This is a genomic window from Methanosarcina subterranea, assembly GCF_055385895.1.
The window spans coordinates 115,343-576,715 of the sequence record NZ_AP042426.1; the positions used below are offsets into that span (position 1 = coordinate 115,343).

The following is a 461,373-nucleotide window of genomic DNA, read 5'->3' on the forward strand; positions in this document are numbered from 1 at the left end:
TGTGGGGTCTTCTGCACTCTTGAGTTTAATCTGCATTTCTTCTGCAAAGTCCCAAAGGAGTTCGATACATTCCCTGTACCTTTCGCAAGACCCGCATTCTCCTTCATGTTCGTACCAGACCTGCATTCCGTGTTTTATCGAGACAAAGATTATTGCGCTGGTCTTGAAAGGAATGGATCTCCCGAAGAGAATTCCTTTCTTTGAGTCCAGTTTCTCTACTTCTATTCTGTTTGCCCTGGCCATCTCAAGCAGAGTTTCTTCGATGCGTTTATCCATACTCAGGAGGGCTCGTGAGACTGCCTGCCTGGAGACTCCAAAATGCTTTGAGATATTGATATTCGGGAGTCCGTTTCGACGCAGGACCCAGAATTCAAACTGTTTTTCACCTTCCGGAAGGAACATATGTAAACATCTCGATGTTGACTATTTATAGCTTTCTATATCCTGAACTTTTTAAGTTTTTTGGCTTGAAGATTTTTACTCACTTGCAGGAATATTGGAGTTTTTGTATGATTGTTTGATGATCTGGCCATAAAAGATATATTGAAAGAAGTTAGAATTGATTTTCAAACACTAATATCAATTGGATATTATAAAAATAAATAATATACTTAAATTATAAAGAGTAGAAGCCGAGGATAAAATGAGATCTGATGTGCTGAATGAGGATTATTCAGAAAAAAACTTAGAAATCCTGTTTCTTTCGGAAGACTCCCGAAAACTAGTGCAGGCTCTCTCTAATGTAAATTCAATAAAAATCCTCCAGCTTCTGGAAAGCAAGGATATGTCAGCAGGCGAACTTGCAGAAAAGCTCGGGCTTGGCTTAAGCACCCTCAAATACAACCTTGATTCTCTCATAAAGGTGGACATGATTCGGGTTTCAGAGGTAAAATGGAGCCAGAGGGGCAGAAAAATAAAGATTTACGAGCCTGTTGAAAAAATAATAGTCCTTGTCCCGGGACGCAGGAATGGCTGCAAGGCAGAAATTCTTGGCATGTTCCTTCACGGCAAGGAAGAAAACTTCTGCATCGATAGGGACTGATTTTCTTCAGGACCTGAAAAGGGGTAGGAACTTGAATAAAACAGAAAAAATTTTTCTGATTATAGGGATTACGTCTGTCACCTCTCTTCTTGTCTTTCTGCTGGTAAATAATTGGATGCTGGGTTTTGCAGTAATCAGTGGTGTCTTTCTGCTTTCCACACTGATAGTGGATCCTTTGGATTCTAAATCCAAAAATGAAGAAAAAAGAAAAGATGAGGCTGAGACATTCGGAGTTGGAGCAAAGGCAGTTGTTGATTCCAGAATCTATGAACGTCCTTCTTTTTTTCTCGGTATACCTTTTATTTTTGTTTTTGGAAGCATTGAAAGCAAATACGAGAGCGTTTTCTCTATTGAACACGAAGGAAAAATAGTGGTTGTATTTTACCATGGCCTTTGCCTCGTTTCAGCTGAGGATAGGCTTCTTATTCGAGGAAAATGGTATCGAGGAAAAAAGCTTGGAATACAGGGAAATGTTGTTGTTGCGGACAGAATTGAAAACCTGAGTTCGGGGATTGTGTTTTCCAGACAGTGATAACTCACTAAATCAGGCCATATAAATAAGTCAGTGAGGGTGAAACCGTAGAGCCGGAAGAAATGTTGAAGTTGCTCAATGTAAGCAATTGAGATTAAAGAATTAAGATCAGGTAAGATCCTTATGAGAAGTTTTCGAAGAAGTTTAATGCTCGGAATTTCATTTCTGGTAATGATATTCATGCTGCTGTTTGTAGTCGTCCCCTATCTCATAGCCGGACCCCCTACTCCTCTTTTCCACGTTCAAAACCACGATGTTGGGGTTCACGAACTCAGGATAGAAATCTATGATTCGAAAAACAGCTCCGTGCTCGATGAAACATACAAACTTTCTACAGGAGAGGAAGTCTATCATGCCAAACCCTTCAGATTTCGCGTGCCAGGGTTTGAGATTGTGGATTATACATTCAAATTAACACTTGACAACAAGTTTACGGAAACTTACCCGACAAATATCCAGCCCTGGAATACTGTTGAAGTAGAACTCTACTCTGAGTATGCGAAAGGCCAACCTCTTCTCATAGGCGAGACGACTGTTTAAGGAGAAATAGCCGTTTAAGATCTCTTTCAGGGCTATCTATCTTTAGAAAAAAACAAGTTTTCTGGATTTGCAGGGCTCCGTTTGGTTGATGAGAGTCCGTTTTTCAGCTTCTACTTTTTCGGAGCCCTGCATTCCTGGATGGTGGTCTTATATGATAATTTGCTTGCAAGCAGGTAACCGCATCTGTATTGTGGGATGATATGGTGTTTTCAGACTTCAGGGGTCGAATACCTGCAAGCAAGCACCATCCTATTTCCTGTTTAATGGAATTTATAGCTTTCGCTGTGGTTGACATTAAAATAATTTATGAGTAAAGGTGCGACATACTCGAGATAGCTCAAAAAAGCCAGGGAAAAACTAGAAAAAAGTCAGAAGAAAAAAATAAATGTTAATGCCGGTTGAGGCTAGAATAGAGGCCGGTTTGAATTGTTTCAGAAACCGACCTTGTTTTATAACTTTTAACTTTCTCTTACAACCCGAGTACATCATCCATGGAGTAAATCCCGGGATTCTGACCGCAGACCCATTCAGCTGCACGGACTGCGCCTTTGGCAAAGATCTGGCGGGAGTGAGCCATGTGATGGATCTCAATCCTTTCGGAGTTTCCTACAAAGAGTACTGTGTGATCTCCGGTAATATCTCCCCCGCGAACTGCGTGAATGCCGATCTCTTTCCCGCGGGGTGCGATACCTTCCCTTCCGTATACGTATTCTTTGCCACCCAGAGCTTCGCTGATCACGTCAGCTGCACGGAGGGCAGTCCCGCTTGGAGCGTCTTTTTTCTGGTTGTGGTGAGCTTCGATAATCTCAATATCGTAATCTGAAAGGTACTTTGCAGCTTCTCTTATTATTTTGAAGAAGACATTAACGCCTACTGAATAGTTCGGAGATATAACTGCACGTACCTGGTTTTTCCGAATAGCTTCATCAATTACTGTCCGCTGTTCTGGAGTGAGGCCTGTAGTGCCTATGATGAGGTTCACTCCGCACCTGGCAGCGATAGGGGCGTTTACAATGGTTGCACCGGCTGCAGTAAAATCAATAAGGACATCAGCCTGAGTCTTTTTCAGGACTGTTTCGAGGTCTTTAACATCTGAGATCTGGATCCCCAGGTTGCCAACATGGGCAAATTCTCCTGCATCCTTTCCGACATTGCCTATGTCGAAAGCGGCAACCAGTTGCATGTTTGTTGAGCAGGTGATGTTTTCTATGATTAAGGAGCCCATCCTGCCGCAGGCTCCGAGTACTGCTGCGTTGATCATTCCATTACCCCCAGTTTCCTGAGTTCATTTACAAGCTTTGACTGATTGGCATCGCTAATGGGAGCGAGTGGAAGCCTCAGGTGCCCGCTTGCAAGCCCGATAAGTTCTGCAGCTTTCTTAACCGGAATCGGGTTTGTCTCAAGGAAAAGGGCACGGATCAGAGGGGCTATTTCAAAATGGATCTTTCTTGCAGTTTCGTAATCTCCTTTGAGAGCTGCATTTACCATTTCCGACATTTTGTCAGGCACAACGTTTGCAGCGACCGAAATGACTCCTCTGCCTCCCATGGAAATGATCGGAAGAGTCAGCCCGTCCTCGCCTGAGAGAACCACGAAGTCATCATCTATAGTCTGCTCAAGGATCTGGGAAACTTTGGCGGCGTTCCCGCTGGCTTCCTTGATTCCCGCGATGTTATCTACCTTCGCAAGTTCGGTGATGACATCTACAGGCATGTCCTGCCCTGTCCGGGACGGGACATTGTAAAGGATCATAGGGATATCCACAGCCTCTGCAATTTTCTTGAAGTGCGCAAGCAGGCCTGCAGGATTAGGCTTATTGTAATAGGGAGAGATGAGAAGTACGCCATCAACACCCGCATCTGCGGCATGTTTTGTGAACTGGAGGGCTTCCCCTGTGTTGTTCGAACCTGTCCCTGCGATCACAGGAACCTTTGAGCACTCTACTGCAATATCGATTACTTCTTCATGCTCCACTGCGGAAAGGGTCGCCGATTCTCCGGTTGTGCCGCAGGGCACTATCCCTGAAACCCCCCCCTCTTCAACAAACGCTATATTCCTTCGTAGACCTTCCCTGTCAATCCTGTCGTCTTTCGTAAAAGGAGTGATCAGGGCAGGCATTGCTCCTTCAAACATATAGATATCCCTGCCTGTTTCCCGGAAATAAGTTCTTTATCTATTCAGCAAACTCATTCAGTTAAATTGTCCTGCGTGCTTGTTCAGTAAATTTTCATGCGTGCAACTTTTCTTGTGACGTAGCCTGCAACCCTGTTTCTGATTACTTTGCTTTCAATGGTTGTATACTTTGTCACAAGAAGCTTGTTGGTCTCAAAGTCCTTTGTAAAAACTTCTCCGTAGTTTTCAAGCAGGCTGAATGTAGTTCTTTTGATATTTGTCTGTCTTATATTTCCCATCGTATCTCCTCTTGGTTTTTTGTTTTTTTATTCCAGTTATTCAAGTTTTTGCGGTTTGTCTAACCATGTTTCCCTGTGAATTCTGGTTAACGTGAAGCAGTTAACATGAAGCCGGAAAAAGAAGCAGTTCCATAAAATGGGTTTTCTTCTATCTCCGATTAATGATTTAGCGGAAACTGGATTCAAAAATTTGACTATACTGATTTTGTCGACTAATAGGTAACTTGAGATTTATAAGTTTTGGGGTGAAAAAAATATTTTTGGGGAACGCTCCTGCTTTTTCTGTAAATGTTTTTTCTGTTTGTTCCCTTTTAATCCTTCTCATGTTTGATTCTGTTTACCGCTTTTCATCTTTTATTTTCTGTTCACTTCTGCCTTTTCGTCATTTCTTCTTAATCTGTTGCTCTTTCTATAGTCCGTTTTTCCAAGGAAGCGGTCAAGTGTTCCTGCACTTGTAAAAACAGGCTCTCTTATCCCTTTACGGTTAATTACAAGTCCGAATAATACAATAAGCAGACCAATTTCCGGTTTTGCCTCAACACTAATTGCTCCTAAAAGGACCAGAGAAGAGGCTGCAAGCCCTCGGAGGGCGCCTTTCCTGTAGGAAAGATAGCCTGTCCTTTTAAAAATCCGGATATCCCGAATTGTCAGGAAGAGGACTACAAAATAGGCAAGCATTGCAATTTCCAGATACATTTTTTCTCCAATTTTTTAGTTTCTGCACTTTCCACTCCTTTACAGGCTGATATCAGGAGTTTTCCAGCGGGTAAATCGCGCTGATGAATTTTCAGGAGCTATTTGATGAATTTCAGGAGCCATCAGGAGCCATTAAGAGATTCGTGTCACAATAATCTCTCAGTTTGCGATAGGGCGATAATATTAAATGTGAAAATATTGTCGTTTATGTGAATAATCTTATCGCCAGGTAGTTACGGATGAGCAATATTAATACCGGATTATGATGCAAAATCAGGTACTCTATATCATATATAAAACCAGCCGTTTTAGTTCTTTCTGTCAATTCTCCTTGAGCCAAAAAAGCAGACGAAAAAGCAGTTTTTTGTGGAGTAGTCAACTGCGTAATATAATTAGTGATGTAGTATAAACGGTCATGTAGTATAAACGGTCATGTAGTATAAACGGTCATGTAGTACAAACAGTCACGTAGTATAATAGCGCTTTGGTTGATTTGATCTTTGTTTCCGGGCATTATTTCTCTATTATTAATAATATTTTCCCGTTGTCATTATCCCTCAGGCTTCAGGTATCTTGAAAAGTCGCTCAAATATTTAATTTTATTCTGGAATATTTTTTACAGCATTCCCGGGTCAAGGAGCCCGCTCAGGAGCAAAAGCCCGAGAAAGAGAGGCTGGTGGATAAAATATATGAACAGGGAATGTTTCCCGACCATAGAAAAGGGTTTCTCGAGCAAGAAGTTATCGGCTTCAGGAATTTTAAACTGCCTATTCCCACCTTTATAAAGAGAGTTTCCAAGGAAGATTCCTGTAAGAAGTACTCCAAACCAGGGGAATAGAGGAAAATAGTCAAGGGTTGTGAAGCCTTCGGGCCTGAAGCCCAGCCAGAGAAGAGCCGAAAACCCGAAAGTCCTGTCTTTGAGATAGAATCCTGTGATGCCAAAAAGCAGGCCGAAGAACAGGTTTTCCTTTCCGAACTTCAGGAAAGGGTAGGCAAACACTGCCGAAACTCCGAAAAAATGCAGGATTCCAAAGAGAACATACTGTCCCGGAAAGAAAATCCAGGTTATTCCTGTGATTACAAGTCCCATCGAAAAAAGTCTTAGCCCTCTTTTAAGGTATTTTGAGAAATTTTCCGCAGGCTTTCCTGAGCTTTCGTTATCAATAGTCCTTGAGCGGCTTATGGAAAGAGCGGCTCCGGATATAAGGATGAAAAGAAAAGCTGCACCTCTGCCAATATAAAGAAAAGTACCGGACCTTAATTCAATATCTGCAAGACCGAAAAAATCAAGGTCGTAAAGGAAATGGTATGCAAGCATTAAAATTACGGCAAAACCCCGCAGGCAATCAATTTCCCAGAAGCGGCTTGAGCGCCTTTCCATAAACCTTTCTCCGAAATGTCCTGAAATCCCGTTAGTGAAGAACTTTCGACTTCCTTTAAAGAGAGCCACACTTATATACTCTACGGGACACGGAGAATAACGAAAGTAGTACTGTTTACTTTTTCCTCCTACCCGCCAGTAAAATCCCGAACCCTGCCAGGATTCCGGCAGGCAAATAAGAGAAATTGATGGCCTGATTCACATGCTCCTGAATTTCCTGCCCTTCTGATTCTTTTGAGGGAACTTCTCCGGCAGTTGCAGTCGTTTCTTCGTCCCATGAACTTTCAGTCAGGTAAATGCTGCGTCTTTCTTCATTCTCTCTGTCTGCTATTTCCGAGTCTGTGGAACTTTTGCCTGCAAGTGTCATTGATTTGGAAGTTTTTCTCTCACCGGGCTCTCCGGATGTCTGGACCTGATAAGAATCCGAAGAAGCCTGCAGGACAGGGGCGTTTCCTTTTCCGTCAAAGATGATTTCCCTTTCCGAATTCCCCAATTTAATTTCAAGTTTTCCTGAAGGAACCGATTCTGTGCTGTGCCGGTAGCTAAATTTTCCGTCTTTTCCGGCGTTTAGCTTTTGAATTGTTGTGACTTTCAGGTTAACACCTGAAGCTCCATTTTCTGCCATGCCATCTACTCTGACTCTATATTTTCCCGGAGAAACCCCGGAATGGGTCACGGTAGCTACCCCGTCCTCTGCCCAGGCGCTCTCAGTTTTTGAGAGGATCATTTTCATTTTTACTTTAAGGCTTTCTACACCTTCTGCTCTTACTGTAATAAGATTATTAAAATTAAGAATTTCAATGTCTTCGAACTCGTAGGTGTACTCTCTCAGGTATACAGGCACTGTTTTTTTAAAGGAAACCGAAACCTCCACCTCTTCTTCAGGCGAGGCAAGCCCGCTGATTATGAGAGTATCCCCGATTTTCGGGTTCTCAGGTTTTACTTCCCAGCCTGTCACGCTTGCAGCGACAGGAGTGGCTGTAGTCCCGAAAAACAGGATTATTATAATAAGTAAACAAAGCAGGGTCTTCTGTCCTGCGTTGCTCGGTTTGAGCATTATATGCCTCATAGTTTTTCTTCCGTATTTTTAATTTCAACCAACTTAGCTAATTTATATTCCTGCTATATGTGGTTCCCTTTATTCTTTTCCAACAGCTTATATCAGTCCCAGTCCCGGGCCCAGGTGTGGAATTAACCCGAATAAAAATACGTTTATAAAACCGTGAATCATTACTACGAGGGAGAGGCTTTTTGTTCTGTAAAACAGGTACCCGAGTATACCTCCTGCAAGAAAAGTATATGCAATCTCGTAAGGGGTGCCGTAACTTGAGTGCATTATCCCGAATAAGAGGCTTGCAAGCAGGATACCTCCTGCAGGTCCTAAGAATTCTTCGAGTCTTGTCTGGATAATTCCTCTGAAGATAAATTCTTCTACAAAGCCAACCACAAAAATCATTATAATTGTAAGCTGCAGCAGATTAACAGGCGAAAGATCAGGGATAAGAGGGCTGGTCCGGATGAATAAATACTCCGCCTCTGCTAAGACCAGGCCTGCAAGGATAGAAAAGGGCAGATAAACCTTCATTTTCTTGAGTAAATCCGCTTTTTTTTCTCCAGGGATTTCCTGATGAACGGATATAATAGTTGCCGGAATTGCCATGGGTACATATATGAATAAGAAAGAGTAGAGGTTTGATTCAAAGAAGATAGGCATTGAAAGGTTTACCAGGCGAAGGATGGGGAGGAGTATGAATGCCTGGTGAATTTTGCGTATCTCCAGTTTTTTTGAGATTATTATTGAAAATGAAAGGATGATAAGAAGCAGTGTATAGGCTACTGCGGCTTCATTTATTCTTCCGCTGAATATTAACAGTTCGGCAAAAGCAATAGCAATAACAGGAGCTCCTGCAGAGAATATCTTTTTTAATAATCCGGTTTTTTCGTCAGTCTGCACTTTAAACATTTTCCCAAGCTCCGGCAAAGAAATCGTTCCTGCGTCCAGCTCTGAAGATGGATAGTCCGGAGATGCCATGTTCAGCTCTCCTTCGTGACATTAATCCAGAGATGCACGTTCCTGTAAGGTACACTTTTTTCAGTTTCATTAAAAAGCAGAAATTCCAGTTTCATGTTCTTTCCCTCAACAGGTGGAGTAATAGTAACCGGTTCTTCCCAGGTCACGTTATGGTCAAGGCTGATATATTTCTGGTCTTCCGGAAGAGGCAGGGAACGATTTTCAAGCCTGACTTCCATTGTGTAATCCACAGTCCTGCGCTCATGGTTTGTAATTCCTACAACAACCGTTCCACTGTCTCCCGGTGTATATTCTGTGGAGTAATTCTCAGCCGTTCTGTCAGGTCCCAGGATATAAAACTCGGTGAACGCTTCTCCGTCTCTGGGATTTCCTATGACATAAGCAAGGCTTCCAATAGAGGCAAGGATAGACATTACCAGTAACACTGCAAGGGCTTTGTCGGCTCTTGACCCCGTTTCTTCCAGAAACTCTGCTTTCAAAGTAGAGATAGTGGTTCCGATCGAGATTTTAAAAGCCTCAGCTTCAGGCAACTTGATTCTTCTGTAATATGCCGCCCCACACATGAGAAGAGTAAAAACAGAAAGACCTGTGAGTACTGGAACTTCTCTGATTCCCCAGTCAGTGTAGTTCATTCCAAGTCCCATCAGTGGGACTACGGCGATGCTTAACCCCAGGGAAAGCAGGGCTCTCTCAATTCCATCCATATCTTTTTTTGCAGGTAGGAGAGCTCCTGTCAGGGCATATCCTGGTAAGAATAGAACCAGAAGAAGTCCAAGGGCAGTGCGCAGAAAGCTTCCGCTGAGTATGGGCACAAGTACGAAGATATCCGTAAGGATTACAAGACCTGCCACAAGTAGCAAATCAAGAGGAAATTGTCTGTTTCCAGCCATTTTTATCACTGCGAAAATATTTAGTATTCTCTCTTTCTACAATTTATACTTATGTAGGCTTTCCGCCAATCTTCTATGCCTCTATCTTTTTCAATCTTTTACAATTCTCTCTTTTTGCATTTATTAATACGCTTCATTGTCTCTATTTTATGCCTGCCCTGCGCTTTTTCATTTTATTCAGCCAGCATTCTATCTTAAAACATCGCTACTGCAGACTAATGGAGAATCTAAAAGGAATATTCGCTGAGTAAATTCCTGTTCTTAATACATTTCAATCTTTTTAAATATTTTTATTCTTTCTGATTACTTTTACTTCCTTTAATAAATTACCTGGCCAAGTAAATTGGCTTAATAAACCGACAGGTAAGCCGCTCTTAGAAGTAAATTCTTTGAAGCATTATCCTTTGGTATTCTTTGAAGTAATATTCTTTGAAGTAATATTCTTTGGAGTATTATCCTTTGAATATGTCTCTCCTGACAAATATCCAGCCTCCTCAAGCTACGGCTAACTGTACTTTACTGATCAGTTTCCGGTCTATCTTGAAGACTCAGATTTCCCAAATTTCCCAAATTTCCCAAATTTTCTAAATTTCCCAATTTTTTAATTCCCCTGTATTCATAAGGTTTCTTTGAATGAAAAATTTTTCCCTTCTGATGTGATTTTATCCCGATAATGTGTATTTCCCCCATCTTCGTAAATATCGTAGTCCGCGTTGAGAACTTTCAAGCCTGCATAGATAATTTTATTTTGTACCTTTTCCTTTTCTCGAAGCATGAAAGTGCTGATTACAGGAGGAGCAGGTTTTATAGGCTCCCATATAGCTGAGTATTTTGCAGAAGCAGGAAATAGTGTAAGGATCCTTGACAATCTCACTACCGGTTTTTCTCGAAATATCCCTCAGCACAGAAATGTCGAATTCATTCAGGGGGATATCTGTGATCCCTCTTCGGTTGAAAAGGCGGTCTCGGGTATGGACTACGTTTTCAATGAAGCTGCCCTCGTATCAGTACCTCTCAGCTGTGAAAAACCGGTTGAGGCTTTCCGGATAAACACCCTTGGAACGCTTAATGTATTGCAGGCATGTGTCAGGGCAGGAGTTGAAAAATTTGTTACCGCATCCTCAGCTGCGATTTATGGAAATAATCCTGCACTTCCTAAAAGTGAGGGCATGTATCCCGAGCCTGCTTCACCTTACGCAATCTCCAAACTTGACGGAGAATACCTGGCAAGAATGTTTTATGAAGATTACGGGCTTCGGACTACCTGCCTGCGTTACTTCAATGTATACGGCCCACGCCAGGATCCGAAATCTCCGTACGCAGCCGTAATTCCCATTTTTTTGGAAAGGGCAAAGGCAGGTAAAGATCTTGTTATTTACGGTGACGGACTTCAGAGCCGGGACTTTGTTCATGTAAGAGATGTTGTCAGGGCAAACGCAGCAGCTCTCGAGCACGGGGATGGCCAGGTCTTCAATGTGGCTATGGGAAAAAGCTTAACAGTTCTGGAGCTTGCAGAGAACATTATTAAACTGACCGGCTCCTCAAGCAGGATCGTACACGCCGAATCAAGGGCAGGAGATGTCAGGGACTCAAAGGCTGATGTCTCAAAAATTGCAGGCTGGTGGAAAGGCGAGACAGAGCTGGAACAGGGATTAAAAAGCCTGATTTAAGTACAAAGGGTATTCTTTAGTGAACTACCCCCACCTGCAAATCTGATGATTTGCGAGGAAGGGGCTTCTTGCTTCATTCCTCGAACTACTGTTCACAAGTCCACAAGCCCATCCCCTACGTTCCGTAGGTGTCAGATAACTATTAGATTTTGATCTTGAAGAGAGAATTTTTTGATATTGATAGCGGCGTTTATATCTCTGTCATGTTTTGTTTTACAATCAGGACATTCCCATTCTCTTACTTCTAAAATTAATTCTTTATTATAATAACCGCAAACATTACATATCTTACTAGATGGTTCAAACGTCCCTATCCTCAAAACTATTTTTCCGTACCATTCAGCTTTATACATTAGTTTTGTAATAAAGCTTGACCATCCAGCATCAGATATTGATTGAGCTAGACAGTGGTTCTTTTGCATTCCTTTTACATTCAGAGTTTCCAACGCTATAGCTTGGTTCTCGCTTATTAATCTAAAAGAGAGTTGATGTTGGAAATTAGTTCTCTGGCTAGTAATAATCTCATGAATTTTGGCAAGATGATGTCTTGCTTTATTTCTATTTTTAGAGCCTTTCTGTTTTCTTGACACTCTTTTTTGAAGAACTTTAAGCCTTTGAAATGAGTTTTTCAGGTATTTCGGATTCTCTATTTTTTCTCCATTGGAAAGAACTGCAAAATCCTTAATACCTACATCAATTCCTATGGTACTTGATTCTGATATTTCTTGTTTTTCAGGGGGTTCTTCTCCGTCATCTACAAGAATAGATATGAAGAACTTTCCAGTATTTGATCTTGAAATAGTTGCAGTTTTCATTTCCCCTTCAAATCTTCTATGAAAAACTGCTTCAACTTCACCCAATTTAGGGAGCTTAATTACATTTCTATCAAAATCTACTGTATAATGTTGTGGTATTTGATAAGACTGTACTGGATTTTTCTTAGATTTGAAATTGGGAAATCCAGATTTTTCTCTAAAGAATTTTGTAAATGCTGATTCTACATTTACCAAAGAGACAAGTAGAGCCTGAGAATTAGCTTTTTTCAACCATTCATTAGAAGGTTTGACTTCATGAACTAAAATCCTTTGTAAGTCAAACCTTGATATTGATTTATTATTTTGTTGATAAGTTTTAATTTTCTGTTCTAAAGCCCAATTATAGACAAATCTACATGCACCAAAATGAAGAGTTATTAGTTCTTCTTGATTTTTATTTGGGTAGATTCGGTATTTATAGGCTTTTAACATACTATATTATATGGTTTAAAGAGATATATAAATTCCGTTAAACCTATTATAATGAAGTTGACGGCTTTCATCCCCCACCTGTCGGGCTACGCCCTCCGAGGAAGGGGACTTCCCGCCTTAGAGTTAAAAAATCAATGTTAAACGCAGATGAGTCTCAAAAATGAAATTTAAACAGGAGAAATCATATCTCCTGTTTTTCCTTATTTTTCAGAACCTTTATCTTCATTATTCGGGTCTGCTTTTTTCTTTATAATTGTTCCTATCGCGATGATTACAAGGACACCTATAAAGAAACTGGCAATTTTTAATCCAGAGTTTCTGTTTTCTTTAGAAGGTATTTCAGATTCCATAATTAATTCTGAATTGCCCTGCTGCTCTCCATCTGAAGTTAACTGGCCATTATTTCCCTCTGTTTTTTCTCCTATTTCAAGGATATTCTTGCTGGCTGTAATTGCAAATGGGGAAAAGCTCGGAGTTTTGGCTTCGAAATAGATATACTTATTATCTTCGCCTACTTTTTCCGTTTCAAGAGAATTCCATTGATCTCCGCTGTAGTGCTGCAGGGTTATTGCATTCATATTAATATGGTTTTCAGTTATCCATTCCTTACTTACTCTGAAGCCCACAATAGCGTTTTCAATGTTCTTTGAATTTGCAAATCCACTGTCTCCAACCCGGATATTAAGGTGTCTGTATACCTCGCCTTCAGGATCAGTGGAAGCAAATGAGGATTTTCCTTTCAGTTCCTCAATAGTAGCTGTTATAGTGCCTGCAGTCTTTTTGGAGGTAAACTCCACATAGCAAATAGGGGTGGTTCTATTTGAGAAATCAAATTTTATCCTTTTCCCATTTGAAACAAACTGCTTGCAGAGATCTTTCATTTTGACATTTTTCGAGGGCTCATATTTTTCTTTATCTTTTTCTTTTTTACCGTTACTGTTCGAACTTCCTTTTGTTTTAATCTCGACCTCCAGCTGGGTAAGGCCTACAAGACCTTTTTCAGGGCTATATGCGCCAACAAGAAGGTAGTAGCAGCCTACGGGCAGGTCAAATGCGGTAAGTGAAAGGTCATTATAGCCGGCTTCGCCTATTGCTATGGCTCCCTTTCCCTCCCCTATGAGTGTCTGGATTTCTGTCTGGAGTTCGTTTCTGGTGAGTTTTGACCTGTAATTTGAGGAGTTAATGTCAAACTCATCAATGATATCCATTTCATTTACTATAACTGAAGTCCCATTCTTTGTACCGTCGGAATTGATTTCTATGTTAGCTTTATATGCCTGTTCTCTGATAAGTACAGCTCCATAGGTATAGTCAATCTCTTCGGGGGCACCCTCAAGGGTCATGCTTATGTCCAGGTCTTCTCCCTTTACTATGCATAAAGGAGCATCGACATTCAGTTCATATTCAGTAACAACAAAGGCGGTTGCAGAAAGGACTGTCAGGCTTCCGTCTTCATTTTCCTGTATCATGACTATGCAGTACTCACCTGCATCCTGGGGTCCAAGGTCAAAATCTAATAAGTCGCCTTTATTTCCAAGGGGTACGTCGGAATATTTTTTATAATTCCCTTCCTCCATGTTACTGTGGAAGAGTTTGCTCAGGCTCCCTATGTCCCCGGCTTTAAAGGCATCAAAGAGTCCATATGCATAGTCTGAACTTACTTTGAAGAGATATATTTCCACCTCTCCTTTCAGACAGGACTCCCCATAAAAAGACATATTTACATTTTCCCCGGGCAGGTATACGGGGTGGGAACAGTAGCGAGAAGTTGATGGGTAAGTTATGGTGTAACTTTCATCTTTATCTTTGTACAGGGTCCCGGAAGCTCCTCCATATTTCTTATATTTCGGGCCTGAATATGTGAGTTTTATTGGCCGAGGAACCTCAACCCTTCTCCCTTCATAGGGGCATCCTATTGTAATCCAGTTCCCTTCATCAGGATTGCTGGTATGGTCAAGGGCGTAAACCACTCTGTCGGTGAAATTTATAGCGCCAACAGGGTTCACGTCTGTTTTTCCACCTCCTGCCATTGCTGGTGCAGAGGTTAATATAAACACTGTTAATATGAGTATTAATAAATTTTTTCTCAATTTACATACCTCCATTTTCCCCATTAAATTTTTTAGATTAATCAGTTTCAGGATGTAGGGTTTATTACATGCAGTCTGCTAAAACTGTTATTTTTTTTCTTCATTTTCTTTTAGAATACATAATAATGAGTAGAATTGCTACCCCCATTCCTCCCATCATATAGGCTATATCTACAGGTAGCCCTGCATCTTTATCATTTTCATGCCCCCCATTTTCTATCTCTAAAACAGGTGTTTTATTTCCGTTTTCAGGGATCTGTTCCGGATTTAATACGGCTTCAGTCTCTTTTGTTTCCTCAGTCTCTTCTATGGTTTCGGGCTCTATTCCCTGGGAAGAAGAACCGGAGGCTGAAGCTGAAGTTTTCCCTATGAGAGTTACAGTTTTCTTGACGCCTCCAACACTTATTTCAAAGTCTCCGGGAGGAACGGCTTTAGTATTATAGGAATAGCTGAAATCTCCATTTGAATCCGCTTTTATTTGCTGAACAGCGGTAATTCTCAGGTTTACAGTTGAAGTTCCCCCTGTGGCATCTCCGTCCATCTTTATCTGGTAGGTTCCAGGAGGGACACTTGACTGTGTTACAGTTGCAATGCCTCCGGAAGCTTCTGAACTTTTAGTCACCCAGATTAGCATTTTTACCCTTACATTGAGGTCACTGGCTCCGGTAGCCCGGACTGTAAAGCGATTATTGAATCCTTCAGGGATTTTCACGCCTTCTAATATGTACTCGTACTTCCCTCCGGCCACCGGGGCTTCCTTTTCAAAAGTTACCTGTACTTCGATTTCCTCTTCCGGAGATGCACTTCCTTTAATGCGAAGGGTATCTCCAAGAACCGGTTTTTCAGGGGATAAATCCCAGCTGCTAACTGCTGCAGCTGCAGGTGAAATTGTTAGTAGAGCCAGAATCAGAACCGAAAGGGAGGTGATTATAAAGGCATGTTCTTTTCGCCTTTTATGGATATGAATGGATCTTTTCACGGGAACGACTCCTTTCAAACCAGGATATGCTCATTATTTTTATTATGTATGTATTTAAATTTTTTTGACCTATATAGCAAAATTAAACTTTTATAATAATGCTGAAGAAATATCTTATGTAGACTTTTACTGTGGACGTTATATAAACTTTTATCGATAGTAAGCTAAATTCTATTCAAATTAATTTTATATTTTATATTTTGATTATGTTTTTTATAGCATACTCCGAGTTCGACTAACATAATAATTTTTTTGGGTCCAGATCGCTAATATTTCTCTGTTTTCACTTCCTCTTATTTTTTTCTCAAATGGTTCAGTAATGTTATTAAATGTTTATATCATTTTCTTAAATTATTCTTTCAGATTCCTGACTGTTCCTTGCTTCAATGTCCCTGTTTTTACACTCCTAAAGCTTAACATGATATTGATTATTCTCTTTATTCCTCTCTATTTGTAATATTTTCAAGCTGCAATTCCATGATAGTATTCTAATCAATATCATATCTTAATCGTTTAATATTTCGGGAAACTTTTTTATAATATGGCGTCTTTCTATATGAATAATTTCACAAAATCTTGAGTGAAACTAATTAATTATTTATGGGAGGTATCTTTATGCTGTTAAGTATAGTTTCATCGAGTGCAATTTCCTCAAGTGCAATTTCTATGGTTACGAGTCCCGGGCTTCCTCAGTACGGCGCCGCGGTAGTTGTCGGGCTGATTTCCCTTCTTTCTTTAAAGGAGGTCCTTTCAGCGTCCGAGCACTGGAACAGGTCCCTTGACAGCTCCTTTAATATGTCAATTCTGCCTTTGCTTTTCTGCTTTGGTGCAATTGTCGTTTTTAAGGTTGCAGAAATAATTTAAATTCCGGGCTTCCGGAATTCTTTATCCTTTTTGACATAATAAACATGTTTTGTGCATTTCCGCACTATTTTTTCTTTTTGAGCAAGTTTTGTTTTAAATTTTTTTCAAGTTTTTCTCTGACCCTCTTTTGATTTTTCTTCTGTTTTTCAGCCTTTTCTGTAAAATAAGGCGAATAGAAACCTGAGTACCTTTAGTATTAAGGTTCAAGATCCAGGAGTCTGGAGTACCTGAAGGACTGATAAACGAGAATATTCAAAGGTTACGAAAAACGGAGAGAAGTAAACAATCCGGGAACGTTTAAAAAATAAAATAACTCGACTAAAATAACATATTAAAATTACATAACTTATTGAGAATACAAAATCACTCAAGGAAATAATAAAAATCACTCAAGGAAATAATAAAAATCACTCAAAGAAACAATAAAAATCATTCAGGGAAATAATAAAAATCATTCAGGGAAAGGGTAATGGCGAGAAGTTGAACTGAATTTTCCGGAGAGATAAAATAAGAGGTTTGAGGAAACATAAAACTGATCAGACGATTGAATATATTAATTTTCTTCTGTTTAGTAATAGTAAAAATACTTAGTTGTCTATCTCCCTTCTCTTTTCGATAATCTGAAATTATGTCTGTCAATACTCGCGGTTGAGGCTATTAACTTTATCTTTTCCATATTTTTTCCACCAACAGATTTAATTTTTGCATAATAATATTTTTTAAGAAAACCTTTTTATATTTTGTCATCTTCTTATATGATTAGTCTTCATAATATTTTGAGTGAGTGTAGTCTACACTTACGGGGGTATCTTTATGTTGTTAAGTATAGTTTCATCGAGTGCAATTTCCTCAAGTGCAATTTCTATGGTTACGAGTCCCGGACTTCCCCAATATGGTGCCGCGGTAGTTGTCGGGCTGATTGCTCTCCTTTCTTTAAAGGAAGTCCTTTCCGCATCCAAACACTGGAACAGATCCCTTGACAGTTCCTTTAATATGTCAATTCTGCCTTTGCTTTTCTGCTTTGGTGCAATTGTCGTTTTTAAGGTTGCAGAAATCATTTAAATTCCGGGCTTCCGGAATTATCCCATCCTTTTTGACATAATAATTGACATAACAAACATGTTTTGTGCATTCCTGCACTATTTTTTCCTTTTTGAGCAAGTTTTTTTCAATTTTTGACTATATTTTTTCAGGTTTCTTCAGGTTCCGTTTTTCAAGTTTTGTTTTAAATTCTTTTTTCAAGTTTTTCTCTGACCCTTCTTTGATTTTTCTTCTGTTTCTCGGCATTTTCTGTAAAATAAGGCGAATAGAGACCTGAGTACCTTTAGCATTAAGGTTCAAGAGCCAGGAGTCTGGAGTACCTGAAGGACTGATAAACGAGAATATTCAAAGGTTACGAAAAACGGAGAAAAGTAAACAATCCGGGAACGATTCAAAAATAAAATAACTCGACTAAAATAATATATTAAAATTACCTAACTCATTGAGAATACGAAATCATTCAAGGAAAGAATAAAAATCATTCAAGGAAAGGATAATGGCGAAAAATTGAACTGAACTTTGAGGCGGGAAGTCCCCTTCCTCGGAGGGCGTAGCCCGACAGGTGGGGGATGAAAGCCGTCAACTTCATTATAGGAAGTTTAACAAAAACTATATATATCTTTAAAACTTATAATCTATAGTATGTTAAAAGCCTACAAGTACCGAATCTACCCAGATAAAGACCAAGAATTATTCATAAAAGTAAATTTTGGTGCATGTAGATTTGTCTATAATTGGGCTTTAGAACAGAAAATAAAAACTTATCAGCAAAATAACAAATCGATATCAAGGTTTGATTTACAAAGGATTTTAGTTCATGAAGTAAAACCTTCTAACGAATGGTTGAAAAAAGCTAATTCTCAGGCTCTACTTGCTTCTTTAGTAAACGTAGAATCAGCATTTACGAAATTCTTTAGAGAGAAATCTGGTTTCCCTAACTTCAAATCTAAGAAAAACCCAGTTCAATCTTATCAAATGCCACAACATTATTCGGTAGATTTTGAAAGAAACCTTATCAAACTACCTAAGATTGGGGAAGTCGAAGCAGTTCTTCATAGAAAGTTTGAAGGCGATATGAAAACTGCAACCATTTCAAGATCGAGTACAGGAAAATACTTCATATCTATTCTTGTGGATGACGGAGAAGAACTTCCTGCTAAACAGGGGATATCAGAATCGAGTACCATAGGAATTGATGTAGGCATCAAAGATTTTGCAATCCTTTCTAATGGGGTAAAAGTTGAGAATCCCAAATACCTAAAAAACTCTCTAAAAAGAATGAAATGTTTACAGAAAAGAGTGAGTAAGAAGGTTAAAGGTTCTAATAACCGTAACAAAGCAAGACACCATCTTTCAAAAATCCATGAAACTATTAGCAATCAGAGAAATAATTTCCAACACCAACTCTCTTCTAAACTTATCTGCGAGAACCAAGCTATATCGTTGGAAACTCTGAATGTTAAAGGCATGGTAAAGAATCATTGTCTGGCTCAATCCATTTCTGATGCTGGATGGAGTAGTTTCGTAACCAAACTTGAGTATAAAGCTGAATGGTTGGGAAAAACCATCTTACGTATAGGAAGATTTGAGCCATCTTCAAAGATTTGCAATGTATGTGGTTATTATAATGGTAATCTGACCTTGAAAACCAGAGAATGGGTATGTCCTGATTGTAAAACCACGCACGACAGAGACATAAATGCTGCAATCAATATCAAAAAATTCTCTCTTCAAGATCAAAATCTTATAGTTATCTGACACCTACGGAACGTAGGGGATGGGCTTGTGGACTTGCGAACAGTCGTTCGAGGGATGAAGCAAGAAGCTCCTTCCTCGCCATCAGGCAGGAAGGGGTAGTTCACACTCAGATACTCTGAAATCCTTTTTCCTTTTTCTTTCTTTTCGCTTTTCTTTTCCTTTCTCTTCATTTTCTTTTTTTTATTTATTTGTACTTATCACTATGTCCAGCCTTCGAATCTCTTGAGGTTTTTTATCTTTTTTCCGGTTATGTACGTGATATGAAAATCGATAAAAACGAGGACAGACTGAGAATGGGGGATGATGAATAAAAATCGGCTGATGAAGAAAGTTTTTTCAAAACTGTCTTCGGAGATAAAGGCAGGATTCTTGCATAGTTTTATCGTCTATTTTTTATATCAATTCTTTAATTAATCTAGTTTGTTGATGGCAAGTTTTTATTAAATTTGGGTTTTTTATTTTGGTATTTTTCTTTCTCTTGATGTCTATTTCTGTGATCTAAGTATAAACTCCCCCATAATGTCTTGATCACATTGCCTCTGCGTAACTTTAAGAATTGTTCGGTCGGCTTGAGGTTGATCGAAACAACTACCTGCTCTCAAAGTTTAGGGGTTAGTAAAAAGGATTTTATAGTATGTTGTATTATTATGCCAATGATAACATTATTACCAGTGGCTTATTATTTGAGCTCATCCCAAAATTCATAGTTATTTCTCTAACGTCTAATTTGAAATAACCACTCAAGCTTCTGATCATAAAAATAATTCTGAAACTCTAGTGATGTGGAAATAAAGCGGGTTTTGGATGAGCTCCAATACAAATTATTTTACAGTCCTGGAGTATATGCTATAATATTTACAGGGGTGTTAATATGTTGCTAAGCATAATTTCATCAAGCGCTATCTCTTCAAGTGCAATTTCCATGATCACGAGTCCCGGACTTCCCCAATATGGTGCAGCGGTAGTTGTCGGGTTGATTGCCCTCCTTTCTTTAAAGGAAGTCCTTTCCGCATCCAAACACTGGAACAGGTCCCTTGACAGTTCCTTTAACATGTCAATTCTGCCTTTGCTCCTCTGCTTTGGTGCAATTGTCGTTTTCAAGGTTGCAGAAATCATTTAACTATAAGGCGGGAAGTCCCCTTCCTCGACAATTCCGGTTTACCGGAAGTGGCAGGTGGGGGATGAAAGCCGTCAACTTCCACACCTTCTGTTTTTATTGAATCTGACAAATTTCTTCTTTCTTGAAACCATATAGTTCTTGTTGCATTGTCACCCCAATCTGAAGCGAGAACCAAGCTAGGAAGTGGGCAAACAGGATGTGACAACTCCCGAAGGGATCGGGAACAAGGCGGGGAAAGCCGCAAGCCGTTGTGCATCTCAAGCATCATCACACTCATATCTTCCACTTTGATTTTTCTTCACCTGCGGAACGCAGGGTAGAGCCTCTGGACTCGCTCTCATTAGAGAGGGGGATGAAGGAAGAAGATCGCTCAGATATTGTTTTTAGGCTGAGTAGTCTCAAGGAAGCCCCTCCCTCAGATGATCCGGTTTGCCGGATTGGACAAGGAGGAGTAGTTCACTTCTTGTTTTTGAAAGATTCCCTTTCATTTCATTTTTTTCATTTGATTTTTTCATAGTCGGAGCGCTTTTCCTTTTCCTTTTCTCTTCAGGAACGGCCTTCTTTTCAGGTTTTATTTAAAGCCATCTTTTCCGTTTTCCTTCGGGTTTTAAGGTTTTTCAATAGGCCGAAATAAGAAAGGGGTTCGGGATGTCCGATAACCTGAGAAACTTCCTAAAAGGGGTTTTATATAGGTTTTATATAAGTTCTTTCCGGGTTCAGAAACCGGGCCATATACTCAGCCTGTGAGGCAGGATCCCGAAAAGGAAAACATTGACAAAACCGTGGAGCACAGCAATAAAGGGCAGGCTTCTTGTTGTATAGAAGGCGAGACCCATGATAAATCCTACAAAGCCGGTATAGAGGATTTCCTGAAAAGTGCCGTATCCTGAGTGCATTAGCCCGAACAGAAAACTTGTGATTAGAATGGCTTCCCACACACCGAACGCATTTTCGAGCCTGGTCTGCAGGACTGACCTGAAAATCAGCTCCTCGACAAGCCCTACGAAAAAAACCATTACAATGGTGAGCTTGAGCAGGTTCATAAAGGAGAGGTCAGGGATCAGATAACCTGTTTTGATAGTAAGATACTCTCCGAGCCCAAGTATGCAACCCAAAGGGATTGAGAGGAGCATGTAGGGTATTATGTGCTTCAGGGTAATTCCTAGTTGTTCAAGAGAATGCCTCTGGTGCACTACTATAACTGCCAGGGGAATTGCCAGGGGGCCGTAGATGAAAACAAAGGTATAAAGGGTTGTCTCATAAAAGACAGGCATTGAAAGGTTTATCAGCCTGAGTACCGGGAGCAGCATCATGGCCTGGTGGATTTTATAGACTTCAGGATCTTTTATTAATATATTGGAAAGGGAAAGAGCAATCAGGGTGCCTATATGTATCCAGACAGCTGCGCCCATTCTGTCCGAGAAGATCAGGATTTCTGCAAGAGTTATGCTCAGGATAGGAATTGCGGTAAGGAACCTGAGTTTTTTGATCTCGGCTTTTTCAAGATTTGTTTCTTTATACGCTTCAGCCGTCTCAGCTGCCTTAGATACCTCAGCCGCTTCAGTTTCAGCTGCTTCAGTTTCAGCCGCTTCAGTTTCAGCTGCTTCAGTCTCAGCTGCCTCAACTACTTTAGTCACACGTACTTCAGACACTTCATCTGCTTCAGCCGCTTTAGACCCGGCTGTTTTCCATATTTTGGGCAAATGGAGATCTTTCAGGGGGTCTTTTGCAAGTCCCGGCTCTCCAGAAGTTATGTGCAAATATCCTAGAATGATCAGAATTGCTGCCCCTATTCCTCCCACTGTATAGGCAATATCCACATACCGTCCGACTTTCCGGAGCGGCTCGGGGGCTTCATCTGAGGTTAAAATAACTCCGGAATCCCCTGTTTCTTCCAGAGCTTCGGCACGTATCTGCTCTGAAACGGGCCCCATCGCTGGAGAAGGTGATAACTCCAGATTGCTTCTTGACGCGGCTTCTGGAGAAATCGCCAGTAAAGCCAGAAACAGAACTGAAACAATAATTAGAAAATTCAGTTCTTTTTGTCTTTTATGAGAATTAATTAATTTTTGCACGTAAATTGCTCCTCTCCAAATCGGGGCGGGTTCAGATCTATTTTATATTTCTTATTAAAGGTTTTTTAGTGGTTTTTTATTATAAGACCTTACGGATGCTATACGGCTCTCATATTATACAAGCTTTTATTGCAAATATCATATAAAGTTTTGTCGATAGTCAACTGCTTTAAATAATATATTTTGATTTATGTGGACTTCCTGACCGCTGGAAAGAGTGGACCTTTTATCGTTATTCGCCTTTTATCCTTATTCGCTTATAGCATATCTGAGCCAATGCCGAAACTTAAAAGCAAAAAAAGTTCACAAATCCGCAGAAGCAGGGAAAATTTATTCTAGTGCATCGATTCCAAATTATGGGAATAAAATTGGACTTTAAAATCAACACAGGTCAATGGATTTCCCATAAAAGAACCACAGATGGACACAGATAAACACGAATTGAAATCATCTGTGTTCATCTGTGTTTATCCGTGGTTTATTGAGGATATATGGAATCGATGTACTAGTGAATGTATTTCCGATTAAATTTATTTCGCTCATATGACATCTGCCCCTTCTCTCTATTAATAAACATAACTTATTTGAGAGGGCCTTGAGAGGATATTGAGAGAATATTGGCGGAGCAGTGAAAGAACATTAGAGAACATTAGAGAACATTAGATAACTTTAGGAAATATTAGGGAGTCTTATAGAAATTTAGGAAATATTAGGGAATCTTATAGAAATTTAGGAAATATTAGAGAATCTTAGAGAGCATTAGAGGACGTTGAGAGTGCATTGAGGGGGCCGAGACATGTGTGTTTTACAACCGGACTACACTTTTTGCAGCCAAACCTATTCTGGGATCAAGGCTTTCAGAATGAGTTTTTCTGAGGGCTGAAATCTTTATAGGCTAAAATCAAGGAGATTTATAGAAAGAAGTTAGGCCCTGAGAGGCTTTAGCTATACCTAAAATATTTTGGTGAGATCCAGAGATTTCTCAATCGGATCAGAGAGATCCCTGTCAGACTTAGAAATCTTTAGCAGATGATTGAGTTTCTTCAATAGAAAGCTCTGGAATGAAGACAGATAGAGCTTGGGAGGTTCCCTGTATTTCTTCCTGCATCTTTTCTGCATTCTTTCCTGCATCTTTTCTGCATTCTTTCCTGCATCTTTTCTGCATTCTTTCCTGCATTCTTTCCTGCAATCTCGCCTGCACGTATGCTTAAGACTGCCAGCCTGGGCATGCCAGGACACTTTTGATGCCTTTTGTAACTTTCTTCAGTCGCGTTTTCGCAGTCTCAGGGACTTTTGAACCTGCAGGCATGCACATTATCCGTTGAGTTTTTCCTCTTCACCTCTCTGTCGAGTTAACATTTATCCAGAGGTGGAGGTCCCTGTAGGGCGTATTTTTGTCGGTCTCGTTGAAGAGCAGGAACTCAAGTTTCATGTTCTTTCCCTCGGTCGGAGGAGTGAATGTTAGAGGTTCTTCCCATGTCTCGTTATGGGAAAGCGTGACCTGCTGCATATCTTCAGGCAGGGGAAGGGAGCTGTTTTCAAGCCTTATTTCCATTGTGTAATTTAAGGGCCTGTACTCATGGTTTACGACTCCGACAATTACTTTTCCGCTTTCTCCAAGTGTGTAGTTTGTCGGGTAATTGTCAGCCATCCCTTCAGGCCCGAGGATATAGAACTCTGTGAAGTGTTCCCCTTCTTTCGGGGTTATTACTACATAGACAAGGGTTGTGACAGACAGGAGAATGGACAGGACCAGGATAACTGTAAGAGCCCTATCAAGCCCTGATTCAGGTTTTTCCAGGATTTCGGCTTTAAGCTCGAGTGCCATTTGCCTGAAGGGTACTTCAAAGGCGTCAGCTTCGGGAAGTTTTGTCCGCCTCAAGTATGCAAGCCCGCACATTGCAAATGTGAATATTGACAGGCTTATCAGGATTGGCAGGATTCTTATTCCCCAGGGAGTGTAGTTAAGGCCGAGGCCGATCAGGGGCACGACTGCGATGCTCAGCCCGAAGGAAAGGGCTGTCCTTTCGATCCCGTCAAGGTCGGATTTTGCAGGGAAAAGTGCAGCAATCAGGGCATACCCTGGCAGAAAAAGCACAAGGGGAAGGCCCAGTATATTGCGGAGCACAGTTTCACTTAATCCGGGCGTAAGCACAAAGAGATCGGTGAGGATCACAAGCCCAATAACGGTCAAGAGGTCTGAAGGAACTTTTTTTCCGGTCATTCGGGTCATCCGGCGTATAATTTCAAAAAAATTATTATATTAATCCAGTTTCTTTCGGGAGAGTAACTATTTTTTCTAATACATTTTATTCTTTCGCTCTTTTTCGTTTTCTGCATTTGTCATCCAGGGGGAGCTTTTCCAGCTTATCTATATTTCTATGCTTATCTCCCCGATAATTTTTACTCAGCCCAACATTTCTATTATTTTATTAATATGTATATTTTTTGATCTCATTTTTTGATCTGATTCTTTGATCTCATTTTCTGATCTAGTTTTTTGATACAACTTACTGAATTTTAAAATGCATTCACTCCGTGAAACCTGACCAAACATGTTTAACTTATTCTCCTAGAATTTGCCCATTTTGCCCTGTCTATTCCGCCTTATCCATTTCATCTCATCTATTTATTTCCCATTTTTCTCTTTCTGTGTATGCGGCAAGTGGCAGTTATGGTTAAGTCAAACTTTAAAGCTTTAGATCCCCCTCAGGATTTTTTCTGGGTGCCGGAGAGTCTGCGGTATCCGGGTGCGGAACTTTCATGTTCTTACGATATTGTTTTTGATAGATCTATTTTTTATTTTTTATTATCTATATTTTTTTACTCTCATATTTCTGATGTTTTTTGCAGGCGTGTATCTCAATCGTATAATGTTATATTTCTGCAGATAAAGGCTCTACTGATGCCATTATAACTCATTTATTATTATATTACAGTATGGCTGTCAATAAATTTATATATTCGCGTCTCAGATGTCAATCTAAAAAATTAAAGTATATTAGGGATTCAAACAGTACTACAAATTCAAGCAGTTAAGTCAATTAAAATAGTACTATAAATTAAAACAGTTGTGTCAATTTGAACAGCCATATCATTACTGACATTAGTGGTTTTGAGCCGCTACAACTGTTTATACTTCAAATGTTTACTTAAAATACTTACTTCGGATATCTATTTCGGATATCTATTTCGGATATTTACTTTGGATATCTATTTTGGATATCTACTTCGGATATCTATTTCGGATATCTGTTTTGTAATAAATTTCAAAGGGGTCATACAAATGAGTAACGAACTGCTTATGGGCAACAGTGCACTGTACTCAACCCATAAAGAGAACCAGCGTTTCAGGGAGACATCCTCTCAAAACATAACCGCTATCCTTCCAGCCTACAATGAAGAAGTGTCGATCGGAAGCATAGTCCTTCTTACAAAACTCTATGCCGACAATGTAATCGTTATCGATGACGGCAGCACTGACCTGACAGCTGACATCGCCAGGAAAGCAGGAGCCGAAGTAGTATCTCACGGAGCCAACCGAGGAAAAGCCGAAGCCCTTAAAACCGGCTTTACAGCCGCAGCTGACCTGGGCGCAGATATAATAGTTACAATGGACTCGGACGGGCAGCACAATCCTGAAGATATCCCGAAGCTCGTTGCCCCTATCATCAAAGGAAATGCCGAGATGGTAAATGGCAGCCGTTACCTGAATTATCCGGGCAAAAACTCCCCGATCTACTGCCGTGAAGGCCAGACCATGCGGGACATCACTGTAAAAATGAATTTTGATCTCAAAATAACCGATACGCAGAGCGGCTTCCGCGCCTTTGCAGCATCTACAAAAAGCATCTTCCGGTTCAACGGCAAAAAAACAGCCATAGAAAATGAAATGCTTTCCGACGCAGGCAGGTCAGGCCTTCGCATAACCGAAGTCGAGATCGGGGCATTCACAATTCCCGAAGCCCATACCCGAAACCCGGCAAAGTACATTCTCGGAGCCCTGAAAGCTGTTGTCGAGGATGTAGATGCTAACAGACCCCTGTACTGCTACTCGGTACCTGGCTTTGCCCTGGCAACCTGTGGTTTCTATATGGGTTTCAAGTTCCTTGAAGCCTTCTTCCTCGGCAGCGCAAGCCTCAACTTCGGGCATACCTTCCTTATGGTCTTCCTTGCCCTTGCAGGTGCATATATGACTCTAAGGGGAATAATCGCACATTCGATGGCAGAAGCGCTCAGACAGACCGAATCCGCTTAATTATCCGCCTTGGTAGATAATTATCCACTTCAATGGATAATTATCTTCTTTTCCGGATAAAAATTAACTAACATAGATAATAATTAACTTTAATAACTATACAGGCACACTAACAGGGACAATTAGCCGAATAAAATTTTGTCTTTTATTCCTCTAGTGCCTGAATAGTTATATTCTACTTTATATGTCCTCCATTTACTTTATATATCGCCAATTACCTTTAATTTCATTCAATCTTTGAATCTATTATTCTGGGGTTATTCGAATGAATAATGAATTGCTTAAGGGCAGTAGCGCCCACCTAATATCAAAAAAAGAGGAAAGTCCAGATGTAAGAGACGCATCCCCCCAAAACATAACCGCTGTTCTCCCCGCCTTCAACGAGGAAGTTTCCATCGGTAGTGCGATTCTACGGGCGAAAAAATTTGTTGATAGGGTAATTGTTGTAGACAATGCGAGCTCTGATAATACAGTTGAAGTAGCTGAACTTGCAGGTGCAGAGATAATTCGCAGCAATAATCATACAGGGTTGGATTTTCCAATCAAAATAGGCATCGAAAATGCAACAGACTCTGAGATAATTTTGTTCATGGACCTTAGTATTTGCCATGAACCCAAGTTGATTCATAAAATGCTTGGGCCGATTCAAAACAATGACTATGATATGGTAATTGGTACCTGTTTTAGCAAATCAAACCGACTACAGGAAAATGTATCTTTTTTAAATAAGAAACAAACGGAAAACGGACCTGTAGGATTCTTTGTTTTCTCTAAGAAATGCTTTAAGATATTAAGTTCTTCTAATATTTACACCTCCTCCGTACATAATATTCTCTCTTTTGCTGAAAACAACAATCTGAAAGCGAAACACCTCGATCTTGAAGAAGAGCACACATCCAGCCTGTTTAAAAGATATAAAATTGGAGTTGTGGTGCCCGCATACAATGAAGAAGTTTTGCTGGGCGAAACAATAAAAGGAATTCCGGAGTATGTGAGCCGTATCTATATAATAGATGACTGCAGTTCTGACGGGACTCCCAAAGTTATCAAAAATATGAAAGATCCAAGAGTTACTTCCCTGAGGCATGAAGTGAATAAGGGTGCTGGAAAGTCAGTTGTTGACGGATATAAAATGGCTCTGAAAGAGAAAATGGACATAGTTGTCGTAATGGACGGCGATAACCAGATGGACCCGTCTCAGATGCCCCGCCTTTTAATGCCCATAGTAGAAGGTAAAGCTGATTACACCAAAGGAAACAGGCTTATGACCAGAGAAGCCAGGGAAGGCATGAGTACCTGGAGACTCTTTGGAAATGCTATGCTTTCACTGCTGACTAAAATAGGAAGCGGCTACTGGGACTTAATGGATCCTCAAAATGGCTATGCTGCTGCATCTCGAAAAGCTCTGGAAGCAATTGATCTTGATTCCGTATACACATATTATGGTTACGTAAATGACATTCTGATAAAGCTCAACGCATACGGCATGAGAGTAACTGATGTTGTAATTCCTGCTCGTTACGGAAGTGAAAAGTCCTCTATAAATTATCGTAAATACGTCTTAAAAGTTGCTCCCATGCTCTTCAATGGTTTCTTATGGAGGCTAAAGACCAAATATGTGCTTTTAAGTTTTCATCCGCTTGTGTTTTTCTATCTTGCGAGCATGGCACTTGTGCCTGCTGGACTGATTTTGGATTTCTGGATTCTTGTACAAAAGTTGATGCGCAATCCTGTTTCTCAGAATTACCCCCTGTTAGGCGTATTTATGACTCTGATGGGTGTACAGCTGTTGCTTTTTGCAATGTTTTTTGATATGCAGTCGGACATTAGCAAGAAACTGGATCGTACTATCTGAAGAAGAATTATTTGTCAATATTGGAGGTGAAAGTAAGTTTGTAAGTAGAATTCATTATTTATACATGCTTATATAAATTTTATACAGTGGTGAGATTTTCTAATTATACTCCATTTGTATTCGGTTAAGGATTTTGAGCTGCGGATCTCGATTTCGACGGAAAAACTCAAACCCAAATGTTTAGTGTTTAAATTGAAATCGATATCAGATTCCAGTTTTGCATTTGATGAATAATTTAACAAATTTTATGAAAATCAATGCAAGTGATAACGATTTTTCCTTAACCGATGACCAATGAATTATACTCCAATTCAATTGTCTAACATCGAACAAAGCTTCCATAAATTTCCGGAAAAATCAAATATTTATCTTGGAATCGATGCACTAGAATCTTTAAATTCGGAAGAAACTGTATTTTTGTTGGGATTTCTACAGTAATTTTCTCTCTAACACTCGAAATTTTGCAAAAAATTAGTAAAATACTCAGGGTAATATCTAAGAATAGTTCTGTATTTCAGAGCATGGGATTAAAATCAAATTTATTTCTTTAACTGGTTGGTTATTATGGTTGACAATATAAATGTCGGTATTATTGGGATGGGAAAAATGGGTATTCTGCATACAGGAATACTCAACAGCTTGGATGGAGCAAATGTAAAAGCGGTTGCAGAAAAGCAGAATTTAGTTCTGAAACCCATTAAGCAATTATTACCTGCAATTGGTACATATAACGATTATTTAGACATGATAAAAAATGAAGACTTGGATTTAATCTATATCACTACACCAACCTCTTTTCATACAAATATAGCACTAGACTGTGTGAACTCAGGTATACCTTTTTTTGTTGAAAAGCCCTTAGGAATTTCTGTTGATGATTGTAGACCTTTGATTGAAGAAATTAAACAAAAGCCTACAATTAATATGATCGGCTATTCCATGCACTTTGTAGACACATTTAGGAAAGCAAAGGAAATATTAGATAGTGGAGTTCTCGGGGAACTTATCTATTTTAATTCCAGTATGTATGTTTCTCAACTCTTTTCGAAAGGAAAAGGATGGAGATATAAAAAAGAAACAAGTGGAGGTGGGGTGTTAAGCACCCTTGGAGCACATCTTGTAGACCTCCTGATTTGGTTTTTTGGAGATGTATCTCTTATAGAGGGTCATACAAATTCTTACTACTCAAAAGATGTGGAAGATTTTGTCCATTCTTATATTCTCTTCAAAGGCGGATTAGGGGGCTATCTTGATGCCTCCTGGAGTGTTAGAAATTACAGGCTTCCTGAAATAAAAATTGAAGTGCATGGTGAAAAGGGAATGCTAGTAGTTTCCGATGATTATCTCAAAGTGTATAATGATCAGGAAGCTAGGTGGAACACATACTATAAGCAAGATCTGTATGATGGGGTTGATTTTGATCTTGGTGGTCCAGAGTATACACGGGAAGATAAGCATATGATAAAGTCTGTAAAAGAGGGAAGAGATTCAGGACTTGACATCTTTGATGCATTTAAAGTCCAAAAGGCTGTAGATGGAATATATAAATCCGCTTCGATAAAATCTGCAATAGAGGGGGATGAGTTATGAATATAGACCCTATCATCCTAGGTCATAACCAGTTTATAGGTGTGGATCATTTTTCACAGGACCGTGCAAGAGACAGGGTACAGCTTTTTAGTGATACCGAAAAAATCCTTAATGTAGTTAGAGATTTTTATGACCTTGGTGGAACTGGGATGATGCTCTCTACTCATCCTAAAACTAAGGCGATAATGGATGCCATTGGTTCGGATCCGGTATTGTCAAAAAATATTAATATGTATCCCCTTATCCCCTATGCTCAGGGCTACGTAAGAAAAGCTAATGAGATGGGTATGATTGGGATGCTCAAAGATGTACTGGAACCTGCCAGCACGTCTGCAAAATTTAAAATCCTGCTCAAAGGTGGTATGAACGTCTTAAACCAGGATTTCTTCAACACCATTTCTACATTTATAGATGTCGAAATGCTGCCATTCACAGGATTTAATGTAAAAGCGATTTTCCTGCATAATGTCTTGACAGATCTTGCTCTCTCGATGAACTCACAAAAAGTATTCGAGTTCTTTGTTGATTATATAAAAGATAATTATAATGCAGTTCCTGCTTTTGGAACAATGAATTTTGCAAGACTTGTGGAGAGTTTTGATGAATGGGGTATCGAAAAACCACTGGTCATGAGTTCCTTTAATAAAGCAGGCTTTCAGATGAATCCCTCAAGAGAAGAATGTGAGAGGTGCTTGAGTGAATATGATGTGGATTTACTGGCTATGAGTACACTGGCATCAGGATACCTGAAGCCAAAAGAGGCTTATGAGTACCTATTTTCATTGCCTAATATTAAGTCTGTAGTTGTAGGTGTATCATCTAAAGAACACGCACAAGAAACTTTCGGGATCATCAAAAGGTATCTAGGGGAGCGAAAAGCTTGAAAATCTTAATTGATATTTCGCATCCTGTTCACGTGTAATAGAAAGTAAATAAAATATTCATAGTTTCAATCTTGCTGTTAGTTTTAATATTTCATATTTTCATGGGTGAGAATTTGAGAATAATGATTGATATGGGACATCCTGCACATGTTCATCTTTTCAAGAATGCTATATGGAAGCTTCAAAAAAAAGGTCACCAAGTTTTGGTTACGGCTAGAGATAAAGAAGTTACTATAGATTTACTCAAGTTATATAATATTGAAAATACAGTTGTGGGTAAAATCGGGAGTAGTAGATTAGATTTGATACGTGAATGGATAATAAGAGATTATGAAATCCTAAAAATCGCAAAGAAATTTAATCCAGACATTTTGATGGGAATGTCAAATCCATGTGCATCTCATATAGCATGGATTCTTGGGAAAAAATCTATTTTGATGGACGATACGGAACATGCTTCGTTTCTCCATAAGGTAGCATATCCATTTGCTGATGTAATTTGTACTCCTAATTGCTTTAAAAAAGATTTAGGGCAAAAACAAGTTCGTTATAACGGTTGCCATGAACTTGCATATTTACATCCAAATTATTTTTCTCCTGACCCAACTGTATTAAATGAGCTTGGAGTAAATGAGCAGGATAATATATTTTTAGTAAGATTTGCTGCTTTTAATGCATCTCAGGATACCAAAAGTCACAAGTTTAAGGCTGAATTTGTGATGCCACTGATTAAAAAACTAGAAAAAAAAGGAAAAATTATAATTTCATCTGAAATAAAACTTGATCCATATCTCACGAAATATCAGTACTCTCTGTCCCCTGATAAGTATCACAGTGTTCTTTACTATTCAAAAATGTATATTGGGGAAGGTTCTACTTCTGCAGAAGAGGCTGCGTTGCTTGGAGTACCGGCATTACATTTTGAGAGACTAAATATTAATGGAAATCCATGTGGAATTACTCCATACATCGGAATAATTGATTTACTTCAAAATAAATATGGATTATTGTATAGTTATTACGATGAATCTGAACTTTTATCAAAAGTAGATGAGCTTTTGTTAGACATTAATGACACAAAAAAACAATGGGAGGAAAAAAGAGAAACTTTTTTAGAGGATATGGACGACGTTACAGGTTTTATAGTCAACATGGTAGAAAATCATTCGTAAGGGATTTGTTTCATTCCAATATACAAATAACTAATCTCGTTGATGAATAAAAAATATTATTCGATAAAAGTTGATCAAGATGTTTGATAATATATTAATATTGTCGCCTCACACAGACGATGGAGAGATCTCTGCTGGAGGTACTATCTCTAAGTTCATTAGTGAAAACAAAAATGTATTTTATGTTTCATTTTCATCTTGCGAAAAATCTGTACCTAAATGCTATGCTGAAGATATTTTAAAAGAAGAATGTTTAAAGGCGACTTCTGAGCTAGGTATAAATCCAGAATATGTACTTTTATTAGATTTTGAAGTAAGAGAATTTCCAAAAAATAGACAAAAAATATTAGATAAAATGATAACAATTGGAAGAGAGATTCAACCTGATTTAGTAATTACACCTTCTTCTTTTGATACCCACCAGGACCATCATATTATTTATGAAGAAAGCTTGAGAGCGTTTAAAAAGAGTTCTTCGATATGGGGAATGGAGCATCCTTGGAATAACTTAAGTTTTCGAACTGACATATTTGTTGAACTCAATGAAAGTTTCATCCAAAATAAGATTAATGCTCTAAAAAAATATAACTCTCAATCGTTTAGGACCTATTTTGATGAAAATTATATTCGTGCTTCTGCATTTACAAGAGGGACTATGATTGGAAAAGAATATGCAGAAGTCTTTGAATGTATTAGAGAAATTATTTAAAAAGACAGGTGAAATGATGTATACAATTCGGGTGTTAAATCTTAGAGATCTTTTATCAGCACACCATCTGTATGATTCTCTCTCTGCGAATAGTAAGCAATACTATAATTCAATCATTTATGGAAAGCCAAAGAAACCTCTTTGGTTTTTGGCTCAAATCGCCTTGGTTATTTCGCATACACCCTTTGCTAAAATTATACGTCGTTTTTACCCAAAATATTTGTATTTTATTGTAGGTGCTTTTGACGAACAAAATCATCTTCTTGGTTTTGCACACTTTGTATTACATGGTTATTCCTCTAATGGTAAATTAATAGGAAGATTAGGTATTGCTATCAAAGATGAGTTTCAGGGTAAGGGATTAGGTACAAAATTAATGGAAAAATTAATACAATTAGCAAAAAATAACTTAGTAGGCATTATTTTTTTAGAAGTTCTCTCTACGAATGAAAAGGGTTTAGCTCTTTACAAAAAATGTGGTTTCAGGATCGTTAATATTTATCAAGATTCGGTCAATGTAAACGGAAAGAAACATGATCTATATAAAATGGAATTATCCTTATAAACATATAAACTGATACCTATGAAAGTTTCTATTCATCAACCAAATTACCTTCCATATATTGGTTATTTCCAAAAAATGGAATTATCTGACGTGTTTGTAATTTTAGATAATGTTCAATTCTCTAAAGACAGTTATACTCAAAGAACTAAAATAAGAACTCCCGATAATTGGATGTGGCTTACAATACCTATTGAAAAAATTCATACTTCTAAATCCATTAAAGATGTACCTTTACCTACAGATAGAAAATGGTTACGAAAACATAAAACCTCTATCATTTCTAACTACTCAAAGTGCCCTTTTTTCAATGATGAATTTATTGAAGAGTATTTTACAGAAGGTGAACAATTTAAAAAGCTACAAGAGTGGAATGAATTTGGAATTTTATATCTAAAAGATAAGTTAAAGATAAAAACTGATATTGTCAAAGCAAGTGGTTTAAATTTAAATGAAAATTTAAAAAATACGGATTTGTTAGTTGAGATTGTAAACCAAGTAGGTGGAGATGCATATATTTCGGGTGCGGGTGGAAGAAAATACATGGACATAAGCAAATTTGAGAAAAATGATATTTCTTTAGAATATTTTGATTTTGAACCTTTTGAATACCAACAAAGATGGGATGGGTTTGAGCCTTATTTAAGCGCCATGGATTTAATTTTTAATTTGGAAATTACAAATGTCGCTTCTATACTAACTAAGAATCTAGCTGAACTATCAGGCCTGAAAATGGGATCTCAAGATAAAAATAGCTCTAAAAAGTAATCTAATTGGAATCCCTATTGAAACCGTAATTATGGAGCGATTTTTGGAGAAAAATCTATGAAAAAAAATATATTATATATATGTCATTCTTACGCTAGTTTTCAAAAAGATTCTATTGAATCAGTGGCAAAATATTTTCAGAATGTCACGGTTTTAGTTAGATCCAATCCACTTATAGACATATCTAAATATTTTCATATTAATTCATTAGAGATATATAGAAGCGATAAAAAGATTGACGCTCATAATATGCCTTCTAATGTTAAAGTATATTCTACACCGATTATGTATTTCCCTGCAGATTTTCAATACAAAAATCTCGGAGAAAAACATTTAAAGAGTGTAGAGAACTTTATCAAGAAATACAATATCAAATTTGATATAATTCACTCAAATTTTACTTGGTCTGCTGGATACGTAGGTGCAAAATTAAAAGAAAAATATGGAGTGCCTTTTGTAGTTACTGCTCATGGATATGATATCTATAAGTTACCATTTAAAGATGATCAATGGAAACATAAAATTATGTATGTTCTTAATTCTGCTGATGCTATTGTTACAGTGAGTAACAGCAATTTAGAATGCATAGAAAAATTGGACGTGAAAACACCAGTAAAAGTTCTCCCAAACGGATATAGAGCGGATATTTTTCATCCAATTAATACTATTGAATGTAGGAAATTACTGGGTTTGCCAGCTGACAAAAAAATAATTTTGACTGTAGGTCATTTGGAAGAGATTAAAGGGCATAAATATCTTATTGAAGCTATAAGTCATATCGTAAAAGTAAGAAAAGATGTACTATTTTTTATCGTAGGTGGAGGACCATTGAAAACGAAATTAGAGAAACAGATAACAGACTTAGGATTGTTTGATTATGCAAAACTTGTTGGCATCAAACCTCATGGAGACATACCATTATGGATGAACGCTTGTGATATTTTTGTGTTACCGAGTTTAAATGAAGGAAACCCCTTAGTTTTGTTCGAATGCTTGGGGTGTGGGAAACCTTTTGTGGGAACAAGAGTTGGTGGTGTCCCTGAGATTATTAAGTATGATGATTATGGATTGTTATGTGACTCTGGAAGACCAAAAGAACTAGCTAAGAATATATTGTTGGTTTTAGATAAAAATTGGGATGAAGGAAAAATTCTAAATTATGCAGAACAATATCGGTGGGAGAATATAGCTTCACAAATAGTGACCATTTACGATAAAATATGTTGAAAGAATTGTAACCTTTAAATTAGTGTGATGTCATGAAAGCCGATAAAAATCAGATTTTTTTGTCATTATCAATAGTATGTTTTATCTTATTGATAAGAAACGCGCTTCTACTTATGTTTGTTGAGCCTGTCGGATATATTGTAGATATTTACTCGGCTTTTCCCTTTAATTTTTATCTAGGATTTATTTTCTGTTATTTTGCAGCATCACTTCTTGTTCTTAATGGAAAAAAGATAATTGGAGTGTCAATCCTTTGTCTTAATCATTTAGAAATACTTCTTATACCTTACATGTTAGGATATTATTCGATGGGTCGTGCAGATGACATGTCTTACATTGGGGAGTACTTACAAATTGCAAATTCGGGTCATTTTGCACATTGGGATATTTATCCTGCTAGTCATATTATAGGGGCCTGCATATCCATTATTTCTGGTTTGGCAGTTAATCTTACATCTTTTATAGTGCCCATCTTATTCTCTTTTATTTTTATTATGGGTATTTATCTGTTCTCAAAAGTAGTACTTCCTCATCCTCGCATAAAATCGTTAATCATAGTTCCTTCATTCATGCTGTATTTAGGAACATACAATTCTTTGAACGTACCTCATGCTTTATTTTTTGCATTCATACCACTATATTTGTTTTTGATGTACTCATATTTCAACAATAAAAAGTATAGTACTCAATTTTCAGTGATTTTTGTTCTGGTGACCTTGCTAATACCTTATACGCATCCTTTTATTGTGTTTTTTTTAATCATAACATTTCTATTCCATTTAGTTTCCAAAATTCCATCTATTTCTCAGTTAGGATTTTTGAAGATACCACCAGTAAACTTAGTTAGTTTTCTAATTCTAACAGTATCATTCTTTAGCTGGTTTGTGTATAGCGAAAAACTTATGGGTGATTTTAGGAGAAGTTATATTAGTTATATTAATAAGATAACAGATCCGGTTTTTTTTGAAACTACAGATAAGCTAACTAAAATCCATTTTGGCTTTTTGGATTATGTGCAACTTTTTAGTATTTTTTATGGGAGATACTTGATTCCTGGAATATTTATTATTTCTTCATTTATATTTGTTTATTATAATAAATCTTATTTAAAGAAAAAGATTTTCATAAATTATCCCTATTTAGTTGCTCTGTATATTCTTTTTTCATTTATACAGTTTGTCTTGCTTATAAACCCTCTTATATCTCATCAGCCAGATAGAATTATGAATCTGAACTTTATGGTTTATGCGCAAATACCACTTTTTGCTTTATCAATATACATACTTTTCTTGCGGAAATCGAAATCTAATTACAATATTTTTTTAGTCTGCTTAATTCTTACTTCTATATGGACATTCACTCTTTTTGGATGTTTTGATTCTCCACAAGTTTTCCGGACAAATACGGCTCTTTCCTATAATGAAGTGGAAGGAATGAATTGGTTTTATAATCTAAAAAATAACGATGCAATTGTTAGTATACCATTAAGTCAAATAAATCGATTCCGTGATCTACTTGGTGAAAAAGATTCTAAAGATTCTCTTTATCGTTTCCCTGATCATTTCGGATATTCTAATAACTCTTCTAGCATCAGAGATATAAATTTTGAGCTTGGCAGTCAATTTTACATTGTGCTTTTAACTATTGATGAATTATTATATCAAGAAGTACCTAGTTATGTTAAGGTAGGGAGATATAACGAATCTGATTTTATCAGGTTACGAGATGATACTTCCATCAATAAGATTTATAATTCAATGAATATTGAAATATTCTTATCGTCTGCAAATTAAGGAATAACAAATATATAATTTAAAGTATTTTTCTTGTCATATAATAATGTTGATTAAAATCTGTTAGAAATGACAAGGAATTTACTTTAATGCTGCGCACAAAATATTCTGAAGAAATTGAAAAACAAATGAAAGCGTTTTATAACACTTTAAATGAGAAAGATCGAAGAAGATATGCAGCCATAGAAGCAATGAAATTAGGTCATGGGGGACAAAACTACATAAGTAGTGTTCTAGGCTGCCATTTTCAAACTGTTATGGCTGGAATTAGTGAAATCACTAATGGTATAGAAAAACCAGATAACAGGATTCGAAAGCCTGGTGGAGGTAAAAAGAAAATCATCGATACAGTCGAGAATATTGATGAAGTTTTCTTTGAGATTTTAAAAGATCATACGGCTGGAAGCCCTATGGATAACGAAATAAAATGGACAAATCGGAGTCTTAAGGAGATTTCAAAGGCTTTTGAAGCAAAAGGCATGAACATAAGTCCCCATGTAGTAAAGCAGCTCTTAAAGAAACATGGTTTTGCAAAGAGAAAGATGCAAAAAACCGTCACAATGAAAGATTGTAAAGATAGGAATGAGCAGTTTGAGAGGATTCGTGAGTTAAAAGAAGAGTACTCAAAAAGCAAGAATCCGATTATCAGTATAGATGTCAAAAAAAAGAATTCATAGGCAACTTCTACCGTGACGGAAAAGTTTATTGTACTCAGCCAGTTAAGGTTTATGACCACGATTTCAATACATTTTCAGATGGCGTTGTAATTCCACATGGCATTTACGACTTAAAACGTAACGAAGGATACATCACTTTAGGAACCAGTAAGGATACAAGCGAGTTTTGTTGTGATGGCATTAAAGACTGGTGGGAAAACTGCGGTAAGCAAAATTATCCAGAAGCAAATAGCGTTTTAACCTTAGCCGATAGCGGTGGAAGCAACTCAAGTAGACATTTTATATTTAAAGAAGACTTACAAAAACTAGTAGACGAAATTGGGATTGAAATCAGAATGGCTCATTATCCATCATATACTTCGAAATACAATCCAATAGAACACAGGTTATTCTGTCATGTTACAAGTGCCTGCAAAGGTGTTGTCTTTAGCAGTATTGATGTGGTCAAAAGCCTTGTTGATAAGACTTCTACATCAACAGGACTAAAAGTGTTTTCGACTATCAAAAATAAAGTTTATGCAAAAGCAAGAAAAATAAGTGAAAACTTCAAGGAAAACATGAAAATTGTATTTGACGATTATTTGGGGAAATGGAATTATAGAGCAATTCCAGAAGTGAAAACTTGAAGTTATTTTACAATCATTCCTAAGTAGAAAAAGTAAATTTTACAGATTGAAAAGTAACAAAGTATAAATGTTGAAAAAACAACCAGAATATGACTCTACCCTCAAAATTTCTTAAAAAATATTATGTGTTTTCTAGTTCGAAAATTTCCCATACAATTTGAAAAGGATATAAGTCAGAGGCTATAATCTTCAACAAAAACTTATCTTCAATAAAAAACTTTGGGAACTTATCTGACAAAAATTGAAACTAAACGTCTTCGTTATTTTAAAACTTTATTCTCTCATGATAGTAATAGGTAAGGAATTTTTATGGATCAAAGTGAAAATATGTTAACAAAAAGTCAGTTTGATAAAGTATTTTCTTATAGAAGTTTACATAATCTCTTCTTAATAAATATTGGGTCGTATTATCTTGTAACTTATTATATGAATTTTTTTCTTACAAACCGATTTTATAAAAAATCTAGTTATTATTTACAAGATAAATATAAAACATATGCACAACCTAGTAAAATTGACTTAGCTACTAAAGCTATATATATTTTGGAACAAGCTTTTATTTCCAATACGTCATCTGATAATTTAGATATTCTCTTTTTGTCACGAAATCGCTTTTTCACTCTGAAAAATAAAAATGGAAAAAGCTTCGTTTCAGATTATTTATTTGGGAATATAATTCACGAGTTAAAACTCAAACATCCAGATTATAAAAACGTTTTAATAAATATGCACTTTGAATCTACTCCAGAGATCGACGACATAAATGCATATAGTCTAGTCAGATATAGTAGCCCTTTTATATTTTTTAAATCAGCTTTATTAAGTATATTTATTAATTTAAAATGGAGATTCTCTAAAGAGAAGTTTTATCATTTTCTTAAGGATAATTGTTGTGATTATTTGTTTCTTTCATTTGAAGAATTTTTCACAATAAAACGGATGTTTCACGTACATTTCTATGATTATAGCCTTCAAAATCTCTTAAATAAACACAAGCCAAAGTTAGTTATGGCAAATGATGATGTAATGTATTTGAAACCCAAGTCAAATGTCGAAAACCTAAAATTAGTCCTTTTGCAATCTGCTTCGATAGACTGTGAGAAAGAAGAGTTTAAAAAAATGTTTATTGATATGTTTTCTTTGAATAACATAATTGCTGATTCTTTTTTAGTATCTGGTACTAAGTTCGAAATAATTAAACGATCATCTAATGATTCTAAGGAAGTTATAGTCGTAGGGCAACCAAGATATGATGTACTACATTATGTGGACAAAATTTATTCAAAACACCGATTTTTTGAAAAATATAATATTGAACAAAACAAGAAAATTATTTTGTGGACAACACAATGTCACGGAATTAGCATGAATGAGAACATTGTGAATTTTAATTCAGTTTTTAGTGCAATATCTCATCTGAATAATGTTATTTTATTAATAAAGCAACATCCTGCTGAAGGAGACGAATATGAAGAATTAATTAAAAAATATATTAGCTTATCTTCCTCAAAAGTAATTTTATTACCTAGAAATTCTGATACTTATGAACAGATATTTTGTTCTGATTTATTGATCACAAAAGATTCGACTACTGCAATGGAAGCAATAGCATTAGGTAAGCCTTTGTTAATTTTGAATCTGAGTGACAATCCCGATCGTATGGATTATGTGAACAAAGGAGTAGCTTTAGGTGTTTATTCCAAAAACAATCTTTTACCATCAATTACACAATTATTGGATAATTGCCAAGACTTGGAGAAATATAGAAGCGTTTTTTTGTTAGAAAACTTGTATAAAAATGATGGAAACTCAACTGACAGAGTAATTAAATATATCGAGAAAGTATTAACTTAAGGTTGAATAAAATGAATACAAAAATCATTTCAATAATTCCAGCAAGATGCGGTAGTAAAGGTATATCCCGAAAGAATATCAAGTTGCTTGCAGGAAAGCCTCTTATTGCATATACTATCGAAGGAGCTCTGAAATCTAAATATCTAAATCGAGTAGTAGTATCTACAGACGACGAAGAAATCGAAAAAATTTCAAAGAAATATGGAGCAGAAATTGTCAAAAGACCTTCTATCTTGGCTCAAGATGATTCCCCTACAATTGATGCAGTTTTTCATGTTTTTGAATCTCTGGAGATTCAAAGTGAAAAACGGACTGTTGTTGTTCTATTACAACCAACTTCACCACTAAGAAATTCGCAGGATATTGATAATGCTATTGATTTGTTCTTGAAGGATGAATGTGACTCTGTAATCAGTGTTCGTGAAAGTGAGCATCCTCCATTCTGGGCTTATAAAATAGATAATCAATATCTTAAACCAATTCTAGAAAACAATTATTTAAAAATGAGACGTCAGGACCTTCCTAAAAGTTATATGCCTAATGGTGCGATATACATATCCACAGTTGAAACTCTTCAAGAATATAGAAGTTTCAATTCCTCCAACATCTCACCATATATAATGCCTTCTATAAGAAGTGTAGACATTGATAATGAGTTAGATTTTATTGTGGCTGAATCAATACTTAAGACGTCAAAGAAACTGTTATAATCTTGTCGGGCTCATAGTTTTCAAAAGCTGCAAACTACCGAATAGGGGTAATTTTTGATGACGAGAATAAAAATCTTTGATAAATTTATCGGGGAAGATGAACCATGCTTTATTATTGCAGAAGCTGGCGTTAATCATAATGGGGATATCAATTTTGCAAAGAAATTGATAGATATTGCCGCTGATGTAGGAGTAGATGCAGTTAAGTTTCAGACATTCAAAGCTGAGAAACTTGTACTTCTGGATACAGAAAAAGCAGAATATCAGATGAAGGGTACAGACTCAGAGGAATCTCAGTATCAGATGCTTAAAAAGCTCGAGTTGACTGAATCAAACTTTGAAGAACTTAAAGCTTATGCAGAAAATAAGAATATTATCTTCCTTTCCACTCCTTTTGATAATGAAAGTGTAGATTTTCTGGATAAAATAGGTGTGCCCCTTTTCAAAATAGGTTCTGGAGAACTAACCAATCTTCCTCTTCTTCAACACATTGCTAAAAAGAATAAACCTGTAATTTTATCCACTGGTATGGCTACTCTTGGAGAAATCGAAGAAGCTCTTTACACTTTAATAAATGAGGGGTTACGAGACATAATTATCCTGCATTGTATAACCAGTTACCCTGCAAAAGCTGAGGAGGCAAACTTGAATGTCATCAAGACTCTCAGGTCGTGCTTTAAGCTGCCAGTTGGATTGTCAGATCACACAATGGGTATTAATGTATCTCTTGCAGCTAGAGTGCTAGGGGCATGTGTGGTCGAAAAGCACTTTACACTTGATAAAAAATTACCTGGGCCAGATCACAAAGCTTCTCTTGACCCTGGGGAATTAGGGGCTCTTGTTAAGGGTATAAGAGAAATAGAAAGTGCACTTGGAGATGGTATAAAAAAGCCCACAAAAGAAGAAGAAAGCATAAAGAAATTTGTGCGTAAGAAGCTCGTTTCATGTGTCGATATTCCTAGGGGCACCATCATTGCAGAAGGAATGGTAATGCTAAAAAGAGTGGGTACTGAAGAAGGAATCGATCCTAAGTACTTATACAGTGTGTTAGGGAAAAAAACCCTCCACGAAATAAAAATTAACTCTCCAATTAAGTGGGCTATGATAGAATGAGAAAAATTCTATACATATCAGGAACTCGAGCTGATTACGGCCTGATTCAATCCACTCTTCGAAATATAGATAATCATCTGGGACTGAAATTGGAAATAGTTGCTACTGGCATGCATATGATGGAAGAGTTTGGAACAACTGTAAATGAAATTAGAAAAGATGGATTTACATATCATACAATTGAAGCAACTTATAAAAAAGATGATCGGGGATCAATGGTAGAGTTCATTGGAGTGCTTCTTCAACAATTATCCCTGAAAGTTCAAAAAATAAATCCAGACATCATTTTAGTCTTGGGAGACCGGGGAGAAATGCTTGCAGGTGCCATCACAGGAGTGTACCTGGGGATTCCGGTTGCACATATTCATGGCGGAGAGATTAGTTCCACAGTGGATGACTTTACCCGGCACGCAATTACAAAACTTGCCCATATACATTTTCCAGCGACCAAATTAAGTGCTGAAAGAATTCTTAAGATGGGGGAACCTAAAGAAACTGTTTTTGTTGTCGGAGCTCCAGGCTTGGATTCAATATTATATGAAAGGTTAATAGAACCAGAAATAATTGCAGATATCTACGATTTGGACTTATCAAGGCCCATAGTTGTGGTCATCCAGCATCCGGTGTCAATAGAAATTGGGCATGCACAGGATCAAATCAGGCAAACGTTGGATGCAATAGTTGACCTGAAGTTTCAAACGATTGTAGTATATCCAAACGCTGATGCTGGCGGAAGACAAATGATTGAAATTATAAACAGTTATGAACACAATCCAAATATCAAAGTATACAAAAACATTCCAAGAAAAGAATATTTAAGTTTGCTGAAAGTGGCCAATGTACTGGTAGGAAATTCAAGTAGTGGAATCATAGAAGCGTCTTCATTCAGGTTACCTGTAGTCAACATAGGAACCAGACAAAGAGGCAGGGAAAGGGGAGAAAATGTAATTGATGCTGATTATGAAAAAGAAGATATTGAGTCAAAAATATTAATGTGTCTTTATGATAATGCTTTTAAACAAAAAATGAAAAGTTATAATAACCCTTATGGTAACGGAAAGGCAGGAGAGAAAATTACAGAAATATTGTGTGATGTAAATATCAATGAAAGATTATTACAAAAAAAATTGAGCTATTAATATGAGATTCGAAAACTGGAAGATCCCCGAGATCAAAGATGGGGAATTAACTAGATACAACTGGATGGTTCAGCATAAGGATAAGCTGAAACTTGGTTATAAGACCGATATTGGTGCTTTCACTTATATTAATGCCAAACAAGGAGTAGTAATCGAAGATCATGTTCAAATAGGTTCCCACTGTTCAATATATTCAATCTCTACTATTGATAATAGGGAAGGAAAAGTCCACCTGAAGACGAATTGCAAAATAGGAAGCCACTCTGTAGTTATGCCTGGGGTAACAGTTGGTGAAAATTCAATAATTGGGGCTTTCAGTTTTGTAAACAGGGATATCCCTGCTAATGTCGTAGCTTTTGGTGTTCCTGTAAAAGTTATTAAGGAAATAGATTCTGATAAATCTGTAATTTCCGAAAAAGAACACGAATAAATTTAATTGGAGTTGAAATTTCTTGTCATGGAAAATTCCTCTTTTTAAAATCTATTGGGATGAATCAGACGTTGAAAACGTGAGTAACTGCATAAAAAGTGGGATGTACTGGGCTGAAGGGCCAGTTATTCAGGAATTTGAAGCTTTAATTGCAGATTACATCGGGACAAAATACTGTGTTTCATTCAATTCAGGAACCTCTGCACAGCATGCTGCACTCCTCGCTTATGGAATAAAGGATGGCGATGAGGTAATAGTACCTTCATTTACTTTTATATCTACAGCAAATTCGGCTCTATTTGTCGGTGCAAAGCCTGTTTTTGCGGACATTGAAGAAGAAACGTTTGGCCTTGATCCGGATTCGGTCCTGGAAAATATCTCCAGTAAAACACGGGCCATTATGCCTGTTCATTATGGGGGATGCCCCTGTAAAATCCAGGAACTGCGTGAAATTGCTGATGACTATGGATTGGTTTTAATCGAGGATGCCGCTGAAGCTTTTGGAGCGGAAATCAATGGAAAAAAGGTTGGGAGCTTTGGGGATGCTTCAATGTTCAGTTTCTGTCAAAATAAAGTCATAACTACGGGGGAAGGCGGAGCACTTGTAACTGATTCTGAGGAAATTTATCAAAAGTTAAAATTGCTCCGGTCTCATGGAAGAGCGGATAATGGTCAGTATTTCTCATCCACTCAAGCTTCGGATTATGTAACTTTAGGATATAATTTCAGAATGTCAAGTTTAACAGCTGCTCTTGGAATTTCTCAAATCCAAAAAACTTCTGAGATTATTAAAATGAGAAGGGAGAGGGCTTTCTATTTTACATCTCGCTTGAAAAAAGAAATTGGGACTAATGTGCATTATCCAGAAGTTCCTGAGTCATATTTTAATGTTTACCAGCTTTACACAATCTTCGCAGGTAAAAGAGATGAATTAAAGGACTATTTGGCAAGCAGGGAAATTATGACAAAGATTTATTTTTCTCCGGTTCATATTACTCATTTTTATCAAAATATTTTAGGATATGAATGCAAACTTCCAGTTACAGAAGAACTCGCTGAGAACGTCCTAACTCTGCCCATGCATCCCTGTCTGACTTTTGAGGAAATAGATTGTGTAGTCAATGAGATTAAGAACTTTTATGGAGAGCACTCCTATGTATAATACTAATTTTTTTAAGGACAAATCTATTCTTGTCACTGGAGGAGTAGGATCTATTGGAAGTGTACTGGTAAAGAAACTTCTTGAATTTGATCCGCATGTCATAAGAATTTTTGATAATAATGAAACAGGGCTTTATGACCTTTATAATGAACTCCAGTCTAAAAAAATAAGGCCATTAATTGGAGATATAAGGGATAAAGAGAGAATAAATAGAGCTCTTGAAGGGATCGATATTGTATTTCATGCTTCTGCTCTCAAGCATGTCCCTCTCTGTGAATACAATCCTTTCGATGCGATTAAAACAAATATCCTTGGCACCCAAAATATTATGGATGCAGCACTTGACCATGCTATCAACAAGGTAATTTTGATCAGCACAGACAAAGCCGCCAATCCTACAAATGTTATGGGAGCAACTAAATTGCTGGCTGAAAGGCTCACTGTTTCCATGAACTACTATAGAGGGAAACGGAGTACAGCTTTTTCTTGTGTTCGTTTCGGTAACGTGCTTAACACTCGTGGCTCGGTTGTCCCCCTGTTTAAAAATCAGATTGCAAAAGGTGGGCCTGTTACTCTGACGGATTCCGATATGACTCGGTTTATGATGACGGTCCCAAAAGCCATAGATCTTGTATTCAAGGCCACCGAACTTACTAGAGGGGGAGAGATTTTTATACTCAAAATGCCTGCATTGAGGGTCAAAGATTTAGCAGAAGTTATGATCGAAGAAATTGCTCCTCGATGCGGATATAAGCCAGAAGATATCAAAATAAAAAATATTGGTAAAAGACCTGGTGAAAAAATATATGAAGAATTGATGACAAGGTACGAAGCAGAATATGCTTACGAAAACGAGGATATGTTTATAGTATTACCGGAAAACTTTGAGGAAATATTATCTTTATCTTCTATGCTTCCAAAAGGCTTCAAGAAGACTGGCAGAAAGGCATATTCTTCTAATGATATAGATTCGTGTCTACTTAATGAAATGGAGATTAAGGATTTATTATCAGAAATATAACTCATCCATCTTCAACATTCTTATTTTTTCTATTTACTTTTTGTAGCGAGTCTCTTCTTTTATTTCAGTCAAATACCCCGCTAGCTTGCTGCGGGGTGCGCCAGTGTCAACGGCGGTTTAATTTTCCCCAATTTGGTCGGTTTAAATTTCCCCACCTTCAGATATAAATTTTACTCAATTTATCATAAACTCACTCAAAATTACTGATAGATATTTACCGTTTTTATACCCTGTTTTTTCCTTTCTTTCAGCCTGTAACTTTCCCCTTTGATATTAATCGTTGTACAATGATGGAGAAGCCTATCAAGCACAGCAGCCGCTATAACATGGTCTTTGAATATCTCTCCCCATTCTCCATATGACTTATTCGATGTCAAGATCGTTGAGCTCTTTTCATAACGTCTGGAGATCAGCTGAAATAGGCAGTGAGCTCCTTCTTCATCAAATGGTAGATAGTCGAATAGGGAGGAGGGGTTACCCCCATCCCCCCCTTCCAGGAACGAACCGTGCGATTTTCACCGCAGTTCGCTCGCGCATTTCACAACCCATTTCGGGCGGCATAAAGCGAAGAACGAAAGTCTGGTTTGAATCCATGGTGTCTGTCTCTTGAGGCGTTCCTTTCTTTCGAGGAAGTAGTTCCTGTCCAGATAAGGGTTGGCATCAAGTTTGGGCATGGTATGTCGACGGATTTTGGCATCTGAAAACTTTAGAAGTTTTGCATCCTTTGTCCGGAATACCCAGTTTCTGTTACCTTCCGAGTGCCAATATTTGTCTGCAATCCATTTATGTCCTTTATTGGGATGTCTACGTTTTCCCCATTGCCAAGTGACTTGCCATATATAGGCGTCAAGTTTACTGAACGTGTCTTTGGCCACGATATGGCGGTGATAGTTAGTCCATCCCCTGATAATCGGGTTGAGCTTTTTGATGAGTTGATCTTGTGTCCACGCTTTCGCCTTCCGGACAACAGTCTTGATCTTCTGAGTGATCGACTTGATTGACTTGTGGGATGGCTTGATAAGGAGGGTTCCTTTGTATTTGCGGAAGTTCCACCCGAGGAAGTCAAAACCTTTGTCAATGTGGGCGATCACTGTCTTCTCAGAAGAGAGTTCAAGACCCCTGGTTGTCAGAAATTCCTGAATGATTTCGCGTACCTCTTCTGCTATCTTTTTTGATGGAGCAGTGACCAGAAAGTCATCTGCATAACGGATGAGGTGTACTTTCTTCCTCGGGAAACGTTTGGTGAGAATCGTTTCTATACCATCCAGTGCCATATTGGCAAGGATAGGAGATACAATGCCTCCTTGAGGCGTGCCTTTATCAGTGTGGTAGAATGTACCATCAAAAATGAAACCGGATTTCAGGAATTGGGTCAGAATTGAACTGTCCATCGGAATATTCTTCTTGAGCCAGGCATGAGTTATGTTATCGAAGCACCCTTTGATGTCTCCTTCCAGAATCCATTGGCTTGACGTATTTTTCCCAAGGCATATGAATGCATATGATGATGCATCCTGTGCGCACTTAAAAAGACGAAAACCGAAGGATCGAGTATCGGCAGTAGTTTCTGCTACAGGTTGGAGAGCTATAGCATAGAGCGCCTGCATTGCTCGATCTCTCATGGTCGGGATGGAGAGAGGACGTTTGGTATCTTTCCCTGGTTTGGGAATATAGATACGACGTAATGGATGCGCGCGGTACTGTAGGTCGGTGAGAACGAGGGCTGCCCGCATCTTATCCGATGCGGTCTTCCAGAGTTCTCCGTCAACACCCGGGGTTCGTTTTCCCCGGTTTTGTGTAACAATCCGCACTGACAGTAGTTTAGCCGAGTGCGAATGAGCCAACAAGTATGTAAGCCTTTTAACCAGAGTCCAGTTTCCATCTTGTGTTGCCTTTGCAATCCGGGCCTGTAGCCTATTAACTCGGGAGTTTACCTCGTCCCAGTCGATGGAGTTCCATTGACGGGAAAGTTCCCGGTCAGTACGCTTCTCGCCATCAGGCGTAGTTGAATGTCGTACTTTCATTGGTATACCTCCCTTCTTTGCCGTGAAACACCTGTTTCAAGTCTGCACCTTTTAAGGTTGAGGCATATGCCCCTATCCTGCCGATTACAGGCAGGCATTAGCTTTTTGAAACATCCTTTTCCGTCTGCAGTATTTGTCGGTCTCACGACCTCCATACCTTCTAAGAGGAATGCATACGGGTTACCAAGTTCCCTATCGAGGATATTTTTTTTTTTTTTTTTGACACTTTAGGAGTCGTCTTTGGACCGAGAGCCATCGTGTCCGTTTACCATTCTGTATAGGCATCAGTAATGGTCAGGCTCCGTACCTTTTGGTTCAGGTGTTATCACCCTGTTTTCACCTGTTTGATGTTACGACCCTTTTCAACGATTCAGCGTTTGCTTCTCCATGGCGTCTTTTCCCTAGCAGATTGAACAGATCAGGGTTCCATTTTTCTCCACATTGTTCCATGGGCTTCATACCATCCCGTTGCCAAGATCGCATGCCACGGTAGGGACATCCCAAACGGAAGGGACGTCGGATTAACCCGAAATCCTCGATACAGCTTCTTGTCGCACTCCAATTTCATCAATTATCAGCACTTTATATTTCATCAAGTCCCTGATCTTCTTTTCAAGTATTCCTTCTCTATCTGCTATTTTCAACCTCTCGATAAGGTTTCCTGTATTGGTAAAGTAAACAGAAATTCCTGCTTTTATTGCTTGAATCCCAAGAGCAATTGCAAGATGAGAGTCGAATAACAGGGTGGGATTACTCCCTACCCCGTCTTCTAGGAACCGGACTTGAATTTTTCAATTCATCCGGCTCGAGCCACTACTACCCTTTCGGGTGTCAGTTTGGAACGGAATTGAATATATTGATACGTTTCTTCCGGTGGTATTCCATGAATTTCCATTGTTCGAAATATTCTTTGTCGATAAATGGATTATTTTGAAGACTTGCTAATCTTTGCCTAACAATTTTGGCATTGGAGAATCTCTCTAACGTCTGTACTTCTGTGCAGAATATGTATTTTCTGCTATCAGATTTATGCCAGTATTTGGTCGTTATCCAGGTGAAGCCTTTATTTGAGTGTCTTCTTTTCGCCCAGGAGATAAGCATGTGAAAGACTATGTTATCAAGTTTGCTGAATACCGCAGATGAAACTGCATGATTGTGATACTGTGCCCATCCTCTAATGATTGGATTGAGTGTTCGTATCAATCGGTCTTGATCCCATGCTTTTGCTTCGTTGATTATTGCACTGATTTTCTTGATAACTTCCTTTTGAGAGTCTTTAGATGGCTTCGGAAGGAGTTTTCCTTTATATTTCCTGAAGTTCCATCCGAGGAAATTAAACCCTTCACTAATATTAGTCACAAGAGTCTTTTCTTCGCTGAGCTTAAGTCCACGAGGATCTAAAAATGCTTGGATGATATAGATTATTTCAAGAGCTGTTTCCGAGGAATCAGCAGTTGCCACAAGGTCATCAGCAAAACGAACATAATTAACCTTGTGCCTGTTTTGATGAGATTTGTCAATTGTTCCATCGGATCTGGAGTAAAATCTCATCGCTAAGGCGTTTTCTAAGCCGTTTAAGGCCATATTTCCAATTATTGGAGAGATAGGCCCTCCTTGCGGTGTGCCTTTTTCGGTAGGAAACAGATGATAATTCTCGATATATCCGGCTTTTAGGAACTCTTTGAGGATTCGTTTATCCATAGGGATGTTATCAAGTATCCAATTATGGCTGATTTCATCAAAGCAGGCTTTAATGTCACCTTCAACGATCCATTCAGGAGAAACTTTCTTGCTTAAACAGAGGTGAAGGTAGGCATAAGCATCTTTTGTGGAACGATAAGGTTTAAACCCAAACGAAGTTTTATCACCTGCTGCAGATTCGATTGGGCCCAACACCAGAGAGTGCAAGGTTTGCATTGCTCTGTCATACATAGTTGGTATGCTAAGAGGTCTCAGTTTACCGCTTTTCTTTCGAATGTACTTCCGTGTTAATGGTTTTGCACGATAGCCTTTGTTCGTTAGTTGTAGAGCGAAACGCATCTTATCTGCCGCTGATGACCAAATGATGCCATCTATTCCGGGAGTTCGACTTCCCTTGTTAGTGGTTACTTTACGTACCGAAAGAAGTTTGGCATAAAAGGACCGGGTCAGAAGACGGGAGAGTTTGTTCACAGTTTTCCAATTTCCGTTCTTAGCTGCACTTGCAATTCGAGACTGTAGGTTATTAACGGCTTCTTTTACTCTTTTCCAATCAATACTTTTCCATCGTAGAGTGAGTTCTTTGTCTGTAAGGTCCGTAACCGAAGTTATCTCTGGTTCTCTTACATTCATAATTAAACAATCCCTGTTGCTTTCGTGACTAATGGCAAGTGGGCATGCTTTCGCATTGAGGCATTTTTTTTTCCTCTATATTCCCCATTACAGGAAACCGTTTGCTTTTTGCCAATTCCTCTGCCACCTGTGGCGTCGGTTTTCCTTGCGGAATTCCTACCTTATTAAGGACCACAAATGGTTTACCGAGTTCTATGTCATAGATAGTTGTTGGATACTTAGGAGGATCCTATAGACCGGAAGCCATATGTCCATTCGTCATGACACAACATGGAATGTCATAACCAGGCTTCTATGCCATTTTGGCTCATGCGTATTAACCTGCTTTCGCATGTTCTACGTTACGATCTCTCAAACAGATCTTCACCTTTCGGTTCTCCATATATCCTTTTCCCTAGCGGTTTGGAACTGTCAGGTTCAGTTTTACACCTCATTGTCCTCTGAGCTTTGCACAGATCCGTTGCCAGAAATGCACATCAGAATAGGGACATTCTGAATGGATAGAATGGCGGGTTGTTCCGCAATCCATAGCATAACTTCTCGTCGCACCATGTTATCATAGAGAATCTCCTGTGTAAATCCTCCAAAGTACTCAAAAGCATTTAGATGACACTGGATAAGAGTGGGAGTGTCTATACTCAGTGTAAATTCAACATATCTCATTCTGGAATATCCAAGAATCATGTTGAAGCAAAAGAGTTTCTTTACCTTTCCATCAACCTCAACTGTTCCCGTCTCTGCCCAGTCAACCTGAGCCTGTACACCTGGTTTTGTTTCATAACGGAGTACAGCAGGGATTCCCTGCTCAGGTCGGACTTCTCTTACAAAGTCCTTGACGATGGTCATTCCTCCATCAAAACCCATTTCTTTGATTTCACGAAAGAGGCGAGCAGCAGTATAGGGGCGTTCTTTGAGTTTTTCTAGAATATAGGATTTGTAAAGGTCAAGCTTGCTCTTTCTTCCGGAACGTTTCTGGGGTTCAGGTAAGGTTTTCAGGTGGAGCCTGTTTCAAAATTATATATTATTTGATTTTATATTATATAGGGGATTAGTATACATTTCGAAGAACTTACTGATGCTCAATGGGCTCATATTCACTCACACCTTCCTCCCCAACCGAAGGTTGGGAGAAAGAGAGTAAATGATCGTCAGATCATTAATGGAATTCTTTATGTTCTTGTTACAGGTTGTCAATGGCGAGATATGCCCAAACAATACGGATCTTACGTAACTGCTTGGAGACGACTAAAAAGATGGTCTGAAGAAGGTGTTTGGGATAAGATCTTTGATTCTCTCATAGGTGATTCTTATCAGAATGGACAACTCTCCCTTGAAATTGTTGCAATAGATAGCAGTTTTGTAGAAGCAAAAAAAGGGGGGAGAGTGTCGAGTATAATGGATTCAAAAAGAGAAAAGGAATAAAGATTCATGCAGCCGTAACCTCAGAAGATCTTCCAATAAGCATTGTTATTGGTTCAGGAGCGGAATATGATCCTTACAGATTTGAAGAGACTATTGGAGCAATAAAGGTAAGGACCGGATACAGACCAATAACAAGACCAGAAGAAATAGTAGCAGATTCAATTTACGATGATACGCAGGTACGAGAGTACCTGCACAGGAGAAGAATCAAAGCTTCTATTCCTGAAAACAAAAGAAACAGAAAGAAAAGAAAAAGAGGAAGACCTAGAAGATTTAGTAAAAAATCGTATGCGAAAAGGTCAGCAGTAGAAAGGTTTTTCTCAAGGATAAAAACAGGATTCAGACCGGAGTTTATACTTTATGATTAAAAGTGATATCATTCGGCTTATTTTTCATAGGGTCTAACTAATTTTAATTATTTGTCACCAAATCTTACTCACATTACATAAAAAATAAAAATATCAATAGGATTATTTATGGCAAAATTAATAATAGAATAATTCAAAGAATTTATATGTATTTAGGGTCTAATAAATCTCATGCATTTCAAGATCAAAACTATAAAAGGCAATAAATATCTTTATGTCATCAAGAATGAATGGATCGATGGAAAAGTAGTTCAAACAATTCAAAAATATGTTGGAACCGCGGACCATGTTTATGAGCTCATAACAAAAAACACTGAAAAAAAGGTAGCTTCCTACTCTTTTGGTAAACCAGCTGCCTTACTCAAGGCAGCTGAAGACGTGGGGTTAATCAAAAGTCTGAACAAACACATTGATCGGAAAAACATAAAAGGTCTCACCCCAGCAGAATATCTTCTCCTAATCATCATTGGTAGATCCGAACATTCCTTAAGCAGAAACGTTCTTGATTACTATTTTAAAGAAAGTTCACTTCAATTTTTCATGAAGCCAAAGTACAAACTCTCAAGTCAGAACTTCCTGAATTACATGGAAAAATTGGATGAAGAAACAATCCGCAAAATCGAACTTGATATCTCTCAAACATTGATCAAAAAAGGAATAAGGCCAACGAAGCTAACATTTGATACAACTAACTTTTATACTCACATCGAGCATGGGGAGGATCTTCCAAAAAAAGGTTTTTCCAAAGATAAACGATATGATAAGAACCTCATCGGAGTTGGTTTGACAACTTCAAACGGAAACCTTCCTTTTCAGACAATTACGTATCCAGCAAACGTTCCTGATGTAACTCTGTTCTCCGATCTGATTGACAGTATCTGCAAACGTATAGAAGAGATAGGGATTCCTCTTAAGGAAATAACAATTGTTTTTGATAGAGGAATGAACTCTACAGATAACATAGAACATATTTTGGATAAAATGCACGTTGTTGGGGCTTTACCTTCTTCGATGTGCAAAGATTTATTCCATGTTCCTTTGTCCGATTTTGAAGAAAAATGGGAGAATGGAAAAAAGAATATCATCAAAGCTCATCGTGTAAACGGAAACTGGTATGATAAAGAATTTACTGGAGTCATAAAATACACTGAAATTACTAGTCGAAAACAGATGCATGAGTGGGAAGTTAAAAAATTTGATATCCTGGAGAAGATTGGAGAAATAAGCTCAAAATTTAACCGTAAAGGAAAATGCAGAAAAATGACATCAAAAGGTCTCATGAATCGTATTGTTGATACAATTCCAAAGCAATATAGAGGTCTCTTTGATTACAATGTCGTTGAAAAAGAGGGAGAGTTACAACTTTATTTCAGTTTAAATGATGATCAGGAAAAAGAGTTTCTTTTAGGGATGGGAAAGACTGTTGTGTTTACTGATAAGGATAATATTGCAACAAAAGAAATTGTGGACATGTACGATTCCCGAAACATGATTGAAGAGGATATAAAGTGGCTGAAAGACAAGTTACTGATACCGGTAAAGCCTGTGTATGTCAGAAAGGATATGAAGATCAGAGCCCATGTGTTTCTCTGTGTAATGGGGTTACTGCTACACAATTATTTGCTTCATTTGATCGATGACCAGGAGCTAACAATTCAAAAGCTGGCCGAGAATCTTGAAAAGATAAGAATGGGATTAGTATACAATGGAAAAGGAGGGGAAAACGCAGAGTTTGTCGTAGAGGAAATGAACAAAGAAACTGCGGAGATCTTTACAAAACTTCAACTTGGGGAGTATATCCCAAGTTGAAGTCGTCAACTTAATTAATTTTTTGTTAGACTGTGAATAATCATAGCCAAGAGCCTTTCTTTTTTAATATCTTAGAAACTCCGGTCAGAAGAATTATCCTAAGGTATGAAAGATTGGACAGAATATTCAGGGCATTAGTGATATTAGCAACATTCTTTATTTATTGGGAAAAGCTACAGGAGAAGTTTTGAAACGAGCTCGGTGGAGATATTTACTCACCGTTTTTCTGTCGAAACCTGTTTGTCTGGCGATTTCACTGATGCTCAAGTTTTGTGAACTTAAATCTCGTATCAAGAATAAATCCTCCTCTTTCAGCATGATCACAATCCTCGAACTTTTCTCAAGGATTGAGAATTGGGGAATTTTAATCCGCCGAAAATGGGGAATTATTCACCGCCGTTGACAGCCAGCGCAACTTTGATTATGTGTTTATAATTGACTTAATAAAGTCGAGTTCTCTTTTTTCAAATCCTTTTAATAAAAACATGATCATCGCATAAAATGTAGCACAGATCCCTATTGTTAATAGGATACTATACAATCCTTTAGGTTCTATTTCAATAATTATCAGGCTCATCAAAAATGAAGCGAGAATGCTTTTCATAATAAATTCGGCTTTAACATCAAACATGAACAACTTGGAACAGTATTGCCATGTAACTACAAAGCTAAATACAAATGCAATGAGTGTCGTAACAGCTGCTCCCAATATGCCTATGATCGGAATGAATACAAAATTTAATGTGAGGTTTAATATTGCGGAGAATAACCATATTTTACCTATTATTTTTGTCTTTTTTTCAAGCACACACACATTCGAAATTATACCGTACATTCCAAAAAAGAGGGAACTTAGGGCTGTAAAAGGTGTAATTAAATATCCCTCTGTGGCAATTTCTGGTGTGGTGAGTATTATTAATAGTGGTTTTGATAGTAGCGATAGCCCGAAAACGCAAGGTACTGCTATTAATATGAAATACTTCATGGCATAACTAAGTATTGTGTGTACTTCTTTAAAATTGCCGTTGTCATAACATTCAGAAAGGGTTGGTGGAAGAATGAAAGCCAAAGGTGCAAAAAACATGTGGATAATGTTCCCAAGGGCGTATCCAGGTGAATAAAACCCTACAAAAGCAGTCCCTAAAAGAATTCCAATTACATAACGGTCACTGGAATTTACGATCCAACTTGAAAGATTTCCTGGAATTGTTGGAAGACCAAAACTGAGATACCTCTTCAAATTTATAAATTTTGGGATCTTAAATCCAACTTCTGAGATCGTTATGAGGGCTGTAATAAAAAAAATGATAATTTCTTTTAGCATGAATCCCAGCACTGCCCCAAAAACACCTCTGCCAGTAATTACAAAAAAGCTTACCAAGATTATGTTAAGCAATGTTTGAGTAAATAATAAGATGGAATATTTTTTTATTTGTTGAGTTGCTCTTAAGTAACTAAAAAAGAAGCTGTTAAGGCACTCTACAAAGACAATAACGCATAAAATTTTTACGATCAGTACATTGCTGTCAAATAAGTTGTTTGCTATTGAGTTTGAGAATATATATATCAGAAGTGATGCTACTGTGCTCGCAACTGTAACTACAAAAAGGATCGAAAAAAATATTTCTTGAATTTCTTCTTTCTTTTCTAAAGTTGGTAAGAATCTGGTCATTGTGTATGGGAGCCCAAAAAGAATAGCTAAAGGTACTATTCCAACTGTAACCATAAGTTGCGCCCATATTCCATATTCTTCAATGGATAAATGTTTGGTAAGTATGGGTAAGAAGATGATGCTACTTAAAGAGAGAATCAGATTTGTTATCCCCACTAATCCGACTCTTTGTGCAAATGTTTTGTACTGATTCATATTTGATCAATGTCCAATGCAGTAACTCTCTATATTACTACTTTTTAAAATTTTTTGGGCAATTTTTAAATTTGTCATCTGTTGAGGGGTTTCTTAGTTTCTGAGTGACTAGCCCAAAGGAAGATATACATCGAATTTCCGAATTGCAATTATTCAAAGAACCCTGCATCGGTTAATGGTATTGATTCGGAGATCTCAATGTACCCACTACACGGCTAAAAATAAGAAACTCAATATCTCTCAATTATTTATTAATGTTTACCTATAAAACTTGACTCTATATATATTGAAGGAATGTTTCCAAAGCCTTTATAGTTGAATTGTTAATTTTCTTTTTTGACTTATTTTTATTCGTGTGTATTATCTATATTACTTATAGTTCTACTTAGAGCCTATCCGAAAAGTCAGTAATGGCATGTTGTAAAGTTACTATAGGTCTATAATATCGAGTCATTTGTATTCGGTTAAGGATTTTGAGCTGCGGATCTCGATTTCGACGGAAAAACTCAAACCCAAATGTTTAGTGTTTAAATTGAAATCGATATCAGATTCCAGTTTTGCATTTGATGAATAATTTAACAAATTTTATGAAAATCAATGCAAGTGATAACGATTTTTCCTTAACCGATGACCAATGAAGTCCAATTTTATTCCCATAATTTGGAATCGATGCACTAGTAAACTTGGACTCTTTTTTAGTTTATCATTATCAAAATTATGGGGGTTAGATACTACAAATCGTAAACCGATGAATAATCCTCAAATTTAAGCTAAAATAGCAAACATGTCAATTTTGTTAAATCTAATCACATTTCTCCAAAAATACTTCTCAGATTAGTTTATGAGCCATTCTACTACTGTCTTGAGCTCATCCTTAAAATTACCAACTGGATTATATCCGATTTTTTTAGCTTTTGATATTTCTGCCAGAGAGTGCTTAATATCTCCTGGCCTTAAGTTCGTATGTTTTGCTTTGATATTTTTTCCAAGAACTTCATTAATCATATCTACGAGTTCGTTGATAGTTATTCTTTTACCATATGCGATATTGAAAATCCCGGTTTCTTTAGACTCACAGGAGAGAATATTAGCATCAACAACATTTTTAACAAAAGTGAAGTCTCTGCTTTGTTCTCCATCTCCATATATCACGGGACTTTCATCATTCAAAATTGCAGTTATGAATTTGGGAATTACAGCAGCACACTGAGAATTAGGGCTCTGTCTTGGCCCGAATACATTAAAATATCTCAAACAAACAGTTGGAAGCCCATATAGTTCTTGAAAAACCTTGCAGTACATTTCTCCGGTTGCTTTCGTAATTGCATATGGAGACATTGGGTTTATGGGCATATCTTCTCTTTTCGGGAGAATTGGCGTATCCCCATACACTGAAGAGGATGAAGAAAATATTACTTTCTTTACTCCAGCATCTTTTGCAGCTATCAGAACATTCAGTGTTCCTGTTACATTAGAGTCGTTTGAATTAAAAGGATCTTTCACACTTCTTGGAACACTTGAAATAGCTGCGAGATGGAAAATATAATCTTTCTCTTTGAATATTTCTGTAAGGTTTAAGTCTACTATACTGCCTTTTATTACAGTTAGATTTTTGTGGTCTAGTAGATGTCTTATATTTTCAATTTTACCTGTAGATTCATTATCAATAACTGTTACTTCATTGTCCTCAAGTAACCTCTCAGTAAGATGGGAACCGATGAAACCCGTACCACCGGTAATTATTACATTTTTATTTTTCAAATAATTCCCTCATAAATTATAAAATTATGAAAGCTGCTGAAGTTTTCTTTTCTGTACTTCTTTTTTAATTCTCTGGATGTGCCCCCTTCCAAGGGCTTTGACTTCGCAGCCAAGTTCGAAGTATCTTCTTATTTTTTCGTCGGATAATATCCCGAAGCAGTCAACAACTGCGATAGGTCCGCCTGCCATTTTTACGATAGCTTCCGGTTCAAGGTTAAGATAGTCTTTATGTGGGACTGCAAAAATCAGAGCCTCTATACCTTTAATAGCTGTTGAAAAGTCAGTTTCCATTTTTAACTCAGTCAGACACTCCTGATTTCTGAAGAAATGCTTCTTGGACTGGCCGGATACCGGATATGTGTCCTGGCTTTCCATCTCGTACCAGTTGTCCACGTAAGGGTCGTGAACACGCATCTCAGCGCCCATTTCCGTAAGTTTCCTTACGACGATTTCGCTTCCACTGTACCTGGTGTCGCCTACGTCCTGCCTGTAGCTGGCTCCGCAGATTAGGACATCTGCTCCGGCAATGTACCGGTCCATGTTTCTGAGGGCGTCCCTTGTAAGTTCGGCTACGTGTAGGGCTCTGGTGTCATTGACATCAATTGATGTGGGAGTGATTTTAAACACATCATCCCCATCTTCAAAACCAAGGATGTGCTTGTAAGCCCAGTAACCCAGACCTCCGTCTTTTGGGAGGCAGTAGCCGCCTATTCCTGGACCTGGGAAAATAATATTACTGTGTGTTGGGCGCATTTTTATTGCATCTATCACTTTTATGATGTCCACACCGTTTCTTTCAGAAAAGAGGCTCCATTCATTGAGGAATGCAAGTATCGTTGCACGGTATGAATTCTCAATAATTTTTGCGGTTTCGGACTCTATAGGCCTGTCCATCACTGTCAGTGGGTAGTCTTTTGTGTTGATCACTTCCCTGAGGAATTTTTCAACCTTTACTTTCGCTTCATCGGTGCAACCGGCACAGACTCTCCAGAAATCACGTACGCTTGCAACATAATCTTTTCCTGGCATGACTCGCTCATAACTATGTGCGAGCAAGGGAGTTGACTCGATTCCACGCTTGTAGAATGCTTTTTTCAGGAGCGGAAGGGCAACGAATTCGGTAGTTCCGGGAGCAACGGTCGTTTCGATCAGGACAAAGCAGTCCGGACGTATATTTTCTCCGATCGTTTTCATGGAATCTTCAAGGGCAGCCATATCGGCCTCGCCACTCCTGACGTTTCCAAGCTCACACTTTACATAATCACACTGAATATCCACCACAACAACATCAGCAAGTTTCAGGCACTCGTTGGTATATGTAGCTATCAATGTTTTTGTTTCAAGGACACAGCGTTTTATTATTTCGTCTACTTCTTTATCTTCTGATTTTACAGGGGATTGCCCTTTGTTAAGCAGGGGGATTTTCCAGTAGCTTCGGGTGCTTGGCCTCTGACAGCCGATTACAAATTTACTGTAATTTCCGTTTTCGTCTCTGGTATCTGCAATGATCGCAGCCATTACAGCTCCGACGAACCCCACTCCCATCACGACAACAATTTCTTTTCCTTCTTTCCGCGCCTGATTCACGAGCATTTCAATTCTTTTGAATTCCTCTCCATATTCTTCAGGCTCAGGTAATGGAAATTCTTCTCCATCTGGGCTAATAGAGTAGTCTCTAATATGAGAAGTAAGGTTTATGAGTGAGCTACTTTCACTCTGAAGGTCTTCTGGACTGATAAAATGATTTCTAATTTGAGAAGACATGACTTTCTCTCCATAAATTTTCAGTTCAAGTGACTAATTTTCTGATTAAATCTAACATCTGACTCAGGCTTTGTGCCGAGGATTCGCAATTTTCAAATTTACCGCATCCTTATCAGGAAAATTTCTCGAAAAATACTATTTTTAGTAAAATACTCCTTAAATTATTTAACCGATTTGGTGAATTTTTAAATCATTCAATGGATATGCATTTTTATAAAATAATATTACCTATTTGGGCTTCTATTTATAATATATTATTAAGAAGTGCCCCCTAATTTAAGGCAATAATTTTAATAGTATGTCCTAAATGGGGAAGTCCGCGCAAGAATCAAAAATTCAGGTCAGGGCTCCTGAATATAAATTCGGCTTAAAGAAAAAATAAAAGTCTTATAACAGAGAGTAACTTTTATATCTACATTGCCTGAAGTGTAAGAAGAAGAGAACTATGTATGTAGATAGCTGTGGGCAGACTGCCGATTTAGATAGACACAATATTTCTGGAAGCAAAAAAAGGAATTCAGGAGATTAAGGAGTGATTCTCTGATAAATTCAAAGTTAGACTTCTCTGAAAGTGATTCTTAGATTCATATTATTTTTCGTGCTGTGATGTAAAGACTCGTTGCTGGTCCCTTTATGCTGTTCATTATACGTTTTTAGTGCGGTTTTTGTTTTTAAATTTATCGAATTCATTTTAAATATTTTAAGCACATTTTCAGTTTAAACAACTTACTTTTAGGTGGTTTATTCATGAAATACATAAAAAAAATTTGCCCAATTTGCAACAGTGAATTCTTAGTTTTGAAAAGTGTGGAAGAAAAAGCCTTCTACTGCACTCTTAAGTGCCTGGGAAAGGCTCAGGAAGATCCAGGAACACAGGAAAGCTCTTTATCGTTTTTGCCGTGATTTCCTGCTGGATTCCACCTGGGCTTCTATTTTTCTCTCCTTAAATTTTCGGCAAAGTCCTGCGATCAAACCGCAATTTCAATCCATGATTTAGTCCGCTTGAGCAAAGCACAGACTTCTGCAATGTACCCTGCCCCATATCTATTTACTTGAATGCAAAATCCTGATTATCCTCGCAGCTGTCTACAATTCTATCAGATCTTAAGTAACTTGATTTACATTTGAGCTGATTCCAAAACTTAAAATCTCTTGTCTGAACCTAGAACTTAGAATTATCAATTGAGCTTCCGACCATGATAATAGTTTTGAAATTCTCGTTGATGTAAGAATAAACTTGGTTTTTGAATAGGTTCGTAATAAAAAGGACTCTGTTCCTAAATCTAGTGATTTTTGCATTTTTTGATTGAAATCTTGAATTTCCAAGAAGAATTCAGGATTCAATCAAACCAAATATTCGAGATCTTCCGGCATCAATCAATAGGTCACGTTCAAAGGATTGTGACCATTTTCAAAATCTAGTGATTTTTAATTTTGAGTTCATCACTAGATTTTGGCATTGTGTCATAAAAAGTTATGTTTTATAGAGGAAAAATAGAACCATTAAGGAAGCCATCTATGCTTTAACATTTTAGAAAATCAATATTTTTAGACTTACTTGGTACATTTCTGGCATTTTTGAGTATTTCTTTCTAATAAAATGAGCTATTTCCTTTCTTTAAGCAGGTTGCCGGTTAGATAACTTTTCTAAAAGAGGCTTTCAGATTATGTTCCTTTTATTCCTTGAGGTATCAGAATGTGTCTTTTTCTCTCAAATATATATATTTTTATTCGCACCAGTTCTTTTAGATGAGTATTTATATTTAAACATCTCTTCCCTTTAGATAATTAGTCATAAAGTATCAATTTGTAAGGATTATTTATAACCTGGACGATGGTGTTGGTTTCATTATAAAACTCAAAATATAATCAAATTGAGGTTTGTTCTTCTAGCAAGGGGTAGATTAAAACGAGTGCAGAACTGGCGGCTGAGGATGGTTTTCAATCCCTGATGCCGCATGAAATTTTCGTAGAAAGGCAGATTACTTCTCAAAATATAACCTTGATTCTTCCAGCTTATAATGAGGAGGTTTCCATAGGGAGCATTGTCCTGCTCTCAAAACAGTATGTTGACAGGGTGATAGTTGTCGACGACGGCAGTTCTGACAGGACTGCTGAGGTTGCTGCACGCGCAGGTGCTGAAGTAATAGTGCACTCTCCGAACAAAGGAAAGGGCATGGCTTTCAAGACCGGGTTTGCAGCTGCCGAGGGCGCAGATATTATAGTTACCATGGACTCTGACGGGCAGCACAACCCTTCGGATATCCCCAGGCTCGTTGCCCCCGTCCTCAGAGGCGAAGCTGACATGGTTAACGGGAGCCGTTACCTGAATGGTCACACCACGGACACACCTGCGTACCGGCGCATAGGCCAGACTATCCTGGACAAAGCCACGGTCATGAACTCAGGAGTCAAAATTACAGACTCACAGAGCGGGTTCCGTGCTTTTGTAGCTTCCACAAAAGATATCTTCCGTTTCAGCGCGCAGGGAATGGCAATAGAAAGTGAAATGCTTGCAGACGCAGGAAGGGCCGGGTTAAGGGTAAAAGAAGTGGAGATCCAGGTAAGGTACGATGTAGATTGCTCAACCGAAAACCCGATAAGGCATGGTCTGGTTGTTTTGTTAACAGTTTTTAAGGATATGGAGTTTAATAAGCCTCTGTACTACTTTACCCTGCCAGGCATCATCCTCGGAGCAGGCGGGTTATACATGGGCTTTGGTTTTTTGCGCACTTTTTATCTTGGCGGGGGCCTGGAATTCGGACCGACCATACTGATGATCCTGCTTACCCTCATTGGGACTTTCATGGGTTTTACCGGAATAATGCTACATTCGATAGCCGGGCTGGGCACGCATCTAAAATAAGTCAACTACTCGCCACTGAAGTGGCAAGCATGGATATCCCTGATTTCTCAGATCATGTTATCCGTATGGGTGGTTGACAGACACCCCTGTGACTCTAAGATATACCTATAGTCACGTGTTCTGTGTTCGATGTTCCGAGCACCGTTTAAATCGGCGTTAAGATCAAAACCACAAGCCTTACATCGAAACTTTAATCCGTTTCTATTATTTTTAGAGATGTGGTTACATCTACAACAAGTCTGAGAAGTATATTCAGGATTTACATATTCCGTTATTATTCCAGCGTTTTTGGCTTTATATTCAATAAACTGCTGCAATTGATAGAAAGCCCAACTGTTATGGAGATATTTTTGCTTCTTTCTCAACTTGTTATTAGTACGATCCCTTATTCCGGTTAAGTCCTCTAAACCGATTACAGAAACACCATTTTCAATTGCGAATTTTACAATTGCTTTAGAGATACAATGATTAACATCTGTCATTAGACGTTTCTCTTTGCCTGCCAACAGTTTTAGTACACGTTTAGCTGACAAAGTTCCCTTAGATTGTAATCTTGCTCTCATATTTTTGTAGACATTTCTCTGGTTCTTTATTTCTCCACCGGCAAAGAATTTGCATTTCTTGTCAGTGGTAGATGCAACCGCAAGATAATTAATGCCTACATCAACACCCATGAAAGTAGAAGCGTCCTCTATTTTCTTCTCAGGTAATTCCTGAGAAATGGTTAGATGGAAATAATAATCTCCGTCTTTATGTTTCACTACTTTAGATGCTTCAAATTTCCACGGATCTTTAAAAAATGGTAATGCATATTCGTAATTCTGGATTTGGTATGTCTTTCTTCCGTGACTGAAAGTAGTGATATTCACCGAATTTTCTGAGATGATGTAATCTCTCTTGTATGATAATGTCATGGATGTCGGAGAATACGTTACTTTCTGCCAATAACTCATACCTATTTTTGCCAGTTCTACTATTGTTTTGTACGTTCCTGCTACTTGTCTTGGTATATTACAACTCATCTGAGATTTCAATCCAATATTTTCTCTGAGATAAGGATATACCATTTTTTGTAATTTCATAGCAGGTATTATTTTTCCGTGTTCAAAAACAATGTTGGATGTGTAATTCATACCTTTAGTGTATTTTTGCATGGTTTCTACTAAATCAAAATCTGGATTTAGAATTTTCAGTTGTATTGTTTTAGTAGATTCCATAGTATATTATATTCACATAAACCTATTTAGAGATTTTGTGTGAATCTTATATAAACAGGGTTGCTAAGATTACGCATTCCTCCCGCCACTAAAGTAACGGGAATCCTGCTTAGGGTCTTGAAGCATGAACCCGGATTTACGCAAATTAACCTCCTGCAGGTAGTACTGAGCATACACCGGAATTAAAGTTCAATCTTTTAAAAACCTGAGTTCAGCATTCTCAGGCGCATAATTTTCTCATTTTCACAGCATAAAGAAGGCTTGAAAAAGTCCTGATTATCCTCACAGCCGTCTACAATTCCATTATACCCGGCGGTCAATGTTTTGATGCTCACCTTTTTGATGCTCACCTTTTCGGTGTTCACTTTCTGCCGTCCAGCCAATATTTTTCTAAACAGAATATATTAAAACGGCTCAAAAAATGATTGTAATAAGCTGTAAAACAGATCTCGCCTGTGTCCTCTAATTTATCTGACAGAGGGCCTGGGAGTTTTCCGGTGGGGGGTTTGAGAGGTCGGAGAGGGTGGTTCGCTGAAATTCCGGTAAGGTTGCGCCGGGGGAGTTTGGGAAGGGGGCCGGGACTGGGGAAATATACAATTCCTGTTTTGAAAAAACTGGCAGTTTAAACCGGGATTTTTTCGTTAGCTCAGGGAAAAAGGCGGCAGATCTTCGGGGTGCAGCTGGGCTGAAACTGCCTGCCGTGTTTTCAAAGCTGAATTTGGTTCAGGTTGTCTCGGGAGAGTTTTGGAGAGGAGCCCGCAGGCAGGTGAATATACAATCAAGTTTTTAAAATTGTAGTCCTCTTGAGCGCAGCGAAAAGGACCGCGTGCTCCCGAGGCGCAATTCGGGCGAGGCGCAATTCGGGCGAGGCGCAATTCGGGCGAGGCGCAATTCGGGCAGCGAAACGGACCGCGCATCGTCGAGCCGCAACTCGACTGTTCCAGCTTGAAATTAATTTCTTCTATCATCGGAATCCGCTCTCTGCTATCCTTCTCAAACTCTCTTTTGCATGCCTTTGAATGTGATACCGCTCGTCCAGATATCTGGACATGATTTTTGTTTCAAACTTAACTCTTACAGGTTCATCGGATTTTAAAATGATCCCTTCACGTATAATGTTATATGTCAAAAGGAGAGGAGAATCATTGATTATCACAAGGTCCACATTGTTCGTTTTAAGGAGCCCTGTAAGTTCACCGATTAATTCCAGCTGAAGGTCAAAAGCTTCCTTTTGTAAAAGAGTATCATCAAAAAGCACAGCGATATCAATGTCACTCAGGCGGTTAGCTTCTCTTCGGATGGTTGAGCCGAAAAGATAGGCCAATGTAACGCCCTCAACTTTAGAGAAAAATTCCCTTAACTTCTGTTCAAGCTGTTCAAGATCTGATTGTGGCATAGCGGGCTGCATACAGTTGATCACTTATGACTTTATGCTACCTCTGTTTATACTTTATGCTACCTCTGTTTATAATTTGTGCAAGCTTCACAATTTTCCGGGTCTGCTCCTTCATTGACTGCAAAAAAATTGAGGCGCGAACTTTGCTGGCTTAACTCTGTCAGAAAATAGTTAATTATTGTGGTCTTGCAAGCTTTTTTTCTTTGATTTCCAGGTGTCGGAGTTCTCACCGGCAGATGGAGGCAGCCGACCTTTCCAAAAAATTGTTGCGTGGAAGCTGTAATGCAAACCCAGGGCTCTTCTTTTTTCACGTATTTTTTATTAAGGTTGCTTCGGGGGAGTTTGCAGAGGTGCCTGAGACTGAAGAAAAATAAAAATTGAGTCGTAATTCTCGGTTATTAAGCACGCCGTGGGTATGTTTTAAGTATATGCAATTGCACACATATATGTAAAAGAGGAAAATTATGAAAAGATTCACAATTTCTGTTCCAGATGACCTGAAAAAAGAGCTTGATTCAATGGCTGATATTAACTGGGCAGAGGTAGCCAGGAAAGGGATTGAGGAAAAAATCAAAAACCTTGAAAAGTTTGAAGCCCTTGAAAAAAGAGGTGATTTATGATGGCAACGATTACAATACCTCTTACAGATGACCTTTACAGGAGGATGGAGCATTTTTCCTGGGTGAAATGGTCTGAGGTTGCAAGGCACTCCATCCGGAAAAGGGAAATATTTGAGAATTATTTAAGGTCTGGAGAACTATCTGATGAAGACGCTGATTTCTGCGATAAAATTGACTGGCACCCTGTAGATGAAATATCTTTAAAAAAGGATTTTGCGCAAAAATTAGATAATTCGAAAAAAGAAACCTCTATGGAAGTTAAACCGGAGTTTATATGATCTCATAAAAATCGTGGTGCAGCTATGGATATTATGTAGGTCTAACAAGAAATTAATTAAGTTCCAAACTTGTTTCGTTCAATTTTGGCGTCGCCACATATTGAACTAGCCCACCGATTGATACTTATATGATTTTCACCATATTATACTAAAGAAACCATAATAGGGCGTCTTGTTACAGAGATCCTGTGTTAGACCCCATATAGTGGGAAATTAACTATTTTTGTGCCACACCGATTTATTTAATTGGTTCTATATTTGTCGGTTTTATATTAAAATGCTTGGAATTGTTACCCAACATAATTAATTTTTTGTTAGACCCTATGTAGATCATGTCGCTTGATGTGGCTTTATACTATAAAGTATAAACTCCGGTTAAAGACATCTCTGACATCTTTGAGTGATCGGAATGTCATATGCCCTTTTCATAGTTCCATCCTGTAAAAAAGAAATCAACAAAGAATGCAAGAATAATGCACAACTGAAACACTCTTTGACCAAAAAAATACAGGAGATCTGTGAAAACCCCTCTCACTATAAACCTTTAAGAAACAATCTTTGTGGTCTGCGCAGAGTGCATGTCCTTAAAAGCTTTGTCCTTATCTTCAACGTAGATGAGAGCGAAAATTCCGTAACCCCTATTAGTTTTTCACATCACGATGCTGCTTATTCACGTTAATCGAGAATTTTTTCATAAAACCTTCGAGACTTCAGAAATGGTTGTCTGGAACTCGGGCAGCAAAAAATAAAAATTAAGTTTTAAAAATCTGTATTTCTACAAATTAGACTTCTCCTTCTCTTTATTATAGTCCTCCCGAGTAAAATATAATTCTAAGCCATAAGCTAGCCCGCGTGAGCAAAGTTCACTGTTAAAGCCCCTAAATTACCCCTCTTGAGCGCAGCGTAGCGAAAAGGGCCGCGTACTCCCGAGTCGCAATTCGGGCGAGGTGCAATCCGGGAAGTGAAATCTGTGATTTTATAAATCAGTCTGCTTGAGCGAGCGAAGCGAGTGAAACAGACCTCGTGCTCCCGAAGCGAAACTCGGGAGGCGAAACTCGGGTGCCAAAACAAATATATGATATGCAATAAATAGTATGATTCAGGCAACTCCAGTATAGAACTTTTTTAACTGGCAGGATAAGTGTATGAAAATCAAAATACCAGCGATGGGGTCCTTATTAAAAGATATGGATATCGTAGACTCCGAATTTGGGCCGAATAGTATAAATGAAGAAAAAGTAAGTAAATTTTTACCCTTCAGCAGGGGTAGCGTAAGAATTTCCAGTGACAGGTACTATACGGCTTCCAGATATGAAGCAAGGAAGAAAAAGGTCTACGGTACAAAATTGCCCTGATATTTCGTATTTTTCTTTGAAACTTTTTTTGAAACAAACTTTTTGATTGCTATGTCTTCCATTTCATTTGACTCCGGGGAAGCTGAACAGATCCAAGAAATGCTTGATGTCTATTTCTTTGTCAAAGAATTGCTCCTCTATAACGAAGTAATAGATCCGGAAGGGTATACGTCTCCGCAAATTTTAAATGAGCTGAGAAATGCCTATGACCATATCAATAGAGCCCTGAGGAAAAAACTTAATCCGGACAACCCGGGCAGCAACATAAAAACTGATGACGAATACGTATCCCAGAATCTGGATAAAGCAATAGGTCATGTTTACCGGGCCTGTTACGATACTCTTGATTGGCTGAGTTTAAACGTAAGGGAAGAGATCCAGGAAAGCCTTGCTCCCTACTCGCATGAAACAATCAACACTGTTATACCTAACTATTATTCCGGACTGAGAAAAGAAATCATAAATTATGAAGAAAAAATATCTCAGTTGAGGGCAAGTAAGGATATAGCTTCCTTAGACCAGAATTCCCTGGTAGAATACACTGAGATTGTTAAAAATTTGCAGAGCATTAGAAAACAAGTCAATGACAGTATGGAAAGTCTTTCGGAATATGAAGAAAAAAGGAACAATGAAATGCTTAAGATGAATCGTATCATCACGACGCGGGATGTTGGAGTCGCACTTTTTACCCTTTTTCTTGGAGCAATAATAAATTACTTTTTTAACATTGTATAACTTAAACCTTTCCAGATCTTCGCTTTTCAGCTTCTTCCCTAATTTAAATGCCAGTATCATCAATTTAACTGGTTAAGCTGGATTTTCTGCAATCATTTTTTAATTTCTTTTTTATATCCTTTTACATGGTAAGTTATAGACGCAGGACCCCTGCAGGAAGAAAATCAGCTTCTTGCAGTTCTACCGTGGATCCAGAGCCTCTTAGCTTAGTGGAGAAAGAAGCTATAAAAGAGTCTCTCGAAGACATAAAACATGGCCGGGTTTACACTTTAGAGTAAGTTAAGAAAGAGCCTGGTTTTTAATGGGATATTCATACTGTTTTTACAAGGGAAGCCGCAATCTTACTGGTTTTCCAATCTTACTGGTTTTCACCTGAATGCAAACTCTGATCACTCTCACAGCCGTCTACAATTCCATCATACCCGGCGGTCAATGTTTTGATGCTCACCTTTTTGGTGCTCACCCTTTCGGTGTTCACTTTCTGCCTTCCAGCCAATATTTTTCATAACCAGAATCCTGTACAGTTTTAAGAGTCCTTCAGTTCCTTTCCTTAGAAGCCATTCAAATCCGAATTTATAATTGTAATTCTTCCAGATTTTTTCGGTTTGTATTAGAATTACAGTTATTACTGAAAGAATAACTAAATTTGATATCGCAGACGGTACATTATTGAGGAACATTGAAACTGGTTTTTGTATGAAAAATAGGCTCAAAAAATGAATATAATAAGCTGTAAAACAGATCTTACCTATGTTCTCTAATTTGTCTAAGAAACTAAAATGAAGTTTTTTATGGTCTATGTATATAACAAGTACGGAGAATATAAAATAGTGAAGGCTGCATAAAAATAAAAATACCGGGAACTGGCCTCTTGCAACTGATGGCAAATCTGCGTTGAATGTAGCGTATATCAATGAACTTGCAATTAGAAAGATGGCTGAAAAAACCAACAGAGCCTTATCATTTTTCAGTTGTTTGTTTTGATACAATTCATAGGCTATACGTCCGTACAAAAAGTATCCTATCCAGGGGAACAGAGGAAAAATACCGGTTATTAAAAAATTAAGAGATTCATGAAAATAATTGCTGATTATGTAAGTTATGATAAATGCCGAAATTGTGGCGAGAATTTTTGATTTGAAATTGTTGGGCACAAGCAGCCCCAGAATATATCCGGCTCCAATAACCTGGAATATTCCCCAGTGAAAAAGATCTATCTTATAAGTATGCCCTGTTACGGAAGAAAAAAGGGAACTGAAAAAGAGGCCTACAATTATGTAGGGTATTAATGGGATTATATAAATGAGGAATCCTCTGAAGAATGATTCCGGAAAGATGTACTTTTTAGACGAAGTTCTTAACCTGGATGACAAAAACAGATCATAACTAAAGCCGGAAATAATCAAGAAAAACGGACCTGCCAGAATGAATGACCAGTTAGATATCCAGCCCAGAGGTTGAGAGATATGGGCTTCAATCATAAATAATAACGCCAGCCCTCTGCAAATATCTACGGCATGTAATCTGGAGTTTGATCTGTGATTTGAACCGGGTGTATCAAAAGACATTTTAACCGACATTTTAACCCACATCAGTTACTATTTTGGGATCAGTACCCTAAAAAAAGTTTAACTTGTTAATATAGGGCTAATTTATCTTCTCTTTAGCCTCTAGATCTGAATAATTGCAATCTTCATCTTTTTACATTTCCTTATTGAAAAATATTCTCTCAATTAATTAATTTTTAGTGAATTACACATTACAGTTATTTAAGTTATTTGATTTGTATTTATCACGCCTCAGTATTACTTTTTCCAACCTGTCTCCCGCAATTATATATCATTTTTATTCGCACCGGTTCATTTAGATGAGTTTTTATATCTGGAAACTGCTTCCTTTTTAAGAATTGGTCCTGCAGCGTCAATTTGTAAGGGCTTTTTCAAATCCGGATAATGGTGTTACGTTTTATCATAAGACTCAAAATATAATTCAAATTAGAGGTTTATTCTTCCAGCAAGGGGTGGATTAAAACGGGTGCAAAACTGACGGCTGAAAATGGTTTTCAATCCCCGATGCCGCATGAAATTTTAAAAGAAAGACAAATTACTTCTCAAAATATAACCGTGATTCTTCCCGCTTATAATGAAGAGGTATCCATAGGAAGCATTGTCCTGCTCTCGAAACAGTATGTTGACAGGGTTATCGTTGTCGATGACGGCAGTTCTGACAGGACTGCTGAGATTGCTGCACGCGCAGGTGCTGAGGTAATAGTGCACTCTCCGAACAAAGGAAAGGGCATGGCTTTCAAGACAGGATTTGCGGCTGCCGAGGGCGCAGATATTATAGTTACCATGGATTCGGACGGGCAACACAACCCTTCGGATATCCCCAGGCTCGTTGCCCCTATCCTCAGAGGCGAAGCTGACATGGTTAATGGGAGCCGTTACCTGAATGGTCACGCCACGGACACACCTGCGTACCGACGCATAGGCCAGACTATCCTGGACAAAGCCACGGTCATGAACTCGGGAGTCAAAATTACAGACTCACAGAGCGGGTTCCGTGCCTTTTCGGCTTCTGCAACGAGTATCTTCCGCTTCAATGCTCAGGGCATGGCAATAGAGAGTGAAATGCTTGCAGACGCAGGCAGGTACGGGTTAAGGGTAAAAGAGGTGCCCATAGGGGTAAGGTACGATGTCGACTGCTCAACCGAAAATCCTATAAAACACGGGTTGATGGTCCTGTTAAAAATCTTCAAGGACATGGAGTATAATAAGCCTCTGTACTACTTCACCTTCCCTGGTTTCATCCTTGGAGCATGTGGGTTATACATGGGCCTCGGTTTTTTACGGGCCTTTTATATTGGCGAGAGCCTGGATTTCGGGCCTACCATGCTGATGATCCTGCTCACTCTTGTCGGGGTCTTTATGACTTTTACCGGTATTCTGCTTCATTCGATAGCCGGGCTGATCATGCATTTAAAATGAGCTGGTCGTAAAATGAGCTGGTTGTGAGATGCCGGACTATAGAGGCGGTGTTTACATAGGCGATAGTTTTTCAGAAAAGGCTGTTTTTTTTGCCGATCGGGTCTTTGCCGCTTGGATTGCTTTACTGTGAGATAAGAAAAAGTATAATTCTAAGTTCTAAACCATAAATTAGACATGTTATAAATGATTTTTTATATTCGATTTTTTCATCAAGGGGAATTATTATGAAAAAGCCGCGCTGATAGCGCGGTAAATTTCCATGAATATGCCTAAAAGGTTTTTTTGCTCCTCAACCCAAAAACTCTTCCTTCCCTTTTCGCATAGACCGATAAAAATCCATAGCCACAGCTACCTTTTTTCAATCATTTTTCTCAGTTCCCCCTCTCAATTTACTTTATCCCGGTATCTGGAACGGTCTTTTGTTCTTTTCTACAGACCAGATAATCCTTATCATCTTTTTAGCTGATGCACAGAGTGCAGTATTGTAGTGCTTCCCCTCACTCATTTTCTTCATAAAATACTGCTCTATTACCGGATTAAACAGCTTTGCTTGCACAACAGCTCTCCCCAAAACCCATCTTAGCAGTTTTGATCCCTTTTTGTTAGGTCCTGAAATAACTTCCTTGTTCCCAGATTGTTTTACTTTTGGATCATATCCTGCAAAAGCAACTATCTGGTCAGGATGCTGAAAGTTTTCCACATCTCCAAGTTCAGCCCAGATCATAGCTGCCATTAAATCGCTGATTCCCGGAATTGTCTGAAGATAATGCTTATCCTTCACCGTTTTCCATGCAGCCGAAATCCTGGTTTCCACTTCTTTTATCTGGTTTTCTATATATTCAATCAGTTTCAGCAGAGACTCAACTTCAAATAGTAAAGCCTCCTCAATAAAGTCAGGAGAAACTGAATCTTTCGCCATTTCTAAAAGTTCTCTTGCTTTCTCAGGACTGTAATGATTCCTGCTCGTTTTTCTCATCAATTCAAAGAGCCTTTCTTCTCCCATTTCAAGCATATCAAAGGGTCTTGGTGCTTCATTTAGAATAGCTATTGATGTTTTTGTGAATATGCTTGAAAACATCTGGTCATATCCAGGAAAAATAAGATGCATGTTGCGTATTACCCGCTTCTTCAGGTTAGCCACCTCTGATTTCAGTTTGAAATGGAATCTACAGTATTCCTTCAGTTCCATTCTCATTTTATCGCCATAACAGATTTTTGGGGCTTGCCCGAATTGAAGCATTCCCGCAATTGTTTTTGCATCGATTTGATCTGTTTTTGCTCCCCTAACGTTGACTGCTGCAAACCCCCTTACCTGAGAAGGATTGTAAAGATGGATTTCATAGTGTTTCGAAAGTTCACAATATATGGTATACCAGTATATTCCAGTGGCTTCCATTCCAATCCTTGGAATTAGATCTAATTCACCTGCGGTTGATTTTACACGTTCTCTGAACTTCTCAATACTGCTTTTTAAATTCTTAATTTTGATGTATTTTCCAATCTGTTCTCCCTTATCGTTCAGAATACAGGCTTCATGTATATTCTTAGCAACATCAATACCAACATTCAAATACACTTATAAGAGCCCCCACGACACTATTTTATAGACTGGGAACCAAATATCCCTCTGCTCTCTACAGACCGTAAGCTCGTGGAAAATCGCCAGACTCTGTGAACACAGAGCTGTAACATGTTAAATTGCCGGAGAGCCGTAGGAGTGAGGGTGGTAGTCTAAGATAGCCGGACAAAGCCGTAAGTCTGCAAAACTACCCTCCCAGCCTAAGTATCGTTTTTATGAAAATGCAGCTATAAAAAAAGCTGCAATTATCCTTTATACGAGTCTGCTTGAGCGAGCGAAGCGAGTGAAGCGGACCGCGTACTCCCGAGGCGCAATTCGGGCGAGGCGCAATTCGGGAAGCAAAGCTCAGGTGGCTCAATTCGGCTAAAACTACCATAATTATTCGTGTTTGAAAATCAGGTATTTTGCAATGTATTCAGCAAAAAGTTCCAGATCGTCAATATCATTTTGGAGATGGGAGTAAAGCCTTTTCAGGTCAATATCTGCATACATGTGGACAAGCACATTTCGAAAACCGGCTGCTGGTGCCAGCTTTTTGGCGAACTCCTCTGGGAGGATATCGTGCTGGCCAAGCACCAGAATAACTTCTCTGTAAGTGTCCGGACGCCTCAATTTCTCGCTGGAAATGATCATCTCGCAGATATCAATCATGCAGGCAAGGGAGATCTCCATATACCTCTCAATCGCTCCCCTTAAAGTACGATTGTTCCTTATCTCTTCAATATCACACGGTTGGTATTCTCTGACCGGAGTTTATACTTTATAGTATAAAGCCACATCAAGCGACATGATCTACATAGGGTCTAACAAAAAATTAATTATGTTGGGTAACAATTCCAAGCATTTTAATATAAAACCGACAAATATAGAACCAATTAAATAAATCGGTGTGGCACAAAAATAGTTAATTTCCCACCATATGGGGTCTAACACAGGATCTCTGTAACAAGACGCCCTATTATGGTTTCTTTAGTATAATATGGTGAAAATCATATAAGTATCAATCGGTGGGCTAGTTCAATATGTGGCGACGCCAAAATTGAACGAAACAAGTTTGGAACTTAATTAATTTCTTGTTAGACCTACATAATATCCATAGCTGCACCACGATTTTTATGAGATCTTATAAACTCCGGTCTGAGGGTTCTGACATACTCTCCAAGTTGCTCCAGCTTGAAGTTAATCTCTTCTATCATCGAAACCCACTCTCTGCTATCCTTTTCAGGCTCTCTTTTGCATGCCTTTTAATGTGGTACCGCTCGTCAAGGTATCTGGACATAATTTTTGTCTCAAACTTTACTCTTGAAGGCTCATCGGACTTTATAATTATCCCGTCACGTATAATGTTATATGTCAAAAGGAGAGGAGAATTGTTGAGTACCACAAGGTCTACACTGTCTGTTTTAAGAATGCCTGTAAGTTCGCCCATCAATTCCAGCTGAAGATCAAAAGCTTCCTTTTGTAGAAAAGTGTCATCAAAAAGTACAGCTATATCTATGTCGCTCAGGCAATTAGCTTCACCACGCACAGTTGATCCAAAAAGATAAGCTACTATAACGGCTTCAATTTTAGAGAAAAATTCTCTTAAGCTCTGTTCGAGCTGTTCAAGATCTGGTTGTGGCGTAAAGGACTGCATACAGCTGATCACATATGACTTTACGTTTACCTCTGTTTATAATTTGTGCATGCTTCATAATTTTCCTGGCCTGCCTCTGCACTGGTTGCAAAAAGTCATATCTCCCGGGCTTGATTGATAAATCTGGAGTTCAACTTTCCATCTGAAACTTCCTGATTATCCAGTTTTTCAAAATCGGACCAGTCAGGAAGTACTGGCCTGGTTTTATTTTTTATAACCCAGGTTGATCAGGTAGGGCATATAATATTACAGGGACCTGGAGGGATTCCAGCATCTCTTGCAATCATGGAAGGTTTATCGAACCTACTTGAATTCTGGAAATCACCTGCCAACCAGCGAAAAATAAAAATTGGATCTTGAAAACAGTTGCTCTCAGGATGTTTTTGCTCTTTCTTTTCTTTAATCCCCTGAGTAAAGTATAATTCCAGGCCATAAACTTCCTCTTTAGTGAAGTTCACCTATATACCCCATAAAGCATTTCTCTTGAGCGCAGCGAAAAGGATGCATACTCCCGAGGCGCAATTCAGGCTAGACGCAATTCAGGCTAGACGCAATTCGGGTAAGGCGCATTTTGGAAGGTAAAAGCTGCAATTTTATAAGTTAGTCTGCTTGAGCGAGCGAAGCGAGTGAAACAGACCTCGTGCTGTTGCACTTGCAGTGCAACTCCCAGAAAATCTTCGATTTCCTGTGATCCCGAAGCGAAACTCGGGCAGCTAAACTCGGGCAGCTAAACTCGGGATAACAAAGTTTATCTCCTGTTAAGAAAATAGGTTTCATATGGAGAAACGTGCCGAGATCAAAGTATATGGTCGAGTCCAAAAAGCAGGTTTCAGAGATTTCATTGATGAAATTGCTTTTAATCTGAATCTCAATGGATATGTTAAAAATCTTGATGACGGGACAGTACAGGTTGTTTGCGAGGGGGATGAAGACACCATCAGCGAATTAATCAAAAAGATTAATATCACTCAATATCCCATCCGTGTAGAAAATATTGAAGTGACCTACAAAAAGTCAGCAGGTGAGTATACAGAATTTGAACTTATCAGAGATGAGGATCTGACCACTGCAACTTATGAAAGAATGGATGTGGCTGCAAGATATATCCGGGAAATAAATTCAAACCTTGGCCAGAAAATGGATTCTCTTGGCGGGAAGATTGACGTTCTCGGTGGAAAGATGGATTCTCTTGGCGGGAAAATCGATGTCCTCGGTGGAAAAATGGATTATCTGGGTGGGAAAATCGATTTCCTTGGTGGAAAAATGGATTCTCTCGGCGGGAAGATTGATGTGCTGGGCAATAAAATCGATCACGCTAGGGTGGAAATAACATCCGAAATCCGCTTAAGCCGGGATAATTTCAGGTCTCACCTTGACGAAAGAGTTTCAAGTATAGAACGCGAGTTAGCTCTTATTAAAGCAAAAGTCATCTCCTGAACACCATTTGATCAAAAATATCCGGCACACTAATTTGATTTTTTCAATTTTGTATAGCTTAAGCCTTTCTGTATTTTCTGTTTTCATCCCACTTTCCGTTCCGAAACTCTTCAGCCTCCAGTACACAGGCTTCCCTGTAAAAATCCAGGTGAAAGTCAGGGCTTTTGGAGGGTGCGCCTGAAAAATTGAGGTTGCGAAATAACTGCACGTGCTTAAGATATTTTTGATATATTTTTTCGGGGTTTTGCGAGAAATCCTTTAAAACCTGTTAAGCATTCTCCTGGCAAGTCCCTGAAGCTTACAGTCTTACAATACTGGAAAATAATTAAAAATTAAAAATAAAATTAAAATTTAAATTTAAATTAAAATTAAAACTTTATATAATTTAAATTAAAATTAAAGCTTTAAAAACTAAATGTAAAAAGATAAACTTTAAAAATTAAAAACTGCAGTCACCCGGTTAGATGGCTCCTTATTTTCTTCAGCTCTCTCAGGTCCCGGTTTTTCCTCTGCAGTTTTTTCGGTTTTTTCGATTTCAGTGTGTTTTAGTGTGTTTTAGTGTATTTTAGTGCGTTTTAGTGCCTTCTCTTCAGTATCGTAATTCCTATCATGAGCGTCCCCAGAAAACCTATGAAGAATGAAGCCAGTTTAGGGGGATTTTTTATGACACCTGCCTCGAGAATGTTTCCTCTAATCTGAGGTTCGAGATCTTCGAGTCCGAGTGAACTTGAGGTATCAAGGATTGATTGCTCGGTTTTCAGTGTGGGAGATGTTTTATCATTTATCGAAACGCTGGTAGATTCTGAGCTGTCTTTTTGTTTTTTGTCTGATCCGTTTGATTTTTTGACTTCGCGTATTGTCAGCTCTGTCTGGGCTATTCCTGTAAGGCCTTTGCCTTTTTCATAGGCACCTGCAAAGAGGAGGTAGTCTCCTGGAGGGAGGTCGAAGGTTGTCAGAGAAAGTGTGTTCTGGTTCTCATCTCCTATACTTAGCGTGCCATTGCATTCTCCGATCATGGTTTGAATTTCGGTTGTGAGCTCATCTCTGTTGAGCTTGGACTCGTAGTTTGTAGAGTTAATGCCGAATTCATTGATGATATCAATTCCGTTAACGAAGATCTCGGTCCCGGCTCTCGTCCCGTTGGAGCTGACATTTATTTCTGCGCGGTAGGCGTCCTCCCTTATCAATAGGGCTCCATATGTATAACTCCCCTGAGCCGGAGCTTTCTTCAGGTCCAGGCTGACTTCAAGGTCATCACATTCTTTGAGGTTGTTCGGGGCTTTTACTTTGAGTTCGTATTCCAGAACCTCAAAACATGTTGCTGAAAGAACCTTCCTTTCCGACTCGGATTTTTTATTCTCATTGCCTTCCAGCATTATGAGTACCCCGTAACTGCCAGCCGGAAGGGGGTCAAGAGTCAGGGTGGCTGGAAGATCTCCGTTTTTGTCCAGGGTTGCGGTGGTTATCAGAGTTGTGGAATTCGTGCTGTTATCGAAGATCTCCTTAAGGCTCCTGGTGTTGTCCTTCCTGACATCCGTAAATGCCTCCTTAAGGAAACTGAGATTAAGCCCCTCGACCAGATAAACATTAACTTTTTGCTGCCCGAAGGCTGCAGGACCTTTGAAATCTACCTTCACTTTCTCTTTTGCAGTGTAAAATGGATGCGTGGAATACGGGTATGTAAGAACTATTTCAGTATTGTCTCCGGAATATGCCCCTGATTTCAGTTCAAGGGTCGCTCCCTCACTTTTCAGGCTGTCCGTCCCGTTGTACGTGAAATTAAGAGGCTGTGGAAGCCGAATTTCGTTTCCTCCGCTAAGGAGGATCCAGCCACCTTCAGTCAGGCTCTCATTGTGGTCTGCAAAATAAACACTGTTTCCGTCCTTCTCAATAGTTGCAACCCAGGGCTCTTCTTCAGAAAATGCCGCTGCAGCTGAATTAAACAACAAAATAAAACTCAGAACTGTCAGGATTAACCTGGATGTTCCAATATAAACTTCATTATACATTCCTGCTCTTTTCTTCAATTATTGCACCTCTTAGATACTATTTTCCTGCCTGATCTCGAGTTTCTTGCTCCTTTTCAGGTTTTAGGTGTTAACCTTTTCTTATTTTTAGTATTATGCAACATTCATCTATTTAAAATCCTATTTGTCATCAAAAAGATTTGCAAGAGATCCCGGGATTTTTAAGGGTCTAAATACTTTTTTTGTCTTCTAAAAAGCCTTTTTACATTCTAAAAGTTCCTTCTGCTTTCTAACACGTCTCATGACCTTTTCTCATAACTTTAACGCTTTTTAATTCTTGAATAAATCAAGAGTAATATCACTCCGGTTAAGATCCCTTTAATCCATATATTCCAGGTTTTCCAGGCTTTCCAGGCTTTCCAGTCCCGGAAAAATTCTTCTTTTCGGTCCTCTTTTTGTTCCGATGAAAGTGCCGTATCTGAAAGCAGGTTTTCTGCCGGCTGCAGGGTAACCTGTTTTGTAACGTTCCCTGCCTTTATTTCAAAAATGCCTGCGGGTATCGATTTAGTATCGTACTTATAACTGAAATTCCCTGAGTCTACTTTGACCTGCTGGAGCCCCGTAATTCTGAGCTCGACATCAGAGGCGTTTGATTTCCCGTCAATCCTTATCCGATAGTTTCCTGGAGGGACTCCTGACTGGGAGACTGTGGCGCTCCCTGTTTTTGCTTTTGCAGTTCTGGTTATCCACAGTATCATCTTTACCCTCACGTTCAGGTCCTCGGCTCCTTTTGCCTGTACGCTAAAACGGTTACTGAACCCTGGCGAGATTTTCACGTCCTCAAGCAGATACTCGTATTTGCCGTCTAACACCCGAACATCCTTTTCAAAAGAGACCCGCACCTCTGCTGTCTCTCCCGTAAAATTGGCCCCTCTTATCTCTATCGTGTCCCCAACTACCGGATTTTCAGGGATAAGTTCCCAGTAGTTATCGGCAGCAGTTCCGGGGATAGCAAGCAGATATATAACTGCAGAAAGCCAAAACAGGAGTCTCAGTTTTTGTCGGTTCCTCTGGTTCTGGATGAAAGCGGAAGCGAGTTTCACAAAAAGTTTCACGAAAATAATCCCCTTAAAAAGCAAAATCCTGAATTTTTTTCGATACGGTTTTTATTTGAATCGCGTAACTTCAGGTAATAAGCCGATAGTATTCAAATAACATGCAAACAATACGCAAATAACACGTAAATAATATGCAAATAACACGCTAACAATCCGGAGATACACGCAGATAAATAAGCACATTTATGTGCCTTTCCCATCAATATTCCGGCTTTTGGCGGTAAAAAATTTCAATACATACTGGCTTTTATAACGATATCTTTCAAGAACGTCTATTTATATTTTATGTTATCGTTTATATGGCTTTCTGCTAAATATGAATTTTGTTATAATTAGGAATAGCATGGCTATCAGTAATTCTCATCAGGCATTGTATATAATGCTCTGTTCTTAGCATGTATCATATTGATTACAGTCCATTGTTATGGGTTCTGCATACAGTATGAAACTCCAGCAGCCTTCGACTTTTGATGGAATTTTTTTATATTGAGATCTCTTTTTATTTGCAGGCTATTTTTTGATTTATTAAATATGTGAAGATGGTTGCAGGTTTATCATGTCTCCGAAAATCTGTAGATTAACCGGGTTGATATGTTCATCAGCCAGTGTTTGTTTACTGTTCTGGAGCAGGTGTGATTTTTCCAGGGCTCCTGTTTTTGAGACGCCAGCTGAAGAATTCTTACGCTTTTTATGCTTTCTTATTCTTTCCACGCTTTTTTATGCTTTTTCACGCTTTTTTTACGCTTTTTACGTTTTTCCCGGAGATTTGAATTCATATATAATTTCTTTTATCTGTTTATCTGTTTTCAGTATATAAAGATAATAAATACAGATAATTAAACCGGAGATTACAACAAGAAGGGCCTGATTTACACCTGCTGTTTTGAGAGCTGTAATGACTGCTCCTGCAGGGATAAAAAGGACAAAGTTTGAGAATACTATTTTCAGGGCTTTTGAGTTCTTTACCCCTGAGTAGTACATCATTTTCAGGCAAAGGTACCCGTAAACCACAATGCCTGATATTGAGAAAAGCATCAGGGCTATACGGGCACTTCCCAGCAGGCCTCCGATTGTGAGGGATAGAAAACGGGTTGTCAGATTGAAGAAATTGTAGTTAAAGCCAAAATGGTGTTCTTCTACGACAAGATATATCGTGCTTAAAGGAGATGAAATAAACCATATAAACGCCCAGAGGCTCAGGATCTGGGCGTAAACTCCTGCCTCTGTCCAGGCCCTTCCGAAAATCACGGTAAAGACATCGCCTCCGACAATTGTGAGAATCAATATCGGAAACATGCCTATGAGTACGAGCATTCTGAAAACATTTTCAACAAGAATATTAAGTGTACCTTCGGATACTGCCCTTGATGCCCTCTGGTAAAATACCTGTGAGATTGATCCTCCAATAAAGCTCATGGGTAACTGGAGCAGGCGGAACCCGAGGGAATAAAAGCCGACTACCGCAGGAGCAAAAAAAGCTGAAAGGATAAAAGCCGGTAGCTGCCAGGAAATTGAGTTCATAAGGGCAGACCAGCTGTCTATAAACGGAAGGTTGCGGTGCCGTATAGAGCCTTCATATATCTTTTTCCAGCTCATGCTCTTTGTTATTAGCTTTCTGTCATCCCTCCAGATCTGTCCTCCAAGTACGAATGTAGCTACAGACTGGCCTGCAAGGCTGCCGCCGATTAAGCCGGCCGCAGTCGGGGGATGTTCCGCAAGTCCGAGGGTGATCTGGGTTGCAGTGGTCGAAACCGAACTGGAAACCCTTGAGAAGGAGAGTCTCTTGAAGAGTTTTGTTCTTGAGTTCCAGTGGTTGAGTGCGAGAAAAACTCCGTTTACAAATACGAACGGGGGCACAAGCCAGAGATAGTTTCCTATCTGCGGAGCATTTAGAAGATCAACCATCGGGGCTTTGAAGTACCAGACAAATGGTACGGTCAAACCGGTTACAGCCAGAACTGCGAGGATACTCAGACCTAAAAGATTTACCGCTTCCTCGTCTGATTCAGGTAGCATTATAGAATATTCGTACCTCAAGCATGAAATCACGCTTAGAATGCTGGTGATAGAAATATACAGAGCCCATACTCCAAAATCCTCCGGTCCGTAAAGGCGAGTCAGAACAGGAGCTGCCAGAATCGTAAGGATCTGAGCAAAAGTTGTTCCGCCTGCAAGTGTCAATACATCTGATACAAAACTTGCCTTCTTTTCGTTTTTAGATGGCTTTTCTTCTGTTTCTGCTGTCTTTTCATCCATAGCCAGTACCTTAAAGCAAAGGAAGTCGTTTTTAAGATCAGGCGACTGGAAGTTTTTAAATCTCTGAAGTGAATATTTAAACTCCTGCGGTAACATTTGCCCTTTAAGAATTTCAACTCTTCAGAATTTCAGTACCCTGACCTTTCCTTACTTTTTTATCCTATGCCTTTTTTCTTCCCTTCCCAATTTCCTATACACAAATTATCCTTTATAAACTCATCCGACCAACAGCACCTTTTTCCCATTAGTGACAACCTGCATTATAAAAGCATTAAATTACGGAACTTTTGCAGGCATGATTAAGCTTTAAGAAAATCTGAATCTTTTTCCTGAGATGTGTAAAGTTAATGAAGCCATGCTGAACAATAAAACATATGGGAAATTTTCCTTTTCTGTAAATATAAATGAATAAAATCTTTTCTGGGAGGCTTTATAGTCTGGGAGGCTTTATAGTCTGGAAGGCTTCATAGTTACTGGTTCCTATTAGTTCCTTTATCCGGATGGTACTCTCAATGATATCTCCAGATGGTTACTTCTTGTTCCCGTTACCGGAGGACTATAATTTCTGATCAAATAATCTCTGATCACATAGTCTCTATTTAAAAATAGTCTCCAATTAAAACTAGTCTCTAATCAAAAATAGTCATGGCACTAGTCTCTAATCAAAAATAGTCTCTTACTCTACGGATAAAATAATTCTTGAACCTTTAACAGAAAGTCACTGTTAACTTTCTAATAGCCAGGATTCCTCAGGTCAACATCAATCAGGTTAATCCTCTTGAGGCAGCCATATATCTGGCAAAAAAGAATTTTCTTTGAGCTGCCGATTGATGTCATTTTATTATTTTTGTAAATTAAGGTCAATTTCGTCTTTTAACTGGTCTTTACTTTTAACTGATCTTTACTTTTTAGTGATCCTTATATTCTCGTAATTTATTTAGCAACTATGATTTATTTCGCAACATAGCAATGTCTTTTTAGATCCCGGGTTCAATCTGACTGGTCCACCAGTTATAGATTTCCTCTCCGCTGGTAATCCAGGCGTTTTTACCGGCACAGTACTCAAGGACTTTCTCGTAATATTTAAGATTCTCTCCTTCAATGCATGTATTATTATGCCAGAGGATAGTAATCACGCCGTTATACTTCTCAACAGTATTGATAAGATGCTTCGTACATTCCCAGGCTTTTTTGACATCAAGGCGCATGTAGTCTCTCAGAAGGGAACGGTCCATAATCGTCAGTGGAATCTCCATAATGTCGATCGGACGCCCCTCATTCAAATTGAAAGGCCTGAAAGGATGGCACATCCCGTTTCTGAAGCCTGCGCAGTCCGCATACCCGAGTGTGGTATCGTATTTGAACCCGGCTTTGCTCAACAATTCCCATGTATCCGGGACGCTAAATCTTAAAAAATGGTTCCTGTACCCTATAATTCTTTTACCCAGGGCTTCCTCGAGCCGACTCTTTTTTTCTTTGATATCTTCAAGGCTGTTGTAAGAGTCATGCCCGCCGTGCAGGCCAACTTCCCATCCGCTGTCGGATATAAAGCCGAGTTCGGACTCCAGATCTTTAATATTATAATTAAAGTCCATTTCTTCAGGATTCAGGGCAAGAAAATAAAAACTGGATTTTGCATCATATTTTGCTTCCAGCTTCACTATTTCCCTGAAATTCCAGCATGGATTCCATTTCCTGTTAACTCTGGAAAAAGGAGTTTTCATAGCTTCGGTCAGGTTCCCTCTGGCAAGGGCTTTAATGGACCCGATAAGCGGGTATAGTTTTTCCGGGTAAACACCGTCGATGTCATGTGTGAGGCATACCGCAAACTTCTTTCCGTCCGGATACTGCGGTCTCAGCCCGTTTTCTAACAAAAATCTGGAAACTCTCGGCTCAAAAATATTCCTGTGGCTGCTCAGGTAGTACGGAAACCTCTCATACCTGTCGCGAAAGGCCAGATCGTACTCTTCTTTTCTTGTAAAGAGGTCCCAGAGTTCCTCGTTTTCCTTCAGTTTTTTAAACATAGTTCTCGTCCTATTTTCCGGATATAAAAGACAAATTCGTCTTAAAAAGGGGAATTTTCCCCTTCATATTATCTCATGTGAGTTCTTATCTCCCCTCCCAATCCCCTTATATACAAACCCTTTTTCAATAAACTCGTCCGGCTTAACTACATTTCTCCCGTCAATAATTACCGGATTAGTTTTCCCTGTTACTTTTTTTACCCAATCGGCTTTAACATCAGAGTATGCACTGTGCCCTGCAAGCACGATTACAGCATCTGCACCTTTTACAACCTCTTCCAGGTTATCCGAGATCTCAACATCCGGATAATTGACAACGTACGGGTCGTGCACCGTAACACTGGCTCCGGCTTTCAGGCAGAGGTCCCTGTACGGTTCCGAAGGTGTGTTCCTGGCATCGTCCGAGTCTCTGATAAATGCCCAGCCGAGCATTGCAACTTTTGAGCCTTTCATTTCCTTTCCAAGCCTCTCAAGAGCTGCAACAGTCAGGTTGTACATGTGCGCAGGCATAAAGTCATTGACTTTTCTGGCAAGCACATAGATCGAATCCGCACCTTCTGGATAGTCCAGCTGTCCCTTTCCTATCTTGACTCCTCTTTCCAGGTGGTACGTGTCTTTGGTCAGGCAATGGCCTCCAACCCCGGCTCCTGGCCAGAGGACAGCTCTTGTGATACCCTCACCTTTTAAACTGTCAACCCCGGTCCTGACGTCATAGACATTTATGCCCATAGCTTCACAGTAAAGGGCAAGCTGGTTGATTGCTGCAATCTGGAGGTCGCGGAAAGTGTTCTCTGCAGTTTTTGTAACCTCTGCCGCAGTTGCACTCATCGGAATAACTTTTCCGACAGTGAGCACGGGTGAGTACAGCTCAACAGCCCTTTTCGTGCTTTCCTCGTCAATTCCGCCCACGATCCTGTCGTGTTCCCTGATGTTTTTCAAAAGCCTGCCTACCATTACCCTTTCAGGGGCATGGGCAAGGGCAAAATCTTCTCCTGCTTTCAGACCGGACTCTTCCTCAAGGATCTGTTTTGCCATCCCTTCGGTTGTCCCGGGAGTGATTGTGGATTCGAGGACTACAAGCATGCCCGGCCTCAGGTATTTTCCTGCGTTTCTGATCCCTTCTATAAGAGCACTGAAATCGGGTTCCAGGTCTCTGGGGTTTGCAAAAGGAGTCTGAATTGCAAGTGTAACTGCATCAAGTTCGGAAATCCTGGAAAAATCAGGTGTACACTCGAACTTGCCTGCTTTTACAACCTTTCCGATAAGTTCTTCAAGGCCCGGTTCTTCTCCTTTAAGTGGGCTTTCTCCCCTGTTAAGCATATCAATTTTGTAGCCTGAGCTTTTTGAATCTCGCTGGAAACCCAGTACTTTATCAAAACAGGAAGCATCTGCGAACAGGACGGCTGCAGGGATTCCTACATAACCCATGCCAAGTACTCCTATTTTTCTGATAGGGCCACGTTCATTAAGAAGTTTTTCCAATTTGCTCATGCTTATCACTTTCCAATATTGTTTTTAATTTATTCCTATATTTCCCTGAAGCTTCAGGACTTTATTTCTGCCACCATTTATCTTTTATGCTGTTTACTGTCCTACTTCGATCAATCTTTCTTCCTCGTAGGACCTGATGGCTGCCATTGCTACTTCTAGAGCGTGTTTTCCGTCTTCGCCACAGGGGTTAGGTTCTGTGCCTGCCTGAACGCAATCTATGAAATAAACAAGTTCGTTTTTCAGAGGCTCGCTTGGCTCTACTTTGGCTTTTCTTATCCAGCCGTTGTCATGCAGTTCGACTGTCTGGTCAATGTAGTCCAGATAGGCTACTCCCTTGACCCCGATTGCTGTCAGCTGCCTTACCTTATGAGGGGTCAGCCAGTTTGTTTCTACAACGCCTGCGAAATTATGGTCCATACGCAGGATAATTGAGGCATGGTCTTCAAAAGAGTGGATGTCTGCACCGGCAATAGCATAAACACCCTTTATCTTCTTGCCATAAAGGTATGAGATGACGTCTATATCGTGAACACCGATATCCATAATAACGCCAACGTCCCTTATCCTCGGGTTATAGGGACCTACCCTTCTGGTAGAGATAGAAACTATCTTGCCCAGAATACCTGAATTTATAATTTCTTTAAGCCTTATGACTGCAGGGTTAAAACGCTCTATATGCCCTACCATGAGTACCTTTCCTGCTTCTTTTGCAGCTTCGATCATCATGTTCGCGTTTTCAACCGTATCTGCAATCGGTTTTTCTACAAGGACATGAACGCCTGCTTCCAGGGCATCAAGGACTACCTGTTTATGCAGCTTTGTGGGCACAACAACGCTTACAGCATCAAGTCCTTCGGCAAACATTTTTTTGTAATCTGTAAAGGCTTTCGTTTTAAACTGAGCAGCCATGGCCTCGACTCTGTCCTTGTCTACATCCGATATTCCGGCAAGTTCCACGCCCTCCATCTCGCTGTAGATTCTGACGTGGTTCTGGCCCATGGCGCCTGTGCCTATTACTCCTACTTTGATCAAGGTTTCACTTCCTGTTCAAGAATGCGGTTACTGCCTGGGAATACTCAAGCGTTTGCATAAAATCCTTTTATTTCCTTAATTATTTTCTGTACATCATCTCCGGATAAAGCCGGATGTACCGGAAGGGAGAGGACCTCTTCTGCTGCTTTTTCCGAGATGGGCAGGGAATCTCCGTACCCGAGTTCCATATAATAGGGTTGTTTGTGGATGGGTATCGGGTAGTGCACTCCTGTGCCTATTCCTTTTTCTTTCAGGAAATCTGCCAGCTCGTCTCTCTTTTTAGCTCTAATGGTGTACTGGTGGAAAACGTGAGTGTAGCCAGGTTTTGTTACTGCAGGCACAATCCCTGAAATGCCTTTAAGCCCGGCTGAGAGCATGGCTGCGTTTTTCTGCCTGGCATCAGTAAACCCTGCCAGTTTTTCTAGCTGCACAAGCCCGATCGCAGCTGCAATGTCTGTCATGCGAAGGTTAAATCCCAGCATTTCGTGCAGGTAGCGGACTTTTGATCCGTGAGCCCTGATCATCTTTGCTTTTTCTGCGATATCCTTTTCATTTGTTGTAATCATCCCGCCTTCACTTGTTGTCATGTTTTTGGTGGGGTAGAAGCTGAACGCTCCGGCTCCGAAATTGCCTGCCTTTTTACCCAAGCATTCTGCGCCATGGGACTGGCAGGCATCTTCAATCACGACAAGTTTACGGTCTTCAGCGATTTCCATTATGGCTTTCATATCTGCCGAGTGTCCGTAAAGGTGGACAGGCATAATTGCTTTCGTTTTTGAAGTGATCTTTTCCTGGATCTTTTCGGGATCTATATTATATGTATCCGGCTCGATATCTGCAAAAACGGGCTTTGCTCCTGTGTAAAGGATACTGTTTGCAGTGGCAATAAAGGTGAAAGGACTTGTAATTACTTCGTCTTCTTTTCCAATACCATGGGCAAGAAGTGCTATGTGCAGGGCTGCAGTGCCGGAGTTTACAGCAGCTGCATATTCACAGCCGATGTACTCAGAAAAAGCAAGCTCGAACTCTTCTACTTTTGGTCCCTGTGCAATCATGCCTGAACTCAGGACCTTCGTTACTGCATCAATCTCTTCCTTGCCCAGCAGGGGCTTGGCGATTGGGATCATTTTAGGACCTCTTATAGTAATCTCAATAAAACTTTATCTTACTTAACTTTGGTTTTTGATAGGTTTATATTCGGTTCAATTCTTTAAGATCTTCAGGAAGCTCCTGTATTCTGGCAGGTACACCGACAGCCAGCTTCCACGGAGGCACATCTTTTGTCACAAGGGCTCCTCCGGCAACCATCGCTCCCTCCCCTATTTCCACGCCCGGAAGCAGGGTTGCATTAGCGCCTATAGATGCTCCTTTTCTCAAAACAGGGCCTTTAAGTTCGTATTTTTTACGGATGGGATATTTATCGTTGGCAAGAACAGCACACGGTCCAATAAATACATTGTCTTCGATAACCACATTCGTTGGAATATACACATTTCCCTGGATACTCACATTGTTTCCTATCTTCACGTTCCCATCTACGATAACGTTAGTTCCGATAAGTACATTGTCCCCGATTTGTGTATTTTCCCTGATCATTACATTATGTCCGGTTTTGAAGTTCTTCCCTGTCTTTACATTGGAAAAAATTGTGGAACCTGCTCTTATAATCGAATTTGGGCCTATAATGCAGCCTGGAAAATCAAAGTCCTCTATCTCAATATCCTGTCTGAGGATCTCCATAAGGACTCTGTGCTCCGGATATCCAAGTATTACATTTTCCAGAACCACTGTATCCTTTCCGATTAAAGAGGTGCCATAAACCTTAGAAGAACCGTGTATTTTGAATTCTTTTGAGTTCATATCATTCCCCCGTTTTTTTCATATACCTTCAATTCATTCGAAACGTTTTGAATCGAATCAAACCATACTTAATATTTTTTTAAACATGTTTGAATCATATGTATTTTGTTTTTCCTGCTCCCGGATAATCTGGCTATCTATGTTCCTGACTAACCCCGGGAACTATTGGAATTTCCCTGTTACCTGTACTCACTCCCTGTAATTTCATAACTATGTGAATTTTTTAGTTGAATACACTTTATAATTATTTAACTGATTTGGTTTATCTATCTATCTACTGTTTTCCTGACTTTTTTGATGAATATCTTCAATTTATTAACCTTATTTCGCATAAATTACATTCGGAGACATTCGAAACTCCACATTCTCATCTGTCAATACGATAACTTCAATACTGTTATCTTCGTCCTTTTTACAATACTATTATTCTAATACCCCGATTCCGACTACTCTAATTTTATATGTAAGTTCATCCATTTAACAATTTTCAGTGCTTTCCCTTTAAATTCAGCGCTTTTCTTTAAAACCTGTTTTTAGTTATACTCTTCAAGGATAAGATGCGTATTCGTTCTATGCTGGAGATTTACAGGTCCACACAGGTCTGATAAGGATCTCCAGGGATCTCCCCGTTTTGCAGGAAAACTGGTTATTCGGTTATTTTCCAAGTTTAAGTTCATACGTGAAAGTTATAGAACTGATCTGCCCTGTCTTCATAAATAATATGTTACTGATTTCTTCTTCTACTTGCTGCACCGGGACTCTCAGGACTTTTCAGGGCCCTTCGCCCTCTTTTCCTTTACTCTCTTCGGGTCATCTAGCTTGAATTTTGAACATTAAAAGGAGGAGGGTTTTTATATCAGATTGCACATCTGTTTTTCTTATACGTGAATCAACTAAAGGAGTTCTGACTACGCTTACAAGTTTAATTTCATCAACTTCCGCTTCTTCGGGTGTACTAGAAATGATGACCACACCAGGGGTCCCTGAAGGTGCATCAGTAGCCGTAGTGGCTTTGCTTTTACTGTTACTTCTAAGAGATTTCCTTCCTCTGTCAAAACACTGGGGAGATTCTGTGCAAACTTCTCTGAATATGGGAATTCTCCCACTTTTGTTTTCATTCGGTGCGGTTATCCTTTACAAGCTTGTAGCTCTCTTTTAATATATGGAGGGCTCTTTTAAGCCTTGAATGCATATGCATCGAAAGAATAAATTCTTTTTAAAAACATTATAAATTTCCCCCCCCCCAATTTTTTTAAAAAAAGTTTTCCTGCTTTCTTTTCTGCCCATTCACTTTCCTATATTCCTCTCCTTCCTTTTTTCTCCCCGTACCTTTTTTTTATCTCCGTACCTCTTATTCTTTTCAGGCAGCATCTTACATGCAGGATATGAACGAATTAAGAGAGGATAAACTGGGAAACGAACATTTTTAAAAAATAAATTTAGAGTAGATGGGGAATCACCCCAAAGAGAAATACATTTATGAAGCCGTGGATCATTGTGACCAGAGGGAGGCTTCGGGTTCTGTAGAACATATATCCTATGATAAGACCCACTGCGAAGGTGTAGAATATTTCACTTATATTTCCATACCCGGAATGCATTAATCCGAACAGGACGCTTGTGATAACCAGGCCTCCCCGGCTACCGAGAAGCATTTCGAGCCTGTTCTGCAAAATTGACCTGAAGATGATCTCTTCAATAAGACCTACTAAAAAAACCATAATAAGGGTGAGTATCAGAAGGGTGGGGATTGAAAGGTCGGGGATAAGGTAGTTTGTCTCTATTATGAAGTATTCCCCTGCTCCAAGCAGGAGACCCATAATTATCGAGAGTGGGATATAGATACCTATCCTTTTGAAGGTTATTCCAAGCTGTTCCCGGGTAAACCCCTGATGGGTAAGTGCAATGGTTACTGGAATTGAAAGGAGTCCGTAGATAAAGACAAACGAGTAAAGGGTTATATCATAAAATGCTGGCATTGAGAGATTTACAAGCCGCAGGATCGGTAGCAGGATAAGGGCCTGGTAAGTTTTCTGGATGTCCTCGTCTTTTATATAGAGCATGGAAAGAGAAAGCCCAAAAAGGAGGGTTGCATGTACTTCCATGGCTCCTATAATCCTGCCAGAATATATCATAAATTCCGCAAAAGCGATAGCTAAAACCGGGATAACCAAATAAAGCCCTTTGTTTCTTAATGCAGGCTTCTGTGTCGCCCTATTTTCACGCACATGTATTCCCAGGTATTCAGGGGTTTGTATTTCTCCATTTTCAGGTATTTGCATCTCCTGATTTTCATATGTTTCCATTTTCAGGCCTCCTCTGTAACGTTTATCCAGAGGCGCAGATCCCTGTAAGGCACTTCCTTTTCAGTCTCATTAAAAAGCAGAAACTGAAGCTCCATATTCTTTCCTTCAAAAGAGGGGGTTATCTCAAGCGGTTCTTCCAGGGTCGTATTGTCTTCAAGCCGTATATACTGCAGGTTCTCAGGCAGGGGCAGGGATTTATTTTCGAGCCTGACATCCATTGTATAGTTTACTGCTCTGTGCTCATGGTTTGCAACCCCTATGATGACTGTTCCGCTTTCTCCCTGCACGTATTCCGTAGTATAATTATCAGCTGTTCCCTCAGGCCCCAGGATATAAAACTCTGTAAACGGGCTCTGTTCATGGGGAACCAGGGCTAAATAAGCTCCACTTCCTGCCAGGGCCAGGATAGAAATTGCCAGAAAAGTCCTGAGTATCTTTTCCGTTGGTGACTCTGTTTTTCCCAGAACCTCTGCTAACAGGGAGCGGGTGGAAGCTTTGAAAGAGACCTCAAAGGCTTTGTCTTCTGGGAATTGCCTCCTGCGGAAATATGCTACTGCGCATGCAAGGATAATGAATACAGAGAGGCTTGCAAGAAGGGGTACTTCCCTGATCCCCAGTGGTGTATTATTAAGTACAAGTCCTATAAGTGGTACCACTGAGACACTGATTCCAACAGAAAGTGCTGCCCTCTCAATTCCCTCAATTCCGGTTTTTGTTGGAAATAGCACGGCTATAAGGGCGTATCCCGGTAAGAATAATATCATTGGCAGGCCAAGGGCTGTGCGAATAAAACTCTCACTGAGTACAGGAATGAGTACGAAAATATCCGTAAGAACTGCAAGGCCTGCCACAAACAGCAGGTCAGATGGAAACTTCTGGTTTCCGGCCATATGACTCCTCATAAAACGGTTTTATGTTTTTCTGGTTTCCCAGTTTTATTTTTCTTGTATCCAGGCTAATCTACCGATTTCACTATCTCTCTGGCGGATTTTCAGAAAACCTTTCCGGCTGTTTTTCCGGCCGGCCTGCTATAGTCTTCTATTGTGAAGAATTGAGAACCGGAAGGTTGGAGATTGGCCCTATTTTTAATTCAGGAACTATCTTTCAGATTTTATGAAACGTTTGTTCCTGAATGGTTTATGTCTTTTCAATAATGGTTTTAACTCGATCTACTCAAATTACTTTTTTGTATAAAATATCTTTCCCTTTTCCTGCCTGTTATTATAAAAATCTATTTCTTCTTTATTACCTTGTTGGGGAATTTTATGTCTCAGATTAAGTCTTATACTTTTTTTGAAAGGGTTTCCCGATCCAGTCTGCTTTTTTTACTTATGTTAACCTCTGTCACAAAAAAACCTCTTAATTCTCATATCTGTATAAAATTTTCTACCTATCTGATGATAAGTATTATTTACGTCGAAGATTTTTAAGCTTCTTTTCTGGCTAAAGAGCTTTTTAAGCAGGCTTAATTATTTTTCGTTATCGGGAAACTACTAAATTATTTTTTGTGCCTAAATGCTTATATAGCTCATATATTAAAACAAATACACGTCTTATTCAAAACCATAACTTACTTGCAGGGCATCTCTCCTTTCCCTAAAAGGAGCACAAAAATCCCCCAAATGATGCGCTGCGTATCTGGTTGTAGATAATCCTTCGAAACTCTTTAAAATTTGTGGAGCGATGACTCTGAAAAATGTATTTACTGTATTTGAAATTCTTGCTGCTTTCTTTCAAGAAAGGCGCTTTATTGAGACTCCAGGGTCTTTTTATCAAAGAGGTAGATGATTGCACATGACCATTACTATTGCAGCCATGCCTGCCTATAACGAAGCCCATTCCATTGCAGAGGTTATCAAGGGCTGCAGAGACTATGTTGACAGGGTGGTGGTTGTGGACGATGGGAGTACGGATAATACTGTAGATATCGCGGAATCCCTTGGTGCCTACGTAATCCGCCACGAAGTTAACAAAGGATACGGAGCAGCTCTTAGAAATTGTTTTGAAACCGCCCGTAACCTTGGCGCAGGTGCTATGGTCATAATCGATTCTGATGGCCAGCACGACCCTTCCGAAATTCCCAAACTTCTTGAGCCCTTAAAACAGGGATTTGACCTTGTAATTGGCTCAAGATTCGTAAACGGCAACGGTAAAAATGTCCCTATTTACCGTAAGTTCGGAATGAAAGTCCTTGACATTGCAACTTACATAGCAGGTGGTCTTAATGTCACCGATTCCCAGAGTGGTTTCCGGGCATACGGCAGAAAAGCTATTGAGAATATAAACCTGAATGGCACTGATATGTCTGCAGGTTCCGAGATCCTTATTCAGGCAAGAGATCACAAACTTAAATTTACTGAAGTAGAGATACACTGCAGATACGATATTGAAGACTGCTCCACTGAGCATCCTTTTATACATGGTCCTCGGGTGCTGTTCCAGATCCTTAAGGATATGGAGTACAGGCGGCCCCTATACTACTTTGCTATCCCGGGTTTGACAATGGCATCTACGGGTGTTCTTATGGGGCTGAAATTTCTGCAGGATTATTATCTTGGAGGATCTCTACGTTTCGGACCCACGCTCCTTATGGTAATGTTGACAATTATAGGAGCGTTTATGATATTTACCGGGATTATACTGCATGCAATTTCAAGAATGATATTTCTGAATGAACAGATTAGAAGACAATAACGGTTAAAACGGGGTCATTTTATGGAGTATCCTTTTGTTTCAGTTGTAGCAGGTATTCGTAACGAAGAAAAATTCATTGAAGAATGCATCGAGTCTCTCCTTCGCCTGGATTACCCTGAAGAGTCTTATGAGATTATTATCGTCGACGGGATGTCCACTGATAAAACCCGAGACCTCGTACAGAAGTATCCTGTCAGGCTCATTCTTAATGAAAAAAAGAATGTTGCGGCAGCAAGAAATCTTGGTGTGGAACACTCTCATGGGGATTTCGTCGCATTCACTGACGGGGACTGCAAGGTGGATCCCCTTTGGTTGAAAACTCTTGTCAATGAAATGAAAAACGCCCCTGATGATGTAGCATGCGTCGGTGGGCCGAACTTAATATTTGATACTGATCCTGTTTTTGGCAGGGTAGTAGGGCATGCCCAGGAAACGTTTCTGGGTTCTGGAGGCTCTGCTCAGTCTAATAATTCCACAAGGAAACATTATGTCGGCTCCCTTCCTAACTGCAACGCGATGTATAAAAAAAATATCATTAAGGAAGCAGGGTATTTTGACGAGCGGTTTGTAGTAGGCCAGGACGGAGACCTTAATTACAGAATAAACAAAATAGGTTACAAATTCCTGTATATTCCGGAAGCAAAAGTGCTTCACCACAGAAGGGGGACCCTCAAGTCTTTTTCCGTACGAATGTTCAAGTATGGTATGTGGATGGCTGAGCTTTTTAAAAAGCACGGTGAATTCGTCCGCTGGTATGCTTTTTTACCCTCGATTGCAATAGTATTTGCAGTCTTTTCGCTTATTGTCTCTCCTGTATATCCAGCGCCGATATTAGTTCTGCTAGCACTGACAACCTTATATTTCATTCTGGTCTTTGTTACCTCGATTCAGGTAATATATAAAATGAAATCAAAGTATGGCCTTTTTGCTCTTCTTGTGATCCCCGTGCAGCACGTTACTTATGGACTGGGTTTTTTGTACAGTTTTGCAAATTCCCTTTTCCTTTCGAAAGACAAATCTATTTCGGATGTTTAATGTTTAAGAATTCTTCCGGTTACTGTGAGCACAGTTTTCCGGTGGCATTTTCCTATAATATTTCCCTCTAATATTTCCCTCTAATATTTCCCTCTAATATTTCCCTCTAATATTTCCCTCTAATATTTCCCTCTAATATTTCCCTCTAATATTTCCCTCTAATATTTCTCTATGATGCAAATGTAATAATTGGCTGGATAAATTAAACCTGGTCTGAAGTACATCGGAGCAAAAAATTCTTAACCAATATAGACCTCACTGTAAATCCTATTGGTTTCGAACAAAAAATCCGAATCTTTGTTTCAGGTTCGATCCTGAATGCCTGTTCGGATTATCTGAATTCTTTATTTCAAACTCAACACATGAAGTTATGATCGCTTAAGGTATGGATTAAGGTATGGAGATAGTATGTTCGGATTGAGTGAAGAGACGGGACTCAAATACGTGGATAATAACCGTTTAATGAAGGTAATTTCCTTCCTGTTCCCATTAGCAATAATTTTCGCAGTTACATTCACTTTCGTATGGATGTTTGCAACCGGAAAGCCAGGTTATGTACTCCGTGGATTGTTTACTGGAATTCCTGCAATACTTTCCTGTCTTTTTATATTATACATTTACAGAAAAGATGTCAGCCTGCATGATATAGACAGCTTTCCTTCGATAAATATAAAGTCCCTTACCTACGTGTTCAGTATATTTTATATTGGCTCAATAGTTGTGCTTCTGCTATCTCAGGGAGAGAGACCCTGGTACTATTTCATATTCATTCTGGTGATGTACCTCTCGGTTTTTCTGCAAATTTTCTCTAAAGAGGTAAAGCCGTCTCTTGTCCTTCTGGAATCTTTTTTGATCATGGTAAACCTTACCTACAGCGTTACCTTCAATTATGATTTCTACTTCGGGACCACTGACATTCTTCCTCACATTTTTCTTTCGGAATTCACTGCAGTATCAGGACAGACCATTTCCACTTCCTTAAGTGACTATGCATTTTTCCCCCTGTATCACATACTCGTTGCCGAGACCTCAGTAATTTTGAACATCAGTGCCAAATCCTCACTTTTCCTGATAACAGCACCGATTTATGCAGTAGTAGTAATTTTCCTCTACTATCTTTTTAATCACATCACACACAACAGACAAATCTCCCTGCTCTCCTGCCTGCTTTACTCCGCAAGCTATATTGTACTATATTACGGCGCAAACGTGATTACACGCACAATGTCATTCGTAGCGTTTATTATACTGCTATACCTGGTCTACAGTGTCAACTTTAAAGAGGATAAATTTTCTTTTAAAGCTCTTTCAGTAATAGTTCTGATTTTTTTGACTCTGGTACATAACGTTTCCATACTCCAGTTCGTTTTACTGCTCGTTATCCTCTTTGCTTCGGAGTATCTAATAAAGGCTGGCGATTATCTAAGTAAGCCTTTCTTTTTACTATTAAACGTCACTTATACTGCTTACTGGTTTTTTATAGCTTATCTGTTCATGCAGAGAAGCCTGACCCCCCGTTTACAGAGCCATTTCTGGGACTCTGTAGTTTTAACTGCCGGGGGCTCCGATGTACTTGAGGAAAGCTTTATCGGTCTGGTGGGGCTTCTGGATAAATCAGTCTTCTTATTTTTTGCCCTTATTGGAATAGGCTTTCTTCTAAAAAACTACAGGAAAAATTATGCTGCGGTTTTTGGGTTATTTGCTCTCTTGACACTTATTTTTTATATCCCAAATCCCCTCAACACTATTTGGCAGTTTAAGGTTTTGTTTAGAGTCGACCGGTTTATGCTTTTCGTCAGCCCCTTTATGGCTTTCGTAATGGGATATGGAATTTATGTATTCTGGAACTATATGGATAAATATAGCCCTAAAAAGTTCAATACAGTGTTCTTTGTGTTCGTGCTGTTCTCCATTTTTGTTTTCATTTCTTCAGTCTTCAGCATTTCGGACGCGGATATGCTTGGCCAGAGTTCAAAGCATGAATATTTCACTGCTAATGAACTGAGTGGTTTCGAACATGTTTATAAGTACATTCCTGAGGGTTCTGCCGTTTATTCCGATTACTATACTACAAGGTACTTTTATCTCCCCTCGATTCCTGAGGACTCTTCGGGCATGAACATCTCAATTTACGACAACTACCGGATCGATAATGTAAGCGAATTATCCAGCTACAGAGGCTATGTAGTATTCAGGACTCACGAGTTTCTCAGGAGCGGTTTATACTTTGGCAGCGATGAAAGCAGCACTAAAGAAACTACCAATTACTTTTACAGGAATACTCCTGCAAACGTAATTGATCTTGAGACCAATCTTACTAAAGCAAATAAAATATATTCAAACCCGGCAACGGACATTTTTGCTCCCGGGCCGGCATTAAGCAAACCTCTGAGAAACTCTAACCTTAACAACACTCTTATAGGCATTTAAACGCCTGTACTTTCTAATTTTTATGGAAAATAAGAAAGCTCTAAACTATCTTAAAAACCTATCAAAAATCTCTATAAGATCGTAAAAGCAATCTGAGATCTTCGGGTGATCAAGCTAAAATAACTAGGCGTAATATCCGGGGCGCAATATCCGGGCGTAATTCAGGCGGATTAGAGAGAATAAATGGGTCAAAAGGGTAGAGTTTGGTCAAAAAATCATCAGAGTCTTTCTTAGCTGTAAAAAGGAAATTAGCTGTAAAAAGGAAATAGCTGTAAAAAGGAAATTAGCTGTAAAAAGGAAATTAGCTGTAAAAAGGAAATTAGCTGTAAAAAGGAAAAAGGTCTGGGGTAAAGCAGAATTTATTCTTTTTCCGGTTCACTTTGAGGAATCCGATAGAAGTCTTGAGTATATATCTACAGTCTTCTTTGCATGGGCTTCCCATGTAAGCCCCCGCTGGATTATGCTTTTGCGCCCGAACTTTCCCATCCTTTCCCTTCTGCTTTCATCTTCAAGAAGCTTATTTATCTTCTCTGACAGTTCAGCAGGATCTTTTGCAGGAACCAGATAGCCTGTTTCGCCCTCAACCATCAGTTCCGGAATCCCGCCAACATCACTTGCCACAACAGGTACTTCGCAGGAAAGAGCTTCAAGCACGACGTTTGGCCTCCCTTCTGAGAGAGAAGGCAGTACCAGCATATCTGATGCTGAAATCCAGAGGGGGATGTCTTCGTGGTTTACAGGTCCGGTGAATTTGATAGAGCCGGCAATTTTGAGTTCTTCTGCCCTTTTCTCCAGGCTCTTTCTAAGTCCGTCGTCCCTGCCTACCATATAGAGATCCGTGTCCGTATCCACAAAATTTTTTGCAGCTTCTACAAGGTAATCCACGCCTTTTATTTTTCTCAGGGCCCCTATGAACAGGACAATCTTTTTTTCCTGAGGCAAGTTTAGAATGCTTCTTGCATGTTCTTTTCCTGCAGGCTTGAATATCTCCGTATCAACGCCATTGGAGACCACATGTACCTTACTTTCATCTATCCCGAGATTAACTATGTGAACCTTGAGGTCTTCACTAACAGAAAGGATTTTATCGGCAAAATTCATGGTTTCTATAATCTGCCTTGAAGTATAGGATCCTTCATAAGCAACCTTTCTTTCTATCGTGCCAAGAGCACTTATCACCAGAGGAACTTTCCATTTCTTTGCAAGCCCCATCATCCCGTATCCATCGGGGTATGAAAAATGTGCATGAATCAGGTCCGGTTCCGGCTTTATATTTTTTATGGCGTAGGCGGAAACGAAACGAGCATATGAAATGCCGCTTATAGGATAGAAATACTTTTTGGGAATAGCATAAAGGTAACGCGGATAATGCAGGTCGTATTTTTCTGTGTGCTCAATCCTGGGCAATTTAGAGAAATTATGGTATGGAAATGCAGAAAAAGGAAGCACGAAAGCTTTTGGAGAAATAACTGTTACGTCCACTCCCTGGTCTGCAATTGAATCTATGCTCTGCTTTATAAACGTTCCAAGTTGAGGGTAATACCTGTTAGGAAACTCCTGACATACTTCCAGTGCTTTCATAATTTTTTCCTTTTTCGATTCGGATGCCTCACAAGCACACAAAGGAGATAATTTCTCCTATAAATATTTCTCTGTAAAATGCATAAATTTGTTTTCCTGTACTTAAATCCCGAACTGACTCTTCCAGACCTGTGGAAATTAATACATGAAAAGATGGGATAAACTAATTAACTACTTTTACTATTCAGGTAACGGCAATCATGTTTAAAAAAGTAAGTAATATTTTCCTGGTCTATTATAGCTTTTTCAGTACAAAATCAGGTTCGAATATACACATACTCGAACTTTTAAGAAATCTGAAAAAATACACGGATGTAGTTTTGTTCGCTCCAGGTCAAAAAGGTGTAGAGCACGGCTTCTCCGGAATAAAGTATGTACCTGTGATAGATAATAAGTATCTTGTACAGCCTTTTTATGAGTTTATGCTATCCTTTTATCTGCTTTACTCATGCATAACAAACAGGCCGGATGTACTTTATCTCCGCCAGAACTCTTTTCCGTTCTTCCCCATTGCCCTGTGCAAGCTTTTAAAAATTCCCACGATAGTAGAGGTTAACGGACTGGTTATGGATGAACTCAAGGTAAGCCCGGACTCAAAGTCCTTTGCATACAGGGTTTTTTCCTATCTGGCACTCCGTTCTGAGAGGTTCAATTACAGACACTGTGACAGGATAGTTTCCGTAACTGATAAGCTAAAAGATGAACTTATGAGGCTATACTCCGTGCCTGCAGAAAAAGTTCTTGTAATTAACAACGGAGCAAATACCGAGATTTTCAAGCCCATGGACCAGAAGAAGGCTAGAACCAGTCTAGAGCTTGATGATTCTAAGAAGTACGTATGCTTTGTAGGGCACCTCGCAGCCTGGCAGGGAGTTGAATTTCTTATCTATTCCTCTCCCCTTATCCTTGAAAAATGCCCTGATGTTCGCTTCCTTGTAGTGGGAGACGGAGTAATGAGAGACAAACTGCTGGAAATTGCCTCAGAGATGGGGCTCTCGGACAAATTTACTTTCACTGGAAGAGTTCCTTATGAGGACGTTCCTTTATACATTAATGCAGCTGATATCTGCGTTGCTCCCTTTATAAAGGAAAGAAATTCAAAAATAGGGCTCTCTGCACTGAAAACATACGAATATCTCGCATGCGGAAAACCTATTGTAGCGAGCAGTATATCAGGCGTTAAGGATCTGATCGATCTTTCCGGAGGTGGAATTTCAGTAACTCCTGAGGACCCCGGAGAACTCGCTAATGCTGTGGTAAGGCTAATTTCCGATCAAAAGACAAGGAGCATGATGGGGGAGCAAGGCCGTAAATATGTCGTTGAGAATCACAGCTGGGATGGAGTCGCAAGAAAAATTCTAGATATATGTGACGATATTGTTTGATAGTGCTTTTGATATTGTTTGATATGCTTTTGATATTGTTTGACATGCTTTTGATATTGTTTGATAGTGCTTTCTGGATTTCACAGGATTTTCCTGTGATTTCACTATATTTCACTAAATTGATTTTTCTTCTCTATTCGTTATTTGATTCAGTCAAGATTTAGCTCTCATTCCACTATTACTTTCTATGGTTGTATTGCTGATTTTTACTGGTAGTTTATTGTTTTTTATTTTTGATTTATGGCTTCTATCATTGATTTTTCATTTCAATTTCTTATTTATTTTTATGGCTGTTGCATCTATTCTTCTCGCGGCAAAGAATATATGTTTGAGTTGCTTTCTCTGGACATTCTTCAAAAATTGCTCTGCCTGTAGCGCCGCAAATTTGCTAATAGGCATTCTTTTTTTTCATAACTTTTAATAATAAGTTTCTACTTGTCGATTAATCTTATACAATAAATTTAATCTGTTCATTCTATTCGTCTATAAATCCCTAAAGAAATTTAGAAACTTCGCGCAAATACTTTTATAATATAATGAACTAATTTACAATGCTGACTATAGAAATTTAATTAGGATATTAGAACTGATTTATTTCTACTGTCAGTACGGGGGGAATTTATGTATATTGGAGATATGTTGCCTCAGAATCGAGGGTATTAATTCCAAATCCAATGTTCATCTCATCTAACAGGGTTCAATAGCCTCAGAAATGAAATTTTCCAGGGCTGATTCTAGAGTCTTAAAAATTTAGGTAGTGGATACTATTTGCAAAATCCTGCCAGATGGTTTTGAAAACAGGATAATTAAATTTACCTGAAAATGTGGAAAAACTTAGAAATTTATTAAAAAGAAATTCTAAGCGAACTTCTACCTGATAGACATCATAAATAATTATATTATGACCAACCCCAGGTGATAGCTATGTTAAAGCGAGAATTAGGAGTCCTCTTCCTTGTCGGGTGCTTTATACTTTCAAGTATTCCTGCGGCTTCATGCCGGACTCCTGCACCTATGATCTATGTTGCGGGAGATGGGAGCGGGGACTTTAACTGTGATGGAAAAGACGATCACGTACAGATAAATCAGGCCCTTAAATTCGTGGCAGAAAATTCTGCTTATACAACTGTCCACCTCAAGGGGCCTTTTACATACGTTGTTGACGATACCCTTCTGATTGGAAGTAATACTATTCTCGAAGGGGATTCAAATGCTGTGATCAAGCTGACCAATAGTGCAGGCTGGATTACTATGAAACCCCTTATGCAGCAGATGAGCAGTTCAGGGAATAACAATATTACAATAAGAGGTTTTGAAGTTGATGTAAATCACGATGGTAATTCTGAACTTGCCAAGGGTAAAGGCTACTATAACGTGATTTATTTCATGTACACCAGCAATGTAACAGTCAATGATATGTATATGCATGATGGACACGGTGACGGTCTCAGGATAAAATACGGTAGTAATATCCAGTTTTATAATAACACGATCTATAAACTAGGACATGACGGCCTTTTTGCAATTGAATGTACGAATGTAGAGGCCTGGAACAATACAATAACCTGCAGAACTAACAGTGCTCTGAGGGTATGGAACACAAATAACGTGAAGTTCCATGACAACTTCATCGATTCTTTTTATCACTGGAGTGCAGGAGGTCCGGGTATTCAGGTTGAGAGATCCAAAGGTGACATGACCAATATCGAGATCTATGATAATGTAATTACAAACACTTACGGACCTGGCATCTGGCTTATCGGGACCGCTGGAGCATATGATAAAAGCTTATCAAGTGTACATATCCACCATAATATCTTCTATGATTCCGGTACCAATCCAAGTATCGAATGGGTTGGTGGGGTTTTAGGCAGTGGATTCCATAATGTCCTGATTGAAAATAACGTCTTTGATGGAGTTCATAATGCGGCAGTTGTAAATATGTATTCGACTGACACCAATGCCGGACCTTCAGGAACAGGATTCACGACCACTGTCCGTAATAACATCATGGTAAACACCGTGCCGCGCACAACAAACGCTGCAGGAACAGGATACGGTGTGATTAATCGCCTTACAAGTTCCCACACCATTATACTGGAAAATAACTGTCTCTACAACAATACTCTGGGGAACTACAAAAATGTCAAATCTACAACAGATATCTATGTAAACCCTCTCTTTGCAGGCCAGAGTTCACATGACTATCACCTCAAATCGGTAGCTGGTCGCTGGAACGGGAATACATGGGTTACAGACAGCGTCAGTTCTCAATGTATTGATGCAGGGTTCGCTTCTTCTGATTACTCAAATGAGCCGGAAGACAACGGAAACAGGATTAACATAGGAGCATTCGGGAATACAAAGTATGCTTCTAAATCCGGAACCCTGCCAATAATTAATAATCCTCCTGTGATGAATTCCATCCCGGATGTTACTGTTGAGGCTGGCAAAAGCCTCACCTTTACAGTAAGCGCTTCGGATGTAGACGGAAACACCCTTGCATACTCTGCTTCAGGTATCCCCTCAGGTGCGGTCTTTGACAGCAAGTCGGGGATCTTTAGCTGGACTACGGCTGCCGGACAGGAAGGAACATACAGCATAACTTTTGAAGTAAGTGATGGAAAACTGAAGGATTCGGCTACAGCAAGTATAAGTGTTGTCAAACAGGAAAGTCCTTCGCCCGTAGCAGGGAAGGTCTACGACAACCGTCTGCGTGAAGCTTCTCCTGAGGTAGTCTATCAGGATAGCTCTTTTATTGATGTAGGTGGAATGAGCAGTGGCAAGTATAGAGATGCGATATGGTTTGACCTGAGCGAGTACAACGTTTCTGCTGAAATTAGTAGTGCAAATCTTTCTTTCTGCTGGTATTATCCTGCAGGAAGTTCAAGGCCTCAGGACACTGTAATTGAAGTTTATAGGCCTGCTTCTGCCTGGAATTCAAGCTATGTTAGCTGGAATAAAAGGGACAAAGGCATTGCATGGAAAAATGCAGGAGGGGACTGGTACGATAAAAATGGCGTCTTACAGGGGAGTACTCCATATGCTACAATAACCCTGAAAGGCAGTACTCTTCCTGATTACAGGTATTACGAGCTGAATGTAACCGGTCTGGTTAAAGAGTACACCAGTGGAAAGTATGAAAATACCGGTTTTCTGATGAAAGCCCGTACAGAGAGCAATAACTATATTGCATTCTACAGCAGTGACTGCGGAAATGAAAGTCAGAAGCCAAAGCTCAGTGTGGCAAAAAAAACGCCTACAATGACTGTACCTTTAGTTAATGTAAATGTGACTGTTACTGGTTCAAAGAATAATCGCCTGCGTGAAGCTTCTCCTGATGCAGTCTACGAAAGCTCATCCTTTATTGATGTAGGTGGAATGAGCAGTGGCAGATACAGAGATGTAATGTTGTTCAACCTGAGTGAGTACACAGGTTCCACCGATGTTAATAATGCGACCCTTTCTCTCTACTGGTATTACCCAGCAGGGAGCTCAAGACCTGAAGATACTATAATTGAAGTTTACAGGCCTGCTTCCGCCTGGAATCCAAGCTATGTGAGCTGGAATAAGAGGATCAGTGGTGTTTCATGGAAGAATCCTGGAGGGGACTGGTATGACAAAAATGGCGTCTTACAGGGCAACACTCCCTATGCTACAATGACCCTTAAAGGCAGTACTCTTCCTGATAACAGGTATTACGAGCTGAATGTAACCGATCTTGTAAAAGAGTACACCAGTGGGAAGTATGAAAATACCGGTTTTATGATAAAAGCCCGTACAGAAAGCAATAATTACATCGCTTTCTACAGCAGTGCCGGGAACATAAGTCAGGTGCCAAAACTTCAATTAGCATACACCTGAAAGCTCAAAGACCCTTAAGGCAGCACTCCGAAATTCTGGACTGCAGGAAACGTTAATTTCTCAAGTCTGCTTTTCGGAAAACTTCCTTTTTTCAGATTCTTTTATTTTTCCGGTTTAAAGTTCTACTTATTAACCTACTTTCTTATACCACTCCCTGGTTTTCTGTACATGTTTATTTATTTTCAAATTATCATTTTTATACCTACTAAAAATCCTTTTTGAAAACCCTATTTATCTACATAATAAACTATTCTAAAAATTTATTTACACACAAAGGCTTTTATCCTTTGTAGAAATCTCTTATTGGGTGAGAAGGAGCCTGATTTCCTCAAAAGAAAACGCTATTCAGATTGACTAAAAGTTAACGGCGAGAACTTCTCTGGACCTTCCGTTCTTGAATTCTGGATTACTTCCTAATCAAAGGTATTTCGATGAATCAAATTTAATATGTCCCCTATTATAAGAATAAAGTTAACGCTGAGAATAAATTAAAGACTTTTATACTCTCTCTTACAATTAAAGGTGTCTTTGATGATAATAAATCAACTCGTTCCGGTTATAGAGAAACAATCAGCATACAGGATAAAACCTGAACCGGATTATGAATATTGTTCAAAAGGATTTATATATCAAGCATTAATTAATGATCTGGACTGTGTTACGAAAGGAATTTTCGCGCGACTATTTTCATAATTTTCTTTAACTAAAAACGAAAAAGAGGCAGTTCTTTTTAAGGTGATATGATGTCATATCAAAAATTTGCAAGGGATGTTGGCTTTATTGGGACGGTTCAGATACTTACAAGCCTGAGCACCTTCTTTTTATTGCCCATTATCACAAAAACCCTTGGAGCATACGATTACGGACTCTGGGCACAGATCAATATCACAGTATCTTTAATTTCTTCTCTTGCACTTATGGGGCTTTCAATGAGTTTCGTTAGATTTTTATCTTCCGAAACCGATACGAAAAAAATAAGGGAAGCCGTGTACTCAATCCTTTTCTTTGTTACAGTATCGGGTTTTCTAGCTTCATTCATGTTATACTTGTTTGCAGAACCACTTGCAACTTTCGGTTTTAAGGACCCTGGAGCAACCTATTTCGTACAGGCAGGCTCCCTTTTAATCCTTCTGAATGTAATTGAGTCTGTATCCCTTTTCTATTTCAGGGTTTTCAGGCAAATTCAGAAATTCTCTTACTTTACTCTTTTTGAGACCTTTGGAAAACTGTTATTTATACTGATCTTCCTTAAAATGGGGTACGGACTTCTTGGAGTAATAACTGCCACTCTAATGATTCAGGGTCTGATTTTTTTAATCTCCCTTATTACCATAGTTTCACAGATAGGGTTTGTTATCCCCCGGTTTACTTACATCAGAGAGTACCTGCAGTTTTCTCTGCCGTTAACTCCGAATGCACTTATTAGATGGGTTACGGAATCAAGCGACAGATACATGGTTACTTATTTTCTTGGTCTCGGCACTGTGGGTGTCTATTCTGCAGCGTGTTCAATCGGAAACCTTATCCAGCTTTTTGTAAGCCCTCTCCAGCTTATTCTTCTTCCCGAACTCTCAAAGTTATTTGATGAGAATAAGCTGGATGAGGTAAGAATCTACATGTCTCATTCTCTGAGGTACTTCCTTATTATCGCCATCCCCGCAGTCTTCGGGCTTTCAGCCCTTGCAAAACCATTGCTTGGGGTTCTTACCACTCAGGACTTCATTTCTGGCTGGTTTGTGATCCCTATTATTGCTTTTGCCGGGCTTCTTGCAGGAATATTCCAGATTTTTGTCAATACGATGTTCCTTATAAAAGAGACGAGGTCTGCTACCTATATTAACATCATTGCCGCAGTTTCAAACGTGTTGATCAATCTTATTCTCATACCATCAGTCGGCATTATCGGTGCTGCTCTTTCAACTCTCGTCTCTTACTTTTTGATGGCTGTGTTTTGTATTCACATGTCTCTGAAGCATTTTAAACTTGATTTTTATTTTCTGGACATTGCAAAAAGTATTCTGTCATCAATATCTATGTACTTCTTTATCTCTAGCTTTGCTATCTCAGGCATACTTGAGCTTTTCGAAGCAATAGGGGCAGGCACGTTTATTTATCTGGTTATGATGCTTCTGGTGGGCGGCTTTACGGACCATGAAGTGTCTTTAATAAAAAGGTATTTATTCAGGTCAAAGGTGAACCCGAGCAGCAAATAATCAGTCCTGTGTTCTCTGTAGTGGGTAATATAAATTAGCGCTATTTTCGGCTTTTGAATAAATCATCGGTCTGTCATTCCCAGTGCTTGCAGGGCCTTTTAATCGCTCCTCTTTCTACATTCATGTTGTTTTTTTCACTTTACGAAGCAAGTTCTCTGGAATTTTAAAAAGGATCGTTTCTCTACTTATTTTCTGTATATCTCCTGGATATTTATATAAAAATTGAGTTAAGGGGAGTTGAACCGGATATTATTCTCGAAAATGCTATTGTCTTCGGATACAAATCTTATTTTCCGGCAATCAGTACCCTTGCTGTATCTCTTATGCTTTTCTCTGAGGTATAAGCAGCTCTCCATCCCATAGATTTTAATTTTTCAATATCTAGTCTCATCCTTGGCACATCCCCTTTCCATCCCCTGCTCCCGCCGGTATATGCGAACTCTACTTCAGAAAGCCCCATCTCCTCCGTGACGACTTTTCCTATCCCTGTAGCACTGATAGTGTCTTCGGACCCGATATTGAATATATTTACTTCTTCTTTGCTTTCCTCTATTGCAAAAATGATTGCGTCAACACATTCCGATACGTGAAGGTATGATTTTTCCTGCTTTCCGTCCCCTAGAATCTCGAGCCTGCAGGGATCTTCTTTCAGCTTCTTTATGAAATCAACGGTAATTCCATGCGTGCTGCGGGGCCCGACAATATTTGCAAACCGGAAAATCCACGCCTGCATGTCGAAGGTATGTGCGTATGAAGTAATGAGAGCTTCACAGGCAAGCTTTGAGGCACCATAGAGAGATATAGGGATAAGAGGCCCGTAGCCCTCAGGAGTGGGCATAACGCTTGCTTCCCCGTAGACCGTAGATGTGGAGGTAAATGCAATTCTTTTTGCACTGCCTTTTCTCATAGCTTCGAGGAGGTTGTAGGTTGCCAGGATGTTCTGGTCAAAATGAACTCTCGTATCCGAAGCTCCAAGTTTGACGTCAGGGTTTGCGGCTACATGGTACACCATGTCAACATCCTTACAGACACTTTCTATAGCTTCAGGATCAAGAAGGTCTCCTTTTACAAGAAAGAAATCCGGATTTTTAAGATGGTGTTCTATAAATTCCATCTTGCCGGAACTCAGGTTGTCGAAAACAAGGACTCTGTTTCCTCTTTCCATCAGATGGTCGACAAGATGACTTCCGATGAAACCGGCCCCTCCGGTTACAAGTATTCTGTTCTTTGCAGGCATAAAGATCCTCAAATAATCTTCCTCTCCCTATTAATATTTTGCACTGTTTTCGGAAAATACTATGACTCCTTTTCTCTGCTCTATTGGTTTCTATATAGGAATAAAGGGAAAAATTAAAGAAATAGGGTGAAGAGTATTTTAACTCAGAAGAACATATCTTTACAGAATTTTTTCCATTCTTCGGAGTGTCTATCTTGAAAGTAAAAAAAGCAGTTATCCCTGCAGCAGGTCTAGGAACCCGGTTTCTTCCTGCCACCAAATCCATGCCAAAGGAAATGCTTCCGATCATTGACACACCTGTGATCCAGTATGTTGTAGAGGAAGCTATTGCTTCGGGAATCGAAGACATTATAATTATTACAGGCAGAGGCAAGAGAGCAATTGAGGATTACTTCGACGATTCTCCTGAGCTTGAGATGCACCTTGCAAAGAAGCACAATACGGAACTTCTTAAACTAGTCAGGGACGTTTCCTCTCTTGTTGATATCCATTATATTCGCCAGAAAGAGCCTAATGGGCTTGGAGACGCAGTTCTCAGGGCAGAGAACCATATAGGAGATGAGCCTTTTGCAGTCCTTCTCGGAGATGATATTATCGTCAATAGCAAACCCTGCACTGCCCAGCTCATTGAGAATTTTGAGAAATATGGAAGGTCAACAATAGCAGTTGAAGAGGTGCCTTACGAAAAGCTGAGCAGCTACGGAATTATAAAGGGTAAACATCTTGATGATTCTCTATACGTGCTTGAAGACATAGTGGAAAAACCAGCACCTGAAGATGCTCCTTCCAATATAGGGGCAATCGGACGCTATGTCTTCACTCCGGAAATTTTTGATTGTATAAAGAAAGCCGGAACAGGTGTTGGAAGTGAGATACAGCTCACAGATGGTATCAGACTTCTGAATAAATCTCAGATGATCTACGCCTGCAGGTTTAAAGGAAAAAGGTTCGACACCGGAGACAGGCTTGGATACGTAAAGTGCATAGTCGATTTTGCCATTCAAAATGAAAACCTTAGAGATGATATACTTGAGTACCTGCGGGAAATCCTGGCAGTTGAAAAGGTTCCTGCAAAAAAGGTTCCGGCAGAATTGAAAGAGTGAAGAATAAAAGAACCGGATAACAAAAAAGCATCAGGTAAGGTCAGTTAAAGAAGAGATAATCCTAAAAATATGTGAAAAATGGGGGCAGTAATCCTGCCGGTTTTCACCAGCAGAGTCCCTCATAGTCCACATCTTTCGCTTTAATTACCCGCCTTCCGTCAATGACAATTTTTCTTTTCATGCCCTTGAACTCAGAGTCAAGATTTCTGAACTCGTCCCATTCCGTCATCACAAGACAGGCTTCTGCATCTTTAAGCGCATCTGAGGCCTTATCAAAATATTCGATTGCAGGAAAGACCCGTTTCATGTTTTCTGCTGCCATGGGGTCATAAACCGAAACTCGGGCCCCAAGCCTGAGAAGTTCAGCAATGACAGGGATTGACCTGGATTCTCTTATATCGTCCGTTTCGTTTTTAAAGGCAAGACCAAGGACTGCAATCTTTCTGCCCTCAGGGTTTCCTATTTTCTTCTGCAGAATTTCAGTCATAAAAAGGGGTTGCCTTTCATTTACGGCTATTACGGACTCAAGGAGCACAGGAGAGTATCCTATTGCTTTTGCTTTTCCTATAAGCGCTTTTACATCTTTGGGGAAACAGGATCCTCCAAAGCCTGCCCCTGAGTTCAGGAACTTCGGGGAAATCCTGAAATCCTTCCCTACAGCTTCCATAACCTCATAAGTGTCGATCCCCAGCTTTTTGCAAATATTTCCTATTTCATTGGCGAAGGAGATCTTGGTTGCAAGCAGGGAGTTATTTGCGTATTTTATCATCTCTGCAGTTGCCGGACCTGTACGCGTGACCTCACATTCAAAGGTCCGGTAGAGTTCCGAAACGAGGTCTCCAGATCGTCTGTCAATTGCCCCGATTACTATTTTATCAGGATTCATGAAGTCCTGGACTGCTTTTCCTTCCCTCAGGAATTCCGGGTTCATTGCGACACCGAAATCTCTTCCGGCTTTCTTTCCTGATGCTTCCTCAATGATCGGGAGGACAAATTTTTCTGTTGTTTCGGGAACTACAGTGCTTTTTACTACCACTACATGGTAGCCTTCTTTATTTGCCAGGACTGAGCCGATACTTGCTGCTGCCGCCCGGACAATTGAAAGGTCTATAGTCCCATCTTCTGCCGAAGGTGTTCCTACACAGATAAATGAAATATCGGTTTCATTGACTGCAAATTCATAATCAGTAGTCGCTATGAGCCTTTTTCCTGCATATTTTCGCAAAAGCTCTTCAAGTCCTTCTTCATAAATCGGGGGAATGCCTGCGTTTATCTGCTCCGTTTTTTTACTGTCAATATCTACACAGATGACTTCGTGTCCTACTTCTGCAAAGCAGGCTGCAGTAACTGAACCCACATATCCTGAACCTATAACAGAAACTTTCATAGTTTAATCCTCCTTCTCGGAAATTGAACAGGTAATCGATTCTAACTCTTATTTATTTTTTGATAGAATGTTTCTCTTTATAATTTCTGGTCTCTAAAAGTCCCCACTTTCAGGCTTTCTGTACTTTTCCTTTTCGTGTCGGTTTGAATATTTATATAGTTTGACAGTTTATAGGTTTCTATAGTTATAATTTAGTACATGTTCTGACAATACCTTTACCGATAAGTTGGGGGATTTGTAGTGCTTTCAATGATGCTCCTGGGTACAGAAGAGCTTACTCTGGGAAATAGTTTTCCCGGTTCAGGCATCTGTTTTGTTTACACGGACTTTGGAATTCCTGGATACTACAGGATAACAGTTCTGGGATTAATCGTTCTTCTGGGGATGAAGGAAATGCTTCTGGTTTCCAGAAAAGAAGATCATTTTTCAATCGATTCTATTGATATGGGGATATACCCACTGTTGATATGTTTTGTTGCGAATTTCCTATTTGCAGGCTTGGAAATTATTTTTACAGGGTTAACCCCCTAAACTCTTTAATTTTTTACTTTTTAGCTATTTTCTTTTGCTCTTCCAGAACAAGTTTTCCTGCTGAAATATTACGGAGTAATAACAGGTATTTATTTGTTTGTGAAGCTGAAATAATTGGAATTACCTGAATTTTTAATTTGTTACGTACTTTAGTTCAGAACCTTAGTTTCCAAAACTATTTATTTACAAACTATTTATCTTCTAAGCATAATAGTATTTGTTAGTAATCCTATCAGAATCAAAAATTTAAGTTTAAGGAGGCGCTGTAATGGGGTGGGGCCATAGCCAAGGGGGTCGGAGCCGCCGTCATCCTGTTGTCAGCTCAGGGGACATTTAAGGATATTGAATCTGACAGTAGGGTTCGGAAAAAGGGACTTAGGAAGAACCAGGGTCCAGCTGACTGCTTCTCTGATATATGAAGTAGAAGACTCCCTGATTCTCGAAAATATCTTGCCTTATCTGTTTTAGGATTTGGCATTTAAATTCGTTTCTTACCTTCCTTTTTACCGTTTTCCCATAAGAAGAACTGTTATTTTTCCCTGAATGTAGCATTTATAAATGGGGATCAGTTAGGGAGTGAAAATCTTGAGGGTCATTGTTGATATAGGGCATCCAGCCCACGTTCATTTTTTTAAAAATACTATCTGGAGTCTTGAAAAAAAAGGACACCAGGTTATGGTTGTCTCAAGGGATAAAGATGTTGTAATAGAATTATTAGATGCCTATAAAATCCCGCATACAGTGTTAAGTACGGTTAAACAGGGCAAGGTTCACCTTTTTGAAGAACTGTTCATAAGAGAGTGTAAACTTTATAATATCGCCCGCCAGTTTAATCCAGATCTCATTATGGGCATTCTTTCTCCTCCTGTTGCTCATGTTGCATGGGCACTGGGTAAAAAGTCCATAATTTTTAATGACACTGAACATGCAGAAATAGCTCAGAAAGCTACCTATCCGTTTTGTGACATTATCTGTACGCCTACATCCTTTCAAAATGATGCCGGAAAAAAGCAGATCAAGTACAGTGGTTATCATGAACTGGCATATCTTCATCCCGCCTATTTCTCTCCGAATCCTGAGGTCTTGCGGGAACTCGGTGTGGAGGTTGGCGAACCTTTCGTAATCCTGCGTTTTATTTCATGGGGAGCACACCATGATGTAGGACAGCATGGGATTAATAATAAGATTGCACTTATTCAGGAACTTGAAAAATTCGGGAAGGTCTTCATTTCTTCCGAAGGAAAACTGGCAGAAGAATTTGACCGGTATAGAATCCGAGTTCCTCCAGAAAAAATCCATAGCCTACTTTATTATGCTACACTATGCGTCGGTGAGGGAGCAACTATGGCTGTCGAAAGCGCAATCCTTGGAACCCCCTCTATATATGTCTCCTCTCTTGCGGGAACCATGGGAAACTTTTCGGAACTCGAGCAGAAATATAGTCTGCTTTTCAATTACAGCGACTCGGAAGCTGCCCTGATAAAGGCTGTAGAACTTCTCAAGGATCCTGGGCTTAAGAATACCTGGAGCTTCAAGAGAGACGTCCTTCTCAGGGATAAAATCAACGTAACAGAATTCATGGTAAGCCTCATAGAAGGGCTTCCTGGAAAAAAGTCCGGGATTTCCGTATCCACGGTTTCGGATGAGAGCTATGCATGATTTACTGAAGCAAAAAGCGGAATTATGGGATCTTTTTTCCCGAAAAGAAGAGTATTCGTCCGAAAAGCTCGATGACCACGGGCGCTTCCTTTTCGCTGAGAAAGATCTCCGAAATGCCTCTGAGCCTGAGGTCTCCAGATATCTGATAGAACAGGGGATGGAAGTTGAATTCCCGGAAAACAAAACCTTTGCTGTATGTTTAACCCATGATATGGATGATATTTATCCTCCTCTTTCCCACAGCCTGCTGTCCTCAGCCTGCTGCCTGAAAAGTCTGGATTTCCGGGGTTCGGTAGCTCAGTTTCTCTGGAAGTTTCGGGGACCTGAGCACTCGCCTTACCTTAATTTTTCCGAAATCATGGATCTTGAGGCAGGTTTTGGAGCAAAGTCTTCTTTTTACTTCATTGCCAGCAGAGAAGACCCTAAAAGGTTCAGATATGACATAGAGGATGTAGAAAGCTATGTGGGGGAAGTTTCTGATAGAGGGTGGGAAGCTGGTCTGCATGGCGGCTACTATTCATATGACAACCCTGAAGCGTTAAAAAATGAGAAAGAAAGGCTCGAAAAAGTCCTGGGTAAAAAAGTCCTGGGTTTTCGCAACCATTACCTCAGGTTCAAAACTCCGGAAACCTGGGAACTGCTGGCAGATGCTGGTTTCGGCTACGATTCAACTTTTGGATACAGTGATTCCGTTGGCTTCAGAAACGGCATGTGCCACCCTTTCAGACCATATAACCTGAACAAAAACCGGGAGATAAACATCCTGGAAATTCCACTTACTGTAATGGATGTCGCTCTTTTCAAAGTTCCCAGGTCTTTTGAGGAAGCCTGGAGATGCACAAAGGATCTGATAGATACAACAGCAAGGTTCAATGGAGTTATTACCCTGCTGTGGCATAATTTCGTTTTCGGGTGCAGCTTCCGAAAAGACTGGATTAAACTCTACGAAAAAGCATTGCAGTACTGTTCCGATAAAGGTGCATGGATGACAAGCGGAGAAGAGATTTACAGGTGGTGGGAGAATAAATTCTGATCCTAAAAGGAATTATCTGCTGATTACACCTGCAAGGAATGAAGAAGAAAACCTGCCTGATGTTTCCAAATCTGTAATAGGGCAGGAAGTAATACCTGCACTATGGATTATAGTGGACGATGGAAGTACGGATGAGACACCTCGCATTCTCGAAGAGCTGAAGGCAAAATACTCCTGGATTCGCAGCATAAGGCTCCCTCCAAGACCAAGGGATATAACCTTTCACTATAGCTATGTCTGCAAACAGGGATTTGATCATGCACTGGAATACTGCAGGGAAAATAGCATTGAATACGAATACATAAGCCTTCTTGATGCCGATACCGTACTGGAGGGAAACTATTTTGGAAAATTAATAGGTGAATTCGAAAAAGATTCCTCTGTAGGGATTGCAAGCGGAGGAGTTTACTATGACGTTGGCGGTAAGCTTTCACGAGAAGTGTCAGATAAAAATCTGCCCCGAGGTACAGGAAGGCTCTGGAGAAAATCCTGTTTCTTCGAGACTGAAGGCTATCAAGTGGAACCTTCCCCTGATTCCATCTCCAATACTAAAGCCCTCCTTCGGGGCTGGCAGCTAAGGCAGTATGCAGACGTGATTGAAGTCCAGAAACGAAAAACGAGCGCAGGAGAGGGGCTCTGGAAGGGGTATGTCAAAAACGGCTGGATGGCTTATTACGTGGACAAAAACCTACCTATGGTACTGTTTAATACGCTTTATTATTCCCTGAAGTCTCCACATTACACAGGAATTGCATATCTCTACGGATATCTCAATTCGGCCATTAAAAGGGAGAAAAAAATCAAGGATAAGGAAATAAAAGCTTACTACAAAAACCAGAATATGGGGCTGCTATTTTCCAGAGTTTCGGGAGTTTTAAGCCGCAACTCTACAGATACCAGGCAGGAAGAAAAATGAATACTCTAAAATATTTTATGAGAGTTATGTATTATAGGTGACGTTATGAAGGTTCTCTTTCTGGACATAGTGTGGCCTCTTTACCTGGCTGATGGTTCGCTTATCCACAGGCATGAGCTTGTAAGCAACCTGGCAGGGCTAGACAACGAAATCCATATCTTCACTACTGATATCTCCACACTTTCGCACATGGACAATATCCGCTGCCATTATATACGCCCTGGAAGCCTGCTTACCCTCACAATCAATTATTTCCGGAGCTCTGCACATCTGGTCGGTTCCGAAACTTTTGATGTGCTCTATACAAGAAATCCGAATTTCGGTTTCCTTGCCGGGCTTTTCTGCAAAGGCAGGTGCAAAGCGCTGGTTTATGAATTAAATGGAATCCCTGAGGATGAAAGCAGCCTTATCAAATCCAGATGCAGTAAAGAGAACTCTTTGCAGGAGGGAAAAATGATAAATTTATCCCGGTATTTTTCTTCTGCAAAAGCCAGGTTAAAGGTTTCGGTTCTGAAAAAAGCTCTTGGTCTTTCGGATAAGATAATCGCAGTAACGCCTGGGATAAAAGCGAATATCGAGAGTGCTTACAGCATTCCTGGAAATAAAATAACCGTGGTACCCAACGGAGCAAATACCTCCCTGTTCAAACCTCTCGGGCAGGGTGAATGCAGAAATGATCTCGGGCTTGACCCGAAAACTCCCTATATCTGTTTTGTGGGAAACCTTGCTCCCTGGCAGGGAGTCGAATATCTGGTAAAGGCAGCTCCCTCAATACTTTCCGGATTCCCTGAGTGCCGTTTCCTTATTGTCGGCGACGGGGTTATGAAAAATGAGCTGCTTAACCTTTCAAGAGAACTAGGGGTTGCAGACAGATTTATTTTTACAGGCGTGGTTGCCTACGATCGTGTGCCTGCGTACATCAATGCAAGCGATATCTGTGCTGCTCCCTTTATCCTCGCAAGAAACGCAAAAATCGGGCTCTCCCCTCTGAAATTATATGAGTATATGGCCTGCGGAAAGCCGGTTGTTGCAAGTGCGATCAGTGGGGTTGCTGATGTACTCGAGGCTTCGGAAGGAGGAATTCCTGTCTCTCCGGAAAACCCGGAGGCCCTTGCAGAAGCTATTTCAAAATTGCTTGAAAATCAGGAATTGAGAGCGAAAATGGGCTCAAAAGGTTTAAGTTATGTTACTGAAAATTACAGCTGGCACAGTGTTGCGAAACAGGTAGACGGGGTCTGTAAATCAGGACTCAAGGGCTGAATGCCCGGAATCTGTCTTTCTACTACTACTATAATTTATCAAAGCTACGAATTAGTGTCTGTCAAACGGGGCTTAAAATGGACGAAATTGAAGTCAGAGAATTATTGCCATCTGAATACAAAGAATGGGATCTGCTTGTGGAAAAAGCTCAACCCGGTACGCTCTTTCACACAAGTGACTGGCTGGGAATCTGTAGGGACGTCCTTTCCAGAGACTTAAAGATTTATGGTTGTTTCAGAAACGGTGAGCTTGTGGGCGGATGCCCCACTTTCATTAAGAACATTAAAGGCATGCTGAAAATAGCATCTTCGACCTGCAATATGACTGACTATTGCGGCCCCCTTATAAAAGAGGGAGCCAGCTCTAAAGCCAGCAAACGTATGCAGGACACGCATGAGATTCTAGGGGCTCTCAGGGAATTCCTCTGCAAGCAGGGATTCGATAGCATTCATCTAACACTCGCCCCAGGGCTCGAGGATGTAAGACCTTTTACCTGGAAAGGGTGGGATTCGAGTGTGCGCTATACTCACCACCTGAAACTCAACGAAAACGTAGACAGTAACCTCTCAAGGAAAATCCGGAGAGAACTTAAGAGCGCAGAAGAGGCAGGGCTTAAAACGAAAGTCTCGAATGATCCTGAAACCTACCACCGCCTGCTTTCCCTTGTCTATGAGAAACAAAATCTGGAACCCCCTCTTCCAAGAGAATTCTTTGAAAGGGTATTTAAATTAATCCAGGAAAAAGATGTTGGTTACATGTTTGTCTCAGAGACTCCTGAAGGAGAAGCAGTTGCAGCCCACCTTAACCTGTACGGTAAGAAATGCGCAATTACCTGGTCCTCAGCCCTGAACCCTGAATTTGGCAGAATGGGTCCCAATGCACTTCTGTATTATAATGAGTTCCTTGGCCTGAAGTCCAGAAATTTCGAATATATGAACGTAATGGCAGCAAACATCCCAAGATTTACGGACTTTATCATGGGTTTTTCCCCGGAGCTTGTCCCTTATTATACAGTAACCCTGCGCAGTAAGAAGTATTCCCTCGCCAGGACATTATACCAGATTACACATGAAGATACTGAATGATTGAAAAACAGGGAGCTTACTTACAGAAGCCGGGTTAGTTAAAAAGATTTAAAAAAACCGAAATCGGAATCTTTTCCGAAATCGGAATTTAACTTTAAGGCGGGAAGTCCCCTTCCTCGGAGGGCGCAGCCCGACAGGTGGAGGATGAAAGCCGTCAACTTCTACAAAACAACAGTAGCATAATCATTTATACTTATAGTTACGTCGATATAGTGATAACTATGCAGTATAAACTGGATCGTAGAAGCCATTCTGTATATTCACTCCATTATCATTTCGTTCAGTGTGTGAAACATAGAAGAAAGGCTCTAACGAATCCGCTAATTATTGATTTTCTCAAAACTAAAATCCATAACATAAGTGAAACTTTCGATGTTGAAGTACTGAATATTGAGTGTGATAAAGACTACTTTCACTTATTATTCACAGCAAAACCTTCTCTTGATATTCCAAAGTACATCAACACCATTAAAACCATAACTTCAAGGGAGATTCGTAAAAACTTCCCTGAAGTAAAGACTATGCTATGGAAAGATATGTTCTGGTCAAGATCGTATTTTATAGCATCGACAGGGCAAGTAACCCTAGACGTACTTAAAGAATATGTGGAGAATCAAGGCAAATATGCATCTGACGAAGGAGATCAAGATCAATCCAACTGAAGAACAGGTAGATGTTCTCTGGCAATTATCTGAACAGTGTAGATGCCTCTATAATTCTGCCTTAGCCGAAAGAAAAGAAGCATGGGAAACTGAACAGAAGAGTGTAAAATATGTAGAACAGCAGAATCAGCTTCCAATGTTGAAAGAGAAATTTCCACAGTACAATATAGTGTATTCCAAAGTACTGCAATCAGTCCTGAAAAAGCTTGATGCTAATTACAAATCATTCCATTGGTCATCGGTTAAGAACTTATTTCCGTCTCCCAATAGTGTTTTCTATTTCACCTTTTTCATTAAAACCATTTTTCTCTGAACCTTTCTCTATTTACATGTGGATCCAATGCTTGACTTTCATATACACTCATTATCGTTTCAAAAGTTCTTTGAATTCCACATCTATTCAGAATTACTGTCAACAAATCTGATGCATTCTCTGCAAATATTGTGCTCCAACGTAACTGTGTATATTGAGCCATTTTTTCAGGATGAGCAGTATTGTTCTTTACAAGAGAATAAATCCTTCTACTAACGATTAATGTTAACATTGCTGTCCAGATTAGAGCTTCAATTACCTGTTCATTCTTTGTTTCAAGAACGTCAAGAGCGTATTTGCTTTTTAACTCCTTGAAAAGTAGTTCTATGTCCCACCTTGCTCCATATAATTTTGCAATGTCTTTTGCATTCAAAACATCTTTCTGAATATTTGTGATATATATGTGATGCTTTTCGTCCTCATCATTATATACCGCAACAAGACGTACTTTCATCTCATCCTGTTTTTGTTTGCATTTATATGCTCTTCTTTTGAATGCTATTTTTACAACAGCATCAAGATCTTTTCCAGAAAGTTGTTTAATACACTCACTAACAGGTTTTCCAGCGAACTCTTTGCTTTTTGTCTTAGAAAGTCCTTCTTCAACAGAAACAAGAACAGGATCCATATTCTTCCTTATTCTTGAAACAAAATATCCTCCGTTTTCCTCAACTCTTGCAAACATTTGAGTTTTGTAAAAACCAAGATCAACAAGAAGAATACGGTCTTTAATCCAGGGACCTATTTTCAATGTTTTTATTTCAGCTGTTTTTTCAGAGTACAGAGCAACGGTTTTAGGTCCGTTAGCAACTGCACTTACCATAACTCCTACTTTTACTCCAGCAGCTACATTTCTTGCTCTTGCTGCTGGAAACTTGTCTGATAAAGAGGAGTGAAGACGAACAATTGTGCTGTCCTGAATAAGAACATCCTGGAAGTCTTCGAGTTTTTTGCTAAGTTTTCTTCCAGGATCTTTTGCAAGTTCTTCTATACCGTGAATTACACACTGATGGAGGAACTCAACAAGTTCTGGAGTGAATCGATAGTACCAACTGCTGTCGCTAAGGGTTTTATTTGATTCTTTTTCATAGTCTCTTTTCAAACTGGCAAGTGTACGCTGTAAGCGTACACCAAAACCAAGAGTTAAAACCCAAAAAATGATGACAGGGTCAATTTTACGCTCACGTACTATTAGATCAGTTTCTTTAGCAGTCTGCCTTAACCATTCTTCGGGAAACATTTCCCGAAGAGAGTCTTCAAGAGTAGGTGGGGGACGAGGAGACATAGATGCACTAATATTTAGATTATTAATATAAAAACACATACAAGAGTAACTATCTAACGCTTAACCGATGACGCATGAAGTCTACTCAGATTAAAGATTTTCAGCATAAGCTTTCTAAAACCATGATTGAGAACACAAGATCTAATACAATAATTGTTGGTGATCTTAACGTAAAAAACATGGCTCAAACAAAGAAAGTAACTGGAAAAAGAAAACGTTCTCAGAACAGGTCTACTCAAAATCAAGGATACCTTTCTCGCTTTATCGAATTCTTGACCTACAAAGCAGAGCTTGCAGGTAAAAAAGTAATAAGAATTGATGAAGCTTATACATCAAAAGAGTGCTGTGTCTGTAGAAAAAGACATGCTATGCCTCTTTGGGAAAGAACTATGAAATGTGATTGTGGAAACGTAATTGATAGGGATAGAAATAGTGCTATCAACATCATGAAACGGTTCTTATCACAAAATGCTTTGTGGACAAGCTATCAGAAGTTTTCTGATAATCTTCGACAAACAGGATTACAGATGGATAATTGCATTACTGCAAATATCCAAGTGACGTAATTACTCGAAGGAAGCTCCGTCCTCGCCATCAGGTAGGGCGGGGTAGTTCACTTATTTCTTGTGTAAAGGCCTGTATTGTGTTTCTACAAGCTTATGAAAATTATTTTTTTTCCCATACTTTCTTTTTTCTCAGGTCTTTCTTTCTTAAAGGTTTTGTAGAGGTTCTTAAGGCGGTTAACTTATACTTGATTCTATTTTCTGAGAAGGAGATTTATTTTTCCTTCTCAGCTTCTATTTTTTACGTTTATAATAAAGGCTGAGAACATTTTTCTGAACATAGGATCGTCATGAAGGGTTATTGCGTAATATATGCCTGTTAAGACCACGGCTGCAAATAGTATTATGTAAAAGTTTGAAAAAATCATTTCTATCATAATTAATGGAGCTGAAACGACGAGGCCTATTGTCGCATATCTTACAAGAGTCCCAATGCTTTCTTTCTTGCTAATTCCTGCAAGGCCCAGCAGGTATGCATTGTTCCAGAGCCAGAACACAATTCCTGTAAAACTGTACAGGGCAAGAGCGAACTCAGGGCCTCCATAAGTTCCCCCTATGAATAGTGCTACTACCCTTGAGACAAGGAGAACTATACTGAAGATGAGCCAGACTGTCTGTTTTTCAAATACGTTGTAGAGAGTTGAGATCGGTGAAGAAAGAAAGACAAGGAATATCCAGGGCACAAGGATCCTTACATATGTACCCGAAATACCCCACTCTTCCCCGAAAGCAAATGTGAAGATCTGTTCCCCGAGAATTATCAGGAGTATCATAGGGAAGAGTCCTATTGAAATAAGCTTTTTATAAACTTCTCCAACTATAACCTTCATATCTCCTTCTCCATTCCCGTTCTTAACTTCGCTTACTTTCTGGAAAAAGACCTGTCCTATAGCACTACCTACAATTCCCATTGGCAGGTTTACAACCTGGTTTGCAAGTGAAAAATGCCCTACAACCGATGTACTATAGAAATATGCGAGCAAAAAGGCAGGAACCTGTGGAGAAATAGTATTTGCGATAGATGACCAGGAACTGAATAACGGAAATTTTTTGTATTGAATAGCTACCTCTTTCATTCTTTTTATTGAGACCTTTTTGAAAACCTGAATATCTTTTTTTATGCCTTTAAGCATGAAAAGGTCTGCAAATAAATATCCTGCAATGAAGCCCCCTATCAGGCCTAATGGGGTAATACTCCATTTCCCAAACCCTATTTGAAATGCCTTTGACGTTAAGGTATTCGAAACTCTGGACCCTGCAATGACTCCGAACCGGGTTTTTCTTGAAAGCCAGTAGTTTTGCACAAAAAACATTCCGTTAAGGAATATTATCAGTGGAAGGAGAGGTAAGTATTTCGAAACTCCAGGAGTGTTAAAAATATTAATATCTTCCGGAACAAATAAGATTGCGATGCCTGTCAGTAAGGATACAACAGTTACCAGTACTGTGCATACAGAGGCAACATTTGCAGCGTCCTCCTCTGTTTTTGGCAGCATGATCGCAAATTGATACGAAAAAGTAGAAACTATCACAAGTATGCCTGAAATTGACATGAATATCTGAAAAATCCCAAAATCAGATGGATTATAAATTCTTGTGACTATGGGTATGAGAAGTATGCCCAGAATCTGTGCGGTAACACTTCCTGATACAAGTTTTAGTACATTCGTTATAAAGTTTGACATGGGGTTTCCAACTTTGAAATATATTAATTCAGTTTTAGTCGTGGATAGGGGTTTTCACTCAGGCGATTTATATAATAGTTTCCAATGAATTTTTATCTTTGTACTTCTTTACTTTCTTTAAGATAAGCAAGTACCTCTGAATTATCATATACCAGTGAATATTCCGGAGCTTCAAAGCTTTTGAAGAAATCTGCTGGTAATGGCTGGATTGTGTTTACCCCATATCTATTCGGGTCATTTATGGATATTGGTTCCTTAAGAGCTGATCTTCTCAGCAATATCATACTATCGCCGTTGATTTCTCTCGACTCAATCTGGTGTGTATCGAAATATGTTGCGTTATTTGCATCGTATCCCGAATCCCTGTAAAAAAGACAGCTGTCATAGGGAGAATCCATCAGGATATTTCCTGAATACACTCCAGATAATGTTTTCACAGCCTGGATTTCAATGTTTTTGAACTGGTTTCTTACAGTTGTCTCTTTTCCTACAAGAGGGTTGTCTTTATTAATTCCTGGAGTGGTCACCATTACAAACGAAAAAAGCAGCAGTATAATGAAGACCGCAGGAATTTTCGCTTTTTTAGAGTTGAACAGGCTTACCAGTTTTAATATATATGAGGCAGCTACCAGTACCAGAAATGCTGCTATTAGTGGGAACCACCTGCTTGTAAGAAAATTTCTCATGCCCAGTAAAGGAATCCCGTAGGCAAGGCTATACAAAATTACAACAACCAGGGCAATTGAGAACTTATCTATTTTTTCGGCGTCCCTGCGGGAAAACCATGTCAGAACCCCTCCTATTGCAAAGAAAGGCAGGGCAAGATAGCTTATATGAAGTATCAGTGTTTCCAGTGAGTCCTGATTGGTTACAGTCCCAACAATAAGCTCATCACTCGAGTAGCTGGACCCCGCCTGAAGTACGTCTATAAGAGGTTTGAAAATCATTTCAAAAAAGGAGGTATCCGGAGTGACATATGTGAACATCCAATAGGTCTGCAGACTAATCACAAAAAAGAGGATATAGTTAAAACTGGCTACTGCAGTGGGTGAACTTCCATAAAGCAGGTTATGCAGGTATTTTCCTGCAAAGATTGAAACTAAAGCCAGAAAAACCACAAAAGTTGTCAACTGGTGGGTCAATATCATTAGAATTGTAGCAATGAGAAGAAGCCCTGCATGCACCAGGCCCGGTTTCTCGCTGAAGATTGCATAGAGGATAATTATAAAGTAGCAAAGAACAAGGGAACCCGGGGTTATGTTTGTAATTCCAGTGACGATATTATGATTATTCAGGTTTATTAATAAAGCAGCAAGCAAGCCCATCTGAGGGCCTTCAAGTTTCTTCCCGATGAGGTAAATCCCAGCCGTGCTGAAAATATTGGCAAACCCTATAGAGTAGAAGAAGCCGTCCTTGATATCCAGGCCGCCCATGAGCTGGGTCATAGAGACAAAAATGTGGGCAAGCGGATAATAAAAATATTTGCTGCTGATCTCAATTGGAGGAACGATCCCTGTATCAGTAATTAGTTTTGCCATACCGGCATGAAAATAAGCGTCATAGCCCATGAGGCTTGGAAAATTATAATAGATTCCGGCTCTTATCAGGATTGAGAGCAGAAATATCTGCAGCAGAATAGGAGCTACCCTATCTCCTTTTCTTATGTACAGGATCTCCGAGGCTATAATCCCTGCAAGTACACATATCAGTATAAAATAAGATATGGGTCTATAATACAGGTTTACGCTATATATGAATATACTTATAAGGAATATGAGATAGAAGGAAAGGCCGAGTACATTTTTTAACCTGTCTTTTCCTGGAGATATCGGTGCCTCGCTCTTAAATTTTTTTCTGAACACAATATATATCAAACAGGCAGAAAGGACAGCAATTCCGATATCCTGCTGGTTCAAGTTGATCAGGTAATATAAAGACACAATAAGTACACCTAAATTGAATCCCATGACACTGAGAATCACGTCAAGGTTTCCGGTAAACTTCTCTTTACACTTTTTTATGATTTCCATATGACCAACAACATAATAACTTTCTTTAGGATTATATAGTTTCCCGATGAAGCATTTTTCTTTCACACATTTAAACTATCCTTTTTATCGGACTGCGGTTTTTTACCTTTCATTTTAAAGCCCTGGTCATCTGTTTTTCTCTTCTTTATCTTCCAATCAGCCCTCTTCTTTTTTGATTGAAGTCTTTTGGCTTTCTAAGTTCCAGAAAGTTTCAGAATAATCCCTACAAATATCCCTAAAGATTGTATTCTTTATTCCACCAGTCGCAGATCTGAGCTCCCGGGGCCATCCATGCATCTTTCTCGGAGCAGTACTGCAGAAGCTTTTTATAAAATTCCAGGTATTCGCCCTGCATATAAGTATTATGCCAGAGAACCGTAAGCACTCCTCTATAGCGTTCAACAGTAAGGATTAACTGTTCCGTAAGAGACCATGCCTGCTTGAAATCCAGACGCATCTGACTGTGAAAGAGAGTGGTGTCCATTATGGTCAGCGGGAGCTCCAGGATTTCTATTTCTTTTCCGGTTTTAAGGTTATATGGTCTGAAAGGGTGGCACATGCCGTTTCTGAAGCCTGCGCAATCATGATATCCAAAAGTTGAATCGTAGCCGAAACCCGCATCTGCCAGCAGTTCCCAGGTTTCCGGAGTTTTGAACCTGAGATAATGGTTTCTGTATCCTATCACTTCTTTCCTGAGGACCCTTTCCAGTTTTCGTTTTTTATTTTTTATTTCAGCCGGATTATTATAGGCTTCATGCCCGCCGTGGAGTCCCACTTCCCATCCTTCGTCCGAAATACGGCTAAGTTCTCCTTCAAGTTCTTCAATGCTGAAGGTAAAATCTTCATTTTCCGGATCAAGGGTGAGAAAATAGAATGTAGATTTTGCCCCGTACTTTTCTTCAAGCTCCATTATCCGCCTGAAATTCCATAAAGGGCTCCATGTTTTATTTATTCTTGAAAACGGGAGCATGGAGGCTTCTGCAAACTGGCCTCTTTTAAGAGCTTTTACAGTTCTTGCTGCAGTGTTCAACATGCCAGTATATACAAAATCAATATCGTGAGTAAGACATATCGCAAATTTTTTCCCTTCCGGGTATTCCGGGCTCAACCCGCTCTTCAGCAAAAACTCCGAAACCTCAGGCTCAAAAACATTTCTTTGCCTGCTCAGGTAGTAAGGAAACCTTCCGTACTTATCCAGCAGAGCAGGATCATATTCCTCTTTTTTTGTAAATAAATCCCATAAATCTTTATTTTGCTCTACTTTCTTAAGCACTTCATCAGCCTCACAGTTGTTGTTTGCCTCTTTCTTTTATCTGCGTAGTTGCTTTTGCAAACAAAGGCAGTTTCATTGCTGATTCCTGGATGACTTCATCTGGCTGCAATTTCATATCTCAACCATTTTTTCTTCCTTGTATGATTTGATTGCAGCTAAAGCCACTTCCAGAGCATGCTTCCCTTCTTCTCCTGAAGGCATCGGGCAGGTCCCGCTCCTGGCACAGAAGATAAAATGAGATAGCTCTTTCTGCAAGGGTTCGGCTTTTTCTACCCTGGCTTTCTGGACCCATCCATTATCGTGAAGTTCCACACTCTGGTCAAGATAGTCCAGATATGCAACACCTTTCAAACCAACAGCTGTAAGTTTCCGTATTTTATGAGGGGTTAGCCAGTTTGTTTCCACAAGCCCTGAGTATGCATGGTTCAAGCGCAGGTGAATGGTTGCGTGATCTTCAAAAGAATGAATATCCGAGCCTGCTACGGCATAAACCTGGTTTATCTTCATTCCGTAGATGCAGGAGATTATATCTATGTCATGGACTCCAATATCCAGAATTACCCCAACGTCCCTTATTCTTGGATTGTAGGGGCCAACTCTTCTGGTTGAGACAGAAACGATTTTTCCCAGAGCTCCTGAGTCAACGATCTCTTTTAATTTCAGGACCGCAGGGTTAAATCTCTCTATATGCCCTACCATCAGATGCCTGTCCGTCTCTTCAGCAGATTCTATCATTGCAGTTGCATTTTCCACACTGTCTGCAATAGGTTTTTCGACAAGCACATCTACCCCTGCTTCAAGAGCATCAAGCACTATGGGGCAATGAAGGGTAGTAGGAGCTGCAATACTGATTGCGTCAAGTTTTGTTTTCTCGAACATTTTTTTATGGTCTGCAAAAGGCAGTGTATTGTATCTTGCTGCAATCTCTTTAATCCTTGAAATATTGGGATCCGAAATTCCTGCAAGTTTTACATCTTCCATTTCACTATAGATCCTGACATGGTTCTCCCCCATGTAACCGGTTCCAACCACTCCTACGCGTATCAATTCTTTTACCCCCGCAATAATCTATCAGACGTTTTCCCCTTAATTTGTCTGATATCCTGCAAAAACAGGATACTTTAACATAGGTAGTATACTATCAATAAATTGAAGGCTCATCTCGCAAAGTAAGGCCTTAAGTTTTTATTGCTTTTTCAGATCGGCCCCAATTCCGTTTTCCATATTTTTTCCTTTCATTTTATGGAAGCCTTCCAGAACACAGATAAGTTAAAGCCTCAAATTCCTCTTTCCCCAATTGACAGTTTATGGTTTCACCATTATGTCGTTTCCCTTTAAATGAATAAATATCCTTAGAATATAAGTCTTAGCCTTGCATCAATATCTTTTGTCAGTAATCTCTGATTACGTGCACATACTGAACTCGTCTGTTTCATTTTTTATAGCCGATTGACATTTTTCATATTTTACTTGAATCCTTCTGAACTGGAGAAGTTCCTTACTGATTCATACGCTCTCAGGACAGGGCTAACGGGTGCGCTTTTTTACTACTATACTCAATGTCCTCTTAGCTCTATATTTTTATTATACCCGAATGGATAAATAAACACCCTGTGAATACATTATTTTCTTAATGGATACTTCATTAGACCCAAAAGCTTTTTTTAAAGTACTTACTTTCCCCTTTTTCCTTCCACCAGCAGCTATACCATTTTTTATAATTGATCATTGCCTGTATGGTGCTTTTCTCTTGCTCACTTGCTCAGACCGGTTAAATCCCTCCTGTACTGGTCCCTGAGAGCTATGCTGGGCAGGTAACTGCAGGTAACTGAGTCGGGGCGTATAACTGTGATTTATGATCTTATACTTCATACCAATCATTCTATAGTTTCTCTCCAGGCTGCTTTATCTTTGGAGAAATCGACTTCAAATCAACATTTCTTCATTTTTATAGAATTGGCGCATTTTTTACATTTGCTGTTAAGATGTAAACTATAATGGATTAACTCGCTCTTATCGCTAATCTGCTATTAAAAAAGCTTTTTTTTTAAATATTTAGAAAATATGCCCTGTTTTTCTAATATTCTCGAGATCCGAAAACCGGAATAAAGGAAATTATAATTCTTGCTTATATATCAGTAACTCTCTATTTAATAAGGAAGCATTCTCGTAAGTTATCAATATTTTAACAGATTTTTTTCAGTCATATGTTAACTCTATATATATCTTCTTCTAATTATTTTTTAAATGATAGCCTTTAATATTTTTGCATTTATACACATACAGGGGGTTATAGTATAATGCATATTCATAGGGGGGTGGAGAGGGTTTGTATTCAGCCCTTACACTTTGTCTTAATTCTCTAATTTCCGATCCTATCAGTATAGTCTCATCGCAATCTCAACTTTCCGATAGACCTCTAAGACACGAGTTTACGGTCTTGATTCCAGCTCAAAACGAGGAGGCTTCCATCGGGAGTAAGGTCTTGCTTGCGGCAAGTTACGCAGACCGGGTACTTGTGCTTGACAAAGGTTCTACTGACCGAACTATGGAAGTGGCAGCTCTGGGAGGGGCAAGAGTAGTCCCTTTGGCGGGAGGAGAAGAGGCATTGCTCAAAATCCTTTACAGGGCATCTCTTGATTCAGAGCTTGTGGTTCTTATATATCCCGAATGTATGCAGGATATAGATCTGCTTTCTCATGTTCTCGAACCGCTAAGGCAGGGATTTGATATGTCTGTAGGTTCCTGGCCCTGCCGCGTTTCCTGTGAACAGGAGACGGTTATGCTTCTGAACGGGAAAAACACTTTCAAAGAGAAAATAGGCTTTCTTGCCGTAACCTCAAGGTCACTTCAGAATATTAGCTCAGGCAAAGAGCATCTATCTTTAAAATCTTTGCTCTCTGCCGCGAAAACCGAAAACCTTAAAGTTAATTATCTGAGCTTTGACGTTGATCCTGCTTTTCGGAAGCTTGAAAGCACTCGTATAGGAGTTGTAATACCTGCTTATAACGAAGAACTGCTTATCGGTGAGACTCTTCGTGGGATTCCTGAGTATGTAGATAGGATCTATGTGATCGATGATGGTAGTACTGACCGGACTGGAGAAATCATAAAAAAATTCGGAGATCCGAGAATCGTCTATCTGCGCCACGAAGTGAATAAAGGTGTCGGGGCAGGGATAATTAACGGGTACAAGCTTGCTTTAAAAGACGAAATGGATATCATAGCAGTTATGGCTGGGGATAACCAGATGGACCCTGCCCAGCTTCCCAGGTTAATCTTTCCGATTATCGAGGGGTCGGCTGACTATACAAAGGGTAACAGGCTTCTCTCCGATAATTTTATGACCGGGATGAGCAGGTGGAGATCTTTTGGAAATCTTCTGCTGAGCTTTTTGACTAAAATAGGGAGTGGATACTGGCATATTATGGACCCCCAGAACGGGTATACAGCTATTTCCAGGCAGGCCCTCGAGGTTATCGACCTGGATTCAGTTTATCCTTATTATGGTTATTGTAATGACCTGCTGATCAAGCTCAATGCTTTTGGAATGAGGGTTATGGATGTAGTAATCCCTGCCCGTTACGGCAGAGAGAAGTCATCCATAAGATATAGCAAATACATCCGGAAGGTCTCACCCATGCTTTTCAGAGGTTTCCTCTGGAGGCTAAGAATCAAATATACGGTTCTGGATTTCCATCCCCTGGTTCTGTTCTACTTCCTTGGGATGCTTGCCCTACCTGTGAGTCTTCTCCTTGGTCTCTGGGGTTTCTTGCAGGTACTGCTTCAAAACCCGCTTCCGTCCTATTACCCACTCCTTGGTTTCCTGGTACTGGGTACTGGACTTCAAATGCTCCTGTTCGGAATGCTCTTTGATATGCAGGTTGAAAAGAAAAGGAATGAAAGAGTAGGACTTGCCCGTTAAGATCCGGAAGTTTTCCTTCTGGATCTTTTCTTATCTTTTTTACTTACAAAACTAGATGAGTCACTGTTGATTCGGCCTCCTTTAGCCTTGTTTTTAGTCTTATCTTTAATCCGACTCTTTTAGTCCGATTTTTTAACTCAACTCTTTTTCAATCAGGATTTTCTAATCCGGGCTATTTTTATTCATTCTCTTTTTTATCCATAAGCCGGCAAAAATCACAATTATCCCCATTCCCATAACTTCTGCAATGAAGGTTTGGGATAATTCGGGCTTGAATGAGCTTTCCAGCATTTTTATTAAATATTCAAGACCTGTGTAATCAATAGAATCCCTTGGAAAACTCCATCCAAGCAGAGGCCATAAGAAAGTTTGGGGTCGTCCCCATACCTGGTCTTCAAGGAGGTGGAAAAAAGAGCCAGAAGCAAGGGCAAATACCCTGGCATCCTTTCTCTTTTGATACAGGTAAATACCAGCAAGAGCGAGAAGGCAGCTGAACAACAGGGTATGACCTATCATGCGTCCATTTGCAAAAGTCGATGCGAATATTACTTTTCCTATTGGTTTATCTATCAGGTCAGGTAAAAGGGCTCCAATAGCAAGATACCTTAAATCTATTACGGATTTCAAACGAGGAATGAATATTCCGAGTCCGATAAATATCCCCAGCGTTATTCCCAGATGTCCGAAGAGAAGCATCGAAGGTTATAGAGGTCCTTCATTTATATCTAAATATTGTCTGTTATTTATATATTCTTCATTATAAGTTTTGCTGATTCTCTGATTATATCATTCACCTGTATACTCTATAGTAAGTTTGGGTCGCTGGTTTTTATCTTGCCATTCCGAACTGTAGAAAGCAATATAGTTTCTGTTTTCTACTTTGGCTTTTATAAGAAAACCGGTATTTTCATACTTTCCACTGGTATACTCCTGTACAAGCTCTGTTACGTCCAGTTCATAATACCTGTTATCAGGAAGAGTACTGCCCTTGATAGTTATTGTAGCGTATGGAGTACTCCCCTGAGAAACACCATTTTTATCGTACCAGTCTCCCCCGGGGTTCTGCCAGAGAGTGCCTGTTTCTCTTGCTTCCCATGTAACATGTTCCTCACACCATTTTTCCGGTCTGTACACTTCCAGAATAGTATCTTCCGGCCTGGCTTCGTCAGGGTAATACCAGAAAAAAGAAAGGGTTGCTTTTTCAATATCGTTCGTTCCACCCAGCTGGTTCAGTTCAAACAATATCACATCCCTGTACTTTCCGCCTTCTGACCTCTCTCCCAAATCCATGTATTCGGTTTCCCTGAATGTCGTGTTAGGAGACTCTTCTTTCAGCCTGTTGTCTGAGACAACTGACGGTAAGGCAGTTTTAAGGTTTTCATTATCCGATTCTCCCGAAGTGAAACTCAAAAAGATATTTCTCACAAACCTTACTATTTTTGAAATCATCCTTTCAATACCTGATTCAGGACCTTCTTCCTGTCCCGCATCCGTGTCATGCTCATCTATCTCATAAGGCAACTCTTGAGGCCCTGCTTGTAAAGCCTCTGCACAGGGCAGGTTCTCTGCTGAAGATCCTTTTTTATCCAGCTGTTCTACAAGTGCAGGGTCGGCTTGCATATCCGACTCAGAGCTAGCATACATATAGTTCCCACCTGCATTATTTAAGAGACAGTTATTTTGAAGGATAAAAGAATGAGTGTTTTCCAATTTGTTATAAAAAGCGTAACCTTCTCCGGCTGTAGAACTCGATTGGGTATTAATTATTATATTATTTCGTGCAATGGTTGTATATCCTGACCCTGTAGAGGAAAACTCGTTGTCCACCTCTTTATGGGCAATTGCCGCCCCGTAGCATCCGTCGAATATGTTGTTTTCTATAAGGGTATCGTAAAAACCGTTGAGAACTACACCCCCCGACCAGTCTGCACCGGGGTTAATACCGGTTTTGTAAAATTTATTATTGTGAATATAAACATCTTTTGCAGAGTCTTTTGAATACACGGACCCATAGCCCGTAATCCAGATTCCCGCTGCATTTGTTTCATATAACAGGTTGTTGTAGATTTCGATATCATTCATTACTGTTGAAGAACCTGCTTTCTGGATTTCAATCCCGGCTCCCCCTTCCCCTTCGGAATTGATAACGTTGTTATAGAATTTGACGTGATTTCCATTATATATCCTGAGCCCACTGTTTGTTCTGCATGTTATTTTGTTGTTCCATGCTTCCACATTTGAGGAATATATAACATAGAGAGCGTCATGCCCGAGTTTATATATGGTGTTATTATAGAACTGAATATTGGAACCTTTGACTACTTTCAGCCCATCCCCGTGGTTGTCATGCATATACATGTCATGAACCTGAATATTTTTGCAGTTAAGGAAATGGATCAGGTTGTAATACCCTTTTCCCCTGCCTTTTTCTTTATTTCCGTCATGATTCCCGTCAATTTCGAAACCTTTTACAGTAATATTCTGGCTTTCCGAGCTATCTATCTGGGTAATGAGTGGCTTCTCCAATGGCCAGTCTGCTTTGTCCTCAAGTTTTATCACAGCTGTGGAATCCCCTTCCAGCACCGTATCGCTCCCGATAAAAATGCTGCCCGAGATAACGTATGTTTTAGGGCCTTTCAAATGAACGGTTGTGAACTCCGGATTTTCTGCAACGTATGCGAGGGCTTTATTGATCTCTACCTGGTCGTCGGTCCCATCGCAGTTAAAGTCCCCACTCCCGTCGGTATTTACATAAACAGTCATTTCAGGAGAGGCAGATGAGAGGGTAACGGCTATACTTGAGATCAGAATAATAAGAATTAAGATCAGGATTCCTTTTTTCTTTTTTTCTCCCATCTTATGTATCCATTGATTTTCGTTCATTTTGTACCCCCAATACACTCTACTATAACTCTCTAAGCTTAAAAAAAGTTATCTGTTAATATATGTAAAAAAATTTTATATGACTATTCTGGATTTTCCTCAGGGCCTTATGTCCAAAGAGCCTGATTCTTAAATAAGTTTGATCTTAATTCAACTTAAAATTTGTTAAAAATATGGAGTGATAAAAATATAAAGATATAAAGATATAAAGTTATAAACGTTTTAAAAAAGGTCTAAGTTAGACTGATACGGATCTGGAGCAGTTTTAATTGTAAAAGTTAAAAGCAAACCCTGCAAGTCTAACTCTAAGTTGGAAGCCTTCTTTCCGTGGCTGTAAAAATTAAAGTTTTTAATTAGGGGTGTACTGAGAAAATATTAAATTTGAATTTTAAAGCAGAATAGAAGAAAAACTCTCAGGAATATCCTGAATATCCTCCACTCCGGCGAAAATATCTGGTTCCACCAGGCCACATATCCGGGCATCACTCCTGACTTTGATGCTTCTTCAGTGTTTCCGTACCTCCCTATATTGATCCTCTGTCCGTTGTCTTCAGGCTCATTTGAGTAATCAGAGGAAGGATACCCTGCATCAATGCACTGAGAGCTTCTAATGTCCTTAACCCACATTTTCCCGTTCCATCTACCACCTGCTGATCTGAGATGATAATCATTTTTTTTCTGATCTGCGAAAAGAGGGTTTACATAAATATCGCTTGTAGATATTGCGTTTCTATAATTCCCTGCTACATTCTTGTAAAAGCAGTTGTTTTCCAGTAAAAAGCTATGGGTTTCAGGGAGATAATTGACAACACCATATCCTGTCCCGCTCGACTCGCTCTTGCGACGTTCAGTATTTGTAACGATGTTATTACGGACAATGGTCGTGTATCCCGTACCTTCTGGTGAAAGATCTGTAGAGTAACCTGTCGGGTACATTAGTGCGATAGCAGTATGATATGTGCCGTCAAACACGTTATTCTCAATCAGGGTATTGTTAAACCCACTTGTTACAATACCTCCTACCCAGTCAATACTGGGATTTGTGCCTGTGCTATAGAATGTATTGTGATGAATATGTACATTCTGCGCTTCTTCTACAGGATAGTTACCATATGCCAGTAGCCAGATGCCAGGTCCGTAAGTGTCGTGGATGGTATTGTTATACACTTCTATATCATCCATGATCCCCGAGGATTTCTGGATCTGAATTCCGGGTCCGCCCGCGCTCCAATGATAAAAGGAATCAATAGTATTGTCATGGAATTTTACATGATTACAGTCCCATACTCTAAGCCCACTGTTAGTTCTGCAGGTTATCGTATTATTCCATGCTTCTATATATTGAGATTGGATTCCGTAAAAGCCGTCGTGACCTAGCTTATACACTTTATTGTCGTAAAACTGAATGTTGGAACTGTTTTCAACTTTCAATCCGTCTCCATGACTGTCATGCATATACATATCATGAACCTGAATATTTGTTGAGTTTATGAGATGGATTAAATTGTAGTATCCATCGCCTTTCTTTTTATCTGTATTTCCGTCATGATTTCCATCCATCTCAAAACCTTTTACAGTAATATTTTGCTCTCCAGAGCTATTTATCTGCGTAATCAGGGGCTTGATCGCTGGCCAGTTTGCTCTATCTTCAAGTTTTATCGCAGCCGTGGAATCCCCTTCCAGAACTGTATTGCTTCCGATAAGGATGCTGTCTGAGATAACGTACGTATTAGGGCCTTTCAAATGAACGGTTGTAAACTCAGGGTGTTCAGCGACGTATGCGAGGGCTTTATTGATCTCTACCTGGTCATCAGTCCCATCACAGTTAAAATTCCCTCTCCCGTCTCCAGACACATAAACTGTCGTGCCTGATGGCGTGATAGAAAGGGTGGTTGTTGCCATTACAATCAGGAACATAAAGAATGCAATGTAAACTCCCGCTTTTTTTCTGTTTTCCAATTTTTTTAGAAGATCTTTTCCGTTCATTTTTTATCCCTGCACCCTGAGATATGTGCCTCCAAACTTGAAAAAAGTTTATTACTGGAAGGTATTATCACTGGAATTTTAAAAAGCCTGATATCCTCAGCGATCTCACAGGTTTAGTCTTATATAACAGTCTATACAGGTTTAACAGTTACAACAGTTCAAAACAATTGTGTACAAGCTTTCAGCTTTTTCTTGAATGCATACGAATTCCAACATTAAGATACTAACTACTGATTACGGCAGTGTACAAAAAGCTTATGTGCTTGAATTTATTTAACTTGTATGGGGGGTATATATTGAAGAAATAATGTCCTCAGAATCGTAATAGGCTAATTTTATTAAATCCTATTCTAACTAATTTTTATATACAGTTAGCTGATTTAAGTTTTTAACAGTAATATTTGAGCACTTCCGGAAATATATCCACTACTGAATTATTTATTTGCTCTTAACTGAGTTAAGATTTCCTATAATCTTTTATTCTGATTTCTGCATAATATTGTCTAGTGACTGCTCCCCTCATTAAAATGAGGGGCATCTATCGGTTTTACGAACAGACTGCAATCCCAGTCTGAGAATGTTAATAGAAGCATTAAGATCACGGTTGATAGATAGACCGCAGAAAGGACAATTATGAGTTCTTTCTGACAGGTCTTTTTCTACCAGCATACCACAACTTGAACACATCTTAGAGGTATTCTTAGGATTTACAAGAACTATTTCTCTACCAGTGTTTTCAGCTTTGTAGGAAGTATAAGTTACAAGTTTACTCCAGGCAGCATCAAGAATGTGTTTAGCCAGATTGTTATTTTTTGACATATTCTTAATGTTAAGATCTTCAAAACAGATTATACCATAATTATCAACAAGACTTTTACTGAGTTTTTGAGTAAAGTCTTCTCTTTTGTTAGAAATTCGTTCGTAGACTCTACATAATGTTTTAAGGCATTTCTTTCTTTCAGGAGTTCCTTTTTCTGCGTTAGATAACTTCCTGTTAGCTCTTGCCAGTGCCTTTTCTTCTTGTATGTAAAATCTAGGATTGGGAACATACGCTCCATTTGATAATGTAGCAAAGGAAAGAATTCCAACATCAATACCTACTGACTTATCAGATTTTTTAAGTGGTTGATAAGTTTCAACATCAGTAAGTATTGATACAAACCATTTTCCGGTTGAAGTTCTCCGTATAATTAAGCGTTTAATGTTTCCTTCAAATGGTCTATGCAGTTTGATTTTTATATCTCCGATTTTTGAGAGGCTTAATGTATTTCCATTTAAGGAAAAACCTGATTGCAGGTAAGTAATGCTGTCGTACCAACCTTTTCCTTTGAATCTGGGATATCCCGACTTCTCTCCTGCTTTAACTCTACGAAAAAAAGACCTAAAGGCTAGATCAACACGCATAGTTACATCTTGAAGGGTATGAGAATAAACATTTTTGAGTTCTGGTTTATCTTTCTTCCAGAAGGAATCATCTTCTTAGAATCATAATAACTGATTCGCTTTTGCTCTGATTCCCAGGCGTTTTTTCTTAATGCCAGAGTTTCGTTATAAATCCATCTACAAAGTTCCAGAGTAGAATTAAGTTCTGTAATCTGTGATTTTGTTGGATAGATTCTATAACGATTAACTTTAGGCATATTACAGTATAATGTAATTTTACTTAAATAAAAGTTGTTATGTAGAAGTTGACGGCTTTATCCCGCCATTAAAATGACGGGGATTAGCCTTAGATACTCCTAAAATTTCCTCTACCTTCATACGTTCTGTAATGTCTCGATTAACGTCACATAAAAAGAAAAAAGTAAATTCAGATATGTTTTATGCTAAGTTTTGCTCAGGAAAGGTTCCTTCCCGTTGGTATACTTTCAAAAACTCAGTTTTACTTCAAAACTTAGTTCTACTTCACAGGATTTCTCATAATACGAGAGAATAGGCAGCGATCTTTTAATGCGCAGATCTTACAATGGCTACTGTTCTCAAGACGCACAGCTTTATTGCAAACAGGTTATGCAGGATATGAGCTCGGTAACAAACGGTTAGTAACTACTCCATAATGTTATATTGTTTAAGCAAGAGGAAAACAAAAGAAAAGCAAAAATCTATTTTCGCAGGGTTTAGCTGAAAAATTCTTTCTTTAAAAAAAATAAGATGGAAGAACTCAAAGGCTGGGTTACGGAGTTTTTCTATTATCCCCGTATTTTCAGCTTCTCAGAGCCTCTTCCTGAAGTTAAAGCTGTTAAGCTACAGCTTTCTCTTCTATATTCAGCATTGGACGCTGATTTTCATCCTCTACTTCGCTGCTGTAGAATGCTACGTAATCCGCATTTTCTGTACGTGTTTTAATCAGGAAGCCTGTGTTTTCGTACTCGCCGCTGACGTACTCTTTTACGAGATCGGTTACATTCAGCTCATAGTACCTGTTGTCCGGTATATCGCTTCCGTTGAGGGTTATCGTGGCGTATGGTGCATCTCCCTGAGGGACATTATTCACGTCGAACCAGTCTCCTCCGGGCTGTGTCCATAGCACGCCATCATCCCTGCTGTTCCAGGTAACATTTTCCGGGTTCCAGGCTGCAGCGGGCCTGTATATCTCTATAACCGCATCTTCGGGTCTTTCTCGTCCATCAGGATAGTACCAGTACAGAGATAGAGTTGCACTGCTAATATTTTCAGCATCGCTGTATTCACTTAGATTAAATAAAAGCAGGTCTCTATACTTTCCTATTCCAGGCCTGCCTCCTATGTCGATATATGTTTTTTCTTGGTAGACCGTATCAGGAGAGACCTCTCTGAGGCGATTGTCTATGACAATGTCTGTTGTATTCTCTTCTGTCAATAATGTGTTATCAGTTCCAACTACCTGTTCAGGAACAATCTCTGTTACAGCAGTTTCATTAACTGTTGGTGTTACGGAAGTTTCATTAGCTGTTGATGTTACAGCAGTTTCATTAATTGTTGTCTGAGTATTGGTCGTTGCAACTTCGTCTTCTTCTGTCTCTGCAACAGGGGTTTCATTAACTGCCGTCTGGGTATCTGTTCCAGATATCGGATCTACAGTTGTTGTTTCCTGTGCGACTGAAGCACTGCCAAGAGAGCCATATCCATACCCTTTCGCTACCCAGTTTTCAACACTGTGATCAGATGGTCCCAATGTGTTTGAGCCTGAGCCTACCTCAACGTAAGGGGATACGTTCCACATAACGTTATCACGAACACTGATCGACCCTTTTGCATTCCAGTTACCAATGCCTGCACTGCTGCTTGATCCTTTGTAATCATGCATAATGTTGTGATGGACATCCACGTTCGTCAGTGTATTTTCCAGCTCAACACAGCACCAGCCAGAGCCTGCGCTGCCTGTGAAGGTATTATGGTCAACCTCAATATTTGCACAGTTGTCCACCCTTACACCTGTGTTGGTCTGAACCTCAACATAACAGTTGTACATTCTGGAATCCTTGGTGCCGGATAAGAATGATACGCCGTCATGTCCTACGGACTTCATTCTACAGTTATATACTTCTATTCCAGAACTTTTACTGATTCTGACACCATCACTATACAGATAACGGGTGAATAATATGTCATGTACTTTACTATTAGTCACAGACGCGAATTTTATGCAGTTTCGATAGTCTCCGTGACCTCCGTCGCTGGGGCTGGTTGCTGAACTTTTGAATTGAAGATGGCTCACTTCAACATTGGAAACGCCTGACCCGTATATATACGCGGGTGAGCTCGCGGAGTTACAAACTGAGCCCTTAGCAAAGATTATTGTATCATCGCCTGAGCCTTTCAGTACTACATTAGATTTCAAAATTATAGGTGCACTTATCTCATAAGTGCCAGCAGTAAGGAGAACAACTCCCGGGTTACTTGCTGTTGCTCCTGATGCTGCAGAATTTATTGCATTATTAATTGCAGTCTGGGCACCTGACCCAGATGTCGGATTTACAGTTATCGTATTCTGTGCGCCTAACGCAGCGGGTACGGTTGTTAAAATAAGGCATGCTGCTAGGAATAGGGTTCCTAGTTGTCTTCTTAGCATCGTATCACCTTTGGGTTGGATTTGGAATATGAGTACACTCAAAAAACTTTATCGAGTTAGAGTGTATTTTTTTCCCAAAGCACATACGGCCGTTAAACTAAGACATGTGGTCAGGAATAGGGTTTCCTGCTTCATTTTTAGCATCGTATCACCTTTGGGTTGGGTTTAAAATTTGGGTAAACTCAAAAAACTATAGAATAGTTGTATATCTCTCCAACAGTTGATACGTCTGTTAAACTAAGACATGTTGTCAGGAATAGGGTTCCTGGATTCTTTTTTAGCATCGTATCGCCTCTGGATTGAATTTAGAATTTGAGTAAACTCAAAAATCCTGGATAATCTATACTCTTTCCCAGATATTTCTCAAAATTCCATATTACGTACTCGTAATGTTTTTCCGAACTATCTAATTAGACCGAGTTATACCAAATATCTAATTATGTCGGGTCTATACGGTAATTCAAAAATTCTAATTACGTCTTCGTAATATTTTTGAACCTATCCAATTCGGTTCTCTGCGTTTTGTGGGGCGGACACGGTGCAGAGGATTTTCCACACTCCATTCTCACGTTATAAGTGGCTAGCTTTTAGGAGGTGGTCGGACATGAAAAGTCTGGCTCCAGATTTTTATTCAAAATCCGTTATAATTGCAGAATGTTTTTCCTTCTAATCAACATTTTCTGTTCTTATCAGCCATGGCTTTTAGCCCGGTTAACTCATCTGCGAAACTTTTGTTTACTTATATAATGCTGAGTTAACTCTGAAGTTTATGTGATCCTATTATAAATATTTTTGGTATTTTTCTCAAATATTTTCCGCAAGTCATCTGAACACTTTATATTCTTGTATGCACCTTTCAATAGAAAAAAGTTGTTTTTTAGAGGCAAAGTTACACTAATTTTCAGAATTGAATCTATAACATAGAGGAATACTAAGGTCTCTATCTCCTGCTTTTCTGAAACTTCCCTAATTTAGGGGTACTTTGCCAGCCCTCCTCCCAGAATGTATGAATCGTGTACAAAAAATTTCCTCTGTCGTTTTTATGCTATTTATTTGCCAGCAGGATTTTGGGTAAATTTTCCGTAGTCTTCACTTTTCCTCTGGAGCATTCGAAGTGATGCTAACAACTTCACTTTCCGGGCTGGATTTATGAAATTACTGATTCTTTTCCAGCCTGGTATCAGGAGGCTTCAACACCATCATTTATTTTTTATTAATTCACCATCGTTTATTTTTTATTAATTGCATCTTCTTTACAATGTACTCACGATCCACGTGTGCAGGTAAAAGCTCCCGGTGAGAAACTCTGCAATAGCTCTTTATATCTAAGAACGTGTTAACTATGATAAATAAACTTGACAGTCTATTCTATTTTCTCCCCTTTCTGTTCTATACTTACAATACAGTTCGCCTTTTTCTCACCAAATTGACTTTTCTGCTACTCCAATCAATTATAATTCTTAAAAATCAAATAAATATAATATTGATGCTGATATAAACAGCTTCAGTAACTGACAATATCTTCCTTAAATTTTACAGATTCATATTAACAATATTAATTCTCTGTTCTGTGGTGCCTGCACTCCGAATAGTCAATTACAGAAGATATGGTTCGTACAATATTACTTTTTCTCTATATGTCAATACAACTAACCTTCAGGAGTCTGGAAAGTATTCTTTTTAATGTCTTCCTTTTCTCAAAGAGGCCAAATTCTGTTCAATAAACTGGAAATCTGGAAAGTGATTCAGTTTCTCTAATTAGTTTACAACTCAAAAGTTGTTATAGGTTTTAGCAGTTCCAATAGGGGTTATTATTTCTACATCAGTTGGTCTCTATACTAAACTATTTTGAAGCCCATATCCGGAGTGATGGGCTTTTTGAGCCTTAATGGTAGGAAAAATAAAACTAAAGTGGTTATTCAGGCAAATCATCTGGTTCCTTTCCCTTTTATTTTAAAATAAAGTTTAAAAACATTCAATTTATGAAATGATTTTATTTACTGCCTCAAATCATGAGTAAACAGTTTTTTTTCTCGAGCACTTTTTTTCATGAAACCAGCTTTTTGCGCTGGTTTCTTAATAATTCTGCTAAAATATTTTTTCTTACAGCTCTATGCCTGCGGAAATACACTATGCCTGCGAAAATTTCAGTAAAAAAGCTTCTGTAAAGATATCTTTAAAAGAAAGGGTCTCGATATACTCTTTCGAGAACTGCAGACTTCTATTTTCTCCAGACATAAAATCAAATTAAAGAACTAAGTTATTTCTTACAGTATCCATATACGTCAACCAGTGCCAGACCGGTCTATATATTATTGTAATGTGGTATTTATACTTATCTTCTTGATGAAATTTATTCATTTTGTTTTCGCCGTTACAATCATCTTTCTTTAATTCAGTTCATCTTAACCCTTTTCTTCCTTATGAGATCTCAAAAAATCTTTTATACTCTTAAGGTGTTCCTTTAAGTGGGGAGGCTTTCTAAGCCAGTGGGGGCACATATTTGCTAAATTCCCATTCTTAGTGAAACTTCCAGTCTAGTTTCACAACATATGAAAATACAGCTCGTAGTGAGGAATTTCATGAACGGTAGTCTTTCGGTTACGGTAGATCTTGAGGATTGGTATCATATTCCTTCCGTCTGCAGTTCTCCGTTTTCAGTTTACAGGAATGTAGATGAATTTTTCAAGAACTGGAACGGCAGGTATGATTTCTTGAGTGAACCTACAAAAAGGGTGCTGGATATTCTTGATGAGTTCAATGTAAATGCTACTTTCTTTGTAGTTGCAGATACCATTGAACACTATCCGGGACTGGTAGAATCAATTGTAGATAGGGGGCATGAGCTTGCTTGCCATGGGCTGAATCACGCCTGTAAGATCGACCCTGAAACTAAAAAGCAGTTAATGAGTGTCGAAGATTTTGAACAAAGGACTTTGGCTGCAAAAAAAATGCTCGAAAAAATCAGCGGAGAAAAGCTGGTAGGCTACAGGGCACCAAACGCCCTGGTAAGCGGGTGGATGATTGATTCACTCGAAAAGCTTGGATTTAAGTATGATTCATCTGTTTCAGTAAATTCTTTTTACAACAAAACTGATTCAGCCCTCAGTACTGTTTCGTCTTTCCCCTATTATCCTGCGGAAAACGAACTTGAATCAGGCAGCGATCGGAACTTTATTGAGTTTCCATGGGCTTATTGTCAGCATGGATTAAAATTCCCTGCATCAGGCGGTCCTATGCTTCGATTCCTGGGTTCATCATTTATACTGGACGGACTTACGCAGAGCCTTAAAAGAGGGCACACTATTTTCTATTTCCATCCACTGGATATCTCCTGTACCAGATTTCCGTCTCTTGGAAACAGAAGGCCTTTTTACTGGTGCATAAAAGGGAGACTTGTTGAACAGAGGATCCGGCATATCCTGAACAAACTCAGTGAGGTTGATAAAATCTGCTTGAGGGATTATTCGGGAGTGTCATGCGTCTAAAGGAATCTTCCTGTCATTCAAAGCAGAAAGGTAAGGACTTTGCCATTTCTGCGCCTGAACATATCCAGACATTGAGTACTTCAGTCATAAAATGGTATAGTCAGAAAGTCCAGAGGCGTCAGAGTTTGTAAGGAAACCGAACTCCTTCCTCTCAATATCTAATTTTCTTACAACTGCCTGCTGGATTATGAGCAATATTTTCTCTTCCTTTTTTCAAATATCTGTTTTTATATTCTTTTCCTCCTTTATGGGCTAATTTTAATGCGTCGACTATATATTTTAGAAACGCCGGAAGTATCATAAACATCTGTGATTCTCTCTCTGAAAGTCCGAAAGCCTTTAATTCTTGAGAATTTTTAATTTATGAGAACATTAATCAGCTTGAGGGCGGTATATCAGTCTGCATATCAGGCACAACAATTAATTATTTGTTTAGCAATTGCATACACGAAATATAAGAAGGAGCAAAATAAAAGAAAATCTTACATATAAGGAAATTTTGAGAACTGAAATTCCCCTGCCTCAGGCTGCCCGTGAAAGCAGATTTTAAAGGAATAGTAGAGGTGCTGTTTCAGGGGAATCCCAAAGGTACGGGAACTGGACTCTGTAACTTTCCGGAGGATGGGGGACACATTGTCTAAACTCAACAATAAAATCTTAAATCTAATAACATCGGTTTCTCTGCTACTACTTGTTTACAGTCTCTTTATTCTCAGGGAAATCCAGCCTGAAGGATACACAGTTAGTATCTATGAGCAGCTTCCATTCCATTTTTTCCTGATCCTGCTCTTCTGTTACCTTTCCGCCTGCTTTCTGATTCTTGCATTTAGAAAGATTGGTGCAGTCTTCACATTGATACTTGTTCATATTATCGTACTGATAATCCCCTATATGCTTGGTTACGCTTCAGTAGGCAGGGGAGACGGATTCTCATACCCGGTTCTGGCAGAAAGTACAGGGGTTTTCGGTTCTTCAGGCCTTTCTACCTTTTCAGATCTCTCTCCCACAGGCCCTCTACTGGTCTCAGCTCTGTCTCTAGTCTCAGGAATGAAAGTACAGGCACTGTCTTACTTTTTACCGGTTTTCTTTTCTTTAATATTCATTGCCGGTATGTTTCTGTTCTACCGGGGCTTTATGAGCAGGGAAAAACTGGTCTCGGTAACTTTTCTCTCCTCGGTAATTCCATATTTCGGACATTTCCAGGTATCAACAGTCCCCTTTTATCTCACTTTCTGCCTGGTTCCTCTCTATCTCCTTTTGCTGTGGAATGCAATTACCGACAAAAACAGGAAATCGATACTTGTTTGTTTGCTCTTTATGGTACCTTTGCTTCCATTAGCCCATCCCTTTATCTTTACTTACCTTGTATGTTTTGCTCTGCTGCTCGCTTTTTCAGGTAAAGCCATGCAGTCAGGCTTCCTTAAAAAAATCTTAAGTCTTAAAAGCCTTGCTCGAGATCCTCTTTCCAGCTCTTCGGGAAGAATGGTTCCTCTATTTATCTTTCTGTCATTTGTTTCAGTCGGCTTCTTACTCTATATAATGTACGCTTCAGGGTTTTTTGATGTTTTTCTCCCGGCTCTTGTCTGGCGTATTGAGGCCTTTACAGCTGCAGGCTTTGCTACAATTCCAAGCATGGAGCCCGGAATTTTCGAGTTTATACACCTTTTTAACCTTTACTACGGCAAGTATTATATACCGTTAATTTTTGTTGTAATTAATACCGTAATCGTATGGCAGAATCGCAAACGCTTTTGTCACCACTTTGTCCGCAGGTACCCCCGTTTTTTATTCCTGTACATAATCTCGTTCCTCCTGGAACTGGGCTTTCTCTTAAATCCCTTCATACCTTACCCGCCGGATAGGTTTGTAAACTTAAGCTTCATCATCTTTGCCCAGATCCCGCTTCTCGGGTACTCTCTCTACATTGTTCTTCTCAGGAAGGGATACACGACCGGTCTTGTCGCTGCAATCCTTGTGCTGGCTCTTCTATGGACTTTAGGGTTTTTCAGCTGTTTCAGCTCCCCGTATACTGGCGGAATCTCGGAAGCTGTTACGCAAAATGAAGTGGAAGGCATGCAGTGGCTGATTGAGTCAAAAGCAGCATACCCGTATGTTATATCTCCTGGAGAAAAAGAGAGCTATGCCTTCTCAGAAACTTCTACCGGGTCCGGATCAGCCTCTGCAGTTGATCCTCAGGATGAAAAATCTTTGAACAATCAAATAATCGTGCCCTCCTACCTTGTTGTGACAACTTTTTCAGAGGCTCTGAACCTGGAAAAATCAGGGTCCTATGATATAAGATCTTCTTCAGCTGGCAACATTTCCGAAACTCCGGACAATAAATCTTTGTACAAAATTTATGACTCTCTTAATATCAAAATCTACAATCATCCTTCCTGAGTCTTCCGAGTCTCCCAAATCTCTCGAATTGTGCCTCCCGGGTCGGAGAAATATTTCTCGGATTATGGACGCATTTTTTTATTTACAGCATTCAGTTTCTCAACACCAGCTTGAACTTACCTGTCATTTTTTCTTGCGTGGCAGAGACAGCTTCAGTCTGCAGGGCGCAGAAAAGAAAAATAACAGATTCCAGCCTTTCGTTCTGGAATATACTAACCGATTAATCAGGGATTACTTTTTTATTATTACTGCTCTTTTGCTTCCTCTTTCATTACTTGATAATTATATTTTTTCCCTCTAATTTTGACCTGATATAGCTGCCCGCAAATAGGAAAATAATTCCCAGACCTATTATTTCCGGGATAAACACGCTCGAGGAGGCTGGGTTGTATGAGTTGGTCAGGATTCTCATGAAGTACTCAATAAATCCTCCCAAAAATGTATCTCTTGGAAACTCCCATCCCAGAAGCGGCCAGAGAAAGGCTCTGGGTGAATTCCACATCTGGTCCTCAAGCAGGTGACAGAATGACGCGCCTGCAACAATAAGGGGTATTGTCCAGCCCTTTCGGTAGAAGGTGTAACCTGCAAGCAGCCCCAGCAGGATTGCGAATAGAAGGGTATGAGCAAAGATTCGCCCGCTTCCTATAGTTTCAGCAAGAATTATCCTGCCCAGAGGTTTGTCTATAAAATCCGGAAGGAGCGCTCCAAAAGCTATCCATTTGAAGTCTACCGGAATATTCTTTTCCGGAAATAAACGGTTCAGGAAATAGAAAATTCCCAGAGTTATGCCTATATGTCCGAAAATAAACATCAGATTAAAAAAGTGGGTGGCGTATAATTATTTTTTGGCCGGCCTGCCTGAAAGACATGCCAGCACAAGTTACAGTGTTTTGTATTAATTGTGCATAGAACCTTTCAGATCAGGCACTCAGCTACGAGCTTTTCTACAAGTTCCTGCCTGATTGCAGTCCTTCGGTCTCCGCCGCAGACCATACCCCGGACACCAATTATGTCAGGTCCTATTCTTTCGAGTATAGGGAGGTCTTCAAATTTCAGGGATCCTGCAATTGCATTTTCAAGCCCGTGCTCATGAGCAAGGTCAGTAAACTCTTTCAGTTCCTCTTCATCCATGAATTCGAAAGTAGATTTCCCGTCTTTGATACCTGTATCTACCATAACCACATCTACCCCGGCTTCTGCGGCAACTGCGGGGAGTAATATGGGAGAAATCGAATTGATGCGTTTGTAGTCCGAATATCCAGAGACAACAACCTTTTTTGATGGATCATAGTCTTTTACAGCCTGCGTAATCTTAGTAAGCAGTTCAAGAGCCTGTGCTTCGGTCTGGATATCGTAAAGACCTACTTTTATGTAATCTGCTCCTGCGACCGCTGCTCCAAGAGCTGCAAGAGCGGCAGTCCCAGGTTTGTAATTGAAGTCTCCTATTGTTGCGCTTATCGGCTGCCTGCCGTTTACAACCGCTTTAACGTCCCTGATTACCCAGGGGAAATTGGCTCCAAGAGAACCTTCTTTTGGGTTTTTGACATCCACAATGTCCGCGCCGCCTATAGAAGCGATGATCGCCTCCTCTCTGTTGATTGGACTTACAAGCAGTTTCATATAAAGCCTCTAGTTAAGCATGAAGTTAAATCTTTTGCAATGTATATTGTTCCTTTTATACAATCAGCCTTATTTTATATTTTTTTATAGGATGATGCAATTATCGAATAAGTATGTTCCGAGTAGTCTTTGTAATGGATATATTTAACCGTAACGTGGTTCTTGCAAAAGGTGGAGTAAGGGAGAACTATCGTCCGGTTTCGGATTCGAGTGTTGTGTGCCGAACATCAGCTCCCATGGAAGTAGTTGAATTTTTACGCCCTAGAGAAATCTACATTGCTGACCTGAATGCACTGCAGGGCAAAGGCCCTCTTGATATTAACGCGGAAATCATCCGGGAAGTAAGTTTAAAGGCAGATACAATGCTTGATTTCGGGGTCTCTCTTCTGAAAGATGTGGATAAAGCACTTTCTATTGCAGGAACTGCAATTATAGGCACGGAGACCGGCAAGCTTGCAGTAATAAAGGATGCAGCTTCCAGAAATCCTGGACGTATCAGTGTCAGTATTGATGTCAAATATGGAAAGATCCTGAAACAGGATCCTGAAATCCCTGAAGACCCTTTTGAAGTTGTAAAGCTTCTTAATGAACTTCCCTTAAAGGATCTGATTTTTCTCGATCTTGACAGGGTCGGCACAGCTTCTGGTTTTGACCCGGAATTTCTGCACAAACTGACTGAGGTCTCAGTACACGATGTATTGCTTGCAGGCGGGGTTCGAGGTATGGAGGACCTTTTTGCTCTTGACAGGCTCGGTATAAAGGGCGCTCTGGTAGCAACTGCAGTCCACTCTGGTTCGGTCCGTCCTGAAGTGATGACCCTGGGGCTTGGAGATACGAAGAATGCCGATTCATGAATCCACAGGGGGGCTTCATGATCTGCCTTATGTCTCTGGTATATAAGGCATCAAGTATCTTTATAATCCAATTAGCATATTTATATCCAGATTCTCGGATTTCACCATAACATCAGATTTCAATACAAAAACAAAGAGTTTACGAGGTTACAGCATGGCAACAAGAAAGGTAACTGAGGAAAGCATTGAGGAGCCAGTAGAGGAACGCACCGAAGAAAGCACCGAAGAAAGCAGCGGAGGAGACGGGTACGTAGAGATCAAGATGGGAGGCGGCTGGTACATGACTATCTCCCTGGCACACAGTGACCGGTTTGAAAAGGAATATGTCGAACTCGCAAAAGAGCGTGGAGGCATGAAAAAGTCCAGGTTCAATCTCAACCCTTCACACGTTCGGATGCTTGGGGAAGCCCTGATCAAGTTTGCGGATGATAATAAGCTCTAACTGGACTTTCACTTTATTTTTTATTTTTTATTTTTTATATTCTTTATATTTATATAAGGTTAGTTTTTGAGTTTAGTAGCTGGATCAATCTCCAGGCTAACTTCCTGCCTTACCCTTTCATTTTCTAAAATTTAATTTTCATACCCTCTCAATATCTCATATCAATATCTCATATCAATCTCATCAATATTTCATTCAATCCTCTTGAACAAACTCGAGAATTTTTTGCACAACTGTTTTTTCCACATACTCCGGGGAACAGGATGCATCAACTATTACAAAGCGCTCCGGCTCCTCTGCGGCAAGGCTAAGGAAAATTTCTCTGACTCCCCTTAAAAATTCTATCTTTTCAAATTTGGTCTGCTCTCCCCGCTTCCCACAGCGCTCAACCGCGATTTCAGGCTCAATGTCGAAAAGAAAAGTAAGGTCCGGAATAACGGTCCAGCCTCTGTGCAGGCTCTTTACCCATTCGAGCGAGTTTTCAAGACGGTTCTTAAGGGTTATTCCCTGGTAAGCATAGCGGCTGTCAGAATAACGGTCAGAGATTACGGTTTTCCCTTTTTCAAGTGCAGGTTTCACAAGCTTTGCCAGATGCTCGGCATGGTCAGCTGTAAAAAGAAAAAGTTCAGCAAGCTGGTCTGTATCAGACTGGATCGCTTTTTCGACAGCATTTCCAGTAAGGGTGTCTCTTGTCGGTTCCCTGGTAAAAACCGGTTCAAAAACGCTAATTTTATGGTTTTCCTGAATTTTTTTTGCAACCGTACTCTTGCCTGAACCATCAATACCCTCAAGTGTGATCAGTTTGCCTCTCATAAGGACCGCCTTTAAATTTTTTCTTTACAGGTTTTCATTCAAATGCACTATCTGTATTTATAGTCTCTAGAGAGTGTCGGACAGCTGCAGGTCAAGGCAGTAGTTCCGGATAAAATAAGCATCTATTTATGTAAATATTAAAAATACCTTAAAGTAATGACCGTAATAGGAGTTATCACAAGGGGCAAGTACGGGCATCGCCTTGTTGAAACTGTAAAGGAACACAGCGATTTCTCAGTTGTAACTGCCGACCTGCCTGAGTTTGTGCCTGTATTTATTGAGGAACCGGATGAGTTTCTGGAAAACCTTAATTTCGATGGGCGTGTCTTTTCTGCCGACATTGTGGTCAGCTATTCCCTGCATCCTGACCTGACATCAGCAATTGCAAAGCTTGCCGCAAAAGCCGGGGTGCGCTCTTTGATTATTCCAGGAGGCCCTTCCAGGGCATCGGTTCCTGAACTTAAAAGGATCTCCGAAACTTCCGGAATGGATGTAGAGGTGGATGAAATTTGCTGTACCCTGGAACCCAACTCTTTCAACCGTCCCTTTGCTGAGATCTTCGGGTCTCCTGTTCTGAAAGTTAAGACGGAGGACGGAAAAATAGCTAAAGTTGAGGTCATAAAAGGCGCCCCTTGCGGGAGTACATGGCATATGGCAAAGGAAATTATCGGAGTTCCTGTAAAGGATGCCCCTCCAAAAGCCGGATTGTTGATCCAGCACTATCCCTGCCGGGCTGCAAGGGGCGACATGGGAGGGATTCACGAGTCTGGAGAACTGCACAAGCAGGCGCTCATAAAAGCGCTTGAGAATGAGGAGTGATTATATATTCTTTGAAAAAATATAATCTAAATAAGACAGAAAAAGGGGTCAGTTTTTTGTTCATGAGACCCCTGTTTTTGTTGTACCGGTTGCCAAGTACTTTCTGGGGGTGAAAACATTATTTCCCTAACTATATCTGAAGACTCAGGCCCTGAAGATCTTGAGCCAATAGCAGTTGCGATACACTCTCTAATGGGACTCCCTACCACCATTAGAAGCCTTAAAAGAAGAGGACTTCGCCTGGAAAAGGGAAAAGTCCTTGACAGGGATTATACAGGACCTATACTCGAAGAGGTATTGAAGACCAGCAAGATTGCCCATGAAGTTCCCGCAGAAGGCATGTATCGTGGAAAACATGTGGTAGTCGCTCCTATCTGTTCAAAGGATGGAAAGGTTGTTGCGGCTGTCGGGATTGTTGATCTTCTGGCTACTATTGATCTTCCATCTGTCTTTCAGGAATATACCTCTGTACTGGAAGAAGTAGAAGAAGATGCAAAAAAATGAAGCCAGAGCAGGGCTATAAACATAACTTTATAAAAAAAGGAAAAACTAATTTCTTTTTATGGGAGGATTTTGTCCCCACCTCTTTTCAAGGCTTAAGAGGGACATTTTTCCAACTCCTCCAATACTCAATGAAATCCAGGGTCTGAGTTTTAAAACCAGAAAAAATTTTCCGGCGTTACTCTGGCTTTTCGTATAACCTGACCTTTTTCAACAGGGCTCCGCTCTTTGCGTGAGGCTGCCTGAAGACTGTGTCATTGGATTTTTCAATTTCTCTTGCCTGAGTTGCGAGTTGTGCTGCTGCTCCCATTATCTCGTGCCCGGCTGCGGCTGTGAGGCATACCTGGTCGATTTCCTTTAACATAAAGCAAGCAGGGAAGTTAACCTGTGCAACTTTCTCAGCCATGTGAAGGGCAGCAAGAGCCTTTGCCTTTGCATAAGGGTTTGCAAAGCCTGCATGTTCAACACATTTCTCAGGTTTTGCGAAGATGTGCGGGAGTTCCAGATCCTTTCCTGACCTTCCGGACGCGACCTGTTCTGTTACTTTGTCGAGTTCTTCCTGGATAAGCCTTACAACACCACAGACGGAAAGTACTTTCATAGCGTCGGAATTGAAGGCCGACATCTCGACCGGGTCAAGGAATTCCCTTTTTGCTCCGATAAGGGGGTCTACCGGAAGGATAATGTATCCGAAACCATCCTGCTCAAAAGCCTCACGTGCTTCCTTTTTTGTAGGGCCGTCTGAAACTACGATGCAGGGTACGTCCTTCCAGATTTCACGGGCTGCGGTAGGGCCTGGAGCTGCTGCATTCGGACTGATAATTACCACGAAGTCAGCATTCCACTGCTTGAAGCTTTCAGTATCTGCAGCATCTGCAGGGCCCATTTTGGCACCAGTGCCGAATACTCTTACAGTAATTCCCTCTCGCGCTGCAATTTCATCCTGGATTAAATTAATAACCTGGCTCATTCCCAGGTTGCCCATTTTTATAAAGCCTATGTTGACCATTTTTCTCAAAATCCTGTGTTGACCTTTTTCTTCAATAGTGGAATTCCTAAAGGGTTTATAATCCTTTTGGCAATCTTCATCCCTTATCACCCTTATTTTATATATATCTGTCCTATTTATAATTATTATTCGGTATGTTTCATTGCTCCTCCGAAAAGCTTAAAAGGGATGTGATTTATTTCACTCAAAAACGTTGACATCAATGCTGTTGTTTTGTGGTTTTGTTTTCGCGAAACCCGCATTATAATTTGAAGAACTTTATCCGTTGGTGGGCTTTTAATGTCAGGGCGCATATATTATGTCAGGCTGCGGGGGTACCCCTAAACGGTACTCTGGGCAATGTGCCCTTTTTCGGGAAATTGTCCCGCTATATCTATAGATATTCAGGTCCAGGTTTTGATTGAGTGAACTGTCCTATACATAATTCTACTGAAAACAAACTCATTGTTTTTGATATGGATAGCACCCTTATAGACGCTGAGACCATCGATGAGCTCGCCAGGGCTGCAGGTGTTGTAAGCAAAGTAGAGGAGATTACGAAGAGAGCGATGTATGGAGACCTCGATTTCGAGCAAGCGCTTGCAGAAAGGGTTAGACTTCTTAAGGGGCTTCCCCTTAAAACTGCCCTTGATGCTGTAAATCAGATCAATCTTATGCCGGGAGCAGCCGAACTTGTCCTGCATGTTAAAAATCGGGGTTATAAGACTGCGATGATTTCCGGTGGATTTACAATAGCTGCCGAGAGGGTAGGTAAAGAGCTTGGTATTGATTTCGTTGTCTCCAACGAACTGCTTGTGGAAGACGGCTGCCTCACGGGCGAAGTTGTCGGTCCTGTCACACAAAGCGATTCCAAAGCAAAGGTGTTCGAGGAACTGGCCAGGCTCTATAATGTCAGGCCCGAGCAGTGTGTGGTTGTCGGGGACGGCGCAAACGATGCCTGTATTTTTGAGATAGCAGGTTTTGCCATAGCTTTCAATCCAAAGCCCATCCTTAGGGAATATGCGGACGTGGTCATAACAATCAAAGACCTTAGAGCCGTGATCCCTGTTCTTGAGTCTCTTTCTTATCAATTTTGTAATCAGGCACAGCATGTCGACATCGAACACTACTAAAATGCCAGCTTTTTTGCTGGACCGGGAGGCACAATAAGAGATGCTAAAGGAATTGCAGAAAAAAAGATCAGATTTGAAGGACATTTCTGAAGAATCCAAGGAAAAGAGAAATACTTTAAACGCTGAGGCCAGCGCTCTTGCCGCAAAGCGCAATGACCTGAACAAGAAGACAAAAGACCTTATCAACGAAGCCCAGGAACTGAAAGTTCTCAGGGACGAGATCAACGAAAAGGTCAGCGAATATAAGAACAAGCGCGATGATACCAACGCCAGAGCAAACGACCTGTTTGCAAAGGCAGATTCCATCAGGAAGCAGAATAACCTTGGCGGGCCCTCAATCAAAGCCTTAAGGAAAGATATCGATCGCCTTGAATTCACCCAGCAGACTGAAGTCCTGAGCACCACCAAGGAAAGAGAACTCGTTGGTAAGATTACACAGCTTCAGAAACAATACCAGGTTAAAAAAGTCCAGCTCGAAGGCAACCTCGAACTGAAAACTATCCTCGATGAAGCCCAGCTAATCAGAGACGAAGCTTCGGAGTTCCACAACGAGCTTGCCGAGTATGCCAGGCAGGCCCAGGAATACCACGAGAAAATGATTACCGCCTTCAAGGAAGCTGACAGAACCAGGGCAGAGTCGGATATTGCACACCGCGAATTTGTAAAAGCCCAGGAAGCAGCTGACGAGCAGCACAAGGTTTTCATCAACGCCCAGAAAGAAATCAGGGATCTTGACAAAGAAATCTTCAAGCTTAAGAAGAAAGACAAAGACGGAAAGTCCCGTGTTGTCAAGTCCGAACTCCAGAAGGATGCCAAATCCATCTTCGAGAAGTTCAAGGGCGGAGCAAAGCTTACTACCGAAGACCTGATGACCCTTCAGCGGTCTGGTTTAGTCTAATCAATCTCATAGAATAGATTTTACATCGCTGGAATTTTTAATTTCCATTGCAAGTGAAGGCAACTTCGCCTTTACCTGCACTCCTTTTTCTGTTACCATCTCAGTTTCCCATTATCAGCTCAGTACCGGAACCTGCGGTCTGTTCGCTGTTGGCTGTTTACTGCCTTTTATATTCCCTGCTTACGATATCCAATCGAGTTTTTTGTTTTCAAGCTGTGTTTGTTTCGGGCCTTGTGCTGGTAGTTTGCTTTCGCTTTTTTGACATCCTCTTCTATCAGTTAATATTTGACTATCTGTATTCCAGGCGTGGCTGATGCTTTTCCTTTTATTTGATGTATATTAAAGGTTCAAACCGCATAAGGCACGTGAAAAAAAGAGCTGGAAATTCCTTTTACAGCTATCGGAATAATCCATAAATATTTTCTTCAAAAAGTCTGGAGCTCACTCCAGAAGCTTCAGATATTTTTCTCTGAACTCGGGGTCTCTCATAAGGCAGCATTTCGCGTTATATGCAGGTTCGCCCCTGATTTTTTTCCAGATATCTTTTATCCTGTCCCTGTGGACATTTCCATAGGGGATAGGGATGCAGGCGCAGGGGAGGATATTTCCTTCAGGCGTGATGTGCAGCCACTTCCTGCCTGCCATGCAGCCTCTGGTCTTCATAACCTGTGGAATTGGAAAAACTCTAGGACCTTCTTTTTCCCTTACCCGGAATACAAAATTGTCAAATTTCCTGAGGTCTTTCGGGGTCATTATCTCGGATGCGTGGTCTATCCATCTGCCTGTCGGCACTATTTCGTAGAAAGAGAGTTCATGGGCTCCGAGATCTGCTGCAAGGGTGTAGAGTTCATCAAGTTCATTGACATTGTCCCTTGAAAGCACAACATATATATTTACAAGCAACCCGACTGCAAGTCCGTTCCTAACCGCCTCAACCGCACTTTTAAATACTCCTTTCCTGCCCCTTACATAATCATGCTTTTCCTCATATGCGCTGTCAAAACTGACTGTAAGCGAGTACAGCCCTGCAGCTTTAAGGCTCCTTGCGCGTTCTTCTGTCAGTCCGACTCCCGAAGTGAACATTCCGGCAATGGCTTTTTCAGGGTCAACGTAGTTTATCAGAGCTTCCAGACCAGGATAGGTCAACGGTTCCCCTCCATCAAAAATTACAAAAGTTGTGCCCATTTCGAGCACCTGGTCGATTGTATCTTTAATGATTTCGGGTGAAAGCTTTGCCCTGTTTTTTGTATCCGGAAGGGCGCAATGGATGCAGTTGTTGGGGCAATCCTCGGTAACTGAGATTGTTACCTGGTCAGGCATATTTTTTCCGAAAATTGACGATAGCTGGCTCTTCACAAGCCGGTCAAAGCCCGGGCTCGGAATAGGAGGCATCCAGGTGGAATAGATCAGGCGGTCAGCTTCTACATTTGCAGGCTTTTCGCCGTCAAAGATTGAGATGTTTGCCGTAAGGATTTTTTTCATGAGTGGTGATGCTACCCCATCGGTTTTCATCTTCAAGCACCCATTTTCAATTTCGGCATAAACCCTGAAAAGGGGATTTTTATAAAACTCGTACTGCATATTTTCCCTGCATTGGCTTCTGGTGATTTTTTTCCTTTCTGTATTTTCCGTTCTATTTTTCCGGTTTCGTTTTTTCCGTTTCTTCAGTTCAATCTTTTCCAGCTTGCCTTTCGTCTCCGGTTTATTTATTCCTCAGGAATGCCCTGTATTTTAGCATAGCTGAAGGTTTCTTTTTCAACATGAATGTAAAGACATGCATAGCCTGTTCAAAGGCGCTGCCGTGGATAAAGGATAGGTCTTCTTTTTCAAATACCCTTACCATCTCATCGATTTCTCTGTCCGTCATCTTCCTGAGAGTTTCAAGCCCTATACGGCCCAGATAATGCTCTACCTTAAATTCTTTCTCCCAGGTTTTCCGATATTCCGAAAGAGCATTTTTTGAAATGTCCCCTTTTTTCACAGCATCTGCCGCAACTTCTCCGCATATCTGGCCTGCCCTCATTGCATAACCTATCCCGGATTGACCTGCAGCTCCTCCAGCTACCATTACTCCGTCCATTATGTACTCACCAGGTATGGTCACAATGGGGTCTCCCCCGGAAAGTTTTCTTACAACTTCTACTTCTTCGAGCCCTTTAAGCTTTTTGAAACGCTCAATCCAGGCATTCAGGTAAGGAGTCGCATCCTTGCCGCACCTGCGCACATAAGCTCCGATTGCAGCATTATCTCCTCCTCTGGGTGCATATGTAGTCTTCCAGCCGGGAGCATGGTTTCCCACATAGTACTCAAACATTTTAGATCTCCCAAGCCCTGCCGCCCTGATATCCAGCTCGATTCCCCAGGCAATATCCTCCGGGTGCTTCATTGTTTTCAGACCCAGAAGGGACGCCATTTTTGAATTGATGCCATCGGAAATGATTACAAGCTTCGACCTGAATATCCCTGAAGAAGTCCAGACAGCGAATTCCCCGCCTTCCTTTCGGATATCGTTTACTTCTACTCCTGTCCTGAGGTTAACGCCGGTTTTAATCACTTTCTCTGTATAAAACCGGTCAAATTTTGTTTTGTCGATAGAATAGCCAGGTGTTTCTATGATAACTTCTCGTCCTTCCGGAGAAACGATTTTCATGCCCTTGAGGTAATGCACGATATAAGATGAGTCTGCCTTTTCTCCGCACCTGTCAAGCATCCCCTTAAAAAAAGAGTTTGCAGGGTGTGGTGGAGTCCCGATCTCTTCTTTTCTTTCCAGCAGAAGAACATCTGCACCCTTTTCACAGGCATTTCTGGCTGCCATGAGCCCTGCAGGGGACGCCCCTATTACAATGATATCCGCATCCATTTTTTTCTATCCTTTTTTCACCAGAGAACGGAGGTGTAAGATCCAAGATATATGCAGAGCACCACATCCAGGATCATTGACCCGAACATTATTGCCCTGTAGTTTGAGCCGTTAAGGAAAAGCGCGCCGCCCCTCTCAGGCGTCGGATGCTTGATAAAATCAAGGCACTGAGAAAGCATCCAGAGCCCTGAGGCAAGAGCTCCTGCAAAAAATACCGGTCCGAGTCTGGCTGACCAGCCTATTATAACTGAAGCAATAACTCCGACAATCCACCAGAAGGTTACAAATCTGGCGGTAAATGGAATTCCAAAGGTTACTGGCAAAGTTGGGGCACCTTTTAGCCGGTCCCCTTCTACATCCCTGGCAACGCCTCCCAGAGTAAAAGCCCAGTCTGTAACGCAAATCATGAGTCCGAAGCAGATTGCAGGCAGGGGCAGGATCACTCCGTCACTGCCTTTAAGGATTCCTGCAGGGTCAAAGGCAAGCCAGATTCCCACAGGCACGAGCCCGTAGGAGATGCCGACAGGCAGGAAACTCAGGAAGGTGCTGCGTTTTGCAAAGATTGAGTAAATAGTAATAGTTGCAGCTGCGATAAACAGGACTGCAAGGGATTCCGGATTCAGGTACGTAGCTGCCGCACCTGCGATAAGCAGAAGCAAGAAGGCGTACATCATCGCCGAATTCTTCGATACTTTCGAGGCAGGCAGAGGACGGTCCGGAATATTGATGGTGTCTATATCGACATCGCAGCAGTCATTGAAAACATATGAACTGGTTATGGCCGCAAAGCCTCCTATCACGGCAATCAAGAAGGGGACAAATAAGGGCAGCCCTCCGGTTGCCAGGTAGGAAGCAAGGATTGCGCTTGAGGCCGGGAGGGTAAGGTCCATGTAGTAGAGCTCGGGCCTCATCAGCCGGAGGTAGGGGCTGAGTTCCCCGATTCTTGCTGTAAGGGACAATCTTTTCACCTGTGCTTTTCTGGTTTGTATTGGGGGTTGGTTGTATTATCGGGAATTGTCAGATTTTTAGTGTTATCAGGGGTTTTACAGTTAGTCCTATAAACATTAGCATCTCAAAAAAGTTTCCTTTTTCTCTTTTTCAGGAGAATCCTGACATGAGACAGCAACTGAGGGTTTATGAGATGTATGAGGACCCCTTGGACCGATTTAAGAATCCGTAAAAAATTCAGGCCCCTTTAAGGAGCTATGATGTGCTTATTCTTTTTTCCAGGCATCCCTGTATACGAGCTTTGCTTTTTTCCCGATCTCTTCGATCAAAGGATGTTCAAACTCCCTTTCACAAATAAAGGTAAATTCTGCCCCAGGATTCAGATCCATCAATTTAATTGTATTTGAGAGGGCTGTGCTGAGAGCTTCATAGTCCGGAAACTTCGAAATCTCGGCATTGAAGGGATAAACCTCTTCCATTTCTGCAGGAAAAGCTCCAAAAGGCGCTTTAAATATCAGGATCCGGTCATAGTCCTTTTCTCCTTTAACCGGGCCTGTTCGTATTATTGCCGAACCTTCTATGCTGAACCTTTCCAGCCGCTTTCCGAAACGCAGGACTTCCGGCCGAGAGGCGGATTCCGGGCCACAGTAAAAGTATGTGCTTTTGGTTGCAGGGTCATACTGTTCCAGCCAGGCAGAGTGGGTATAGAGTTTTTTCAATCCGTCAAGAAGTTTCGGGTGGGCACGGCAGCGCTGCTCAACAAGCTCGAGCAGTTTTCCGTCTTTTATGGACTGCTTGATCAGCCGGATTTCTGCAAAGGTTGCATAAAGGTTATGCCTTGCGAGAAGCTCCTCCTTATTTTTGGCTTTTCTCAGCTCGTCGGCAGTATATTTAGAACAGATGGGGCAGGAACAGGGAAGGTAGTTCAGTTTTTCTACATGATACGTCCCGTTAACAGTAATATAACGCCCGTCCTTGGCATAGAGAGCATAGGCTGCCGAGTCAAAAAGGTCGCAACCGAGAGCAACTGCAAGAGCAAACATCATAGGGTGCCCTGCCCCGAAAAGATGTACAGGTGAGGTTGGAGAAAGACCTTTTTTGGCTGCGGCAATTACATCCACAAGCTCTGCGTAACGATAGGATTCCATTAGCGGGACAACTGCCCCCAGGGGATAAACTTCAAAGTTCAAGTCTTTCAGGTGAGATGCAGCTTTTTCCCTGAGTTCGGGATAGGTCGAGCCCTGTACCGGACCTGCAAGGAGCTGTTCCCCCTGAATGAATTTGCGGGCAGCTTCCAGGCGTTCGGCAGTGACTGCAAGTTCTTCTTCCGCTCTCCTGAAATGGACATCCGGAGGGGTCGGGATATCAAGTGGGACTATGATGTCGCTCCCGATTTTTTGCTGGAATCCTAGAATTTCTTCATTTGTAACTTCTACCGACCCGTATACTGAAAGCTGGAAAGAGCCCGAGTCTGTCATAATTGGCCCTTCAAAGCCAAGGAGTCCATGCAGCCCCTTTTCAAGGGCGACACTTCGCAGCTCTTCTTTCCGGTAAATAATATATGAATTGGTGATCAGAATCTCTGCCCCGAAGCTTTTCATCTCTTTCGGGGAGATAAGCTGAATGTTCGGATTTATTACAGGCATGACAGTAGGTGTCTCAACAGTCCCATGTGGAGTCCTGAGTTTCCCTATCCTGCCGCCTGCGTCCTTGTCTAGAATTTCGAATATAGCTGACATGCCGCGGTTATAGATGCCTCTCAGATATATTTATCTTTGGGGACTGGTAAGGAAGACCACCTGGTGTAGAAAGCTGCATCTGCCTGCTTTGCTCCCCGGGACTTAAAAAATAAAGATTTACTCTCTTTAGTTTGAGTACAGTGTATTCGTTTATAATCAAGGGTCCCAATTCCCTTTCTGATCTCAATCAAGTAGTGAACTACGGGTAAGCAGGTAAACTGCGGAAAAACGGAGCAGAGATGTAGCCCCCCTCTGCCCGGTTTTTTCTTCTCTTATTCTTCTTTTTTTGAATCAGTCCTCTTTTGCCCGCGGCATTGCAATTATTTCCCTTATCTGAAGGGAGAAGAAATCATTGCTATGAGCCGGCCTCAGTACAAGAGCCACATCTGCACCCCATCTTGTGCCTCCTATGGCTATGATTTCGGTATCGTCCGAGACCGGGATATGGCCTGAGTCTGCTGCCATAATGGCAACCTCTACAGCCACCTTGAAACCTTTTCCAAAAAGGGAACGCAGGGTATCGGCAATTACTTCAAGCCTTGAATAGCCTCCGAACTTCTTTGTGATCGAACGCTCTATTCCGGAAAACATATGTGACTGGGTGGTAATTATTGCTCCAAGTTCTTCAAGCTTTTTTTTGTACTCCTCTTCTACTTCCCATTCGCCTTTTTCTTTCTGCCCGTACTGGTGGCTTACTCCAATTACCTTTATGCCGCTACCCTTTACTGCCTCTGCCATTTTTAGAGCGGTTTTCCCACTGGTACTAGCAACTACAATGTGGGATATTCCAAGGTCTGCTGCTCTTTTTGCTGCAGCCTCAACAACTGCGTCTGTGTTTTCTTCACCTACGCTGTCCAAATAAAGAACTGGTTTTTCCACGAATTACTTCCTCCGGTGTTTGATTTAATTTTCTTTTATGAGCTTCTTTCATTAGTTATTTTATAAACTTTTTAAGTTTATTTCTGCCACTTTTCTGTCTTTTTCCTGTTATTTTTTCCTTCTTTTCTATGAAACTTTTTTCTATGAAACTCTTTTTCCTCTCCTTTTCTTATTCTTCATAAACGCAGTTTACATTAGCAAGCATCGAGAGGAGAAGGTATGTTAATCAGGATAAACGCTCCTAATCTGAATTATTTTTCCTCTGTCATGAGAAAAGATATATATTAAAAGGATTCTCTTTTAATGAAAAAGAGGGTTATGGCATTCGGAATCCCGGATTCATCGATATTTTTTTATTGATGTCTGCGCAGAAAGTAACACAGATCCGGGCTGGCGAGAAACTTGTTTATTTAGGATTAGATCAGATATAATCATAGGGGTTGTATTCATTGAGGTGGTTTTTTGTCAACTACTACAGACTATGACGACAATGACGTGAAGATTATTACCAAACCTGTGCAGTCAAAAAACCCTGTTTTGATTGAAGGTTTTCCCGGAATCGGGCTTGTGGGGAATATTGCGAGTCAGCACATGATCGAAGAGATGAATATGGAGTATATAGGCTCCATTGAGTCCAGGTATTTTCCTTCAATTGCAGTGCTCTATGAAGGGCTTATAAACATGCCTGTACGGATCTACGAAAACGTAGAACACAACATCATTATAGTCATCTCCGATATTCCTATCAGCCACTCGGTTTCCTATGATGTGAGCAATGCTCTCGTGGACTGGGCTGAATCTATCAATGTCAAGGAGATCGCTTCTATTGCGGGGATTGCCATTATGGATGGAGGGCACAAGGTTTTCGGAGCAGCTACCACGTCGGAAATGCTGGATAAAATCAGGGACAAAGTAGAAATTTTCCAGATGGGAACTATTTCTGGAATCTCGGGCAGCGTAATGGCTGAATGCTTGCTACGTGGGATTCCCGCAATTAGCCTGCTCGGGGCTACAAAAACCCAGAATCCCGATCCGAGAGCTGCATCTTCTGTGATTGGAGTCCTTAATAAGTTGTATGGTCTCTCTGTCAGCACTGAAAGGCTTATAGAACAGGCAGAGCGCATAGAAATTGAACTCCAGAAGCTCTCTGAAGATGTTCAGGCTACCGAGCGGAAAGGAGAAGTCAAAAAGGAGTTCCCAATGTACGGGTGATCCTATGGAGTACACCACGTTAACAGGAATTGCCGATTCCGTGATTGAGATCCTGAAAACACACGAGCTCAGGACTCTTGAAATCCGGAATCCGCAGAACTTCTTCGGAGTACTCGGGCTCAATGCAGGAGATAGTGTTCTCCTGACTTCTACGAGCCTTCAGGACCTTACTGATGGGACTCAGGGACTCATAGCGAGGGTTGTTCAAAAACAGGTATCGGTTCACTCCTTTGTCAGCTCAAATGAGCTATACCTTGAAGAGCGAGAAACCCTGTCAGCCCGCATTCAACTTGAATGTAGGTGTATGGCAAGGGTACGAAATGTTGTTTCAAATGAACTCGGGAAACCTGTAAAAGTAGATGCAAGGGAAATCTCGTGCTATGAAGCTCGGTAATTTTATTAAATTTAATTTACTGTGCCAGACTTCAATCTGAAAAATGTTTTTTTCCGAAATTTGTAACTCTCTTTAATAAGTAACTCTCTTTAATAAAGATCTGGCTTTAGCATGCCATCATCTTCCTGAAAAACGTTTTTTTTCTTTACTTTTCTTGAATTAATTTCTAAGAAAAATTTTCCAAAAAAATCTATTCTGGAAACTATTCTTCCTATAAAAATATATGCTGAAAATAGATTTCTATTCCTCTCAGGTAAAAGCCCATTTCTAAAAGAGATTTCTAAAAGAGATTTCTAAAAGAAGTTTATAAAAAAGAATTATAAAAAAGGGGCCCGGAAAATTTGAACTTTTCCGGAAACCACCAGCTTAGTTTTAAATTCTTACGTTTAGTTTTGAATTCTTACATATCTTCCGGCATTTCGCCGCCCGGACCTGCGCCTGGGCCTGCTCTTCCCATACCGGATGAAGCAATTACATCATCGATTCTGAGGATCATGATTGCTGCTTCTGTAGCTGCGTTAATTGCCTGGGTTTTGATCCTGAGGGGTTCGACAACATTGTTTTCGAACATATCCTCGATCTTGCCTGTGTAGACATTAAGTCCAGCCCTCTTGTTACCTTTTTCATGCTGGGAACGCATTTCCACAAGCATGTCAATCGGGTCAAGTCCTGCATTTTCTGCAAGGGTCTGGGGAATGATCTCGAGGGACTCAGCGAATTTCATTACAGCAAGCTGTTCTCTACCTTTAAGGGTTGCTGCGTATTCTTTGAGCCTCAGGGCCAGTTCTATTTCAGGTGCTCCGCCACCAACAACGATCTTCTGGTCTTCGAGGGCAACACCCACTACTCTGAGAGCATCTTCGAGGGCTCTCTCAAGTCCGTCCACTACATGCTCTGTTCCGCCGCGTAGAAGGATTGAGGTTGTCTTGCTGTCCTTGCAACCTGTGACGAAGGTCATTCTGGAGCCTGTAACGTCCTTTTCTTCCACAAGACCGGCATAGCCGAGGTCGGACTCCTCTATTTCATCCATGCTTGTGATAACCTTTGCACCTGTTGCCCTTGAGAGTTTGTCCATGTCACTCTTCTTGACTCTGCGCATTGCGAAAATGCCTGCCTTTGTCAGGTAGTACTGGGCGAGGTCATCAATGCCCTTCTGGCAGAAGACCACATTCGCACCAGTTTTAATTACCTTTTCCACAATTTCCCTGAGCATGGATTCTTCCTGGTCAAGGAAAAGCTGCATCTGGTCAGGGGTGGTGATCTTTATTTCGGCTTTGGTTTCCGTCTTTTTGAGTTCGATTGGCACGCTTAAAAGAAGGACTTTTGCATCCTTCACAACTTCCGGCATGCCGGTGTGAACGCGTTCCTTGTCGACAATTACACCCTCGATAATCTCTGAATCTTTAATGCTGCCGCCAGGTCTCTTTTCTGTCTTTATGTCCTCGATATCTACAGTTATCTTCCCGTCTTCGCTTATCTCGACAACGGACTTAACTGCCTGGACTGCGAGCCTGGAAAGCTGGTCTTTGTGGGACTCTGCGCCCTTTCCTGTAATGGCTGTGCCTGCTATCTTCACAAGAGTTTCAATGTCTTCCGGAGATGCACTGATAGTGATAGTCTCCAGGATCTTTGTAGCCTGGTCTGCTGCAAGTCTGTAACCGCTCGCGATCACAGTCGGGTGCACGCCGCTTTCCAGCAGGTCTTCTGCCTTTGTCAGGAATTCTCCTGCGAGCACGGCTGCTGTGGTGGTTCCGTCCCCTACTTCGGCGTCCTGGGTCTTGGCGACTTCTACGATCATCTTTGCACCTGGGTGCTCGATGTCCATTTCTTTGAGGATGGTTGCACCGTCATTGGTGATGACGACGTCTCCCATTGAGTCCACAAGCATCTTGTCCATACCCTTGGGCCCAAGAGTGGTTCTTACTGCCTCAGCCACTGCCTTTGCGGCCATGATATTGTTATGCTGAGCGTCGGAACCGTGAGTTCTCTTGCTGCCTTCTCTTAAAATAAAAATCGGTTGTGCTGCCAAATTTTAGTCTCCTTTATAATGATATGAATTTCTATGAATTTTTATCAGTAGTATTTCTGAGCACTTTATCTTTGTGCGTAATTTTTCCTATTCTTAATGCAAGCACTTCTATATAAGAATTCCTCTGGAGGCCAGGTTCTAAATCTTGAAAACAGGGTCTTCTGGTCCTTTTAATGCCCGATTTCCGTCTCACCCGAATTGCGCCTCGGGAGTACTCGGTCCTTTTCGCTACGCTGCCGCTTCGCTCAAGAGGACTACTTTATAGTTACATAGTTAGTTGAGCTCAAGAGGACTAATAAAAAATGCTAGTGCTTCGATTCCGATATAATTTCCTTACTTTGTGGAAAAATCCGTGATCGGTTAATCAATTCAAAAGTCAAGTTTTATAAACTTATTTAAGAATCGCAGTACTGGTTATTTCTCTTTAAATACCTTCATAAAAATTGTATTTTCGGAGATTTTGCTCTCGACATTGGCTCCACATGCTTCAAATAAACTTTCGAATGTTGTTAAATTTAATTTTGAATTATTAAGGCCCAGACTATGAGTTAGTGCCAGCAAATAATAGTCTCCATTGTCCCTGTAATCTACTGTATCAAACATGTGTGATGTTCCAAAAACAATCTTTAGTCCATCTACAACCTCTTTTATACTGCACTCGTTAAGAGGCTTCTGGAGAAAAAACTGTACTACACATTCTATGGGTTTATTTTTGGTCACATACTCCTTAAACCGCTCATGATTTACAGTTTCCATCAGTATTTTTAAAGCCCCTTTTTGGACACAACAAACCGAACTTATCGATTCACACGCCAGCCAAAATTTTTGTTCAGCAGTTAATTCCGGGCACTGTTTTGAATTGTTTTCCAGACATTCCAACGCCAGTTCCAGGGCTTTTTGTTGTGTTTCAAATTTTTCTGCATGTTTCTGTAATAATTGCCAATGCTTCTCTGAAATTGTGGTGGCAACGCGGTGTCTTTTCATATTATAGCTCACGATTCTATTCCTCTTATCTGCTCCATTAGTTTTTTAATGTACATGCTGAACATACGATACGCAGATAACCTATTTTTACGTGTGTATTCTATTCTAGCTTTATTCACAGCAACAAATTGCTGCGAGACTTGCACAGTTAATCAGTTGATTCTCAATATAGTCCACTTAAACTTTTTAAGAGATCAAAAAAGGAGATTTTATAGTGCCAATAACATATAAACAAAGAGAAGTGTACGGAAAAATATCAAAAACAATGAGCCAAGAACCTAGTGTTAATTATCCAGTATTTGACAGCGATACTAGCCCCCAAGCAAGACTAGAAAATGGTTGTTACAGCCTAGCTTACGGTTTTAAAGTTTGTTGGGAACTAAATCTTAGTGTCCCAATGGCATCTATTGAGCTTAAATGGAATGATACCAGCCTGGGTAAATGGATTCTAGATACTACTCATACATGTACTCATATAGGAATAAATGTGGGAGTTGCAAGTGCTTCATTAGATCTTTGTGCTGACTGGACCCAAAACCAAATAACACTTAAAGGAGAAGCATGTTTCATGGGACAATGCAAAGAATTTGATGTAGTTCTTTTTAAATGGTAAAATCAAGACTATAAAAAATGAACAATGATATTAAGAGACTATCCGAAAAGTGTTGTGACCTTACTATATAAGCTGATCCCAAAACTCTAATGAGTCTCTTAATTTTCAAATTCTGAGACATAAATCAGTTTTCGGCCATGAAAATTATTCTAACACATTTATCGATGTAAACAATAATATTGATTTTTGGGATGAGCTCCAATAATCTAAACTTTTTTGGGAGATGAGTACTATGAGCATAAAGAGTAAAATCCAAGTAATAAATATGTCTAAAGAAGATCTACTTCTAAAAGAATTAGATAACTTGTATTCGATAGAGCCTTATGGGGAAGTTAGAAATATTGAAGAAAGATCGGCTGAAAACGCATCTCTTCTCATCAACTTACAAAACAAAGATGAGATTGCTCCAACTATTATAGGTGCTTTTAAGGCTTCGATGGAATCAGATATACCTGTTGTCTTATATAATGTCAGTAAAAATTCTATGGCCAAATTATGCTACCTGGGAACGGATACTGAATGCTGTATAGTTTTCCCTTATATGAAGGAAGCTAAAATTATTGACGTATTGGATTTACCATTGGAGGCAGGAATCTCTGAGGCAAGTAGGACGGCTAATCAAGAATCAGATGGATCCCTTAAGTTAAGTCCACCTACTGAATCTGGTGAAAAGACATGTTCAGTTACACTTTTTTCTAAACTCTCACCTCAAGAAAAAGCAAAAATTATTGAGACGAAGATCGAAACAGGCATTACTAAAGATGAATATCAAATTTTGGCTCAAAGGAATCTCTCTACAGGCACATCTCCGGCCGCGCTGCCAGAACATCAAAGTAAGACTGTATATTATAGGATTGATTCGAAGGATCATCCGGTTGCTGGTACTACCCAAAAGCTTTGTAATATGTTGCTGCTGGAGGTTGCTCTTATTGCTTCCTATAAGGATCCGCGGTGTAAATATTTAAGAATAACTTCAGGAGGTGCAGGCTTCAATCCAGGAGGTAGTGGCAATATCCTGTGGGATAATACATACGAACGAGGGTATTTTCAAAGTGAAATAGAAATACACATCGAAGCGCAGAGTGCAGATATATTTACTATGGAAAGCAGTCCTAAAAATTGTAATAATGTCACACAATATACTACATCTTCATCCTTCAGTGTGGGCGTTGATATTTCGAAAGATCCTGGATTTAGTGCTCAATATTCAATTTCTGAAGAAGAATCACATAGCATCTCAGATTTCGATATATGTAATAGATCGTCTGGAACTATAGGAGATTGGGATTTCAAGCTCGGAATGATAAAATCTAGCATATGGGATATGTTCAAAGACCCATTCATGAGAAAAGGTCAAGTTAAAGAACTTCCAAACTTGGCCAAAGAGAATTTGCAGGCCGAATGCGTCATTACTTGGATAAAAGATGATATGGAATTCAAAAAATCGGTTAACCTAAATATCGGTTGGAAAACTCATTATCTTCATTGCTGGGTTACAGGAGATTGGACAAATTATACTAAGCACTATCAGGAATGGTATCTTCACTGTTGGAACAATTGGGCTGTAAATTACAGTGCAGTATGGGCTTAACCTTGAATATGTTTATGACAGGGTTATGTGTACCCTGTCTTTTTTTTAGAACTTCATATTTTAATATTAATGGAGGTTTGATTTTAGAAAACGACTTCTTAGAGTTTATCGCTTGCTTGTGCATATAAAGTAAAATATTCTCAATAGTTTATTTAATAGTAACTAGCCTTTGAAGACTTTACAGCATCTCATTTCTTTTTATCCAGAGCCAATAATAATTAATATCTTAGAGGCTGTCTTAAAATTAAATAATCCTTGTACCTTGATTGTTCGTTAATGTTAAAACGATCTCGAAGACTTCCTTATCCTAGCGATTTATCCGATCGAGAATGGCAACTAATTAAACCTCATTTTCCGAATCCAAGAACGAATCGAGGTAGAAAACGCGTTCATTACTATCGAGAAATACTGAATACCATCTTCTATTTGTTACGTTCTTAGATAAAGCATGATAAAAATTATTTTTTAATTTTTAACGGTGAGGTTTCGATGATTTTACTTATTCTTTTGATTACAAGAGATATCTATCCATTAATGTGTAAAAACATCACGGAGAGATTGGATTATGAGTAAAAATGAAGTAAACTACACTTATCTAAATCAAAAAGAAATCAATGAAGATTATCTTAACAAAATAGGTTACTATAAAGACGATAATTTGACGATTATTAAAAATGATCCGAACTCACAAACCGGAAAGATGGTCGTAGAATCAATCGACTTAGTAGAACGAATAAAAGATACTATGCCTGAATACAAAGAAATCGGTCAATTTCTTTATATGGACGTAGGTCGGTGGGGAGGAGACAAAGACACTGGTGATGATGATGCATGGACGAGAAGGCGTAATTTCGGGCTCGTATGTGGCTCCGGTGCAGTTCTATGTGATTTTAAAAACCCAAATACTTCTGGAAGTCTTATCAAGAACATAGACAAAGAGGTAGAAAAACACCTTGATATTCAAAAAATGATACCATTGCTTGAGATATTGTCAGGGTCCACTAGTTTAGGACCTGTGACCATTGTTAACGCTTTAGTTTGTACCGATGAAGCATCTGAGGCTCCAAGTTCTGACGAGATCCTTGTTTTTCTTGGTGATATCCATGCACCAGTTATGAATGTCCATGACAGAACATACCTTGAAGGTATGTCTCATGGAAGAATTGAGGTTACTCCGGAGTCAATTGCGAAAAACAGGGAGATCAAGGAAAATGTGACTAGATTCAAAAAAGAAATCAAAGTACTTGGATCTGAATCAGAGGAAAAGGAAATAATAGACTTGTCGGAAAAAATATTCTTTAAATACCCATTAAAGAGAAAACTAATATCAGAAAAATTGGGAAACTCATTTGAATCTCAGCAGTCCAATAACTTGGATAACTCTGAAAAGGTCAAATTGAGTGATGCAACTATACTAAACACATTAAAAATAATCTTAGAAGTACTCTTGCTGAATCAGAAAATCGATAAAGGGTATGACAATAAGAAGATTACAGAGGAGAGTGCATCTAGTTGGTTTAAACATTACCACGGAGACGGAGAAAATAAGGGAGTAGACATTTTCCAGAATGCTGGGGAAGATTTACGTAACTTTCTTAAGTTGCTCATGGATTATCAGAAGAATCATCCGAAGCAGGGAACAATACCGGTAAAGCTCATTCAGCTAGGAGATCTTTACGATTTCTGGCTTGGTTTGGAAAGGGCGTTCAAAACCATAGACCCACAAAAAATGTTTTCAGATTCTGACACTCAAAGTTTTTTGAAGTTCTGGCAGAACGAAACCCTGCATAAAACATCCGAACCCATAAGTGAAGCTATTGATCTTCTCATCAATGGAACAAAAGAATTTCATGAATTTGTCTATGGAAACCACGACAGTTACAGAGCGACACCTCAATGGCCTTGTGAAATAGCTTCAGATCACTTTGAACGAAGAGGAATTTGGGCTGAGCATGGCCACCAAAGCGATGTGTTCAACGAGGACTCAAATGCTGTGATTGGTTGGTCATCTGCTCTATTTGGGTTCTTTCTTCCAGAATTAAGGGAGTGGGAGGGACCTCTTCGAAAAGAATGGGAAAGTTTGATTTCGGGAACGCTTTGTCGGAGACTTACCTGCATCCTTCATGCTGCCTGCCAGTGTCAACAGGAAAATAAAAGACAAATTTATGTAATGGGTCATACACACGAACCTTTATTGAAAAAAGTCCATATTGTTGAGTAATTTATTATTTCCCGCCATTCAGCAAGGTTTGCAGCGGAGTGCGCCAGCGCAACTTTTATTCATGATACGAGATGAAATGAAGCAATTTTGATTTTTGGCATCAGCTCAAAAATTAAGTCGAAGGAACTGCCCCCTTCCCTTCGACTTTTTTTTCGCAAAATTTTATGCGAAGAATTAGTGCGTTTTTATATACTCAATCATCCGTGGGGTCAGCAGAGGGATGATTTCGGGCAGCATGTTGGGCATAAGGTTTTCCATTGCCTTTGGCATGAGGTCCGGGAGCTGCTCTCTCATGTAATCAGGCATCGGGACCCGTCTCTCAACAGCCTTGAGCATATCAGGCATGACCTTCGGCATGACAGAAGGCATGAGCATAGGCATCATTATGGGCATCATGGGCTTCATCATGGCACCCATTCCGGGCACATACTTGACCATCTTCATCATGGCCTGAAGGGGAGCTGGCATTGCGGCCATCATCTGGGGCAGGAGTTCTACCATCAGGTCGGTCATGTTTTGGGTCTGCATGAGGTCGATCATCTTCTCAAAGGGCACCCAGGACTGCAGGGCGTAGTTTGTCGTGTCCGGGATGTCATAGCCGAGGCTTCTTGCCACAAGGGCGCCGAGGTCCTGGGACTCTATGTTCATGTTGTTTTTCTCGGCTGCGACACGGAACTGGACCGTACAGCAGGGACACAGGGCCGCAAGGATATCTGCGTTTACATCTACAGCTTCCTGAAGCCTCATACCTCCAAGTTTATATGCAACCGGAGGCTCGGCAATAAGGCTCACCACCGAACCACAACAGTGGGCCTGTTCCCTGTTGTGTTCAAGTTCTTTAAACTGGAGGCCAGGGATGGCTTTCAAAAGTTCCCTTGGGGGTTCGTATATCTTGCCCCCGGCTCTTCCCAGGTGGCAGGAGTCATGCCAGGCAACCACTTTATTCAGAGGTTTCTTGAATTTGGGCTTCAGCACGTCCAGGCGCTCCACAAGGACTTCGGAATAGTGCTTTGTCTCAAGCCCGTATTCAATGCCCAGTTTTTCCGCCCATTGGGGATAGACTGTGTGCCACATAAGCCAGCATGCAGGGCAGGAAGTGATCACGGTTTTTACGCCTTTCTTTTTCATGTTGGAGACGTTCATCCGCATGACCTTTTCAAATACATCCCATTTCCCGGCAACCAGCATGGGAATCCCGCAGCATGCTTCCCTGTCTCCCAGCCCTGTAAACTCAACTCCTGCATCGTCGAGCATGCGGACTGCCCCTACGGCAACGTCTTTTTCCACGTAGGAGGCGGTACAACCTGCAAAGTAGGCGTACTCGGCTTTGTCTTTCATTTTTGCCCTGATGTCGTCAGGAATCCATTTGTCTCTGTCTTTGCTGAGGTTTGCCCAGATGTTCCTTTCCTTCAGGAGGCTTGCAGCCATGATCTCGAAGGGTGGGAAGGTCATCTTTTTCTCTTCATCAACCAGCTTTCCGCGCATTGTCATCCAGGCATGTTCGATCGGCATGTCCAGCTCACAGCGGGCGTCACACATCTGGCAGGTGGTGCAGGCAAGGAAGGTGTTCGTCTGCCTATGGTCAAGTTTTTCCCGGCCAGCCAGGTATTCCTTGATAAAGAACCATTTTCCCCGGGGCGACTGTGACTCCCAACCCCTGCCGTAATACTGGTCACACTCGCTCACACAATACCCGCATTGAGAACAGGAGTAGGCAAGTTCGGCAATATCTGCAGGAATTTCTTTTTCATCTTTGAAGGAAACTTCCCCGATTCCTGACATATTTCCAACAATCCTCCCCATGGGTTCGAAGGAAGAGCCGAGGGACACGGCGGTATTCAGGAGCCCTTTTCCTTCCAGGGTCTCAGGGTTCATGATCTCGTTGGGGTCGAGTTCCTTCCTGAGGGCTTCTATTTCCGAAAGCCTGCCTCCAAATACGCTCTTTTTCTTCGAGGCGAAAAAGAGGCCGGAAGAATAAGCTCTGCCTCCGTTTTCTTCTGCAATTTTCAGGATGCTCAGGGAAAGTGCGAAGGCAGTATTAAAGAGTATGGAGCGCTCGGAATGGCGCATAAAGCAGAGTAGTACAACGTTTCCGTCACTGATAACCATCCCTTCGATAAGCACAGGCAGTTTTATCCTCTTTTCAATTTCTTTAAAAGTACTGTCCATCTTCTCAAGAGGTACCAGGATCTCAGCAGGGATGAAGGAGGGACCGAGCCTTTTAACCTTCATGGACTTGAACCATTCCTCAGTCTCGTGCTTTGCAATCTCATCAGGAAGAACTGTCCCGCCTGCATTCTCGATTGCTTCTTTCAGGCCGGAAACGTCCCTGGAAGCGGGGTACATAAAGGTACAGACGTAAGCAACAGGCAACACAGGCCTGTCCTTATCCACAATTTCCCCGTAGTGGAGTTTTTGGGGCGATTTATTTTTCATGTCCACCCATTCGGGGTTCAGGAAAGAGATTGACCAGAGGGGAATGTTTTTTTCCTTTATTGTTTCTACCGCCTTTTTCATGGCTGAAGCGTCTGGGAAACTGGCAGAAACAGCTCTTCTCTCTTTGAGCTTCTGGACTTTCAGGGTTATTTCAGTGATGATACCTGTGGTTCCCATCGTCCCTATCAACTTTTTCAGTTCAGAGCCTGAAAAATCCCTTATTTTTCCATTGGGGAGGACAACCCGGGCGTTTTCCATGCTCTCGTAGCCCCAGCCAAACTCATAACTCCCATACCCGGCTCCGCTCTGTGCCAGCCAGCCTCCTACGGTCGAGGACGGAGCACTTGAAGGGATTGCCCTGACTGAAAGCCCTTTTTCTTTCAGTTTCCTCTCTAACTTTTCCCAGATAATCCCACTCTGGACTACCGCTTTCTGCCCTTCGGGGTCTATGTCTATGATCTTATTCAGTAATGTGACATCGGCGACTACGCCTCCCTTTGTCGGGATTACCCCGCCGTACCCTGAGGAAGCCCCTGCACGGGGGACAACCGGAACCTTATGCCTGTTTGCAAATTCCAGAAGTTTTACTGCATCTTCTTCTGTCCGGATTTTTACGACCGCAGCAGGGTCGGTATTTCCCAGTACTTTCTTGACGAGTGGGGGTAAGGCTCCTATATCGTGGTTATAATAGTGACGATCGCGTTTTTCAAGGTTAACATATTCCCCGAAGAGTTCTGTGAGCTCTGTTTTTTGGGCTTCTGAAAGTTCCGGTACATTTTTTGCTGACATTTTTCTGGCTCCCCTTATTTTACAACTATAATAACTATGAAAAAAATAGAAAATAATTAAGTTTGATAATTAAAAGTGAAGGGCATCTTTAGGACAGACACTCACACAGCGTCCGCATTTGATACAGTCGGGTTTTGTCTCGTTCTGGCAGACCTTAAGCTGCATAGGACATACTTTCTCACACTTCTTGCAGCTGATACATTTGTCTTTCTCAAGTTTCAGCTGGTACCTCTTTCCTCCGAGCAGGCGCTGGGCTGTCCCCATTGGACAGAAGGAACACCAGGCTCTCGGGTTCAGGAAACTTCCGAGAAGGATTGCAATTGAGGTAGTCACAAGGCACATGGTGACCAGGACCATGCCTATTTTCTCGAATGTGTTAAGACTCCCGAAAACGCTTGCTATTCTGTAGCTCATAAACCCCATCATCAGGAAAAAAATAGGGAGGCGCACCCACAGGCTCCTTAAGATTCCAGGGATCTTTCTTTTCTTTGAAATTTTGCTGATCCAGAAATCAGCAAGGCTTCCCCTCGGGCAGAGGTTTCCACAGAACCATCTTCCTCTGAAAGGGCTGCTCAGAAAAATTGCAGCAAAGACGAGCAGCATAAAGTACCCGAGTGCAGGGTACCAGAGCCCCCCGATAGAAACGATCAATACAAGAATTCCCAGGTAAGGAGTGATTTTGAGCATTTTAATTAACCTCCGTTTTCCCATCGTTCAAGTTCCTGTCCGAGTCTGTCAGCCCAGGACTGGACGATTTTTTGAATGATATTTTTAATCTTATTTTTGGAATGAATTTTGTAAATGAAGACATATCCCCCTCCATCAAGGTTCTGCTGCGACCTCTGAAGAATCTCTTTTTCGTGCAGCTTTTTTACGGAGCGCTGGACCGTAGAAATATCCAGATCTAAAGATTTCGAGAGAGCATCTGTATCAACCCATTTTTCGGGTTCGTTTAAGAAGTACTTCATTACATTCAGGTCGGCTTTTGTAAGATTGAGAGCGCATTTGATTACGTCTTCTATTTTGAATTCTTTACAGGCAAAGTCTATTATTCCAATCCCTCCTCTCTTCTACAGTACTGTAATATTATGTCCGGAGTATATATATATACTGGGAAGTACGGCATACTACCGGTAAAAATAGGAAGTACTATCATTTTTTGTTAATGTCCCCTAGCTATATGCACGATATAGAAAACTAAAAGGCAGAATATTGATCCTGCTTTCGGCAGGTAAACCTATAAATTAATATCATTAATTTTATATCTCTTTCTTGGTTATCCCATGGCAGAGAAAAACAGTAGTAGAAGAGTTGAATCCTCCTTAAAACGTACACGGTTCTTAGGTCACCTAGGTCTTATGGCTGGAGTTTTCCGAGAACTTGAAGTTGACAAACTGATCGATGAGAAACTTCCCAAAGAACGGAATCATAATGTTCCTCACTCAGTCTGCATCCTTGCCATGGTACTCAATGGTCTAGGTTTCATAGGGCAACGTCTGTACCTGTTTCCTGATTTTTTCAAAAACATTTCTACTGAAAGGCTTTTTGGAGACGGTATAACAAAAGAAGACCTGAATCAATATGCTATCGGAGAGACTCTTGACAAAATCGTAAAATATGGCCCTACAAAACTGTTTACGGAAATTACCCTTCACATTATGGCTCGTCTACCTATTCCTGTTCACTGTTTACACTCTGACACTACAAGTGTCAGCGTTTATGGTGATTATGAAGACGAAGAAACTGAGTCTATTGATATTACTTTTGGAATTCCCAAAAACGGAAGATGGGACCTCAAACAATTTGTACTGAGCTTGATTGTTAATCAGCATGGAATACCTCTTTTCATGAACACACATTCAGGAAATGCTTCCGACAAAAACACAATTCTGGATGCAATAACGTCTCTCAAATCAGTTTTAAGACCTGAAAGCAAAGTGTACTATGTCGCTGATAGTTCCTTTTACACAGACAATAATATCCAGAATATCGGAAAATCATTCTGGATCAGTCGTGTTCCTGCAACAATTTCCGAGGCAAAGGAACTGCTAACTGCAAATCTGAACCTGAAAACGCTAAAAAGTGATGAGAGGTACTCTTTTTATCAAACCTTTGTGGAATATGGCGGAGTCAAACAAAAGTGGGTTTTGCTGCTTTCTCACAAGATGAAGGAGAAGAAAGAGAAAACTCTCAGGACGAAACTTGACAAAGAGGTTGAAAAAGCAGAGAAGGCTTTTAAAAAGCTGAAAGGAGAGGACTTCTTCTGCGAAGAGGATGCATCAAAAGCTGCAGAGAAATGGATTAAAGAATTCCCTTCTATTGTTTTTGAAAAAGTTGATTTGAAATCCATTAAAAAACGTGAATCAGGTAAAAGAGGCAGACCTTCTAAAGATGAGGAATTAAAGACTTATTTCAGGATTGATGGAAGCATAAAGGTTAATGATGCTTTTGTTTTGAATGAAATGGAGAAAATGGGACTTTTCATTCTTGCGAGTAATGATATCACTCTTTCTCCGGGAGAGATGCTGAAGTATTACAAAGGACAGGACAATGTAGAAAAAGGATTCCGATTCTTGAAAAGTGATACATTTAGCATATCGAAAGTCTACCTAAAGAATAAAAGCAGAATTGAAGCACTGGCTATGACAATGGTTCTCTGCTTAATGATTTATTCAATTGCAGAATGGAAATTAAGGACAAAATTAGAGGAAGAAAATGAAACGGTTCCAGATCAAAAAGGAAAGCCAACAAAAAGACCTACGATGAGATGGATATTTGTCAATTTCCAGGGAATTACAGAACTTATTTCTCAGAAAGAAGGTGAAGTAAATTCAGAAATACTGAATATGGAGGATCTTCACTGGAAGATATTGGGTCTCATGGGAGAGAAATATGAAAATATCTATCTCTAATTACGTTAACCTGCCGAATGTAGGTTGATGCAAGTATTTTGAGATCTAAAATATGATCTCAGGAAAAGCATCAACTCTTCACCAACAGTATCAATTATTTAAAGGAAGTCTCTACTCACTGGTGAGTTATGAAAAGTTTTCAAAAAATAGAGTTTTGTACATCTTCAGCCGGAACACTCGGTTAATAGAAATTTCATTGAATCTAAATCATGGCTGGTTCATTTATCTATATTATTAAACCATATTATGAATTTTGTTCCTTGATCTCTTCTAAGCTCGATACAGCCATCTATTTGTTCAACAAGGATATTTATAAGTTGGAGCCCAAGAGAATCCGCATCCTGATACTCTATTTCTTCTGGTATTCCTTTTCCGTCATCCGTTACTGTCAGCATATAATGGAAGCCATTCTTTTCCATACAATCCGGACCAGGACCGGAAATGCCACACTTTGAGGCAAAACTCTCCTTTTTGCAAAGGTTTACACGAACTTCGCCTTTCCTTCCGGCAGGGAAAGCGTGCTTCAGGGTATTTGATACCAGCTCATTTACAATAATCCCCAGAGGTATTGCAGTATCCATGCCAAAGTAAACCTGCTCAACATCTATTTTCAGGTTTATATTATTGCCAAGATTATATGAGCTGAAGAGATCTGCAGTCAGTTTCCGAAGATATGCTGCAAAATCAAGATTTTTCGCTCCTTTACCTTTATACAGCTCTTCATGGATGAGAGCCATTGAAGCTACACGGTTTCGGCTTTCCCTGAAGGCTTCAAGTATTTTTTCATCGCTAAACTTATCAGCTTCAAGACTGAGCAGAGAACAGATAACCTGCAGGTTATTCTTGATCCTGTGGTGGATTTCTTTTATGCGGATTTTATCTATCTTCGCCAGGGCTTCTTCAGCCTCTTTTTTCTCGGTGATATCGTATACTATCCCGGTATATATGGTTTCTCTGCCCTTTCTCTGGATTTTCTGGTGGATGTCATGCACCCATTTTACATCTCCATCCTTAGACTTTATTCTATAGTCTAACTCTCCGTAATAGTCATCAAAAGATTTCATTCTTTTATTTTCTCTAAGGATGAGATTTAAATCCTCAGGCAATATAGCCTGTTTCCACCCCCCAAAAACTAATTCCTCCTCAGTATATCCAGTTATTTCTTTAACAGTCCCATGAATGAACTCTAAATTAAAATCCTTATCTAGCTGGAAAGCAATGCCTTTAAAATTCTGTATAAAAGAGCGGTACTTTTCTTCACTTTGCTGTAATTTCTGCTGAGCAAGCTTGCTTTCTGTAATATCTTGGACTGTTCCTTTCACTCCAATAGGGGCATTTTTCTCATTAAAAATAACTTCGCCTTGCTTGCGGACTATGCGCTCTATTCCATCCGCTGAAATTATTCTGAAATCAATACTAAAAGGACTTCCATTTATGGCTTTTTTAATGTTATTATTGACATAATCTCGATCATCGGGGTGTATGTAATTTAAAAATTCGTTGTAATGTGGCGCTGATTCTTGAGGATTGAGTCCGAAAATACGATACATTTCCTGAGACCAGTATGTTTTATCAGTTGCAATATACCATTCCCAGTTTCCAAGATGAGCCATTTTTTGAGCTTCAGAAAGACTTATTTCGCTCTCTTTCAAAGAATTGTAGGCCTTTTCAAGCTCTGCCGTACGTACTTTAACTATTTTCTCCAAGTTGTCTAACGTTTCTTCTAGTTTAATTTCTGCTTTTTTTCTTCCGGTGATGTCTGTGAGCATCTTCATAGAGCCTATAAACTTGCCATCTTTATCAAAAAGGGATTTAGCATTTACAATTGTCCATAAAAGTGACCCATTCTTATGTATTAGTTTAAGTTCGTGGCTCCCATCAATACCCTGTTTTCTCTTTTCCATATTCTGTTTGGCGGCTGCCTTGCCATTTTCATCAGTAAAGCCCCACGCAGATCTGCCAATCATTTCTTCCTGACTGTATCCCAGCATCTCTGCCATTTTCTTATTAACGTAAGTAGTTCTGGCTTCAGGGTCAATTATCCATATACCTTCATTTGCTGTTTCTATGATGTTGCGGTATTTCTCCTCGCTTTCCCGTAGCGCCTCCTCAGTCTTTCTGCGCTCGGTAATATCTCTAATAATTGCCCCGAACTTCCCTCTTTTAGGGCTGAACGCGTAAACCTCAAAATACTTGTCCGCCACATGGCTAAAAATTTCAAAACGGGTTGACTGACCTGAGAGTGCCACTTCACCTAGCTTTTCAATCTGTACAGGGCTCGCATTAGGAAATACCTCCAGATTAGATTTCCCTAATACCTGTTCCCCTTTTATGCCCGTAACGACCTCATAAGCAGGATTTATCTCAAGGTGGCGATAGTCACGAGGTTTACCATCCTCGTCACAGATGATCTCTGCAAGTAAGAAACCCTCGGTCATATTTGTGAAAAGCATCCGATAGCGTTCTTCACTTCTACGCAGGGCTTCCTCAGCCTGTTTACTCTCAGTAATATCCGCGAGAGTACCCACACAGCCTATAATGTTGCCATTGTCATTTCTCAGAGGTCCCGAATTTAAAAGTAAATGGGACTTATTATGAAAGTTATGACAATCTTCAAGTCCAAAAGTCGCTTCCACTCCGAGAATGGATAATCCCTTCAGAGCAGAAGAAACAGGAAGAATACTTTTACCGGCGTCTTCTCCTTCTGAGAACTGTACATCAATAAGATTTTCAAATATCTGGAACGTCGGATCGCACCCACAGAGCTTGGGCATGGCATTGCTGAAGTGAGTTATCCTTCCCGATGTGTCACATACTGCTATAGCCTCGGCAGCCTGCTCTATGATCGACCGAGCCAGACGTTCAGCAGCAACTATTTCTTCATTTTTCTTTTGCTCGGTCAAATCTGTAGCTACAAGACACCAGGCATTAGGAGATCCATGGAACTTCAATGAGCTAACGGACAGGTACACGGGCAAATGCATACCTCCACTAGACTGAAGATTTATCTCTCCCCTGCCCGCTTCCTGCTTTAGGAGTGCCTTAAATTTGATTGCGTTCTCAGCTGCAACGAACCGATAGATAGACGTGCCTGTTATGGCCTGTAGAGGCATCTTCAGAAGTTCTGCAAATTGACGGTTACAGTAAAGGATAGTGCCATCAAAAGCCAGGGTAGCAGTGCCCTCATTCATTGTCTCCACAAGGACACGATATGCGCGATCTGCACTATCCAGGGTGAAAATCAATTCTCCTTCAGGTCCGGGTATCACCAGGGCATCGAGATCTCCCTCGCTGATGGCACGCTTGAGTTCTTCAGCTTCCTCCAGGCGTGATCTCAGGCTCTGTACTTCACCTTGTAAGGAATGATTCTCAACTGATAAGGCGTGATTCTCATCTAACAATGCCTGATAAGGTATTGGCTCCTGACCCTTTCCCACTTTAGAACGCATGTTTTATACTGTCCTTCAAAAAGTCGATTCTTCTTTCTTACTCTTAAATTTCAGGTCCATTCCAACCAGAACCCTTTCAGCATCCGACATGCTGCCTATAAGCTTTCTCAAAGGTGTCGGAAGCCTTTTGACCGTTCATACTATTAACTGACCATCGGGGAGCACACATCTTTCCACTACGTTAAACGTAATTCTAAACTCCGTTCCATGATCTCGTTTAGGCTCGATTTCTCCATCCAGCTGGTCAACGAGAATGTACACTAACTGTAAGCCAAGTGACTCAGCACTTTCTACTCCCAGGTCTTCAGGGATTCCTTTTCCATTATCTAAAATTGTCAAACTGAAAAGGGACTTATGCATTTCGTCATTCTTTTCTTCTCTGCAAAGCTGAATTCGGATTTCCCCCTCATCGTTTTCAGTAAATGCATGTTTTAGGGAATTGGAAATGAGTTCATTAACAATTATTCCTAATGGGACAGCAATATCCATATCAAAGAATGCATTTTCTTCCAGATCCATGCACAGGCGGATATTTTTACTGCTAAGGCTATAAGTTTGGAAAAGATTTTTAGCTAGCTTTTGGAGGTATGCTGAAAAGTCCAGTGTATCAGTTCCTTCGCCTTTATAGAGTTCTTCATGGATAAGGGACATTGAGATTACACGGTTCTGACCTTCCCTGAAAGCCTCAATAACCTTTTCATCCTCGAAATGCTCAGCCTGGAGGTCCAGCAGAGAAGAAATTACCTGCAAGTTGTTTTTGATTCTGTGATGAATTTCTTTTATCCGGATTTTATCTATTTTTTCCAGAGCTTCTTCAGCTTTCTTGCTCTCGGTAATATCCTGGATTGTTCCTCTCATTCGAACAGGGGTGCGCTTTTCATCAAAAATGAAATCTCCATTTGCATGGACTATGCGGTCTTCTCCATAGGATGAGATAATCCTATAATCAGTTCTAAAGGGCTTTCCGTTTAATGCTTCTTTAACGGCATTATTCACACGGTTTCGGTCATCCGGGTGTACATAACTTAAAAATGCATCGTAAGTTTCACCGAATTGAAGAGGATCAAGTCCAAAAATACGATAAATTTCATCAGACCAGTATAATTCATTAGTTAAGATGTTCCAGTCCCAATTCCCAATATGAGCTATTTTTTGAGCTTCATTGAGTCTTGCCTCATTCTCCATTAATGACTCATAAGCTTCTTCAAGTTCAGATGTACGCTCTTTAACTAGATTTTCTAAATTATCCAGCGTCTTCTTCAACTTAGCTTCTGCTACTTTAATGTCTGTGATATCACGGGAGATAGCAAGAATGGAAGTCACTTTGTCGTCAACAAACTCTGGCACTATTTTTGTGTTTAAGTAATAATCTTTTCCTTGAGATGATACGTATTGGAACTCTACTGTTTCGGGTTTTCCTGTAGCAAAAACCTTTTCATAATGTTTTTCCAGAAACTTTAACTGCCCGGAATACCTTCCCAGTTCACTCTGAGTTTTTCCAATAATTTCTTCTGGAGATCGACCATAAGGTCCTGCAACAGCAGCATTAACATATATATGGCGCTTTTGTCTATCAAAACGAGCAATTATATCCGGAGAATTTTCAGCTAATGTACGGAAACGTTTTTCGCTCTCGCTCAATGCTTCATTAGCTTCCTTGAGTTCTTCAGATTGAGTCCTCAATTCTTCGTTGTATGTCCGCAATTTCTCTGATTGAGTCTGGATCCGTTCGTATGCCTCACGCAGTTCCTTTTCCGTTCGCTTGCGGTCAGTGATATCTGTAAGAGTCACCACACAGCCTATGATCTTGCCATTGGAATTTTTCAGGGGTCCTGAGTTTAAAAGTAAGTGGTACTTCTGGTGGAAATTATTGCAGTTATCAAGTTCGAAGACCGCTTCCATTCCTAGAATGGCAGACCCTTTCAGAGCAGAAGAAACAGGAAGAATACTTTTACCGGCGTCTTCTCCTTCTGAGAACTGTACATCTATAAGATTTTCAAATATCTGGAACGTCGGATCGCACCTGCAGATCCTGGACACGGCATTGCTGAAGTGAGTTATCCTTCCCGATGTGTCGCAGACTACTATAGCCTCGGCAGCCTGCTCTATGATAGATCGAGCCAGACGCTCAGCAGCAACTATTTCTTCATTTTTTTTCTGCTCGGTCAGGTCTGTGGCCACAAGGCACCAGGCGTTTGGAGACCCTTCGGATTTTAATGAGCTGATGGATAGGTACACGGGCAAAGAAGTGCCTCCCCCAGCCTGGAAATTGATCTCCCCCCTGCCTGCCTCCTGCTTCAGGAGTGCCTTAAATTTGATAGCGTTCTCAGGCGCAATGAATCGATAGATAGATGTGCCTACTACAGCCTCTGAAGGCAGCTTCACGAGTTCTGCAAATTGACGGTTACAGTAAAGGATAGTGCCATCGAAAGCCAGGGTGGCAGTGCCTTCATTCATTGTCTCCACAAGGACACGATATGCTTGATCGGCACTATTCAGGGTGAAGATCAACTCCCCTTCAGGTCCGGATATCACCAGGGCATCGAGATCCCCTTCACTGATGGCACGCTTGAGTTCTTCAGCCTCTTCCAGACGTGCTCTAAGATCCTGTATTTCAGCCTCTAAGGCATGATTCTTATTTGCCAATGCCTCATACGATACAGGCCCCCGACCTTTTGCCAATTTCGAACTCATATTTACAACGTCCTTCCCCAAACGTCGATCACTCTTGTTGTTTTTCATCATTTTCATTAGGTTTGGATATCAGGTCCATTCCTAACAGAACCCTTTCAGTATCTGACATGCTGCCTATGAGCTTCCTCAAAGGCGGGGGAAGCTCTTTTATAAGGGTTGGAGCTGCTACTATCTGACCTTCTCTGGCGAAGACCGGATTCTGATAGATATCGATAACCTCCAGCTGGTACTTGCCGGGCAGATACTCATCAAATATGCGCTTGATATTATCTATCGCCTGTATGGATTTGGGCCCCATCCCAGCAACATACAGGTGCAGAACGTATTTTTTATCTTTCGTTTTAGCCAGAGCTTCCTCAAAGGCGGCTGTGGAATCCTTGACATCCGATTTTTCGGTCTCTTCATTTTTGGACATTAGCTTCCCCCACAGGGAGTAGATCCAGGCCTACAAGGACGCGCTCAGTATTCGAGAGGTCTCCTATAATTTTCTTTATAGGTGGGGGAAGCCTTCTAACCAGTGTTGGGACAGCCAGTATCTGGTCTCCTCTGGCTAGCTGTGGATTTTCCAGAAGGTCTACAATCTCGATCCTGTATCTGCCGCCAAGATGCTCTTCGCAGATTTCTTTTAAGTTTGCGAAGGCTGTCAAACTCTTTTTAGTCTGGCCTGCCACATATAACCTCAGGATATAAAATTCCGGGTCAGGCGTAGTATCGGACTCAACAAGCTCAGGTCCGTTGTCATTTTGTGCTTCGTCTTCCATCGAATTTCCACCATTTAAACCTAAGAAGAATTACTTTCCCGGGCGGGCCTCTTCTATGCAGTTTGGGCCCTCGATTATTTAACACGGGCTATAAGGCAAATAAAATGTCCATTTGTCCAGGTTTTGAGATCGTTGCCCGCATAAACCACTGCCGATGTAAGGCTGAAGATCGTCTTTCGACCTCTTGCTCCTCACGATACGAGCTTTCGGTTCCTCTTCGGAGATTTTTTCTACAGGGCCTTTTTCATTAACAACACCTATGAAACTGGAGATTCTCAAATCCAGGGCTTCCAGGACTTTCTTCTGATTAGAGAGATCCCCTACTATTCTCCTGCCAGGGTAATTCTTTCTAATGAGAGTGGGAATAGCTACTATCTGATCTGCTCTGGCAAGACCTGGATTCTTTATGAGATCTATGACTTCGATACGGCACTTTCCCTCGAGATATTTATTACAGATATCTTTCAGGTTATCGAAAGCTAGCTGGCTCTTCCTGTTATTGCCTACCACATAGAGTTTAAGTTCATAAACACCCTCATCGTACTGGGCATGCATGGCCGAATCACTCGTCTGCTCTGTATCACCCATCGAGACCTCCGCTGTTCGTCTAGTGTAAGTCGGCCCTTCTTATTCTAGCCATCTCGCTTCTGTCTTTGGCTAGCGCATTACTTCTGAGTGCTTCCTCAGAGCTGAGCTTATCCAGTTCTTCTTTCTGCACCTCAAACTCAGAGTTCAATGCTGTTATCTGGGCATCCAGAGATTTGAGCTTACTCTCCAGTTCTCTCTTCCTGCGCGCAGCATTCTTACTTTGAGCTGCAATTTCGGCTGTTTCCTTAGCTTCCTGGATATCTCTGGACGAACCCATAAGCAGACCTCCTGAAGGTCCCAGGTACACATCCCGAATCTCTATTCCGTGGTCAGTCAGCATGTACTCCCTGATCTGGTTTGAGTGCGCCATGCCTCTTGACTTAACAACAGAGATGCCACGGTTGCGCTCATTATTACTCTCAAAGAAGCGGAGGTTAATCCAGGTATCCATGAGGGAGGATATTTCCTGAGCATTAATTCCCTCGGTACTTTCGTGTTGCACAAGGCTGGTACATATAGCGGTAATGTTTTTGGACTTCAGGTAGTCGATAAGTCTTGTGAGCATGAGCTTAACATCGATCTCGGTACCTGCACTGATAAGGTTTGTGATAGGATCTATGACAATGACATTCGGGTTAAAAGTGTCCAGGATCTTGCGCATGCCCATTAGGTGCATTTCCAGGCCGTAGGCCATGGGCCTTGAGGCATGTATCTGCATAAGTCCGGAATCCAGGTAGGGCGGGAGGTTTATCCCTATGGATTTCATGTTTCTGGCTATCTGGTCTGGAGACTCCTCGAATGCGAAATACAGGCAGCGCTCTCCTCTTTCGCAGGCAGCTATACAGAACTGGGATGCAAAACTGGTCTTGCCTGTGCCGGCTGTTCCTGAGACCAGTATGGTGGTGCCGCGATAGTAACCCTGCCCTCCAAGCATTGTATCCAGACGCGGTATGCCTGACGATATCCTCTCTGTAGACACCTCGTGTTCCAGGCTCAGTGAAGTGATAGGCAGGACCGATATTCCGTCTTCCTCTATCAGGAAGGGGTACTCGTTGGTGCCGTGTTTCGAGCCCCTGTACTTAATAATCCTCAGGCGCCTGGTTGATATCTGTTCCTCCATCCTGTTATCCAGGAGGATAACACAGTCTGCAACATATTCTTCAAGCCCGTATCTGGTAAGGGATGCTTCTCCGCGTTCCCCGGTAACTATGGCTGTTACACCTCTATCCTTCAGCCAGCGGAAAAGCCTGCGAAGCTCAGAGCGCAGTATGGCTTCGTTCTTGAATCCTGAGAACAGAACTTCTAATGTGTCCAGAGCTACACGTTTTGCGCCTATGGAATCTATTGCCAGACCAAGCCTTATAAACAGGCCTTCCAGATCGTACTCGCCTGTTTCCTCTATCTCGCTTTTATCAATGTGGACATAATCAACCAGCAGCCTGTCCCTGGCTTCCAGGTCGTCCAGATCGAACCCAAGAGAGGCAAAATTCTCAGCCAGATCCTCAGCAGTCTCTTCAAAGGCCATAAAGACGCCCGGCTCGCCGTACTTTTGAGCTCCCTTAACCAGAAACTCCATTGCCATAAGGGTCTTTCCTGAGCCTGCACTCCCGTATACCAAGGTTGTGCGACCCTTCGGCAGCCCTCCATAAGTGATATCATCCAGACCGTTTATGCCTGTTGGGGCCTTCTCCAGACTCTTCTCTTTTAAAATCCTGTCCTTTTCTTCAATCATTAAATTCCCCTTGTAATACTCTGATAAGTAACATACATTATTATAAATTCTTATTTTTCATTAAGTCTTTCAGTATTGGTACTTTAAGTATGTAAGACTGTTTTTTAAAAGATGATCGGGCTTTATATTCTTAGAAACAAATCATCGTTCCTGGTGAGGATTTTTTATTTGTCATAATCTCTTCAACCAGTAGAAAAAACTTAAAATTTCTATTTCTTTTATATTTAATTTTCCCATAACTCTCACCTATGAGAACAGGAATCTTTCCGAAACTTTTTTCTCACTAAATGGTTTCTCTTCTATAATAAATTTTAAAGAAAAAAGATAGATCCCTGGGAATTTTTGCATTTTATTTTTTCTAAAATCAATTGTACAGTAATATTTTTATACTCCCTATCCAATCTGCAAACTAAGGTTTAATGAGCTTGCTTGCTTTGAGGTTTTTTTCCACAAAGAAACCTGATTTTAAATATGCTTTCGGCTCATTAAAATCTGCATATACTCCACAAGATGCCGGCAGGTTTCTCCTTTTCCCCTGCCGGATCCACACACCCTTTTTTTCGATTAAACTGTACCTGATCCGGAAAAACCTGCCTTCTTCTCCATGCCTCTCCCATAGGCTCTCTACTTTCCCTTTTGCAGGCAGGTTTTTTCCGGATAGCAGCTTGTCGAGGGAAACATTGCAGTTTCCCCGTCTACCTGACTTACATTCCGAAAGCTGTCTGTGTAATTGTGTTTTCGATTTCGTTCTTCAACTCTTCCGGGATTCCCCTTATCCCAACGTCCAGAAAACCCCTTATAATCATTCCAACGGCTTCTTCTTCGGTAAGCCCTCTCGCCATCAGATACTCGACTTGGTCTTTGGCAATTTTTCCTACGGCTGCTTCATGAGTAAGCTCGATGTCATCCACATTTGCCTCAAGGATAGGAATTGCGAGCTGGCTCCCTTTGTCGGTAAGGACAAGTCCTTTACATTCAAGGTGCCCTTTTGCACCCTTTGCATTGCCTATCATCTCACCTCGTGCAATCAGCCTCCCGCCGATGGTAATCGTTCTCGAAATTAGTTCGGCTCTCGTTCCAGGTGCATTGAAAATAGCCCTGCTTCCAAGGTCGAGTACGGAGCCCGGGTGCGCAATTGCTATGGTATTGAGCCTGGTCACTGCTCCCTTTCCTTCGAGCCTGACAGTCGGGTATGTCTGTACGGAGCGTACGGGTTTCAGGCAAATGTAATTGCTTACGTAAGTCCCTCCTTCTTCCACATGGACAACTGTCCTCGGGCGGACTCCGATCTGTTCAGCCCAGTTGTGGATCATTGTGAAATTCAGAGTGGCACCTTTCTTTACGTACATCTCGGAAATCCCCATATGCAGCCCCTCTTCCACTCCTTTTTTGGAGGTACAGCCTGTGATTATGTCAAGACTTGCTCCTTCCTCGACGATTATAATATTATGCACTGTTTGGGATACCTTTTTGCTTCCCAGCATAAGGCAGGTCTGGACAGGCATTGCGGATTTCTTTCCAGCAGGCACCCGGATAAAGTAGCCGTCCGCATCTTCAAGGTAGGTCTTCGCAGTGTACTTGTCAGCGTCCACCTGCACCAGTTTCCAGGAGTAATCTTTGAGCCACTCATATTTTTCCATGGCTTTATGCGTGGACATTAGTTCCACATTCTCATCTTTCAGTGAAGAATGTGAGACTGCATTATCCATTACCAGAAAACTGCCTGATCTGCCCTCTTCGCTCGGGATCACCCCTACCTGAAGTAGGGTCCTTTTGCTTTCCTCGTCAAGAGTCCGGAGGTCTTCAATAGGCTTGCTGACCTTGGAGCCTTTTTCATATTTTTCCAGTTCAAAATCCTCTCCGTAAGCCGCTTTTTTCTCAGTTGCGCTTTCGGCTCTCTTTTTAAGGCTCATTTCATCAGTCTGCATGTAATACACTCCTGGTACCCTTTGTTTTTTATTTCTTCCAGCATTTTCAGGGGGTTTCCTGAGCACATGACCGTCCCGTTACAGAGAATATATCCTCTATCTGCCTGTACATAATCCAGGACCTGGCCTGTGTGGGTAATAATAAGGGCTGATTTTCCCATTTTGCACCTTTCTCCAGGGCAGTCTATCCCTATGTCGAGCAGTCCTTTTATTGTCAATCCTACCTGTTCTATGCTTACAAGGTCTACTCCGGACTCGGGTTCGTCCAGCAAGTAGAGGCTCGGGTCCTGGGCTGCAAGCTGCAGAAGTTCGGAGCGTTTGATTTCCCCCCCCGAAAATCCCACATTTACGTCCCTGTCCAGGAAGCGGTTCATATCAAGGTTTTCGGCAAGTTTTTCAGGGTCCTTTTTTCCTTTCGATGCTACTTTTACAAGGTCCCTCAGTTTAATTCCTGACATATCCGGCGGGCGCTGCATCATTATACCCAGCCCGCGGCGGGCTCTTTCATCTACTGGAAGATTTGTAATATCTTCTCCATTGAACAGTATACTGCCTTTCACAATCCTGTACTCGCTAAAGCCCATGATTGTCCTCATGAGGGCTGACTTTCCGGCTCCGTTTGGTCCGAAAAGCACGTTTGTATACCCTTTTTCAACTTCGAGGTTCACGTCATGAAGCAAAGTTTTTCCGTTGACCTCTACAGTCAGGTCTTCTATCTTCAGCATCGATGTTTCTCCCTTTATCTCATTTTAGATACGGTTTCCCCTGTTTCTTTCTCCGTATCCGAGAAGTAGCGTTCGAAGTGCGCCTTTTTAATACACTATAGATATGTAATTTCTATTATGTATGGCAGAAATAATAACAAAGATCAGAGTATTCTGGCAATTCTATCTGATCTCCGGTTATCTGCACAAGTTCCTTTATTCTTGTTGGAGGACATTGTATTTCTAACCATATGTTTCTAAATGTCTCCGTGACCTCTTTTAAAATTAAAGGGTCAAGCTAAGGGCTATCTAATATAGAAAACAAAAACTGAAATCACTATAGAACTAAACGAAAGTAATTTTTCTTAAGCAGAAATGATTTTTTGAAACGAGGGTAGCTACTTGAAACGAAAGTAGCTGTTTAAAACAAAAATAACGATTTGAAATATAATATTTTCGGAAAAGGAGCGTGTCACTCTTAATGGAATTCAAAGCGCATGCCAGCCCGAGTTTCCGTATATTTTGAGGGGAAAGCGCTCTTTATTTTTTCTTTATGGGCTGTGCAGTGTCCGGATGCTATCAGTTCCATCTCTTTAAGCCTCTCAAACTTCTCGCTATTATGAAGCCCTCCAATAATTCCTTTAATATCCCCATGAAAAAGAGCAGCATCCATGATTGCATCAATGCCCGGGTGAGCACAGCCTGTAAGCACATAGGACCCGTTTTCTGTGTCCAGGACAAGAGACTGTTCTTTTATTTTATCTCCCAGTTCTCCTGTGCTCCAGATCTCATCAGATATTCTTATTGCTTCCCTTATCTCTACAAGGTTAGCCCTCTTCTTAATTTCCCTTTTGAGATTCTCTGAAAAAGATGAAGGAACATATACCGTGAGTCCGGGATTTGCGCAAAGGATCTCGGGTAGACCGCCTATATGGTCCCAGTGCTGATGGGAAAGGACCAGTTTATCTATACAGGCAGGATCAATTCCAGTTTTCTCCATATGCTTCAGTAGCAGAGTCCCATCCCATCCGGTGTCGAATAGAAGGGTTTCTCTGCCTGTTTCAAGTAGAGCCGAAAATCCCCAGCTTCCTGTGAAACCAGGGCATGCTTCGTTATCATATAGTATTGTCAGCCTGAGCATCTACCGATCTCACGTTTTCAGCATTTTTGATTATCTTTCTACACGTAGCCGGTTTATATTCCCAGGTTTGTGTTTCCCGGTTCATATTACCCGGTTTATATTTCTGACATTGTTCGGTAATCCAGTACAGTGGAAATCGGGTTTGTTTCAATTTCAATTCCTGTTTCCTCAAGGGCACAGATCCCGTTAATTCCTCCCACTACTGCAACTCCGAACTTTCCGGTTTCAACCGGGGCTCCAAGTAAAAATTCGTCAATTTCTCCTGTAGTAATGCAGCCTGCCAGACCCACTTTTTCTGCCCTTTTCAAAATCTCTCCTGTCATATCATAGGCAGAGGCATTTATCTGCCGCATATTGGCAAGAATTTTTCCTTCCCCTTTCTCAAGTACTTCAAGAACTGATGTAGGAGCCCTATTCATAAAAATCTTTATCGGGTCAATAGACGTTCCGCTGTAGGAGATCAGGTCAAGAAAACGTGCCGGTTTTCTATTTTCTATCTGGAGTATTCCTCCATAGGCGGGCTCTACCGGGACGCCTGCTTTCAGGAGAAGCCCATCAAAAGTGACACTGCACACCGTAGCAATTCCTATTTTCCCCGGAGGAAGGGGTATTTCAGGGTCGGAGCCTTCTTCAAAGATTCTTACTCTCGGGCTTATCATATATCCTGAATGGGCCGTATAAGAAATCAAATTTATAACAGTTTCAAAGTCGTCCTTGTCAAAATAGGAGATATTTACTATGACGTCGCCTTTGTCTGTTTCGGGGTTATATGTGGTCCTGAACGCCATCTCTTCGATTCTGGATATTACAAAGCCAAAACGGTCCCCTATAAGGGCATCATTCATTTCGCTTTCTCCAAGATCCGTAAGCGTACGCCCGGCATATCCATGTTTGTGTGTAAACCCTCTCTCATCCAGGATCCTCAGGTGGTAGCGGACAGCCCTCTCTCCTATATCATAGCCCCGGTTGTTCAGTTCGTCGGCTATGGCCCGGGCACCTATAGGTTTGTCACTTTCGTGAATCACCCTCATGATTTCAATGAGTTTTCTCTCTATTTGCGGATCCATCATGTTTATAACACCGTTATACCCTGTATTAATTCCGTAAACTTTACGGATAATCGTGATAAAATCACAAAGACCACAAATTGAATATTTTGTGAGTGGTCTCAATGAGTAAACTAAGTGGTTTCAGTAGAGTTTTAATAAGCAGTTTCCGGGACGTCTCTACGAGTTTTACAGGAAGTTCCGGATCAATAATTATTTTTGAATCTAATTTGCTATTTCTCGACGGCACAAAACGGATTCAGTCCTGCTTTTAAATACTCAATTATAGTAAATCTTTTCGTACTTAATATAAGTTTGTCTTATTTACGCAGGTCATTTAAAGTGGCAGCCAGTTAAAATGACAATTTTAATAGGTAAATTTACGAATAATAAATTCCTGGCACAAGACTATCAATAATAAATTATCAGTGATGAACCATCAGTAACAAATTCCTGGAAAGAGATATCGCTAATAAGTTCTAATAGAAATTCTCAATAATAATCATCACGCTGTTTATAATCAATTAAGTTATTGATTAACCGGTCAGACCACTTATAGTTATATAATTTTTACAACCCCAGGCTCTGGAGAGTAAAGTTCTCCTGTTTCCAGGAGTTTCTTCATAATTGTCTCGAATCTTTCCTCACTTACCCCTTTCTCCAGAGCTTTTTCACGAAGCTCTTCGATTTTCATTTTTCCATCTGAAGCTTTAAGGATTTCACTCAGAATTGATTTCTGGTCTTTTTTAGCTGCTGTGCTTCCAGAAGAAGTTCCGGACACTGGATGTTGAGCTGTTTTTTTTGTGGCTTGACCTCCGGAGCCTGAGCTTTCGGTTTCTTTCGGAAGGGTTTTCAGGGAAAAAGTTTCTTTTCCTTTTCCGGAAAGTTCAGCCTGCAGATGGGCCCTGAAGTCCACAGCTTCGGATAACTCTTCGAAAGAACCGAATATTCTGAGTTTCCGCGCCTGAAGAAGGGCTCCGCAGTGCTGGCATCTAAGAGTTTTCTTTCCGGTTTCGGTTATCTGGGCATGCTGCCTGCATTTAGGGCATACAATAATAACATAACGCAAATTTCCGGTTTTTTCTCCAAACTCCATATTTTCTCACTTTCCGTACCTTCTCTGCCTTTTCTGGAAATCTCTTATCACTCTCAGAAGGTCTATCCTTCTCACATCGTTCCAGTTGACGTCCGTAAAATACAGTTCCGAATATACGGACTGCCAGACAAGGAAATCCGAAAGCTTCTGACCGCCCGAACGGATCATTATGTCAGGTTCATGCTTGACAAGAAGGTGTGATTCAAGCATTTTTTCGTCCACTTCTCCAGGTCTGGTATGCCCCGCCTTAACCTCCTCAAGAATAGAAATTACAGCCCTGGTTATTTCTCCTCTTCCTCCGAAACCAAGTGATACATATACAAAAAAATCCCTGCTCTGCCGGCTACTCTTTACTTCACCTTCAAGTCCATATATTTCATAGCCTGTCCCGGAAGGGAGGTCTATGAAATATTCTTCCAGCCTGGCTCCAAGAGTTGATGCAATCTCGGTTTTCACCGACTGGTCAGCCTTAAGAATGTCCACATAGATGCTTACGAGTTCTACCTTGAACCTTCTGAACGTAAGGATCGCAGTCAGGAGCTTTTCAATTCCTTTGTGTTCAAGGAGGTCGGTTTCCTTGAGTATGATAGCTACATGCGCCGGGGTCTTTGTAGTTGATCTCGTTATTTGCCAGGCCAGGTACCTCTCATAAAGAGGATGACCAAATAAAAGCAGGTCCATTGAGTGTTCCTTCTACAAAAAGCCTTAAATGGCCCAGGATTTGTTTTTCATTTTTCATCTCAAGCTTCAGGTCCTTCCCGTATATGTAGTCTTTTTGGCTTGTTTTACCGCAGGTTACTTTGCAGTAGATATAATCTTAATTACATCCCCATTTTTCAGTTCGTGCTTTTCCCCAAGCCTGAGTCTTGTTCTTGCATCCACCGCATAGAGGAAACGATCTCCGATCTCGGTATGGATCTGGTATGCAAGGTCATGACAGGTGGATCCTCTTTTCATAAGGTAAGCATCAGGAAGCATATTCCCTACTTTGTCGGACCATTTTCCTTCATCTTCTACAGGATATACCACAATAAGGTCCAGAAGTTCGAAGACAGTCCTGTTTATACACTCCTGAACACCGGTGGTGCCAAGCCGTTCAATTACTTTATGGATAGCTTCAAGACCTTTCTTCTGGGCTTTTGTAAGTTCCTCTGTAAGCACCTTGAAGTTGCTGTCTCCTGGCACATACCCGATTATCCCACTCTTTGCCGCTGATTTCAAAGCCAGTTCGGCTGCTGCACTGGTAGGTACTACTATCCTGTCAAGTTCTCTTAGTTTATCCAGGTTTTCTCTTGGGGCAATATCTGCCTTATTTGCAGCGATAAGCAGGGGTTTGCTGACCTCTCTCATAGTATCACAGAGCCGGATCATATCCTCTTCAGTCCATTTAATATGATCCGTCCTTGCAAGCCCTGTGTCCATTAAGGCAGCACTTACGTGAGATTCCTTTATTCCTGCTCCTGCAAGCTGCTCTGAAATTACTACTTCAAGTTTGAGCCCTTCTGCCTGGATCTTTCTGGAAAGCTTCACCCAATTTCTTTCCAGAATCCCATAGAGCCACATTGTAATTTCTCTGTTCAGGAAAACCACATCCTCAAGTGGATCATGGTCTCCTACTTCTACAGGATTGCCCTCACAGTCTGTCCCGCCTGAGGCATCTACAACGTGAACTATTGCCTGGGCCTGCCTGAGTTCATCCAGGAACGTATTTCCAAGCCCTCTCCCTTTGCATGCGTCCGGTACAAGCCCTGCGACGTCTATAATGTCAATAGGAACAAGTCTGATTCCGTCCGCGCACTTCCCGCACGTTTTTTCCTTCTCCTTACATGGGCACTCAGTCCGAACATATGTGACGCCGTGGTTGGCATTGATAGTTGTGAAAGGATAATTTGCAATTTCGACATCTGCAAGGGTAGCCGCTTTAAAGAAAGTGGATTTGCCCGCATTGGGCTTTCCTGCAAGGCCTATGGTCATCGACATAAATTATAAAAACGAACTTGTTGCATTTAATCTTTATTGATATTGAAGCCGTGGAAATAGGTTTTTTTACGCACTTTTCAGAGGAAACAGAAAGATGCATTGCAGGTTCAGCTATTTTTTCAGTAACAAAGTTTATATCCTAGGATGTGCTTATCAGTGGTGCTCGCTTGCGTCCCGATAGGGTAGTGGATATCCTTGAGGCCTGCGGAGCCTTAGACCTGAGTTCAAGTCTCAGTCGGGACGTAAACTTTTAATTTTGATTATTCTTAGATCATTCATTTCAGATTCATTGTGTCTTTATCTTTACGGTTTTTTATATCCTGCTTTTCCCTTACTATCTTTTGTACCAGATCTTTTGATTTCAAAGCTCTAGAATTCTTTTATTTTCTGTTTAACTTCTATTTTTATCTCTTATTTCTTCTGTTTTTCTCACCAATCTCTTAAATCTATCAAAAAGATAATGAATATAAATTAACTTATTAATAAAGACTAAAAGATGGTGATGTTTATGAAAGGGAAAATTCTGGTTTTACTTCTGGTATTTGTGTTCTTACTTGCCTCAGGTTGTTCTGAAGACGGAGCGGAGCCTGTGACCGAAGAATCCAATGATTCAGAAGCCGCCGCAGCTGAACCACAAGGAAATGTACCGCAGGAAAATGTTGCTCCAGGATCTGGAGAAAATCATATTATCTACCTTGAGTACTATAATGCAACAACGCAATCAGTAACACGTTCAGAACTGGATATTTCGGCAGGGGATACAGTCTCCTGGTGGAGTAAGAAAAGGCAGGGAGCTTATGTCCTGGTAAGCGAAGAAGATCTCTTTCCGGATCAGGAACTGGCTTACAGAGTCCCTTACAGCTATACTTTTACCAGTCCGGGGACCTACCTTTTCACTGTAAAAGACACTCCGGAAATGAATGTTACAATCAGAGTGAACTGAAAAACTTTTTTTCTCCTTTTTTTAAAAGGACTGTTAAAAGGGCTGTTTTTTTCTGCGGATATCTGACCTCTGCGTGGTTGGGCAGAGTTTCAGGGTTAACCAGTAATAAAAAAGATCGGAATGACCCATACTATCCGTTTACAGATCAAAGTCTCAAGCTCTTTATGAACGCCTGCAAGAAAAGGCATTACGGGATATTGTAATAATGCTCTTTTAGAAAAAGTAAACTTCGACTGCTTGCAGGGAAAGCACCCTTTAAAAGCCAATCTGTTTGAGAGCTAATATATTTAAGAGTTATTTTCAACCTCAAATTTTAATAGAAGGAAGAATTTAATAGAGGAAAGATTTCTTTCAGACCCTTGTAATAGGCCTTGCCACGCCTTTATAATGATCAAAAAGTTCTTTTCCCCATTTAAGTGCGCTTTCATCAAAACTTACCAGGTTATGGTTGTAATAGATCCCGCTATTACAAAAGAGGGACAGAGCCATAAATTTCTCTGTAACTATGCTTGATGCGATTTTCATATTGTTATTATTGCATACATACAATTTGGTGTATTTTAAATTCAGGAAGTGTTCAAGCTCTTTTTTGTAATCGTTGAGCATCCTGTCATAGACGTACTCTGTGAATACAAGGGTAATATCCGTTCCCTTTGCGGCAAGCTCTATACAGAGAGAAGGATAGATCGGAAGGAAAAATGACGATGAGATCATTACCTTCTCGGATTCGGAAAGGTGCTTAACAACTTCTTTTGGGTACTCGAACACATGGTTCCGGTCAGGGTTTACTTCAATATAATCTCCAAGCTTTCCTATGCTGTCCAGAAACTCAGGAGGAATTGATGTCATATCCTGATTTATCCAGTAATCATGGTTTTTATCGAAAACATTAAAAGTTTCGAGAATTGCTTTCATCTTGGGGACAAGAATCTCTCCGATACTGGAAAGTTTGTAAAGCCTGTTAGTTTCAATAATTAAATCCTGCTTCACCAGGATCTTTATCTGGGTCATTATCGGGCTTGAGCGTACATCGAGTGTGTTTTTAATCTCTTCGATAGTCTTGGGCCCGTCCAGAAGCAACAGAAGGAGGTTTTTCCTTTTTTCTGAAAGAAAGAGAACATCCAGTAATGATGACTCCATCTGATTCCCTCTCTTATTTTTTCATCCTGTTATATCTAACATTGTATATATCTCTATACCAGAAGTTTATACACTTCTTTACCTTTCTCCCTGCCATTATCATTTATGGAAAAGGTACTTACAGGTTAATAACTGTAGGGACATTCTTAAAATTGCCATTTTTTGCGTAACAAACTACTACTATAAGATATATAATTATTTTTCATTTTTTTATTTCGAATGCCCTCTCATTCTTGGCTTTTATCCGACAAAACTCTTACTCCAGCAAAACTTTTACTTATACACTTTCATATACCTGATAACTAAAACATCATTTATATTTAAAATCAGTGGGGAGTTCATCTGTACCTTTTCTCTTTTACACCATTTTTAAGTTATATCTTATTTACCAGTTTGGAAAGTCTCTTGAAATAATCAAACAATTCCTGGCCCCACCGCAGGGCAGCAGGTTCAAAACTCATAATAAATTGCTGGTCGAACTTTCCATTTCTATCAAAGAGCCCAAGGAGCATTATTTTTTCAGTCACTGTAATTTCAGATATTTTTATTCCCTCTTTTGAGATATAAAGGCTCACATTATCCATGCCCATTAGCTCTTTTATCATCTCTGAGTGCTCGTTTGAGAGATGGTCCCAGACAGACTGCGTAAAATTGAGAGAGAGTTCAGCATCTTTTCTGCCAAGCTCAACGTAAAGAGGCAGATAGGCAGGGTTGAAATAAGAAGCAAAAGTCGAAGCTATTTTTGCATTGGCCATACTGTCAATGATCTTCTGGGAAGGTTCATAAATGTGGTTCAGGTCCGGCTCTATCAGGGTACAGTCTCCAAGCTCCGATATTCTTTCCAGAAGATGGCGGGGGATTGAATTCAGGTCATGCCCTGTCCAGTAACAGTTGTTTTTTTCCACTACCTCAAGGGCACTGATCAGCGGCTTTACCTTTTTGATTATGAACTCTCCAAGTACCGTGAGCTTATACATCCGGTCTTCCTGGACAATGAGATCACTATCTATCAGTTTCTTTATCTGGGGAAGGATTGACGTGGCAGTAACATCCAGTTCATCCCTGATTTCATCAATATTTTTTGAGCCGCTATCCAGCAGTATAAGAAGGTTTTTTCTTTTATCGGAGCGGAAAACAAGATCAATAAGTGAAGATTCCATCTCTTCCTACTTCCTGCAGTATAATATGCTGCGATATGCTGCCGGTCCTTCTCTCCGGCAGTCTGGTTCCTTGGTCGCTCTTTTTCAAATTCAGAAATTCTCCGGCATTTTTTAAAACTACATATTTCTGGGGATACAACTATAGATTTCAGTCTATTGAAAAACCAGGAGTACAAACTCCTACAAAAATCATCTTTGTCTCCATTGGCGTCTGCTTCCATCCCGAGGGGACGAGATACTCTATGCTGGTATCTATCTTTATTGAACTTTCCGGAAGCCCAAAGTCCTTCATCGAATCCAGGATCATCTCTTCCCCAGCTTTTTGAGAGTATTCTACTGCAGCCCTGTACTGCTCAAATTTTTTTCTTCCAGCCGGGGTAAATACAAGGAAATTCTGATCCGGGTTTTCCATCGAATAAGGCTTGATGGTTATCTCGATTCTTTTTATTCCTTTTCCTACGAGAGCTCCGACAGCATTTCCTACTCTTGCCTGCTCGGGGACAATAATTTCCGCATCAATGAGAGCCTTCAGTTCTCCATAGTAAGCTTTTACCGGCCCTCCCAGCAGAACGATGGGAATATTCACTTTGTACTGGACAGGAACTTCTTCTTCCAGCATCATCTTTATTCCATCTTTTCCCCTTCCCTCCATTATAAAAGACATCAGGCTATAAGCCATATTTCTGGCGACCTGCTGCTTTACTTTTTTACAGAAAGCATGCACTCCCATCTGGGTAAAGCGAGAAAGTTTTCTGGCTCCTATCTGGGCAGTCTCTACATCCCATTCTGTATATTCCCCCAGCACGTGCAGGGCATCGGTGGGTGTAAAGCCTATAGCCTGGATTACCCTCTGGTTGAGCAAGGAATCAAGGACTGCAGGAGAAGGAAAACGCTTCATTTTATTTAGTATCTCGTGGATCGAAAGAGGTTCATCTCCTATAAATTCCAGCAGTTTTTTCTCACTCTCGGTGGGGTTGATGGGTGTCACCCCAGTCCTGACAAAAAACTTGGTGGGCTGAAGATGCTCATTGAGCATGGTTCTCAAAGGTATGGGATTTTTCTCGAGTTTGTCTTTGAAGTTAGGGTATTTTACCGCAGCAAAACATAGAGGCATAACTCTTCTTGGTCCTATCCTTATGCATTTCTTGAACCATACGTGGCTATCTCCTCCGTTTGCGGAGCTTTCCATTTTTATAGCTTTTACGCGTGTCTGCCAGCCCCCAACAATTGCCCCTTTCTCGCAGAGATCAGGAACTCCGTTTTTAATTATGGAGACATCCGTGCTCGTTCCTCCAACATCAATTACGGCGCATGTATCAAGCCCTGAAAGATGTGAAGCTCCCATAATACTTGCAGCGGGGCCTGAAAATATAGTTTCAATCGGGCGCAGTTTAGCTCCTTTTATATCTATAACCGAGCCATCACATTTTAACATCAGGACTTTTGCATCAAGATTTCTTTCTTTCACTTCAGCCATGATAGAATGGATAAACTGGTAGGTTATGGGAATTAGCTGGGCATTTAAGACTGCCGTAGCCGCTCTTTCGTAAGCTCCCAATTCCTGGGAAAGTTCATGCCCGCAGACTACAGGATGCCCTGTCAGTTTGAGGATTACGTCCTTTATCTTCAGCTCATGCTCCGGGTTTCTGGTACTGAAATAAGAAGAAACGGCAAATGCAGATACTTTCTTTTTAAGGCTTACTGCAAACTGTTCTACAGCAGTGAGGTCAAGAGGGTGGAGTTCGTCACCGTTGCTGTCATGTCCCCCTTTAACTGTAATACTGTAGTCGGCTGGCAGTTCCCTTGGAATGGTATAGTCTCCTACAAGGATCAGGCCAACAGGATATCCGGTTCTTTCCAGAATCGTATTTGTCGAGAGAGTTGTGGAAACCGACACGAGTTTTACTTGCTTGAGATATTCCGGGTTCAACTTATTGATTGCGTTTCGAATTCCGGTCATCAGGTTTGGATAGGTGGTAACCGCTTTGCTGGTATCAAGGATCCTGCTGTCCGAATCTCTTAAAATAACAGCGTCAGTATATGTTCCACCTGCATCAATACCCAGACTATATTGCATGTCAAAACAGCCCCATTTTTTATTCCATTTTAGGCAACCTATATCTTTTTTTAGCTGTACTAATCCCTTTTTAGCCGGATTTATAAAGTTATGTTTCAAGATATATATTTTTACTTATAATGTGCAGCAGTTTCTATTTTTTACTATCCTTTCTTTCAGGCTGTCATGCTATTCCTGGGAACTCCTACTCCTACATAAACAAGTTTTGTTTCGAGAGGCACATCTGTCCAGCCACTGGGTGCCAGGTGTTTCCTGCTGACATCTATCCTTATATCCTCTTTTTCGAGACCTGCACTGATCATATAATTCATAACAAGCTGTCTCCCGAGTTTTTCAGCATACTCCAGGGCTTCACTGTATGCTTCAAATTTTTTCCTTTCCGATGGAGAAAACACAATGAATTCATTTTTCTTTTCCTGCTGAAGCGCACCTTCTATTACTTCGCTCTCCGGCGCCATGCAATGCTCTTCGTCTTCGGGAGTTTCTTCTCTGGACCTTGGAACAAGCCTTGTTTTTATAAGAATCTCTACCCTTTTAATTCCTTTTCCAACAAGGGCTCCAACCGCATTACCAACATCAGCATGTTCGGGCACTATAAATTCGGCACTGATCAACCTTCTCAGGTTTTCAACGTATGCCCCTACAGGTCCTCCCAGAAGGACGACAGGAATTTCTACTCTGAAGCGCGTAAAGTTTTTCCCCTTAAGTACCCTGTCAATCTCGCCTCTGGGCATTCCCTCTATTAGATATGCGATAAGGTCTTCGGCAATGTTGCGCGCAACCCTGCGCTTTACTTCGGCGCTGAAAGCTTCCGGGTTTAGTTTCAGTGGTCTCCCAAGTATATAAGCCCCGATCCTTGCAGCTTCCACATCCCATTCTGTATATTCCCCAAGGACATGCAGGGCATCGGTAGGTGTAAAACCTATAGCCTGGATTAACCTCTTCTGTATAAGTGAATCGAGTATTGAAGGCGAGGGGCGTTTTTTCAGTGCTATGAGAAGGTCTCCAAAGGAAACAGGTTCTTTTCCTATATACCTGTAGATCTCACGTTCTCCTGATTTCAGTTCAATAGGCCTGAAACCTGTCCTGACAAAAAATTTCGTTACCTGAATGTTTTCACAGAGATAACCTTTTGCTACTCTGTTATGTTTGAGCTTTTCTCTTAATTCGGGATATATAGCAGAAGCTCTGCAGAGAGGAATGACCCGGCGAGGTCCTACGTTGATCCTGTCACCCTTTAGCCATACATGGCTATCTCCCCCAGTTGCCGAGGTTTCCATACGGATAGCTTTTACACGGGTCTGCCAGCCTCCGACTACCGCACCTGAACTGCTGAGTTGCGGGAGCCCGTTCTGCATCATCGCTACATCCGTACTCGTGCCTCCAACATCAATGACAGCGCATGTGTCAAGCCTGCTGAGGTGGGAGGCACCCACAAGACTTGCTGCAGGCCCTGAAAATATAGTTTCAATAGGCTTTTCCAGAGCTTCTTCGATTCCAACAACCGACCCATCGCATTTTAGCATCAACATGTTTGCGCTGATTCCACGGCTTTCGAATTCTTTAATTATTGACTGGATGAACTTATGGGTTATGGGAATCAACTGAGCATTCAGAAAAGCAGTTATTGCCCTTTCGTAGGCTCCAAGATCCTGAGAAAGCTCATGCCCGCAAACAACCGGGTGCTCGGTAAGTTCCTTTACAGTTTTCTTGACGGCAAGCTCATGCTCGGGATTTCGGTTGCTGAAATACGAAGAGACTGCAAAAGCAGAAACTTTATCCTGAACTTTGAGTGCGAATTCCTTTACCGAATCAAGATCCAGGGCTTTTAATTCTTCTCCATCACTATTATGCCCGCCTGAGACTGCTACCCAGTAATCTGTGGGGAGTTTCTCAGGGATTACATAGTCTCCGACCATGATCAGGCCTACCGGGAACCCTGTGCTTTCCAGAATCGTATTTGTAGACAGTGTAGTGGATACGGATACGAGCTTTATATCCCCGAGATAGTCGGGATTCAGCCTGTCGATTGCATTTTTCATTCCAGGCAGGGGGTCAGGATAGGTCGTCAGGGCTTTGCTCGACTCAACTACTACTCCATCAGAATCCCTTACGATAACGGCATCAGTATAGGTGCCCCCTGCATCGATTCCAAGACTGAAGTGCATTTTCTTACTTACCTCTTTTGTGAATTGGATAGTGGCTTCTTCAGGTTTTCTGAAAATTATCGGTTTCTGGTATTATACTATTAGCAACCTGATCATTTAACAATCTGGCCAGGTTTCGGACTCTGACTTATAAATTTTTAGATTCCGGTATTGGTTAAAGCCTGTTATTATATAATTAAAGTCTGAATAGATGTTAAAGATGTAGTAGCTAAGTGGATATCTAATCTGGATGTTGTTAAATATGTAGTAGCAGTAACTAAACGAATATCCGATGAACCTGAGTAATTAACTATTTTTTAAATCCTGAAAAATCCGTCTGGATTTTTCTGATCCATATCCGAGTAACAGTTAATTAATTGAGTAAGAATTAATTGAGTAAGGCTAAAAGTCGTCATCAGTGGTTATTCATTAGTTAATTTCTAATTAAGGTTTCTTCATAACTGATTTTAGTTATAAGTTATTTTTAGTTATAAGTTATTTTTAGTTATAAGTTATTTTTAGTTATAAGTTATTTTTAGTTATAAGTTATTTTTAGTTATAAGTTATTTTTAGTTATAAGTTATTTTTAGTTATAAGTTATTTTTAGTTATAAGTTATTTTTAGTTATAAGTTATTTTTAGTTATAAGTTATTTTTAGTTATAAGTTATTTTTAGTTATAAGCTATTTTTAGTTATAAGTTATTTTTAGTTATAAGCTATTTTTAGCTATAACCTCTTTTTACCTAAACAACTTTTAAATTGCAACCTTATCTGTTAAAATCGAAGGCGTGACAGGTTAACTGACGAATGCTATTCTTTCGTTTTGCTTTACAACTTATTTCTCTATTATATTATTTTTTTATTATTTTATTTTTTTGGATTTATATTTCTTTTGCTGGTTTTTATCATTGTTCGTTTATGCCACTGTCTTCTGTCTTCCTTCCTCAGAAACTCTTATTTTTTTCTGAAAAGAACAGTTTCTCTCAAAGACAGGTTCTGCTTTTATAAGGGTGTATATCCCTTGCCCATAGGCTGTTTTCAGTCTCTCTTCTACAAGGTCCGCAATCTCCACAACTTCCTGGATATTTAGGGAGTTATTTACAGTTATACAGGCATTGATTGCAATCTCGTTTCCGATCCTCCTCGTTTTAAGCTCGCCGGAACCTATTACTCCTTCAGTTCTGTTTATTATCTCCCTTATCTTCCGGTTATTTTCTTCATCAAGGGAAGCTTCTATGAGTTCGTTGGCAGTGCCATAGAGGAGCCTGCCCGATGTCCCGAGGAGGTACAGGCTTAAAAGTACTGCAATAAAAGGATCAGCTATAGCGTAATTTTTTCCGGGGAGGAATGTACATCCTATGCCCAGAGTAACAAAACAGGAAAGAAAGAAACCTCTGATATGAGTACTTCTACTGTAAGAGTCAATTTCTGATAAAACTCCTTCAGTTTGGCTCCCGACTTTCCTGTTAATAAGAGGAACAATTTCTTTTGATATCAGGATAAAAGCAGCTGTGAGGAGCGTAAACGTTTCAGGGGTTTCTGTCTCTCTCCCCTGCACAATCATAAGTAGCTCTTCTGATGCCAGAGTAAATGATTGTACGCCAGCAAAAAGGAGCACACATGCCCCTGCTCCCATAAAGAGAGTTACAACTTTTCCATGTCCGTAATTATGGCTCCAGTCTTCGGGTTTGCTGGCAATAAAATGGTCAAGAAGCTTTACAAGTTCATTCATTAACTCGGAAAAAGAACGGACCGCATCTGCGAGAAGTGCGGTGCTGTTTCCCAGCAGTCCGGCAAATAGTTTAAAAAAAGTTATCGTAAGACTAAATAAGAGCCCTGTATACGATATGTTCCGGGTTTTATTCAAATTTTTGTCCGCTTTCATCCGAAACTCACCGTTAATGATTTTTAAATCCTCCTTCGTAAAAGGAGCTCATTTGACCGGGTTTAAAAGAGAGTACGTGATTATCTAAATTACTCTGAAAATTTAGTAAGAATCCCGAAGACCTACGTTTCCCTAACGCGGTACATGACTCAGCATTTTAAGCCACTGAGATCAATAGATATTGGAGAGGGTGAGTATTTTGAAAACACAGATAATACATCTGTGTTTTCAAGGGTTGGGAATATTTTCGGGCTTTCTATCCTGTTTTTGCCCTGCCGTTTTTGTGGGTTTTGTAGGTCTTCGAGGTTGGTGTAGGTTTTCCTCAGATTCCGTTTTTCTTTTTACTGAGGGTGTAATGCTTTCATTACTTTATCTTCAGAGTGGAGCAACTGTCTTGCCATGGACTTCATTCATAACCATGGCAAGAGCCGTGTATAAAGATCCAAGGCCCATAATAAGTCCAACATATCCAGCCACTACAAGCAGCCCGGTATTTCCGGTTGCGTTTACAACGGCCAGCAGCATAAATAATATAAATAATGTTACAAATACAAATTGAAGGGCTCTGACTCCGATCTTCATTGTAATGATTAACATAACAAAGGTGTACACACCCCAGATGAAGAGATATGCGGCCATAGCGATGCCAGATGAGGCTTCAGCCCAGCCCATTGCAGGCATTACGATCAGTCCGGCCAGTGAGAACCAGAACAGGCCGAATGCTGAAAATGCAGTTCCTGCAAAAACATCTCCTTTCTTCCAGCACATGATTCCTGCAAACACCTGGGCAAATCCTCCCAGGAATATTGCCATGGAGACAATCATTGACTCCACAGGGTATACCCCTATGTAGCTCAGACTCAACAGAACTGCAGCAAGGCCCAGGCCAGTAAAGCCAAGGGGGGCAGCATTTGCAGTTTTGTCGACTATTATGGTAGAAGTTCCTACGTTTTCGCTCATGATTATTCCCCTGAAGCCATTTTTTAAAAAACTAAAAAAAAAGAAGTTTAGGGCTTAGAGCCCATAGTTTTCAGGTCTGAAAACTGCAACTTCCTGTTTGAATTTAGTCAGGTTTTCACTCATGAACTTGTCAGCATCATCGGTAAGGGCTACAAGGTCGGCTTTAACCTTTGCAAGAGCATTGGTTTCGAACCTTGTGAGATTGAGCTTGCCGGAGTTGATGCCTGTTTCGACAATGTTACAGCACTCAATTGCAGCATTCTTGGCACGGAGGTAGTTGTTGTTTCCGTCCTTTGCAATTGCCTGTCCTACCTTGTAGGCGTTGTCATAGGCGAGGACATATCCCTGTGGGTCTCTGTATTTGTCAGAGAGTGTGAGGATGTCCCTGAGGTCCTTTCCTTTTCCGAGTTTCAAAGCTGTGTTCATCATGGCACAGTCGTATGCAAGAGTCTCGGACCAGCACTGAACTGTGGTACCGCCGAATTCACCGTGGTATTCAACGGATTCGTTGGACCAGAGGTCACAGCACTGCATGGTCAGGTTACCCATAAGGTCAGAGTGGGCGCAGGTAGAGGTCTTACCTTCCTGAGCAATTGGTACACCAGAGATGGATTTTATGATGGTGTTTTCGTATCCACAGTCCTTTCCGGGGCCAGTTGCGCCTGATTCGTATGCACAGAGGGACCTTGCTGCAGAGATTGCCCTTGCAACGATTGCAGTTGTGTGGGCAAGGTTCTTGTCAAGCAGACCGCCTGCGATGAACATTGCGGTGTTTGCCTGGGCACAGTCTGTGTCACCGGCTGCAACTACACCGTTCTTCTTTGCAATGTCTGCAATGTCGGACCAGATCATTTCCATGTCCATGCTGCCGAGCACACCGATACCAAAGAGGATACCTGCAGTGTCGTTCCTGAGGATGGAGTAGTCGAATACTTCCTTACCACCCATGCTCTCTACTGAAAGCAGGTCAGCACCGTTCTGGGCACACTGTTCAAAGGCTTCCATAAAGGTTGTGTACTTGTCTCCTCTGAGCTGGAGATAGTCACGGTCTTCACGAATGTCACCGATAGTGTGGCGGAGTGCGCACTTTATGCCATATTCATCGTGGTATTCTTCCATGATGGTCTTCTGGGCGTGTGCAACAGCGCCTCCCCAGTCGGGGTTGTTGGACATCTGTTCAACGTGTTCTGTTTCGAGGACTATGGAAGGTGCACCGATCTGGACCATTCTTGCCATTGCGTCGGTGGTAATCCTTTCGTATTCCTTAACAAGTTTGTCTTTAGACTTGCCTGCCTGAGGTCTCGGGGCGTAGTTCAGTTCAGGGGTTGTGAAGCCAGCACCGATCTCGAGGCCAAGGCCTGCCTTTACTGGGAATTTTGAGTTCCCGAAAAGCATGTCATCTGCTTTAGCGTAAGCCATTGAAGTGTATTTTTTTACCATTTTGCTCCCTCCTTAGTGCTTGTGGAATTCTGCTCTTAACTTCTCAATGTCGTTACCGCTGGCAATGATTGCATCAGCAATCTTCACAGCGTCTGAAGCTTCTTCACCGTAAACTCCGAGGTCATACTGAGCAACGAAGTCCTGGTTCACAGCACCGCCACCACATGCAAAGGGCAGTTTTAATCCCTTTTCAAGGAGCTTGTCATTGATTTCCTTGAATGCATACATGGTGGTTGTCATGAGAGCAGTACCTGTAAGCAGGATTGGCTTCTCTTTTACAACAGCTTCAATGACTTCGTCAACAGGGACATCTCTGCCCAGGTCAGTTACGTCATAGCCGGCTGCTCTCAGGAGGGCAGCAACAATGTTCTTTCCGATGTCGTGAACGTCTCCTTCTGCAACGTGGCAGACAACAGTTCCCTTTGGTTCAGGTACTTCTGTGGTCTGGGACTTGCAGTATTCAATACCATTCAGCATGGCATCGGCAGACATCATAACGTTGGGGAGGAAAATGATACCGTCATCGTAGAGCTTGGATACAACACCCATGCCTACCATCAGTGCATCATTGATAAGGTCGATTGGCTTCTTGCCTGCAGCGATTGCGGCTTTGAGTCCGTCAACCACGTCGTCTTCTTCTCCCTCATAGATTGACTTTGCAATCGGGTAGATGAGTTCGTCCTTCGGGTAAAGCTCTTCTGCTGCTTCGTCAGGGGTCATTTCCTTTTCGAGGGCGACGTTGTAGCGTACTAATATGCCATCGATGTCTTCCAGTTTCAAATCCAACATATTTTAACCTCCATTTAATGAAGAGATCTCAGATTGCTCAGATCCTCGATCTTGCAAGTTGCATCTTCCTGAATTCTCAGGTATTTCTTCCGAAATACTATCTGAATAATGGAAAGAATTCGAAAACCTCCAGATCGAATTCTTTCCATTGTGGGGGGTATGGATAACCTCTTGATGGTGTACTGGTTGCACAAAAGTGCCGAATTACAGGCCATTTCATGTTTTTCAGGCTCCTTAGGAATATTATTGATTTCCTGGGGTTCAGGATTTCCAATTTATATTTCAAGGTGCCAGTAGACCTTTTCTTCCCAGTTAACTTATGAAAGGTGTACTCCCTTTACTATTCGGGAATTCACTTGCAGATGACAGTTGGATTTCCTGGAATATACCTTCATCTGTGCTAATTTTTGCGCAGCTGTAATTTTATAATCCTCACTACGTTTTTCTCCGCAAATGATTTTATAAAAAAGAATTGTTTTTTTGTTCTCATTGATCTAATCAATGACATCAAAATTTATAGAGCAATTATTCTCTTTTCAGGGATATTCTTTACTGCGGATATTGAATAAATATAGGTTTTTATTTGAGCTATGGAGGTTAACAAGTGGATTTGTTTTATCTGGAATCTTCAATAAGGAAAAATGCGCTGCATTGAAACCTCTCCTTGAAATTATACAAGTAAGGTTAACACACCTAATTGTTTTTCCCCGTTTTTCAGAAATTTTATTTTCTTTCTAATATATAATATGAATTTTTTAAGTTCAGGTTTTTTAATTATCCCTGAATCTGATCAAATTCTATTTTTTATCTTTTTTCCGCTATTTTTTAAAATGTGGGCGGACTTTTTCCCTGGTGACTTATTGCATCTCTGCTTTTAATTTCTTCTTATGACTACTTATGAAAGATTTTCTATATATTTATTTCCGTTCCAAAGCCAGGTTACTCTGGAAACTGAAAGGCCACTTTACCTCTTAAATTAGAGATCTTTTTCGGGCAAGGGTCGAGGACAGTTTTATCCTATATAAGGTTTTTGTATGTCCGGTCATGGCTTTCCTGAACCGGAAACATATTTCCTTCAAAAGTTTCTCTGCTTAAAGGGATTTATTTTTGCATGACTGTATCCGTGATCGTTTTTTCCCACATTTATATATGAAAGCTGCCTATCATTCAGCTGTCCACTTACTGTTGTATCCACAGTTTCGATAAGTTCTTCCCTGGATACGGATGTTACCGCAGAGAGTACCTTTACCCTTGATCTGTAATTGCCTTCTTTTTTAAGGATTTCAATCTCGGGTTTGTCATGTGCTGAAGTCACACTTCCCTTTACAAAGTTTTCTTTGTGTGCAAAGGAAAGTTTGATGTGTCCTATAAATTCAGGGTTCAGCTGTGTTACTCTATTTCTTATGCCGTCCAGGATCTGCCCGGAAACAGAGACAACCGTTTCAAGAGATATGTTATGTGAAGTAATTTCGAACTCGGTTGAGTAAGCTGAAACTCCTGACATCTCAACTGAGTTTCTCACTTCGTGAATTGTTTTACTCTGGCTGTCTCTTCCTATCAGACAGAATAGTTTGTCTAGGCCTTCTCCTCCCTGCCTGGCTGAGAAATGAACTATCCTTGCTTTCGGGTTCAATTTGCGGAGAAGCAGGCACGTTTCCAGAAGTTTTTCAGGTCCTATGAGGTCGACTTTGTTGATGCCCAGAACCTCGGCATCTTCTATCTGATTTCTAACAAAATTCTGCAGATCTCCCGCATCAGGGGTCAGGCGACCGGGATCCACGAGGCTTACTATTGGAGCAAAGTTGATCTCGGGAATATGCATGCTCTTTATATTGCTTTTGATCTGCCTTGGAAAGGCTATCCCTGTAGGCTCTATTATAATAGTATCCGGACGGTAAGAAGTTATAAGGCTTTTAAGGGTGTACTCCATACTGATCCTGAGAGTGCAGCAAACGCACCCGCTTGTAATTTCTCTGGTTTCCACTCCCCCTTTCGAGATGGTGTCCCCGTCTATCCCTATCTCTCCTATTTCGTTGACGATAATTGCTGTTCTCTGCCCCTGTGCTCCAAGATATTCGACAAGCTTTCTTATTGTTGTCGTTTTTCCGCTTCCAAGGAATCCTCCGATTATCATGCACTTCATGGCTCGCCACCTTCCTCAAGACTTCAATTAAGGATTGAACTTATTGAGTATTGATTGAATATTGATTGAACATTCATTATTACTGGAATATTGTCTGTACTGTCAGCAGTGCTATTGTCCTGATAGTGTAATCCTCCTGACTGCTGTACTGATCAGGAAAGGAGTACTGCCCACTTTTCTACCTGGAGGGATTTCAGCAGCAATTGGGGCGTACAGATCCTGCTTCAGGCTTCAGGTCTTTTCTTTAAACCTTTAAAAATGGCAAAAGAGTCTGAGAAGTACTTTTCACCTAATTTTTCCATGTCCTGATACTCTTTCTGCGAGGTGAATCGAAGTTTAGAGTATCGAGCGTTTTCCTTTCCCTTTTCTGGCTAGCAAGTCTTCGGTAAATGGCAAATCCGGAGTTTGTCGCTTGCCAGAAATTTTTCTGGATACAGGTTCCCACCAGGAAAGGTATCTTTAAATGGCAAATACATACCTTTCCTGAAAGAGTATTGCAGGTCTAACTTACTTTTCAGTTAACATGACAACAATGCTCATGGAGAGGGAGTAGCACTGTCATCAGCGTGATTTTTTGAACCTTCCCGGCTCTCTTGTTCTTTATTATATTTTATTGTCCGGCCTATTTCTTCGGGACAATCTCGTCTATCCTGAGCACATTTCTTGATGTTTCCGTAGCTGCTATAATTGCCAGTTTCTTTACCGTTGCTGAATCGTATACTTTCGGCCCTTTATCAGTTACCTTTCGTGAGAGGTCTATTCTTGCTTCTATTCCTCTTGCATATGAATTCTTCATCTGCGCCATTGCATCTATTTCATTCATTCCCATATTTCTGGCAAGAATAGTCGGGATCTTTTCGAGGGCTTCTGCATACGCCTGAACTGCAAGCTGTCTCTTTCCGGTCTGTGTTGTCGCAAACAGCCTGACCATGTGCGCCAGTTCAAACTCTATTGCTCCCCCTCCATTCACGATTTCTCTGTTTTTTAGAAGGAATGCCGCATTATTCAGGGCATCGTCAACTGCTTCTTCTACCTTGTCAAGCCCGTACTTTACAGGTTCCCATATTAAGATAGTGGCTACTGCTTTATCTTTCACGGCGATGAAAACAAAGTTTTCCCCATTTTTCTTTTCAAGCCTTATGCTGTCTGCTTTTCCGAGGTCGTAGGGGTGAATCTCATCTTGCAGGACTTTCAGGGTTGTGCCTGTAGCTTCCGCAAGCTTTTCAAGATCTTTCATTTTCAGTTTCTTAAACGCAAGTATATTACTATCCCTGAGTAGAGTTTCAATATAGGGGTCAATATCTCCCTCGGAAAAAAGCACGTTTGCACCTGAATCAATAATTTTTCTGGCAATTCCCCCGCACATCTGCTTTTTCCTCTCTTCAAAAAGGAGTGCAGTCTGCACTGAGTCCATTTTGAGATTATGCTGGGGATTTAGGTATCCGCTTTTTATTTTAAGGTCATAATTCGTAATCAGGACCGCAGGATTTTCAAACTCATCTGGCATATCTCCCCTTGCCGGATTTTCGTCCATAATCAGGCCTTCAAGGGCAACGATCTCAGGTCCGCCTTTCTTTTTTAGGATTTTGATATTTCTGTTAAGGTCCAGCCTTCCAGCCTGTTTTTCGTTAAGGTGTTTTATAACCTGAAGGACGATATCCGTAACAGTTTCTGCCTGATGCTTTTCAATTCCTTTTCCTGTTGCCGAGCACATTATAGTTGTGCGTACATCTTCTTCCGATGCCTGCTTTATGCTGTACTGCAGCATCTCATACGTTTTTTGCATGGCAAGCTCGTAACCTTCTATAATGATTGTCGGGTGTACTCCTGCCCTTATTAGTCTGACAGCGTTTTTAATGAGGTTGCTTGCAAAAATAACGGCTGTTTTTGTGCCGTCTCCGCAGGCTTTATCCATGGATTCGGCAAGCTTTTTAAAGGAAGTTACAACCGGGTGAAGTACATCCATCTCTTTTAAGATAACTTTCCCGTCGCTCGTAACGAAAATATCCCCCACAGGGTTTACTATTATCTTGTTCATCCCTTTCGGCCCCAGGGATGAACCAAGCAGCTCGTCAATCTCTATGGCTGCCCTTTCAAGCAGGTCTATGAGCCCTTCTTCTTTTACCGGCTCGTCGATCTGGATCTTGTCTCTTATCGTCCGTGCCAGTTTTGCCATTCCGTCCTGGCTTTCCAGGGTCGTGTTGCCTGATGTTTTTAGTTCGCTTGCCATATCCTTTCCTCATTCGCTACTGTTCCTGCTGTTTATGACCTGCTGGAAGCCTGATTTCTGGCTGATATTCTGCCTTCCTTAGGAATTTCGTCCGAATCTCTGATCTCTTTCAGGCTTTTTATCCGGTTTTTTCCGAAGGCTAAAAATTAAGGGGTTTTGGAGGTTTTACTGACTTACGGTTGGTTTTTTAGAGGTTTTGGAGTTTTTGCTGATTTTTGGACGCTACCCTTTTGGAGTTTTTCGTTCTTCTTATTTCAGATGGAAATTTCTGTTACCGGATTATTTTTTCTTAACTGGCTGCTGAGTATCTGGTGATTCAGAGGTTCTTCCTGAGCGTTCGAGGTAAGTATCAGGATCTTCCATTGTGAGGTCTACTTCTGCGGGCAGATCGGAACATCTGGAATCCGTGTAAATATCTGTGTATTCTGTCGATCCTGAAGATGAGCCCGATTCATAGTTCACAGGACTTGTTTCAATAACTGAATATCGGAAGAGGAATTTCTGAGATGAATTGTCCGGTCCAAGCTTATAGATTGCAGGGTGTACAGGACTCGAATAGAACCTCTTTTCCTCAGGCTCGGGTACTTTCTGATATCTCATCCAGTTTCACCTCTTTTATCAGGTTATTTTAAAAGGTTCTCTACTATTTTCTGGAATATTTTTGCGTTTTTCGGCCCAAATGTGTGTATTCGTATTTCACTCTCGTATTTCACTCTCGTATTTCACTCTCGTTTTTCTTCCTTCCCAATGCCTTTTTCACCGTTTTTAGTTCGCTTGCACTTTTTGAGGTAAAGGATGCAGGAAATAGTGAGAGCCAGATTTTTTTATTTTAATAAATAAGGGGAATGGGTCGGAAGCCCATCCCGCATTTGGCAAGCCAGGCTTGCTTCTTTCTCTAAAATGGTTTCAGCGGGTTTACCCGATGATTTTCTTGTAGAGTTCCGGACCCTTTTCTGCTACTGTGTAGGTCTGGGCAGTGATGGAATCACAGGGTGCTCCGGGCGGCACTTCACAACCGGTTGAAATCATGTACTTGGACTGCATGCCGTTTTCCTTGAGAGTGTTCAGGACGCTTTCCTGCAGGGCAATGGTGTCTGCCTTCATCTTCTGGAGGCCTTCAGGGCTGTTGTCAAGGAACAATATCGGGCTGACCTCTCCACCGAACATGGTTTTCTTGCCGTGGGTGCTGATCAGGTACTTGTGATCCTTGGAACCCTTGCTGACTTCATCAGGGTAGAAGGTGTAGCTGTAGTACTCCGTGTTCCACTTGTCAATAAGATCCCAGTGAGGGACATCGGAACAGTTGTGGATAACTACTGGCTTATTGTACTGCTTGTAGAGCGGGGCAATCCTATTCTGCATGACCTGGCCTTCGGACTTCATGTATTCGTCAGCGCTGAGGATGACGTTGTTGGTCCAGAGGGTTACCATACAGAGGTTGTCGGGCTGGGCTTCTTCGAACATGCCCTTCATTATTTCTTCTACATAAGTAGTGGTCTTGTCAAGGGCTTTGAGGACAACGTCGGGGTTTGTCCTGAGATCGGAAAGCACACGGGTTGCTCCCATAATCTGGGTGAGGGCAACCATCGGGCCTTCGATCAGGGCAGTCATGGGTGCTCCAAGGGCATGGGCTTTCTCTGTTGCAAGCTTGTTGCCCTGGATCAGATTGTAGGCACGGGTGCCTTCCTTAAGTTCGGGGACTTCGAGTTTCTCGTAGTCTTCGAGGTGGCCAACTGCTGCAGGGGTGTCTTCTTCAGGGTATCTGATGGTTGCGCCGAAGTCTGCTGCATCGACACAGAGGTCAGTCAGGCCAACGAAGGTGTCCATATTGAAGTACTTTATACCTGCTTCGACACAGTCTGCGTATTTTTCGGCGCTTGTTGAGTAATCCTTGTAAGAGCAGGGCACGAACTTTCTGGATACACCGCAGGCGAGAGGTGACACAGGGAGCCTGTCGACCTTCTTGTCTTGGAAGGCAGAGCCAAACCTCTCTGCTTTGGTCATGGTTTCCTTGAACTTCGGGACCACTGAGTTAAATTCGGCTTTGACTTTCTCAGCGGTTATGAGTCCAGTATCGATTTTTTCCCTGCCGCTCTTCTGTGCGAGGGATTCTTTATACTTCATCTTGCTTGCTGCAACTGAGGATTCGCTCCATAAGTCGGCAGGGAGTTCACTTACAAGTGAGGTAAGTGTCTCAACTGCTGTACTTGCATCAAGGGCTGTGCCGTCTGCGCCAATGGTATCTGCAAAAGCCTGTGAAACAGGTGCACCGCCGACCATGACAACAAGGGAGTCTCTGATCCCCTCTTCCTGGAGTTGCTCGATAACAGTTTCCATGCCACCCATTGTTGTGGTCATAAGCGTGCTCATTGAGATTGCAGTTGCCTTCTTCTCCTTTGCGACTTCTGCAAACTTATCAAGAGGCACGTCACAGCCAAGGTCGATCATGTTAAAACCGGCTGCAGTCATCATGGTCTTGACAAGGTTCTTGCCAATATCGTGCACATCCCCTTCAACGGTACCGATGACCACATTCCTGGGAGTAGAGGTTCCGTCCAGTTTAATATAGGGAGTAAGGATGTCCATTCCGGCATACATCGCATCTGCTGCGAGTAGAAGGCTGGGGACAAAGGCCTCTCCCTTCTCGTACATATCACTGATGATCTTCATGCCCCTTGCAAGGCCGTCAACGATTGCTTCATATGCATCGAGCTCTTCATCAAGGGCTCTCTGTGAAAATTCTTCTGCAAGTTCGTCGTCGCCGTCTACAACAGCATCCGCTAAAGCGTTCAAAATATCTTCTTTTGCCATAAAAAAATCTCCTTTTTTGTGAAGGATCCATCAGTCAGTTTTCTGCCTGTTCTTCCGGATCTCTATTTACTTTTTTAGGTCCTTAACGGGTTCCACATCCCGTCAATTCTCTAAATCCACTGTTATACTCCTTAATCCACAAGATGACCATTCTCCTGAAAATCAATGTCTTCCAGCCGCGGTACAAACCGGAATTTTCCCTGAATTTATTACAGGTTATTCTTTCCTTTCAGGCTTAAATGGTCACTATTGACAAATTAACTCAATGGTATATAGCTTAACCGACGTTGCTTTTTGATCCAATGGCAATTTTTTCCCTCTCCGTAAAATATAGTTTTCTTCATATTTTGTATGGGCCGGATTTTTATCGAGGTTCTCTTATTTCAGGGTCAGGGGAAATTTGCTATCCTTTACCTTTTACACTCACAGCCTCTTTGCAAGCGTGAGATTTTTACCCGGGTGGATAGAAAATTTTCTTCCGCTGGAAAAACAAAGGCTATTGAATATTGAAGGAGTATGTAAAAATGAGGGGTATTGAAAATTTGAAGGCAATGATCGAAGAGTGTACAGATTGATGAGTCACAGACGCCGGACAGCCTGTTAGGTATAAACAAGTCTGTTGATCCGCTCTTTGAGCTCACAGTATTTATATGATTTGGTGTAAAAGCAGATATTTTATTTCTCAGTATGCTGAAAACGGTAGAATATCCCTGACGCTTGCTTTATAGCTTTTGATTTTCTGCTTATTATGATAGTTTAAATACAATATCTGTAATTTGTGTTATGCTCATCAGAATCAAAATTCAAATATAATAGTTGTAATATAATTGATATGGTTTTGATCTAAAGAGGTTTTCACTTTTAGATTATATTCACCTGAAAATATGTGCGTAACACTCCTTGAATGCAAAGGTGCTACAACAAGAGCTAAAGTTTCAAAACCTTTATTATAAGGTTGATATGGTGCATCCTGAAAAACACTGGACTTGTCCGGTAACGCTCTTGGCTAAATGCTGAAACTATCCTTCCCGGAAGATAATGAGGCGGGTTTATGGGTAAAGCTCCGGAAAACGATAGTCCGGCTTAATGTAACAGATGCAGGTTGGAAGCTGATAAAAAATGAGTTCCCTTATAGACTTGATTTTCTTCTCTGAAAAGAGAAAGAATCTCCTTGTTCAGTTAGCTAATGGCCCGATGTATATTGACGAGATCAAGGACACTCTTAATGTAAAGGCATGTGCGGTAATGCCGCAGATAAAAAAACTAAAAGATATGGATATCATTGTGCAGAAGGGAAATATCTATGAACTTTCTGACATCGGGGAAGTTATAGTTGAGAAGATGCTCCCACTTACTTCTCTCCTGGATGTTTTTGATGGAAACAAGGATTACTGGTCAAAACACGATAGGTCTCCGATCCCAAAGCACCTGATACAGAAGATGGACATGCTGGGGAAATGTACTCTGGATGAGCCTGACCTGGACCACCTTTTTGAATTCCCAAGGCATTTGCGGAGTAAGCTGGATAGCTCAAAGACCCTCAAGTCATTCTACTCTTATTTCTGTCCTGACTGCCCTTCGATACAGGCAAGCTGTGCAGATAAAGGGGCTGAAGTGCACCTGATTCTCGATGAGAAGGTCTATAACAGGCTGAAAGATGACTTCGAGGAAGAATACAATACCTGCCTGAAAAATAAGGTGTCTCTTTACATCTATTCTGGAAAATTAAGACCATCTTCTTTTATGATCGCGGACACTTTTATGATGCTGAAGCTCTTTGGGAAAGATGGAGAATTCGACCACAGGAAGATTACGAGTTTTACCCCGAGTGCTCTGGAATGGGGCAATGAACTTGCCCAGTATTATATAGACCGCTCAGAGAAAATCAATTAAAAAGCATTAAAAACAGTAAGCAGAAACTATTTTTTACAGCTATTTACGGAAACCCCGGAGAAATAAACAGTTAACCAGAAATCATCTCCTTACAATTATTCACGGAACTTCGGGAGAAATATTCTGGAAGAAGGAAGCAAGGGAAACTTTTCACTTACTCACCTTTCCTCTTTTTCATTTCATTCTTTTCTGCCTTTAATGCTCACGATCCTTTGTATGTTTTCTTGCTTCTTTTCGTGATGGTCATTCTCGTGCTTGTGACCATCTTCGTGGTTGTGACCATTACTGGCTTTATGTAAGCCTATCCCCCTTTTCTCAAAGATTTCCTGTACCGAACTGTTCACAGCATCTTTTAGAGCTTCTTTCTCAACGTTTGAGACTGCTGAGAGGATTTTGAATGTCGGGACAGCTCCTTCTTTTGACTTTATGATGTCTTCCTGAGGTTCTTCGTAATAGATAGTAATGCTCTGTTTTACAGTTTCCATTCCGTTGTCGAGGAAGAGTTTTATGTGTCCTACAAATTCGGGGTTTAATTTCAGAACCCTTACTTTTATTGTGTTCATTAATTCGGTTGTGAGCTCCCTGGCTGTTTCCGTGCTTAGATTTTCTCCGCCCTTAATTGCAAATTCTGCAGAATAACTGCCAACTCCAGAGGCTTTGATGGAATCTTCAGTTTCCTGAGGCTCGGAAAATCTGGATTTCTCTTCTGTAGCAGTGGTTGCCTGGACTTTTTCCGGAACTTCTTTGATATCAGGAAGAATTTCCTGCATGAAATTTTCAAACCGTTCGCCGGTATCCTTTCCTGAAAGTAAAACCACCTTTGCCTTAGGGTTTAACTGCTGAACTGAAGCTTCGAGGATTGGGATCCGGATAGGTTCGATCAGATCCACCTTATTTATACCCAGAATCTCGGCATCTATAATCTGCCTCATGGCAAAATCTTTTACTTCTTTCATCAGGTGTTTGAAGCGGCTGCCATCAATCAGGGTCACAAGGGGAGCGATTTTCACTTCTTCGCCGAGGTTCATAAGCTCGACTTCATTCCTGATAATATGCGGGAAAGCAATCCCTGTGGGCTCGATCATCAGGACATCGGGTTTATACTCTTTTGCAAGGAGAGTGATTGTTGTTCTCAGCCCGACTTTAAGAGAGCAGCAGATGCAACCGCTTGTGATCTCCTTGGTATCGAATCCGAACCTTTTGATCACGTCCCCGTCAATCCCTATTTCTCCGATCTCATTTACGATAATAGCAACTTTTTTCCCTTTCTCTGCCAGGTACTTGCCCATATTGATAATGGTGGTTGTTTTCCCGCTTCCCAGGAAACCTCCAACAACAATGACTTCCACTTTCTTTCCTCCGTTTTCTGCCGCGTTTTGCTTATTGTCCCTTTATTTTCTATTTTTCATAACAAGTAGTGTAAAACCCTGCCTTTAATTCAGGGATATAAGTGTCAACTTTTCTATTCTCAAAGTATATTTCTCTATCTCTGAAATGTTCCCTATCAAAGTTGTTTGCAGATGAAATCGGATAATAACCGTTTATATTAAAAGGCCACAGATTCGTGTTGAACTCAGCAAGTGACAAAATACTGCTAAAAAGAAATCTCCAGCTGCAGGCATATAGCTGCAAGTATGTCCATATGCGGGCATTAGCACAGAAAATCAAAATCACAATATATCAAAGAATCCGAACATATCATAAAATTCACTTCATAATTTTGGAAAGATATGGTGATTTTGAGTCAAAGGTCTGGAGCGCCTGAATACAGAAACCACCTCTTGTTTTGGAAGTTAAAGAAAACCGAAAATATATTGGGTGCCACATAACTGGAAAGCATATTAATTGTTGACCTTGAATCCTTCTCTGGCACTATTATTGAAGTCTGGCAGAAACTCTTGAGCAAAATACTGTTTTTGGGAGAAAGGTTATAAGGGAAATCTTCCACCTTAATCACTTTCTCCTTCTTCGTTTTACTTTTCTTTCCTGTCTTTAATAATCATAATTTTTTGTGTTTATGATGTTCGTGACGATATTTATTGTGGTCGTGTTCGTCGTGATCTTCATCTTCCTCATCATGGTCATCGTCCTCTTCATCGTGGTCACCACCCTCCTCTTCATGATCCTCGTCTTCATCGTCGTGATAATGCTGCCCATGGCGATGTTTATGTCCATGATGATTTTCATCTTCTTCCTCATCATGATCATCATGGTCATGGTGATGATCATGTCCATGATTTTCATCTTCCTCATCATGGTCATGTCCATGATGGTGGTCATGATCATGACTGTGTTTGACCTGATGCACTTCTATCTCCATGCTTTCAAAAACTTCCTGCACTGAACTGTTAACTGCATTTTTAAGAACTTCTTTTTCAACTTTTGAAACTGCTGAAAGAACTTTAAATGTCGGGGTAGCTCCGTCATTCGATTTGAAAATGTCTTCTTGCGGCTCTTCGTAATATATTGTAATGCTCTGTTTCACTGTCTCTGATCCGTTATCGAGGAAGAGTTTGATATGTCCTAAGAATTCTGGGTTAAGTTTAAGAGTCTTTTCTTTTATTTTATTCATTATTTCAGTTGTAATGGTTCTCGCAGTTTCCTTACTTACAGCTTTGCCGTCTTTTAAGGAATACTCTACAGAATAACTACCAACGGCATGCTTGAAAGAATCACCATGATTATATGGGACTTTTGAGGAATTATCTTCAGAACTGTCAACTCCAGAGGCATCGATTGAGTTTTCGAAGTCCTGCCGTGTAGACTCAGACTCTTTCTCGATCTCCCTGGTTTTCTTATGAATATCCTTTATTCCTGGAATAACTAATTGCATGAAGCTTTCAAACCTTTCGCCTGTGTCTTTCCCTGAAAGTAAGACAACTTTGGCTGTTGGATTGAGTTGCTGGACTGAAACTTCAAGAATAGGGATCTGAAGCGAGTCTATAAGGTCCACCTTGTTTATTCCCAGGATCTCAGCATCTATGATTTGCCTCATGGCAAAATCCTTTACTTCTTTCATCAGGTGTTTGAAGCGGCTTCCATCTATCAGAGTTACCAGAGGGGCAACTTTAACTTCCTCCCCAAGGTTCATTAGCTTGAATTCGTTTTTAATGGAGTTCGGAAAAGCAATCCCTGTGGGTTCTATCATCAGGATATCAGGTTTATACTCTTTAATGAGCGTATCGACTGTTACCCTCAGCCCCATTTTCAGAGTACAGCATATGCATCCGCTTGTGATCTCTTTGGTATCAAATCCGAATTTCTTTATTATGTCTCCATCAATCCCTATTTCTCCTATCTCATTAACAATGATGGCGACTTTTTTTCCCTTTTCTGCCAGGTATTTACCCATATTGATAACAGTCGTGGTCTTCCCGCTTCCCAGGAAACCACCAACAACAATTACGTCCATTTTTTGTCCTCGTTTTCTTCCATTTTATTGTTTTTACGTCTTTATTTAAACAGGCTTAAGTCCCCGTGGCTCCTTAGCCAGGAAATTTAAACATTATCCTTCTATCTTCATAGTATATTTTTTTATCTATAATTTGGTATATATAAAAACTTTTTTTGCTGCTTTTACTATCATTTCTTAATTTTATTACTCTATTTTTGGTATGTATCTAAATTATTGTCCGTATCAAGGACATATTGCATTCCTGTGCCCTTCAATCTCACTTCAGAACTCATTGCCTAAAATCTTTTTTTCACTGGATACATTCCGTTTTTAGTCTTTTGTATCTTTCTGTTCTTCGTTTGTTTCCCTAGTCGTTTCACTTCCGAGTTTGTTTTTCTCTTTATTTTTGGCATTAGTAAAAATTTCTTTGGTATATAGTCAAATTTATGCCCGTGGCAGAGGGTGCATAATTTTATGCTAATATTTTATGCTAAAATCCAGCAAATCAGGATCGTATCCTGCAAATTGCAAGAAAGCGTCAAACTAAGGAAAAGTCCCCCCTTTAGAAATCCCCAGGTCCGAGCACTAGCTCAAAAAAAGCACAGAAAAGCAAAACACAAAAAGTATGTAAACACTGCAGATATACATTCTGCAGTAATCCCTAAGAAAAGCTATAGTAAACCTTTAGAAATTTACTATAAAGGACTACGACTGATAGAATTCTTTTCCCTATGAAGCCAGGATATTTTTCCATATGTTCATGAATTACATTTGGAATATGGTAGTAGAAAGTCCGCAAACCTCAGTTCACGGGCTGTCCACTATCCTCAGATATTAAAATTTCTCTACTTTCTGTCAGATCCTTGCAACAGTCAGGTTTTCCCATTTGAATCTGTCATCAGGGCAGGCATGCAGGCAGCGCTGGCAGTTTGCTCCGTCACAGAGGTCGGTCCTTATTTTTACAAGCCCGTTATCTTCCATTCTCAGTGCCCCATTCGGGCATACCTTTACACACTTCTTGCAGCCCTGGCAGTCCTCAATGACCATGGTAAGGTAGGTCCCGACTTTCTCAAGCACTTCAAGCCCTTCTTCTCCGAGTACAGGAATATCCCTTTCAACCTGACGGTCTATTTTCAGGATAGTCGAAGGCTCGCCGATCATGGGGAGTTTTTTCTTTTTCAGGAACTTCTGGAGCATCTTGAATGCCATGCCCTCGTTCCAGTAAGCAAGTTCAAGCAAATAGGCTTCCTTAAAGGCTTCGGATGTTGCGAACATCACATGCGTGCCCAGGATTTCCTTTGCAATCGCCTGCAGTTCCCATAACCTGTCTTCAGAAAGCAGAATCTCTCTTGCAACTGTAAGAGAGGTATTCCCTATCTGGGAGACATAATTTGCGTTATAAGGGATCATCCCTACCTGGTGGGCTTTTGCAGCATCCATGTAAGTCCCGGCAGCTCCGGACATATGAGCTATCTTGAGGTCTTCCATCTCAATGCCTGCAGCCGCACAGAGCGTAATGTGCCCTGCTCGGAGTGCACCTATAGCTCTTCCGGCTGCAATAAGGTCTTTTTCCGTGAACTTAATTCCGTCCTGGAGGTGAATGATCTTCTCAGGAGTCTGAATTTTTGGCAGGACTATCAGCTTGTTCCTAATCCCGGCTTCGATAAGGGCGATAACTCCTGTACCCGTAATACCTTTTGCAGTGACGTCTCCCTTCTCTACTATTTCCCCTGTCTTAGGGTTTACAAGGTCCCCCATAGCTGTTTTCATTTCCCTATCCAGAACGTAACAGCGCAGGTTCTCTCCTTCAAATTCGACATCGCAGATGGTATGCGGGGATGCAATGGATCCGTATTCAATTTCCTGACCTTCGAGAGCTGGCCCGGCAGCAGCCGATCCGGTGTAAATAATCCCGTTTGATTTCAGGGCCATTTCGGCATTTGTCCCGTAGTCCGTCGCGATCGCAATCTCATTACTCTCGATCATGCCTGCTTTTACAATAAGTGCAAGTGCATCAGCACCGACTTCGTGTTTTATTGCCGGGGGCACAAACAGTTTACAGTTCTTAAATTCCTCAAAACCCTCTATTTCGGTCAGGGGTACTATTCGAGCATCTCTATTTTGCTCTTCAATGTGATACTTCTGTTTCTTACGCTCGCCTGCATATGCCAGGTCTTCAATGGGAATTCCCTGAAAGATAGAAAGCTGGATAGGGTTTCCACAGATTGAGAACTTTTCCATCTCTTCGGTTTTTACTCCGAGTTCCACAATGATATTTTTGACCGCTGTTGCCGAGAGTCCATGAGCTTTGTCAAGCCCGTAATGGATTGCAAAGTCAAGGTGATCCATTACGTTTGCCCCCGGCAGAGGGTTCCGGAGAGTTATCACGGTTTTCTTAATCTCGCCGCTTTCCAGGTCAATTTTCTGGGCCCTGAAACCGCTGGTTCCCAGGTCAATTGCAACTGCTGTTCTCATATCTTAACCTCCTCCAAAAAAGTTTAAGACTATTCAACTAAGTATCTCAGCGTTTATTGTCTTTAATAAATTTCAATAAGTTTTATGATGAATAAGCTGTCCAGATGAGTTTTACTGAACCGTTTGCCCGGATAGAGCCTCCTGAGATTACAGCCTGTTAAGGCCATGATCCGGATATCCTCAATCATGAGGGTCCCTCCTGGCAAAGTTAAAAAAATATGAATCGGGACAGAACATTCCGAAGTTCTAATTGTTTTAGAGCTCCGGAATTTTCCCGTAAAAAAATAAAGAAATTTCGTGCCTTTTCAGGCGTAGAATTCGTCTCTTGCTGCGACCATGGCTTTTATGTTCTCGAGTGGGGTCATGGGTGCAATTCCACAGCCTGGTGCGAGTACATCGATGCCGTCTGCAAGAGCTTGCTTGGAGTCGGCTTTGATCTTGTCAACAGGTCCGGGCAACAGAGTGAAGGGGCTGGAAACGTTTCCTACTAACCTTGCTCTGGTCCCGATAACTTCCTTTGCCTTCTTAACGCTGCCGATCTTTTCTTCAACGCTGAGGCCTTCAAAGCCGCAGTCTGCCATGTAGCTGAGGATTGCGTTCACATTTCCACAGATGTGGAGGATGGTTACAGAGTTCACGCTGGAGGAGAACTTCTGCAGCCTTGACTGGAGATACTGCTTGAAGGAGTCAGGGCTCATGAGGTCAGGAGAGGCGACAGGGTCTGCAATGGCAATAATATCTGCACCTGCTTCGACCATTGCATTTGCATATATAATTGAAGCTTCAGTTGCGAGGTCCAGAGCCTGTTCGAAGAGGTCAATTTTTTTGATGGACCATTTCATGAAGGATTTTACACTTATAAGGTCGGAAGCGACTGTGATAGGGCCTTCCATACCGCCAATGATTGGCACGTCAGGACCTACTTTTTCCCTGATGATCTTAATTGCTTCAAGTACTGCTGGAATTCTGCCTTTCTGCAGGAGGTCTGCAGGGATTGCTGCGCCTTCGAGGTCTTTGGGGTAGGGGTGACCGGTAACAGATGGCTGCCTGTTTTTGGTACCCATGTTGATCTCACAGCCCATGGCTTCGACTAGGACGGTAAGGCAGTAGGGAACCCTTACGGCTTCAAGTCCGCTGAGCTCGTGGTTGGCGAGTGCCAGCTTTGCCATAAGTTCAGGGTTGGTGTGGGATTCAGGCCAGGGGGCTCCCACTTCGTCCATTAACTCCACAATTCCGGTCTGGGTCACGGAACAAACAGGTACTTTGTCAACGGGCTTGCCTTCAAGGGCAGCTAAAAGTCTTGTCTTAAGTGTGAATTCGCTCATATCGGTCATACCTTTTTTTTACTTTTATCCGATTACATTTATTTTTATTACAATTCAATTGTCTACTTGACAATATTATATAGACCTTTTCAATCCAAAATGTTTCACACTCCAGACTAGAGTATCCTGAGTGTGAAGCACATTAAAAAATTGCAACTCTTTCTGATAAATGGGGACAGATAGCGCTTTCTGAATCACCCTTTTTATCTCCTGAGCAGGAGCGAGAATAAAGGCAGTAAAAACAATCCTCGAGCCCCTCAATTGAGCTGGGGTGCGGATATTTTTTTAGTTAACAAATTATAAAAGCTAATTGCCAGGAATTTTTTTCTGTCTTTTCTTTGATAAATAGGGTAATAAATTTCAACCATATTATCCGAATTCTTATCTTCTTAAATGCTCCTCTTGTCTTTTGTCTTCCGTCTTTTGTTCCCTTGAATATCTGGTAATCTGGAAATGGTAGAGTTTCTATTAAGATCATTTTTAGGTAAATACTATTTGGACCAGTTTTAAGGAGTACGGCAAATTGGTAACGTTAAGTTTCTTATTCTTGTGCCACATTGAACTATAAAGGGGTTCGATGGAAAAGGAATCGGCTGGGAAAAAAACTAAATTATGCTCTCCACAGGGCGATGAACATCTAATTTCCCTTCCTGAGTTTTTACAGAGGCTAGAAGTAACAGAAGACGGGCTCAGTGAGCAGGAAGCCTCCCGCAGACTCCGAGAATGCGGACCAAATGTCCTCGAAGAAACCGGAAAGGAAAGTATACTTAAGAGATATATCCGGCAGTTCCGTAACTTTTTTTCTATCCTGCTGACTGTAGGCGCTATTTTGTCCTTTCTTGGCGAATATCTTGATCCTGGCCAGGGAAATCTTTATATAGGAATTGCTCTTGTCGGGGTCGTAGTCCTTAACGGGACTTTCACGTTTGTTCAGGAGTACCAGGCTGCAAAGACAATGGAAAGCTTCCGGCAGCTTCTACCTCCCCATGCAAAAGTCCTGAGGGACGGAAAGGTAAGGGATGCTCTGGCTTCGGAGATTGTGATTGGGGATATTATTCTTCTTGAGGAGGGAGACAAGGTTCCTGCAGATGGGCGTTTGATTGAAACCAATACCCTTAAAGTAGACAATTCAACCCTAACCGGGGAATCAGAACCGCAACTGCGCTCTCTTGAATGCGCTCATTCGAATCTGCTGGAGTGCCGGAATATGGTCTTTTCCGGAACTCTTGTACAGAGCGGGAACGGTAAAGCTATTATTTTCGGAACCGGACAGGATACCCAGATTGGAAGCCTTGCAACGCTTACAGAACAGACAGTATCCGTGGATACACCTATTCGAGAAGAACTCAACCATTTCATTAAGATTATTTCAGCAATTGCTATTTTTCTTGGAATTACCTTTTTCCTGCTTGCATTTTTTATTCAGGATGTTTTTCTTGCAAGCCTTATCTTTGCCATAGGAATCATTGTTGCCAATGTTCCCGAAGGGCTTTTACCCACAGTTACGTTTGCTCTCAGCCTTGCATCCAGAAGAATGGCTTCCAGGAATGCCCTTATAAAGCAGCTTGAATCTGTAGAAACCCTGGGCTCGACTACTGTAATCTGTACGGACAAAACCGGGACACTGACTCAGAACAGGATGGCAGTAAATTCTCTTATCATAGGGTTTGAGAGTCTGGAATCTGAAAAGCCTTCCATCCCTCAAGAAAGTGCGACAGGACAATATCTAAATGAAAGTACAAAAAAAGGTTTTATAGAGAAGATTAATGGCTCTGAGGAAGTCACCGACTCCGGCGTAAAAGGAACTCCTGTTACAGGAAATCCCGAGTGGAATCCTGAAAAAATTCCTCCGGTTTTCATAAGGGTTGCAGGGCTCTGCAATAACGCAAAACTTTATAAAGTGTCTCCCGGATACACTGGCGACCCGACAGAAGGGGCGCTTCTTGTTTTTGCGAACAGTTTCGTAGATGTAAAAGGACTCCAGCAAGAGTATCCGAGGCTGGAGGAATTTCCTTTCGATTCCCTTACCCGGCGCATGGAAGTAGTTTGCCGAACTCCCGAAGGCAAACTTGAGGTATACCTTAAGGGCGCTCCTGAAGTGATTGTGCAGATGTGCGGATCAGTTATGGAGTCCGGAGAAGTCAGAAAACTTGACGACATCGAGCAAAAAGAGCTTCTGGACAGGCACCTGAGGCTGGCAGAGAAGGGAGAACGGGTAATTGCCCTTGCGTTCAGGCAGGCGGAAGAGCAGAAAGAGTATAACGGAGATTTTATTTTTCTTGGTTTCATCGGGATTGTAGACCCTCCGCGCCCTGAAGCCAGGGAAGCTATTGCAAAATGCCACGCAGCCGGGATCAAGGTTGTCATGATCACAGGTGACCATCCGGTTACCGCAGAATCAATTGCCAGGGATGTAGGACTTGCAGGTCCAGGGAAACCTGAGATTATTACCGGAGACGAGCTGAAATCCCTCTCCCGCACAGAGCTCTCTTCACGGCTTAAAAACCCGAGCATTGTTTTTGCCCGAACCTCTCCTGTACAAAAGTTGAAAATTGTACAGCTCTTCCAGGCAGAAGGAGAGATTGTTACCATGACCGGAGATGGGGTTAATGATGCTCCCGCTATCAAGAATGCCGACATGGGGGTCGCTATGGGCAGCGGCACGGATGTGGCACGTGACGCTGCAGATATGGTATTGCTGGATGACAATTTTGCTACGATAGTAAATGCTGTGGAAGAAGGCAGAACTGTCTTTGATAATATAAAAAAGTTTATTGTTTACATACTTACAAGCAATATCCCCGAGATCCTGCCATTCATAGCTTTTGTTCTCCTTTCTATTCCCCTCCCCATGCCTGTCCAGCTTATACTGGCTATTGACCTTGGGACTGATATCCTTCCTGCTATTGCTCTGGGAGTGGAAAGGGGAGAGGGAGATATTATGAAGAGGCCTCCCAGGCCAAGGAATGAAAAGTTATTAACCTCTCAGGTACTTTTGACAGCCTATGGAGTAAAAGGGCCAATACAGGCTGCTGCAGGCTTCTTCTGCTATTTTGCCGTACTTTCTGAAGGAGGCTGGGCTTTCGGAGAGCAGCTTGCAAACACCAATCCTCTTTATATGCAGGCAGTAACCGCTTTCTTCTCAGCTGTGGTCATCTGCCAGATCGCCAATGTGTTTGCTTCAAGAACCCGGTTCCAGTCTGTCTTCTCAATGGGCTTATTCAGCAACCGCGTCGTTCTTCTGGGAATTGCAAGTGAGTTACTCATTCTTGCCATCATTATCTGGAATCCTTTTGCTAATCTGATATTTAATACAGCACCCATTGATCTAAGGTATATGCTGCTCGCCGTTCCTTTTGCAGTTTTCCTCCTCGGGGTTGATGAACTGAGGAAATATCTCCTGAGAAAAAATGTGAACTGGGCGGCTAGATTCTTTAAATGGTGATCCTTTAAATGGTGATCCGACTACTGGTTCGAAGATAAATTACGGTGAACCCAAAACTAGCTGAAAATGCAGCTTTATAATGGGTTGGAAGAAAAAGAACAGGCTGGAAGAGAAGGCTGACGTATAATTTATGAGGTTATGAAGGTAAATTATGTAGCAGGTAAAACTTTGGCAAATTCTGTTTTTTTGACTCTCATTAAGATATTTTCTGTAATATACTTTTTAATTGCCTTTTCTAGATAATAGAGTCTTATTTAGCCTATTAAATACTGTTTCTGGATAAACTTTTATACTATGTATGTAGAATGTGTTTATATATAAACGAACTTAAGCCTGTCTGTTGTAATTAGTGTATAAACCTCCTAATCAGTTTCAACCCTCCAGAGTTCAGAATATGAATGTGAGCAAAAAAATTTTTGTTATCATCTACATAATTTTTGCCCTTCTTACTTCGGTTGTCATTTTTGCATCTCAGAATATCCTCTACTCGAGTTTTTCCAACCTTGAGGAAAGAGAGGCGATCAGCAATGTGGAAAGTGTACATAATGTAATTGATTTCCAGATTATACAGCTGGATGAGACAAATTCTGCCCTTTCTTTAAGGGAAGATATCAGGGCTTTTATGCTAAGCGAGGACCCGGAAGACCTTGGCGGGACTCTTCTTACCGATCTTTTTACCCTGAGCGGATGCGACTTCATTTTTTTTGTCAATAGCTCCGGGGACATAATATACTCCCAGCTTTCGGCTTCAATAAATGCCAGTAATGCTTCCAATGCCTCAATAATTTCCGATATCGATCAGAAAATCAGTGATAGAAGTCTTCTCTGCAAGGAGGGAACGAGTCATTTAAATGGGATGCTCTTGCTGAACAAAGAACCTGCAATTTTTTCCTGCCGACCCGTATCTGCTGCATCAGACAACAGGGAAATGATAGGAACAATTATCCTGGGGAAGAATCTGGACGCCGGTTTTGTTGAGTCAGTTCAGAAAATTACTGGAAATCCGGTTCTGCTCTACAGTCCAGATAACGTACCTCCTGATTTCCAGCAAGTCTTTTTAGAAAATAGAAACGAGAGTTACACACATACGGTAGATGGAGGCAGGTTAGCAGGTTATTTTATCCACGAAGACATTAATGGAAATCCGACTGTTATGGTTAGGACGGATGCTGACAGGAACATCTACACCGAAGGCAGGAAGTCTCTCAGGTATATCGTAATCTTCCTCCTGTTTTCAGGACTCATAGTCGGAGCAGGCTGTAAATTCCTTCTTGACAGGGAAGTCGTATCCCGAATTGTTGCTATTGACAATTTTGTAGAGAAAGTAGGAAAAGATGAAGATTACTCGGCTCATTGTATTATGGATGGGGATGATGAGCTTTCAAGGTTAACTGAAGGAATAAACCAGATGCTTGATCGTCTGAGAATAAATTCTGATACGTTTAAAGCTCAGGAACATGAGAAAAAGGTAATTCTCAATTCTCTCAAAGAGCTTGTAATCTTTATGGACCTTGAGCTGAAAATAGTCTGGGCAAACAGAGCTTCTCTGAACCATGCCGGTCTTAATCTTGAAAACATTATTGGGCAGAGATATGAGGAGTTCTCTCTAATGTCCGATGCTGTTTCTGGAAAGTCTCTCGCACGAAAGGTGCTTGAGTCCGGAAACGAGGAGTTAGGGGAGTTAGTTACTCCGGATGGAAAGGTCTGGATGATCTGTGCAAATCTGATAAAGGATGAAGATGGGAAAGCAACAGGTATCCTGCAAACAGGGCTCGATATTACATCACACAAACGTTCCGAAGAAAAGCTCCTTCAGGCAAAACTGGAAGCTGAGGCTGCTAGCTGTACAAAGAGTGAGTTCCTCGCCAACATGAGCCATGAACTGCGGACACCTCTGAATTCCATCATCGGTTTTTCGGATATCCTGCTTGAGAGAGTTTTTGGGGAACTTAATGGAAAACAACTGAAGTACGTTAATAACATCTCTGTCAGCGGAAAACATCTTCTTGGACTTATAAACGATATTCTTGACCTCTCAAAAGTAGAAGCCGGAAAGATGGAGCTACATTACAGTGAGTTTTCTGTTGGCTCGATTTTCGAAGAGGTAAAGGCTACTCTTTCTCCTCTTGCCCAGGTAAAATCTCTTAAAATAGGCTTTAAGGTAGAACCGGATTGTACAGACCTTCAAGCCGACAGAAGCCGCCTTATCCAGATCCTTTATAATCTTGTTAGCAATGCAATTAAGTTCACTCCGGAAAGAGGCATGGTATCTGTCCACTGCAAAAAAAGCGGAAAGCGGGCTATTTTTTCAGTAACGGATACGGGGATAGGTATTTCTTCTGAAGACCAGAAAAAACTGTTCCAGCCCTTTACTCAGATCGACGCGTCATCTGCAAGGGAGTACTGTGGGACAGGGCTCGGGCTCGCCCTCGTGAAGAAAATTGTAAATCTACACCAGGGAGATATCTGGGTTGAAAGCGAACTTGAAAAAGGCAGTATTTTTACGTTCACCGTCCCCCTTACCAGACCGTCTGAAGCCCGAAAAGCCGATACTAACGACCTTGATGATGTAATGATAGAGTTTGAAATGAGTAAAGCGGCTGCCCTTTCCGTGAAAGAGTATGCAGAAGAACTGCAGGATGAAATTGAGCTTCCTGAAATCCGCCTTCCTGAAAAAATTATTGAAGCGCAGAATCTTGTTCTTGTGGTTGATGATGACAGGAATTCCAATGAACTTATTTCAGTTATTCTCAGGGAAGAGGGGTACAGTACAGCCTCTTTATATCGAGGAAAAGATGTTTTGAACGTTGCAAAGAAACTGAAACCCGATGTTATTACTCTCGATGTTTTTCTTCCTGATATTAATGGCTGGCATGTCCTGAGACAGCTGAAGAGTGACCCTGACACAGCCCGCATTCCCGTACTCATTATTTCAGTGACAGATAATAACGAGCTGGGGATTGCCCTTGGGGCAGCTTATTCTTTTACGAAGCCCGTAAAAAGAGTCGAACTGCTGGACTCCTTAAGAGAAATCACAGGTAAGTTCAGGTTCGAAGAGCCAAGAATCCTTATCATTGACGACGATGAAAATGCAGTGGAATTGTTGAGTTCAATGATTGAACCTGAAGGTTTTGAGGTGGTAAAAGCTTATAATGGGCAGGAGGGTCTGGACAGGCTCTTTTCCGAGCAGCAACCAGATATCCTTATCCTCGACCTGCTAATGCCGGAAATAAGCGGATTTGAAGTAATTTCCCGCCTGAGGAATGCTGAACAAACGAAAGATATTCCTTTAATTGTATGCACTGCAGGAGAATTTACTGAGAAGAATATCGAAGAACTGAACGGTGAACTTAAGGGACGTCTTATTTCTATTATGAAGAAGGGTACTTTCGGAAGAAAAGAATTAATTAATAGGATAAAACAATTAGCTATGCTGAAGAGGCGTGATGATGAAAGAAATTCTTATTGTCGAAGATAACCCCATGAATATGGAACTGATCCTGGACCTCCTGGAGTTTTACGGACATAGTGTAACCGAAGCCGAGGACGGGATAAAGGCTCTTGAACGCCTTGCTGAGAAAAAGTTCGATATTATCCTCCTCGATATGCAGCTTCCTAAAATGGACGGGCTTGAGGTTCTGGACAGGATAAAAAAGAACCCTGCGACTGCAGATATTCCTGTTATAGCTGTCACAGCCCATGCTATGAAGGGAAGTGAAGAACATTTTATCGAAATGGGATGCGTGGATTATATCTCAAAACCCATAGATATTCACAGGTTCAGGTCCCTCATTGATAAATATTTGGGAGAATAAAACGAAGAAAGATAAACCACAACTTGAAAACGTAGTCTAAACTATGAAGACATTAAAAGTCATCAAAAAGCTGATAGGTTATCAAAAGACGCCATAAAAACAATTTGATTAGAGGTTTGCAGCCTGAGATGGTATTCGTAGTCCAGAGATTCGATTTAAAACCCGGAAAGTGGAAAATCTCGGGAAAAGTAAACTAACGTTGACAGAAGTAAACTAACGTTGACAGAAGTAAACTGAGATTGACAGATTATTGTAGCCGGAAAGACATTTTTTGTTTCGAGCCGAGATGTTTTTCCCAATCCAGTTTTCAGTCCCGATTCGATTTTTCGTCTAGTTCCGGCTTCAGTCTTGTGTTTCGAACAGATGCTGCTTCTATTTTAAAGGATAATATTCTGTGGACAATTATATTGTCTCCAGGAGTCTGGATGTATCTTTATAATATAGAAAAAGCTCTTCACACCATTTAAGTGCACTTTCATCAAAGCTCATCAACCGCTGATGGTCAAACTTTCCTTTTTTATCAAAGAGTACAAGTGAACAGAAACGTTCTGTTACGACGTCTTTAAGGGTTACGTTCCTATCACAGATGTAGACTGTCGTATTTTTTGATTCCACGAGAGTCTTCAGGTCTTCAAAATAGTCTTTTTTCATTCTATCAAATACCGGCTCTGTCAGGATAAGGCACATCTCCGCTCCTTTTCTTACGAGCTCGGAGTATATTTCAATGTGGAGAGGATTGAAGTATGAAAGAAACATTTTTATATGTTTTGACTCGAGCAGGTTATTTTTAAAGTCTTCAGGGACTTCAAAAAGCCGGTTAAGGTCGGCCTCAAGCATGAAGTAATTTCCGAGTTCGTCTATCCTGTTAAGAAGGTGTTCAGGGATTGCGGTAAAATCATGGTTAATCCAGTAATCATAGTTTTCCTCAAAAACTCTAACCGTATCCAGAAGAGGCTCCATCTTCTCGACAACTATTTCTCCCATATCCGAGAGCCTGTAGGTATTTCTTTCATCCTGCACTATCAGGCGCCCTTCCTTTAACTTCTTGATCTGGGGCATAATTGAAGTCGAATTCACGTTAAGGGCTGTTTTTATTTCGTCGCCTGTCTTGGGCCCTTCTTCCAGAAGGAGCAGTACGTCTTTCCTTTTTTCAGATAGGAACGCCAGGTCAATAAGTGATATTTTCATTTTATTCCATCTCCCCTAGAAGCTTCTTAAGTATGACGGAGGGATTTCCCCTTCCTTCCTTTTCAGGAAGCAACCTTTATTGGCAAAAGTCCTTTCTTTCTCCCAGGAGAAAACCGTAAAGGGGACTTAGTGCAACACTCATGCGCTACTTTTCAGTTGATTGCTTATATTTTTTTCCAAAAATTACTTACTTTCTTAAAGTTAAGCTCCTTTCCCTTCCTTTTTCACCCAATTTTCTTTCTGTTTTTAATGGATCTTTTAACTCATTCTCCTTTACTTTTTATCTGGATTTCCAAATATTGTCGTTTTAAATCTTCTTCTCGCTTTTAGGATTTCATTTTTTGCTTATTTCTCGTTTTAAACCTTCTCGCCCGCAGTCAGTACATAATTGATATTTTTAGTGCTAATTTTTTTTATAGCAAAGATATTTAGCCTTATCCGGCCGCTTAACTCTGCATTGTACTTTCTATTTTTAATAGGGATGCTCCTGCGCCTTTAAAAGCAGTCCTGTAAGAAATATTAAGATACGATACTGCAATAAAAATCAGATCTCATGTAATCTCCCTGATCCACCGCTATCACTGCCTCAGCGGAAATTTATTCTCACGGATTTCACGAAAATCAGCTATGTCGAGAGCCTACTATCCTGAATATCTTTCAGGTATTTAAAAAATATCGGTACAGGTATAGTAAGTACTGGATAACAAGCCTGTCCCGGCAGATAAAGTCTCTTCAGGAAACAGGACTGGAGCAAGGATAGGTAATTTTGGATAAAAGGAAAAAACCTCCTGCCTGGGGCAGAAGAAATTCTCTGGTTAATTTCTGGCTTTCTTGACAAGGGCAAAAATTCCTTGCAGGATTTCTTTCGGAGATGGAGGGTTCCCGGGAATTTTCAGATCCACGGGCAGGATTTTATCAACCCCGCCCAGTACGGCGTAAGAACCTTTAAAGATCCCGCCGTCACAGGCATCGTCTCCTACTGCTACTACAAACTTTGGGGAGGGCATGGCTTCATAAGTTTTTTTCACTGCTTCAGCCATGTTCAGGGTGACTGCTCCTGTAACAAGGAGGACATCAGCATGCCTCGGGGATGCTACGAAAGAGATTCCGAATCTTTCAACATCATAATGAGGGTTTCCGAGGTTTGAGATCTCAATCTCTGTGGAGTTGTCACTGCCTGAGTCCAGTTCGCGGATGGCAAGGCTATGCCCGAAAACTTTCGGGATCTCTTTTTTTATTTCTGCTCCAAGGGCTTCCAATTCTTCATCCCGGAATTCAAAGGTCTCCGTAACTTTCGGGCGGAGGAAGAGGGAAAGAGGGTTTACCATAATCATACCTCAATATGTTTCTTTAGTTCTCCGAGTTCAAAGGTCAGTTCCTGCATATGAAAGGTTAAGGCTTTTGTTTATCAGGGGGAAATCAGGAACAATATTCCCTATAACTGCATGTTCTATAGCCTGCCAGTTACAGAAAGATGCGGTTCTTATCTTATAGCGGTCAACAAGCCCGTTTTTCAGATAGATCCAGTGCAGGTTCTGTCCCCTTGGAGCTTCTACGAGGGCAAGAGAGTATCCTGTGGCTCCAGAGCCGCTGATTCCTCCTGAACTCTGCCCGGTGTATCCATCATATTCTGCGCTTTCAGCAAATACGGGACCCTGTTGAAAGTTTTCTGCGAGGTGCAGGATCAGGCCTGCAGATGCACGGATCTCATCAGCTTTCACCTCAAAACGGGAAAGGACATCTCCTCTTTTTCTTACCGAAGGTTCCGGAGCAAAGTCCCTGTAAGCTCCATAGGGCCTGTCAAGCCGTGTGTCGGCAGGATAGCCTGAAGCCCTTGCAAGAGGGCCTGTAAGGTTAAGCGGAGATACAAGTTCCTTTTTTATTATGCCTGTAGTCGCAAACCTGTCGATCAGTGAAGATGAAGAAATTGCCCTGTCATAAGCAGACTCGAATGCCCTGGAAAACTTCTCAAGGAAGGCAGTAAGGTCTTTCAGGAGGGAATCCGGGACATCTCTTTTCAATCCTCCGGGAATGGTCATTCCGCGCAGGAACCTTGACCCTGTCAGTTTTTCGTTTTGCCTGAGCACTTCTTCTCTTAGCATAAAGAAAGGGCTTGCCACAAGAGCGAAACCCACATCTACCGCCATTCCGGCAAGGTCTCCCAGCAGGGAATAGGTGCGTTCGAGCTCAAGCATTATTGCCCGCAGACGTTCTGCCCTTTCAGGTACGTTTATTCCGCAAACCTGTTCCACTGCCATACAGAACCCTGTTGCATTTGCCATACTCTCATCTCCGCTCACGGCTTCAGCGAGAGCGACACATTCTGAGGGTTTTTTTCCTTCAGCCAGTTTCTCTATTCCCCTGTGCTTATAAAAAAGCCGGATTTCCAGGCTGAATATAGGCTCTCCTATAACACTGAACCTGAAATGCCCAGGCTCAATTATTCCGGCATGCACAGGCCCGACAGGAATCTGGTATACACCCTCACCTTTGACTTGCCTGAATTTGTATTCCCTGCCGGATGTTTCAGTCGGACGGATCGGCCCGTTTTTGAAAGCCTTTTGCAGGGGATGGAAGCCTTCAGGATAACACTCGTGCAAAAAGAGCCTTCTGGTATCAAATGCACCTGTAAAATCAAGCCCGAATCCGTCCCTTACTTCCCGCTCAAACCAGGAGGCTGATGGGAATATTTCTGCAACTGAGGTAACCTTTTTTCCTCTCACTGCCTCCCGGACAAGTACAAGGACAGGTGCCCTGCCTGCCTGTTTGAAAACATAAAAGAGGGTAAAACCCTCCTTTTTCTCAAAGGCTTCTGCGCAGAAGAGCCCTATCAGGCTGAACTTCCTTTCCGCGAGCGAAGGAAAGATATCCTTAAACCCGGTTTCCGAAACCTTCAGGTATATCTCGTTTTCACGGGCATTGAGCAGTTCGGGCTCCTTTCCTGCTATGCTCGAAACCATTAAAAGCAAATCCGTTGTATCCTTATTTATTTTAATATCCATATGCACTGCCCCTTAAACATACCCGAGTTCAAGAATTATCGCATCAAGCAGATCCCTTAATGAATCCGGGAAATAAAAGCCAAGGGCAAGGGCAAGAGCCAGCATGAAAATTGCTGGAACCCTCATTCCATTTCTTACCATATATTGGCCCGAAAGTCTTTCTTTCTCACGACCTGCTTTTACGATGACGTTTTCCAGTTCAATTTCTTCTGTTCCTGCAGGAGTCCTGGTTAGGTGCCTGTGGTCCTCTTCTTCGTTCTCTTCCTCTACAGTCACTTTCGAGAAGGCTTTCAACAGAAAATTTGCAAAGGACGCAGCTGCAAGGATGAGCGTTAGCAGCAATGCAAGGGTCAGGTAGGGAGAAATTGCCGCGCTTTCCAGCAGGATGAAAAATTTTGCCGGAAAGAGGGGAAAAGGTGGCATTCCTACAATTGCAATGCTCCCAAGGATCAGGCCCCAGGCTGCCCTGGGCTGGAGTTTAAAGACATCCTTCATATCTTCACGCATGTTGCTTCTGTATTGCCTGTGCAGGATGCCTGCGGAAAACAGCAGGGTTTCCTTTACCAGGACATGGACGAGCATGTAAAAAAGAGTCCAGAAAAGGGCAAGAGGAGTTCCTATCCCTATTCCTATGAGGAGAAGGCCCATGTGCTCGACACTTGAAAAGGCTATCAACCTCTTTAAATTCCTCTGCTGGAGCATGCTGAATGAAGCAAGAGCAATTGAAAAAACCCCTGCTGCAATCAGGATAGAAGATGCCTGTGGGGCTGCACTGCTCTCTCTGAGCAGGGCATACATCCTGATAATGCCATAGATTCCCAGGTTCTGCATTAGACCTGAAAGAATTGCACTTACCGAAGGTGCCCTTGCATAGGCGTCCGGGAGCCAGGTGTGGAAAGGAGCCACCCCTGCTTTTGCCCCGAAGCCTATGAACATGAATGTGAAGCTTGCAAGGAGAAGGGCAGGAGAAAACTCGGAAGCATGAACTGCCAATTCTGTCCAGTTGAGGGTGCCCTCTCCGAGGGTCTGTTCCGAAAGGGTGAAGAGGAAAATCAGCCCCAGGAAAGCAAAGAGCATGGCTCCGGAGACTATGAAGACGTACTTTAAGGCGGCATCGATATTTTCCCTTGCCGAGAGAATTGCAACAAGCATGGCAGCGCAGACCGTTGTAAGTTCTGCAAATATCCAGAAGAGCGCCAGGTTATCTGAGAAGAGCGCAACAGTGGCTGTGACAAGCAGGAGGTTGAAGGCAAGATAGAAGGTCTTCAGGTTCTTGGGGTCAAGTTCTCCGGCTTCCATAAGGCTGTCAGTGTACCCTTTTGCATAGAAGGCTGCAGCAGAGAATCCCAGCGCCGTTATCAGTTCTACATAAAGATTAAGGTGGTCCAGATAGAGAGATTCTCCGAGCCTTCCAGGGAGGTCAAAAGTGAGCAGGGCGACGCAGCTCATAATAAGGTGCAACATGCCGTTTCCTGCGGCAAGCGCATTCATGAGCCTGTGAGACTTTGGAATAAGACCGAGTGCCAGGAATATCCCCATTATTAACAGGTAGTACCGGATCACTGGGATTCAACTCCTGTCCAGACCTGCAGTTTTCTGAACTTCTGCCTGTACTCCTCAATGCTCGAATCCATCCCTACAGCCAGAATAGTTGTCAGCATAACCAGGATGACAAGATCGATTATAATCAGGACTTCGATGATAAAGGGAAGCTCGGTCACAAAGAGGCCGAACATCAGGACTCCGTTTTCCATACTGAGGTAGCCAAGCGCTTTTGTGACGACCTTTTTTCTGCTGAACATCACAAGCATGCCCATGAGGGTCAGGGAAAGCCCTATCACAGCCCCGAAGAAGAAGAGCTTCGTGAGAGGCAGGCCTTCGAAGACCTTTGAAAGAAAGGTGTAAGAGAGAAGGATAAGGCCTATGCTCAGCAAAAGAGAGGGCGTTGGCTCAAGATATGCAAAGTGAAGGTCTCTTCCGATTTTAATTTTCTCTTCTATTCTGGAGATAAAGTAAGGAATCAGAATCACTTTACTTGCCAGGGTCAGGCCTGCCAGCAGCAGAAGCTGACTTTTTCCGTCTATCAGGTAGAGGAGAAATGAAACTGCAGCCAGCAGAAAAGACTGGATTGTATATGTGGTGAGGACCGAACTCAGGTTACGGGTTGAGATGATCAGCCCTGCACTGATAAGGACAAAGACGAAAAGGATCTTTATTATGCCTTCAAGGAAGAGAGGGTCAATCATGCAAACACCTCGATAAGGATGGTAAGGGCTGAAAAGAAAAATGCCATCACATAAAATGCAGGAAGCCTGAAGAGCCTCATCTTTGCAAGGGCTGATTCAAAGAGCCCGATTATTATTGCGAGCAGCCCTGCCTTCAAGAGGAAGAGAAGAGCTGAAATCGCAATTTTTCCGGCATCTATCTCGGTACTGAGCCCTACCGGAAGGATTGTGTTAATCAATATCCCCATCAGCAGGAACTGTTTAAGGGCATGGGCAAGTTCGAGCAGAGCAAGGTTCTTTCCTGTCTGTTCTAGGATCATTGCCTCATTAATCATAGTAAGTTCGAGATGTGTCGCCGGGTTGTCTACAGGGAGCCTGCCGGTTTCCACTATTAGAATAATGAAGAGAGAGATCGAGACCAGGACAAGGGTAGGACTGATAGGAAGTACGGTGCCTGCAGTAAGTGCGAACATCTGGTGCAGGTTCAGGCTTTTCAGGACAAAGGCAAGAGCTGCAAAAGAAATTACCATTGTAGGTTCAATTACAGCTGCAAGGCTCATTGACCTTGAACTACCCATGCCTCCGAAAGCGCTTCCTGCATCAAGCCCTCCAAGGGCGGTAAAGAACCTTTCAAGCGCCAGAAGGTACAGGAAGACAATGATGTTCCCAAGCCCTCCTGCAGGTTCCGGTACAAAGACAAGAGGTACGAAAAGGGAGCAAACTAGCAGAGTTGAAAGGTTCAGGTAGGGGGTAAATCGCATGATCCAGGAGGATGTAGGGGAATAAACTGCTTCCTTTTGCATGAGTTTTCTTAAATCGTAGTAAACCTGAAAGAGCCTCGGACCCTTTCTTCCTTGGGCGTATGCCTTTACCTTCCGGATTAAGGCCATGTATAGGGGGGCTGCCAGCAGGGCAAAGAGAGGATTTAAGAGGGCAAAGAGCAGGAACGATGTGTTCATACAAAGCCTCCTGTTGCTATGATCAATACAATGACTGCCAGAAAGGCGTAGAGGACGTAACTATCAAGTTTTCCGTTCTGCAGTTTTGAGACATATTTTGAAAAGCTCTCTATTGCCAGTGCAGGAGGAATGTAGAGGTACTCTTCAAAGAAACGAAGCAGGCGTATTTCCACATTCCCATTTTTAAAGAGGCTTTCCTGCCTGTCGAAATATTCAGCCCTGTGCACGATCTTTGTCCTGTAAATGTTTTTAAAGATCATCACTAGAGGTTCGGAAAAGCCTGCAGAGCTGTATTCCATGTAAGGGGAAAGGGTCGGGATTCCGCATCCCCATGTCTCGCTAATCCTGGCAGGGCTTGTTTCTTTTGAACGGATTATCAGGAATAGGGCTGTATATATTAACCCGAGCAGAAGCCCCAGCAAAAGCAGGTCCGGAAACTCAATCTCCCAGCCTGCAAGAGAAAGTAGCTGCTTTGAGAAAAGCCCTCCAAGTATACAGAGGGCTGCAGGTATTGCGGGCCCTATCAACATGTGTTTTTGGACCTCTTTGGCAAGGCGACTCTTTTCCGAGCGCGGCATGGCAAGACAGGTAATCCCGAAAAGTTTTACGAAAAGGGCAGCTGCCAGCGCTCCTGTAAGGGCAAAGCTTGAGAGGGCAATTATTAGAAACACGGTAAGCAGAGGGTTAGTTACTGCAAAAGACTGGAAAAAAGCCTGATAAAGCAGGAGTTCTCCGGCAAAACCGTTTGTTGGCGGCAGGGCTGCAATCGAGACCGAGCCTACCATAAAGAGCGCAGAGGTTGCAGGCATGCTTTTTACAAGCCCTCCGAAGGCTTCGATTTTCCGTGTGCCTGTAGCATGGACTATTGATCCTGCGCAGAGGAAGAGCAGGCTTTTGAAGAGGGCATGGTTAAAGGCATGGAAACAGGCTCCGACAAGGCTTAACAGTGCGAGGGATTCAAGCCCTTCGACCCTGAATATAACATACAGCCCGATTCCTGTGAAAATAATCCCTATGTTTTCAATGCTGCTGTAGGCAAGGAGCCTTTTTATGTCGTTTTCCTTGAGGGCATAAATTACTCCGAAAAGGGCCGAAAGGCTGCCTGCTGTAATGATAAGTACTCCCCACCAGAGTTCAGGCGTGGAAACAGAGAGAAGGAAACGCAGGAAGCCATAGACTGCAACCTTCAGCATAACTCCGGACATCAGTGCCGAGACACTTGATGGAGCTGCAGGGTGAGCATAGGGCAGCCACTTATGGAAAGGAACAAGCCCTGCTTTGACCCCGAAGCCAATAAAAAGAAAGAAGAAGGGGAGAGCCAGCTCACTTGCAGAGTATTCAAGAGGTCCGAATTCGGCAGAGCCTGTCAGCCTGAAGAGGATTATGAAGCCCAGGAAGAGAAAAGCCGTGCTGATGTTTGTCATCACAAAGTAGAAAAAGCCGGCTTTCTTATTTTCCTCAGAAGAATAATCATGAAGCACAAGCAGGAGCGAAGAAAGGGACATTATTTCCCAGAAAATCAGGAAGCCTACCATATTGCCTGCAAGTACAACCATAAGCATGGCAAGGATGAAGAGATTTGTCAGGGCTGCCTGCAGGTTTTTCCTGGCTTCGCTTTTAGCATGTTCCACATATTCGATTGAATATATTGAAACTCCGGGAACAACTGCTGCAATTAACAGGATAAATCCGGCTGCTAACCGGTCTGCAGCAAGGGTAAAGTCCAGTCCAGGAAGATATCCTATGGCTGGAAATACAGGCTCTTTTCCAGTGTAGAGGATCGCGCCTGCAAATCCCAGAAGCAGGACTGATGAGATAAGAGAAAGGCCAAAGGAAGCCTTTCTTGTGTTTTTACTGCGGTACAGGAGAGGGAGGACAGTTCCGGATATAAGGGCGGCAATTGCACCGTACATTAAGACTTCGAGCAATGTATTCACTCCTCAAACCGTAATCCGGCAACTAATAGAAAAGCTGAAAGCAGTTTCTCAGTCCTGGCAGAGAGTTCTGGCTTTCCAGCTCCTGCCTCGTTTAAAGCGAAACTTTCGAAATTATCCTCTGTATATGAGATGCTAGGGTTAGTTCTGTAATTCGTATTGACATTCCACCGTAATTTTCATCCCGGGGTTGCTCTCCCCGGGGACGTTTTTGCCTGATACTTTCTAATATTATATAGGTTTACATTATAAAGTTTATTGTACGGATTAATAATTATTATTCATGATATATATTTTTTATAAAGGTAAAGAATCAGGACTTCAAGTATATTAAAAAAATTTGCTCTTCTGTTTCTCCAGAGGGAATCCCTGATATCTGACTCTTATTACAGGGGGACTGGAATGGTCAGTACTATAATAACCTTACGCAACCTGGTGTGCTCTCAACAGAATTACTTTTAAGTTCAAAACTTTACAGAAAATTAATATAGGTCTAAAAATTCAGAAAATGAAGCAGGTTATTACCTTATCTGCGGCATAGTCAAAACTATCTTCAGTTGCGACCAGAATGTATGAATTATCTCTACAGAATATATCTACAGAATATCTCTACAGAATGTCTCTACAGAATGTCTCTAAAGAATATATTGCAAGATGTAAAGTAACTTTCGTAGAATGATTTCTGTCCTTATTATCCTTTTAAAACCCTGTAAACCAGATGCACGTATTTTTTCTCCACGACTTCATTTCTTACAAGTTCAAGCTGGATCCCGCTTTTCTCAATGTCTCTGAAAAGGTTTGTCCCATTTTTCCCCACAATCTCCGGAGTCAGGATCATGCTAATTTCCTCGACAAGTCCCTGTTCGAGTAAAATACCGTTCAGAATTCCTCCGCTGTCCGAGACTACGAGTTTAAAACCATACCGTTCATTTGCAATTTCAAGTGCTTGCTTGACATCGACCCGTTCTGCTCCTGCCCGGATAATATCATAATTTCTTTCCCTGAGGTAATTGATGTAAGATTCAGGAGTCTTCTCCGATACAAGAACAATTACATCTTTACTGTACTCGGAACGCCTGAATACATGCATCAGCCCCTCGAGAATTCCCCGTGAATCAGCGATCATCCAGTACGCCCGCGAGTCACCGGGTTGGATTTCAGGTTTTTTAAAGTCCAATTCATCTTCCGGAGGGATCTTTTCGCAAAAAAATTGTGTTCCCGTCTTTGCGGTATTTGAGCCGACTATCATGGCATCGGGCTCGTAACTGCCCAGGATTCCATAGTGGACATCAAGGTTTGCAGTAAAACCGGTAGTCGAGCCGTCGAGACTTATGGTGTTGTGTATAACCAGTCTGGGTAGCATATTGTCACCTGTTTCCCCAAATTAAAATCGTCTATTAACTCAAATTAAAGTCGCTTATTAACCCAAATTAAACATTCAATAAACTTATTCTATATTGGAATATATTTAATCTGGATGCATGCTCTGGAATTTGAAGGCGTATCAAAGTCTTTCGCAGAAAAAAATGTTATCAGAGATATCTCTTTTTCAGTCGAGAAGGGGGAGATCTTCGGGTTGCTGGGCCCAAACGGGGCTGGAAAAACCACCCTTATAAGACTGCTTCTCGATATCATAAAACCGGACTCGGGAGAAATCCGGGTTTTTGGGGGTTCTCTGGGTCCTGCTGCAAAAGACAGGATAGGCTACCTTCCTGAAGAAAGGGGGCTGTACAGGAAAACGAAGCTTCTGGACATGCTTGTCTACCTCGCACAGCTTAAAAATGTCCCTAAAAAAAAGGCTCATACGAGTGCAGAGTCTCTTCTGAAATCCCTGGAACTGTATGAACACAGGGAAAAAAGGGTAGAAGAGCTTTCAAAAGGGATGCAGCAAAAAATTCAGTTCCTTTCTTCAATTATCCATGACCCTGAACTTATTATTCTTGACGAGCCTTTTTCCGGGCTTGATCCGGTGAGTACAAAAACCGTTGAAGACAAAATTCTTGAGTACAGAAATGAAGGCAGGACTGTTATCCTTTCCACACACATGATGGAACAGGCACAAAAACTATGCGACAGGATCCTTATGCTCAATAAAGGCCAGCGAGTGCTTTACGGCACCGTTGCAGGTATACGAAAGGAACACGGAAAAAACTCCCTGCATGTGGAGTTTGCCGAAAAAAGGAGCCTGAACCTCATTAGAGAAATTCAAGGCATCAGAAAAATTACGGAGCACGACGGATCAGTTGAGATCTTTCCTGAGGAAGGCATAAGTGCACAGACAGTTCTTCAAGCGCTTATACGGAGAACCGAAATCCTGCGGTTTGAGCAGGTATTTCCCTCTCTGAACGAGATTTTTATTGAAACTGTGGAGAGTGCTTCTGGTGAGTAAATTATCCGGAAAAACCTTAATTGTTGCCAGGTACGAGTTCCTGAAAACCATAAAGCGTAAAGAGTTTCTCTTCATGACCTTTGCTTTTCCCCTCATCCTTGTCGGAATTGCTTTTATTCCTCCCTTACTTGCCGGTACTACTCCTGCAGAAGACCAGAGTATAGGCTATATCGACATAACCGATTCCTTTGATTTTCCTGAGTTCTCCACCACCGAAGGTTTTTCTGTAGGACCGCTGGGGGCAAAGGCATCAACTATAGAGTTTGTAAAATACGAAGAAAGCTCTGAAGCCAGGAAAGCTCTGCAGTCCGGACAGATCTCTTCCTTTCTTATAGTCCCTGAAGATTTCGTTGATACCGGTGTAATTGAACTCTATACCTCAGAAAAGGGAACGCCAGTTCCGGGGGCCGAACTCTCGACTGAACTCTCAAATATAGCGATTGATTCCCTCCTGAAAGACAGCGTGGATGAGCCCGTGCTTCAGAGGGTCAAAAATCCGGTCAACATGAAGCTGTATAATGTCGGAGATAATGGAGAATCATCAGAGCAGGGCATAGCTGAGATCCTGACCAATTTCGGTCTTCCTTTCCTTATGGCTTTCCTTCTATTTTTCAGCATTTTTTCAGCATCAGGCTATCTTCTCCGTGGGGTTGCTGAGGAAAAGGAAAACAGGATTATGGAGGTTCTTCTTTCTTCTGTAACCCCTTCAGAACTTCTTACCGGCAAAGTACTGGGTCTTGGTGCAATCGGCCTTCTGCAGATTGTCGTGTGGCTTTCAGTAGTCGTTTTCGGAGGTGGATATGCTCTTCCAGTAAAAATAGAGCCCATGCTTCTTTTTATTGCCCTTATCTATTTCCTGCTCGGTTTCCTCTTCTTTGCCAGCATGATGGCGGGAATCGGGGCAGTAACAGGCTCACTCCAGGAAAGCCAGCAGGTCGCGGGGATCTTCACATTTGCTGCCGCGTTTCCTCTTGTTTTCATGCAGTTCATCCTTACGAAACCTGACAGCTCCCTTGCAATCTTCCTGTCTCTTTTCCCTTTTACATCTCCGGTGGCCATGCTTTCCAGAATAGGAGCTTCGGAAGTGCCTCTCTACCAGATCGCAGCAAGTCTATTCATTCTTTTTGTTTCGATACACGCAGTAATCGTACTGTCGAGCAGGCTATTCAGGGTTTACCTGCTTATGTACGGAAAAAGGCCAGGGGTAAAAGAAATCCTGAAAAATGTCCGGGCAGGGGGCAGGTAAAAGGAAAAAAGGTAGATAAAGAAGAAATACGCTGGGTTAGGCTGGCATGTCAAGGCTTTAATTTGAATTTAATGGATTAAGTGTCTTGACTCCCTATCTCTAACTCATCTGCTTCCTTTGAGGTGATCTACCATGTAATCTACTAATACTGGAGGTAAATATTTTGTTAAATACTGGAGGTAAATGAAATCGATTTTACAGGTGAATAAAGGCACTCGATTATCAAATCGATTGACTGTTTAAATAATCTCTAATTCTATCGCTGGTATTTTATATTATAACTTACATAGTATTAATTGGTTCATAAGGGAAGTACTGTGAAATGGAGCAAATTCAGGACAGCCTGAAAACTGATCCCGAAATCTACTTCATTGGCGCGTGAGATGTAATAATGGAGCAAATTCAGGACAGCCTGAAAACTGATCCCGAAATCTACTTCATTATCACGTGAGATGTAAAATGAAGCAAATTCAGGACAGTCTGAAAGCTGATCCCGTAATATACTTCATTGATGCAGGATCCTTGTGAACCACCAAACTGCTCTTTTCTCGATGTTCAAGCCCATAAATTATTGTTTTCTAATCTTTTACTGCTTTTCCAAGATTCTCGTTCCTGTTGAAGGTCCAGTCTAATGCTTCCGGGCCAGGGCTAAGACCCTCTCAAAGTATAGCCTGTCTCTTCCGTTTTTTCAAGTTTGGCATTCTAATCAGGAGGTCCCAGATTTACAGCTTCAGAATAATACCCGGAACTGCTGTCAGTAAGGTTCCCGAATAAGAAAATCCCCAATGTAAAAATCACAAGAGCAGAGGAAAGAATAAATAACAAGATCAACAGAATCTTCGGCTTTTTCATAGTGCCTGATTTCCGCTTGCATTACTATCTAAAGTCATAAATGTCGCTAAAGTCATAAATGTCATAGATGTCGATAATATACAAGTGTATACGATTTTTTTAACCAAGGGAGATTTAGGGAATGCCCATAAAAGAAAAATGAAACTCTGGTTCCTGGTAAAAATTTCTTCTGCTCCTGCAGTTCGAATCCCCTGGAAAGCCTCTGGATAGAGCTTTTTAAGGTTTGAGGAATCATGCTTGAAACAGAAAAGCCCGGTTCACTGGCAGTTTACGATAATTCTGATTGGGAGGTTTCCCCGTCTCCCGATCATCCCTCAATCCCTTTTCAGAGGTTTCTGAAAGCCACTAATTTATCCGTGGCAGCTTCCGCAACTGGTACTTTCATTAGCCGAAATATGGGTTTCGGGGATGCTGCCAGTCAGGAGGGCAGATTTTGCCCTGAAAACAGCATCTTCCGGTCCTGAGGCATAGATGTCAGCTCCTATCCGGTCGGCCCAGTCCTGAGTAACCAGCGACCCTCCGACGCCTGTTATAACCTTGTCCCGGATCCCTGCTTCTCTGAGCTGCTCTTCAATCTGGATTTGCTGGATCATGGTTGTACTCATTGAGGCGGAACTGAATACAAAATCGGCTTCCTGTTCTTTCACGGCTGCAGCAAAGTTTTCAGCCGAAACGCCGGCTCCAAGGTTAATTACTTCAAAACCTTCTTCCTCAAACGCAGCCGCAATACTGTCCTTTTCGTAAGTATGAAAATCCCCTTCAACAGTGGCGATTATGACGGTCCCGACACTCTCTTTTTCCTGCCCGCTGGAATTTCCGGCTGACACCGGGAAGACGAATTGCGCAGCAACTATTCCCAGGATTAACAAGACAAGCAAATTCAATTTTTTTCCGTACATAATTTTCTTTCCTTTCTTTCTCCAGATTTTCTTCTTTCTTTTTCCAGACTTACCTGCTCTTCTCACACTTCTTCCCGTCTTCATTCTCGGGTTTTTCTACAGAGTTCTCAAATACAAGGGGGAGATAATCATAGTTCTTTTCCGTTACGTTGTAAGGAAGGTCTGCAATCAAATCTCCATCCTCATCTAAAGCTGTTTCTGAAAAACCATCTCCTTCCGGAGAAGCCCAGAAATTCCCGCCAAAGTAAGGCCCTCCTGCAATATTCATGCCTGTGGTTTTCGAAATGTTCCAGGTATTTGTTCCGTAGTCTTCGGCATTTTTTCTGTTATTCAGGTAGTTGTTGTAGATGATATTGCAGTTCGAACCTGCCCCATCGGTCCAGTTCAGGTTAAGAGAGATACCGACATCATTTACTGAAATACTGTTTCCTGAGATTGTATTATTGCCGCAGCCTTCCGTATATATCCCGTAGGAACTGGCTGTTATAGTGTTGTTGTTCAGAGTATTTTCTTCGCTGGCCCCGTAGAGATAGATCCCTTCATAAGCTTCTGAAAGGATATTTCCATCAAGAGTATTGTTGCAGCTTGTGTCCCCAAGATCGATACAGCACCAGCTGTTCGAAGTAACTGTATTTTCTTTCAGAATATTGTCCTTGCTGATATCACAGAGCCAGATCCCGGCCATGTTGTTCGAAGCGTTGTTTGTTTCTACAAGGCAGTTTCTGCAGCTGCTTAAAATTAAGGCGTCTCCTTCATTTGAATTGACAGCATTGCCCCTCAGGGCTGTCATAGAACAGTTTCCGAGGTAAACTCCGTGTTCGCAGTTTGAGATGCTGTTTCCTTCAAGCAGCGAGTTTTGAGTATTATACAGGTAAATCCCGAAACTGCTGTTTTCAAGGGCCAGGTCTTTGAGGGTGATGTTTTCACAATTAATGCAATAGACAACTCCTGCATTAGAATCGGAATCAAGAGTCTGGTTTGAAACCCCTACTAAGTAGTATAGTGATTTTCCGTCCACCTTGTTGCTGGTGTCGATAGTGTTATTCATTTCACCCCTGTAGTGATAGGTATAAGCTCCGAAATTCCTGCTGTTGCAGGACATTTTGTTGTTTTGAAGTGTGCTGAAGCTTGAGTCGAGATAGATCCCCCACTGGTTCGAATTTACTTTGTTTCCTTTCAGGGAACTTCCATTCGAGTTTCCGAGGTATATCCCGTACATCTCATTTGAGTTTGCAGTGTTGTTTTCGAGCAGGTTTTCCCCGGAGCCTGTAAGGTAGATCCCGTAAAAGTTGTTTGATGTTTTCGAGGCAAGCACACGGCAGCCGGATGAGTTTTCCATATAGATGCCAACTGCTCCCTCAGACACGCAGTTATTTTGAAGGGTATTGTTTTCGGATGCATTAAGGTAGAAGCCGTGATGTCGGTTACAGGTCGCCTTATTATCTTTTATTAAGTTCTGCCCTGAACTTTCAAGCCAGATTCCGTCATCACTGCTGGATAAGCGGTTACTTTCCAGGGAGTTCTCGTGCGAATCTCTCAGCACGATGCTTCTCCAGTTTCCCGAAAAATAGTTGTTACTGATATTGCTTCCCGAAACGCCGTCGAGATATATGCCATATGAGGAATTTGCTCCTTTCAAAGTGAATCCGCTGATTCGTACTGAATCAGAAGTCACGTGGAACACGGGGAGTTCAGGGTTCATAGCAGTGATTATAGTGTTTTTAGGGTGCAAATTTCCGGAGCTTATCTCCAGAGATTTATTTACGAGTACGTTTTCACTGTATCTCCCTTCCTCAACAAGGATAACATCCCCTTCTGAAGCGGAATTTATCGCTTCCTGCAGGCTCCCGTATGCTCCTGTTCCTCCTCCTTCCTTTACGTAAAAAGTGGCTGCGGATGCAGGGCCTGATATAATGAGAAGCAGTGTGAAAACGGCAGTCAATATGAGTATTTTCTTCCCTTTCAATAGTTATCATCTTCCTTTAAACGAAACCATGTTTAGTCTCCACTCATGAGCTCTAAAAGGAAGGCTGGGCGAGCCTTTCTCCTAAGTGAGTCCTGAGGTTTGAGCAAATTCAACAGGACAGGTGATTAAAAATCTACTTGCCGAAGAATTCAGCAAATCCTGCACCCAGTTAATCCAAAAAACCGGGTCTTAAATAGGTTCCATAGATTCTATAGCTGATTTAAAAAAGAGTTTTAATTTTGTTATTTAGACCTGATTATCTGGATAATAACTGTTATCTTTTACTATTCATTGAGAATCGAGGAATTAGATCGGAAACCGGTTAACTTCAGTTCGCGGGCGGTTTATGACAGGTCTGCCTGGATACAGACCGGAGCTATATGGTTTACCACCTGGAGAGCTATGCTTTCAAGGAAGTTGCGGATACTCCATGGGATCTTATCCAGCGTATGGGAGGCAAAATTCAGACTCCCTATAATTTCGTTACTATATTTAAGAGGAATTACTGCAACGGCTGTAATTCCCTCTCTCCTTACCGCTTCAGTCACATTTTCGGAGTAAAAGTCCATTGAGTAGATGGACTTTTCAGTCCAGATCTGTTTTGCCTCGTTTGAACCTGCCTTATATCTTGAAACCTTTTCTTTAAACTCAGGAGAAGTTCCGCGGGATGCAACAAGGTTTATCTGGTCCAGGAGTTCGTCCTTAATATAAATGCCTCCGGCATCTATCCCGTTTATCTGCAGGCACGCATCAAGTACCAGGTTAAGAATAGCATGTAGACTCCAGGTAGTGTTAAGCTTCATTCCCAGTTCTCTCTGGATTTCAAGCATTTTCTGGGCCTCTTTTCTTTCGGTAATATCTACAACAAGGCCCTGAAGGTGAGTTGCTTTGCCTTCTGCGTTTCTCTGGGTAAAGACTCTTTCATCCACCCAGAGCATTTTTCCGTCTCCTGTGAAAATCCTGTACTCAATTCCGAAGGAATCCTGGCCTTCTGCGATGTTTCGTTCAAGGGTTTCATTAACCTTGCCAACGTCATCTTCGTGAATTATACTTCCGTATATTATTTTTCCTGATGTGAAATCTTCTGCAGTATACCCGAACTGGACCACGTTCTCCGAAACATATTCTGCAGGCAGGTTTTCTTTATTTTCCCACAGAAAGGCTATTGCCTGGCTGTTGTTTATTATAGTCCTCAGAAGCCTCTGCACTTCAAAAGATTCCCTGAGAGCTTCTTCTTTCTCTTTTCGTTCGGTTACATCAAGGACAAGTCCCTGTAAGTGGGTTATCTCCCCTTCTTCATTTCGCTGGATGAATGCCCTTTCATTGACCCAGCGCAGGTCTCCAGCTTTTGTGAATATCCTGTATTCCGTATTGAGGTCAACTTCACCTCTCCGGATGCGCTTATCAAGCTCTTCCTCAACTCTTTTCAGGTCCTCGGGATGGATAACATCTCCATAAAGGATATTCCCTGAAATAAAGTCCTCCACAGTATATCCGAACTGAACGACGTTTTCTGAAACAAACTCCAAAGGCCATTTCTTCTGGTTTTTCCACAGGAAAACAACTGCAGGGCTGTTGTTTACTACGGTCCTGATTATTTCCTGCATCTTGAGGATAGATAATAGATCTACTATTCCTATCGCCGCAATAACCTTCCCGTCCTCCGAGAAAATAGGAGAAACAACCACATTCCTGCCAAGGTATGTTCCCCCTTTCGGGACTCCATGCACAGTCGTGCCGGTCATGAGCACCTCTTCGAGTACCGGACCTGTATAATCCTTATCAATTATCTTCCCATGTTCCAGGCGAAGCCCCTTTCGATTTAAACTGCGGATGGTAGTCGGAAGCCCAACCAGAGAATGCACTGCCACCGCTATTGCCTCAAGCTCTTCAGGCCCCGCATCTTCGGATATTAAAGAAGTAATTCTTTCACCCCCAGAAAGATTCTGACATTTCTTGCAATTAAAAACCGGAAGCATTTCAGCAGGAAAAATATGGATCTGAAAATCAATGCCCAACCTTTTATACTATATTTTTCAGAGAACATATAGTTGTTCTTTATATATAACTGAAATTTCTCAAATTTGTGGTTGTCCGTAAGGTGATGATATCTGCCTTCGGGTTCAGGAAACGACATCATCTAACCATTATTTAGTAAGAATCGAAGGAATGTATCCAGATCATGAAAATCCTGGTAATTATGGGAAGTCCTCGAAAAGGTAATACTTATCGAGCTGTACAAAAAATAGAAGAGTTCATGCAGTCTATGGGTAGTGTTGAATTCGAGTATCTGATGCTCAAAGATGCCAATCTGTCTCAATGTCGTGGCTGTTTTGTCTGTTTTATAAAAGGAGAGGATCATTGTCCATGTAAAGATGATGCTCCTTATATTGAACAGAAAATGAATGCTGCCGACGGAGTAATTTTTGCTACGCCCGTATACGGCATGAATGTTTCCGCACTCATGAAGAATTTCATCGACCGCTTCTCCTATATTTTTCATCGTCCACGCTTTTTCGATAAAAAAGTCCTTCTTCTCTCCACCACCGGAGCTCTGGGCCTTAAGGAAGTTCTCGATTACCTGAAACTGGTAGCCAGTATATGGGGTTTCGAAGTATCTTACCGTGTTGGCATAGTAACTCCTCCAGGGCCAATTTCCAGAAAGAAAGAGCAGGAGAATAATCAGAAACTTGAGAAAGCTTCATCTATGTTTTATAATTCCTTTCAGAAAGAGCGCCGCTCTCCAGGGCTTAAAGATATATTCATTTTTCGTGCTCAGAAGGCAAGTTTCGGTGAACTTGGCCAGAGTTCTCCTTCAGATTATGCATACTGGAAAGAAAAAGGCTGGCTCAGTCCGGAAGCAAAATATTACGTGGATGTGCCGGTAAATCCCGTTTACAATGCTATTGGCTGGATATCTGAAAAGATGCTGAGGAGAAAAATGCGAAAGGATCTGGCTGAAATAGGGAGTTAAATCCTTTCTTACCCAGTCGATGATGGGCCTGCGCACGAAAATCTTAAAATCAATAAACCTTCAACGCCCTTAAAAATGCAATTGGGCCGCAACAGTAAGCAGCTGCAGCCTTGTACGGGAGATAAAATAAGAAATGGTCAGGAATTTTTGCTTATTTTATGGGGATTTACCTTAGAACCAACCTTAGAACCAACCTTGGAATCAACCTTGGAATCAACCTTGGAATCAACCTTAAAATCAACCTTATTAAGATCACTGAGGTCCTGCAGACAATGCTTTATTCCATGGGAATTTTTTCCTCATAGATTCATTCTTACTTACCTGCTCAACGTACCCATTATCAACGTTAACGTCGGATGTGGAATTTGCATATAAATAATTTCCACCGGCGTTATTTGAAAGACAGTTGTTTTCCAGGATAAATGAATGGGTGTTATTCAACTTATTAAATATGGCATATCCTTTTCCGGCTGTGTGGCTGGGCTGTGTATTAATTATTATGTTATTTTTTACAACAGTCGTATATCCTGACTCAGGGGCTGAAAATGCTTTAACTCTTTTGTGGGCAATAGCTGCACCGTAGCATCCGTCGAATAGGTTATTTTCTATGAGGGTGTTTTGGAACCCATTAAGCACTACGCCCCCTGCCCAATCAGCACCCTGATTAGTGCCGGTTTTGTAAAACCTGTTATTATGGATGTATATCTCTTTTGCAGTGTCTTTTGAATACTTGGACCCGTAACCTGTAATCCAGATACCTGCAGCATTGGTCTCGTAAAGCAGGTTGTTGAATATTTCGATATCGTCCATAACAGTTGACGAGCCTTCTTTCTGGACTTGAATTCCTGCTCCTCCTTCGCCCTCGGAATTAATGGTGTTGTTGTAAAATTTTGCATGGTTAGAATTATAGATTCTCAAACCGCTATTTGTTCTGCATGTTATTCTATTATTCCAGGCTTCCACATTTGAAGAATAGATGACATAGAGAGCATCATGCCCGAGTTTATATATTGTGTTATTGTAGAACTGAATATTTGAACAGCTTGTAACTTTTAACCCGTCTCCATGGCTGTCATGCATGTACAGATCATGTACCTGTATATTTTCGGAATTAAGGAAATGAATCAGATTATGATATCCTGCGCCTCTCTTCTTTTCTGCATTGCCGTCATGATTTCCGTCTATCTCAAAACCTCTTATAGTAATATCCTGATTTCCAGAACTGTCCATTTGAGTAATCATAGGCTTGTCTGCTGGCCAGTCTGCTTCATCTTCAAGTTTGATTACAGCTGTAGGATCCCCTTCCAGGATTGTATTGTTTCCAATAAGAACGCTGTCTGAGATTACGTATGTAGTGTTCCCTTCCAGATGAACAGTTGTGAACTGAGAGTTTTTTGCCACGTAAGCAAGAGCCTTATTTATTTCAACCTGATCATCGATGCCATCACAGTTAAAATCTCCACTACCATTGGTAGTTATATAAACTGCCCTATCTGAAGGTTTAGCTGCTAGGAAGAGAATTATAACTGCGATTAAAAAAATCAAAGCCAAGCTGGAAATTATTATTTTTTTTCTTCTTTTCCGTCTGTTGATTTTCACTGTTTCGTCCATTTTGCATCCTCAAATGTGTTAAACTATACCCTTCATATATTAAAAAAATTAACTTGTAGAAAGTTGCAAAAAACACCTTTCGAAGATGTTTGACCGTTCTACAGGTCGTTAGATCGGTAAAATTAGTCTGGAAATCTCCTGAAACGAACTTTGAAGGCTTTAAACTCCGCCGGATCTGTTTCTACATAGATTTGTACACTACATAATTGAAGTAAATGAACTCTGCAGAATTTTGAGCAATAATGCTGGTTTCAATAATGCTGGTTTCAATAATGCTGGTTTCAATAACTCCACTGACTGCAAATCTCTTGAAAATACGGGATCGTAACTGCTTATTGTTGCGACCTCGTGCCGCGGATCAAATTGAATTTGATACGTATTACCGGATAGAAAGCGTCTGTTTTCCGTTTTTCTGGAAACGCTTTAACTAAATTAATTATAAAAAATAGAGCTATTAAAATAGTAATTATAGTCCTGAGCGGATTCGAACCGCTGTCCCGGGCTCCAAAGGCCCGAAGGATTGACCACTACCCTACAGGACTGCACATTCAAGCTTTTACTTATAGCTTAATTCATGTACTTAATTTTTGTGCCATCTCAGGACTTTTTTGCGGTATTTTCAGGCCAAATATCAATTTATATATAAAGTCGTATGCTAGCTTTGAAACTTTTTACATGACAATATTTTTTGTTTGAAAAGAATTTTTTGTATAATTAATTTAAAGTAATTTACATTATTACTATATGATGGAGCTGGAAGAAATAGGTATGACCGAATAGCGAAGTATTAGCGGATTGTGAAAGAATCGCCCGGAGTTACCTGTCCTGCTCTGGCAGTATGTTTGATGGGAACATATTTTCAGAGCTGCTGGGTTGGGGGACACAGTAAGGGATAAAGTGACTCCGGGCTTCTTCTTACATATGATTTTCTATTTTTTGCATTTTTCCATTTTATTTATATTCAATTTTTAATTACTTCGATCTGTTTTAATATTTTAAATGCTCTTTTTCTCCTTCGTCTTTCTCTTCAGTCTTATTGCACAATTCTTGCAGCGTGCTTTTTCTGAGTATTCTGATTAAAAATTGAATTTTGGATCGAATTTATGCTGATATTAAAACTTTTAGCGTAACGATATAATTTTTTACAGAACAATTTTTGATATAATTGAGCTTATGCCATTTTAGTTAATAGCCCTTATTTTGGAATAATGGATGTTAAAAAGATCTATTTTTTTAAAAAATTAGACTAAAACACTTTAATTTCAATTTAAAGGTAAATAGAAAGGATTATGCCTAATTAAACCAATATTATGTCGCCAAACAAATAATTGGGCTTTAAAAAGGTATAATCCATGATAAAGATTATTACAAAAGGATATAAGTACTTATTGACTCAAATCGACGATTTTTTAGGGTCTGCACGTACCATTGTTATAAGTCTTAAGAGTATTAAAGGCAGAAAAGAATACGAACAGCTTTTTGGTCGAAAATTGGACGATCAAAAGACAAATATTAAAATCCGTATCATATCTCTAAAACAGTCAAGACTCACAGATTTTATAAGCAATCTTTTTGAAAAATCGATGTCTATATACTCTATTTTCGATCCGATGTTGAGTGAATATTCTAACTTAAAGATCCTTTTCATTGAGAAAATTACTAAAAACAAAAGACATTGTAAAGTACGTAATGTGCTCCCTATTTTTCAAAAAGTGCTTTCAGACTTTTTTGGTGAAGGATTTACTTTTCTCAAAAGGAAAATTTGCATTCCTTATAAAATTAATCTTCTAGTTGTACATAGCAAAGATTATATGGAAAGTGTATTGCCCTGGAATCAAGTACTTGCCTTTCAACACTTCAAAACGTTTCATGGGTATATAGGAGACATGTTTGCATTAAATCCTTCGCTGGATAACTTTTTCATTGAATTACAGGCTTCAATGGAGTACCATCCTCAGCATGAATCGTTAAATTTCAACAACATTCTCAAGTTAGAAATTGCAAGATGTAAGATGGGGTATTCAAATTTTGAATCATTCATTAGAGAATTTAACCAGAATAAAGCTCTAAGAAAGGAATTAAATATTGAAAATCGTGATCGAATCACTCTTTCATCATATCGTAGAAATCTGAAATGTATTTATCCATATTTCGTGGAATATGCTCAATTACTGATACAAGAATGTAGAAATCTAAATCTTATAGGAGATAAAATCTGGATATGGGATAGAAGGTTCTTTGAGTGCAACTGCAGTGGATTAAAAAATAAAGAAACTGGTATGCTCTCAGATCCTGATGCAGGACATTATGTTAAAAAAACCGGAAAGTATAGTGTCCTATCTGGAACGGGGTATACTGATACATGTGTTGTTGATAGTTGGTGGGGTTTACCAGTTTATTGGGATGCAGTAAACGCAAGTAAAAATGACAACACTATATTTCAAGAAACTATCATTCAGTGCATGAAATCGGAAACTCATAAACCACTTTTTATGATTGCAGATGCTGGACCTGATAGTCATCCTTCTAACCAGGTGGTTATTGATCATGGAGTTATTCCAATTATAGCAGCCAGAGCTAACAGTGCAGGAACTATTCTTAAAACAGAAACAGGAACCCACTTCAGAGGAATATATATACCAAGGAAATTTCATAGACTCCTTGGTAAAATATACAATCTTAGAACCACTGTTGAAAGAAAGAACTCAAATGAAGTAGTGGGATACAATCGCTCGAAAACACCTACAAGAAGAATTGAATGGGCTAAAATGTTTGTCTCTATAGGCAACATTGCCGCTTTACTTACGGCATTAACGGCTTTTAAAGTTGGAAGAAAAGATTTGATAAGGGCACCAACTGCTTTTAGAAGGTTGCATTTTTAAGCTATTTAAGGAAATTTTTCCGGAAAATATAGAATTGAGTGCTTTTATTTGGGATTTAAAGCATTTTAAATGATTTTGGCATAAGCTCAATTAATTTAAAATAATTTACGTTATTTGTATATGCTGGAGTTGGGAAGTAATAATTGGGAAGTAAAATGGGGTATCTACCAATATAATCTACCACCTATGAAATCGCCCGGAGAAAACTGATCCCTTCTTCGAAGCAATGCTTGGGGGAGCATAATATTCGAAGAGACTGTGTTGGGGGACACAGTGAACGATGCAGTGCCTCTGGGCTTTTTCTTAACGTTTTCTATCCTTTTTCCTACTACTTTTTTAATTTCTACTTGCTTTTCTATCATTCCTTTTTAATAGATGGGGCTTTTTTCGATTATTGGTTATTTTACAACAGTTTTTACAACAATTAGCCCAAACTTCCTTTAACTTGTTTTTGAGCTGCTTTTATGGGCTCCAGATAACGGATTGTCTGGAACGATTTTAAATAAATATCCTGCTGGACTCAGACTTAGAGGAGGACTATAGGTTTGAAAACGAAGTTCAGTTCTACTTGCTTTTCCTTTCCTCACGTTTTTTCTTGAAAATTACTGCAATTAAAGCGTATTTAGTGTTAAATCATTTTCGAGCCCTAAAATATCTTGCGCGAAAATATATTTCACTAGCAGGCAATTTTTGGTATAATTAATTTAAAATAATTAAGAGTCAATTATATATTTGCAACGTGGAGTGAACCGAGAGAACGAGTGAGTAATGGGTATGAATGAGTAAGTAAAAGAATTGCCCGAAAGCCATTGATCCTGTTCCGGACCGATATGCTTGGGGGAGCGTATCTCTGGAACAACTGTATCGGGGGCTACAGTCAGAACATAGCGCTTTCGGGCTTTTTCTTATTCCGTCTATACTACGCTTTCCTTCCTAATTTTTCTTTATTTCTTTCTATATTTTTATTAATTTTTGCTTAATTTCTTATTATTTCTTTGAAATTTTCAACGTAAAATTAATTTTTGTTTAAATACAAAATTTTGGATAATTAATTTGAAATAGTAATGGTATAATGTTATATTCGTGGAGTTGGGAAGTGAGTGAGTAAGGTATAAAATAAAAAAGAAATGCTTGGGGGCCGTTGATCCTGCTCTAGATCAATATGCTTGGGGGAGCATATCTTCAGGGCTGCTGTGTTGGGGGACACTGTAAATAAGGATAATAGTGCCTCTGGGCTTCTTCTTAAGATATTTTCTTTACTGTACTTCTTTACTGTACTTCTTTACTGTACTTCTTTACTGTACTTCTTTACTGTACTTCTTTACTGTACTTCTTTACTGTACTTCTTTACTGTACTTCTTTACTGTACTTCTTTACTGTACTTCTTTACTGTACTTCTTTACTGTACTTCTTTACTGTACTTCTTTACTGTACTTCTTTACTGTACTTCTTTACTGTACTTCTTTACTGTACTTCTTTACTGTACTTCTTTTGCTCTGGGTCTTATTTCCTGTCACTCTAAAGGTTGTCAGAAACGGGCGTTTGACTGGAAGGGTAATGTCCTCTCTTTCGATGTGAAGTTCAACTGCTTCTTTCAGATTTGAAACTGCTTCTTCAATTGTTTTTCCCTGACCTGATATCTCCAGCTCCAGGCATGAGGATACGTATCGCTCGTTCTTCTTTTGCACCATTGCAGAAAATGTAAACGTTTCTGTCATTTCTGTCGTATCTGTCATATCTTTCATACCTGCCATATCTTTCACACTTGCCATATCATACCTGCTATCTTTTTGTGATATTGCAATGTTTGTGTTAAATATTTTGCAATTAATTGTTTTTTGGATAGATGAAAGTTTAACTTGTGTTCTCATACATCAATAAAGATTGTGGCTTCGATGAGGACTGTGACTTTGTTAATCCTTTTTTAAAACCTCAATCCTAAATGTCTACGCGGGTTTGAGTTCCAAATATGGTCAGGCCCGAAAAAATATCCTTCTTCATCTCAAACTTCCGGGGCTTGTATTTATAAAAGTACTTTTATAGTGATATCTGGAAACTTAAAAAAGGAGATCTCATTTGTGGAAGCGGAAATGACTTCAAGGGAGCGTTTTATCAACGCACTCGAAAGAAAAGATGTTGATCGGGTCCCGTATGGCTATCTCTGGTTCGGAGCAGGGCATGCGGTACTGGAGCGTATGGGTTCAAGCCTCAAAGATGCCTACTGTTCTGCAGAGGGAATTGCAAGAGCGCAGATCCTTGCCAGGGAAATGTACCACCACGACAATGTGATGTCTCCCTGGGGCTGCCTTCTGGCTGAAGCTGAAGCTCTCGGAACGAAGATAAACATAAAAGAAAATGCATATCCTGTGGTTGCAAAGTATGCCATTAAAACCGCTGCTGAGTATGAGCTTATAAATCCCTCCGACATCGAGAGGTCCACGAGAGTAAAAACAATTTCCGGATCGGTTGAAATTCTCAAGGAGGAAATTGGGGATGAAGCCTTTCTCACAGGGGCAACTATGTCTCCTTTGATGCTCGCTTCTCAGGTTCTCGGAGGGAGCAGGCTCTGCATTGACATGTTGAAGGACAGAGACAGCTTCCATGCCCTGCTGGAAAAACTCACAGAAAGCTGCATCCTGTTTGCCGACTCCCTGCTCAAAGCCGGAGCTGACGGCATTTTTGTCGAAAACGGGGAGAGTACTGGCGACCTTTTCAGCCCACAGATGGCTGAGGAGTTTATGTTGCCTTACACGAAGAGACTTTATGACCACATAAAAGCCGAAGGAGGGTATGTAATCTCTCATAATTGCGCAGCCGGTGCCTTCTATGATCTGGAAATGAAACTTGAACCCCATGCCCTTAACTTTGCCTTCGGGGATGTCAGGCTTCTCGGTAATAAGTACGGGGTTGAATGCAAAAAGCTCCATAATCACAACAATATCGGATGCGGTCCGAGGCATTGCTTCAGGGAGTTTAAAGAATTCTCCGATGCCGGCATCTGTCTTATGGGAAATATTATCCCGGATACCCCTCTCACCGGTTCCAGGGCTGAGATCGAGCATGAAATAAAAAGCTGTCTCTCAGCTGCCCCGGAAAAAGGCTTTATCCTGGCAACAGGCTGCGAAATCCCTCTGAATACACCGCTTGAAAAGATGGAAATGCTCTGGGATGCAGTAAAAGCAAGAATTTGAAGCCTTCTTCATACTTTTATTTTTCAGAATTTTTTCCGAAAATAAGCCTAAGTGACACAAAAGTTCAGTTATCCAGAAATATACAATTATTCAGTAGTACACAATCTCTAGTAATACACTATTTCGAAAATCCCTGGGGCAGCTCTTCTCAAAAGATTTTTTTGCCTTTTTTTCAGGTTTACAATGGTTTCTTCAACAGTTTCCCCTCTACAAATCACATTCTCCTCCGGGCAGATTGAAATATAGGTATTTTCTCCCTGAGGATAGTTGCAGAGAAAAGGAACCACATCGCCATCTTCTGAAATATTGGCCAGTCCACTTTAAGCGTTTTGCATTCCTGTACTCTCTCCATACTCTCACCAGCCGCTTTTTCAGGAGGTAGCATATGCGAGCGCAGGAAATTTATACTTGCGAACATATCACATTCGAAGTTTATATTAATAGAATCTTGAAACTTACGTTAACAGGCTTGCAGGATTTATGGTAGAAGAGTCTTTAATAACCTCTTTTGTGTCTTCGCCCGACCTTTCGGTGCTTATCCTCCTTTGTGTTCTCTTACTGACCGCTCTAAGGCAGGTAGGATCTTTGAGGCTGCAGATCTGGCAGGTTATGACCCTTGGGGCTTTCTCTGTACTGCTGCTCGGTGAGATCTCGCCTCAGGAGGCTCTCCGGGCAATTAACATTGACGTGCTCCTTTTTCTGTTCGGGGCTTTTTGTGTGGGCGAAGCGCTTAACAGGAGCGGATATCTTGCCTGTCTTGGGAGCAAGATTGTTTCAAGAGCCAAAAATACGGATCAGCTAGTTTTGCTTGTGATTTTTTCTACCGGGCTCCTTTCTGCCGTCCTTATGAACGACACCCTTGCCATTATGGGCACTCCAATGGTTCTGCGTTTTTCCAGGAAGTACGGAATATCTCCAAAACTCATGCTCTTTGCCCTAGCTTTCGGAATTACCACAGGCAGCGTAATGAGCCCTATTGGAAACCCTCAGAATCTCCTGATTTCAATTGATGGAAATCTGGACTCCCCGTTTGTGACATTTTTGCGTTCGCTGGCTCTGCCAACTCTTATAAACCTTGTACTTGCTTACGTTGTACTCAGGCTCTTTTTCAGCCGGGAATTCAGGAAATCAGCTCTGGTTCATTCTAAGGAGGTTATTTCCGACCCTGGACTTGCAGGAATTTCAAAAAAGGCTCTTTTCCTTCTTCTGGCTCTAATTACCTGTAAGATCTTTCTTGTAGAGTTTTTGCCTGCCTGGGACTTTAGTTTGAGCTGGATTGCCCTACTCTCAGCTTCTCCTATACTGCTCAGCAAAAGGCGTACTGAAGTTGTAAAGAATATTGACTGGACGACTCTGATTTTTTTCGTTTCGATGTTCGTGCTGATGGAAAGTGTCTGGATTTCCGGGACCTGCCAGGAGCTACTCAGCAGAATGTCTCCGCAGTTAGGCTCGGTTCCTGTGATCCTGGCACTTAGCATAGGACTCAGCCAGCTTATTTCGAATGTTCCCTTTGTTGCGCTCTACCTTCCTGCAATGGGGAGTGCAGTTTCTCAAGAACAGTTGATGGCGCTTGCTGCTGGAAGCACAATTGCAGGGAATCTCCTTATCCTGGGGGCAGCTAGTAATGTCATAATCCTCCAGAATGCCGAAAAAGAGGGTGAAACATTCTCTTTTATTGAATTCGCCAGAATTGGGCTCTTAATATCATTTTTAGATGCTATTGTCTATTTTATATTCCTTTAACACCTAAAAGCAATAATATTTGCTTAAATAAAGCTAAAAGAACGATTATAACTTAAAATGCCGTTTTAAAACCTATTCCTCCTTTAATAAATATCTCAGGTTAACCCTCCGAGTATAAATACTCTCTAACCCTCCGATAAACTTGATATACTGAAAGCACATACACTTTTTTCTGGAAGATATCATATCATGACTCAGAATACCGCTGATTCAAATAACAGGCGCAAACGCGCTAAAGGTACCGTACAGATGAAAACCCTCGGGCCTGTTGAAGACCTTGAACCTTATGTTCGGTCTGACTGGTGGCAGACTCTTTTTAATTCCCTTTATCTCAAGACCGATGCCGATCTCCTGGATGATATGGAAGTTACAAGGAAAGAGGCAGATCTTGTTGTCTCTATTCTGGGACTTGATCCTGAGGACACGGTTCTTGACCTTTGCTGTGGACAGGGCAGGCATGTCCTTGAACTGGCAAGAAGGGGATTTTCAAACGTTGAAGGCTACGACAGGTCTCAGTACCTTATCCGGAAAGCAAGAACAAGGGCTCAGAAGGAAAATCTGCAGGTCAGGTTCAGGGAAGGGGATGCAAGAAAATTGCCTTACCCATCTGACACTTTCTCTGTGGTCACCATTCTTGGAAACAGCTTTGGATACTTTGATTCCACTTTGCAAGACCGAAAAGTGCTTGAGGAGGTTTTCAGGGTACTGAAGCCTGGAGGCAGGGTCTTTATTGATGCTGTAGACGGGGACCATATGAAAAAGAATTTCCAGCCAAGATCCTGGGAATGGCTGGATAGGAAGTACTTTGTGTGCAGGGAAAGAGCCCTTTCTTCTGATGGTGAACGTCTGATCTGCAGGGAGGTTATAAGCCGCATTGATAGAGGAATAATCGCAGACCAGTTTTATGCTGAGAGGCTGTACAACAGGGAAAGTCTTTTTGAACTGCTTACGGCATCAGGCTTTAGCAGCCCGACTTTTCACACAACTTTTAGTCCTGTATCAACAGGTACTCAGGACGCAGGAATGATGGAACAAAGAATTCTGCTTTCAGCAACAGTAGAGAAAGCCTGGCCTTCACTGGTTTCTCCTCTTCAAACTACTGAAAGTAAAAAACCTCTTAATGTTGTCGTAGTGCTCGGAGACCCGAGAAAGGAAGACCAGGTCAAGCCTGCCTGTGTATTTGATGATGATGATTTCGAAACCGTTGATAATATGAAAAAGGCGCTTGCTGAGATTCCTTATATGAAATTCACTTTCCTGGACAGGCACGAGACCCTTTTCGAAGACCTTAAAAAGAGAGCAGGAAAAACTGACCTTGTACTTAACTTATGTGATGAAGGCTTTTATAACGACCCTATAAAAGAGCTTCATGTTCCTGCCATGCTTGAGCAGCTTAATATCCCTTACACAGGTGCAGGTCCTCAGTGCCTTGCCTTCTGCTATGATAAGTCTCTTGTAAGGGGAGTTGCCCGTGAAATGCAGATTCCTGTGGCAAAAGGATTTCTCGTTACCGGGGATTCTGACGTTTCAAGGCTTTCCCTCTCTTTCCCCCTGCTCGTAAAACCCAATTCAGGGGATTCAAGTTTCGGGATCACGCAGAAAAGCAAAGTTCACAGCAAGGAAGAAATACTAGATATCATGAAATCAACGCGGGAAAAAATAGGGTCAGATAAACTTTTCCTGCTTGAAGAGTTCCTTCCGGGAAAAGACATCAGTGTCGGTATCATTGGAAATCCGCCTGCGTGTACTGTTCTGCCTATCACGGAAGAAGATTACTCTGCAGTCCCGGAAGAACTTCCCAGGATCTGTGGGTATGAGGCTAAATGGCTCCCTGATTCCCCGTACTGGAAGATCAAATCCGTGCCTGCGGGGCTCCCTGAAAATACGGAGAAAGAAGTTGTGGGGTTCTGCCTCGCTCTCTTTTCAAGACTGGGATGCCGTGACTACGCCCGCTTTGACTGGAGACTCGATGCCGAAGGCAGGCCAAAACTGCTTGAAGTAAATCCGAACCCAGGCTGGTGCTGGGACGGGCACCTTGCAAAAATGGCAGCTTATGCCAGTATCTCTTACTCAGGCATGCTGGTAGCAGTTGTTGAGGCTGCAAAGAAGAGATATAGTATCGGACCCGGAAGAAAAGCTGAGCTCCAAAAGAAAGTCCTTGAACAATCCTCAAGGAAAAGCCCGGCTGAGTGTGCTGCGGAATTCGAAGAGGAAGTCGAAGCTAAAGGCTCTATCGAGTCAGAAAACGACAGAAAGAGAACTGTTTTTTCCAGCAGTTCTGAAACAATACAGGCTCTTTAAGAGTGCATAAAATCAAAAGTAAAACCAAAAAGATCGGTTAGAGAAAGGTTAGATTAAAAAAGAATTATATTCAAAAAACTGCAGTCAAAAACTATGGGATGCGAAAGATTGATTTCTTCTTTTTCTTCTCTTTCGCTTTCCCTTTTATTCCAAACACAATTTTTACTTCTGGCTAATTTACTCTGGATGATTTTACTTCTGGATTATTACCGTGAGGATATCTTCATCCTGCATAGTGTGGTCAAGCCCTACTCTCTGCCCCGGGTGTTTTGCAGACGGACCCCAGATCTGGGCATAACGGAACTTCCTGCGGAAATCGCGGTGCAGGCGGTCACAGATCTGGCCTATATTTGTCCCGCTCATGACTATAAGGGGCTCTTCCATATCTGCTGGCTCTCCCTGAGGCTTAAGGTAGACCCTAATAAAGCCCAAACAGTCGTAAATAGCGTCCTTGAGAGCCTCGATATTGGTACCTTTATGGGCTGAGATAAAAATTGAGTTCGGGTACATTTTCCGGCATTCTTCTATTAGCTGAGGATATCCAAGGTCCACTTTATTGACCACGATCAAAGAGCTGACATAACTCCGGTTGTCCAGGACTACATCGATAAGCTGGTCCACAGTGATATTTTCCCTGATAAGGACGTGAGCATTGTGAATTTTATATTCGTCCAGCACGGCTTTGATGGTCTCTTCATCGAGGTCAAGATCAACGGTTGAGTTTATCTCGACTCCACCCCTGTCCCTTCTCTTGATTGTGACATCAGGGGGAGCCTCATCCACACGGATTCCTGCCTGGTAAAGTTCGTCCATAAGCACGTCATAGTGCTTTGGCTGGAAAACATCGAGCAGAAAGATAACCATATCGGAGTTTCTTATGACCGAAATTACTTCTTTCCCGCGTCCGCGCCCTGAGGATGCACCTTTAACGAGCCCGGGCACGTCAAGGAACTGAATTGTTGCGCCTTTGTGCTCAAGCACGCCAGGCACTACGGTAAGGGTGGTGAATTCGTATGCAGCTACCTCTGATTTTGCGCCCGTGACTTTATTCAGAAGCGTGGATTTACCTACCGAAGGGAAGCCTACGAGAGTTACGGTACCGTCTCCCGATTTCTTGACCGAGTAACCATCTCCTCCACTTTTTGAGGAGGCTTTCTTCTCAATTTCGTCCCGCATGCGGGCCATCTTGGCTTTTAGCCTGCCTATGTGGTGAGAAGTTGCCTTGTTGTAAACGGTCTTTCGAATTTCGTCTTCTACTTCCTGTATTTGCTCCTGTATGCTGCTCATCTGGAACCTGCCGACTTCGGGACTGAAGAAATGATTTTCATATTATTTGAAAAAAGAAACCGTATCCATCCGGTCTCTACAAACCTTTTTTGATCCAAAACAGATCCGTTATCTGGATATTTTATCCTGAATAGTTGGATGAAATATATATACCTATGGAATGATTTCATTACCCTGAACGACTTCACTGAGATGGACCGATTCTATTCTAAGAAATGATTTTGCTGACTTATCTTGAAGTCGTGAGATATGCTTTATAATTTATATCTCTTAATAAGTATAATAATATTTAAACCTTATTGATTCGGCATATTCAGGCTAATATCCAGATCATGCGCTTTACTCAAAAGGTAAAATCTCCCCGGTTCTCTCATATATCTGCAGTCCTGCCGGAAGTCTTGAGGCAAATTCTGCAGAACTAAGAGTTTGAAGGAATTTTTTGACTTCTGGAGTATCCAGAACCTCTTCTCGAATCAAGAAATCATACTCTTCTTCTGCGAGTTTTATGAATTTCAGGTCATTATTTCTTTCTGCACAATTCCTTATGCCCACTCCAGCATCCACTTTTCCTGAAAGAACGGCCTCACAGACAGCAACTTCAGATTTCACTCCGGAAACGTATCCCTGTATTGAGTCCGCAAATTCTTTTTTGCTAATCCCATTTTTAGCTGCGAACTCTGAAATTTTCAGCTCAAGAAGAGCCCTTGTACCCGAACCTCTGTTCCGGTTGATCAGACGTTTACCTGGCAGGTCTTTAAGTCCGGAAACCGGGCTTTTGTGCCCTACAAGGAGCCCTATTTCCCTCCTGTACCCTTTGACAAGTACAACGCCTGCAAGCCTCATTGCCTCTATTGTGTGGACATTATATCGGATTTCATTCGGGAGGGTGCCGTCCTGCCCTTCTGTACTCATGGAGGGCATGTTCACGCCTGCAATATCTGCAGTCTTTGCGGCGATTGCACTGAAACCCCCGGTTGAGCTGGTATAAAGTGTCCTGAACCGGAGCCCGCTGAGGTCTTCCAGAACGTCAAGTCCGGGGCAGAAACCTCCTGCTATAAGCAAATCCGGCTTTTCAACCTCGCCAAAAAGGGTCACTTCCACTGAAGTTCCTGCTTCTATAAATTCTGTTTCCGGCGGGATTTCTATAAAGCCGTCTGCTCCGGAAAGAGAGGTTATGGCGCCTGAACCCCGGTCTGCAGGATAAACCATTCCTCTCACTATTCCTACGGGAAGGAGCTGTTGCCTCCCTTCAGAACGGAGGTCTGTACCCATTATTCCGTTTTCCGTTTTTCTGACTCCTGCCTCTGCTCCCAGGGATTTTCTCAGAAGAGATGCAACAAATTCATTGAAGATCATTAAAGCAGATGTGGGGTTTCCGGGAAGCCCTATAATAGGAATACCTTTTATGATGCCAATAACCACTGGTTTTCCAGGCTTTATGTTGATCCCGTGGGCAAGGGTCTCTCCTGTCTCGTCTATTAACCGGTACATCACATCCCCTGCCCCGGAAGACGTGCTGCCCGAAGTCAGGACAAGAGCACACTCAGAAACCGCAGTTTCAAGTGCCTTTCTCATCTTCTTTTCGTCGTCCTTTACAACTCCATAAAGCAGCGGAAAAGCTCCACATTCCTGGACTCCTGCGTACAGAGTGTAAGAGTTTGCGTCGTATACCTTCCCCGAAGTCAGTATCTCACCCGGACAGACAAGTTCGTCTCCAGTCGAAATTATCCCAATAGGCAACCTGAGTACGGGGATTTCTTTTTTTCCTACGGAAGCCAGGACTCCGATTTCTCTTGTGCCCAGCCTCCTTCCCCTGCGCAACACCCTTTCTCCTTTAAGGATGTCAGAGCCTGCTTTCATGATATTCTCACCCACGGTTACAGGCCTGAAGACAAGTGCTGTTCCTTTTTCTTCAGAGGTGTACTCGACCATGACTACAGCATCAGCCCCCTCAGGAATCGGGGCTCCTGTCGCGATCTCCACAGCTTCCCCTGCCGCGATTGTGAATTTTGCATCCGAACCTGCGGGGATATTTCCAAGTAATCCCAGTTTTACAGGCTCTGTCTCACTGCAGGCGTACGTATCTTCTGCCCTTACTGCATAGCCGTCCATCACAGATCTCGCGAAAGGTGGGACATTAATTTCGGTGACTATATCCTCTGCAAGGATCTTTCCGTAAGCATTTTCAAGGGCTGAGCTTTCTTTTTCAGGACGAACCTGAAGGCTGTTTACTATTCTCCGTGCCTCCTCTACAGAGACAAGTTCCCGAAATTCTTTGCGTTTCATGAGAATCAAATCCGAAGTCTTATCGGTTTTCAGATGGCTTTTTTACCTTAATACGATTTCTTGGTGCACATCAATCTGTCGTTGCATGCTTAATTGCTCTTGCAGCTGAAAAGTTCTGGCTCTTAAGGATAAAGTGTAGGACAGTTGAAAAGGAGTGAAATCCGATATAATGTCCCCATAATAGAGGCAATGAGGCTTGCAGGCATAATAGCTGAAAATGTCGACTGAAATTATTGAGAAAATATCGACTAAGTTATTGACTGAAAAATAGATGAAAATATTGGCTGAAAAAGACTCTTGTCGAAAAAGTCTTTGTCGAAAAAAGATTCTGGCGGGAAAACTCCCGCAGTTTTTGCTTTTATCTTCAGAGCCCCTCTCTGTTGTTGAGTGGTTCTTTATTTATAAATGGGTGTGCCAGTGGTCTTGGTTATTCTATCAAAGGCTTCAACCATTTTCATTGTAAGGGATCCCGGTTTGCCTGTACCTATGAGTCTTCCGTCAAGTTTGGTAACGGGAGCAGACTCGGCTGCAGTTCCGGTGACAAAGATTTCATCTGCTGTATAGAGGTCAAACAGACCGAGATTTGATTCGATTACTTTGTATCCCATCTCGTCCAGAAGCTCGATGGCTGTAGCTCTCGTGATGCCCTTCAGGTTACTTATTGTGTGTGGGGTAAAGACCTGGTTGTTTTTGACGATAAAGATATTGTCTCCCGAGCCTTCGCACACAAAGCCGCTCTGGTCAAGGAAAATGGCTTCGTCTCCTCCTTTCTCATTGGCTTCAATCTTTGCGAGGATATTGTTGAGATAATTCAGGGACTTGATGTTAGGGGACAGGGCATCAGGCGCGTTTCTGCGGACACAGACACTGACTCCTGTGAGCCCGACTTCATAAAGGTCACCGTACATGGCTCCCCATCCCTGAGCGATAACAACGATAGTTGGCTTTTCACACTTGCGGGGGTCAAGCCCGAGGTCGCCGATTCCTCTTGACACGATGGGGCGGATGTAAGCGTCTTTAAGGTCGTTTTTCCTGAGAGTCTCAAGGATTATCTCGGACATTTCTTCCCTTGTGATAGGTATGTCCATTGCAATTGCTTTTGCTGAGTCATAAAGCCTGTCAACGTGTTCCTTTAATTTAAAAACACGCCCGTTATATGCCCTTATGCCTTCGAACACACCGTCTCCATAGAGGAAACCGTGGTCATAAACCGAAACCTTGGCTTCGGCTTTCGGGACAAATTTCCCGTCTAAATAAATCAGTAACTCACTCATTTGCAAATCATCCTTTTTGGTTTTTATTACCTATAGGTATTTAACTGGAACTTTCGGTCCAGTACAGTCTTTAACCTACAAGCCAGTAGCCCATTTAACTTTTTCACTCTTTAGCAGTATGTAAACTCTATGCAAAGCTCTAAAGGAACTCAGAACTCCGGGGGAGTCACCATACTGAGGTTCTTAAGAAACATTCCAATTAAAGCGGGTAGATACTGAATATATATTACAATTCCGCTTCCACATAAATATTTTAAGATTTTATACTGCTCGAATTAACACGTTCATACAAAAGGCTTTTATCCTAGAAGGCGCATTTCGTATTCCGCAGTAGAAAAGCAAACAGGGCTCGTGGCTTAGCCAGGATATAGCGCTGGGCTTCTAACCCAGACGTCGGGGGTTCAAATCCCTTCGAGCCCGCTTTATTCCTTTTGATTAATTTTGGTTAATTCTGAGTAAATAAACCTCAACTTTTTTCATGTTTCTTCTTTCTTCCTGATATTTTTATGCTTTTATTGAAACGCTCACTCACTTTTAATTCTATTTTTTCTTTTTTGACAACAAGTTTCCATTATCGTTGGAGCTTTTTACGGAAACTTGCGTTACAAGGCTTTTAATATAGCAGAAATTTAAAAACAGCTTTGACCGGAGTTTATAAGATCTCATAAAAATCGTGGTGCAGCTATGGATATTATGTAGGTCTAACAAGAAATTAATTAAGTTCCAAACTTGTTTCGTTCAATTTTGGCGTCGCCACATATTGAACTAGCCCACCGATTGATACTTATATGATTTTCACCATATTATACTAAAGAAACCATAATAGGGCGTCTTGTTACAGAGATCCTGTGTTAGACCCCATATAGTGGGAAATTAACTATTTTTGTGCCACACCGATTTATTTAATTGGTTCTATATTTGTCGGTTTTATATTAAAATGCTTGGAATTGTTACCCAACATAATTAATTTTTTGTTAGACCCTATGTAGATCATGTCGCTTGATGTGGCTTTATACTATAAAGTATAAACTCCGGTTTGAAAGTTGAAATAATTAAAATTAAATAAAAATAGAAATTAAATAAAAATATCAATCAAATAAAAATATCAATCAAATAAAAATATCAATCAAATTAAAAAGCAGTCTACCGGGGTGCTGAATACATGGAAATACCCGGTAAGTTCTCTCAAAACGCTATTTATCATTCGCTGATTTGGGATTTTCTTTTCTCTGACTGACCTTCCGGGTTTCGGGTATTATTTGACGCTATCTTCCTGGGGCATGATTATTGCCAGAATAATGTATATGACGATCCCTATCCCGTCTAGCAGAGCAAGGAGGACAAAGCCAAGTCTTACAAGGGTTGGGTCAATCCCGAAGTATTTCCCGAGCCCACCGCAGACTCCAAAGAGCATACGATTAGTTTTACTTCTTGTCAGGCGCTTTTCCTTTTTATAAACCGTGCTTTTCTCTTCTCGGGTTTCTTCCCCTACTCCTATTCCTATACCTATTCTAGCTTCTTCTCCTGCTCCTTCCATTGTTTTCTCAGGTTTTTCCCATGATTTCTCTGTATAGCCAGTTTCAACTTTTCCTGAAATATTGAAGTCACTTGCCTTTGGTTCTTTTCTTTCCTGGTATACAGGATCTATGGTAGTACCTTTTCCTTCCATTGTTTTCTCAGGTTTTTCCCATGATTTCTCTGTATAGCCAGTTTCAAGTTCTCCTGGGGCCTTGAAATTGCTCTCTTTCGGTTCTTTTTTTTCCTGGAAGTCTGGATTTTCCTGCATGTTGATTATTCTATCTATAAGGATTTATATTTCTGGTATCTATCTTACTCTTTTTATTATTTTTTCTTTGACTTCTGCCTGATTTCTTCCTGTTATCTATCTTCCTTTCAATGGCATTCCGTGCAGCTGCATTTCTGACTCCTGCGGAAGGTTCCGTATAACATTAGAGGGAGCAGGAAGACCGCAAAACCGATCTTAATGCTTTCTGGAAGCAGTTCTCCTGCGCTTCCGAGGGTTGCAGTTGCGCTTATTCCCAGCTTAAGGTAAAGCCAGTCGAGAAGGATTCCCGCTCCAAGTGCGCAGATAGAGATTACTCCCAGATAAAGGGCTGCGGAACGTTTTCCAAGAAACCGGGCGACCATAGTTATGGTTGCCGCATTGGTTGCAGGCCCTGCAAGAAGGAAAACAAAAGCCGTGCCAGGGCTCATTCCTTTGGCTACGAGGCTTGCGGCAAGAGGAGTCGAGGCTGTAGCGCAGATGTAAAGTGGAATGCCCACTACAAGCATGACCAGCATTGACCCGAGCCCCCCTCCAAGGTATTCCTGGATCAGGGTTTCGGGAACGGCATAGGAAATTATCCCTGCAAACAGAATCCCGATTAGCATCCACTTTGAAATGTCTCCGGGAAGCTCTATGTAGGCGTATGTCAAACTGTCCAGGAACTTTTCTTTTACGGATTTTTTGAGCTTCCCGGCAGGCAATGTTTCATTTTTCTCCTGCTCACAGTGCCCGCAGCCGCATGAGGCGGCTTTGTTTTCAGGCATGCACATTGTGGGTGAAAGTATGAGAGATCGGGCTCCTTCTCCAGATCCAGTCTTCAATTGCATGGATCGGATTTTTAAGGGTACTGTATTTATGGCAGAATATTCCTTTTTTTCTGTTCCGGGCATCTCATTTGTACTGCAGTTACAGGAAGGGGAGTTGCATTTGTTTCCGGCTGCCGATACTCCCACAAGAGCTGAGGCTGCAAGGATTTCTGCTTTCTTCCCTGTTTTTCCCTGCTTTTTGCTCTCTTTTTTTTCCGGCTCTTCTCCTATTAGCAGGTTATCTGCAAGCCCTGCAAGAATTGCAGTTGCAAGGGTTGCAAGTGGACGAAAAACAGTCATTAAGGGGTCAAGTAGAGCGTAGGTGATTGCAATAGAATCCACTCCGGTCTGGGGAGTTGAGATCAGGAAAGATAGAGTTGCACCTCTATTTGCCCCCCTTTTCCTTATAGACATGGCTGCGGGGATCACTCCGCACGAGCAAAGGGGAAGGGGAAGTCCTGCAAGGGAGGCATTGACTACAGAACGGACTTTTCCTGCTGATGTTCCAAGGTAGTCTACAATTTTCTGGTCCGGAACAAGGGTATTGAGGATTCCGGCGATCCCGAAACCAAAAATTAGGTAAGGGGCAGCTTCTACAAAGATTTCCCAGGAAGAGAGCAGGATACCTGAAAGAAGGACAGGAACAGGGCTGAAGATTTCAGAAATCACTTTTTCTCCTCCACATGTTCAAGGCACATCTCGATGAGCATGCGTACATGTTCGTCTGCGATATAGTAAACCGTAAATTTTCCTTCCCGCCTGACCCTAACAAGGTCAAGCTGCCTGAGGGTCCGAAGCCCATGAGAAACTGCTGATTGTGTGACTTCAAGAGCCTGCTCAAGTTCACAAACGCACATCTCTTTTTGCCTGAGTAAAAAAAGGATTTTCAGCCTGGTATCCGATTGAAGCGCCTGAAAGACTGCAGACATCCTTGTAATTATTTCTGTGTCCGGAACCTTCTGTAACAGGACCTCGATCCGCTCAGGGCTCACTCGTTCACACTTATCTTGCATGAATATATGAACAATTGTTCATATATTAATCTCTTTCTAAAAACTGCTCCGGCCTGAAATGGCGAAATGAGGCGAAGAGTAAAAGAGATGTTTTGAGCAGTATCTGGGCACTTTGGGCAGTACTTGATTAATTCGTTATTTTTCGACAATACAGCGGCCCTTTAAGGTCCCGATCGGTTTAGTTTGGTTTTTTCCACCACATCTTTACCCTTGTGGACCACCCTCTCTGAATAAGGGCCCCGTCATCTTCCTCTAGCACGTCTTCAAAGTAGTCCCTGAGGATGGCTTCCTGGGTATCGGAGCTTGCATTGTAGTATGACTTGAAATCCTTAACAGCTTCTTCAAGGGTTGCATACCTGTGGATGTGCTCGAAGGGAAAAACGCTTATGTTCGGGTAGATTCCCATGTCATAGAGCACATTATAGAGAACGTCACACTTAGGGGCTGGCTGGTACTCACTCCCGTGAAGAAGTGGCCAGAGTTTCCGGGAATGCATGTCCCAGGAAGTTTCCCCTGCAAACCAGTAGAGGTAAACGTACTTCGAAGAAACGTCCACCATCTTACGAACCGATGCGCGTATGTCTTTCATGCCCAGGGAGTATGAAGCAAAAACCACGTCATAAGGAGCGGAAATGTCGGATTCAACATCAACGGCTTCCCAGTCTTTGTGCACACAGTCGATGTTTTCGATTCCGTACTCATTGATGTTGTCCCTCATAACACTCACCATGCCTTCCGAAGGCTCTACAGCGGTTACATGGGCTACTCGCTGTGCAATCGGAATTGCAAGGGTCCCGGGCCCGGCTCCTATATCGAGAACCCTGGAGTCGGAGGAGAGTTTCATGCCTTCTATTCTCTTTTCGGTTATTGCCCTTGCCTTATCATCCTGGAACATCCTCCAGAAGCGCCTGGCGTTTTCCTTACTGTACCATATGGTCGCACAATCCACATTCCTGTTTGATTTTAACTGTTTTTCCAACGTCTCTTTCCAGATCTCGTTCCAGTCAATGGCATCTGATTCCATGTTTCAACCTCAACCTGCCTCCATCCCGGAGTTTTCGGTGTTACTAACGTAGTAATAAATGTTATCATATATACTTTGTTGGGATGGTGTTATGCGCCCGTATATTTTCAAATTAATTGTCGAATAGCTTTTTTTAGGGCGGGGTGGCCGCACACAATTTTATTCCTTCTTCAAAATCTCAGGAGGAGGGCTGCAAACAATACCAGGGCTAAAAGGGATATCCAGTCCCTTCTCTGCATTAAAAGCTCATGCATTGAGGTCCTGCGAGTTCCCTGATATCCTCTGCTTTCCATTGCCAGGGCGAGTTCTTCAGCGTCCCTTACCACTCCTCTTATCAGGGGAATCGCAAGGGCAGGAACTGAGTGAAAAGGATTTTTCCCGAAATACATGCCCCTTGAAGCCTGAGCAGCTTTTGTCCGCTCAACTCTTTCAAAGAGAAGTGGAAGAAAAGCTATCGAGAGGTTCATCATTGTCGCAAGCTCAAAGGAGTTCACACCCAGCCAGCGAAGTGGCAGCGGGCGCAGCATCTTCTCTATCCCGCAGGTGATTGCAGAAGGGTCAGTACTGGCTGTCATAAGGGCGGCAAAAAGCAGGAGAAGTATAAACCGTGCAGAAAGTCTGAACCCGTTTTGAAGCCCTTCTAGGCTGGGATGCAAAATCCAGAAAGAAGTCAGCACTTTTCCTTCGGTAAAAAATAATTGTGCAAGAAATATGAATATAATGAATAGGACCATCGGTCTTACTGCCCTGAGAAATACTCTTGCAGGCAGCCCGGAAAATGAAGTAAGGGAAACGAAAAAGGCAAAGAGGATTCCTATCCCGAAAAAACTTTCAGTCCTGAAAGCCAGAATGCCCAGCAGCATCACAGCTGTAAGTTTTGTCCTGGGATCAAGCGTATGTAGAAAGGATTTCCCGGGTATGTAACTGAAGACAGGTTCTTGCATTCTTATTCTTGTTCTCCCATTTCTTTTCTTTATATGCTTTTTGAGGCGATCTCAGATTGATTTATGTTACTTTAGGTTTCCTGGGCTATTTTATTCCAATTTGAGATATTTAAGCTACTTTGGGCTACTTTGGACTGCTTTGGGCTACTTTGGACTGCTTTGGGCTACTTTGGACTGCTTTGGGCTACTTTGGGCTACTTTGGGCTGCTCTCAGGTTATTTTTCAGAGTTTTCTTTTTCAATCATTGATTTTACTCTCAATATCTCTTTAAGAGCTTCCTCAACCGTAAATATGGCAGGGTTAACTGGCATTCCTCTTGACCTGAGTTCTCTTATCATGGAAGCTATCGGAGGAAGAAGCACATTTTCGGTCTCAAGGTACTCTTCCCTGCTTCCCTCAAAACTTATCCTGCCTTCCCGTAGAAGCACTATTCTTTCCAGCAGGGGAAAAAACCCTTTCAGATTGTGGGTCACCGTTATAACTGCAGTTCCCTGGTCCTTCATCTTTTTAAGGGTGTCCAGAATTTCTTTTTTCCCTGAAGGGTCGAGTCCGGTTATGGGCTCGTCCAGTACGAGGTAGTCCGGCCTCAGGGCAAGAGCACCCGCAAGGGCAACTCTCTGCATTTCTCCCCCGCTCAGGCTGAAAGGGTCTCTAGATAGCATTGTGTGGTCGAAAGAAACTGCTTCAAGAGCTTCAAATACCCTTTCTTCAGTTTCTTTTCTGGAGTATCCGAAGTTTAGAGGTCCGAATGCTATCTCTTCATATACTGTCCTGCAAAAAAGCTGGTCTGCAGCCTGCTGAAAGACCATCCCTACCCTGCTTTTAACCTCTTTTGAAGAAGGAGCAAGTCCATCAACGGTTATTTTTCCTGAATCCGGGCATAAAAGTCCGTTAAACAGTTTTATGAGGGTGGATTTTCCTGCACCTTTTTCTCCCAGGATCCCGACGAATTCCCCTTTTTCGATGCGCAGATTAACATTTTGTAAGGCTGCAGTTTCAAGAGGGGTATTTCTCGAGTAGAAAAAACTTATGTTTTCAAGAATAATCGGCATATCTCCTCCGCAAAGCTTGAAGGGGAAGAAGTTTTATCCCAGGGGATTATAACTCCATGTTTTTTCAGGTGCTCTGCAAGTTCTATCAAGGAAGGCGGAGTGAGCCCGAGGTCCAGGAGAGAAGGGTCTGAGAGTACGTTCTCGGGTTTTCCTTCAAGCAATATCCTCCCTCTGTCTATTACGATAATCCGGTCTGCAGCATGAAGTTCTTCAAGGTTATGTGTGATATGTACAACGGTTTTTCCTTTTTCATGCAGCCTTTTTACGCGTTCAAGGACATTTTTTCCCGATTCAGGGTCAAGCATAGAGGTTACTTCATCAAAAACAAGACATTCGGGCTCCATGGCCAGGATTCCTGCAAGAGCCACGCACTGTCCCTGTCCCCCACTCAGGGCTTTCGGAGAGTGGTACCTATATTTCTCAAGCTCTATCTCAGCAAGGGCTCTATCTATACGCTTCCGGATTTCCAAGGGAGGAAGGCAAAGATTTTCAGGCCCGAAGGCCAGGTCTTCTTCTACGGTCCTACCAACAAACTGAGTCTCAGGGTTCTGAAACACGATGCCAACAATTTTCCTTATTCCCTGGAGCTTTGAAAAATCTCCGGTATTCATGCCTCTAACTATAACCTTTCCTTTTTGAGGTCTCAGGAGACCGTTAAGGTGGAGGGCAAGGGTTGATTTCCCGCTTCCGTTTTTGCCTATTATCCCTATATATTCCCCTTTTTTTATTCCCATATTTATGTTTCTTAGGGCAGGGGTTCCATCAGGGTAGCTGTAACTTACGTTTTCGAGCCTTATCATGCTGAATCGAATTCTATTTTTTTCTTTTTAAATTACAGGAAAATTTAATCGCTCGGCTTTTCTGTGAATAGGGGATTACTCAGAGCTTTAGAACTTATCAGAGCTCTAGAATCCACCAGAACTTAGGACCCATCAGAACTTTGAGTCCATCAGGAGTTAAAGCTCATGCCTGATTTAGAGTTCATGGGTTGAAGCGATATATACGGCAACTGAAGTTTTTATTATTTCTCCTGGCAGGAAGGGAATGGCTCCGAGGGCAAGGGCTTTCCAGGGTTCGATTTCAGCTACCAGCATCAACTGGAAAACTCCGAGGGTATATATGACCAGAATTCCTGTGCTCATATTAAGGGCATTGACCGCAAGCCCTGATTTTCCGGCATTTTCCGCCCTTTCGGAAAGCTTCCCTGTAAGGTAAGCCGCCAGTATAAAACCGAAAATATATCCTCCGGTAGGCCCAAAAAGCACTCCTATTCCGGAACTGCCTCCCGCAAAGACCGGAAGACCTGCAATACCAAGCAGTGTATATACAATCATGCTCAGGCTTCCCCATTTACTTTTCAACATGCTTCCTGCAAGCAGGACAAAGAATACCTGCAGTGTGACTGGAACCGGTGAAAAGGGTATGGGGATCTGTATGTAAGCTCCTGCAGCAGTCAGGGCTGCAAAGAGGGAGGCAAAGACCATTTTCCGGAGTTCGGGAGTATTGACGGGGTGAGAATGATCATGTCTTATATGCATATTTTTTCCTTTTTTGTTAATTTTATTTCTTTACCCTGCTTTCTGTCAGCTTCTTACATTTTTATTATTTACTTGAGTTCTCCCGCCTGAAAAGGCGTCAGGTAAATATTAATTAATTTTTGGAAATTTATGAATGTGAATTTAGTAAATTCGGTAATTCTAATGGGTATAATCAGAGTACAGATTGTATTGTTAACTCTTTTTTCAGCTAACCTCTACAGGCGATGTAACTATAATCATAAGCGTATTGTTAACCAATCGGAATTACATGGTTTACATTAGATTTAAAACTTTCCGGAAGCATCTGTTATGATCACGCTCGCAGACTTTCTGTGCTTCGGAGCGATAATTAAATATATATCTTATGCCGGTATTATGGATACTTCACCTGAAATGCAGTTTTAGCATACAGTTACATGCTGTATTTTCGGGAGATCATTGTGGGCGCGTGGCCTAGCCCGGATATGGCGGCAGCCTCCTAAGCTGTAAATCGGGGGTTCAAATCCCTTCGCGCCCGCTAAATTCCATTTTTATCTATTTTCTGTTTTACCTCTGTTTCCTTTTACTTTTGTTTCCTTTTACTTTTGTTTCCTTTTACTTTTGTTTCCTTTTACTTTTGTTTCCTTTTACTTTTGTTTCCTTTTACTTTTGTTTTCTTTTCCTGGCTTCTTTTTTCCTTTGCTTCTTCTTCCATGCCTTACTTCGCCTTTACTCCGTTTTCATTGTTTTTTTCTTCTGTTTTACCGATCTACTTTTGGAAACTTATTTCCTATAAAAAGCCCCGCCTGTAAATCCAGTGTCTTTTCATCAGCAGGTTATCAGTTTATGCTTTTGTTTTCTGGACATCTCTGTACGGCGTCCGTAAAAAACAGATTCTCTGCAGAGGAACGAAAAAGCAGATAACCAGAAAGAAAGGGCAGAGCAAGAGAAGAGGCTCAATTAGAAACCTGTTAAACATCAGCGCCGGGTATTGCTGATAAGAGAAAATACAGAATAGGAGAAGAATATGCCGAATAAGAGAATATACCGAATAAGAGAAGATACAGAATAAGAGCAAAGGCAAAAATATAGAAGTACCTGTTATGCAAATTATGGATAAATTTCTTATTTAGAAATACAATTATTAGCTGCAATATAGTAAATGCTTATAATACGCATAACTTCTATTAAAAAACATAACTGCCGCTTAAGAGGAAACAGGAATTGATCAGAAAAGCCAGGATAAGTGATGTTGTCGAGATGAAGCAAATCATCAACAATTACTCTAAGGATGAGCTTATGCTTGCTCGCTCCCTGAGTGAGATGTACGAGAACATCAGGGACTATTATGTCTGTGAGATCGAAGGAGAAGTTGTTGGATGCTGTGCCCTGCATATTGTATGGGAAGACCTTGCAGAAATCCTTGCTCTCGCAGTTAAGCCCGATTGTGCAAGAAAAGGAGTGGGTACAAAGCTTGTCTCAGCCTGTCTTGAGGACGCGGAAGACCTCGACATGAAGGAAGTCTTTGCTCTTACTTATGTGCCTGGTTTTTTTGAAACCATGGGATTTAATATCGTGGATAAAAACAGCCTTCCCAGGAAAATCTGGTCTGGATGTATCAGGTGCCCCAAATTTCCGGACTGTAATGAAATTGCAGTTCTCAAATCTATCAAAGCTAAACCTATCAATGCCTGAGATATTCCCGGAACCCTCAGGAAGTCTTACTTTCATAGCTCCTTAATTTCTTATTTTATTTTTTTCTGCCAAATATCAGGCGATAAATCCCGATTTTGAAACTTTTTTTAATCCGAATTTATTTAAACAGGCAAAAACCAAAAGCTATTTATTCAGTGATTATGTTTTTTAGGTTGTCCTAATTATCTTACCTGGAATATTTCGGACATGTGCTGGCGGGATGGTGTTAATGCATACGGATCGACTTGAAGAGTACTTAGAAACTATTCTTTACCTTATTACGAAAAACCAGAGCCCTGCAAAAACCAAACAAATTGCAGAAGAGCTGAACGTATCTTCGCCCAGTGTGACGGAAATGATCAAAAAGTTGCATTCTATGGGGTTCGTTGAGTATAAGCCCTATCAAGGGGTTGAATTGACCGAAAAAGGGGCTGAGGAAGCTGTCCGGATCAAAAGGAAACACCAGGTGCTTGAGACATTCCTGGCTGAAGTCCTTGATTTTGACCGGAAGGAAGCTCACAGGGAAGCCTGTGAGCTTGAGCATGCGGTATCGGACTCAGTACTTGAGAGACTTTATGATTTTCTGGGAAGCCCGGAGTACTGTCCTGACGGGCACCCTATAAACATCGATAAAGATAACCTGAAGCGTGAGGAATGCTTCATTCCTCTCGATGAAATGAACGAAGGAAGTTCAGGCACGATTGCCAGGGTAACACTTCCTAGGGAGACAAAAGAGCGTTTAACCTCTCTTGGTATCCTTACAGGAGAGGACATTGAAGTCAGGCGCAAGCAAAAACAAGGATGTATCTCAGTCATGGCTGTTGGGTCTGAGATTGCCCTCGGAAGAGATATAGCTAAGAAAATTTTCATCTCTCCTAGAGGCAAAAGTGCGTAAAAAAGGATAAATCAGCACGTAACTGGCATGGAGCGCAATTAACGGAGAAGTGATAAAGATTTCCAGCTCATGCTGTAATTCAAGCAATGGAGACAAAAAGAATTCTCCTTATGATGTGACACTGGCTTTCATAGGCAACCCTAGCGTTGGAAAAAGCGTTTTTTTTAGCAGGCTTACAGGGGTTGGTGTTGAGGTTTCCAATTACCCGGGAACCACGGTTGCACTTAAAAGAGGAAGTGTAAAAGCCAGAGGCAGGACTATTGAAGTTGTCGACCTCCCAGGGATATATTCCCTTGGGGTTGCAAACGAAGATGAAAAGGTAACCAAGAGATTTCTGATTGAAGATGGGCCGGATGTCATTATCAATGTCCTTGATGCGAGCAGGCTTGAGAGAAACCTTTACCTGACCTTGCAGCTGCTGGAACTCGATATCCCTATGGTTATTGCCTTAAATCAGGTGGATCTGGCAGCAGAGCTCGGAATTCTTATTGATGCGGATAAACTTTCAGACCTCCTGGGCCTGCCTGTAGTCCCCACTGTTGCAACCTGGGGAGTAGGGCTTGATGAGGTAGTGCTTATAGCTCTAGAAGAACAAGGAAAAGTCCAGGAGCACCACAGGGTAAGGTACAGCCAGTGGATCCGCCAGGCTCTGTCCGGTCTTGACCATGCTTTTCCGGATACCTCTCAAAGTGTTAAGATTGCAGCTCTGCTGAATGACGCCGAGTTTGTGGAACTCTGCTGTATGCCGCCTGAAGCCAACGCAATTCTCTCTTCTGCCAGGCGCTTCAGGCAGAACCTTGAGATCGAGCACGGAATTTCAGTTCCCGATACCGTCGCAAGAGACCTATACGGAGAATCCGGGCATATCGTGGATAGAGTAGTCTCAGCGTTCGAGCCGAAAAAAAGGTTTCGTGATAGGGTAGATAGAGTTCTTACCTCTCCTAACTTCGGGATTGCAGTTCTAATATCTGCGCTGCTCCTTACATTTCTTCTCGTCTTCAGGATAGGGGGCTTTCTTGAAACCTGGATCGTGAACGATCTTTTTGAGCCTTATGTGATCCAGCCAGTGGAAGCAATGACTCTTGGCATGGCACCTATTTTCAGAAACCTGATTCTTTATACTTTGCGGGGTGTGGAAGCCGGGTTTGCAATTGCAATCCCGTATATTGCAGTTTTCTATGCTATCCTTTCCATATTCGAGGACTCAGGCTACCTGACCAGGGCAGCTTTTCTCCTGGACAACCTGACGCATAAGCTCGGGCTTCATGGGAGAGCTGTTATCCCTCTGGTTCTGGGTTTTGGCTGCAATGTCCCTGCAATAATGGCAGTACATGCCCTTGGAACCCGGAGGGAGAAACGGATAGCTTCACTTCTCATCTCTCTTATTCCCTGTTCCGCAAGGACAGTTATCATCCTGGGACTTGTAGGGACCTTTGTTGGTTTCTGGCCCGCTGTCTCTATCTATGTACTCGAAATCCTTATCATTGCAGCAATGGGCTGGGTTCTCGGAAGAACTCTCCCGGGCCAGAGAAGCGGCTTTATTATGGAAATGACTCCCCTTCGAAAACCTGAGCTGAAATCCACTCTCAGGAAGACTTGGATGAAAAGCCGTGAGTTTTTATATATCGCTTTCCCACTGCTGCTGGCAGGGAGTGCATTCCTGGGAATTGCCGATGCCCTTGGCCTTCTCTCTATTTTCCAGGATTTTGTAGAACCCGTATCTGTAGGGCTTCTGGGACTTCCGGCTTTTGCCGCAACAGCTCTGGTCTTTGGAATTCTCAGAAAGGAAATGGCTCTCCAGATCCTTGCAGTACTTGCAGGTACAGCCAACTTTGCAGCTGTAATGACTCCACTTCAGATGTACCAGTTTGCAGTTATAACAACCATTTATGTCCCGTGCGTGGCAACTATTGCAGTACTCAAGCATGAGCTTGGAACAAAGGACACGGCTATGATTGTTATTTTCACCATACTCCTTGCTCTTGTGGCAGGCATTTTAATCCGGATTTTCGGGCCTCTTTTTCTTTAATTCCCGAGTTTCGCTTCCCGAGTTTCGCTTCGGGATCACAGGAAATATTTGATTTCCTGGGAGTTGCACTGCAAGTGCAACAGCGCGCGTCCTTTTAGCTACGCTCAAGAGGACTAATTTATGGGTTATATCAGTGAGCTTTGCTCAATAGGAATAGTGCAGGCATCTCTAACCCGTACAACCATATCCGCTATAATGAGTCATTTCTTTCTTTTACGCGAGACGCATAATTCCATTAAATAGAGTGAAAAGCGATATTTTAAGGGAAAGTTGCTTAATTTATGCTATTAATTAAAGGATCAAAAAACAGCCACTATCTTTCATCGGTTTTCATGTTTATTCTCAGGAATGTGGGCTTTTATATGCGGAGCACAATTTTTATATATTACTAAACTCTTTTACTTCTTTCTCTTCTATTCTCATGTTATCGTAAATTATTAATACTTCATGCATCGTGTTTATTGCCGATGACTCGGATTACCGATCACTTACACAAAAACGTGCTCAGTGTTATTATGGATATTTTCGAAATGGACCATTTTCGAGAGCCGGAAGATGAAGAGGTTCAACTTTTCCTTGTAAGCACAGGAACCCACGGTTCTATTGTTAACGAGAGTGCTCTTGAGATTGACTGCAGTACATCCCCTAAAATCCAGGAGAGGCAGAGTGTACTTCTCAATTTCGATGAATCTATTCCGTCCATTCAGTAACACTTTCCTCTATAAAATTTCGACCCCTGTTGAAATCCAACTCTTTAACTCCTTTCGTTTTAGAGTTAATTCTTGGGTTTCATTCTCTATTTTGTAAAAACCCTGGACTGAAGGCTCTTTCTTGCTTACATGAAATTATTAATTGTATCCCGTATTCTGGACTTTATCTCTAACTTTTATATTGCCGTTTATTCCTGTAGTTTCACTTTACCCAGCCTTCCGTTTTATTCATCCTTCCGGGAAATAGATTTGCACCTGATATACCTATTTAACATTTTTCGTACAGAGTATATAGAAAAATATTTATCCTACTTTTCTGCTTCTTTTCTCTTCAAGAAAGTTATTTTCTTCAAGGAACTCACTTAAATCCTGAATGATATTATTCTATGCTCGAAAATGAGATCTGCCGGTAGTGAAATCTGTTCGAAAGGTGGGCATTTTAGCAGTCAAATAATTCTTTATAGGAAGATCCAAGGAAAAAGATCCATTTTTTCAAGAGTATTTTCGGTCTATCTCTCCTGTTTTCAGTCTCATTTGGCTTTAAAACTTCTCCCTTCGGAATTTTATATTTTATGCAATTTCTTCTGTTCTGCTATATGGTTTCTGCAGCCGTTTTCAGAAAGATTAATAAAGTTATCTTATTATAATATAATTTAGAGTTATTTAGAGCCAGCTGAATACTATCGATTACCATATATATATAAAGTAAGATTACATCTACTTTATACACATTATTTAAATTTGTATGATCAAATCAATTTAATTATATTATACCGACTCTCCATTCTAATAAGAACTTCAGACATAAGGAAATCCGGGACCCGATTTATTATCAGAGGTATTTTCATGAGAACTGGACAGAGGGACGTGCACAATACACCGCTTAAAAGGCGACTGTCAATAACATATGAAGAGCTCGAGACTCTCAAAAAATCAATCAAGATTTCGGTTCTCAATGAACTGCAGGCCGAAATGGAAAACAATTCTGATCTGGATTCTTTTAAGGACCAGATCCTTTCCGAAATCAGGACCGAATTGATGGAACTCCCTGATTTTGCATCAATGAAGGCTTCGATTCTTGGTGAATTGCGAGCTGAATTAAGTTCTGGCAGAGAATATGAATCAGGAACAATTGACCGGCGGCTCAAAGAAATGGCAGGAATTCAGGACGGACTCGTCAGGGAACTGCTTGACCAGAAAATGCTTATAAAAAAATTGGAAGCAGACGTTGAAAAACTTTCCGGAGCTCTGGGATGCATGCAAAACACCATTTCTTACTCTCCTCCCCCTGTTTCCGTTCCCGTCCTCGAAGACCCGCTTGACCTCCCCCCTCTTTCCAGAAAGCCAAAACGTAAACTTGAGTACAGGAAAGAGAACCCTTCCGCACCCGAGCTGATTGATTTCAGGGAAGCTCCTGCATCCCTGCCAGGCACAAATGCAAAAGTTCAGCTGAAAATAAGAGAGGTTGAGCCCAGAGAACTCGACGAACAGGAACCTGTCGAAACAAAGTGTGAATATATTATCGCCGAGAGCGGAGACCGAAAACGGCTTAGAAGCAATCTGAGGCAACCAACTACAGTAAGAGAGGCTCCTGGGGGACAATCATTTCCTCCAAGACAGCCATCTTCTGCGAGGCACCAGTCTCCTTTGAGATACCAATCTCATGTAAAGGCAGAACCTGTAAGAGCTCGACCTGATGAAGATTATAAGTGCGAGTATATAATCGCTGAAAAGGCTCAAAAAAAGCGTTTAATCGATGAATCCGTGGATCTTCGGGATAATGATGATGCGGAGATTATAACCTGTAACCGGAAAGACTCCCGGGCGTAATGAGGCTGAAAAAACGGAAATTTCCCCAAAAACGCAATAACTCAGAGGCATTCTGTGTACATAAAAGAGATTGAGTTCGTTAATTTCAAGTCCTTCGGAAAAAAAGTGAAGATCTCCTTTTACAATGACTTCACCACTATTTCCGGTCCTAATGGTAGTGGGAAGTCAAATATTATAGACGGGATCCTCTTTGCACTCGGGCTGTCGAGCTCAAGGACCCTCAGGGCTGAAAAACTCACGGACCTTATTTACAATGGTGACGAGGCAAAAAAGCCTGATTTTGCCCAGGTTACGATCCGTTTTGACAATACTGATCGCAAGATGCCATTAGAGCTTGATGAGGTTGAAATCTCAAGAAAGGTCAGGCGGACAAAAAACGCATACTACAGCTATTTTTACTTTAACGGAAAAGCCGTAAGCTTGGGAGAAATCCATTCCCAGCTTGCAAAGGCAGGGGTAACGCCTGAAGGTTACAATGTGGTAATGCAGGGAGATGTCACGCAGATCATTTCCATGACTTCTGTAGAGAGACGAAAGATTATTGATGAAATTGCCGGGGTTGCGGAATTTGATGAGCGCAAGCAAAAGGCGCTCGGGGAGCTGGAAATCGTCAGGCAGCAGGTCGAACGCGTGGACATCATCCTTGAAGAAGTACGTACCCAGCTTGAAAAACTTGCAGGGGAACGAGACCAGGCACTGAAATATCAGTCTCTGAAGACTGAAAAAATTAAATTTGAAGGCTATGTCCTTCTTTCCAAGCTCAAGGATGCCAGAACAGAACTGGAAAATGTGGACAAAGAACTTGCAGGCAAGGAAGAGCACTTTGAAAAAGTCCAGGTACTGCTGGATGAAAGGGTAAAGGAATTAGAAGCTCTTGAACAGGCCCTTGAAACAATTTCGCTTGAAATCCGGAAAAAAGGGGAAGATGAACAGCTGCAGGTCAAAAGGGAAATCGAAGAAATAAAAGGGGAAATTTCCCGATGTGTGGATAGCATTGAGCTTTCGGAATCCGAACTTGAAGAAGCTGATGCAAAGCGTAGAAAGGCATTTGTTGATATTGATTCCATAAAAGGCAAGGTCGGGGAGCTCGAAGAGAAAATAGAAACTGAGAATGTGAGAAAAGAAAGCATTTCTGCTGAGCTGTCCGAAAGAAAAACCGAGCGTATGCTGCTTCAGAGCAGGATTGCGGATGTGGATGCAAAGTTTGCAGCAACAAGAGACGAGCTTATGGCTGCCCGCAAGAAGCTCGAGGGTGTTAAAAACGAAAAGAACGAGCTTATCCGTAATGAAGACAGGCTTCTCGATACTCTCAGAAGAAAGTCATCGGAACTGCGGGATATTGAAAACCAGATACGGGATGCAGAATCTGCAGTCACTGCCTCTGACAGCGATACCCTTTCTGTCCAGTACGAGATTGAAAGACTTACTAAAAATCTCGACTCCCTAATAAAAGACCGTGACGATATCGAAAGCAGCCATTTCAGGATCAAAGAAGATATAAGGAAACTTGAGAGCAGACTTCACGGTCTCCAGCAGGAATATGCAATCGCTGAAGCAAGGGTCCGGGCTTCGGAACAGGGTGGAGGGTATTCAAGGGCTGTGGAGATGGTTATCGGGGCTTCCCGGCAAAACGAGCTATTCGGAATTCACGGGACCATTGCGCAGCTCGGAAAAGTTGATCGCAGTTATGCGGCTGCCCTTGAGGTTTCTGCAGGGAACAGAATGCAGGCAGTCGTTGTGGATAATGATCGTGATGCTGCAGAGGCGATCGAATTCCTGAAGCGGAGAAAAGGCGGGCGGGCTACTTTCCTTCCGCTTAACAAAATGAAGGATTCCAGAAGGCTTGAGAGCCTCAATTATGAAAACGGAATAATAGGGTACGCAATCGATCTTATTGAATTCGATCCGGATTTCGAGCCTGCTTTCTGGTATGTTTTCCAGGATACTCTTGTTATGGAAGATCTCGCCAGTGCCCGCCGCCTCATGGGAAAAGCAAGGATGGTCACCCTCGAAGGTGAACTCCTTGAAAAGAGCGGGGCAATGGTCGGAGGTTCCCTTTCTTCAAAATCGGGGATTTCTTTTGCTGCCGCGGAAAAAGACAAACTTCTCGAGCTTGCAGGGGAAATAAAATCCCTTGATGCAAGCCGGACTGCAGCGATCAGTAAACAGGACAGCATTGAAAGCCATGTTTTTGAGTTGAGTAGAAAGATCCGCGATTGTGAGGCTACTATCTCCAGAAAAGAGCTCGAACTTCAGGAGATTTCTGGCAGGGAAACCAAACTTGCAGAACTCCTTGAGGCTAAACAGGCAGACCTGCGGGAAATTGAAGAGTCCAGGGCAGATCTCAGGGCTGAAATGGACAGGGTAATTGCGGAAAAGACTGAGAAAGAAGACGCTGCAGCTGAACTCGAGGTTCAGGTTGCCGAACTTGAGACAAAACTTGCTGATTCTCCTCTACCCGAGATAAATAAAAAAGCCGATTTTGTGGATGAGGAAATCCGCAGGCTTGAAGGCAGGATCAGGGATACTGAAGCCAGCCTGAATGCCCTGCAGCTCGAAAAGGAATATGCGGAACAGAAAATTGCCGAAGCCAAGGAGCTTATCAGGGAACTTGATGAAAAGAAAGCTTCAAGGCGTGAGAGAGTGGATTCTCTTAAGGCAAAGATTGCAGAACTCGAGGCGCAGCTTGAGGAAAAACAGAAACGAGAAATTCAACTTTCCGACGAGCTTATAGGGCTCCAGAAAGAAAGGGAAAATGTTCAGGCCGAACACAATGCAGTAAAGCGAAGGGTCAGTATTGCTGCAACCACCCTTGAAAAGGCAAAACAGCAGGTACTTACGCTCACAGCTACGAGAAGCGCACTTTTTGACCAGGAAAAGCAGCTTCTTGAAGAGATACAGAGAAGGGGCATAGAAGAGACCTCCGAGGTCCCGAGTTACGAAACCGTTTACATGAGGATCCAGGCAATCGAAGAAGCCATGCGCAGGCTTGAGCCTGTAAATATGCGGGCAATCGATGAATATAACGAAGTAGAACTCAGGCTTTCAGACCTGCAGGGCAAACGCGATACTCTCTTTACCGAAAGGGAACAGCTCCTTGAACGCATTGACCAGTACGAGCAGCTCAAGCGGGATACCTTTATGGAGGCTTATACAAGCATAAATGCCAATTTCAAAGAGATTTTCTACGAACTTTCCGATGGCATGGGGGAACTTCTTCTGGAAAACCCTGATGACCCCTTTGCCGGAGGGATGACTCTTCGAGCTCAGCCGAAAGAAAAAACTCTCCAGCGTATAGAAGCCATGTCCGGAGGAGAAAAGAGTCTTACAGCACTTGCCTTTATTTTTTCAATCCAGCAATACCGCCCTGCTCCTTTCTATGCCTTTGACGAGATTGACATGTTTCTTGACGGCTGGAATGTAGAAAGAGTTTCAAGGCACGTTAAAGTTTCAGGATCAAAAGTCCAGTTTATCGTTGTTTCTTTAAGAAAACCCATGATCCAGGCTGCAAACCGGACGATCGGGGTTACCATGCAGGAGAATAATATCACAAGTATAACCGGAGTGAAGCTTAATGGCTGAACTTATAGATAACTCGGCACTCGACATTTCCGGACTTCCTTCCCCTGACGTTCGTGAATCCGGGGAAAAGGATTCTCTTTTTTCAAACCCCGAAATTTTCGGGCTTCCGACCACTCTCTCATACCTCGGCGTCGATTGGGCTCTTCTTGACCTCTCAGAGTTTGATACCTATGAACCTCTGGGCATTATGGTCGAACTTGCAAAAGACGGGAAGATCAATCCCTGGGATATTGATATTGTGCAGTTAACTGATACTTTTCTACACAGGATAGAAGAGTTTCAGAAAATGGACCTGAGGATTTCTTCAAGGACTCTCCTTTATTCAGCTATCCTCCTCCGCATGAAGTCTTCAGTAATTCTCAGGACAGGGGAAGAGGAAGAAGATGACTTTGACTCTGGGTTTTTTGATAATGACCTCCCTGAGCCGGACGAGTTTCCTATCCCAAAGCTTCCTATACGCCGCCTTTCTACAAGACCGGTCACACTGAACGAACTTATTCTGGAACTTAAAAAAGCTGAAAAAACACTTTCAAGGAAAAATGAAAAGAAAGCTCGTCTGGCTGCAGAAGAACCTGATATTAAGCATGATCTCCTGACTACCGGAGATGTGCTCGGGATTGCCCATGACGAGGCTATCATATCGAGGCTGGCACTTATCTGGGCAAGGCTCGTTGAGCTATTTATGAAGCAGCCTGTTGTGGAGTTTTCTGACTTTCTTCAACTGAGCGAAGACCAGATAATGGATTACCTTTCTCTCCTCTTTCTTGCTTCGAGCAGAAAAATCTGGCTTTTCCAGAATGAACTTTTCGGGGAACTGTATATTTATCCTGGAGAAGAATCCGGTTTTTCCACTGAGGGCAATCCGCTTCTTTTCCACCAGATGAAACAGGGTTTAACAGAAGATATTTCAGAGCCTGACTTTTCCCGGAGAGAAAGGTTCGCAGGCAGTAAACCTCCGGTTGAGTACACAGATGGAGAGCCTGACGAAACCGGATATCCTGAGGTTCTTTCCTTTGAGCCGGAGCATATAGATGCGGACTTTCCTGAAGAAACACGTTAACTTAACTGAAGAATAACCTTATCCTTTTTTCTGGTCGTGAAACTTATGAGTGAGCTTGAAATTATCGAAGCGGCTCTTTTTGCTGCGGGCAGGGCAGTAAGCCTTGAAAAACTTATGAAAATTACCGGAAAGCCAAAAAAGAATGTCTTCTCGGCAGTACAGGAGCTGACGGAGGCTTACTCTTCCCGGGGGTCAGGCATTGAAATTCTGGACCTTGGAGAACGTTACGTCATGCAGGTCAAGCCAGAGTATTCAGAACTCATGCGGGAGGTTGCCCCAAAAGAACTTTCAGCCCCTAAGCTCCGGACCCTTTCCATGGTTGCCTATCATCAGCCCCTGCTCCAGTCCGATCTGATCGAAATGAGGGGCAGTGGAGCCTATGACCATATAAAAGACCTGATTGAAAGAGGATTTGTTGAGTCTGTGCCCAGCGGGAGAAGCAGGCAGCTTTCCACAACCCCGCTGTTTGCAGATTATTTCGGGCTCAAAAGGAACGATCCTGAAGCCATAAAGGAGAAAATCATTGAGCTGTTAAGGGTGCAGGGAGAACAGAGTGAGATCAACCTGTGGGTCGGAAAAAAGACCATTGCTGTGACTCCAATGTATGAGTCCCTTATGGGAATGTGCGGAATTAAAGACTATTTTGTTGCGAATGCCTATCGCCCTTCTAAGGAAGAAATATCCCGCCTGCTTGAGGCCGACGTGCTTGTGGTCTCTGCCGGCTATCTTGATACCGTGAGGCAACACTGCGATGGAGAAATCCTCGAGGTGCGTTCAACAACCTTTGAAGACCTTATCGAAGCAATCTCTCTAATCTCTGAAGAACTTTCCGATGAAGTGGACCCTAAAATGGTAGCAAACACTCTTCAGAAAATCAGGGATACCCGGGAAAAATATGTATCTTCGGCTTTCCTCGTTGAGAGGAAGGTAAGACCTGCAACTGAGATGGTTTCGAGGCTCGTAAATGACCTAAATATAAGAATTTCTACAGACGGCGTCCTTGTTGCTCCTGATTATGGGACTTCAGGTGAGGGAGTGAGCATAGGGAAAGGAGCTAAAATCCTGGTGCCCACCCACCGCACTGTAGAGGGGGACCTTCTTGAGAGGGTCTGCAAAAAATACGATTCTATCCTTGAAGGTTTGAATAATTTCGAAGATTGAGGCCCCAAAAAGCCAGCGCGGATGCCTCTAATCTTTCTTACTTTTTTTGAATACACTGGCGCCCACAATTTAAGCTTTTCTGTCGCATTTATATTCTATATATATAGCATTTATATACTATGCGAGGCATTTAACTATAGCTTTATATACTGGTTAGAGGATATTACTTTTTGCTTTATATACTGAGGGTTGACTAATGAGCGAATCTAGCATTAAAATTGAAAACGTGGTCGCATCCACCAAACTCGCTGAAGAGTTTGATTTAACTGTGATTGAATCCAAGTTCGAAGGCGCCGAGTACAACAAGCAGAAGTTTCCGGGGCTCGTCTACAGGGTTTCTGACCCTAAAGCCGCTTTCCTGGTCTTTACTTCCGGAAAGGTTGTCTGTACGGGAGCAAAAAACGTTGCTGATGTGCACACAGTTATTGGCAATATGGCAAAAAAGCTGAACGGTATAGGGATCGAGACAATAGAAAACCCGCAAATTACTGTCCAGAACATAGTTGCCTCAGCAGATCTGCGCACTATCCTTAACCTCAATGCAATTGCAATCGGGCTTGGGCTTGAGAATATCGAATACGAACCCGAGCAGTTTCCCGGTCTTGTATACAGGATCGATGACCCTAAAGTAGTTGTGCTTATTTTCAGTTCCGGTAAACTGGTAGTCACAGGCGGAAAAACCCCCGAAGACTGTGAGAGGGGCGTGGAAGTTGTTCGTCAGCAGCTTGATAACATGGGGCTTTTATAAAACCCTCTAACCTTTTAATCTGGTGTATCCATTTTAATCTGCCTCCTGCGGAAGGGATACGGATAGAATACCTAAAATAAAAACGGATTCTGCGGCAAGCGTAGAGGCTCCGGCAAAGGATATGTGTGAAACGTGAACAGTGCAGATGTTTGCATCCTTATTCCTACCCTTAACGAAGCTTCAACTATAGGGGAGCTCATTAAAGATTTCAAGAGAGAAGGATTTTCCAATATTCTGCTAATCGATGGAAACAGCAGGGATGGAACAGCGCAAATTGCAGAGGCAGAAGGCGCAAGAGTTGTCCTGCAGACCGGAAAGGGCAAAGGACAGGCAATGATCCAGGCTTTCGAACTTATCGAGAGCCCCTATGTAGTATTGGTCGACGGGGACGGGACTTACCTTGCAAAAGAAGCTCCTTCTCTTCTTGAGCCAGTTCTGTCAGGAAAAGCCGACCATGTTATAGGTAACCGACTGGAAAAATATTCCCCAGGGGCGTTTACAAAACTAAACCTGATGGGTAACCGCTTGATAAACTTACTTTTTGATATTGCTTATGGGGTACAGTTAAGAGATATTCTTTCAGGTTACCGTGCGTTTACGCTCGATAGTATTAGAGAATTGGAACTTAACAAGACAGGTTTTGAAATAGAAACCGAAATCTCTGTTGAGTGCGTCCTGAAAAAACAAATAGTCGAAGAGGTGCCGATTACTTATCTTCCCAGAAGTGAAAAAGGCGTAACCAAGTTAAATCCGGTAAAAGACGGAATAAGAATAGGTTCTACTATCTACAGGCTTGCAAAAGTGCATAATCCTATGTTTTATTTCGGGATTATAGGTTTTATCTTTATTATTGCAGGTCTGTTTACAGGAACCTATGTGGTAGTCGAGTGGTTCCGGAATATCACCCATATTCTCCTTTCAGTTCTCACGACCCTGTTTATTATATTCGGACTTCAGATGTTTATCTTCGGAATGCTCAGCGACCTTATAGTTACTCTCCACAGGCAAACAGTCAGCTTAATCCAGGAAAAAAATAAGCAGAGAAAATAATTAGAAATAATAAGCAGAGATAATAATTAGAACCAATAAGCAGAGATATAATTAGAAATAATAAGCAGAGAAAATAATCAGGAGATCTCTCAGTTTCCAGGTTACTCCTTAGCTTTTCTCAGATATCTTTTCAGCTATTTTCCTCTATTTCTCTTTCTCTGAATTTCAATTCATTTGATTTTTTTTTCTGTCTTATTCTATTTATATTCCATTTTCTTCTATCTTGTTATTTCTTTCTTTATTCTTTCAGAATTATTCTTCACCCAACACAAGTTTACTTGCGTTTTACTCAACATTGCTTTGAGACTTCTTTATAAAAGAATTATTTTAATCGCAAACTTTATATTTTCGACATCAATGGGCACGCAAGTAAAGTAAAGTTGATTATGGTTAAAGTTAATTTTTTAAATAGTGTTATATATAATTAATTGCCTTTTATGATCTAACTCACAATCCCTTTACTTACACATGAATCTTGCATTATATTCTTACAGACTAATCTTACAAATAAATGAAAGCTTGAGGTAATAAAGATGACAATTGTGGAAGATGCACAAAAAGGAATTATCACTGAAGAGATGAAGATTGTCGCAAAGGACGAAGGGCTTGACCCTGAATTTGTCCGCCGTGGTGTTGCAGCCGGAAGAATCGTTATTCCAACATCTCCTTACAGGCAGGTCAAGATCTGCGGTATCGGAGAAGGGCTCAGGACCAAGGTTAATGCCTCCATTGGTGTATCCTCGGACATTGTGGATCCAGAGATGGAAGTCCAGAAGGCAATAGCTGCAGAAAAAGCAGGTGCTGACACCCTTATGGAGCTCGGGACCGGCGGAGATTTCCTTGCAATCAGGAAAAAAGTCATTGACAGCATCTCCCTTTCAGTAGGCTCAGTTCCTCTCTACCAGGCTTTCATTGAAGCTGCAAGAAAGTATGGTTCAATCGTGCACATGACAGAAGACGAGCTCTTCAACGCAACAGAAGCCCAGGCAAAGCTCGGAACCAACTTCATGGCAATCCACACTGGAATTAACAATATTACTCTTGACAGGCTTAAAGCCCACGGCAGATACGGTGGACTTTGCTCCCGTGGCGGCGCCTTCATGAGCTCCTGGATGCTCCACAACGAAAAGGAAAACCCTCTTTTCGCAAACTTTGACTACCTCGTTGAGATCCTCAAGGAACACGAAGTCGTCCTCTCCACAGGAAACGGCATGCGTGCAGGTGCAGTCCATGACGCAACCGACCGCGCCCAGATCCAGGAGCTCATTATCAACTCCGAGATGGCTGACAGGGCACACAAGCAGGGCCTTCAGGTCATTGTCGAAGGTCCTGGTCATGTCCCCCTCGACCAGATCGAAACCAACGTAAAGCTCATGAAAGAAATGAGCGGCCACAAGCCCTTCTACATGCTCGGACCTCTTGTTACCGACATCGCCCCCGGCTACGACCACATCGTAACTGCAATCGGCGCCTCCGTATCCGCATCATGCGGCTGTGACTTCCTCTGCTATGTAACTCCTGCAGAGCACCTTGCACTCCCTAACCTCGAAGACGTTATCACCGGAGTCAAGACCTCCAGGATTGCAGCTCACGTCGGCGACATGATAAAGTACCCCGAAAGAGCAAGACAGTGGGATCTCGACATGGGCAGAGCAAGAAGGGAACTCGACTGGGAAAAGATGTACTCCCTTGCAATCGACCCCGAACATGCAAGAGCAGTCAGGAACAGCAGGGCACCCGAAGACACCGACGCATGCACAATGTGTGGCAATTACTGCGCCCTGAAGATCGTCAACCAGAGCTACAACCTCGCAAAATAAACTTCAAAAAAGTAAAGTAAGGCCCCAGGGCTTTACTTTCTCACCTTTTCTTTCATCCTCATTTTTTGTCTTTTACTTTCTGGGTTTATTCTGTGCTTTTTCCTGTGTTTTTTGCCGCGAATTTGCTTGGCATAGCAGGATTTATGCTTTTTCCGAAATTGATCCCGCAATTTTCAGCACTTCGGCCTTATCAAGTGCTCCTCTCAGACTCAGGTCAACATTTCCAAGCTCCCACTTCAACACTTTCATGTCCCCTAGGGTAAGATACTTTCCTTCTTTCCCGTTGATCGAAACGTCTTCTGCAGAATTCATGATTGCAGCATCCGGGGCCTGACCTTCATATACGGTTTCCGTGATCACCATATTTTCTTCTCCCTCTTTGTAGGTCAGGACGACCGTTTCGGCAGCCTGTCCTTCAGGGGCCGTTTCACTGGTATTGTAGGCTGTAGCATAGCTGAACTCATAACCTTCTGGCAAGTACTCCGGGACCAGGATTTCAAATCCGACACGTTCCTCAGCTTCTTCGAGGCTTAACTCTTCAGGAAGTTCGGTATCTCCGGGATCCATGGTCTTTACGGTTGTCCCTTCCGGAATTTTAAATACAAACTCGGAATCAGGAATCCCGGTGTTTACTTTAAGGTCCCGGATTTCTACTCTTGAAGTCAGTGTTTCATTGCTATCGTACATTTCATATCCGAGGAACATCCAGGTTTCTTTGTCTATCCAGACTTTTATGCTGTATTCAGAGGCCTGTTCTCCTGTTTCTTTCGGAGTCCCTTCTAGCAGGTAAGCTTTCCTTCCTTCAACTTCCTCTGTTCCGAGCAGGGATAGGCTCGTATCATTAAGGGCAATTTTTATGAGTGAGAGATAGTTGTTCTCGGTTAGTTCCTGGGTATCGGGGATCTTTGTTTTCATGACTGTGTTTGTCCCCGGGGCATAGGTCCACCTGAATTCCCCATCCGAGAGCACGAGCGTCTCTTCTTCCTTTCCCGGCTCTTCAATGAAGTTTTTTATCATGTGTGGTTTTTTGTACATTGTCTTAAATTCGTTTTCCACGACCTGCTCCCCTATATAGTAGGTCATGTGCATTGTGTACGAATAATCTTCAATGCTGTTCTGTTTCTCCAGCATCCGGGTTGCAATCTCTTCGGCACTCGGTTCTTTTTCCGTACAGCCCGATGCGAAGAGGACCGGAATCAGCAGAACCAGTAATGTAAGTGTTGTAAGTGTTTTCTTGTCTGTCATTTCCTTCACCACTCTATTTTCGGGTTTTTTCCAAACTTCTTTCCTGGCGGTTGAATCCCTCCCATCCCACTCAGGGGCAAAGATCCATGATGAAACCTAAAGCAATCTGTTCGTCTCCATCAGGGCCTGTCAGGTTTTCAGGAGGATATGATTTCCCAAACTCCCTTGTTTCTACAGTTACCCCTTCCGGAACTTCGAATTCAAATTCGGAGTCCGAGATGCCCGTGTTGATTTTCAGGTCTCGTATTTCGTATTTTACTGTCAGGTTTTCGCTGCTGTCATATGTCTCATACCGGAGAAGTGTGCCTGTCTCTTCATCTATCCAGAATTTTTCCCTATATCCTGAAAGAGATCCACCTTCTCCCTCTACTTCTCCCTCTCCCCCTTCTTCTTTATCTTCCTCTCTTTCTTCCCATCCATTTTCGTCGGAGTTCTTCACCAGCAGGTATGCGGGTCTGCCGTCTATCTCTTCTGTCCCGAGAAGGGATACACCACTTTTATTCAGGAGGTCTTTAATGAACCCTGTATCACTTTTTTCTCCAGACTCTTTCTCTGCAGATTCTTTTTCTTCGGATCCGGAAGTTTCAGGCAGTTTTACTTTTATGGTGGTGTTTTTCCAGGGGTAATAGGTCCACATGTACTCCCCGTCCGAGATCTCTACTTTTTCAGGATCTTTTCCCGGCTTTTTTGTTAGAATTCTGTACATGCCAGGGTTCTTGGACATAACCTCAAATTCCCTTTCCAGGTTTTCTCCTTCAAAAAATAAGTTCAGGTGTATTATACATGAGTAATCTTTGATATTGCCCTCTTTTTGCTGTATCTGTTCTGTAATTTCTTCTACTGTAAGTTCCTTTTCTACAGTGAGTTTTTCCCCGCAGCCCGAGTTAAATAAGGCAAGTGTCGTTGCAATAAATGCGACAATAAGTACGGGCAGTAATGTCTTTGTTTTCATTTTCTCCGTCTTCTAACTTTTCCTTTATCTTTTTCTTCGTTCTTTTGCCTGAATTTATGTTTTCAGAAGCGTGCTCAGAAGTTTAACCCTTTTTTAATATAACTCTTCCGGAATAAGTTAACAATCATTTGTCTTAATTGCGAAATCTATGTGCATTCATTGGGACATTTTGCTGGCTAAAATTATTAATACTTTTTTTAAAACTTTTGTCCATTAAAAACCGGCAGCTTTTTATTCTACCTCTTAAATTTCTATATATATTTTACTATATTTTTTGGGAAGTTTGGACTTGCTCCTCCCGGAAGTGGGAATGAGCCTGTTTACATACAAATCGAGGTAAAGTTTTATGAAAAGGGAAGTTTTTACATGGCTTGCGGTTTTCGGGATATCGCTGTTTTTTTTGTTTTTACAGGGTGTGGAGCTTCGGCTGAGAATGGGGTCGGGGTACCTTCTGAAATCCGAAATGAGGAATATACATTTGAAGAGCTTAATCCCGATGAGATTACTACGGTATGGAACGACTCATATCTCTTCAGCAGCAGGGAAGCTGCTCAGGAAGAGCTTGAGAGGCTGAAGCAGAGGTCTGTGGAGATCAGCGAGACTTTCCGTCCGGAATTCGAGGAGCTTTCGGGACCTGTCTTGCTGGACTACATTGAAACCAAAAAGGAGTTTTCAAGGTCCTTTGATATCCTGTATATTTATGCATACACTGGGCTCAGCAAAAACGTAAATGACCAGTTCTTTTCATCTCTTCTTGCGGACACCCAGGATCTGGCTACGGAACATGAGAAAGCCGTTGCATTTGCCACTGTAAAGCTGACTTCACTCTCAACGGATGAATGGGAGCAGCTCTTTTCCGAGGAGCCCGAGCTTGAAGAGTACCGGCCCTATTTCGAAGCTGCCTATATCAGGTTTGCAGAACACAGGCCAGAGGACGAGGCCCAGGCCGCATACCTTGCAGATATAGAGAACCAGCGCATGAAACTCCAGACCGAGGCATTTTCTAAGATTACGAACAATGTCACAAGGGCAGGGAATATAACCCTCGAGAGCGAAGAAGAATATGCAGTCAACTCCCAGTCCTTCTATACTCTGCTTTCAACAGACCAGAGCCAGGAAAACAGGAAGAGATGTTATGATCAGAGGTTTTACCATCTGATTGACGAATCGGACTCGATGGCGACCCTCTATTCTGAAAAAGCCCGGCTTGATGACCTTGCCGCAAAGGAGTTGAAATATACCGACTCTTACGAAAAATGCCTTTACCGCCTTTATCTGACTGATTCTCAGGTTGACGGGATGAATTCTGTCTTCAAGGAACGAAAAGACATATTTGAAGGCTACAACGATTTCAGGAAAACAAAGCTCGAGCTTGAAACCCTGAAACCCTATGACCTCTTGCTGGAGTTAACTGAAGAACCGGGAGAAGAGTATGCTTATGTGACTGCTCTGAAAGGTATCCAGAAGTCCTATGCCGGAATGGACCCACGCTTCAATGATATCTTTCTGGAGATGGCTACAGAGAATTTCATAGATGTATACCCTGACCCCGAAAACGGAAAGCAGCCCGGAGGTTACTGTTACGAACTCTGTGCCCTGCATGCCCCAGCTCTGATTTTTATGAACTATAACGGTATGATTTCGGACCAGAAAACCCTCACGCATGAACTGGGGCACGGGATTCATTTCTATCTGATGGGTAACTCCGTGGATTACCTCTACTGCTCCGGCCCAACTTACGAAATGGAGGTCCCTTCCACTTTCAACGAAGAACTCTTTGTCGATGATGTGGTCGAAAACTCCGATCGTGATACTGCTGTTGCAGTGCTCTCCCAGTATATAGGTGAATATCAGAACTATTTCGCTTTCCAGCCTATGATCACGGAATTCGAGTATAAGGCCCACCAGCTCTGCGCTGAAAAAAGCGATGAAAACGGAATTGTCAGCGGAGCAGAACTCAATGCCCTCTGGACTGAATTATATAAAGATTACAGGAGCGACTCCATCGAATACTATGCCGAAGACTCTGCAGAATGGACCAACATCAACCACATCTATCTGGCAAATAACTACTACACCTTCAACTACGCAGTTTCGAAAGCAATAACTCTCGCCCTCTTCAAGCAGTACAGGGAAGACCCGGAGGCTTTCAATGAAAACTACATAGCCTACCTCTCTGCAGGCTCAATGCTGACTCCCGAGGAAAAACTGAAAAAATACTTCGGGATCGAAATCAACAGGCAGCTCTTTGAGGATGCTATGGATGTCGTGGAGTTGAGGATCCAGCAGCTTGAGGAGCTTGAAAGGGAGAGGAGCGGTCCGAAATTTGAGTCTGCCGCAGAAAGCCTGAATGTCTATTCGGGTTCGTTCTGGAATTCGCCGCTGGGAGAATGATCAACGGAAGGTTCAATGAATTGAACATTCTGAATGAATTGAACACTCTGAATGAATCGAATACTCTGGGGCTGTTGAGGACATTTAAGTGTCCTCTGCCTCCAGATTCTTTTCTTTTTCGCTTTTTTTGCCCCCTGAAAAGTTTTTTCCGCTCTTTGAAATGCCCTGCTCTTTATGCGGGTCAGGCATTGGATAAACATTTCTACCATAAGCGATAGAACTACCTGTAACCGGCAGGAGAACACAGAAATGTACTATCACATAGTTGAATCCCCAATCGGTCCAATACTCCTTGCAGGAGACGAAGAAGGGCTGAAATACGTAAACTTCATGCAAGGTAAAAAGAAAATCGAAGTTCCGGATGGCTGGGTGGAAAACAAAGAATTTTTCAAGGAAATTTCCGGGCAGCTTGAAGCTTATTTTGCAGGGCAACTCAAATCTTTTGAAGTAAAGCTGGCTCCCGAAGGCACGGAGTTTCAGAAATCCGTCTGGAAGGCTCTATGTGAAATCCCTTATGGGGAGACCAGGACTTACGGAGAGATCGCAAAAAGCATTGGAAACCAGAAGGCTTCCCGGGCTGTGGGGCTTGCAAACAACCGGAATCCGATCGCAATAATAGTGCCATGCCACAGGGTTATCGGGGCAAATGGAAAACTTACCGGCTATGCAAGCGGGCTGGATGTAAAAGAATTTTTATTAAAACTTGAAGAAAATAATTTGAAATAGGAAAAACACAAAGATTCTATCTCAATTCTCTGTGAATGCTGTTTAGTTCTCTGTGAATGAATCAATTTTTCTTCGATTTATTCCATTTATATACCATTTTCAAAAACAGCAATGCGACTATAAGATAGAATATTACCATAAGAGTAGCCATTATTTCAGTAACCCCTATCATCATTATAAGTCCCATTTTGTTATGTTTTTTAATCTATTTAACATCTGTCAAAAAGATAGATTTTCAGGAGAACCATTATGGAGCTCAAAAATAAGATCGAGAATATTATCAAAGAAAGCGCCGCAAATCCCGGCACTGAAACTCGATATCGTGAGCCTCTCGTAGGCTACGCTTCAGCCCGCGATCCAATTTTTGATGAAATGAAGAAAATCATTAGCCCTCACAACCTGCATCCTGAAGAGATCTTTCCCGAAGCAAAAACTGTTGTCTCTTTCTTTCTGCCGTTTGAAAAAGAACTTGTGAAGCTGAACTGGAGATCCCGGGAGCCTGTAGGGGAATGGATTCTGGCTAAAGGCGAAACAGACCGCCTGATTGGAGAAATCAACGAAAAATTGAAGGCTGAGCTGGCAAAAGAGGGTATAAAGGCAGTCGCACCTTCGATTATTTTCGATTATAAAAGTAAGGGTTTCGACGTTTCATGGTCCCACAAGAGCGCAGCCTACGCTGCTGGCCTGGGCACGTTTGGGGTTCACCATATGCTGATCACAAAGGCTGGGTGTGCAGGCCGCTTTGGAACAATATTGATTTCCGCAAAGATTCCTCCCACTCAACGCCCGACAGAAGAATTCTGCCGCTACAAAAAAGGAGAGAAATGCCTTGTCTGTGTGGATAGGTGTCCGGCTGGAGCTCTTACTATAAAAGGGCTTGACAAGGAAAAGTGTTTCAGGCTACTTCAAGAAAACGCAAAAGCTTTTCCTGAGCTTAACCAGCTTGCCTGCGGGAAATGTGCAACTGGACCATGTGCTCTCAAGTCTCGTTGAAACAGGCTAAATTCTTCTCCTTTCTCTATGGATTTAGAGATTTTTAATCATTCAGCTTTTCCTGGGAAGGTGGACTCAATGTTTAATTTCAGCCCAGTTGTTTATAATTCCGTTAACGAAGTTGAACCGTTCTCCAGGAGATTCTGCTTTACATTTATCCATAAATGAAGGTCTCTGTAAGGCACGCTGATATTCCCTTCGAACATGTCTTTTTTGTCCTTATTATAAAGCAAAAATTCAAGTTTCATACCTGTTCCTTCGAAGGGAGGAGTTATATTAATTGCTCTTTCCAGGGTCTCGTTGTTTTCGATAAATACATTTTTCCAATCCTCCGGCAAAGGCAGAGATGTCTCTTCGAGCCTGACTTCCATTGTATAATTCACGGGCTTCTGCTCATGATTTATAATTCCCACTATTACGGTACCGATTTCCTCGAGCATGTATTCTGTAGGATAGTTCTCAGCAGTACCTTCAGGCCCCAGGATGTAGAATTCAGTAAAGGGTTTCTGTATGGATTCCGCAATTTTCAGCATTTCGGTTTTTTCAAGAGATCCCTTCAGAGTTATTTCAACTCCTTCAAGTTCCCACTGCAGTACCTTCAGATCTCCTCGTGCTTCCAGGTATTTTCCATCCCTTCCATTGATACTTATCTTTTCAGCCAATTTTATGAGACTATTTTCTTCAGGCTTGTCTGGATAGATTGTTATTTCAGCTCCCCCAAGCCCCAATTTCCTTTCGTAAACTGTTTCCTTTATCTGGAAGCTTTCATTCCTCTTTTGATAATTAAGGATAACTATTCTGGAATCCTGACCTTCAGGGGTTACAGCACTGCTATCGTATACCATCGAATAATTGAAAGCATATCCTTCAGGCAGGTACTCTGGAGTGATGATTTCAAAGCTGGCCTGTTGTCTGGCTTCTTCAAGGCTAAGTTTTTCGGAGAGAGAATCCTCTTTAGGGTTTAGGGTTTCTGCACTCAGTCCTTCCTCACATCCCGATGTAAAAATAGCCAGGATTATCAAAACTAATATCAATACTACTCTTGCATGCTTCATTTTATATCAACGACCTATACTCTCCTATTAATTTACAATGCTTACCTGACTTTTTCACATCTTGATATATTTTATCAAATTTGCATAATATGAAATACAAAAAAAGCTGAGTGATATTTATGTCTATTATTTCTCTTACTACGGATTTTGGAGATCTCTATCCTGCAGCCATGAAAGCCGTGATCCTTGGAATCAATCCTGAAGTACAGATAGTTGATATAACTCATTCTATCAGGCAGGGAGGAATCAGGGAAGGCGCTTTTGCCCTGTATTCACTTATCCTGTATTTCTCGGCCAAGAGTGTGCATCTGGGAATTGTCGATCCTGGGGTTGGGACTTCTCGCCGTGCCCTTGCCTTAAAAGCCGGCCGTGAAGGCGAAGAGCAGTTCTTCGTGGGTCCTGACAACGGGCTCATGATCCCTGCAGCCCGCCGCCTTGGGAATATGGAAGTGTACGAAATCACAAATAAGGAAATAATGCTTAAGTCGGGGATCTCGGCAACCTTCCACGGCAGGGATATTTTCGCACCTGTGGGAGCCAGGCTCTCAAAAGGTATGCCGATCGAGGCTGTCGGGCATAAGGTGTCGGATTTTGTGGACCTTGATTTCGAAAATTTCGGAATTGACGGGTCATTTCTTGTAGGAGAAGTCGTTTTTGCTGACAGCTTCGGAAATGTAATTACGAATATTCCGGAAGATGCAGTCCTGAAGTTCCGTAATTTCGGCTCACAGGTGGAAGTAAACGGCAGGAAAATTTCCTTTGTCAGGACTTATGGTTTTGTCGGGAAGGAAGAGGCACTCGCACTTATAGGCAGCCATGGCTTTCTTGAAATTGCAGTTAATAAGGGAAGCGCAGCTCTGCAGTTCGGGCTCAAAAGCGGGAGTCCTGTGGCAATAAGGGTTCTCTAAATATCTATGAAACATTGTTTACTCTTTCCAGCTCCAGGCATGGCCCGTTAAATGCCGGAATTTTTATATAACTCTTCGAATACAATCTGCCTGTTAAGAATGAGATTTGTCGACCTGAGAACTTACAAACTCGAATTGCTTTTTTTCTCTTCTCTGGCTATTTTGAGTTTTTTCACGCTTTTCGAGAGCGAAAGCATGGGCACGGCCGGTGGAAGCTCTTCAAATACCTTCTGGCTTCCCTCTGCAGTGATGCAATCTACAGCTGCGTTATATGCCGTATTTATTGCTATTTTCATTTTGTCCCTGCAGAACAACAGGGAAAATATCAATTCTATTGCCAACCGTATAAAGCCCACCCTGAAGATCGTATCCTATACGGCAGCAGGCACGATTTATTTTAATGGGTTGATGCTGATCGTTTTTAGCCTGGGTGCTTTTTCTGAGACTAAAATGAAAATTCTGCTGTTTTTTTCCCTCTTTTCCATGGTAGCGTCACTGATAGCTATTGTCTATTCCTCTATGAACCTGCTAAGCGATGTTTCGGGTCTGAAGACTTCATCGGAAAAATTGATTTATATTTCAGGTCTTCTTAAAGGGCAGGAAGGGCCGCGCTCTGAAAACGTTATAAAGCAAAATAGCAGGGACATTGAATTCTGTATTCAAGCGCTAGATGATGAGAGCCCTGAGGTCAGGGTAATTGCTGCCGAAGCTCTGGGACAGGTAAGAGAAAAAAGGAGTGAAAAGGCACTTATCGGGCTTCTTGAGGACCGCAATTCTGCGGTGAGAATTGCTGCAGTCAAAGCCCTTATCCTGGGAGGAAGCGAGGATGCCCTAGAGCCTCTAATTAAACAACTGGCAGATAAAGACCCTGCAGTAAGAATCCGTATTATAGAGGCTCTGGGAAACCTCCATGACAGAAGATCGACCGGGCCTCTTCTCAAAAGCCTGGATGATAAAGTCCCTGAAGTCAGGCTGGCCGCAGCCAGGGCACTGGGAGTCCTGGGTGATGAAAGAGCAGAAGAAGAGCTTATTGAAAAGATTGACGACAGCCCTGTAGAGTTCCGTAGCCAGGTGGCTCTGGCTCTTGGGAAAATAGGGGGCAAAAGGGCAGCTGTTATGCTTATCCCCCGATTGATGGATACGGATTCCGAGCTTCGAAAACATGCTGCTGAAGCCCTTGGGAATCTGGGTGACCTTCAGGCGGTTGAGCCGCTTCTCAGGTGCCTGGAAGACAAAAGTTCTGGAGTAAGAAATGCCGCCGCGTATTCTCTGGGAGTCCTTAGAGCCGGGAAAGCAGCAGCACCCCTCATAAAAATGCTGCAGCAAAAGGATTCCGAAATCAGGATCACTTCTATCTATGCTCTTGGAGAGATAGGCAGCTGTGAGGCAGTCGATCCTCTTCTTGAGCTTCTCGATGACAGCAACCCCTGGGTCAGGCGGTATGCAGCCGAAGCTCTGGGAAAAATCGGAGATATAAAGGCAACAGGTCCCCTCGTTAAAAATCTTAATGATCCGGATCCGGAGGTAAAGTGGGCTGTAGCCGAAGCTCTAAAAACGCTGGATAAGCAAAAATAAAGGAGGAATGTGTATAAGCAAAAATAAAGAAGGAATCTGTATAAGCAAAAATAAAGAAGGAACGTGCGAACCCTGCGGAAGTCTCTAAACAGAGCAGTCCTTTTAAAAGCTTTTTAGTGCTGTGAATATAATTTTTTACTAAACCATCATCGACAAGGTTGATATTAGACATTAAGGCAGCCTGGACTCTGCAAGCACTTCGGGGTTTACAATATTCTGGGGTCTTCCGGCTACGAACCTTTCTATGTTTTCCACGCAAACGTGTGTACACTCTTCAAGGGATTCTTCCGAAAGGAAAGCTATGTGAGGTGTAAGTACAGCATTTTCCAGCCTGATAAGAGGGTCGTCAGGAGGGAGCGGCTCCTTTTCAAAAACATCAAGACCGGCACCTCTTATTTTCTTCTTTTCCAGGGCTTCTACAAGTGCAGTTTCATCAATTACCTTGCCTCGTGCAGTATTTATTAGAATTGCGCTCTTTTTCATTTTTGCAAGCTCTTTTGCACCTATCATTTTTTCCGTGGATGGGGTTAGAGGCACATGCAGAGTCACTACATCGGATTCGGTAAGCAGTGTATCCAGGTCGACAAACCTCACTCCCAGCTTTCTCGCTTTTTCCTCACTTGGATGCCCGGTTACGGAAAGTATATTCATGTTAAACCCATGCGCTATCTGGATAACCCTCTCCCCTATACTGCCAGTACCTACCACTCCCATTGTCTTTCCCATAAGCTGGTTCCCTATGTAATCCCTCCAGTCAAAATCCCCTTCTCTCAGCTTGCTGTCTGCAGTATGCACTTTCCTCATGAGATTGAGCGCCAGGGCAAAAACCATCTCAGCAACCGAATCAAAAGCATAATCAGGGACATTGGATACAATTATGCCGTTTTCAGTTGCTGTTTTAATGTCTATATGGTCATACCCGGTTTGCCATACCGAAACCATCCTGAGGTTCCGGGAAGCATGAAACTCTTTTTTAGAAAAACCGTGCCTGCCGACCATAACTATGTCCGCATCCTCTATCCTGGAGATAAATTCCTCACTGGAAGATGGCATGCTGTCAAAAACCTCGAGATCTCCCAGAGCTTCAAGCCTTTTTCTATATTCTCCTGGCAGGAATACAGGATCTGAAATAACAATTTTCACCTGTTCACCTTCCCGGATGATAGAAACTTATGTACTTTTCCGGATCCTCATCGAATTTCTTTTTGCACGAAAGAGAGCAGAAATAGTAAGTCTTTCCCTTGTATTCACTCGTGAACTTTACGTCCTCTCTGTTTAATTTCATCTTGCAGACAACATCTGTTTCCATTGACAGGGTAGACTCCGTACCGTTCATAACATTCCCCGCTTTGCCCCTCTATTTTTATAATAATTAGAAAAATAACTCCATTTAGTATACTTTCGAGATGCATATATGTGTTACCTTATCCGGGATATTGTCAGAAAAGCTTCCCTCCCGAGCGTATCATATAGTCCGGTTCAAGTGCAGTTATCCATCAATAAACCTTAATATTAGAGCTCACTCTATCGAACGGTACTTGAATGGTGCTAATTAACAAAAAATATACAAAAAAGTTAAATAAACCTTTTCAAGCGAAGCAAAAGATTACTTCCCACTAATTAGTCCTTTTGAACGAAGCGAAACTCTGGAAGTAAAACTCAGGTCACAGAGCTACAATTTGACTTCACAACTCGGCTTTCACATCCATTCATAATGCATCAAAACTTCAGGGTTGAAGCTCTGCATTAAACTGTTTTCCGTATACCCGAAAAAGAGGCAGCCTGCACAGTTCTCTACTATTTCCTTTCTGCGCCGTTCGGAATCTTTCCAGACTTTCTCAAAGCCGTCCTTCATCACATTCCCGAGAGCTTCCTGATGTACCCTGCAGGTCTCGGCAGTGCCGTCGTGCGTGACATTGATAATAACGCCGCTCGCCCGGCATTTGTAATCCATTTTTCCGTCCCTGACCATTCTCAGGTAGGTCTTGGAGTTAATTATAGGGTAGCCCTGTCCTTTGAGCTCGATTATGCGGTCAACTGTGTTGCGGAATTTTTCCTTATTACGAATCCCTATTTCGTTCCAGATATCTTCGCTGATTCCGGGAAACTCATGTACAGGCTCAAATGATACTTTTACACCCAGTTTTTCTGCAAGCAAAATAAGGGTTTCAATATCATCCAGATTTTTCCCTGTGAGTACACAGTTCATCAGGATCGGATTTTTCTGTTTCTGGAGTTTCCTGATCTCAATGGCTTTTCTTAAGCCTTTCAGCAGGGTTTCGAAATCCATCTTCCGAATTTCTTTATAGCTTTTTATCCCGTCTACTGAAACTGAAAGGTAGTCTACGTCCTCAAGCTCTTCCGCTCTTTCGTAGAGCAGCTTTCCATTTGTAACCATAGATGTAACCATCCCGAGTTTCTTTGCGTGAGCCATTATCAGGGGCAAATCCTTTCTGAGGAGGGGTTCCGTAGTCCAGGCATTATAAACTCCGATCCCGAATTTTTTCGCATCATCGAGCAGCCTGAAAACCTCGTCTCTTGAGGGTTCCTTCCCGGTTTCTTTCCAGTATTCACAGAACCTGCAGCGCATGTTGCAACTGGCATTTACGCCGTGAGAAAGGACAAACGGGCGCTTTTTGATCCTTATCTGCCAGAGGGCTTTTGAAGCAAGGATGGGGTCAAATCGGGACATAGCAATCTCTTTTATTTTTTACAACAGGATTTTTTTCATGCAAGATTAATTCGCTCTATTCATGAGCTTTTTTATTATAACTTTTTTGTAAGATAGGCCGGAACAGGAGATTCAGAGGTGGAAACTCTCCAGAGATAGAGAAATAATCTAAATTGGTCCAAAAGATAATCCCTAAATCGACCACGAAAAATTGTATGGAGATTTCATTCCTGAAATGCATTCCTGAAATGCATTCCTGAAATGCATTCCCGAAAAACATTCCCGAAAAACATTCCTTAAAATAATTCTCGAAGCAGTTGAGAAAAAACCGGACTTAATACACTTGCTTACTATTGTTGCAATGTATCGGGTCTCAAAAAAAAGGGTGCTCGCCCTGAGGCGAGCTTAGGTATTGAAATTATCCGAAGAGGGCGCCGAGACCGGCCATTCCATCTTCTTCAGAGGTGTCATCTTCTTCCTCTTCTGGCTCCTCGACAGGAGCTTCTGCTGCTGCAGGGGCTGCTGCTGCGGGTGCTGCTGCAGGGGCTGCGAATGCTGCCTTTGCAATTGCTTCTTCGATGTCCACACCGTCAAGGGCTGCAACAAGGGCCTTTGCCCTGGCTTCGTTTACTTCGATACCTGCTGCCTGAAGAACGGCAGTGATTGCTTCTTCGGTAATTGCTTTACCAGCGTTGTGCAATAAGAGAGCTGCATATATGTATTCCATCGTTAATCACCTAATTTTATATTATCGTAAATTGTAAATCTGTTTATCCGAAAAGGGCGCCGAGTCCGGCCATTCCGTCTTCTTCGGCATGGTCCTCTTCTTCCTCTTCAGGTTCTTCTTCCTTCTTTTCTTCTTCTGCTGCCGGAGCTGATACTGCAGCTGCTGCTGCGCTTGCGGCAGCCCCGAGAACTTCCCTCAGGTCTTCATCCACAGCATTTTCATCCTTGTCTGCGGCTTTGGACGCAACAGATGTCATCTGGATGTGTGCTTTTGCCAGCAGGGCATCCATGACTCCCGGTTCAAGGATAACAGCATTGACACCGAGGTTCTTTGATTCTGCATAGGCTTTTGCCAGCAGGGTGCCGATTGTTGCACTTGTCGGGTATGCGGTGTTGACTGAAAGGTTGAAAGCGTTCTGAACTGCACTGATAATGTCAGAGAAGTATTTGCTTTCGTCAACTGCAAGGAGTTCCGGCTCGTAAATTGTCCCTTCATCGTAGGCGGCTCTAAGATCAAGCCCTATAATGAGTGGGTATATTTCCAGCTTTGAGAGCATGGTGGCGAGCTTCTGCGGGACTGCCTCGCCTGCTTTACAGACAACTTTAGTTTCCTTTATTGCTACCTTTCCGGCTTCGATTGAGGCAGGAATTCCTGCGCTCTGGAATTCGCCAAGAATCGGACCAGGCGGGAAACTGGTGGGCCCTTTCTGGACAATTATGTCCGCAGGAGCTATTGCGCCTCCTTTGATTGGAGAAGGAGTCTTTGTCTGTTCGAGCAATTTGTAAAGCTTGAAGGGACTTTCATTGGTAAATACCAGAGCAGTCTGCTTGTCAAGATATTTGTTCATCTCGGGAATGGTTTCCCCGAGCTGGTCTAAAGCCCGCTCTGTGAGGGTGTTCCTGGAGACTTTGAGCACCGCAACGTCCTTAAGGTCCCGGCGAATCTTCTGGATCTTAGTTGCGAGGATGCCTTCGATCCCGACCATCCCGAAAACTTTGTGGGACTGGATGAGTTCCTTTATGTTTTCGATTTCATCCTTTTTCCACTGTGGGATGTGCTCGGTGTGATGCCTTTCTTCTGCCATTTACACCACCCTCTCTGATTTTCCCATGGTTGTCGTGACATAGACCGTTCTGAGGTTGTGCTTGCCCTTATCGAGGACACGCTCAAGCCTGGCCATAATAGTTTCAATATTCTCGGCAAGGTCATCAGGATTCATAGTCCTTCTGCCGACAGCCACATGGAAGGTAAGTTTGTCTTTTGACCTGAGCCTGACCGCATTTTGCTTACTCTGGATCAGTTCGCCTATATCTTTGTTCGGCATGAGCGGGATAGGCATTTTGCCTCTGGGTCCCAGAACAATACCAAGGTTCTTACCGATTATCGGCATGAACTGAGTTTCAGCAATAAAAAGGTCACATTCGTTTGCAAGAGTTCTGGCTCTGTTTTTGTCAGCTACCAGCTCTTCGAGCTCAACGTCAGAAATAACATACGCAGCACCGGCAGCTTTTGCTCTCAGGCCAACGTCACCCTTTGCAAAAACGCCGATCTTCAGCTCTTTTCCGAGCCCGTGCGGAAGAATTACTTCTTCATCGACTCTGTTCTTTGGTTGGTTCATGTCAAGGTTCTTTAAGTTAATCGCCAGGTCCACGCTTTCCGAGAAATTGCGTTTTGGCGACTCCTCAATAACTTTCTTGACAGCTTCCAGTATATTCTTTTCTACCATCTTGTTCCTCCCCGTAGTGTTTGAACTTAATGTCCAGACAGCCGTTCCGGCTTACTACGGTGGTCGTAGGGGCTCCCATCCGGGTTCTGTAATCTTAACAGTAAGCCACCAATAACTTCTTGTAAGCTATTCCAGTAGAAACACTGTTCAAGGCTCTTGTGCTATTAGTGGTATCCAATTTAAAACTATTGGTGTGTAAACAGAACCCGAATTAAAAGGTAAATGAAGAAGAAGGCTTACCACTCCTCGCCTGCAAGCAAATCATCAAATTTGCCTTCATCGAGTGCTTTCTGGCAGTCCTTGGCCTTCATTCCCTCTACATTCACGCCCATAGGGACACAGGTTCCCATTACCTCTTTCATTGTAGCTTTGAGGTCATAAGAAAGTACATCTTCCTTCTTCATACGGGCGATCTTTGCAACCTGCGGGATAGTAAGGTTACCAACAACCTCGTTTCCTGCAGTTCCTGACCCTTTCTGAATCCCAAGCTCTTTCATGACCAGGGATGCGGTCGGAGGGGTGCCTACCTCGATCTCGACGTTTTTCTTGTCGTCAACAATTATCTTCACAGGGACCTGCATTCCATTATAGTCCCTTGTTTTTTCATTGATCTTTTCGACCACTTCTTTTATATTGACCCCGAGCGGACCAAGTGCCGGACCTAATGGTGGTCCGGGATTCGCTTTTCCTCCGGGGACAAGTGCTTCAACAATACTTGTCATCTGAGTCTCACCGGTTTTTATAAGTATAAATTTTGTAGATTTGTATCAATCCACTCTGAGTACTGGTGATTTTTGTTTATTAATAAGCTGGAATTTTCGGTATTTCCCATACGATCTCTGGCTTAATCGTTGTCTTTTTTGAGTACCCGTACGGTATCGCCGCGAATCGTGATGGGGATCGGAACCACAGCATCGAAGAGTTCCACAGTAATTTCCTCATGCCCTTCGTCAACCCTTTTAACCCGGGCTTTCTCTCCTTTGAAGGGTCCGGAGGTGACCTCAATTATAGCCCCTTCTTTAATTCCGGTCACTATTGGCTTGGGTTTAAGGAAATGTTCTATTTCAGAGATTGAAGAACTCCCTTTGACAATGGCTCTTGCATGCGGAATTGTCTGGATTGCCAGTTCAACAATTCCGGATTTCGGGGCCTCGACAAGGACGTATCCTTTGAGCTCATCAGGAGCCAGGATTGCCCGTATGTCCAGTTTCTCCTTCTTAGAAATCCTTGCAAGGGCCGTTGCTACTGACCTTTCCTGGTTTGCTGTGGTTTTGATTACGAATATCTGGGAATCCTCACTCATTGGGCCACCCACTGGGGCAACATTGTCAGCAGTACATAGATAATAAAACCAATTGCGCCCACAGCCAGAATGCCGGCACCTGCAACTTTGGCAATGGTCAAGAACTCTTCCCTGGACGGTTTTTTCGTAAGTTTCAGGACCCGCAGGTGTGCCCGGATTGCCTGACCAACGCTTTTTGTGGTTATACTCGGTTCAAATGTGGATTCTACCAATTAATTCACATCCAGGTTTTTATATACATATTTATTTTTATCTGGAGTTTTGCGCGCGGCTCTTCCTTTGTATATTGTATCTCCGATATTTGCTTTTCTATCGCAGAACATCGGATTTTACTTCTCAGGAAGGACGAGCGGATTATATTATTAATTCCTATTATATGAAGATATCACTGGCACAATCTTTAACACATCCAAAAGTTTAAACGCAGGATTGGTGCTCACATAGTACCTTTAATCGTGTCAGTATAAATTTTCCTTTTTTGATGCCGAATTGTATCGGCATCATACTGCATTTACCATAAAAATAGTTTTCGATTGGATTTATATTCCTACGTTCCTTCTTTTTCCTTTCAGAGGAGGAAATCAGTATTTATTCCAACCGAACGTTTTTATCCATTTTTACTGTTTCGTTCCTGATTTGATCACTCTACGAAGTCAATTCCGTATTTATATGTAATGTTCTTATCGCTTCCATGACCGTAAATCTGGGCAGAAGTAACTCCTGTGACCACAATCATGGTACGCACTGTCTGTTCGAGGTCAGGGTCAATCTGGGCACCCCATATCAGGCGGGCGTTGCTGTCTATGCGGCTGTAGACTTCCTGAACCACACACTCGGCCTCCGAAATGGTCATATCAGGGCCTCCAACCACATTAACAAGAGCAGAGGTCGCACCTGATATATCCACGTCAAGGAGAGGGCTGCGCAGAGCTTTCTGGACAGATTCAACAGCTTTATTCTCGCCGTCTGCCTCTCCAAGCCCTATCATGGCAACACCTCCGTTTTGCATAACAGTTCTTATATCTGCAAAGTCAAGGTTGACAAGTCCGGGCTTTGTAATCAGTTCGGTTATGCCCTTTACTGCTCTCATAAGAACTTCATCCGAGACCTTAAAGGCAGCCTGAAGCGGAAGTCTTGGGACAACTTCAATCAGCTTGTCATTGGGGACAACGATAACTGTGTCGGCAACGTCTCTCAGACGCTCAAGACCGGCTTCGGCATTTGTCCTTCTTACATGCCCTTCCACGCTGAACGGAAGGGTTACGACTGCAATTGTAAGGGCTCCTGCATCTCTGGCTGCCTCAGCTACTACAGGTGCAGATCCGGTTCCGGTTCCTCCTCCAAGGCCCGCGGTGATAAAAACCATATCTGAGCCCTGGACGATTTTGTTAATCTCATCAATACTTTCGATTGCAGCGTCTTCTCCTATCTGGGGGAGGCTGCCGGCTCCAAGTCCTCGGGTTTTCTTCCTACCTATGAGAATTTTTTTGCCGGAGCGTATATGAAGAAGGTGCTGAGCGTCAGTGTTCAGAGCAACAAGGTCTGCTCCCTGGATACCTTCACCCATCATGCGCTGGATGCTATTTGAACCGCCGCCGCCACAACCTACTACTTTGATGGTTGTTTTAAGGCTTCTCAGTATTTCTTCAAGTTCAGCATCTACTTCTAAGTTTTCATTAGAGTAATCTGAATTTGAATACTCTCCCTGCCCGGCACGTCCTTCCAGGGCAGATCGAGCAAGGGCTTCTTCCACAATGGATCTCATGCTACTGTTTTCCTCCATTCTGCTGGGGTGATCATTAACGGATTGTATTAGAAACAAGTATATTACATCAAGGATCAAATTATTTTAACCATCACATATACAGTTTCCAATTTAATAGTTTTCCTTTTCCAGTTTTTGAATTTACACTGTATATGTTTAAGAATTTTATTAATGTTACTCTATTATCCTGTTTAATATTATTATTTATTGCTCTCCGGTATTATCCGGGCCAGTTTTTTCTTTCGGCTGGATCTCTTTAAATTTTTTTGCCTCAAATGTATATTTTTTTATTTTTTATATTTTTTTGAGGCTGGTTCCTGTATTTTTACCTTTCCCTTTTTTCCTGATTTTTCCACGCTTCTCCTTGATTCTATATCCTTCCCGGAGCTTGTTTATACTCAACCTCTGTTCAGAAATCTGCCCAACAGTCTGTAGGCTACCTGCCCGGTCCTCCTCCTGGAGTCCGGTAAAACAGGTTATTTTCTCAGTTATGCTTTTCCTCTTGACTCCCCTAAAATGATGCCTGTTGCAATTAGATGAGCAACCCTGAGAGGCTCCGGAATATTACTTCTTATCGAAGTAAGGCGGACTATCTTTTCTGCGCTTTTTGCCCCGATTCCTGCTTTCTGGATATAAATCGGAGTCCTGTTATTTTCCGTGACCAGCTTCTCTATTTTGCCAGCTTTTTTTATTATCTCCCAGCGCACCTCTCCATCGGAAAAATGCCTTAGAGCAGATCGAATCTTTTCAAAGTTCGGATAGGAGCGCATAACCACAATAACAGGAAGTCCTGTCTCCCTGTAAAGCTCCTCTATATCGACAACATTGAAGCCTCCGTAAGTAATCCCATCAAGCATGATAATTCTGATCTGACCGTAATGCCTGCTGTTCTTTATCATCGTGACCATCACCCTGGTAGCGTCAAGTCCGTCTCTCGTTATTTCGGACCGCAGGACTCCGTCTATCCAGTCTCCTCCCCTGAAAACAGTTCCTACTATCATTACCTTCTCATTAAGAAGCGCAGAGTCATCTATGGCCAGAATTCGGATTTCGGGCTTGATATGAAAATCTGAATTCACAGGTATCTGTATGTCTGAATTACAAAAATAGTTTGCCGGTTTCCCATGACGCCGCTTCCCGCAGGAATCAAAGGGAAACAGGAATTTCTCCGGTAAAAAATGGGAGCCCTTGGAAGGGCTTTTTTGTGGCCTGCCGGATTTTTACACGAACATTGTCGTCTCTGGAGGGATAACAGGCATCATCTTCTGCGTATCCGCAGCTACAGATACCTTGTCCACTGCTTCGAGGAAATCTCCCATTTCAACGAGTTCCTTATCTTTTCTGACCGCGAACATGCCTGCTTCAGTGGCAATTGCCTTCAGGTCTGCTCCGCTCATCCCTTCGGTAGCTTTTGCGAGCCTCTTAAAGTCAATGTCTCCCGCAAGAGTCATCCTTTCACAATGGATTTTGAGGATCTTCCCTCTGGCTTCTACTCCGGGCATAGGAACATGGACAAGCCTGTCAAAACGGCCTGGCCTGAGAATTGCCGGGTCAAGGACATCCGGTCTGTTTGTTGCTGCAATGATCCGAATGTTCTTCCTCTTATCAAAGCCATCCATTTCTGCAAGAAGCTGCATTAAAGTTCTCTGAACTTCTCTATCTGCGCCAGTCGTCTCATTTAAACGCCTTGCAGCTATCGAATCCAGTTCATCGATAAAGATGATACTGGGAGCTTTTTTCCTTGCCATCTCGAAGATTTCCCTGACCAGCTTGGAGCCGTCCCCTATGTACTTCTGTACAAGTTCAGAACCCACAACTCTGATAAATGTTGCATTGGTCCTGTGGGCTACGGCTTTTGCAAGCAGGGTTTTGCCTGTTCCCGGAAGCCCATAGAGTAATACTCCTTTAGGGGGCTCAATTCCTATCCGGGCAAAGCGTTCAGGCTCAATTAGCGGAAGTTCGACTGCTTCCTGGAGTTCCTGAATCTGCTCATCGAGACCGCCTATCTGATCATAATCCACTTCAACACTTTCGATAACCTCCATTGCAGCAACAAAAGGCTCTTCCGTGGAAGGAATGACCTCTGCAATGGCAAGTGTATGCTGGTTCAAGGCAACTTTTGCCCCTGGCAGCAGTTTTTTCTCGTCAATGTACTGTGAGACGTTAACCAGAAACTGAGGCCCGTTACTGCTACGGACAATTATACGATCATTTTTTATCACATCAATAACCGTACCAATGATCAATGGAGAGGTCTTCATGCGGTCGAGCTCTGACTGCAGCTTTCGTATTTCTCTCTCATACTTGATCTTCTGGTTCTCCAAATAGCGTTTTTCGGACTCTATCTGGCTACACTGCTCTTCCAGAAAACTGTTGCGGCTTTCAAGTTGCCTCACTCGGTCCTGGACGCTTTCAGTTGACTCCCCCAGCTCTCCAGGCTCGATTCCGTCATACACAGATCCGGGCTTCACAAGGTGACTGCGCATGCTTTCATCCTTACTTTTGGTACTTTCCGTCATGGAGCTCCGAATATTATTTAAGTTCATACCGTATATAGCGTTTTCGAAGTGATCAATATGCAGTGCGAAATATGTGGTGCAGAGATCCGCGGAACGGCTATATGCGTTACAATCGATAACAGCGAACTCCAGGTCTGCCAAAAATGTGCACCGTACGGTAAGCCCGTTGACAAGCGGACTCCCGTATCAAGGAAAGTCTCTCCGGTGGTTCGTACGGTACCACGAACTGAAAAGAGGCCAAAGAAGGATTTCTTCGATATTTTGAAAGATGAACTTCTGGACAACTACGATCAGATTATCCGGGACGCCAGAGCAACCAGGGGCTGGTCTCAGGAGGACCTGGCTGAAAACATTAAAGAGAAAGCATCTCTTATCAAAAAGATAGAGAGAAGAGAAATAGTACCCGAAGATTCCGTTAGAAAGAAACTGGAACACACCCTTAATATCAAACTTACAGAACGCCTGGATGCCGCAGGGCAGGAAGTCTCTCATATGAAGAAAGACACTACTCTTGGCGATATAGTTAAAATAAAACGCAAATAAGCTATGAGTTTTAACTGTAAAGTTTTAAATTGAGGTTTTGTTCCAGCAAGCACAACCGTTTCCGGCAGGTTTTTCCTTCCGGAAACAACTGGCGGAGATAGTTTTTATTCGAATAGGTTTTCCTTTAGGCTTCTTCAACTGTTTTATTCTCTACTTCTCAATCAGCCTTAACCTATCTTTTAGTTGTAATTTTAATAATCCATCTTAATCTGCCTTTTACCGGTACTTTTAATAACCTGCCTTTATTTAATTGCAGTTCACTTTATCTTTTAACTGCAGTTTTAATAACTGTCTGTAAAGTTAATCTTTACAATTGTCTTTAAATCTTTTTCCTGGAATTCTTCTTATTTTTTCGGAACTGTCTTTTCCAGGGACAAGCCTTCTGAGTTGCGTTAAAGCTCGATTTCTATATCGTAAACCTTTTCCGGATTCTCCTTGTGGATAATCCAGAAAGGCTCTTCTCCATATGTTTCCATTAGTTTTAGGGTCCTTTTCGGGATTGTCTTCGGGCCAAGTACCGCGCCCGGTCTGTCAGGGTCATCGATATAGTCAGTTTCCATCATAAAGCGGGATCCCTCTTCAAGCGCCTGCTCGATTGCCCCTTTAACAGATATGACTCCCGGAAAAATCCCTAGTTCTTCACACGTGTTTACAAGCGGGGGAGAATAATGTTTGACTATCCTGTACATTTTTATTCCTGTTTTTTTTGCCCTTTCTGCTATATCACGTAATTCGGGCTCTCCTACGCTTTCAGTATGCAGCTGGACTGCGCAGTCCTGTTCTTTTCCGAGAGAAAAAGCATGTTCCATTATCTCATTTGAAGCTGTCCAGAAATCTGAGGTTACAGGATAGTGTGGGCGTCCGGATTTTATTCCCACAGCAAGTCCTCTTTCCACATATCCTGCAGCAAGCTCAAGCCCTTTTTTCATGGTTTCTGCAGCTTCTGATAATTCCATATATTCCGTAAGCTTTGAAATCTCAGCAGGGTGGACCCCAAGGACCGGAAAAGCCCCGACTCCAATCTCGCGGATTTTTGATGCGATTTCCACGGTTTCGTCAAAAACCTCAAGATAATCCTCGGGTTTCCTGACTATAATCCCAATGGACCAGCTGGGTTTGGTGACCAGGATTATATGCGTCCCGCCTGATTTCTGAAACTCTTTTACGGCTTCAAAGCCTCTAGCTCTTGGATCTATATGCATATGGTTATCGGTAATCGGAATTTTTGCAGGCATGTTTATTCCTCAAATATTTCCTGAAAGCTTCTTCAAAACTCTCTGTTCAATAACATAAATCCTACATAGTTGGGATCTTTATGAAAGGTTCCGGATTGAATATTATGATTTGAATACTAATTGAATGTACAGTTAACTGTTTAATTTGAACGCCATACTTTTCTTCGTAGGGCGCGAGGGCAGGATTATATTCTGCGAGCCCGTATCTATTTTCTGGACGTATATTCTATACTATTATTACCCAAAAGTTGAAATATGAGCCTTACGTTGAGTACGCGGCGAGATTCAATTATACTTACCAAATTCTTCGAAAAGTTCCCCCTTTTTTAGCTTTTCAATAGCTACGGTTCTTTTAATACGAACCTTACAGATAACGCGAACCTACAGATCTGGTGATAACATGACTAAAACCGCAGCAGTAATCAAAGGTGATGGGGTAGGCCCCGAACTCGTGGATGCGATGCTTAAAGTCGCAGAAGCCGCTGGTACTGATATCGAATTCGTAATGTGTGAGGCCGGAGCAGGCTGGTGGGAGCAGCACGGAGGCAATTCCCTTGTCCCTGATGAAACCTGGCAGATCCTTGACAGCTCTGATGCCTGTTTTAAGGGTCCGACAACAACCCCTGGCGGAATTGGTTCCCCGAGAAGTGTGGCTGTATCTATCAGGAGAAAATACGACCTCTATGCAAATGTCAGGCCAATAAAGACCTTCCCTAACTCAAGTGCACCCCTCGGAGATGTTGAGATGGTCTGTGTGCGTGAAGGGACAGAAGGTCTCTACATAGGAGAGGAAATCCAGCTCACAGACGACGTATCCATTGCGATCAGGAAGATTACCCGCACAGCTTCCAGTAAAATTGCCCGCTACGCCTTTGAGGAAGCCAGAAGTAGAGGTTACGACACTGTTGTGCCCATCCATAAAAGCAACATCCTGAAAATGACCTGCGGCTCTTTCCTGGAAGAAGTCGAAAAGGTTGCACAGGACTACCCGAACATTGAGGTCTGGCCCTATCATATTGATAATATAGCCCAGCAGCTTATTAAGAACCCCCAGATCTTCAATAAAAAAGTTCTCCTTTCTACTAACCTCTTCATGGATGTAATCAGTGAAGAGTGCTCAGCCCTCGTTGGTAGTATCGGACTCATTTATTCTGCAAATATAGGGGACAACTTTGCAATGTTTGAACCGGCTCACGGCTCAGCCCCGAAGTATGCAGGCCAGGATAAAGTAAATCCTGTTGCAACCGTACTTGCAGGAGCCTGGATGCTGGATTATCTTGGTGAAAAGGAAAAGTCCGAAGCCATATTCAGAGCAACTGAACGTGTTATTTCCGAAGGCAGGTATGTGACCTATGACCTCGGAGGCAGCGCAAAACTCAGTCAGATGACAGACGAGATCGCAAGACACACAGAAAAAATACTGAAATAAGGTTTAAAGAATCTAAATACTGCCTAAGTAAAATAAGTGGTAAAAACTGATATAAGAATTAATTAGACTAATATACATTGGTCATCGGTTAAGGAAAAATCGTTATCACTTGCATTGATTTTCATAAAATTTGTTAAATTATTCATCAAATGCAAAACTGGAATCTGATATCGATTTCAATTTAAACACTAAACATTTGGGTTTGAGTTTTTCCGTCGAAATCGAGATCCGCAGCTCAAAATCCTTAACCGAATACAAATGGACTAATATAAGAATTAATAAATCTGATGTAAGATTTAGAAAATCTTATATCATTTTATTTCATTCTCTTTTCGCTTTTTTCGCTTTTTTCGTTTTCTTTTTTGTCTTTTATTGATCTTTGCCCTTTCGCTCTTGATCGTTTGCTTTTACCCTGTGTCTTCTTCTCTCTTTCTCAACTCTAATCCTTCTCTTCTGTCTCTTCTGCCGATTCCTGGATTTTTCCTTTGTTTTTGAGTTTTCTTCCGCCTGTACGTGCCGGGTCGCAGATTGGCTGGTAGAGGAAATATTTCTCAACGTAAGCGAGGAGCTCCTCATCTGAGATGCAGGAAACCCTTTCTTCTTTATCGTAAAGCTTCTGGATCTCTTTCTGGATCTTAAGCAGTCTCCTGTCGTCTTTTTCAACTATGGTTTCAACATCAAGGAGGTTGTTTAAGGTTTCCTGGACCTTGTAACGTATTACCTCAAGGCCTGAAGAGTCGCCTATGAGGAGAAGCCTGGTACCTCCTACCAGTTCAGGGGGGTAGGGTTCATAGTTAAAGGGGTTTTTCAGGACACCTGCAGCATGTATGCCTGACTCATGGGCAAAGATATTTTTCCCGACAACAGCTTTGTTTCTCGGGACTCTGAGCCCGAGTTCCTTTTCCATAAAATCTGCAAAGCGGGTAATAGGTTCAAGGTTGTATTTGTCAAAGCCTTCAATCCTGTCTGCCAGAAAGAGCAGAATTTTTTCCATCTCGCTGTTTCCTGCCCGTTCTCCTATGCCCAGGAAGGTCACACTTGTCCAGTTGGCTCCATGCCAGAAACCTGTAATCGAACTTGCTGACCCGAATCCGTAATCGTCATGGATATGGGTTTCTATGTTCTTTACCCCAATCTCTTTCTTAAGGTGCTGGATAATTTTCGGAATCCCGTAAGGTTCGTCAATATTCATGAACGGCATTCCATACCCAACTGTATCGCAGACTCTTATAATGCAGTCAGGATCAACCTCCATAATCCGTTTTACCAGGGGGAAAACAAAGCCATAATTGTCAGCTCTTGTCATATCTTCCAGATGAGCCCTTGTACGAAGCCCGTGGTCCACTGCATACTGAAGGGCATCAAGATATTTGTCTTCAGCTTCTTCTCTGCCTGAAAGCCTCATCTTTGAATGGATGTGCGTATCCGAGACAGACATCAAAATTCCGGCCTCTTCAAGCCCATCAACTTCCAGAATTTTGTCGATATCAGCTCTTGAAGCCCTTGCCCAGCCTGTTATTTCAGGGCACTCATATCCCCTGTCAAACATAAGTTCAACAGCGTCTCTGTCTCTTTTATTGAATACAAAAGCTTCAAGTTTCTCAATTCCTATCTCGTGCAGGTATTCATAGATTTGAACTTTGTGTTCTCTACTCAAAACTATTCCCGGCATCTGGGAGCCGTCGCGAATAGTGCTGTCACTTATGAAGACCTCGTTTCCATAAGGCAGCTTCAGTTTGGGCAGATCCTCATATGATTCGTAAATTTTCATCTATTGTCCTCCTTTTTCCTTCAGGCGGCAGAGCCCTGCATCGAGAGAGCGGGCTTACACTGCTGGGGTTTTTCCTGTCAAAAAGATACTGTTATGTATGCAGATCGGAAAATCAGATATTAAACAGAAAATAAACCGAAAATTTTCCGTTTCCTGTTTAAAAAACATTTATTTCGGGGAATAACCATCGTTTTTTACTTCAAAGAGCGTTTTAACCTTTCTTCAAAAAACATTTTATCAGGGGCGTTGGAAACTTAACTATTATATGCTATCCTAGTTAAAATCCCTTTCTTTTAAAATATCTATACATGTTATTAACTTTGTAATTATAAAAATGTTTTGAAGTTGCAGCAAATTGAAGAAAATTTTTATTTCTTCCCCTCTTCAAAATTTATTTTCAACGCCATTTGAAGAATAATTGCTTGAGAAAAATACCCTTGTAAGAAAATACCACTTAAGAAAAACACTCACATCGAAGAGCTCCTATTTAAGTTTTGAAGGATTCTCTTTAAAGTTCGGCTTACATGTGGTACAAACTTTTTTGCCTGTTTTTTCCTTTTGCTTCTGGTCTTCCGTTAAAGTTTACTTTCCTTTACTGCCCTTCTTGTCGATAATAAGGTATATCTATAACAAGTTATATTTATAATCGGGTAAATCTGAAATGTTGAATTTATAACTGTCTCTCTATATGCATCTGCATATGGTTTGAATCTTATAAAAATCGCATCTTGTCGGCTCTGGTTATCAAGTCCAGATTTAATATAACTTCCAAATTATATCGCCATATATTTAATTTACATTCGATATATTTGCTTTACTTTTCCCGAGGTAGAACATGTCCGAAATAGTAAGTGTTAGCGGCGGTCCGACTAAACCGGAAATAATTGCAGTGTCCCTCTCCAAACTCGGACTTCAGGATGGGGACCGGTTCGCAGATGTAGGCTGCGGTACGGGATCGGTCTCTATTGAAGCAGCCCGGGTTGCCCGGAACCTGATGATCTATGCAATCGATGCCCGTAAAGAAGCCCTTCTTGCCACGGAGACGAACTTTAAGAATTTTAAGATCGAAAACGCCAATATCTTAGCTGGTGAAGCCTCGGATCTTCTGAGCGCCGGAGGGCCTATCGATTCTGTTGACTGCGCTTTCGTTGGTGGGACAAAAAACATTGACTCCGTGCTTGAGAAACTTGTTGAAAAAAAGGCACGAAGCATTGTGGTAAATGCTGTCCGTATCGAAACCGTTGTCAGGACGATCGAGGCTATGAAGAGATTGGGAATTTTTGATGAGGTGGTCCATGTGGCGGTCTCAAGAAGTGCCCCGATTGCCGGAGAGACTATGTTCAAACCCGAAAATCCTGTGTACATAGTTGTCGGAAAAAAGCAAGCCTGAAAATTATCCTTTTATCATCAGGCTAAGTTACCATTAGTTTAATGAAATCATGCTTTATATCTACCTGTACATTTATGGAGCGATAATATGTTAATAGGAGTAGGACTTGGTCCCGGAGACCCTGAACTTCTGACCCTGAAAGCAGTGAATGTTTTGAAAAACAGTGACAAGGTATATGTTCCAGGACGCCTGGCAAAAGACCTTGTAGCCCCTTACGCGGACGCCGAAATTCTCGAGTTTCCCATGATAAGGGATATCGAAGTCCTGAACGCTCTCTGGAAAGAAAATGCAGACAGGGTGGCAGAAGAAGCAAGAAAAGGGACAGTGGCTTTCGGGCTTATAGGTGACCCTAACTTTTTTTCCACATTCACCCATTTGAAAAAGGTAATGAACAGGCACTACCCGGATGTTGAGACCTCCACAGTGCCGGGAATAAGTTCCATTACATCTTTTGCTGCAAGGACTGATGTGGCAGTCGAAAGTTCCTTTGAAGTAAGCGACGGCTCTGAAATTGGGTATAAAATTCACCTTAAAGCCACACAGCCGAGAAAGATTATGGAACAGCTCGAAGCTGAAGGATATAATGAGTTTATTTTTGCAGAGAGACTCTTTTCGGGCAATGAACTGATTATCGGTAAGAAAGAAGATATCCCGGAAAAAGGGAACTATTTCAGTATCATCTACGGAAAGAAGTGAAGTCGACTGGACGGATCTTCCAGCTAAATAATCTTCTAACTGAACGAATTTTCTAATACTTAAAATACTCAATACAATTCTAAATATCTGTATACGAGCTTGAATTTCAGCATATAACTTTAAACCAGTTACAGTAGCAAAGGGAATGGTCAGATGGAAAGAAAAGTGTATTTTGTAGGAGCAGGTCCCGGAAACCCCAAACTAATTACCGTACTTGGGCGTGAGATGCTTGAAAAAGCGGACCTTGTTATGTATGCGGGCTCCCTCGTAAACCCCGAAGTCCTTAATTACACAAAGGGAAAGACAGTTGATAGCTACGGGCTTACCCTTGATGAGACCACGAAAATAATTGTCGATGCCGTGGAAGCAGGGAAGTTCGTAGTACGCCTTCACAGCGGAGACCCTTCTCTTTACGGATCTGTTATAGAGCAGATGGAAGAGCTGAGAAAATACGAGATTGAAGTTGAAAGGGTAGCAGGCGTCTCGTCTGTCTTTGCAAGTGCAGCTGCTCTTGGCACTCAGCTGACCCTTAATGGTGTTTCTGATACTCTAATTATTACCCGGCCTGCAGGAAAAACCCTGGAAAAAGACCTCATCTCCGAGCTTTCCGCCTATAATACCACCATGGCAATTTTCCTTGGCACGCAGAAGATCAGGGAAATTATGGAAAAAGTCCGCTGCCCCAAAGATACGCCTGTTGCAGTTGTTTTCCACGCGTCCTGGGAGGATGAAGAGGTCATTACAGGGACTGTAGAAGATATCGCAGATAAGGTGAAAGATGCAGGGATTACACGCTCGGCAATGATAATCATCGGTGGGGTTGTTGACCCTAAAAACTACAGGAGGTCCTACCTATACGGAGTAGCCCAGGAACCGCTGTAATTACCTTTGAAAGGAATAGAGAAATTGCATCAAGGATAGCGGAGCATCTTGAAGCTGACCTTTTGCTCTATGAAAAGGGTGTGTTCAGGAAAGCGTTTGAAAACTACGGGACAATCGTTGCAGTTTTTGCTACTGGCATCGTTGTAAGGGATATTGCTCCACTTCTAGATAATAAGTGGTCAGACCCTGCAGTGATCGTTGTGGACTCAAACCTTAATTTCGCAATTCCTCTCCTTGGAGGGCATCACGGGGCAAATGAGATTTCCCGAAAGATTGCGGAATTAGGCGCAGTTCCTGTGCTCACCACAGCCACTGAGGTTCACGGTAAACCCTCTGTTGAGGGAATTGCTGACAGGTTCGGCTGCGAGGTCTTCAATAAAGAATCCACAATCGCTGTAAACTGTGCCCTTCTTGACGAGCAGGTAGAGGTTCTTGAGATTAAAGGACCCAGGATTGTTATTGTGGACGAGGATGTTTCCGTACTTGTTAGAAAAAAACGCGCTGAAGCAAAGGATAACAGCGTCGGAAACAGCTAACAATTAACGCTTATTAACCGATTAAATGAAGAAACTGCATAAAAAAGCAGTGGATAGCAGATTACTGATGATTATCGGAATTGGTACCCGCAGGGGCATTACAAAGGAAGAAGTCATTGAAGCCGTAAAACAGGCGCTTGATGAATGCGGCCTGAGTCTTAAAGAGATTACGGCTTTTGCTTCTGCGAAACTCAAAGAAAATGAGCAAGGTCTGCTGGAAGCAGGTGAAATGCTCGGCATTCCGGTTAAGTTTTTGCCGGATGAAGTGCTGAACAGCTACAACCCCCCTTCCTTGTCCCAGGCTTCGCGCTTTGGGTTAAAAGGGGTTGCAGAGCCTGCGGCGCTGGCCCTATCGGAAAAAAACGAATTGATTTGCAGGAAGAAAGTCTATGGCAGAGTCACAATCGCAATCGCAAGATAAGGCATCCGGCGGAAAGCTCTACGTTGTAGGGATCGGGCCGGGCTCCGTGGAACAGTTGACCCTCAAAGCCCGGGATGTAATCCTCAATGCCGATTATGTTCTTGGGAACAGTACCTATCTGGACCAGATGGAGAGCCTTCTCGGCACCCAGGAGGTAATCCGAAGTTTTATGGGAAAAGAGGTTGAAAGAGCCCGGAAAGCCGTGGAACTTGCAAAAACCGCAAACGTGGTCATGATCAGTGGGGGCGACACCAACGTCTACGGCATGGCAGGTATCGTGCTGGAGGTCGCTGAACACGAAAACCTTGACGTGGACATCGAAATCCTGCCTGGGGTCACAGCAGTCCTTGCCGGGGCAAGCATCCTCGGTGCACCTGTGGTGACGGACTTTGCAGTGATCAGTTTAAGCGATCTCTTAACTCCCTGGGAAGTTATCGAAAAGCGGCTTCATATGGCTGCAGACGCTGATTTCGTGATAGGGCTCTACAACCCAAAAAGCCGCAAGAGACAGTCCAATTTTGCAAGGGCAATCGAAATCATCCGTAAGTACAAGACTGATTCCGTGCCGGTGGGGCTTGTCAAGAATGCCATGAGAGGTGAGGGGGAGGACCAGATCGTGACAACCCTGGGGGAAGTCATGGAACATGAGGACTGGGTGGACATGAGCACCGTCATTCTCGTAGGCAATGGAGAATCCAGGATCTGGAAGTCTCCTAAAAAGGATATCATCATAACACCCAGGGGGTATCAAAGGAAGTATGACTACTGAAAAAAGAGCGAATGAAAACGCAGGGAATCTTGAAAACCTTGAAGAGTTTACCGAGCTTACAGTGGAAGTAGATCCCGAGCTTGTAAAGATCTGTAATGACTCGGGAGCAAGGACTGAAGAGGCAAAAGCCATTTACATGAAAAGCCGGACAATGATCCGGGAAATTGTCGGAAATTCCGCACCCGAAGATCGTTTCCGCCAGCGCTGTGTAATTGCTACCGGAGACCTCTCGGTTGCAGATATCCTGCGTTTTATGCATGACCCCATACCTGCAGGTGTCGAAGCAATTAAAAAAGGCGCTCCTATCTTTGTTGATATTAACATGGTAAAAGCCGGGATCACAAGAGCCGGGCATAAATCCGAAATCATCTGCGTGCTTGACGAAGACCCGGATGCTGCAATTGCTAATGAGTACGGGATAACCAGGACATCGGCAGGTTTCCTGGCTGCCAGAGACAGGCTGGATGGAAGCATCATCGCAATCGGAAATGCGCCTTCTGCCCTCATCATGGTCTGCAAGCTGATCGAAAAAGGTGTAAGGCCTGCTCTTATAATCGGGCTTCCAGTTGGTTTTGTAAATGCGGCCGAATCCAGAGAAATGGTCCGAAACCTGAAAATTCCCATCCCCTCAATCAGTTGTGTCGGAACCCGTGGAGGGACCCCGATGGCAGTTGCCTGTGTAAATGAGCTCGTGGCAATCGCAAGAGAAAGCGAAGAATAATATTTCTGCTTTCTTCTTTTAATTTTATTTTTATTTCAGCCTATTTTTTGTTTTTCTGCCTGCTCTTTACTTTCAGTTTTTATTTTATTTTACTTTATTTATTTTGTTTTAACTCTTTAAGTTTTTTACCATATTTATCAGTCCTTTCCATTTTTTGTTCTTTGACTTTTATTCTCGATCAGATTTTTTCTTTACATCTATTTCTTTCATCTCATCTTTTTCAAAGTCTGTTATTCTCGTATTTCTCTCTTGATTCACTCAGATTCTGAATATTTTTTCTTAATCTTTATTATATCTTTCAATAATTTACTATATAATTAATAGACATAATATTTCATTTATAGCCGTAGTTTTTATTTAATACTCTAAATAATTTGGGTTAAATATGGAATATTTTTGGGGGGAGAAAGTGAAAAAAATTTGTGCTTTAATTCTTGCTCTTATTCTTTTATTTTCAATGGCCACCAGCGCAGCAGCCCTGGAATATAAAGCGATAGCCCGTCAGAGTGGTACGTGTGCGCTTGCAGGCTGGATCGATATGGATGAGGATACAATTACTTCTACCGATCTGGTCGCAATCAAGACGCCTGTAGGGACTTTTGTTTTTCTATCAATCTCGATCTTTGATACGATGACAGGTAACGGCTCTTATAAATCGGGATACACACTTACCCGGAATAATGTTTTCCATGCAGCCGGAAACCTTAATTCTGCACGCCTTTCTGCAGTTGATATAGAAGTCTCTGATATGGAAAGTGACGAAACGGAAATTATAACTGTCAAAGCTAATTGGGCCGGCAAAGGAGAAGCTCTAAAGGGCAGTTCAAAGTTTATTTCTAAATCCGGTGACTGCATAATAAAGAGCAGTGACAGTTCCAGTTATAGAGAGGCTACAGCCACGGCGAGTATAGATAACCTTGATGCAGGAGAAAATTGCTTCGCAGAGCTTGTGAGTTTCAAATCTACCTCTATGGAGATGAAGAAATAAAACAGGTCACAGTTTCCAAAAATTTTATTACAGACTCTATAGAGCTTTATAATTTTATCAGATCAGCATTTTAGTTGAAATTGAGTGTCAGGTTTAGCGCTTAAACAATCTGGTCTAAACTCCTTTTTTATTTTTCTTAATTCTTTTTTTGGTTGTATTCTTATCTATAAATATTCTTACACAGTCTTTTTATACATGCACGAGTATTTAGGATTGTATAAAAAAATACCAGTGAGTGATTAAATAATAATACCAGAAACAAAAAAACAAAAAACGTTTATATATTGTCTAAAGTTCTAGATGATCGAGGAATAATATGAGAAAATCATACACAATACTATTCGCCCTCATAGTTTTGCTTTCAACGGCTATGAGTGTAGAGGCGCTGGAATCTAAATCAATGGCGCGATATAATGGTGCTTATGCATATGCAGATTGGACTGAAACGAATGGTGATGTAACTACCTATACCCATCTATCCGTAACTGAAACAGACGATGGGACTGATATTTATGTTTCAGTGTGGACGTATAACGAAATGACAGGTGAATCGTCCGATAAGTACGGATATATGTGTACAGAGGATGATGTTTTCAATATAGATAAAAAACTTAACTCTGCAAGCCTGTCCGAAGTCGAGATTGAGCTCTACGAGTGGTACTACGATGAAACGGGAGAATATCGTATAACTGAGGGTACTTTGACCGCTAAGGCCGATTGGACCGGCATTGGTGATATTTCAAAGGGCACCTCCAGGTACGTCTCAAGAGATGGAGACTACGTATTCAGGAGTGCTGAGAATTCGCTCTCCAGGGGAGCCTCAGTCACAGGGTCAATAAATGGCAGTGACCTTGGATCTGAGTATTATGCCAGCATGGTCAGTTTCAAATCTGCTTCTATGAATATGGAAAAATAAGCTCATCATCTTTTTTTAAAGGACTTCGAAAGCTTCTAAATCATTATCAGTTGATGCAGGCCTTGTGTTCAACTGATAAAAGGCAAGAGCTGAAAAATCCTTTCGCTCTTTTCTCTTTTTTTCTTCGTAATAAAATATAAGTTAAATAGATTCGCTGACTCTTTTTTAGTTAATGACCGAGAGCCAATAATTGATATTTCATTATTATGGTACCGCATTATCAATGACGTGGCTGATATGTCAGAACCATGGAAAAGAAAGGGAAAAAGAAGATGTGCCGGTATTATTAATACCGTAGAGATGCTCTTTTCTCCAGAGATTACGAGAACGTTCTATCTATTTTACTATTTATGTCATGTAATATAATGTTGCAACCTGTTGAAAACAAAAAAGGTGATTAAGATGGTAACCGAAGATGTCTGGTCACATTTCGGAATGTGATGGATGGCTGCCCTCTGGATAATTATTTACGGTGTATTCTTGTTATTTGTGCCATTCTATAGAAAGAGCCAGGTAAAGCCTTCAGGGGTTTACGTGGCGTTTATTGTTGCGTTTGCACTTGAAATGTTTGGCGTACCGTTCAGCATGTTTGCTATCGGCTGGCTTTTTGGTTTTACCCTGCCTGAAGGCATACTGTGGGGGCATACGCTGGTGCAATATATCGGCTTCTGGGGAATGTATATCGGTATCCTTGTATCCTTAACAGGTGTTGCACTGGTTATATCTGGCTGGAACCGGATTCACAAAGATTACTGGAGTAGAGAGGAAAGTCATGGAAAGCTAGTTACAGGCGGCATTTACAAATATATCCGCCATCCACAATATACAGGTTTTTTTATGATTACACTGGGAATGATGCTAGAATGGGTTACCCTGCCCTTGATAATACTATACTCGCTACTCCTTGTCCTATATTACCGACTGGCAAAAAAAGAAGAGTCAGATGTTGAGAAATAGTTTGGAAATGAATATATTGAGTATAAAAAACGTACTAAGATGTTCATACCTTACATCTTATAAGTCATTTATTTTATATCATTTTTTAAAGCCCTTTATTTCTCCGTTTTTTTATTTTTTAATTATTTTTCCTGCATATTCTCAATATTCGCTATAGACTAACCAATATTATCTTTCTTTTCCATAAATTTCTATCTGTCATTTTTTCATTTTATATAAGATCTTAATAAATTATAATAAGTAACGCATATATTCTTTTTTTACATTATTCAGGAGTGAATCTAATTGGGCAATACTTCTAAGAAACTGGTTCTTTCAGGTATCATTATCCTGATAACCGTTTTAGTTATCTATATCTCTCTCCCTTTTATGTTTAGGGGACCTGCAGCGCCGCTTTTCGTAATACACAACCATGATGTTAATGGTCATGAAGTGGCAGTTGAAGTATTTGATCAACATAACAAATCAATAATTAACGAATCATACAGTCTTGAATCTGAAGGCGATTTTTCGCGAGCCCGCCCTTTAAGCCTACGGTTCCACCGGGAAAAAAGAGATTATACGTTTAAGGTAACTATGAATAAACAGATTATAAATGCAGTTAAGATGGAGATTCCGCATAGTTTATACTTTAGTCGACATATGGTTGTACAGTAAGAACTATGAGTCGGGCGAAATTGTTCCTATTTTCATGGAAATCGCAGAAGTGGTATGAGAAGAAACAGGTCTAATTTACTGTTTCCTTCCCAATTTGTGTTTCAAATTGTGTTTCAAATATACACTTATTTACAAAAAACTTAAAATAGCCACCAGAAGTGGTTCTGGTAGACCATTGAAAGCCCTACAAGGATAAGCACTATTCCGGCTCCCTTTTTGAAGGCTACGTCATACTTTGATATGAGCTTTATTTTCGAAGTGGAGAGGTGAGCTGAGTATGCGAGCAGTAGCATGGGTACCGCAAACCCCGCAGAATAAATGGAGAGGGTTAGTGCACCGGTAGCAGCGTTCCCTTCCAGGGCTACCATGGTCAGGATTGAGGCAAGGATCGGTCCCACACAGGGGATCCAGAGCACGCCGAGGGAAAGTCCTAACAGAAGGCCTGAGATCGGTCCCTTACCTTTCATGTCTGCAAGAAGGGGGAATTTTGCAAAGGCATTGAACAGGCTTATATCAAAGAGTATTGCAAGACCCATTGTGATTATAAGAAGCTCTGCCAGGATCTTCAGCTGACCTATGTATGCCTGAAAAGCTGCTCCAAAGGTTGAGGTCACAACTCCCATAAGGGTAAAGGATATCGAAACTCCAAGCACTATAGCAAGGGGCCTTAACTTTCCTTTTCCTGCTGAACTTGCAAGGACTGCGGGAAGAAGGGGTAGGATGCATGGGGACAGGACGCTGAGCACTCCTGCACTAAATGCAGCCAGGGGGGAAATGGCTTCATAATACATGGTTTTGATTCGATGTTTTTCTGTCTAGTTTTTAACGATGCTGTTTTTTTAATTCCGAAATTCGGCTTTGAGTCCAGAATCTGCCGAAAACCTGAGTTTTTCAGCTGATAAAGGGAGCTTGAAATTAGTTTTCTGGTAAGGCCATTTTTTTACTCTGCATTTACATTTTCATAATAAAGAATGGATCTTTTAATGAGCTCTTCATACACCTGCTTTTCAATGAGTCCCTGAACTCTTGCTTGAGTTCTGTCTGTGGTAATATTTCCATCTCTTTGCATGTAGACATATTTTCCGTTTTCAATGCCCACGACTACAAAGGAATCAGGGATATAGTATGCTCCGAAATAAGCTTCAATTTGAGGGCTCTGGACTAGATCTGCAGACATGACCGTGACTTGTCCTCCGTATTTTGCTGCCAGGTCACTCAGGATAGGTTCCATCTCCCTACAGGCATAGCACCCCTCGGATCCGAGTTTCACAAAGACAGGACCTTCCTGAACGGATGTGTTTATCTGTTCCAGATCGGTTAAATTTACAACAACACTTTCTTCCTGGGTTTCCTGAGCAATTGCGGAGTTTTCCGGGTTTTCAGTACAGCCTGCCGTAAAGAGTACAGATACAAGCAGGATTAGTAAGATAATTAATTTTTTCATGTTCTCAACGTTAATTTTTCATTTTGTAGTTCTTTAGGTTTTCTGTATTAATAATTCTCTCTATCTCAAATAATTTTGTTTTTACTGATTCTGAAAGCTTGAATTCTGCAATAGAATTCTCCATAATACACAAATAATTTACCGTAAACAAAGGTAATAGCTATCTGTAAACTTCCCAATTTAAGGGATTCTATAGAATAAGAATCAATAACTATATTAGAGACCTGCGGTAGGAGTAGAAAATAAATATGGGAAAGAAATGAGAAAGTAAGTCCGGAAAAGGAGAAGAAGAGTAAAAGAATTGGTTCCGATAGAGGAATGCAATTCTGATAAAAAAGTTTAAATGGCTATGGGCTGTGTAAACTTTTTACTTTTTATTCTGACTTACTCTTCCTTAAGGATTTTTTCTACGGCGGTCACGACATTTTCAAAATTCTTCTGCCACTCCGTGCTGTGTTTAAGCTGGTCTTGAACGACCGTGCCCCTGTCTTCCATTTCTGCAATTTTGGGTTCTATGGGAAGTCTGGCAAGTATGGGGACGTTAAAATCTTTTGAGGCTTTTTCAACGCCTCCGCTTCCGAACACATCTATAGGTTTATTGCAATGAGGGCAGATTAGCCCATGCATGTTGTCTACAAGTCCTATCACAGGAACATTTAGTTTTTCAGAGAATGTGATTGATTTCCGGACACTGATAAGGGCTACATCCTGAGGGGTTGTGACAAGCACGGAACCATCACAATTGGGGATAAGCTGTGCCACACTCAGGGGCTCGTCTCCTGTTCCCGGAGGAAGGTCAATAATCAGAAAGTCAAGTGCTCCCCAGAAAACCTCTTCCAGGAACTGCTTGATTGCTCCCATTTTGGCCGGTCCTCTCCAGATTATTGGCGAGTCTTTGTTTTCAAGCAAGAAACCAATAGACATTATTGATAGGTTGGGAAGCACCTGAATTGGGAGAATTCCTTCTTCATTTACCTCAGGTCTTGCGGATTCCAGCCCGAAGATAGTAGGGATAGTCGGGCCATGGATGTCACAATCCAGAAGACCTACCCTGTGCCCGCGGAGGGCAAGCCCTACAGCGAGATTTGCGGCAACTGTACTTTTCCCTACTCCGCCTTTCCCGCTCATTACCATGATCTTACGTTTGATGCGCCTGAGGTTGACTACGATTTTTGGTTCCTCGGGCTTTTTCGATAGGCTTTCCAGTGATTGAACCTTATCTGTCATTTTTATCGCCTGTGTAAAATTTCCGCATTTTCAGTCTTTCCCCGTTTTCAAATGTCTCTTTTATGCGTCAGCATCTTCTCTAGTGTCAGTACTCTCAGCCCTGATATAGTTACCGCCTTTTATTTCAATTGCTTTTCCTTTGCTCAGGGCAAGAGCTACTTTCATTCTGGCGGCTTTCAAATCTTCCCAGAATGCTCTCCTTGATATCCCTACCCTGCTGGCTGCGTCTTCCTGTCTTAAACCTTCGATATCCACAAGCCTGAGGGCTTCAAGCTCTTCTACCGTGAGGGACACCACTTCAAGGTCTGACAGTGGAACCCCTCGGGGTTTGAAATATGTGACATCAGGGGTTTGCTCGACGCGCCTCGGACATTTTGGTCTTCCTCTGCATTTTTTCATAGGTTACTTATGCACATTGTGGAATAAATATATAACAATTTCTCTTTTCAAATAGAAAACTATAAATATTTATGTACATATGAGTGAAATTGTACTTTCTATATCTCTGATTTCTCTGCGTTTGTGCGGGACTGATTTGTCTCCGCTTTATTTGGAAATTTTACAGAGAAATGTATAGTTTGAGAGTCAGCGGATTTTATATTGGAGCATAAAATATGAAAATCTGCATAAGCGCCTGTGGAAAGGATCTTAATTCTGAAGTGGACCCTCAATTCGGAAGATGCAATTATTTTGTGATTATTGATCCGGACATAGGATCAGTAACGTCAATCAAAAATCCCGGTTCGGAAGCCTCCGGTGGCGCAGGGATCCGGGCAGCAGAAGCAATTGCGGGTGCAGGAGTAGACACTCTCTTGACGGGAAGTGTGGGGCCGAACTCTTTCTCCATACTATCCGAAGCAGGTATTGAAACCTGCTCTGGAATCAAAGGTACAGTAGCCTTTGCCCTTCGAGAGTATCAGGCCGGAAAACTCGCCGTCCTTGAGAGTCCGAATGCTTCTACTCATAGCGGTATAAAGAAAAGTTGATTTAAAGGTCCGAATTAAGAGCAAGAATCTCAAATAATACTAAAAATTTTGTAAGAATATTTCATTGAAAATCTGAAAAATTAAAGGTGAGCTGTATGAAAGTATGTATACCCACAAAAGATAACAACGGCATGGAAGGGACTGTAGAACAACATTTCGGAAAAGCTCCCACTTATACAATCCTGGATACCGATAGTAGAGAAGTTTCGGTGATCCCTAATACCAGCGAGCATATGGGTGGAGTGGACCTGCCGCCTGAGTTCCTCTATAAGAATGGGGTGGAAGTTATGCTCTGTGCGGGACTGGGGTACAAAGCTGTCAAGATGTTTGAATCTTATGGAATCAATGTTTTTGTAGGTGCCGGAGGTAAGGTCCAGGATACTATAGATGCATGGAAAGCGGGGCAGCTCCGCAGTGCCAGTGCCGAAAATACCTGTGCAGAACACGATCACCATCACTGATGATTGTTTCCTCAGTCTGTGTACAGGTGGGAAGACGCAGCTTATGAAAATTGCAATTGCTAGCGGTAAAGGCGGTACAGGGAAAACCACAGTTGCAGTAAACCTTGCCCTTGCTATTGAAAAAGTCCAGCTTTTTGACTGTGATGTGGAAGAGCCTAATTGCAACCTGTTTCTGGGGTTTGAACTGGAGCCTGTAGAAGAAGTAATCTGTCTGGTTCCGGAAATCAATCCTGACATGTGTACTCTCTGCAGGAACTGTTCTAGTTTCTGTAAGTATAACGCTCTGGCTGCCCTTCCTAATAAAATTCTTTCCTTTCCTGCCCTCTGCCACGGATGCGGTGGATGCAGCTTTGTCTGTCTGGTAGGAGCCATAAAAGAAAAGCCCAGGCCTATAGGTATGATCGAAAAAGCGTCCCCTGAGAGTCCCCTCACATTTATCTGTGGCACACTTAACATAGGGGAAGCTATGGCAACTCCTGTTATCAGGTCGCTTCAGCGGCATATCGATGAAAACAGACCTGTAATCTTTGATTCCCCTCCTGGAACGGCATGTCCTGTCCTTTCAGTTATGGGGTATGCAGATTACTGTGTGCTTGTAACCGAGTCTACTCCATTCGGTTTCCACGACTTTCTTCTTGCCCTGGAAGCTGCAAGGGCTCTTACGGTCCCTGTGGGAGTTGTTCTCAACCGGGACGGGCTTGGAGATTCAAGGGTTGAAGAGTTTTGCAGAGCTGAAGGGATTCCTATTCTACTCCGCATTCCGAATGATAAAATGATTGCCAGGCTCTATTCAGAAGGCACTCCTTTTGTTAAGGAAATGCCCGAATGGAAAAAAAAGTTCGAAGATATGTTCGAAACGATAAAAGCACTGGCCTGCAAAAACACGGGGGTATAATGAGGCAGCTGGCTATAATTAGCGGAAAAGGTGGGTGCGGAAAGACCACTCTTACAGCTGCCTTTTCGTCTCTCTCTAAAAATGCTGTACTTGCAGACTGTGACGTTGACGCATCTGACCTGCCTCTCCTCCTTAAACCCGAGATACTTAAAAAAGAAGATTGTCTGGGACTGGAACTTGCTTCTATTGACCCGAAGCTCTGTACCGGTTGTGGCATCTGCCTGGAGATATGCAGATTCGGAGCAGTCTTTGAAAACTTCACGATAAATCCGTATAGCTGCGAAGGTTGTGCAGTCTGTACTGTCGCCTGTCCTGAAAATGCGGTGTCTTTGACGCCGAGAATCTCCGGACAGGCAGTTTCCTCCATGACCCGTTTCGGGCCAATGGCTCATGCAAAACTGGGCACTGGAGAGGAAGCAAGTGGAAAACTTGTGAACCTGGTCAGAAAGAAGGCCTTAGAACTTGCAGATAGATATTCCTGCAAACTCGTTCTTATTGACGGCCCTCCCGGTACCGGCTGCCCGGTTATGGCAGCAATTACCGGAACCGACCTTGTCCTTGTGCTTAGCGAACCCACTGTTTCCGGACTCCACGACCTGAAACGGGCAGTCGAGCTCACCAAACATTTCAGAATCCCAACCGTTGCCTGTATTAACAGGTATGATATCAACGAGAAAAAAAGCCTTGAAATTGAGGCTTTTTGCAGGGAAGCCGGAATTTCTCTTCTTGCCCGCTTACCTTATGCGGATGTAACTACAGAGGCAATGATGAAAGAAGAAACCGTGATCGAATACGCCGCCCACTCCGGAGGCTCCGAAGCTGTGGAATTTGCAAATACTGTCCGTAACCTCTGGGAAGAGCTCGAAATGAGGCTTTCAGATACTTTCAAAGAAAAAATGTGCTCGAAAGCCCTCGATACGAGGGAGCTTTAAATTTGTCGAATGTTAACTGAAGAATTAGAAAGTTAAATAATATAGCAACTGTTAACTGAGATAGCAATTGTTAGCTAATAATCAGTCTGTCCTTTTACTATTATTTCAAATAATTGATAAATTAAGTAGTAATTAAGTAATAAGTTCAACAAACAGTTGGTGAGGGAATAAAATGGATTATACTCAGCTTGCAGAGAAACTGGTCAAATTCCTTGACCTCAAGTATGAACCGGTGGCAGTGAAAGTTGTTAAAAAAGGAGAGCCTATGCCCGAAGGGTATCAAGAGCCCGAGAAAAACCTCAGGCACTGCCAGTCTATTATGAAAGCCAGGAAAGGGGAGTCCTTCATAATGCCTGCAGATAAGCATGCCTGCGTGGTAGGAGCCTCAAGCCTAGGGATTATTCCTACGCCTGAAAAGGTAGCATCAGGAGAATTCCATCATAACCTGGGAATGTTCGATAGTGTGGAGGCTGCAGCCGGAATGATAGCAAAGCGTCCGGCATTTGAGCCTGAAAGCAGACTTGCAACCGTTGTGGGGCCTTTGAAGGATGCAAAGATCGAACCCGATGTAGTTATTCTTGTAGACAGACCAGAAACTGTTTACTGGATTATCCCTGCAAGTACCTACCACAAAGGCGGAAGAGTTAACTTTAGCAGTGCAGCTTTTCAGGCAACCTGTGCCGACACAACTATCCTGCCGAGCCTGACAGGGGAAATAAATGTTTCTTTAGGCTGCTTCGGATGCAGAAAAGCCACTGACATTGAAAATGATGAAATGCTTATAGGGATCCCTTTCAACAAACTGGAAGAAATTGTCAATGCCCTTGAAAAACTTTATGAAGGCCCTCTGCCGAAAGCGAGGCAGAAATAACCCTTTAGAGTTTTTAATTTTTATTATTTCTTAAATGAGATTTCTTTATTTTTCTCATTGAGTTTTTTTATCTACTTTCCTTATCATGAATTCTACCCTTTCATTTATTTATTTCATGTAAATATTTATACCTGCAAAGTTTATTTATGTTTATAATGCCTATTCGTCCTAAAAACCCCGGGGAGAAAAAGTGTGCAGTGCGCGTTGTGCAGGAATAAGGAATGCCTGATAGGCAAAAACTGTTCTGTTATCAAATCGAAACTTGAGTATACCGGCGATGATCTTAAATCGATCCAGATTTCTGCCTGGCTTGAGTCGGATCCTGCAAAAAGGACAAAATTGGAAGAGATTGTAATTTACTCAAAGAGGCTCGGGTACAGCAAGATCGGAATTGCTTTCTGTATAGAACATGAGAGGGAAGCAAGACTGGTCTATGACATCCTTTCAAGGTATTTTGAAGTATTTTCAGTTTGCTGCAAAGTTTGCAGCCTCGAAAAAGAAAGTCTCGGTATCAGAAAAACCGGTAGTCCGGAGCTTGAAGCTGCCTGCAATCCTGTAGGGCAGGCTCTCCTCCTTAACAATGACTGCACTGATCTGAATATTACTCTGGGACTTAGAACAGGCTACGATATTCTCTTTGCGGAACACTCGGAAGCACCTTCTATAGCACTTCCTCTTCTGGAACTACCCTATCTCGGGGATTCAGAAATTGATTTTATTGAATGAGCTTTTAGAAAGAATTCTTTAGTTTTTGTAATTTTAAGCTCCGGAGAAATATATGTCCGAAAAATCCAAATGCAGATTTGAAACCGACTATAAACCAGATTCCGAACTCTTGAAAATCAGGGCTCATCATCTCTGTTGTATTCAGGGGTTCCAGGGGTATGGGTACAGTCCGGCTTTTGTTGCAAATATGCGGGCTGTGATTTCGGATCTCGAAGCTCTTCCTTCCAGGCTTCTCAAGCTTGTAACTGTGTGTGATGCAATCTGTATTTCCTGCCCCAGCAAAAGGGAGTGCACCATTCAGGAATCTGCCCTCTCCCTCAGAATAAGACAGATGGATCTGGCTGTCCTGGAGAAATTAAAAATAGATGACGGAACTGTTTTGAAGGCAGACGAAGCCTTCAGGCTCATAAATTCAAAACTTAACAGAGCTTCGGATCTCGAAGAGGTATGCGGGGCCTGCAAATGGAGGCAGAAGTGCCTCTGGTACATGCAGGCAAAAAGGTAAGAAGGTCTGGAGTAAGGCTTTGAGGAAACGTCACCTTGAGGAGAGACTGAGTTCCTGGTTTCAAAAATATTCTTGACCTTTTTACCTTGAACTCCTTTTTCATTCATTCTGCCTTTAAACCTCTTTTTCATGCATTTTACGTATTTTTCAGCTATTTTTACCTTAAACCTGCACTGATCTCATAGATTTTCGCAAGAAACTCGATATTCTGGACTGCATTCTGTTCTATTCCCAGTTCATTCGGGGAAAAACCTAGAGCAAGGCCAAGGAGCTGGGAGTAATGGAGAACCGGGATAGAGTAGTCAGTCCCGAACCTTTCATTGACTGCAAGCTGTCCCCTGTCAAACTGAAGGTGGCAGAAGGGGCAAGCATTGATAATGCAGTCTACTCCTGCATTCCGGATACATGCAAGCTTATGTTCGAGCATCTCCAGGGATTCGGCAGCGTATCCTGAACGAACTCCTCCGCCTGCTCCGCAGCACATCATTTTGTCGGTATAGTCCACACTTTTTGCACCGGTAGCTTCAACCAGCTCATCAAAGAAGACCGGAGCTTCCGTCTCTCCGAGGTTTCTGTCTTTTGAGGGCTTGATAAGATGGCATCCGTAATGAAGGGCTACTTTCAGGTCAAGGGGAGTTGTGAGGAAGCTTTTGAGTTTTTCAGGCCCGAATTCCCTGTAAAGAAACTCGATTATGTGCCTTACTTCTGCAGTTCCCTTATACTCCATACCTATCTCTTTCAGGCAGGTGTTTGTGCAGGCTTTCATTTCCGGGTCTTTTTTAAGTTCCATATTAGCGTCTGCCAGGGACCCGTAGCAACCATTGCAAACCGTAAGGATATCTCTTCCCATTCTTTCCGAGAGGACGATGTTTCGGCTGGCAAGGGCAAGCCAGGTCGCTTTGTCAAAAGACTTGAAAACTCCCGGGGCAGGGCAGCAGGAGGCCCCTGGCAGGTCGGATACATCAATTTCAAGTTTCTGCAGGCAGAGTTTCGTTGCTTTTTCGATTCCGGGGTAACGGTTGGGCACGATGCAGCCAAGAAATAGCGATAGTTTTTCCATGATTTTCTGCCTCCTTATTTTTCAGCCACCAGCTCGTCAAATTTGCAGGTTTTGAGAAGAGTTCTCAGACCTTCCAGAGCTTCCGGATATTTCTGGACAGTTTCAGGTATCGGATCCAGCCCCAGTTCCTCCCTTTTTTTCTTTGTTTCCTCATCGAGGGGGACTGCATGCCCACACTCCAGCACCATTTCCGAAACACGGCGGTGTTCGGGGCGCATAAACCCTTCCCTGACTGCGAGCCTCCTGAGTTCAAGCAGGGCATCAGTAATTGGTATTCCGCGAGGGCAGCGCTCCTGGCATGTGTAACAGGTTGTACAGAGCCACAGGGCGTCATCTGAAAGAACAGTAGCTCTGTTCTTGCGTGCATCTCGAATTATTCTTCGGGTGTTGAGCCCGGTATGCCGTCCCGAAGGACAGCTTCCTGTGCATGTGCCGCAGTGCATGCAGGAAAGTACATCAAGTCCTGCCGCCTTTAACACTTTTAGCAGTTCTTCACTCATACAGTTTCACTGTCTGGTTTTGAGTCTGGTTTTAATATTGATTCTTCCGTTTTAGAAAAGAAAATATTACCGAAAGAAATAGATCTTAATATAACCCTGCACTCGGGCAGAATCTCTGATTTTCAAAATAATTCTCAGGATAATTTTCAGGATGAATATGCCGATCAACCGGATTATTTCCGGAGATCTCAAGCAAAATATTCTTTTCAGGTTTTTTCAGCAAGTATTTTTAGCCACTTTTTCCGGCAATTTCCTCTTTCGCTGATCCCTTTCCGATAATTTCTCTGCTTTCTCTGCCATATGTTCTTATTACTCTCATGATATTTAACACAAACTAAATCTATTCAGGGTTAAAAGCCGGAATGAGAGATGAAGCACAGGTTCTGAATTCTTGTTGGGTAGTTATTGAAAAGTCTATCCTAAAATTTAAAAATTACTTTCTGGATGACGAATTTAGATAATCAATCAGGTTTCTGGCACTGGAAATAGTTCTGAACTCTTATTTATACGGGAATGGAATCATTTTTGAAACGAGCTCGAAAACAAAAGTAGCATGTCTCTTTTGGAGTGATTATGACCTCATTCTTTAGTCTCACCTTTCAGGTCTGGTTCCACGTCCATTTTAAAGGTTACATCTTTTTATGCTCCTTTGAAATCTTTGATACCATGTTATATGTCTGAGCTTATATAAAAAAGAAGTTATTTGTCGCAAACTCCACATCCTCAGACAGATTTTATTTTTTCCGTGCCGCCTTCGCCCTGATATATTCTTCAGGCTTTTTCTCGATTTTATTTCTCAGGAGAAGTTTATTCCAAGATCTTTAAGCCCATTCAGTTTTGCAAGATTGATCAGCAGCGGTGTCAGAGATTCCATTGTGTTTGCCTGTTTAAGAGGGCCGCCATCCAGGGGTTTGAGGCATCCCATATGCCGTGTGAGCTCCATTACGAGTTTCTTTGCTTCGGCATCGTCGCTACATACAAGAGCATCATGTACGGCTTTGCATTTAACAACATCTTTGAGTTTTCCTGCAGGGATGTTATGGAAAGCTGCAACAACTCTGGCGGACTCCGGGACATTTTTCTGGATGGCAAGAGCTGCCGAGCCTTCTTCCGGAGGTTTGTATGCCATAAGGCTTCCTTCTTTTACCATCGGAACCACAGGTGAAATAATGATTTTATTTTCAAGGGCTCCTTTTATCTCTTCCAGCAAAGGCAAAACATGGTCAAAACGAATTGTAAGTATTATCACTTCGGCCGCCTGTGTAGCATTAAGGTTGCTCATGCCGGTAATTATTATCTGTGATGTGTCAAATCCGAAATTTTCAAGCTCTGATAAAGCTTTTTTTGCAGCCTCATCTGCAGTTTCCAGGGATCTGGACCCGATAATTATTTCATTCTTCACACCATCAGGCATAAGGTTTTGAAGGGCAAGCCTCAGCACCATTCCTTCTCCTATGTTGCCGGTTCCTCCAAGAACAGCTATCTTCAGCTTTTTAGAATTCAATTTGAACAAGACCTCCAGTTTGCTGTGACTTCCCATAACATATGTCCAGAAGTTAATATATCTTCTGTCTTCAATCATTTAATTATAATACTTAATGTTATCTATAATTAAATTTATCAAGTAAGTTCCTGTTTTTATCCTATTTTTGAAGATCATGTCCTTACTATATTACGTTTCTTTTTTCTTTTAGTTTCGCTTCCCTGCAAAATGTTCATGGAAATATTTATAATGTATTTCCGCATATGTTTAAATAAATTAATTCTGTTTGTGTATTGCTGCAGGAACTACTTCGGATATAGCTGTATCCTGTTTGCATTCTTAACTTACTATATAAGCAACGTCGGAGGGTTGTGTACCTGGGGAGTTACACCATAAGAGTATTGCACCTGTTACTATTAGCCTTAGTCTTTACAGGTATACTTTCTCCTTTAATTTTTATAATACATGATGAGATTGGATTTGTCGGATTTGAACAGGTAACTTCTGGTCTATTATCTTCCAAACTGATTTCATCCGGTTCCACAGTATTGCTCTCCTCTTCATCTCTTCCGGGACCTCTGGAAGCATATTCAGGCAGAATTTACAAAGAAGTGGCAGAAGAGAACATAACCGCATATGTCTATCTTTTTCCAGGTAAAGATGCAGAATTGCCGGACTCATATACCATGGTTGAAGAATGGGATGGAACCTCCAGCATTGCCTCAGTCCATTTTAACACGGAATCATTTGAGGAACTGTCCTCTCTCACAGAAGTACACTCAGTCCAGCAGGATATTCCTCCTGTTATTAGAAAGGTGGGCCGGAGAGAAAAGGCAACTTTTTTCTCTTCTTCGGAAGAGTTCTGGAAACCGGACGGTGTAACAGGAAACGGAATTAAAATAGGGATAATCTCCGATGGGGTGGAAGATATATCTGAAGCTACGGCATGTGGAATTCTTCCTGAAGATGTGCATATCCTTTCTCCGGGAAAAGGAGAAGAAGGGACTGTAATGCTCGAAATAGTCCATAAGACCTCTCCTGGTGCAGAACTGTACTTCCATAGTGCAGGCAGCAACAAGCTTGAATTTAACCGGGCTGTTGACGCCCTCATTGCCGAAGGCTGCCGAATTATATGCGATGATGTAGGCTGGCCTGATGAACCTTTTTTCGAAGATGGAATCGTGGCTTCCCATATCAAAGAAGTAATAGAAAACCAGAATATTCTTTATGTGAGCGCAGCAGGTAATGATGCAGGCCGACACTACCAGGGCATGTTTTTTGACAACGGATCAGGCTGGCATGATTTTAGTTCCGGAACCAGCACTTCCAGAAATATTTGCATGGATGTCCCGCCAGGTGAAAAAGTGACTGTGGTTCTCCAGTGGAATGACCCGTGGAACTGTTCCGAAAACGATTACGACCTTTTCCTCTATGACTGTTGCAACGGAAAAGAAATTGATGCAAGTGAGAAAACTCAGAGTGGCACAGGTAACCCTCTTGAATATCTCAAATACACCAACACGGGAGAAGATGTAAAAACACTGGGCATCTCAGTAAAAAAACATTCAGGAGAAGACAGAGTACTGGAAGTTTATATTTACCCGAACTCCTCTGTAAAGGTTCATCCTGACAATCTGGTTGAGGAGGACTCTGTCTTCGGGCATCCTGCTGTTCCGGGCGTTGTCTGTGTTGGAGCTGTTGATTCCGGAAATTCGGAAAACCAGAATATTGCGCCTTACTCTTCCCGTGGCCCTGTAAGTATCTATTATCCAGAATACGAACTGAGGAACAAGATCGACCTCAGCGGACCAGGTAGTGTGAGAGTTTCAGGCACAAACGGAACTGGCAGCTTTTTTAGGGGTACAAGCGCTTCTGCTCCTTCTGTTGCAGGGATCGGGGCTCTTATCTGGAGCATGTGCCCCGAAAAGAACGGCAGTGATATTCGCAGGATCCTGTGTTCTTCAGCTGAAGACCTCGGAGAGCCGGGTTATGACACTATCTTCGGCCATGGTTCAGTCAACAGCCGTACAGTCCACATTCTTGAAAATCCTTCTACAGATACTGGTTTGTTGTCAGAAAAGTCCGGAGTCCCACCTGCGGAAGCAAAAGGAATGTTTACTCTAAAACTTTCCATGCCCCTTGAACAGATATCCTATCTGACAAAACTACCCTGCAGAGGAAAGTAAAGGGATTCTTTGATGAGAATAAGCCAGATAACCTGAGCGGCTTAATTTTTACCGTACATCCGGTTCAGGCTTACTCAGGCCAGATCTTTACTCTAAGAGCAGAATCCCTACACATGCAATTTTTTCCGGCTTGCAGAACTCAAGTACAAGCCCTGCTTCTTTCATTGCCTTCTGGATATTTATTCCAACAGCCTCAGGTGCAAAACGCCTCATTTCCGGCTTTACGCATTTTTCAAGGTTGCAGACCTCGCATTCGTTACAGGAGCCGGGTCTCAGGAGATGCGCAAAGGTAAAGCCTTCTCTAAAAGCTTCCTGCTCAAGCTCGAACATCTTATGAAAAGAATCCTTCCGAAGCCCTGACCAGGCTTCAAGAACGTCCTGAATTCCTGATGTATCACATTCGTCTACAAGAAGAAGTGCGCTATTGTACTCTCCTATAACCTTCCTGAATTCATCAACTGACATGATATAAGGCGGACAGCTCAACCTCTTCCCGTAACCTCTGCATCCGTAAGCGCACTTAAGAGCAATACGATTCTCAACCGGGATATCCCCTGCCTTCAGAAAATAAGCTTGGATTCCCATTTCTGATGCCTTTTCAACAAGATCTTCATATTTCCCAAGCATGATAACCCCTTTTAAAAAACCTTATTTCATTTCGTTTCTGTTTATTTTACTTTTTGTTTCCTTTTAATTTGTTTCCTTTGTAATTATTTTTTCTGGTTTGAAAAAAAGCTATATTTGCAATGTGGCAATGGTTTCTATTAGTCTTTTTTCAGGACCAACATGAAAAATCCAGCAGCTCTGCGCATCTGTTCATGAGTTTCTACTGGATCCATTATTTTGGGTATACTTTTATAATTATTAAAAGATAAACCTGGAAAGTATTTTCAAGACTGAGAAAATGCTTTTAACTGAACTGAAAAACAGCATGAACTGCTTCAAAAAGCGGATGTATATCGGACATGTATATCAGACCGGATAGAAGGCTGTTACTTCCTCGATTAATATTCTTTCTCTCTGGTTTGATATAATGTAAACTCGGCAGTGTACCGAAAGTTCTGTAAAATATGATTGACTCTGTATCCTTTTCCTTTCACCACAAAAAAAAGAGGATGCAGAGTCAATGGTTAATTTATTCCCACTCATAAAAGATTATCTTGTCGATCAGGAAGATGGAATTCGCCAGCTAATTACCTGGTTTTTAAACCTTGTAATGGAGGAGGAAGCCCTCCTCCAAGCTGGTGCACAACGTTATGAGAGGACAGATTCACGTAAAGCTAGTAGAAATGGCTACAAACCCCGAACTCTCCTGACCAAGCATGGGAAACTCGAATTATTAAAGCCTCAATTCCGTGAGTTTCCCTTTGAAACTCAGGTTTTTGAGAAATATTCAAGAGTTGAAAAGGCCATCTTAACCGCTGTAGCTGAATCTTACCTTCAAGGAGTTTCCACCCGAAGGGTGAAAAAGGTCATGACTGCATTAGGAGTAGGAGAAATTTCAGCCTCTTCTGTTTCCAGGATTACAAAAGAACTGGATGAGAAGGTTGAAGAATTTCTCTCAAAGCCAATAGAACATGAAATCCCTTACTTGCTTATCGATGCGACTTATTTCAAGGTAAGAGATGGGCTTCATTACGAAAACAAAGCTCTCTTTGTAGTTGCTGGGATCAGGGATGACGGTTACCGTGAAATTCTTGGAACAAGATTAGCAGACAGTGAAGCCTCTATGTTCTGGGAAGATCTATTCGATGATCTGAAAAAAAGAGGGTTAAGAGGTGTCAAGTTAATTATTTCTGATGGCCATAAAGGAATACAGAAAGCAGTAAGAGAATCCTTTATTGGATCAAGTTGGCAGATGTGCCATGTACATCTGGCAAGACAAGTTCTCAAGAAAGTGCCAAAAAAGAAGCAGAAAGAAGTGGCTGAGAAGATAAAAGAAGCATTAGTAGACCGTCAGAAGTTGAATGACCTGATTATGGAACTGGATAGTATGGGGTATGAAGGCGCAGCTGATACCCTTGAAAGTTTTCAGTATGATGTAATGAACTATATGCAGTTTCCAGAAAAACACTGGAAAAAAATAAGGACAACAAATATGATGGAGAGGACCAACAAGGAACTCAAAAGAAGAAGCAAGGTAGTTGGAGCATTTCCTAACCAAGACTCAGTATTGAGACTGGTAGTCTCAATACTAATTGATATAAATGAAGACTGGATCACAGGAAACAAGTATATAGTAATGGAACAGTAATCAAAAAAGAAGAGTAAGGGGTAGAGAGTAAATTTTACAGAAAACGCACATGATATTCTTTGAATAACATGCACAACTAAATGAAAGTACTTTACCCCACTTTTTTGGCTATTGAATTCCTTATTACTTTGGGCAGTAAGGTTGTCCTAATTTTGGTTTTTCAAAACCGTCAGAAAACTAATCAGTGAATTGCCATCGAAGGCTCAAGTGTGACTTTGATCACGGATGCTAAATTGGCCTTTGAGGCAATTCCACTGCCCAAATAAATTGGGTGATATTATTTGATGATTGAAGTCATAAACAAAGCTTGTGGTTTAGACATTCACAAACTCTTTTTCATTGCTACAATTCTCAGTAGATCTGGTGAAAAACAACAGCAGCGTTTCGACAGAGATGATGAGGGAATTTTAGCCCTTAAAAATTGGGTAATATCAGAAAAATGTAATGTTGTTGCATGTGAATCAACAAGTGACTTTTGGGTTCCTGTCCATGATTCTTTGATAAAGCATCTACCGGTGATAGTTGGAAATGCGCGAGATATGAAGGTATTTACACATAAAAAAACAGATAAGATTGATTCAGAAGTCATTGCACAACTTGCACTTAATAATATGATTCAGCCATCAAGAGTTTTTCCAAAGGATCATAGAGATTTTAGATCATATGTTCGACTTCGGTTAACACTTGTACAAAAAAGAACAGATCTAAAAAATAAAGCTCACTCAATTCTTGCATCTGAAATGTTAAACCTGAAGAATGTGCTGACAGACATTTTCGGCAAGAATGGCAGAATGATCTTATCAGGAATCTCTTCAGGTAAGACTGTTGACCAGATTATCGCAAGTCTTTCTCCAAATGTTCGTAAAAAAAGTGATCAAATCAGAGAAATTCTTGAGCGAGAAATCTCTCAAAGTGCTGCATTCAGACTTCAGATCTGTCTAAAACTCATAAAAAGTCTTGATGATGAGATCGAAGCTTTAGAAAAAGAAATTTTCAATTATGCTTATAGAAATCATAAGCGAGAAATGGAGATTTTAATGTCAGTTCCAGGTATAGGAGAACTTGGTGCGGCAATTCTACTTGCTGAAATAGGCAATTTCAAGGATTTTTCTTCTGGAGATAAGCTTGCTTCTTGGCTTGGTCTGGTTCCTAATGTGTATCAATCTGCAGATAAATACCACAACGGAAGAATCACAAAGAGAGGATCAAAGAGAGCAAGATGGATTCTGACGCAGATTGCTCAAGCAGCGGCAAGAAAGAATAACAGTAAGTTAAAAGAGTTTTTTAACAGGAAAAAGAAGTCAATTGGACATGCAAAGGCAATTATTGCCTTGGCAAGGAAAATTGCAACGATAATATGGCATCTTATTACGAATGATGAGATGTACGAAGATGAAACTGGATATAAAAAAAGGGAAATTCAAAAGAGAAAGATTGTTGAGACCGAGATATTCTCAGTTGATGAACGAATAAAAATAATTAGTGAAATATTTGCAATAACGCGAAAAGAGGATGAAGAGAGCATGTGAGGAAGATATCCTCATGTACTTTCATGCTAAATTAAGCACACTGCCGTAAACTCTGATCGATTCGCGAAAATTTACTTAAATTTCTGAAGAAATAGTGATAGTGGTTGCTCTCCCACTATCTACGTGAAGATTGCATGTCAACTATATCTAATTTGAGCTGTGCAACAGGGTTTTGCTGCAAAAGTATTCTTCACTGATTAATAAAACTTATGTGATTTAACTTTTAAATAAGTGACATGAACCTTCATACAATACAAATTATAACAATTAAAGTGTACCTTCAAGTATTCCACTTTGCTTTCCAAGCACGTAAATTTTATTGGAATTTAAACAATTGGTTTCCAAAATCCAGGGGCGTAACGAGGTTTATAACTAATTTTCGATATATTCTTTTTCTCTGTTACCCCTTTCCAGGAACCAGGCATATAACGAGATCTGCTCTCTACCCTTAAACTTTCCTTTTTCGCTCTCCATAACCCAGGAATGTAACGGGGCTTGTAGCCAGTTCTCAATGCAGCCTTTTTTCCTGTTGTCCCTTTCCAGGATCCCGGAATATAACGGGTTTTACTCTCTACCTTTTGGCTTTCTACTGTTGGTTTCCAAAATCCCGGAATGTAACGAGGCTTGTAGCTAATCTTCGATATCTTCTTTTTCTCTATTGTCCCTTTCCAGGAACCCGGAATATATCTGGGTTTGCTCTCTACCTTTGTACTTTCTTTTGTTGCTCTCCAGAATCCTGGAATATATCGGGGCTTGTAGCTAATTTTCGATATACTTTTTTTCTCTGTCACTCCTTTCCAGGAACCTGGTATATACCGGGGTTTGCTTTCAGTAGCTGGTCTCCAAAATCCTGGGATGTAACGAGGTTTGTAGTTAATCTTAGATATCTTCTTTTTTTCTGTAATTCCTTTCCAGGAACCTGGGATATACCTGGATTTGTTTTCTGCTGCTGGTTTCCAGAATCCAGGAATATACCTGGGTTTGTAGCTAGTCTTCGACAAAACCTTTTTCTCTGTTGTCCCTTTCCAGTAACCAGGAATATATCGAGATTTACTCTCTATCTTCGGAATTTTATTAACTCTCGTCTCTGTTTTCTTAGCTGTCTTATCAGCCTTTGGTTTTACTGTCTGTTTCTTAACCAAGATGCCGACCTCATGATATAATTTATTTTCTTTAATTACTAAATATGCTGTAAAAACGTTAAATGCGTCAAACAACGCATTCAATACACTAGAGTATGCGCTTAAACATATAAATAAATATTTAGCAGTTTGCATCGGCTTCCTGGCGAAATTCAGAGCAATTTTTCTAGCTGACGAATTTGATTTTGATTTTCCACAGGTTCCATACAGACAGATACCATCACCTAAAAACCTTGAGAAAGAGGTATTCTTCCATAGTTTCTGCCAAACTGGTTATTGTGGGTTACACTTCTATAATTGATAACATATAACTTAGTAAAGGGATCCGCATGACTAAGAAAGTACCTTTAACCGAATTGAAAAACCGAATGAGATGCTTCAGAAGACAGATGGATATATCAAATCCCGGTTGGGAAATGTCTGTTATTTTCAGCAAAATCAACCTTTACTACTTTACCGGTACCATGCAGGATGGGATGTTAATCATTCCAAAGAATGAAGAAGCAAAATTCTGGGTACGGCGAAGCTATGAAAGGGCGCTGGATGAATCATTGTTTTCCAGTATAGAGCCTATGAACAGTTTCCGTGATGCTGCAAAAAGTGTAAGTAGGCTTCCGGATACGGTATGCCTGGAAACAGAAGTAGTCCCTCTGGCTCTGTACCAGAGATTTCAAAAATACTTCCCCTTTAAGAACATTGAATCCGTTGATGCCCAGATTTGTGCTGTTAGAGCAGTAAAAAGTGAATACGAGTTATCTCTATTGAGAGAAGCCGGCAGGATCCATCAGCATGTGCTTGAAGAGCTTGTTCCAGGGATGCTGCGGGAAGGAATGAGTGAGGCTGACCTGTCAACTGAATTGTTTTCTGTTCTGGTAAAGGAAGGACACCATGGAGCATGCCGTTTTGGCATGTTCGATACGGAGATGATTCTGGGAAATGTCTGTTTTGGGGAAAGCTCCATTTATCCGACTTATTTTAACGGGCCCGGCGGAAAATTCGGGTTAAGCCCTGCAGCACCCGTGCTCGGGAGCCGGGACCGGAAATTAAGGAAAGGCGACCTTGTCTTTGTTGATGTCGGGTGTGGGGTTGACGGTTACCATACGGACAAAACCACGACATACATGTTTGGCTCTTCCCTTCCGCAGTATGCCATAGAAATCCACAATAAATGTGTGGATATACAGAATGAAGCTGCATTGATGCTAAAACCCGGCGTTACCCCGTCGGAGATCTACAATACTATAATGAATAAGCTTGATGAGGATTTCCTGCAAAACTTCATGGGTTTCGGTAATCGTAAAGTAAAATTCCTCGGACATGGGGTTGGTTTATTAATTGATGAAACTCCTGTGATTGCAGAAGGATTTGATGAACCCCTGCAGGAAGGAATGGTATTTGCTCTCGAACCTAAAAGGGGAATTGAAAATATCGGTATGGTCGGAATTGAAAATACCTTCATAGTAACTTCTGACGGCGGAGAATGCATAACAGGATATAATCCGGGTTTGATTCCTGTATATTAATTATTACATACTGGATAAAAGCCGATTTAATAGATTAATAAAATATTACTAATTGAGGAATTATACTTTTTAAGAACAAAATATGGATTGATTTGATAGCTGCTATATCCCGTGCAGCTGTCTAATCCTCTTTTTTAAACACAGAAAGAAAACCGTCTCATGCCTTATGTTTTGAGCCATTTCAGTAGATCTGACTCTACAGCTGGATTTATAGTATATTTCGTAAATTTCCCTTCTGCTTCGAAAAAAATAATATCGTCTTCCTGTAACCTTTTTATATGCCAGTGAGTAGTACTTTTGTCTAAACTCAGCTTTTCTGAGAGATTCTGATTTGTAATCCCTGGATTTTCCAGAATATTAAGGAGTATTTGTTTTCTTGTACCGCCTTTAAGATGTGCTATCATTGTTTTATCATTGTTTGTTAAAACATAGGAATTTTGAAAAGCTCTTGTGAACTTTTCTCCATTCATTAAAGTCAGTTTCTCTTCACCTTTGAGCGCCTTCAGCTGATACCTCACAGATCCCCGGCTAATATTCAGGCCTTTTGAAATTTCGGACGGCGTACACCCCGGTGTATTCAGCACATAATTAATAATTTCCTTTTTCTTTTTATATTTATTTATGTTCTTTATCTGGCCCAGGACTATTGGAACCAGTTTAAAAAAAGAAATAAAAGCGATCAGATATCCCACGATGTAAGCTATCTTGAATGATAAAGGAAATTCCCAGAATGAATACGTCACGTCAGCGCCGCTCATATCGACGATATCACCCAGCTTTTCGAGCTCTTCATCAGGTGGGCAGGGACCAACAATATATCCTCCGGTGTCCGCACCGGCTGTGCCTATGGCACTCAGGACCAGAATAAAAAGTAAGCTCGTCTTCCACATAACTGGTCCTTAATTTGGTTAATTCGATTTATAAAATTCAGATTGTATAATCTTCTGTCCCGGTTACCTTGTACCCGTATACTTCATACTTCCAGGTTCCTGGTTCAATTCCGTTTGGATTTTGAATATTCAGGCGAATCCTGCCGTCAGTTGTGCCGTCTGCACTATCATAGTAGGTACCCAGCACCGAGCCACTAGGAGTATACACTTTGAGCCGGAGCGAATTAGTAGAATCTCCCCAGTTAAAATCCACAACCAGAAGGGTCAGGCCGCTACCTACATTTTTTTCCATGCAGATTTGTCTCTCCCTGCCTGATCGTACCATAAACTGTCTGGATACCAGCATCTCCGTCAACTATCCCGATTTCAGTATAAAATGCAGGTGTTACGATGTAATTACTTGAGATTTCTGCTTTTTCTATATTCTCAGTTGTTGCTGCTGCATTGGAAGATAGAAAAAACAGAGTTGTCAATATAATCAAAAATATCTTTCTCGACATTGTTAGCCCTCTTTTTAACACTTGTCAAGACAGTTTACTTAAATTTTATGGCCAAATCATCCAACTGACAATCTAATAGCCCTATAAATCTCCAAAAAACTCGGATTTAGGTTTGCTTATACTCTCAGTTGGATGATTTGGCCACAAATTAATTATAAGAGTAAATTCATGAAAAAAATGAACATTAAAAAGATGTTTGGTGGAGTTCACTCGATTTTCCAGATCCAATTTGAACTCCACGTTGCCCGGAGGCATGATTAGTGTTAGCTTTGTGAATATTTAAGGCTTGCTTGATCCTGCCTCCTAGGAAATGAACAGGAGTGAAATAAAATATGAAGCATAGAAAAAAATGTTGATAGGAGCTTTGTTGATAACGATATCATTGGTCAGCATTATTTCTACGGCATCGGCGTACACTTATAACGGACGTTATTGGCATTCTGGATTTGCCCAAGTTGACAAGGATTCCTCAATTCCAAGTTCTTGGTCAAATTCTCTGTCTCAGGCTATGAGTGCATGGAATAATGCTGGTGCAGATTTCTTCTTTTATCAGATAGGATGTGAAAACAAACTGTACTATACGTCACTTGGGTCAAGTGGACCGCTAGCGACAACTACTGAGACATATAGTGGTACCTCGATGACAAATGTATAGTGAGATTCAATAGTGATAAGAGTTGGTCTACTACAGGAGCATCGGGATATTACGATGTGCAAAGTGCTGCTACTCATGAATTTGGGCACTGGTTAAGTTTGGGTCATTCTAGCAATACTGAAGCAACAATGTACAGTACTATGTCAACAGGGGAAACAAAAAAAAGAAGTTTACACTCTGATGATATAGTAGGCATCTGCTACATTTATCCCTGATAGGTGATGAATTATGACAAGTCGAAACAGTGTAAAATATGGAATCGTTTTGGTTGGAGCACTTACTTTGATCGTGTTAGGTTTAGCATTCTCCAACTCTATACAATCTTCACAAGAAAATAGTAAACCTTCAAATAATATCAATGAGCCCTTAAGCAGTAGCATGAGTTTTTTGCTTGAAGAATACACTCATGAGGATTTAAGTAAAAACTCTGACGTGATCGTCATGGGTACAGTCAAGGAAATACTTCCAAGTAGATGGAATTCTGTCGACGGAAAAAGACCAGATAAAGTAGTTGAATTCGGCCCTTATGACCTCATCTATACTGATATCGTTATAAGTGTAGACAAATACGTCAAAAATCCATTATCATCCGAAGATGTTATTGTGAGAGTGGGGGGAACAGTCGGAAATGATAGCATGGCGGTAGAAGATGAACCGAGCTTTAAAACTGGTGAAAAGGTTTTGCTATATCTAACTAAAGATACTAGCCCAGGTACTAAGGATATTGGCCCTGAACACTTCAAGGTAACAGGATACATTCAGGGGAAATTCGCATTAACCGATGATGGGAGAGCCATAGGATGGAATAATGAAAGTGTTAGTCAGGAGGAGTTGTTACGTACAATTAAGGAATGAATGTGATTCGTCTAACACGATAATATGCAACTTTTGTTTTATGGTTGCATTCTCATAGATAAACGAAGGTGAAGAGGTAGTTTTTAATTTACGAATATTCGGCTTTAAATAGACCGGACCCCCTTCACTCCTACCACTCTCCGGCAATTTAGTATATATTCGATTTTTCCTTCCTTTACTTCTTTTTCTTTTTTTCTTTATACAGCGCATTATGTGCTCGCAGGAATCGCATATGTATGCGATATGATACGCGCATATGTAAAATAAATTAGGAATTTGTTCCAAAAGATAGGATAAATTCACGAGAATGATTGAGAAATAATCAGGTGTGTTGGTCAGGGAAACATTGAAATATTTTTTGATCTTTTTTCAGAAATTATAGTTCTTCTTTTGATGCTGAAGCCGATCAGAAAAAAACGTTTTCAGGCAGGAGTTCTGAAGGATTTTGTAATATCGGCTCTTCGCTGTTTTGTATGGGTACTTTAATATAAAGCAATTTAAATATTACCTACATTCGGCAGGTTAACGTAATTAGAGATAGATATTTTCATATTTCTCTCCCATGAGACCCAATATCTTCCAGTGAAGATCCTCCATATTCAGTATTTCTGAATTTACTTCACCTTCTTTCTGAGAAATAAGTTCTGTAATTCCCTGGAAATTGACAAATATCCATCTCATCGTAGGTCTTTTTGTTGGCTTTCCTTTTTGATCTGGAACCGTTTCATTTTCTTCCTCTAATTTTGTCCTTAATTTCCATTCTGCAATTGAATAAATCATTAAGCAGAGAACCATTGTCATAGCCAGTGCTTCAATTCTGCTTTTATTCTTTAGGTAGACTTTCGATATGCTAAATGTATCACTTTTCAAGAATCGGAATCCTTTTTCTACATTGTCCTGTCCTTTGTAATACTTCAGCATCTCTCCCGGAGAAAGAGTGATATCATTACTCGCAAGAATGAAAAGTCCCATTTTCTCCATTTCATTCAAAACAAAAGCATCATTAACCTTTATGCTTCCATCAATCCTGAAATAAGTCTTTAATTCCTCATCTTTAGAAGGTCTGCCTCTTTTACCTGATTCACGTTTTTTAATGGATTTCAAATCAACTTTTTCAAAAACAATAGAAGGGAATTCTTTAATCCATTTCTCTGCAGCTTTTGATGCATCCTCTTCGCAGAAGAAGTCCTCTCCTTTCAGCTTTTTAAAAGCCTTCTCTGCTTTTTCAACCTCTTTGTCAAGTTTCGTCCTGAGAGTTTTCTCTTTCTTCTCCTTCATCTTGTGAGAAAGCAGCAAAACCCACTTTTGTTTGACTCCGCCATATTCCACAAAGGTTTGATAAAAAGAGTACCTCTCATCACTTTTTAGCGTTTTCAGGTTCAGATTTGCAGTTAGCAGTTCCTTTGCCTCGGAAATTGTTGCAGGAACACGACTGATCCAGAATGATTTTCCGATATTCTGGATATTATTGTCTGTGTAAAAGGAACTATCAGCGACATAGTACACTTTGCTTTCAGGTCTTAAAACTGATTTGAGAGACGTTATTGCATCCAGAATTGTGTTTTTGTCGGAAGCATTTCCTGAATGTGTGTTCATGAAAAGTGGTATTCCATGCTGATTAACAATCAAGCTCAGTACAAATTGTTTGAGGTCCCATCTTCCGTTTTTGGGAATTCCAAAAGTAATATCAATAGACTCAGTTTCTTCGTCTTCATAATCACCATAAACGCTGACACTTGTAGTGTCAGAGTGTAAACAGTGAACAGGAATAGGTAGACGAGCCATAATGTGAAGGGTAATTTCCGTAAACAGTTTTGTAGGGCCATATTTTACGATTTTGTCAAGAGTCTCTCCGATAGCATATTGATTCAGGTCTTCTTTTGTTATACCGTCTCCAAAAAGCCTTTCAGTAGAAATGTTTTTGAAAAAATCAGGAAACAGGTACAGACGTTGCCCTATGAAACCTAGACCATTGAGTACCATGGCAAGGATGCAGACTGAGTGAGGAACATTATGATTCCGTTCTTTGGGAAGTTTCTCATCGATCAGTTTGTCAACTTCAAGTTCTCGGAAAACTCCAGCCATAAGACCTAGGTGACCTAAGAACCGTGTACGTTTTAAGGAGGATTCAACTCTTCTACTACTGTTTTTCTCTGCCATGGGATAACCAAGAAAGAGATATAAAATTAATGATATTAATTTATAGGTTTACCTGCCGAAAGCAGGATATTAGATCGCGAGCCCTTATTTTATTCATATAATTACAGGAGTTTGATTTGCTATTTACAAAGAACTTTCTCAGAAAGCTTTGAACATTGAAGATCCCTGGTACATGGTACATTAAAGACGTCGATTTTAATCCAGAATTAAAGCAACCTGATATTTGGGGCCTTGTAGAAATCTTCTGAAATAACTAATATCCACTCATTCAAATTAATGGCCTGACACTTTTTACTTATTTTTTTCAATCTCTTACACTAATTTAGATAGATATTTTACAAAGCCCAAAAATATCTTTCTTGACATTATTAGCTCTCCTTTTAACACTTGTCAAGACAGTTTACTTACATTTTATGGCCAAATCATCCAACTGACAATTTAATAGCTCTATAAATCTCCAAAGAACTCGGATTTAGGTTCACCTATACTCTCAGTTGGATGATTTGGCCACAAATTAATTATAAGAGTAAATTCATGAAAAAAATGAACATTAAAAAGATGTTTAGTGGAGCTCAAATTCTCTCTGGAAAAGTCTATTTGAACCCCACCTTGCCCGGAGGCATGAGTTAGTGTTAGCTTTGTGAATATTTAAGGCTTGCTTGATCCTGCCTCCTGGGAAATAAGCAGGAGTGATTATGACAATGAAGAAGATAGGAATAGGAATATTGTGTTTGACAATATTCCTGATGAGCACGGCCTTTGTGCTGGTGGTGAGTGCCGAAATACTAACCGAAGATACCGCTAATATTGTTGTTGGAGAGATGGAATATCCAGTCCCAGAGCCAGAGCCGATTACTGTGCTTGATACAACACCTAAATCGCCCTATTTGCACTTACTCGAAGCAGATAATGAAGAACAAGAAATCTTATTTGGTTACATTGACAATTGTTACATTTCCGATGAAGAAAAGGAAGAAATGAAAAAAGCAATGGAAGATATTTGGAAAAGATATCCTGATCAAATAACTGAACAGGACAATCTAATGCTTGACAAAGTCGCTAAGGCAACAGCTGAATATCTTAATGATGAGTATGGAAGTGGTGATGTTGGGATAAAATGGTCTGGAGCTAATGTTCATGGAGACATCATACATATTGCGTGCATAAAGTGGGGTTTCAGCTCATCTTATGCACAGATTGCAAATAATTCTGCTCCTGTTCCAGACACATGGAATGATGGATTCTGGCAAGGTTATCATCATTACTACGACCCCGTTCTTCATACTGGCAATGCCGCATATAATTGTCAATACCGTGCAAATCTTGCCAAAACGAGTTATAATGGTGGTCAGTACACGAATGCATATACAAACCTTGGGTATTCAAGCCATTACATGTCCTATTTAGGAAATCCAATGCATACAGGTAAAGAATTGGCCCAGTATCAAAATCAATGGGTTCATACTTCCTATGAATCATACGTGCAAAATAACTGGACTACAGGACATAATTACAGAAATGTGATTCAAAACACTAACACTTATTACTCAATAACAGATCCTGAACAATCAGCGAAAAATTTAGCAAGTGCATCAAATTCCGATTTAGAAACTTTATATGATGCAGTATATTATCATCCAAGTACTTTTGGATCAGATCCTGAAGTTATAGCCATCACGCAGAGAAACTTGGAGAGAGCAGCAAAGTACAACATGGGACTTGTAAAGTATGTGAGAGGGTAAATCCTCTCAATTTTTTGAAATATAATTTGGGTGAGTAATAGTGAAAAAAAGAAATTTACTACTCGTTACCATACTTATCATTCTTTTTGTTGGGGGCATATTTGCTCATGCTACTTATATGGATGCAAAAGATTGGAGGGACCCGGCTAATAGATACTATTGTGGATATAAAGTCAGTGTTGGAGGACTTTCCGGAAGGGAGGTTGAGGGAACTACTGTCGCGTCAATGCTTAAGGATTAAATGATTCTGAATAGTTGTAATCGATTAGATACGACATTTCATCGCTGACGCGACACTACTATGATAATGGTTCCAATCCCCGCAACTAAAGAAGGCAAATTTTTTATCTCTCCGGAGCAGAAAGATCCTTATTTTACCCAAAGGTTGATGCATGAAATCCATAACTGGCCTGAAGAATACCGTAAAGGGCCCTATTTTAAAAACGCAACTGAAGTTTTTGATAACAAAACGATAAATGGAAACTGGACAACTTTCATTGCAGAAACCGATAAAGGATATATGCTTGGATTCAGGACAAACGAGAGCAGACTCGAAGATATATCTTATGATGCAGATTTTGTTGCTGATCACTTCGACATTTTTGATCCTATAAATAATGGAAGCCCGATATTGTTCCCTGTTGAAAATATATCCAATATTTCTACTGTCCCTTACGGAGAATATACCAAGTACGCTTCAAATCCGACTTATGACAGCTACGTCTACGTAAGCGATAATCTGGAAGGAGAAACGGTGTCCTTTTATGTCTATCTGGCTGCAAATAATGATCCTAATGAGTGGTCCAGGGAATATAGAGGCATGTACATGAATGAAATAATAGCAGAAGTTAACGATACAGGATATGTAAAAGTCAAAGCTATTCTGGGACAAGTCATACCGCACGGAAATTATACATTGTGGTATAATCGATACGGGCCGGAATATTACGCAAATGAAACTCCTTAACAGTGAGATAGAGTAAGGTATCTGTTATACTTTGCGTATAATAATTAATTTTTGGGAAGTTTTGGTGATAATATGGGTAAAAAATTAATTATCGTTTTTTTGATTCTAGTCCTGTTTTCAGGGCCTACACTTGCAAATACTTTCCATACGCCTGGCCAGAATGAAACTATAGAGGAAACGATTTACTGGTCAGAAATACCCGTGTACGATATACCGTACTCTGCCTGGCATGATACTCCGGAGAAAACAATCTCTCTGCTCTCAAAATTAAATGAAGAATCCCTTAAAAACTGTACAAATCCTGAAAGTCTTTTATATGACCCAAATGTACTAAAAGCGTATGGAAATGTTCCGGTAATCAAAAATACTTCCCAGCTGGACAACTTCAGTTCAACCCTGCAGGCTATAAGAGATAGTTCTATCCGCGAGGTAAAGCCGTATCTCTATCCTGATGGTCCGATAGTTAACTATGGTGCCGGTCCTATGCCCGGATATTTTTTGATCAGATTGTATGACTATAAAGGTAACAAAACCGTCTATTCCGAAACCGAGTTAAAGGAAATCTACGACATTGTGGAAAAGAATGCGATTGAAGCTGGGCTTGATGAAGTCCCGGTCATATTTTGTCTTTGGGATAAAACAGCAATATTTTATTTTCCTGAAAATAACCCTACATTCGGCAAAGACGTTGTTCAGCTAACGGATGTTGGATTCCCGGTGCATTTTTATTATTTATCTAATTCGTCATCCTTACAAATTATAAAAAATAGTTCTCTCGATGAAATACAACCATATCTCTATCCAGAAGGGCCGATAGTTGCCTACGGTTCCGACACGATGGATATGTTTTTTCCGATAGAACTTTATTATGAAGAGAATGAAACAGTTTATTCCCAGAACGAACTGAACAAGATCTACTTATTGTGAAAGAACATGCGAATAAAGCCGGTCTTGAAGATGTTTCCGTTGAGTTTTACAACAAGAAAGGTACAGTACGTTTTGATAATCTCTATAATGAATCATATTTCCGACCCCGCAGCCTGGTGTCAGAGAGTAATGGCGGAATAGAGAATTCTACATTAAACAGTTCTAAGTTGACCGATAAAGAAAATTCCATCTCTCCAATAAAAGGCATATTATCCCTATTGGGTATCAGACATTATAGTATGGGTTTTTGGAGATAATCAAAAACCCATAGTCTATTCCTTAACTCTGTCGGGCACTTGTCAATATAATCAAAAATAGGCTCTGTAGAAATCTTCTGAAATAACTGATATCCACCCATTCAAATTAATGGCCTGACACTTTTTACTTATTTTTTTCAATCTCTTACAGCTAATTTAGATAGATTTTCTACAAAGCCCAAAAATATCTTTCTAGACATTATTAGCTCTCTTTTTAACACTTGTCAAGATAGTTTACTTAAATTTTATGGCCGAATCATCCAACTGTCAATCTAATAGCCCTATAAATCTCCAAAAAACTCGGATTTATGTTTGCCTATACTTTCAGTTGGATGATTTGGCCACAAATTAATTATAAGAGTAATTTCATGAAAAAAGTGAACATTAAAAAGATATTTGGTGGAGTTCACTCGATTTTCCAGATCCAATTTGAACTCCACGTTGCCCGGAGGCATGAGTTAGTGTTAGCTTTGTGAATATTTAAGGCTTGCTTGATTCTGCCTCGGGAATAAAATCACGAGGTGAAAACAATGATAAAAAAGAAATTTGGAATAGGCGCAATATTTGCAGCAATGCTTATTGTGAGCATTGCTTTCATACCGGCCGTGAGTGCAACAGATAATACTACAAAAAGAAATCAAGACAAAGATATCGTGGAACCTTGGTTTGAAAAAGGTGACGAACTAAATAGGCTTAGTGGTGATGAACTTCGTGCCCTTGCTGAGCAAAACGAGACAGTAAGGAAAATGATAGAGGAAGATCTGAAAATTGAGCCTGTACAAATTGAAAGTCTCAAGAGTTTGGAGAATCTTCCTGATAATTATCCTGAGGATGTAAAAAAAGCAGTAATAGAAAATTTTACATCAAGAAACATTAGTCAACAGTCCTCAACGAAAGCAACAACGACAACAAATACAGTTAATGTTTGGATAGTCGCAGATGAAGAGTACCGGAGTACTTTCGGAAGTAACTGGCAGACTCAGGCACACAATACCATCGAAAATGCTGACAACGCATTCTACAGTGATCATAATATAGATTTTGTAGTAGGCAAATACTCAACGTGGGATAGTACTGATAGTGAAGATAATACTAGTTTATTACTCGATGAAGCAGAACTTGAAAGTGGATGGCTTTCAAACAAACAGGGTATGGATATGTTGGCTGTTTTCACAGATCAGGAAACAGACCATAGAGGCGTATCTGAAAGTCTAGGTGACGCGTGGCTAATGAAGCATCAGATAAGTGCAAGTTGGGACTGGCATCTCGCACAGCATGAGGCTTCGCATAATTATGATTGTCCAGATCATGGATACATTGGCCCTACCTGTATAATGACTTACAGCTGTATGATGGATGAAGATTACTGGTGTCCAATGTGTGATCTAACTATCGAAACTAATAGAAATCATTTTTAAATTATTTTGTGCAGGACTAAGTCCTGCACTTTATTTCATAGTGTTGGAGAGCTTATTTGATGAAAGCAAGGACAAAAACTTTAGCAGCTATTTCTTTTGCGGTTCTGGCAATATGCCTTATTTTCTTTTTGATGATTTACCAGCCTGGAGCAGGCATGTATGTTCGCGCGGATAAACTTCAAGATACGCCAGAGAAATATGTGGAATTCAGTTTAGTAGATATCGAGAAATACCCCTATGTCGAAGAAGCGATAAATAATCCCGGAAAAAACGTTAAGCTCCCTTTTGATCATAATGAAAATATGACAGAGTTTGCTAACATCATGTGGGATAACAAGACTGAATATATAAAACTGAATAATGAGTATTATCATATAAGTTATTACTCTGCTGATTAATTAAGTGGAACTGTAACAGGTATCGGCGTTACCGTTAACCAGAATGGATGGGTATATTATAATCAGATAAAGGCAAATTATAGTCGAGGTTCAGGATATAGTGGAGATCCAGTCTATCTCATGTCATCTGGTAAATTGTATATTATAGGAATTCATCATAGATCGTTAAATGGTACCGCTTACTTCTCGCCGCTTTCAGGAGTTGTATCTGATTTAGGTGTTTATCCCCTCATAGTTTGAAAAGATTACTATACTTAACCTTTTATTTTTTAAATAATTTTTTGGAGGAATATATACGGTAAGACTAAAATCTATCCTTGTATTCTCAATGGAATTTCTTCTGATTTTTGGCTCAATTACAAGCGTAGCTTTTGGGTCAAGCTCAGATTATAATAAGTCAGCTCAGTCAGGTGATTACTTGAATTCTGAATTAAGAGCCTATCCGAAAAGTGGTTACCTGCTATAACTATTACAATCTGCAATATGCAAAACCGAAAGGATACTTTGATATTATAGATCTATTGTGACTTTTCAACATGTATTACTGACTTTTAGAACAAACCCAAATAATGGATTGCCGATTCTATTTCTTTGAGTACTCGAGTAAAAAATTATTATGTGGATTTACTTATTTTTTCAATCTCTTACAGCTAATTTAGATAGATTTTCTACAAACTCAAAAATATCTTTCTTGACATTATTAGCTCTCCTTTTAACACTTGTCAAGACAGTTTACTTAAATTTTATGGCCAAATCATCCAACTATCAATCTAATAGCTCTATATATCTCCAAAGAACTCGGATTTAGGTTTACCTATACTCTCAGTTGGATGATTTGGCCACAAATTAATTATAAGAGTAAATTCATGAAAAAAATGAACATTAAAAAGATATTTGGTGGAGTTCAAATTTGCTCTGGAAAAGTCTATTTGAACCCCACCTTACCCGGAGGCATGATTAGTGTTAGCTTTGTGAATATTTAAGGCTTGCTTGATCCTGTCTCCTGGGGTAATAACACTATGAGGTGAAGTAAATGAATCGTAATAAAACTGGAATATTTTTTATAACAATGATGCTAGTTGGTATGGTGTTGATACCAGCTGTGAGTGCAGAAGAGAACGCAGCTAAGGAGCTAAATGCGACTGCAGAGCTAACCTTTGGCCCTGGAACTTTTGATGAATTGAAGAAGGATCCGAACTTTATTGCTGCATATGGAAATATACCTGCTTTTTCAACTTCGGAAGAAAGGGAAAAGTGGCTTGATGCACTTGATAAAGTATATACTGAAGCTAACGACAATTTTGAAAAGGAAATGTCAAAGTATTTCTATCCAAATGGTCCTGTTATAGCCTATGGTTACACCATTGATGGCGTTCTTAAGGTTGCAATCGAAAAAGGACAAAAAATCGATACAGCTAAAGAAAATGAGCTATATGGTCTATTTTCTAATTATGGGCAAAATATTGCTGTAAAAGATGTTCCATTAATAGTTGTATATGAAGACCTTCCTACGCCAACTAGTCGTACTAGCTCGTGGCGTCCGATAATCGGAGGAATAAAAATATGCACAGAAAAACCGGATGGAATTAAGCAATCAACCCTTGGTTTTTCTGCACAAACTAGTAGTGGAACTAAAGGTTATGTTGTTGCAGGACATGCTGCACCATCTATTGGGGATCAAATATGGCAACCTATTGCTGGGCCGAGTGCTAACAAAGTCGGAACAGTGAGTAAAGTTGGAGGACATTATGCAGATGCCTCATGGGTTCCATATTCTAACGTAGCTGCAAGGATATACGATACAGATACGGATGTACTAAAAGATGTAAAATCACATGAGAATGCCGCTATAGGAGATACAGTTTATAAATCGGGTATCACGACAGGAAAGAGTTATGGAAGCGTTACTGAGATTAGAACATCGTACGATAACCCTCTTGGTACTTTGTATAGACAATATGTTGCAGGATATAAATGCGACGGTGGAGACAGTGGTGCCCCTGTATACGTTTATGTTAGTGGTGGTGTTAAAATTGTGGGAATCCATTGGGGAGGAGTAGGAACATATAATTCAGGCTACTCGACTTCAATATTTTCTCCAGTGTCTGGAGTGCAGTCTGATTTAGGTGTAACTCCTCTTACAGCATAAATATGCAGTTAGAAACATTACTCAGATTTCCAATTTGAATAATGCGATATAAACTATATGCAGCAATATCGCATTATTCAAATTGGAATGATACTGACTATTTTTTATTTTTTATATATTATATGCAAATTTATTATAACCAAAGAATATGAAATGAGAGGAGATACATGAACTTAAAGATGTTGAATATTTTACTATGCGTCATGCTAGCAAATATTTTAGGAAATTGTGCTTTAGGCTCTAGTTCTCAAAATGGAGAAGATATTTTGGAAAATGAAACACTTACCTTTGGCCCAGAAACCCTTAACGAATTGAAAAGTAATCCGAATTTTATTGCTGCTTATGGAAATATGCCTGCTTTTGGAAGTTTGGAAGAAAGGAAAAAATGGCTTGATACTCTTGATTTAATCTATACTGAAGTAAATATCGAAGTCAATGCTAACGAGCGTGAAATGTCGAAATATTTCTATCCAGATGGCCCTATTATAAATTATGGATTCACTAACATGGGGGTTCTTAAGGTAGAGGTAAATAAGGAAATTGAAAAGTCTTTTATGGATGAAATTTATCAAATTTTTGATTCTCATGCAAGCCGGATTGGAGTTAATGAAGTTCCTTTAGTGTTTTTCCGTGGAGATATATCTGCGCTTACCGAATTGTCGGATACAGCAGATCTTAATGAAACTGAAAACAGTACAAACCAACAAACTAAATCAGGCTCAGAGACGAGTAAAGAAAAACCAAATAACGTTCCAGGTTTCAGTTTTATGTATGGATTGTTCGGATTATATATTGTGTGTAGGATCAGGTATTAGTCTGGCAAAATACCGCACGGAAATTATAGATTGTGGTGTAATCGATATGGGCCGGAATATTATGCAAACGAAACTCCTTAATTGTAATGAAATAACGCATGCAGGTCATATGTTGCACACTAACTATGTCTGATTAAGAGAAATAAATTGGCCAACGTCTCTCTAATTATTTTTAGCTACTTTTAGGTCTTTAAATTCCATAATATCTGATTTGAGAATTTACACATAAAATTCATAGTAAGTTGAATGAGATGGCCTAGGAACTCAAGTGAACTCTTAGAGCCAGATGTTGTTTTAGCAGATACACTTATAGAGCTCATCCCAAAATCAATTTTATTTCCACATCAATAAGAGTTTCAGAGCTATTTTCCCAATCAAAAGATCGATTGATTATTCCAGATTCGAGATTTCGGGGCTTAATCCTGAGTTTTGGGATCAGCTCATAAATAGCTGCACTAGAGAATATCTGGATGGTACCGGAGACATATATATAAAGTTTACTTCCAAATTATACCAGCGTTCTAATGGAAGTCGATACATGAATGTATCATGGTTTGTAAGCGGGTGTCAAACAACTTCTAAAGAATTTCCTTTTCCTGCTCCTTGTGAAATGAAAATAACAATTTGGATAAGTGAACCCATTAATTTGCCTGCAATTGTTCACCAGGTTCCAAGTTCATGCACAGCTTCCGGGGCAGAGACGATCGATGTACCAGGCAGTGGGAATTACAGAACAAACGTGAAACTGGAAGCAAAATGTTACGCATATCTGCCTGTAAAGACTTTAATTGCAATTCGAGAGGACTCCTGCAATTGTGTCATTTAAACTCAATTTTTGAAAGTTGATGTGTTGAAAAGGCAGTGTTGAGAATCTTTGTGAATTTATGCCCATCCGGATTGTTATTTGGGATTATCCAAGCTATAATATCTCGATTTCGGGCTAAAAGGTTAGATTCAAAATCTGGATGGGTGTAAATCTAAATTTTTACCTATTATTTAAAAATAAGCTGTGTGGGATTTCTTGGAAGATAGAATTAATACAAAATGTCTCTAAATTGGGGTAAATAAATGAAGATTAGTTCCAAAAGATATTTACTGCTCACCTTGTTCCTGATAACCCTCTCCATTTTTATTTCAGGTTGTGCAGAGGAGTCCGGTGCCGAAGAAGTTTCATCTAACATTCAACCCAGTGCTGAAGAAATTGTGTCTAACATACAAATGAAAATGGACAGTCTCGAAGACTATTCTTTTACCATGTATGTAAATTCAACTTCAAGGCGGCAGAATCCAGAAATACATGAAATTATATGGAAAAAACCTGATTTAATGAAAATGACTATTTTAAGTCCAGATAAAGATACGGAAGTAATCATGGTATCTGACGGAGATTTCCAATGGATCTATAGTTCCGAATCCAAGACTGTTTTCAAAACGGAAATTTCTGATAATTTTGACGGTTTGAAGCTTTTCGAGCCCAATGTTTATACTGAGTTTTTAAACGGGGGTATCCTTAATGGGAGGGCATCTTTCCTCCTCGGGATCGAGAATATCGATGGAAAAAGCGCATATGTTCTTGAGCTTACACCTTCTGAGAAAAATGGATCATTTCAATGGAAATCAAGAATATGGGTTGACAGAGAAAACTGGATGCTCCTCAGGTCTGAAATATACGACAACAAAGAGAATGTTTATCTTGAGATAGAAATCCGGGATGTGAAATTGAACACTGGAATCCCAGACTCTGAATTTGAATTTAAAGTTCCAGATGGAGCACAGGTAAAAATACTGGGACTGGAAGACTTCAAAAGTGAACCCCAAAAAATGACACTTGAAGAGGCAAAAGAGCTTATTGATTTTGAAATACTCACTCCTGAATATCTCCCAGAGGGCTATGAATTTGATTATTCAATTGTCTCTTCCAGCACGGATACGCCTTATTCAACTTTTGCCCATAGTGGTTTCAGTGTTTTTGCAGGGCAGCATTACGAAAAAATCACTCTTGTGTATACAATAGGAGATAGTGAACTACGTATCGTCGAAGGTGTTTCTGAAAAAGGTTTACCTGAAATTCAGGATTTTGAAAGTGAAGGAGAATATATTCAGGTAAATAACATGAACGGTACGATTTCTCCAATATTTGGTGGAAATATGAAAGCTCTAACCTGGCAAAATGAAGAGCTTGAAGTCACTATTATCTCCTCTCTCGATAAGGCAGAGTTACTTAATATCGCAGAATCTTTTTCCTGAAGCTTAATGAGTTCTCAAAAAAGAATGAAATAAAGATGAAGCTCAAAGCTTCACCCTTCAAGTTTACTCTATTATTATTCCTGTTTTCTTGCCATCTTTTTCTTGGCAAGTTTCTCAATAATCCCCAGGCTGACCTCGCCGCCTACGCTCAGTTTGCCATTGGCAACTGCGCTGTCAAGGAGGTGCTGTCCTACAAGAGTACGGACGATAAGAGTTGTGTAGCCGTCCGGACTTCCAACAGCTCCTGCAGAGATGTCGGCTTTAAGGGCGGTAAAGTCAGTACAGACCCCGCAGCCTGGGCGGACCGTATCCTCAAGTTCGGCAAGTGGGATCACATACTGGGTTCCGTCGTTGAGAGTGATTTCGAGCTTGCCTTTGACGTCAATGCGGCAGACTTTCATAGGTTCGAGTGCGTACTCGCTTTTCAGCTTGCCTGCGATAAGCTTTTCATAGTCAAAGCTTTCTGTGCAGAATAGTCCGAACACGAAGCGGATTGAGTTCTTGTATGGGCGCACAAGCTGATGGTCGGTCTCAAGCATCTTGCGAACGGCCTGGACTACACAGGGAACTCCGACAACTGCAATGTTCCGATACTTCTTGTTGATGACTGCTTCCTTGAGGGAAGAGACAAGAGGGACCCACCAGTTGTAGCGGCTTCCTGCCTGACCGATAAGGGCTTCACTTCTGGTAATTACCATAGAGTGTGGCTTAAGGGTCCAGGGGTCTTCAGTAACCGTAACTACAGCATCTACAAGGCCGGTATCCAGAGCGTTTGCAAGGATTGCAGTAACAGCTCCCCCGCTCTGCTTTCTCGGGATATCGAACTCGGCTTTTCCGGCAGTGATCTTCAGATAGTCTCCTAGCAGGCTTGAAGGCTGTTCATCAAGCCTCGGGCAAACCTCGTAGCAGGCTCCGCAGGGCACGTCATCAACAGCGGCTTTACAGTAGTTGTTGCTCTTCGGGTGTGTGGAATCGCCGCCGGTTTCAAAGTACAGGGCGTCAGCAGGGCAGACTGCAATGCAGGCCCCGCAGCCTGAGCAAAGGCCTTCGTCCCAGACTTTTGATTTGAGGTCAAGGTAATTTTTGCTGATTGGTTTCATTTCTGCCATTTCTGATCACTCCCAGACGTATTTGCTTGCAAAAGGCCGGCTGCTTGCAGGTCCGATCCTTGTGTAATTGGTGTCCAGGAACTCTGCGGGGTCATACCCGAACTGCTCACAGAAGCTCTTTACGATTGGAGCTATACGTTCCAGGTCAGCTTCCGTAAACTCAAATTTCTTGGCTCCGACTCCGAGCAGGTAGTCGTCCACTTCCCCGCGAATGATAATTTCTCCACCGTGGATTCCGCTTCCTATACCCCTGTCAGTCATGGCCTTATCTTTGCCGATGCCGAGTACCAGCACGAGGCCTCCTGCCATGTATTCTCCGAGGAAGGAATGGGCTGAGCCCCCTACGACAAGTACGGGCCTTGCTTCCACTTCATACTGCTTCATGTGGATGCCGCCGCGGTAGCCGATGTTGTTCCTTACAAAGACCTTGCCGCCCCTCATACTGTGGGCGACTGCATCTCCTGCACTCCCATGGATAACGAGCATGCCGCTGTCCATAGTGTTTCCGGGGGCGTGTTCGGCGTTCCCGTTTACTATGCAGGTGGGTCCGCTCATAAACATCCCCAGGTCTCCTCCGGGAACCCCGTTGATTATGATGCGGGCATTGCCTCTTAATCCATCCCCTATAAAGCGCTGTCCGAGAACGTTGTCGAGGACAATCTCTTCTGCTCCGTCCGCAACTGCGGCCCTTATTTTCTGGTTTAAGGGGGTGTAGTGCATGCCTTTAGCATCGATTCTTACAGTCTTCATGTTCAGGCCCCCGCTGGCAGTACGTCCAGGATTTTAAGCATTCCTTCATCCAGCATGTATCCGCGCAGGCGGTCCCTGTTTCCACGCAGGCTTTCAATGCTGTTGATGCCTGCAGCACCCATAAGTTCGCTGAGTTCCAGGGTCCAGCCGTGTATCAGGTTTGAAACCTGTGCTGCTCCAGCCTCTGGGTCAAGCCTGCTCACAAGATCCGGACGCTGGGTAGCAATACCCCAGGGGCAAAGGTTTCTGTAGCAATTGCCACAGACCCTGCATCCCAGAGCAACCAGAGCTGCAGTTCCTATATAAACTGCATCCGCTCCGAGCGCAATAGACTTGGCAAGGTCGGCGCTGTTCCTTATCCCGCCACTTGCAATAATGGAGATCTCGTTCCTTACTCCCTGCTCCCTGAGTTTCTGGTCAACACTTGCGATTGCAGCTTCTATGGGGATTCCCACATGGTCCCTGAACACCTTCGGGGCTGCCCCGGTCCCTCCACGGAATCCGTCAATGACCACTGCGTCTGCAGAGGATCTGGCAATGCCTGCGGCGATGGGGGCCACATTGTGTACTGCTGCAATCTTCACAAAGACCGGCTTCTTCCATTCGGTTGCTTCTTTCAGGCTCCTGATAAGCTGAACAAGGTCTTCAATGCTGTAAATATCATGATGAGGAGCAGGGCTGATCGCATCGCTGCCAAGAGGAATCATACGGGTCTTTGAGACTTCTTCGTTTACCTTTTCTCCGGGGAGGTGCCCTCCTATTCCAGGTTTTGCTCCCTGTCCGATCTTGATTTCTATTGCAGCGCCCCTTTCCAGATAGTCAATATTCACACCGAAGCGGCCTGAAGCGACCTGGACAATCATGCGGTCCTGGTAGGGATATAAATCCTTATGCAATCCGCCTTCTCCTGTCCCCATGAATGTTCCGGTTTCAGCTACAGCTTTTGCCATGCTGAGCTGAGAGTTAAGGCTGATTGCTCCGAAACTCATGTGCCCGATCATGATAGGAGTGTCGAGTTTCAGATTGGGAGCCAGCTTTGTTTCCAGTTCTACGTCTCCACTCTCGGTTTTTCTAAATTTGAGTTTTGCCGGTTTCTTTCCTATGTAAGTCCTGAGTTCCATAGGCTCTCTAAGGGGGTCAATGCTCGGATTTGTGACCTGGCAGGCATCAAGGAGAAGGCGGTCATAGATAATTGGAAGATCTCTGGCGTTTCCCATCCCTGAAAGGATGATCTTTCCGCTGCGTGCCTGGTTGATTACGTCTTCTCTTGCTTCTCTCGTCCAGACTGGGTGGCTGCGGTAGTCGACGGGTTTTTCCGTAAGATTAATTGCGTCCCTCGGGCACATGGAAACACAGCGGAGACATGCAGTACATTTCCTGGATTCTATCAGGATTTTGTCGCCTTCTCTCCTGTATACTCCATAGGAACAGTTTTCAATGCAGCGTCCGCAGTCCATGCACTGGTCGCGGTCAATGCTGACCTTAAATTTTGGGGGTACACTTCCGAGCGTCATTCGATAAACCTCCCTATGATGGGTTCTCCTGCCCTGGGAGTGTAAACATTCTTTACTTCGGGGTCGAGGGTCCTTATTGCGGCTTCTTCGCTGGAAATGTAGAGTTTGCTTCCGTTTTCTCCAACCACAAGGGGACGTAATTTTATCCTGTCAGTGAAACCTACAATACCGTCATCCGTGCCAACAACAATCGCAAAAGGCCCGTTCATAAGGGCAGACCCATAGGTCAGGCGGACTGCCTTATTTAAGTCGGCTTCCTTTTCAGGCATCCTGTCTATATCGTCCCAGAACGGAGGGGCAAGAGCCCGGACAACCATCTCGTGGGAGAGTTCATGCTGCCTTCCTAGCAGGTCAAATAGGTAAGCTACAACCTCAGTGTCAGTAAGTGCAGTGCATTTGTATCCGTATCCTTCGACATAGCGCTGGTTTGTGCCATATGAGGTGATTTCTCCGTTGTGCACTACTGACCAGTTAAGCAGGTTGAAGGGGTGAGCTCCTCCCCACCAGCCCGGAGAGTTTGTCGGGTAGCGGTTGTGAGCAAGCCAGATATAGCCCTTGTAGTCCTCAATTCTGTAGAAGTTTGCTACATCCTCAGGCCAGCCGGAAGCCTTGAAGACTCCCATATTTTTACCCGAGGAAAAGATTGTCGCGCCTTTTACATTGGCGTTTACTTCCATGACAATGTACGTGACAACGTCGTTTTCAGAATTCATTCTCCCTGCCATCAGGTCTTTTGAGGGCTTGAAGAAGTATCTCCAGGGGGTATGGACTTTTCTAATTCCCGGCTGTGGGGTAGTCGGGATTTCTTCCTGGTGAACAATTTCTCCCCACTGCTGGAGGAGTTCATCAACCTTCCTTTTTGGTTCTGCCAGGTTGTCAAAGAAAACATGAAGAGCATAATAGTCTGCATATTCGGGGTAAATCCCATATGCTGCATAGCCTGCCCCGTCTCCACTGCCTCTTTCATTCATGAGACTGAGGGCGGCTTTTATGCTCGACCCGTCCATTCTGGACTTTGTTCGATCTATAAAGCCTATTATTCCACACATTTTGATCACTCTAGAAATGGATAGAAATGAACGTGATGTAAATACTTTTGCCAGTAATTTCCCCGAAGATTTCTGCGGCTCATTTTTGAGAAATAGTCAAAAAATTTGCCAGCTCGATAAACTGGATTTCAGGGGATATTTTATAAGTTTTCGTAAGTTACGGGGATATTTTACTTTAATTAATCTAATGCTTATTATATAATTAATGCGGATTCGTGATAGCTTTCCTGCCTCTGCTTTTACTTATCATAAATAAATTGAGAGGGTCGCCGCTAAGGGAAGTAAGTAATTTAGTACCTATTTGACAATATATATATGTTTCTTTTTTCAGGGCCAAGTCTGTTTACAATAATACTGCAAAGCATGACGTTTTAACCGCTTAGTTTTCTTTCTTCCTATGTAATATTATTCATATTGTTTAGACCCGTAAGCAGTTTGCAATGATCCCCTACTCAGAATTACCAGCTTTTTTGCTTAAAAGAACTTTTAGATACTGCGGCCTACCAAAAAAGTAAAAATCAAACTTGAAAAGGTTGAACTGAAATTCTAAATTTCTTGAGGAAAGCATTTTTATACTGAAATCCTTTTTCGGTCCGACTTTTCTGAAGAAAGTAGAATAATTATTTATCTCGATGAAATATATTCCTCTTACAAAGAGAAAATCTCTCCATTTCTTAGTCAGACTGATTTTTTAGAAATATAAGCACACCTGCCGGATAGGGTGTGCCTTCTGATTTCGAGTTCTGTTCTTAGTTTCATTAATATTTTCCGGCTTACTGGATCACTTCCGAATGATTATCCTTACAACATAGGGAGGTATCTGGCAAGTTCCCAGGGATGAACCATTGCTTTGTATTCATTCCATTCCATCTCTTTCGCACAGAGATAGTGGCCGAATACATGGTCTCCGAGAACTTCTTTTACGAATGCACTGCCTTTCATCTCATCCGTTGCTTCCTTGAGATCTGCAGGAAGGGAGCGAATGCCTCTTTCTTCGCGTTCTTTTTCCGTAAGGTGGAAGATGTTTACGTTGGTGGGCTCTCCAGGGTCGATCTTGTTTTTAATCCCATCAAGACCAGCTCTGAGCATGAGGGCAAAGGCAAGGTAGGGGTTGCATGCTGGGTCCGGACATCTGAGTTCGACTCTTGTCCCGTTACCCCGGGTAGCAGGAATACGGATCAGGGAACTCCTGTTCGTTGCAGACCAGGTGATGTAAACCGGAGCTTCATATCCGGGAACGATCCTCTTGTAGGAGTTTACTACAGGGTTTGTAACAGCTGCAAACTCTCTTATGTGCTTTAACAGTCCGCCAATATAATACATTGCGTCCTGGGAAAGTTTGGTGGGGGTGTCAGGGTCATGGAAGGCATTTTCTCCATCCTTGAAAAGGGACTGGTTGCTGTGCATTCCTGAGCCGTTTACTCCGAAAAGGGGCTTTGGCATGAAGGAAGCGTAGTACCCCTTGTGATATGCAATGGATTTTACTACGTATTTGAAAGTCACGACATTGTCTGCCGTGCTGAGTACATCGCCGAATCTGAAGTCGATCTCATGCTGGGAAGGTGCTACTTCATGATGGGATGCCTCGATCTTGAATCCCATATGTTCCAGGGCATAGTCAATGTCTCTGCGTACGTCCTGTGCACGGTCAAGGGGTGCGAAGTCGAAATATCCGCCCTGGTCAGTAAGTTCGGTTGTAGGGTTTCCGTTTGCATCAAGCTTAAAAAGGAAAAATTCAAGTTCCGGTCCTACGTTCATCGAGAAGCCCATTTTTTCGGCTTCTTTGATTGCGCTCTTCAGGACGTACCTCGGGTCTCCTTTGAAGGGGTTTCCATCAGGAAGGTATACGTCTCCAAGAATCCTGGCGACTGCACCGGTTGCAGGCCTCCAGGGAAGAATCCTGAATGTAGAAGGATCAAGCAAGAGTTTCATGTCAGACTCTTCAATCCTTGTAAAACCCTGGATCGAAGATCCGTCAAACATTACGCCGTTTTCAAAAGCTTCTTCCAGTTGTTCTGCGGGAATTGCCCAGCTTTTGATGATGCCGAGTGTATCCGTAAACTGAGTCCGGATAAACTTTACGTCTCGCTCTTTTACAGCCTCTAACACGTCTTCTTTAGTCGTACACTTTTTCATCTGCACCATTTGATTTCATCCTCACTAGGCATTAGGTAACCATTTACCTACCTGCTATTATATATAGTTTTCTATATTTTGTATGGCATGGGATACGCTCAAAACTCTAGACAGGACTAAACAGGTTCTAAAATTATTTCTATAATTCATCCCCACTTCACTACATATATTTCAGCATCCTATATATAATACTCATTCCAGAAGGGATAGATTTCTTAATGGGGCTTAAAATTTAATTCTTTTTTCTGGCAAATTTGCCAAAATGCTTTAACACATGGGAACAGGAAGTTAAAGCTTTTTTCTAATCTTAAAATTAATGAGCCTTGAAATGCAATATATTTGTGAGATCTTATATGTTTCAGAAAGTAAATCTGTTCAGGCTTCTGGTATCCGTAATAATCTGTCAGTTAGCGGGAGCAATTGGTTCCATATTTACATCTTCTTCTCTTGAAAGCTGGTATATTTTGCTTGAAAAACCCGCTTTCAATCCTCCGTCCTGGGTATTTTTCCCTGTCTGGACTACTCTTTATACTCTTATGGGAATCTCCCTTTATCTTGTATGGGAAAAGGGACTGCAACAGAGAGAAGTCAAAGTAGGTATCTTCCTTTTCGGATTACAGCTGGGCCTTAATATACTCTGGTCTTTGTTATTCTTCGGATTGAAAGCCCCTTATTATGCCTTTCTTGAGATTCTTGTGCTCTGGTTTGCAATCTTACTGACGTCCATAAAGTTCTGGAAAGTTTCAAAAAAAGCTTCCATGCTCCTTATCCCTTATATTCTCTGGGTCAGTTTTGCCGCGCTGCTTAATTATCATATCTGGGTTCTCAACACATGAACATTATATTTCCACCAATAATATTTCACACAAAAATTGAATTCTTCGGTATAGAGCGATGGCTCTGCTAAAGTTCTATTATTGACTGAACCTGTATTTATGAAAGAGCTCTGAAAAAAGACTATACCCGGAAAATCCGGGTAGACTTTAAGTTAAGGGGAATCAGTATGGAGGGCGCCACAACCGCAACTTCTTCCTAGAAGGGTTGATACACGATGCTTGAGATGGTGAATGTCGTCTTCGGACATCTTTTCAAGTTCTTCTTTGTGTTCTTTTTCTATATGGTCAAACATAGCTTTCTCGACTTCTTCAAGCTCATTACCAGCAGCCATAAAGTTGCATTTGAACCCCAGATCGCCGCACTTAACAATTTTCATAGTATCTCCTCTCGCAGTAAAAATTGATCAAAACAGTCTTCTTTCTATTCAAATTAAATATAATAAAAATTAATTGGATATAAAACTAAGTCTTTCCGGGTTTTTTCTCTCTGTACGGCGCTTTTTGCCATCTTCAATTTTTTAATCTATCGGAACATATCTTGCGCAAACAAAGCCTTCTTTGTAAGGGACTTTTATCGTGAGCATTCCATTATTGTTTACTGCAACAGCCTCTTCCGGGTCTACGGGCCCGTCCAGGAAAAAAGATCCCAGGTATTCAACAGTTTCACTGTAGGCTTTAATATAAAAACTATTTTCATGCACCACAAGAGTTATATGCTCGTCCATAACGTCCGGAAGTTCTACCTCTACGGTCAGGCTCTCATGTTTATCATCGTGATACATGGCTATAACCGGGGTTTTTATTATCCTGGGCACGGGACTTTTCATTAATGTTCCCCCCTCTGAGATAAATTATTCAACCTATTGTCTCAAATATCCACTTATTCAATCTTCACGTCCACTGCACTTTCAAAAGGCTGCTGATAAGGCACGGTGACCTTCAGTACACCATTTGAGTAGGTTGCAGTAGCTTTTTCCGGACTTATCGGACAGCATACTGCATAGCTGTCTGCATACTCAACCCCTTCTTTGGTAGCCTTTACATAAAAGCCGTCTTCCACAACCTTGAATGAAATATTTTCCTTTTCCACTCCTGGAAGAACTACTTCTATCTTCAAATTTTCATATGTGTCGTCTGGATACGCGCAAATAGCCGGTGATAATCTCAAAATGTCAGCCATAACATTCCCCCAAATAAAATCGCTAACTAAGATATTTATATGTATCTTATCTATTTATTTCACTATATTCAGAATCGGAAACAGCGTGTATACAGGGAATGATATGTTTTTGATCTTTATCATCAATTAAGCTCAAAGAAATTCATATTTATGTAAAAACAAACTGTATAACCAAACTGTATGACTAAACTGTATAACTAAACTGTGTAACTAAACTGTATAACTACACTGTATAACTAAACTGTATAACCAAACTGTATAACCAAACTGTATAAAACAAAACGTGTAATACAACAAAAAAGCATTCAAAGAAAAAAATATTAAAAGGTTCCTGTATAAGGGGAATCTTCTTCAAAGTTCCAGGATTCCCAGGTCAAGTATCAGGAACAGGGCAATTGCTATTACTGAGAACACTGAGATTACATAGTAATTTGCACGCTCTTTTGAGACGGAAAGGCTCCAGAGAAGATATTCCATTCCTCCAAGTTCTTTTTCTGAAAGTTTCTGTCTGGTCCTTACCTTTTCAAGCAGATTCAGGTCTTTAACTACACTAAACCTTCGCTTCGCGATATGGTGCCTGTGTGTGAAGAACGATAAGTAACCTGTGACTCCAAGATACCATATTGCCTTCCCCCAGAAAATGCTATAGTGGTCAGCTATAATTATACTCCTCAGCAGGATTGCGGAAACCAGTCCTACCCAGAAATACAGATTGATAACGGGCATGCCGTATCCTCGGGGAATCTCGAAGGTCGGAGTTTCTGATTTTAGTTCGGTCATTATGGTACCTTGCCTTATTCCATGAATCTTTTCCGTATTTAATTATGAGTTAAGATTAGAAAAGAAAGAAGTTAAAAAGTAACAAAAGAGATACCCGGTTAAAGGGCATCTCCATTCCTTTCTCCCGTTCTTATTCTGACTACTGTTTCAATAGGGATTACGAAGATTTTTCCATCCCCTATTTCTCCAGTATAGGCTGTGCTCTGGATCAATTGTATGATTTCTTCGACCTTATCTTCCGATACAACTACTTCTACTTTGGTTTTTGGAAGAAGATCCACACAATATTTTTTACCTCTCCATTGCTGCACAATCCCCTTTTGCTGGCCACGCCCTTTAACGTCGATAACTGTCAGGCTTGGAAATCCGGCCTCTTCCAGGGCATCCTTTACCTGATGCAGTTTCAGGGGCTTTATGATTGCTTCTATCTTGCACATTTTGGTCATTTTATTCCTCCCTCATCAGGTATTCAGGGTATGCTCTGATTCCGTGCTCGCAAATATCCAGACCCATGATTTCTTCTTCTTCGCTAACCCTGAGCCCTATTACTGCATCCAGGATCTTGAATATTATGAATGAGAGCCCAAAGCCCCAGACAATGGTCGCTATTACTGCCACAAGCTGTATTAGCAGCAGGCTTACCCCTCCTCCGTAGAAAAGTCCGGGAACTGCGGCAGCGTACGAAGCATCTGCAAGGATGCCGTTTCCAATACCTATCGAGAAAAGCCCGACAGAGATCAGTCCCCAGCTTCCACAGTATCCATGTACAGCAATCGCACCTACCGGGTCATCAAGCTTCAGTTTGTTCTCATTGAACATGACTCCCGCATAGATAATTACTCCGGCAATTGCACCGATCAACAGGGCAGCCCAGTTAGAAACGGAGCCGCAGGGTGCAGTGATTGCTACAAGTCCGCCTAGAAGCCCGTTTGCACTCAGCGAGGGATCTGGCTTTCCGGTCTTCATCCAGGTGATAGCCATGGTCACGACTGCGCCGGCAGCACCTGCCAGGAAGGTGTTGACTATGACAAGGTTCATGTAAGCGTCGTTTCCGCTAAGGGTACTTCCACCGTTGAATCCTATCCACCCGAGGGCAAGGATGAGAGTTCCCAGGAAGGCAAAGGTCAGGTTGTGACCAGGAATCGGCACAGCTTTTCCATTTCTGAATTTGCCTATCCTTGCGCCCACGAGGAGTACACCTGCAAGGGCTGAATATCCTCCAATCGAGTGCACAACTCCGGAGCCTGCGAAATCGTGATGAGCCACTCCGATTGCCTTTACTATCGGGCTTTCGGCTCCGCTCAGGAGGGCAAAGTCAGCTCCGCTCCATACCCAGTGCCCATACACAGGGTAAATTACAGCTACCATCATGACACAATATACAAGGTATGCCTTGAAATTAGTCCTCTCAGCCATCGCTCCCGAAACTATGGTAGCTCCAGTGGCTGCGAAAACCATCTGGAAGAACCAGGAGTTCCATATTGCGTTGTCCGCACCTGCAAGGAAGAACTGGTCCGTTCCTATAAGTCCCGCTGCATCAGCTCCATACATCACTCCCCAGCCTACGGCCCAGTAAACCAGGATCCCGAGAATTACTGTCATGAAGTTTTTCATCAGGATATTAGCCGTGTTTTTACTTCTCGTAAGCCCGGTTTCTACCAGAGAGAAACCAGCATGCATAAAGAATACCAGTCCACTTGCCACAAGCAGCCATACGAATGTGAGTGCAGTTTGCAATCCTTCAATAGCTTCTGCATTTTCCTCTACCGTTGCAGCAAATGCTGGTGAGGATAGCGCAATAAATATCATACAGGTAATTATCAGTAATCTTCCTATTTTTTGTACATTTTTCAACATACTGCTCTTTTGCCTCCTTCTTTTCTATCGGCAACCGGTAAGTGCTTGTCTACTTAATAATATATATAAATTGCGCTTATCTGTTTGATTTATTTTGTTGCTTGTTAAAAAACGAGATGATTAGTTCTCTCATTTAAAAACATGGTAATGTTTGGTTTTTCTGGTCTATGTTAGATTAATACGCAGGTTTATAGCCGGGCATTTCAATACTAAAATTAAGCTTCTGCATAATTTTAAGTGCCTGATGGCTACAAAAGATTAGACTTTAATAGAAGTAAATCACTATGCGGACAAAAAGCAAATCAATATAGACAGGAAGTATGTCCCTGTAAGGATACAATGGAATTTCAGTCTCACCTTTTTCGGAACTTTTATGAACCCTTAAGTATTGTCATCGGATTTTTTAAGAGCAGTTTTTCAAAGTTTATTCTAATTCCAATATCCAGAATTTCTCAGTTATTCCAAAAGAAGAGTAACGGCTTTCGCCAACCCGATCTTATATAAAGATATCTCCTTCTTATTTATGGTCCCTGTTGGGCAAACGTGGTTATGTAAAAGTTATTTTCAAAAAAACAAACTCGGGAAAGTTATCCGGCATTCAATCCACGAAAAAAGAAAGATTAAGCAGGATCTTAAATATCTCATGTGCACTGAAAACGGAAAACAATGAGCCTATGAGAGGTTAGTTCAGAACCTTTATTTCCTAATTATATAAGCCTTCTGAGGCACAACTACTTGTGTAAAACTATCTAGATATTTATCCGAACTTAATTGTTTCAGCAAATATCTTTAACATCCTGTCATTCGAAATTGGGGTTCAATCGGGTGATGGAGTACGTTTTGTAGGTAAGGGAAAAAGGGGGTTGATTTACAGGTGACCGCAAATGTCATAGAGGTAAATAATCTTGAGCACTCATATGGCTCTATAAAAGCTGTTGATAATATCAGTTTTACTGTAAAAGAGGGGGAAATATTCTCATTTCTCGGCCCAAACGGAGCGGGCAAGAGTACTGTGATTAATATTCTTACAACGCTTCGGAAGATCCAGAAGGGGGAGGCCAGAGTTAATGGGTATGATGTGGCAAAGGAATCAAAATCTGTAAGAAAATCAATAGGCATTGTCTTTCAGATGCTTTGCCTTGACCATGAAATGACTGTTTGTGAGAATCTGGAATATCATGGTAAGATTTACTCAATGCCAAAAAAAGATCGAAAAAACCGCATCGAAGAGCTTTTAAAGCTAACAGAGCTGGAAAATAAAAGGGATACCCTCGCAAAAGATCTGAGCGGTGGTATGAAGCGAAGGCTTGAGCTTGCAAGGGGATTAATGACAAAACCTGCAGTCCTTTTCCTGGATGAGCCAACAATAGGTTTTGACATCCAGACCCGAATGAGGATGTGGGAGTATTTGAGAGAGATTAAGAGAGAAGGCACTACGATATTCCTGACAACCCACTATATGGAAGAAGCTGATCAGCTCAGTGATAGGATAAGTATAATTGACCATGGAAAAATAATCGTGACCGGAACTGCAAATGAATTGAAGAATAAACTCGGTAAAGACCTTATTTATCTGGAAACCAGTGATAATAAAGCTGCTGCAGAGGTTTTAAGGGCGATCAGCTCGGTAAAAACCGTAACAGAAGATACAAAATCTCTTCGAGTGATGATCGGGGAAGATGTTACTCACGTACTTCCTCAGATTATAGAAAGGATCAGAGATGCAGGAGTGGAGATTACAACCGTAAACATCAAAAAGCCTTCAATGGACGATGTTTTTGTCCACTATACCGGACATGACTTGAGGGAAGGAGAACCACAGGAAAAATACGAAGGAATGGAAACAGCGGGGGTCTCCGAATGAATTTTGAATTTCGTGCCATATACTGGAGAGATATGCTGAAATTTTTCAGGTTCAAATCAATGCTCATAACTTCATTGATTCAGCCTGTGATGTGGCTTGCATTTTTCGGGCTCGCAATGTCAGAGAGTTTTGACCAACTGACTTCTCTTGTCCCACCCATCGAAGGAGTCCAGAATGTTACTTACCTTTCTTATATGGGCGCCGGAATAATTGCCATGGATGTGCTGTTTAGTAGCCTTTTTGGGGGAACTTCTCTTATGTTTGACAAAAAATTTAGCTTGCTGAGGGAAACTCTCGCAAGTCCGGTCCCCAGAGCTCATATTATTCTGGGTGTCGGGCTTTCCGGCGTAACAAAGGCATTTATTCAAACAGCCATGATAATAGGATTCGGGAAACTGATTGGAATGGATTTCTTTTTGGGGTATACACTAACTGAGACTCTTTTCGCAATCGTAGGCATCTTTTTACTTGTAGCAGTTTTCACTCTGGGATTCCTCTTCCTCTCAGGTTCTATTGCTATTACCATTGAGAATCCCGAAGGAATGCAGTCGATTCTTACCCTGCTCAGTATGCCCCTGTTCTTCGTAAGCAATGCATTATATCCCGTTGATGCCTTCCCTGCTGTCCTCAGGTTTCTCTCAATGTTCAATCCGCTGACACTTCTGGCAGATGGAATCCGCTACTTTGCTTTAGGGAATAACTTCTCTGTAATGGGTATTCATTATATGTATACGCCAGCGGATATTATCGTGTCTTTCCTGGGTCTTCTGTTCTTCGCCCTCGCAATGTTAGCCACGTCACTATGGAGGTTCAATAAAGTAGATGTGTAAAATACTGATAGGATTTCCTTTTTCTCTCGCTTTTCATTTTAATCACAGCACTGTCTGCAAAGAAGGCAGTCTTAAATACGGGCATGATAGCCCGTAATATCTATTTTTCGAAAAAAAATTTCGAAATTATATAGTCGGACTCATGCGTTTACTCATTTCGAAGTAACCTATGATTTTCGTTTTTCTACATGAGAGTATTCGGTTTTCTTAGAGCGTATCTGAAATTATATTTTTCTTATTCGGTTAACGTTTTGATACGAGCCAGTCTTTTAATGAGTTGATCCCAAAACTCAAACTTACTCTTTAGAGTCTTGAATTTGGAATTTTCAATCCAGATTCTGATCATTAAAGTAATTTTAAAACTCTTATAAATATGGGAATAAAAATGGTTTTGGGACGGGCTCAATCATATATGTTGTATTAATTGCAGCATATACCAATGATTGACTTGATTCTGTCAAACCTTCGTAATCTTTACTCAAACGTCGATATCGACCCAACCATGCAAATGTACGTTCTACTATCCATCTGTGAGGAAGTACTTTAAAGCCTTTGACATCGTCGCTACGCTTAACTATTTCCAGTACCCATTCACACATTACATTGACCCAATCAACCAGTTTACCCGAGTAATCAGCATCAGCCCAAATAAGCTCCAATCGAGAAAATCTTCCAGTAACTTGTTCCAGAACAATTTTAGCCCCATCTCGATCCTGGATATTGGCTGTATGGACTAAAACCATTAACAGTAATCCTATTATATCCACCAGAATGTGGCGTTTTCTCCCTTTTACTTTCTAGGCAGCATGATAGCCGCGTATTCCTGGTGTTTCTGTGGTTTTAACTGACTGGCTATCTAAAATCGCTGCACTTGGCTTTGTTTCTCTTTCATATGCAATTCTCAGTTCAGTTCTCAGTGAAGCATTTATACGTTCCCGGGTTCCTTTAAGCCGCCAAAGACGGAAATAGTGGTAGACAATTTTCCATGGTTGAAATTCCTGGGGTAACATTCGCCAGGCACAACCAGAACGTAACAAATAGAAGATGCATTCATTGGTCATCGGTTAAGGAAAAATCGTTATCACTTGCATTGATTTTCATAAAATTTGTTAAATTATTCATCAAATGCAAAACTGGAATCTGATATCGATTTCAATTTAAACACTAAACATTTGGGTTTGAGTTTTTCCGTCGAAATCGAGATCCGCGGCTCAAAATCCTTAACCGAATACAAATGAAGATGCATTCAATATTTCTTGATAGGAATGAACGCACTTTCTACCTTGATTAATTTTTGGATTTGGGGAATGAGGCTTAATTAGTTCCTGTTCTTTATCGGATAAATCACCAGGATAAAGTCTTCTAGATCGTTCTGGCATGATGACTAATCGGGTTATAAGAATTATTTAATTTTAAGACAAGCTCTAAGAAATCTAGCAATAGCTTCCTGTATGGTAATCCCTGTAATGCTCTTTTTATTTCCCTTTTATTTCAACTATATTCCGGTTCAGGTAAAAAAGCAGAAAAAAGGTAAATACTGATATGAACGAAAAATAGTTCCGGATACAAAAATTAGAGTTAAATACTACCCAAAAAAAGCTTCCTATCAATCTTTTTGGTAACTATTCAGTGTACCTGAAATCAGTCTACAGATGCTGATCTAGAATTGTCTAAACATGTAATGGCCAGTCTGAAAACCTGAAAAAGACAATTAATAGCAATTAGTTAAAGAATATAAGTTCCCATAACCTGTTCATTAAACATTAAATAAGACGGCTAAAGATATTGTTTTACCCTGGTTGAATAGTTATCTTTTTTGTTTCTTTATATTTTTTTGGGTACATTACAATTTGTTTGGCAGCGGTACTTTATAATTTCTGGATTAAACCGGAGTTTCTAAGATATTAAAAAAGAAAGGCTCTTGGCTATGATTATTCACAGTCTAACAAAAAATTAATTAAGTTGACGACTTCAACTTGGGATATACTCCCCAAGTTGAAGTTTTGTAAAGATCTCCGCAGTTTCTTTGTTCATTTCCTCTACGACAAACTCTGCGTTTTCCCCTCCTTTTCCATTGTATACTAATCCTATTCTTATCTTTTCAAGATTCTCGGCCAGCTTTTGAATTGTTAGCTCCTGGTCATCGATCAAATGAAGCAAATAATTGTGTAGCAGTAACCCCATTACACAGAGAAACACATGGGCTCTGATCTTCATATCCTTTCTGACATACACAGGCTTTACCGGTATCAGTAACTTGTCTTTCAGCCACTTTATATCCTCTTCAATCATGTTTCGGGAATCGTACATGTCCACAATTTCTTTTGTTGCAATATTATCCTTATCAGTAAACACAACAGTCTTTCCCATCCCTAAAAGAAACTCTTTTTCCTGATCATCATTTAAACTGAAATAAAGTTGTAACTCTCCCTCTTTTTCAACGACATTGTAATCAAAGAGACCTCTATATTGCTTTGGAATTGTATCAACAATACGATTCATGAGACCTTTTGATGTCATTTTTCTGCCTTTTCCTTTACGGTTAAGTTTTGAGCTTATTTCTCCAATCTTCTCCAGGATATCAAATTTTTTAACTTCCCACTCATGCATCTGTTTTCGACTAGTAATTTCAGTGTATTTTATGACTCCAGTAAATTCTTTATCATACCAGTTTCCGTTTACACGATGAGCTTTGATGATATTCTTTTTTCCATTCTCCCATTTTTCTTCAAAATCGGACAAAGGAACATGGAATAAATCTTTGCACATCGAAGAAGGTAAAGCCCCAACAACGTGCATTTTATCCAAAATATGTTCTATGTTATCTGTAGAGTTCATTCCTCTATCAAAAACAATTGTTATTTCCTTAAGAGGAATCCCTATCTCTTCTATACGTTTGCAGATACTGTCAATCAGATCGGAGAACAGAGTTACATCAGGAACGTTTGCTGGATACGTAATTGTCTGAAAAGGAAGGTTTCCGTTTGAAGTTGTCAAACCAACTCCGATGAGGTTCTTATCATATCGTTTATCTTTGGAAAAACCTTTTTTTGGAAGATCCTCCCCATGCTCGATGTGAGTATAAAAGTTAGTTGTATCAAATGTTAGCTTCGTTGGCCTTATTCCTTTTTTGATCAATGTTTGAGAGATATCAAGTTCGATTTTGCGGATTGTTTCTTCATCCAATTTTTCCATGTAATTCAGGAAGTTCTGACTTGAGAGTTTGTACTTTGGCTTCATGAAAAATTGAAGTGAACTTTCTTTAAAATAGTCATCAAGAACGTTTCTGCTTAAGGAATGTTCGGATCTACCAATGATGATTAGGAGAATATATTCTGCTGGGGTGAGACCTTTTATGTTTTTCCGATCAATGTGTTTGTTCAGACTTTTGATTAACCCCACGTCTTCAGCTGCCTTGAGTAAGGCAGCTGGTTTACCAAAAGAGTAGGAAGCTACCTTTTTTTCAGTGTTTTTTGTTATGAGCTCATAAACATGGTCCGCGGTTCCAACATATTTTTGAATTGTTTGAACTACTTTTCCATCGATCCATTCATTCTTGATGACATAAAGATATTTATTGCCTTTTATAGTTTTGATCTTGAAATGCATGAGATTTATTAGACCCTAAATACATATAAATTCTTTGAATTATTCTATTATTAATTTTGCCATAAATAATCCTATTGATATTTTTATTTTTTATGTAATATGAGTAAGATTTGGTGACAAATAATTAAAATTAGTTAGACCCTATGAAAAATAAGCCGAATGATATCACTTTTAATCATAAAGTATAAACTCCGGTTAAAAAATTTACAAGAACCAGGGAAAGTTTTCTCCGGCAGGAGTGTTTTTACATAATACTCGTGTTCGGTGGTATTTAACAGGCTAGATATTACTTTTTTCTTTAGCGGTTGACTGCAAATTTGTGCGAAGCAGAAAGAAATAACCTGGGATGCCGTTCTCGGACATTTTGAAACATCTAACCGATTGACCAGGGATCATCTGAAAACACTTTTCGGAAAAAAAGCCTGTTTTTCAAATAAATAAGACTTAGGAAGCTTAAGTTTTTATATTTTTCCTGATTCCTTTATTGATTTGTCAAAAATCCTCAAGATTTTAACTTTCAACCGGAATAAATCTCCAGATCGAATTAACTAAGCTCAGGAGGAACATCATCATATATGGTAGATTTATTCCGGCTGAAGTTCTTACTTTTTCACTTTCCCTTCCAAACAATTTCTCTCAGATTGGATCACCTGTTGAGCAGGTACTTTGAGACTGTACTATTTCATTGTTCAAAGACCGATCAGTAAACATCTAAACAGGCACTTACCTGTTAAGGACTCCATAGCCGCCAATCTGTATTATTTTCAACTGTATTATCTGTATATAGAAAGTTATCTTTGTATAGCTCAAGTAGAAAAACATTATACTTCCCTCCACTCCTTAATGCTGTTCTTTCTCGTTCAAAGCCATTTTTCCTTAGAAGCTGATCTCAAACCTATCTTATTCTGAAATTATAGTTTTTTCCTGATCATTTTTCATTATCCGAAACTTGATTGGTTCTTTAAGCTCCTGGTTCAAAGGAACAAATTTCGTTTTGAGATTAGCTCTTAACCTACTCCGGGTTACTCTTAAACTGACATTGAGTTCAATTTTTTAATATTTCAATTTATACAACTTCTTTTCGCCAACCCCCCTCTCGCGCTTTTATACTCCCAGAACTTTATATTGGAACTATACTAGAAACCAAATAATTGCAGAGACATCCAGCTAAAAAACTTAAAGTCTCTAAGGTTTTTAAATTAGATAGCTAGGATCTTTGTATGCAGCGAATGAATATATTTAGATGCCCTCTTCTTTTTAAGGTTGCAAGTTCCACTTTTAATCGTTGAAGGAGTATCAATATACAGGTGTATTATGAATTTATATATAATGTAAAGAACACGTACTCCTTACAAATAGTAATCTTTAAGTATTTTGATACAGAAAGTTTCATTAAGTCAAGCAACTATGCTGTCTATGCGTTCTGTTTTTTTTCATTAAATCCTTTAATTCCTTTAGCATAATCTCTGTCAGGGAAATATGACCTCTAAAAAATATCCTGTTCCTCTCCGAAATTAATGCTTTTTATGTAATCTCAAATTTGTGACGGTTACTTCTCTTATATTTCGAAGAGTATATTAAAACAGTAAAAGCCATCTCATAAATTAAAAAAATGCAGTTAAATAAGGCAAATATTTATAATATATAGAAAATGTAAAAAAGTTATAATTAAATACTTATTTTGTAAAGATAAAGTTGCCTGAAAAGCAGGCAACTTAATATGTATATTTGATTTTTCGTTAGTATTGCTGCTTAATTAGAAGCTGTAAAACAGCTTGAGGAATGTTGACTCGTAGGTTACTTTGACAGTTTTATAGATAAGGCTGAAGTACATATCAGTTCCCTCCACTCTTTTCCTGTATTTTGTTCATACCCCGTTATACACCTGTCTTCTGCAATGAGCTTATCAGGATCATATACACTCCCTGTAGCCCGGCAGTTTCCTCCTTACAGCTCAATTAGAAGCTGTAAACTAACTTGAGGAAAGTTGACTCATAGCTATATGAGATAGTTTTATAGATAAGGCTGAAGTACATATCAGTTCCCTCCACTCTTTTCCTGTATTTTGTTCGTCCCCCGTTATACACCCGTCTTCTGCAATCGAGCTTATCAGGATCATATACGCTCCCTGTAGCCCGGCAGTTTCCTCTTTACAGCTCAATTAGAAGCTGTAAAACAGCTTGAGGAATGTTGACTCGTAGGTTACTTTGACAGTTTTATAGATAAGGCTGAAGTACATATCAGTTCCCTCCACTCTTCTGTATTTCGTCCATTCCCATTATACGCTCGATCTTCTACAATCGCGGTTAGAAGCCGAAGAACATGCCTATGTCAAATTTAAACAAGATCTGAAAGAGCAGACCAAGATCAAGTGCAAAGTTAAACATATTTATTCCCTCCACATTTCATTCAGAATTTATATTCTTTCCACACGGTGCTTGTGTACATGCCTTTGAGTACACTTCTTTGAAACTTTTGTTTGCAGCCTTCTTTACCAAGCCTCCAAAGCTTGTTACTCTTTCAGCCACTTAGAAAGATTATTAATGGGAATTTCTTTTCTTCTTGGGATCTACAGTTTAAGATTCTAACCGGCAGTGGCTATATCTAGCTATATTTATCAGATTATATAAATTGGACAGAATTACATCTCCTTACGAATTATAGTTCTTAATTATTTAGAGGCAAATACCTGTATGACGGAATATATATTTTTAATTCGGTAGATACCTAATGTTTCACTCCGGTTTTAACCTCTACCTAAATATTTGGATGCTTGCCACGGTTTAATGAATAACTTCTTGGAACAGATTAGTTCAGAGGCTATGTTTTTCCTATTTTTTCTATTACGTTTATCAGCCGATACATGAGAGAAAGCAGTTTAAAATAAAAAAGTCAGTTCTTAGGATAAAAGCATAAATTTTCTGCTAAAGCTTTGTGTTTCCTGAAATAATCTCCAACTTTAGTTTATACTGTCCAAATTATGCTTATTTTGTGCATGACAATTTTAGGTAAAAATCGTGTCTGAAGCTTAAGGGTCTATTCAAGAGTCCAAAACAGTGTAGCTAGTGCTCGCTTTCAAAGTTAAGTTTTAAAAGCCTGCACAGGTAACTATAAATCGACATCAATTGAACTTGAAATTCTATAATTAAGAAATAATTTAGAGAGCATAGGTTAAAATGTATTTTCTTACATAAGGGATAAAAACAATTGAGATTATTCAATGTAATTTCTTCTGATCATGTCTCAGTAAAAATGGGGAGGGGGATATGAACATTAATAAAGATAGTTTACCTGACAATAGGTTACCTATTGTTGAGGTTTCTAATGTAAGGAAAAGTTATGTACTTGGAGACATGGAGGTTCCAGTACTCTCAGGTATTAACCTTACAATCGAAATGGGAGAATTCCTGGCGATTATGGGCCCATCAGGCTCCGGAAAAAGTACTCTTATGAACCTTATAGGCTGCCTTGACCGACCTACGGGGGGGCAGGTCCTTATAAGGGGGAATAATCTGCACAAGATGTCGGATGAAGAGCTTGCCCGCCTCCGGGGGCTTGAAATAGGTTTCGTTTTTCAGACTTTCAACCTTGTTTCTCGCCTAACAGCTTTTGAGAACGTTTTGCTCCCTACTTTTGCCAATTCGAGGAGCACTGATCCACAAAAGCGTGCAAAGGAACTTCTGACACTTATGGGACTGCAGGACCGTATGCACCACAGACCGGGGGAGCTTTCCGGAGGTCAATCCCAGAGGGTCTCAATTGCACGGGCACTCATTAACGATCCTTCGATCCTTCTTGCTGATGAACCAACTGGAAACCTGGACTCTAAAACAGGCTCTGAGATCCTGCGAATATTCATGGATTTGAACAACGAAGGAAGAACAATAGTTATAGTTACACACGACCCTGAGATTGCAAAATATGCTGATAGGGTTGTCCTGGTAAAAGATGGAGTAATTCAGTATAACTTAGGTGGGGAATGAATGAAATTAATTAAAGAGCGTATTATTGCAGCCTTTTTTTCTTTAATTCTGATTGCCTCCGTTTTTGCGTTTCCGGCTTCTGCAGCTGTAGGGAGTGCAAACTTGAAAGTAACGATCGTCGAAACAAATCCTTATCCTGCAAAGATAGGAGAATATCTAACTCTGAACTTACAGGTGGAAAATATCGGAGGGGACAAAGCCGGTAACGTTGACATCGAAATAGTTCCTAAGTATCCTTTCTCTCTGTCAGAGGCAAATACTGTACAGAACATCGGAGCTCTTAATCCTGGCAGGACTGCTACAAAGGAGTTCTATCTATATGTTGACAAGGATGCTCAAAAAGGAGTCCGGTCAATTGATATCCGTACAAGGGCTGATAAAAGCAGTCCATGGAGTGAAAAAACTTTCGATATAAGAATAGGTACTGAAACCTTTGACAGCAAAGGCACTGTTGAGCTTGCAGAAATAATCTCGTCTCCCGAAGTCTTTATGCCTGGAGATAAGGGTACTGTAACAGTAACTCTTAGAAATACAGCAACAAATCCTACTGTTTCTATCGATGGGAAAGATTACGATACCAATGCGAGGATACAAGCTGCTGTTTTGAGGCCTCTATCTAATGGAATAACGGTTCTGGACGCTCCATATTATGAAATGGGGCTTCTGGGCCCAGGGGATAGTATCAAATTGACCTTTAATGTTGAGGTTGAAGAGGATGCGAGGGAAGGAATTCATAATTTTGAGCTTGCAATCGAGGGGAACTCCTTTGACTACAACAGCCGGAAGAGCATTCCCCTTGAAGTTGATTCTTCGAATATAAAGGTAATTCCTTCAAAACCACTAAGGTTGGTAGATGGGAAAGCAACCGTAGAATTTGATGTAGCAAATACTCACCCTAATGAGCTCAACTCTGTCAGTATAAAACCTGAAGCTGAAGGTGTAAAATTTTACCCTGTCGAATACTTCATCGGACCTATGGATCCTGACGAACTTTTCACAATAGAGTTTGATGCAATGACTGACAATTCCTCGGATGCCGGTAAGGAAGCTTCGGGATATACAAATATGTCTGTTACTGCAAGCTACAACAATGGGATTAACAGGCATGAAAACGTTGCAGGTAACCTGAATATTGAAACTGATTCCATGCCTTCTGAGACAAACTCTACAGTTGCAATTGCGGGTGTTATTGCCATATTTATCCCTGCAGCCTTCCTCCTGTACAGAAGGAAAAAATAATGAGTGGATAAGGGTTTACTAAATTATCATATTTATGGGGGTAAAATATGATACAATTTGTACAAGCAGCCCGTATTGCTTCTGGGAGCATACGCAGTTCCAAGCTTCGATCTGTGCTCACAACACTGGGAATTGTGATAGGTGTTGCAGCGGTAGTCATAAATGCATCTCTTGGTGCCAGCTTTAACCAGTTCTTTACCGATGAGGTCACCTCTGTGGGCTCAAATTTTATAATTGCGTATAGTGACCAGCCAAACCTTTTTTATCAAAGTGAGCTTGAAATAATTGAAAATACTCCAGGAATCTCCGGAGTTTCTCCCAGAAAAACAATATCCGGAGAGATTAGTTATCTTTCAGATACTAAAAGCGTGAGTATCGTAGGTGTGAATGGGGACTTTCAGGAAATCCAGGGAATTAAGATGGAAGATGGGAGTTTCCTGACTGATAAGGATATTTACTCTGCTGTTCTTGGGTATGACCTTGCAAAAAAGGAATTTGGCAGGAGTATTTCGCATAGAAGTACTGTTGATATTGCATTCCGGCAGGAGAATGGCACACTCGTAAGAAAAAGTTTCAAAGTAAAAGGGATTCTGGAGGATTCAAAAGAAACCATTGTCGGGGGAGATGGCAGTACAGATATGATTATTTATATTCCTATTTCGACCATGAATGAAATGGCCGGGGAACAGGATTACGGGACTTTCTTCGCTATGGCAGAAAGTTCTGAGAACATTCGCGATGTTTCGGATAATGTGGATAAACGGCTTGCTCGGAACTTCGGAATTCCTGATAGGGATCTCGATGATGAAGACGCAAAACCTTATACCGTTTTTAATCAGGCGGATGTCCTCGAAGAGACTGGAGCATTAGGAAAAGCTTTGAGTTCTTTCCTGTTGGTCCTTGCTTTAGTTTCACTGTTCGTGGGTTCGATAGGAATAATGAATATTATGCTCGTAACAGTTACCGAACGCACAAGGGAAATTGGTATAATGAAGTCTGTAGGTTACAGCAGTTCTAATATCCAATCCCTTTTTTTACTGGAATCCGTAATGGTCAGCTTCTTAGGAGGTCTGGTGGGTACTGCAATAGGCGGCTTTGGAGCCTACATTCTTGAAGAGGCCCTCAAACTTCCTCCAGTATTTCCTTTCATGCTAATTGAAATCGGAATTCTGGTTTCGGTCCTTGTAGGTGTAGGTGCAGGACTGTATCCCGCAAGAAAAGCTGCAAGCATGAATCCTGTAGATGCTTTAAGGTATGAGTAAGGGTCTTCAAGTTTGAAGAAACGACCCTTATTCTTTAGCATTTTTCTTTTTTCAGCGTCCTTCAGCTCTTTTCATTCCGCAGTTTTTTCATTTGTCTTTTTTAGCCAGCCCGATTAATAATTAACGGGTTAGAATAACTTTAAGTAACTTCTATTTACATTATTTTTTCAAAATACTAAAAGTAGTAAACGATTGAATGATTATGGATCAGATTGATAGGGAGTTCATTAATTTTTATCAACGGGTTGGCAAAGCCTACGGAATGGACAGCCTCACTTCAACTATAGTTGCCAGGCTTTTTATCGAACCTGGAGAGGTTTCAATTAAAGAACTTGCTGAGGAGACCGGTTTTCTTTGGCTTCGGTAAGCAACAAGGTCCGTCAGCTTGAGCCCTCAGGCTTTATTGTGAAAAGGACAAAGCCCGGAACAAGGAAAATCTATGTAAGGGGAGACAAGGATGTATTAAGGTCGCTATCGGACAATTGATCAGGACACAGGCAGGCGAAATTCAACCTGTAATTACTGAAATCCCTCATGTGATCGAGCACTATCGAAATGAAGACCTCAGTGAGGTTCAGCAGAAAAAAATTGAAATCCCTAAACGGTACCATAAAGATATGCTCAAGCTTGATATCTTACTTGAATAACTAATATCTAAACTTGAAAATATGAGTCAAGAGAACCAATTCTTTTGTGAATTTTTCTTATTATATAGTGTAGATGACAAACACTTAAGAGTAAGAAATGTTGATATTGTACCTCATCTCAATATGATAATACTTTCAAAGTTTAAACAAATGGCGGAGTGGACATGGAGCCCACAATATTTGATCGTAAAATTTCTTCTCCCGGAGATTCGAACCCGGAAGTAGACAGAAATAGTGGAACTGAAGAAAAGTTATCTCCTGAAGAAAGCCTCTTTGTCTCTGATGAAACTTCAGACGAAGAGCCCTTTAAATGTGAACTGCCCCATTCCGGTCGCCCGGACAGTGGTATCAGAAAAGAAAATCTGAATAAAGGAGCCCCTGTAATAGAAGTTATCAATGTCAAAAAGAGTTACATTCTGGGAGACACGGAAGTCCCTATTCTCAGCGATATCAACCTGACAGTAAGGGAAGGAGAATTTCTTGCTATAATGGGTCCTTCAGGATCAGGAAAAAGTACACTTATGAACCTCATAGGTTTTCTTGACAGACCTACAGAAGGGAAGATCATAATTAAAGGACTTGATATCAATAAACTATCTGATAAGGAGGTCGCCAGGCTCAGAGGGCTTGAGATCGGCTTTGTTTTCCAGACCTTTAACCTAATTCCAAGGCTTACTGCTCTTGAAAATGTAGAACTGCCCACCTACGCTAACACAAGAGAAGGTGTGGATACGCGCAAAAGGGCAAAAGACCTTCTTAAAATGGTCGGGCTTGAGGATCGCATGAACCATAAACCCGGTGAACTTTCTGGAGGGCAATCGCAAAGGGTCGCTATTGCAAGAGCTCTTATCAATGACCCGGCAATCCTCCTTGCGGATGAGCCCACAGGAAATTTGGACTCTAAAACAGGTTGTGAAATTCTTGGTATGTTTACCAGGCTTAACGAAGGTGGCAGGACAATCATAATGATTACTCATGATCCTGAGATTGCAAAATATGCTGATAGGGTAGTGCTCGTAAAAGACGGAATAATCCAGAGCAATTCGGAGTAATCTGGGCTAGTTCTGAACATTACGTATACAGGATAATCCAATTGTCCAAACAATCCAATTATCTGAACAATCCAATTCTCAAAATAATCCAATACACCGAATAGTCCAGGATACTCTGAATAGCCCCGAGTAATCCAGAACACCCTTAACAATTAATTTCCAAATTTAGTCAATCAGGATGAGTTAGAATGAAAATACTGGAAACCCCAATTACTTTTGTTGTTATTTTTCTGCTTTTAGTTTCATCTATTTTTGCGGTACCTGCATCTGCGGCAACTACCAGTGCAAATCTGAAAGTTACAATAGTTGAAACAAACCCTTACCCTGCAAAGATAGGAGAGTATCTGGACATGACAGTTCAGGTAGAAAATGTAGGTAGAGACCGGGCAGATAATGTTGACATTGAAATAGTTCCTGAATATCCCTTTTCCCTTGATTCTCAGGCAAACGCAGTACAGAATATCGGGGCTCTTGCTCCCGACAAATTTGCATCCAAAGAGTTTCACCTTTTCGTGGACAAGAATGCTCAGAAGGGAATAAGGTCAATTGACATTCGTACAAGGACCGATAAAAACAGCCCATGGAGTGAGAAAACTTTTGATATAAGGATAGGTACTGAAACTTTTGACAGTAAAGGTACTCTGGAACTCAAAGAGGTAGTCTCTAACCCTGAAGCTTTCATGCCCGGAGATAGAGGTACTGTTACAGTAACCCTCAGCAATACAGCAACTGCGCCTACAGTTTCTATCGATGGAAAAGACTATGATACCAATGCGAGAATTCAGGCTGCGGTTTTGAGGCCGTTGTCTGATGGAGTAATTGTTCTTGATGCCCCTTACGGAGAGATGGGGCTACTTGGTCCCGGAGATAGCATTAAACTCACATTTAACGTTATGGTTTCTGAGGATTCAAGTGAAGGGAGTCATAACCTTGAACTTGCAATCGAGGGCAATTCTTTTGATTACAACAGCCGGAAGAATATTCCTCTTGAAGTTGATTCCTCGAATGTAAAGGTTATTCCTTCAAAGGCCCTCAGACTGGTAAACGGCGAAGCTACACTCGAGTTTGACGTAGCAAATACCCATCCAAATGAACTTAATTCTGTCAGCATAAGACCTGAAGCCGATGGGGTGAAATTTTACCCTGCCGAGTATTTCATCGGGCCTATGGATGCTGATGAGCTTTTCACAATAGAGTTTGATGCTGTGACAGATCCATCTTCAGAAAATATAGGGAAAATCTCTGAACCGATTAATCTTAGCCTTTCTGCAAATTATGGCAACGGAATAAACAAACACGAAAATCTGGTAAGCAACCTTCGTATTCAACAGGTTGAGGAAAATCAGGGGACCAGTTCAGGTCTGATTTTAATTGGCATTCTGCTTGTCGTCCTGGCTGCTGCCGGTGCACTGATTTATAGAAACAAACAGCGGAAAAAAAAATGAGTATTCCGAAAAGCGTGGAGTAATTCCAAAACCGTGCCTGTTAAGAGCTTTGAATCTCTATAAGTAGGAGTTCAAACAGGCTTTTCTAGATTCATTGGAAGATAGGCAGTAACAGACTTCATACTGCGTTTACAGCCTCTGTAATGAGCCAGAGGCTGTTACAGTAATCCAGCAGCCTCTGGAGCTTACCTGGTTTTCTTGGTCAGGCATATCCAGCCGGATCTGGCTTCTTTTTGAAAGACTTCTTAACTTTAGTTAGTTCTTAATTTCAGCTTTCTTTTTTAATTTAGTTTCCTTTTTCAATTCAGTTTCCTTTCTCTGTAGCTGGTTTTCCAGTTTTAATTTCCTGGTTCAGGTGCAGAGTTAGTTTTCTTGGATCTTTTTCCTTTAAGAGAAGAGTTTATTTTCTTCATTTTATTTTCTGAGATGGATGGTTCTTCCTATTCTAGCGGAAGGGTGAAGGTAAATGTACTTCCTTTTCCTACCTCTGAGTCAACCCAGATCTTTCCGCCGTGAAGATCTACGAAATTTCTCACAATATATAAACCAAGGCCGGCTCCACCGTACCCGCGGGCTGCGGAAGAATCAGCCTGAGTAAAGGGCATAAATATTTTTTCGTAGCTCTCCTTTGAAATCCCTATTCCATTATCCGAAACCTTAATTTCAAGATCCCCGTCTTTTTTGCAGGCACTGATAATTACTTTTCCTCTCGCTGGAGTAAACTTTATGGCGTTGCTGACCAGGTTGTACAGGATCTGCCGGAATTTTGTAATATCAGCCTTAACATTCCCTACGGATGAGTCTATGTTCAGTTCAACAGTAATTTTCTTAACCGAAGCAGGTGACAGGAGGCTCACTCTCACCTCTCCTATGAGGCTTGCAACGTCCACATCCTCGTACTTGAGGGTCGTTTCACCAGCTTCAAGTCTTGAGATGTCAAGCAGGTTATTAATAATTTCAAGCAGGTTTTTCCCGCTTATCAGGATATTGTTAACATACTTTGATTGTTTTGTATTCATGGGCCCAAAAGCTCCTTCCATCAACAGGTCAGAGAAGCCTATTACTGAATTAAGGGGAGTTCGAAGCTCATGGCTCATATTCATTATGAAACTGTTCTTTACCCTGTTTGTGGCTTCAGCATCTTTTTTTGCTTTGAGAAGGGTTGTTTCAAGCTCTTTTTGTCCATTTACATCGCATGTGTTCACCAGATATTCCCATTTGTCTTTTCTTTTAAAGAGAACGCCCCTCTTCTCCACGAGCTCAAGAAGTGTGCTGCCCGATAATCCTCCAAGCGGGAAACTATAGAGAAAAGTGAGGTTTCTTCTACTATCCTGATCAATTTCTTCAAGGTTTTTTTCTAATCTTTCAAGGAAGGGCTTGAAGGAGCTCCCAGCTGTATTAAAATCGAGATTTATTCTGAATCCAGAAAATCCTTCGGAAATGGCTTTTCCACCCCTCCCCTCCATGAGTTCTTTTAATGCTGATTCAAACAGGAGGATACTTTCTGAAAGTGTGCCTACCGGCATAATCTCTAACTGGGATGAAGTGATATATTTCCCAACATCCAATCCTGTTTTCTCAAGTTCACTCTTTGCTCTTTCGGCTGCCAGCGAATCCGGGACGATCCAGATGCAATGCTCTTCCCTGTCAATTCCCTGCTTAAAATAGGCAACAAGTAGTTCTGTCAGTTCTTCGGTATTGTCGTATACGGCAGAGAGCTGGGAGCTCTGTGGAATGCTTGAAAAGAGTTCGGGGTGTTCGTCAGTATTTTTTATCAAATTTTTTCCCCCTCCATGTGTTTACAATAAGCGCATTCTCAGCGCGCAGTCCGGTTTTAATGGGGCATGAAGCAGAGGCTGTGGAGGTATATAGGATAACTTCTATTGCTCTAAATCCCGTTTAAAGTGTTTGGTAAATGTTTCTAAATTCAGGGCAACATTTAATTTCTATCTTTTATTTCTTCTTAACTTTCTACATTTCATACTTATGCTTATATTTTCTATCATATAACATCAGCATATATAAGAAATGTGCTAATTTATAATGTTTTAAAGTTAGTTCAGCTTCTACACTTCTATCACAGCAGAATATCCGAAGGAACCTTCCCATTTCTTGTAATGGTCTATTATATATTTGTAAACCAATATCTATTGGTTTTTATAGAAAACGCACATGATATTCTTTGAATAACATGCACAACTAAATGAAAGTACTTTACCCCACTTTTTTGGCTATTGAATTCCTTATTACTTTGGGCAGTAAGGTTGTCCTAATTTTGGTTTTTCAAAACCGTCAGAAAACTAATCAGTGAATTGCCATCGAAGGCTCAAGTGTGACTTTGATCACGGATGCTAAATTGGCCTTTGAGGCAATTCCACTGCCCAAATAAATTGGGTGATATTATTTGATGATTGAAGTCATAAACAAAGCTTGTGGTTTAGACATTCACAAACTCTTTTTCATTGCTACAATTCTCAGTAGATCTGGTGAAAAACAACAGCAGCGTTTCGACAGAGATGATGAGGGAATTTTAGCCCTTAAAAATTGGGTAATATCAGAAAAATGTAATGTTGTTGCATGTGAATCAACAAGTGACTTTTGGGTTCCTGTCCATGATTCTTTGATAAAGCATCTACCGGTGATAGTTGGAAATGCGCGAGATATGAAGGTATTTACACATAAAAAAACAGATAAGATTGATTCAGAAGTCATTGCACAACTTGCACTTAATAATATGATTCAGCCATCAAGAGTTTTTCCAAAGGATCATAGAGATTTTAGATCATATGTTCGACTTCGGTTAACACTTGTACAAAAAAGAACAGATCTAAAAAATAAAGCTCACTCAATTCTTGCATCTGAAATGTTAAACCTGAAGAATGTGCTGACAGACATTTTCGGCAAGAATGGCAGAATGATCTTATCAGGAATCTCTTCAGGTAAGACTGTTGACCAGATTATCGCAAGTCTTTCTCCAAATGTTCGTAAAAAAAGTGATCAAATCAGAGAAATTCTTGAGCGAGAAATCTCTCAAAGTGCTGCATTCAGACTTCAGATCTGTCTAAAACTCATAAAAAGTCTTGATGATGAGATCGAAGCTTTAGAAAAAGAAATTTTCAATTATGCTTATAGAAATCATAAGCGAGAAATGGAGATTTTAATGTCAGTTCCAGGTATAGGAGAACTTGGTGCGGCAATTCTACTTGCTGAAATAGGCAATTTCAAGGATTTTTCTTCTGGAGATAAGCTTGCTTCTTGGCTTGGTCTGGTTCCTAATGTGTATCAATCTGCAGATAAATACCACAACGGAAGAATCACAAAGAGAGGATCAAAGAGAGCAAGATGGATTCTGACGCAGATTGCTCAAGCAGCGGCAAGAAAGAATAACAGTAAGTTAAAAGAGTTTTTTAACAGGAAAAAGAAGTCAATTGGACATGCAAAGGCAATTATTGCCTTGGCAAGGAAAATTGCAACGATAATATGGCATCTTATTACGAATGATGAGATGTACGAAGATGAAACTGGATATAAAAAAAGGGAAATTCAAAAGAGAAAGATTGTTGAGACCGAGATATTCTCAGTTGATGAACGAATAAAAATAATTAGTGAAATATTTGCAATAACGCGAAAAGAGGATGAAGAGAGCATGTGAGGAAGATATCCTCATGTACTTTCATGCTAAATTAATAATCATCGGATTGTTTGAAGGTAAAGCCTCCTTAAGAGGTAAAAGAGCTTTAACATTTTCATGCCTGCTTGAAGCTTCAGGTAGAGTTTAAGCAGCCCGGATTTTTTTGAATGGGAGGTCGTATGCTGAAGGTAAGGCAAGCTATCGGTATATCCCTTGGAAGTATAGCGAGTGCAAAGCTTCGCTCAGGTCTGACAACTCTTGGTATTATCATAGGGATTGCTGCAGTGGTTGCAAACGTCTCCCTTGGGGAAAGTTTCAATGTTTTTTTTGAAGAGGAAATTAATGCCCAGGGTTCTAACTTTATTATTGTTTACAGCCAGGAACCTAACCTTTTTTACAACAATGAGCTTCAATTAATAGAAAAAACTCCCGGGATCAGCGGAGTTTCTCCAATAAAACAGCAACTAGGGGAGGTAACCTACTTCTCTCAAACAAAAAATATTGACATTGCAGGGGTAACCGGGGACTATGAGAATACCGCTAACATTATTATGGAAAGTGGCAGTTTCATAAGCGACCAGGATGCTTTTTCCGCAGCCATCGGATCTAAGGTTGCAAATGAGAAATTCGACAGGAACATTTCTTCCCGCAGTTCAATAGATATTACCCTGCGCCTGGAAGGAGGCAGGACAGTAACCCGAACGTTCAAGGTTAAAGGCATCATTGAAAGCCTGAACACTTCGTTTGTCGGAGGGGGAATCGATAGAGACGTGACCATCTTTATCCCTGTTTCAACCATCAACCAGATGCTTGAAGAAGATGATTTTTCAGCCTTTTTTGCCATGTCTGACAACATTGAGGATGTGGTAGAAACCTCGGACGAAGTGGACAAGCGGCTTGCCCGGAACTTTGGAGTCTCTTCAAGGGATCTTGATGATGAGGACTCAAAACCCTACCGCATTTTTAATCAGGCAGATGTCCTTGAGCAGACAAACCAGCTTGCTGATACTCTGAGGAATTTCCTTGTTGCAGTGGCCCTCATCTCCCTGCTTGTAGGCTCGATAGGAATAATGAATATAATGCTTGTTACAGTTACTGAGCGCACCAGGGAAATAGGGATCATGAAGGCACTTGGCTTTTCAGGTACTGATATCCTTATTCTCTTTATTATCGAGTCTATTATTCTCAGCCTGTTTGGAGGGCTTCTGGGATTAGCGGTTGGAATTGTGGGGGCCTATGCCATCACAACTGCTCTTGATTTGCCATTCCTGTACCCTCATTATGTTTTCGAGGTCGGAATTCTCGTCGCAGTTATTGTAGGGGTTGCTGCAGGGGTTTATCCGGCAAACAAAGCAGCAAAACTGGCTCCTGTGGATGCACTGAGGCATGAGTAAAAAGGAGGGTAGGGAGTTTGAGTTTTATAGTCCATAAGTTTTCTTTTTCTTTATTTCTTTTCTCCCATTTTGTCTTGTTTCAGGGTTAGTATTTTTTTCTCAAACATTTTATGCTCTCATTTATGCAGGCATTTATATTCGGTGCAATTATATCTTAGTCTATATCACAGCATAAACCGGAACGCTAATTAAAGATCGGAGGAATACTTCTACAATAACGGATTTACAAAGCAAATTTCTTAATTTATCCTTCCCGGTTCGTAAAGGACATTATGTAATGTAAACCCAGATTTTTGTTTATATAGCATTGTGGAGGTAAAGGGTGGAAACCGGAGAAAAAATAGCCATTGGTGCCAGGAATTTCCTTTATCCTATGCCCACTATTCTTGTGGGTGCCGATGTGAATGGAAAGCCAAACTACCTGACAGTTGCTTTTTGCGGAATTGTGCAGGCAAGTCCTCCAATGATCGCAGTTACCCTGGGCAAAATGCACTATACAAATGAAGGAATTAAAGAAAACAATTGCTTCAGCGTGAATATTCCTTCTAGAGATATGGTTGAGGCTACGGATTACTGCGGCATAGTTTCCGGAAAAAAAGTAGACAAATCCGACATCTTCAAAACTTTCTACGGAAAGCTCGAAAAAGCTCCCATGATCCGGAAGTGCCCTGTAAACCTTGAGTGCAGGCTGGTGGACACTCTTGATTTCGGAGGGACTAATGAAGTTTTTATTGGCGAGATTGTGGAAAGCTATGCAGAAGAACAATACCTTTGTAACGGAGTTCCTGATATAGAAAAGGTCAAACCTATCGTTTTTTCAATGTACGACAATAACTACTGGGGAATCGGAGAACATCTGGGTAAAGCATGGTGTGCGGGAAAAAAATTCCGCGAAAACATTAATGAAGACAGAAACGAAACTGATAGGTAGAAGGATGGCTCTCTTTGCAGATGTCGATAAACGGTCTTGAGGCCTGCTTCAGGTTGTTTTGAGCCTTCTTTTTTTCAGCTCATCACATTTAGTTTTTATGGAATACAGGGGGTTGTTGTATGAAAATAACAGTGTTCAGCGGGAGCCATAAAGGCGGGGAAGGAAACACCCTTATTATGGTTGAGGAATTTCTGAAAGGGGCAGAAGAAGCAGGGGCAGAAACTGAAAATATCATTCTTGCCGAGAAAAACATAAGACGTTGCAGGGGAAAATTTGAGTGCTGGCTCAAGACTCCCGGAATATGTACTATCCGTGACGATATGGATGATTTGCTTCCGATGTTTATGGCTTCGGATATCGTAGTCTTTGCATGTCCTGTATATTTTGATAACGTTCCTTCCTTAATGAAAAATTTTATAGAAAGGCTTGCTCCATTCCTTCTACCTCAATTTGAAGAGGACGGAATGGGCGAGTACAGGCACGTTAAACGTTACGAGACGTATCCGAAATTCGTTGTGGTTTCAAACGCCGGGCTGCCAGGACAGACAAATTTCGATGTAGCACGCCTTTTTTTCAGGCGGCTGGCAAGAACTTTTCATACCGAACTGATTGCAGAAATCTACAGGGGAGAAGGGGAAATTTTCAGGGGCACAAATAATATTATGTTAAAGCCTCTGATCGGAAAATACAAAAAGCTGCTCAGGTCCGCTGGCAAAGAAATCGTCGAAAATCAGGCGCTTTCAGAAAAAACAATTAAAGACCTTGAGAAACCAATTGTGCCTCCGAGCCTGTACATAAAATTCGGAAACGAAGAATGGGATCGGCTAATTAAAGAATATCAAAAAGGAGAAAAATAAAATAGAGTATTCTTTTCCCTTCTGGATTCTTTAGTAGTCTGCAGTAGCTGAACTCTGCTGATACTAACTAAACAAAATGCTGAAATTAAATAAGAATAAAGAGCCTGGAGCAGACTCTCATGAAATAGACTCTCATATTACTCGTTTTTCAGGCTGCCTTCAATGAGGTCTTCCAGGTTGTGCTCCATGTAAGGTGCATTACTTCTGTTTATCAGTTCCTGGCAAACTTCAACTGGCTTTCCATCCATTACAAGGGCTCCATTTTCTATCAATGCAGCCCGATGGGCAACTTCCCGGACAAAGTCCATGTGGTGGCTCACAAGTACGATGGTAGTGCCGAAACGTTCATTGATCCTTTTTAATGAGTTTGTCACATCCCTGAGGGTTACAGGGTCAAGGTCTCCGAAAGGCTCATCAAGCATAAGGTATTCCGGCGAGGTTGCAAGGCTCAGGGCAATAAAAGCTCTAACATGTTCTCCTCCGCTTATCTGGTAGGGGGTTTTGTAAAGTACTTCCATTGGCAGGTCAAGAGCTTCGAAGACCGGCTTTGCATAACTCTCGACATCGGTTACCGGAATTGCAGGGAACAGTTCGAAGTAGATCGTGTCACTGAGGTTCAGCTCCCTGAGTGCGTTAGTCTTTTCCTCTTCAGGCATATCGGGCAAGCGGTAGATAGTATCCAGAGTTTCATCTGAAAGTCCCATTTCCCTGGCTTTGTTTCTCGCATATTCAATTGCACCCTGTTTTTTCATGCTCAGCCTGAAACGTATCTGGTCTCTTACAGTGGAATTCACGGACATTGAGAATTCCTGGTTCATAACGCTCATAATCCGCCTGAGTTCCATGCGTTTTTTGCTATATTCGGTAACATCCACCCAGTCACCATTGCAGAGATACTCAACAGACCCGCTTTTCGGCTTGATCAGTCCTTCAATCAATTTCATAATGGTTGTTTTTCCGGCTCCTGAAGGACCGATAAATGCCAGAATTTCTCCTTTGTAAACATCCAGAGAGAAGTCTTTAATATTGAGGACTTCCCCCATCCGGATAAGGGAATAACGCTTTGAAATCTCCTTTACTTTAATACAGATTTCTTTATTTCCATGTTCTGAGAGTTCTTCTCTGGATTTCATGTCTCTCAGGAAGTTTTTAAGTACCTGGGCAGGTTCTCCATCGGCTGTGACTTTTCCGTTTTCGAGGAAGATAAGCCTGTCTGCAAGATATGCGTGGATTTCAGGAAGGTGAGAGACTACTATAATCGGGATATTCAACCTCTCTTTCAGGCCCTTTATCACATCAAGGACTTCCTGCTTCGTATCCGGCCCCGTCATTGTTACGGGCTCGTCCAGGAGGAGAACTTTCGGTTTTGCAGCAAGCTGTCTTGCCATCACAACCCTTTGCTTTTCCCCGCCGCTCAGGAGATTTGTGGAGTGAAGGGCTTTGTGTTCCAGACCTACAAGCTTCATGTACTCCATTGCCTCAACAAAGAGGTTATCATAATCTTCAGTCTCGTTGTGCGGAATGGCTTCATTACCTACTCTGAGGTAATTCAGTTTCCTTATGATGTTTTCTATTGCAGGCCCGTTCCAGAGCCCAAAATTTCGCTGGAGGTGTATCGCGGTTACGTTTTTCAGGAATTTTTCTCCTTCAATCCCTGAATCAGGGGTTACAGTTTCTCCGTCCACTTCCACAGTCCCCTCCTCGAAGGGTTCAACTCCACGGATAATCCGTAACAGAGTCGATTTTCCGCTTCCGCTTCTACCTGTAATTCCGAGGATCTCCCCGTCCTCCACCGTGAGGTCGATATGGTCCAGTACCCTTATTTTTTCGGAATGTACCTCATAATCTTTTACCAGATTGGAAATTCTAATCATAATCATACCTCTTAGTGTTGATAGCAAATTGACGCTGGGTCCCGAACGGATTTCACAGATTCGATGTCTTTCTTCCTGCAGCATTTGCCTGTTCTCAACAGTTGCATCTCAGATCCGTCCGTATTAGTAGAAGATAATTAAAACAGGAGTCAAGTATTACCTCTGAAACTATTTATTACAATCGGCTGCCTGTAAATTGATGCTGTTTTGTATTCCAGAAATTTGAGTATCAGTATAGTTTCTAAGTGTGAAAACAGTTTCTGAAATAAAATGTTTCGGTATTTATGAATTACAGTAAAATGAAATCCTATATCGATGATTTGTTCGTAGACTTCCTCTCTTACGTTCATTTTTCTGCTGTTTTTGGTTTTTATTCATAAACGTACTCCAGTGTCTGTGGTGGGTCATTTGTTATACCTGATGCACCACGACTGAACTTACGAATATTATCTCCTAATCAGCTAGGAGGACAGAAAATCGATAGAGCTAAAGCTCTTTAAACTAATACTCTGAAAATAAATATAACTAAAATAAAATAAAATAGTGAAATGAATCTTTTTGATTGCTGAAAAGCAGGCAGCACGCCTTGAATTCCTTTGTCAGGAGTTCATCTTTTTATGGCTAATACAATCTCAGCCACTTTTGCAGTAACGTCCTTTACTTCTTCAACAATTGTGCCGGTGACGATCATATCCGCACCTGCAGAAGCACAGAGCTTTGCAGTCTTTGCGTCTCTGATCCCGCCGCCAACAATAAGCTTGTTTTCTCCGAGTACCTGTTTGACAGCCCCTATCATTTCGGGGTTGACAGGTAAATCGGCTCCGGATCCTGCTTCTAGGTAAGTATAGTGCATGCCAAGGTATTTGCCTGCAAGAGCATAGACCGCAGCAATTTCAGGTTTCTTCCTGGGTATCAGTTTTGCATCCCCCACCCAGCCAACAGTGCCGCCGGGTTCGACCACAAGGTATGCCATGGAGATTGGCTCAATCTGGCTTCGGTATACAAGCGGAGCTCCAAGCACCTGGTTTGTAATCACATACCCTATATCTCTGGAATTCAGGAGGCTCATGAAGAATACTGCATCTGCATATCCGCTAAGTCCGGCTGAACTTCCCGGGAAAAGGATGATGGGGACATTTACCTTTTCTTTAATCTTTACTACAGTTTCATCTAATAGGGTTCCCGACGCTCCGGTTGAGCCCCCTATCATGATGGCGTCGGTGCCTCCTTCAACTGCTGCAAGAGCAATTTCGGCGGCTCGCTCAGGCGTCTGGGACGCCGGGTCGATAAGGGTAAGATGAACTTTTCCGTCCTGTTCAATAATTTTCTGGAGGTGTGCTTCCACCTGCAAAAAAGATCATGCTCCCTTGGATTCCTTGGATTTCACACGAAGAGCACCGTAGCCGCATTTTCTGCAGCGAGTTGCCCTTACAGCGTTCCTGGCATTACACTTCATGCAGATCTTTTTGTTTAATAATCTTTCTTCTGCTTCTGGAAAACGAGCCATTTTTGTCACCTGCTATTATTTTTTATTATCAATACGGTATATAGCCCGCTTAAAGGATGTTAAGGCATATAATGTTTTTCATCAAGAAATTACACTACCTGCTGAGTTTGTAACTCTTTTTTTCTCATATATCCTGATTTCTTTTCTATCCTGCAGACTCAAAGTTTATTTATTGGTTCCGTTGTTTATTCCGTATCCCAGGCTGAAGTTATCATCTGCGGAACAGTAGTATTACTCTATTTGACAGGTTACTCTATTTGACAGTAATGATATCATTAATACTGGCAGTTCTGGTAAATGTATTAAATGTATATTGCACTGCCGGATAGCAGGCTGATATTGAGGATTTGTAAAGTTAATAGTGAAACCGTACAGTGTCAAAAATCATTCAGGCTAAGGATAATTTAGGCTAAATGTAATTTAAGTTAAAGGCAATTTAAGTTAAAGGCAATTCATTGGTCATCGGTTAAGGAAAAATCGTTATCACTTGCATTGATTTTCATAAAATTTGTTAAATTATTCATCAAATGCAAAACTGGAATCTGATATCGATTTCAATTTAAACACTAAACATTTGGGTTTGAGTTTTTCCGTCGAAATCGAGATCCGCAGCTCAAAATCCTTAACCGAATACAAATGAAAGGCAATTTAATCTAAAGGATAATCTTAGTCTAAGAGTAATTTTTGGCAAAACATATTAAATCCAGACTATTAAAAACTAAGATTGATTTAAGGTTTAAAGTAGACCCGGGATTAAATTAAATTCCCGATTCCAGTAAGGTGATTTATGTGGCTATTCATCCTATAGAATACCGATACGGTACAGCAGAAATGAAACATGTATGGAGTCAGGAAAACAGACTTGCTAAGATCTTACAGACCGAGGCAGCCCTTGCCCGGGCAGAAGCGGATATGGGACTTATCCCCGCAGAAGCGGCTGAGGTCATCTTCGAATGTGTTACATCAGTAAAGGCTGACAGAGTTGATGAAATCGAAGCCGAGATACATCACGATATGATGGCTGTTGTTGTTGCTATTTCTGAGCAGTGCAGAGATGATGCCGGAAAGTGGGTCCATTTCGGAGCCACTTCAAATGATATCCTTGACACGGCAACAGCTCTACAGATAAAGGACGCAATCGATATTCTTGAAGATAAGCTCAAAATCCTGCTCAAGGTTCTGGTAAACCAGGCGGAAGCCCACAAGAACACCGTTTGCTGCGGAAGGACACATGGGCAGATAGGAGTTCCTACAACCTATGGGCTCCGTTTTGCAATCTGGGCTTCCGAGATTTCAAGACATCTTGACCGCCTTTACGAGCTGACTCCGAGGGCTACCGTAGGTCAGATGACCGGAGCTGTCGGGACTCAGGCAGCCTTTGGAAAATCCGGAATTCTTATCCAGAAACTTACCATGCAGCATCTCGGAATCGGGACTGTGGATGTCTCCAATCAGATTATTCAGAGGGACAGGCACGCCGAGTTTGTTATGTGGATGGCAAATGCGGTCACTACTCTGGACAAGATCGGCATCGAAATCAGGACTCTTCAGCGCAGTGAAATTGCCGAGATTGAAGAAAGCTTCGGGAAAAAGCAGGTAGGTTCATCTACCATGCCTCACAAGCGCAACCCTATAAAGTCCGAGCAGATATGCGGGCTTGCACGAATAGTAAGGGCAATGATTGAACCTGAACTTCTTAATAATACCCTCTGGGACGAGCGAGATCTTACAAATTCTTCCTGTGAGAGAGTTGTTTTCCCGGAAGCCTGTGTGCTTACGGACCATATCTTTAAACTTGGGATAAGTGTGCTTGAAAATCTCAGGTTCTATCCCGAAAATATCCGCAGGAACCTGGATCTATTGAGAGGTCTGAATATGGGCGAAGCTGTAATGATAGAACTTGCAAAAAGAGGCGTAGGCAGACAGGAAGCTCATGAACTCGTCAGGACTGCAGCGATGAGATCCCATGATACAGGGCAGCATTTCAAACAGGTTCTTCTGGATACTCCTTCTGTTTCAAGGTACTTGAGTGCAGAAGATATTGAGAACCTTGTAAACCCTGATAAGTATATAGGAACAGCAGTGGAACAGGTCGAAGCGCTTGTTATAAAACTTCGTGAAGCTTATTCCCTTTGACTTCCTCCTCTTTTTTCTTTTTCCTCTCCTTCTATTCCTTCTGAAAATAAAGCATGTGTACTTGAGGTTTTTCACCTGTACTTCCTGATACTATATCTATAAGATCACTTTCTTTTGTGAACAGTGCATATTCACAATCCAAACATAATCTTAAGTAAGGGACCTGTAGAAAAAAACGTAATCATTTTGTAAGGAATAGAAATGTATTAATTACGTTGTACAATTATAGTCAGAGTTAAATATAAATATTTATATCTGATGAATTCTATTCTTATAAGAAGACTTTATCAAAGGTTTCATCCAAATTGGGTGATTGAGGCATCTAAAAAATAGGCGTTGCGTAACTTAAATATCTATTTGGGCTAGATGTGGTAGATGATTTACGGTGTGAAAATGGATTAGATGCCTCATTAACTCCTACGTAGAGGTTGTTTATAAAATTTGTGCTAGTTTTACTTCTTACTCTTTCTAAATGATTCGCCCTCCCATTGCCTATTTTTGCCCTCTTCTTTATTTTCTTCAACTAGACTGTGTTTTATTTAAAATATCAGCCTTAAGGTATTATTCAAATTACAGGCCGTACGGGCCGAACCTGGCTATTTTTTCGATCTGGCTATTTCCTTCTATTTCGTCAGAATCTCTGTATACCTGAACTTAACAGAGAAATGTATAAATCATCTATGAATAATGCTTTTGATGCCCTGACCTGAATAAGCCTGAATAAAAAAGATGCACTTTTTCTAGAGTTATTAAAGCTTTTGAACTTTCGGAAGTCTTAATTCTTTATTCTGTGCGAAATTCACTTCTTCTTCTGAATAAGGTCGCTAATCCAATTTTTATTTTAAAAATTGAATATAAAAGTTTATATATGATGATTATCTATCCCAGTTAACTTTGTTTTATGTGGTATTGAGGCATCTAAAAAACGGCGTTGCGTAACTTAAATATCTATTTGGGCTAGATGTGGTAGATGATTTATGGTGTGAAAGTGGATTAGATGCCTCAATAATCCTTATGATGAGGTTATTTATATAATTTGTGTTTATTCTGCACACAACCGTCCAAAACTTCCTTTTTGCTAAAAGTTACTTCTTATTTTTACTTGGATTCCTTAACTTTTTCTTGCTCCGGAAAGTTTCTTAAATCTTTTATGTAAAAACCTGAGTAATGCTGGACGCACTTTTAAATATATTGGGACAGACTCGCTCCTCGGTATTACTCTCAATAAGATACATTTGCAGTTTCAGATTGCTGTTTTTTCTTTGTCACAGTCACCTGAGTGCCGGTTAAATAACAATCAGGCTCATTTTACTTTTGCGGCTGTGGTGGTTTGAAAACCTCAAGGTTCTCCCAGTTAAATTTGTCGGGCGGACAGGCTCTTATGCATTTCTGGCAGTGTGCGCCTTCGCAGAGGTCGGTACTTATCATAACCCTGTTTTCCTCGTCAATTGTAATGGCTTCATTGGGGCAGACTTTTATGCATTTTCTGCATTCCGGGCAATCAACAACCATGGTCATATAGGTCCCGACTCTTTCGAGCACGTACAGGCCTTCTTCGCCAAGCACGGGAATATCTCTTTCCACGCGCTTATCCACCACAGGGTTACTTATGGGGTCGCCGAGTGACGGGAGCCCTTTCTTTTTAAGATATTTCTTAAACATCTTAAAGGGCATTCCCTCTTCCCAGTATGCAAGCTCAAGAACATAGACGTCCCGGAACTCCGGAGCAGTCGCAAACATTATATGAGTGCCTATTATCTGGTTTGCAATGTCCTGAAGTTCCCACAGTCTTTCTTCCGAAAGAAGGATTTCCCTTGCAACTGCAAGAGAAGTATTTCCGAGCTGGGCAATTTTTCCTGTGGAGTAAGGGATCAAGCCAATTTTCTGGGCTTTTTCCGCGTCCATATACGTGCCGGCAGCGCCTGCCATATATGCCGTGTCAATATCTGTCAATTCGATACCTGCAGCTGCACAGAGAGTAATGTGCCCTGCCCTTATTGCACCAATGGCTTTTCCGGCCTCTTTAAGGTCTCTTTCTGAGAATGTTATTTTGTTCTGGAGATGAATTAGTTCGTCCGGAGTTTTGATTCTTGGAAGTTCAACCAGGCCGTGCCCCAGAGCTTTTTCTATAAGGGCGATAACTCCTGTGCCTGTAATTCCTTTTGCTTTGATCTGTCCTTCTTCAAGAATTTCTCCGGTTTTAGGGTCAACAAGATCTCCAGGATCAGGTTTCATTTCTTCGTTCAATACATAATTCCTCAATGCCCCGTCCTCGAATTCAAAATCCGAAATCGCAAAGGGGGAAGCAAGGGTCCCATGCTTTATCTGCTGCCCTTCAAGAGCCGGCCCTGCAGCTGCCGAGCCTGTATAAATAATATCTTTCACTTTGAGCGCCATCTCGGCATTTGTTCCGTAGTCCGTTGCAATCGAAATCTTATCACTATTAAGCATTCCTGATTTGGTTATAAGAGCAAGGGCATCGGCTCCTACTTCATGTTTTATTGCAGGAGGGACTACAACTTCGCAGTTAAATTCCTCAAGCCCTGAAATTTCGCTGCTGGATATTATTCTTGCATTTCTATTCTGTTCCTGTATATTGTACTTCTTTTTCTTCCGTTCTCCTGCATAAGCCAGATCTTCAATACTGATTCCCTGAAAAATAGATAACTGGATAGGGTTTCCGCAGATTGAAAGTCTGTCAAGTTCTCCGCTTTGCACATCAAGTGTCTGGAGCAGGTTTTTTACCGCATTTACGGAAAGCCCGTGCGCAAGTTCCTGCCCGTAGTGAATTGCGAAGTCCATGTGGTCCATCACATTCGCTCCGGGAAGGGGATTTCTCAATGTTATTACTGTCCTTTTGATTTCCTTTGTATCAAGGTCTACCTTCTGAGCTCGATACCCGCTTGTTCCCAGGTCAATTGCAACTCCATATCTCATATAAACTCCCCTCATTTTTTTATTTTTCCGGGTGTTTTGACATACTGCAAGCCGTTTGAAATTTCATGTATCTATTTTATGTATTTACTACTTTGAAAAACGACATATAAATAAATAAGGCGTTTTATTCATTGTTATATATATTTTGAAGTCTGATGGATTTCCTCCTCCTTCTTTTTCTGGCTTTTAAAAATCATTTTTAACATAAACTTTGTAAAAAAAGTCTCATATCTGCTGGTTTTTCCCGGATGCATTGTCCTCAAGGAATATTTCACTGATATTGTTTTTTTCTTCTTTTCAGGCCTATACTGTGTTTTTTGCAGGAGATCTAAAATGCACATCGGGAGGGATAGTTTTATAAGTGACAAATGTCTTTGTATAGCTGATGAGCTAGTCCGGGTAGCCCGGCGTTACCTGTAACCCGAAATCGCCGATATGCGGGGGACGAAGCCAAAGGAAGATGCGTCAAAGAGATCCCAGCCTGGAATCTCAACTGAGAAGCCCCGTCCTGCTTGGATGGTGCAGGTATGCGGACTTGCTGGAAAACAGGTTCTCATACCCTAACCGCGGAAACCGGTCGAGGCCCGGAAGGGAGCAGACTTACCGTGGGCAACCGTCGCTTGCGGGGTTGCGGGGTGGAGAAGAGATACCAGTCTACTGGAGTCTCCGAGATACAACGACCTGCGGTGTGCTCATCACTAAGCACATTATTAAATTTCTTTCCCAAACCTGGTTTTATATTATAATTGCAATCTTCTGGGCGAATTTCTTTGAAGTTTTTCTCCGGAAAAGGTTAAATATATGAAATGCATTTTAGGGGACGCGTTTCTAAAGTTCGATATGACGAGATAGCCAAGCCCGGTATGGCGCGGGATTGCTAATCCCGTGATGCCCTGCATCCCGGGGGTTCGAGTCCCCCTCTCGTCGTTTCTTTTTTTCTAAGATCTTTCTCTTCGTATTATCTTTTGTTTTTATCCCTATTTTTTCATAACTCTTCTGTATGTAAATCTTATATAAGATCTCGTCTTATACCCTGTAAGTAAAAGTTCCGTTTATGTCTCCTGATCATTCTCATAATTCAAGGGGTTTAAGGCTTTAACGTACAGAAATGAATCGAGTTAGAACAATGAAACGGATATCATCAGGAATACCTGAACTTGACGAAAGGATTGGCGGCGGATACCTGGCAGGCAGAGTTCTTCTTATCACCGGGGATACAGGAACTGGCAAGACTACTTTCACCATTCATTTTCTGCACAGGGCATGTCTTGATGGAAAAAAATGCGTCCTGGTCGCAACAGAAGAACTTCCAGAGGATATTCTTGATCTATCTGAAATGCTTGGCCTCGGGCTTACTAAATATTTTGAAAACGGCCAGCTTGCAATTGAGAGGTCTTTTCAAAGTCGTTCAGAGAAAGTTCAGACTTCCAAATTCGGGTTTACCCCTGAAGGTCTGGAAATTGAGCTGCCTACACTTTCAGAGTATGTGCCTGAAGGAACCGATATCGTAGTCATTGATAATATCGGAGTTTTTATTCTCAGGCTTTCTATTCAGGACTTCCGGGATCAGTTTGATGCCCTGAACTTTATCCTGAGTACAAGGGGAGACTGCACAGCAATGTTTGTCATGGACGATACTGCGTTCAAGATGACTCATAACCTTGCTGAATACTCAGTGAGCGGCTCCCTTCGGCTTATGGTGGACGAAAATCCGTATACCGGAAATATCGAACGTTATATAAGAATTCCTAAAATGCGAAGGACATGCCTCAGTCTGAATCCGATAAGGTTTGAAATAACTTCGTCAGGTATTAAGCTCCTTTAAACAATCTACATTTTCTCTAATTTCATTGTTTTTTCCTTTTTTTCTCTTTCACTTTTTCTGCTTTTTTATCTTTTCTTGTTCATTTTTCACTACTTTTTTGTCTATTTTTATTTTCTCTTATTTCTTTTTCATCATTTTGATTTCCTATCCTTTTTATATATCCATTTTTGTGTTTCAAGCTGTAAACAATTACTAAACAATCACTTACTAAATTATTTAATTATATTTTCTAATAACTTCACAAAAATAATTTTGATTATATATAACTGATTAATGGAAAGATTAATACTATTGAACTACATTTCTTATTTGAGTAAAAAATCAATACTCCATTTATTTACTTTTATTTCTCTAAATTAGGCGAAATAATGCTTTGTCGAAATATATAAAAGTATTAGTAATATTACTATTAATATTAAAAAGTTATTAACTCTTATACACAAAGATTATAATTAACTTAGTTAATTATTTACTATTGACAACTCCTTTGTGAGGGGAAAAATCCTTGGTGGGGTGGGCTTCTATGGTTTCCAAAAACGAGAAATCTCCGGATGACTCCGAAAAACCAGACCTGAATATGCGTAAAGGTGAGGGAAAGTATATTCTGGCAGGGAAATCCTGTCTTCTACAGGTGCCTGTCAAAAGGACTTCTTATGAAGATGCTCCAAATATAGCTAACACTAACAGCCTTGAAGTTGATAACGACAACAGGGATATGGTAAATATTCTTCAGGAAGCTTCAGGAACTGATATTACAGGGAATGAAAGTACAGAAAGCGAGGATACTGGCCTTCCTGACATGAAAATTAAGATTGAAAGCAGGAAAACCAAACCTGTACTCGAAACCGTTAAGTTTACTAGTTTTTCTCCAGAAACTGAGGACGAGGAAGACATGGTAAATAAATGCGTATCGGAAACTCCTCTGTTTGTAGGTGAATCTGAAATTCAAAAAACCATCTCTCTTGAAAAAAGTTCGAGTCTTGAATTGAAAACTTCCGTTTCTGCAGAAGTTACTCTAGAATCAAAACCCACTATTTCTACAGAAGTGGCTCCTGAAAAGAAAGTTGAACTTATCCTCGAAACTGAAAACAAAGGTATTTTCCCCCCTGCAGCCGGGTCTAACAGTGAGGAAATTACAGGTCATAAAGATGGAGCTGAAGAACTAAAGGGCTCTCAGAAGACAAGAGAAGATAAAAAAGTAAGAACTTCAGGTAAAATTAAAAAAGCTCCCCAAAAAGCGAAAATTAAGAAAAATCCCGGATTCTTAGAGAATATGAAGGATTTGAGTCGCGATATAGCTGGGGTCAAAGAAGGCGAAAAATTAAGTGACAAGCTTAAAGAGTTCTTCAATGAAGTAAAAACCCCTGAAGGAGCAAAAAAGAAGTTCACAGAAATCGTCCGGAGTCTGAAGGATGAGGAGATCCGCATTCTTCCCCCCTATGATCCTGAAACCTGTGGTCCTCTTCTTGAGTATGAAATTCCTGCAGGATTCACTGAAATTGAACGTTACTGGGTAGAAGAGCCTTACGCCTTTATCAGCATAATTGAAAATATGGAGATGAAACATTATTATGCTGTTGAACCGACTCTCACTACTTATGAAAAAGCTGTTCTTGAGAGGGTCCGGGACAATCTGGAAGATGTCCTTACCCAGGAAGATATTACATCGGGGCAGGAGAAAGACATCATTCTCATTAATAGAGGCATGAGGCTTTTAGATCAGTATTACAGTACCCTGGAAGTTTCCTCAATTCACAAAATAATGTATTTCCTCAGGAGAAATTTCATCGGGTACGAAAGGATAAACCCGCTTGTTCTGGACCCGAATATCGAAGATATTTCCTGTTCAGGTATTGAGATTCCTATTTATCTCTACCACAGAAAACACAACAACATCGAGACAAACATTCATTTTGGGGAAAAAGAACTGGACTCTCTAGTTGTCAAGCTTTGCCAGAGGAGCGGCAAGCACATCTCTATAGGAGAACCGATTGTAGACGCAACTCTCCCTGACGGTTCAAGGATGCAGGCAACCTTTGGAAAAGAAATCACAACAAGGGGCAGTTCCTTCACTATCCGTAAATTCAAAGGAGATCCCATAACCCCGATTGATCTTATCAGGTATGGGACATGCAGCATCGAGATGATGGCTTACTACTGGATTGCCATTGAAAACAACATCAGTGTACTTTTGGCAGGAGGTACTGCCTCAGGAAAGACCTCCCTTATGAACTCGATTTCTCTTTTCATTCCAAGGCTGTCAAAGGTAGTGTCCATTGAAGATACCAGGGAAATCATGCTCTATCATGAAAACTGGATCGCAGGAGCAACCAGGAAATCGTTCACTGTAGGTGGTACCGGAGAGGTGTCAATGTACGAACTCCTGAAAGCAGCCCTCAGGCAACGCCCGGAATATATCATTGTGGGTGAGGTCCGAGGAAAGGAGGCTCTTACTCTTTTCCAGGCAATGTCGACAGGGCACACTACCTATTCAACAATGCATGCGAGCGATGTGCAAACGGTGGTTAACAGGCTTGAAAACGAACCAATCAATGTCCCACACGTAATGATGCAGGCACTTGGAATCATCAGTATCCAGATACAGACCTATGTCAATGAGACCAGGGTAAGAAGAACCAATACAATTGTAGAGATTACAGGGCTCGATGCGAGGTCCGGAAGTCTCAGGATCAATGAGTTTTACCGCTGGGAGCCGGTGCATGACAAGTTCAAGCGGGCCGGGGATTCCTATGTGCTCAATGAGATTATGAAAGCAAGAGGCTGGAAACCTGATAAGCTCTTTATTGAATTTAAAAATCGGGAACAGATCCTTGCCTACCTGACAGCAAAACAGATCCGTGATTACGTGAGTGTTTCCTTGATAGTGCATATGTATGCCACAAACCCGCAGCTCGTAATGGAAGCGGTTGGAAATGATACCTTGCGGGATATGGTACTGCACCACAGTTAATGGGGGTATCCATGAACGCTATAAATACCCTGGCATTCAGGATCTTCGGAGAAAAAATCCTTGAGAAAGAGGGACGTTTTTCCCTGTTAAAGATAAAGCTTCGCCAGGCTCATATTCCATTTCCTGTGGAACAGTATGTCTCAACTGCAATATTGTTTTCTTTGCTTGTAGGAGTCTTCGGCGGACTTGCAGGTTTACTTATAGGGGGGAGGATTTTCAGGGGCATCACCCCGGAAAGTATTGTCTCGACGTTTGGCATTTCTTACAGAGTAACCAGGGTAGTTGAGACCCCTACATTTATTGAAGCGCACCTTTCTTTTATTCTAACAGCTATAGGGGGTCTCCTCTTTTTCTCGATGATCGGTGCTCTCACTTACGGGCTTATTATGACATACCCCCCCATGAAAGCTGATAGCAGGAAACGGGCTATCAATGCAGCAATGCCCCATGCAACAGCTTTTCTCTATGTTATGCAAAGGGGCGGGGGCATGACTATCTTTGATAACATGAAGTCGCTTTCGAAGTATTCTCACCTCTACGGGACTGCCTCAAGGGAGTTCGGAAACATTATAAGGGATATAGAATATTTCGGAAAAGACCTTAAGGATGCCTTATGGGATGCAGCCGACAGAACGCCTTCCGAACAGTTCAAAGATCTTGTAGACGGCTTGATTTCAATAGTCTCAAGCGGAGGAGACGTTACCCTTTACCTGAAAAATAAGACTGACGTCTATAAAGCCAATGCCAATAAGGAACAAAAGCGTTTCCTTGAGACTCTCGGGCTCCTGGCAGAGGTTTATATTACTGTATTCGTTGTGGGCCCTCTGTTCCTTATGGTTATCCTCGTGGTCATGAATATGATCGATAATGGGGGACCCACCCAGCTCTATATCCTTGTATACGGAGCAATTCCCTTCGGGACAATGATCTTCCTTGTTTTCCTGGATATGCTTACAGGAGATGCGGAAAAGATGCCTGAGGAGCAAATCTCCGGAATCAAGAAGGATTCTTTCAGTGATGTCAGGGTAAAACCAGTAACAGAAAAAGACGAGGAACTGCTTCAGAAAATGGAGTTCTTTGAAAAGATATCCAGGGTCAAAAGTGTGCTCCTGCACCCTATAAGGACTATGCTTGACAGGCCAGCATATGCTTTTGTAATAAGCACTCCAGTTGCGCTTGGGTACTTTGTTTCTGCTTTCCTGGAACACAGACCGTACTATGGAGGTTTTGTTGACACGGCATCTACCCTTGATGACTATATCTATGTAACCCTTCTTGTCCTTTTCATCCCTTACATCATCTTCCACGAACTCGAAGTTCGGAGGGTCAGGCAAATCGAGGATCAGGTCCCAGAGTTCCTAAAAAGGCTTGCAAGTATCAACGGGACAGGAATTTTGCTTGCCGATGCTATTGCTATCACAGCTCAGTCAAATATGGGTAGACTGAAATCCGAAATAAAATGTACGGTTGCGGACATCCGATGGAATTCAAACCTGGTAGAAGCCCTGAAACGTTTTGAAGCCAGGGTACAGACCAACATGACCCGGCGCAGCCTGAGCCTTATAGCCAAAGCAAGCGAATCCACAGGGGATATTAACCAGATTATCAGCACAGTTGCGGATGATGCAGATATTGAGAAATACCTTAAAAAAGAGCGCTCTGCAGAGATGTTTATCTATGTCTTTATCATCTTCGTGACCTTCGGCGTCTTCCTGATCATAGTATATGTGCTTGCTGCGTTCTTCCTTCCTGCACTTGACGGTTCCAGCAACCCGGCAATGTCCATGGGGGGCTTCGATCTGAAGGAGTATACCCTCCTCTTCTTCCATGCAGCTCTTCTGCAGGGCTTCGGCTCAGGGATGGTTGCAGGAAAAATGGGTTCGGGAAGTATAGCTTCGGGGCTCAAGCAATCCCTTGCAATGATGACGATGTCCTACGTGCTGTTCGTCGTGTTTATCTGAATTTCGGGATTCCAGGCTATCCGTCAGGAAATTTCAAATCTGGAATTCCCATTTCCTTTTTTTAACACGATTTTCCGTACTTCTCATTTTAAGGCTCTGGTTCCCACTATTAGCCGAATTCTCATTTGAAGACTTTACCTCCCTGTGTAAACCCAGAATTCCCGCCAATGCAGTTTCTTTTTAAAGATAAACATCTAATTTTGAGGAAGATGGCAGAAAACACAGCAATGAAGAAAATCTCCCTTTTCGTGCTCATCCTTGCGGTTGTCCTTTCTTCCTTTTATGTCCTGGACTTTAAGGCGGCGCAGAGTGAGACCCGAACTAATTCCGTGATAAGTGCCTACTCCACAGGCGACCCCCAAATTGACTTTCCGGGCAGGATCTACCTCTATGTAGAAGGTGAAGATCCTGTCTTGAAATCCCTCCGGGAAAGCCTTGGAGCTGAACTGGAAAAAGCAGGCATGGAAGTATTAGTTGCAGATGCGGTCGAGGAAAAGTATGATTCTCAAGTCCTCTTCGTGAATATCAGTAAACACGGAGGGATCTATACGCCTGTTTACGCCTCTTCGGACCTGAATATTCTGTTATTCTATACCTCTACGGGAGAAGACACAAAGTATTTTGAACAATTCAAAGAAGGAAATGTAACTGTGGTCTTTGAAAACGCGGGCTCCCAGAAAGGGGAAAAGCTGATACGCGGGGATATGGAATTGCAGGATTCCACAAAAGGGATTGTGTCTTTAAAAGCTTATAGAAAGCATCTGGCTGAAGAAGCTGCGAAGAAAACCGTAGAGCAGCTTCAACAGCAAATCAGCGTTTTTCCTTAAATCCGATTTTAGCTCGGTTTCTAGAACTGCGATTCCAAAGTATATTCACAATCCTGAATTTTGAATAGATCTATAGATCAACGAATTTCCCGCTAAACAAGGAATTTATTTGGAATCGAAGCACTAGTAAGGGAGAGTTACTAATCAGATCTAAAAAACGGACACATTTGTCCTGTTTGGTCAGATATTTATTCTTTAATTTTTCAGGGGCATTATTTCAGCATCTTGCACCAGATATTCATATCCTCAAACCCTCTTCCTATCCTGCAGTTATTCACGAGCCTGCCTGTGTAAGCATAACCCAGGGAGGCAAAGGCTGTGTTTATGCCGTAAGATGAAGCCCTGCAGAGAGTATAGGCGCTCAAGAAATTTCTGGCTGAAAGTTCTTTTTCCAGAGCTACGATAAGCTCTTTCATAAGACCTTTTCCCCTTTCTGAAGGAACTGTCAGGCAGTCGGTTATTTCAGCACTCCCGTTTTCAGGATCCATTTCTGCCGAGGCAAGACTCACGATTTTCCCTTGCTTTTCCACAAGGAGATAAAGGACATTGGAATACATGGTTTTGAGCAGGTAGCTTTCCATGTGAAGGGGAGTGGGGTAAAATTGAAATCCCTGACAGTAAATGCTTGCCATTGTAGAGGCGTCAGCCTGGACTGCGGGCCTGAGCGTGTACTCTTCTGGAAATGGGATTTTCTCTTTCTGTTTTTTCCAGCTTCCATTTCTTCTGGAATCTACTGGTTTTTGTGGGGGTTTTCCGGCCTCTTTGCCCTTTCTCAGGCAATTTTTGACTATCTGTTCTTCTTTTTCCTTATGGAAAGAAATCTCCCTGGAGTTTTGAGGGTAACATGAGAAAACAGGATAACTTGAGAAAATATGGCAGTCTTTTCCGGTGTAATACCCTCTTATGATCCCTTCTTCCATATATCCGCAGGTTTCAGGCCCATGCCTTTTTTCCGGCGGGGTATATACGATTATTTTTCCCAATTCTTCTGCTTTGGCAAGGGCTTCGAGGGTTCCGGAGATTTCTTCAAAAGGCCCGGTAAAATCCATGACTTTTATTCTTCTATTGTAATAATCAAATACAATTTCAGCCCTTGATTCAAGTACCTTCAGCTCTACTTTTTTCCAGTAGTCCGGGAGTTCTTCTTTAGTTTCAAGCGTTAAGGGACTGTTTTTTTCCGTGGCGACTTCTCCTTAAAGTTTTAAATTTGTTTTTATTTCCAGAACACCGGTTTTTCCTGGCTTTTTTCCTTCAGAAACGCTGTTTTCTTTCCAGATTTTCGGGTTCGAGGGATATGATATCGTTTTCTTCGTCATAGAGTTTTGCAAGGCCTGTATCACTTTTAAGCCCGGGGTGCTTATCGCAGATTGAACATTTTTGCTGGCATCTCCCGGAGTACTCTGCAGGCTCGGGGTAAAAGCAGATTACGCCTTCGTAGTTCCTGAGGGTAACTCCTGTATCCGAATTTGAGATCAGGTAATTGGGTCCTACAGGGATTTTTCCTCCCCCTCCGGGGGCATCGACAACAAAGGTAGGGACAGCAAGCCCCGAGGTATGCCCTCTAAGCATTTCTATGATCTCTATGCCCCTTGCAACCGAGGTTCTGAAATGTTCCAGCCCGAAGGAAAGGTCGCACTGGTAGAGATAGTAGGGCCTGGTCCTTATTCTCAGGAGCTCATGGCAGAGGTTTTTGATTATTGTTGGGCAGTCGTTTACTCCCCTGAGGAGTACGGATTGGTTGCCCAGAGGAATTCCGGCACGGGAAAGCATATCCATTGCCTTTTTAGCTTCGGGGGTGATCTCTTTTGGGTGGTTAAAGTGGGTATTGAGCCAGACCGAAGGGTATTTTCCAAGGATTTCGCACAGTTCCGGGGTTATGCGCTGGGGCAGGGTGACAGGCGCTCTTGTACCTAACCTTACAATCTCTACATGAGGAATGCTAAAAAGTTCCCCTAAAAGCCAGTCCAGCCTTTCATCCGATACGAGAAGGGCATCTCCTCCCGAAAGCAGGACGTCCCTTACTTCGGGATGCGTCCTGACATACTCGATCCCTTCCCTGATTGCTTTTTCAGAATAGTCATATTCTCTGTTGCCGACCCTGCGCTTGCGGGTGCAGTGCCTGCAGTACATTCCGCAGCGGTTTGAAATAAGGAAAAGAACCCTGTCCGGGTACCTGTGGGTTATACAGCTCTCTTGCGATGGCGAATCCTGATCTTCACAGAGAGGGTCTTCAAGTTCCCATGAAGACGTTTGAAGCTCGACTGACTGCGGCACAGCTTGCAGCCTGATAGGGCACTCCGGGTCTTCCGGGTCAATAAGGGAAACATAATAAGGAGAGATAGCCATCGGAAAAACTTTAAGCGCTTTCTTTATATCCTTCTTTTCCGAGTTCGAAAGTGGAATCAGTTTATCGAGTTCTTCAACAGTGGTGATTCTATTTCTATACTGCCACTTCCAGTCTGAAAATTCTTCATCAGATTCATTAAAACAGCTTCTTATCTTGGATCTCACGTTTAAACCTCGTGAAAGCTGGAAGAAAAATTATGGGACAGATGTCCAGAATATACTAAACAGGATACTGTTTAGTGAATCAAATTATGTTTTTTCCAGCTTAATTTAAGAAAATGCATCTTTAATTAGTTAACATTAAGATTTAATACATCTATTAAATACTTTTTTGTCTAAATGAGTTTTAATAATTCTCCGTTTTTAAAAATAGTTCTTAAAAATCTCTCTTTATTCGAGATGATTCATTATTTTGCCCTTTCCTGTCCTTTTATCTTCTTTTAAACCTACAATTCTTCTGGCATTCTTTATTTTGCTTCCTCTTAGAGGGGTATATACGCATAAAAAGGGAGAAAAGCAGTTGCTTCTTTTTTTAATAGTTTCGGGGAACTAATAATGCTTTTAGAAGGAATTTGGGGGTATAATACCATTTTAATGCCTTAATATAATTTATTTCTAGTTTCAGAGGTTAAAAGTAGGCTTTAATTCTCAATAAATCTAAATTTGCCCTTATTCTTTTGAATATGCCCCGTACAATTTCTTTTATTGCCCGGGATATTCGTGGTTCGCACCAATGACATTTATATCATTTAAAAATTAAATAGATATTAATGGCACTGCATCTTTTAACTGACCTGCTGATTATCTTCGGGCTTTCTATTCCTGTAGTGTTTACTTTCTCCAGATTGAAAATAGCTCCACTGGTGGGTTTCTTACTTGCGGGAATCCTTGCAGGGCCTTTCGGATTAGGATTGATTCGCGAGACAGAGAATATCGAAGTGCTGGCCGAAATTGGAGTAGTGCTCCTGCTCTTTACTATCGGAATAGAATTTTCCCTGCGCGAACTTCTGAAGCTTCGGAGGATCGTGCTTTTAGGAGGGGGCCTGCAGGTCTTTATTACGACCTTTCTTGTTGCTTTTATCTTCTGGCGGCTGGGTTATTCTCCTGAGGCTGCAACCTTCATGGGGCTCATCGTGGCGCTTAGCAGCACGGCGATTGTCCTGAAGCTGCTGCAGGAAAAAGGGGAAATCTACAGTGCACATGGGAGGATAGCGCTTGGAATCCTTATTTTCCAGGACATAGCTGCTGTTTTTATAATCATACTTGCTCCGCTTCTTGCAGGAGAGGCGGTAGCTGGAAGTGATCTCCTTGAGCTTTTGTTTCGGGGAATCGGGCTTGTTATATTCACTTTATTAAGCGCCCGTTATCTGGTCCCTTTTCTACTGTTCCATGTGGCAAAAACGCGCAATGGCGAACTTTTCCTGCTGAGTATAGTAGTTATCGGGCTTGCTGTTGCCTGGCTTACTTCCATGGCAGGACTTTCCCTCGCTCTTGGGGCGTTTCTTGCAGGGCTGATTATCTCTGAGTCCGAATATGCTGCTCAAGCACTCGGAAATGTTATGCCTTTCAGGGATATGTTCATGAGCATCTTTTTTGTTTCCACAGGCATGTTGCTGGACCTTGATCTGATGAGAACACACCTGTTTCTGATCCTTGCAGCCACTACGCTGGTTCTTTTCCTGAAAACTTTTGTAAATGCTCTTACTACTTTTCTCATAGGCTTTCCTATGCACACGATGATCCTCGTCGGATTTTCTCTGGCCCAGATAGGAGAATTTTCCCTTATTACGGCGAAAGTAGGTTTTGAAAGCGGGATTCTCTCCGGGGAAATCTATCAGGAGTTTCTGGCTGTGACTGTACTTTCCATGGTGTCAACTCCTTTTTTCATGGATATAGGGCATTACTCAGCAGCTTCAAGCCAGCGGATTCCCCTTCCTAAAACCCTTCTACATGGTCGGTATAGGACTTTCCAGGAAGAAGGAGAGGAAAACAAGCTTGAAAATCACCTGATAATAATAGGCTTTGGAGTTAATGGAAAAAATGTAGGAATTGCTGCCCAAAAAGCTTCGATCCCCTATATAGTAATTGATATTAATCCCGAGACTGTCCGGCAGGAAAAACTGAAAGGTGAGCCAATAATTTACGGAGATGCAGCTCAGAAAGCCGTGCTTGAACATGCAGGCATCCGGACTGCCAAATCAGTCGTAGTGACTGCAGGCGACCCTATAAGTGCCTGGCGGATTATTGAAACTGCCAGGAGACTGAATCCGAGCATTCATATTATTGCACGGACTCATTTCCTGAACGAACTGGAAGGCTTCTATACAATCGGAGCTAACGAAGTTGTCTCAGATGAATTTGAGTGTTCTATAGAGCTTTTTGCCAGAGTGCTCAACAGGTACATGGTCCCGGACAACGAGATTGAAATTATGGGTGAGGAACTCAGGGCTGACCATTACAGGATGCTTCGCAGCCCTGAAATGCGCCGGAAAAGTGTCTGTGAACTTTCTCTTGACTTTTCTGATGTAGATATCCGAAGCATAAGAATAGGAAAACACTCGGAAGCTGCAGGACAAACCCTGGGAGACCTTGATATCCGGAAGAAGTACGGAGTTTCGGTTCTTGCAATTTCCAGAAACAACAGGCTTATTTATGATCTGGGAGCTGAGACAGAACTTAATCCCGATGATATCCTGCTTATAATAAGCCCTCCGGAAAGGCTTGAGGAACTTAAAGAGCTTTTTGAAGATAGTGTGGGATAAAGATTCACTCTTTTTTTAATATTTTTTGTCTAATATTATTGAAAATAAGCAATTTTAAAGAAAATATCAAAACCCCTGATACATGAATATTTACTTATAATAACAGTATTTATTATATTAATGTTAACATTATTTATGCATAATCTCATGATTCTGCGGAGTCACAAACTGAAATTTCAATGTCCACTGGTGGTAAATAAGATTTCAATTATGTCCCATTAATTAAATACTTCTAAATATTTCCGCTTTTAACTGTCCATAACCGACCTTTACGTCATTTATAGGTGGAAAACTCCTATGATGAGGGATTTTCAAGAAACCTTTCTTGAAGTTATTCAGGCGGTATTGCCTTTAACACTGGCAGTGGTAGTGATCATGCTGGTATTCGTCGATTCAAACCTGAGTCATTTTACATCCTTTTTGACCGGCACGGTACTGGTCATAGTGGGAATGACCTTTTTCCTTATGGGCGTCAAACTGGGGATGTTGCCAATAGGCGAGGCGATAGGGGCTGATTTACCAAAACACGGTTCACTTATATTTATTGGAGCAGTTGCGTTTTTGCTATCGTTTCTTGCAACCGTTGCGGAACCTGATGTAAGGGTTTTGAGCAGCATGATTGATTCAGTTTCAGAGGACGGTATAGACCGCAATTTGCTGATCATATCAATAGCTTTTGGAGTGGGGTTCTTTGTGACTTTTTCCATTCTCAGGATCATCTACGGAGTCCCGATAAAGTACCTGTTTGCAATAAGTTATCTAATTATAATTGTGCTGTCCTTTTTCACACCTCCTGAATACCTTGCTATTTCCTTTGATGCCGGGGGTGTGACCACCGGGCCTATGACGGTGCCTGTAATTCTTGCCCTCGGGATCGGGACAGCTTCAGTATTGCAGGATAGGTCTCAACTTTCAGAAGGTTTCGGGCTCATAGGCTTTGCCTCGATAGGCCCCATAATCAGTATAATGTTACTGGGGGTACTGTCCTCATGAACTCGGGGAGTGCTGAGGGGATATTGCTTGTATCTCTCGAGGTTATTCAGGCACTTATCCCCCTGGTAATATTTTTTATCATATTCCAGCGTTTATATCTGAAGTTGCCCTCATCACAGTTGATTAGGCTCTTTACGGGAATGCTTTTTACTGCAATCGGAATGATCTTATTTCTGCATGGGGTTTATAATGGCTTTTTCCCTGTGGGAAGGGAAATAGGCGAATTTTTTGGTAGCTCTGACAAAAAAAGCCTGTTAATCCCGATAGGTTTTGTTCTTGGGTTTCTCGCTACCTTCGCAGAGCCAGCGGTAAGAGTATTGTGTTACCAGATTGAGGAGTCTTCCAGTGGTTATATCAGTTCGAAACTTATGCTCTACACACTTTCCTCCGGGGTTGCTGTGTTTGTTTCTATTGCAATGGCGAAACTTGTTTATGGAATTCCTTTCCTTTATGTGATAATTCCAGGATATTTGTTTGTCCTTGTTTTATTATGGTTTTGCGACAAGGACTTTATAGCTATTGCATTTGATTCAGGAGGAGTTGCAACAGGTCCGATGGCTGTGACATTTCTCATGTCAATGGCTGTAGGAGTGGCTTCGGTACAGGAAGGCGGAAATCCTATTGTAGACGGTTTCGGCCTGATTGCAATGATAGCACTTGCACCTATCATCTTTGTTATGCTTCTGGGTGTTTACATAAAATTTATCGGAGGTAGAAATAATGTCCCTTGAAACCGATTTTGCATTAATAGTAACAATAGTAAAAAAAGGCTGGGGTGATGAAGTAATCAAGGCTTCAAGAAAAGCCGGTGCCCAGGGAGGAACAATCGTATTTGGCCGCGGCACGGGAATCCATGAAAATAAAAGTATCCTCGGCCTGATGATAGAACCAGAGAAGGAGATTGTGCTTACCATAGCTGAATCAAGTATGGTAGACAATATCCTGGAGTTTATCACTAAGGCGGTAAAACTTGATGAGCCTGGAACCGGTGTAGGATTTGTGGTCCCTATAGAGAAATTATTTGGTATTTCTCACCTGTTCTGCGAAATCCAGAAAAAATCACGGAAGAATCTTGAGTCATAAATCCGACACTTAGTACCCCGCAACCAAATAACCTATGCAAACTTATTATTCGTTGGAACTTCGATTGACTACCTTGATCTTGAAAATCATGATTTCCAATTTGAAATATACAGAGGTTGTTCTATGACGAGTCCTTAGAGATAAATGTGACATACTCTAACATCATGTGTTTGTTGCAAATAAGAAAATAACTTCTTCAGTAGGAGTTACGCAGTTGGCTCTTAGCACATCGTTTTTTCCCACTCCCCGAACATATAAATTAATTTAATGTGTACAGAGGATTATTTAAATATGCTGTCACTGCCACTCTTCTAATTTTCATAGCACTTTCAAACCAGGATATTCCACTTTTGATTCTTTGTAATTCCAGTCTGAGAAAAGCTCTTAATGAGAACATTATATGTGCTCTCTGTGACTCATCCTTTCTTGCCTGACATTTTTCGACACCACAGAACTGCTTAATCCCTCTATGGTATTCCTCAATTTTCCATGACTTCTTTGCCAAATCTTCACGTTTTGATTCATCCATATCCTGCATATCTGTAACCCAGTGTTGCGTGTCTCCATCTTTTGAAACTATCCGAAACACCTTTACAAATCCATATGCTTTTAGGTGAACCACAATTCCTTTTGGAGGAATTTCTACTGTTTCAAGTGGCACATTTCCTTTGTTGTCAGGATTTACCAAACGATTATTTTTTAGCCTTGTAAGGAAATGCCATTCTTTCTTCGTTATTGCTTTAAGGTTTTTCACACTTGCATACCATGTATCAAACAAAACAAATTCGGGATTAAAACCACGTTCTTCGGCTTTGTCAAGCATATCAAGGAAATGATCATTCTTTGTTTTGTCGTCTTCATCGATGTTATAAATTCGAAAATCAACAGGTATAACGGTTGTACCGTCTGTCCAAACTAAGGTAACCAGGCCTATCCCCTTTACAGTATGATGATGTTTTCCACTCCACATACGACGAACAAAAGCCATTTCTTTTGCGTATGGTTTATCTAATGTTGAATCGTCAACAATTAGGTAGCCTTCCTCAAGCTTGACATAATTTTTTACTTCCTCCCATAACGCTTCTGTGTCTGGAGGTTGCCTTTGAAGGCAACGAGTGAAAGCGTCATGAGAAGGAGCATTAGCTACGTTTGGATAACATCTAGCAGCTTCAGTGCAACTAAAAACGTTAGAAGCTGCAATGAGAAAATTAATGTATTCAATGTCGTTACATTTGGGTGGATTTATATCCATAACTCCGTACGTTTTTGGGGAATCAATAAAATATAATTATATTTTAAATGACATTAAGTTGTCGGCATTTCAAGTGCGTAAGTCCTATTCAGATGTTTATCTGTTTGAATATGGTTCATGATATCTTGCCAGCATTTAATAATAGAGCTGACCCCTTAACTCAAAATCCGCTTATCTAGATCTCATATTTGGAATTCGTAATCGAGCTTATGACCGGAGTTTATAAGATCTCATAAAAATCGTGGTACAGCTATGGATATTATGTAGGTCTAACAAGAAATTAATTAAGTTCCAAACTTGTTTCGTTCAATTTTGGCGTCACCACATATTGAACTAGCTCACCGATTGATACTTATATGATTTTCACCATATTATACTAAAGAAACCATAATAGGGCGTCTTGTTACAGAGATCCTGTGTTAGACCCCATATAGTGGGAAATTAACTATTTTTGTGCCACACCGATTTATTTAATTGGTTCTATATTTGTCGGTTTTATATTAAAATGCTTGGAATTGTTACCCAACATAATTAATTTTTTGTTAGACCCTAAGTAGATCATGTTGCTTGATGTGGCTTTATACTATAAAGTATAAACTCCGGTATGACCATGAAAGCAATCCTTGAAAAACCCTGCCTGTTAAAGGCAAAATGGATTTTGGATTTAGTTAACAATTAATAATCTTGATGAGTATCATGTGTGGTGGTTCTCATAGCTGGAGAAAGCGCTGAATATAAACTCTTTGAAGAACTTAAGTTTATCAAAAGACAACTTGGGGAAATAAAGGAACATATGGTAGATATAGATACTTTGCTAACCGCAGAAGAAAAGGAAATTGTTTCCAAGAGCTTTGAAAACGAGAAGAGAGGAAAAATCATAAAATTTAAAGACCTTTAATAACCTCATAATAATTTTTACTAACGGAGGCTCTAAATGTTTGAAGTTTTTCTTGATACTCAATCTCAAGATTTTTTGAGACCTGTAGATGAAATTACTCATTCACGGGCCAGGGAAATCTTTGAAGATCTTGCCCTTGATCCTATCCTTCGGGGAGCAAAAAGAGTAATTGAAAGTCAGGAGAATCTTTTCAGGCTGCGATCCAGGCATTTAAGATTGCTTTATAGAGTTGATTACGGAAAAGAAACCATTGTAATTATAATAATCGAGCCTTTAAGCCGTATGTACCGCTGAATAAAAATTAAGCCGGAAAAAAATAGGATCCGAATATTGAATATCAGGAATGTACCTGGAGAATGTCGAGCCTCATGGGAGGGAAATGTGAAAATCCTGCATTTTTTATACAGGCTGCTGACAGCAGGAAAGCAAAATAATTATAACGAGGCAAATACAAAATATAATTTCAACATTTCTTAAAAAACGATCTGCCATAATATTAATAGTGTCTCTCTCATATATAAATTATTTTACACAGTTCTCATTAGAATTTTTACCTTTTATACTTTGAGTTTTTTAATCTGGAGTTTCTTGCTTCAACATTTCTTATCAGGCTCTATCTGTCTTGTGATTTTATGTGTTGTTTTTAAAGCTATATCAGTAAGATATGAAATATCTGAAACTTTTTTAGTTAATTACTTCTGTAATGCCTATTTTTTGACCTTACTTTGTATTTTTATTTAATATATCGTGCCTACTTTTATTTCATTTGTTTCTCTTCGGAAAACTGAATGTCCCAATTAACCGTATTTCAAATTATATTTTTTAAATGCTTTTTATTTTTCTCTTCTCATTCCGACATCTATAAATAATGTATATGATATTCTACTTAATGTAAAAAAGTAATTACATTTTGTATGATATTGGTGACTATGTGTCTTTAAAAGCATACTTGAGCTGAAGTTTGAGGGATGAAATTGATGATGATTAAAACCGAAAAAATATGTAGGGAGATTCTCAGATGAAACAGAAACAGTTTAGAATTATTTCTCTGCTGATTACAGTGGTCATGGGGGCTGTCGTAGGTTTTTCAGTCTCTATAGGAAATCCGGCGCTTGCAGTAGGTGTCGTACTTGCAGGTATGGCGGTCATGTACAATCTAAAAAGCAGGCTGGAAGGCGTAGTCGAAGATGAAAGGATTCACCAGGTTAGTCAGAAGGCTTCGCGCATTACTCTCCAGATAGTTGCTCTTGGGCTTGCCCTTGGGGGAGCATTCCTGATAGCAATGAGAGATGCCTATCCCGGATACATTGATCTTGGTTTCTTCATGGCATATGCAAGCTGCGGGGTTCTTGTGCTTTACTCTCTGTTTTACAAATATTATAACAGGGAATATGGTGGCTGAAATGAAGAACAATATTAAAGTTTACAGGGCAATCCATGACCTTACTCAGGAAAGTCTTGCTGAGAAGGTGGGTGTGACAAGGCAGACAATAAATGCTATTGAGAAAGGAAAGTATGATCCTTCTCTTGATCTCGCATTCAAGCTTTCCAGACTTTTCAACGCAAGCATTGAAAATATCTTTCTCTATGAGGGTGGCGGGAATTAAAAGCTGCCCTGAAAAAGTCCTACTCTTCTAATTTCTTTACTACCTAACAGAATTATATAATTAATGAAGGTCGTTGTTTAATGACAATACCTCTCCAGGGAGCTGAGCCTAGAATAAAAGCATATCGACCTTTTCCAGGGAGCTGACCTAGAATAAAAGCATATCGACCTTTTTTCATACTCTGGAACCCCTACTTCTTAATGGAAGCAGTGCAATGTATTTCTTTATGTATTGCTTAAATCCTCATTCTATTTTTTGTAAAAGCAAACTTTATAATATTGTTTTCAACTAAACTTAGCTTTCCCGAGCTCCTCCGCGCAAATAAACCTGAAGTAAAAAGCATGTAATCATGGTTTTATTTTTTGTAAAACCACTGTCTGGTAAGGAAACATAATTTTATCACGTAAGCTAATTTTCTTAATTGGGATTACAGCCGCTTCATCTGGAAAATCAATATCTGTTTTTAAATAAATTTATAAGGAATAAGCAGGTAGTTAAACATAGATGTCTGTTTCTAATATACCGGTTTGAAAACCGGTATATATAAAGAAATAATAGACAGGTAATAGGCAACAAACAAAAATAGCTACCAGAACCAAGAAGACCAGCAGGAGCAAAAATATGATGCAATCTTTTATAGTGGAACATTACCTTAACAGTGCCGTAGATGTTTACTGTGGCGGACCGGATATTTTCAGGGGAATCGTAAAAGCCTGTGCAGATAACGTACTCACTCTCGATAATGAAGGAAAACTTACACATATAGCCATCGATAAGATTATAGCTATGTGGGCTCAGTAAACCCAGATTTTATGTTTTAAAATCATTACATTAACGGGGGAATCTGGAGGTGGAGAAGGGCATTACTGATCCTTTCCAAACCCAGTCACACTGGACAACTCTCTGGACTCGGCATGGGTTTAAGCTTTTTATTCTCCATGCCGGGGACAGGAGCTGATGCTGACTCATCAGGATGAAATTTGGTTATAGAAAACACCCTAAGGGGCAAGAAATGCAGCCTTTTATAGTGGAACATCAGCTCGGCGAAGTTATAGACGTTTACTGCGGGGGTCCTGACATTTTTAGCGGAAAGGTGGAAGCCTGCGCAGACAATGTACTCACTCTTGGAAAGGACGGAAAATACACACACATTTCAATTGATAAAATAATAGCTATCTGGCGAGTGTGATCAGAACTAAAAGAGTGTAATCGAATAAGAGATTTTTTGAACAAAGAACTTTTATAAAGTAGTAGAATAATGGAAAGCCCGAAGTGGGAGCTTCGCCTTTTCCATCAATTTTTTATATAAAGCTGAAACTGCTTTATCAGCAACAACCGCCCTAAAGTTTTGCATATCTAAATATCTCTATTTTAATGGCTTACATTTTATGGTAAATACTTTCTCTGCACCTGTGCTTTATATCTCATGCTCTTTTTGCACTTACGTTTTAACGCAGCTTTTTGCATTAGATGCAATGAACTCTCTCATAAGTTTTGCCCCGAGCATGGCTGTCTGTCCTGAATCATATTCAGGGGCAATTTCCATAATGTCGAAAGCTATTGAGAAAGGAGCAAGAGTCCTTATTGCAGTTCTGACATCCCTGGCGCTGAGGCCGAAAGGTTCTGGTGTGCCGAGACCTGGGGCGTAAGCCGGGTCTATGGCATCCATGTCCAGGGAAAGATACAGCTGGTTGCAGTCCAGCCATTCAATGACTTCTTTGAGGACTTCGACCATACCTATGGATTCGACATCATCTGCCGTATAGTATTTCAGGTTATTTTCCCTTGCAAAAACCCATTCTTCTTCCGGGCCGCTTCTTATACCTATAGAAACCAGATTCTTTGTGACACTATTAAGAATATTCCTGGATACGCAGGCATGGTTATGCTTGAATCCCCTGTACTCCTGTCTGAGGTCGAAATGGGCATCAAGGACAAGGACTCCGAAATCATCTCCTGCAAACTCGGCACATGCCTTAACCGTAGAATAAGTCAGGGAGTGTTCGCCTCCAAGCATGATAGGAAACTTTCCATCGTTCAATAATCCCTTTACCTCTTCGTAGAGATCCTTCAGAGTCTCATCAACCGAGGCTGATGTTTCAAGGTTCCCTGCATCATAAATCGGAAGGTCCACAAGGTCGATGTCGAAAGTCGGGTTATAACTCTCAAAATTTGCAGAAACCTGCCTCATAGCATCCGGAGCCCAGCGACTACCTGCGCGGTACGAGGAGGTGTTATCAAAGGGTACGCCGAAAATAACATAGCGTGCAGATTCATAGTCTGCGAGAGCATCTATAAAGGAATTGGGTAAAAACATATTCTTACCTATGTAAATTATTTACTTAAAAAAGAGAACTCAGGCTGCATTAACCTGAGTTTTTGCCTTCTTTTTAAGATCACGTCCTGATGTCAAGTTTTACCTTTCCGAGGGCTGTAATATAAGCTACCTCTTCACCTTCTTTTACCCTGTCCTTGTATTCCTCAGGGATTACAATCTCAAAGGTTGAGAAGTCTCCCATGTCCATAAGCTGGGCAATGTTTCCGGTAATTGAAATTATCTGCGCATTCTTTCTTTCCACGATCGGGATATAGACTTTGTTTGCAACAGAACCAATATAGGAGCGCTTCTGGCCGTCAAAGAGACCAATTACGTCTATTCTTGCCTTTGCAGACCCATGCTTCCCTGGTTTGGATTTTGTAATGCTTTTTATGATGCATGCTTCGTCGTCAACGATCATGTACTTTCCTTCTTTGAGCTCCTTAACTTCAACCTGCTGTTTCATAATAATTCTCCCTTACGTTTAGATATGTATGTCAATAAGTTGTAAGCGTCATACCGGATTTGCTGGAAAATTTTCCATTGCGAATCCTGGTAAAGTGGTATAAGATGGCTTTTCTAATTTTTAAGCCTGTCTACCTTTTATCCATACTTTGCTTAATTGCTCTGTATAGAAAAGCTGGAACGTAATTACTACCTGAATACATGCACAATATCACAGGTAGAGAACTAATACGGTTAATTATCCTAGAGTATATAACGCTTATGCGAGATTTTGTTTTCCCGGGCGTTATTTTTGAGAAAACCTTCTGAAATAATGGGATAATCTCTTAAATTTAAATGAAATATTCGGGATCAAAGAGCAAATCTGGCTATTCAAAATAATTCCATCTTAATTCTATTTCTGTTGAGCTTGCAATACATGTAAAAATCTCTGTGCATTCCTTGATTCTTCTTTAAAAGCTGAGTCCAGATTCTCTCAGTTTTCCCTGAAGGGGCACTCCCTCTTTATCCCAGCCACGATAACGGTAATACTCTTGAAGAGCAGCCTCAAACTCCTGCCTGGAAATTCCGTCTCCTTTTTCTTTGTTGGCGGCTTTAAACAGCCTTCCCGGAAGCATATCGTCTTCCCATGTGAAACCTGCCTTCAGATTGTAAATTCTCTCCAGGTTCCAGATTCTTTCTCCGGCTTTCAGGAGTTCTGCAGGTGATATTTCCATCCCGGTTCCGGAATGTAAGAGGGCAGAACAGAGTTCTTCACTGACTGCAAAAACCGAAAATGGACAGAGCACAAGTGAATCCAGCACAGCAGTCAGGTTTTCAAAGACCTGCAGAATTCCAGCTTTCCCGTTGAGGCTGAAACGGTTAAGGAGAAAAGGTTTTCCAAGCACTTCGGGTCCGATCATAAATGCTGTAAGATAATCCCCGCCGTGACAGGAGGTCGCATAAGCAAGAGCCTGTCCTTTTATTTTCCTCGGGTCAAAACCTGAAAGCTCAAGACCTTTCACATCCATACTGAGATCCTCCCTCTTCCGGGCTGAAAAATATTTTCGGGCTCCTTTTCCGGGTTCACTCCCTTTACCCATTTCTTCAAGCAAGGTTTCAAGTTCTCCGGGTTCGATTTTTCCAGATTTGAGTTCCGCACAGGCTCCGAGTACAGAACCTGCAGATATAGGGTCAAGCCCGTAATTTTTGCAAATTCTGTCTGCCAGGAGCACGGACTGAAAGTCCGGGTTTTCAAGATTAAACCCAAAAGCCCACAGAGAATCGTAGTCTGGAAGGATCTGGCCTGTTTTCTTTATCCTCCGTTTGCATTCAAGGGGGCAGGTGGGGCAGCTTTCCTTTTCAAGATCAAAGCTGGCTTTTATATACTCACCTGAGAACAGGTCTGCGAAAAGAGTTCCCCTTCCTGAAAAATTTTTGCAGGGAATGAGATCCATGTAATCCAGAAGTTTTACAAATGCAGGCGTACCATAGTTCGTAAGCCCCTTGGAGAGTACGGGGTTTGCTTCAAAAAGCTTCAGCATCTTTGTTTCAAGCTCTTTGAACTTTTCAGGGCTGGCTGGTAAAAGCTCTTTTTTCCCTTTTACAACCACTGCTTTTAACATCTTTGAGCCGGCCACCGCTCCCAGGCCCCCCCTTCCGCTATGAATGGAATCAACCACAATAGAAGAGATGAGGGCTTGCTTTTCTCCTGCCCTGCCTATGCAGGCTACACTTCCTTTATTTTTGAGAGTTTTTGTACATTCTTCTGTGTTTTTTCCCCAGAGCCCTTCTGCAGGCACAATTTCAGCGTTTTCTTCTCTAATTTCCACGTAAAAGGGTCTTTTTGCCTTTCCGGTAATGACCAGAGCATCAATACCGGCTTTTTTCAATTCTCTCCCAAAGCCTCCGCCCGCGTTCCAGCTGAACACTGTGCCTGTGAGGGGGGACTTTGATGTGACGACTGCTCCTGCGGACATGGGCACAAGACCTGTAAGTGGCCCGGATGTAAAGATGAGGTGGTTTTCGGGGCCAAGAGGGTCAATATCAGGTCTTACAAGCTCGGAAAGTAGTTTTACCCCAAGACCTCTGCCGCCTATATACTTGCGAATTAACTCTTTATCGGTACTCTTAACAGTAACTGATTCGGAGCTAAGATCTACATATACTGTTTTTTCTGTCCAGCCAACCATATCAATCCCTTTTTCTACTTCTTTTTTCTACCTCTTTTCAGACTTATTTTGATGTTTGAGCAAGTTTTAAGTTCGAATCTTTTCCTTTCCTTCTTCATTTTCCTTAATTGCCTTTTTCCCTTCAGTCTTCATTCACTCTTTGTAATTATTTTTCATGAAATTTGCCGTTAAATCTCCGGTTGATACTAATTTTTAATAAGGACTGGTACCGTGAAAATCTTGAAAGAGCCAGACTTTAAGACAGAGAAATCTTAGATAATATTACATGAATCTGGAGAAACCTTACATTATTTCAGTATATGCCATTCTCCGGAATGAGAAAGGCGAATTCCTGCTGCTCAGGCGCTCGGAAAACTCTCGTACCAATCCTGGGAAATGGGATCTCCCGGGCGGGAAGGTGAACCCGGAAGAGTCGCTTAAAGAGGCAGTTATACGTGAGGTCTGGGAGGAAACCGGAATTTCAATCGTTCCAGGGGAAATTGCAGGGGAGGTAAACTTTGAGCTTCCTGAAAAAAAAGTCATTGCTGTTGTATTTGATGGAGGATATGTTATAGCTGACATTAAATTAAGCTATGAACACATGGAATATGCCTGGTTTTCCCTTGAACATATTCTCAAAATGGATACGCTCCCTGTTTATTTCAGGATTTTTTTCGGAAGGTTTTCACTCGAAAACAAAAAACCTTACGAACCTCCGATTTGATCCGGAAATCTGCTTATTTGTCCTTTCTCATTTGAGACACTCATCTTTGAAACACTCATCTTCAAGCTTTTTTCTTTTTTTCCGGCTGTACTGCCAGCTTACACCAAGGAACAGGAGAACTGCAAGAGCTATAAAACCTGCTGCACGCAGCAGGGCTCCGTACTTGCTCAGCAGTATTGGATTTACATTATCCCTCGATTCGTATTCAGGGTACATTATGTCCCCCCTGTCATTGCTGTGCCCGAGACCAAGAGCATGCCCCAGTTCATGCTTTGAAATGGTAAGCATTGTTGCATCTCCATACTGGCGCCAGCCCCTGCCCTGATAGTTTCCAACTTCAAGGACTATATCCACTTCAACGAAACGGTCTCCGGATATCCTGGGTTTTGCATAGCCTGCCACACCCGAAGGAGCACCTTCGACATTCTCCAGGTTTTCAACCCACCTTATTCTGATGTCAGCCTCTTCGGAATCCACAATCTCAAAAATAGGGGTGTAATCGAGATCCCCGTTTCCTCCTTCTTCCCAGTATTCAAGAGCTTTTTCTACCTGTTCATAGTACGTAGGGCTGTAATGGAGCGGTGTATTCTTGTTGTCTATGTAGACTGTAATGGGAGAATTTTTCCAAGGTTTATCAAGAATCTTCTCTGAAGTCGCCCCGGATGTCACGTAGACGGTGGATATAAAAAATACTACCAGCAGTAAAATGAAGGCTAAAATTACTATATGTTTATTGTTTTGATTAATGCAAATAAGCCTCCGTATCAATAATTAATTTAAGCTATTATTGCTTTATATCAGGTAAATGCTTGCTGTATTTGTATACGCTGTGAGTCTGCTCGATTTTTGGTAGCGTTTATAGACGGATTAACCTAAAATCAAAAACATCCGTCTAAAAATAGGTTTTAAGGTTATAAGAACCTTAACTCAGAAGTCTCTCTTTTAAAAGACTATCAAAGGTTTAGTTGCAAACTGATTTTTAATTCACAAACCGGAAGTATGTTTGAAAATTAAGTCTTAAAAATTTGACTTTCATAACGGGTCTGGAGGCATTCAATTTTGGGGCTTTGCTTACTTTACATTCGCCCCGGCGATATTACATACCTCGCAGTCAGGATCACAGCCGTCTTCCTTTTCCTCTTCTTTATCTTTCCCGTTTTCATCAGGGTATTCAGAGGCAAGAGCTCTTGTACTTTCTGCAAGTACTGCAGCGTTCGACAGGGATGCCCCTATCATTATTGCAGAAAATATTTTTTCTTTCGAGATTCCTTTTCTTTTTGCGATTCTTAGATGCATTTTCAGACAATGCTCGCAGCGCAGGGCAGAGGCCACACCTATAGAAATAAGTTCCACGGTCTCCTGGTCGAGATTTTTGAACTCTCGCATGATAGAGTTATCATAGAGAGTCTTCGGGATGAAGATCTCAGGGAGATCTTTCATAAAATTCATAATGTAAGGGACTTCCCCGTACTGTTTCCGGACATCCTCAAGGAGCTCCGGGATGACTTTCTCGGGGTCACTTTTTAAAATTTCCACAATATCCTCAAGTTCCATAAGAAACCACCAGCATACATTAACGTGGAAACAGAGTCAGACACCGTTTTCCTGGTTAGGCTTTACAGTTTTAAGGATAAGTGAAAAGGCACAAACCCAGTAAAAATGTAAAGTGGATAAATTTTAACTCAACAGAATCCGGGTCAAATTGCAAAACCAACGTCAGACTTAGATTTGATTTTTATCAATATATAATTTTTCATTTTTGATCGGGAAATATTTGCGAGCTCGGAAAGGTTTACTCCTTCATCAAACTCCAGCTTTTCAATTTTCTCGTGGAATTCATCGTATGGCAGTTTGACCCTGATCCCATCAAGTTGGAGGGTTAGAGGAGCAGGAGAGAGTACCCTGTGGATTTCAGGGACCTGATTTTCGATCTCCTTCATGGCTCGCGCAGGAAGAACTGCAAGCGGGTCTTTTGCTTGCTGTTTGCGTATATTATCCGCAATCTTCGAAACCCCTTCGTTGAGTCTGTCAAGTGCGTTAATTTCCTCTGTTCTTCTTAATCTGTGAGAAACTCTTCCGATATTTCCTATGTAAAGGTCTGCTCCGGGAATCTCTTCTGTTTTCAGGTCAACAGGTCCTCCGGTAACTACAATGGGTACCTCGATGCCTTCAAAAAGCTTCGGTTTCTTTTTTGTAATGCAGTCGCTGAAAGACCCGAAAGTGAAAACTGCAATATCGTGTTCGTTAATCAGTCTCCTTTCATAGTCCATGGACAGGGATACCCTTCGTCCCATTCCTCTTGCAAGCCCTATCATATTTGTGTTGGCGCCGGGGTGGCGGAGATATTCTGCTACATCACAGGCTGAGTGAGGAAGATGATGAGAGGCAAGAGTAGGCGAGACAACTGCAATTTCCACACCTGTAAGGGGCGCTTCTATCAGAACACCGAGCAACTCGTCTGAGAGCTGTTTTACAATATGAATATCTTTTTCGGGGACAAGCATTATAAGATTGACTTCGGTCCCTGTAACTACTTTCTGGATTATGTAGCCTCCAAGGTCTTCCATCAGTTCGATTAAAAGCCCATGCTTATGGACCCCGCCGGTGTATAGATAAGGTCGGAGTACGGCCATCTTATTTTTTCCCTCCTTCCGTCAGTTCGTCGAGCATTGCTCCTGCTTCTTCGATCCACTCGTGTTTCAACGCTTCCTCAGAAGCTACAAAAACAAAGCGATTATCTTTATATAGATGATATCGGACCCTGAAACCTTCGGGAGTAGCCCGGATTGCGAAATCCACGAGGTTTTCGTGAAGCCTGTGTCTGGGATCCGCAACCATCATCTCTCTAATAAAAGCAGCTTCTTCTGCTGGTTTATCCGTGATTATGGCTACAGTCCAGCGGTCCGGCTGGCTGATGTTCGCTTTTCCGTAGCGTTCCCATAGTTTTCCGAGCAGTTCCGGAATATACTGCTCTTTTTTGATCGAGATCATTACTTCACCGGCGACAGGTTTTGCTTCCACATCAGCAATATCGATTGTCGTAACCCTGGTGCCAACATCTCTGAGAATGATTACCATCTGGAAGAGAGAATCTTCCGGTCTCAACACTACCTTGATCCGTCCTACTGCAGGGGCAAGCTTGAGACTTGCAAGGTTGTCCTCGATAATCTTCCTGTAAAACTCCTGCTCCGAATCAATTGCTGACTCGACAACAAAGGTCTCAAGCGAATCCATTTTGACCTCACTCCTCCACGTAGCCGGAAGCAAGAAGCGCTGCCCCTACTGCTCCTATCAAATGGGAATTTTCAGGTACAAGGACGTCGATCTTAAGAAGCTTTCCGAGAGCTTTTGGGACCCCCTCGATAAGAGAAGACCCGCCTACAAGGATTAGAGGCTCTTTTACGTCCACTTCCTGCAACTGCTGCTCGTAGATCTGTTCTACCACACTGTAACAGGCTGCAGCTGCGACATCTTCCGGAGTGGCTCCTTTGGCAAGGGAATTTACAAGGGACTGAATCCCGAAGACTATACAATAGCTGTTCATGGATACGTTTTCCTGCATGCCTTTTACTGCCAGAGCTCCGAGTTCCGTAATATCCACACCGAGGCGCTTTGAGATCATTTCAAAGAAACGTCCCGAAGCTCCAGCACAGATCCCTCCCATTGTGAACATGCCAGGAATCCCATCTTCTACTGAGATCGCCTTGTTGTCCATGCCTCCGATATCAATAACCGTTGCAGAGCCTTTTTGCCTGCCTGCAAGGTAGACAGCTCCTTTTGAGTTGACGGTAATCTCTTCCTGGATAAGTTGGGCATTAAAGTGGTTTCCTATAAGGAAACGTCCGTATCCTGTAGTTCCAAGAGCCTGAATTTCTTCTCTGTTTACTCCGGCTTCTTTAAGAGCTTGGGAGTATGCTTCTTCAGCGCTTTCAAGGACTTTTGTTGTGGGCACCCAGCCTTTGCCTATGATTTTGTTATCTCTCATAACCACAGCTTTTGTGGTTGTAGACCCCGAATCGATTCCTGCAGTCAGTCCTGTCTGAACCTCTCTGGCAAGGAGATGCCTGCGCCTGGCAATTGTGGTCAGGGCTTCAAGACGGGTGAGCAGTGTGCCTGCGCTTGTCCGTTCGGTAAATGAATAGCTGATCACAGGAATCTCGGAATGCTTATGAATGTACCTTCTGACCTCGTTTCGAACAATAGCTCCTTCTGCACAGCGAAAGCAGGTCGTAATAAAGACCCCATCTACATGTGTTGTACCTTCAACAACAGCTTTTGCCCGTGCCATCATGAGCCTGAGGTCTCCGCTTGCAACTTCAAGTCCGAAGTCCCTGCCGATTGTATCAATAGATGCGATGTCAATTTCAGGATAAACGAATTTCGCATTCACTTTGGCTGCAGCAGCTTCAAACTCTGGTTGAACCCCGGAATATTCAGATCCGCAGGATACAAGAGCAATCTTGACAATTCCAGATTCTTCGGCACTCATTTTTCGTCCTCCTTTTCTGCCGGTTCTTTTTCTTCTCCCTTTTCGTTTTCTTCCGACTTTTCTTCAGGTAATGATTCCAGAAATGCTGCGATTCTGTTTACGAAATCCCGGGCTTCCTCGTCAGTTTCCGGATACTTTACCTCCAGAACCGGGACCCCTTTCGAGCGGATAAGATACTTCATCAGTTCGTTTGTTCGGTTACAGCCCACGCAGCCGAAGTTTGTAGGTGGGTTTTCAACTATGATTGCAGCTTCGGTTTCTTCGATAAGGGGACCTATAAGAGCCATCCTGCCTCTTACTCCGGCAGGTACTTCAACTGCGGCATAGCGAAGCCCCAGTTTTGGGTCTTCGGGAGTAATGTTGATTGGAGGAGAATCCAGGCTGATATTTGTAACTTTTTCTCGTATCTGGTTCATCATAGTAAGTGGTTTGTGCCCGAAACGCTCCACAAGGTCAGCCAGAATAAGACTGTTTACAGGGTAAATGAAAACCTTTGCCAAAAAATTCACCTCGAAAGTTCCGCCTCAATAATTTTCTCCAGATCCGAAACTTTAAGCCTGCATTTTTCCCCTTGCTTCTTTTTTACAGACTCATTTGCTTCAAGTTCGTCAAGTGCAGCCCCTATGGCAGGAAGCATCTGCACTTCTTCCCTCAGGAAATGGAACCCCGGTCTCGGACCTCCTCCCCGGCTCGCCCGGCAGCGCCTTTCATCGCCTGCAGGGAATCCCCTATCTTTTACAAAAATATGGTTTTTATCCAGCTGCCGGATATTTTCGACCACTGCCGTGACATCCTCTTTCGGTCCTGTTACAATCAGTCCAAAGCAGGTCTCCTTTACCGTAACCGGAAACTCTGATTCATAAATTTTCATGGCTGCATCTGCAGGCAGCACCTTATCCGAACTGATTACAATGTATTTTGTAATCTCTTCTTTTTTTATTTCTGTCATTTTCTGTCTCTCCTTAGCCTCGGGAGACTTCACCTTCAATAAATTCAATATGTGAATCCGCTCAAGCATTACCAAGCATCATTATCAAGCATCAAATACTTACTTCGCTTATGTATTATTTTATTATTGCATTACTTATTTAATTTATCCTATTTTTTTTATATTTTAATAATTATCAATTCCCTTATTCTTGGTTCTCCTGGTCATCAATTCTCCTGCGTGCAGCTTCAATGATATATATTGAATCTCCTTCCTTGATTTCCTTGAGCCTCTCAGGCTCGACTATCCTGCCGATAATATTCGTTGAAGATAACTTTTCTCCGGTGGGACCGAAAAGGTCGTCATCTACAAGTCTCACTCCTATGGTCCCCATCCTTTTTGCTGCCTGATTTGTGATCCCTATTTCCCCTGCCAGTACCTTACCAGTTGGCGTGTTTTCAGGAAGAACCTCTTTGTACTTTACTACCTTCTCTTCTGTTTTGAAAAGGTAAGTGTCATCATATATCATATGGACAGGGAGTTTTCCGACGGTTTTTGTTTTGAGTTCAAGAGAGTGGCGGAAAAAATCTACAGATTTTGGAGCTCTCTCAGGGTAAAGCTCAACCTCAATGAGTTTTGCCCTGGACACTGCATAGGCAGTTACCTTTGCTTCTCCAAGAATTTCCAGGGTTGTAGGAGGGTCTTGCCTGACAATCACTGAATCTTTTCCTGTGTACCCGTCTCTTATCAGTTCAACACCTATGGAAGAAAGTACTGTCTCGGCCTCTTCAAAGCTGTGCCCAAGCAAAATAATCTGAGGAGGAAGGCTCTCTACTGACAGTTTCTGTCCCTTCTCCGCAAGTTTGATAAGTTCAAGGCCTTTTGTTACCTGCCCTACGACCGAATGCACCAGACTCGAGGGCCTTTCCTCTCTGGAGATGTAGGTTCTGCCTGTCCCGTATCCGACTGTCCTCATCGAAATGGTACCTTCTCTTCTTGCTTCAAAATTTTCATAAGGAACAGGCACTTCTCTCAGGATGTCGTCCGAAATAAAAGAGCTGGTAACCACATCTACATTAAAAGTTCCTTCACGGGTAAGGGCATAGAAGTGTTCTGCCCCTACGGGGGCATTTCTGGAAAGTTCCACCTCAAAATAAGTGAATATACTGTCCTCATCTTCGAGTGGAACCGAAAGGTCAGTGGTGCACGTTTTCTCTGCAAGTTGTTCCCATTCTATGACCGGGTCTATGCTCAGGATGGAATCTTCTCTCGAAAGTTTGAAGATGATTTTTCTCCCGGTTACAACTGCTGCAAAAACCCCATCTGCGGGAGCTCCATATTCCGCAGTATGCCTTCTTCTTGACAGGATAAGATGAGTGTTATGGGAGTCAAATCCTCCTGCCCCGAACAGGACATCAAAAGCTTCAAAACTCCCTGTTTCACGTGAAGGTTTTATGTCGGCTTCAAAGGGACCGAAAGCCACAGCTTCAGGACTCGCCCAGTGAATACTTTTTCCTTCGCACTCTTTATAATGTTCAGCCCATAGTTTTCCGGAGGATGATTCGGGGTCTTTGATTTCTATCCTCAGCTCCCCTTTGGGTGTATTGATAGCGTATTCGGTGACTTCTTCTGTCCTCTTCTCAGCAGCTTTTTTAAGAATTCCAACTGCTGCACCGGCTATGTAGGGGGCTCTGGAAACTTTAAGGGCGTCTCCAAGGGTAGAGCCTGCAGGCAGAATGTAACCCTGCCCGTTCACCTCTACGCTGATCTCATTACTCGTAATCGGCACCTCATTTTAGTATTTTTCGATACTAAGAGGTGGCAGCATATTTATATTTCTTCTGCAGCTTTGATCTTCTCTTCTTCTGTAAGATGAACAAGTACGTTCTTCGGCTCACCTATATCTACAATCTTTCCGTCACGCATAAGCACAACACGGTCGCAGATCTCATTCACAAAATCCATGTCGTGGGAGACAATAACAAAGGTCTCTCCTATCTCTTCTCTGGCTTTGAGGATGGAATTTGTTACCGAGATTTTTGTGATAGGGTCCATAGTCCCTGTTGGTTCGTCCATGATGACAATTCTCGGTTCTTTGATCAGAACCTGCGCGAGTGCAATTCTATGCCGCTCCCCTTCACTCATTTCATCAGTCATTTTGGGTAAAATAGCTTTTGCCTTGTTCTCTTCAAACCCTGCAGCTTTGAGCGTTATTATGGCTTTTCTAACCCCAAGTTCGAATGGAAGGTCCAGGCTGATGGATTCTGTAAGGTTGTCTATTACTGAGCTGTGGGTATAAAGCCCGTATTCCTGGTGCAGGAATCCCATATATTTCGTTGCCCTGCCTTTGTTTTCAACCCCTAATTTCGTCATATCAATCCACTCGTCTCCGATGCGGACTTCGACTTCTCCCGAGGTTGGTGGTAAAATCCCCATGAGGATTTTTGAGGTTGTAGTCTTGCCTGCTCCGCTTACCCCGACAAGTCCGAAGATTTCTCCTTCCTTTACGTCAAAAGAGATTTTGTCCACAGCTCTTACCACGCCCCTGTCTACTGAGATATATCTCTTTGACAGGTCCCTTACACGGATAATAGGCTCCCCTACCAGAGCGTTCTTTTCCTGCCTGACCATGGATGCACTTTGCATAAAGATTGCAGAAACCTCAAGTGGATTTCCTTCCTGGACAACCTCTCCGTTTTCAAGCAGTATTGCCTTATCCGCCAGTTTTTCAATTACTTCAGGCCAGTGAGAGGTAAGAACCATGCTCATGTTGTAGCTTTTAACAGCCTTTATAACAGCTTCGTGAACCAGTTTTGCAGTCATAGGGTCAAGGGTACCCGTAGGCTCGTCAGCTAACAGGAGGAGGGGGTTTCTTACAAGCTGCCTTGCAAGCACAACTCTCTGTTTTTCTCCACCGGAAAGTTCCCTTGCCACATGCATCATACGGTGACTCAGGTTTACTTCTTCGAGGAGTTCAACCGCTTTCTTCATGGCATCTTCTCCCTTATACCCGATTTCATTCAGGGAGTTTATGACGTTTACCAGAACTCTTTCGTCCCCATAGAGGGCAAAGGTTCTCTGGAGCATGATTGCAATACGTTTAGCTATGTCCTTCCTTACCGGGTCGTAAAGAGAAAGTTTTATAAAATCAGCCTCGAACGCCTCGAGGTTCTCGCCGCATACCGGGCATTTCTGACCTATCCTGCTTGGACGTTCTATATATCCGCATTTCTCGCACCGGGCCAGATGATAGATTACTTCTCCTGAGATATTCTCAAAAGATTCGGTCCCGCGCAACACATGCATAAGGATTGTTTTACCGGATCCGCTTTTTCCCAGAATTCCAACGACTTCCCCTTCGTTGATACTTAAATTTACATTTTTCAGGGCCTTGAGACCGTCGAAGTCGACAGTTAGGTTTTTAATTTCTATAAATACTGGCATGCATTTTCCTCCGCAAATTATGAGCTGCAAATTAATTCTGGTGGCTTTCTTGCGCCTTCCTGGATGTATCGCTCAAGAGTGAAAAGTAATTACTTCAAAGTGGAATCTTGCATTAACATAATCAATAAATTTCACACATATGGGCAACAACTAGATAAGAGTAAACATTACATAAACATAACGCATTATTTTGTCACTGTTAACATCAATAAACAGCATCAGTTGGCAAATTCACTGGATTTTTGCTCGTTATAATCCTTTTACCACATCCACAACTTTTATTATATCATCGAGCACCACATCTGCTGCTTCCCTGAGTTCTTCGGGCCTTTCATCCCCCTGCTGGATTGTCATTATACCTATATCTGCTGCCCTGAGCGCCAGGATATCGTTAATTCCATCCCCTACCATAATTACTTTCTCATACTTGCTTTTGAGTTCAAGCACCACTTTCTCCTTCATAAAGGGATCCGCAATTGCAAAGACTCTTTCCAGGGGAATATTTATGAGTTGCGCAAGTTGTGCGAGGGCGGGCATTCTATCCCCGGATGCTATATATATATCAATCTCCATGGCCTGGAGTAGCTGGATGGTCTGCAGCGTCTTACCGAATACCTGCCCTCCCGTGCTGAGCACATAGGGTATTTTCCTTGCCTCTGAGTCCACTATCAGACCTGCCGCAAGATAAATGCTGTCAGGGCAGCGGGATGTAACTGCTTCGAGCACATCATGCATATCCCCCATGAGTGGAGAAGCCCCTCTTATGATCTCACATGCAACATCCGGGGTAAACTGTCCTTTTGAACAGCTTATACCTATTGAAACTCTGTATTCCCTTATAAACTCAAATAAAGACATATCCCTTCTTGAGCACATGATTACTTCTTTCTCGGTATTGAGGGCTACAAGGCCGCAACCGTTTTTCTTCGCGACAATGGCAGTGCTCTCTATATTTTCAAGAATATTTCCAGTACTGGATTCTTTTGCAACTCTGTACATATGAAGAAGTGTTCCGGCACTGTCAAAGACCACTGCAATTCGTTTGGCCATGTCAATTGATTAATCTATAAAATAAAAAAATCTTTGTGAAAGCCCGGAAAAATAGCCAAGAAACGAATATTTATAAAAATAAATGAAGTAGGAAAGTTAAACTTCTGTTTACATTTCCTCTCATAGGATTGATACTCCCGAAAGCAGGACTCCGGCAAAAAACCCGAGAATTGCTCCGGAATTCAGGAAGGGCAGCCCTGCCTGGGGTTTCCCTCTCATTACCAGGATAGACAGAAATACATGCCCTGCAAGAGTCCCCAACATTGCCCCGAGTACAGGGTATGAAAATCCTCCATTTTCCATGAATACATTTGCGGAAACTACCAGCAGAGTGGGCATGACTGCATCTCCAAGACCCATAAAAAAGGCTTCACGTTTTTCCCCTTCTTTAAAACTTTCTTTAACAAATGAATAACCCGGATGTTTTGGGATTATGAAAAGAATGGGAAGTTTAAGGTCCATGACACCTTCTGCCATGGTTATCATATGTTTTGTCTTATATACCGAGATAGCATCATAGACTGCAAGCAGTATCAGAAGGACTACAACAGGGATAACGGAAAGGGAAATTCCTATCAGGGCACTGACTCCACCTGCTATGCAGACTCCCAGAATATCGATTACGTACCATTCCGGGTATTTGTAAAGCAGTACTGTCAATCCTGCAGAAATCAGGAGTGAGGCTGGATTCTCAAAGCCTGCGAAGGAAGGGATCAGGGTGAAAAGTGCGAAAAATACATAGTAAAGAGTACTGACTATAGCGAGATATATGAGTAAGCTGATAATCCATTTCATGTTTTTCTTTATCGCTATCAGGACAAAAAGCGTAAAAACCAGGATCATCCCGAGATAATAAATCGAATTGGAAACCTGTGTAGGGTCTTCAAAAGCCTGCATTTCATTAATTTCCATTGGCGTTGAAAGAAGTAGGGCAAGAACCTGTACTATCAGGATTAACCCTGCCATGGAAAGAATCGGTAAATAATCTTTAAGTGAATGTTCGCTGGAACTCAAGTACTAAACTCCTTATTTCTTGACACTATGCCTTTTCTACTCCTTTATATATTTACTCTACCCTCTGTCTCAATTTTTATGTCCCTTAATATATAATCTATTTCGCCAATTGTTTACCTTACCCATACTTTTTCACCAATTGTTTACTTTAGCCATACTTTTTCTGTAATTTTAGCCTGGATTTTTCAATTTTTACTGAATTTTTATATTGCAACACTTCCTCAGATTTTGTTAGTTTATCTGGCCAGAGCCCTGGTAATTCCTTTTTATGTGTTGTTTGGCTTTTTAATAGGTATATAGGAAAATACAAATTTGGGATAAAAGATACATAAATAGTTTATGCAAAAAATTATATAGAATAACTCTATAAAAAATAAGCAGGTATCGGATAATAACAAATATGGAAATGCAGTAAAAATAGAAAAACAGTAAATACTTTAATGGAATTATCTCCACCTAATAATTTTCATGCCGGTATTAAGGAATTTGTGTTTTTACACTAGATTTGTGACTGCATAAGGAGAAATTTCCATAACTAAGTTAGAGGTATACAATGGAGACCAGAGATACAGTATTCCTTGTTGTGATGGTTCTGTCCTCTTTCCTTCTATCCTTTGAATGGCTTAGAAGGTTCACATACAAGCCCACAAACCCTTTCATTGACCCTTTAATTATCCTATCTATAATGATTCTGGCAGGGACGTTATCTCTCATGCTCATCTCTATTAACAACAAGCTTCAGGATTTTGAAGACAAGATAGAGGCAAGGGATCGTGCCCTCCGGGTTAATATGGAAAGTTCGGATACGAAAATTGAAGAACGGATGAATGAGCTATCAAGTAAAGTTGATAATGCAGTATATGAGTTTAACCGCAGAAAATATCATTGATTTCTGCTCGTAAACTTATTTTTCTTTAAGGGATAAATACGTTTAGTCTTCTTTTGACGTCTGTAATTTGTTTTTGCTAAATAATCTATTTTTTCATCTTTCCTGCCGGTATAATGTTGTCTTTTTAAGGGTAAATTTAACTTTTACCGTATCCTTTTTCTATTTTCCCAGATCTTTTCAATTTATCTTGCAGATTTTCCTTTTCTATGTTTCTTAAATTTGCTTTCTTCTGTAAAACCTTTTTTCTTTTTTATCCTGCTTTTTCTTTTCACAGTATTTTCTTTGACTTTCCTCAGAGCATCTTTTTTCTTCCTGTGCTTTATCTTCAAATTATCTTTTCTTCATGTTCTCTTCTTTTTTCACGAATGTTTTTTCCGTTTATCGTTAATCAACGATTTTTTGTAAATTTTTAATTGTTTTTGTTTTTGAATCTCTGTTAAAGCTGGACAATATGCATTACACATATAGTTATTTTGTCATGTTGGGCAAATCTTTATCTGAACATATATCATTTAAAAGAAAAGTTCATATACAGGTTTTGTGAAAGAGATTCTAACTTATATTCCAGTCAAATTAAATTTTTTATTACTATCTAATACATATTTAATAACTTATGTTATTTTGTTTCTACCTATTGTTATCTATCCTGACATTTTCGGGCGCAAGCTCTACAATTTGGCAAAGTATATATACCCGATGTTCTGTAGTAAAGGGGAATATCTGGAACCCAGACATTTATAAATATATTCAAATTGATATAGTGTATCGTAAGTTATTATTACTCAGAGTTAGTATATTGATTACCTTGTGTAAACAGGTAAAGAAGGAAAGCTAATATGCACCTCAATCTGGAACCGATTGGCATTATCAAAAAGGTTGCAAACAAGTCGGAAATTTTGATCTATTCTGATTTTGAGCAGGTCATACGAAATATCGTGTCCAAAATAGGAGAAGGAGCTGAGATGGGCCAGAAGCTTCTGGTTATCCACAAGAATAATAACAAAAAACAAATCGATGGTCACCAGGTCCAGGTCACGAAGGCGACGCTTCTGGAAAGAAAAGGAAATTTGTTGACAATATCTAAGATAGAAGCAAATGAAGATTCTGTTATTGACGTCCGACTTGATCTTACAGCCTGACATCTTCAGACTTCGACATATGCCGACAAAACTCTTAGGTTTTTGAATATTCCCCTTTTCTCCTGGATAGCTTGGACTGGCATTCAGAGCGAGCTGAATTTGGGTGGTAATTCCATAAAACTGGATTTAACGTAATTCTTCTTATCGCAGCTCTTTTTTGCTTCTGGCCAGAGTTCGCCTAAAAGAAATTACAGATTTTGAAAAGCCCGACCGTTGGCTGAAATAGAAAGCGAACATTCTGCCTGATCTGATGCAAAGTTTTGCCCTGAGGTTCAGAGACTAATTTTCGGAACTTACAGGTAGTCTGATTCCCCTAGTAAATTCCTGGAGAATTTTTTTAGTCTAGTCAGGGCAGGATCAGGCCCGGTATACTTAATACGTGAAAATATCTTACGTGGAAATATCTGGAAAAGCAACCTTCCGTTTGCGACTCTCTGCCTATAGGGATTTATAGCATTCTAAGCGGAGGATTTTCGCCTTAACTTCAATATGAGCGAACCTGCGAAGGTTATCATGAGTAACTTCTTGATAACTTCTTTTCTTCCCTCCACTTCAAAAGCGCGTTAATCTGGGAGAGTAAGCGTAAAACTTCAGTATACATGAAGCCTATTGTCCAGTAATAGAGATATTTGTAGCAAAGGGCATCTCCGGGCAGACTTGCCTGGAGACGGTGATTATCTGGGCGATAAAAGGATTAAAGATAAAAGAACAAAAGTCGAAAATCACTGAGGCTTAAAAGGATTCCATTACCTGAGGGAAAATATGGGTACAGATATAGGAGATTTGCTCCAGAAAAGAAAAATAGAGCTTTCTGACCTCACAAACCGGGTAGTTGCAGTTGATGCATTTAACACTCTTCACCAGTTTTTGAGCATTATCCGCCAGAGGGATGGAAGCCCTCTGGTTAATTCCAGCGGGAAAGTTACCTCCCACCTATCTGGTCTGCTCTACAGGACAGCAAGTCTGGTTGAAGCTGGCATCAAACCTGTTTTCGTTTTTGATGGCAAGCCCCCTGACCTGAAATCCGGAACCCTGAATCGAAGAAAAGAAGTTAGAGAATCTTCACGGGAAAAATGGGAAAATGCAAAGGTAGAAGGGAATCTCGAGGCCGCTTATAAGTATGCTCAGGCTTCTTCAAAGGTTGACCAGGATATTGTTGAAGATTCCAAATACCTCCTCAGTATAATGGGCATTCCCTGGATACAGGCTCCATGTGAAGGGGAGGCGCAGGCTGCTCATATGGTCCTTAAAAAGGATGCCGATTGCGTTGCTTCCCAGGACTATGATTCTTTCCTTTTCGGAGCCCCGAGCGTCGTCCGCAACATGACTGTTACAGGAAAACGCAAGCTTCCCGGAAAGAATACGTATGTTGATGTTGAACTTGAGATCATTGAGCTGGATGAAACCCTCAGGGCTCTGGGAATCAACAGGGACCAGCTTATCGATGTCGCAATCTGCGTGGGTACGGATTATAACAAAGGACTGGAAAAAGTGGGTCCAAAAACAGCCCTTAAACTGATTAAAAAGCATGGGGATATCCATACCGTCCTCAGGGAAAAAGGGGTTGAAATCGAAGGACTGGACAGTATAAAAGGACTTTTTACCCATCCTGATGTCACGGATGACTACGAGATTAAATGGGGCAAGCCTGATCCAGAAAAACTCATAAAATTCCTTTGCGAGGAAAACGATTTCTCTGTAGAGAGGGTGGAAAAAGCTGCAGAACGCCTTAAAGCGGCTTCAGGTGCCAGGCAGAAGACCCTTGACCAATGGTTCTAAAGGATTTTAAGGGTTCGGGAGTTATTCCCATTTAAAAGATCCTTTCTTTAATTTTAGCATGAAAGTACATGAGGATATCTTCCTCACATGCTCTCTTCATCCTCTTTTCGCGTTATTGCAAATATTTCACTAATTATTTTTATTCGTTCATCCGGAGTTTATACTTTATAGTATAAAGCCACATCAAGCGACATGATCTACATAGGGTCTAACAAAAAATTAATTATGTTGGGTAACAATTCCAAGCATTTTAATATAAAACCGACAAATATAGAACCAATTAAATAAATCGGTGTGGCACAAAAATAGTTAATTTCCCACTATATGGGGTCTAACACAGGATCTCTGTAACAAGACGCCCTATTATGGTTTCTTTAGTATAATATGGTGAAAATCATATAAGTATCAATCGGTGGGCTAGTTCAATATGTGGCGACGCCAAAATTGAACGAAACAAGTTTGGAACTTAATTAATTTCTTGTTAGACCTACATAATATCCATAGCTGCACCACGATTTTTATGAGATCTTATAAACTCCGGTTCATCAACTGAGAATATCTCGGTCTCAACAATCTTTCTCTTTTGAATTTCCCTTTTTTTATATCCAGTTTCATCTTCGTACATCTCATCATTCGTAATAAGATGCCATATTATCGTTGCAATTTTCCTTGCCAAGGCAATAATTGCCTTTGCATGTCCAATTGACTTCTTTTTCCTGTTAAAAAACTCTTTTAACTTACTGTTATTCTTTCTTGCCGCTGCTTGAGCAATCTGCGTCAGAATCCATCTTGCTCTCTTTGATCCTCTCTTTGTGATTCTTCCGTTGTGGTATTTATCTGCAGATTGATACACATTAGGAACCAGACCAAGCCAAGAAGCAAGCTTATCTCCAGAAGAAAAATCCTTGAAATTGCCTATTTCAGCAAGTAGAATTGCCGCACCAAGTTCTCCTATACCTGGAACTGACATTAAAATCTCCATTTCTCGCTTATGATTTCTATAAGCATAATTGAAAATTTCTTTTTCTAAAGCTTCGATCTCATCATCAAGACTTTTTATGAGTTTTAGACAGATCTGAAGTCTGAATGCAGCACTTTGAGAGATTTCTCGCTCAAGAATTTCTCTGATTTGATCACTTTTTTTACGAACATTTGGAGAAAGACTTGCGATAATCTGGTCAACAGTCTTACCTGAAGAGATTCCTGATAAGATCATTCTGCCATTCTTGCCGAAAATGTCTGTCAGCACATTCTTCAGGTTTAACATTTCAGATGCAAGAATTGAGTGAGCTTTATTTTTTAGATCTGTTCTTTTTTGTACAAGTGTTAACCGAAGTCGAACATATGATCTAAAATCTCTATGATCCTTTGGAAAAACTCTTGATGGCTGAATCATATTATTAAGTGCAAGTTGTGCAATGACTTCTGAATCAATCTTATCTGTTTTTTTATGTGTAAATACCTTCATATCTCGCGCATTTCCAACTATCACCGGTAGATGCTTTATCAAAGAATCATGGACAGGAACCCAAAAGTCACTTGTTGATTCACATGCAACAACATTACATTTTTCTGATATTACCCAATTTTTAAGGGCTAAAATTCCCTCATCATCTCTGTCGAAACGCTGCTGTTGTTTTTCACCAGATCTACTGAGAATTGTAGCAATGAAAAAGAGTTTGTGAATGTCTAAACCACAAGCTTTGTTTATGACTTCAATCATCAAATAATATCACCCAATTTATTTGGGCAGTGGAATTGCCTCAAAGGCCAATTTAGCATCCGTGATCAAAGTCACACTTGAGCCTTCGATGGCAATTCACTGATTAGTTTTCTGACGGTTTTGAAAAACCAAAATTAGGACAACCTTACTGCCCAAAGTAATAAGGAATTCAATAGCCAAAAAAGTGGGGTAAAGTACTTTCATTTAGTTGTGCATGTTATTCAAAGAATATCATGTGCGTTTTCTTTATATGGAATCCGTCCCCTCTGAAAGTCCCTTCTCAGGAGATGTACAGGCAGGTATTAGGCTGACAAAAACTGAACCGGATCATTCAGGAGAAGAACGCTCATATTCCCACGCTCACGGAATTGTGGACCCTGAGCTTCTTTCTACGGATAGAGGGCTCTATGCTGTCAAATGGTCCTTTGCCGGCCTGATTTTAACTGCGCTCTTTCAAATTCTTGTCGTCTGGGTTTCGGGAAGCGTAGCCCTTCTTGCCGATACCATTCACAACTTCGGGGATGCCGCAACTGCAATTCCTCTGGGTTTTGCCTTCCTGCTCTCCAGAAAAAAACCCAACAAAAGTTTTACTTACGGCTACGGCAGGGCAGAAGACCTTGCAGGTCTGTTGATTGTTTTCCTTATCTTTCTCAGTGCCGCAGTCGCAGCTTATGAATCGGTTCACAGGCTTCTCTCCCCACAGCCTGTGAATTTTCTATGGGCTGTGGCTGCAGCTTCAATTATTGGTTTTCTGGGAAATGAGCTTGTGGCAAAGTTCAGGATCAGGATAGGAAAAGAAATAGGAAGTGCTGCCCTCATTGCCGATGGATACCATGCAAGGGCAGACGGGTTCACGAGCCTTGCCGTACTCTTCGGAGCCCTTGGTGTCTGGCTGGGTTACCCTCTTGCAGACCCGATAGTCGGGCTTCTTATCACAGTTGCAATTCTCCGCATAGTATGGGATGCAGGCAAATCCGTTTTTTCCCGCATGCTGGATGGGGTTGACCCTCAAATTGTTGATGATATCCGGCAGGTAGTCAGCCAGGTAAAAGGTGTAAAGGATATTACAGAGGTAAGAGTGCGCTGGTTAGGGCACAGGCTTTATGCTGAAGTGAATATCGCAGTAGATTCCGGGCTCTCTGTTAGGGAAGGGCATGAAATTGCGGTAAATGTGAGATACACCATACTTCACGGTCTTGATTATCTTTCAAACGCAGTTGTGCATGTAGATCCTCTGGGGGCATCGGGAGAGGTTTTCCATCAGCTTCCGGAACATGAACCCGACGCTACCCATACTCATTCCCATTGAAACCGGAGCTTTCAAATGTTTAATAAGTATCGATATTCTCTAACGATTTTAATAATCAGATTTAGACAGTAGAATTGCGCCAAAGTTCGTCTCAATTTTTATAATCTGTCAAATTTATTTCGGGATATTTTTCAAATTTCAAAGTTTTTCCGTCAATGAAAACTTAGACTGTCAAACTTGGGTTGTAAAAGATACAATAGATCTAAATATCCGGGCATCCACTCCTGTTTTGCATATTGCATATTGTAAAAGTTACAGTAGGTAACAACACTTTTTGGATAGGCTTAAATCATGTTTTTGGTATCAAAGTACATTTTCAAAAAAACGAAAAAATATTATATCATTTGGATTCGGTCAAGGATTTTTTTATCCTAAATTGACTACTCATATTTGAATATCGTATTGATTTTCATTTTGCAGCTGACAGAAATTTTTATAAAAATAACACGTTTTTAGTGATTCACATCTTAACCGAAGACAATAAGTATTAAATTTCGGAGGAAATCAAAAATTTATATATAGTATAACTGCATTTTTTTACAATGTGTGAGGAGTTTACAGGCAAACTGGAAAACAAGACTGAACTCCTCATGCCCAAGGGGCATGGTTATATTTGCTTTAATGATTAAAGTTTGGATATCCTTGTCTCAGAATTAAGTAAAGAGGTAAGAAAATGAAGAATCACAGAATAACAATTGCTTTGCTATTGATGGCGCGATGCTGATCTCAAGTATGGCATTTGTTTCGGGCGCAACTGCTGAAGCTGTAACTGATGAAATAGCTTCAAAAGTAGTACTGATAGAACAAAATCCAGAACTTGATCTTGATCCCGATATTACAATAAAGTCATATGATACTGAAATATCTTATTGGTACTTACTTGAAGCAGACAAGGATCAACAAAAAACACTATTGAAATACATCGATGACTGCTATGCTTCTAAACAAGAAAAGAATGAAATGAAAAAGTCAATGAAAGATATTTGGAATAGATACCCCGATAATATTACAGAAGAAGATATGATTGTCTTAGAACAAATCGATGTAGCAACTGCTGAATATTTGAATGATAAACATGGTGTAAGCGACGAGGTCTCAGTAAAATGGACTGCAACTCCCCATAAAAAGATGACAAGAATTGCTGTCAAAAAAGTTGGAATCACTGATTATTACGCAGATATAGCATCAAATGCTTCAGATGATCCCGATACCTGGCCAAATCCTCAAATCTGGCAATCATACAACCATTATTATGATCCTGTGGCAGACAACGGTCTTGCAGCTGTAAATTGCGACAGCCACGCCGGTATCGCCGCGGCATATTATGATGGGGGACAACTTTCAGCTGCATATACTGAGTTAGGATATGCTAGCCACTACTTGATAGATGTCGGAAATCCACTACATACAGGAATGGTAACAGACCAGACTCTACATCAATGGGTTCATTATGACTATGAAGATTATGTCTATGCAAATTGGAACAATAATTATAACTTTGAATCTGTAGTAAGCAACAATAATAACTATTATTCCATATCAGATCCAGAGACTGCGGCACAAGATTTGGCAGAATATTCAAATGCATACTTGGATACATTGTGGATGGAAATTTATTACAACGAGGACACATGGGAAAGTAGTGTATTTGTAAAATCAATTACAGAAAGTGTTCTCTTAAAATCTGCCAAGTACAATATAGGCCTTATTAGATACATGAGAAGTTGAATCTTCTCATTTTCTCATTTTTCAGTTAAGGATGATGAAACAATGAAAAAAAAAATCACTTACTTTTTTTTAATACTCTTATTGATAGCATTAAGTGGACTATACATTATTGAGATGAACCTAAGAGACTGGAGGGCTGACGAATTAAGGCCACATTATGAATATACGGTTAAAATAAGTGGTCTTTCAGGAACTGAAGTATTGGGAACAACTAAAATTTTAGTTCCAATTCCTGCAACAAAAGAAGGAGTTTTTGCAATCACACCTTCTCAGGAAGAACCGTCTTTTTTCAAAGGTCTCCTACAAGAGCATGTTTTCCACACACCAGAGAAGTACATAAGAGGAATATATTTTGAAAATACTACTGAGTCACTTGACAATAAATCACTCAATGGAAACTGGACGACTTCTATTGTAAATACCAAACATGGTCCAATGCTAGAATTTAGGACAAACGAATCTGTTCTTGCAGATATTTCCTTTTCAAAGATTGTAGTATTGGAAGAGATGAACAATGAAGACCCTATTAATGAAAACAGTCCTATTTTATATCCGATTGCAAGTGAAGTATCATTAGTGGGAGAAGATTATCAACACTTTCGATTAATGTCCCGAGTAATCACATATGAAACTTATATTGAAATAAGTGATAATATCAATAGTAAGGCCATAAAATTTGATATTAGCCTTGAAGTCTATCCAGATGTTACTGAACGCGATGGAGATAAAGGCACTTATAAAAATAAATTGGATGTGGTTGTTGCCGAATCTGGCGAATTAAAAAAGAATGCCACAATTGAAACATATTTCTAACTTATTTTTATTCAATGAATTTGGAGAGATTGGATGACTCTCAAAGCAGTATTAGTAGTAACAATCGTATTAATATCATTAACAACAGTTGTGGAAGCAAAACAGGTCATCGTTGGATACAGTGGAAACTTTGATTTTGCTACTCTTGAAGAATACAATATTTCAAATTATACAGTTTACCAAAAAATCAATGCTTTTTCTGCAGATATATCAGATGTTACTATAAATGAAATATCTTGTGAAAATGAAATTCGTTATATTGAAGAAGATTATTTAGTTTGCATTGAAAAAAAAGATTTTCAACCTTCCCAAAATGTTGATTGGGGTGTCGATAAAGTAAATGCACCAATTAGTTGGGAAAACTCGACAGGATTGGGGATTAAAATTGCGGTAATAGATACTGGAATTAGTAAAAAACATCCTGATTTAAATATTTCAGGGGGAGTAAATCTTGTTGGAGATGCGCATAATAAGAAATGGGACGATGATAATGGACATGGTACACATGTTGCTGGTATAATTAGTGCTTGTAATAATTCTATAGGGGTTGTAGGTGTTGCATATGATTCCGAATTATATGCAGTCAAAGTTCTTGATAGTAGTGGTAATGGACAAATATCAGATGTAGCGGAAGGTATGGAATGGGCTGTGGAAAATGATATGGATATAATATCTTTAAGTCTTGGTACGAATGTATATTCGCAGGCACTAGAAGATGCTTGTGATTTTGCTTATAACTCAGACGTTCTAATTGTTGCTGCTGCCGGTAACAGTGGAGATGGGAATTCAAGCACCAATAATGTTGAATATCCTGCAAAATTTGATTCAGTAATAGCTGTTTCAGCTATAGACTGCAATAATATTGCGCCGACATGGAGTTCTGATGGAGTTGAAGTAGAGCTGGCTGCACCGGGTGTGGATATTTGTTCTACTGATTTGGATGGTAGTTACACATATAACAGTGGCACATCTATGACAACTCCCTTTGTAAGTGGTGTTGCAGCACTGATAAAAAGTGAGAATCCATCTTTGAGTTCACAGGAAATCAGGGATTTACTAGCTCAAAATGTGGTGGATTTGGGAATTGCTGGAAGAGATGAAATCTTTGGATTCGGACTTGTGCAGGCAAGTTGAGCTTGAAATAATTTCTAGATTATACAAGTTCAGTACTACAAGTGAAGACATTTTTCGTACTGTTGTGAGTATGGCAGTCGAAAGGGATTCTATTCACTCTGTCTCAAAACAGTATCATGATGTTGCGTGTGAAACGTCCTTGCGATATCATCTTAAGAAACTAAACATGGAAGAAGTGATAAGATCAAACGAAAAGATTCTCATTCAAGAGCCTATAAAAACTCTTAAAAAAGATAAAAGCTACGAATTTGCCATTGATTTAACCAGTGGTCCTTATTACGGGAAAACAAATTCATCTAACGAGAAATATGTAATACGTGGACAGGCTAAAAAGTCAACAAAATCTTTTTACTCATATATCTCCCTCTACATCACTGACAAGAACGAAAGGTTTACCGCATCCGTTCTTCCGGTGAAAAGAAAAAACCAATGGTGGGATACCTCGATCTCATCCCAAAAGTAATATTATGTTGAAATTATAAATTTACTTTTATGTCATTTCATGAAATAGATGACGTTCTATGGGAATCCATAGAATCTTCCTCCACAGAAATTACATATAGGAAGACCACGCGCAAATATGAGGAAGTTAATTAACGGTATTTTGTACGTTGTCATGATAAGTTGTACTTGGAAGGATGTTCCTCACCGCTATGAATCTAAGTCAACAGTTCATAGATTTCATCTTTACCTGTGTGAACATGGCATTTATAAGAATATCTTTAATGAACTTTTAAACAAAGGTTATAATTTGAAGAAAATAGATCTTTCCCATGTCGAATAGGAAGGAAAGATTACTCGTTCCTCCCCTTCCAGGAACGAACCGTGCGACTTTCACCGCAGTTCGCTCGCGCATTTCACAACCCTTGTGGGCGGCTCTTAACGAAAAATGGAAGTCTGGTTTGAATCCATGGTGTCTGCTTTTTGATGCGATCCATTCTTTCTAGGAAATAGTTCCTGTTAAAGTAGGGGTTGGCATCAAGTTTGGGCAGTAAATGTCGGCGGATTTTAGTATCTGAAAATTTGAAGAGTTTAGTCTCTTTGTTCTGAAATATCCAGTTTCAGGTACCTTCAGAGGTCCAATACTTGTTTACAATCCATTTGTGACCTTTATTGGGATGTCTCCGTTTTCCCCATCGCCAAGTGATTTCCCATAAATAGGAATCAAGTTTTCGGAAAGTATCTTTAGCCACTATGTGACGTTGATAGTTCGCCCATCCTGATTACCGGATTAAGGGTTTTGATGAGTTCATTCTGTGCCCATGATTTGTCCTTACTGACTATAGTCTTGAGTTTTTGAGTAGTCGATTTGATTGATTTTTGGGATGGCTTAATCAGAAGTTTTCCTTTGTATTTGCGGAAATTCCAGCCAAGAAAGTCAAATCCGTCATTAATGTGAGTAATTACTGTTAGATATTTCTGCTCCGCTGTTTTTGGCTCGAGTCATCATTGTGATTCCACCTGCCGATTCGTCAAGTATTTTCTGGACTTCTGTTTGAAGCTGCCTGCCTTCTTCTCTGTTATCCACAAAAGCATAAACTACGGGACCAAATGAACTTACTCCGGCTCCGTAACTCCGGCTGCGCATCAAAAAGGCAATGTTCTTCACGAAGCCGGGCCAGATCGTACTCTCCCTTTTGTTAAAACCCACCGTCTGGACATGGTTTACTGCAGCTCCGAAGCTTTCTATATCTCCTTCTATCACTGCAGGCATCATTTTCATGAGTACCATATGTGCAACTTCCCTGACCTCTTCTATCGGAAGGGGGCAGAATTCCTTAAACACATCGATTTCTTCCTGGTCGTGCATGCCTTTCTCATTGGGGATTGCAATGACTATATCCCAGTCAGGAAAATCTTCCCTGAAAAGTACAGGTCCGGGCGGCACCCTGCTGGCAGCCGATGGCATAAAACCACCTTTATCTTTGAATTTGTGCCCTCCGTCAACTATAAATCCTCCTTTCTCAAAAGCAGTTACTCCTATGCCTGAAGTTCCTCCTCTTTTTACTGTAAGTGCAAGTTCTCTGACGCTTTTTCCAAGCCCATAGAGTTCATTCACTGCTGCTGCCGCCGCCAGGGAAGATTGAGTTCCTGATCCGAAACCCACATGGGCTGGGTACACTTCCTGTACATTGATTCTGATTCCTTTCCCTTCAGGAAGCAGGGTTTTTGCAGCTTTTTTCATTCGATCAGCAAAACCTTGCAGACCTTCGATACTGACCTCCTCGGCTTCTTCTGCCGTAATCCTTATATTAGGAGAGGAAAGGGTCAGTCCTGCACCTCCATCGACTCTTCCGATTTCTCCATTCATATCAATAAGAGTCATATGAATTCGGCAAGGAGTAGTTATTTTGATCATGTGTAGTCAACCCCAGGACATTTGAAAATTTTATAATATCCTCTTTATCTTTATTTTCTATTGTAATTGCTCATATTTAACCTTTTAAAAAAAATCCTGCTCGGTAAGTCTTTCTGATATATACTGGTACCGAAAACTCCGTAAAGAGCTAAGAATGCTATGAACAGGAGAAGAAACCAAGTTAAATTAAAAAAATAAAAAGCCGCAAGAAGGGAGCAAGATGAGCAAGATTTCACCAAACAGGAAACTGAAACTAAAAAAAGAATAATAAAAACGAAAAGAGAAGTTACTGAAAATTCTAAGAGCACTGAAGAAAATCAGTGCTTCCTTTCCTTACTATTGTCACTTACTTTTATTTGCAGTCTTTATCTTACAATTAATGATCTGCCTGTCATCTCTTCGGGTTTAGAGACCCCAAGAAGGTCCAGGAGAGTGGGAGCAAGGTCAGACAGTTTTCCATCCTCAAGGGCTTTTACTTCGCCGTTTCCTGCGTAAATGCACTTTACAGAGTTTGAAGTATGAGCCGTATGCGGCTCTCCTGTATTTGGGTTTTCCATCTGTTCGGCATTTCCATGGTCTGCAGTTATAAGTGCTACGCCCCCTGCTTTTTTCAGAGACTCTGTAATCCTTCCCACGCAGCTATCCACAGTCTCTACCGCCCGTACAGCAGCCTCAAAAAATCCTGTGTGCCCTACCATATCCATGTTTGCAAAGTTAAGTACAATTACATCATACTTTCTTGACTGAATCCTCCTGACTACCTCATCCGTAACTTCATATGCACTCATCTCGGGTTTAAGATCATAGGTGGCAATCTTCGGCGAGGGAATCAGGCAACGGTCTTCTCCATCATAACATTTTTCCTGTCCGCCATTCAGAAAAAAGGTCACATGGGCGTATTTCTCGGTCTCAGCAATTCGAAGCTGGACAAGTCCATGATTGCTCAATACTTTGCCAAGCACGTCTGTTAATTCTTCAGGTGGGAAAACAATGGGCAAATCCAGGGTTTCATCATACTGTGCCATACAGACATAATGAACTTTCGGACGTTTTTCCCTTGTGAAACCTTCAAAGTCGTCTTTTACAAAAGCCCAGGTGAGTTGCCTTGCCCTATCAGGCCTGAAATTAAAGAAAATTACTGAATCATTGTCCTTTATGACTGCTTCGGGTTTTCCTTCAGGGTCAGTAACTATAGTGGGTTTTACAAACTCATCGTTTTCTCCTCTATTGTAGGATTCAAAAACCGCAGTTTCGGCATCCTGGGCTGTATATGGGGCGACACCAAGCGTCAGGGCATCATACGCAAGCTTTGTCCTTTCCCAGCGTTTATCTCTGTCCATTGCGTAATACCGCCCTGATACTGTCGCAATTCTGGCAATTTCGTTCTCCTTACAAAAAGCATCAAGCTCCTTGACGTCTGCAAGAGCGGCTTTAGGTGGTACATCCCTCCCGTCCAGAAAAACATGTATATAAACTTTTTTAAGCCCTTCCTCTTTTGCAAGTTTGATAAGGGCGTAGAGGTGGGTCATGTAACTGTGAACGCCTCCGTAAGAAACTAGCCCCATAAGGTGCAGGCTTGAATTATTGGCTTTGGCGTTTGAAATTGCATTCAGCAAAACAGGGTTTTTGAAAAAGTCTCCAGTCCTGATTGAGAGGTTTATTCTTGTGAGGTCCTGGTAAACAACTCTTCCTGCCCCTATATTCAGGTGCCCTACTTCAGAGTTTCCCATCTGGCCTTCTGGCAGACCTACGGCTTCTCCCGAGGATTCTAAAAAACACCAGGGATATTCTTCTAGCAGGCGGTCGAGGTTCGGGGTTCTGGCTGCCAGGATAGCGTTTCCTTCCTCAGCTTCCCTGTAGCCCCAGCCATCTAGGATCATAAGCATAAGAGGTCTTCTTGCCTGAGTCATATGAAGGGAATTCCGCACCTGCTCATAAATAGCTTGTCATGAAACTACACAATATTCTGCAATAAGCTTCTCTAGCAGCTTCATATGAAAACAGCGTATTATATATTTATGATGTATTGAAAATTTATCTACTGTCCGTAAATATAAGTATTAATAATTACATACTTCTCCAAAAGGTAAAAAAGAGACGTTAAAAACAGCAGAGTGTCTCTACGTAATTTTTATTGGAAGTTCTAGGATAAATCTCCAATTAACGGGAAGGAGGATTGAATTTAATGAGTCAAGAAGTTAGAGATGTTATGAGCATTAGTGATATAAAAATAAGGGATTTAACCGCAAATCCTGCCCCGCTAGGTTTGATGGGTTTCGGAATGACAACTGTGCTTTTGAATATACACAATGCCGGCTTTTACCCAATGGATGCAATGATTCTTTCCATGGGTTTCTTTTATGGTGGCTTAGCTCAGGTTATTGCCGGGATTATGGAATGGAAGAAAGGTAACACTTTTGGAACTACGGCCTTTACCTCATATGGGCTTTTCTGGTTAACTCTGGTTGGAATTGTCCTGCTCCCTAGATTCGGTGAGAACTTCGCAACCCTGGCACCTGCCACTCTAGCCTTTGCTGCATACCTTTTCATGTGGGGAGTCTTTACTCTTTACATGTTCGTAGGCACACTGAAAGGATCAAGGGCTCTGCAGGTTGTCTTCCTTGCTCTCGCAATCCTGTTCTTCCTGCTCGCTGCCGGAAACTACCTGGGCAGCGGGGCAATACTCAGGTTTGCGGGTTATGAAGGGATCTTTACAGGGCTTGCAGCCATTTACACTGCCATGGGTCAGGTATTGAACGAATCATACGGAAAAAAGATAATCCCACTCTGAGGAGACATTTTAACTCTTATTGTTGTTTTCCCGGGCTCAAAAGCCCGGATTTTCTGATTTTTTTCTAATGTCAGTCATCTTTTAAAGTTACTACTTATTTTTCGTATCTGTCACTTTAGTCCAGACCGTTCTTTAAATAGGGTGCTCTTTTTTGCACAAATATGTGATTTTTTAGTAAAATACTTATTTCTTAATACTCATTTACTTTTTTGTAATAATCGTGATAAGGCCGGACAAAATGAAAGAGGAAGCAGGATGGATGTTAAAATCGACTGGAATGAACTCTGGAAAGAAAGAATGGAGTTGCAGAGTAAAGCGCAGCTGAATACTGATTGCGCAAACATGTGGAAAAACAAAGAGAACGCAAAACGTTTCTGGGAGATGTCTCAGGAAAATAAGAACAGAATTGAAAAAACCCTGGCCGGAATGGTTCTTACCCCCGAGTCCAGAGTCCTTGACATTGGTGCCGGCCCTGGAAGCCTGGCAGTTCCTCTTGCTGAGAAGGTCGCGCATGTAACAGCAGTCGAGCCTGCAGAAGGGATGATGGAGATTCTGAAACAGAACCTCGAAACTTATGGGGTCAGGAATATAGACTGCGTCTATAAAGACTGGGAAACTGTTGATGCAGAATCTGACCTCTGCCCCCCTTATGATGTTGTGTTTGCATCTTACTCTCTGGGAATGAAAGATATCCGGGCTTCAATCCAAAAAATGATTGACGTATCTTCAGGATATGTTTATCTTTACTGGTTTGCAGGTGATACATCCTGGGATATACACTCTCGAAAACTCTGGCCTATCCTGCACGGGTGTGAGTACAGGCAGGGCCCAAAGGCAAACATTCTTTACAACGTACTTTACGATATGGGGATCTATCCGAATGTAAAGGTCTTCCCTTTTGAGCATAAAAACCGTTTTGAAAGCCTTGAAGAAGCTCTTGGGCATTTTAAGCCCCAATACGCTGCATTTTCGCCTGATCAGGAAGAAATTCTCAGGTCCTACCTTCTGGAAGTGCTTGAAGAAGAGAACGGGACTCTTGTACAGAAGGGCTGGAGCATACGGGTGAAGATGTGGTGGAAATCCTCTTCCCGTTGAAGGAAATATATTTCGGTAATTTTTCAGCTATCTCTGGAGGATCTGCCCATATGCTATTTTTTACCGGAAGCCCTTCTGCACAGGCTTCCTGCAAGAGCTTTTCTGGCTATTTTTTGTTATTCAAATATGATATTACGCTTTCAGACGTGATTATGTTGCGATGTCGTTATCACGATCAGTCCTTATCTTTTTAAAGATTTCCATTACAACGATAACAATGGCGGCAATCACGAAAAAGCGGAACCAGCTATCAAATGAAACAGGGCTTATACTGAGAAGTTCCTGCATGAAAGGTATCTGCATTGCAAAAATATGAAGTCCCTGCATCATAACAACGCCAATAACCAGAAAATAATTGTTCCTGATAGGCACCTTGAATGCGGAGCGATATTCAGAACGGCAATTAAATACATGGAAATTTTCAAAGAGAACCATCAATAGAAGCAGGAGGTTTCTTGCCCCGTTTTCTTCGTATCCTTCTCCAAGTAACCATACCCAGGCTGCAAACGCTATGATCCCAATAGTTACCCCTGAAATCAGGGTCTCTTTTACCATCAGGTCATTAAAAATCCCTTCTTCGGGCTTTCTCGGTTTCCTTCCCATTACTCCGGGCTCCCCTGACTCAAAGGCCAGTGCTACTCCCTGAATTCCATTTGTGACCAGGTTGAGCCAGAGTAGCTGCACTGCAAGCAGTGGTATTGATAAGCCCGCAAAAAGCGCCAGTATGAAAAGAATTACTTCTGCAAGTCCGGTCGAAATAAGAAGGAGAGTAACCTTTCTGATGTTATCATAAGCAATTCTCCCCTCCTCTACTCCTGCAACAATCGAAGAGAATGTGTCATCGGTTACAATCATAGATGACGTGTCTTTCGCCACATCGGTTCCTGATCCCATCGCCACGCCAATATTCGCCCGCCTGAGAGCGGGGGCGTCATTGACCCCGTCCCCTGTGACAGCAACATAATGACCCCTGCGGACAAGTGCATCTACAATCTGCATTTTCTGCACTGGTGTTACCCTTGCAAAAACTCTTGCCTTTTCAAGGGTAGCAATAAAAGTGGGGAGTTCGGGGTCTCCAAGTTCTTCTATCTCTCTGCCTGTAATCATTTCTTCTTTAGAATGGGCAATCCCAAGTTCACTGGCTATTGAAAGTGCAGTTTTAGGATGGTCTCCGGTAATCATTATCACATCAATTCCAGCCTTTTTACAGGTCTGGACTGCCTCATTGACATCGGGTCTCAGCGGGTCCATGAATCCCGTAATACCGAGAAATGTGAGTTCCGGTTTTACCGATTCGAGTTCAGACTCTTCGCCCACTTTCCCTGATACGGAACCCTCGGCGACCACGAGAGCGCGATACCCTTTTTCCATCAGGGAGTTCAGTTCCCGGTTCAGGGAAACCGGATCAATCGGAACCGTGCCTTCCGATACATTCATATTTGTACAGTATGGGAGGACAGCTTCCATAGCTCCTTTAACAGCTACCCTGATGGGTCCGCTTTTATTCTCCTGATAATATACAGCCGCATACATTCTCTCTGATTCGAAGGGAACTTCAGCCACTATTTTTACTTCTTTTCTGACATCTTCCGGATTGATTCCCAGCTTAAATGCAAGCGCAAGAAAAGCGACATCTATAGCATCTCCATGATGGGTCCATTTTTCGCCCTTCTTAAAGAGGGTTCCTTCATTGCAGATCGTGGCAGCCAGCGCAAGCTTTCGAAGTTTCTCCATATCTTCTGCATCAGGAGCACCTCCATTCTTCTGCTTTACATCACCTGCAGAGGTATACCCTTCTCCCGAGACCTCAAAATAATCTCCTGGGGGCAGCAGGACCATTCTTGCAGTCTGCTGGTTGACAGTAAGAGTTCCGGTCTTATCGGTTGCTATCGTGGTGCAGCTCCCGAGGCTTTCCACTGCAGAGAGCGTGCGGACAATCACATTGCGCTTAGCCATCCTGGTAGATGCAATCGAAAGTGCAACTGTGACCCCTACAGGCAGCCCTTCAGGAATAGCCGACACTACAAGGGCTACAGCAAGGAAAAAAACCTCTATAGGCGCGGTACCCTGTGAAAGGGCAACTGCGCTCATCACGCCGCTTGCAGCTAACACAAGAATTCCTATTTTCTGGGCAAAATCTTCCATCCGTATAAGAAGAGGTGGTTTTGCCGACACTGTCTCTGTAACTGCACGTGCAATCATCCCAACTTCGGTTCGGCTTCCTGTCGCAGTTACAACTCCACAGCCGCGCCCTGTAATTACAGTGCTTCCGGCATATGCCATATTGTACCGATCACTCACGGGAGTATCTTCTTTGAGTATGCCTACTACCTTCTGCACGGCAGCGGATTCACCGGTAAGGAGTGATTCGTCAATAGTAAGGTTTGTAGCACGGAGAATACGGAGGTCAGCAGGGATACGGCTACCAGATTCAAGCAGGACAATATCCCCGGGGACTATCTCTTCAGCCGAAATTTTAATCTCGGCTCCTCCTCTCCTGGCCCTGGACATAATTTTTAAGATGGTTTGCAGTTGTGACGCACTCTGCTCCGCTTTCCACTCCTGGATAGTGCCGATTACCGCATTGATTATTACTACAAGGAAAATAAATCCTGCATCTCTGAGATCGTCCAGGAGAACTGAGATTATTCCTGCTATAAGGAGGATGTAAATTAAAGGGCTTTTAAACTGATGAAGGACAATTTCTACAATTCCTGGAGGCTTCCTTGCAGGCAGGGTATTTTTTCCATATTCCTGAAGTCTGATAGCTGCTTCTTCAGGGTCAAGTCCCATGGAAGAAGTGGCAAGCTTTCTTAATATCTCTTCATTTTCCAGAGAATGCCAACGAGTGGTAGTTTTAACACTGCTATCCGAAGTATCCGGCTCAGAAGGTCTTCTTCTGGATAGGCTGCTCCCTCTCTTTTCTTCCAGAGCTTGCTGCTCCCTGTCCCCTTCAGGGATATCTGGATCTGGTGAAAACATGCTTGTCACCTCTCTTAAATCTCTTTTCTCAATAATTTGCTTTCTGGCAGATCTACCTCAATTATCCATTCTAATCACAGGTTAAGGTCTTTTTCTGCTCAGGAATAAAGATACAAATTGATGATTTTTCCAGATGTGATCTCTGCGTGTTTAAAAACAACTTCATCCGTTGAACGCAGGAAATCGCTTCGTACAGGGTAATTTTCAGTCTTCGACCTATAGACGTCCTGACGATTCTCTATGGAACTGAGTTTACCCGCTTATATCCCCATTTTTAACTATGTTGCTTATCTTATAAATCTCGTTTCGCTATATAATCAGTTTTTACATTCCTGTTTTAAGTTTAATGGCTCTTCGAACATGCCCTCTCAGGTATAATTTTGATAGGCGATTATAAGTGCTAAAAATAGTTTGCGAAACAGACTTATATCATTCTTTCACGTGCCTCTTCCTTTAAGACTTCTGCATCTAAAGGCAAGGGTTTTGTCCCCTGTAAAAAAAGGGAAGGTAAATTCAGTCATATCATTTTTGTCTTTATTTTTGCCTATTTTTGTCTTTGTTTTTGTCTATTTTTTTCTATTTTTGTCTGGTTTTCTCCCCGAACTCTGGCGTTTGCTCAAAGAAACAAGAGACAGGGAGCATTCATAAAGATCCCGAAATTCATTCCCGTACTACTCAGGATCTGAAGTTCCACAAAAATTTGGAATGTAGTCGTTATGACAGTTGTCAACCCGGTGACAACTTCATTTTGGGTCATTTTTGTTTTCATGAAGTTTAAATATTCTTTCTAAATTCACCGTGGTCATTCAGAGTACAATTTTGATCCTCTAGAATTACATATTTATGTGCGCGTTCAAGTACCTACAATAATGTCTCCGCATCTTTTTTACTAAGTAATGGAATGATACTTTTTCTGTATAAATATAATTGGTAGTTTATTCTCTCAGTGGTTAGTTCAATGATATACAACTTGTTCAGTTCCTTATCTATTATACTGATCTGTCTATATTATATTGAATTAATAATATTTAAAAGTCAGACTGTATTAGTTTCATGAGCTCCAATGTATTTTCTGGACGTTTTGGTCGCATTTTCAAGCACCGTCGAACGACTTCTCCTAAGCGTGATGAGGGAAATGCCACTCTCGAACTGCTGAAAAGTTCTCTTTTAGTTGCATTTTCTGGTGCACTCCGAATACACCTTGCATTTCTACTACTTCACATTCAATCAAGTATACTGACCTGTGTTGCAGGCGGTCTAATTATTTACACAGTTTATACACTTGACAGAGCTTTTGATTCCGAAGAAGATACTGTAAACCGGAAGGAATTGAATGGCTCGAATAAAAAATTCGGACTCGCGGTTTCACTACTGGCTTTTATTCTAGGAACTTGCATACTGGCAAAAGAAGGAATGTTTGCACTTGCTTTCGTACCTTTCATAACTGGCTATCTGTACAGTAAAGGCATTAAAATCGGCAAGTTCGCTCTGAAGCTCAAAGGAGGGCTTGGAATTAAGAATATTGTTGTAGGGCTTACATGGGGACTTTTTATTGCAGGACTTGCAGGTAGCGGGTGTGGAAATCTGGTCCCTATTGTTCTGGTTTTTATTTTCTTCGGAGTAAAACTCTTCATCAACTCCGCCATTTATGATTTCAAGGATGTTAAAGGAGATACTCTTGCAGGTATCAAGACCCTTCCCGTAAGCCTGGGGACAAGGAAAACTCGCAATCTTCTTACTTCCATGCACCTGCTCTCCCACCTGGTGCTTGGGATTGCCCTTATCCACGGAGTCCTTGCTTTCGAACCCCTTATAGTTCTCTATAGTTTCATTTGCGGACTGATATGCATCCAGAATTTTACAAGCTCAGAAGATGAGAAACTTTCTTCTCAAACACTTGAAAGGACCGTTCTTGTAGACGGAGAATCCACTTCTATTCTTGGACTCAGGATGATTGCAGGTGCTTTAATTGCATAAGACCTGATTTTACAAAATTCTAAAAAAACGATGAAAAAACTTAGTCTAATAAAAAACTCAATATGATAATACATCCGGAGCTTGATGTTTATTTTTTAATTCTCACAAAAAGTAGTAAGGAGAGTCAAAAACCTGGTTAATCACGTTTTAAACAGGTTAGACTGAAGATCGAGCATCTTCAGCCACACTTACAATTCTATTTCCAGCTCTTTCATCTTCATACCCTCTGAATAACTACAACCTCAGGTCATTTCAACCTTTCGATTTACAGACTCCTTATCTCAACTGCACTTTCTTTATAATGCTTAAAAAGGTCTTCTCCCCATTTAATTGATGAAGAATCAAAACCTACAAGGTCACTTCTCGGGTCAAAGGTTCCGTTTTTGAAAAAGAGTGAGAGTGACATAAACCTGTCTGTTACGACGAAAGCTACCTTTGCGCTGTCGTAGACATGGAAACTTGTGTGTTTATACTTAAGAAATTCTTCTATTTCTGCGTTATGCTCGCTTTTTATTTTAAAAAAGACATTTGGTGTAACAATTATGGAGATCGGAATATTCCTGCGGGCCATCTCAAGAAACATCGGCGGATGACTGGGAAGGAAAATTGATGAAAAGCCCATAAAACGGCCGGAAGTAAGGACATTTTCCATGAACGCCTTATGGGAGTCATAAATATGTTCATGCTCGTCCTTTACAACTCTGCACTCCTTTAGCTCCTGTATTCTGTTTAGCAACATATCCGGAACCGCTATAAGGTCATGGTCTCTCCAGAAGTCTTCGTTTGCTTCTATAGCTGCCAAAGTGTCAAGGAAAGGTTTGTAATATATGGCTGAAACTTTTCCCAGATAAGTCAACCGATACATTCCTTCCTGTCTGACAATTAAATTCGAATTTTCCATTTCTTTCAGGCGAGGTAGAATCTCCGGTGATCTTACATCGAAATAGTCCTTGATCTCCGAAAGGGTTTTTGGGCTCTCCTGAAGTAAAAATAAAATATCTTTTCGTTTTTCAGAAAAGGTTAGGATGCTTAAAAGTCCAGTTGATTTCACATTTATCAGCCCTTATTTTTTCATACTGTTTTTGGAGTAATTTAAGAGTTGTTACGAAAAGGTAAGTTCTCCGGCTTTTATTTAAGGTGAAGATAATTTGGTTTTTTTAATTTTTTTCATCTTTTATATTGAATTGAGGTGGCAGTTATATCAGAATGATATAATGTTGCTAGAATGGTATACGAATTCAATATATATTATCTTTTTCAAGAGTATACTTAATTCTTAATAATTTTTTCTGGTATTTAGATATTCTATGTACCGGTCCTTCGAAAACGCAGAATATCTTGCTGGAAAAATATTCTTAACTTAATGAAAAAACAGTTTATGACAATGATATAAAATTATTCTACTAATATACGTTTTAGAACTGCTTATCCGGAATGCAGGTTGAAAATCATGGGTAAAAAATTGATATTTAAGATTGGCTTTTGATAAGTTATTAATCAAAATAGTTAGATCCTGTGGTGAATTAAATAATAAGCCAGGTGCATTAATAAATTTTTTGAAGTACGCGGTAATCAAATAGACATATGCACTTAGCCAAGGAATTTTAGAACTCTTGACTCTGGGAAATCTTTCGTCTTCTAACCCTGAAGCTCTGAAAAATAAGTTTAAAATGAGAATGTACCCTGCCCGGGTGCAGGGGTACTCGAGCTTTTACATTAAGATCAGGTTCAATACATTGGATCCTTCTTTGTTTTTATATCGAACCTTTACCTTTTGATTTTTCAATGAAGAAAATGCCGCATGCCTGTAAAAACCAGGGCAACTTCAAGTCTGTTTGCAGTAGCAATAACTTCACTATCTCTGATTGAACCGCCAGGGGAAACAATATAGCGTATGTTATTTTCTGATGCATGGATTACGCTGTCATCGAAGGGGAAGAAAGCATCTGACGCCATTACACATTCTGACATAATCTTCTGGCAGTACTCTTCAAAGGATGAAGCAAGCGGTTCCCGCTCATAAATTACCCTCAGGTTTTCAACTGCCTTTGTGGCTGCCAGTTTACGGATTGAGTCCACCCTGTTAGGCTGCCCCGCTCCCATTCCCAGTACCATGAAATATCCCGGTTCGTATTCATACGCGAGGATCACAGCATTGGATTTTGTGGCTTTGCAGGCTTTAAGGCAGAACTCCGAGAGAGCGCGTTTGTCTTCAGGATAGGGAATCTCAGTAACAGATTCCCATTTTTCATAGATCCCTATATCACGACTCTGCTTAAGCATGCCTCCGACCACGTATTTGTATGTGTATTCCGTTCCGAAAACCTCTCTGAGTTCCGGAAGTTTCAGGAGCCTCAGGTTTTCACTTTTATTTTTCAGGTACTCCAGGGCATCAGGCTTAAAGTCAGGGGCAAGGATGATTTCTATGAATTTCCCATTCAGAAAAGTTGCAGATTCGAGGTCAAAAGTCTCGTTTGTACATATTATGCTTCCGTAAGCCGAAATCGGATCCCCATCCCAGGCAGCCTGAAGTGCTTGCAGGAGTGTTTCTCCAGTAGCAAGTCCGCATGGGTTGTTGTGTTTTACAATTGCTACGGCAGGGGACGAATTTCCGAGTTCTTTGACCGTCTGGAGGGCATTGTCTGCATCTACATAGTTATTGTAGGAAAGCTCTTTTCCATGCAGCTGGACTGCTTTTGCCAGGCTGGGGCCTTCGATCTTAGACTCTTTATAAAAATATGCTTTCTGATGCCAGTTTTCTCCATAGCGAAGTTTCACGCCATCGGCAAATTTCAGGCGGAGCACCTCTTCTCCAAGCAGGGTCTTGCTCAGATAGGTATCAATAGCTGCGTCGTAATCAGCCGTATGCCTGAAAGCTTTGACTGCAAGAGCAGCTCGGGTTTTGTCGGATATGACTCCACTTGAACGCAGTTCTTTAAGGACATGTCCATAGTCTGAAGGGTCAGATAATACTGTTACAGAACGATAATTTTTGGCTGCAGAGCGGAGAAGGGTCGGGCCTCCGATATCTATATTTTCAATGGCTTCTTCAAGCTCCACATCCTCTCTGGAAACCGTTACTTCAAAGGGGTACAGGTTTACGGCTATCAGATCGATAAGAGAGATATCTTCTTTCGCAGCCTCCTCCATCTGTTCCTTACTGTCCCGCAGGCATAGGAGCCCGCCATGAATTCTCGGGTGGAGAGTTTTAACTCTTCCCCCCATCATCTCCGGATAGCCTGTGACTTCCGTGACATCAGTAACCTCGACGCCGGCGTCGCGAAGGATTTTCGCAGTCCCGCCTGTTGATATGATCTTCACGCCAAGTGCTTCAAGCCCGCGTGCAAATTCCGCAATTCCTGTCTTGTCTGATACGCTGAGCAGTGCCCTTTTTACCAAAAAATCACCAATATACTTGGTTTAAAAATTATTAGCTATAAAACTTATGGTTTACATATTATTTTATTGGAAAGATGACCTTTTTATTGAAAAAATCAGAATTTAACTCCTTAAATGCAACATTTCTGTTAACGTTTAACATGAATCTCTTGGATTTCTAGTTCTTTAAGTTTTTGGTATTTTTTAACTATTGCCCTCTGCCATCTTTATATGAGGAACATCTTTCTGAAAAAAAGTTCAGGTAGAATTCTTATTGCTTGGAAATAGAAATGATAAGGGGTACAGGATGGTGATATTGCTCAAAGTTACTTCTTACGTCTGCCCTTGAATGTTTGAACTCATTTTTTAATCATCCTTTTAAGCCCATTTTTTGAGAAACAGGTAAAAAGGTTGGGGAATCGATGGAAAATGAATACGATATTATAATCATCGGGACAGGTACTGCAGGCAGAACTCTAGCAGGCAGGGCAAAGTCCTCAGGATTGAAATTTGCCATTATTGATTCAAGGGAGTACGGAGGCACATGCCCCCTTAGAGGATGCGACCCTAAAAAGGTTCTTGCAGGGGTATCCGAAGCCACAGACTGGAACAACAGGCTTATAGGCAAAGGTGCAGGGACAGAGAAGCCTTTACTGGTTTATTGGCCTTCACTTATTGAATTTAAGAGAACGTTTACTGAGGGCTATCCCCGTGAAGCTGAAAAAATGTTCGCAGATATGGGAATTGATATGTATCGCGGGAGAGCTCATTTTGAGAATGAAAACACCGTGCTTGTAGGGAAAGATAAACTCAAAGGGAAGTATATTTTCCTTGCTACAGGGTCAAAGCCGAGGAAACTGAGCATCCCTGGTGAGGAATACATGACAACAAGTGAAGAGTTCATGGAAATAGAGAAGTTTCCTGGAAAGATCATTTTTGTCGGGGGCGGATATATCTCCTTAGAGTTTGCACACATTGCAAGGAGAGTTGGGTCTGAAGTTTTAATCCTGCATAGAAGCGAAAAGCTTCTGGGAGGGTTTGATTCCGATCTGGTGAATATGCTTGTCAAGGCTTCCGAGGCTGCAGGCATCAGGATTCTTACAAACAGGCCGGTAGTAGCTGTTGAAAAAGGGAATAACGGATTTCTGGTAAATGCTGAGTACAAGACCGAAACGCAGTCCGAAATTCAGACTTTCAATGCAGATATGGTGGTAAATGGAGCAGGCAGAATTCCTGATTTCGAAGATCTGCGGCTTGAGAATGCCGGAGTTGAAGCTGGAAAAAAAGGTATTATAGTTGATAAGCAGATGAAAACATCAAATCCTCGCGTTTATGCGGGCGGAGACTCTACTGCTGAAGGCATGCAGCTTACTCCGGTAGCAACACTTCAGGGCGAGGTTGCCGCAGCTAATATTCTCGATGGAAATGGGGCTGAAGCTGATTATACAGGCATTCCCAGTGCAGTTTTTACCATTCCTGTCCTTGCTTCTGTTGGAATTAGTGAAGGAAAAGAAAATAGTAAATACAGGGTAATTTTCCGTGACCGCAGTAAATGGAACACCACAAGAAGAGCGGGACTGGAGTTTGCAGCCTCAAAGGTAATTATCGATGAAACAAAAGACCGTATAGCAGGAGCCCACATTCTGGGTCCGAATGCCGAAGAGGCTATCAATATCTTTGCTATGGCAATGCGACTTGGTCTCCGGGCATCGGACATAAGGAAAATGGTGTTTACGTATCCAACAGTATGTTCTGATATCCGTTATATGCTGTAAAAATCGGCTGTATGGATAGCTTATCTGAAATTATCCTATCGGAAAATGATCCTGAAATGTGTAATAAAAATAGTTATGCAAAGAGGTTAAACGCCTTTAAAAATCCTGATATTACGGTTGGGACATTGAGGCCGGGAAAATCGAAATGTTAATGGAGTTCTTTTGATGCCTGAAAAAAAACCGGGAAAGTTGACTTCTAATGAGCCCTTGCAGGAATATTATATTCCTGACAACAGACATAATTTTGACCGGGTCTGGGTCCTTTTAAAGGAAGAATATCCGGACGCAAAACCTTCTCTTAATTACAGCAATCCGCTGGAACTCCTTATAGCGACTGTCCTTTCCGCTCAGTCAACGGATGTCCAGATTAACAGAGTAACTGAATATTTGTTCAAAAAATACAGGACTGCCGAAGATTATGCAGGTGCAGACCTCAGAGAACTTGAAGCGGATATTTATTCTACGGGGTTTTACAAAAGCAAAGCAAAAAATATCAAAGCTGCCGCGCAGTTGCTTGTCGAGCTATATGGGGGCGAAGTCCCGCAGACAATGGAAGAACTGGTGACTCTGCCCGGAGTCGGGAGAAAAACAGCGAATATAGTGCTTGCCCGAGCTTTTGGAGTGATAGAGGGCATCGCCGTAGATACCCATGTAAAAAGAGTCTCTGGAAGGCTGGGCTTTACCAGGCACTCGGACCCGGTAAAAATCGAACAGGACCTCATATCACTTGCCCGAAAAGAAGACCTTGATTCGGTTTCCATGACCTTCATCTATCACGGGAGGAAAGTTTGCCAGGCAAGAAAACCCAGATGTCAGGTTTGTGTTGTAAAAGAGCTGTGTCCCTCCAGCATTATCTTTATTGGTGAGTAAGCGATGGAAATTTTTCAGGGACACTAAAGTATTACTAATAAAGGAAAATCTGGAAAGAGTCCTGATGATTTAGAACGAGTTATGCTGAGATACTTAATTCATGAGAATACTCATGGGGCAGCCGTTTCTTCCATGATCTGGAAGATGAACGGCTTTTCAAAAAGGAAATACAATTTTTTTGTCAGGCTTTTTTATTGAAAACCTTTCCCAACCCGAAACTGATTGCCAGTACCGCTATAGTTCCTATGGCAATCGCCATAATTTCCCCGCTTTTTCCCATTCCCTCTATTGAATAGTCAGTCATCGGAGAACTTACTGCAGGTTCCATTTCTTCAAGCTCGGACAGTTTTGATTCATCGATCACGCCCAGAGCAGCACTTTCCAGCCCGTCAGGGTTCGGAGATGCAAGAAAAGGGGCAAGTACCGAGACCAAGAGGGCAATTGCAATTCCGGAATACAAAAACTTCATATTTTTCCCGCTCACGCCATTGCCTCCATTTCTACTCTCTCTTTTCTGGCTTCCAGGCTATTTTCTTCCAGGAGATCAGGACGGGATTTTGCAATAGCCGTTATTGCTATTGAGGTAATCAGTCCTTCTCCTATGAAACCAATTATCAGGTGGAAGGTTCCCATTGCCATAAGCCCCGGAACCAGAGGGAAAGTACCTGCAATCCACATCTGAACTGCGCAGACAATTGACGAGATGAAAAGCCCTAGCCAGGCGCCTCCGAAGGCTGCAATGTTTATGCTCAAGCTCCTGCGGAG

373 protein-coding genes, 5 tRNA genes, 1 other RNA gene and 12 pseudogenes (2 of these 391 only partly in view) are annotated in these 461,373 nt (G+C 41.3%); 185 read left to right on the forward strand and 206 right to left on the reverse strand.

The genetic code is table 11. The features are described from left to right. A protein-coding gene (locus ACZ5A8_RS00535; protein WP_464531637.1) for a hypothetical protein crosses the window boundary here: on the reverse strand, positions 1–402 show its 5' portion. Its footprint begins 54 nt before the window's first position; the window shows 402 of its 456 coding nt (coding positions 1–402); the start codon lies at positions 400–402; its stop codon lies off the left edge, out of view. A 241-nt stretch (positions 403–643) separates the two neighbouring features. Here ACZ5A8_RS00535 and ACZ5A8_RS00540 point away from each other — a divergent pair, with 241 nt between their 5' ends. The 3 genes from ACZ5A8_RS00540 to ACZ5A8_RS00550 all read left to right on the forward strand — a co-directional run bounded on the left by ACZ5A8_RS00540 (position 644) and on the right by ACZ5A8_RS00550 (position 2,114). Next, complete coding sequence (locus ACZ5A8_RS00540; protein ID WP_464531638.1) at positions 644–1,042, forward strand: ArsR/SmtB family transcription factor; 399 nt, start codon at positions 644–646, stop codon at positions 1,040–1,042. A gap of 31 nt (positions 1,043–1,073) precedes the next feature. Then, a complete protein-coding gene (locus tag ACZ5A8_RS00545) occupies positions 1,074–1,574 on the forward strand; it encodes a hypothetical protein (protein ID WP_464531639.1) in 501 nt (166 codons plus the stop codon). A gap of 147 nt (positions 1,575–1,721) precedes the next feature. Further along, positions 1,722–2,114: a hypothetical protein gene (locus ACZ5A8_RS00550; protein ID WP_464531641.1), complete on the forward strand. Its 393-nt coding sequence runs from the start codon at positions 1,722–1,724 to the stop codon at positions 2,112–2,114. A gap of 469 nt (positions 2,115–2,583) precedes the next feature. Here ACZ5A8_RS00550 and dapB read toward each other — a convergent pair whose 3' ends face one another. The 8 genes from dapB to ACZ5A8_RS00590 all read right to left on the reverse strand — a co-directional run bounded on the left by dapB (position 2,584) and on the right by ACZ5A8_RS00590 (position 9,524). Further along, complete coding sequence (gene dapB / locus ACZ5A8_RS00555; protein ID WP_464531642.1) at positions 2,584–3,375, reverse strand: 4-hydroxy-tetrahydrodipicolinate reductase; 792 nt, start codon at positions 3,373–3,375, stop codon at positions 2,584–2,586. Beyond that, a complete protein-coding gene (gene dapA, locus ACZ5A8_RS00560; RefSeq protein ID WP_229390602.1) occupies positions 3,372–4,247 on the reverse strand; it encodes a 4-hydroxy-tetrahydrodipicolinate synthase in 876 nt (291 codons plus the stop codon). Before dapA ends, dapB begins: the two co-directional genes overlap by 4 nt. A gap of 83 nt (positions 4,248–4,330) precedes the next feature. Then, the gene (locus ACZ5A8_RS00565) at positions 4,331–4,525 is read right to left on the reverse strand and encodes a 30S ribosomal protein S17e (protein WP_322225930.1); all 195 of its coding nucleotides are present in this window, start codon (positions 4,523–4,525) and stop codon (positions 4,331–4,333) included. A 354-nt stretch (positions 4,526–4,879) separates the two neighbouring features. Beyond that, the gene (locus ACZ5A8_RS00570; RefSeq protein WP_464531643.1) at positions 4,880–5,221 is read right to left on the reverse strand and encodes a hypothetical protein; all 342 of its coding nucleotides are present in this window, start codon (positions 5,219–5,221) and stop codon (positions 4,880–4,882) included. 616 nt (positions 5,222–5,837) lie between these two features. Continuing rightward, entirely contained in the window at positions 5,838–6,671 is an 834-nt protein-coding gene (locus tag ACZ5A8_RS00575) for a heparan-alpha-glucosaminide N-acetyltransferase (protein ID WP_464531645.1), read from the reverse strand. A gap of 46 nt (positions 6,672–6,717) precedes the next feature. After that, the gene (locus ACZ5A8_RS00580; protein WP_464531646.1) at positions 6,718–7,659 is read right to left on the reverse strand and encodes a hypothetical protein; all 942 of its coding nucleotides are present in this window, start codon (positions 7,657–7,659) and stop codon (positions 6,718–6,720) included. Between the two features lie 99 nt (positions 7,660–7,758). Further along, positions 7,759–8,634 (reverse strand): CPBP family intramembrane glutamic endopeptidase, encoded by an 876-nt coding sequence (locus ACZ5A8_RS00585; protein ID WP_229390607.1) that lies wholly within the window; start codon positions 8,632–8,634, stop codon positions 7,759–7,761. Positions 8,635–8,636: 2 nt separating this feature from the next. Further along, positions 8,637–9,524, reverse strand: coding sequence for a DUF1616 domain-containing protein (locus ACZ5A8_RS00590; protein WP_464531647.1), 888 nt, complete (start codon positions 9,522–9,524; stop codon positions 8,637–8,639). Positions 9,525–10,297: 773 nt separating this feature from the next. Here ACZ5A8_RS00590 and ACZ5A8_RS00595 point away from each other — a divergent pair. After that, entirely contained in the window at positions 10,298–11,194 is an 897-nt protein-coding gene (locus ACZ5A8_RS00595; RefSeq protein ID WP_464531649.1) for an SDR family NAD(P)-dependent oxidoreductase, read from the forward strand. A 131-nt stretch (positions 11,195–11,325) separates the two neighbouring features. Here the strand turns inward: ACZ5A8_RS00595 and tnpB (ACZ5A8_RS00600) are convergent, their stop codons facing one another. The 3 genes from tnpB (ACZ5A8_RS00600) to ACZ5A8_RS00610 form a co-directional block, all read right to left on the reverse strand. Beyond that, a complete protein-coding gene (gene tnpB, locus ACZ5A8_RS00600) occupies positions 11,326–12,441 on the reverse strand; it encodes an IS200/IS605 family element RNA-guided endonuclease TnpB (RefSeq protein ID WP_464531650.1) in 1,116 nt (371 codons plus the stop codon). 200 nt (positions 12,442–12,641) lie between these two features. Further along, on the reverse strand, positions 12,642–14,498 hold the full coding sequence (locus ACZ5A8_RS00605; protein WP_464531651.1) for a TIGR04279 domain-containing protein: 1,857 nt from the start codon (positions 14,496–14,498) through the stop codon (positions 12,642–12,644). A gap of 133 nt (positions 14,499–14,631) precedes the next feature. Next, positions 14,632–15,510 (reverse strand): hypothetical protein, encoded by an 879-nt coding sequence (locus tag ACZ5A8_RS00610; protein WP_464531653.1) that lies wholly within the window; start codon positions 15,508–15,510, stop codon positions 14,632–14,634. A 615-nt stretch (positions 15,511–16,125) separates the two neighbouring features. On the opposite strand from ACZ5A8_RS00610, the gene ACZ5A8_RS00615 reads away from it, so the two are divergent. The 4 genes from ACZ5A8_RS00615 (at position 16,126) to ACZ5A8_RS00630 (ending at position 20,293) form a co-directional block, all read left to right on the forward strand. Beyond that, complete coding sequence (locus tag ACZ5A8_RS00615) at positions 16,126–16,374, forward strand: hypothetical protein (protein WP_229390612.1); 249 nt, start codon at positions 16,126–16,128, stop codon at positions 16,372–16,374. Positions 16,375–17,187: 813 nt separating this feature from the next. Continuing rightward, entirely contained in the window at positions 17,188–17,436 is a 249-nt protein-coding gene (locus ACZ5A8_RS00620) for a hypothetical protein (RefSeq protein ID WP_464531654.1), read from the forward strand. Between the two features lie 621 nt (positions 17,437–18,057). Further along, positions 18,058–19,173 (forward strand): IS200/IS605 family element RNA-guided endonuclease TnpB, encoded by a 1,116-nt coding sequence (tnpB, locus tag ACZ5A8_RS00625; RefSeq protein WP_464531655.1) that lies wholly within the window; start codon positions 18,058–18,060, stop codon positions 19,171–19,173. 871 nt (positions 19,174–20,044) lie between these two features. Beyond that, positions 20,045–20,293 (forward strand): hypothetical protein, encoded by a 249-nt coding sequence (locus ACZ5A8_RS00630; RefSeq protein WP_464531657.1) that lies wholly within the window; start codon positions 20,045–20,047, stop codon positions 20,291–20,293. A gap of 273 nt (positions 20,294–20,566) precedes the next feature. On the opposite strand, the gene ACZ5A8_RS00635 is transcribed toward ACZ5A8_RS00630, so the two are convergent. The 4 genes from ACZ5A8_RS00635 to ACZ5A8_RS00650 all read right to left on the reverse strand — a co-directional run bounded on the left by ACZ5A8_RS00635 (position 20,567) and on the right by ACZ5A8_RS00650 (position 24,592). Further along, on the reverse strand, positions 20,567–20,695 hold the full coding sequence (locus ACZ5A8_RS00635; protein ID WP_255679860.1) for a hypothetical protein: 129 nt from the start codon (positions 20,693–20,695) through the stop codon (positions 20,567–20,569). Between the two features lie 314 nt (positions 20,696–21,009). Beyond that, positions 21,010–22,368: a lysostaphin resistance A-like protein gene (locus ACZ5A8_RS00640; protein ID WP_464531658.1), complete on the reverse strand. Its 1,359-nt coding sequence runs from the start codon at positions 22,366–22,368 to the stop codon at positions 21,010–21,012. Between the two features lie 1,043 nt (positions 22,369–23,411). Next, positions 23,412–23,597 carry a hypothetical protein gene (locus ACZ5A8_RS00645; RefSeq protein WP_464531659.1) on the reverse strand — a complete coding sequence of 62 codons (186 nt, stop codon included), beginning with the start codon at positions 23,595–23,597 and terminating at the stop codon, positions 23,412–23,414. A 107-nt stretch (positions 23,598–23,704) separates the two neighbouring features. Next, on the reverse strand, positions 23,705–24,592 hold the full coding sequence (locus tag ACZ5A8_RS00650) for a DUF1616 domain-containing protein (protein ID WP_464531661.1): 888 nt from the start codon (positions 24,590–24,592) through the stop codon (positions 23,705–23,707). Positions 24,593–25,654: 1,062 nt separating this feature from the next. Between ACZ5A8_RS00650 and ACZ5A8_RS00655 the strand changes: the two genes are divergently transcribed. The 18 genes and pseudogenes from ACZ5A8_RS00655 (at position 25,655) to ACZ5A8_RS00740 (ending at position 45,918) form a co-directional block, all read left to right on the forward strand. Next, on the forward strand, positions 25,655–26,626 hold the full coding sequence (locus ACZ5A8_RS00655) for a glycosyltransferase family 2 protein (RefSeq protein ID WP_464531662.1): 972 nt from the start codon (positions 25,655–25,657) through the stop codon (positions 26,624–26,626). Between the two features lie 265 nt (positions 26,627–26,891). Next, on the forward strand, positions 26,892–28,481 hold the full coding sequence (locus ACZ5A8_RS00660; RefSeq protein ID WP_464531663.1) for a glycosyltransferase family 2 protein: 1,590 nt from the start codon (positions 26,892–26,894) through the stop codon (positions 28,479–28,481). 564 nt (positions 28,482–29,045) lie between these two features. Further along, entirely contained in the window at positions 29,046–30,071 is a 1,026-nt protein-coding gene (locus tag ACZ5A8_RS00665; RefSeq protein WP_464531665.1) for a Gfo/Idh/MocA family protein, read from the forward strand. After that, positions 30,068–30,955: a hypothetical protein gene (locus ACZ5A8_RS00670; RefSeq protein ID WP_464531666.1), complete on the forward strand. Its 888-nt coding sequence runs from the start codon at positions 30,068–30,070 to the stop codon at positions 30,953–30,955. The genes ACZ5A8_RS00665 and ACZ5A8_RS00670 overlap by 4 nt, the downstream gene beginning before the upstream one ends. A 122-nt stretch (positions 30,956–31,077) precedes the next feature. Next, a complete protein-coding gene (locus ACZ5A8_RS00675; protein ID WP_464531667.1) occupies positions 31,078–32,127 on the forward strand; it encodes a DUF354 domain-containing protein in 1,050 nt (349 codons plus the stop codon). Positions 32,128–32,206: 79 nt separating this feature from the next. After that, a complete protein-coding gene (locus ACZ5A8_RS00680; protein WP_464531668.1) occupies positions 32,207–32,836 on the forward strand; it encodes a PIG-L deacetylase family protein in 630 nt (209 codons plus the stop codon). After that, complete coding sequence (locus ACZ5A8_RS00685; RefSeq protein ID WP_464531670.1) at positions 32,787–33,401, forward strand: N-acetyltransferase family protein; 615 nt, start codon at positions 32,787–32,789, stop codon at positions 33,399–33,401. Before ACZ5A8_RS00680 ends, ACZ5A8_RS00685 begins: the two co-directional genes overlap by 50 nt. An 18-nt stretch (positions 33,402–33,419) precedes the next feature. Beyond that, entirely contained in the window at positions 33,420–34,166 is a 747-nt protein-coding gene (locus tag ACZ5A8_RS00690; protein ID WP_464531671.1) for a WbqC family protein, read from the forward strand. Between the two features lie 57 nt (positions 34,167–34,223). Then, entirely contained in the window at positions 34,224–35,393 is a 1,170-nt protein-coding gene (locus ACZ5A8_RS00695) for a glycosyltransferase (protein WP_464531672.1), read from the forward strand. A gap of 32 nt (positions 35,394–35,425) precedes the next feature. Next, positions 35,426–37,186, forward strand: a complete 1,761-nt coding sequence (locus ACZ5A8_RS00700; RefSeq protein WP_464531673.1) for a hypothetical protein — start codon at positions 35,426–35,428, stop codon at positions 37,184–37,186. 410 nt (positions 37,187–37,596) lie between these two features. Then, positions 37,597–38,489 (forward strand): annotated as a pseudogene (locus ACZ5A8_RS00705) (ISAzo13 family transposase). A 309-nt stretch (positions 38,490–38,798) separates the two neighbouring features. Beyond that, the gene (locus tag ACZ5A8_RS00710; RefSeq protein ID WP_464531675.1) at positions 38,799–40,343 is read left to right on the forward strand and encodes a CDP-glycerol glycerophosphotransferase family protein; all 1,545 of its coding nucleotides are present in this window, start codon (positions 38,799–38,801) and stop codon (positions 40,341–40,343) included. A gap of 11 nt (positions 40,344–40,354) precedes the next feature. Next, positions 40,355–41,053: an acylneuraminate cytidylyltransferase family protein gene (locus ACZ5A8_RS00715; RefSeq protein WP_464531676.1), complete on the forward strand. Its 699-nt coding sequence runs from the start codon at positions 40,355–40,357 to the stop codon at positions 41,051–41,053. Positions 41,054–41,110: 57 nt separating this feature from the next. Continuing rightward, the gene (gene neuB / locus ACZ5A8_RS00720) at positions 41,111–42,166 is read left to right on the forward strand and encodes an N-acetylneuraminate synthase (RefSeq protein WP_464531677.1); all 1,056 of its coding nucleotides are present in this window, start codon (positions 41,111–41,113) and stop codon (positions 42,164–42,166) included. Continuing rightward, the gene (neuC, locus tag ACZ5A8_RS00725; RefSeq protein WP_464531679.1) at positions 42,163–43,305 is read left to right on the forward strand and encodes a UDP-N-acetylglucosamine 2-epimerase; all 1,143 of its coding nucleotides are present in this window, start codon (positions 42,163–42,165) and stop codon (positions 43,303–43,305) included. The genes neuB and neuC overlap by 4 nt, the downstream gene beginning before the upstream one ends. A 1-nt stretch (position 43,306) precedes the next feature. After that, on the forward strand, positions 43,307–43,735 hold the full coding sequence (locus ACZ5A8_RS00730; protein ID WP_464531680.1) for an acyltransferase: 429 nt from the start codon (positions 43,307–43,309) through the stop codon (positions 43,733–43,735). 22 nt (positions 43,736–43,757) lie between these two features. Continuing rightward, complete coding sequence (locus tag ACZ5A8_RS00735; protein ID WP_464531681.1) at positions 43,758–44,897, forward strand: DegT/DnrJ/EryC1/StrS family aminotransferase; 1,140 nt, start codon at positions 43,758–43,760, stop codon at positions 44,895–44,897. Continuing rightward, positions 44,890–45,918: a UDP-N-acetylglucosamine 4,6-dehydratase family protein gene (locus ACZ5A8_RS00740; RefSeq protein WP_464531682.1), complete on the forward strand. Its 1,029-nt coding sequence runs from the start codon at positions 44,890–44,892 to the stop codon at positions 45,916–45,918. Before ACZ5A8_RS00735 ends, ACZ5A8_RS00740 begins: the two co-directional genes overlap by 8 nt. A gap of 200 nt (positions 45,919–46,118) precedes the next feature. Here ACZ5A8_RS00740 and ACZ5A8_RS00745 read toward each other — a convergent pair. From ACZ5A8_RS00745 to ACZ5A8_RS00770, 6 genes and pseudogenes are all read right to left on the reverse strand, one after another. Beyond that, positions 46,119–46,373, reverse strand: a pseudogene (locus ACZ5A8_RS00745) (ATP-binding protein); the annotation flags it as partial. 60 nt (positions 46,374–46,433) lie between these two features. Next, positions 46,434–47,942, reverse strand: coding sequence for a group II intron reverse transcriptase/maturase (gene ltrA / locus ACZ5A8_RS00750; protein ID WP_464531684.1), 1,509 nt, complete (start codon positions 47,940–47,942; stop codon positions 46,434–46,436). Positions 47,943–48,278: 336 nt separating this feature from the next. After that, positions 48,279–48,401 (reverse strand): hypothetical protein, encoded by a 123-nt coding sequence (locus ACZ5A8_RS00755; RefSeq protein WP_464531685.1) that lies wholly within the window; start codon positions 48,399–48,401, stop codon positions 48,279–48,281. 98 nt (positions 48,402–48,499) lie between these two features. Further along, a pseudogene (locus tag ACZ5A8_RS00760) lies at positions 48,500–48,676 on the reverse strand (ATP-binding protein); the annotation flags it as partial. 97 nt (positions 48,677–48,773) lie between these two features. Continuing rightward, on the reverse strand, positions 48,774–50,273 hold the full coding sequence (gene ltrA / locus ACZ5A8_RS00765) for a group II intron reverse transcriptase/maturase (RefSeq protein ID WP_464531686.1): 1,500 nt from the start codon (positions 50,271–50,273) through the stop codon (positions 48,774–48,776). Between the two features lie 549 nt (positions 50,274–50,822). After that, positions 50,823–51,275, reverse strand: a pseudogene (locus ACZ5A8_RS00770) (IS21 family transposase); the annotation flags it as partial. A gap of 51 nt (positions 51,276–51,326) precedes the next feature. Here ACZ5A8_RS00770 and ACZ5A8_RS00775 point away from each other — a divergent pair. The 3 genes from ACZ5A8_RS00775 to ACZ5A8_RS00785 all read left to right on the forward strand — a co-directional run bounded on the left by ACZ5A8_RS00775 (position 51,327) and on the right by ACZ5A8_RS00785 (position 53,872). Beyond that, entirely contained in the window at positions 51,327–51,695 is a 369-nt protein-coding gene (locus ACZ5A8_RS00775) for an IS5 family transposase (RefSeq protein WP_464533969.1), read from the forward strand. 2 nt (positions 51,696–51,697) lie between these two features. Continuing rightward, a complete protein-coding gene (locus ACZ5A8_RS00780) occupies positions 51,698–52,063 on the forward strand; it encodes a transposase (RefSeq protein WP_464533970.1) in 366 nt (121 codons plus the stop codon). Positions 52,064–52,234: 171 nt separating this feature from the next. Beyond that, entirely contained in the window at positions 52,235–53,872 is a 1,638-nt protein-coding gene (locus ACZ5A8_RS00785; RefSeq protein WP_464531688.1) for an IS1634 family transposase, read from the forward strand. Between the two features lie 177 nt (positions 53,873–54,049). Here ACZ5A8_RS00785 and ACZ5A8_RS00790 read toward each other — a convergent pair. The 4 genes and pseudogenes from ACZ5A8_RS00790 to ACZ5A8_RS00805 form a co-directional block, all read right to left on the reverse strand. Continuing rightward, positions 54,050–54,190, reverse strand: a pseudogene (locus ACZ5A8_RS00790) (sigma factor-like helix-turn-helix DNA-binding protein); the annotation flags it as partial. 103 nt (positions 54,191–54,293) lie between these two features. Further along, positions 54,294–55,739 carry a flippase gene (locus ACZ5A8_RS00795; protein WP_464531689.1) on the reverse strand — a complete coding sequence of 482 codons (1,446 nt, stop codon included), beginning with the start codon at positions 55,737–55,739 and terminating at the stop codon, positions 54,294–54,296. Between the two features lie 834 nt (positions 55,740–56,573). Then, the gene (locus ACZ5A8_RS00800) at positions 56,574–57,500 is read right to left on the reverse strand and encodes an SDR family oxidoreductase (protein WP_464531690.1); all 927 of its coding nucleotides are present in this window, start codon (positions 57,498–57,500) and stop codon (positions 56,574–56,576) included. 24 nt (positions 57,501–57,524) lie between these two features. After that, positions 57,525–59,264, reverse strand: a complete 1,740-nt coding sequence (locus ACZ5A8_RS00805) for a nucleotide sugar dehydrogenase (protein ID WP_464531691.1) — start codon at positions 59,262–59,264, stop codon at positions 57,525–57,527. 747 nt (positions 59,265–60,011) lie between these two features. On the opposite strand from ACZ5A8_RS00805, the gene ACZ5A8_RS00810 reads away from it, so the two are divergent. Both ACZ5A8_RS00810 and ACZ5A8_RS00815 read left to right on the forward strand, forming a co-directional pair. Further along, a complete protein-coding gene (locus tag ACZ5A8_RS00810; RefSeq protein ID WP_464531693.1) occupies positions 60,012–60,167 on the forward strand; it encodes a hypothetical protein in 156 nt (51 codons plus the stop codon). 1,048 nt (positions 60,168–61,215) lie between these two features. After that, positions 61,216–62,130: a glycosyltransferase family 2 protein gene (locus ACZ5A8_RS00815; RefSeq protein WP_464531694.1), complete on the forward strand. Its 915-nt coding sequence runs from the start codon at positions 61,216–61,218 to the stop codon at positions 62,128–62,130. A 47-nt stretch (positions 62,131–62,177) separates the two neighbouring features. Here ACZ5A8_RS00815 and ACZ5A8_RS00820 read toward each other — a convergent pair whose 3' ends face one another. The 4 genes from ACZ5A8_RS00820 to mntA (ACZ5A8_RS00835) form a co-directional block, all read right to left on the reverse strand. Beyond that, the gene (locus ACZ5A8_RS00820; RefSeq protein WP_464531695.1) at positions 62,178–63,347 is read right to left on the reverse strand and encodes an RNA-guided endonuclease InsQ/TnpB family protein; all 1,170 of its coding nucleotides are present in this window, start codon (positions 63,345–63,347) and stop codon (positions 62,178–62,180) included. Between the two features lie 197 nt (positions 63,348–63,544). Beyond that, a complete protein-coding gene (locus ACZ5A8_RS00825) occupies positions 63,545–63,712 on the reverse strand; it encodes a hypothetical protein (protein WP_464531696.1) in 168 nt (55 codons plus the stop codon). A 276-nt stretch (positions 63,713–63,988) separates the two neighbouring features. Then, positions 63,989–64,264 carry a hypothetical protein gene (locus ACZ5A8_RS00830; protein ID WP_464531698.1) on the reverse strand — a complete coding sequence of 92 codons (276 nt, stop codon included), beginning with the start codon at positions 64,262–64,264 and terminating at the stop codon, positions 63,989–63,991. A 47-nt stretch (positions 64,265–64,311) separates the two neighbouring features. Then, positions 64,312–64,743 (reverse strand): type VII toxin-antitoxin system MntA family adenylyltransferase antitoxin, encoded by a 432-nt coding sequence (mntA, locus tag ACZ5A8_RS00835; protein ID WP_461651971.1) that lies wholly within the window; start codon positions 64,741–64,743, stop codon positions 64,312–64,314. 464 nt (positions 64,744–65,207) lie between these two features. On the opposite strand from mntA (ACZ5A8_RS00835), the gene ACZ5A8_RS00840 reads away from it, so the two are divergent. The 6 genes from ACZ5A8_RS00840 to ACZ5A8_RS00865 all read left to right on the forward strand — a co-directional run bounded on the left by ACZ5A8_RS00840 (position 65,208) and on the right by ACZ5A8_RS00865 (position 68,009). Beyond that, the gene (locus tag ACZ5A8_RS00840) at positions 65,208–65,363 is read left to right on the forward strand and encodes a hypothetical protein (RefSeq protein WP_464531699.1); all 156 of its coding nucleotides are present in this window, start codon (positions 65,208–65,210) and stop codon (positions 65,361–65,363) included. Then, entirely contained in the window at positions 65,360–65,641 is a 282-nt protein-coding gene (locus tag ACZ5A8_RS00845; RefSeq protein ID WP_464531700.1) for a hypothetical protein, read from the forward strand. The genes ACZ5A8_RS00840 and ACZ5A8_RS00845 overlap by 4 nt, the downstream gene beginning before the upstream one ends. A 409-nt stretch (positions 65,642–66,050) precedes the next feature. After that, on the forward strand, positions 66,051–66,320 hold the full coding sequence (locus ACZ5A8_RS00850) for a type II toxin-antitoxin system RelE family toxin (protein WP_464531702.1): 270 nt from the start codon (positions 66,051–66,053) through the stop codon (positions 66,318–66,320). 466 nt (positions 66,321–66,786) lie between these two features. Next, entirely contained in the window at positions 66,787–66,996 is a 210-nt protein-coding gene (locus ACZ5A8_RS00855) for a hypothetical protein (RefSeq protein WP_229387302.1), read from the forward strand. A 51-nt stretch (positions 66,997–67,047) separates the two neighbouring features. Then, on the forward strand, positions 67,048–67,731 hold the full coding sequence (locus ACZ5A8_RS00860; RefSeq protein ID WP_229387304.1) for a hypothetical protein: 684 nt from the start codon (positions 67,048–67,050) through the stop codon (positions 67,729–67,731). A 125-nt stretch (positions 67,732–67,856) separates the two neighbouring features. Next, positions 67,857–68,009 (forward strand): hypothetical protein, encoded by a 153-nt coding sequence (locus ACZ5A8_RS00865; protein WP_464531703.1) that lies wholly within the window; start codon positions 67,857–67,859, stop codon positions 68,007–68,009. A gap of 138 nt (positions 68,010–68,147) precedes the next feature. On the opposite strand, the gene ACZ5A8_RS00870 is transcribed toward ACZ5A8_RS00865, so the two are convergent. Then, the gene (locus ACZ5A8_RS00870) at positions 68,148–69,299 is read right to left on the reverse strand and encodes an acyltransferase family protein (RefSeq protein ID WP_464531704.1); all 1,152 of its coding nucleotides are present in this window, start codon (positions 69,297–69,299) and stop codon (positions 68,148–68,150) included. Between the two features lie 504 nt (positions 69,300–69,803). Here ACZ5A8_RS00870 and ACZ5A8_RS00875 point away from each other — a divergent pair. Then, positions 69,804–70,718, forward strand: coding sequence for a glycosyltransferase family 2 protein (locus tag ACZ5A8_RS00875; protein WP_464531706.1), 915 nt, complete (start codon positions 69,804–69,806; stop codon positions 70,716–70,718). Between the two features lie 394 nt (positions 70,719–71,112). Here the strand turns inward: ACZ5A8_RS00875 and ACZ5A8_RS00880 are convergent, their stop codons facing one another. The 3 genes and pseudogenes from ACZ5A8_RS00880 to mntA (ACZ5A8_RS00890) form a co-directional block, all read right to left on the reverse strand. Then, positions 71,113–72,294 carry an IS110 family RNA-guided transposase gene (locus ACZ5A8_RS00880; RefSeq protein WP_464531707.1) on the reverse strand — a complete coding sequence of 394 codons (1,182 nt, stop codon included), beginning with the start codon at positions 72,292–72,294 and terminating at the stop codon, positions 71,113–71,115. 381 nt (positions 72,295–72,675) lie between these two features. Then, a pseudogene (gene hepT, locus ACZ5A8_RS00885) lies at positions 72,676–73,032 on the reverse strand (type VII toxin-antitoxin system HepT family RNase toxin); the annotation flags it as partial. Between the two features lie 457 nt (positions 73,033–73,489). Beyond that, the gene (gene mntA, locus ACZ5A8_RS00890) at positions 73,490–73,945 is read right to left on the reverse strand and encodes a type VII toxin-antitoxin system MntA family adenylyltransferase antitoxin (protein WP_464531708.1); all 456 of its coding nucleotides are present in this window, start codon (positions 73,943–73,945) and stop codon (positions 73,490–73,492) included. Positions 73,946–74,710: 765 nt separating this feature from the next. Between mntA (ACZ5A8_RS00890) and ACZ5A8_RS00895 the strand changes: the two genes are divergently transcribed. Next, positions 74,711–75,370, forward strand: coding sequence for an acylphosphatase (locus ACZ5A8_RS00895; protein ID WP_464531709.1), 660 nt, complete (start codon positions 74,711–74,713; stop codon positions 75,368–75,370). 58 nt (positions 75,371–75,428) lie between these two features. Here ACZ5A8_RS00895 and ACZ5A8_RS00900 read toward each other — a convergent pair whose 3' ends face one another. The 10 genes from ACZ5A8_RS00900 to ACZ5A8_RS00945 all read right to left on the reverse strand — a co-directional run bounded on the left by ACZ5A8_RS00900 (position 75,429) and on the right by ACZ5A8_RS00945 (position 87,118). Next, a complete protein-coding gene (locus ACZ5A8_RS00900) occupies positions 75,429–75,578 on the reverse strand; it encodes a hypothetical protein (RefSeq protein ID WP_464531711.1) in 150 nt (49 codons plus the stop codon). A 367-nt stretch (positions 75,579–75,945) separates the two neighbouring features. Next, positions 75,946–77,397 carry a TIGR04279 domain-containing protein gene (locus ACZ5A8_RS00905; RefSeq protein WP_464531712.1) on the reverse strand — a complete coding sequence of 484 codons (1,452 nt, stop codon included), beginning with the start codon at positions 77,395–77,397 and terminating at the stop codon, positions 75,946–75,948. A gap of 260 nt (positions 77,398–77,657) precedes the next feature. Then, a complete protein-coding gene (locus ACZ5A8_RS00910) occupies positions 77,658–78,452 on the reverse strand; it encodes a hypothetical protein (RefSeq protein WP_464531713.1) in 795 nt (264 codons plus the stop codon). 528 nt (positions 78,453–78,980) lie between these two features. After that, positions 78,981–79,166, reverse strand: a complete 186-nt coding sequence (locus ACZ5A8_RS00915) for a hypothetical protein (protein WP_464531714.1) — start codon at positions 79,164–79,166, stop codon at positions 78,981–78,983. Between the two features lie 36 nt (positions 79,167–79,202). Continuing rightward, the gene (locus ACZ5A8_RS00920) at positions 79,203–80,711 is read right to left on the reverse strand and encodes a lipopolysaccharide biosynthesis protein (protein WP_464531716.1); all 1,509 of its coding nucleotides are present in this window, start codon (positions 80,709–80,711) and stop codon (positions 79,203–79,205) included. A gap of 977 nt (positions 80,712–81,688) precedes the next feature. After that, on the reverse strand, positions 81,689–82,735 hold the full coding sequence (locus tag ACZ5A8_RS00925; protein WP_464531717.1) for a polysaccharide deacetylase family protein: 1,047 nt from the start codon (positions 82,733–82,735) through the stop codon (positions 81,689–81,691). Positions 82,736–82,798: 63 nt separating this feature from the next. Next, complete coding sequence (locus ACZ5A8_RS00930; protein ID WP_464531718.1) at positions 82,799–84,226, reverse strand: nucleotide sugar dehydrogenase; 1,428 nt, start codon at positions 84,224–84,226, stop codon at positions 82,799–82,801. Between the two features lie 93 nt (positions 84,227–84,319). Continuing rightward, complete coding sequence (locus ACZ5A8_RS00935; RefSeq protein ID WP_464531719.1) at positions 84,320–85,258, reverse strand: UDP-N-acetylglucosamine 3-dehydrogenase; 939 nt, start codon at positions 85,256–85,258, stop codon at positions 84,320–84,322. Positions 85,259–85,302: 44 nt separating this feature from the next. Continuing rightward, complete coding sequence (locus tag ACZ5A8_RS00940; RefSeq protein ID WP_464531721.1) at positions 85,303–86,385, reverse strand: DegT/DnrJ/EryC1/StrS family aminotransferase; 1,083 nt, start codon at positions 86,383–86,385, stop codon at positions 85,303–85,305. Positions 86,386–86,449: 64 nt separating this feature from the next. Beyond that, positions 86,450–87,118, reverse strand: a complete 669-nt coding sequence (locus tag ACZ5A8_RS00945) for an acyltransferase (protein ID WP_229387328.1) — start codon at positions 87,116–87,118, stop codon at positions 86,450–86,452. Positions 87,119–88,079: 961 nt separating this feature from the next. Between ACZ5A8_RS00945 and ACZ5A8_RS00950 the strand changes: the two genes are divergently transcribed. Further along, a complete protein-coding gene (locus ACZ5A8_RS00950) occupies positions 88,080–88,277 on the forward strand; it encodes a hypothetical protein (protein WP_229387330.1) in 198 nt (65 codons plus the stop codon). A gap of 280 nt (positions 88,278–88,557) precedes the next feature. Here ACZ5A8_RS00950 and ACZ5A8_RS00955 read toward each other — a convergent pair whose 3' ends face one another. Together ACZ5A8_RS00955 and ACZ5A8_RS00960 are read right to left on the reverse strand one after the other, a co-directional pair. Then, the gene (locus ACZ5A8_RS00955) at positions 88,558–89,424 is read right to left on the reverse strand and encodes a CPBP family intramembrane glutamic endopeptidase (protein WP_229387332.1); all 867 of its coding nucleotides are present in this window, start codon (positions 89,422–89,424) and stop codon (positions 88,558–88,560) included. A 2-nt stretch (positions 89,425–89,426) separates the two neighbouring features. Then, a complete protein-coding gene (locus ACZ5A8_RS00960) occupies positions 89,427–90,314 on the reverse strand; it encodes a DUF1616 domain-containing protein (protein WP_464531722.1) in 888 nt (295 codons plus the stop codon). A 904-nt stretch (positions 90,315–91,218) separates the two neighbouring features. On the opposite strand from ACZ5A8_RS00960, the gene ACZ5A8_RS00965 reads away from it, so the two are divergent. The 3 genes from ACZ5A8_RS00965 to ACZ5A8_RS00975 all read left to right on the forward strand — a co-directional run bounded on the left by ACZ5A8_RS00965 (position 91,219) and on the right by ACZ5A8_RS00975 (position 95,583). Next, the gene (locus ACZ5A8_RS00965; RefSeq protein ID WP_464531724.1) at positions 91,219–92,118 is read left to right on the forward strand and encodes a glycosyltransferase family 2 protein; all 900 of its coding nucleotides are present in this window, start codon (positions 91,219–91,221) and stop codon (positions 92,116–92,118) included. 21 nt (positions 92,119–92,139) lie between these two features. Then, positions 92,140–93,153: a glycosyltransferase gene (locus ACZ5A8_RS00970; protein ID WP_229387337.1), complete on the forward strand. Its 1,014-nt coding sequence runs from the start codon at positions 92,140–92,142 to the stop codon at positions 93,151–93,153. Between the two features lie 408 nt (positions 93,154–93,561). Beyond that, complete coding sequence (locus ACZ5A8_RS00975) at positions 93,562–95,583, forward strand: hypothetical protein (RefSeq protein WP_464531725.1); 2,022 nt, start codon at positions 93,562–93,564, stop codon at positions 95,581–95,583. Positions 95,584–95,958: 375 nt separating this feature from the next. Here ACZ5A8_RS00975 and ACZ5A8_RS00980 read toward each other — a convergent pair whose 3' ends face one another. Continuing rightward, on the reverse strand, positions 95,959–97,164 hold the full coding sequence (locus tag ACZ5A8_RS00980; RefSeq protein WP_464531726.1) for a glycosyltransferase: 1,206 nt from the start codon (positions 97,162–97,164) through the stop codon (positions 95,959–95,961). A 200-nt stretch (positions 97,165–97,364) separates the two neighbouring features. Here ACZ5A8_RS00980 and ACZ5A8_RS00985 point away from each other — a divergent pair, with 200 nt between their 5' ends. From ACZ5A8_RS00985 to ACZ5A8_RS00995, 3 genes are all read left to right on the forward strand, one after another. Continuing rightward, positions 97,365–98,549 carry a glycosyltransferase family 4 protein gene (locus ACZ5A8_RS00985; protein ID WP_464531728.1) on the forward strand — a complete coding sequence of 395 codons (1,185 nt, stop codon included), beginning with the start codon at positions 97,365–97,367 and terminating at the stop codon, positions 98,547–98,549. A gap of 924 nt (positions 98,550–99,473) precedes the next feature. Further along, the gene (locus ACZ5A8_RS00990; RefSeq protein ID WP_464531729.1) at positions 99,474–102,413 is read left to right on the forward strand and encodes a disaggregatase related repeat-containing protein; all 2,940 of its coding nucleotides are present in this window, start codon (positions 99,474–99,476) and stop codon (positions 102,411–102,413) included. 740 nt (positions 102,414–103,153) lie between these two features. Continuing rightward, on the forward strand, positions 103,154–104,626 hold the full coding sequence (locus tag ACZ5A8_RS00995; RefSeq protein ID WP_464531730.1) for a flippase: 1,473 nt from the start codon (positions 103,154–103,156) through the stop codon (positions 104,624–104,626). A 286-nt stretch (positions 104,627–104,912) separates the two neighbouring features. Here the strand turns inward: ACZ5A8_RS00995 and ACZ5A8_RS01000 are convergent, their stop codons facing one another. Then, entirely contained in the window at positions 104,913–105,863 is a 951-nt protein-coding gene (locus ACZ5A8_RS01000) for an NAD-dependent epimerase/dehydratase family protein (protein ID WP_464531731.1), read from the reverse strand. Positions 105,864–106,057: 194 nt separating this feature from the next. Between ACZ5A8_RS01000 and galU the strand changes: the two genes are divergently transcribed. Beyond that, a complete protein-coding gene (galU, locus tag ACZ5A8_RS01005) occupies positions 106,058–106,966 on the forward strand; it encodes a UTP--glucose-1-phosphate uridylyltransferase GalU (RefSeq protein ID WP_464531733.1) in 909 nt (302 codons plus the stop codon). 103 nt (positions 106,967–107,069) lie between these two features. Here the strand turns inward: galU and ACZ5A8_RS01010 are convergent, their stop codons facing one another. Then, complete coding sequence (locus tag ACZ5A8_RS01010; RefSeq protein ID WP_464531734.1) at positions 107,070–108,353, reverse strand: UDP-glucose dehydrogenase family protein; 1,284 nt, start codon at positions 108,351–108,353, stop codon at positions 107,070–107,072. Between the two features lie 249 nt (positions 108,354–108,602). On the opposite strand from ACZ5A8_RS01010, the gene ACZ5A8_RS01015 reads away from it, so the two are divergent. The 8 genes from ACZ5A8_RS01015 (at position 108,603) to ACZ5A8_RS01050 (ending at position 115,812) form a co-directional block, all read left to right on the forward strand. Continuing rightward, on the forward strand, positions 108,603–108,884 hold the full coding sequence (locus tag ACZ5A8_RS01015; protein WP_464533971.1) for a hypothetical protein: 282 nt from the start codon (positions 108,603–108,605) through the stop codon (positions 108,882–108,884). A gap of 585 nt (positions 108,885–109,469) precedes the next feature. Beyond that, positions 109,470–110,543 (forward strand): DUF354 domain-containing protein, encoded by a 1,074-nt coding sequence (locus ACZ5A8_RS01020; RefSeq protein ID WP_464531735.1) that lies wholly within the window; start codon positions 109,470–109,472, stop codon positions 110,541–110,543. Next, positions 110,527–111,576: a polysaccharide deacetylase family protein gene (locus ACZ5A8_RS01025; protein ID WP_464531737.1), complete on the forward strand. Its 1,050-nt coding sequence runs from the start codon at positions 110,527–110,529 to the stop codon at positions 111,574–111,576. The genes ACZ5A8_RS01020 and ACZ5A8_RS01025 overlap by 17 nt, the downstream gene beginning before the upstream one ends. Positions 111,577–111,598: 22 nt before the next feature. Beyond that, entirely contained in the window at positions 111,599–112,492 is an 894-nt protein-coding gene (locus ACZ5A8_RS01030; protein WP_464533973.1) for a glycosyltransferase family 2 protein, read from the forward strand. A gap of 45 nt (positions 112,493–112,537) precedes the next feature. After that, entirely contained in the window at positions 112,538–113,752 is a 1,215-nt protein-coding gene (locus tag ACZ5A8_RS01035) for a glycosyltransferase family 4 protein (protein WP_464531738.1), read from the forward strand. Between the two features lie 77 nt (positions 113,753–113,829). Continuing rightward, positions 113,830–114,837 (forward strand): GNAT family N-acetyltransferase, encoded by a 1,008-nt coding sequence (locus ACZ5A8_RS01040; RefSeq protein WP_464531739.1) that lies wholly within the window; start codon positions 113,830–113,832, stop codon positions 114,835–114,837. Between the two features lie 221 nt (positions 114,838–115,058). Then, positions 115,059–115,499, forward strand: a complete 441-nt coding sequence (gene tnpA, locus ACZ5A8_RS01045) for an IS200/IS605 family transposase (RefSeq protein WP_464533974.1) — start codon at positions 115,059–115,061, stop codon at positions 115,497–115,499. Continuing rightward, positions 115,462–115,812 carry a helix-turn-helix domain-containing protein gene (locus ACZ5A8_RS01050; RefSeq protein WP_464531740.1) on the forward strand — a complete coding sequence of 117 codons (351 nt, stop codon included), beginning with the start codon at positions 115,462–115,464 and terminating at the stop codon, positions 115,810–115,812. The genes tnpA and ACZ5A8_RS01050 overlap by 38 nt, the downstream gene beginning before the upstream one ends. Here the strand turns inward: ACZ5A8_RS01050 and ACZ5A8_RS01055 are convergent. Beyond that, a complete protein-coding gene (locus ACZ5A8_RS01055) occupies positions 115,793–117,097 on the reverse strand; it encodes an IS4 family transposase (RefSeq protein WP_464531742.1) in 1,305 nt (434 codons plus the stop codon). The genes ACZ5A8_RS01050 and ACZ5A8_RS01055 overlap by 20 nt on opposite strands. A gap of 74 nt (positions 117,098–117,171) precedes the next feature. On the opposite strand from ACZ5A8_RS01055, the gene ACZ5A8_RS01060 reads away from it, so the two are divergent. After that, entirely contained in the window at positions 117,172–117,663 is a 492-nt protein-coding gene (locus tag ACZ5A8_RS01060) for an RNA-guided endonuclease InsQ/TnpB family protein (protein WP_464531743.1), read from the forward strand. A 224-nt stretch (positions 117,664–117,887) separates the two neighbouring features. Here the strand turns inward: ACZ5A8_RS01060 and ACZ5A8_RS01065 are convergent, their stop codons facing one another. The 4 genes from ACZ5A8_RS01065 to ACZ5A8_RS01080 all read right to left on the reverse strand — a co-directional run bounded on the left by ACZ5A8_RS01065 (position 117,888) and on the right by ACZ5A8_RS01080 (position 123,695). Then, positions 117,888–119,345, reverse strand: a complete 1,458-nt coding sequence (locus ACZ5A8_RS01065; protein WP_464531744.1) for a lipopolysaccharide biosynthesis protein — start codon at positions 119,343–119,345, stop codon at positions 117,888–117,890. Between the two features lie 92 nt (positions 119,346–119,437). Next, positions 119,438–121,375, reverse strand: a complete 1,938-nt coding sequence (locus ACZ5A8_RS01070; protein ID WP_464531745.1) for a hypothetical protein — start codon at positions 121,373–121,375, stop codon at positions 119,438–119,440. Positions 121,376–121,610: 235 nt separating this feature from the next. Then, a complete protein-coding gene (locus ACZ5A8_RS01075) occupies positions 121,611–122,648 on the reverse strand; it encodes a polysaccharide deacetylase family protein (RefSeq protein ID WP_464531747.1) in 1,038 nt (345 codons plus the stop codon). Positions 122,649–122,759: 111 nt separating this feature from the next. Beyond that, on the reverse strand, positions 122,760–123,695 hold the full coding sequence (locus tag ACZ5A8_RS01080; RefSeq protein ID WP_229387352.1) for a UDP-N-acetylglucosamine 3-dehydrogenase: 936 nt from the start codon (positions 123,693–123,695) through the stop codon (positions 122,760–122,762). A gap of 1,282 nt (positions 123,696–124,977) precedes the next feature. Here ACZ5A8_RS01080 and ACZ5A8_RS01085 point away from each other — a divergent pair. Continuing rightward, on the forward strand, positions 124,978–126,573 hold the full coding sequence (locus tag ACZ5A8_RS01085) for a glycosyltransferase family 2 protein (protein WP_229387354.1): 1,596 nt from the start codon (positions 124,978–124,980) through the stop codon (positions 126,571–126,573). Between the two features lie 162 nt (positions 126,574–126,735). Here the strand turns inward: ACZ5A8_RS01085 and ACZ5A8_RS01090 are convergent, their stop codons facing one another. The 6 genes from ACZ5A8_RS01090 to ACZ5A8_RS01115 form a co-directional block, all read right to left on the reverse strand. Next, a complete protein-coding gene (locus ACZ5A8_RS01090) occupies positions 126,736–127,269 on the reverse strand; it encodes a metal-dependent hydrolase (protein WP_464531748.1) in 534 nt (177 codons plus the stop codon). 90 nt (positions 127,270–127,359) lie between these two features. Next, positions 127,360–129,456 (reverse strand): disaggregatase related repeat-containing protein, encoded by a 2,097-nt coding sequence (locus tag ACZ5A8_RS01095; RefSeq protein ID WP_464531750.1) that lies wholly within the window; start codon positions 129,454–129,456, stop codon positions 127,360–127,362. A 375-nt stretch (positions 129,457–129,831) separates the two neighbouring features. Continuing rightward, entirely contained in the window at positions 129,832–131,442 is a 1,611-nt protein-coding gene (locus ACZ5A8_RS01100; RefSeq protein WP_464531751.1) for a right-handed parallel beta-helix repeat-containing protein, read from the reverse strand. A 522-nt stretch (positions 131,443–131,964) separates the two neighbouring features. Continuing rightward, complete coding sequence (locus tag ACZ5A8_RS01105; RefSeq protein WP_464531752.1) at positions 131,965–132,846, reverse strand: RNA-guided endonuclease InsQ/TnpB family protein; 882 nt, start codon at positions 132,844–132,846, stop codon at positions 131,965–131,967. Between the two features lie 2 nt (positions 132,847–132,848). Beyond that, positions 132,849–133,082: a helix-turn-helix domain-containing protein gene (locus ACZ5A8_RS01110; RefSeq protein ID WP_464531753.1), complete on the reverse strand. Its 234-nt coding sequence runs from the start codon at positions 133,080–133,082 to the stop codon at positions 132,849–132,851. 599 nt (positions 133,083–133,681) lie between these two features. Beyond that, a complete protein-coding gene (locus tag ACZ5A8_RS01115) occupies positions 133,682–135,493 on the reverse strand; it encodes a disaggregatase related repeat-containing protein (protein ID WP_464531755.1) in 1,812 nt (603 codons plus the stop codon). Between the two features lie 2,582 nt (positions 135,494–138,075). Here ACZ5A8_RS01115 and ACZ5A8_RS01120 point away from each other — a divergent pair. Then, the gene (locus ACZ5A8_RS01120) at positions 138,076–138,981 is read left to right on the forward strand and encodes a polysaccharide deacetylase family protein (protein ID WP_229387364.1); all 906 of its coding nucleotides are present in this window, start codon (positions 138,076–138,078) and stop codon (positions 138,979–138,981) included. Between the two features lie 633 nt (positions 138,982–139,614). Next, complete coding sequence (locus tag ACZ5A8_RS01125) at positions 139,615–141,381, forward strand: hypothetical protein (RefSeq protein WP_464531757.1); 1,767 nt, start codon at positions 139,615–139,617, stop codon at positions 141,379–141,381. Positions 141,382–141,652: 271 nt separating this feature from the next. On the opposite strand, the gene ACZ5A8_RS01130 is transcribed toward ACZ5A8_RS01125, so the two are convergent. Next, positions 141,653–142,192 carry a metal-dependent hydrolase gene (locus tag ACZ5A8_RS01130; protein WP_464531758.1) on the reverse strand — a complete coding sequence of 180 codons (540 nt, stop codon included), beginning with the start codon at positions 142,190–142,192 and terminating at the stop codon, positions 141,653–141,655. Between the two features lie 104 nt (positions 142,193–142,296). Then, positions 142,297–143,001, reverse strand: coding sequence for a (5-formylfuran-3-yl)methyl phosphate synthase (locus ACZ5A8_RS01135; RefSeq protein WP_464531759.1), 705 nt, complete (start codon positions 142,999–143,001; stop codon positions 142,297–142,299). Positions 143,002–143,114: 113 nt separating this feature from the next. Here ACZ5A8_RS01135 and ACZ5A8_RS01140 point away from each other — a divergent pair, with 113 nt between their 5' ends. Further along, complete coding sequence (locus tag ACZ5A8_RS01140) at positions 143,115–143,855, forward strand: HisA/HisF-related TIM barrel protein (protein ID WP_464531761.1); 741 nt, start codon at positions 143,115–143,117, stop codon at positions 143,853–143,855. Positions 143,856–144,009: 154 nt separating this feature from the next. Next, positions 144,010–144,297 (forward strand): hypothetical protein, encoded by a 288-nt coding sequence (locus ACZ5A8_RS01145; protein WP_229387373.1) that lies wholly within the window; start codon positions 144,010–144,012, stop codon positions 144,295–144,297. A 195-nt stretch (positions 144,298–144,492) separates the two neighbouring features. Here the strand turns inward: ACZ5A8_RS01145 and tmk are convergent, their stop codons facing one another. After that, the gene (gene tmk / locus ACZ5A8_RS01150) at positions 144,493–145,110 is read right to left on the reverse strand and encodes a dTMP kinase (RefSeq protein WP_464531762.1); all 618 of its coding nucleotides are present in this window, start codon (positions 145,108–145,110) and stop codon (positions 144,493–144,495) included. 156 nt (positions 145,111–145,266) lie between these two features. On the opposite strand from tmk, the gene ACZ5A8_RS01155 reads away from it, so the two are divergent. Next, positions 145,267–145,929, forward strand: coding sequence for a DUF166 domain-containing protein (locus tag ACZ5A8_RS01155; protein WP_322225166.1), 663 nt, complete (start codon positions 145,267–145,269; stop codon positions 145,927–145,929). Positions 145,930–146,046: 117 nt separating this feature from the next. Next, on the forward strand, positions 146,047–146,433 hold the full coding sequence (locus ACZ5A8_RS01160; RefSeq protein WP_322225201.1) for a DUF2111 domain-containing protein: 387 nt from the start codon (positions 146,047–146,049) through the stop codon (positions 146,431–146,433). A 175-nt stretch (positions 146,434–146,608) separates the two neighbouring features. On the opposite strand, the gene ACZ5A8_RS01165 is transcribed toward ACZ5A8_RS01160, so the two are convergent. Next, positions 146,609–147,439 carry a F420-dependent methylenetetrahydromethanopterin dehydrogenase gene (locus ACZ5A8_RS01165; RefSeq protein ID WP_229388553.1) on the reverse strand — a complete coding sequence of 277 codons (831 nt, stop codon included), beginning with the start codon at positions 147,437–147,439 and terminating at the stop codon, positions 146,609–146,611. A gap of 404 nt (positions 147,440–147,843) precedes the next feature. On the opposite strand from ACZ5A8_RS01165, the gene serB reads away from it, so the two are divergent. Both serB and ACZ5A8_RS01175 read left to right on the forward strand, forming a co-directional pair. Then, a complete protein-coding gene (gene serB, locus ACZ5A8_RS01170) occupies positions 147,844–148,551 on the forward strand; it encodes a phosphoserine phosphatase SerB (protein WP_464531764.1) in 708 nt (235 codons plus the stop codon). A 40-nt stretch (positions 148,552–148,591) separates the two neighbouring features. Beyond that, the gene (locus ACZ5A8_RS01175; protein WP_229387382.1) at positions 148,592–149,449 is read left to right on the forward strand and encodes a coiled-coil protein; all 858 of its coding nucleotides are present in this window, start codon (positions 148,592–148,594) and stop codon (positions 149,447–149,449) included. Between the two features lie 441 nt (positions 149,450–149,890). Here the strand turns inward: ACZ5A8_RS01175 and ACZ5A8_RS01180 are convergent, their stop codons facing one another. The 5 genes from ACZ5A8_RS01180 to ACZ5A8_RS01200 all read right to left on the reverse strand — a co-directional run bounded on the left by ACZ5A8_RS01180 (position 149,891) and on the right by ACZ5A8_RS01200 (position 155,875). Beyond that, positions 149,891–151,030: a radical SAM/SPASM domain-containing protein gene (locus ACZ5A8_RS01180; RefSeq protein WP_464531765.1), complete on the reverse strand. Its 1,140-nt coding sequence runs from the start codon at positions 151,028–151,030 to the stop codon at positions 149,891–149,893. Positions 151,031–151,151: 121 nt separating this feature from the next. After that, the gene (locus tag ACZ5A8_RS01185) at positions 151,152–152,309 is read right to left on the reverse strand and encodes an NAD(P)/FAD-dependent oxidoreductase (protein ID WP_464531766.1); all 1,158 of its coding nucleotides are present in this window, start codon (positions 152,307–152,309) and stop codon (positions 151,152–151,154) included. A 17-nt stretch (positions 152,310–152,326) separates the two neighbouring features. Beyond that, positions 152,327–153,268 carry a UbiA family prenyltransferase gene (locus ACZ5A8_RS01190; RefSeq protein WP_464533975.1) on the reverse strand — a complete coding sequence of 314 codons (942 nt, stop codon included), beginning with the start codon at positions 153,266–153,268 and terminating at the stop codon, positions 152,327–152,329. A 255-nt stretch (positions 153,269–153,523) separates the two neighbouring features. After that, positions 153,524–154,996: a tRNA guanosine(15) transglycosylase TgtA gene (gene tgtA / locus ACZ5A8_RS01195; RefSeq protein ID WP_464531768.1), complete on the reverse strand. Its 1,473-nt coding sequence runs from the start codon at positions 154,994–154,996 to the stop codon at positions 153,524–153,526. A 291-nt stretch (positions 154,997–155,287) separates the two neighbouring features. Continuing rightward, entirely contained in the window at positions 155,288–155,875 is a 588-nt protein-coding gene (locus ACZ5A8_RS01200) for a pyruvate kinase alpha/beta domain-containing protein (protein WP_464531769.1), read from the reverse strand. 462 nt (positions 155,876–156,337) lie between these two features. Between ACZ5A8_RS01200 and ACZ5A8_RS01205 the strand changes: the two genes are divergently transcribed. Together ACZ5A8_RS01205 and ACZ5A8_RS01210 are read left to right on the forward strand one after the other, a co-directional pair. After that, positions 156,338–157,087: a proteasome assembly chaperone family protein gene (locus ACZ5A8_RS01205; protein WP_322225174.1), complete on the forward strand. Its 750-nt coding sequence runs from the start codon at positions 156,338–156,340 to the stop codon at positions 157,085–157,087. Between the two features lie 4 nt (positions 157,088–157,091). Then, positions 157,092–157,481: a DUF473 domain-containing protein gene (locus tag ACZ5A8_RS01210; RefSeq protein ID WP_229387396.1), complete on the forward strand. Its 390-nt coding sequence runs from the start codon at positions 157,092–157,094 to the stop codon at positions 157,479–157,481. Between the two features lie 400 nt (positions 157,482–157,881). On the opposite strand, the gene thsB is transcribed toward ACZ5A8_RS01210, so the two are convergent. Together thsB and ACZ5A8_RS01220 are read right to left on the reverse strand one after the other, a co-directional pair. Then, on the reverse strand, positions 157,882–159,510 hold the full coding sequence (thsB, locus tag ACZ5A8_RS01215) for a thermosome subunit beta (protein ID WP_229387398.1): 1,629 nt from the start codon (positions 159,508–159,510) through the stop codon (positions 157,882–157,884). A 414-nt stretch (positions 159,511–159,924) separates the two neighbouring features. Then, complete coding sequence (locus tag ACZ5A8_RS01220) at positions 159,925–160,506, reverse strand: hypothetical protein (protein ID WP_464531771.1); 582 nt, start codon at positions 160,504–160,506, stop codon at positions 159,925–159,927. Positions 160,507–160,708: 202 nt separating this feature from the next. Between ACZ5A8_RS01220 and ACZ5A8_RS01225 the strand changes: the two genes are divergently transcribed. The 4 genes and pseudogenes from ACZ5A8_RS01225 (at position 160,709) to ACZ5A8_RS01240 (ending at position 164,919) form a co-directional block, all read left to right on the forward strand. Continuing rightward, positions 160,709–161,107 (forward strand): hypothetical protein, encoded by a 399-nt coding sequence (locus ACZ5A8_RS01225; protein WP_464531772.1) that lies wholly within the window; start codon positions 160,709–160,711, stop codon positions 161,105–161,107. Positions 161,108–161,339: 232 nt separating this feature from the next. Beyond that, complete coding sequence (locus ACZ5A8_RS01230) at positions 161,340–162,698, forward strand: hypothetical protein (protein WP_464531773.1); 1,359 nt, start codon at positions 161,340–161,342, stop codon at positions 162,696–162,698. Positions 162,699–162,974: 276 nt separating this feature from the next. Beyond that, a pseudogene (locus ACZ5A8_RS01235) lies at positions 162,975–163,136 on the forward strand (transposase); the annotation flags it as partial. 127 nt (positions 163,137–163,263) lie between these two features. Then, complete coding sequence (locus ACZ5A8_RS01240; protein WP_464531774.1) at positions 163,264–164,919, forward strand: hypothetical protein; 1,656 nt, start codon at positions 163,264–163,266, stop codon at positions 164,917–164,919. A 174-nt stretch (positions 164,920–165,093) separates the two neighbouring features. Here the strand turns inward: ACZ5A8_RS01240 and ACZ5A8_RS01245 are convergent, their stop codons facing one another. The 3 genes from ACZ5A8_RS01245 to ACZ5A8_RS01255 all read right to left on the reverse strand — a co-directional run bounded on the left by ACZ5A8_RS01245 (position 165,094) and on the right by ACZ5A8_RS01255 (position 169,196). Next, a complete protein-coding gene (locus tag ACZ5A8_RS01245) occupies positions 165,094–168,144 on the reverse strand; it encodes an FAD-binding and (Fe-S)-binding domain-containing protein (protein ID WP_464531776.1) in 3,051 nt (1,016 codons plus the stop codon). Positions 168,145–168,213: 69 nt separating this feature from the next. After that, a complete protein-coding gene (locus ACZ5A8_RS01250) occupies positions 168,214–168,831 on the reverse strand; it encodes a 4Fe-4S binding protein (protein WP_464531777.1) in 618 nt (205 codons plus the stop codon). Between the two features lie 5 nt (positions 168,832–168,836). Further along, on the reverse strand, positions 168,837–169,196 hold the full coding sequence (locus ACZ5A8_RS01255; protein WP_464533977.1) for a MarR family transcriptional regulator: 360 nt from the start codon (positions 169,194–169,196) through the stop codon (positions 168,837–168,839). 231 nt (positions 169,197–169,427) lie between these two features. Between ACZ5A8_RS01255 and ACZ5A8_RS01260 the strand changes: the two genes are divergently transcribed. Beyond that, entirely contained in the window at positions 169,428–171,056 is a 1,629-nt protein-coding gene (locus tag ACZ5A8_RS01260; protein WP_464529695.1) for an IS1634 family transposase, read from the forward strand. A gap of 218 nt (positions 171,057–171,274) precedes the next feature. Here the strand turns inward: ACZ5A8_RS01260 and ACZ5A8_RS01265 are convergent, their stop codons facing one another. The 13 genes from ACZ5A8_RS01265 to ACZ5A8_RS01325 form a co-directional block, all read right to left on the reverse strand. Continuing rightward, entirely contained in the window at positions 171,275–174,505 is a 3,231-nt protein-coding gene (locus ACZ5A8_RS01265) for a PAS domain S-box protein (RefSeq protein WP_464531778.1), read from the reverse strand. Positions 174,506–174,640: 135 nt separating this feature from the next. Then, complete coding sequence (locus ACZ5A8_RS01270; protein WP_464531780.1) at positions 174,641–177,199, reverse strand: PAS domain S-box protein; 2,559 nt, start codon at positions 177,197–177,199, stop codon at positions 174,641–174,643. A gap of 28 nt (positions 177,200–177,227) precedes the next feature. Next, positions 177,228–177,614: a circadian clock KaiB family protein gene (locus ACZ5A8_RS01275; protein ID WP_229387411.1), complete on the reverse strand. Its 387-nt coding sequence runs from the start codon at positions 177,612–177,614 to the stop codon at positions 177,228–177,230. Further along, on the reverse strand, positions 177,601–177,960 hold the full coding sequence (locus ACZ5A8_RS01280; protein ID WP_464531781.1) for a circadian clock KaiB family protein: 360 nt from the start codon (positions 177,958–177,960) through the stop codon (positions 177,601–177,603). The genes ACZ5A8_RS01275 and ACZ5A8_RS01280 overlap by 14 nt, the downstream gene beginning before the upstream one ends. A gap of 78 nt (positions 177,961–178,038) precedes the next feature. Further along, positions 178,039–178,548, reverse strand: a complete 510-nt coding sequence (locus ACZ5A8_RS01285) for a circadian clock KaiB family protein (RefSeq protein ID WP_464531782.1) — start codon at positions 178,546–178,548, stop codon at positions 178,039–178,041. Positions 178,549–178,567: 19 nt separating this feature from the next. After that, positions 178,568–180,280: a circadian clock protein KaiC gene (gene kaiC, locus ACZ5A8_RS01290; protein ID WP_464531784.1), complete on the reverse strand. Its 1,713-nt coding sequence runs from the start codon at positions 180,278–180,280 to the stop codon at positions 178,568–178,570. 704 nt (positions 180,281–180,984) lie between these two features. Continuing rightward, positions 180,985–182,208, reverse strand: a complete 1,224-nt coding sequence (locus tag ACZ5A8_RS01295; protein WP_464531785.1) for a SufB/SufD family protein — start codon at positions 182,206–182,208, stop codon at positions 180,985–180,987. Next, a complete protein-coding gene (locus ACZ5A8_RS01300) occupies positions 182,190–182,933 on the reverse strand; it encodes an ABC transporter ATP-binding protein (protein WP_464531786.1) in 744 nt (247 codons plus the stop codon). The genes ACZ5A8_RS01295 and ACZ5A8_RS01300 overlap by 19 nt, the downstream gene beginning before the upstream one ends. Before the next feature lie 457 nt (positions 182,934–183,390). Further along, positions 183,391–184,053, reverse strand: a complete 663-nt coding sequence (locus tag ACZ5A8_RS01305; RefSeq protein ID WP_464531787.1) for an MBL fold metallo-hydrolase — start codon at positions 184,051–184,053, stop codon at positions 183,391–183,393. Positions 184,054–184,148: 95 nt separating this feature from the next. Then, on the reverse strand, positions 184,149–185,123 hold the full coding sequence (locus tag ACZ5A8_RS01310) for a DUF128 domain-containing protein (RefSeq protein ID WP_322225190.1): 975 nt from the start codon (positions 185,121–185,123) through the stop codon (positions 184,149–184,151). A 535-nt stretch (positions 185,124–185,658) separates the two neighbouring features. Beyond that, positions 185,659–186,195 (reverse strand): DUF5817 domain-containing protein, encoded by a 537-nt coding sequence (locus ACZ5A8_RS01315; RefSeq protein WP_464531789.1) that lies wholly within the window; start codon positions 186,193–186,195, stop codon positions 185,659–185,661. Between the two features lie 6 nt (positions 186,196–186,201). Then, positions 186,202–186,876, reverse strand: coding sequence for an undecaprenyl diphosphate synthase family protein (locus ACZ5A8_RS01320; protein ID WP_464531790.1), 675 nt, complete (start codon positions 186,874–186,876; stop codon positions 186,202–186,204). A 114-nt stretch (positions 186,877–186,990) separates the two neighbouring features. Then, a complete protein-coding gene (locus ACZ5A8_RS01325) occupies positions 186,991–188,175 on the reverse strand; it encodes a redox-regulated ATPase YchF (RefSeq protein ID WP_464531791.1) in 1,185 nt (394 codons plus the stop codon). A gap of 171 nt (positions 188,176–188,346) precedes the next feature. On the opposite strand from ACZ5A8_RS01325, the gene ACZ5A8_RS01330 reads away from it, so the two are divergent. Together ACZ5A8_RS01330 and ACZ5A8_RS01335 are read left to right on the forward strand one after the other, a co-directional pair. Further along, positions 188,347–188,418 (forward strand) — tRNA-Arg (locus tag ACZ5A8_RS01330). A gap of 265 nt (positions 188,419–188,683) precedes the next feature. Further along, on the forward strand, positions 188,684–189,118 hold the full coding sequence (locus ACZ5A8_RS01335; protein WP_464531793.1) for a cupredoxin domain-containing protein: 435 nt from the start codon (positions 188,684–188,686) through the stop codon (positions 189,116–189,118). A gap of 351 nt (positions 189,119–189,469) precedes the next feature. Here the strand turns inward: ACZ5A8_RS01335 and ACZ5A8_RS01340 are convergent, their stop codons facing one another. The 12 genes from ACZ5A8_RS01340 to ACZ5A8_RS01395 all read right to left on the reverse strand — a co-directional run bounded on the left by ACZ5A8_RS01340 (position 189,470) and on the right by ACZ5A8_RS01395 (position 207,900). Next, positions 189,470–190,258, reverse strand: a complete 789-nt coding sequence (locus tag ACZ5A8_RS01340) for a helix-turn-helix transcriptional regulator (protein ID WP_229387435.1) — start codon at positions 190,256–190,258, stop codon at positions 189,470–189,472. 374 nt (positions 190,259–190,632) lie between these two features. Continuing rightward, positions 190,633–191,418 carry a helix-turn-helix transcriptional regulator gene (locus ACZ5A8_RS01345; RefSeq protein WP_229387437.1) on the reverse strand — a complete coding sequence of 262 codons (786 nt, stop codon included), beginning with the start codon at positions 191,416–191,418 and terminating at the stop codon, positions 190,633–190,635. Between the two features lie 148 nt (positions 191,419–191,566). Then, positions 191,567–193,495, reverse strand: coding sequence for a hydantoinase/oxoprolinase N-terminal domain-containing protein (locus ACZ5A8_RS01350; RefSeq protein WP_464531794.1), 1,929 nt, complete (start codon positions 193,493–193,495; stop codon positions 191,567–191,569). A gap of 155 nt (positions 193,496–193,650) precedes the next feature. Then, entirely contained in the window at positions 193,651–195,663 is a 2,013-nt protein-coding gene (locus tag ACZ5A8_RS01355) for a hydantoinase/oxoprolinase N-terminal domain-containing protein (protein WP_464531795.1), read from the reverse strand. 895 nt (positions 195,664–196,558) lie between these two features. After that, complete coding sequence (locus tag ACZ5A8_RS01360; protein WP_464531797.1) at positions 196,559–197,527, reverse strand: cation diffusion facilitator family transporter; 969 nt, start codon at positions 197,525–197,527, stop codon at positions 196,559–196,561. A gap of 375 nt (positions 197,528–197,902) precedes the next feature. Next, positions 197,903–198,487 carry an acetate uptake transporter gene (locus ACZ5A8_RS01365; protein WP_464531798.1) on the reverse strand — a complete coding sequence of 195 codons (585 nt, stop codon included), beginning with the start codon at positions 198,485–198,487 and terminating at the stop codon, positions 197,903–197,905. Positions 198,488–198,541: 54 nt separating this feature from the next. Beyond that, complete coding sequence (mtaB, locus tag ACZ5A8_RS01370; RefSeq protein ID WP_464531799.1) at positions 198,542–199,927, reverse strand: methanol--corrinoid protein co-methyltransferase MtaB; 1,386 nt, start codon at positions 199,925–199,927, stop codon at positions 198,542–198,544. A 12-nt stretch (positions 199,928–199,939) separates the two neighbouring features. After that, positions 199,940–200,716 (reverse strand): methanol--corrinoid protein MtaC, encoded by a 777-nt coding sequence (gene mtaC / locus ACZ5A8_RS01375; protein ID WP_229387449.1) that lies wholly within the window; start codon positions 200,714–200,716, stop codon positions 199,940–199,942. Between the two features lie 1,075 nt (positions 200,717–201,791). After that, entirely contained in the window at positions 201,792–202,859 is a 1,068-nt protein-coding gene (locus ACZ5A8_RS01380) for a CobW family GTP-binding protein (protein ID WP_464531801.1), read from the reverse strand. A gap of 622 nt (positions 202,860–203,481) precedes the next feature. Next, on the reverse strand, positions 203,482–205,089 hold the full coding sequence (locus tag ACZ5A8_RS01385) for a TCP-1/cpn60 chaperonin family protein (RefSeq protein WP_464531802.1): 1,608 nt from the start codon (positions 205,087–205,089) through the stop codon (positions 203,482–203,484). Between the two features lie 279 nt (positions 205,090–205,368). Beyond that, positions 205,369–205,689 (reverse strand): hypothetical protein, encoded by a 321-nt coding sequence (locus tag ACZ5A8_RS01390; RefSeq protein WP_464531803.1) that lies wholly within the window; start codon positions 205,687–205,689, stop codon positions 205,369–205,371. Positions 205,690–206,004: 315 nt separating this feature from the next. Beyond that, a complete protein-coding gene (locus tag ACZ5A8_RS01395) occupies positions 206,005–207,900 on the reverse strand; it encodes a uroporphyrinogen decarboxylase family protein (RefSeq protein ID WP_464531805.1) in 1,896 nt (631 codons plus the stop codon). Positions 207,901–209,019: 1,119 nt separating this feature from the next. On the opposite strand from ACZ5A8_RS01395, the gene ACZ5A8_RS01400 reads away from it, so the two are divergent. Next, positions 209,020–209,793 carry a helix-turn-helix transcriptional regulator gene (locus ACZ5A8_RS01400; RefSeq protein WP_464531806.1) on the forward strand — a complete coding sequence of 258 codons (774 nt, stop codon included), beginning with the start codon at positions 209,020–209,022 and terminating at the stop codon, positions 209,791–209,793. A gap of 179 nt (positions 209,794–209,972) precedes the next feature. Here ACZ5A8_RS01400 and ACZ5A8_RS01405 read toward each other — a convergent pair whose 3' ends face one another. The 5 genes from ACZ5A8_RS01405 to mtaA all read right to left on the reverse strand — a co-directional run bounded on the left by ACZ5A8_RS01405 (position 209,973) and on the right by mtaA (position 216,987). After that, entirely contained in the window at positions 209,973–211,142 is a 1,170-nt protein-coding gene (locus ACZ5A8_RS01405) for a GTP-binding protein (RefSeq protein WP_464531808.1), read from the reverse strand. A 650-nt stretch (positions 211,143–211,792) separates the two neighbouring features. Continuing rightward, a complete protein-coding gene (locus ACZ5A8_RS01410; RefSeq protein WP_464531809.1) occupies positions 211,793–213,205 on the reverse strand; it encodes a GTP-binding protein in 1,413 nt (470 codons plus the stop codon). Positions 213,206–214,042: 837 nt separating this feature from the next. Then, positions 214,043–215,662, reverse strand: a complete 1,620-nt coding sequence (locus ACZ5A8_RS01415) for a methylamine methyltransferase corrinoid protein reductive activase (protein WP_464531810.1) — start codon at positions 215,660–215,662, stop codon at positions 214,043–214,045. Positions 215,663–215,724: 62 nt separating this feature from the next. Continuing rightward, the gene (locus ACZ5A8_RS01420; RefSeq protein ID WP_464531812.1) at positions 215,725–215,850 is read right to left on the reverse strand and encodes a hypothetical protein; all 126 of its coding nucleotides are present in this window, start codon (positions 215,848–215,850) and stop codon (positions 215,725–215,727) included. A gap of 117 nt (positions 215,851–215,967) precedes the next feature. Next, complete coding sequence (mtaA, locus tag ACZ5A8_RS01425; RefSeq protein WP_464533978.1) at positions 215,968–216,987, reverse strand: methylcobamide:CoM methyltransferase MtaA; 1,020 nt, start codon at positions 216,985–216,987, stop codon at positions 215,968–215,970. 577 nt (positions 216,988–217,564) lie between these two features. Here mtaA and ACZ5A8_RS01430 point away from each other — a divergent pair. From ACZ5A8_RS01430 to ACZ5A8_RS01440, 3 genes are all read left to right on the forward strand, one after another. Continuing rightward, entirely contained in the window at positions 217,565–220,432 is a 2,868-nt protein-coding gene (locus tag ACZ5A8_RS01430) for a cation-translocating P-type ATPase (RefSeq protein ID WP_464531813.1), read from the forward strand. A gap of 394 nt (positions 220,433–220,826) precedes the next feature. Beyond that, positions 220,827–223,910: a response regulator gene (locus tag ACZ5A8_RS01435; protein ID WP_464531814.1), complete on the forward strand. Its 3,084-nt coding sequence runs from the start codon at positions 220,827–220,829 to the stop codon at positions 223,908–223,910. Continuing rightward, on the forward strand, positions 223,882–224,247 hold the full coding sequence (locus tag ACZ5A8_RS01440) for a response regulator (protein ID WP_275948897.1): 366 nt from the start codon (positions 223,882–223,884) through the stop codon (positions 224,245–224,247). The genes ACZ5A8_RS01435 and ACZ5A8_RS01440 overlap by 29 nt, the downstream gene beginning before the upstream one ends. A 402-nt stretch (positions 224,248–224,649) precedes the next feature. On the opposite strand, the gene ACZ5A8_RS01445 is transcribed toward ACZ5A8_RS01440, so the two are convergent. From ACZ5A8_RS01445 to ACZ5A8_RS01480, 8 genes are all read right to left on the reverse strand, one after another. Next, the gene (locus ACZ5A8_RS01445) at positions 224,650–225,435 is read right to left on the reverse strand and encodes a helix-turn-helix transcriptional regulator (protein WP_464531816.1); all 786 of its coding nucleotides are present in this window, start codon (positions 225,433–225,435) and stop codon (positions 224,650–224,652) included. A gap of 815 nt (positions 225,436–226,250) precedes the next feature. Next, positions 226,251–226,763, reverse strand: a complete 513-nt coding sequence (locus ACZ5A8_RS01450) for an NADH-quinone oxidoreductase subunit B family protein (RefSeq protein WP_229387475.1) — start codon at positions 226,761–226,763, stop codon at positions 226,251–226,253. 36 nt (positions 226,764–226,799) lie between these two features. Further along, positions 226,800–228,437, reverse strand: coding sequence for a hydrogenase large subunit (locus ACZ5A8_RS01455; RefSeq protein ID WP_464531817.1), 1,638 nt, complete (start codon positions 228,435–228,437; stop codon positions 226,800–226,802). 12 nt (positions 228,438–228,449) lie between these two features. Continuing rightward, entirely contained in the window at positions 228,450–230,000 is a 1,551-nt protein-coding gene (locus ACZ5A8_RS01460) for a proton-conducting transporter transmembrane domain-containing protein (protein WP_464531818.1), read from the reverse strand. Then, positions 229,997–230,683 (reverse strand): hydrogenase subunit, encoded by a 687-nt coding sequence (locus tag ACZ5A8_RS01465; RefSeq protein ID WP_229387480.1) that lies wholly within the window; start codon positions 230,681–230,683, stop codon positions 229,997–229,999. The genes ACZ5A8_RS01460 and ACZ5A8_RS01465 overlap by 4 nt, the downstream gene beginning before the upstream one ends. Beyond that, entirely contained in the window at positions 230,680–231,621 is a 942-nt protein-coding gene (locus tag ACZ5A8_RS01470) for a respiratory chain complex I subunit 1 family protein (RefSeq protein ID WP_464531820.1), read from the reverse strand. Before ACZ5A8_RS01470 ends, ACZ5A8_RS01465 begins: the two co-directional genes overlap by 4 nt. After that, complete coding sequence (locus tag ACZ5A8_RS01475) at positions 231,618–233,558, reverse strand: proton-conducting transporter transmembrane domain-containing protein (protein ID WP_464531821.1); 1,941 nt, start codon at positions 233,556–233,558, stop codon at positions 231,618–231,620. Before ACZ5A8_RS01475 ends, ACZ5A8_RS01470 begins: the two co-directional genes overlap by 4 nt. Before the next feature lie 688 nt (positions 233,559–234,246). After that, a complete protein-coding gene (locus tag ACZ5A8_RS01480) occupies positions 234,247–234,918 on the reverse strand; it encodes a dihydrofolate reductase family protein (RefSeq protein WP_464531822.1) in 672 nt (223 codons plus the stop codon). 114 nt (positions 234,919–235,032) lie between these two features. On the opposite strand from ACZ5A8_RS01480, the gene ACZ5A8_RS01485 reads away from it, so the two are divergent. Both ACZ5A8_RS01485 and ACZ5A8_RS01490 read left to right on the forward strand, forming a co-directional pair. Continuing rightward, positions 235,033–235,944: an ABC transporter ATP-binding protein gene (locus ACZ5A8_RS01485; RefSeq protein WP_464531824.1), complete on the forward strand. Its 912-nt coding sequence runs from the start codon at positions 235,033–235,035 to the stop codon at positions 235,942–235,944. Further along, positions 235,937–237,190, forward strand: a complete 1,254-nt coding sequence (locus tag ACZ5A8_RS01490; protein ID WP_464531825.1) for an ABC transporter permease — start codon at positions 235,937–235,939, stop codon at positions 237,188–237,190. The genes ACZ5A8_RS01485 and ACZ5A8_RS01490 overlap by 8 nt, the downstream gene beginning before the upstream one ends. A gap of 1,202 nt (positions 237,191–238,392) precedes the next feature. On the opposite strand, the gene ACZ5A8_RS01495 is transcribed toward ACZ5A8_RS01490, so the two are convergent. From ACZ5A8_RS01495 to ACZ5A8_RS01505, 3 genes are all read right to left on the reverse strand, one after another. Beyond that, positions 238,393–239,007, reverse strand: coding sequence for a cobalamin B12-binding domain-containing protein (locus ACZ5A8_RS01495; protein ID WP_464531827.1), 615 nt, complete (start codon positions 239,005–239,007; stop codon positions 238,393–238,395). Continuing rightward, a complete protein-coding gene (locus tag ACZ5A8_RS01500) occupies positions 238,991–240,907 on the reverse strand; it encodes a NosD domain-containing protein (RefSeq protein ID WP_464531828.1) in 1,917 nt (638 codons plus the stop codon). Before ACZ5A8_RS01500 ends, ACZ5A8_RS01495 begins: the two co-directional genes overlap by 17 nt. Before the next feature lie 344 nt (positions 240,908–241,251). Continuing rightward, positions 241,252–242,772 (reverse strand): PAS domain-containing protein, encoded by a 1,521-nt coding sequence (locus ACZ5A8_RS01505; protein ID WP_464533979.1) that lies wholly within the window; start codon positions 242,770–242,772, stop codon positions 241,252–241,254. 317 nt (positions 242,773–243,089) lie between these two features. On the opposite strand from ACZ5A8_RS01505, the gene ACZ5A8_RS01510 reads away from it, so the two are divergent. Then, a complete protein-coding gene (locus tag ACZ5A8_RS01510) occupies positions 243,090–243,881 on the forward strand; it encodes a flavodoxin family protein (RefSeq protein ID WP_464531829.1) in 792 nt (263 codons plus the stop codon). A gap of 252 nt (positions 243,882–244,133) precedes the next feature. Here ACZ5A8_RS01510 and ACZ5A8_RS01515 read toward each other — a convergent pair whose 3' ends face one another. Then, the gene (locus ACZ5A8_RS01515) at positions 244,134–245,492 is read right to left on the reverse strand and encodes a right-handed parallel beta-helix repeat-containing protein (protein ID WP_464531831.1); all 1,359 of its coding nucleotides are present in this window, start codon (positions 245,490–245,492) and stop codon (positions 244,134–244,136) included. Between the two features lie 469 nt (positions 245,493–245,961). Beyond that, positions 245,962–246,034 (reverse strand) — tRNA-Gln (locus ACZ5A8_RS01520). A 1,344-nt stretch (positions 246,035–247,378) separates the two neighbouring features. Between ACZ5A8_RS01520 and ACZ5A8_RS01525 the strand changes: the two genes are divergently transcribed. Beyond that, a complete protein-coding gene (locus tag ACZ5A8_RS01525; RefSeq protein WP_464529078.1) occupies positions 247,379–248,374 on the forward strand; it encodes a hypothetical protein in 996 nt (331 codons plus the stop codon). A 1,451-nt stretch (positions 248,375–249,825) separates the two neighbouring features. Here ACZ5A8_RS01525 and ACZ5A8_RS01530 read toward each other — a convergent pair. Next, a complete protein-coding gene (locus ACZ5A8_RS01530; protein WP_464531833.1) occupies positions 249,826–250,146 on the reverse strand; it encodes a type II toxin-antitoxin system HicB family antitoxin in 321 nt (106 codons plus the stop codon). 306 nt (positions 250,147–250,452) lie between these two features. Here ACZ5A8_RS01530 and ACZ5A8_RS01535 point away from each other — a divergent pair, with 306 nt between their 5' ends. After that, entirely contained in the window at positions 250,453–251,565 is a 1,113-nt protein-coding gene (locus ACZ5A8_RS01535; protein WP_464531835.1) for a uroporphyrinogen decarboxylase family protein, read from the forward strand. 214 nt (positions 251,566–251,779) lie between these two features. On the opposite strand, the gene ACZ5A8_RS01540 is transcribed toward ACZ5A8_RS01535, so the two are convergent. Next, positions 251,780–251,950, reverse strand: coding sequence for a hypothetical protein (locus tag ACZ5A8_RS01540; protein ID WP_464531836.1), 171 nt, complete (start codon positions 251,948–251,950; stop codon positions 251,780–251,782). Between the two features lie 95 nt (positions 251,951–252,045). Between ACZ5A8_RS01540 and ACZ5A8_RS01545 the strand changes: the two genes are divergently transcribed. Both ACZ5A8_RS01545 and ACZ5A8_RS01550 read left to right on the forward strand, forming a co-directional pair. After that, positions 252,046–253,308, forward strand: a complete 1,263-nt coding sequence (locus ACZ5A8_RS01545; protein ID WP_464531838.1) for an anion transporter — start codon at positions 252,046–252,048, stop codon at positions 253,306–253,308. A gap of 189 nt (positions 253,309–253,497) precedes the next feature. Beyond that, positions 253,498–255,609, forward strand: a complete 2,112-nt coding sequence (locus ACZ5A8_RS01550) for a methyltransferase domain-containing protein (RefSeq protein ID WP_464531839.1) — start codon at positions 253,498–253,500, stop codon at positions 255,607–255,609. Positions 255,610–255,801: 192 nt separating this feature from the next. On the opposite strand, the gene ACZ5A8_RS01555 is transcribed toward ACZ5A8_RS01550, so the two are convergent. From ACZ5A8_RS01555 to ilvE, 3 genes are all read right to left on the reverse strand, one after another. Further along, on the reverse strand, positions 255,802–256,896 hold the full coding sequence (locus ACZ5A8_RS01555) for an OBG GTPase family GTP-binding protein (RefSeq protein ID WP_464531841.1): 1,095 nt from the start codon (positions 256,894–256,896) through the stop codon (positions 255,802–255,804). 339 nt (positions 256,897–257,235) lie between these two features. Then, the gene (locus ACZ5A8_RS01560) at positions 257,236–259,182 is read right to left on the reverse strand and encodes a molybdopterin biosynthesis protein (protein WP_464531843.1); all 1,947 of its coding nucleotides are present in this window, start codon (positions 259,180–259,182) and stop codon (positions 257,236–257,238) included. Positions 259,183–259,577: 395 nt separating this feature from the next. Beyond that, positions 259,578–260,456 (reverse strand): branched-chain-amino-acid transaminase, encoded by an 879-nt coding sequence (gene ilvE / locus ACZ5A8_RS01565; RefSeq protein WP_322223194.1) that lies wholly within the window; start codon positions 260,454–260,456, stop codon positions 259,578–259,580. Between the two features lie 345 nt (positions 260,457–260,801). Here ilvE and ACZ5A8_RS01570 point away from each other — a divergent pair. Next, positions 260,802–260,876 (forward strand) — tRNA-Arg (locus ACZ5A8_RS01570). Positions 260,877–261,711: 835 nt separating this feature from the next. On the opposite strand, the gene ACZ5A8_RS01575 is transcribed toward ACZ5A8_RS01570, so the two are convergent. From ACZ5A8_RS01575 to ACZ5A8_RS01610, 8 genes are all read right to left on the reverse strand, one after another. After that, a complete protein-coding gene (locus ACZ5A8_RS01575; RefSeq protein ID WP_464531845.1) occupies positions 261,712–262,242 on the reverse strand; it encodes a PspC domain-containing protein in 531 nt (176 codons plus the stop codon). 107 nt (positions 262,243–262,349) lie between these two features. After that, on the reverse strand, positions 262,350–263,717 hold the full coding sequence (locus tag ACZ5A8_RS01580; RefSeq protein WP_464531847.1) for an SO_0444 family Cu/Zn efflux transporter: 1,368 nt from the start codon (positions 263,715–263,717) through the stop codon (positions 262,350–262,352). Further along, positions 263,714–264,061 carry an ArsR/SmtB family transcription factor gene (locus tag ACZ5A8_RS01585; RefSeq protein WP_322224798.1) on the reverse strand — a complete coding sequence of 116 codons (348 nt, stop codon included), beginning with the start codon at positions 264,059–264,061 and terminating at the stop codon, positions 263,714–263,716. Before ACZ5A8_RS01585 ends, ACZ5A8_RS01580 begins: the two co-directional genes overlap by 4 nt. A gap of 178 nt (positions 264,062–264,239) precedes the next feature. Then, a complete protein-coding gene (locus ACZ5A8_RS01590; RefSeq protein WP_229387520.1) occupies positions 264,240–265,085 on the reverse strand; it encodes a class I SAM-dependent methyltransferase in 846 nt (281 codons plus the stop codon). A 170-nt stretch (positions 265,086–265,255) separates the two neighbouring features. Beyond that, positions 265,256–266,029 (reverse strand): energy-coupling factor transporter transmembrane component T family protein, encoded by a 774-nt coding sequence (locus tag ACZ5A8_RS01595; protein ID WP_464531848.1) that lies wholly within the window; start codon positions 266,027–266,029, stop codon positions 265,256–265,258. Between the two features lie 215 nt (positions 266,030–266,244). Then, the gene (locus ACZ5A8_RS01600; protein WP_464531850.1) at positions 266,245–267,081 is read right to left on the reverse strand and encodes an ATP-binding cassette domain-containing protein; all 837 of its coding nucleotides are present in this window, start codon (positions 267,079–267,081) and stop codon (positions 266,245–266,247) included. Next, positions 267,057–267,881, reverse strand: a complete 825-nt coding sequence (locus ACZ5A8_RS01605; RefSeq protein WP_464531851.1) for an energy-coupling factor transporter ATPase — start codon at positions 267,879–267,881, stop codon at positions 267,057–267,059. The genes ACZ5A8_RS01600 and ACZ5A8_RS01605 overlap by 25 nt, the downstream gene beginning before the upstream one ends. Positions 267,882–268,055: 174 nt before the next feature. Beyond that, positions 268,056–268,619, reverse strand: a complete 564-nt coding sequence (locus ACZ5A8_RS01610) for a biotin transporter BioY (protein ID WP_464531852.1) — start codon at positions 268,617–268,619, stop codon at positions 268,056–268,058. Positions 268,620–269,061: 442 nt separating this feature from the next. Here ACZ5A8_RS01610 and ACZ5A8_RS01615 point away from each other — a divergent pair. The 12 genes from ACZ5A8_RS01615 (at position 269,062) to thiC (ending at position 285,178) form a co-directional block, all read left to right on the forward strand. After that, positions 269,062–269,136 (forward strand) — tRNA-Arg (locus ACZ5A8_RS01615). A gap of 686 nt (positions 269,137–269,822) precedes the next feature. Then, positions 269,823–270,293 carry an N-acetyltransferase gene (locus ACZ5A8_RS01620; RefSeq protein ID WP_464531854.1) on the forward strand — a complete coding sequence of 157 codons (471 nt, stop codon included), beginning with the start codon at positions 269,823–269,825 and terminating at the stop codon, positions 270,291–270,293. A gap of 229 nt (positions 270,294–270,522) precedes the next feature. Next, positions 270,523–271,188 (forward strand): metal-dependent transcriptional regulator, encoded by a 666-nt coding sequence (locus ACZ5A8_RS01625; RefSeq protein ID WP_464531855.1) that lies wholly within the window; start codon positions 270,523–270,525, stop codon positions 271,186–271,188. A 49-nt stretch (positions 271,189–271,237) separates the two neighbouring features. Beyond that, a complete protein-coding gene (feoB, locus tag ACZ5A8_RS01630) occupies positions 271,238–273,217 on the forward strand; it encodes a ferrous iron transport protein B (RefSeq protein ID WP_464531856.1) in 1,980 nt (659 codons plus the stop codon). A gap of 467 nt (positions 273,218–273,684) precedes the next feature. Beyond that, entirely contained in the window at positions 273,685–273,927 is a 243-nt protein-coding gene (locus tag ACZ5A8_RS01635) for a hypothetical protein (protein ID WP_464531858.1), read from the forward strand. Positions 273,928–274,773: 846 nt separating this feature from the next. Continuing rightward, entirely contained in the window at positions 274,774–275,757 is a 984-nt protein-coding gene (locus tag ACZ5A8_RS01640) for a hypothetical protein (RefSeq protein WP_464531859.1), read from the forward strand. A gap of 54 nt (positions 275,758–275,811) precedes the next feature. After that, a complete protein-coding gene (gene smc, locus ACZ5A8_RS01645; protein WP_464531860.1) occupies positions 275,812–279,339 on the forward strand; it encodes a chromosome segregation protein SMC in 3,528 nt (1,175 codons plus the stop codon). Beyond that, on the forward strand, positions 279,332–280,399 hold the full coding sequence (locus ACZ5A8_RS01650) for a segregation/condensation protein A (protein ID WP_464531861.1): 1,068 nt from the start codon (positions 279,332–279,334) through the stop codon (positions 280,397–280,399). Before smc ends, ACZ5A8_RS01650 begins: the two co-directional genes overlap by 8 nt. 45 nt (positions 280,400–280,444) lie before the next feature. Then, positions 280,445–281,560, forward strand: coding sequence for an SMC-Scp complex subunit ScpB (scpB, locus tag ACZ5A8_RS01655; protein WP_229387543.1), 1,116 nt, complete (start codon positions 280,445–280,447; stop codon positions 281,558–281,560). A 196-nt stretch (positions 281,561–281,756) separates the two neighbouring features. Next, positions 281,757–282,308 carry a TATA-box-binding protein gene (locus tag ACZ5A8_RS01660; protein WP_229387545.1) on the forward strand — a complete coding sequence of 184 codons (552 nt, stop codon included), beginning with the start codon at positions 281,757–281,759 and terminating at the stop codon, positions 282,306–282,308. A 132-nt stretch (positions 282,309–282,440) separates the two neighbouring features. Beyond that, positions 282,441–283,358, forward strand: coding sequence for an S-layer glycoprotein N-glycosyltransferase AglJ (aglJ, locus tag ACZ5A8_RS01665; RefSeq protein WP_229387547.1), 918 nt, complete (start codon positions 282,441–282,443; stop codon positions 283,356–283,358). A gap of 533 nt (positions 283,359–283,891) precedes the next feature. After that, positions 283,892–285,178, forward strand: a complete 1,287-nt coding sequence (thiC, locus tag ACZ5A8_RS01670; RefSeq protein WP_229387549.1) for a phosphomethylpyrimidine synthase ThiC — start codon at positions 283,892–283,894, stop codon at positions 285,176–285,178. Positions 285,179–285,319: 141 nt separating this feature from the next. Here thiC and ACZ5A8_RS01675 read toward each other — a convergent pair whose 3' ends face one another. Next, positions 285,320–286,423: an outer membrane lipoprotein-sorting protein gene (locus ACZ5A8_RS01675; protein ID WP_464531863.1), complete on the reverse strand. Its 1,104-nt coding sequence runs from the start codon at positions 286,421–286,423 to the stop codon at positions 285,320–285,322. A gap of 70 nt (positions 286,424–286,493) precedes the next feature. Beyond that, positions 286,494–287,375 (reverse strand): LolA family protein, encoded by an 882-nt coding sequence (locus tag ACZ5A8_RS01680; protein WP_229387553.1) that lies wholly within the window; start codon positions 287,373–287,375, stop codon positions 286,494–286,496. A gap of 366 nt (positions 287,376–287,741) precedes the next feature. Between ACZ5A8_RS01680 and ACZ5A8_RS01685 the strand changes: the two genes are divergently transcribed. Continuing rightward, positions 287,742–289,769 (forward strand): M3 family oligoendopeptidase, encoded by a 2,028-nt coding sequence (locus ACZ5A8_RS01685; protein WP_464531865.1) that lies wholly within the window; start codon positions 287,742–287,744, stop codon positions 289,767–289,769. An 84-nt stretch (positions 289,770–289,853) separates the two neighbouring features. Here ACZ5A8_RS01685 and ACZ5A8_RS01690 read toward each other — a convergent pair whose 3' ends face one another. Continuing rightward, entirely contained in the window at positions 289,854–290,030 is a 177-nt protein-coding gene (locus ACZ5A8_RS01690) for a hypothetical protein (RefSeq protein ID WP_464531866.1), read from the reverse strand. Here ACZ5A8_RS01690 and ACZ5A8_RS01695 point away from each other — a divergent pair. Both ACZ5A8_RS01695 and ACZ5A8_RS01700 read left to right on the forward strand, forming a co-directional pair. Then, positions 290,019–290,495: a methylated-DNA--[protein]-cysteine S-methyltransferase gene (locus ACZ5A8_RS01695; protein WP_464531867.1), complete on the forward strand. Its 477-nt coding sequence runs from the start codon at positions 290,019–290,021 to the stop codon at positions 290,493–290,495. The two genes, ACZ5A8_RS01690 and ACZ5A8_RS01695, sit on opposite strands and share 12 nt — an antisense overlap. Positions 290,496–290,744: 249 nt before the next feature. After that, positions 290,745–291,488 (forward strand): epoxyqueuosine reductase, encoded by a 744-nt coding sequence (locus tag ACZ5A8_RS01700; protein WP_229387561.1) that lies wholly within the window; start codon positions 290,745–290,747, stop codon positions 291,486–291,488. Positions 291,489–291,589: 101 nt separating this feature from the next. Here ACZ5A8_RS01700 and ACZ5A8_RS01705 read toward each other — a convergent pair whose 3' ends face one another. Further along, positions 291,590–292,543 (reverse strand): DUF4367 domain-containing protein, encoded by a 954-nt coding sequence (locus tag ACZ5A8_RS01705; protein ID WP_464531869.1) that lies wholly within the window; start codon positions 292,541–292,543, stop codon positions 291,590–291,592. 119 nt (positions 292,544–292,662) lie between these two features. Between ACZ5A8_RS01705 and ACZ5A8_RS01710 the strand changes: the two genes are divergently transcribed. Then, complete coding sequence (locus ACZ5A8_RS01710) at positions 292,663–293,451, forward strand: SAM hydrolase/SAM-dependent halogenase family protein (protein WP_464531870.1); 789 nt, start codon at positions 292,663–292,665, stop codon at positions 293,449–293,451. Positions 293,452–293,613: 162 nt separating this feature from the next. After that, complete coding sequence (locus ACZ5A8_RS01715; RefSeq protein ID WP_464531871.1) at positions 293,614–295,026, forward strand: HEAT repeat domain-containing protein; 1,413 nt, start codon at positions 293,614–293,616, stop codon at positions 295,024–295,026. Positions 295,027–295,197: 171 nt separating this feature from the next. Here ACZ5A8_RS01715 and ACZ5A8_RS01720 read toward each other — a convergent pair whose 3' ends face one another. From ACZ5A8_RS01720 to ACZ5A8_RS01775, 12 genes are all read right to left on the reverse strand, one after another. After that, entirely contained in the window at positions 295,198–296,169 is a 972-nt protein-coding gene (locus ACZ5A8_RS01720; RefSeq protein WP_464531873.1) for a 2-hydroxyacid dehydrogenase, read from the reverse strand. Between the two features lie 4 nt (positions 296,170–296,173). Continuing rightward, positions 296,174–296,362, reverse strand: a complete 189-nt coding sequence (locus tag ACZ5A8_RS01725; protein ID WP_322224753.1) for a YHS domain-containing protein — start codon at positions 296,360–296,362, stop codon at positions 296,174–296,176. 363 nt (positions 296,363–296,725) lie between these two features. Further along, positions 296,726–297,718, reverse strand: coding sequence for a radical SAM protein (locus ACZ5A8_RS01730; RefSeq protein ID WP_464531874.1), 993 nt, complete (start codon positions 297,716–297,718; stop codon positions 296,726–296,728). Positions 297,719–298,115: 397 nt separating this feature from the next. Then, entirely contained in the window at positions 298,116–298,424 is a 309-nt protein-coding gene (rpl12p, locus tag ACZ5A8_RS01735) for a 50S ribosomal protein P1 (protein ID WP_229387579.1), read from the reverse strand. 43 nt (positions 298,425–298,467) lie between these two features. Beyond that, entirely contained in the window at positions 298,468–299,508 is a 1,041-nt protein-coding gene (locus tag ACZ5A8_RS01740) for a 50S ribosomal protein L10 (protein WP_464531876.1), read from the reverse strand. Further along, positions 299,509–300,150 (reverse strand): 50S ribosomal protein L1, encoded by a 642-nt coding sequence (locus ACZ5A8_RS01745; protein WP_229387583.1) that lies wholly within the window; start codon positions 300,148–300,150, stop codon positions 299,509–299,511. A 236-nt stretch (positions 300,151–300,386) separates the two neighbouring features. Next, positions 300,387–300,872, reverse strand: coding sequence for a 50S ribosomal protein L11 (locus ACZ5A8_RS01750; RefSeq protein ID WP_464531877.1), 486 nt, complete (start codon positions 300,870–300,872; stop codon positions 300,387–300,389). A 122-nt stretch (positions 300,873–300,994) separates the two neighbouring features. Continuing rightward, positions 300,995–301,453, reverse strand: coding sequence for a transcription elongation factor Spt5 (locus tag ACZ5A8_RS01755; RefSeq protein ID WP_229387585.1), 459 nt, complete (start codon positions 301,451–301,453; stop codon positions 300,995–300,997). Then, positions 301,450–301,665, reverse strand: coding sequence for a protein translocase SEC61 complex subunit gamma (locus tag ACZ5A8_RS01760; RefSeq protein ID WP_229387587.1), 216 nt, complete (start codon positions 301,663–301,665; stop codon positions 301,450–301,452). The genes ACZ5A8_RS01755 and ACZ5A8_RS01760 overlap by 4 nt, the downstream gene beginning before the upstream one ends. A gap of 428 nt (positions 301,666–302,093) precedes the next feature. Next, on the reverse strand, positions 302,094–303,218 hold the full coding sequence (ftsZ, locus tag ACZ5A8_RS01765; RefSeq protein ID WP_229387589.1) for a cell division protein FtsZ: 1,125 nt from the start codon (positions 303,216–303,218) through the stop codon (positions 302,094–302,096). Between the two features lie 488 nt (positions 303,219–303,706). Beyond that, positions 303,707–304,297 (reverse strand): endonuclease dU, encoded by a 591-nt coding sequence (locus tag ACZ5A8_RS01770; protein ID WP_464531879.1) that lies wholly within the window; start codon positions 304,295–304,297, stop codon positions 303,707–303,709. A gap of 141 nt (positions 304,298–304,438) precedes the next feature. Beyond that, complete coding sequence (locus tag ACZ5A8_RS01775; RefSeq protein WP_464531881.1) at positions 304,439–305,737, reverse strand: proteasome-activating nucleotidase; 1,299 nt, start codon at positions 305,735–305,737, stop codon at positions 304,439–304,441. 57 nt (positions 305,738–305,794) lie between these two features. Between ACZ5A8_RS01775 and ACZ5A8_RS01780 the strand changes: the two genes are divergently transcribed. Then, on the forward strand, positions 305,795–306,280 hold the full coding sequence (locus ACZ5A8_RS01780; RefSeq protein ID WP_464531882.1) for a multiprotein bridging factor aMBF1: 486 nt from the start codon (positions 305,795–305,797) through the stop codon (positions 306,278–306,280). Between the two features lie 392 nt (positions 306,281–306,672). On the opposite strand, the gene ACZ5A8_RS01785 is transcribed toward ACZ5A8_RS01780, so the two are convergent. Further along, a complete protein-coding gene (locus ACZ5A8_RS01785) occupies positions 306,673–307,515 on the reverse strand; it encodes a TatD family hydrolase (protein WP_464531883.1) in 843 nt (280 codons plus the stop codon). Between the two features lie 400 nt (positions 307,516–307,915). Here ACZ5A8_RS01785 and ACZ5A8_RS01790 point away from each other — a divergent pair, with 400 nt between their 5' ends. Continuing rightward, complete coding sequence (locus ACZ5A8_RS01790; RefSeq protein ID WP_464531885.1) at positions 307,916–308,944, forward strand: isocitrate/isopropylmalate dehydrogenase family protein; 1,029 nt, start codon at positions 307,916–307,918, stop codon at positions 308,942–308,944. 439 nt (positions 308,945–309,383) lie between these two features. Here the strand turns inward: ACZ5A8_RS01790 and ACZ5A8_RS01795 are convergent, their stop codons facing one another. After that, a complete protein-coding gene (locus tag ACZ5A8_RS01795; protein ID WP_464531886.1) occupies positions 309,384–310,715 on the reverse strand; it encodes a homocitrate synthase/isopropylmalate synthase family protein in 1,332 nt (443 codons plus the stop codon). Between the two features lie 835 nt (positions 310,716–311,550). Between ACZ5A8_RS01795 and cbiT the strand changes: the two genes are divergently transcribed. The 10 genes from cbiT to ACZ5A8_RS01845 all read left to right on the forward strand — a co-directional run bounded on the left by cbiT (position 311,551) and on the right by ACZ5A8_RS01845 (position 318,991). Next, positions 311,551–312,105: a precorrin-6Y C5,15-methyltransferase (decarboxylating) subunit CbiT gene (gene cbiT, locus ACZ5A8_RS01800; protein ID WP_464531887.1), complete on the forward strand. Its 555-nt coding sequence runs from the start codon at positions 311,551–311,553 to the stop codon at positions 312,103–312,105. Between the two features lie 87 nt (positions 312,106–312,192). Then, positions 312,193–312,801 (forward strand): cobalt-factor II C(20)-methyltransferase, encoded by a 609-nt coding sequence (locus ACZ5A8_RS01805; RefSeq protein ID WP_464531888.1) that lies wholly within the window; start codon positions 312,193–312,195, stop codon positions 312,799–312,801. 153 nt (positions 312,802–312,954) lie between these two features. Continuing rightward, positions 312,955–313,683 carry a cobalt-precorrin-4/precorrin-4 C(11)-methyltransferase gene (locus tag ACZ5A8_RS01810; protein WP_229387605.1) on the forward strand — a complete coding sequence of 243 codons (729 nt, stop codon included), beginning with the start codon at positions 312,955–312,957 and terminating at the stop codon, positions 313,681–313,683. A 62-nt stretch (positions 313,684–313,745) separates the two neighbouring features. Continuing rightward, positions 313,746–314,219, forward strand: a complete 474-nt coding sequence (locus ACZ5A8_RS01815) for a cobalamin biosynthesis protein CbiG (protein WP_464531890.1) — start codon at positions 313,746–313,748, stop codon at positions 314,217–314,219. A gap of 67 nt (positions 314,220–314,286) precedes the next feature. Continuing rightward, positions 314,287–314,640 carry a cobalamin biosynthesis protein gene (locus ACZ5A8_RS01820; protein ID WP_464531891.1) on the forward strand — a complete coding sequence of 118 codons (354 nt, stop codon included), beginning with the start codon at positions 314,287–314,289 and terminating at the stop codon, positions 314,638–314,640. Continuing rightward, positions 314,609–315,409, forward strand: coding sequence for a precorrin-3B C(17)-methyltransferase (gene cobJ, locus ACZ5A8_RS01825; protein WP_229387611.1), 801 nt, complete (start codon positions 314,609–314,611; stop codon positions 315,407–315,409). Before ACZ5A8_RS01820 ends, cobJ begins: the two co-directional genes overlap by 32 nt. Further along, a complete protein-coding gene (locus ACZ5A8_RS01830) occupies positions 315,399–316,130 on the forward strand; it encodes a precorrin-8X methylmutase (RefSeq protein WP_464531893.1) in 732 nt (243 codons plus the stop codon). The genes cobJ and ACZ5A8_RS01830 overlap by 11 nt, the downstream gene beginning before the upstream one ends. Positions 316,131–316,539: 409 nt before the next feature. Beyond that, positions 316,540–317,118 carry a hypothetical protein gene (locus tag ACZ5A8_RS01835; protein ID WP_464531894.1) on the forward strand — a complete coding sequence of 193 codons (579 nt, stop codon included), beginning with the start codon at positions 316,540–316,542 and terminating at the stop codon, positions 317,116–317,118. A 355-nt stretch (positions 317,119–317,473) separates the two neighbouring features. Beyond that, the gene (locus ACZ5A8_RS01840; RefSeq protein WP_464531895.1) at positions 317,474–318,034 is read left to right on the forward strand and encodes a hypothetical protein; all 561 of its coding nucleotides are present in this window, start codon (positions 317,474–317,476) and stop codon (positions 318,032–318,034) included. Positions 318,035–318,478: 444 nt separating this feature from the next. Beyond that, positions 318,479–318,991 carry a methyltransferase family protein gene (locus ACZ5A8_RS01845; RefSeq protein ID WP_464531897.1) on the forward strand — a complete coding sequence of 171 codons (513 nt, stop codon included), beginning with the start codon at positions 318,479–318,481 and terminating at the stop codon, positions 318,989–318,991. A 797-nt stretch (positions 318,992–319,788) separates the two neighbouring features. On the opposite strand, the gene ACZ5A8_RS01850 is transcribed toward ACZ5A8_RS01845, so the two are convergent. From ACZ5A8_RS01850 to ACZ5A8_RS01865, 4 genes are all read right to left on the reverse strand, one after another. Beyond that, entirely contained in the window at positions 319,789–320,439 is a 651-nt protein-coding gene (locus ACZ5A8_RS01850; protein WP_322224727.1) for a cytochrome c biogenesis CcdA family protein, read from the reverse strand. Positions 320,440–320,588: 149 nt separating this feature from the next. Then, positions 320,589–321,092 carry a thioredoxin family protein gene (locus ACZ5A8_RS01855; RefSeq protein WP_229387623.1) on the reverse strand — a complete coding sequence of 168 codons (504 nt, stop codon included), beginning with the start codon at positions 321,090–321,092 and terminating at the stop codon, positions 320,589–320,591. Positions 321,093–321,476: 384 nt separating this feature from the next. After that, a complete protein-coding gene (locus tag ACZ5A8_RS01860; RefSeq protein ID WP_464531899.1) occupies positions 321,477–322,319 on the reverse strand; it encodes a P-loop NTPase in 843 nt (280 codons plus the stop codon). Between the two features lie 60 nt (positions 322,320–322,379). Further along, positions 322,380–322,718: a DUF134 domain-containing protein gene (locus ACZ5A8_RS01865; protein ID WP_229387627.1), complete on the reverse strand. Its 339-nt coding sequence runs from the start codon at positions 322,716–322,718 to the stop codon at positions 322,380–322,382. 215 nt (positions 322,719–322,933) lie between these two features. Between ACZ5A8_RS01865 and ACZ5A8_RS01870 the strand changes: the two genes are divergently transcribed. The 7 genes from ACZ5A8_RS01870 to ACZ5A8_RS01900 all read left to right on the forward strand — a co-directional run bounded on the left by ACZ5A8_RS01870 (position 322,934) and on the right by ACZ5A8_RS01900 (position 327,695). Then, positions 322,934–323,305: a NifB/NifX family molybdenum-iron cluster-binding protein gene (locus tag ACZ5A8_RS01870; RefSeq protein WP_464531900.1), complete on the forward strand. Its 372-nt coding sequence runs from the start codon at positions 322,934–322,936 to the stop codon at positions 323,303–323,305. Between the two features lie 95 nt (positions 323,306–323,400). Beyond that, on the forward strand, positions 323,401–323,766 hold the full coding sequence (locus tag ACZ5A8_RS01875) for a NifB/NifX family molybdenum-iron cluster-binding protein (protein WP_229387631.1): 366 nt from the start codon (positions 323,401–323,403) through the stop codon (positions 323,764–323,766). Positions 323,767–323,809: 43 nt separating this feature from the next. Next, positions 323,810–324,661 (forward strand): ATP-binding protein, encoded by an 852-nt coding sequence (locus ACZ5A8_RS01880; RefSeq protein ID WP_464533981.1) that lies wholly within the window; start codon positions 323,810–323,812, stop codon positions 324,659–324,661. Beyond that, entirely contained in the window at positions 324,661–325,593 is a 933-nt protein-coding gene (locus ACZ5A8_RS01885) for an ATP-binding protein (protein ID WP_464531902.1), read from the forward strand. The genes ACZ5A8_RS01880 and ACZ5A8_RS01885 overlap by 1 nt, the downstream gene beginning before the upstream one ends. A gap of 172 nt (positions 325,594–325,765) precedes the next feature. Beyond that, positions 325,766–326,464, forward strand: a complete 699-nt coding sequence (locus ACZ5A8_RS01890) for a DUF169 domain-containing protein (protein ID WP_464531903.1) — start codon at positions 325,766–325,768, stop codon at positions 326,462–326,464. Positions 326,465–326,656: 192 nt separating this feature from the next. Then, complete coding sequence (locus tag ACZ5A8_RS01895; RefSeq protein WP_464531904.1) at positions 326,657–327,190, forward strand: DUF1847 domain-containing protein; 534 nt, start codon at positions 326,657–326,659, stop codon at positions 327,188–327,190. Positions 327,191–327,242: 52 nt separating this feature from the next. After that, positions 327,243–327,695: a DUF1284 domain-containing protein gene (locus ACZ5A8_RS01900; RefSeq protein WP_464531905.1), complete on the forward strand. Its 453-nt coding sequence runs from the start codon at positions 327,243–327,245 to the stop codon at positions 327,693–327,695. A 157-nt stretch (positions 327,696–327,852) separates the two neighbouring features. On the opposite strand, the gene hdrB is transcribed toward ACZ5A8_RS01900, so the two are convergent. The 3 genes from hdrB to npdG all read right to left on the reverse strand — a co-directional run bounded on the left by hdrB (position 327,853) and on the right by npdG (position 330,759). Then, complete coding sequence (gene hdrB / locus ACZ5A8_RS01905) at positions 327,853–328,755, reverse strand: CoB--CoM heterodisulfide reductase subunit B (protein ID WP_464531907.1); 903 nt, start codon at positions 328,753–328,755, stop codon at positions 327,853–327,855. Between the two features lie 14 nt (positions 328,756–328,769). Then, the gene (gene hdrC, locus ACZ5A8_RS01910; RefSeq protein WP_229387643.1) at positions 328,770–329,255 is read right to left on the reverse strand and encodes a CoB--CoM heterodisulfide reductase subunit C; all 486 of its coding nucleotides are present in this window, start codon (positions 329,253–329,255) and stop codon (positions 328,770–328,772) included. A gap of 796 nt (positions 329,256–330,051) precedes the next feature. After that, positions 330,052–330,759 (reverse strand): NADPH-dependent F420 reductase, encoded by a 708-nt coding sequence (gene npdG, locus ACZ5A8_RS01915; protein ID WP_464531908.1) that lies wholly within the window; start codon positions 330,757–330,759, stop codon positions 330,052–330,054. A 350-nt stretch (positions 330,760–331,109) separates the two neighbouring features. Between npdG and ACZ5A8_RS01920 the strand changes: the two genes are divergently transcribed. Beyond that, a complete protein-coding gene (locus tag ACZ5A8_RS01920; RefSeq protein WP_464531909.1) occupies positions 331,110–332,924 on the forward strand; it encodes a S8 family serine peptidase in 1,815 nt (604 codons plus the stop codon). Positions 332,925–333,011: 87 nt separating this feature from the next. Here the strand turns inward: ACZ5A8_RS01920 and ACZ5A8_RS01925 are convergent, their stop codons facing one another. After that, positions 333,012–333,551 (reverse strand): DUF2284 domain-containing protein, encoded by a 540-nt coding sequence (locus ACZ5A8_RS01925; RefSeq protein WP_464531911.1) that lies wholly within the window; start codon positions 333,549–333,551, stop codon positions 333,012–333,014. Positions 333,552–333,998: 447 nt separating this feature from the next. On the opposite strand from ACZ5A8_RS01925, the pseudogene ACZ5A8_RS01930 reads away from it, so the two are divergent. After that, positions 333,999–335,178 (forward strand): annotated as a pseudogene (locus ACZ5A8_RS01930) (IS256 family transposase). Between the two features lie 284 nt (positions 335,179–335,462). Next, on the forward strand, positions 335,463–336,707 hold the full coding sequence (locus ACZ5A8_RS01935; protein WP_464530608.1) for an IS110 family RNA-guided transposase: 1,245 nt from the start codon (positions 335,463–335,465) through the stop codon (positions 336,705–336,707). A gap of 326 nt (positions 336,708–337,033) precedes the next feature. Here the strand turns inward: ACZ5A8_RS01935 and ACZ5A8_RS01940 are convergent, their stop codons facing one another. Next, positions 337,034–337,849, reverse strand: a complete 816-nt coding sequence (locus tag ACZ5A8_RS01940) for a hypothetical protein (RefSeq protein ID WP_464531912.1) — start codon at positions 337,847–337,849, stop codon at positions 337,034–337,036. Between the two features lie 329 nt (positions 337,850–338,178). Here ACZ5A8_RS01940 and ACZ5A8_RS01945 point away from each other — a divergent pair, with 329 nt between their 5' ends. Beyond that, a complete protein-coding gene (locus ACZ5A8_RS01945; RefSeq protein WP_464531913.1) occupies positions 338,179–339,372 on the forward strand; it encodes a M24 family metallopeptidase in 1,194 nt (397 codons plus the stop codon). A 164-nt stretch (positions 339,373–339,536) separates the two neighbouring features. Here ACZ5A8_RS01945 and ACZ5A8_RS01950 read toward each other — a convergent pair whose 3' ends face one another. From ACZ5A8_RS01950 to ACZ5A8_RS01960, 3 genes are read right to left on the reverse strand one after another with little or no spacing between them, the layout of a single operon-like run. Continuing rightward, entirely contained in the window at positions 339,537–340,262 is a 726-nt protein-coding gene (locus ACZ5A8_RS01950; RefSeq protein ID WP_464531915.1) for a winged helix-turn-helix transcriptional regulator, read from the reverse strand. A gap of 37 nt (positions 340,263–340,299) precedes the next feature. Continuing rightward, positions 340,300–340,554, reverse strand: a complete 255-nt coding sequence (locus ACZ5A8_RS01955) for a hypothetical protein (protein ID WP_464531916.1) — start codon at positions 340,552–340,554, stop codon at positions 340,300–340,302. Then, entirely contained in the window at positions 340,535–340,762 is a 228-nt protein-coding gene (locus ACZ5A8_RS01960) for a hypothetical protein (protein WP_464531917.1), read from the reverse strand. The genes ACZ5A8_RS01955 and ACZ5A8_RS01960 overlap by 20 nt, the downstream gene beginning before the upstream one ends. A gap of 654 nt (positions 340,763–341,416) precedes the next feature. On the opposite strand from ACZ5A8_RS01960, the gene ACZ5A8_RS01965 reads away from it, so the two are divergent. Then, positions 341,417–341,632: a matrixin family metalloprotease gene (locus ACZ5A8_RS01965; protein ID WP_464531918.1), complete on the forward strand. Its 216-nt coding sequence runs from the start codon at positions 341,417–341,419 to the stop codon at positions 341,630–341,632. 13 nt (positions 341,633–341,645) lie between these two features. Beyond that, positions 341,646–342,272: a hypothetical protein gene (locus ACZ5A8_RS01970; RefSeq protein WP_464531920.1), complete on the forward strand. Its 627-nt coding sequence runs from the start codon at positions 341,646–341,648 to the stop codon at positions 342,270–342,272. A 531-nt stretch (positions 342,273–342,803) separates the two neighbouring features. Here the strand turns inward: ACZ5A8_RS01970 and ACZ5A8_RS01975 are convergent. Then, positions 342,804–344,432 (reverse strand): IS1634 family transposase, encoded by a 1,629-nt coding sequence (locus ACZ5A8_RS01975; protein WP_464529695.1) that lies wholly within the window; start codon positions 344,430–344,432, stop codon positions 342,804–342,806. Positions 344,433–345,127: 695 nt separating this feature from the next. Between ACZ5A8_RS01975 and ACZ5A8_RS01980 the strand changes: the two genes are divergently transcribed. The 10 genes from ACZ5A8_RS01980 (at position 345,128) to ACZ5A8_RS02025 (ending at position 355,352) form a co-directional block, all read left to right on the forward strand. Then, a complete protein-coding gene (locus tag ACZ5A8_RS01980) occupies positions 345,128–346,174 on the forward strand; it encodes a phospholipase C/P1 nuclease family protein (RefSeq protein ID WP_464531922.1) in 1,047 nt (348 codons plus the stop codon). Positions 346,175–346,214: 40 nt separating this feature from the next. Beyond that, positions 346,215–346,415, forward strand: a complete 201-nt coding sequence (locus tag ACZ5A8_RS01985) for a hypothetical protein (protein WP_464531924.1) — start codon at positions 346,215–346,217, stop codon at positions 346,413–346,415. A 147-nt stretch (positions 346,416–346,562) separates the two neighbouring features. After that, positions 346,563–347,141, forward strand: coding sequence for a hypothetical protein (locus ACZ5A8_RS01990; protein ID WP_464531925.1), 579 nt, complete (start codon positions 346,563–346,565; stop codon positions 347,139–347,141). A 72-nt stretch (positions 347,142–347,213) separates the two neighbouring features. Continuing rightward, positions 347,214–348,068 carry a hypothetical protein gene (locus ACZ5A8_RS01995; protein WP_464531926.1) on the forward strand — a complete coding sequence of 285 codons (855 nt, stop codon included), beginning with the start codon at positions 347,214–347,216 and terminating at the stop codon, positions 348,066–348,068. A gap of 787 nt (positions 348,069–348,855) precedes the next feature. Further along, complete coding sequence (locus tag ACZ5A8_RS02000; protein WP_464531928.1) at positions 348,856–349,743, forward strand: zinc-dependent metalloprotease; 888 nt, start codon at positions 348,856–348,858, stop codon at positions 349,741–349,743. A gap of 59 nt (positions 349,744–349,802) precedes the next feature. Beyond that, complete coding sequence (locus tag ACZ5A8_RS02005; protein ID WP_464531929.1) at positions 349,803–350,141, forward strand: hypothetical protein; 339 nt, start codon at positions 349,803–349,805, stop codon at positions 350,139–350,141. Positions 350,142–351,174: 1,033 nt separating this feature from the next. Further along, a complete protein-coding gene (locus ACZ5A8_RS02010; protein WP_464531930.1) occupies positions 351,175–352,290 on the forward strand; it encodes a S1 family peptidase in 1,116 nt (371 codons plus the stop codon). A 167-nt stretch (positions 352,291–352,457) separates the two neighbouring features. Further along, the gene (locus tag ACZ5A8_RS02015; RefSeq protein WP_464531931.1) at positions 352,458–353,105 is read left to right on the forward strand and encodes a hypothetical protein; all 648 of its coding nucleotides are present in this window, start codon (positions 352,458–352,460) and stop codon (positions 353,103–353,105) included. Between the two features lie 610 nt (positions 353,106–353,715). Then, positions 353,716–353,931, forward strand: a complete 216-nt coding sequence (locus tag ACZ5A8_RS02020) for a hypothetical protein (protein ID WP_464531933.1) — start codon at positions 353,716–353,718, stop codon at positions 353,929–353,931. A gap of 242 nt (positions 353,932–354,173) precedes the next feature. Continuing rightward, the gene (locus ACZ5A8_RS02025; RefSeq protein ID WP_464531934.1) at positions 354,174–355,352 is read left to right on the forward strand and encodes an outer membrane lipoprotein-sorting protein; all 1,179 of its coding nucleotides are present in this window, start codon (positions 354,174–354,176) and stop codon (positions 355,350–355,352) included. Between the two features lie 74 nt (positions 355,353–355,426). Here the strand turns inward: ACZ5A8_RS02025 and ACZ5A8_RS02030 are convergent, their stop codons facing one another. From ACZ5A8_RS02030 to glnA, 5 genes are all read right to left on the reverse strand, one after another. Then, positions 355,427–356,461, reverse strand: a complete 1,035-nt coding sequence (locus ACZ5A8_RS02030) for a Coenzyme F420 hydrogenase/dehydrogenase, beta subunit C-terminal domain (RefSeq protein WP_464531936.1) — start codon at positions 356,459–356,461, stop codon at positions 355,427–355,429. Between the two features lie 6 nt (positions 356,462–356,467). Next, positions 356,468–357,211: a GltB/FmdC/FwdC-like GXGXG domain-containing protein gene (locus tag ACZ5A8_RS02035; RefSeq protein ID WP_322221350.1), complete on the reverse strand. Its 744-nt coding sequence runs from the start codon at positions 357,209–357,211 to the stop codon at positions 356,468–356,470. 2 nt (positions 357,212–357,213) lie between these two features. Continuing rightward, a complete protein-coding gene (locus ACZ5A8_RS02040; protein ID WP_322221348.1) occupies positions 357,214–358,725 on the reverse strand; it encodes a glutamate synthase-related protein in 1,512 nt (503 codons plus the stop codon). After that, positions 358,722–359,774, reverse strand: coding sequence for a class II glutamine amidotransferase (locus ACZ5A8_RS02045; RefSeq protein ID WP_229387658.1), 1,053 nt, complete (start codon positions 359,772–359,774; stop codon positions 358,722–358,724). The genes ACZ5A8_RS02040 and ACZ5A8_RS02045 overlap by 4 nt, the downstream gene beginning before the upstream one ends. A gap of 801 nt (positions 359,775–360,575) precedes the next feature. Continuing rightward, a complete protein-coding gene (gene glnA, locus ACZ5A8_RS02050) occupies positions 360,576–361,919 on the reverse strand; it encodes a type I glutamate--ammonia ligase (RefSeq protein ID WP_464531937.1) in 1,344 nt (447 codons plus the stop codon). 344 nt (positions 361,920–362,263) lie between these two features. On the opposite strand from glnA, the gene ACZ5A8_RS02055 reads away from it, so the two are divergent. After that, positions 362,264–362,746, forward strand: coding sequence for a TspO/MBR family protein (locus tag ACZ5A8_RS02055; RefSeq protein ID WP_464531939.1), 483 nt, complete (start codon positions 362,264–362,266; stop codon positions 362,744–362,746). A gap of 152 nt (positions 362,747–362,898) precedes the next feature. Here the strand turns inward: ACZ5A8_RS02055 and ACZ5A8_RS02060 are convergent, their stop codons facing one another. The 6 genes from ACZ5A8_RS02060 to ACZ5A8_RS02085 form a co-directional block, all read right to left on the reverse strand. Further along, positions 362,899–363,123 carry a DUF1059 domain-containing protein gene (locus ACZ5A8_RS02060; protein WP_229387663.1) on the reverse strand — a complete coding sequence of 75 codons (225 nt, stop codon included), beginning with the start codon at positions 363,121–363,123 and terminating at the stop codon, positions 362,899–362,901. Positions 363,124–363,264: 141 nt separating this feature from the next. Beyond that, entirely contained in the window at positions 363,265–363,573 is a 309-nt protein-coding gene (locus tag ACZ5A8_RS02065) for an Hsp20/alpha crystallin family protein (protein ID WP_322221341.1), read from the reverse strand. A gap of 53 nt (positions 363,574–363,626) precedes the next feature. Then, on the reverse strand, positions 363,627–363,926 hold the full coding sequence (locus ACZ5A8_RS02070) for an Hsp20/alpha crystallin family protein (RefSeq protein WP_229387667.1): 300 nt from the start codon (positions 363,924–363,926) through the stop codon (positions 363,627–363,629). A 351-nt stretch (positions 363,927–364,277) separates the two neighbouring features. Further along, positions 364,278–364,706: a hypothetical protein gene (locus ACZ5A8_RS02075; RefSeq protein WP_464531941.1), complete on the reverse strand. Its 429-nt coding sequence runs from the start codon at positions 364,704–364,706 to the stop codon at positions 364,278–364,280. Between the two features lie 98 nt (positions 364,707–364,804). Then, positions 364,805–365,152, reverse strand: a complete 348-nt coding sequence (locus tag ACZ5A8_RS02080) for a P-II family nitrogen regulator (protein WP_275948895.1) — start codon at positions 365,150–365,152, stop codon at positions 364,805–364,807. Position 365,153: 1 nt separating this feature from the next. Further along, positions 365,154–366,563, reverse strand: coding sequence for an ammonium transporter (locus ACZ5A8_RS02085; protein ID WP_464531942.1), 1,410 nt, complete (start codon positions 366,561–366,563; stop codon positions 365,154–365,156). An 874-nt stretch (positions 366,564–367,437) separates the two neighbouring features. Between ACZ5A8_RS02085 and ACZ5A8_RS02090 the strand changes: the two genes are divergently transcribed. Beyond that, positions 367,438–368,427, forward strand: a complete 990-nt coding sequence (locus ACZ5A8_RS02090) for an ATP-binding cassette domain-containing protein (RefSeq protein WP_322221335.1) — start codon at positions 367,438–367,440, stop codon at positions 368,425–368,427. Then, a complete protein-coding gene (locus tag ACZ5A8_RS02095; RefSeq protein WP_464531944.1) occupies positions 368,424–369,257 on the forward strand; it encodes an ABC transporter permease in 834 nt (277 codons plus the stop codon). The genes ACZ5A8_RS02090 and ACZ5A8_RS02095 overlap by 4 nt, the downstream gene beginning before the upstream one ends. 365 nt (positions 369,258–369,622) lie before the next feature. Here ACZ5A8_RS02095 and ACZ5A8_RS02100 read toward each other — a convergent pair. Both ACZ5A8_RS02100 and ACZ5A8_RS02105 read right to left on the reverse strand, forming a co-directional pair. Beyond that, positions 369,623–370,303: pseudogene (locus tag ACZ5A8_RS02100) on the reverse strand (IS5 family transposase); the annotation flags it as partial. Between the two features lie 925 nt (positions 370,304–371,228). Continuing rightward, positions 371,229–372,866: an IS1634 family transposase gene (locus tag ACZ5A8_RS02105; protein WP_464531151.1), complete on the reverse strand. Its 1,638-nt coding sequence runs from the start codon at positions 372,864–372,866 to the stop codon at positions 371,229–371,231. A 3,266-nt stretch (positions 372,867–376,132) separates the two neighbouring features. Here ACZ5A8_RS02105 and ACZ5A8_RS02110 point away from each other — a divergent pair. The 8 genes from ACZ5A8_RS02110 to ACZ5A8_RS02145 all read left to right on the forward strand — a co-directional run bounded on the left by ACZ5A8_RS02110 (position 376,133) and on the right by ACZ5A8_RS02145 (position 382,494). Beyond that, positions 376,133–376,849, forward strand: coding sequence for an ABC transporter ATP-binding protein (locus ACZ5A8_RS02110; protein ID WP_255679841.1), 717 nt, complete (start codon positions 376,133–376,135; stop codon positions 376,847–376,849). Then, on the forward strand, positions 376,850–378,088 hold the full coding sequence (locus ACZ5A8_RS02115; RefSeq protein WP_464531945.1) for a COG1361 S-layer family protein: 1,239 nt from the start codon (positions 376,850–376,852) through the stop codon (positions 378,086–378,088). 47 nt (positions 378,089–378,135) lie between these two features. Next, complete coding sequence (locus ACZ5A8_RS02120; protein ID WP_464531947.1) at positions 378,136–379,350, forward strand: ABC transporter permease; 1,215 nt, start codon at positions 378,136–378,138, stop codon at positions 379,348–379,350. A gap of 202 nt (positions 379,351–379,552) precedes the next feature. After that, positions 379,553–379,717, forward strand: a complete 165-nt coding sequence (locus tag ACZ5A8_RS02125; RefSeq protein ID WP_464531949.1) for a hypothetical protein — start codon at positions 379,553–379,555, stop codon at positions 379,715–379,717. Then, complete coding sequence (locus ACZ5A8_RS02130) at positions 379,705–379,836, forward strand: hypothetical protein (protein WP_464531950.1); 132 nt, start codon at positions 379,705–379,707, stop codon at positions 379,834–379,836. The genes ACZ5A8_RS02125 and ACZ5A8_RS02130 overlap by 13 nt, the downstream gene beginning before the upstream one ends. After that, positions 379,833–379,997: a hypothetical protein gene (locus ACZ5A8_RS02135; RefSeq protein WP_464531951.1), complete on the forward strand. Its 165-nt coding sequence runs from the start codon at positions 379,833–379,835 to the stop codon at positions 379,995–379,997. The genes ACZ5A8_RS02130 and ACZ5A8_RS02135 overlap by 4 nt, the downstream gene beginning before the upstream one ends. A 164-nt stretch (positions 379,998–380,161) precedes the next feature. After that, the gene (locus ACZ5A8_RS02140) at positions 380,162–381,049 is read left to right on the forward strand and encodes an ABC transporter ATP-binding protein (protein ID WP_464531953.1); all 888 of its coding nucleotides are present in this window, start codon (positions 380,162–380,164) and stop codon (positions 381,047–381,049) included. Between the two features lie 188 nt (positions 381,050–381,237). Further along, complete coding sequence (locus ACZ5A8_RS02145; RefSeq protein WP_464531955.1) at positions 381,238–382,494, forward strand: COG1361 S-layer family protein; 1,257 nt, start codon at positions 381,238–381,240, stop codon at positions 382,492–382,494. A 440-nt stretch (positions 382,495–382,934) separates the two neighbouring features. Here the strand turns inward: ACZ5A8_RS02145 and ACZ5A8_RS02150 are convergent, their stop codons facing one another. Next, positions 382,935–384,272, reverse strand: a complete 1,338-nt coding sequence (locus tag ACZ5A8_RS02150; RefSeq protein ID WP_464531957.1) for an ATP-binding protein — start codon at positions 384,270–384,272, stop codon at positions 382,935–382,937. A gap of 629 nt (positions 384,273–384,901) precedes the next feature. Between ACZ5A8_RS02150 and ACZ5A8_RS02155 the strand changes: the two genes are divergently transcribed. From ACZ5A8_RS02155 to ACZ5A8_RS02170, 4 genes are all read left to right on the forward strand, one after another. Continuing rightward, positions 384,902–386,146, forward strand: a complete 1,245-nt coding sequence (locus ACZ5A8_RS02155; protein WP_464530608.1) for an IS110 family RNA-guided transposase — start codon at positions 384,902–384,904, stop codon at positions 386,144–386,146. Positions 386,147–386,304: 158 nt separating this feature from the next. Beyond that, entirely contained in the window at positions 386,305–387,519 is a 1,215-nt protein-coding gene (locus ACZ5A8_RS02160) for an ABC transporter permease (protein WP_464533982.1), read from the forward strand. 322 nt (positions 387,520–387,841) lie between these two features. Then, a complete protein-coding gene (locus ACZ5A8_RS02165) occupies positions 387,842–388,450 on the forward strand; it encodes a flavin reductase family protein (protein WP_229387690.1) in 609 nt (202 codons plus the stop codon). Between the two features lie 119 nt (positions 388,451–388,569). Next, positions 388,570–389,307 carry a flavodoxin family protein gene (locus ACZ5A8_RS02170; RefSeq protein ID WP_464531959.1) on the forward strand — a complete coding sequence of 246 codons (738 nt, stop codon included), beginning with the start codon at positions 388,570–388,572 and terminating at the stop codon, positions 389,305–389,307. A 137-nt stretch (positions 389,308–389,444) separates the two neighbouring features. On the opposite strand, the gene ACZ5A8_RS02175 is transcribed toward ACZ5A8_RS02170, so the two are convergent. From ACZ5A8_RS02175 to ACZ5A8_RS02185, 3 genes are all read right to left on the reverse strand, one after another. Beyond that, a complete protein-coding gene (locus ACZ5A8_RS02175; RefSeq protein WP_464531961.1) occupies positions 389,445–391,181 on the reverse strand; it encodes an ATP-binding cassette domain-containing protein in 1,737 nt (578 codons plus the stop codon). 607 nt (positions 391,182–391,788) lie between these two features. Then, positions 391,789–392,532, reverse strand: coding sequence for a phosphoglycerol geranylgeranyltransferase (locus ACZ5A8_RS02180; protein WP_464531962.1), 744 nt, complete (start codon positions 392,530–392,532; stop codon positions 391,789–391,791). Between the two features lie 6 nt (positions 392,533–392,538). Next, positions 392,539–392,688 (reverse strand): 50S ribosomal protein L40e, encoded by a 150-nt coding sequence (locus ACZ5A8_RS02185; protein ID WP_229387697.1) that lies wholly within the window; start codon positions 392,686–392,688, stop codon positions 392,539–392,541. A 789-nt stretch (positions 392,689–393,477) separates the two neighbouring features. Between ACZ5A8_RS02185 and purB the strand changes: the two genes are divergently transcribed. Continuing rightward, positions 393,478–394,824 (forward strand): adenylosuccinate lyase, encoded by a 1,347-nt coding sequence (gene purB, locus ACZ5A8_RS02190; RefSeq protein ID WP_464531964.1) that lies wholly within the window; start codon positions 393,478–393,480, stop codon positions 394,822–394,824. Between the two features lie 1,308 nt (positions 394,825–396,132). Here the strand turns inward: purB and ACZ5A8_RS02195 are convergent. Continuing rightward, complete coding sequence (locus ACZ5A8_RS02195) at positions 396,133–397,761, reverse strand: methylamine methyltransferase corrinoid protein reductive activase (RefSeq protein ID WP_464531965.1); 1,629 nt, start codon at positions 397,759–397,761, stop codon at positions 396,133–396,135. Positions 397,762–398,144: 383 nt separating this feature from the next. Between ACZ5A8_RS02195 and ffs the strand changes: the two genes are divergently transcribed. The 6 genes from ffs (at position 398,145) to ACZ5A8_RS02225 (ending at position 405,345) form a co-directional block, all read left to right on the forward strand. Further along, positions 398,145–398,459, forward strand: an RNA gene (gene ffs, locus ACZ5A8_RS02200) — signal recognition particle sRNA. A 144-nt stretch (positions 398,460–398,603) separates the two neighbouring features. After that, positions 398,604–398,688: transfer RNA gene (locus ACZ5A8_RS02205), tRNA-Ser, on the forward strand. 199 nt (positions 398,689–398,887) lie between these two features. Next, entirely contained in the window at positions 398,888–399,586 is a 699-nt protein-coding gene (locus ACZ5A8_RS02210; protein ID WP_464531967.1) for an RAD55 family ATPase, read from the forward strand. Between the two features lie 1,273 nt (positions 399,587–400,859). Beyond that, positions 400,860–402,557 (forward strand): type II/IV secretion system ATPase subunit, encoded by a 1,698-nt coding sequence (locus tag ACZ5A8_RS02215; RefSeq protein ID WP_464533984.1) that lies wholly within the window; start codon positions 400,860–400,862, stop codon positions 402,555–402,557. 11 nt (positions 402,558–402,568) lie between these two features. Beyond that, entirely contained in the window at positions 402,569–404,518 is a 1,950-nt protein-coding gene (locus tag ACZ5A8_RS02220) for a type II secretion system F family protein (RefSeq protein ID WP_464531968.1), read from the forward strand. Between the two features lie 209 nt (positions 404,519–404,727). Beyond that, the gene (locus tag ACZ5A8_RS02225) at positions 404,728–405,345 is read left to right on the forward strand and encodes a hypothetical protein (RefSeq protein WP_464531969.1); all 618 of its coding nucleotides are present in this window, start codon (positions 404,728–404,730) and stop codon (positions 405,343–405,345) included. A gap of 212 nt (positions 405,346–405,557) precedes the next feature. Here the strand turns inward: ACZ5A8_RS02225 and ablB are convergent, their stop codons facing one another. Beyond that, positions 405,558–406,457 carry a putative beta-lysine N-acetyltransferase gene (gene ablB, locus ACZ5A8_RS02230; protein ID WP_464533985.1) on the reverse strand — a complete coding sequence of 300 codons (900 nt, stop codon included), beginning with the start codon at positions 406,455–406,457 and terminating at the stop codon, positions 405,558–405,560. Between the two features lie 139 nt (positions 406,458–406,596). Further along, complete coding sequence (gene kamA, locus ACZ5A8_RS02235; protein ID WP_464531971.1) at positions 406,597–407,856, reverse strand: lysine 2,3-aminomutase; 1,260 nt, start codon at positions 407,854–407,856, stop codon at positions 406,597–406,599. Between the two features lie 605 nt (positions 407,857–408,461). On the opposite strand from kamA, the gene ACZ5A8_RS02240 reads away from it, so the two are divergent. From ACZ5A8_RS02240 to ACZ5A8_RS02255, 4 genes are all read left to right on the forward strand, one after another. Further along, positions 408,462–410,453, forward strand: a complete 1,992-nt coding sequence (locus ACZ5A8_RS02240) for a monovalent cation:proton antiporter family protein (protein ID WP_464531972.1) — start codon at positions 408,462–408,464, stop codon at positions 410,451–410,453. A gap of 297 nt (positions 410,454–410,750) precedes the next feature. Beyond that, positions 410,751–411,446: a DUF1538 domain-containing protein gene (locus ACZ5A8_RS02245; protein WP_464531974.1), complete on the forward strand. Its 696-nt coding sequence runs from the start codon at positions 410,751–410,753 to the stop codon at positions 411,444–411,446. Continuing rightward, positions 411,443–412,177 carry a DUF1538 domain-containing protein gene (locus ACZ5A8_RS02250; protein ID WP_322225882.1) on the forward strand — a complete coding sequence of 245 codons (735 nt, stop codon included), beginning with the start codon at positions 411,443–411,445 and terminating at the stop codon, positions 412,175–412,177. The genes ACZ5A8_RS02245 and ACZ5A8_RS02250 overlap by 4 nt, the downstream gene beginning before the upstream one ends. Next, the gene (locus ACZ5A8_RS02255; RefSeq protein ID WP_322225881.1) at positions 412,167–412,529 is read left to right on the forward strand and encodes a P-II family nitrogen regulator; all 363 of its coding nucleotides are present in this window, start codon (positions 412,167–412,169) and stop codon (positions 412,527–412,529) included. The genes ACZ5A8_RS02250 and ACZ5A8_RS02255 overlap by 11 nt, the downstream gene beginning before the upstream one ends. A gap of 259 nt (positions 412,530–412,788) precedes the next feature. On the opposite strand, the gene ACZ5A8_RS02260 is transcribed toward ACZ5A8_RS02255, so the two are convergent. After that, the gene (locus ACZ5A8_RS02260; protein WP_464531437.1) at positions 412,789–413,781 is read right to left on the reverse strand and encodes an IS701 family transposase; all 993 of its coding nucleotides are present in this window, start codon (positions 413,779–413,781) and stop codon (positions 412,789–412,791) included. A 700-nt stretch (positions 413,782–414,481) separates the two neighbouring features. Between ACZ5A8_RS02260 and ACZ5A8_RS02265 the strand changes: the two genes are divergently transcribed. The 6 genes from ACZ5A8_RS02265 (at position 414,482) to ACZ5A8_RS02290 (ending at position 417,475) form a co-directional block, all read left to right on the forward strand. Continuing rightward, positions 414,482–414,679, forward strand: a complete 198-nt coding sequence (locus ACZ5A8_RS02265; protein ID WP_464531975.1) for a hypothetical protein — start codon at positions 414,482–414,484, stop codon at positions 414,677–414,679. A gap of 36 nt (positions 414,680–414,715) precedes the next feature. Next, on the forward strand, positions 414,716–414,973 hold the full coding sequence (locus ACZ5A8_RS02270) for a hypothetical protein (RefSeq protein ID WP_464531977.1): 258 nt from the start codon (positions 414,716–414,718) through the stop codon (positions 414,971–414,973). A 724-nt stretch (positions 414,974–415,697) separates the two neighbouring features. After that, positions 415,698–416,081: a DUF2178 domain-containing protein gene (locus ACZ5A8_RS02275; protein ID WP_464531978.1), complete on the forward strand. Its 384-nt coding sequence runs from the start codon at positions 415,698–415,700 to the stop codon at positions 416,079–416,081. A gap of 1 nt (position 416,082) precedes the next feature. Beyond that, the gene (locus ACZ5A8_RS02280) at positions 416,083–416,286 is read left to right on the forward strand and encodes a helix-turn-helix transcriptional regulator (protein WP_322225876.1); all 204 of its coding nucleotides are present in this window, start codon (positions 416,083–416,085) and stop codon (positions 416,284–416,286) included. A gap of 621 nt (positions 416,287–416,907) precedes the next feature. Beyond that, positions 416,908–417,087 (forward strand): MM0924 family protein, encoded by a 180-nt coding sequence (locus ACZ5A8_RS02285; RefSeq protein ID WP_229387737.1) that lies wholly within the window; start codon positions 416,908–416,910, stop codon positions 417,085–417,087. Between the two features lie 211 nt (positions 417,088–417,298). Beyond that, the gene (locus tag ACZ5A8_RS02290; RefSeq protein WP_229387739.1) at positions 417,299–417,475 is read left to right on the forward strand and encodes an MM0924 family protein; all 177 of its coding nucleotides are present in this window, start codon (positions 417,299–417,301) and stop codon (positions 417,473–417,475) included. Between the two features lie 252 nt (positions 417,476–417,727). Here ACZ5A8_RS02290 and speB read toward each other — a convergent pair whose 3' ends face one another. The 3 genes from speB to ACZ5A8_RS02305 all read right to left on the reverse strand — a co-directional run bounded on the left by speB (position 417,728) and on the right by ACZ5A8_RS02305 (position 421,239). Next, complete coding sequence (speB, locus tag ACZ5A8_RS02295; protein WP_464531980.1) at positions 417,728–418,603, reverse strand: agmatinase; 876 nt, start codon at positions 418,601–418,603, stop codon at positions 417,728–417,730. A 79-nt stretch (positions 418,604–418,682) separates the two neighbouring features. After that, the gene (locus ACZ5A8_RS02300; protein WP_229387743.1) at positions 418,683–419,069 is read right to left on the reverse strand and encodes a translation initiation factor IF-5A; all 387 of its coding nucleotides are present in this window, start codon (positions 419,067–419,069) and stop codon (positions 418,683–418,685) included. Between the two features lie 451 nt (positions 419,070–419,520). Beyond that, positions 419,521–421,239 carry an aldehyde ferredoxin oxidoreductase family protein gene (locus tag ACZ5A8_RS02305; RefSeq protein WP_464531981.1) on the reverse strand — a complete coding sequence of 573 codons (1,719 nt, stop codon included), beginning with the start codon at positions 421,237–421,239 and terminating at the stop codon, positions 419,521–419,523. Positions 421,240–421,504: 265 nt separating this feature from the next. On the opposite strand from ACZ5A8_RS02305, the gene ACZ5A8_RS02310 reads away from it, so the two are divergent. After that, positions 421,505–421,942 carry an NUDIX hydrolase gene (locus tag ACZ5A8_RS02310; protein ID WP_464531983.1) on the forward strand — a complete coding sequence of 146 codons (438 nt, stop codon included), beginning with the start codon at positions 421,505–421,507 and terminating at the stop codon, positions 421,940–421,942. Between the two features lie 27 nt (positions 421,943–421,969). On the opposite strand, the gene ACZ5A8_RS02315 is transcribed toward ACZ5A8_RS02310, so the two are convergent. The 11 genes from ACZ5A8_RS02315 to ACZ5A8_RS02365 all read right to left on the reverse strand — a co-directional run bounded on the left by ACZ5A8_RS02315 (position 421,970) and on the right by ACZ5A8_RS02365 (position 432,867). Then, positions 421,970–422,611 carry a matrixin family metalloprotease gene (locus ACZ5A8_RS02315; RefSeq protein ID WP_464531984.1) on the reverse strand — a complete coding sequence of 214 codons (642 nt, stop codon included), beginning with the start codon at positions 422,609–422,611 and terminating at the stop codon, positions 421,970–421,972. Between the two features lie 402 nt (positions 422,612–423,013). Beyond that, a complete protein-coding gene (locus ACZ5A8_RS02320) occupies positions 423,014–423,496 on the reverse strand; it encodes a carboxymuconolactone decarboxylase family protein (RefSeq protein WP_464531985.1) in 483 nt (160 codons plus the stop codon). Between the two features lie 143 nt (positions 423,497–423,639). Further along, positions 423,640–424,575, reverse strand: coding sequence for a methanogenesis marker 7 protein (locus ACZ5A8_RS02325; RefSeq protein WP_464531987.1), 936 nt, complete (start codon positions 424,573–424,575; stop codon positions 423,640–423,642). 1 nt (position 424,576) lies between these two features. Continuing rightward, the gene (locus ACZ5A8_RS02330; RefSeq protein ID WP_322225868.1) at positions 424,577–425,176 is read right to left on the reverse strand and encodes a methanogenesis marker 17 protein; all 600 of its coding nucleotides are present in this window, start codon (positions 425,174–425,176) and stop codon (positions 424,577–424,579) included. Between the two features lie 7 nt (positions 425,177–425,183). Continuing rightward, positions 425,184–426,431 carry a methanogenesis marker 15 protein gene (locus ACZ5A8_RS02335; RefSeq protein ID WP_229387757.1) on the reverse strand — a complete coding sequence of 416 codons (1,248 nt, stop codon included), beginning with the start codon at positions 426,429–426,431 and terminating at the stop codon, positions 425,184–425,186. Continuing rightward, positions 426,428–426,931, reverse strand: a complete 504-nt coding sequence (locus ACZ5A8_RS02340; protein WP_229387759.1) for a methanogenesis marker 5 protein — start codon at positions 426,929–426,931, stop codon at positions 426,428–426,430. Before ACZ5A8_RS02340 ends, ACZ5A8_RS02335 begins: the two co-directional genes overlap by 4 nt. Positions 426,932–426,936: 5 nt before the next feature. Beyond that, entirely contained in the window at positions 426,937–427,380 is a 444-nt protein-coding gene (locus ACZ5A8_RS02345) for a methanogenesis marker 6 protein (RefSeq protein ID WP_229387761.1), read from the reverse strand. 184 nt (positions 427,381–427,564) lie between these two features. Further along, on the reverse strand, positions 427,565–429,148 hold the full coding sequence (gene mmp3, locus ACZ5A8_RS02350; RefSeq protein WP_464531988.1) for a methyl-coenzyme M reductase-associated protein Mmp3: 1,584 nt from the start codon (positions 429,146–429,148) through the stop codon (positions 427,565–427,567). A 41-nt stretch (positions 429,149–429,189) separates the two neighbouring features. Further along, complete coding sequence (gene atwA, locus ACZ5A8_RS02355; RefSeq protein WP_229387765.1) at positions 429,190–430,803, reverse strand: methyl coenzyme M reductase system, component A2; 1,614 nt, start codon at positions 430,801–430,803, stop codon at positions 429,190–429,192. A 249-nt stretch (positions 430,804–431,052) separates the two neighbouring features. Then, the gene (locus tag ACZ5A8_RS02360; RefSeq protein WP_255679842.1) at positions 431,053–431,853 is read right to left on the reverse strand and encodes an HAD family hydrolase; all 801 of its coding nucleotides are present in this window, start codon (positions 431,851–431,853) and stop codon (positions 431,053–431,055) included. Positions 431,854–431,973: 120 nt separating this feature from the next. Further along, positions 431,974–432,867 carry a presenilin family intramembrane aspartyl protease PSH gene (locus ACZ5A8_RS02365; RefSeq protein WP_464531990.1) on the reverse strand — a complete coding sequence of 298 codons (894 nt, stop codon included), beginning with the start codon at positions 432,865–432,867 and terminating at the stop codon, positions 431,974–431,976. A 553-nt stretch (positions 432,868–433,420) separates the two neighbouring features. Here ACZ5A8_RS02365 and ACZ5A8_RS02370 point away from each other — a divergent pair. Further along, the gene (locus ACZ5A8_RS02370) at positions 433,421–433,756 is read left to right on the forward strand and encodes a hypothetical protein (RefSeq protein WP_229387769.1); all 336 of its coding nucleotides are present in this window, start codon (positions 433,421–433,423) and stop codon (positions 433,754–433,756) included. Positions 433,757–433,938: 182 nt separating this feature from the next. On the opposite strand, the gene ACZ5A8_RS02375 is transcribed toward ACZ5A8_RS02370, so the two are convergent. Next, a complete protein-coding gene (locus ACZ5A8_RS02375; protein WP_229387771.1) occupies positions 433,939–434,085 on the reverse strand; it encodes a hypothetical protein in 147 nt (48 codons plus the stop codon). A 507-nt stretch (positions 434,086–434,592) separates the two neighbouring features. On the opposite strand from ACZ5A8_RS02375, the gene ACZ5A8_RS02380 reads away from it, so the two are divergent. Together ACZ5A8_RS02380 and fen are read left to right on the forward strand one after the other, a co-directional pair. Beyond that, a complete protein-coding gene (locus tag ACZ5A8_RS02380) occupies positions 434,593–434,895 on the forward strand; it encodes a hypothetical protein (protein ID WP_229387774.1) in 303 nt (100 codons plus the stop codon). A gap of 762 nt (positions 434,896–435,657) precedes the next feature. After that, a complete protein-coding gene (gene fen / locus ACZ5A8_RS02385; RefSeq protein ID WP_229387776.1) occupies positions 435,658–436,674 on the forward strand; it encodes a flap endonuclease-1 in 1,017 nt (338 codons plus the stop codon). Positions 436,675–437,161: 487 nt separating this feature from the next. Here fen and ACZ5A8_RS02390 read toward each other — a convergent pair whose 3' ends face one another. Next, a complete protein-coding gene (locus ACZ5A8_RS02390) occupies positions 437,162–438,397 on the reverse strand; it encodes an IS110 family RNA-guided transposase (protein WP_464531992.1) in 1,236 nt (411 codons plus the stop codon). A gap of 301 nt (positions 438,398–438,698) precedes the next feature. Here ACZ5A8_RS02390 and ACZ5A8_RS02395 point away from each other — a divergent pair, with 301 nt between their 5' ends. From ACZ5A8_RS02395 to ACZ5A8_RS02420, 6 genes and pseudogenes are all read left to right on the forward strand, one after another. Next, positions 438,699–439,706: a cation diffusion facilitator family transporter gene (locus ACZ5A8_RS02395; RefSeq protein WP_464533987.1), complete on the forward strand. Its 1,008-nt coding sequence runs from the start codon at positions 438,699–438,701 to the stop codon at positions 439,704–439,706. A gap of 732 nt (positions 439,707–440,438) precedes the next feature. Then, positions 440,439–441,434, forward strand: coding sequence for a phospholipase C/P1 nuclease family protein (locus ACZ5A8_RS02400; RefSeq protein WP_464531993.1), 996 nt, complete (start codon positions 440,439–440,441; stop codon positions 441,432–441,434). A 42-nt stretch (positions 441,435–441,476) separates the two neighbouring features. After that, positions 441,477–442,247 carry a hypothetical protein gene (locus tag ACZ5A8_RS02405; RefSeq protein ID WP_464531995.1) on the forward strand — a complete coding sequence of 257 codons (771 nt, stop codon included), beginning with the start codon at positions 441,477–441,479 and terminating at the stop codon, positions 442,245–442,247. Positions 442,248–442,280: 33 nt separating this feature from the next. Further along, on the forward strand, positions 442,281–443,381 hold the full coding sequence (locus ACZ5A8_RS02410; protein ID WP_464531997.1) for a S8 family peptidase: 1,101 nt from the start codon (positions 442,281–442,283) through the stop codon (positions 443,379–443,381). A 31-nt stretch (positions 443,382–443,412) separates the two neighbouring features. Continuing rightward, positions 443,413–443,843: pseudogene (locus ACZ5A8_RS02415) on the forward strand (ISH3 family transposase); the annotation flags it as partial. A gap of 91 nt (positions 443,844–443,934) precedes the next feature. Further along, positions 443,935–444,165, forward strand: a pseudogene (locus tag ACZ5A8_RS02420) (transposase); the annotation flags it as partial. 277 nt (positions 444,166–444,442) lie between these two features. Here ACZ5A8_RS02420 and ACZ5A8_RS02425 read toward each other — a convergent pair. The 3 genes and pseudogenes from ACZ5A8_RS02425 to gpmI form a co-directional block, all read right to left on the reverse strand. Beyond that, positions 444,443–444,589, reverse strand: a pseudogene (locus ACZ5A8_RS02425) (group II intron maturase-specific domain-containing protein); the annotation flags it as partial. A gap of 182 nt (positions 444,590–444,771) precedes the next feature. Then, positions 444,772–445,740, reverse strand: coding sequence for a beta-ribofuranosylaminobenzene 5'-phosphate synthase (locus ACZ5A8_RS02430; protein WP_464531998.1), 969 nt, complete (start codon positions 445,738–445,740; stop codon positions 444,772–444,774). A gap of 365 nt (positions 445,741–446,105) precedes the next feature. Continuing rightward, on the reverse strand, positions 446,106–447,650 hold the full coding sequence (gene gpmI / locus ACZ5A8_RS02435; protein ID WP_464532000.1) for a 2,3-bisphosphoglycerate-independent phosphoglycerate mutase: 1,545 nt from the start codon (positions 447,648–447,650) through the stop codon (positions 446,106–446,108). Positions 447,651–447,925: 275 nt separating this feature from the next. Here gpmI and ACZ5A8_RS02440 point away from each other — a divergent pair, with 275 nt between their 5' ends. Both ACZ5A8_RS02440 and ACZ5A8_RS02445 read left to right on the forward strand, forming a co-directional pair. Further along, positions 447,926–448,531 carry an acetate uptake transporter gene (locus tag ACZ5A8_RS02440; protein ID WP_464532001.1) on the forward strand — a complete coding sequence of 202 codons (606 nt, stop codon included), beginning with the start codon at positions 447,926–447,928 and terminating at the stop codon, positions 448,529–448,531. 255 nt (positions 448,532–448,786) lie between these two features. Beyond that, the gene (locus tag ACZ5A8_RS02445) at positions 448,787–449,626 is read left to right on the forward strand and encodes a class I SAM-dependent methyltransferase (protein WP_464532002.1); all 840 of its coding nucleotides are present in this window, start codon (positions 448,787–448,789) and stop codon (positions 449,624–449,626) included. Between the two features lie 150 nt (positions 449,627–449,776). Here ACZ5A8_RS02445 and ACZ5A8_RS02450 read toward each other — a convergent pair whose 3' ends face one another. Continuing rightward, positions 449,777–452,608, reverse strand: a complete 2,832-nt coding sequence (locus ACZ5A8_RS02450; RefSeq protein WP_464532004.1) for a cation-translocating P-type ATPase — start codon at positions 452,606–452,608, stop codon at positions 449,777–449,779. A gap of 1,053 nt (positions 452,609–453,661) precedes the next feature. On the opposite strand from ACZ5A8_RS02450, the gene ACZ5A8_RS02455 reads away from it, so the two are divergent. Further along, a complete protein-coding gene (locus tag ACZ5A8_RS02455) occupies positions 453,662–454,585 on the forward strand; it encodes a UbiA family prenyltransferase (RefSeq protein WP_464532005.1) in 924 nt (307 codons plus the stop codon). Between the two features lie 265 nt (positions 454,586–454,850). Here ACZ5A8_RS02455 and ACZ5A8_RS02460 read toward each other — a convergent pair whose 3' ends face one another. Beyond that, positions 454,851–455,636, reverse strand: a complete 786-nt coding sequence (locus tag ACZ5A8_RS02460; protein WP_464532007.1) for a helix-turn-helix transcriptional regulator — start codon at positions 455,634–455,636, stop codon at positions 454,851–454,853. Between the two features lie 731 nt (positions 455,637–456,367). Further along, a complete protein-coding gene (gene purH / locus ACZ5A8_RS02465; protein WP_464532008.1) occupies positions 456,368–457,984 on the reverse strand; it encodes a bifunctional phosphoribosylaminoimidazolecarboxamide formyltransferase/IMP cyclohydrolase in 1,617 nt (538 codons plus the stop codon). A 401-nt stretch (positions 457,985–458,385) separates the two neighbouring features. On the opposite strand from purH, the gene ACZ5A8_RS02470 reads away from it, so the two are divergent. Together ACZ5A8_RS02470 and nth are read left to right on the forward strand one after the other, a co-directional pair. Continuing rightward, positions 458,386–459,738: a dihydrolipoyl dehydrogenase family protein gene (locus tag ACZ5A8_RS02470; protein ID WP_464532009.1), complete on the forward strand. Its 1,353-nt coding sequence runs from the start codon at positions 458,386–458,388 to the stop codon at positions 459,736–459,738. Between the two features lie 165 nt (positions 459,739–459,903). Beyond that, positions 459,904–460,608, forward strand: a complete 705-nt coding sequence (gene nth, locus ACZ5A8_RS02475; RefSeq protein ID WP_464532011.1) for an endonuclease III — start codon at positions 459,904–459,906, stop codon at positions 460,606–460,608. A gap of 181 nt (positions 460,609–460,789) precedes the next feature. On the opposite strand, the gene ACZ5A8_RS02480 is transcribed toward nth, so the two are convergent. Together ACZ5A8_RS02480 and cbiM are read right to left on the reverse strand one after the other, a co-directional pair. Beyond that, positions 460,790–461,092 (reverse strand): PDGLE domain-containing protein, encoded by a 303-nt coding sequence (locus tag ACZ5A8_RS02480; RefSeq protein WP_464532013.1) that lies wholly within the window; start codon positions 461,090–461,092, stop codon positions 460,790–460,792. Beyond that, positions 461,089–461,373, reverse strand: the end of a protein-coding gene (cbiM, locus tag ACZ5A8_RS02485) for a cobalt transporter CbiM (protein WP_229387801.1). Its footprint extends 384 nt past the window's final position; the window shows 285 of its 669 coding nt (coding positions 385–669); its start codon lies off the right edge, out of view; its stop codon occupies positions 461,089–461,091. The genes ACZ5A8_RS02480 and cbiM overlap by 4 nt, the downstream gene beginning before the upstream one ends.

What these genes read in the sequence shown, in the direction of transcription:
- ACZ5A8_RS00540 (WP_464531638.1), top strand. Translation starts at nt 644, where the DNA reads ATGAGATCTGATGTGCTGAATGAGGATTATTCAGAAAAAAACTTAGAA.
- ACZ5A8_RS00550 (WP_464531641.1), top strand. Translation starts at nt 1,722, where the DNA reads ATGCTCGGAATTTCATTTCTGGTAATGATATTCATGCTGCTGTTTGTA.
- dapB (WP_464531642.1), bottom strand. Translation starts at nt 3,375, where the DNA reads ATGATCAACGCAGCAGTACTCGGAGCCTGCGGCAGGATGGGCTCCTTA.
- dapA (WP_229390602.1), bottom strand. Translation starts at nt 4,247, where the DNA reads ATGTTTGAAGGAGCAATGCCTGCCCTGATCACTCCTTTTACGAAAGAC.
- ACZ5A8_RS00565 (WP_322225930.1), bottom strand. Translation starts at nt 4,525, where the DNA reads ATGGGAAATATAAGACAGACAAATATCAAAAGAACTACATTCAGCCTG.
- ACZ5A8_RS00570 (WP_464531643.1), bottom strand. Translation starts at nt 5,221, where the DNA reads ATGTATCTGGAAATTGCAATGCTTGCCTATTTTGTAGTCCTCTTCCTG.
- ACZ5A8_RS00580 (WP_464531646.1), bottom strand. Translation starts at nt 7,659, where the DNA reads ATGCTCAAACCGAGCAACGCAGGACAGAAGACCCTGCTTTGTTTACTT.
- ACZ5A8_RS00585 (WP_229390607.1), bottom strand. Translation starts at nt 8,634, where the DNA reads ATGGCATCTCCGGACTATCCATCTTCAGAGCTGGACGCAGGAACGATT.
- ACZ5A8_RS00590 (WP_464531647.1), bottom strand. Translation starts at nt 9,524, where the DNA reads ATGGCTGGAAACAGACAATTTCCTCTTGATTTGCTACTTGTGGCAGGT.
- ACZ5A8_RS00595 (WP_464531649.1), top strand. Translation starts at nt 10,298, where the DNA reads ATGAAAGTGCTGATTACAGGAGGAGCAGGTTTTATAGGCTCCCATATA.
- tnpB (WP_464531650.1), bottom strand. Translation starts at nt 12,441, where the DNA reads ATGTTAAAAGCCTATAAATACCGAATCTACCCAAATAAAAATCAAGAA.
- ACZ5A8_RS00615 (WP_229390612.1), top strand. Translation starts at nt 16,126, where the DNA reads ATGCTGTTAAGTATAGTTTCATCGAGTGCAATTTCCTCAAGTGCAATT.
- ACZ5A8_RS00620 (WP_464531654.1), top strand. Translation starts at nt 17,188, where the DNA reads ATGTTGTTAAGTATAGTTTCATCGAGTGCAATTTCCTCAAGTGCAATT.
- tnpB (WP_464531655.1), top strand. Translation starts at nt 18,058, where the DNA reads ATGTTAAAAGCCTACAAGTACCGAATCTACCCAGATAAAGACCAAGAA.
- ACZ5A8_RS00630 (WP_464531657.1), top strand. Translation starts at nt 20,045, where the DNA reads ATGTTGCTAAGCATAATTTCATCAAGCGCTATCTCTTCAAGTGCAATT.
- ACZ5A8_RS00645 (WP_464531659.1), bottom strand. Translation starts at nt 23,597, where the DNA reads ATGCCCAGGCTGGCAGTCTTAAGCATACGTGCAGGCGAGATTGCAGGA.
- ACZ5A8_RS00650 (WP_464531661.1), bottom strand. Translation starts at nt 24,592, where the DNA reads ATGACCGGAAAAAAAGTTCCTTCAGACCTCTTGACCGTTATTGGGCTT.
- ACZ5A8_RS00655 (WP_464531662.1), top strand. Translation starts at nt 25,655, where the DNA reads ATGAGTAACGAACTGCTTATGGGCAACAGTGCACTGTACTCAACCCAT.
- ACZ5A8_RS00660 (WP_464531663.1), top strand. Translation starts at nt 26,892, where the DNA reads ATGAATAATGAATTGCTTAAGGGCAGTAGCGCCCACCTAATATCAAAA.
- ACZ5A8_RS00665 (WP_464531665.1), top strand. Translation starts at nt 29,046, where the DNA reads ATGGTTGACAATATAAATGTCGGTATTATTGGGATGGGAAAAATGGGT.
- ACZ5A8_RS00670 (WP_464531666.1), top strand. Translation starts at nt 30,068, where the DNA reads ATGAATATAGACCCTATCATCCTAGGTCATAACCAGTTTATAGGTGTG.
- ACZ5A8_RS00675 (WP_464531667.1), top strand. Translation starts at nt 31,078, where the DNA reads ATGATTGATATGGGACATCCTGCACATGTTCATCTTTTCAAGAATGCT.
- ACZ5A8_RS00680 (WP_464531668.1), top strand. Translation starts at nt 32,207, where the DNA reads ATGTTTGATAATATATTAATATTGTCGCCTCACACAGACGATGGAGAG.
- ACZ5A8_RS00690 (WP_464531671.1), top strand. Translation starts at nt 33,420, where the DNA reads ATGAAAGTTTCTATTCATCAACCAAATTACCTTCCATATATTGGTTAT.
- ACZ5A8_RS00695 (WP_464531672.1), top strand. Translation starts at nt 34,224, where the DNA reads ATGAAAAAAAATATATTATATATATGTCATTCTTACGCTAGTTTTCAA.
- ACZ5A8_RS00700 (WP_464531673.1), top strand. Translation starts at nt 35,426, where the DNA reads ATGAAAGCCGATAAAAATCAGATTTTTTTGTCATTATCAATAGTATGT.
- ACZ5A8_RS00710 (WP_464531675.1), top strand. Translation starts at nt 38,799, where the DNA reads ATGGATCAAAGTGAAAATATGTTAACAAAAAGTCAGTTTGATAAAGTA.
- ACZ5A8_RS00715 (WP_464531676.1), top strand. Translation starts at nt 40,355, where the DNA reads ATGAATACAAAAATCATTTCAATAATTCCAGCAAGATGCGGTAGTAAA.
- neuB (WP_464531677.1), top strand. Translation starts at nt 41,111, where the DNA reads ATGACGAGAATAAAAATCTTTGATAAATTTATCGGGGAAGATGAACCA.
- neuC (WP_464531679.1), top strand. Translation starts at nt 42,163, where the DNA reads ATGAGAAAAATTCTATACATATCAGGAACTCGAGCTGATTACGGCCTG.
- ACZ5A8_RS00730 (WP_464531680.1), top strand. Translation starts at nt 43,307, where the DNA reads ATGAGATTCGAAAACTGGAAGATCCCCGAGATCAAAGATGGGGAATTA.
- ACZ5A8_RS00740 (WP_464531682.1), top strand. Translation starts at nt 44,890, where the DNA reads ATGTATAATACTAATTTTTTTAAGGACAAATCTATTCTTGTCACTGGA.
- ltrA (WP_464531684.1), bottom strand. Translation starts at nt 47,942, where the DNA reads ATGAAAGTACGACATTCAACTACGCCTGATGGCGAGAAGCGTACTGAC.
- ACZ5A8_RS00755 (WP_464531685.1), bottom strand. Translation starts at nt 48,401, where the DNA reads ATGAAGCCCATGGAACAATGTGGAGAAAAATGGAACCCTGATCTGTTC.
- ltrA (WP_464531686.1), bottom strand. Translation starts at nt 50,273, where the DNA reads ATGAATGTAAGAGAACCAGAGATAACTTCGGTTACGGACCTTACAGAC.
- ACZ5A8_RS00785 (WP_464531688.1), top strand. Translation starts at nt 52,235, where the DNA reads ATGCATTTCAAGATCAAAACTATAAAAGGCAATAAATATCTTTATGTC.
- ACZ5A8_RS00795 (WP_464531689.1), bottom strand. Translation starts at nt 55,739, where the DNA reads ATGAATCAGTACAAAACATTTGCACAAAGAGTCGGATTAGTGGGGATA.
- ACZ5A8_RS00805 (WP_464531691.1), bottom strand. Translation starts at nt 59,264, where the DNA reads ATGTCTTCTCAAATTAGAAATCATTTTATCAGTCCAGAAGACCTTCAG.
- ACZ5A8_RS00810 (WP_464531693.1), top strand. Translation starts at nt 60,012, where the DNA reads ATGAAATACATAAAAAAAATTTGCCCAATTTGCAACAGTGAATTCTTA.
- ACZ5A8_RS00815 (WP_464531694.1), top strand. Translation starts at nt 61,216, where the DNA reads ATGCCGCATGAAATTTTCGTAGAAAGGCAGATTACTTCTCAAAATATA.
- ACZ5A8_RS00820 (WP_464531695.1), bottom strand. Translation starts at nt 63,347, where the DNA reads ATGGAATCTACTAAAACAATACAACTGAAAATTCTAAATCCAGATTTT.
- ACZ5A8_RS00830 (WP_464531698.1), bottom strand. Translation starts at nt 64,264, where the DNA reads ATGCGCGGTCCGTTTCGCTGCCCGAATTGCGCCTCGCCCGAATTGCGC.
- mntA (WP_461651971.1), bottom strand. Translation starts at nt 64,743, where the DNA reads ATGCCACAATCAGATCTTGAACAGCTTGAACAGAAGTTAAGGGAATTT.
- ACZ5A8_RS00840 (WP_464531699.1), top strand. Translation starts at nt 65,208, where the DNA reads ATGAAAAGATTCACAATTTCTGTTCCAGATGACCTGAAAAAAGAGCTT.
- ACZ5A8_RS00845 (WP_464531700.1), top strand. Translation starts at nt 65,360, where the DNA reads ATGATGGCAACGATTACAATACCTCTTACAGATGACCTTTACAGGAGG.
- ACZ5A8_RS00850 (WP_464531702.1), top strand. Translation starts at nt 66,051, where the DNA reads ATGTCATATGCCCTTTTCATAGTTCCATCCTGTAAAAAAGAAATCAAC.
- ACZ5A8_RS00855 (WP_229387302.1), top strand. Translation starts at nt 66,787, where the DNA reads ATGAAAATCAAAATACCAGCGATGGGGTCCTTATTAAAAGATATGGAT.
- ACZ5A8_RS00860 (WP_229387304.1), top strand. Translation starts at nt 67,048, where the DNA reads ATGTCTTCCATTTCATTTGACTCCGGGGAAGCTGAACAGATCCAAGAA.
- ACZ5A8_RS00865 (WP_464531703.1), top strand. Translation starts at nt 67,857, where the DNA reads ATGGTAAGTTATAGACGCAGGACCCCTGCAGGAAGAAAATCAGCTTCT.
- ACZ5A8_RS00870 (WP_464531704.1), bottom strand. Translation starts at nt 69,299, where the DNA reads ATGTCTTTTGATACACCCGGTTCAAATCACAGATCAAACTCCAGATTA.
- ACZ5A8_RS00875 (WP_464531706.1), top strand. Translation starts at nt 69,804, where the DNA reads ATGCCGCATGAAATTTTAAAAGAAAGACAAATTACTTCTCAAAATATA.
- ACZ5A8_RS00895 (WP_464531709.1), top strand. Translation starts at nt 74,711, where the DNA reads ATGGAGAAACGTGCCGAGATCAAAGTATATGGTCGAGTCCAAAAAGCA.
- ACZ5A8_RS00920 (WP_464531716.1), bottom strand. Translation starts at nt 80,711, where the DNA reads ATGGATGAAAAGACAGCAGAAACAGAAGAAAAGCCATCTAAAAACGAA.
- ACZ5A8_RS00925 (WP_464531717.1), bottom strand. Translation starts at nt 82,735, where the DNA reads ATGTTTAAAAAACTGAAGGAAAACGAGGAACTCTGGGACCTCTTTACA.
- ACZ5A8_RS00930 (WP_464531718.1), bottom strand. Translation starts at nt 84,226, where the DNA reads ATGAGCAAATTGGAAAAACTTCTTAATGAACGTGGCCCTATCAGAAAA.
- ACZ5A8_RS00940 (WP_464531721.1), bottom strand. Translation starts at nt 86,385, where the DNA reads ATGATCCCAATCGCCAAGCCCCTGCTGGGCAAGGAAGAGATTGATGCA.
- ACZ5A8_RS00945 (WP_229387328.1), bottom strand. Translation starts at nt 87,118, where the DNA reads ATGAACTCAAAAGAATTCAAAATACACGGTTCTTCTAAGGTTTATGGC.
- ACZ5A8_RS00950 (WP_229387330.1), top strand. Translation starts at nt 88,080, where the DNA reads ATGATGACCACACCAGGGGTCCCTGAAGGTGCATCAGTAGCCGTAGTG.
- ACZ5A8_RS00955 (WP_229387332.1), bottom strand. Translation starts at nt 89,424, where the DNA reads ATGGAAACATATGAAAATCAGGAGATGCAAATACCTGAAAATGGAGAA.
- ACZ5A8_RS00960 (WP_464531722.1), bottom strand. Translation starts at nt 90,314, where the DNA reads ATGGCCGGAAACCAGAAGTTTCCATCTGACCTGCTGTTTGTGGCAGGC.
- ACZ5A8_RS00965 (WP_464531724.1), top strand. Translation starts at nt 91,219, where the DNA reads ATGACCATTACTATTGCAGCCATGCCTGCCTATAACGAAGCCCATTCC.
- ACZ5A8_RS00970 (WP_229387337.1), top strand. Translation starts at nt 92,140, where the DNA reads ATGGAGTATCCTTTTGTTTCAGTTGTAGCAGGTATTCGTAACGAAGAA.
- ACZ5A8_RS00975 (WP_464531725.1), top strand. Translation starts at nt 93,562, where the DNA reads ATGTTCGGATTGAGTGAAGAGACGGGACTCAAATACGTGGATAATAAC.
- ACZ5A8_RS00980 (WP_464531726.1), bottom strand. Translation starts at nt 97,164, where the DNA reads ATGAAAGCACTGGAAGTATGTCAGGAGTTTCCTAACAGGTATTACCCT.
- ACZ5A8_RS00985 (WP_464531728.1), top strand. Translation starts at nt 97,365, where the DNA reads ATGTTTAAAAAAGTAAGTAATATTTTCCTGGTCTATTATAGCTTTTTC.
- ACZ5A8_RS00990 (WP_464531729.1), top strand. Translation starts at nt 99,474, where the DNA reads ATGTTAAAGCGAGAATTAGGAGTCCTCTTCCTTGTCGGGTGCTTTATA.
- ACZ5A8_RS00995 (WP_464531730.1), top strand. Translation starts at nt 103,154, where the DNA reads ATGATGTCATATCAAAAATTTGCAAGGGATGTTGGCTTTATTGGGACG.
- ACZ5A8_RS01000 (WP_464531731.1), bottom strand. Translation starts at nt 105,863, where the DNA reads ATGCCTGCAAAGAACAGAATACTTGTAACCGGAGGGGCCGGTTTCATC.
- ACZ5A8_RS01010 (WP_464531734.1), bottom strand. Translation starts at nt 108,353, where the DNA reads ATGAAAGTTTCTGTTATAGGTTCAGGATATGTGGGTTCAGTTACTGCA.
- ACZ5A8_RS01015 (WP_464533971.1), top strand. Translation starts at nt 108,603, where the DNA reads ATGATGCTCCTGGGTACAGAAGAGCTTACTCTGGGAAATAGTTTTCCC.
- ACZ5A8_RS01025 (WP_464531737.1), top strand. Translation starts at nt 110,527, where the DNA reads ATGAGAGCTATGCATGATTTACTGAAGCAAAAAGCGGAATTATGGGAT.
- ACZ5A8_RS01035 (WP_464531738.1), top strand. Translation starts at nt 112,538, where the DNA reads ATGAAGGTTCTCTTTCTGGACATAGTGTGGCCTCTTTACCTGGCTGAT.
- ACZ5A8_RS01040 (WP_464531739.1), top strand. Translation starts at nt 113,830, where the DNA reads ATGGACGAAATTGAAGTCAGAGAATTATTGCCATCTGAATACAAAGAA.
- tnpA (WP_464533974.1), top strand. Translation starts at nt 115,059, where the DNA reads ATGCAGTATAAACTGGATCGTAGAAGCCATTCTGTATATTCACTCCAT.
- ACZ5A8_RS01050 (WP_464531740.1), top strand. Translation starts at nt 115,462, where the DNA reads ATGCATCTGACGAAGGAGATCAAGATCAATCCAACTGAAGAACAGGTA.
- ACZ5A8_RS01055 (WP_464531742.1), bottom strand. Translation starts at nt 117,097, where the DNA reads ATGTCTCCTCGTCCCCCACCTACTCTTGAAGACTCTCTTCGGGAAATG.
- ACZ5A8_RS01060 (WP_464531743.1), top strand. Translation starts at nt 117,172, where the DNA reads ATGAAGTCTACTCAGATTAAAGATTTTCAGCATAAGCTTTCTAAAACC.
- ACZ5A8_RS01065 (WP_464531744.1), bottom strand. Translation starts at nt 119,345, where the DNA reads ATGTCAAACTTTATAACGAATGTACTAAAACTTGTATCAGGAAGTGTT.
- ACZ5A8_RS01070 (WP_464531745.1), bottom strand. Translation starts at nt 121,375, where the DNA reads ATGGAAATCATAAAAAAGTGTAAAGAGAAGTTTACCGGAAACCTTGAC.
- ACZ5A8_RS01090 (WP_464531748.1), bottom strand. Translation starts at nt 127,269, where the DNA reads ATGCTTCTCTTCGGACATCTGGGAATAACGCTGGGGATATTTATCGGA.
- ACZ5A8_RS01095 (WP_464531750.1), bottom strand. Translation starts at nt 129,456, where the DNA reads ATGAACGAAAATCAATGGATACATAAGATGGGAGAAAAAAAGAAAAAA.
- ACZ5A8_RS01100 (WP_464531751.1), bottom strand. Translation starts at nt 131,442, where the DNA reads ATGAACGGAAAAGATCTTCTAAAAAAATTGGAAAACAGAAAAAAAGCG.
- ACZ5A8_RS01105 (WP_464531752.1), bottom strand. Translation starts at nt 132,846, where the DNA reads ATGCGTGTTGATCTAGCCTTTAGGTCTTTTTTTCGTAGAGTTAAAGCA.
- ACZ5A8_RS01110 (WP_464531753.1), bottom strand. Translation starts at nt 133,082, where the DNA reads ATGCCTAAAGTTAATCGTTATAGAATCTATCCAACAAAATCACAGATT.
- ACZ5A8_RS01115 (WP_464531755.1), bottom strand. Translation starts at nt 135,493, where the DNA reads ATGCTAAGAAGACAACTAGGAACCCTATTCCTAGCAGCATGCCTTATT.
- ACZ5A8_RS01120 (WP_229387364.1), top strand. Translation starts at nt 138,076, where the DNA reads ATGAACGGTAGTCTTTCGGTTACGGTAGATCTTGAGGATTGGTATCAT.
- ACZ5A8_RS01130 (WP_464531758.1), bottom strand. Translation starts at nt 142,192, where the DNA reads ATGTTTATTTTCGGACATATAGGCATAACTCTGGGAATTTTCTATTTC.
- ACZ5A8_RS01135 (WP_464531759.1), bottom strand. Translation starts at nt 143,001, where the DNA reads ATGAAACTGCTTGTAAGTCCAATCAACAGAGAGGAGGCGATCATCGCT.
- ACZ5A8_RS01140 (WP_464531761.1), top strand. Translation starts at nt 143,115, where the DNA reads ATGTTCCGAGTAGTCTTTGTAATGGATATATTTAACCGTAACGTGGTT.
- ACZ5A8_RS01145 (WP_229387373.1), top strand. Translation starts at nt 144,010, where the DNA reads ATGGCAACAAGAAAGGTAACTGAGGAAAGCATTGAGGAGCCAGTAGAG.
- tmk (WP_464531762.1), bottom strand. Translation starts at nt 145,110, where the DNA reads ATGAGAGGCAAACTGATCACACTTGAGGGTATTGATGGTTCAGGCAAG.
- ACZ5A8_RS01155 (WP_322225166.1), top strand. Translation starts at nt 145,267, where the DNA reads ATGACCGTAATAGGAGTTATCACAAGGGGCAAGTACGGGCATCGCCTT.
- ACZ5A8_RS01165 (WP_229388553.1), bottom strand. Translation starts at nt 147,439, where the DNA reads ATGGTCAACATAGGCTTTATAAAAATGGGCAACCTGGGAATGAGCCAG.
- ACZ5A8_RS01175 (WP_229387382.1), top strand. Translation starts at nt 148,592, where the DNA reads ATGCTAAAGGAATTGCAGAAAAAAAGATCAGATTTGAAGGACATTTCT.
- ACZ5A8_RS01180 (WP_464531765.1), bottom strand. Translation starts at nt 151,030, where the DNA reads ATGCAGTACGAGTTTTATAAAAATCCCCTTTTCAGGGTTTATGCCGAA.
- ACZ5A8_RS01185 (WP_464531766.1), bottom strand. Translation starts at nt 152,309, where the DNA reads ATGGATGCGGATATCATTGTAATAGGGGCGTCCCCTGCAGGGCTCATG.
- tgtA (WP_464531768.1), bottom strand. Translation starts at nt 154,996, where the DNA reads ATGTCAGCTATATTCGAAATTCTAGACAAGGACGCAGGCGGCAGGATA.
- ACZ5A8_RS01210 (WP_229387396.1), top strand. Translation starts at nt 157,092, where the DNA reads ATGGAGTACACCACGTTAACAGGAATTGCCGATTCCGTGATTGAGATC.
- ACZ5A8_RS01230 (WP_464531773.1), top strand. Translation starts at nt 161,340, where the DNA reads ATGAGCATAAAGAGTAAAATCCAAGTAATAAATATGTCTAAAGAAGAT.
- ACZ5A8_RS01240 (WP_464531774.1), top strand. Translation starts at nt 163,264, where the DNA reads ATGAGTAAAAATGAAGTAAACTACACTTATCTAAATCAAAAAGAAATC.
- ACZ5A8_RS01245 (WP_464531776.1), bottom strand. Translation starts at nt 168,144, where the DNA reads ATGTCAGCAAAAAATGTACCGGAACTTTCAGAAGCCCAAAAAACAGAG.
- ACZ5A8_RS01250 (WP_464531777.1), bottom strand. Translation starts at nt 168,831, where the DNA reads ATGCTCAAAATCACTCCTTACCTGGGAATTCTTGTATTGATCGTTTCT.
- ACZ5A8_RS01260 (WP_464529695.1), top strand. Translation starts at nt 169,428, where the DNA reads ATGGCAGAGAAAAACAGTAGTAGAAGAGTTGAATCCTCCTTAAAACGT.
- ACZ5A8_RS01265 (WP_464531778.1), bottom strand. Translation starts at nt 174,505, where the DNA reads ATGCGTTCTAAAGTGGGAAAGGGTCAGGAGCCAATACCTTATCAGGCA.
- ACZ5A8_RS01270 (WP_464531780.1), bottom strand. Translation starts at nt 177,199, where the DNA reads ATGAGTTCGAAATTGGCAAAAGGTCGGGGGCCTGTATCGTATGAGGCA.
- ACZ5A8_RS01275 (WP_229387411.1), bottom strand. Translation starts at nt 177,614, where the DNA reads ATGTCCAAAAATGAAGAGACCGAAAAATCGGATGTCAAGGATTCCACA.
- ACZ5A8_RS01280 (WP_464531781.1), bottom strand. Translation starts at nt 177,960, where the DNA reads ATGGAAGACGAAGCACAAAATGACAACGGACCTGAGCTTGTTGAGTCC.
- ACZ5A8_RS01285 (WP_464531782.1), bottom strand. Translation starts at nt 178,548, where the DNA reads ATGGGTGATACAGAGCAGACGAGTGATTCGGCCATGCATGCCCAGTAC.
- kaiC (WP_464531784.1), bottom strand. Translation starts at nt 180,280, where the DNA reads ATGATTGAAGAAAAGGACAGGATTTTAAAAGAGAAGAGTCTGGAGAAG.
- ACZ5A8_RS01295 (WP_464531785.1), bottom strand. Translation starts at nt 182,208, where the DNA reads ATGCAGACTGATGAAATGAGCCTTAAAAAGAGAGCCGAAAGCGCAACT.
- ACZ5A8_RS01300 (WP_464531786.1), bottom strand. Translation starts at nt 182,933, where the DNA reads ATGCTGAAGATAGAAGACCTGACTGTAGAGGTCAACGGAAAAACTTTG.
- ACZ5A8_RS01305 (WP_464531787.1), bottom strand. Translation starts at nt 184,053, where the DNA reads ATGCTCAGGCTGACAATACTATATGATAACGAAGCATGCCCTGGTTTC.
- ACZ5A8_RS01310 (WP_322225190.1), bottom strand. Translation starts at nt 185,123, where the DNA reads ATGATGGATCCGCAAATAGAGAGAAAACTCATTGAAATCATGAGGGTG.
- ACZ5A8_RS01315 (WP_464531789.1), bottom strand. Translation starts at nt 186,195, where the DNA reads ATGGAGTTTGGAGAAAAAACCGGAAATTTGCGTTATGTTATTATTGTA.
- ACZ5A8_RS01320 (WP_464531790.1), bottom strand. Translation starts at nt 186,876, where the DNA reads ATGGACCTGCTTTTATTTGGTCATCCTCTTTATGAGAGGTACCTGGCC.
- ACZ5A8_RS01325 (WP_464531791.1), bottom strand. Translation starts at nt 188,175, where the DNA reads ATGTCGATGACCATAGGCCTTGCAGGAAAGCCCAATGCGGGCAAATCC.
- ACZ5A8_RS01335 (WP_464531793.1), top strand. Translation starts at nt 188,684, where the DNA reads ATGAAAGGGAAAATTCTGGTTTTACTTCTGGTATTTGTGTTCTTACTT.
- ACZ5A8_RS01340 (WP_229387435.1), bottom strand. Translation starts at nt 190,258, where the DNA reads ATGGAGTCATCATTACTGGATGTTCTCTTTCTTTCAGAAAAAAGGAAA.
- ACZ5A8_RS01345 (WP_229387437.1), bottom strand. Translation starts at nt 191,418, where the DNA reads ATGGAATCTTCACTTATTGATCTTGTTTTCCGCTCCGATAAAAGAAAA.
- ACZ5A8_RS01350 (WP_464531794.1), bottom strand. Translation starts at nt 193,495, where the DNA reads ATGCAATATAGTCTGGGTATTGATGCAGGTGGAACATATACTGACGCT.
- ACZ5A8_RS01355 (WP_464531795.1), bottom strand. Translation starts at nt 195,663, where the DNA reads ATGCACTTCAGTCTTGGAATCGATGCAGGGGGCACCTATACTGATGCC.
- ACZ5A8_RS01360 (WP_464531797.1), bottom strand. Translation starts at nt 197,527, where the DNA reads ATGAAAGCGGACAAAAATTTGAATAAAACCCGGAACATATCGTATACA.
- ACZ5A8_RS01365 (WP_464531798.1), bottom strand. Translation starts at nt 198,487, where the DNA reads ATGAGCGAAAACGTAGGAACTTCTACCATAATAGTCGACAAAACTGCA.
- mtaB (WP_464531799.1), bottom strand. Translation starts at nt 199,927, where the DNA reads ATGGTAAAAAAATACACTTCAATGGCTTACGCTAAAGCAGATGACATG.
- mtaC (WP_229387449.1), bottom strand. Translation starts at nt 200,716, where the DNA reads ATGTTGGATTTGAAACTGGAAGACATCGATGGCATATTAGTACGCTAC.
- ACZ5A8_RS01380 (WP_464531801.1), bottom strand. Translation starts at nt 202,859, where the DNA reads ATGAAGTGCATGATAATCGGAGGATTCCTTGGAAGCGGAAAAACGACA.
- ACZ5A8_RS01385 (WP_464531802.1), bottom strand. Translation starts at nt 205,089, where the DNA reads ATGGCAAGCGAACTAAAAACATCAGGCAACACGACCCTGGAAAGCCAG.
- ACZ5A8_RS01390 (WP_464531803.1), bottom strand. Translation starts at nt 205,689, where the DNA reads ATGAGATATCAGAAAGTACCCGAGCCTGAGGAAAAGAGGTTCTATTCG.
- ACZ5A8_RS01395 (WP_464531805.1), bottom strand. Translation starts at nt 207,900, where the DNA reads ATGGCAAAAGAAGATATTTTGAACGCTTTAGCGGATGCTGTTGTAGAC.
- ACZ5A8_RS01400 (WP_464531806.1), top strand. Translation starts at nt 209,020, where the DNA reads ATGAGTTCCCTTATAGACTTGATTTTCTTCTCTGAAAAGAGAAAGAAT.
- ACZ5A8_RS01410 (WP_464531809.1), bottom strand. Translation starts at nt 213,205, where the DNA reads ATGGACGTAATTGTTGTTGGTGGTTTCCTGGGAAGCGGGAAGACCACG.
- ACZ5A8_RS01415 (WP_464531810.1), bottom strand. Translation starts at nt 215,662, where the DNA reads ATGAGAACAGCAGTTGCAATTGACCTGGGAACCAGCGGTTTCAGGGCC.
- ACZ5A8_RS01420 (WP_464531812.1), bottom strand. Translation starts at nt 215,850, where the DNA reads ATGATTGAGGATATCCGGATCATGGCCTTAACAGGCTGTAATCTCAGG.
- mtaA (WP_464533978.1), bottom strand. Translation starts at nt 216,987, where the DNA reads ATGAGCGAATTCACACTTAAGACAAGACTTTTAGCTGCCCTTGAAGGC.
- ACZ5A8_RS01430 (WP_464531813.1), top strand. Translation starts at nt 217,565, where the DNA reads ATGGAAAAGGAATCGGCTGGGAAAAAAACTAAATTATGCTCTCCACAG.
- ACZ5A8_RS01435 (WP_464531814.1), top strand. Translation starts at nt 220,827, where the DNA reads ATGAATGTGAGCAAAAAAATTTTTGTTATCATCTACATAATTTTTGCC.
- ACZ5A8_RS01440 (WP_275948897.1), top strand. Translation starts at nt 223,882, where the DNA reads ATGAAAGAAATTCTTATTGTCGAAGATAACCCCATGAATATGGAACTG.
- ACZ5A8_RS01445 (WP_464531816.1), bottom strand. Translation starts at nt 225,435, where the DNA reads ATGAAAATATCACTTATTGACCTGGCGTTCCTATCTGAAAAAAGGAAA.
- ACZ5A8_RS01450 (WP_229387475.1), bottom strand. Translation starts at nt 226,763, where the DNA reads ATGGTAAACCCTCTTTCCCTCTTCCTCCGCCCGAAAGTTACGGAGACC.
- ACZ5A8_RS01455 (WP_464531817.1), bottom strand. Translation starts at nt 228,437, where the DNA reads ATGGATATTAAAATAAATAAGGATACAACGGATTTGCTTTTAATGGTT.
- ACZ5A8_RS01465 (WP_229387480.1), bottom strand. Translation starts at nt 230,683, where the DNA reads ATGATTGACCCTCTCTTCCTTGAAGGCATAATAAAGATCCTTTTCGTC.
- ACZ5A8_RS01470 (WP_464531820.1), bottom strand. Translation starts at nt 231,621, where the DNA reads ATGAACACATCGTTCCTGCTCTTTGCCCTCTTAAATCCTCTCTTTGCC.
- ACZ5A8_RS01480 (WP_464531822.1), bottom strand. Translation starts at nt 234,918, where the DNA reads ATGCTACCCAGACTGGTTATACACAACACCATAAGTCTCGACGGCTCG.
- ACZ5A8_RS01485 (WP_464531824.1), top strand. Translation starts at nt 235,033, where the DNA reads ATGCATGCTCTGGAATTTGAAGGCGTATCAAAGTCTTTCGCAGAAAAA.
- ACZ5A8_RS01510 (WP_464531829.1), top strand. Translation starts at nt 243,090, where the DNA reads ATGAAAATCCTGGTAATTATGGGAAGTCCTCGAAAAGGTAATACTTAT.
- ACZ5A8_RS01515 (WP_464531831.1), bottom strand. Translation starts at nt 245,492, where the DNA reads ATGGACGAAACAGTGAAAATCAACAGACGGAAAAGAAGAAAAAAAATA.
- ACZ5A8_RS01525 (WP_464529078.1), top strand. Translation starts at nt 247,379, where the DNA reads ATGTTTGCATTAAATCCTTCGCTGGATAACTTTTTCATTGAATTACAG.
- ACZ5A8_RS01530 (WP_464531833.1), bottom strand. Translation starts at nt 250,146, where the DNA reads ATGGCAAGTGTGAAAGATATGGCAGGTATGAAAGATATGACAGATACG.
- ACZ5A8_RS01540 (WP_464531836.1), bottom strand. Translation starts at nt 251,950, where the DNA reads ATGCTACCTCCTGAAAAAGCGGCTGGTGAGAGTATGGAGAGAGTACAG.
- ACZ5A8_RS01545 (WP_464531838.1), top strand. Translation starts at nt 252,046, where the DNA reads ATGGTAGAAGAGTCTTTAATAACCTCTTTTGTGTCTTCGCCCGACCTT.
- ACZ5A8_RS01550 (WP_464531839.1), top strand. Translation starts at nt 253,498, where the DNA reads ATGACTCAGAATACCGCTGATTCAAATAACAGGCGCAAACGCGCTAAA.
- ACZ5A8_RS01555 (WP_464531841.1), bottom strand. Translation starts at nt 256,896, where the DNA reads ATGAGCAGCATACAGGAGCAAATACAGGAAGTAGAAGACGAAATTCGA.
- ACZ5A8_RS01560 (WP_464531843.1), bottom strand. Translation starts at nt 259,182, where the DNA reads ATGAAACGCAAAGAATTTCGGGAACTTGTCTCTGTAGAGGAGGCACGG.
- ilvE (WP_322223194.1), bottom strand. Translation starts at nt 260,456, where the DNA reads ATGAGTGAGTTACTGATTTATTTAGACGGGAAATTTGTCCCGAAAGCC.
- ACZ5A8_RS01575 (WP_464531845.1), bottom strand. Translation starts at nt 262,242, where the DNA reads ATGCAGGAAAATCCAGACTTCCAGGAAAAAAAAGAACCGAAAGAGAGC.
- ACZ5A8_RS01585 (WP_322224798.1), bottom strand. Translation starts at nt 264,061, where the DNA reads ATGCAAGATAAGTGTGAACGAGTGAGCCCTGAGCGGATCGAGGTCCTG.
- ACZ5A8_RS01590 (WP_229387520.1), bottom strand. Translation starts at nt 265,085, where the DNA reads ATGGAATCAGATGCCATTGACTGGAACGAGATCTGGAAAGAGACGTTG.
- ACZ5A8_RS01595 (WP_464531848.1), bottom strand. Translation starts at nt 266,029, where the DNA reads ATGCAAGAACCTGTCTTCAGTTACATACCCGGGAAATCCTTTCTACAT.
- ACZ5A8_RS01600 (WP_464531850.1), bottom strand. Translation starts at nt 267,081, where the DNA reads ATGCCGATTATTCTTGAAAACATAAGTTTTTTCTACTCGAGAAATACC.
- ACZ5A8_RS01605 (WP_464531851.1), bottom strand. Translation starts at nt 267,881, where the DNA reads ATGATAAGGCTCGAAAACGTAAGTTACAGCTACCCTGATGGAACCCCT.
- ACZ5A8_RS01610 (WP_464531852.1), bottom strand. Translation starts at nt 268,619, where the DNA reads ATGCATATAAGACATGATCATTCTCACCCCGTCAATACTCCCGAACTC.
- ACZ5A8_RS01625 (WP_464531855.1), top strand. Translation starts at nt 270,523, where the DNA reads ATGCATACGGATCGACTTGAAGAGTACTTAGAAACTATTCTTTACCTT.
- ACZ5A8_RS01635 (WP_464531858.1), top strand. Translation starts at nt 273,685, where the DNA reads ATGACTCGGATTACCGATCACTTACACAAAAACGTGCTCAGTGTTATT.
- ACZ5A8_RS01640 (WP_464531859.1), top strand. Translation starts at nt 274,774, where the DNA reads ATGAGAACTGGACAGAGGGACGTGCACAATACACCGCTTAAAAGGCGA.
- ACZ5A8_RS01650 (WP_464531861.1), top strand. Translation starts at nt 279,332, where the DNA reads ATGGCTGAACTTATAGATAACTCGGCACTCGACATTTCCGGACTTCCT.
- scpB (WP_229387543.1), top strand. Translation starts at nt 280,445, where the DNA reads ATGAGTGAGCTTGAAATTATCGAAGCGGCTCTTTTTGCTGCGGGCAGG.
- ACZ5A8_RS01660 (WP_229387545.1), top strand. Translation starts at nt 281,757, where the DNA reads ATGAGCGAATCTAGCATTAAAATTGAAAACGTGGTCGCATCCACCAAA.
- thiC (WP_229387549.1), top strand. Translation starts at nt 283,892, where the DNA reads ATGACAATTGTGGAAGATGCACAAAAAGGAATTATCACTGAAGAGATG.
- ACZ5A8_RS01675 (WP_464531863.1), bottom strand. Translation starts at nt 286,423, where the DNA reads ATGACAGACAAGAAAACACTTACAACACTTACATTACTGGTTCTGCTG.
- ACZ5A8_RS01680 (WP_229387553.1), bottom strand. Translation starts at nt 287,375, where the DNA reads ATGAAAACAAAGACATTACTGCCCGTACTTATTGTCGCATTTATTGCA.
- ACZ5A8_RS01685 (WP_464531865.1), top strand. Translation starts at nt 287,742, where the DNA reads ATGGCTTGCGGTTTTCGGGATATCGCTGTTTTTTTTGTTTTTACAGGG.
- ACZ5A8_RS01695 (WP_464531867.1), top strand. Translation starts at nt 290,019, where the DNA reads ATGTACTATCACATAGTTGAATCCCCAATCGGTCCAATACTCCTTGCA.
- ACZ5A8_RS01700 (WP_229387561.1), top strand. Translation starts at nt 290,745, where the DNA reads ATGGAGCTCAAAAATAAGATCGAGAATATTATCAAAGAAAGCGCCGCA.
- ACZ5A8_RS01705 (WP_464531869.1), bottom strand. Translation starts at nt 292,543, where the DNA reads ATGAAGCATGCAAGAGTAGTATTGATATTAGTTTTGATAATCCTGGCT.
- ACZ5A8_RS01710 (WP_464531870.1), top strand. Translation starts at nt 292,663, where the DNA reads ATGTCTATTATTTCTCTTACTACGGATTTTGGAGATCTCTATCCTGCA.
- ACZ5A8_RS01725 (WP_322224753.1), bottom strand. Translation starts at nt 296,362, where the DNA reads ATGAACGGTACGGAGTCTACCCTGTCAATGGAAACAGATGTTGTCTGC.
- ACZ5A8_RS01730 (WP_464531874.1), bottom strand. Translation starts at nt 297,718, where the DNA reads ATGTCCCGATTTGACCCCATCCTTGCTTCAAAAGCCCTCTGGCAGATA.
- rpl12p (WP_229387579.1), bottom strand. Translation starts at nt 298,424, where the DNA reads ATGGAATACATATATGCAGCTCTCTTATTGCACAACGCTGGTAAAGCA.
- ACZ5A8_RS01740 (WP_464531876.1), bottom strand. Translation starts at nt 299,508, where the DNA reads ATGGCAGAAGAAAGGCATCACACCGAGCACATCCCACAGTGGAAAAAG.
- ACZ5A8_RS01745 (WP_229387583.1), bottom strand. Translation starts at nt 300,150, where the DNA reads ATGGTAGAAAAGAATATACTGGAAGCTGTCAAGAAAGTTATTGAGGAG.
- ACZ5A8_RS01750 (WP_464531877.1), bottom strand. Translation starts at nt 300,872, where the DNA reads ATGACAAGTATTGTTGAAGCACTTGTCCCCGGAGGAAAAGCGAATCCC.
- ACZ5A8_RS01755 (WP_229387585.1), bottom strand. Translation starts at nt 301,453, where the DNA reads ATGAGTGAGGATTCCCAGATATTCGTAATCAAAACCACAGCAAACCAG.
- ftsZ (WP_229387589.1), bottom strand. Translation starts at nt 303,218, where the DNA reads ATGAGATCCATTGTGGAAGAAGCCCTTGCTCGATCTGCCCTGGAAGGA.
- ACZ5A8_RS01775 (WP_464531881.1), bottom strand. Translation starts at nt 305,737, where the DNA reads ATGACGGAAAGTACCAAAAGTAAGGATGAAAGCATGCGCAGTCACCTT.
- ACZ5A8_RS01780 (WP_464531882.1), top strand. Translation starts at nt 305,795, where the DNA reads ATGCAGTGCGAAATATGTGGTGCAGAGATCCGCGGAACGGCTATATGC.
- ACZ5A8_RS01785 (WP_464531883.1), bottom strand. Translation starts at nt 307,515, where the DNA reads ATGCCTGCAAAAATTCCGATTACCGATAACCATATGCATATAGATCCA.
- ACZ5A8_RS01790 (WP_464531885.1), top strand. Translation starts at nt 307,916, where the DNA reads ATGACTAAAACCGCAGCAGTAATCAAAGGTGATGGGGTAGGCCCCGAA.
- ACZ5A8_RS01795 (WP_464531886.1), bottom strand. Translation starts at nt 310,715, where the DNA reads ATGAAAATTTACGAATCATATGAGGATCTGCCCAAACTGAAGCTGCCT.
- cbiT (WP_464531887.1), top strand. Translation starts at nt 311,551, where the DNA reads ATGTCCGAAATAGTAAGTGTTAGCGGCGGTCCGACTAAACCGGAAATA.
- ACZ5A8_RS01805 (WP_464531888.1), top strand. Translation starts at nt 312,193, where the DNA reads ATGTTAATAGGAGTAGGACTTGGTCCCGGAGACCCTGAACTTCTGACC.
- ACZ5A8_RS01810 (WP_229387605.1), top strand. Translation starts at nt 312,955, where the DNA reads ATGGAAAGAAAAGTGTATTTTGTAGGAGCAGGTCCCGGAAACCCCAAA.
- ACZ5A8_RS01820 (WP_464531891.1), top strand. Translation starts at nt 314,287, where the DNA reads ATGATTATCGGAATTGGTACCCGCAGGGGCATTACAAAGGAAGAAGTC.
- cobJ (WP_229387611.1), top strand. Translation starts at nt 314,609, where the DNA reads ATGGCAGAGTCACAATCGCAATCGCAAGATAAGGCATCCGGCGGAAAG.
- ACZ5A8_RS01830 (WP_464531893.1), top strand. Translation starts at nt 315,399, where the DNA reads ATGACTACTGAAAAAAGAGCGAATGAAAACGCAGGGAATCTTGAAAAC.
- ACZ5A8_RS01845 (WP_464531897.1), top strand. Translation starts at nt 318,479, where the DNA reads ATGGCTGCCCTCTGGATAATTATTTACGGTGTATTCTTGTTATTTGTG.
- ACZ5A8_RS01850 (WP_322224727.1), bottom strand. Translation starts at nt 320,439, where the DNA reads ATGTATTATGAAGCCATTTCCCCCCTGGCTGCATTTAGTGCAGGAGTG.
- ACZ5A8_RS01855 (WP_229387623.1), bottom strand. Translation starts at nt 321,092, where the DNA reads ATGAAAAAATTAATTATCTTACTAATCCTGCTTGTATCTGTACTCTTT.
- ACZ5A8_RS01860 (WP_464531899.1), bottom strand. Translation starts at nt 322,319, where the DNA reads ATGACAGATAAGGTTCAATCACTGGAAAGCCTATCGAAAAAGCCCGAG.
- ACZ5A8_RS01865 (WP_229387627.1), bottom strand. Translation starts at nt 322,718, where the DNA reads ATGAAAAAATGCAGAGGAAGACCAAAATGTCCGAGGCGCGTCGAGCAA.
- ACZ5A8_RS01870 (WP_464531900.1), top strand. Translation starts at nt 322,934, where the DNA reads ATGAAAATCTGCATAAGCGCCTGTGGAAAGGATCTTAATTCTGAAGTG.
- ACZ5A8_RS01875 (WP_229387631.1), top strand. Translation starts at nt 323,401, where the DNA reads ATGAAAGTATGTATACCCACAAAAGATAACAACGGCATGGAAGGGACT.
- ACZ5A8_RS01880 (WP_464533981.1), top strand. Translation starts at nt 323,810, where the DNA reads ATGAAAATTGCAATTGCTAGCGGTAAAGGCGGTACAGGGAAAACCACA.
- ACZ5A8_RS01885 (WP_464531902.1), top strand. Translation starts at nt 324,661, where the DNA reads ATGAGGCAGCTGGCTATAATTAGCGGAAAAGGTGGGTGCGGAAAGACC.
- ACZ5A8_RS01890 (WP_464531903.1), top strand. Translation starts at nt 325,766, where the DNA reads ATGGATTATACTCAGCTTGCAGAGAAACTGGTCAAATTCCTTGACCTC.
- ACZ5A8_RS01900 (WP_464531905.1), top strand. Translation starts at nt 327,243, where the DNA reads ATGTCCGAAAAATCCAAATGCAGATTTGAAACCGACTATAAACCAGAT.
- hdrB (WP_464531907.1), bottom strand. Translation starts at nt 328,755, where the DNA reads ATGGAAAAACTATCGCTATTTCTTGGCTGCATCGTGCCCAACCGTTAC.
- hdrC (WP_229387643.1), bottom strand. Translation starts at nt 329,255, where the DNA reads ATGAGTGAAGAACTGCTAAAAGTGTTAAAGGCGGCAGGACTTGATGTA.
- ACZ5A8_RS01925 (WP_464531911.1), bottom strand. Translation starts at nt 333,551, where the DNA reads ATGCTTGGGAAATATGAAGATCTTGTTGAAAAGGCATCAGAAATGGGA.
- ACZ5A8_RS01935 (WP_464530608.1), top strand. Translation starts at nt 335,463, where the DNA reads ATGATTGAAGTCATAAACAAAGCTTGTGGTTTAGACATTCACAAACTC.
- ACZ5A8_RS01945 (WP_464531913.1), top strand. Translation starts at nt 338,179, where the DNA reads ATGACTAAGAAAGTACCTTTAACCGAATTGAAAAACCGAATGAGATGC.
- ACZ5A8_RS01950 (WP_464531915.1), bottom strand. Translation starts at nt 340,262, where the DNA reads ATGTGGAAGACGAGCTTACTTTTTATTCTGGTCCTGAGTGCCATAGGC.
- ACZ5A8_RS01955 (WP_464531916.1), bottom strand. Translation starts at nt 340,554, where the DNA reads ATGGAAAAAAATGTAGGTAGCGGCCTGACCCTTCTGGTTGTGGATTTT.
- ACZ5A8_RS01960 (WP_464531917.1), bottom strand. Translation starts at nt 340,762, where the DNA reads ATGTCGAGAAAGATATTTTTGATTATATTGACAACTCTGTTTTTTCTA.
- ACZ5A8_RS01970 (WP_464531920.1), top strand. Translation starts at nt 341,646, where the DNA reads ATGACAAGTCGAAACAGTGTAAAATATGGAATCGTTTTGGTTGGAGCA.
- ACZ5A8_RS01975 (WP_464529695.1), bottom strand. Translation starts at nt 344,432, where the DNA reads ATGGCAGAGAAAAACAGTAGTAGAAGAGTTGAATCCTCCTTAAAACGT.
- ACZ5A8_RS01980 (WP_464531922.1), top strand. Translation starts at nt 345,128, where the DNA reads ATGACAATGAAGAAGATAGGAATAGGAATATTGTGTTTGACAATATTC.
- ACZ5A8_RS01990 (WP_464531925.1), top strand. Translation starts at nt 346,563, where the DNA reads ATGCATGAAATCCATAACTGGCCTGAAGAATACCGTAAAGGGCCCTAT.
- ACZ5A8_RS01995 (WP_464531926.1), top strand. Translation starts at nt 347,214, where the DNA reads ATGGGTAAAAAATTAATTATCGTTTTTTTGATTCTAGTCCTGTTTTCA.
- ACZ5A8_RS02000 (WP_464531928.1), top strand. Translation starts at nt 348,856, where the DNA reads ATGATAAAAAAGAAATTTGGAATAGGCGCAATATTTGCAGCAATGCTT.
- ACZ5A8_RS02005 (WP_464531929.1), top strand. Translation starts at nt 349,803, where the DNA reads ATGAAAGCAAGGACAAAAACTTTAGCAGCTATTTCTTTTGCGGTTCTG.
- ACZ5A8_RS02010 (WP_464531930.1), top strand. Translation starts at nt 351,175, where the DNA reads ATGAATCGTAATAAAACTGGAATATTTTTTATAACAATGATGCTAGTT.
- ACZ5A8_RS02015 (WP_464531931.1), top strand. Translation starts at nt 352,458, where the DNA reads ATGAACTTAAAGATGTTGAATATTTTACTATGCGTCATGCTAGCAAAT.
- ACZ5A8_RS02020 (WP_464531933.1), top strand. Translation starts at nt 353,716, where the DNA reads ATGAAAATAACAATTTGGATAAGTGAACCCATTAATTTGCCTGCAATT.
- ACZ5A8_RS02025 (WP_464531934.1), top strand. Translation starts at nt 354,174, where the DNA reads ATGAAGATTAGTTCCAAAAGATATTTACTGCTCACCTTGTTCCTGATA.
- ACZ5A8_RS02030 (WP_464531936.1), bottom strand. Translation starts at nt 356,461, where the DNA reads ATGGCAGAAATGAAACCAATCAGCAAAAATTACCTTGACCTCAAATCA.
- ACZ5A8_RS02035 (WP_322221350.1), bottom strand. Translation starts at nt 357,211, where the DNA reads ATGAAGACTGTAAGAATCGATGCTAAAGGCATGCACTACACCCCCTTA.
- ACZ5A8_RS02040 (WP_322221348.1), bottom strand. Translation starts at nt 358,725, where the DNA reads ATGACGCTCGGAAGTGTACCCCCAAAATTTAAGGTCAGCATTGACCGC.
- ACZ5A8_RS02045 (WP_229387658.1), bottom strand. Translation starts at nt 359,774, where the DNA reads ATGTGTGGAATAATAGGCTTTATAGATCGAACAAAGTCCAGAATGGAC.
- glnA (WP_464531937.1), bottom strand. Translation starts at nt 361,919, where the DNA reads ATGGTGCAGATGAAAAAGTGTACGACTAAAGAAGACGTGTTAGAGGCT.
- ACZ5A8_RS02055 (WP_464531939.1), top strand. Translation starts at nt 362,264, where the DNA reads ATGTTTCAGAAAGTAAATCTGTTCAGGCTTCTGGTATCCGTAATAATC.
- ACZ5A8_RS02060 (WP_229387663.1), bottom strand. Translation starts at nt 363,123, where the DNA reads ATGAAAATTGTTAAGTGCGGCGATCTGGGGTTCAAATGCAACTTTATG.
- ACZ5A8_RS02065 (WP_322221341.1), bottom strand. Translation starts at nt 363,573, where the DNA reads ATGAAAAGTCCCGTGCCCAGGATAATAAAAACCCCGGTTATAGCCATG.
- ACZ5A8_RS02070 (WP_229387667.1), bottom strand. Translation starts at nt 363,926, where the DNA reads ATGGCTGACATTTTGAGATTATCACCGGCTATTTGCGCGTATCCAGAC.
- ACZ5A8_RS02075 (WP_464531941.1), bottom strand. Translation starts at nt 364,706, where the DNA reads ATGACCGAACTAAAATCAGAAACTCCGACCTTCGAGATTCCCCGAGGA.
- ACZ5A8_RS02080 (WP_275948895.1), bottom strand. Translation starts at nt 365,152, where the DNA reads ATGACCAAAATGTGCAAGATAGAAGCAATCATAAAGCCCCTGAAACTG.
- ACZ5A8_RS02085 (WP_464531942.1), bottom strand. Translation starts at nt 366,563, where the DNA reads ATGTTGAAAAATGTACAAAAAATAGGAAGATTACTGATAATTACCTGT.
- ACZ5A8_RS02095 (WP_464531944.1), top strand. Translation starts at nt 368,424, where the DNA reads ATGAATTTTGAATTTCGTGCCATATACTGGAGAGATATGCTGAAATTT.
- ACZ5A8_RS02105 (WP_464531151.1), bottom strand. Translation starts at nt 372,866, where the DNA reads ATGCATTTCAAGATCAAAACTATAAAAGGCAATAAATATCTTTATGTC.
- ACZ5A8_RS02110 (WP_255679841.1), top strand. Translation starts at nt 376,133, where the DNA reads ATGAACATTAATAAAGATAGTTTACCTGACAATAGGTTACCTATTGTT.
- ACZ5A8_RS02115 (WP_464531945.1), top strand. Translation starts at nt 376,850, where the DNA reads ATGAAATTAATTAAAGAGCGTATTATTGCAGCCTTTTTTTCTTTAATT.
- ACZ5A8_RS02120 (WP_464531947.1), top strand. Translation starts at nt 378,136, where the DNA reads ATGATACAATTTGTACAAGCAGCCCGTATTGCTTCTGGGAGCATACGC.
- ACZ5A8_RS02125 (WP_464531949.1), top strand. Translation starts at nt 379,553, where the DNA reads ATGGATCAGATTGATAGGGAGTTCATTAATTTTTATCAACGGGTTGGC.
- ACZ5A8_RS02140 (WP_464531953.1), top strand. Translation starts at nt 380,162, where the DNA reads ATGGAGCCCACAATATTTGATCGTAAAATTTCTTCTCCCGGAGATTCG.
- ACZ5A8_RS02145 (WP_464531955.1), top strand. Translation starts at nt 381,238, where the DNA reads ATGAAAATACTGGAAACCCCAATTACTTTTGTTGTTATTTTTCTGCTT.
- ACZ5A8_RS02155 (WP_464530608.1), top strand. Translation starts at nt 384,902, where the DNA reads ATGATTGAAGTCATAAACAAAGCTTGTGGTTTAGACATTCACAAACTC.
- ACZ5A8_RS02160 (WP_464533982.1), top strand. Translation starts at nt 386,305, where the DNA reads ATGCTGAAGGTAAGGCAAGCTATCGGTATATCCCTTGGAAGTATAGCG.
- ACZ5A8_RS02170 (WP_464531959.1), top strand. Translation starts at nt 388,570, where the DNA reads ATGAAAATAACAGTGTTCAGCGGGAGCCATAAAGGCGGGGAAGGAAAC.
- ACZ5A8_RS02175 (WP_464531961.1), bottom strand. Translation starts at nt 391,181, where the DNA reads ATGATTAGAATTTCCAATCTGGTAAAAGATTATGAGGTACATTCCGAA.
- ACZ5A8_RS02185 (WP_229387697.1), bottom strand. Translation starts at nt 392,688, where the DNA reads ATGGCTCGTTTTCCAGAAGCAGAAGAAAGATTATTAAACAAAAAGATC.
- ACZ5A8_RS02195 (WP_464531965.1), bottom strand. Translation starts at nt 397,761, where the DNA reads ATGAGATATGGAGTTGCAATTGACCTGGGAACAAGCGGGTATCGAGCT.
- ACZ5A8_RS02210 (WP_464531967.1), top strand. Translation starts at nt 398,888, where the DNA reads ATGAAACGGATATCATCAGGAATACCTGAACTTGACGAAAGGATTGGC.
- ACZ5A8_RS02215 (WP_464533984.1), top strand. Translation starts at nt 400,860, where the DNA reads ATGAAGGATTTGAGTCGCGATATAGCTGGGGTCAAAGAAGGCGAAAAA.
- ACZ5A8_RS02220 (WP_464531968.1), top strand. Translation starts at nt 402,569, where the DNA reads ATGAACGCTATAAATACCCTGGCATTCAGGATCTTCGGAGAAAAAATC.
- ACZ5A8_RS02225 (WP_464531969.1), top strand. Translation starts at nt 404,728, where the DNA reads ATGGCAGAAAACACAGCAATGAAGAAAATCTCCCTTTTCGTGCTCATC.
- ACZ5A8_RS02240 (WP_464531972.1), top strand. Translation starts at nt 408,462, where the DNA reads ATGGCACTGCATCTTTTAACTGACCTGCTGATTATCTTCGGGCTTTCT.
- ACZ5A8_RS02245 (WP_464531974.1), top strand. Translation starts at nt 410,751, where the DNA reads ATGATGAGGGATTTTCAAGAAACCTTTCTTGAAGTTATTCAGGCGGTA.
- ACZ5A8_RS02250 (WP_322225882.1), top strand. Translation starts at nt 411,443, where the DNA reads ATGAACTCGGGGAGTGCTGAGGGGATATTGCTTGTATCTCTCGAGGTT.
- ACZ5A8_RS02255 (WP_322225881.1), top strand. Translation starts at nt 412,167, where the DNA reads ATGTCCCTTGAAACCGATTTTGCATTAATAGTAACAATAGTAAAAAAA.
- ACZ5A8_RS02260 (WP_464531437.1), bottom strand. Translation starts at nt 413,781, where the DNA reads ATGGATATAAATCCACCCAAATGTAACGACATTGAATACATTAATTTT.
- ACZ5A8_RS02270 (WP_464531977.1), top strand. Translation starts at nt 414,716, where the DNA reads ATGTTTGAAGTTTTTCTTGATACTCAATCTCAAGATTTTTTGAGACCT.
- ACZ5A8_RS02275 (WP_464531978.1), top strand. Translation starts at nt 415,698, where the DNA reads ATGAAACAGAAACAGTTTAGAATTATTTCTCTGCTGATTACAGTGGTC.
- ACZ5A8_RS02280 (WP_322225876.1), top strand. Translation starts at nt 416,083, where the DNA reads ATGAAGAACAATATTAAAGTTTACAGGGCAATCCATGACCTTACTCAG.
- ACZ5A8_RS02285 (WP_229387737.1), top strand. Translation starts at nt 416,908, where the DNA reads ATGATGCAATCTTTTATAGTGGAACATTACCTTAACAGTGCCGTAGAT.
- ACZ5A8_RS02290 (WP_229387739.1), top strand. Translation starts at nt 417,299, where the DNA reads ATGCAGCCTTTTATAGTGGAACATCAGCTCGGCGAAGTTATAGACGTT.
- speB (WP_464531980.1), bottom strand. Translation starts at nt 418,603, where the DNA reads ATGTTTTTACCCAATTCCTTTATAGATGCTCTCGCAGACTATGAATCT.
- ACZ5A8_RS02300 (WP_229387743.1), bottom strand. Translation starts at nt 419,069, where the DNA reads ATGAAACAGCAGGTTGAAGTTAAGGAGCTCAAAGAAGGAAAGTACATG.
- ACZ5A8_RS02305 (WP_464531981.1), bottom strand. Translation starts at nt 421,239, where the DNA reads ATGGTTGGCTGGACAGAAAAAACAGTATATGTAGATCTTAGCTCCGAA.
- ACZ5A8_RS02310 (WP_464531983.1), top strand. Translation starts at nt 421,505, where the DNA reads ATGAATCTGGAGAAACCTTACATTATTTCAGTATATGCCATTCTCCGG.
- ACZ5A8_RS02320 (WP_464531985.1), bottom strand. Translation starts at nt 423,496, where the DNA reads ATGGAACTTGAGGATATTGTGGAAATTTTAAAAAGTGACCCCGAGAAA.
- ACZ5A8_RS02325 (WP_464531987.1), bottom strand. Translation starts at nt 424,575, where the DNA reads ATGGCCGTACTCCGACCTTATCTATACACCGGCGGGGTCCATAAGCAT.
- ACZ5A8_RS02330 (WP_322225868.1), bottom strand. Translation starts at nt 425,176, where the DNA reads ATGGATTCGCTTGAGACCTTTGTTGTCGAGTCAGCAATTGATTCGGAG.
- ACZ5A8_RS02335 (WP_229387757.1), bottom strand. Translation starts at nt 426,431, where the DNA reads ATGAGTGCCGAAGAATCTGGAATTGTCAAGATTGCTCTTGTATCCTGC.
- ACZ5A8_RS02345 (WP_229387761.1), bottom strand. Translation starts at nt 427,380, where the DNA reads ATGACAGAAATAAAAAAAGAAGAGATTACAAAATACATTGTAATCAGT.
- atwA (WP_229387765.1), bottom strand. Translation starts at nt 430,803, where the DNA reads ATGCCAGTATTTATAGAAATTAAAAACCTAACTGTCGACTTCGACGGT.
- ACZ5A8_RS02360 (WP_255679842.1), bottom strand. Translation starts at nt 431,853, where the DNA reads ATGGCCAAACGAATTGCAGTGGTCTTTGACAGTGCCGGAACACTTCTT.
- ACZ5A8_RS02370 (WP_229387769.1), top strand. Translation starts at nt 433,421, where the DNA reads ATGGAGACCAGAGATACAGTATTCCTTGTTGTGATGGTTCTGTCCTCT.
- ACZ5A8_RS02380 (WP_229387774.1), top strand. Translation starts at nt 434,593, where the DNA reads ATGCACCTCAATCTGGAACCGATTGGCATTATCAAAAAGGTTGCAAAC.
- fen (WP_229387776.1), top strand. Translation starts at nt 435,658, where the DNA reads ATGGGTACAGATATAGGAGATTTGCTCCAGAAAAGAAAAATAGAGCTT.
- ACZ5A8_RS02390 (WP_464531992.1), bottom strand. Translation starts at nt 438,397, where the DNA reads ATGATTGAAGTCATAAACAAAGCTTGTGGTTTAGACATTCACAAACTC.
- ACZ5A8_RS02400 (WP_464531993.1), top strand. Translation starts at nt 440,439, where the DNA reads ATGGCATTTGTTTCGGGCGCAACTGCTGAAGCTGTAACTGATGAAATA.
- ACZ5A8_RS02405 (WP_464531995.1), top strand. Translation starts at nt 441,477, where the DNA reads ATGAAAAAAAAAATCACTTACTTTTTTTTAATACTCTTATTGATAGCA.
- ACZ5A8_RS02410 (WP_464531997.1), top strand. Translation starts at nt 442,281, where the DNA reads ATGACTCTCAAAGCAGTATTAGTAGTAACAATCGTATTAATATCATTA.
- ACZ5A8_RS02430 (WP_464531998.1), bottom strand. Translation starts at nt 445,740, where the DNA reads ATGATCAAAATAACTACTCCTTGCCGAATTCATATGACTCTTATTGAT.
- gpmI (WP_464532000.1), bottom strand. Translation starts at nt 447,650, where the DNA reads ATGACTCAGGCAAGAAGACCTCTTATGCTTATGATCCTAGATGGCTGG.
- ACZ5A8_RS02440 (WP_464532001.1), top strand. Translation starts at nt 447,926, where the DNA reads ATGAGTCAAGAAGTTAGAGATGTTATGAGCATTAGTGATATAAAAATA.
- ACZ5A8_RS02445 (WP_464532002.1), top strand. Translation starts at nt 448,787, where the DNA reads ATGGATGTTAAAATCGACTGGAATGAACTCTGGAAAGAAAGAATGGAG.
- ACZ5A8_RS02450 (WP_464532004.1), bottom strand. Translation starts at nt 452,608, where the DNA reads ATGTTTTCACCAGATCCAGATATCCCTGAAGGGGACAGGGAGCAGCAA.
- ACZ5A8_RS02455 (WP_464532005.1), top strand. Translation starts at nt 453,662, where the DNA reads ATGAGCTCCAATGTATTTTCTGGACGTTTTGGTCGCATTTTCAAGCAC.
- ACZ5A8_RS02470 (WP_464532009.1), top strand. Translation starts at nt 458,386, where the DNA reads ATGGAAAATGAATACGATATTATAATCATCGGGACAGGTACTGCAGGC.
- nth (WP_464532011.1), top strand. Translation starts at nt 459,904, where the DNA reads ATGCCTGAAAAAAAACCGGGAAAGTTGACTTCTAATGAGCCCTTGCAG.